General features: G+C 71.7%; 405 protein-coding genes, 4 tRNA genes and 6 pseudogenes (2 of these 415 cut by a window edge). 194 read left to right on the top strand and 221 right to left on the bottom strand.

Going from position 1 to position 461373, the window contains the following annotated elements:
* Window positions 1-100, top strand: partial view of a YiaA/YiaB family inner membrane protein gene (locus K1X13_RS03485; protein ID WP_221023626.1) — the final stretch only. 191 nt of this gene lie to the left of the window's left edge; only the last 100 of its 291 coding nucleotides appear in the window; its start codon lies beyond the left edge, outside the window; it ends in the stop codon at window positions 98-100.
* A 29-nt stretch (window positions 101-129) separates the two neighbouring features.
* Here K1X13_RS03485 and K1X13_RS03490 read toward each other — a convergent pair whose 3' ends face one another.
* Window positions 130-291, bottom strand: coding sequence for a hypothetical protein (locus tag K1X13_RS03490; protein ID WP_221023627.1), 162 nt, complete (start codon window positions 289-291; stop codon window positions 130-132).
* Between the two features lie 18 nt (window positions 292-309).
* Here K1X13_RS03490 and K1X13_RS03495 point away from each other — a divergent pair, with 18 nt between their 5' ends.
* Complete coding sequence (locus K1X13_RS03495; protein ID WP_221023628.1) at window positions 310-957, top strand: hypothetical protein; 648 nt, start codon at window positions 310-312, stop codon at window positions 955-957.
* 11 nt (window positions 958-968) lie between these two features.
* Here the strand turns inward: K1X13_RS03495 and K1X13_RS03500 are convergent, their stop codons facing one another.
* The 3 genes from K1X13_RS03500 to K1X13_RS03510 all read right to left on the bottom strand — a co-directional run bounded on the left by K1X13_RS03500 (window position 969) and on the right by K1X13_RS03510 (window position 4527).
* Window positions 969-2387: an FAD-dependent monooxygenase gene (locus K1X13_RS03500; protein ID WP_225914507.1), complete on the bottom strand. Its 1419-nt coding sequence runs from the start codon at window positions 2385-2387 to the stop codon at window positions 969-971.
* 154 nt (window positions 2388-2541) lie between these two features.
* Window positions 2542-3714, bottom strand: coding sequence for a 4-hydroxybenzoate 3-monooxygenase (locus tag K1X13_RS03505; RefSeq protein WP_225914508.1), 1173 nt, complete (start codon window positions 3712-3714; stop codon window positions 2542-2544).
* A 36-nt stretch (window positions 3715-3750) separates the two neighbouring features.
* On the bottom strand, window positions 3751-4527 hold the full coding sequence (locus tag K1X13_RS03510) for an IclR family transcriptional regulator (RefSeq protein ID WP_221023630.1): 777 nt from the start codon (window positions 4525-4527) through the stop codon (window positions 3751-3753).
* A 69-nt stretch (window positions 4528-4596) separates the two neighbouring features.
* On the opposite strand from K1X13_RS03510, the gene pcaH reads away from it, so the two are divergent.
* Genes pcaH through aroQ form a run of 8 tightly spaced genes read left to right on the top strand, consistent with a single transcriptional unit; the run spans window position 4597 to window position 11414 of the window.
* Window positions 4597-5418: a protocatechuate 3,4-dioxygenase subunit beta gene (gene pcaH / locus K1X13_RS03515; RefSeq protein WP_308249370.1), complete on the top strand. Its 822-nt coding sequence runs from the start codon at window positions 4597-4599 to the stop codon at window positions 5416-5418.
* Window positions 5415-5984: a protocatechuate 3,4-dioxygenase subunit alpha gene (gene pcaG, locus K1X13_RS03520; RefSeq protein WP_308249371.1), complete on the top strand. Its 570-nt coding sequence runs from the start codon at window positions 5415-5417 to the stop codon at window positions 5982-5984. Before pcaH ends, pcaG begins: the two co-directional genes overlap by 4 nt.
* Window positions 5981-7231 (top strand): lyase family protein, encoded by a 1251-nt coding sequence (locus tag K1X13_RS03525; protein ID WP_221023631.1) that lies wholly within the window; start codon window positions 5981-5983, stop codon window positions 7229-7231. Before pcaG ends, K1X13_RS03525 begins: the two co-directional genes overlap by 4 nt.
* Window positions 7228-8421, top strand: a complete 1194-nt coding sequence (gene pcaDC, locus K1X13_RS19885; protein ID WP_308249372.1) for a bifunctional 3-oxoadipate enol-lactonase/4-carboxymuconolactone decarboxylase PcaDC — start codon at window positions 7228-7230, stop codon at window positions 8419-8421. Before K1X13_RS03525 ends, pcaDC begins: the two co-directional genes overlap by 4 nt.
* Complete coding sequence (locus K1X13_RS03535) at window positions 8421-9614, top strand: thiolase family protein (RefSeq protein WP_221023632.1); 1194 nt, start codon at window positions 8421-8423, stop codon at window positions 9612-9614. The genes pcaDC and K1X13_RS03535 overlap by 1 nt, the downstream gene beginning before the upstream one ends.
* Window positions 9615-9625: 11 nt before the next feature.
* A complete protein-coding gene (locus K1X13_RS03540) occupies window positions 9626-10309 on the top strand; it encodes a 3-oxoacid CoA-transferase subunit A (protein ID WP_221023633.1) in 684 nt (227 codons plus the stop codon).
* Complete coding sequence (locus K1X13_RS03545; RefSeq protein ID WP_221023634.1) at window positions 10306-10965, top strand: 3-oxoacid CoA-transferase subunit B; 660 nt, start codon at window positions 10306-10308, stop codon at window positions 10963-10965. Before K1X13_RS03540 ends, K1X13_RS03545 begins: the two co-directional genes overlap by 4 nt.
* Window positions 10962-11414 (top strand): type II 3-dehydroquinate dehydratase, encoded by a 453-nt coding sequence (gene aroQ / locus K1X13_RS03550; protein WP_308249373.1) that lies wholly within the window; start codon window positions 10962-10964, stop codon window positions 11412-11414. Before K1X13_RS03545 ends, aroQ begins: the two co-directional genes overlap by 4 nt.
* On the opposite strand, the gene K1X13_RS03555 is transcribed toward aroQ, so the two are convergent.
* Entirely contained in the window at window positions 11411-13213 is a 1803-nt protein-coding gene (locus K1X13_RS03555) for a bifunctional sugar phosphate isomerase/epimerase/4-hydroxyphenylpyruvate dioxygenase family protein (RefSeq protein ID WP_221023635.1), read from the bottom strand. The genes aroQ and K1X13_RS03555 overlap by 4 nt on opposite strands.
* An 84-nt stretch (window positions 13214-13297) precedes the next feature.
* On the opposite strand from K1X13_RS03555, the gene K1X13_RS03560 reads away from it, so the two are divergent.
* From K1X13_RS03560 to K1X13_RS03570, 3 genes are all read left to right on the top strand, one after another.
* Window positions 13298-13939: a TetR/AcrR family transcriptional regulator gene (locus tag K1X13_RS03560; protein WP_221023636.1), complete on the top strand. Its 642-nt coding sequence runs from the start codon at window positions 13298-13300 to the stop codon at window positions 13937-13939.
* A gap of 117 nt (window positions 13940-14056) precedes the next feature.
* Window positions 14057-14920: a shikimate dehydrogenase gene (locus tag K1X13_RS03565; RefSeq protein WP_221023637.1), complete on the top strand. Its 864-nt coding sequence runs from the start codon at window positions 14057-14059 to the stop codon at window positions 14918-14920.
* Window positions 14921-15013: 93 nt separating this feature from the next.
* Entirely contained in the window at window positions 15014-16345 is a 1332-nt protein-coding gene (locus tag K1X13_RS03570) for an MFS transporter (protein WP_221023638.1), read from the top strand.
* 349 nt (window positions 16346-16694) lie between these two features.
* Here K1X13_RS03570 and K1X13_RS03575 read toward each other — a convergent pair whose 3' ends face one another.
* The 5 genes from K1X13_RS03575 to K1X13_RS03595 all read right to left on the bottom strand — a co-directional run bounded on the left by K1X13_RS03575 (window position 16695) and on the right by K1X13_RS03595 (window position 21674).
* Window positions 16695-16889 (bottom strand): DUF3073 domain-containing protein, encoded by a 195-nt coding sequence (locus K1X13_RS03575; RefSeq protein WP_221023639.1) that lies wholly within the window; start codon window positions 16887-16889, stop codon window positions 16695-16697.
* Between the two features lie 225 nt (window positions 16890-17114).
* On the bottom strand, window positions 17115-18227 hold the full coding sequence (gene purM, locus K1X13_RS03580; RefSeq protein WP_221023640.1) for a phosphoribosylformylglycinamidine cyclo-ligase: 1113 nt from the start codon (window positions 18225-18227) through the stop codon (window positions 17115-17117).
* Between the two features lie 47 nt (window positions 18228-18274).
* Window positions 18275-19840, bottom strand: coding sequence for an amidophosphoribosyltransferase (gene purF / locus K1X13_RS03585; RefSeq protein ID WP_221023641.1), 1566 nt, complete (start codon window positions 19838-19840; stop codon window positions 18275-18277).
* 88 nt (window positions 19841-19928) lie between these two features.
* Complete coding sequence (locus K1X13_RS03590) at window positions 19929-21281, bottom strand: dipeptidase (RefSeq protein ID WP_221023642.1); 1353 nt, start codon at window positions 21279-21281, stop codon at window positions 19929-19931.
* A gap of 33 nt (window positions 21282-21314) precedes the next feature.
* Entirely contained in the window at window positions 21315-21674 is a 360-nt protein-coding gene (locus tag K1X13_RS03595; RefSeq protein WP_221023643.1) for a sterol carrier family protein, read from the bottom strand.
* Window positions 21675-21747: 73 nt separating this feature from the next.
* On the opposite strand from K1X13_RS03595, the gene K1X13_RS03600 reads away from it, so the two are divergent.
* The 5 genes from K1X13_RS03600 to K1X13_RS03620 all read left to right on the top strand — a co-directional run bounded on the left by K1X13_RS03600 (window position 21748) and on the right by K1X13_RS03620 (window position 27996).
* Complete coding sequence (locus K1X13_RS03600) at window positions 21748-23070, top strand: glycoside hydrolase domain-containing protein (RefSeq protein ID WP_221023644.1); 1323 nt, start codon at window positions 21748-21750, stop codon at window positions 23068-23070.
* 102 nt (window positions 23071-23172) lie between these two features.
* Window positions 23173-24498 carry a glycoside hydrolase domain-containing protein gene (locus K1X13_RS03605; protein WP_221023645.1) on the top strand — a complete coding sequence of 442 codons (1326 nt, stop codon included), beginning with the start codon at window positions 23173-23175 and terminating at the stop codon, window positions 24496-24498.
* 204 nt (window positions 24499-24702) lie between these two features.
* Complete coding sequence (locus tag K1X13_RS03610) at window positions 24703-25947, top strand: S8 family serine peptidase (protein ID WP_221023646.1); 1245 nt, start codon at window positions 24703-24705, stop codon at window positions 25945-25947.
* A 152-nt stretch (window positions 25948-26099) separates the two neighbouring features.
* Complete coding sequence (locus K1X13_RS03615) at window positions 26100-26675, top strand: heme NO-binding domain-containing protein (protein ID WP_221023647.1); 576 nt, start codon at window positions 26100-26102, stop codon at window positions 26673-26675.
* Window positions 26653-27996, top strand: coding sequence for an ATP-binding protein (locus K1X13_RS03620; RefSeq protein WP_221023648.1), 1344 nt, complete (start codon window positions 26653-26655; stop codon window positions 27994-27996). The genes K1X13_RS03615 and K1X13_RS03620 overlap by 23 nt, the downstream gene beginning before the upstream one ends.
* Before the next feature lie 69 nt (window positions 27997-28065).
* On the opposite strand, the gene purL is transcribed toward K1X13_RS03620, so the two are convergent.
* On the bottom strand, window positions 28066-30360 hold the full coding sequence (purL, locus tag K1X13_RS03625; RefSeq protein ID WP_221023649.1) for a phosphoribosylformylglycinamidine synthase subunit PurL: 2295 nt from the start codon (window positions 30358-30360) through the stop codon (window positions 28066-28068).
* 214 nt (window positions 30361-30574) lie between these two features.
* On the opposite strand from purL, the gene K1X13_RS03630 reads away from it, so the two are divergent.
* The 3 genes from K1X13_RS03630 (at window position 30575) to K1X13_RS03640 (ending at window position 34085) form a co-directional block, all read left to right on the top strand.
* Window positions 30575-31645, top strand: a complete 1071-nt coding sequence (locus K1X13_RS03630) for a PQQ-dependent sugar dehydrogenase (protein ID WP_221023650.1) — start codon at window positions 30575-30577, stop codon at window positions 31643-31645.
* 187 nt (window positions 31646-31832) lie between these two features.
* The gene (locus tag K1X13_RS03635) at window positions 31833-32840 is read left to right on the top strand and encodes an LLM class flavin-dependent oxidoreductase (RefSeq protein WP_221023651.1); all 1008 of its coding nucleotides are present in this window, start codon (window positions 31833-31835) and stop codon (window positions 32838-32840) included.
* 72 nt (window positions 32841-32912) lie between these two features.
* Window positions 32913-34085, top strand: a complete 1173-nt coding sequence (locus K1X13_RS03640; RefSeq protein WP_221023652.1) for a heparan-alpha-glucosaminide N-acetyltransferase domain-containing protein — start codon at window positions 32913-32915, stop codon at window positions 34083-34085.
* A gap of 6 nt (window positions 34086-34091) precedes the next feature.
* On the opposite strand, the gene purQ is transcribed toward K1X13_RS03640, so the two are convergent.
* The 5 genes from purQ to K1X13_RS03665 all read right to left on the bottom strand — a co-directional run bounded on the left by purQ (window position 34092) and on the right by K1X13_RS03665 (window position 38559).
* On the bottom strand, window positions 34092-34763 hold the full coding sequence (gene purQ / locus K1X13_RS03645; protein ID WP_221023653.1) for a phosphoribosylformylglycinamidine synthase subunit PurQ: 672 nt from the start codon (window positions 34761-34763) through the stop codon (window positions 34092-34094).
* Window positions 34760-35032: a phosphoribosylformylglycinamidine synthase subunit PurS gene (gene purS / locus K1X13_RS03650; RefSeq protein WP_221023654.1), complete on the bottom strand. Its 273-nt coding sequence runs from the start codon at window positions 35030-35032 to the stop codon at window positions 34760-34762. The genes purQ and purS overlap by 4 nt, the downstream gene beginning before the upstream one ends.
* Before the next feature lie 159 nt (window positions 35033-35191).
* Entirely contained in the window at window positions 35192-36739 is a 1548-nt protein-coding gene (locus K1X13_RS03655) for a long-chain-fatty-acid--CoA ligase (RefSeq protein WP_221023655.1), read from the bottom strand.
* Between the two features lie 21 nt (window positions 36740-36760).
* On the bottom strand, window positions 36761-37684 hold the full coding sequence (locus tag K1X13_RS03660) for a phosphoribosylaminoimidazolesuccinocarboxamide synthase (RefSeq protein ID WP_221023656.1): 924 nt from the start codon (window positions 37682-37684) through the stop codon (window positions 36761-36763).
* A 101-nt stretch (window positions 37685-37785) separates the two neighbouring features.
* Complete coding sequence (locus tag K1X13_RS03665) at window positions 37786-38559, bottom strand: hypothetical protein (RefSeq protein ID WP_221023657.1); 774 nt, start codon at window positions 38557-38559, stop codon at window positions 37786-37788.
* Between the two features lie 231 nt (window positions 38560-38790).
* On the opposite strand from K1X13_RS03665, the gene K1X13_RS03670 reads away from it, so the two are divergent.
* A complete protein-coding gene (locus tag K1X13_RS03670; RefSeq protein WP_221023658.1) occupies window positions 38791-39396 on the top strand; it encodes a hypothetical protein in 606 nt (201 codons plus the stop codon).
* Between the two features lies 1 nt (window position 39397).
* On the opposite strand, the gene purB is transcribed toward K1X13_RS03670, so the two are convergent.
* From purB to K1X13_RS03685, 3 genes are read right to left on the bottom strand one after another with little or no spacing between them, the layout of a single operon-like run.
* Window positions 39398-40816 carry an adenylosuccinate lyase gene (gene purB / locus K1X13_RS03675; RefSeq protein ID WP_221023659.1) on the bottom strand — a complete coding sequence of 473 codons (1419 nt, stop codon included), beginning with the start codon at window positions 40814-40816 and terminating at the stop codon, window positions 39398-39400.
* A gap of 34 nt (window positions 40817-40850) precedes the next feature.
* Complete coding sequence (gene purD, locus K1X13_RS03680; RefSeq protein WP_221023660.1) at window positions 40851-42089, bottom strand: phosphoribosylamine--glycine ligase; 1239 nt, start codon at window positions 42087-42089, stop codon at window positions 40851-40853.
* Between the two features lie 6 nt (window positions 42090-42095).
* Window positions 42096-43379: an adenylosuccinate synthase gene (locus tag K1X13_RS03685; RefSeq protein ID WP_221023661.1), complete on the bottom strand. Its 1284-nt coding sequence runs from the start codon at window positions 43377-43379 to the stop codon at window positions 42096-42098.
* A gap of 179 nt (window positions 43380-43558) precedes the next feature.
* On the opposite strand from K1X13_RS03685, the gene K1X13_RS03690 reads away from it, so the two are divergent.
* On the top strand, window positions 43559-44458 hold the full coding sequence (locus K1X13_RS03690; protein ID WP_308249374.1) for a diacylglycerol/lipid kinase family protein: 900 nt from the start codon (window positions 43559-43561) through the stop codon (window positions 44456-44458).
* Window positions 44459-44462: 4 nt separating this feature from the next.
* Here K1X13_RS03690 and K1X13_RS03695 read toward each other — a convergent pair whose 3' ends face one another.
* Together K1X13_RS03695 and K1X13_RS03700 are read right to left on the bottom strand one after the other, a co-directional pair.
* On the bottom strand, window positions 44463-45458 hold the full coding sequence (locus K1X13_RS03695; protein ID WP_221023662.1) for a LuxR C-terminal-related transcriptional regulator: 996 nt from the start codon (window positions 45456-45458) through the stop codon (window positions 44463-44465).
* A 212-nt stretch (window positions 45459-45670) separates the two neighbouring features.
* Window positions 45671-46090: a DUF3151 domain-containing protein gene (locus tag K1X13_RS03700; RefSeq protein WP_221023663.1), complete on the bottom strand. Its 420-nt coding sequence runs from the start codon at window positions 46088-46090 to the stop codon at window positions 45671-45673.
* 25 nt (window positions 46091-46115) lie between these two features.
* On the opposite strand from K1X13_RS03700, the gene K1X13_RS03705 reads away from it, so the two are divergent.
* Window positions 46116-47717 carry a DHA2 family efflux MFS transporter permease subunit gene (locus K1X13_RS03705; protein ID WP_308249375.1) on the top strand — a complete coding sequence of 534 codons (1602 nt, stop codon included), beginning with the start codon at window positions 46116-46118 and terminating at the stop codon, window positions 47715-47717.
* A gap of 34 nt (window positions 47718-47751) precedes the next feature.
* On the opposite strand, the gene fbaA is transcribed toward K1X13_RS03705, so the two are convergent.
* Both fbaA and K1X13_RS03715 read right to left on the bottom strand, forming a co-directional pair.
* Entirely contained in the window at window positions 47752-48786 is a 1035-nt protein-coding gene (fbaA, locus tag K1X13_RS03710) for a class II fructose-bisphosphate aldolase (protein WP_221023664.1), read from the bottom strand.
* 128 nt (window positions 48787-48914) lie between these two features.
* Window positions 48915-50183, bottom strand: a pseudogene (locus tag K1X13_RS03715) (PTS transporter subunit EIIC); the annotation flags it as partial.
* A gap of 106 nt (window positions 50184-50289) precedes the next feature.
* On the opposite strand from K1X13_RS03715, the gene K1X13_RS03720 reads away from it, so the two are divergent.
* Both K1X13_RS03720 and K1X13_RS03725 read left to right on the top strand, forming a co-directional pair.
* Entirely contained in the window at window positions 50290-50520 is a 231-nt protein-coding gene (locus K1X13_RS03720) for a PTS sugar transporter subunit IIB (protein ID WP_221023666.1), read from the top strand.
* Window positions 50520-50972: a PTS sugar transporter subunit IIA gene (locus K1X13_RS03725; protein ID WP_221023667.1), complete on the top strand. Its 453-nt coding sequence runs from the start codon at window positions 50520-50522 to the stop codon at window positions 50970-50972. Before K1X13_RS03720 ends, K1X13_RS03725 begins: the two co-directional genes overlap by 1 nt.
* Here the strand turns inward: K1X13_RS03725 and K1X13_RS03730 are convergent.
* On the bottom strand, window positions 50969-51607 hold the full coding sequence (locus K1X13_RS03730) for a TrmH family RNA methyltransferase (RefSeq protein ID WP_221024554.1): 639 nt from the start codon (window positions 51605-51607) through the stop codon (window positions 50969-50971). The two genes, K1X13_RS03725 and K1X13_RS03730, sit on opposite strands and share 4 nt — an antisense overlap.
* A 158-nt stretch (window positions 51608-51765) precedes the next feature.
* Here K1X13_RS03730 and K1X13_RS03735 point away from each other — a divergent pair, with 158 nt between their 5' ends.
* Both K1X13_RS03735 and K1X13_RS03740 read left to right on the top strand, forming a co-directional pair.
* Window positions 51766-52488, top strand: coding sequence for a DedA family protein (locus K1X13_RS03735; RefSeq protein ID WP_308249376.1), 723 nt, complete (start codon window positions 51766-51768; stop codon window positions 52486-52488).
* A gap of 13 nt (window positions 52489-52501) precedes the next feature.
* Window positions 52502-53842, top strand: a complete 1341-nt coding sequence (locus tag K1X13_RS03740) for an MFS transporter (RefSeq protein WP_221023668.1) — start codon at window positions 52502-52504, stop codon at window positions 53840-53842.
* 3 nt (window positions 53843-53845) lie between these two features.
* On the opposite strand, the gene pyrE is transcribed toward K1X13_RS03740, so the two are convergent.
* A complete protein-coding gene (gene pyrE / locus K1X13_RS03745) occupies window positions 53846-54388 on the bottom strand; it encodes an orotate phosphoribosyltransferase (RefSeq protein ID WP_221023669.1) in 543 nt (180 codons plus the stop codon).
* A gap of 31 nt (window positions 54389-54419) precedes the next feature.
* Complete coding sequence (locus tag K1X13_RS03750) at window positions 54420-55139, bottom strand: class E sortase (protein WP_221023670.1); 720 nt, start codon at window positions 55137-55139, stop codon at window positions 54420-54422.
* Window positions 55140-55179: 40 nt separating this feature from the next.
* Here K1X13_RS03750 and K1X13_RS03755 point away from each other — a divergent pair, with 40 nt between their 5' ends.
* A complete protein-coding gene (locus K1X13_RS03755; RefSeq protein ID WP_225914511.1) occupies window positions 55180-56361 on the top strand; it encodes a pyridoxal phosphate-dependent aminotransferase in 1182 nt (393 codons plus the stop codon).
* A 10-nt stretch (window positions 56362-56371) separates the two neighbouring features.
* On the opposite strand, the gene K1X13_RS03760 is transcribed toward K1X13_RS03755, so the two are convergent.
* From K1X13_RS03760 to K1X13_RS03825, 14 genes are all read right to left on the bottom strand, one after another.
* Window positions 56372-57754 (bottom strand): hypothetical protein, encoded by a 1383-nt coding sequence (locus K1X13_RS03760; RefSeq protein WP_221023671.1) that lies wholly within the window; start codon window positions 57752-57754, stop codon window positions 56372-56374.
* A 34-nt stretch (window positions 57755-57788) separates the two neighbouring features.
* Entirely contained in the window at window positions 57789-60386 is a 2598-nt protein-coding gene (clpB, locus tag K1X13_RS03765; protein ID WP_221023672.1) for an ATP-dependent chaperone ClpB, read from the bottom strand.
* A gap of 11 nt (window positions 60387-60397) precedes the next feature.
* A complete protein-coding gene (locus K1X13_RS03770) occupies window positions 60398-60820 on the bottom strand; it encodes a heat shock protein transcriptional repressor HspR (protein ID WP_221023673.1) in 423 nt (140 codons plus the stop codon).
* On the bottom strand, window positions 60817-61992 hold the full coding sequence (gene dnaJ / locus K1X13_RS03775) for a molecular chaperone DnaJ (protein ID WP_221023674.1): 1176 nt from the start codon (window positions 61990-61992) through the stop codon (window positions 60817-60819). The genes K1X13_RS03770 and dnaJ overlap by 4 nt, the downstream gene beginning before the upstream one ends.
* 28 nt (window positions 61993-62020) lie before the next feature.
* On the bottom strand, window positions 62021-62677 hold the full coding sequence (gene grpE, locus K1X13_RS03780; RefSeq protein ID WP_308249377.1) for a nucleotide exchange factor GrpE: 657 nt from the start codon (window positions 62675-62677) through the stop codon (window positions 62021-62023).
* The gene (dnaK, locus tag K1X13_RS03785; protein WP_221023675.1) at window positions 62674-64527 is read right to left on the bottom strand and encodes a molecular chaperone DnaK; all 1854 of its coding nucleotides are present in this window, start codon (window positions 64525-64527) and stop codon (window positions 62674-62676) included. Before dnaK ends, grpE begins: the two co-directional genes overlap by 4 nt.
* A 286-nt stretch (window positions 64528-64813) precedes the next feature.
* Window positions 64814-65422, bottom strand: coding sequence for a DUF6198 family protein (locus K1X13_RS03790; protein WP_221023676.1), 609 nt, complete (start codon window positions 65420-65422; stop codon window positions 64814-64816).
* Window positions 65423-65427: 5 nt separating this feature from the next.
* Window positions 65428-65772 (bottom strand): DUF3817 domain-containing protein, encoded by a 345-nt coding sequence (locus tag K1X13_RS03795; protein ID WP_221023677.1) that lies wholly within the window; start codon window positions 65770-65772, stop codon window positions 65428-65430.
* Window positions 65773-65913: 141 nt separating this feature from the next.
* A complete protein-coding gene (locus tag K1X13_RS03800; protein ID WP_221023678.1) occupies window positions 65914-66513 on the bottom strand; it encodes a hypothetical protein in 600 nt (199 codons plus the stop codon).
* 99 nt (window positions 66514-66612) lie between these two features.
* A complete protein-coding gene (locus K1X13_RS03805) occupies window positions 66613-67530 on the bottom strand; it encodes a DUF3500 domain-containing protein (protein WP_308249378.1) in 918 nt (305 codons plus the stop codon).
* Window positions 67531-67556: 26 nt separating this feature from the next.
* On the bottom strand, window positions 67557-68942 hold the full coding sequence (locus K1X13_RS03810; RefSeq protein ID WP_221023680.1) for a cytochrome P450: 1386 nt from the start codon (window positions 68940-68942) through the stop codon (window positions 67557-67559).
* A 70-nt stretch (window positions 68943-69012) separates the two neighbouring features.
* Window positions 69013-70302: an MFS transporter gene (locus K1X13_RS03815; RefSeq protein ID WP_308249379.1), complete on the bottom strand. Its 1290-nt coding sequence runs from the start codon at window positions 70300-70302 to the stop codon at window positions 69013-69015.
* 81 nt (window positions 70303-70383) lie between these two features.
* Window positions 70384-73338, bottom strand: coding sequence for a helix-turn-helix transcriptional regulator (locus tag K1X13_RS19560; protein WP_221023682.1), 2955 nt, complete (start codon window positions 73336-73338; stop codon window positions 70384-70386).
* Between the two features lie 65 nt (window positions 73339-73403).
* Complete coding sequence (locus K1X13_RS03825; protein ID WP_221023683.1) at window positions 73404-73568, bottom strand: hypothetical protein; 165 nt, start codon at window positions 73566-73568, stop codon at window positions 73404-73406.
* Window positions 73569-73815: 247 nt separating this feature from the next.
* Here K1X13_RS03825 and K1X13_RS03830 point away from each other — a divergent pair, with 247 nt between their 5' ends.
* The gene (locus K1X13_RS03830) at window positions 73816-74367 is read left to right on the top strand and encodes a hypothetical protein (RefSeq protein ID WP_221023684.1); all 552 of its coding nucleotides are present in this window, start codon (window positions 73816-73818) and stop codon (window positions 74365-74367) included.
* 34 nt (window positions 74368-74401) lie between these two features.
* On the opposite strand, the gene hutI is transcribed toward K1X13_RS03830, so the two are convergent.
* The 4 genes from hutI to K1X13_RS03850 are packed head-to-tail and all read right to left on the bottom strand — an operon-like array spanning window position 74402 to window position 78415.
* Window positions 74402-75574 carry an imidazolonepropionase gene (gene hutI / locus K1X13_RS03835; protein WP_221024558.1) on the bottom strand — a complete coding sequence of 391 codons (1173 nt, stop codon included), beginning with the start codon at window positions 75572-75574 and terminating at the stop codon, window positions 74402-74404.
* Window positions 75571-75816, bottom strand: a complete 246-nt coding sequence (locus K1X13_RS03840) for a VOC family protein (protein WP_221023685.1) — start codon at window positions 75814-75816, stop codon at window positions 75571-75573. The genes hutI and K1X13_RS03840 overlap by 4 nt, the downstream gene beginning before the upstream one ends.
* Window positions 75813-77153, bottom strand: coding sequence for a formimidoylglutamate deiminase (locus K1X13_RS03845; protein WP_221023686.1), 1341 nt, complete (start codon window positions 77151-77153; stop codon window positions 75813-75815). The genes K1X13_RS03840 and K1X13_RS03845 overlap by 4 nt, the downstream gene beginning before the upstream one ends.
* The gene (locus K1X13_RS03850) at window positions 77150-78415 is read right to left on the bottom strand and encodes an allantoate amidohydrolase (protein ID WP_221023687.1); all 1266 of its coding nucleotides are present in this window, start codon (window positions 78413-78415) and stop codon (window positions 77150-77152) included. The genes K1X13_RS03845 and K1X13_RS03850 overlap by 4 nt, the downstream gene beginning before the upstream one ends.
* A 10-nt stretch (window positions 78416-78425) precedes the next feature.
* Here K1X13_RS03850 and K1X13_RS03855 point away from each other — a divergent pair, with 10 nt between their 5' ends.
* A complete protein-coding gene (locus K1X13_RS03855; protein ID WP_221023688.1) occupies window positions 78426-79031 on the top strand; it encodes a nitroreductase family protein in 606 nt (201 codons plus the stop codon).
* Window positions 79032-79070: 39 nt separating this feature from the next.
* Window positions 79071-79700 carry a DnaJ family domain-containing protein gene (locus K1X13_RS03860; protein ID WP_225914512.1) on the top strand — a complete coding sequence of 210 codons (630 nt, stop codon included), beginning with the start codon at window positions 79071-79073 and terminating at the stop codon, window positions 79698-79700.
* A gap of 15 nt (window positions 79701-79715) precedes the next feature.
* Here K1X13_RS03860 and hutU read toward each other — a convergent pair whose 3' ends face one another.
* The 4 genes from hutU to K1X13_RS03880 all read right to left on the bottom strand — a co-directional run bounded on the left by hutU (window position 79716) and on the right by K1X13_RS03880 (window position 85909).
* Complete coding sequence (hutU, locus tag K1X13_RS03865) at window positions 79716-81398, bottom strand: urocanate hydratase (RefSeq protein WP_221023689.1); 1683 nt, start codon at window positions 81396-81398, stop codon at window positions 79716-79718.
* Entirely contained in the window at window positions 81395-82933 is a 1539-nt protein-coding gene (hutH, locus tag K1X13_RS03870; RefSeq protein ID WP_221023690.1) for a histidine ammonia-lyase, read from the bottom strand. Before hutH ends, hutU begins: the two co-directional genes overlap by 4 nt.
* Before the next feature lie 79 nt (window positions 82934-83012).
* Window positions 83013-83792, bottom strand: coding sequence for a hypothetical protein (locus tag K1X13_RS03875; protein ID WP_221023691.1), 780 nt, complete (start codon window positions 83790-83792; stop codon window positions 83013-83015).
* Window positions 83789-85909, bottom strand: coding sequence for a VldE C-terminal domain-containing protein (locus K1X13_RS03880; protein WP_221023692.1), 2121 nt, complete (start codon window positions 85907-85909; stop codon window positions 83789-83791). The genes K1X13_RS03875 and K1X13_RS03880 overlap by 4 nt, the downstream gene beginning before the upstream one ends.
* A 199-nt stretch (window positions 85910-86108) precedes the next feature.
* Between K1X13_RS03880 and K1X13_RS03885 the strand changes: the two genes are divergently transcribed.
* Entirely contained in the window at window positions 86109-86876 is a 768-nt protein-coding gene (locus K1X13_RS03885) for an IclR family transcriptional regulator (protein WP_221023693.1), read from the top strand.
* Here K1X13_RS03885 and K1X13_RS03890 read toward each other — a convergent pair.
* On the bottom strand, window positions 86836-87564 hold the full coding sequence (locus K1X13_RS03890) for a hypothetical protein (protein ID WP_221023694.1): 729 nt from the start codon (window positions 87562-87564) through the stop codon (window positions 86836-86838). The genes K1X13_RS03885 and K1X13_RS03890 overlap by 41 nt on opposite strands.
* A gap of 172 nt (window positions 87565-87736) precedes the next feature.
* Between K1X13_RS03890 and K1X13_RS03895 the strand changes: the two genes are divergently transcribed.
* The 5 genes from K1X13_RS03895 to K1X13_RS03915 all read left to right on the top strand — a co-directional run bounded on the left by K1X13_RS03895 (window position 87737) and on the right by K1X13_RS03915 (window position 96211).
* Window positions 87737-90268, top strand: coding sequence for an amidohydrolase family protein (locus K1X13_RS03895; RefSeq protein WP_221023695.1), 2532 nt, complete (start codon window positions 87737-87739; stop codon window positions 90266-90268).
* A 135-nt stretch (window positions 90269-90403) separates the two neighbouring features.
* On the top strand, window positions 90404-94153 hold the full coding sequence (locus K1X13_RS03900) for a (Fe-S)-binding protein (protein ID WP_221023696.1): 3750 nt from the start codon (window positions 90404-90406) through the stop codon (window positions 94151-94153).
* A gap of 381 nt (window positions 94154-94534) precedes the next feature.
* Window positions 94535-95089, top strand: coding sequence for a toxin-antitoxin system HicB family antitoxin (locus tag K1X13_RS03905; RefSeq protein WP_221023697.1), 555 nt, complete (start codon window positions 94535-94537; stop codon window positions 95087-95089).
* Window positions 95090-95192: 103 nt separating this feature from the next.
* On the top strand, window positions 95193-96014 hold the full coding sequence (locus K1X13_RS03910) for a DUF4097 family beta strand repeat-containing protein (RefSeq protein WP_221023698.1): 822 nt from the start codon (window positions 95193-95195) through the stop codon (window positions 96012-96014).
* Between the two features lie 29 nt (window positions 96015-96043).
* On the top strand, window positions 96044-96211 hold the full coding sequence (locus K1X13_RS03915) for a hypothetical protein (RefSeq protein WP_221023699.1): 168 nt from the start codon (window positions 96044-96046) through the stop codon (window positions 96209-96211).
* A gap of 27 nt (window positions 96212-96238) precedes the next feature.
* Here the strand turns inward: K1X13_RS03915 and dcd are convergent, their stop codons facing one another.
* A complete protein-coding gene (gene dcd / locus K1X13_RS03920) occupies window positions 96239-96814 on the bottom strand; it encodes a dCTP deaminase (RefSeq protein WP_221023700.1) in 576 nt (191 codons plus the stop codon).
* Between the two features lie 49 nt (window positions 96815-96863).
* Between dcd and K1X13_RS03925 the strand changes: the two genes are divergently transcribed.
* Window positions 96864-96939 (top strand) — tRNA-Gly (locus K1X13_RS03925).
* A 14-nt stretch (window positions 96940-96953) separates the two neighbouring features.
* Here K1X13_RS03925 and K1X13_RS03930 read toward each other — a convergent pair.
* Window positions 96954-97409 carry a tyrosine-type recombinase/integrase gene (locus tag K1X13_RS03930; protein ID WP_308249380.1) on the bottom strand — a complete coding sequence of 152 codons (456 nt, stop codon included), beginning with the start codon at window positions 97407-97409 and terminating at the stop codon, window positions 96954-96956.
* Between the two features lie 155 nt (window positions 97410-97564).
* Between K1X13_RS03930 and K1X13_RS03935 the strand changes: the two genes are divergently transcribed.
* A complete protein-coding gene (locus tag K1X13_RS03935) occupies window positions 97565-98032 on the top strand; it encodes an STAS-like domain-containing protein (RefSeq protein WP_221023702.1) in 468 nt (155 codons plus the stop codon).
* A 197-nt stretch (window positions 98033-98229) separates the two neighbouring features.
* Here the strand turns inward: K1X13_RS03935 and K1X13_RS03940 are convergent, their stop codons facing one another.
* The 3 genes from K1X13_RS03940 to K1X13_RS03950 all read right to left on the bottom strand — a co-directional run bounded on the left by K1X13_RS03940 (window position 98230) and on the right by K1X13_RS03950 (window position 101267).
* On the bottom strand, window positions 98230-98682 hold the full coding sequence (locus K1X13_RS03940) for an ATP-binding protein (RefSeq protein ID WP_221023703.1): 453 nt from the start codon (window positions 98680-98682) through the stop codon (window positions 98230-98232).
* A gap of 1090 nt (window positions 98683-99772) precedes the next feature.
* Window positions 99773-100561: a sulfite exporter TauE/SafE family protein gene (locus K1X13_RS03945; protein ID WP_221023704.1), complete on the bottom strand. Its 789-nt coding sequence runs from the start codon at window positions 100559-100561 to the stop codon at window positions 99773-99775.
* A gap of 10 nt (window positions 100562-100571) precedes the next feature.
* A complete protein-coding gene (locus K1X13_RS03950; protein ID WP_221023705.1) occupies window positions 100572-101267 on the bottom strand; it encodes a FadR/GntR family transcriptional regulator in 696 nt (231 codons plus the stop codon).
* Window positions 101268-101394: 127 nt separating this feature from the next.
* Between K1X13_RS03950 and K1X13_RS03955 the strand changes: the two genes are divergently transcribed.
* The 4 genes from K1X13_RS03955 (at window position 101395) to K1X13_RS03970 (ending at window position 106310) form a co-directional block, all read left to right on the top strand.
* On the top strand, window positions 101395-102768 hold the full coding sequence (locus tag K1X13_RS03955; protein WP_221023706.1) for an SLC13 family permease: 1374 nt from the start codon (window positions 101395-101397) through the stop codon (window positions 102766-102768).
* Between the two features lie 10 nt (window positions 102769-102778).
* The gene (locus tag K1X13_RS03960; protein ID WP_221023707.1) at window positions 102779-104020 is read left to right on the top strand and encodes a CaiB/BaiF CoA transferase family protein; all 1242 of its coding nucleotides are present in this window, start codon (window positions 102779-102781) and stop codon (window positions 104018-104020) included.
* Window positions 104017-105477: a carboxyl transferase domain-containing protein gene (locus K1X13_RS03965; RefSeq protein WP_308249381.1), complete on the top strand. Its 1461-nt coding sequence runs from the start codon at window positions 104017-104019 to the stop codon at window positions 105475-105477. The genes K1X13_RS03960 and K1X13_RS03965 overlap by 4 nt, the downstream gene beginning before the upstream one ends.
* A gap of 191 nt (window positions 105478-105668) precedes the next feature.
* Window positions 105669-106310, top strand: coding sequence for a vitamin K epoxide reductase family protein (locus K1X13_RS03970; protein ID WP_221023708.1), 642 nt, complete (start codon window positions 105669-105671; stop codon window positions 106308-106310).
* A gap of 15 nt (window positions 106311-106325) precedes the next feature.
* Here the strand turns inward: K1X13_RS03970 and K1X13_RS03975 are convergent, their stop codons facing one another.
* Window positions 106326-107297 (bottom strand): quinone oxidoreductase family protein, encoded by a 972-nt coding sequence (locus tag K1X13_RS03975; protein WP_221023709.1) that lies wholly within the window; start codon window positions 107295-107297, stop codon window positions 106326-106328.
* Window positions 107298-107390: 93 nt separating this feature from the next.
* Here K1X13_RS03975 and K1X13_RS03980 point away from each other — a divergent pair, with 93 nt between their 5' ends.
* Both K1X13_RS03980 and K1X13_RS03985 read left to right on the top strand, forming a co-directional pair.
* Window positions 107391-108551: a hypothetical protein gene (locus K1X13_RS03980; protein WP_221023710.1), complete on the top strand. Its 1161-nt coding sequence runs from the start codon at window positions 107391-107393 to the stop codon at window positions 108549-108551.
* Window positions 108548-109213, top strand: coding sequence for a DUF2461 domain-containing protein (locus K1X13_RS03985; RefSeq protein WP_221023711.1), 666 nt, complete (start codon window positions 108548-108550; stop codon window positions 109211-109213). The genes K1X13_RS03980 and K1X13_RS03985 overlap by 4 nt, the downstream gene beginning before the upstream one ends.
* Before the next feature lie 45 nt (window positions 109214-109258).
* Here the strand turns inward: K1X13_RS03985 and K1X13_RS19565 are convergent, their stop codons facing one another.
* The 4 genes from K1X13_RS19565 to K1X13_RS04005 all read right to left on the bottom strand — a co-directional run bounded on the left by K1X13_RS19565 (window position 109259) and on the right by K1X13_RS04005 (window position 112922).
* Window positions 109259-109885 (bottom strand): PAS and ANTAR domain-containing protein, encoded by a 627-nt coding sequence (locus tag K1X13_RS19565; RefSeq protein ID WP_221023712.1) that lies wholly within the window; start codon window positions 109883-109885, stop codon window positions 109259-109261.
* A gap of 184 nt (window positions 109886-110069) precedes the next feature.
* Window positions 110070-111389 (bottom strand): FAD/NAD(P)-binding protein, encoded by a 1320-nt coding sequence (locus K1X13_RS19310; protein WP_221023713.1) that lies wholly within the window; start codon window positions 111387-111389, stop codon window positions 110070-110072.
* A 21-nt stretch (window positions 111390-111410) separates the two neighbouring features.
* Window positions 111411-111869, bottom strand: a complete 459-nt coding sequence (locus tag K1X13_RS04000) for an RrF2 family transcriptional regulator (RefSeq protein WP_221023714.1) — start codon at window positions 111867-111869, stop codon at window positions 111411-111413.
* A 159-nt stretch (window positions 111870-112028) separates the two neighbouring features.
* A complete protein-coding gene (locus K1X13_RS04005; RefSeq protein WP_221023715.1) occupies window positions 112029-112922 on the bottom strand; it encodes a sulfite exporter TauE/SafE family protein in 894 nt (297 codons plus the stop codon).
* A gap of 379 nt (window positions 112923-113301) precedes the next feature.
* On the opposite strand from K1X13_RS04005, the gene K1X13_RS04010 reads away from it, so the two are divergent.
* Window positions 113302-115164 carry an acyl-CoA dehydrogenase gene (locus tag K1X13_RS04010; protein ID WP_221023716.1) on the top strand — a complete coding sequence of 621 codons (1863 nt, stop codon included), beginning with the start codon at window positions 113302-113304 and terminating at the stop codon, window positions 115162-115164.
* A gap of 228 nt (window positions 115165-115392) precedes the next feature.
* Entirely contained in the window at window positions 115393-115608 is a 216-nt protein-coding gene (locus tag K1X13_RS04015) for a DUF6458 family protein (protein WP_221023717.1), read from the top strand.
* 116 nt (window positions 115609-115724) lie between these two features.
* Here the strand turns inward: K1X13_RS04015 and K1X13_RS04020 are convergent, their stop codons facing one another.
* Together K1X13_RS04020 and K1X13_RS04025 are read right to left on the bottom strand one after the other, a co-directional pair.
* On the bottom strand, window positions 115725-117746 hold the full coding sequence (locus K1X13_RS04020; protein ID WP_221023718.1) for a DEAD/DEAH box helicase: 2022 nt from the start codon (window positions 117744-117746) through the stop codon (window positions 115725-115727).
* A gap of 202 nt (window positions 117747-117948) precedes the next feature.
* Entirely contained in the window at window positions 117949-119748 is a 1800-nt protein-coding gene (locus tag K1X13_RS04025) for an NHL domain-containing thioredoxin family protein (RefSeq protein ID WP_221023719.1), read from the bottom strand.
* A gap of 282 nt (window positions 119749-120030) precedes the next feature.
* Here K1X13_RS04025 and K1X13_RS04030 point away from each other — a divergent pair, with 282 nt between their 5' ends.
* The 10 genes from K1X13_RS04030 (at window position 120031) to paaI (ending at window position 132716) form a co-directional block, all read left to right on the top strand.
* Window positions 120031-123579 carry a glycogen/starch synthase gene (locus tag K1X13_RS04030; protein ID WP_221023720.1) on the top strand — a complete coding sequence of 1183 codons (3549 nt, stop codon included), beginning with the start codon at window positions 120031-120033 and terminating at the stop codon, window positions 123577-123579.
* Window positions 123580-123586: 7 nt separating this feature from the next.
* Window positions 123587-124597 carry a phosphotransferase family protein gene (locus K1X13_RS04035; protein WP_221023721.1) on the top strand — a complete coding sequence of 337 codons (1011 nt, stop codon included), beginning with the start codon at window positions 123587-123589 and terminating at the stop codon, window positions 124595-124597.
* A complete protein-coding gene (locus K1X13_RS04040; protein WP_221023722.1) occupies window positions 124594-126477 on the top strand; it encodes an ABC transporter ATP-binding protein in 1884 nt (627 codons plus the stop codon). The genes K1X13_RS04035 and K1X13_RS04040 overlap by 4 nt, the downstream gene beginning before the upstream one ends.
* 11 nt (window positions 126478-126488) lie before the next feature.
* Window positions 126489-127634 carry a phosphotransferase enzyme family protein gene (locus tag K1X13_RS04045; RefSeq protein WP_221023723.1) on the top strand — a complete coding sequence of 382 codons (1146 nt, stop codon included), beginning with the start codon at window positions 126489-126491 and terminating at the stop codon, window positions 127632-127634.
* Window positions 127635-127668: 34 nt separating this feature from the next.
* Window positions 127669-128754, top strand: a complete 1086-nt coding sequence (locus K1X13_RS04050) for an aminoglycoside phosphotransferase/kinase family protein (protein ID WP_221023724.1) — start codon at window positions 127669-127671, stop codon at window positions 128752-128754.
* On the top strand, window positions 128751-129845 hold the full coding sequence (locus K1X13_RS04055) for a phosphotransferase (protein WP_221023725.1): 1095 nt from the start codon (window positions 128751-128753) through the stop codon (window positions 129843-129845). The genes K1X13_RS04050 and K1X13_RS04055 overlap by 4 nt, the downstream gene beginning before the upstream one ends.
* 112 nt (window positions 129846-129957) lie before the next feature.
* Entirely contained in the window at window positions 129958-130782 is an 825-nt protein-coding gene (locus K1X13_RS04060; RefSeq protein WP_221023726.1) for a maleylpyruvate isomerase family mycothiol-dependent enzyme, read from the top strand.
* The gene (locus K1X13_RS04065) at window positions 130779-131714 is read left to right on the top strand and encodes an oxidoreductase (RefSeq protein ID WP_308249382.1); all 936 of its coding nucleotides are present in this window, start codon (window positions 130779-130781) and stop codon (window positions 131712-131714) included. The genes K1X13_RS04060 and K1X13_RS04065 overlap by 4 nt, the downstream gene beginning before the upstream one ends.
* A gap of 70 nt (window positions 131715-131784) precedes the next feature.
* Entirely contained in the window at window positions 131785-132267 is a 483-nt protein-coding gene (locus tag K1X13_RS04070) for a GNAT family N-acetyltransferase (RefSeq protein WP_221023727.1), read from the top strand.
* Window positions 132264-132716 carry a hydroxyphenylacetyl-CoA thioesterase PaaI gene (gene paaI, locus K1X13_RS04075; protein WP_308249383.1) on the top strand — a complete coding sequence of 151 codons (453 nt, stop codon included), beginning with the start codon at window positions 132264-132266 and terminating at the stop codon, window positions 132714-132716. Before K1X13_RS04070 ends, paaI begins: the two co-directional genes overlap by 4 nt.
* A 6-nt stretch (window positions 132717-132722) precedes the next feature.
* Here the strand turns inward: paaI and K1X13_RS04080 are convergent, their stop codons facing one another.
* From K1X13_RS04080 to K1X13_RS04090, 3 genes are all read right to left on the bottom strand, one after another.
* Entirely contained in the window at window positions 132723-134444 is a 1722-nt protein-coding gene (locus K1X13_RS04080) for a glycerol-3-phosphate dehydrogenase/oxidase (protein WP_221023728.1), read from the bottom strand.
* A 45-nt stretch (window positions 134445-134489) separates the two neighbouring features.
* Window positions 134490-136007: a glycerol kinase GlpK gene (gene glpK / locus K1X13_RS04085; protein WP_221023729.1), complete on the bottom strand. Its 1518-nt coding sequence runs from the start codon at window positions 136005-136007 to the stop codon at window positions 134490-134492.
* Between the two features lie 103 nt (window positions 136008-136110).
* Window positions 136111-136953, bottom strand: a complete 843-nt coding sequence (locus tag K1X13_RS04090) for an MIP/aquaporin family protein (protein WP_221023730.1) — start codon at window positions 136951-136953, stop codon at window positions 136111-136113.
* A gap of 118 nt (window positions 136954-137071) precedes the next feature.
* Here K1X13_RS04090 and K1X13_RS04095 point away from each other — a divergent pair, with 118 nt between their 5' ends.
* The 4 genes from K1X13_RS04095 to K1X13_RS04110 all read left to right on the top strand — a co-directional run bounded on the left by K1X13_RS04095 (window position 137072) and on the right by K1X13_RS04110 (window position 142564).
* The gene (locus tag K1X13_RS04095) at window positions 137072-137839 is read left to right on the top strand and encodes an IclR family transcriptional regulator (RefSeq protein ID WP_221023731.1); all 768 of its coding nucleotides are present in this window, start codon (window positions 137072-137074) and stop codon (window positions 137837-137839) included.
* A 2-nt stretch (window positions 137840-137841) separates the two neighbouring features.
* Window positions 137842-139344 carry a glycerol kinase GlpK gene (gene glpK / locus K1X13_RS04100; protein ID WP_221023732.1) on the top strand — a complete coding sequence of 501 codons (1503 nt, stop codon included), beginning with the start codon at window positions 137842-137844 and terminating at the stop codon, window positions 139342-139344.
* Window positions 139345-139627: 283 nt separating this feature from the next.
* The gene (locus K1X13_RS04105; protein ID WP_221024563.1) at window positions 139628-140845 is read left to right on the top strand and encodes a CaiB/BaiF CoA transferase family protein; all 1218 of its coding nucleotides are present in this window, start codon (window positions 139628-139630) and stop codon (window positions 140843-140845) included.
* Between the two features lie 222 nt (window positions 140846-141067).
* Window positions 141068-142564: a carboxyl transferase domain-containing protein gene (locus K1X13_RS04110; RefSeq protein ID WP_308249384.1), complete on the top strand. Its 1497-nt coding sequence runs from the start codon at window positions 141068-141070 to the stop codon at window positions 142562-142564.
* A gap of 3 nt (window positions 142565-142567) precedes the next feature.
* Here the strand turns inward: K1X13_RS04110 and K1X13_RS04115 are convergent, their stop codons facing one another.
* The 6 genes from K1X13_RS04115 to pdhA form a co-directional block, all read right to left on the bottom strand.
* A complete protein-coding gene (locus K1X13_RS04115; protein ID WP_308249385.1) occupies window positions 142568-143872 on the bottom strand; it encodes an MFS transporter in 1305 nt (434 codons plus the stop codon).
* Window positions 143869-144519: a GntR family transcriptional regulator gene (locus tag K1X13_RS04120; RefSeq protein ID WP_221023733.1), complete on the bottom strand. Its 651-nt coding sequence runs from the start codon at window positions 144517-144519 to the stop codon at window positions 143869-143871. Before K1X13_RS04120 ends, K1X13_RS04115 begins: the two co-directional genes overlap by 4 nt.
* A gap of 161 nt (window positions 144520-144680) precedes the next feature.
* Window positions 144681-145937, bottom strand: coding sequence for an HNH endonuclease signature motif containing protein (locus K1X13_RS04125; protein ID WP_221023734.1), 1257 nt, complete (start codon window positions 145935-145937; stop codon window positions 144681-144683).
* Between the two features lie 317 nt (window positions 145938-146254).
* Window positions 146255-147757, bottom strand: coding sequence for a dihydrolipoamide acetyltransferase family protein (locus tag K1X13_RS04130; RefSeq protein ID WP_221023735.1), 1503 nt, complete (start codon window positions 147755-147757; stop codon window positions 146255-146257).
* A 16-nt stretch (window positions 147758-147773) separates the two neighbouring features.
* Window positions 147774-148751 (bottom strand): alpha-ketoacid dehydrogenase subunit beta, encoded by a 978-nt coding sequence (locus K1X13_RS04135; protein ID WP_221023736.1) that lies wholly within the window; start codon window positions 148749-148751, stop codon window positions 147774-147776.
* Window positions 148751-149920, bottom strand: a complete 1170-nt coding sequence (gene pdhA / locus K1X13_RS04140; protein ID WP_372450665.1) for a pyruvate dehydrogenase (acetyl-transferring) E1 component subunit alpha — start codon at window positions 149918-149920, stop codon at window positions 148751-148753. The genes K1X13_RS04135 and pdhA overlap by 1 nt, the downstream gene beginning before the upstream one ends.
* A gap of 316 nt (window positions 149921-150236) precedes the next feature.
* Between pdhA and K1X13_RS04145 the strand changes: the two genes are divergently transcribed.
* From K1X13_RS04145 to K1X13_RS04155, 3 genes are all read left to right on the top strand, one after another.
* Entirely contained in the window at window positions 150237-151214 is a 978-nt protein-coding gene (locus tag K1X13_RS04145) for an EamA family transporter (protein ID WP_221023737.1), read from the top strand.
* Window positions 151215-151308: 94 nt separating this feature from the next.
* Complete coding sequence (locus K1X13_RS04150) at window positions 151309-153066, top strand: SulP family inorganic anion transporter (RefSeq protein WP_221023738.1); 1758 nt, start codon at window positions 151309-151311, stop codon at window positions 153064-153066.
* A 38-nt stretch (window positions 153067-153104) separates the two neighbouring features.
* Window positions 153105-153572 (top strand): SRPBCC family protein, encoded by a 468-nt coding sequence (locus tag K1X13_RS04155; RefSeq protein WP_221023739.1) that lies wholly within the window; start codon window positions 153105-153107, stop codon window positions 153570-153572.
* A gap of 190 nt (window positions 153573-153762) precedes the next feature.
* Here the strand turns inward: K1X13_RS04155 and K1X13_RS04160 are convergent, their stop codons facing one another.
* From K1X13_RS04160 to hisC, 4 genes are all read right to left on the bottom strand, one after another.
* The gene (locus tag K1X13_RS04160) at window positions 153763-155664 is read right to left on the bottom strand and encodes an ABC transporter ATP-binding protein (protein WP_221023740.1); all 1902 of its coding nucleotides are present in this window, start codon (window positions 155662-155664) and stop codon (window positions 153763-153765) included.
* Window positions 155661-157478, bottom strand: a complete 1818-nt coding sequence (locus K1X13_RS04165) for an ABC transporter ATP-binding protein (RefSeq protein WP_308249386.1) — start codon at window positions 157476-157478, stop codon at window positions 155661-155663. Before K1X13_RS04165 ends, K1X13_RS04160 begins: the two co-directional genes overlap by 4 nt.
* A 289-nt stretch (window positions 157479-157767) precedes the next feature.
* Window positions 157768-161838 carry an RHS repeat domain-containing protein gene (locus K1X13_RS04170; RefSeq protein ID WP_221023741.1) on the bottom strand — a complete coding sequence of 1357 codons (4071 nt, stop codon included), beginning with the start codon at window positions 161836-161838 and terminating at the stop codon, window positions 157768-157770.
* 570 nt (window positions 161839-162408) lie between these two features.
* On the bottom strand, window positions 162409-163491 hold the full coding sequence (gene hisC / locus K1X13_RS04175; protein ID WP_221023742.1) for a histidinol-phosphate transaminase: 1083 nt from the start codon (window positions 163489-163491) through the stop codon (window positions 162409-162411).
* 74 nt (window positions 163492-163565) lie between these two features.
* On the opposite strand from hisC, the gene K1X13_RS04180 reads away from it, so the two are divergent.
* Window positions 163566-164519 (top strand): EamA family transporter, encoded by a 954-nt coding sequence (locus K1X13_RS04180; protein ID WP_221023743.1) that lies wholly within the window; start codon window positions 163566-163568, stop codon window positions 164517-164519.
* 1 nt (window position 164520) lies between these two features.
* On the opposite strand, the gene K1X13_RS04185 is transcribed toward K1X13_RS04180, so the two are convergent.
* The 30 genes from K1X13_RS04185 to K1X13_RS04330 all read right to left on the bottom strand — a co-directional run bounded on the left by K1X13_RS04185 (window position 164521) and on the right by K1X13_RS04330 (window position 188893).
* Entirely contained in the window at window positions 164521-164760 is a 240-nt protein-coding gene (locus K1X13_RS04185) for a hypothetical protein (protein ID WP_221023744.1), read from the bottom strand.
* 70 nt (window positions 164761-164830) lie between these two features.
* Entirely contained in the window at window positions 164831-166879 is a 2049-nt protein-coding gene (gene flhA, locus K1X13_RS04190) for a flagellar biosynthesis protein FlhA (protein ID WP_221023745.1), read from the bottom strand.
* Window positions 166880-166954: 75 nt separating this feature from the next.
* On the bottom strand, window positions 166955-168121 hold the full coding sequence (locus K1X13_RS04195) for an EscU/YscU/HrcU family type III secretion system export apparatus switch protein (RefSeq protein ID WP_221023746.1): 1167 nt from the start codon (window positions 168119-168121) through the stop codon (window positions 166955-166957).
* Window positions 168118-168876, bottom strand: coding sequence for a flagellar biosynthetic protein FliR (gene fliR / locus K1X13_RS04200; protein ID WP_221023747.1), 759 nt, complete (start codon window positions 168874-168876; stop codon window positions 168118-168120). Before fliR ends, K1X13_RS04195 begins: the two co-directional genes overlap by 4 nt.
* 2 nt (window positions 168877-168878) lie before the next feature.
* Complete coding sequence (gene fliQ / locus K1X13_RS04205) at window positions 168879-169148, bottom strand: flagellar biosynthesis protein FliQ (RefSeq protein WP_221023748.1); 270 nt, start codon at window positions 169146-169148, stop codon at window positions 168879-168881.
* A 5-nt stretch (window positions 169149-169153) separates the two neighbouring features.
* Complete coding sequence (fliP, locus tag K1X13_RS04210; protein WP_308249387.1) at window positions 169154-170092, bottom strand: flagellar type III secretion system pore protein FliP; 939 nt, start codon at window positions 170090-170092, stop codon at window positions 169154-169156.
* Window positions 170085-170528 (bottom strand): flagellar biosynthetic protein FliO, encoded by a 444-nt coding sequence (fliO, locus tag K1X13_RS04215; protein WP_221023749.1) that lies wholly within the window; start codon window positions 170526-170528, stop codon window positions 170085-170087. The genes fliP and fliO overlap by 8 nt, the downstream gene beginning before the upstream one ends.
* 5 nt (window positions 170529-170533) lie before the next feature.
* Window positions 170534-171298: a flagellar motor switch protein FliN gene (gene fliN / locus K1X13_RS04220; protein WP_221023750.1), complete on the bottom strand. Its 765-nt coding sequence runs from the start codon at window positions 171296-171298 to the stop codon at window positions 170534-170536.
* A complete protein-coding gene (locus tag K1X13_RS04225) occupies window positions 171298-172149 on the bottom strand; it encodes a flagellar motor switch protein FliM (protein ID WP_504739194.1) in 852 nt (283 codons plus the stop codon). Before K1X13_RS04225 ends, fliN begins: the two co-directional genes overlap by 1 nt.
* A gap of 171 nt (window positions 172150-172320) precedes the next feature.
* The gene (locus K1X13_RS04230) at window positions 172321-172755 is read right to left on the bottom strand and encodes a flagellar basal body-associated FliL family protein (protein WP_221023751.1); all 435 of its coding nucleotides are present in this window, start codon (window positions 172753-172755) and stop codon (window positions 172321-172323) included.
* A complete protein-coding gene (locus K1X13_RS04235) occupies window positions 172752-173645 on the bottom strand; it encodes a flagellar motor protein MotB (protein WP_221023752.1) in 894 nt (297 codons plus the stop codon). Before K1X13_RS04235 ends, K1X13_RS04230 begins: the two co-directional genes overlap by 4 nt.
* Window position 173646: 1 nt before the next feature.
* Entirely contained in the window at window positions 173647-174420 is a 774-nt protein-coding gene (locus K1X13_RS04240) for a flagellar motor protein (RefSeq protein WP_221023753.1), read from the bottom strand.
* Entirely contained in the window at window positions 174420-174716 is a 297-nt protein-coding gene (locus tag K1X13_RS04245; RefSeq protein WP_221023754.1) for a flagellar FlbD family protein, read from the bottom strand. The genes K1X13_RS04240 and K1X13_RS04245 overlap by 1 nt, the downstream gene beginning before the upstream one ends.
* 95 nt (window positions 174717-174811) lie before the next feature.
* Window positions 174812-175660 carry a flagellar hook-basal body complex protein gene (locus K1X13_RS04250; protein ID WP_221023755.1) on the bottom strand — a complete coding sequence of 283 codons (849 nt, stop codon included), beginning with the start codon at window positions 175658-175660 and terminating at the stop codon, window positions 174812-174814.
* A gap of 81 nt (window positions 175661-175741) precedes the next feature.
* Window positions 175742-176155, bottom strand: a complete 414-nt coding sequence (locus tag K1X13_RS19570; protein WP_221023756.1) for a flagellar hook capping FlgD N-terminal domain-containing protein — start codon at window positions 176153-176155, stop codon at window positions 175742-175744.
* Window positions 176156-176167: 12 nt separating this feature from the next.
* Window positions 176168-177499: a flagellar hook-length control protein FliK gene (locus tag K1X13_RS04260; protein ID WP_221023757.1), complete on the bottom strand. Its 1332-nt coding sequence runs from the start codon at window positions 177497-177499 to the stop codon at window positions 176168-176170.
* A gap of 14 nt (window positions 177500-177513) precedes the next feature.
* Window positions 177514-178542 carry a transglycosylase SLT domain-containing protein gene (locus K1X13_RS04265; RefSeq protein ID WP_221023758.1) on the bottom strand — a complete coding sequence of 343 codons (1029 nt, stop codon included), beginning with the start codon at window positions 178540-178542 and terminating at the stop codon, window positions 177514-177516.
* Between the two features lie 4 nt (window positions 178543-178546).
* Complete coding sequence (locus tag K1X13_RS19575) at window positions 178547-179017, bottom strand: flagellar FliJ family protein (RefSeq protein WP_221023759.1); 471 nt, start codon at window positions 179015-179017, stop codon at window positions 178547-178549.
* A complete protein-coding gene (locus K1X13_RS04275) occupies window positions 179014-180330 on the bottom strand; it encodes a FliI/YscN family ATPase (RefSeq protein WP_221023760.1) in 1317 nt (438 codons plus the stop codon). The genes K1X13_RS19575 and K1X13_RS04275 overlap by 4 nt, the downstream gene beginning before the upstream one ends.
* Window positions 180327-181031 (bottom strand): FliH/SctL family protein, encoded by a 705-nt coding sequence (locus K1X13_RS04280; RefSeq protein ID WP_221023761.1) that lies wholly within the window; start codon window positions 181029-181031, stop codon window positions 180327-180329. The genes K1X13_RS04275 and K1X13_RS04280 overlap by 4 nt, the downstream gene beginning before the upstream one ends.
* Window positions 181012-182037 carry a flagellar motor switch protein FliG gene (gene fliG / locus K1X13_RS04285; protein ID WP_225914516.1) on the bottom strand — a complete coding sequence of 342 codons (1026 nt, stop codon included), beginning with the start codon at window positions 182035-182037 and terminating at the stop codon, window positions 181012-181014. The genes K1X13_RS04280 and fliG overlap by 20 nt, the downstream gene beginning before the upstream one ends.
* Window positions 182038-182042: 5 nt before the next feature.
* Window positions 182043-183638 carry a flagellar basal-body MS-ring/collar protein FliF gene (gene fliF / locus K1X13_RS04290; protein WP_221023762.1) on the bottom strand — a complete coding sequence of 532 codons (1596 nt, stop codon included), beginning with the start codon at window positions 183636-183638 and terminating at the stop codon, window positions 182043-182045.
* Window positions 183638-183952 (bottom strand): flagellar hook-basal body complex protein FliE, encoded by a 315-nt coding sequence (gene fliE, locus K1X13_RS04295; protein WP_221023763.1) that lies wholly within the window; start codon window positions 183950-183952, stop codon window positions 183638-183640. The genes fliF and fliE overlap by 1 nt, the downstream gene beginning before the upstream one ends.
* The gene (locus tag K1X13_RS04300; RefSeq protein WP_221023764.1) at window positions 183949-184344 is read right to left on the bottom strand and encodes a flagellar basal body rod protein FlgC; all 396 of its coding nucleotides are present in this window, start codon (window positions 184342-184344) and stop codon (window positions 183949-183951) included. The genes fliE and K1X13_RS04300 overlap by 4 nt, the downstream gene beginning before the upstream one ends.
* Entirely contained in the window at window positions 184344-184703 is a 360-nt protein-coding gene (locus K1X13_RS04305; RefSeq protein WP_221023765.1) for a flagellar basal body rod protein FlgB, read from the bottom strand. The genes K1X13_RS04300 and K1X13_RS04305 overlap by 1 nt, the downstream gene beginning before the upstream one ends.
* Before the next feature lie 159 nt (window positions 184704-184862).
* The gene (locus tag K1X13_RS04310; RefSeq protein ID WP_221023766.1) at window positions 184863-185168 is read right to left on the bottom strand and encodes a hypothetical protein; all 306 of its coding nucleotides are present in this window, start codon (window positions 185166-185168) and stop codon (window positions 184863-184865) included.
* A 14-nt stretch (window positions 185169-185182) separates the two neighbouring features.
* On the bottom strand, window positions 185183-185560 hold the full coding sequence (fliS, locus tag K1X13_RS04315) for a flagellar export chaperone FliS (protein WP_221023767.1): 378 nt from the start codon (window positions 185558-185560) through the stop codon (window positions 185183-185185).
* 10 nt (window positions 185561-185570) lie between these two features.
* Window positions 185571-186947, bottom strand: coding sequence for a flagellar filament capping protein FliD (fliD, locus tag K1X13_RS04320; RefSeq protein ID WP_221023768.1), 1377 nt, complete (start codon window positions 186945-186947; stop codon window positions 185571-185573).
* Window positions 186948-187134: 187 nt separating this feature from the next.
* A complete protein-coding gene (locus tag K1X13_RS04325) occupies window positions 187135-187953 on the bottom strand; it encodes a flagellin N-terminal helical domain-containing protein (protein ID WP_221023769.1) in 819 nt (272 codons plus the stop codon).
* 88 nt (window positions 187954-188041) lie between these two features.
* On the bottom strand, window positions 188042-188893 hold the full coding sequence (locus K1X13_RS04330) for a sigma-70 family RNA polymerase sigma factor (protein ID WP_308249389.1): 852 nt from the start codon (window positions 188891-188893) through the stop codon (window positions 188042-188044).
* Between the two features lie 256 nt (window positions 188894-189149).
* Here K1X13_RS04330 and K1X13_RS04335 point away from each other — a divergent pair, with 256 nt between their 5' ends.
* The 11 genes from K1X13_RS04335 (at window position 189150) to K1X13_RS04385 (ending at window position 198719) form a co-directional block, all read left to right on the top strand.
* Window positions 189150-189629, top strand: a complete 480-nt coding sequence (locus K1X13_RS04335; protein ID WP_225914517.1) for a flagellar protein FlgN — start codon at window positions 189150-189152, stop codon at window positions 189627-189629.
* Between the two features lie 2 nt (window positions 189630-189631).
* Window positions 189632-190999 (top strand): flagellar hook-associated protein FlgK, encoded by a 1368-nt coding sequence (gene flgK, locus K1X13_RS04340; protein WP_221023770.1) that lies wholly within the window; start codon window positions 189632-189634, stop codon window positions 190997-190999.
* Window positions 190999-191886 (top strand): flagellar hook-associated protein FlgL, encoded by an 888-nt coding sequence (gene flgL / locus K1X13_RS04345; protein ID WP_221023771.1) that lies wholly within the window; start codon window positions 190999-191001, stop codon window positions 191884-191886. Before flgK ends, flgL begins: the two co-directional genes overlap by 1 nt.
* On the top strand, window positions 191883-192413 hold the full coding sequence (gene fliW / locus K1X13_RS04350) for a flagellar assembly protein FliW (RefSeq protein ID WP_308249390.1): 531 nt from the start codon (window positions 191883-191885) through the stop codon (window positions 192411-192413). Before flgL ends, fliW begins: the two co-directional genes overlap by 4 nt.
* Before the next feature lie 48 nt (window positions 192414-192461).
* Window positions 192462-192719 carry a carbon storage regulator CsrA gene (gene csrA, locus K1X13_RS19330; protein ID WP_221023772.1) on the top strand — a complete coding sequence of 86 codons (258 nt, stop codon included), beginning with the start codon at window positions 192462-192464 and terminating at the stop codon, window positions 192717-192719.
* Between the two features lie 654 nt (window positions 192720-193373).
* Complete coding sequence (locus K1X13_RS04360) at window positions 193374-193742, top strand: phage holin family protein (RefSeq protein ID WP_221023773.1); 369 nt, start codon at window positions 193374-193376, stop codon at window positions 193740-193742.
* Window positions 193735-194292, top strand: coding sequence for a low molecular weight protein-tyrosine-phosphatase (locus tag K1X13_RS04365; protein WP_221023774.1), 558 nt, complete (start codon window positions 193735-193737; stop codon window positions 194290-194292). Before K1X13_RS04360 ends, K1X13_RS04365 begins: the two co-directional genes overlap by 8 nt.
* Window positions 194293-194302: 10 nt before the next feature.
* Window positions 194303-195160 carry a fructosamine kinase family protein gene (locus K1X13_RS04370; RefSeq protein ID WP_225914518.1) on the top strand — a complete coding sequence of 286 codons (858 nt, stop codon included), beginning with the start codon at window positions 194303-194305 and terminating at the stop codon, window positions 195158-195160.
* Between the two features lie 51 nt (window positions 195161-195211).
* Window positions 195212-195928: a response regulator transcription factor gene (locus K1X13_RS04375; protein WP_221023776.1), complete on the top strand. Its 717-nt coding sequence runs from the start codon at window positions 195212-195214 to the stop codon at window positions 195926-195928.
* On the top strand, window positions 195928-197352 hold the full coding sequence (locus tag K1X13_RS04380) for a sensor histidine kinase (protein ID WP_221023777.1): 1425 nt from the start codon (window positions 195928-195930) through the stop codon (window positions 197350-197352). Before K1X13_RS04375 ends, K1X13_RS04380 begins: the two co-directional genes overlap by 1 nt.
* A gap of 44 nt (window positions 197353-197396) precedes the next feature.
* A complete protein-coding gene (locus K1X13_RS04385; protein ID WP_221023778.1) occupies window positions 197397-198719 on the top strand; it encodes a S1C family serine protease in 1323 nt (440 codons plus the stop codon).
* Here the strand turns inward: K1X13_RS04385 and pabB are convergent.
* From pabB to K1X13_RS04405, 4 genes are all read right to left on the bottom strand, one after another.
* Window positions 198716-200110: an aminodeoxychorismate synthase component I gene (pabB, locus tag K1X13_RS04390; RefSeq protein WP_308249391.1), complete on the bottom strand. Its 1395-nt coding sequence runs from the start codon at window positions 200108-200110 to the stop codon at window positions 198716-198718. The genes K1X13_RS04385 and pabB overlap by 4 nt on opposite strands.
* Window positions 200107-200700 (bottom strand): anthranilate synthase component II, encoded by a 594-nt coding sequence (locus K1X13_RS04395; RefSeq protein ID WP_225914519.1) that lies wholly within the window; start codon window positions 200698-200700, stop codon window positions 200107-200109. The genes pabB and K1X13_RS04395 overlap by 4 nt, the downstream gene beginning before the upstream one ends.
* On the bottom strand, window positions 200697-202598 hold the full coding sequence (locus K1X13_RS04400) for an anthranilate synthase family protein (RefSeq protein ID WP_221023779.1): 1902 nt from the start codon (window positions 202596-202598) through the stop codon (window positions 200697-200699). The genes K1X13_RS04395 and K1X13_RS04400 overlap by 4 nt, the downstream gene beginning before the upstream one ends.
* Before the next feature lie 100 nt (window positions 202599-202698).
* Window positions 202699-204849, bottom strand: coding sequence for a HelD family protein (locus K1X13_RS04405; protein ID WP_221023780.1), 2151 nt, complete (start codon window positions 204847-204849; stop codon window positions 202699-202701).
* Between the two features lie 213 nt (window positions 204850-205062).
* On the opposite strand from K1X13_RS04405, the gene K1X13_RS04410 reads away from it, so the two are divergent.
* Window positions 205063-206490: an MFS transporter gene (locus K1X13_RS04410; RefSeq protein WP_221023781.1), complete on the top strand. Its 1428-nt coding sequence runs from the start codon at window positions 205063-205065 to the stop codon at window positions 206488-206490.
* Here K1X13_RS04410 and K1X13_RS04415 read toward each other — a convergent pair.
* Genes K1X13_RS04415 through K1X13_RS04450 form a run of 8 tightly spaced genes read right to left on the bottom strand, consistent with a single transcriptional unit; the run spans window position 206474 to window position 216586 of the window.
* The gene (locus tag K1X13_RS04415) at window positions 206474-207220 is read right to left on the bottom strand and encodes an enoyl-CoA hydratase-related protein (RefSeq protein ID WP_221023782.1); all 747 of its coding nucleotides are present in this window, start codon (window positions 207218-207220) and stop codon (window positions 206474-206476) included. The genes K1X13_RS04410 and K1X13_RS04415 overlap by 17 nt on opposite strands.
* A 24-nt stretch (window positions 207221-207244) precedes the next feature.
* Entirely contained in the window at window positions 207245-208426 is a 1182-nt protein-coding gene (locus K1X13_RS04420) for an acyl-CoA dehydrogenase family protein (protein ID WP_221023783.1), read from the bottom strand.
* Window positions 208423-210462, bottom strand: coding sequence for an ATP-binding protein (locus K1X13_RS04425; RefSeq protein ID WP_221023784.1), 2040 nt, complete (start codon window positions 210460-210462; stop codon window positions 208423-208425). The genes K1X13_RS04420 and K1X13_RS04425 overlap by 4 nt, the downstream gene beginning before the upstream one ends.
* A gap of 8 nt (window positions 210463-210470) precedes the next feature.
* Window positions 210471-212024 (bottom strand): acyl-CoA carboxylase subunit beta, encoded by a 1554-nt coding sequence (locus tag K1X13_RS04430; RefSeq protein WP_221024576.1) that lies wholly within the window; start codon window positions 212022-212024, stop codon window positions 210471-210473.
* 35 nt (window positions 212025-212059) lie between these two features.
* Window positions 212060-213202 carry an acyl-CoA dehydrogenase family protein gene (locus tag K1X13_RS04435; protein ID WP_221023785.1) on the bottom strand — a complete coding sequence of 381 codons (1143 nt, stop codon included), beginning with the start codon at window positions 213200-213202 and terminating at the stop codon, window positions 212060-212062.
* Window positions 213199-215058 carry an acyclic terpene utilization AtuA family protein gene (locus tag K1X13_RS04440; protein ID WP_308249392.1) on the bottom strand — a complete coding sequence of 620 codons (1860 nt, stop codon included), beginning with the start codon at window positions 215056-215058 and terminating at the stop codon, window positions 213199-213201. The genes K1X13_RS04435 and K1X13_RS04440 overlap by 4 nt, the downstream gene beginning before the upstream one ends.
* Window positions 215055-215936: a TIGR03084 family metal-binding protein gene (locus K1X13_RS04445; protein ID WP_221023786.1), complete on the bottom strand. Its 882-nt coding sequence runs from the start codon at window positions 215934-215936 to the stop codon at window positions 215055-215057. Before K1X13_RS04445 ends, K1X13_RS04440 begins: the two co-directional genes overlap by 4 nt.
* Window positions 215933-216586, bottom strand: a complete 654-nt coding sequence (locus tag K1X13_RS04450; RefSeq protein WP_308249393.1) for a TetR/AcrR family transcriptional regulator — start codon at window positions 216584-216586, stop codon at window positions 215933-215935. Before K1X13_RS04450 ends, K1X13_RS04445 begins: the two co-directional genes overlap by 4 nt.
* Window positions 216587-216704: 118 nt before the next feature.
* On the opposite strand from K1X13_RS04450, the gene K1X13_RS04455 reads away from it, so the two are divergent.
* Window positions 216705-217196: a GNAT family N-acetyltransferase gene (locus tag K1X13_RS04455; RefSeq protein ID WP_221023787.1), complete on the top strand. Its 492-nt coding sequence runs from the start codon at window positions 216705-216707 to the stop codon at window positions 217194-217196.
* Between the two features lie 75 nt (window positions 217197-217271).
* Window positions 217272-218696, top strand: a complete 1425-nt coding sequence (locus K1X13_RS04460; RefSeq protein ID WP_221023788.1) for an MFS transporter — start codon at window positions 217272-217274, stop codon at window positions 218694-218696.
* Here the strand turns inward: K1X13_RS04460 and K1X13_RS04465 are convergent.
* Window positions 218626-220032 (bottom strand): flavin-containing monooxygenase, encoded by a 1407-nt coding sequence (locus tag K1X13_RS04465; protein ID WP_221023789.1) that lies wholly within the window; start codon window positions 220030-220032, stop codon window positions 218626-218628. The genes K1X13_RS04460 and K1X13_RS04465 overlap by 71 nt on opposite strands.
* A 90-nt stretch (window positions 220033-220122) precedes the next feature.
* On the opposite strand from K1X13_RS04465, the gene K1X13_RS04470 reads away from it, so the two are divergent.
* Window positions 220123-220716, top strand: a complete 594-nt coding sequence (locus K1X13_RS04470) for an acetoacetate decarboxylase family protein (protein ID WP_221023790.1) — start codon at window positions 220123-220125, stop codon at window positions 220714-220716.
* A 116-nt stretch (window positions 220717-220832) separates the two neighbouring features.
* Window positions 220833-221210 carry a VOC family protein gene (locus K1X13_RS04475; protein WP_221023791.1) on the top strand — a complete coding sequence of 126 codons (378 nt, stop codon included), beginning with the start codon at window positions 220833-220835 and terminating at the stop codon, window positions 221208-221210.
* 22 nt (window positions 221211-221232) lie between these two features.
* Here K1X13_RS04475 and K1X13_RS04480 read toward each other — a convergent pair whose 3' ends face one another.
* Both K1X13_RS04480 and K1X13_RS04485 read right to left on the bottom strand, forming a co-directional pair.
* Window positions 221233-221982: an SDR family oxidoreductase gene (locus tag K1X13_RS04480; protein WP_221023792.1), complete on the bottom strand. Its 750-nt coding sequence runs from the start codon at window positions 221980-221982 to the stop codon at window positions 221233-221235.
* Between the two features lie 11 nt (window positions 221983-221993).
* Window positions 221994-222659 carry a histidine phosphatase family protein gene (locus K1X13_RS04485; protein WP_221023793.1) on the bottom strand — a complete coding sequence of 222 codons (666 nt, stop codon included), beginning with the start codon at window positions 222657-222659 and terminating at the stop codon, window positions 221994-221996.
* 166 nt (window positions 222660-222825) lie between these two features.
* On the opposite strand from K1X13_RS04485, the gene K1X13_RS04490 reads away from it, so the two are divergent.
* Both K1X13_RS04490 and K1X13_RS04495 read left to right on the top strand, forming a co-directional pair.
* Window positions 222826-224436 (top strand): phytoene desaturase family protein, encoded by a 1611-nt coding sequence (locus K1X13_RS04490; protein ID WP_221023794.1) that lies wholly within the window; start codon window positions 222826-222828, stop codon window positions 224434-224436.
* Window positions 224433-224918, top strand: a complete 486-nt coding sequence (locus K1X13_RS04495; RefSeq protein WP_221023795.1) for an SRPBCC family protein — start codon at window positions 224433-224435, stop codon at window positions 224916-224918. Before K1X13_RS04490 ends, K1X13_RS04495 begins: the two co-directional genes overlap by 4 nt.
* 7 nt (window positions 224919-224925) lie before the next feature.
* On the opposite strand, the gene K1X13_RS04500 is transcribed toward K1X13_RS04495, so the two are convergent.
* The 4 genes from K1X13_RS04500 to K1X13_RS04515 form a co-directional block, all read right to left on the bottom strand.
* On the bottom strand, window positions 224926-225654 hold the full coding sequence (locus tag K1X13_RS04500) for a DUF2786 domain-containing protein (protein WP_221023796.1): 729 nt from the start codon (window positions 225652-225654) through the stop codon (window positions 224926-224928).
* Between the two features lie 125 nt (window positions 225655-225779).
* Window positions 225780-227357 carry a hypothetical protein gene (locus K1X13_RS04505; RefSeq protein WP_221023797.1) on the bottom strand — a complete coding sequence of 526 codons (1578 nt, stop codon included), beginning with the start codon at window positions 227355-227357 and terminating at the stop codon, window positions 225780-225782.
* 4 nt (window positions 227358-227361) lie between these two features.
* Window positions 227362-228069 (bottom strand): ABC transporter ATP-binding protein, encoded by a 708-nt coding sequence (locus K1X13_RS04510; protein ID WP_308249394.1) that lies wholly within the window; start codon window positions 228067-228069, stop codon window positions 227362-227364.
* A 49-nt stretch (window positions 228070-228118) separates the two neighbouring features.
* Window positions 228119-230557 (bottom strand): SpoIIE family protein phosphatase, encoded by a 2439-nt coding sequence (locus K1X13_RS04515; RefSeq protein WP_221023798.1) that lies wholly within the window; start codon window positions 230555-230557, stop codon window positions 228119-228121.
* 104 nt (window positions 230558-230661) lie between these two features.
* Between K1X13_RS04515 and K1X13_RS04520 the strand changes: the two genes are divergently transcribed.
* Together K1X13_RS04520 and K1X13_RS04525 are read left to right on the top strand one after the other, a co-directional pair.
* Window positions 230662-236454, top strand: coding sequence for a HAMP domain-containing protein (locus K1X13_RS04520; RefSeq protein ID WP_221023799.1), 5793 nt, complete (start codon window positions 230662-230664; stop codon window positions 236452-236454).
* Window positions 236451-237101: a response regulator gene (locus K1X13_RS04525; protein WP_221023800.1), complete on the top strand. Its 651-nt coding sequence runs from the start codon at window positions 236451-236453 to the stop codon at window positions 237099-237101. Before K1X13_RS04520 ends, K1X13_RS04525 begins: the two co-directional genes overlap by 4 nt.
* Before the next feature lie 46 nt (window positions 237102-237147).
* Here the strand turns inward: K1X13_RS04525 and K1X13_RS04530 are convergent, their stop codons facing one another.
* Window positions 237148-239373, bottom strand: coding sequence for a 3-hydroxyacyl-CoA dehydrogenase NAD-binding domain-containing protein (locus tag K1X13_RS04530; protein WP_221023801.1), 2226 nt, complete (start codon window positions 239371-239373; stop codon window positions 237148-237150).
* Between the two features lie 34 nt (window positions 239374-239407).
* Window positions 239408-240619, bottom strand: coding sequence for an acetyl-CoA C-acetyltransferase (locus tag K1X13_RS04535; protein ID WP_443678913.1), 1212 nt, complete (start codon window positions 240617-240619; stop codon window positions 239408-239410).
* Between the two features lie 157 nt (window positions 240620-240776).
* On the opposite strand from K1X13_RS04535, the gene K1X13_RS04540 reads away from it, so the two are divergent.
* Both K1X13_RS04540 and K1X13_RS04545 read left to right on the top strand, forming a co-directional pair.
* On the top strand, window positions 240777-241502 hold the full coding sequence (locus tag K1X13_RS04540; protein ID WP_221023803.1) for a MerR family transcriptional regulator: 726 nt from the start codon (window positions 240777-240779) through the stop codon (window positions 241500-241502).
* A gap of 71 nt (window positions 241503-241573) precedes the next feature.
* Window positions 241574-242734, top strand: a complete 1161-nt coding sequence (locus K1X13_RS04545; protein ID WP_221023804.1) for a CaiB/BaiF CoA transferase family protein — start codon at window positions 241574-241576, stop codon at window positions 242732-242734.
* A gap of 8 nt (window positions 242735-242742) precedes the next feature.
* On the opposite strand, the gene K1X13_RS04550 is transcribed toward K1X13_RS04545, so the two are convergent.
* A complete protein-coding gene (locus K1X13_RS04550) occupies window positions 242743-243387 on the bottom strand; it encodes a DUF305 domain-containing protein (protein WP_221023805.1) in 645 nt (214 codons plus the stop codon).
* A 38-nt stretch (window positions 243388-243425) separates the two neighbouring features.
* The gene (locus K1X13_RS04555; protein ID WP_221023806.1) at window positions 243426-243959 is read right to left on the bottom strand and encodes a DUF4396 domain-containing protein; all 534 of its coding nucleotides are present in this window, start codon (window positions 243957-243959) and stop codon (window positions 243426-243428) included.
* Window positions 243960-244095: 136 nt separating this feature from the next.
* On the opposite strand from K1X13_RS04555, the gene K1X13_RS04560 reads away from it, so the two are divergent.
* Complete coding sequence (locus K1X13_RS04560) at window positions 244096-244707, top strand: PadR family transcriptional regulator (RefSeq protein ID WP_221023807.1); 612 nt, start codon at window positions 244096-244098, stop codon at window positions 244705-244707.
* Complete coding sequence (locus tag K1X13_RS04565) at window positions 244704-246734, top strand: NADPH-dependent 2,4-dienoyl-CoA reductase (RefSeq protein WP_221023808.1); 2031 nt, start codon at window positions 244704-244706, stop codon at window positions 246732-246734. Before K1X13_RS04560 ends, K1X13_RS04565 begins: the two co-directional genes overlap by 4 nt.
* A gap of 346 nt (window positions 246735-247080) precedes the next feature.
* Here K1X13_RS04565 and K1X13_RS04570 read toward each other — a convergent pair whose 3' ends face one another.
* Complete coding sequence (locus K1X13_RS04570; RefSeq protein WP_225914766.1) at window positions 247081-248316, bottom strand: IS110 family RNA-guided transposase; 1236 nt, start codon at window positions 248314-248316, stop codon at window positions 247081-247083.
* Between the two features lie 464 nt (window positions 248317-248780).
* Between K1X13_RS04570 and K1X13_RS04575 the strand changes: the two genes are divergently transcribed.
* Together K1X13_RS04575 and K1X13_RS04580 are read left to right on the top strand one after the other, a co-directional pair.
* Window positions 248781-249821, top strand: coding sequence for a medium chain dehydrogenase/reductase family protein (locus tag K1X13_RS04575; RefSeq protein WP_221023810.1), 1041 nt, complete (start codon window positions 248781-248783; stop codon window positions 249819-249821).
* A gap of 307 nt (window positions 249822-250128) precedes the next feature.
* A complete protein-coding gene (locus K1X13_RS04580; RefSeq protein ID WP_221023811.1) occupies window positions 250129-250467 on the top strand; it encodes a hypothetical protein in 339 nt (112 codons plus the stop codon).
* A gap of 9 nt (window positions 250468-250476) precedes the next feature.
* On the opposite strand, the gene K1X13_RS04585 is transcribed toward K1X13_RS04580, so the two are convergent.
* Window positions 250477-251415: a cation diffusion facilitator family transporter gene (locus tag K1X13_RS04585; RefSeq protein WP_221023812.1), complete on the bottom strand. Its 939-nt coding sequence runs from the start codon at window positions 251413-251415 to the stop codon at window positions 250477-250479.
* Window positions 251416-251501: 86 nt separating this feature from the next.
* Here K1X13_RS04585 and pcaD point away from each other — a divergent pair, with 86 nt between their 5' ends.
* The 3 genes from pcaD (at window position 251502) to K1X13_RS04600 (ending at window position 255229) form a co-directional block, all read left to right on the top strand.
* Complete coding sequence (gene pcaD / locus K1X13_RS04590; protein WP_221023813.1) at window positions 251502-252287, top strand: 3-oxoadipate enol-lactonase; 786 nt, start codon at window positions 251502-251504, stop codon at window positions 252285-252287.
* A gap of 13 nt (window positions 252288-252300) precedes the next feature.
* The gene (locus K1X13_RS04595; protein ID WP_221023814.1) at window positions 252301-252840 is read left to right on the top strand and encodes a 2'-5' RNA ligase family protein; all 540 of its coding nucleotides are present in this window, start codon (window positions 252301-252303) and stop codon (window positions 252838-252840) included.
* A 301-nt stretch (window positions 252841-253141) separates the two neighbouring features.
* On the top strand, window positions 253142-255229 hold the full coding sequence (locus tag K1X13_RS04600) for a VldE C-terminal domain-containing protein (RefSeq protein WP_221023815.1): 2088 nt from the start codon (window positions 253142-253144) through the stop codon (window positions 255227-255229).
* Window positions 255230-255288: 59 nt separating this feature from the next.
* Here the strand turns inward: K1X13_RS04600 and K1X13_RS04605 are convergent, their stop codons facing one another.
* The 3 genes from K1X13_RS04605 to K1X13_RS04615 form a co-directional block, all read right to left on the bottom strand.
* Entirely contained in the window at window positions 255289-255996 is a 708-nt protein-coding gene (locus tag K1X13_RS04605) for a CPBP family glutamic-type intramembrane protease (RefSeq protein ID WP_308249395.1), read from the bottom strand.
* On the bottom strand, window positions 255993-256898 hold the full coding sequence (locus K1X13_RS04610) for an NAD(P)H-binding protein (RefSeq protein WP_221023816.1): 906 nt from the start codon (window positions 256896-256898) through the stop codon (window positions 255993-255995). The genes K1X13_RS04605 and K1X13_RS04610 overlap by 4 nt, the downstream gene beginning before the upstream one ends.
* A 112-nt stretch (window positions 256899-257010) precedes the next feature.
* Window positions 257011-258390 carry a GH1 family beta-glucosidase gene (locus K1X13_RS04615; protein ID WP_221023817.1) on the bottom strand — a complete coding sequence of 460 codons (1380 nt, stop codon included), beginning with the start codon at window positions 258388-258390 and terminating at the stop codon, window positions 257011-257013.
* An 81-nt stretch (window positions 258391-258471) separates the two neighbouring features.
* Between K1X13_RS04615 and K1X13_RS04620 the strand changes: the two genes are divergently transcribed.
* Window positions 258472-259251: a pirin family protein gene (locus K1X13_RS04620; protein WP_221023818.1), complete on the top strand. Its 780-nt coding sequence runs from the start codon at window positions 258472-258474 to the stop codon at window positions 259249-259251.
* 21 nt (window positions 259252-259272) lie between these two features.
* On the opposite strand, the gene K1X13_RS04625 is transcribed toward K1X13_RS04620, so the two are convergent.
* Window positions 259273-261033, bottom strand: coding sequence for a diadenylate cyclase (locus K1X13_RS04625; RefSeq protein WP_221023819.1), 1761 nt, complete (start codon window positions 261031-261033; stop codon window positions 259273-259275).
* Window positions 261034-261262: 229 nt separating this feature from the next.
* On the opposite strand from K1X13_RS04625, the gene K1X13_RS04630 reads away from it, so the two are divergent.
* Genes K1X13_RS04630 through K1X13_RS04640 form a run of 3 tightly spaced genes read left to right on the top strand, consistent with a single transcriptional unit; the run spans window position 261263 to window position 264552 of the window.
* A complete protein-coding gene (locus K1X13_RS04630; protein WP_221023820.1) occupies window positions 261263-261697 on the top strand; it encodes an Hsp20/alpha crystallin family protein in 435 nt (144 codons plus the stop codon).
* Between the two features lie 10 nt (window positions 261698-261707).
* Window positions 261708-261923 (top strand): DUF1918 domain-containing protein, encoded by a 216-nt coding sequence (locus tag K1X13_RS04635; protein ID WP_221023821.1) that lies wholly within the window; start codon window positions 261708-261710, stop codon window positions 261921-261923.
* Between the two features lie 16 nt (window positions 261924-261939).
* Window positions 261940-264552 (top strand): cation-translocating P-type ATPase, encoded by a 2613-nt coding sequence (locus tag K1X13_RS04640; protein WP_221023822.1) that lies wholly within the window; start codon window positions 261940-261942, stop codon window positions 264550-264552.
* Between the two features lie 87 nt (window positions 264553-264639).
* Here the strand turns inward: K1X13_RS04640 and K1X13_RS04645 are convergent, their stop codons facing one another.
* The 18 genes from K1X13_RS04645 to wrbA form a co-directional block, all read right to left on the bottom strand.
* Window positions 264640-264909: a DUF1876 domain-containing protein gene (locus K1X13_RS04645; RefSeq protein WP_221023823.1), complete on the bottom strand. Its 270-nt coding sequence runs from the start codon at window positions 264907-264909 to the stop codon at window positions 264640-264642.
* A gap of 32 nt (window positions 264910-264941) precedes the next feature.
* On the bottom strand, window positions 264942-265961 hold the full coding sequence (locus K1X13_RS04650) for a zinc-dependent alcohol dehydrogenase family protein (RefSeq protein WP_308249396.1): 1020 nt from the start codon (window positions 265959-265961) through the stop codon (window positions 264942-264944).
* Between the two features lie 4 nt (window positions 265962-265965).
* Window positions 265966-266814, bottom strand: coding sequence for a universal stress protein (locus tag K1X13_RS04655; RefSeq protein ID WP_221023824.1), 849 nt, complete (start codon window positions 266812-266814; stop codon window positions 265966-265968).
* Between the two features lie 54 nt (window positions 266815-266868).
* Complete coding sequence (locus tag K1X13_RS04660) at window positions 266869-268638, bottom strand: AMP-binding protein (protein WP_221023825.1); 1770 nt, start codon at window positions 268636-268638, stop codon at window positions 266869-266871.
* 211 nt (window positions 268639-268849) lie between these two features.
* Window positions 268850-269257, bottom strand: coding sequence for a cupin domain-containing protein (locus K1X13_RS04665; RefSeq protein WP_221023826.1), 408 nt, complete (start codon window positions 269255-269257; stop codon window positions 268850-268852).
* The gene (gene narI, locus K1X13_RS04670; protein ID WP_221023827.1) at window positions 269254-269973 is read right to left on the bottom strand and encodes a respiratory nitrate reductase subunit gamma; all 720 of its coding nucleotides are present in this window, start codon (window positions 269971-269973) and stop codon (window positions 269254-269256) included. Before narI ends, K1X13_RS04665 begins: the two co-directional genes overlap by 4 nt.
* Window positions 269973-270716, bottom strand: coding sequence for a nitrate reductase molybdenum cofactor assembly chaperone (gene narJ / locus K1X13_RS04675; protein WP_221023828.1), 744 nt, complete (start codon window positions 270714-270716; stop codon window positions 269973-269975). Before narJ ends, narI begins: the two co-directional genes overlap by 1 nt.
* The gene (narH, locus tag K1X13_RS04680; RefSeq protein ID WP_221023829.1) at window positions 270713-272365 is read right to left on the bottom strand and encodes a nitrate reductase subunit beta; all 1653 of its coding nucleotides are present in this window, start codon (window positions 272363-272365) and stop codon (window positions 270713-270715) included. The genes narJ and narH overlap by 4 nt, the downstream gene beginning before the upstream one ends.
* Window positions 272365-276027 (bottom strand): nitrate reductase subunit alpha, encoded by a 3663-nt coding sequence (locus tag K1X13_RS04685; RefSeq protein ID WP_221024582.1) that lies wholly within the window; start codon window positions 276025-276027, stop codon window positions 272365-272367. Before K1X13_RS04685 ends, narH begins: the two co-directional genes overlap by 1 nt.
* A 115-nt stretch (window positions 276028-276142) precedes the next feature.
* On the bottom strand, window positions 276143-277393 hold the full coding sequence (locus tag K1X13_RS04690; RefSeq protein ID WP_221023830.1) for an MFS transporter: 1251 nt from the start codon (window positions 277391-277393) through the stop codon (window positions 276143-276145).
* 210 nt (window positions 277394-277603) lie between these two features.
* A complete protein-coding gene (locus K1X13_RS04695; protein ID WP_221023831.1) occupies window positions 277604-278785 on the bottom strand; it encodes an alcohol dehydrogenase catalytic domain-containing protein in 1182 nt (393 codons plus the stop codon).
* A 66-nt stretch (window positions 278786-278851) separates the two neighbouring features.
* Window positions 278852-279394, bottom strand: coding sequence for a YbaK/EbsC family protein (locus K1X13_RS04700; RefSeq protein ID WP_221023832.1), 543 nt, complete (start codon window positions 279392-279394; stop codon window positions 278852-278854).
* 91 nt (window positions 279395-279485) lie between these two features.
* Window positions 279486-280550 carry a DUF2157 domain-containing protein gene (locus tag K1X13_RS04705; protein ID WP_221023833.1) on the bottom strand — a complete coding sequence of 355 codons (1065 nt, stop codon included), beginning with the start codon at window positions 280548-280550 and terminating at the stop codon, window positions 279486-279488.
* A 76-nt stretch (window positions 280551-280626) separates the two neighbouring features.
* Window positions 280627-281043, bottom strand: a complete 417-nt coding sequence (locus tag K1X13_RS04710; RefSeq protein WP_221023834.1) for a DUF2237 family protein — start codon at window positions 281041-281043, stop codon at window positions 280627-280629.
* Window positions 281043-282278 carry a sensor histidine kinase gene (locus K1X13_RS04715; RefSeq protein ID WP_221023835.1) on the bottom strand — a complete coding sequence of 412 codons (1236 nt, stop codon included), beginning with the start codon at window positions 282276-282278 and terminating at the stop codon, window positions 281043-281045. The genes K1X13_RS04710 and K1X13_RS04715 overlap by 1 nt, the downstream gene beginning before the upstream one ends.
* Window positions 282271-282966 (bottom strand): response regulator transcription factor, encoded by a 696-nt coding sequence (locus K1X13_RS04720; protein WP_221023836.1) that lies wholly within the window; start codon window positions 282964-282966, stop codon window positions 282271-282273. Before K1X13_RS04720 ends, K1X13_RS04715 begins: the two co-directional genes overlap by 8 nt.
* Before the next feature lie 2 nt (window positions 282967-282968).
* The gene (locus K1X13_RS04725) at window positions 282969-283400 is read right to left on the bottom strand and encodes a hypothetical protein (protein ID WP_221023837.1); all 432 of its coding nucleotides are present in this window, start codon (window positions 283398-283400) and stop codon (window positions 282969-282971) included.
* Window positions 283401-283694: 294 nt separating this feature from the next.
* Window positions 283695-284321, bottom strand: coding sequence for an NAD(P)H:quinone oxidoreductase (wrbA, locus tag K1X13_RS04730; RefSeq protein ID WP_225914520.1), 627 nt, complete (start codon window positions 284319-284321; stop codon window positions 283695-283697).
* A gap of 178 nt (window positions 284322-284499) precedes the next feature.
* On the opposite strand from wrbA, the gene K1X13_RS04735 reads away from it, so the two are divergent.
* Window positions 284500-285852, top strand: coding sequence for a cation:proton antiporter (locus K1X13_RS04735; protein ID WP_308249398.1), 1353 nt, complete (start codon window positions 284500-284502; stop codon window positions 285850-285852).
* A gap of 46 nt (window positions 285853-285898) precedes the next feature.
* Here the strand turns inward: K1X13_RS04735 and K1X13_RS04740 are convergent, their stop codons facing one another.
* On the bottom strand, window positions 285899-286396 hold the full coding sequence (locus tag K1X13_RS04740) for a VOC family protein (protein ID WP_221023838.1): 498 nt from the start codon (window positions 286394-286396) through the stop codon (window positions 285899-285901).
* Window positions 286397-286549: 153 nt separating this feature from the next.
* Window positions 286550-288694: a glycogen debranching protein GlgX gene (gene glgX, locus K1X13_RS04745; RefSeq protein WP_221023839.1), complete on the bottom strand. Its 2145-nt coding sequence runs from the start codon at window positions 288692-288694 to the stop codon at window positions 286550-286552.
* 256 nt (window positions 288695-288950) lie between these two features.
* On the opposite strand from glgX, the gene K1X13_RS04750 reads away from it, so the two are divergent.
* The gene (locus tag K1X13_RS04750; RefSeq protein WP_221023840.1) at window positions 288951-290063 is read left to right on the top strand and encodes a hypothetical protein; all 1113 of its coding nucleotides are present in this window, start codon (window positions 288951-288953) and stop codon (window positions 290061-290063) included.
* Here K1X13_RS04750 and K1X13_RS04755 read toward each other — a convergent pair.
* Both K1X13_RS04755 and K1X13_RS04760 read right to left on the bottom strand, forming a co-directional pair.
* Window positions 290051-290851 (bottom strand): GNAT family N-acetyltransferase, encoded by an 801-nt coding sequence (locus K1X13_RS04755; protein WP_221023841.1) that lies wholly within the window; start codon window positions 290849-290851, stop codon window positions 290051-290053. The two genes, K1X13_RS04750 and K1X13_RS04755, sit on opposite strands and share 13 nt — an antisense overlap.
* A 121-nt stretch (window positions 290852-290972) precedes the next feature.
* On the bottom strand, window positions 290973-291272 hold the full coding sequence (locus tag K1X13_RS04760; protein ID WP_221023842.1) for a DUF1905 domain-containing protein: 300 nt from the start codon (window positions 291270-291272) through the stop codon (window positions 290973-290975).
* A gap of 221 nt (window positions 291273-291493) precedes the next feature.
* On the opposite strand from K1X13_RS04760, the gene K1X13_RS04765 reads away from it, so the two are divergent.
* The 4 genes from K1X13_RS04765 to K1X13_RS04780 all read left to right on the top strand — a co-directional run bounded on the left by K1X13_RS04765 (window position 291494) and on the right by K1X13_RS04780 (window position 294407).
* Window positions 291494-291877 carry a cupin domain-containing protein gene (locus K1X13_RS04765; protein ID WP_221023843.1) on the top strand — a complete coding sequence of 128 codons (384 nt, stop codon included), beginning with the start codon at window positions 291494-291496 and terminating at the stop codon, window positions 291875-291877.
* A gap of 79 nt (window positions 291878-291956) precedes the next feature.
* Window positions 291957-293207, top strand: a complete 1251-nt coding sequence (locus K1X13_RS04770; RefSeq protein ID WP_221023844.1) for an FAD-dependent oxidoreductase — start codon at window positions 291957-291959, stop codon at window positions 293205-293207.
* 54 nt (window positions 293208-293261) lie between these two features.
* Window positions 293262-293900 carry a hypothetical protein gene (locus K1X13_RS04775; RefSeq protein ID WP_221023845.1) on the top strand — a complete coding sequence of 213 codons (639 nt, stop codon included), beginning with the start codon at window positions 293262-293264 and terminating at the stop codon, window positions 293898-293900.
* 126 nt (window positions 293901-294026) lie between these two features.
* A complete protein-coding gene (locus K1X13_RS04780; RefSeq protein ID WP_221023846.1) occupies window positions 294027-294407 on the top strand; it encodes a calcium-binding protein in 381 nt (126 codons plus the stop codon).
* Window positions 294408-294428: 21 nt separating this feature from the next.
* Here K1X13_RS04780 and K1X13_RS04785 read toward each other — a convergent pair whose 3' ends face one another.
* A complete protein-coding gene (locus tag K1X13_RS04785; protein WP_221023847.1) occupies window positions 294429-294884 on the bottom strand; it encodes an SRPBCC family protein in 456 nt (151 codons plus the stop codon).
* A 106-nt stretch (window positions 294885-294990) separates the two neighbouring features.
* A complete protein-coding gene (locus tag K1X13_RS04790; protein WP_221023848.1) occupies window positions 294991-296277 on the bottom strand; it encodes a patatin-like phospholipase family protein in 1287 nt (428 codons plus the stop codon).
* A gap of 72 nt (window positions 296278-296349) precedes the next feature.
* On the opposite strand from K1X13_RS04790, the gene K1X13_RS04795 reads away from it, so the two are divergent.
* Window positions 296350-297015, top strand: coding sequence for a class I SAM-dependent methyltransferase (locus tag K1X13_RS04795; RefSeq protein ID WP_221023849.1), 666 nt, complete (start codon window positions 296350-296352; stop codon window positions 297013-297015).
* A gap of 151 nt (window positions 297016-297166) precedes the next feature.
* Window positions 297167-297523, top strand: a pseudogene (locus tag K1X13_RS04800) (SRPBCC family protein); the annotation flags it as partial.
* Between the two features lie 166 nt (window positions 297524-297689).
* Here the strand turns inward: K1X13_RS04800 and K1X13_RS04805 are convergent.
* Complete coding sequence (locus K1X13_RS04805) at window positions 297690-298055, bottom strand: hypothetical protein (protein WP_221023851.1); 366 nt, start codon at window positions 298053-298055, stop codon at window positions 297690-297692.
* A 228-nt stretch (window positions 298056-298283) separates the two neighbouring features.
* Window positions 298284-299714: a replicative DNA helicase gene (gene dnaB / locus K1X13_RS04810; protein WP_308249399.1), complete on the bottom strand. Its 1431-nt coding sequence runs from the start codon at window positions 299712-299714 to the stop codon at window positions 298284-298286.
* Between the two features lie 651 nt (window positions 299715-300365).
* Here dnaB and K1X13_RS04815 point away from each other — a divergent pair.
* The 3 genes from K1X13_RS04815 (at window position 300366) to K1X13_RS04825 (ending at window position 303602) form a co-directional block, all read left to right on the top strand.
* Complete coding sequence (locus K1X13_RS04815; protein WP_221023852.1) at window positions 300366-301598, top strand: hypothetical protein; 1233 nt, start codon at window positions 300366-300368, stop codon at window positions 301596-301598.
* A gap of 22 nt (window positions 301599-301620) precedes the next feature.
* Window positions 301621-302958 carry an MATE family efflux transporter gene (locus K1X13_RS04820; RefSeq protein WP_221023853.1) on the top strand — a complete coding sequence of 446 codons (1338 nt, stop codon included), beginning with the start codon at window positions 301621-301623 and terminating at the stop codon, window positions 302956-302958.
* A gap of 119 nt (window positions 302959-303077) precedes the next feature.
* On the top strand, window positions 303078-303602 hold the full coding sequence (locus tag K1X13_RS04825; protein ID WP_221023854.1) for a hypothetical protein: 525 nt from the start codon (window positions 303078-303080) through the stop codon (window positions 303600-303602).
* Between the two features lie 86 nt (window positions 303603-303688).
* Here the strand turns inward: K1X13_RS04825 and rplI are convergent, their stop codons facing one another.
* From rplI to rpsF, 4 genes are all read right to left on the bottom strand, one after another.
* Window positions 303689-304132: a 50S ribosomal protein L9 gene (rplI, locus tag K1X13_RS04830; protein WP_221023855.1), complete on the bottom strand. Its 444-nt coding sequence runs from the start codon at window positions 304130-304132 to the stop codon at window positions 303689-303691.
* 14 nt (window positions 304133-304146) lie between these two features.
* Window positions 304147-304383, bottom strand: a complete 237-nt coding sequence (rpsR, locus tag K1X13_RS04835; protein WP_128861280.1) for a 30S ribosomal protein S18 — start codon at window positions 304381-304383, stop codon at window positions 304147-304149.
* Between the two features lie 124 nt (window positions 304384-304507).
* Window positions 304508-305107, bottom strand: a complete 600-nt coding sequence (locus K1X13_RS04840) for a single-stranded DNA-binding protein (RefSeq protein ID WP_221023856.1) — start codon at window positions 305105-305107, stop codon at window positions 304508-304510.
* 98 nt (window positions 305108-305205) lie between these two features.
* A complete protein-coding gene (rpsF, locus tag K1X13_RS04845; RefSeq protein WP_221024586.1) occupies window positions 305206-305496 on the bottom strand; it encodes a 30S ribosomal protein S6 in 291 nt (96 codons plus the stop codon).
* A 246-nt stretch (window positions 305497-305742) separates the two neighbouring features.
* Between rpsF and K1X13_RS04850 the strand changes: the two genes are divergently transcribed.
* The 3 genes from K1X13_RS04850 to K1X13_RS04860 all read left to right on the top strand — a co-directional run bounded on the left by K1X13_RS04850 (window position 305743) and on the right by K1X13_RS04860 (window position 308846).
* Entirely contained in the window at window positions 305743-306546 is an 804-nt protein-coding gene (locus K1X13_RS04850) for a deoxyribonuclease IV (protein ID WP_221023857.1), read from the top strand.
* Window positions 306547-306612: 66 nt separating this feature from the next.
* Window positions 306613-307761: a lipid II:glycine glycyltransferase FemX gene (locus K1X13_RS04855; protein WP_221023858.1), complete on the top strand. Its 1149-nt coding sequence runs from the start codon at window positions 306613-306615 to the stop codon at window positions 307759-307761.
* 23 nt (window positions 307762-307784) lie between these two features.
* On the top strand, window positions 307785-308846 hold the full coding sequence (locus K1X13_RS04860; protein WP_221023859.1) for an alanine racemase: 1062 nt from the start codon (window positions 307785-307787) through the stop codon (window positions 308844-308846).
* A gap of 287 nt (window positions 308847-309133) precedes the next feature.
* Here K1X13_RS04860 and K1X13_RS04865 read toward each other — a convergent pair whose 3' ends face one another.
* A complete protein-coding gene (locus K1X13_RS04865; protein WP_221023860.1) occupies window positions 309134-310531 on the bottom strand; it encodes a glycosyltransferase family 87 protein in 1398 nt (465 codons plus the stop codon).
* 2 nt (window positions 310532-310533) lie between these two features.
* Entirely contained in the window at window positions 310534-312753 is a 2220-nt protein-coding gene (locus tag K1X13_RS04870) for a transglycosylase domain-containing protein (protein ID WP_221023861.1), read from the bottom strand.
* A 211-nt stretch (window positions 312754-312964) separates the two neighbouring features.
* On the opposite strand from K1X13_RS04870, the gene K1X13_RS04875 reads away from it, so the two are divergent.
* The 3 genes from K1X13_RS04875 to K1X13_RS04885 all read left to right on the top strand — a co-directional run bounded on the left by K1X13_RS04875 (window position 312965) and on the right by K1X13_RS04885 (window position 316121).
* Window positions 312965-313615 (top strand): PadR family transcriptional regulator, encoded by a 651-nt coding sequence (locus tag K1X13_RS04875; protein WP_221023862.1) that lies wholly within the window; start codon window positions 312965-312967, stop codon window positions 313613-313615.
* A 10-nt stretch (window positions 313616-313625) separates the two neighbouring features.
* The gene (locus K1X13_RS04880) at window positions 313626-314705 is read left to right on the top strand and encodes an inositol-3-phosphate synthase (RefSeq protein ID WP_221023863.1); all 1080 of its coding nucleotides are present in this window, start codon (window positions 313626-313628) and stop codon (window positions 314703-314705) included.
* 117 nt (window positions 314706-314822) lie between these two features.
* Window positions 314823-316121, top strand: a complete 1299-nt coding sequence (locus tag K1X13_RS04885; RefSeq protein ID WP_221023864.1) for an MFS transporter — start codon at window positions 314823-314825, stop codon at window positions 316119-316121.
* A 25-nt stretch (window positions 316122-316146) separates the two neighbouring features.
* Here the strand turns inward: K1X13_RS04885 and K1X13_RS04890 are convergent, their stop codons facing one another.
* Window positions 316147-316851 (bottom strand): AIM24 family protein, encoded by a 705-nt coding sequence (locus tag K1X13_RS04890; protein ID WP_221023865.1) that lies wholly within the window; start codon window positions 316849-316851, stop codon window positions 316147-316149.
* Between the two features lie 39 nt (window positions 316852-316890).
* Entirely contained in the window at window positions 316891-318324 is a 1434-nt protein-coding gene (locus K1X13_RS04895) for a CCA tRNA nucleotidyltransferase (protein ID WP_221023866.1), read from the bottom strand.
* A 77-nt stretch (window positions 318325-318401) separates the two neighbouring features.
* Here K1X13_RS04895 and K1X13_RS04900 point away from each other — a divergent pair, with 77 nt between their 5' ends.
* From K1X13_RS04900 to K1X13_RS04935, 8 genes are all read left to right on the top strand, one after another.
* On the top strand, window positions 318402-320732 hold the full coding sequence (locus K1X13_RS04900) for a DUF6049 family protein (RefSeq protein WP_221023867.1): 2331 nt from the start codon (window positions 318402-318404) through the stop codon (window positions 320730-320732).
* Window positions 320729-322396, top strand: a complete 1668-nt coding sequence (gene murJ / locus K1X13_RS04905; RefSeq protein ID WP_221023868.1) for a murein biosynthesis integral membrane protein MurJ — start codon at window positions 320729-320731, stop codon at window positions 322394-322396. The genes K1X13_RS04900 and murJ overlap by 4 nt, the downstream gene beginning before the upstream one ends.
* Before the next feature lie 72 nt (window positions 322397-322468).
* On the top strand, window positions 322469-324433 hold the full coding sequence (locus K1X13_RS04910; RefSeq protein ID WP_221023869.1) for a protein kinase family protein: 1965 nt from the start codon (window positions 322469-322471) through the stop codon (window positions 324431-324433).
* 4 nt (window positions 324434-324437) lie between these two features.
* Window positions 324438-325190, top strand: coding sequence for an RNA polymerase sigma factor SigM (sigM, locus tag K1X13_RS04915; RefSeq protein ID WP_221023870.1), 753 nt, complete (start codon window positions 324438-324440; stop codon window positions 325188-325190).
* On the top strand, window positions 325187-326044 hold the full coding sequence (locus K1X13_RS04920) for a hypothetical protein (RefSeq protein WP_221023871.1): 858 nt from the start codon (window positions 325187-325189) through the stop codon (window positions 326042-326044). Before sigM ends, K1X13_RS04920 begins: the two co-directional genes overlap by 4 nt.
* Window positions 326045-326157: 113 nt before the next feature.
* Window positions 326158-327168 carry a thioredoxin-disulfide reductase gene (gene trxB / locus K1X13_RS04925; RefSeq protein WP_221023872.1) on the top strand — a complete coding sequence of 337 codons (1011 nt, stop codon included), beginning with the start codon at window positions 326158-326160 and terminating at the stop codon, window positions 327166-327168.
* Between the two features lie 115 nt (window positions 327169-327283).
* Window positions 327284-327601, top strand: a complete 318-nt coding sequence (gene trxA / locus K1X13_RS04930; protein WP_221024587.1) for a thioredoxin — start codon at window positions 327284-327286, stop codon at window positions 327599-327601.
* A 192-nt stretch (window positions 327602-327793) separates the two neighbouring features.
* Window positions 327794-329023, top strand: a complete 1230-nt coding sequence (locus K1X13_RS04935) for an N-acetylmuramoyl-L-alanine amidase (protein WP_221023873.1) — start codon at window positions 327794-327796, stop codon at window positions 329021-329023.
* A 50-nt stretch (window positions 329024-329073) separates the two neighbouring features.
* Here K1X13_RS04935 and K1X13_RS04940 read toward each other — a convergent pair whose 3' ends face one another.
* Both K1X13_RS04940 and K1X13_RS04945 read right to left on the bottom strand, forming a co-directional pair.
* Window positions 329074-329736 carry a GNAT family N-acetyltransferase gene (locus tag K1X13_RS04940; protein WP_221023874.1) on the bottom strand — a complete coding sequence of 221 codons (663 nt, stop codon included), beginning with the start codon at window positions 329734-329736 and terminating at the stop codon, window positions 329074-329076.
* A gap of 15 nt (window positions 329737-329751) precedes the next feature.
* Window positions 329752-329889 (bottom strand): hypothetical protein, encoded by a 138-nt coding sequence (locus K1X13_RS04945; RefSeq protein WP_221023875.1) that lies wholly within the window; start codon window positions 329887-329889, stop codon window positions 329752-329754.
* 68 nt (window positions 329890-329957) lie between these two features.
* On the opposite strand from K1X13_RS04945, the gene K1X13_RS04950 reads away from it, so the two are divergent.
* Genes K1X13_RS04950 through rfbA form a run of 5 tightly spaced genes read left to right on the top strand, consistent with a single transcriptional unit; the run spans window position 329958 to window position 336322 of the window.
* Entirely contained in the window at window positions 329958-331295 is a 1338-nt protein-coding gene (locus tag K1X13_RS04950; RefSeq protein ID WP_221023876.1) for an aminotransferase-like domain-containing protein, read from the top strand.
* 16 nt (window positions 331296-331311) lie between these two features.
* Window positions 331312-332274: a D-alanine--D-alanine ligase family protein gene (locus K1X13_RS04955; protein WP_221023877.1), complete on the top strand. Its 963-nt coding sequence runs from the start codon at window positions 331312-331314 to the stop codon at window positions 332272-332274.
* A 36-nt stretch (window positions 332275-332310) separates the two neighbouring features.
* Entirely contained in the window at window positions 332311-333084 is a 774-nt protein-coding gene (locus tag K1X13_RS04960) for a lysophospholipid acyltransferase family protein (protein ID WP_221023878.1), read from the top strand.
* 39 nt (window positions 333085-333123) lie between these two features.
* Window positions 333124-335388: a hypothetical protein gene (locus K1X13_RS04965; protein WP_221023879.1), complete on the top strand. Its 2265-nt coding sequence runs from the start codon at window positions 333124-333126 to the stop codon at window positions 335386-335388.
* A 34-nt stretch (window positions 335389-335422) separates the two neighbouring features.
* Window positions 335423-336322 (top strand): glucose-1-phosphate thymidylyltransferase RfbA, encoded by a 900-nt coding sequence (gene rfbA / locus K1X13_RS04970; protein WP_221023880.1) that lies wholly within the window; start codon window positions 335423-335425, stop codon window positions 336320-336322.
* A 4-nt stretch (window positions 336323-336326) separates the two neighbouring features.
* Here the strand turns inward: rfbA and rfbB are convergent, their stop codons facing one another.
* Window positions 336327-337316, bottom strand: coding sequence for a dTDP-glucose 4,6-dehydratase (gene rfbB / locus K1X13_RS04975; protein ID WP_221023881.1), 990 nt, complete (start codon window positions 337314-337316; stop codon window positions 336327-336329).
* 40 nt (window positions 337317-337356) lie between these two features.
* Here rfbB and K1X13_RS04980 point away from each other — a divergent pair, with 40 nt between their 5' ends.
* Entirely contained in the window at window positions 337357-338616 is a 1260-nt protein-coding gene (locus tag K1X13_RS04980) for a lipopolysaccharide biosynthesis protein (protein WP_221023882.1), read from the top strand.
* A gap of 60 nt (window positions 338617-338676) precedes the next feature.
* Entirely contained in the window at window positions 338677-339801 is a 1125-nt protein-coding gene (locus K1X13_RS04985) for an NAD-dependent epimerase/dehydratase family protein (RefSeq protein ID WP_225914522.1), read from the top strand.
* Window positions 339802-339888: 87 nt separating this feature from the next.
* On the opposite strand, the gene K1X13_RS19020 is transcribed toward K1X13_RS04985, so the two are convergent.
* From K1X13_RS19020 to rpmH, 8 genes are all read right to left on the bottom strand, one after another.
* A complete protein-coding gene (locus K1X13_RS19020) occupies window positions 339889-340956 on the bottom strand; it encodes a ParB/RepB/Spo0J family partition protein (protein ID WP_308249400.1) in 1068 nt (355 codons plus the stop codon).
* A 203-nt stretch (window positions 340957-341159) separates the two neighbouring features.
* Window positions 341160-342155 (bottom strand): ParA family protein, encoded by a 996-nt coding sequence (locus K1X13_RS04995; RefSeq protein ID WP_372450666.1) that lies wholly within the window; start codon window positions 342153-342155, stop codon window positions 341160-341162.
* A gap of 504 nt (window positions 342156-342659) precedes the next feature.
* Entirely contained in the window at window positions 342660-343352 is a 693-nt protein-coding gene (rsmG, locus tag K1X13_RS05000; RefSeq protein WP_308249401.1) for a 16S rRNA (guanine(527)-N(7))-methyltransferase RsmG, read from the bottom strand.
* A gap of 75 nt (window positions 343353-343427) precedes the next feature.
* Window positions 343428-343892, bottom strand: coding sequence for a Jag family protein (locus tag K1X13_RS05005; RefSeq protein ID WP_225914779.1), 465 nt, complete (start codon window positions 343890-343892; stop codon window positions 343428-343430).
* A 95-nt stretch (window positions 343893-343987) separates the two neighbouring features.
* The gene (yidC, locus tag K1X13_RS05010; protein ID WP_225914780.1) at window positions 343988-345025 is read right to left on the bottom strand and encodes a membrane protein insertase YidC; all 1038 of its coding nucleotides are present in this window, start codon (window positions 345023-345025) and stop codon (window positions 343988-343990) included.
* 36 nt (window positions 345026-345061) lie between these two features.
* Window positions 345062-345307: a membrane protein insertion efficiency factor YidD gene (yidD, locus tag K1X13_RS05015; protein ID WP_221023887.1), complete on the bottom strand. Its 246-nt coding sequence runs from the start codon at window positions 345305-345307 to the stop codon at window positions 345062-345064.
* Window positions 345304-345672 carry a ribonuclease P protein component gene (gene rnpA / locus K1X13_RS05020; protein WP_221023888.1) on the bottom strand — a complete coding sequence of 123 codons (369 nt, stop codon included), beginning with the start codon at window positions 345670-345672 and terminating at the stop codon, window positions 345304-345306. Before rnpA ends, yidD begins: the two co-directional genes overlap by 4 nt.
* Window positions 345673-345726: 54 nt before the next feature.
* Window positions 345727-345864: a 50S ribosomal protein L34 gene (rpmH, locus tag K1X13_RS05025; protein WP_221023889.1), complete on the bottom strand. Its 138-nt coding sequence runs from the start codon at window positions 345862-345864 to the stop codon at window positions 345727-345729.
* Between the two features lie 889 nt (window positions 345865-346753).
* On the opposite strand from rpmH, the gene dnaA reads away from it, so the two are divergent.
* The 12 genes and pseudogenes from dnaA (at window position 346754) to K1X13_RS05085 (ending at window position 359623) form a co-directional block, all read left to right on the top strand.
* On the top strand, window positions 346754-348184 hold the full coding sequence (gene dnaA, locus K1X13_RS05030) for a chromosomal replication initiator protein DnaA (protein ID WP_372450682.1): 1431 nt from the start codon (window positions 346754-346756) through the stop codon (window positions 348182-348184).
* Window positions 348185-348622: 438 nt separating this feature from the next.
* Window positions 348623-349765: a DNA polymerase III subunit beta gene (gene dnaN, locus K1X13_RS05035; protein WP_221023890.1), complete on the top strand. Its 1143-nt coding sequence runs from the start codon at window positions 348623-348625 to the stop codon at window positions 349763-349765.
* A 66-nt stretch (window positions 349766-349831) separates the two neighbouring features.
* Window positions 349832-350854, top strand: a pseudogene (gnd, locus tag K1X13_RS05040) (phosphogluconate dehydrogenase (NAD(+)-dependent, decarboxylating)); the annotation flags it as partial.
* Window positions 350855-350861: 7 nt separating this feature from the next.
* Complete coding sequence (recF, locus tag K1X13_RS05045; RefSeq protein WP_221023892.1) at window positions 350862-352022, top strand: DNA replication/repair protein RecF; 1161 nt, start codon at window positions 350862-350864, stop codon at window positions 352020-352022.
* Complete coding sequence (locus K1X13_RS05050; RefSeq protein WP_221023893.1) at window positions 352012-352620, top strand: DciA family protein; 609 nt, start codon at window positions 352012-352014, stop codon at window positions 352618-352620. Before recF ends, K1X13_RS05050 begins: the two co-directional genes overlap by 11 nt.
* Window positions 352621-352964: 344 nt before the next feature.
* A complete protein-coding gene (gene gyrB, locus K1X13_RS05055) occupies window positions 352965-355040 on the top strand; it encodes a DNA topoisomerase (ATP-hydrolyzing) subunit B (protein ID WP_221024591.1) in 2076 nt (691 codons plus the stop codon).
* Window positions 355041-355158: 118 nt separating this feature from the next.
* Window positions 355159-357783, top strand: a complete 2625-nt coding sequence (gene gyrA / locus K1X13_RS05060; protein WP_221024592.1) for a DNA gyrase subunit A — start codon at window positions 355159-355161, stop codon at window positions 357781-357783.
* Window positions 357783-358457 (top strand): DUF3566 domain-containing protein, encoded by a 675-nt coding sequence (locus K1X13_RS05065; RefSeq protein WP_221023894.1) that lies wholly within the window; start codon window positions 357783-357785, stop codon window positions 358455-358457. Before gyrA ends, K1X13_RS05065 begins: the two co-directional genes overlap by 1 nt.
* A gap of 91 nt (window positions 358458-358548) precedes the next feature.
* Window positions 358549-358625 (top strand) — tRNA-Ile (locus K1X13_RS05070).
* A gap of 33 nt (window positions 358626-358658) precedes the next feature.
* A complete protein-coding gene (locus K1X13_RS05075) occupies window positions 358659-358784 on the top strand; it encodes a DLW-39 family protein (RefSeq protein ID WP_221023895.1) in 126 nt (41 codons plus the stop codon).
* 45 nt (window positions 358785-358829) lie between these two features.
* Window positions 358830-358902, top strand: a tRNA-Ala gene (locus tag K1X13_RS05080).
* 142 nt (window positions 358903-359044) lie between these two features.
* On the top strand, window positions 359045-359623 hold the full coding sequence (locus tag K1X13_RS05085) for a cysteine hydrolase family protein (RefSeq protein WP_221023896.1): 579 nt from the start codon (window positions 359045-359047) through the stop codon (window positions 359621-359623).
* 24 nt (window positions 359624-359647) lie between these two features.
* Here the strand turns inward: K1X13_RS05085 and K1X13_RS05090 are convergent, their stop codons facing one another.
* The gene (locus K1X13_RS05090; protein WP_221023897.1) at window positions 359648-360019 is read right to left on the bottom strand and encodes a carboxymuconolactone decarboxylase family protein; all 372 of its coding nucleotides are present in this window, start codon (window positions 360017-360019) and stop codon (window positions 359648-359650) included.
* Between the two features lie 421 nt (window positions 360020-360440).
* On the opposite strand from K1X13_RS05090, the gene K1X13_RS05095 reads away from it, so the two are divergent.
* Both K1X13_RS05095 and K1X13_RS05100 read left to right on the top strand, forming a co-directional pair.
* A complete protein-coding gene (locus K1X13_RS05095; RefSeq protein ID WP_221023898.1) occupies window positions 360441-361349 on the top strand; it encodes a hypothetical protein in 909 nt (302 codons plus the stop codon).
* 52 nt (window positions 361350-361401) lie between these two features.
* Window positions 361402-362076 carry a LysE family translocator gene (locus K1X13_RS05100; RefSeq protein ID WP_221023899.1) on the top strand — a complete coding sequence of 225 codons (675 nt, stop codon included), beginning with the start codon at window positions 361402-361404 and terminating at the stop codon, window positions 362074-362076.
* Window positions 362077-362118: 42 nt separating this feature from the next.
* Here the strand turns inward: K1X13_RS05100 and K1X13_RS05105 are convergent, their stop codons facing one another.
* The gene (locus K1X13_RS05105) at window positions 362119-362934 is read right to left on the bottom strand and encodes an MBL fold metallo-hydrolase (RefSeq protein ID WP_221023900.1); all 816 of its coding nucleotides are present in this window, start codon (window positions 362932-362934) and stop codon (window positions 362119-362121) included.
* 107 nt (window positions 362935-363041) lie between these two features.
* On the opposite strand from K1X13_RS05105, the gene K1X13_RS05110 reads away from it, so the two are divergent.
* The 4 genes from K1X13_RS05110 to K1X13_RS05125 are packed head-to-tail and all read left to right on the top strand — an operon-like array spanning window position 363042 to window position 366166.
* Window positions 363042-363866: an SURF1 family protein gene (locus tag K1X13_RS05110; protein WP_221023901.1), complete on the top strand. Its 825-nt coding sequence runs from the start codon at window positions 363042-363044 to the stop codon at window positions 363864-363866.
* Entirely contained in the window at window positions 363863-364237 is a 375-nt protein-coding gene (locus K1X13_RS05115; RefSeq protein ID WP_221023902.1) for a DUF3817 domain-containing protein, read from the top strand. The genes K1X13_RS05110 and K1X13_RS05115 overlap by 4 nt, the downstream gene beginning before the upstream one ends.
* A gap of 7 nt (window positions 364238-364244) precedes the next feature.
* On the top strand, window positions 364245-365105 hold the full coding sequence (locus tag K1X13_RS05120) for a patatin-like phospholipase family protein (protein ID WP_221023903.1): 861 nt from the start codon (window positions 364245-364247) through the stop codon (window positions 365103-365105).
* Window positions 365102-366166, top strand: a complete 1065-nt coding sequence (locus tag K1X13_RS05125; RefSeq protein WP_221023904.1) for a lysophospholipid acyltransferase family protein — start codon at window positions 365102-365104, stop codon at window positions 366164-366166. Before K1X13_RS05120 ends, K1X13_RS05125 begins: the two co-directional genes overlap by 4 nt.
* Window positions 366167-366211: 45 nt before the next feature.
* On the opposite strand, the gene K1X13_RS05130 is transcribed toward K1X13_RS05125, so the two are convergent.
* Window positions 366212-366910, bottom strand: a complete 699-nt coding sequence (locus K1X13_RS05130) for an apolipoprotein A1/A4/E family protein (protein ID WP_221023905.1) — start codon at window positions 366908-366910, stop codon at window positions 366212-366214.
* A 191-nt stretch (window positions 366911-367101) separates the two neighbouring features.
* Between K1X13_RS05130 and K1X13_RS05135 the strand changes: the two genes are divergently transcribed.
* Window positions 367102-367629: a peptidylprolyl isomerase gene (locus K1X13_RS05135; RefSeq protein ID WP_221023906.1), complete on the top strand. Its 528-nt coding sequence runs from the start codon at window positions 367102-367104 to the stop codon at window positions 367627-367629.
* A 128-nt stretch (window positions 367630-367757) separates the two neighbouring features.
* Window positions 367758-368537, top strand: a complete 780-nt coding sequence (locus K1X13_RS05140) for a rhomboid family intramembrane serine protease (protein ID WP_221023907.1) — start codon at window positions 367758-367760, stop codon at window positions 368535-368537.
* Between the two features lie 58 nt (window positions 368538-368595).
* Here K1X13_RS05140 and K1X13_RS05145 read toward each other — a convergent pair whose 3' ends face one another.
* The gene (locus K1X13_RS05145) at window positions 368596-369009 is read right to left on the bottom strand and encodes a VOC family protein (RefSeq protein ID WP_221023908.1); all 414 of its coding nucleotides are present in this window, start codon (window positions 369007-369009) and stop codon (window positions 368596-368598) included.
* A 307-nt stretch (window positions 369010-369316) separates the two neighbouring features.
* Window positions 369317-369781, bottom strand: coding sequence for a cell division protein CrgA (locus tag K1X13_RS19580; RefSeq protein WP_308249403.1), 465 nt, complete (start codon window positions 369779-369781; stop codon window positions 369317-369319).
* Window positions 369782-369888: 107 nt separating this feature from the next.
* On the opposite strand from K1X13_RS19580, the gene K1X13_RS05155 reads away from it, so the two are divergent.
* Window positions 369889-370737, top strand: coding sequence for a DUF881 domain-containing protein (locus K1X13_RS05155; RefSeq protein ID WP_221023909.1), 849 nt, complete (start codon window positions 369889-369891; stop codon window positions 370735-370737).
* Between the two features lie 12 nt (window positions 370738-370749).
* Here the strand turns inward: K1X13_RS05155 and pknB are convergent, their stop codons facing one another.
* Genes pknB through K1X13_RS05190 form a run of 7 tightly spaced genes read right to left on the bottom strand, consistent with a single transcriptional unit; the run spans window position 370750 to window position 379587 of the window.
* On the bottom strand, window positions 370750-372585 hold the full coding sequence (gene pknB / locus K1X13_RS05160; protein WP_221023910.1) for a Stk1 family PASTA domain-containing Ser/Thr kinase: 1836 nt from the start codon (window positions 372583-372585) through the stop codon (window positions 370750-370752).
* Window positions 372586-372587: 2 nt separating this feature from the next.
* The gene (locus tag K1X13_RS05165) at window positions 372588-374054 is read right to left on the bottom strand and encodes a Stk1 family PASTA domain-containing Ser/Thr kinase (RefSeq protein WP_221023911.1); all 1467 of its coding nucleotides are present in this window, start codon (window positions 374052-374054) and stop codon (window positions 372588-372590) included.
* Window positions 374051-375514, bottom strand: coding sequence for a peptidoglycan D,D-transpeptidase FtsI family protein (locus K1X13_RS05170; RefSeq protein WP_221023912.1), 1464 nt, complete (start codon window positions 375512-375514; stop codon window positions 374051-374053). The genes K1X13_RS05165 and K1X13_RS05170 overlap by 4 nt, the downstream gene beginning before the upstream one ends.
* Window positions 375511-376893: an FtsW/RodA/SpoVE family cell cycle protein gene (locus tag K1X13_RS05175; RefSeq protein ID WP_221023913.1), complete on the bottom strand. Its 1383-nt coding sequence runs from the start codon at window positions 376891-376893 to the stop codon at window positions 375511-375513. The genes K1X13_RS05170 and K1X13_RS05175 overlap by 4 nt, the downstream gene beginning before the upstream one ends.
* Window positions 376890-378365, bottom strand: a complete 1476-nt coding sequence (locus tag K1X13_RS05180) for a protein phosphatase 2C domain-containing protein (RefSeq protein ID WP_221023914.1) — start codon at window positions 378363-378365, stop codon at window positions 376890-376892. Before K1X13_RS05180 ends, K1X13_RS05175 begins: the two co-directional genes overlap by 4 nt.
* Window positions 378366-378377: 12 nt before the next feature.
* Window positions 378378-378860, bottom strand: a complete 483-nt coding sequence (locus K1X13_RS05185) for an FHA domain-containing protein FhaB/FipA (protein WP_221023915.1) — start codon at window positions 378858-378860, stop codon at window positions 378378-378380.
* A complete protein-coding gene (locus tag K1X13_RS05190) occupies window positions 378853-379587 on the bottom strand; it encodes an FHA domain-containing protein (RefSeq protein ID WP_221023916.1) in 735 nt (244 codons plus the stop codon). The genes K1X13_RS05185 and K1X13_RS05190 overlap by 8 nt, the downstream gene beginning before the upstream one ends.
* 248 nt (window positions 379588-379835) lie before the next feature.
* Between K1X13_RS05190 and K1X13_RS05195 the strand changes: the two genes are divergently transcribed.
* The 11 genes from K1X13_RS05195 to K1X13_RS05245 all read left to right on the top strand — a co-directional run bounded on the left by K1X13_RS05195 (window position 379836) and on the right by K1X13_RS05245 (window position 395579).
* Window positions 379836-379919, top strand: a tRNA-Leu gene (locus K1X13_RS05195).
* 227 nt (window positions 379920-380146) lie between these two features.
* Window positions 380147-380746, top strand: coding sequence for a hypothetical protein (locus K1X13_RS05200; protein ID WP_221023917.1), 600 nt, complete (start codon window positions 380147-380149; stop codon window positions 380744-380746).
* 105 nt (window positions 380747-380851) lie between these two features.
* Window positions 380852-382159 carry a tyrosine-type recombinase/integrase gene (locus K1X13_RS05205; RefSeq protein WP_221023918.1) on the top strand — a complete coding sequence of 436 codons (1308 nt, stop codon included), beginning with the start codon at window positions 380852-380854 and terminating at the stop codon, window positions 382157-382159.
* A 226-nt stretch (window positions 382160-382385) separates the two neighbouring features.
* On the top strand, window positions 382386-382742 hold the full coding sequence (locus K1X13_RS05210) for a hypothetical protein (protein WP_221023919.1): 357 nt from the start codon (window positions 382386-382388) through the stop codon (window positions 382740-382742).
* Window positions 382739-384010 carry a hypothetical protein gene (locus tag K1X13_RS05215; RefSeq protein WP_221023920.1) on the top strand — a complete coding sequence of 424 codons (1272 nt, stop codon included), beginning with the start codon at window positions 382739-382741 and terminating at the stop codon, window positions 384008-384010. Before K1X13_RS05210 ends, K1X13_RS05215 begins: the two co-directional genes overlap by 4 nt.
* Before the next feature lie 631 nt (window positions 384011-384641).
* On the top strand, window positions 384642-385082 hold the full coding sequence (locus K1X13_RS05220) for a hypothetical protein (RefSeq protein ID WP_221023921.1): 441 nt from the start codon (window positions 384642-384644) through the stop codon (window positions 385080-385082).
* Between the two features lie 56 nt (window positions 385083-385138).
* On the top strand, window positions 385139-387544 hold the full coding sequence (gene hsdR / locus K1X13_RS05225) for an EcoAI/FtnUII family type I restriction enzme subunit R (RefSeq protein WP_221023922.1): 2406 nt from the start codon (window positions 385139-385141) through the stop codon (window positions 387542-387544).
* 39 nt (window positions 387545-387583) lie between these two features.
* A complete protein-coding gene (locus K1X13_RS05230; protein ID WP_221023923.1) occupies window positions 387584-389044 on the top strand; it encodes an N-6 DNA methylase in 1461 nt (486 codons plus the stop codon).
* Window positions 389044-390684, top strand: a complete 1641-nt coding sequence (locus K1X13_RS05235; protein ID WP_221023924.1) for a restriction endonuclease subunit S — start codon at window positions 389044-389046, stop codon at window positions 390682-390684. The genes K1X13_RS05230 and K1X13_RS05235 overlap by 1 nt, the downstream gene beginning before the upstream one ends.
* 2265 nt (window positions 390685-392949) lie before the next feature.
* The gene (locus K1X13_RS05240) at window positions 392950-394158 is read left to right on the top strand and encodes a site-specific integrase (protein ID WP_221023925.1); all 1209 of its coding nucleotides are present in this window, start codon (window positions 392950-392952) and stop codon (window positions 394156-394158) included.
* On the top strand, window positions 394155-395579 hold the full coding sequence (locus tag K1X13_RS05245; protein ID WP_221023926.1) for a site-specific integrase: 1425 nt from the start codon (window positions 394155-394157) through the stop codon (window positions 395577-395579). The genes K1X13_RS05240 and K1X13_RS05245 overlap by 4 nt, the downstream gene beginning before the upstream one ends.
* Before the next feature lie 8 nt (window positions 395580-395587).
* On the opposite strand, the gene K1X13_RS05250 is transcribed toward K1X13_RS05245, so the two are convergent.
* From K1X13_RS05250 to K1X13_RS05270, 5 genes and pseudogenes are all read right to left on the bottom strand, one after another.
* Entirely contained in the window at window positions 395588-397354 is a 1767-nt protein-coding gene (locus K1X13_RS05250) for a site-specific integrase (RefSeq protein ID WP_221023927.1), read from the bottom strand.
* A 505-nt stretch (window positions 397355-397859) separates the two neighbouring features.
* Window positions 397860-398869 (bottom strand): annotated as a pseudogene (locus K1X13_RS05255) (IS481 family transposase).
* Window positions 398870-399101: 232 nt separating this feature from the next.
* Window positions 399102-399536, bottom strand: coding sequence for a hypothetical protein (locus tag K1X13_RS05260; protein WP_221023928.1), 435 nt, complete (start codon window positions 399534-399536; stop codon window positions 399102-399104).
* A complete protein-coding gene (locus K1X13_RS05265; protein ID WP_221023929.1) occupies window positions 399533-400483 on the bottom strand; it encodes a hypothetical protein in 951 nt (316 codons plus the stop codon). The genes K1X13_RS05260 and K1X13_RS05265 overlap by 4 nt, the downstream gene beginning before the upstream one ends.
* A gap of 346 nt (window positions 400484-400829) precedes the next feature.
* Entirely contained in the window at window positions 400830-401396 is a 567-nt protein-coding gene (locus K1X13_RS05270; RefSeq protein WP_221023930.1) for a hypothetical protein, read from the bottom strand.
* 140 nt (window positions 401397-401536) lie between these two features.
* On the opposite strand from K1X13_RS05270, the gene K1X13_RS05275 reads away from it, so the two are divergent.
* The gene (locus K1X13_RS05275) at window positions 401537-401854 is read left to right on the top strand and encodes a hypothetical protein (protein WP_221023931.1); all 318 of its coding nucleotides are present in this window, start codon (window positions 401537-401539) and stop codon (window positions 401852-401854) included.
* Between the two features lie 32 nt (window positions 401855-401886).
* Window positions 401887-402087, top strand: a complete 201-nt coding sequence (locus K1X13_RS19815; RefSeq protein ID WP_372450668.1) for a hypothetical protein — start codon at window positions 401887-401889, stop codon at window positions 402085-402087.
* Window positions 402088-402219: 132 nt separating this feature from the next.
* Here K1X13_RS19815 and K1X13_RS05280 read toward each other — a convergent pair whose 3' ends face one another.
* Complete coding sequence (locus K1X13_RS05280) at window positions 402220-402948, bottom strand: 8-oxoguanine DNA glycosylase OGG fold protein (protein WP_221023932.1); 729 nt, start codon at window positions 402946-402948, stop codon at window positions 402220-402222.
* 344 nt (window positions 402949-403292) lie between these two features.
* Here K1X13_RS05280 and K1X13_RS05285 point away from each other — a divergent pair, with 344 nt between their 5' ends.
* Together K1X13_RS05285 and K1X13_RS05290 are read left to right on the top strand one after the other, a co-directional pair.
* Complete coding sequence (locus tag K1X13_RS05285) at window positions 403293-403955, top strand: hypothetical protein (RefSeq protein ID WP_221023933.1); 663 nt, start codon at window positions 403293-403295, stop codon at window positions 403953-403955.
* A gap of 54 nt (window positions 403956-404009) precedes the next feature.
* Window positions 404010-404957: a hypothetical protein gene (locus K1X13_RS05290; protein ID WP_221023934.1), complete on the top strand. Its 948-nt coding sequence runs from the start codon at window positions 404010-404012 to the stop codon at window positions 404955-404957.
* Between the two features lie 262 nt (window positions 404958-405219).
* On the opposite strand, the gene K1X13_RS19585 is transcribed toward K1X13_RS05290, so the two are convergent.
* Window positions 405220-406245: a DUF559 domain-containing protein gene (locus K1X13_RS19585; protein ID WP_221023935.1), complete on the bottom strand. Its 1026-nt coding sequence runs from the start codon at window positions 406243-406245 to the stop codon at window positions 405220-405222.
* 307 nt (window positions 406246-406552) lie between these two features.
* On the opposite strand from K1X13_RS19585, the gene K1X13_RS19590 reads away from it, so the two are divergent.
* Window positions 406553-407029, top strand: a complete 477-nt coding sequence (locus K1X13_RS19590; protein WP_221023936.1) for a DUF4160 domain-containing protein — start codon at window positions 406553-406555, stop codon at window positions 407027-407029.
* Between the two features lie 55 nt (window positions 407030-407084).
* On the opposite strand, the gene K1X13_RS05305 is transcribed toward K1X13_RS19590, so the two are convergent.
* Together K1X13_RS05305 and K1X13_RS05310 are read right to left on the bottom strand one after the other, a co-directional pair.
* A complete protein-coding gene (locus K1X13_RS05305; RefSeq protein WP_221023937.1) occupies window positions 407085-407558 on the bottom strand; it encodes a hypothetical protein in 474 nt (157 codons plus the stop codon).
* A gap of 169 nt (window positions 407559-407727) precedes the next feature.
* A complete protein-coding gene (locus K1X13_RS05310; RefSeq protein WP_221023938.1) occupies window positions 407728-409347 on the bottom strand; it encodes a DEAD/DEAH box helicase in 1620 nt (539 codons plus the stop codon).
* 338 nt (window positions 409348-409685) lie between these two features.
* Here K1X13_RS05310 and K1X13_RS05315 point away from each other — a divergent pair, with 338 nt between their 5' ends.
* Complete coding sequence (locus tag K1X13_RS05315; RefSeq protein ID WP_221023939.1) at window positions 409686-410369, top strand: hypothetical protein; 684 nt, start codon at window positions 409686-409688, stop codon at window positions 410367-410369.
* A gap of 79 nt (window positions 410370-410448) precedes the next feature.
* Here the strand turns inward: K1X13_RS05315 and K1X13_RS05320 are convergent, their stop codons facing one another.
* The 4 genes from K1X13_RS05320 to K1X13_RS05335 form a co-directional block, all read right to left on the bottom strand.
* Window positions 410449-410907 carry a hypothetical protein gene (locus K1X13_RS05320; RefSeq protein WP_221023940.1) on the bottom strand — a complete coding sequence of 153 codons (459 nt, stop codon included), beginning with the start codon at window positions 410905-410907 and terminating at the stop codon, window positions 410449-410451.
* A 182-nt stretch (window positions 410908-411089) separates the two neighbouring features.
* Window positions 411090-411863 carry a hypothetical protein gene (locus tag K1X13_RS05325; protein WP_221023941.1) on the bottom strand — a complete coding sequence of 258 codons (774 nt, stop codon included), beginning with the start codon at window positions 411861-411863 and terminating at the stop codon, window positions 411090-411092.
* 111 nt (window positions 411864-411974) lie between these two features.
* On the bottom strand, window positions 411975-412871 hold the full coding sequence (locus tag K1X13_RS19820; RefSeq protein ID WP_221023942.1) for a DUF6011 domain-containing protein: 897 nt from the start codon (window positions 412869-412871) through the stop codon (window positions 411975-411977).
* A 586-nt stretch (window positions 412872-413457) separates the two neighbouring features.
* Entirely contained in the window at window positions 413458-414234 is a 777-nt protein-coding gene (locus tag K1X13_RS05335) for a class I SAM-dependent methyltransferase (RefSeq protein ID WP_221023943.1), read from the bottom strand.
* A gap of 150 nt (window positions 414235-414384) precedes the next feature.
* Between K1X13_RS05335 and K1X13_RS05340 the strand changes: the two genes are divergently transcribed.
* Window positions 414385-414789, top strand: coding sequence for an NUDIX domain-containing protein (locus K1X13_RS05340; RefSeq protein ID WP_221023944.1), 405 nt, complete (start codon window positions 414385-414387; stop codon window positions 414787-414789).
* A gap of 168 nt (window positions 414790-414957) precedes the next feature.
* Here the strand turns inward: K1X13_RS05340 and K1X13_RS05345 are convergent, their stop codons facing one another.
* Complete coding sequence (locus tag K1X13_RS05345; RefSeq protein WP_221023945.1) at window positions 414958-415683, bottom strand: endonuclease/exonuclease/phosphatase family protein; 726 nt, start codon at window positions 415681-415683, stop codon at window positions 414958-414960.
* A gap of 349 nt (window positions 415684-416032) precedes the next feature.
* Between K1X13_RS05345 and K1X13_RS05350 the strand changes: the two genes are divergently transcribed.
* A complete protein-coding gene (locus tag K1X13_RS05350; protein WP_221023946.1) occupies window positions 416033-416677 on the top strand; it encodes a hypothetical protein in 645 nt (214 codons plus the stop codon).
* Between the two features lie 227 nt (window positions 416678-416904).
* Window positions 416905-417120, top strand: a complete 216-nt coding sequence (locus K1X13_RS05355) for a hypothetical protein (protein ID WP_221023947.1) — start codon at window positions 416905-416907, stop codon at window positions 417118-417120.
* 653 nt (window positions 417121-417773) lie between these two features.
* Here the strand turns inward: K1X13_RS05355 and K1X13_RS05360 are convergent.
* On the bottom strand, window positions 417774-418013 hold the full coding sequence (locus tag K1X13_RS05360; protein WP_221023948.1) for a hypothetical protein: 240 nt from the start codon (window positions 418011-418013) through the stop codon (window positions 417774-417776).
* Between the two features lie 552 nt (window positions 418014-418565).
* On the opposite strand from K1X13_RS05360, the gene K1X13_RS05365 reads away from it, so the two are divergent.
* On the top strand, window positions 418566-419339 hold the full coding sequence (locus K1X13_RS05365) for a hypothetical protein (protein ID WP_221023949.1): 774 nt from the start codon (window positions 418566-418568) through the stop codon (window positions 419337-419339).
* Window positions 419340-419905: 566 nt separating this feature from the next.
* Here the strand turns inward: K1X13_RS05365 and K1X13_RS05370 are convergent.
* Window positions 419906-420529: a hypothetical protein gene (locus tag K1X13_RS05370; protein ID WP_221023950.1), complete on the bottom strand. Its 624-nt coding sequence runs from the start codon at window positions 420527-420529 to the stop codon at window positions 419906-419908.
* Between the two features lie 220 nt (window positions 420530-420749).
* Here K1X13_RS05370 and K1X13_RS05375 point away from each other — a divergent pair, with 220 nt between their 5' ends.
* The 5 genes from K1X13_RS05375 (at window position 420750) to K1X13_RS05395 (ending at window position 431751) form a co-directional block, all read left to right on the top strand.
* Entirely contained in the window at window positions 420750-420986 is a 237-nt protein-coding gene (locus K1X13_RS05375) for a DUF4177 domain-containing protein (protein ID WP_221023951.1), read from the top strand.
* A 287-nt stretch (window positions 420987-421273) separates the two neighbouring features.
* A complete protein-coding gene (locus K1X13_RS05380) occupies window positions 421274-423604 on the top strand; it encodes a GmrSD restriction endonuclease domain-containing protein (protein WP_221023952.1) in 2331 nt (776 codons plus the stop codon).
* Window positions 423605-424069: 465 nt separating this feature from the next.
* A complete protein-coding gene (locus K1X13_RS05385) occupies window positions 424070-428848 on the top strand; it encodes an NACHT domain-containing protein (RefSeq protein ID WP_221023953.1) in 4779 nt (1592 codons plus the stop codon).
* Between the two features lie 341 nt (window positions 428849-429189).
* Window positions 429190-430257, top strand: a complete 1068-nt coding sequence (locus K1X13_RS05390; protein ID WP_221023954.1) for a PD-(D/E)XK nuclease family protein — start codon at window positions 429190-429192, stop codon at window positions 430255-430257.
* A gap of 294 nt (window positions 430258-430551) precedes the next feature.
* A complete protein-coding gene (locus tag K1X13_RS05395; protein WP_221023955.1) occupies window positions 430552-431751 on the top strand; it encodes an IS110 family RNA-guided transposase in 1200 nt (399 codons plus the stop codon).
* A gap of 386 nt (window positions 431752-432137) precedes the next feature.
* On the opposite strand, the gene K1X13_RS05400 is transcribed toward K1X13_RS05395, so the two are convergent.
* Entirely contained in the window at window positions 432138-432365 is a 228-nt protein-coding gene (locus K1X13_RS05400) for a helix-turn-helix domain-containing protein (protein WP_221023956.1), read from the bottom strand.
* A gap of 108 nt (window positions 432366-432473) precedes the next feature.
* Entirely contained in the window at window positions 432474-432992 is a 519-nt protein-coding gene (locus K1X13_RS05405; RefSeq protein ID WP_221023957.1) for a hypothetical protein, read from the bottom strand.
* A 163-nt stretch (window positions 432993-433155) separates the two neighbouring features.
* Here K1X13_RS05405 and K1X13_RS19825 point away from each other — a divergent pair.
* The 7 genes and pseudogenes from K1X13_RS19825 to K1X13_RS05440 form a co-directional block, all read left to right on the top strand.
* Window positions 433156-433272: pseudogene (locus K1X13_RS19825) on the top strand (DUF2188 domain-containing protein); the annotation flags it as partial.
* 507 nt (window positions 433273-433779) lie between these two features.
* Window positions 433780-434256: an SHOCT domain-containing protein gene (locus K1X13_RS05415; RefSeq protein ID WP_221023959.1), complete on the top strand. Its 477-nt coding sequence runs from the start codon at window positions 433780-433782 to the stop codon at window positions 434254-434256.
* Between the two features lie 69 nt (window positions 434257-434325).
* Window positions 434326-435366: an SHOCT domain-containing protein gene (locus tag K1X13_RS05420; RefSeq protein ID WP_221023960.1), complete on the top strand. Its 1041-nt coding sequence runs from the start codon at window positions 434326-434328 to the stop codon at window positions 435364-435366.
* Between the two features lie 130 nt (window positions 435367-435496).
* Window positions 435497-435679: a hypothetical protein gene (locus K1X13_RS05425; protein ID WP_221023961.1), complete on the top strand. Its 183-nt coding sequence runs from the start codon at window positions 435497-435499 to the stop codon at window positions 435677-435679.
* A gap of 221 nt (window positions 435680-435900) precedes the next feature.
* Window positions 435901-436851, top strand: coding sequence for an NHL repeat-containing protein (locus tag K1X13_RS05430; protein ID WP_221023962.1), 951 nt, complete (start codon window positions 435901-435903; stop codon window positions 436849-436851).
* A 52-nt stretch (window positions 436852-436903) separates the two neighbouring features.
* Complete coding sequence (locus K1X13_RS05435; RefSeq protein WP_221023963.1) at window positions 436904-437350, top strand: SRPBCC family protein; 447 nt, start codon at window positions 436904-436906, stop codon at window positions 437348-437350.
* Window positions 437351-437407: 57 nt separating this feature from the next.
* Complete coding sequence (locus K1X13_RS05440; RefSeq protein ID WP_221023964.1) at window positions 437408-438073, top strand: HAD family hydrolase; 666 nt, start codon at window positions 437408-437410, stop codon at window positions 438071-438073.
* Between the two features lie 120 nt (window positions 438074-438193).
* Here the strand turns inward: K1X13_RS05440 and K1X13_RS19595 are convergent, their stop codons facing one another.
* From K1X13_RS19595 to K1X13_RS19605, 3 genes and pseudogenes are all read right to left on the bottom strand, one after another.
* A complete protein-coding gene (locus K1X13_RS19595; RefSeq protein WP_308249461.1) occupies window positions 438194-438439 on the bottom strand; it encodes an MmyB family transcriptional regulator in 246 nt (81 codons plus the stop codon).
* A 65-nt stretch (window positions 438440-438504) separates the two neighbouring features.
* Window positions 438505-438750 (bottom strand): annotated as a pseudogene (locus K1X13_RS19600) (MmyB family transcriptional regulator); the annotation flags it as partial.
* Entirely contained in the window at window positions 438747-439139 is a 393-nt protein-coding gene (locus K1X13_RS19605; RefSeq protein WP_308249404.1) for a helix-turn-helix domain-containing protein, read from the bottom strand. The pseudogene K1X13_RS19600 and the gene K1X13_RS19605, both read right to left, overlap by 4 nt.
* A 176-nt stretch (window positions 439140-439315) precedes the next feature.
* On the opposite strand from K1X13_RS19605, the gene K1X13_RS05450 reads away from it, so the two are divergent.
* A complete protein-coding gene (locus tag K1X13_RS05450) occupies window positions 439316-440161 on the top strand; it encodes an SDR family oxidoreductase (protein WP_221023965.1) in 846 nt (281 codons plus the stop codon).
* A 416-nt stretch (window positions 440162-440577) separates the two neighbouring features.
* Here K1X13_RS05450 and K1X13_RS05455 read toward each other — a convergent pair whose 3' ends face one another.
* Entirely contained in the window at window positions 440578-441990 is a 1413-nt protein-coding gene (locus tag K1X13_RS05455; RefSeq protein WP_221023966.1) for a cation:dicarboxylate symporter family transporter, read from the bottom strand.
* Window positions 441991-442100: 110 nt separating this feature from the next.
* Here K1X13_RS05455 and K1X13_RS05460 point away from each other — a divergent pair, with 110 nt between their 5' ends.
* Both K1X13_RS05460 and K1X13_RS05465 read left to right on the top strand, forming a co-directional pair.
* Complete coding sequence (locus K1X13_RS05460; protein WP_221023967.1) at window positions 442101-443711, top strand: sensor histidine kinase; 1611 nt, start codon at window positions 442101-442103, stop codon at window positions 443709-443711.
* Window positions 443708-444412 carry a response regulator gene (locus tag K1X13_RS05465; protein WP_221023968.1) on the top strand — a complete coding sequence of 235 codons (705 nt, stop codon included), beginning with the start codon at window positions 443708-443710 and terminating at the stop codon, window positions 444410-444412. The genes K1X13_RS05460 and K1X13_RS05465 overlap by 4 nt, the downstream gene beginning before the upstream one ends.
* Here the strand turns inward: K1X13_RS05465 and lepB are convergent.
* From lepB to K1X13_RS05495, 6 genes are all read right to left on the bottom strand, one after another.
* Complete coding sequence (lepB, locus tag K1X13_RS05470; RefSeq protein ID WP_221023969.1) at window positions 444401-445072, bottom strand: signal peptidase I; 672 nt, start codon at window positions 445070-445072, stop codon at window positions 444401-444403. The two genes, K1X13_RS05465 and lepB, sit on opposite strands and share 12 nt — an antisense overlap.
* A gap of 21 nt (window positions 445073-445093) precedes the next feature.
* Window positions 445094-445390: a hypothetical protein gene (locus tag K1X13_RS05475; protein WP_221023970.1), complete on the bottom strand. Its 297-nt coding sequence runs from the start codon at window positions 445388-445390 to the stop codon at window positions 445094-445096.
* 171 nt (window positions 445391-445561) lie between these two features.
* Complete coding sequence (locus K1X13_RS05480; RefSeq protein ID WP_221023971.1) at window positions 445562-445798, bottom strand: hypothetical protein; 237 nt, start codon at window positions 445796-445798, stop codon at window positions 445562-445564.
* Window positions 445799-445934: 136 nt separating this feature from the next.
* Window positions 445935-446627 carry a fasciclin domain-containing protein gene (locus tag K1X13_RS05485; RefSeq protein ID WP_221023972.1) on the bottom strand — a complete coding sequence of 231 codons (693 nt, stop codon included), beginning with the start codon at window positions 446625-446627 and terminating at the stop codon, window positions 445935-445937.
* 107 nt (window positions 446628-446734) lie between these two features.
* The gene (locus K1X13_RS05490) at window positions 446735-448477 is read right to left on the bottom strand and encodes a molybdopterin-dependent oxidoreductase (protein ID WP_221023973.1); all 1743 of its coding nucleotides are present in this window, start codon (window positions 448475-448477) and stop codon (window positions 446735-446737) included.
* Between the two features lie 111 nt (window positions 448478-448588).
* Window positions 448589-450490, bottom strand: a complete 1902-nt coding sequence (locus K1X13_RS05495) for an alpha-amylase family protein (RefSeq protein WP_221023974.1) — start codon at window positions 450488-450490, stop codon at window positions 448589-448591.
* A gap of 102 nt (window positions 450491-450592) precedes the next feature.
* On the opposite strand from K1X13_RS05495, the gene K1X13_RS05500 reads away from it, so the two are divergent.
* Together K1X13_RS05500 and K1X13_RS05505 are read left to right on the top strand one after the other, a co-directional pair.
* Window positions 450593-451558, top strand: a complete 966-nt coding sequence (locus K1X13_RS05500) for an NADPH:quinone oxidoreductase family protein (RefSeq protein WP_221023975.1) — start codon at window positions 450593-450595, stop codon at window positions 451556-451558.
* Between the two features lie 26 nt (window positions 451559-451584).
* The gene (locus K1X13_RS05505; protein ID WP_221023976.1) at window positions 451585-453669 is read left to right on the top strand and encodes a hypothetical protein; all 2085 of its coding nucleotides are present in this window, start codon (window positions 451585-451587) and stop codon (window positions 453667-453669) included.
* Window positions 453670-453717: 48 nt separating this feature from the next.
* Here the strand turns inward: K1X13_RS05505 and K1X13_RS05510 are convergent, their stop codons facing one another.
* The gene (locus K1X13_RS05510) at window positions 453718-454014 is read right to left on the bottom strand and encodes a GNAT family N-acetyltransferase (RefSeq protein WP_221023977.1); all 297 of its coding nucleotides are present in this window, start codon (window positions 454012-454014) and stop codon (window positions 453718-453720) included.
* 70 nt (window positions 454015-454084) lie between these two features.
* On the opposite strand from K1X13_RS05510, the gene K1X13_RS05515 reads away from it, so the two are divergent.
* Both K1X13_RS05515 and K1X13_RS19610 read left to right on the top strand, forming a co-directional pair.
* Window positions 454085-456037 carry a M13 family metallopeptidase gene (locus K1X13_RS05515; RefSeq protein WP_308249405.1) on the top strand — a complete coding sequence of 651 codons (1953 nt, stop codon included), beginning with the start codon at window positions 454085-454087 and terminating at the stop codon, window positions 456035-456037.
* A gap of 36 nt (window positions 456038-456073) precedes the next feature.
* Complete coding sequence (locus tag K1X13_RS19610; RefSeq protein WP_308249406.1) at window positions 456074-456958, top strand: M15 family metallopeptidase; 885 nt, start codon at window positions 456074-456076, stop codon at window positions 456956-456958.
* A 33-nt stretch (window positions 456959-456991) separates the two neighbouring features.
* On the opposite strand, the gene K1X13_RS05525 is transcribed toward K1X13_RS19610, so the two are convergent.
* Window positions 456992-457492, bottom strand: coding sequence for a glutathione peroxidase (locus K1X13_RS05525; protein WP_221023978.1), 501 nt, complete (start codon window positions 457490-457492; stop codon window positions 456992-456994).
* A gap of 129 nt (window positions 457493-457621) precedes the next feature.
* Between K1X13_RS05525 and K1X13_RS05530 the strand changes: the two genes are divergently transcribed.
* Window positions 457622-458983, top strand: coding sequence for an APC family permease (locus K1X13_RS05530; protein WP_221023979.1), 1362 nt, complete (start codon window positions 457622-457624; stop codon window positions 458981-458983).
* Here K1X13_RS05530 and K1X13_RS05535 read toward each other — a convergent pair.
* Window positions 458946-459521 (bottom strand): SACE_7040 family transcriptional regulator, encoded by a 576-nt coding sequence (locus K1X13_RS05535; protein ID WP_221023980.1) that lies wholly within the window; start codon window positions 459519-459521, stop codon window positions 458946-458948. The genes K1X13_RS05530 and K1X13_RS05535 overlap by 38 nt on opposite strands.
* A gap of 330 nt (window positions 459522-459851) precedes the next feature.
* On the opposite strand from K1X13_RS05535, the gene K1X13_RS05540 reads away from it, so the two are divergent.
* Window positions 459852-461373, top strand: the 5' portion of a protein-coding gene (locus K1X13_RS05540) for a carboxyl transferase domain-containing protein (protein ID WP_221024595.1). The gene runs 41 nt beyond the window's last position; the window shows 1522 of its 1563 coding nt (coding positions 1-1522); it begins with the start codon at window positions 459852-459854; the stop codon falls past the right edge of the window.

Here is a 461373-nt window from a genome sequence, read left to right on the forward strand (position 1 = left end):
CGACGCGCAGGAGACGTCCCTGCTGGCGACCCGGCTGGACCAGGCGCGGGTCGAGAAGATCCTCTCCGACCACGACCCGTACCACCCGCTGGCGAGCTGACCAGCCCGCCGTAGGCGCGCCCTCCCCCGTCAACGGGCGGCCGGTCCGGCCCGCTCGAGCCGCGCGTGGAGGCGGGCACGGATCTCCTCGGGGGGCAGCTGCGTCCGCTGCCGCTGCTCCCGGGCGATGATGGCACCCGTGGCGGCGACACCGGCCAGGCCGGCGAGACCGAGAACCTTCCAGAGCTTCATGAGGCAGGAGACCTTTCCGTGGCAGATGCGACATTGAGCCTCGCGGCGGCCGTCGACCTCACCCGGACCGGAGACCTGTGGCTGTTCCGGGGCCGCTCGGCTGCGGACCACGCTATCCGTGCCGTCACCAACGCGCCGGTCAACCACGTCGGCATGGCGGTGGTCCTCGACGACCTGCCGCCGCTGATGTGGCACGCCGAGCTCGGCAAGGGCCTGTTGGACGTGTGGACCGGCACCCACCACCGCGGGGTGCAGCTCCACGACCTCGCGTCCGCGGTGGAGCAGTGGTGCCACCGGTACGAGCAGCGGGCGTGGCTGCGGCAGCTGGAGACCCCGGTGACCGCGGAGATGGAGGACGCCCTGCTGCGGACCATCGCCCGGATGGACGGGACCCCGTTCCCGGCGACGGCCACGCTGGCCGGCCGCTGGTTGCGCGGCCGGCTACGACGTCCGGCCCCGGTGGAGTCGACCTACTGCGCCGAGGTCGTCGCCGGCACGTACCAGGCCATGGGACTGCTGGCGGGAGACCGGCCGACGAACTACTACGACCCCGGCAACTTCTGGTCCGGCGACGACCTCGAGCTGACCGCCGGCGCCCGGCTGGGGGCGGAGATCCGGGTCCGGGTGCCTGCCCCGGAGCGGCAGCTTCTCGCCTCGGCACAGTAGGCGCCGCCCGGTCAGCCGCGTCCCTGTCCCTCCGCTCCCACGAGTGCGTGCTCCTCCGCGCCGTGCCGGCGAGAGGCGGCGATACGGCGCAGGGCGTGCGGCGTGAACAGGGCACGGGTCGGCTCGTCGAAACCGGTGACCTTCAAGAAGCTCCACGCCATCTCCGCGTCGTGCTCGGCAGCCTCCAGATAGTGGTCGAGGTAGGCGTTCACCGCCCGGACCGGGAGCGGACGGGGGCCCGGGACCACCTCGGGTGGCATCGAGAGGTCGCCGCCCACCGCGGACTGCCAGGCGAGCCGGACCGGCTTGGCCGCCCGCTTGAAGAACCGGGTCGCCAGATCCCGGGTCCCGCCGCGGAGCGAGTCCCGTAGGGCAAGCGCCTCCAGGGCGGCGACTGTCATGCCCTGCCCGTAGACCGGGTTGAAGCTGCACACGGCGTCACCGGTCACGAGCAGCCCCTCGGGGAACCGGTCGAGCTTGTCGAAGCGCCGCCACAGGTTGGCCGGGAAGCGGTGGGCGCTGAGGTCGGTGACCATCACCGCCCCGCGGATCGCCGGGGCGAGGTCAGGTGGGGCGAGCCGGACAGCCATCTCCAGCCACGCGTCCGGATCGGTCGGGGGATGGTGCCCGGCGAACCCCTCCACGCTGACCACCCAGAGGTCGTCCTCCTGGCGGAGCGCCGCGACCCCGGTGGGGCGCTCCGGGTTCGCGCTGACCACGACCGCGTCCCGGCCACGCGTCAGGGCGCGGTCCATGCGGACCAGCCGGCTGACGTACACGAGGTCGATCGCCAGCTCCTCCTCCTTGGGCTCGTCGTACCCGTGCTGCCTGAGCCAGGCTCCCACCCGGCCGCTGCGACCCGTGGCCACCACGACGAGGTCTGCGCTCAGCCGCCGGGGCTCCCCGGGCGAGGAGCGCGGTACGACGGTCGCACCCACCACCCGGCCGCCCTCCCTGTCCCAGAGGAGGTCCACGACGTCGTGGCCGTCGAGCGTCGTCGTCCTCGACAGCCCCCTCACCCGCCTCAGCACGTGGCCCTCCAGGAAGGGCCGGGTCTGCAGGTGGGTGGGGTCCGACTCCGCGTCGTCCTGGCAGAGGAGATGGCCGCCGAACTCCAGGCTCATCCGGTTCAGGTTCGCCACGGTCACCCCGCCGGCGCGGGTCAGCTCCGCGAGGAGGCCGGGGAGGAGCTCGTCGATCGCCTTCGCCCCGCGGGACAGCAGCACGTGCACGTGTCTGCCCTGCGGGACGCCCCGCCGCGGTGCGGCGTCCGGCGGCAGCCGGTCGCGCTCGACCACGGTGACGTGGTCGAACACCTCGGCCAGCACGGCGGCGGCGAGGAGGCCTGCCATGCCGGCCCCCAGGACGACGGTCTCCCGGCCGGCGCGGGGAAGACCATCGGGACTGCGGCGTGTGTGCGGACCGAGCATGACGACAGCTCCGCGCGGGGGCGGTCGTCGCCGGCGCGAGGGCGCTGAGCACGCCCGGCGTCCCCCTGCCCGTCAGTCAACCACCGGACCCGACGCGGTCGCCTGACACCTCGAGGCTAGTCAGATCCGGGGAGAGCCGGGGCCGGCAGCGGGCTCAGCCGATCGGCAGCCCGGCGTAGTTCTCCGCGAGACCGGTCGCGCCCGCGCGGCTGCCCGCGACCCAGCGCAGCTGCGAGAGCTGGAGCTGTGTGTCGAACGGGTCGGGTCCGGCGTGCAGCATGGTGGTCATCCACCAGGAGAAGTGGGTGCAGCGCCAGACCCGGCGGAGGGCTCGGTCGGAGTAGGAGTCGGCGAGGGCAGGGTCCTTCTTGCGCAGGAGCGCGGCGAGGGCCGGCGCGAGCAGCGCGACGTCGGCCATGGCGAGGTTGAGTCCCTTCGCGCCGGTGGGCGGCACGATGTGCGCGGCGTCCCCGGCCAGGAAGAGCCGCCCGTACCGCATCGGCTCCATGACGAAGCTGCGCATCGGGAGCACGCTCCTGTCCGTGATGGGTCCCGGGTCGAGCTGCCACCCGTCCTGGCCGTGACCGAGACGCGTGGCGAGCGCCTCCCAGATCCGGTCGTCGGACCAGTCGGCGAGGTCGGTGCCCGGGGCGACCTGGAGGTAGAAACGGCTCACGTGCGCCGTGCGCATCGAGTGCAGCGCGAAGCCGTCCGGGTGCCACGCGTAGATCAGCTCGTCCGTGGAGGGCGCCACGTCGGCGAGGATGCCGAGCCAGGAGTGGGGGTAGCTCCGCTCCCAGGTGCGCCTGGCGGAGTCCGGTACCGCCGCCCGGCTGGGACCGAACGAGCCGTCGCAGCCCACGATCACGTCGGCGTCCACGCGCGAGTCGTTTCCCTCGGCGTCCCGGTAGGTCACGTACGGACGGTCGCTGCCCGGGTCGTGGACCTCGGTGTCGCTGACCTCGTAGTGGATCTCCTGCCCCGCGGCCTCGCGGGCCCGGCCGAGGTCCTTCTGCACCTCGCTCTGTCCGTAGAGCCAGACGCTGCGCCCGGCGAGATCGAGGAAGTCGAGGTGGTGCCGCTCGTGCGGCCACTGCAGGTAGATCCCGCGGTGCTCGCTTCCCTCACGGTGGAGCCGTTCCCCCAGACCCACCGCGTCGAACAGCTCGACGGTCGAGCTCTCGAGGATGCCGGCGCGGATCCGCGACTCGACGTACTCACGGGAGCGGGTCTCCAGCACGACGGACTCGACGCCGTCGTGGGCCAGCAGATGAGAGAGCAGGAGCCCCGACGGGCCGGCTCCGATGATGGCGACCTCGGTGCGCATGGGGGTCAGTCAAGGTGGGAGCGGCGGTGAACGCCATCACTCGCTTTCGTCCAGCGGAAGCGCCGACGCAAGGCTGCGGGTGATCCCCTGCGACGCGACCTGCAGGGCGGCGACCAACCGGCCGCGGTCCCGCTTGAGGCTCGGCACGACGATGCCGAGCGCGGCGACGACCGCGCGGTCCGGGGACCGCACCGGCACGGCGACCGAGCAGGCGCCGAGGCTCATCTCCTCACTCGTCTGCGCATAGCCCTCGGTGCGGACGCGCCGGAGCTCGGCCAGCAGCCGTCCCGGCTGCGTGAACGTGTACGGCGTCACCCGGGACAGGTCCGTCAGAACCGCCTCCCGGACCTCGTCCGGCGCGTAGGCCAGCAGCACCTTCCCGACTCCGGTGGCGTGCATCGGCAGCCGCGAGCCCACCTGGCTCACGACGGGGACGGAGGCGTGCCCGGCCAGGCGGTCGATGTAGAGCACCTCGGTCCCGTCCCGGACCGCCAGGTGGACCGTGGCCAGCGTGGCCGCGTAGATGTCGTGGAGGAACGGCGACGCGACCTGGCGCAGGTCGGTCTGCAGCGGCGCCAGCAGGCCGATGTCCCACAGCCGCCGACCCACGACGTACCTCCCCGACGGCCGCCGCGTGAGGGCGCCCCAGGCGACCAGCTCGCTCACCAGCCGGTGCGCCGTGGGGAGCGACAACCCGGCCCGGCGCGCGAGCTGGCTCAGGGTCAGACCGCGATGGTCGTCGTCGAAGGAGCCGAGCAGGGCCAGCACGCGGGACGTGACACTGGTGCCCGGACTGCTCGAGTTCCCGGCCATGCAGGCTCCTTCCACTCAGTGAAAGACCAGTGTCGCACCCTCCGGAGTTCCCGGCCTAGTGTCCGTCGGGTGACCACGACACCAACCCGCGACGCGCAGCCACCCGCCGACACCACGTCGTCGGATGCCGCGGCGTCGAGTCAGGCGGACGTCAGCGCGGAGATCGAGGCGATCGCCGAGAAGTACCAGCGAGACGCCACCGACCGGCCCGAGACCCAGCCGCGGCTCGACTACCCGCCTTACCGCAGCAGCATCCTGCGTCACCCGACCAAGGACCTGCACCACACCGACCCGGAGGCGATCGAGACCGTCGCACCGTGCTTCGGCCACCAGGACGTGGACGTCCTCGAGTCCGACCTGACGATCCAGCACGGCGGTGAGCCGATCGGCGAGCGGATGGTCGTGACCGGCCGGGTGCTCGACGGGGACGGCCGGCCGGTGGCGAACCAGCTCGTCGAGATCTGGCAGGCCAACGCCGCCGGCCGGTACATCCACAAGCGGGACCAGCACCACGCGCCGGTCGACCCCAACTTCACCGGCGTGGGTCGCGCTCTGACCGGACCGGACGGCAGCTACCGGTTCACCACGATCAAGCCGGGCCCGTACCCCTGGCGCAACCACGGCAACGCCTGGCGTCCGGCACACATCCACTTCTCGCTGTTCGGCACGGCGTTCACCCAGCGGATGATCACCCAGATGTACTTCCCGGGAGACCCGCTGTTCGCGCTGGACCCGATCTACCAGGCGATCGTCGACCAGCAGGCCCGGGACCGCCTCGTGGCGACCTACGATCACGAGGTGACCCAGCACGAGTGGAACACCGGCTACCGGTGGGACATCGTGCTCACGGGCTCGCACAGCACGCCGATGGAACGGGAGGACGACCAGTGACCACGTCCCCGCTGCCGCCCACCCCGGGCCAGACCATCGGCCCCTTCTACGGCTATGCGCTTCCGTACGACGACGGCCAGCACCTGGTCCCGCCGGGCCGGGCGGACGCCGTCCGGCTGATCGGCCGCGTGCTCGACGGCCGGGGCGCACCCGTCCCGGACGCGATGCTCGAGATCTGGCAGGCGGACGCCGCCGGCCGCATCGTCAGGGAGGCCGGCTCGCTGCACCGCGACGGCCACACCTTCACCGGATGGGGCCGTGCCGCGACCGACAACACCGGCCGGTACTCCTTCACCACGGTGCGCCCCGGCGCGAGCCGACACGGCCGCCTGCCGTTCATCGCGATGACGGTCTTCGCCCGCGGCCTGCTCAACCGGCTGTTCACCCGCGTCTACCTGCCCGCCCCCGAGTCCGCCCTGGCCGGGGAGCCGCTGCTGGCCTCCCTGCCGCCGGAGCGACGGGGGACGCTGGTCGCGGAGGACGACGGGTCGGCCCTGCACTTCGACGTCCACCTCCAGGGTGACCGGGAGACGGTGTTCCTCACGTACCCGGGGCACGCCCCGTGACGGACCTGTTCAGTCCCGGGGACGAGCGCGCCGGCGCCCTGATGAGCGACGAGGCGCTGCTCGACGCGCTGGTGGCCGTCGAGGAGGCATGGCTGCGCGTGCTCGCCAAGGCCGGTGTCGCGCCGGTCCGAGCAGATGCGCCGCTGGCCGGCCTCGTCTCCCCCGACGACGTCCCGGCGCTGGCCCGGGCGTCCGAGAGCGGCGGTAACCCCGTGATCCCGCTCGTCACCCTGCTCCGCGACCGGACCTCCGCCGACCCCGAGGTGGCCCGCTGGCTGCACCGCGGGCTGACCAGCCAGGACGTGCTCGACACGGCCCTCGTGCTCTGTCTGCGCGAGGTGGCCGGCACGGTGCTGCGGGACGTGCACGGCCAGGTCGGGACCCTGCGTGACCTGGCGCGGGCCCACCGCGGCACGGTGCAGGCCGGGCGCACCCTCACCCAGCACGCCGTGCCGACGGCGTTCGGCCTCACCGTGGCCTGCTGGCTGCACGCCGTCCTCGACGCCGCGACGGACCTGCGCGCGGCGGCCCGGGCCCTGCCGGTGCAGGCCGGGGGTGCCGCCGGCACGCTCGCAGCCTCCCTCGAGCTGGCCGCCCTCGCCGGACTCGAGCAGCCGGCCGCGGCCGCCCGAGCCCTGACCGCGGACCTCGCCGCCGAGCTCGGCCTGGCCGACTCGGCGCCCTGGCACACCCGCCGGCGCCCGCTGACCCGGGTCGGCGACGCGCTGGTGGCGTGCACCGACGCCTTCGGGAAGATCGCCGGCGACGTGCTCGTGCGGACCCGCCCGGAGATCGGCGAGCTGGCCGAGTCGGCCGCCGAGGGCCGCGGTGGCTCGTCGACCATGCCGCACAAGCAGAACCCGGTGCTGTCGGTGCTCGTCACCCGCGCCGCGCTGAGCGCTCCGCTCACCGCCGCGCAGCTGCACGTGGCGGCCGCGTCCGCCGTCGACGACCGGCCGGCCGGCGCCTGGCACGCCGAGTGGCCGGCCCTGCGTACGCTCGGCCGGCTCGCCGCGGTCGCCGCCTCGCAGACCACCGACCTGCTCGCCGGGCTGACCGTGGACACCGGCCGCATGCGTGCCCACGCCGAGGCAGCCGGCGCCGGCCTGCTGGCCGAGCAGGCGTCCCTGCGTGCCCTGCACGGCCGGGACGCGGGCACCGTGGTGGAGGACTACCTCGGTGCCGCCGACCTGTTGGTCGACGAGGCCGTAGCCCGTGCCGACGCCTTCCTGGAGGACCGACCGTGACCCACCCTGACCTCGCGCTGCACGACCTCGGCGGCACCGGGCCCCTGCTGGTGCTCGGCCCGTCGCTGGGCACCTCGGCCCGCACTCTCTGGGGCGCCTGCGCCGAGCGGCTGACCGACCGGTTCCACGTCGTCGCCTGGGACCTCCCCGGACACGGGGACAGCCCGACCGCCACCGGCTTCGACGTCGCCGACCTCGCCCGTGGCGTCCTGGCCGCGCTCGGCGGTGACGAGCGGTTCCACTACGCGGGCGACTCGGTCGGCGGCGCCGTGGGGCTGCAGCTGCTCCTCGACGCTCCGGAGCGCGTCGCCTCGGCGGTGCTGCTGTGCACGGGGCCGAGGATCGGCGACCCGGCCGGCTGGCACGACCGGGCGGCCGCCGTACGGTCCGGGGGCACCGCCGTCCTGCTCGACGCCACCCCTGGCCGCTGGTTCGGCCCCGGCTTCGCCGAGCGCGACGAGGCCCTGGCGAAGAGCCTGCTCGAGGACCTGGCCGCCACCGACGCCGAGGGGTACGCCGCGGTCTGCGAAGCGCTGGCGTCGTACGACGTGCGCCCCCACCTGCCCCGCGTGGCCGCCCCCGTGCTGGCGGTGGCCGGCGACCACGACGTCGTGACCCCGACGGGCGCGCTGCGGCACATCGCCGACGGGGTCCCGCACGGCAGGCTGGCCGTGCTCGCCGGCGTGGCCCACCTCGCCCCCGCCGAGGCTCCCGACGACGTGGCCGCGCTCATCGCCGGGCACGCCTCGTCGCCGCCCCGCGACACGACCACCACCGCCGCGGTGCGCGCCGAGGGGATGCGGGTCCGGCGGGAGGTCCTCGGGGACGCCCACGTGGACCGCGCGTCCGCGTCCGCCTCCGAGCTCACCGCGGACTTCCAGGAGCTGATCACGCAGTACGCCTGGGGCAGCATCTGGACCCGGCCCGGCCTGGACCGGCGCAGCCGCTCGATCATCGCGCTCACCGCCCTCGTCGCCCGCGGGCACCACGAGGAGCTCGCGATGCACGTCCGCGCCGCCCGCACCAACGGGCTGACCGACGACGAGATCAAGGAGCTCCTCCTGCAGACCGCCATCTACTGCGGCGTACCCGACGCCAACACGGCGTTCCGGATCGCCGCCCGGGCGCTGGCCGAGCCCGGCGGCGAACCGACACCGACCACCGCACACGAACCGACAAGCGAGAACTGATGCCCTCCTCCCCTGCCTTCGTCTACTCCGCCGTGCGCACCCCGTTCGGGCGGTACGCCGGCGCGCTGTCCGGCGTGCGGCCCGACGACCTCGCCGCCAGCGTGCTGACGGGGCTGCTGGCCAAGACCCCCGACCTGGACCCCGCCCGGATCGCCGACGTCGTCTACGGCAACGCCAACGGGGCCGGCGAGGACAACCGCAACGTGGCGCGGATGGCGGTGCTGCTGGCCGGCCTGCCGGTCACCGTGCCCGCGACGACGGTCAACCGGCTCTGCGGCTCCAGCCTGGACGCCGCGATGGCCGCCTCCCGGCTGGTGGAGACCGGCGACGCGGAGGTCGCGGTCGCCGGTGGCGTGGAGTCGATGAGCCGCGCGCCCTGGGTGCTGCCCAAGCCGCCCAAGGCCTTCCCGGCCGGCAACGAGACGCTCGTGTCGACCACCCTCGGCTGGCGGCTGGTCAACCCGCGGATGCCGCAGGAGTGGACGGTCTCGCTCGGCGAGGCCAACGAGCAGCTGCAGGAGAAGTTCGGCATCAGCCGGGAGCGCCAGGACGAGTTCGCCGTGCGCTCCCACCGCCTCGCCGACCAGGCCTGGAACGACGGGTTCTACGACGACCTCGTGGTCCCCGTGCCCGGCGTGGACCTCGACCGCGACGAGGGCATCAGGCCCGACGCCTCCGTGGAGACCCTGGCCGGCCTCAAACCCGTCTTCCGGGCCGACGGCACCATCACCGCGGGCAACGCCTCCCCCCTGAACGACGGGGCGTCTGCGGTGCTGGTCGGGAGCGAGCAGGCGGCGTCGCACATCGGACGCGCCCCTCTGGCCCGCATCGCCGGTCGTGGCGCGGCTGCTCTCGAGCCGCAGCTGTTCGGCTACGCGCCGGTCCAGGCCGCGGAGAAGGCACTCGCCGCAGCCGGCATCGGCTGGTCCGACGTCGGCGCGGTCGAGCTCAACGAGGCGTTCGCCGTGCAGTCCCTGGCCTGCCTCGACGCGTGGAAGGTCGACCCCGAGATCGTCAACACCCGTGGGGGCGCGATCGCCATCGGGCACCCGCTCGGGGCGTCGGGCGGCCGGATCCTCGGGACGCTGGCGGGCGTGCTGCGTGAGCGCGGGGAGCGCTGGGGCGTCGCCGCGATCTGCATCGGCGTCGGCCAGGGCCTCGCGGTCGTGCTCGAGAACGTCGACGCGGCCTGAGGACGGACGAGATGGTGGAGATCGCAACCGACACCGACGAGGCGGTCCGCGGGATCGCCGACGGCTCCACGGTCCTGATCGGCGGCTTCGGCCGTGCCGGTCTGCCGTTCGCGCTCATCGAAGCCGTACGGCGCAGCGGAGCACGTGACCTGACGGTCGTGAACAACAACGCCGGCAACGGCACGACCGGGCTGGCCGCCCTGCTCGCGTCCGGGCAGGTCCGCAAGGTGATCTGCTCGTTCCCGCGGCAGAAGGACTCCTTCGTCTTCGACGAGCTGTACCGCGCGGGCAAGGTGGAGCTCGAGGTCGTGCCCCAGGGCAACCTCGCCGAGCGCATCCGCGCCGCCGGCGCGGGCATCGGCGCCTTCTACACCCCGACGGCGGTCGGCACGCCGCTCGCGGAGGGCAAGGAGGTGCGCACGATCGACGGTCGCGACTACCTGCTGGAGTACCCGATCCGCGGCGACGTCGCGCTGGTCCGCGCCCACGCGGCCGACCCGATGGGCAACCTGGTCTACCGCAAGACCGGCCGCAACTTCGGGCCGATCATGGCCGGCGCGGCGAAGCTGACCGTCGTGGAGGTCACCGAGGTGGTCCCGCTCGGCGGGCTCGACCCCGAGACCGTCGTGACGCCCGGGATCTTCGTCGACCGGGTGGTCGCCACGACGCCGCACCCGCAGGAGGAGGACGCATGATCGAGCACACCGACCAGGGTCCCCTCGACCGTGACGGGATGGCCCGGCTCGTCGCCCGGGACATCCCGACGGGATCGTTCGTCAACCTGGGCATCGGGCAGCCCACGCGCGTCGCCGACTTCCTCGCCCCCGAGCAGCAGGTGGTGCTCCACACGGAGAACGGCATGCTCGGCATGGGTCCCGAGGCGCACGGCGACGCGATCGACCCGGACCTGATCAACGCCGGCAAGATCCCGGTCACCGAGCTGCCGGGGGCGTCGTACTTCCACCACGCCGACTCCTTCGCGATGATGCGCGGCGGCCATCTCGACGTCTGCGTGCTCGGCGCGTTCCAGGTGGCCGCGAACGGTGACCTGGCCAACTGGCACACCGGCGCACCGGACGCGATCCCGGCCGTCGGCGGTGCCATGGACCTGGCCACCGGCGCCAAGGACGTCTTCGTGATGATGACGCTGTTCGCGAAGGACGGCTCGGCCAAGCTGGTGAAGGAGTGCAGCTACCCGCTCACCGGCCTGGGCTGCGTCAGCCGCGTCTACACGGAGCAGGCGATCTTCCACCTGACCGCCGACGGGGTCGTCGTGGCGGAGACCTTCGGTACGACGCTCGAGGAGCTGGCCCAGCGTCTCGACGTCCCCCTGGCCGGGGCGCCGCAGTGACCGCGACCCGCACCGTCATGGTGCTCAACGGGCCCAACCTGAACCTCCTCGGGCGCCGGGACCCCGCGGTCTACGGCACCGCGACCCTCGCCGACGTCGAGGCGCTGTGCCGCGCCGAGGGCGAGAACCTCGGCCTGCGGGTCGACTGCCGGCAGAGCAACCACGAGGGCCTGCTGATCGACTGGATCCACGAGGCGTTCGGGGCCGGGGCCGCGATCGTGGGCAACTTCGGCGCCTACACCCACACCTCGATCGCGATCATGGACGCGCTCGCGGTGGTCACCGCGCCGGTGGTCGAGGTGCACATCTCCGACATCCACGCGCGGGAGGAGTTCCGCCACCGGTCGTACGTCGGGATGGTGGCGGACGCCGCGGTGATCGGGCAGGGCGTCGGCGGCTACGCCTCGGCGCTCCGCCGGGTCGTCGAACTGTGGGACCGGGCGGACTAGCGGGAGAGCTGGGCGGCGAGCCGGACCGGGGCGTTGGCGGCGCCGTACCCGTCGTAGCCACCGCGACGCTCCACGACCTCGAGGAAGACCCCTCCTGCCGTCGCGGTGTAGAAGTGCAGGAACTCGGCGTCGCCGTCCCGGTCGTAGAGCAGGTCCAGCTCCCGCAGGGTCGCCAGGAGGTCCGGCGCCAGGTCGAAGCGGGCGTCCAGGTCCTCGTAGTAGTTGTCGGGCACGGCCAGGGTCCTCAGGCCGCGGGCGCGCGCCTCCCTGGCCAGCGTCACGACGTCGCGGCAGGCGAACGCGATGTGCTGCGGCAGGCCGCCCTCGATCCCTGCGGGCAGGAGGTTCAGGGCCAGCCGGATCCTGCCGTCGCGCGACCGCATCACCTGGCTGGTCACCAGCCCGACGGGTCCCGCCACCTCGAGTGCCGCCTGAGCCTCCAGTCCCAGCACCGAGCTGTAGAACAGCACCGCCTCGTCGTAGTGCTGCCAGGGCTGGACGAGGTTGACATGGTCGACGTGGGTGACGAGCGGGTCCGGGTCGGGCGACGCCCCCTGCTCGAACTCGACCGTCCAGGTGGCGTCGGGCCCCTCGGGCACCTCGCCCAGGAAGATCTCGGTGCCGTCCGGGGCGGCGAACGCGGCCAGCTCCTGCTCCCCCGCGTAGGTCCGCCGGTGCACCTGGGGCGCGAGGAGGCGCGCCGCGCGGTCCGCGGACACGGCGGTCGAGGAGACCTCGTACCCGATCGCGGACAGCGTGGGCGGCATGTCCCGGGCCTGCTGCTCGTTGCAGACCACACGGGCGGAGCCCTGCGTCCAGAGCCGGACGGGCTTGCTGCGGTGCCGGCCCCGGAACGTGAAGCCGAGCTGGCGCAGCAGTACCTCCACCTCGCCGGCGTCCTCGGCCTTCACCTCGACGAAGTCGAGGCCGGCCGGCTCGTCCACGTCGGGCAGCCGGACGAGGTCGGGACCGGCCTCGCCGCCGAGCTGCCGTGCCGCCTGGTCCTCCAGCCACCGGAGCGAGCGCAGGGCCTGCCGCGCGGTGCGGTCGGGGTCGGTCTGCCGGAAGGTGTCGTTGAAGACCTCGAGGGAGAGCGGGCCGTCGTACCCGGTGCGGAGCACGTGCGCGAGGAACTCGGCGAGCGCGAAGCTGCCCTCCCCCGGGAACAGCCGGTGGTGCCGGCTCCAGGACAGCACGTCCATGCTCAGCGTCGGAGCGTCGGCGAGCTGGAGGAAGAACACCTTGTCGCCGGGGATCTGCTCGATCGCCTTCGGGTCGTGCCCCCGGGAGAGGATGTGGAAGCTGTCGAGGCAGACGCCGACGGCGGGATGGTCGGCCAGCTCCACGACCCGCCAGGCCCGGCGGTAGTCGTCGACGTACCGGCCCCAGGCGAGCGCCTCGAACGCGAGCCGGACGCCGTACCCGGCGGCCAGGTCGCCGAGCTCGCGCAGCTGGGCGGCCGACACGTGGTCGTCGTCCACGCTCGCGGTGCCGACGTTGCTGCACACGAGCATGGTGTCCATGCCGAGCCGCCGCATCAGGCGGAACTTCGCCTCGGCGCGGCGCACGTTGCCGGCGAACGTCGCGGGGTCCACCCCCTCGGCGTCCCGGAACGGCTGGAAGAGGTCCAGCGTGATGCCGAGGCGGTCCGCCAGGGCGCGGATCTCCTCGGGGCTCTGCGGCGCCGTGACGAGGTCCGGCTCGAACACCTCGATGCCGTCGAAGCCTGCGGCCGCACAGGCCTCCATCTTCTGGGTGAGGGTGCCACTGAGGCAGACGGTGGCGATCGACGTACGCATGCAGGCCTCCTGAGTAATGAACTAAACAGTACATACGTGGGAGCCGCCTGACCAGCCCTCCCCCTCGCCCACTAGGCTCTCGCCATGTCCGAGGCCACCGAGCACGAGCGCATCCGCGACGCCGACCGCACCCGCGCCGAGCTCCTCCAGGTGGCCACCGAGGTCTTCGCCGAGCAGGGCCTCTCCGGTGCCCGGGTCGACGAGATCGCCGAGCGGACCCGCACCACCAAGCGGATGATCTACTACTACTTCGGCGGCAAGGAGCAGCTCTACCGGGCCGTTCTCGAGGCCGCGTACCGCGGGATCCGCGAGGCGGAGCAGGGCATCCACGCCGGCGACCTCCCCCCGGTCGAGGCGGTACGCCGCATCGCCGAGCTGACCTTCGACCACCACCACGCCCACCCGGCGTTCATCCGGCTGGTGAGCATCGAGAACATCCACCGCGGGGTCCACCTGCGGCAGGTCGACTCGCTCCGCGACCTCAGCAACCCCGTCGCCACGCTCCTCGACGACGTCCTCACCCGCGGACGCGCCGACGGAACGTTCCGCGACGACGTGGACGCGATCGACGTACACATGCTGATCAGCTCCTACTGCGTCTTCCAGGTCGCCAACAACAGCACCTTCGGGTTCTTGTTCGGGCGCGACATGCGGGCCCCGGACGTGCGGGCCCGCCACCGCGAGATGCTCGGCGACATCGTGGTCGCCTGGCTCACCCAGCGCTGACGCGCGCCGAGAGCGCCGCACTCCCCCGACCGGATCCCGGTCTCGACCACCCCTTGACGCCCGCGCACCTCTGTGATGTGCTTCACGTACGTACCAGATAGTTCATTAGGAGCGAGCATGTCGGACGCCTACCTCGTGGGTCTCGTCGGCGCCGGAGTCACCCGGTCGTTCACCCCCGCGATGCACATGCGGGAGGCGGACGCGCACGGGCTGCGCTACCTCTACCGAGCGATCGACCTCAGCGCCCTCGGGATCTCCCCCACCGAGATCGGCGACCTTGTGCGCTCCGCCCGGATCCTCGGGTACGACGCGCTCAACATCACCCACCCGTGCAAGCAGCTGGTCATCGAGCACCTGGACCGCCTGGACGAGACCGCCGCCCGGCTGGGCGCCGTCAACACGGTGGTGTTCGAGGACGGCGCGGCGGTCGGCTACAACACCGACACCACCGGCTTCGCCTCCGCCGTACGCCACCACCTGCCCGGGGCCGCGGTCGGCGGCGTCGTGCAGCTGGGAGCGGGCGGCGCGGGCACGGCCGTCGCGGACGCCCTGCTCTCCCTCGGGACCGAGCACCTCGTGCTGGTCGACGTCGACGAGTCGCGCAGCACGAAGCTCGCCCGGGAGCTCGCGCAGCGCCACCCCGAGGCCAGGGTCGAGAGCGGCCACCCGGACAAGCTGCCGGTGCTGCTGCCCGCGGCCGACGGCCTGGTGCACTGCACCCCCACCGGGATGGCCGACCACCCCGGCCTCCCGCTGGACCCCGCGCTCCTCCACCCCGGGATGTGGGTCGCGGACATCGTCTACCGGCCGCTCGACACCGCACTGCTGCAGGCAGCACGGCACGCGGGCTGCCGCACCCTGCACGGAGGGCACATGGCGGTCTACCAGGCCGTCGACGCCTTCCGGCTGATCACAGGCGTCGACCCCGACGCCGACCGCATGCTCGCCCACCTCAGCGAGCTCGCCGCCGAGCGCGGCTGACCCTTGCACCACCCACCCACACAGAACCCGGCCTTTCGGCCACTCGACCGCTGGCGCCTGCCCGCGGGAGACTCGACCCGAGGAGGACCCCCGATGGAGGGACCGAGCACCACCGGCAAGACCCCGCACAGGGCAGCGGTCGCGAGCTTCATGGGCAGCGCCGTGGAGTACTACGACTTCTTCGTCTTCGGCTCCGCGGCCGCCCTGATCTTCCCGCATGTCTTCTTCCCCGACGACAACGCCTCCGCGCTGGTGATGTCGTTCGCGACCTTCGCGTTCGCCTACGTCGCCCGCCCCTTCGGCGCGGTCATCCTCGGCCACTTCGGCGACCGCGTCGGCCGCCAGCGCGTGCTGATGTTCACCCTGCTGCTGATGGGCTTCTCCACGTTCGTGATCGGCTGCCTGCCGTCGTACGACGCCATCGGCTGGGCGGCTCCGGCGCTCCTCGTCCTGTGCCGTCTGCTGCAGGGCCTCTCCGCCGCCGGCGAGCAGGCCGGCGCGAGCTCGCTGACGCTGGAGCACGCACCCGACGACCGCCGGTCGTTCTTCACCTCCTGGACGCTGACCGGGACCCAGGGCGGTCAGATCCTGGCGGCCCTGGTCTTCATCCCGGTCGTGGCGCTGCCGGACGACATCAAGTACACCATCGGCTGGCGGATCCCCTTCTGGCTCAGCGCCGTGGTGGTCGTCGTCGCCTACTTCATCCGCCGCAGCCTGCACGAGCCGCCGTCGTTCCAGGAGGCCAAGGAGAACGACCAGATCGCCCGCCTCCCCGTCGTCGTGCTGCTCCGCGAGCACTGGGCCGACGTGCTCCGCGTCATCTGCTGCGCCTTCATCGCGGCCGTCTCCACCGTGTTCGGCAACCTCGCCATCGCCTACGGCACCGAGGTCGGCGTGAACGAGTCGATCACCCTGTGGCTGGTCGTCGTCGCGAACATCGTGGCGCTGTTCACGCAGCCCATGTTCGGTCGCCTCGCCGACAGGATCGGACGCAAGCCGGTCTTCATCTACGGCGCGCTCTCCAGCGCCGCGCTCATGCCGTTCTACCTGCTGTCGATGAGCGCCGACAACGAGCTGCTGACTTTCGCCCTCGCGGTGCTCACGTTCTCCTTCGGGTACGCCGCCGCGAACGCCACCTGGCCGTCCTTCTACGGCGAGATGTTCAGCACCCAGGTGCGCTTCTCGGGCGTGGCGATCGGGACCCAGCTCGGCTTCCTGATGGCCGGCTTCGCCCCGACGATCGTCACCGCGCTGGGCGGCGTCCAGGAGGGCGGCTGGGTCGTCACCGCCGGCTTCACCGCGGTCATCGCCCTCATCGCCGCCGTCTCCGCGGCCACGGCCCGGGAGACCCGGGACGTGCCCACCTCGGAGCTCGGCCTCAAGCGGGGTGCCGCCGCGGAGGTGCGGGTGCCGACCTCCGTCTGACGCGGCGAGCGCCGGCTCGCGACACCGCCAGGGGCCCTCTTCCTCGGAAGAGGGCCCCTGCCTGCCCCCGGGTCTCCCGTGGTGCCCGACATCCTGGGGTGCTCCAGGCAATTCCTGGGGCCCGGATCGCAGGATCTCGCTTCCCCGAGGGTCTGGTTTTCCTATCGTTGACCCGGTCGACCTCGTTGAGGGGACGGCGGGGTGACTCCTTCCCTGCGGGAGGTTCCCCCCGCCGAGGTCGGCACCTACGTCGCGGGGGCGCGGCCCGCGCCCCCCGCGCGGCGGCCCCCCCGGGGGGGGGGGGGGGGGCCCCCCCGCCGCCCCCCCCCCCCCCACGGCCGGACGGAGATCAGTCCCGGCGACCGGGCTCTGAGTAGTCAGCCCACTCGTCGTACTCGTCGGCTTCGACGGCATCCTCGGATGCGTCGGTCTTCGACTCGCCGTGCAGCTCTCGGGCCAGCGCGCTGAGGTCCGTCTCGTGAGAGCGGTACTTCAGGTCGCGGGCAACCTTCGTCTGCTTCGCCTTAGCTCGGCCGCGCCCCATAGGGTCGACCCCCTCGCACACTCGGCCGGAGTCACGTCTTCCCCACCCGTGACGGCCGGTTACCGACCTTCACGGACGAAGCCCACGCGCGTCCGGTCTCTCGTTCGTATTCTCGTGGGTCCAACGGTACCTGCCCACCGGTGGTTCCTGCACATCAGGAGCACGATTCGGGACAAATCCGGGGCCGCGGGTCGCCGTACGGCGGGTCGGCGGCCGCCGCGGCGGTCAGGCCCAGCCGGGGTGCCGGCCCACCAGCGAGACCGTGCCGCCGGCCTGCGCCTCGAGGGCGTCGGACACCGCGCTCACCTCGCCGCAGACCCAGGCGCGCACGCCGTGGCCCTCGAGCAGCGAGATCGCCCGGTCGGCGTCGTCGGCCGCGGTCAGCGAGACCATGCCGACGCCGCAGTTGAGCGTCTTCTCCAGGTCGTCCTGCGGCACCGAGCCGACCCGGCGGACCAGGTCGAAGACCGGCTGCGGGGTCCAGGTGCCGCGGTCGACGGTGGCGACCAGCTCCTCGGGCATCACCCGCTCGAGGTTGGCGGCCAGGCCGCCCCCGGTGATGTGGGACATCGCATGGGTGCGGGTGTTCCGGGCCAGGTCGAGGCAGGCCTTGGCGTAGATCCGGGTCGGCTCGAGGAGCTCGTCGCCGAGGGTACGGCCGAGCTCCGGCACGTCCCGGTCCAGCGCCCAGCCGGCGGTGTTGAGCAGGACGTGGCGCACCAGCGAGTAGCCGTTGGAGTGCAGTCCGCTCGACTGCATCGCGATCACCACGTCACCGGGCCGGACCCGTCCGGGGCCGAGCAGGTCGGCGGCCTCGACGACCCCGGTGGTCGAGCCCGCGACGTCGTACTCGTCCGGACCGAGCAGCCCGGGGTGCTCGGCGGTCTCGCCGCCGATCAGGGCGCAGCCGGCCTGGACGCACGCCTCGGCGATGCCCTGGACGATCGCGGCGATCCGCTCCGGCACCACCCGGCCGGTCGCGATGTAGTCGGTGAGGAACAGCGGCTCGGCGCCACAGACGACGAGGTCGTCGACGAGCATCCCGACGAGGTCGAAGCCGATCGTGTGGTGGCGGTCCATCGCCTGGGCGACGGCCACCTTGGTGCCCACGCCGTCGGCCGAGCTGGCGAGCAGCGGGCGCTTGTAGGACTTGAGCGCGCTGGCGTCGAAGAGCCCCGCGAAGCCGCCGATGCCGCCGATCATCTCGGGACGCCGGGCCTTGTCGACCCACACCTTCATCAGCTCGACGGCCCGGTCCCCGGCCTCGATGGAGACCCCGGCGGCCTCGTAGGTGCTGCCGCCGGCGGCGGCGCTTGCGGTCTCGGCCTGGTCAGACATGGGTTCCTCGTCCGTGGGTCGGGGTGGGCGCCGTCGGCGGTCGGTCGTCAGGGGCGGTCGAGCGCGTCGGAGGCCCCGCCGCCGGAGAGGCTGGCGCTGAGCCCGTCGACGTCGGTGGCGATCTCGGTGCTCGTCATCTCGAGCAGGTGCTTGCCGAGGTGCTCGGGTTCGGGCAGCTGCACCGGGTAGACCCCGTCGAAGCAGGCTCGGCACAGGTCGTCCTTCGGCACGGTCGTCGCCTCGACCAGCTCGTCGAGCGAGATGTAGCCGAGCGAGTCCGCGTCGATGGAGCGGCAGATCTCGTCGCTGTTCAGTCCGTTGGCGATCAGCTCCGCGCGGGTGGCGAAGTCGATTCCGTAGAAGCAGGGCCACTTCACCGGCGGGCTGGAGATCCGCACGTGCACCTCGCGGGCGCCGGCCTCGCGCAGCATCCGGACCAGGGCGCGCTGGGTGTTGCCGCGCACGATCGAGTCGTCGACGACCACGAGCCGCTTGCCCTCGATCACGTCGCGCAGCGGGTTCAGCTTCAACCGGATGCCGAGCTGCCGGATCGTCTGCGAGGGCTGGATGAAGGTGCGCCCGACGTAGGAGTTCTTCACCAGGCCCGAGCCGTAGGGGATGCCGCTGGCCTCGGCGTACCCGATCGCCGCGGGCGTGCCGGACTCGGGCACCGGGATCACCAGGTCGGCGTCGGCGGGGAACTCCTTGGCGAGGCGCCGGCCGATCTCCACCCGGACGCTGTGCACCCGCTGGCCCTGGAGCAGGGTGTCGGGACGGGCGAGATAGACGAACTCGAACAGGCAGTGCTTGGGAGCCGGCTCGGCGAAGGTGCGGCTGCGCAGCCCGTCCTCGTCGACCGCGATCAGCTCGCCGGGCTCGATCTCGCGGATGAACGACGCACCGACGATGTCGAGCGCCGCGGTCTCCGAGGCGACCACCCAGCCGCGCTCGAGGCGGCCGAGCACGAGCGGGCGGATGCCCTGCGGGTCGCGCGCGGCGTACAGGGTGTTCTCGTCCATCCAGACGAACGAGAACGCGCCCTTGACGGTGGTGAGGACCTCGGCGGCGTTCTCCTCGAGGCTCCGGTCCGGGTGGTGCGCGAACAGCGCGGTGACCAGGCTGGTGTCGTTGGTCGACACCACGTTGCGCGAGGGGAGGTCGAGCTCGCCGACCGCGTTGGGCAGGCCGGCGACGCGGCTCGCGAGCTCGCTGGTGTTGGTCAGGTTGCCGTTGTGCGCCAGGGCGATCGAGCCCGTGGCGGTCGGCCGGAACGTCGGCTGCGCGTTGTGCCAGGTGCTGGCGCCGGTCGTGGAGTAGCGGGCGTGGCCCACGGCGAGGTGGCCCTTGAGCGACTCCAGGGTGGTCTCGTCGAAGACCTGGGAGACCAGGCCCATGTCCTTGAAGACGAGGATCTGCCGGCCGTTGCTGACCGCCATCCCGGCGGACTCCTGGCCGCGGTGCTGCAGCGCGTAGAGGCCGTAGTAGGTCATCTTCGCGACGTCCTCGCCGGGGGCCCAGACACCGAAGACCCCGCAGGCGTCCTGGGGACCGCGTTCCTGGGGGTCGAGGTCGTGGTTCAGGCGGCCGTCTCCACGGCGGGAGTTGCTGGTCACGCGGCCGAGTCTACGGGGGCGCAGGCGATCGCGCCGAACCCGTCCTAGACGGTGGGCCGACCCGCGCACGGGCCGGCCCACCGCGAGGTCACAAGTTGTTCAGCAGCAGCGTCTCGGCGAGGCAGACCCGCTCGAACTCCGCGAGGTGCAGCCCCTCGTTGGCGCCGTGGGCGCGGGTGTCGGGGTCCTCGACACCGGTCACCAGCACCGCGGCCGCGGGGAACGCCTTCTGGAACGACGCGATGAACGGGATCGAGCCGCCCACGCCGATGTCGACCGGGTCGGTGCCGTCCCAGGCCTCCTTGAACGCGGCCCGGGCTGCGTCGTACGCCGGCCCGCTGGCGTCGATCACGCCGGGCTCACCGCTCTCGCGCCCCTTGGTGACGGTGACCTTCGCGCCCCACGGGGCGTGGTCGTGGAGGTGGGCGACCAGCTTGTCGATCGCCGAGGTGGCGTCGTCGCCGGGAGCGAGCCGGAGCGAGACCTTCGCCCGCACCGACGGGATCAGGGTGTTGCTCGCGTCGGCGGTGCGGGTGGCGTCGAAGCCGATGATCGAGATGGACGGCTTGGTCCACAGCCGCTCGACCGCGGAACCCGAGCCGATGAGCTCGACCCCGTCCAGGATCGAGGACTCCTCACGGATCCGCTGCTCGGGGTACTCCAGGTCGGCGGCGGGACCGGAGACGAGGCCCTCGACTGCGACGTTGCCCTCGTCGTCGTGGAGCGTGGCGAGCAGGCGCACCATGCTCATCACCGCGTCGGGGACCAGGCCGCCCCACATCCCGGAGTGCACGCCGTGGTCGAGGGTGGCGAGGTCGACGAAGACGTCCACGTTGCCGCGCAGGGTGGTGGTCAGCGCCGGGACGCCGATCTCCCAGTTGGTGGAGTCGGCGATCACGATCACGTCGGCGGCGAGCAGGTCCTTGTGCTCGGCGAGGAACGCCTCGAGCGTGGGTGAGCCGACCTCCTCCTCACCCTCGACGAAGACGGTGACCCCCACAGGCGGCGTACCGCCGTGGGCGCGGATCGCGGCGAGGTGGGCGGCGATCCCGGCCTTGTCGTCGGCGGCACCGCGGCCGTAGAGCCGGTCACCGCGCTCGGTGGGCTCGAACGGCTCGCTGTCCCAGTCCTCGCGGCGCCCGACGGGCTGGACGTCGTGGTGCGCGTAGAGCAGCACGGTCGGCGCGCCCTCCGGGCCGGGCCTGCGGGCCACGACCGCGGGAGCGCCGCCACCGCTGGACAGGATCCGGACGTCGTCGAACCCCTCGGCCCGGAACAGGTCGGCGGTCACCTCCGCCGAGCGCTCCACGTCGGCCTTGCGGGCCGGGTCGGCGCTCACCGAAGGGATCCGGACCAGGGCCTCCAGGTCGGCCCGGACGGAGGGCAGCACGTCCTGCACGGCGCTGCGGAGCTGGTCGACCGTCTTCCTCGTTGAAGTCATGGCGGACACCCTATGACCGGGCACACACCGCTCTCACGCCAGAGGCAGCAGCGGCGTCAGGTCGGAGCGCTCGCCGGACGCGACCAGCCGGGCGTCGCGCGCGGCGTCGGTCCACGCCAGGTCGCCCACCGCGAGCGCGATCCAGGTCGCGGCGTCCATCTCCACCACCGCGGGCGGGGTGCCCCGCGTGTGCCGGGTGCCCGCGAGGCACTGCGCCACGGCGTACGGCGGCACGCGCACCTCGACCGCCCCGCCCGGGGCCTTCGCGACCAGGAGCGCGAGGAGGTGCTTGGTGAGCAGCCGGAGGTCGGCGCCGTCCGCGGAGCCGTCCCGGAACCGGCTGAGCGCGGGGCCGACCACGGCGGGGTCGGCGGGGCGGAGGCGCACGGGCATGCACAGCAGTATCCCGCACACCCGATCTGCCCTAAAGTGACCCGGTCGGTCCAGATATTCCAACGGGGGAATGATGCTGCTCACCCGCGCGCGGGCTCGCACCGCGTCCGTCGTCCTGTCCGCGCTCGTCGCCACCGGCCTGTCCGCGCCGCCGGCGCAGGCGGCCTCGCGGGTGACGCCCGGGTCGTTCACCGGCTTCGCCTTCGACACCTGCAACACGCCGTCCAACGCCGACATGGACGCGTGGCGGACCTCCTCGCCGTTCTGGGGCGTCGGTGTCTACATCGGCGGGGCCGAGCTCAGCAGGTGCACCAAGGAGGCGGAGACGAAGCTCGACGCCGCCTGGGTGTCGCGCCAGGCGCAGCGGGGCTGGCGGGTGCTGCCGATCTGGGTCGGGCCGCAGGCGGACTGCGCCGACGACCCGTACACCAGCCGGATCGACACGAGCAAGCGGTCGTCGTACGCCGCCGCCCGGAGCCAGGGAGCAGCGAACGCCGGCGCCGCTGTGACGCGGGCGAAGAACCTGGGCATCCCGGCCGGCAGCACGCTCTGGTACGACATCGAGGCGTTCGACAACAGCGTGCAGGACTGCCGCCGGTCGGTGCTGAGCTTCCTGTCCTCGTGGACCAAGCGGCTGCACGGGCTGGGCTATACCTCCGGGGTCTACTCCAGCGTCGCGTCGGGCATCCACGTCCTCGACAACGCCGACAAGCTCTCCCCCGGCAGCTACGCGATGCCGGACCAGGTCTGGTACGCCTGGGCCAACAAGCGCGCAAACACCGTCATCGCCACGAAGTGGGTGCGCCGGACCAGCTGGATGCCGCACGCGCGCGTCCACCAGTACGTGATCGACACGTACGCGACCTACGGCGGGGTGCGGATGGAGGTCGACCGCAACTTCCTCGACGTCGGGCGTGGCTCGGTGGCACCGCGAGCCCTGGCCACCTGTGGCGTTCGCGTGGACTTCCCGGACTACCGCCTGCAGCGGCGCGGCATGACCGGCGCCCAGGTCGAGGCGGCGCAGTGCCTGCTGAAGAAGAAGCGCCTGTACGGCGGCCGGGTGCACGGTCGCTTCGACGCGGCCACCGTGCGGGCGGTCCGCTCGTTCCAGCACGGGCGGGGCATCCGGGTCACCGGCTCGGTCGACGCGCCGACCTGGACCGCGCTGCTCTCCGACGGCGCCTCGCCGCTGCTCAAGCGTGGCTCGGTCGGTGACGCGGTCCGCCGGCTCCAGCGCGGCCTCACCGCCGCGCTCGACGACCGCGTCACGGTGACCGGGGTCCTCGACACCCCGACCAGCGCGGCGGTCGTCCGCTACCAGCGAGCCCGGGGACTGACCGCGAACGGCGTGATGGCCGGCGAGACCTGGGCCGACCTCGAGGCCGGTAGGCGCTGACCGACTTTCGGGCGGTTCGGTCCGGTTTTTACGTTCGGTCCGTGACAAGGCACCAGAAGACATAGCCTTTCGGCGCCACCCGCCGACCGGAAAAAAGGTCACATGACCCTCTCAGCTCTCTCGTGGCGCCGCCGCGCCCTCGCCGCTCTCACCGTCCTGGCCGTCACCGTGTCCGGACTGCTGCTCGCCGCTCCCGCCGAGGCGGGCAACCGGGTCACCCCCGGCAACTTCACCGGCTACGGCTTCGACCAGTGCAACGCGCCCTCGCAGACCGCGATGGACGCCTGGCTGACCAGCTCGCCGTACTTCGCCGTCGGCATCTACATCGCCGGCAAGTCCCGCTACTGCAAGGAGCAGCCGAACCTCACCCCCGAGTGGGTCTCCACCCAGCTGCGCAGCGGGTGGCGGCTGCTGCCGATCACGGTCGGCCGGCAGGCGTCCTGCACGACCGTCGACCGCTACCGGACGAACCGGATCAGCGCCGACCCGACGGGCGGCTACAAGAAGGCCCGCGAGCAGGGCAAGGCCGAGGCCACCGTCACGGTCAAGGCCGCCCAGGGGCTCGGGATCAGCCCGAAGAGCACGCTCTGGTACGACATCGAGCACTTCGACATCGGGATCAGGCGCTGCCGGCTCTCCGCGCTGGCCTTCCTGTCTTCGTGGACCGACCGGCTGCACGAGCTCGACTACGTGTCCGGCGTCTACTCCAGCGGGTCCTCGGGCATCGCGATGCTCGACGCCGCCGACCGGGACTTCCCGGACCGGTGGACGATGCCCGACCGGCTGTGGATCGCGGACTGGAACGGCCGCGACGACGTCTCCTCGTCCTACGTCCGGCCCACCGCGTGGATGCCGCACGCCCGGGTGCACCAGTACCGGGGTGACCACTACGAGAAGCACGGCGGTGTGTCGATCCAGATCGACAGCAACTTCCTCGACGTCGGCCGGGGCTCGACGGTGCGCCGCAAGCCGCGCACCTGCGGGGTGCAGATGGACTTCCCGCGGTACGGCTTCCTCCGGCTCGGCTCCGAGTGGCCGCAGGTCAGCGCGCTCCAGTGCCTGCTGCGGCAGAAGCGCCTGTACGACGCCCCGATCACCGGCACCTTCGACCGGGTGACCCAGCAGGCGGTCCGCGACTACCAGCGCAGCCGTTCGCTCGAGGTCACCGGCAAGGTCGCCCGCAACACCTGGACCTCGCTGCTGTCCGAGGGGACGAAGCCGGTGCTGAAGTACGGGTCCGCCGGCAACCCGGTCCGCCGCGTGCAGCGCGCCCTGAACGCCGCCCTCGGCTCCGGGCTGGCCGTGACCGGGGTCTTCGAGGCCGAGACCACCGCCGCCCTGCGCGAGTACCAGGGCCGCCGGAACCTCTACCGGACCGGCGTGGTCGCCGGAGGCACCTGGGCCCAGCTGGTCGCCGGCCGCCTCTGATCCGTCGTCGTACCGCCGCCCGGCCGCCCATGGGGGTGCCGGGCGGCGGCGCCGGACCACCCGGTGAACACCGGATGCCGGCGGTCTTGCAGGGTTCTGAACCTGCTCATAACTGCACGCGGCACGCCGTGACCTTGCCGGGTTCCCCTCGTTGGGCCACCGTTCGGCTGCCCCGGCAGCTCGTCTCGGATGGCAAGGACCCCCATGCGCAGAACAGCAGCACTCGCAGGCATCGCCTGCGCCACCCTCGCACTCGGCACCAGCCCGCTCGCGGCCCTCGCGGCCCCCGCCGCCCCCGTGGTCACACCGAGCGCGGCGGGCTCCTACATCGTGGTTCTCGAGGACACCGCCGCGGCCCGCACGACCGCGGCGGCGCACGCCGAGCGCTTCGGCCTCGACCTCGGCCACGTCTACACCTCGGCGGTCCGCGGCTACTCCGCGACGATGCCCGCCGGGGTCGCCGACCTGGTCGCGGCCGCACCGGCCGTGGACTTCGTGCAGCGGGACACCGCCGTACGTGCCACCGCCCGGTCCACGCCGACCGGCATCGACCGGGCCGAGGCGGACACCAGCCCCACGGCCGCGATCGACGGCACCGACCAGCGGGTCGACGTCGACGTCGCGGTCATCGACACCGGCGCGGACCTGACCCACCCGGACCTGAACATCTACCGCGCCGGCGCACGGAACTGCTCCGTCGGCGCGGTCAGCGCCAACGACCTCCACGGCCACGGCACGCACGTGTCCGGCACGATCGGTGCGCTCGACGACGGCGCCGGCGTGGTCGGCATGGCCCCGGGCGCCAGGATCTGGCCGGTCAAGGTGCTCACCGACGCCGGCACCGGGCTGAACTCCGACGTGATCTGCGGCATCGACTACGTCACCGCGCACGCTGACGAGATCGAGGTCGCCAACATGAGCCTCGGTGGCGGCGGCGAGGACGACGGCAGCTGCGGCGCCCGCAACGACGACGCCATGCACGCGGCGATCTGCGAGTCCGTCGCCGCCGGCGTCACCTACGTGGTGGCGGCCGGCAACGACTCCGCCGACGCGTCCACGTCCACCCCGGCGGCCTACGACGAGGTGATCACGGTCAGCGCGCTCGCCGACTTCGACGGCCGGCCCGGCGGCGGCGCGCCCTCGACCTGCCGCAACGACCAGGACGACACGTTCGCGAGCTTCTCCAACTACGGCTCGGACGTGGACCTCATCGCCCCCGGCGTCTGCATCGAGTCCACCTCGATGCTGGGTGGCTACGACACCCTGTCCGGTACGTCGATGGCCAGCCCGCACGTCGCGGGCGCGGCGGCGCTCTACGCGGCGAACAACCCCGGCGCCTCCCCGGCCCAGGTGAAGTCCGCCCTGCAGAACGCCGGCAGCACCGACTGGAGCGACGCCGACGACCCGGACAGCACCCAGGAGCGCCTGCTCGACGCCGGCACCTTCTAGCCCGCCGGCACCGGAAGCACCCAGCGCGAGGGCCCGTCATCGTCCGGTGGCGGGCCCTCGCCCGTGGTCCGCCCCTCGTTCGCCGCTGACCGGACACCAGGACGGGCTACCATTCCCTGCCCCCACCTGCACCCCGACCCCGGAAGGCCGCCTTGAAAGGCATCATCTTCAACCTGGTCGAGGAGACCGTCAGCACCGAGTACGGCGACGACACCTGGGACTCCCTCCTCGAAGCGGCCGACGTCGAGGGGTCCTACACCTCCCTCGGCAACTACGACGACGCGGAGATCCACCGCCTCGTGGACGCCGGCTCGGAGGCACTCGACGTGCCGGCCAAGGACCTCACCGAGTGGCTCGGCCGGGACGCGCTGCTGCGGCTCGCCGCGCGCTACCCGCACTTCTTCGCGCCGCACGCCTCCACCCGGCCGTTCCTGCTGACCCTGAACGACGTGATCCACCCCGAGGTGCGCAAGGTGCACCCGGACTCCCAGCCGCCGGACTTCGACTTCTCGGGCGCCGACCCGCGCGTGCTCGTGATGACCTACCGCTCGGCCCGCCGGCTGTGCGCGCTCGCCGAGGGCATGGTCCGCGGTGCGGCCGAGTTCTACGGCGAGCAGGTGGCGGTCACCCACGACGTCTGCATGCTGCACGGCGCGGACCGCTGCGAGCTGACCTGCACCTTCGAGCCCACCGGCGAGGCAGACGATGCAGCAGGCGTCGGCCGCTGACCTGACCGCGCGCGTCGCCCTGCTGGAGCGCAGGCTCGAGCGTGAGCGGAGCGCGCGCCGTACCGCGGAGGAGATCGGCGAGCGCGCCACCTCCGAGCTGTTCGAGGCCGTGCAGAACCTCCAGCGCGCGCAGGCCGAGATCCAGGGCAGGGCCGACCAGGCCCGCACCGTCACCGAGCTCGCCCGCGAGGTGCGCCGCGAGCTCGACCTCGACGGGCTGCTCCAGCGCGCCGCCCGAGGGCTCGGCGAGGCGCTCGGCGCGGACTCGTGCACGGTGCGCCTGACCGCCGGCGACCGCGCGACCGCCCTGGCCAGGTGGGCCCGCCCCGGGTCCGGGTGCGACGGCTCGGCGGGGACGCCGCTCGGCGACCCGGCCGCGGAGCTCGCAGGCGGGTCGCCGGCCGGCCGGTGGGCGAGCACCCGCGCCGCGACGCCCGTCCTGGTCGGCGAGCAGCTGGTCGGCTGGCTGGAGCTGGAGTCCTCGCAGCCCCGGTCCTGGACGGAGCGGGACGTGGCGATCGCCGAGGGGCTGGCCCGCGAGCTCGGCGCCGCGGTCTCCCAGGCCCGGGTCTACGCCGACCAGCAGGCGACGGTGGAGCGGCTGCGTGAGCTCGACCTGGCGAAGACCGAGTTCGTCTCGACCGTCTCCCACGAGCTGCGCACGCCGCTGACCAGCATCACCGGCTACCTCGAGATGCTGCTGGAGGAGGCGCTCGGCGAGCTGACCCCGCACCAGGTGAAGGCGCTCACGGTGATCGACCGGAACGCCCAGCGCCTCCAGCTGCTGATCGGCGACCTGCTCACCCTGTCCGGCGTGGACGCCGGCGCGTTCCGGCTCGACCTCGCGCCGGTCCACCTCGGCACGGTGGTCGCCGACGCGTGCGCCGCGGTCCGCCCGCTGCTCGAGCGGCGGGTGCTCGACATCGCGGTCGAGGTGCCGGACGACCTCGGTGTGGTCCACGGCGACGGCACCCAGCTCGAGCGGGTGGTCAGCAACCTGCTCACGAACGCCGTGAAGTTCACCCCCGACGGCGGCCGGATCCGGGTCGCCGCGGCCGACGACGAGCACGGGGTGTCGCTGTCGGTGGCGGATACCGGCTGCGGGATCCCGCTCGACGAGCAGGACCGGCTGTTCACCCGGTTCTTCCGGTCCACGATCTCGCAGGAGCAGGAGATCCAGGGTTCGGGTCTCGGCCTCGCGATCACCAAGGCGATCGTCGACGGGCACGGCGGCGGGGTGGACGTCGAGTCCGCCCCCGCGGCCGGCACCACGGTCACCGTCCGGCTGCCGCGGCACCCGCCGGCGGCTGGGGTCGCCTGAGGGCCGGGTCGTCCGCACGAGCGCGGTCCATAGCGCGCGCTGGTGCGGACGACCGTGGCGACGAAGCGGTCAGCCGAGGGCCGCGGGCAGCGTCGCGGACCAGGCGGCCCGCAGCTCGCCGAGGCTCACCGAGAACTGGTCCTGCACGTCGAGCAGGGCGTCCTCGCCGCGGCCGTCGGTCACCCCGATTCGCGCGTGCGGGAAGCCGCGGGCGGCGCACATGTCGGTGAACCGCACCTCCTCGCTGCGGGGCACCGCGACGATCGCCCGACCCGCCGACTCGCTGAACAGCGCGACGAACGCGTCGAGGTCGTCCGGCAGCCACACCCGGGCGCCGATGCCGTGCCGCAGGCACGACTCGACGAGGGCCTGGGCGAGCCCGCCGTCGGAGAGGTCGTGCGCGGCGTCGACCAGCCCGTCACGCGAGGCGTTGACGAGGATGTCGCCGAGCTCCTTCTCCGCGGCCAGGTCCACCCGCGGCGGCGTACCACCGAGGTGGCCGTGCACGACGTGGGCCCACTCCGAGCCGGACAGCTCCTCGCGGGTGGCCCCGAGCAGGTAGACCTGCTGGCCCTCGGCGACGAAGCCCGAGGGGGTACGGCGGGTGACGTCGTCGATCACGCCGAGCACCGCGACCACCGGCGTCGGGAGGATCGCGGTCTGCCCGGTCTGGTTGTAGAGGCTCACGTTGCCGCCGGTGACCGGGACGCCGAGCGCCCGGCAGCCCTCGGCGAGGCCGCGGGTGGCCTCCGCGAACTGCCACATCACGTCGGGGTCCTCCGGCGAGCCGAAGTTCAGGCAGTCGCTGACCGCGAGCGGCCGGGCGCCCGTGGTGGAGACGTTCCGGAAGGACTCCGCGAGCGCGAGCTGCGCGCCGGCGTACGGGTCGAGCTTGGCGAAGCGGCCGTTGCAGTCGGTGGACACCGCGACCCCGAGGTTGGTCTCCTCGTCGACGCGGACCATGCCGGAGTCCTCGGGCTGCGCGAGCACGGTGTTGCCCTGGACGTAGCGGTCGTACTGGTCGGTGATCCAGGACTTGTCGCAGAGGTTCGGGCTCGCCACGAGCCGGAGCAGGGTCTGCTTCAGCTCCTCGCCGGTCGCGGGACGCGGGAGGTCCTCGGCGCGGTCGGCCTGGAGCGCGTCCTGCCACGACGGCCGGGCGAACGGCCGGTGGTAGACGGGCCCCTCGTGGGCCACGGTGCGCGGGGGTACGTCGACCACGCTCTCGCCGTGCCACTCGATGGTGAGCCGGCCCGAGTCGTTGACCTCGCCGACCACGGTGGCGTCGACGTCCCACTTCGCGCAGATCTCGAGGAAGCGGTCGACGTTCTCCGGCGTCACCACCGCCATCATCCGCTCCTGCGACTCGCTCATCAGGATCTCCTCCGGCGCGAGCGTGGAGTCGCGCAGCGGCACCCGGTCGAGCCAGACGTGCATGCCGCCGTCGCCGGCGGAGGCGAGCTCGGAGGTGGCGCAGGACAGCCCGGCGCCGCCGAGGTCCTGGATGCCCACCACGAGGTCCTCGGCGAAGATCTCGAGCGTGCACTCGATGAGCAGCTTCTCCTGGAACGGGTCGCCGACCTGGACGCTGGGGCGCTTCGCGGGCCCGGTCGACTCGAAGGTCTCGCTGGCCAGCACCGACACCCCGCCGATGCCGTCGCCGCCGGTCTTGGCGCCGTAGAGGATGACCTGGTTGCCGGCCCCGGAGGCCTTGGCGAGGTGGATCTCCTCGTGCCGCATCACGCCCACGCAGAGCGCGTTCACGAGCGGGTTGCCGGCGTAGGTCTCGTCGAAGACCGCCTCCCCGCCGATGTTGGGCAGCCCGAGGCAGTTGCCGTAGCCGCCGACGCCGGCCACGATCCCGGGCAGCACCCGGTGCGTGTCGGGGGCGTCGAGCGGGCCGAAGCGCAGCGGGTCCATCACGGCCACCGGACGCGCACCCATCGCCAGGATGTCGCGCACGATGCCGCCCACACCGGTCGCGGCGCCCTGGTAGGGCTCGACGTACGACGGGTGGTTGTGCGACTCGACCTTGAAGGTGACGGCGTACCCGTCGCCGATGTCGACCACGCCGGCGTTCTCGCCGATGCCGACCATCAGCGAGGCCCGCATCTCGTCGGTGACGTTGTCGCCGAACTGGCGCAGGTGCACCTTGCTGGACTTGTAGGAGCAGTGCTCGCTCCACATCACGGAGTACATCGCCAGCTCCGAGCTCGTCGGGCGGCGGCCGAGGATCTCGCGGATGTTGGCGTACTCGTCCGGCTTGAGGCCGAGGTCTGCCCACGGCTGCTGGTGGTCGGGGTCGGTGGCGGCGACCCCGACGGTGTCGAGACGGGTCTTGGCTTCAGAGCGCTGTTCAGTCACCGAGCATGGCTTCCGGATCGGTCGAGCAGGGACGTGTAACCGGGCCCCAACCTACCGTTCCCGGCCGACCCCGCCGACCGGGCGTCCAGCGCTGGTACGACGCGGCGGGACGGATTCGCGCGCCCCCTCCCCTCCTTTACCTCTGCGTGGCAGGGTATGTCGCACGCACGGCCCACGCGCCGGAACCGCGGGGCCACGACGACGGGAAGACCACATGGACCGACGCACCCTCCTCAAGGCCGGGCTGGCGACCACTGCCGGAGGCATCCTCGTTCCCACCGCCGGGGCGCTCACCGCCCCCGCCGCCGCCGCGCCCAAGGTCACCAAGGTGCTCGCGCGCGACATCGACGTGCCGTGGGGCATCGCGTTCCTGCCCGGCGGGAACGCACTCGTGTCCGAGCGGGACACCGGCCGGATCCTCCGGGTGAAGAAGGACGGTGGGTTCCGCCCCGTCGGCCGCGTCCCCGGCGTGGTCTCCAACTCATCCTCCGGCGGGGAGGGCGGCCTGCTCGCGCTGGCGCTGCACCCGAACTTCCGCCGCAACAACTGGCTCTACGCCTACATGAGCACGCGCAACGACAACCGCGTGGTCCGGATGAAGTACGTCAACGGCAGGCTCGGCGACCCGAAGGTCGTGCTGCGCGGCATCCCGAAGGCCACCCACCACAACGGCGGCGGGCTCGCGTTCTCCCCCAGCGGCCACCTGTTCGTGGCCACCGGCGACGCCGAGAACAGCAGCGCCGCGCAGAACAGGAAGTCGCTGGCCGGCAAGATCCTCCGGATGACCCCGCGCGGCGAGGTGCCATCGGGCAACCCGTTCGGCAACTACACGTGGTCCTACGGCCACCGGAACCCCGAACAGATCACGTTCGACCCCCGCGGCCGGCTCTGGTCGAGCGAGTTCGGCGAGAAGGACAAGGACGAGCTGAACCGGATCGTCCGCGGCGGCAACTACGGCTGGCCGTACGTCGAGGGGAAGGACGGCTCCGGCGGCTACCGTGACCCGCTCGCCCAGTGGGACACCGACCAGTGCTCGCCGAGCGGCATCGCGATCCTCGGCGGCCGGGCCTGGCTCGGCGCGCTCCGGGGCGAGTGCGTCTACTCGGTCCGGATCTCCGGACCGAACCGCGGTCGCAAGGCGCGCTACTTCACCGGCGACCACGGCCGGATCCGGTCCGTGGCTGCGGCGCCCGACAACACGCTGTGGATCACCACGAGCAACCGCGACGGTCGCACCACGCCCGGGCCCAACGACGACAAGATCCTGCGGGTCCGTCTCGGCTGACGGCTCAGCCGCCGTTCGTCCCTGCGGCGTCCGTCCCCTCGGGGCGGGCGCCGTGCGAGCTCGTCGAGCTCCTCCGGGCTCGGAAACAGCATCCCCCGCTCCTTCGCCGGGCGACCCTGGCCGCCGTACCGCCGTTGCGCCACACCGTACCGGGAATGTCCCGTAGGTCCGGGCCGTTGCACCCTCAGTGACTTCCGCGAACGCCGTCCCGCTGTCCGTGCTCGACCTCTCCCCGATCCCCTCCGGGAGGCCGGCCTCGTCCGCGCTCCACGACACCATCGAGCTGGCGAAGGCCGCCGAGGCGTTCGGCTACGAGCGCTACTGGCTGGCCGAGCACCACAACATCCCGAGCGTGGCGAGCAGCGCGCCGATGGTGATGATCGCGGCCGTCGCCGCGGCCACCGCGACCATCCGGGTCGGCAGCGGCGGGATCATGCTCCCCAACCACGCGCCGCTCGCGGTCGCCGAGACGTTCCGCGTGCTCGAGGGGCTGCACCCCGGCCGGATCGACCTCGGCCTCGGCCGGGCACCCGGCACCGACCAGCTCACCGCCTACGCGCTGCGCCGCGGTCGTGAGGGCGGCGACGACTTCCCGCAGCAGATGTCGGAGATGCTCGCCTACGTCGACGGCTTCCCCGACGACCACCCGTTCAAGCCGCTCCGGGCGATCCCCGACGACGTCCCGCTGCCCCCGCTGTGGATCCTCGGCTCCAGCCTGTACGGCGGCCGGGCGGCGGCCGCCTTCGGCACCGGGTTCGCGTTCGCGGGGCACTTCGGCAGCGCCGACCCCGCCGAGGCGGTCGCGGGGTACCGGGAGAACTTCGAGCCGTCGGACCGGCTCGCGGAGCCCCGGGTGATGCTCGGCGTCGCGGCGATCACCGCCGAGACCGAGGCGCGCGCGGAGGCGCTGGCCCGTGCCAACGACCTGGCGATGGTCCGGCTCATGCAGAACAACCCCGGCCCGGTGCCCACGCCCGAGGAGGCGGAGGCCCACCCGTGGACGCCGCAGGAGCTGTCGCTCGCCGCGAGCCGGCGCGCGTTCACCAGCGTCGGCACGCCCGAGCAGGTCCGCGACGACCTGGAGCGGCGGCGCACCGAGGCCGGCGCGGACGAGCTGGTGATCACCACCCAGATCCACGACCCCGCCGAGCGCCGGCTGTCCTACGAGCTGATCGCGAAGGCCTACGGCATCTGACCCACCGCCTGACCGGACCGGACCCGGCGCGCGGCGCCCGGCCCGGCCGGCCCGTCCTGGCAGGATCGGGGCATGAAGCCGATCGTGCCCGCGGGACGAGTCGTCGGGCTCGACGCGGCCCGCGCGCTCGCCCTGCTGGGCATGATGGCCACCCACATCCTGGTCGGCGTGGACGCCGACGGGGTCACCCTCCCGCAGCAGATCGCGGGCGGCCGCGCGTCGGCGCTCTTCGCGGTCCTCGCCGGGGTGAGCCTGGCGCTGATGACCGGTGGGACCACGCCGCCGCAGGGACGCCGCCGGTTCGTGCTGTCGGCCGGCCTGGCGGTCCGCGCGCTGCTCGTGGCGCTGGTCGGGCTGCTGCTCGGCGAGGTCGACTCCGGCATCGCGGTGATCCTCACCTACTACGGGCTGCTGTTCCTGCTCGGCCTGCCGTTCCTCGGCCTCCGCACCCGGCCGCTGGTGGTCCTCGCGGGCGTGTGGCTGCTCGTCGTACCGGTGCTCTCCCACCTGCTCCGCCCGCACCTGCCGCCGCCGTCGTACGCCAGCCCGAGCTTCGCCTCGCTGGCCGACCCGGCGCAGCTGCTCGGCGAGCTCGCGTTCACCGGCTACTACCCGGCGGTGCCGTGGCTGGCCTACCTGCTCGCGGGCCTCGCGGTCGGCCGGCTCGACCTGCGCCGGTCCGGTACGGCGGGCACGCTGGTGGTCTGGGGAGCGGTGCTGGCCGTGGTCAGCGCGCTGGTGTCGCGGGCGCTGCTCGACCGGCCCGGGGTGATGGGCACGCTCGGCGAGACGTTCACCGGGCCGGGGCTCCAGGCCACGACGGCGACGACGCTCGAGCACGGGCTCTACGGCACCACGCCGACCGGGAACTGGTGGTGGCTCGCGGTGCGCGCCCCGCACACCGCCACACCGTTCGACCTCGCGCACTCGATCGGGTCCGCGCTGGTCGTGGTCGGGGTCTGCCTGGTCGCGGGACGGCTGCTGCCCACGGTGCTCGCCGTGGCGCTTGGGGCGGGCGCGATGACGCTCACGCTCTACACCGCGCACGTCGCGCTCCGCGCCCCCGGCCTGTGGGACGGCGACGACATGGAGACCTACCTGGCCCAGGCCGCGGCGGCGCTCGCGGTCGGGGCGCTCTACCGGCTCGGACGGCGGCGCGGGCCGCTGGAGGAGGTGCTGGCGCGGGCGAGCGCCGGCACCCAGCGGGCGCTGACGCCGCGGCCGTCGGTGCGGACCCGGGCGTGAGCCCGGTCAGGCGTCGACGAGGGACCGCAGGACCGAGGTGAAGAACCCGAGCCCGTCGGTGCCGGGACCGCAGAGGTCCTCGATCGCGTGCTCCGGGTGCGGCATCAGGCCGACCACGTTGCCGCGCTCGTTGCTGATCCCGGCGATGTCGCGCAGCGAGCCGTTCGGGTTCCCGTCGAGGTAGCGCGCCACCACCCGGCCCTCACCCTCGAGCGCGTCGAGGGTCCGCTCGTCGGCGACGTACCCGCCCTCGCCGTTCTTGAGGACGATGCTGACCTCGGCGTTCTCGGCGTAGTCGGAGGTCCACGGGGTGCGGTTGTTCTCGATCCGGAGCCGCTGGTCGCGGCAGACGAACCTGCGGTGGTCGTTGCGGATCAGCGCGCCGGGGAGCAGGTGCGACTCGCACAGGATCTGGAAGCCGTTGCAGATGCCGAGCACCGGCAGGCCCTGCCGGGCGGCCGCGACGACCTCGGTCATCACCGGGGAGAACCGGGAGATCGCGCCGCAGCGCAGGTAGTCGCCGTAGGAGAAGCCGCCGGGCAGGACGACCGCGTCGACCTCGCGCAGGTCGTGGTCGGCGTGCCAGAGCGCGACCGGTTCACCGCCGGCGAAGGTGACCGCACGGCGGGCGTCGACGTCGTCGAGCGAGCCGGGGAAGGTCACGACGCCGATCCTCACTGCTCGTCGTCCTCGTCGTCGGCGAACTCCTCGACGTAGACCGAGAAGTCCTCGATCACGGGGTTGGAGAGCAGCTTCTCGGCGATCTCGTGCACCTCGGCGAGGCGCTCGTCGGTGAGCTCACCGTCGACCTCGAGCTCGAAGCGCTTCCCCTGGCGCACGTCGCTGATCCCGGCGAAGCCGAGGCGCGGCAACGCACCCTGCACGGCCTTCCCCTGGGGGTCGAGGATCTCGGGCTTGAGCATGACGTCGACGACGACACGGGCCACGGGAGGCTCCTAGGTAGGTCGGTGGCGAGAACCGGCGGCCACAGTCTAGACGGGGCGCAGGTACGTCGCCGCGCGGGCACGGTGCGCGAGACCGCGCCCGCCCGGTGCCGTACGACGGGCCGTTCCGGGGCCTCGGAGGGCCTCGGAACGGCCCTCCGGTCAGCTCAGCTCGCGCTTGAGGATCTTCCCGGTCGCGGTCATCGGCAGCGTGGGCGCGAACTCGATGACCCGCGGGTACTTGTAGTTCGCCATCTGCTCCTTCGCCCAGCCGCGCAGCTCGTCCTCGGTGACCGTCGCGCCGTCGTTGAGGATGATGAACGCCTTGATCTCCTCGCCGTGGCTCTCGTCCGGGATCCCCACGACGGCCGCGAGCGAGACCGCCTCGTGGGTCATCAGGACCTCCTCGATCTCGCGCGGGTACACGTTGTAGCCGCCGCGGATGATCATGTCCTTGGCCCGGTCGACGATGTAGTAGTAGCCGTCCTCGTCGCGTCGGGCGAGGTCGCCGGAGCGGAACCAGCCGTCCTTCATCACCTCGGTGGTCGCCTCGGGCCGGTTGTAGTAGCCCTTCATGATGTTGTGCCCGCGCATCGCGATCTCGCCGACCTCGTCCGCGCCCTCGATGGTCTTCCACTCGGGGTCGATGAGCTTGCACTCCACGCCCCAGATCGGGATGCCGATCGAGCCGGGACGCGGCTCGCGGTCGGGGTCGCTGAAGGTGGCCACCGGCGAGGTCTCGGAGAGCCCGTAGCCCTCGAGGATCTGCACGTGGAAGCGCTCCTTGAACGACTTGATGATCTCCACCGGGAGGCTGGCGCCGCCGCAGACGGAGATCCGCAGGTTCGCCGCGATCCGGTCCACGTCGACGTCGTCGGTGAGGGCGCCGAGCAGGCCCCAGTACATCGTCGGCACGCCGGCGAAGAAGGTGATGTCCTCCTTCTGCATCAGGTCCACGACCTGCTTGGCGTCGAAGCGGGGCACCAGCACGAGGGTGGCGGCGTTGGAGAAGCCGGCGTTCATCTGCACGCTCGACCCGAAGGAGTGGAACAGCGGCAGCGTGAGCAGGTGCGTGTCGCCGGCCGGGCGCGACCCGAACAGCCGGTTGCAGGTGAGCGCGTTCATCACCAGGTTGGAGTGCGACAGCTCCGCGCCCTTGGGCTGCCCCGTCGTACCGCTCGTGTAGAGGATGACCGCGCCGTCGGTCTCCTGGGTCTGCACCGCCTCGAACACCGGGGACTGGTCCCTCAGCGCCTGCCCGAGGGTCTCGGTGCCCTCGACCGGGGACGGCGCCGCGGGGTCGGCGGTGACCATGAAGAACTGCTCGCAGCCGTCGGCCTGCTCGAAGCCGGCGTGGCCCTCCGTGCCCATCGGCAGGTCGGCGGTGCCCTGGAAGCAGAAGTAGGCCTTCGCCTCGGAGTCGCCGAGGTGGTAGGCGATCTCGCGGCCCTTGAGCAGCACGTTCAGCGGGACGACGACCGCACCGGCCTTGAGGATCCCGTAGTAGAGGATCGGGAAGTAGGGCAGGTTCGGGCAGGACAGCGCCACCTTGTCGCCGGGCCGGATGCCGCGCGAGACGAGCAGGTTCGCGGCCTGGTTGGCGGCGCCGTTCACCTGGGCGTAGGTGAGCCGGGTGTCGCCGAGCACGACGGCCTCCCGGTCGGGGTACCTGCGGGCGCTGTCTTCCAGGAAGATCGAGAGGTTGAGCACGGGTGACTCCTTCGCGGCGGTTTACCTGGCGGTGGGGGTGAACTGCTGTCCGGTGAGGCGTTCGTAGGCCTCGATGTACTTCGCGCGGGTGCGCTCGACGACCTCGGCGGGCAGGGCGGGCGGCTTCTGGCCCGAGCTCTTGTCCCAGGCGCTCTCGGGCGAGGTCAGCCAGTTGCGGACGATCTGCTTGTCGAACGAGGGCTGCGTGCGCCCCGGCTCCCAGTCGTCGGCCGGCCAGAAGCGCGACGAGTCGGGGGTGAGCACCTCGTCGCCGAGGACCACCGTGCCGTCTGGCCGGGTGCCGAACTCGAGCTTGGTGTCGGCCAGGATGATCCCGCGCTCCCGCGCGACCTGCTCGGCCCGCCAGTAGACGGTGAGGGTGAGGTCGCGCAGCACGGCGGCGGTGTCCTCCCCGACCGTCCGCGCCACGGCGTCGTACGACACGTTCTCGTCGTGGTCGCCGACGGCGGCCTTCGTGGCGGGGGTGAAGATCGGCGCTGGCAGCCGGCTGCCGTCGACCAGGCCGGGAGGCAGCGCGACGCCGCACACCTCGCCGGTGCTGCGGTAGTCCGCGAGCCCGGACCCGGTCAGGTAGCCGCGGGCCACGCACTCCACCGGGAACATGTCGAGCGCCTCGCAGACGACCGCGCGGCCGCGGACGGACTCGGGTACGTCGGTCGACACGATGTGGTTGGGGACCAGGTCGGCGAGCTGGTCGAACCACCACAGCGACATCTGGGTGAGGATGGCGCCCTTGTCGGGGATCACCGAGTCGAGCACGAAGTCGTAGGCCGAGATCCGGTCCGAGGCGACCATCAGCAGCCGGCCGTCCTCGAGGCGGTAGAGGTCGCGCACCTTGCCGGAGTGCAGGTGCCGCGCGCCGGGGATCTCGGGCGCTGCGGGGATGCCGAGGTCGGGTCCACTGCTCGGGGAGGCGGCACTCATGGCGTGATCCTACGCACCCCGTGACCACCGACGACCCCGAGGCGCAGGAGCGGCCGGTCGGGGTCGTCGGTGGCAGGTGAGGTCTCGATGGACCTGCCGGGTCAGCCTCGGCTCGAGGTCTGCACCTTCATGTAGTCGATGAGGATGCGCTCCCGGCCGGACGTGCCCCGGGGCATGTGCTTCTCGGAGACCTCCTGCTGGAGGACGACGCGACGCAGGGCGTGCGGGAGCGTCGTGCTGTTGCCCCGGTACTTCCACACGAGCTCGCCGTCGCGGAAGACCACGATCGTGTCGTCGGGCCGGTGGGCGAAGCGCCAGCGGTGCCACTTGGTCACGTCCACCTTGTGCTCGCGGTAGAGCTGCTTGCCGTCGGCGTAGTGCAGGAACGTGGTGGCGCTGTTGAGGGAGGAGCCCTCGTTGTAGTTCTCCTCGCCCTCGTAGGACTCGTAGGCGTCGTCGTGGACCCAGCGCATCGGGATGTTGCGGTGGGACTGCACGCCGTCGCTGTCCACGCGGTAGCGGATCGTGATGGCCTGGAACCTGCCCTCGAAGCCCTTGAGCGAGGCACCGCCGGTGTACCAGGCCGCGCCGTCGTCACCGCTCCTGCGGTACTTCATGAGCAGGACGAGGTGCCCGTTGCCGTCGAGGTAGAAGTGGTCCGGCCGGGCGTAGTTCTGGACACCGGAGCCGTACGGGCCGTCGTAGCGGGCCCAGGCGGGATGCAGCTTGGAGCCGCCGAACCCGTCCTTGTAGACGGTGCGCCAGGACCAGCCGCTCGACGACGAGGACGCGGCCGGGGCCACGGCGGCGGGGGCGAGGGCTGCGATGAGGGCCATCAGGACGACGGCCAGCGCCGCACGGAAGGTTGCGGTCATGGAAACTCCAGGAAGATCTTGAAGCGGGGGACGGGCGCAGTTTTCCCCAAGAAAGTCCGAAACACTCCATGCTGTCCCCCAAACGACCGATCGGCGCTCTTCGGCCGGTTCGTGCGCGGGCGCCCGAATCGCACCGATGTGGGTCAGCGGGCACCCAGGCAACCGGGTCGCCACCGGGGCCGGTTTCCTCCCTTTGACCCGGGCGGCGCGGCCGGATGGCAGGCTGGGGCCATGCCTGAGTCAGCCGAAGAGGTCTACGCCCGCGTCGTCGCCCGGGTCGGCGAGGACGGCCGGTTGCCCATGCCGCCCAGCCACGAGTGGGACGTCTTCCCGTGGGAGGGTGAGATGGTCCCCAAGGTCGTCGCGCCGCCGGTTGCCGCGGAGGAGCCCCGGTGGGGTGAGGGCGACAAGCCCTGCTCGTGCCGCGAGGGCGAGCCGCAGAACATGATCTGGCGCAACGAGCGCTGGTGGGTGACGTCCACCGACAGGCCCGGTGGGCTGCCGCTGGTCCTGACCCTGCACCCGGTCGAGCACCTGGACTTCTCCGACCTGGACGACGACCTCGCCGCCGAGTACGGCAGGGTGTCGAACTGGCTGCACCGGATCATGGCGAACCTGCCGAACATCGGCCGCGTCCACGTGTGCAAGTGGGGGGACGGCGGGTCGCACATGCACGTCTGGTTCATCGCCCGGACCGCGCGGATGCCCCACATCCTCGGCAGCATGGCGATCGAGTGGAACGACATGCTGCCGCCGGTCCCCGAGGACATCTGGCGCGCCGACCTGCACGAGGTGGCCCGCAAGCTGGCCACCCACGACGGCAAGGCCCTCGTCTGAGCTAGAGGATCGCGCCCGGGGTGTACGCCGCGGCCTCGGGGTAGCGGTGCGCGACCTCGTCGATGCGCCGTACGACGGCCTCCACCTGGCTCACGGCCGCACCGGTGAAGGTGATCGGCTCGGCGACGAGCGAGTCGAGCTGCTCCTTGGTGAGCCCGAGGCGCGGGTCGGCGGCGAGGCGGTCGAACACGTCGTTCTCGGCCGCACCCTGGCGCATCTCGAGGGCCACGCCGACCGCGGCCTCCTTGATCGCCTCGTGCGCGGTCTCCCGGCCGACCCCGTTGCGCACCGCGGCCATCAGCACCTTGGTGGTGGCCAGGAACGGCAGGTAGCGGTCGAGCTCGCGCTGGATCACCGCGGGGAACGCACCGAACTCGTCGAGCACGGTGAGGAAGGTCTGGAACAGCCCGTCGGCGGCGAAGAACGCGTCGGGCAACGCCACCCGGCGTACGACGGAGCAGGAGACGTCGCCCTCGTTCCACTGGTCCCCGGCGAGCTCGCCGACCATGGACAGGTAGCCGCGCAGGATCACCGCGAGGCCGTTCACGCGCTCGCAGGAGCGGGTGTTCATCTTGTGCGGCATCGCCGAGGAGCCGACCTGGCCCTCCTTGAACCCCTCGGTGACCAGCTCGATGCCGGCCATCAGCCGGATCGTCGTGGCGAGGTTCGACGGTCCGGCGACCACCTGCACCAGCGCGGAGACCACGTCGAAGTCGAGCGAGCGGGGGTAGACCTGGCCCACGGAGGTGAGCACGTGGTCGAAGCCGAGGTGCGCGGCGACCCGCTGCTCGAGGGCCGCGAGCTTGTCGGCGTCCCCGTCGAGGAGGTCGAGCATGTCCTGGGCGGTACCGACCGGGCCCTTGATGCCACGCAGCGGGTAGCGCGTGAGCAGCTCCTCGAGCCGGGCCAGCGCGACGAGCATCTCGTCGGCGACGGTCGCGAACCGCTTGCCGAGGGTGGTGGCCTGGGCCGCGACGTTGTGGGACCGGCCGGCCATCACCGTCGCCTCGTGCTCGGAGGCCAGCCGGCCGAGCCGCGCGAGCGCCGCGACGACCCGGGCGCGGACGAGCTCGAGCGACGCCCGGACCTGGAGCTGCTCGACGTTCTCGGTGAGGTCGCGCGAGGTCATCCCCTTGTGGATGTGCTCGTGGCCGGCGAGCGCGCAGAACTCCTCGATGCGCGCCTTCACGTCGTGTCGGGTCACCCGCTCCCGCGCCGCGATCGAGGCGAGGTCGACCTGGTCGACGACCTTCTCGTAGGCCTCGACGACACCGTCCGGGAGGGCGATCCCAAGGTCCTTCTGCGCCTTGAGGACCGCGATCCACAGCTGGCGCTCGAGGACGATCTTGTGCTCGGGCGACCAGATCTGCGCGAGGTCGGCGCCGGCGTACCGGTTGGCGAGGACGTTGGGGATGGACACGGGCGTTGTCTCCTCTTGCTCCTGCGGCGGCGGGTCAGATGCCGGCGGCGATGTCGGTGCGGTGGTGGCTGCCGTCGATGCGGATCTTCGCGACCGCGTCGTAAGCCCGGGTGCGGGCGTCCGCGACGTCGGAGCCGACCGCGGTGACCGCGAGCACCCGTCCGCCGGCGGTGACGAGCGCGCCGTCGTCGGCGCGGGCGGTGCCGGCGTGGATCACGTCGATCCCGTCGACCCGGTCGGCGTCCATCAGCCCGTGGATGACGTCCCCGGTGCGCGGCGTCCCGGGGTAGTTGTGCGAGGCGACGACGACCGCGACCGCAGCCCCGTCGCGCCACCGGGGCGCGGCCACCCCGTCCAGGGTGCCGCGGGCGGCGGCGCGCAGCAGCACCCCGAGGGGCGAGTCGAGCAGCGCCATCAGCGGCTGCGTCTCCGGGTCGCCGAAACGGGCGTTGAACTCGATCACCCGCACCCCGCGCCCGGTCAGCGCGAGCCCGGCGTAGAGCAGCCCGGAGAACGGCGTGCCCCGGCGGGCCATCTCGTCGACGGTCGGCTGCAGCACCCGCGCGGTGACCTCCTCGACGAGGCCCTCGGGCGCCCACGGCAGCGGGGTGTACGCCCCCATGCCGCCGGTGTTCGGCCCGCTGTCCCCGTCTCCGGCCCGCTTGAAGTCCTGCGCGGGCTGGAGGGGTACGACGGTCGTGCCGTCGGTGATCGCGAACAGCGACACCTCGGGCCCGTCGAGGAACTCCTCGACCACGACCCGCTCGCACTGGGCGGCGTGCGCGAGCGCGGCCTCCCGGTCGTCGGTGACCACGACGCCCTTGCCGGCGGCGAGACCGTCGTCCTTCACCACGTACGGCGGCCCGAACGCGTCGAGCGCGGCCGCGGCCTCCTCCGGTGTCGTGCAGACATGGGCCATCGCCGTGGGGACGTCGGCCGCCGCCATCACCTCCTTGGCGAACGCCTTGGAGCCCTCCAGCTGCGCGGCCTCCCTCGAGGGGCCGAAGCAGTCGATGCCCCGGGCGCGGACGGCGTCGGCGACGCCCGCGACGAGCGGTGCCTCCGGACCCACCACGACCAGGTCGGCGCCGAGGCGCTCGGCGAGGTCGGCGACCGCCGTACCGTCGAGCGGGTCCACGTCGTGCAGCTCGGCGACGCCCGCGATGCCCGGGTTGCCCGGCGCGGCGTGCACCTCGGTGACCTCGGGGTCGCGGGACAGGGCGAGGGCGAGCGCGTGCTCACGACCTCCGGTGCCGATGACGAGCGTCTTCACCGGCGGTCAGCTCCCGTCACGCAGGATCACGGTCTGCTCGCGGCCGGGGCCGACGCCGACCGCCCAGAACGGGGCACCCGACATCTCCTCCAGCGCACGCACGTAGATCTGCGCGTTCTTCGGCAGCTCCTCGAACGTGCGGCAGTGCGAGATGTCCTCGTTCCAGCCGTCGAAGAACTCGTAGACCGGCTTGGCGTGGTGGAACTCCGACTGCGTCATCGGCATCTCGTCGTGGCGGACGCCGTCGACCTCGTAGGCCACGCAGACCGGGATCCGCTCCCAGGCGCCGAGGATGTCGAGCTTGGTGAGGCAGAACTCGGTGAGGCCGTTCACCCGCGCGGCGTAGCGGGCGATGACCGCGTCGTACCAGCCGCAGCGGCGCTCGCGGCCGGTGGTGGTGCCGAACTCCGCGCCGATCTGGCGCAGCTGCTCGCCGTCCTCGTCGAACAGCTCGGTCGGGAACGGCCCGGCGCCGACGCGGGTCGTGTAGGCCTTGACGACGCCGATCACCCGGTCGATCCGGGTGGGGCCGACGCCGACGCCGGCGCAGACGCCGCCGGCGGTCGGGTTGCTGGAGGTGACGAACGGGTAGGTGCCGTGGTCGACGTCGAGCATGGTCGCCTGGGCGCCCTCGAACAGCACGGTCTTGTCCTCGTCGAGGGCGGCGTTGATCACCCGGGAGGTGTCGGCGACCAGCGGCTTGATGTCGTCGGCGTAGGCCGCGATCTCCTCGAGGACCGCGTCCACCTCGATCGCGCGGCGGTTGTAGACCTTCACGAGCAGGTGGTTCTTCTGCTCCAGCGCCGCCTCGATCTTCTGGGTGAGGATCTTCTCGTCGAAGATGTCGGCGACCCGGATCCCCATCCGGTTGATCTTGTCGGCGTACGTCGGGCCGATGCCGCGCCCGGTCGTGCCGATCTGGTTCTTGCCGAGGAAGCGCTCCGTGACCTTGTCGATCGTCGTGTGGTACGACGTGATCAGGTGCGCGTTGCTCGAGAGCAGCAGGCGGGAGGTGTCCACGCCGCGCTCGTTGAGCCCGCGGATCTCCTTCAACAGGACCGCCGCGTCCACCACGACACCGTTGCCGATGACGGGGGTGACCCCGGGGGTCAGGATGCCCGACGGCAGCAGGTGCAACGCGAACTTCTCGCCGTCGATGACGATGGTGTGGCCGGCGTTGTTCCCGCCCTGGTACCTCACGCAATAATCAAGCGTGGCACCGAGCTGGTCGGTCGCCTTGCCCTTTCCCTCATCGCCCCACTGGGCGCCGACAAGGACAATCGCGGGCATGGGAAGCACCCCTCTCGCTGGCCGACGGGTCGGCTTCGGCTCTGGGCCGAGACCGACCCCGGGCAGATGGCCGGGGCGACACGGCCAGACAACAAAGAAGCCCCGGAAGTGCAACAGCACCGGGGCTCTTGCGACAGAACTTTATCAGAGCCGCTGGGGCGGGCTGTAGTGTCCGAGGCGTGGACCCCCTTCTCCTGATCACCAACTCCGAGGCGGGCACGACCGACGCCGAGAACGTCCAGAAGGCCCTCGCCGTCCTCCGCGAGGCGACGGACGTGGAGGTCGCCTCGACGTCCAACCCGGGCGAGCTCGACGGCGTCCTGCACCGCCGCGGCGGCCGTCGGGTGGTGGTGGCCGGGGGCGACGGCAGCATCCACGCCGTGGTCGCGGCGCTGCACCGGCGCCAGGAGCTGAAGGACACCGTCGTGGGCCTGATCCCGCTCGGCACCGGCAACGACTTCGCCCGTGGCCTCGACATCCCCCTCGACCCCGAGGAGGCGGCGCGCCTCGTCATCGAGGGCGAGGTCCGCCCGGTGGACCTGCTGGTGGACTGCGTCGGCGAGGTCGTGGTGAACAACGTGCACGTGGGCGTCGGCGCCCAGGCCAGCCGCAAGGCGCACAAGTGGAAGAAGCGTCTCGGCAACGTCCGGCTGGGCCGGCTCGGCTACCCGATCGGGGCGGCGCTGGCCGCGGTCAACCCGCCCTTCGTCCGGCTGCGGGTCGAGGTGGACGGCCAGGAGGTCGCCGACTTCGCACACCCGGTCCTCATGGTCGCGGTCGGCAACGGCCCCAACGTGGGCGGCGGCACCGCGATCACCCCGGAGGCGAACCCCGAGGACGGCAAGGTGGACGTGATGATCTCCTACGCGATCGGCCCCTTCGCCCGCGTCGGCTACGCGTTCAAGTTCCGCAAGGGCGAGCACCACGAGCGCGAGGACGTCCGCTACGTGCGCGGCTCCTCGGTGTCGATCTCCGGGCAGACGTTCTACTGCAGCGCCGACGGCGAGGTGTACGGCCCCGAGCGGCACCGGACCTGGCACGTGGAGCGGGGCGCCTACTCCATGGTCCTGCCCCGCTGAGGGTTCACAGCCACCCGCGCCGTACCGCCTCCACCCCCGCCTGGAAGCGGGACTCGACGCCCAGCTCGTCCATGATGTCCGACACCCGCCGCCGCACCGTGCGCAGGCTGAGGCCCAGCGCGCGGGCGATCTGCTCGTCCTTGGCCCCGCCGGCCAGCTGGTGGAGCAGCAGCCGTCGATGGTCGGGGGCGGCCGGGCCGTCCGCGTCGTCGTCGAGACCCGGCACGGGCACCGCGCGCTCCCACAGCAGCTCGAACAGTGCGGTGAACGCCCCGATCACGGAGTGCTCACGCACGACGAGCCGGCGACTCGTGCGCTCGCCCCACCGGTCCGGGATCAGCGCGGCCGTGGTGCCCATGACCGAGAGCCGGCAGGGGACGGAGGCAAGGATCCGGACGTGCTCGCCCGCCTCGGCCCGGGCGCGGACCACCTCGGGGGCCAGCTCGAGGGCTCGCGCGGGGTAGATCGCCCGGGACGTCCGACCACCCTTCACCAGCTGCCGCACCCAGTCGTCGATCTCGGTGGTGACGGGCAGCCGCCACTGGTCCGGCCGTAGCCAGAGCAGGTCGCCGGTGGAGGCGTCCGAGAGGCTCCGGATCAGCGCGACCACGTCTCCGCCCTCGGTCGCCTGGATGTCGACCGGCTTCTGCACGTGGCTCTGCGCGGCGAGGTGGTCGGCCATCAGCGACGGCAGCATCGCGCGGACCGCCTCGAGCTGGGCGGCCGCGCCCTGCAGGCGCCGGGCCTCATCGGTGACCAGTCGCCCGAGTGCCTCGTCCGGGGAGACCGGTTCGACCCGGCCGCCCGCGACCGCGAGCATCCCGGCGGAGCCGAGGCGCGCCAGGGTGCGCCCGGTGTCGGCGCCGGAGAGGCCGAGCAGCTCCGCGACCTCCTGCACCGTGGCACCCGGCCGGGAGAGCAGGAGACGGTAGGTCACCTCGTCGTCGGGCTGCAGCCCGAGGAAGGTCAGGGGTGAGGTCGTTCCGCCGTTCGCCGCCATGATTGGCAGGATAGTGCCAGTGGCACTAAACGGTCAGCATGTACGAGGGGTTCGCTGTCATTCTTCTGATGGCGAAGGACTGCGGGCCTACGGGGGCAACGCGGGTTCAGGGTCCAAGCCCGTCGAAGCGCCGGAATCGCAGCAGGGGACGATTCCGGCGCTTCGCCTGTTCCAGGCGAAGCCGCGACTCGGCGTCGCGCGGAGTCCCGGGCTCAGCCGCCGAGCAGCGCGTCGTACGCCGCCGGGCTGGAGTCGCGCAGGAACTCCGAGCACCGCGCCGCCTCGGGGGCCTCCCCGATCCGGTCCGCGGCCGTGGCCAGCGCGGCGAGCGCCCGCAGGAACCCGCGGTTCGGCTCGTGCTCCCACGGCACCGGGCCGTGTCCCTTCCAGCCGTTGCGGCGCAGCAGGTCGAGGCTGCGGTGGTAGCCGACCCGGGCGTAGGCGTAGGCGGTCACGTCGTCCACGCCACCGTCCGCGAGCGCGGCCTCGGCCAGCGTCGCCCAGGCGAGCGGCGAGTCCGGGTGCGACCTGACCACGTCCGCGGCCGGGGTGCCGAGGGCGAGCTCCGCCGCCGCGGGGTCCTCGGGAAGGTGGGTGGGGGGCGGTCCTGCCATCAGGTCGTTGAAGGTCATGTGGCCATTGTGCCTACCCTGCAGTGTGAGCCCTTCGCACCCCGGGGGCGCGACCTCCACCGGGGGCGCGGGCCCCCTTCCGGGAACGGCCGCCGCCGCTGCGGCGGACGCCGCGGCCGCCGGACCCCACGCCCGCCCCTGGGCGGCGCTGTGGGCGCTCTGCCTCGGCTTCTTCATGATCCTGGTGGACTCCACGATCGTGTCCGTGGCCACCCCGGCCCTGATGCAGGCCCTGGGGGCGGGGGTCAGCGAGGTCGTGTGGGTGACCAGTGCCTACCTGCTCGCCTACGCGGTCCCGCTGCTGATCACCGGGCGGCTCGGCGACCGGTTCGGTCCGAAGAACCTCTACCTCGCCGGGCTGACGGTCTTCACCGTCTCCTCGGCGTGGTGCGGGCTCACCTCGTCCATCGAGCCGCTGGTCGTGGCGCGGGTCTTCCAGGGGCTCGGCGCCGCGATGATGAGCCCCCAGACGATGGCGGTGATCACCCGGGTCTTCCCGGCCACCAAGCGCGGGCAGGCGATGGGCGCGTGGGGCGCCGTGGCCGGGGTGGCCACCCTGGTCGGCCCGGTGCTCGGGGGCGTGCTCGTGGACAGCCTCGGCTGGGAGTGGATCTTCTTCGTCAACGTCCCCGTCGGTGTGGTCGGCCTGGTCCTCGCGTGGCGGCTCGTCCCCACCCTCCCGACGCACAGCCACTCCTTCGACCTGCTCGGCGTCGCGCTCGGCGGTGTCGGCATGTTCTGCGTCGTGTTCGGGATCCAGGAGGGCCGGACCTACGACTGGGGGACGGTGGTCGGTCCGGTCACCGTGTGGGGGCTGATCGGCACGGGCGTGGCGGTGCTCGCGCTCTTCGTGCTCTGGCAGGCGCGCAACCGGCGGGAGCCGCTGGTGCCGCTCAGCCTGTTCGGCGACCGCAACTTCTCGCTGGCCAACCTCGCGATCACCACCGTGGGCTTCGCGATCACCGCGATGACCTTCCCGCTGATGCTGTACGCGCAGACCGTGCGCGGGATGAGCCCCACCCAGGCCGCGCTGCTGCTCGCCCCGATGGCGGTGATCTCCGGCGTGCTCGCGCCGTTCGTGGGCCGGCTCGTGGACCGGGTGCACCCGCGGTACGTCGCCGGGGTGGGTCTGCTCGCGTTCCCGGTGGCGCTGGTCTGGCTGAGCGCGGTGATGTCCCCCGGGTCCGCCGCCTGGCAGCTGCTGCTCCCGGTCGCGCTGCTCGGCGTCGCCAACGGCTTCATGTGGTCGCCGCTGAGCACCACCGCCACCCGCAACCTGCCGATGCGGTACGCCGGCGCGGGCGCGGGGGTCTACAACACCACCCGCCAGGTCGGGGCCGTGCTCGGCAGCGCCTCGATCGCCGCGCTGATGTCGTCGCGCCTCGACGCGCTGCTCCCCGGCGGTGCGCCCGTCGCCGGTGAGGGCCCGTCGGCCGGTCAGGCGCTGCCGGCCGCCCTGCACGAGGGGTTCGCCAGCGCGATGGCCCAGTCGATGCTGCTGCCGGCCGCCGTACTCGTGGTCGGCTGGGTCGCGGTCCTCTGCTTCGCGACCCCGCGGCACCTCCGGGCCGACCCCGGGAACGACACAGCCGGCCGGGAGGCGTCCGAGGACGTCCCGGCCGGCTGAGCGGCGTTCGTGACCCGGCGACGGGTCGCAGGGGTCAGGCGGAGAGCGAGTGCCCGGTGCTGCGCAGGTTCTCGCAGGCCTCGAGGACCCGGGCGGCCATCCCGGCCTCGGCGGCCTTGCCCCAGGCACGCGGGTCGTACTGCTTCTTGTTGCCGACCTCGCCGTCGACCTTCAGCACGCCGTCGTAGTGGGTGAACATGTGACCGGCGACCGGGCGCGTGAAGGCGTACTGGGTGTCGGTGTCGACGTTCATCTTCACCACGCCGTAGTCGACCGCGGCACCGATCTCCTCGGCGGTGGAGCCGGACCCGCCGTGGAAGACCAGGTCGAACGGCCGGGAGCCGGGCTCGAGCCCGAGCTTCTCGACCACGGCCTCCTGGGCGTGCTTGAGGATCTCCGGGCGGAGCTTGACGTTGCCGGGCTTGTAGACGCCGTGCACGTTGCCGAAGGTCAGCGCGGTCAGGTAGCGCCCCTTCTCACCGGTGCCGAGCGCCTCGACGGTGGCCAGCGCGTCGCCGGGGGTGGTGTAGAGCTTCTCGTCGATGGCGCCGACGACGCCGTCCTCCTCGCCACCCACGACGCCCACCTCGATCTCGAGGATGATGTGCGCGGCGGCGGCCTTCTCGAGGAGCTCCGCGGCGATCTTCAGGTTCTCCTCGAGCGGCACGGCCGACCCGTCCCACATGTGCGACTGGAACAGCGGGGCCTGCCCGTTCCTGACCCGCTCCGCGGAGACCTCGAGCAGCGGGCGGACGAACCCGTCCAGCTTGTTCTGCGGGCAGTGGTCGGTGTGCAGGGCGACGTTGACCGGGTAGTTCTTGGCCACCTCGGCCGCGTAGGCGGCGAAGGCCAGCGAGCCGGTGACCATGTTCTTGACGTTGGGCCCGGAGAGGTACTCCGCGCCCCCGGTCGAGATCTGGATGATGCCGTCGCTGCCCGCGTCGGTGAATCCCTGCAGGGCGGCGTTGAGGGTCTGCGAGGACGAGACGTTGATCGCCGGGAAGGCGAACGACTCGCGCTTCGCCTTGTCGAGCATCTCCGCGTAGACCTCGGGGGTCGCGATGGGCATCGGGGCATCTCCTGTGTCGGACGGCTGGGACGCGGCCGGTCGCCCGGCCTCCACGCTGCCACTCTAGAAGGCGGCCGAGCCCACCCGCGAGCCCCTGCGCGGATTGGCTCCGGTCAGTCGCGTCCGACGTCGTCCACGTCGTCGCCGCGGCCGGGCGTGGCCAGGTCGAACCGGCGGATCGCGAACCGGAACAGCAGGTAGTAGACCGCGGCGTAGCCGAGCCCGATCGGCACCAGCCACAGGGGCTGCGTCGCCGTGGTGAAGTTGAGCGCGTAGTCGATGAACCCGGCCGAGAACCCGAAGCCGTCCTTGATGCCGAGCGCGTTCACCAGCGCCAGCGAGGTGCCGGTGAGGACGGCGTGGATCAGGTACAGCGGCCACGCGACGAACATGAACGCGAACTCCAGCGGCTCGGTGACCCCGGTCAGGAACGACGCGAGCGCCCCGGAGAGCATCACGCCGCCGACCAGCTTGCGCCGCCCGGGAGCCGCCTCGTGGTAGATCGCGAGCGCCGCGGCGGGCAGCGCGAACATCATGATCGGGAAGAAGCCCGTCATGAAGCTGCCGGCGGTCGGGTCCCCGCCGAGGAACCGGGCGATGTCCCCGTGCACGACCGCCCCGCTCGGCGTCTCGTAGCTCCCCACCACGAACCACGGGACGGAGTTGAGGAGGTGGTGCAGCCCGAACGGGATCAGCAGCCGGTTCGCGACGCCGTACGCGCCGGCGCCCACGATGTCGTGCTGCACCAGCCAGCCGCCGAAGGCCTCGAGGCCCCGGTCGAAGGCGGGGTAGGCGAAGGACAGGAGCACCGCGAGCGCCAGGCCGGCGTTCGCGGTGAGGATCGGGACGAACCTGCGTCCGCCGAAGAACGCGAGGTAGGGAGGCAGCCTGATCCGGTGGTAGCGCTGCCACAGCAGCGCGGAGATGACGCCGACCAGGATCCCGCCGAACACCCCGTAGTCGACGGTCTCCCCCGCGGCGACGTCGTCGGCGGCCAGCACGTACGGCGACATGGCGTCGGCGACCCCGCCGAACACCAGGTAGCCGACCACGGCCGCGAGGGCGGTCGAGCCGTCGGAGCGGCGGGCGAACCCGACCGCGACGCCGACCGCGAAGAGGAGCCCGAGATTGGTGAAGAGCACCCCGCCGGCCGCGGCCAGGACGGCGGCCACCGGCTCGAGCCAGGGCCAGTACGTGGCCAGCGCGAGCCCGGAGTCGCCCGCGCCGAGCATGTCGGGCTGGCCGAGCCGGAGCAGCAGCGCCGCCACGGGGAGCGCGGCGATCGGGAGCATCAGGCTGCGGCCCAGCCGCTGGAGGACACCGAGGCTCGCCCGTCCCGCGGAGCCCGACCGGGTCGGTCGGTCCTCGGTCGCGCCGGCGCTCTCTGCCTCGGCCATCACTCCCCCGTTCGGTGTTCGTCCCTTTGAGGCTGGTTTCCCCGACTCCGGGTGTCAAGCGCGGCGCGCAGCGCCGTACCTTCGCCCCCAGTGGTTCAATGCCTTCATGAGCCAAGCAGAGCAGATCATCGCGGGTCTCGGCGGCCGGGCCAACATCGTCGAGATCGAGGCCTGCATCACGCGCCTGCGCACCGAGGTGGCCGACGCGGCGCTGGTCGACACGACGATGCTCAAGGCGGCCGGGGTGCACGGCGTGATGCGGACCGGGTCCTGGGTGCAGGTCGTGGTGGGGCCCGAGGCGGACACGATCGCGAGCGATATCGAGGACCTCCTCTGATGCTCCGGGTCCTGTCGCCGGTGGCGGGCCACAGCCTCGCCGTCCGCGACATCCCCGACCCGGTCTTCGCCAAGGGACTGGTCGGCCCCGGCGTGGCGATCCGTCCCCGCGACGGCACCCAGACCGCGGTCGCCCCGATCTCCGGGACGCTGGCCAAGCTCCACCCCCACGCGTTCGTGGTCGTGGACGAGGAGGGCCACGCGGTGCTCGTGCACCTCGGCGTCGACACCGTGCACATGCAGGGTGAGGGGTTCCACCTGATCGCCCACGAGCGGGACCACGTGCGCGCCGGCGACGAGGTGGTCAGCTGGGACCCCGCCTACGTCGAGCGCACCGGCCGCTCCACGGTGTGCGCGGTGGTGGTCCTCGACTGCGACCCCGTCACCGTCGACAAGCAGGCGGTCGGCGTGGACGTCGACACCCAGGAGCTGCTGTTCGAGGTGGACTGCTAGCCGCGCCAGGAGTGCTCGGCGGCGAGGTCGGCGTGCTGCCGGACCCAGGTGTGCATCGCGATCGCCGCGGCCGCGGAGGCGTTGATCGACCGGGTCGACCCGAACTGCGCGATGGAGAAGGTGCCGTCGCACGCCTCGCGCGCCTGCTCCGAGAGCCCCGGCCCCTCCTGCCCGAAGAGCAGCGCGCACCGTCGGGGCAGCTCCATCGCCTCGATCGACCGCGAGCCGGGCAGGTTGTCGACGCCGAGCAGCACCACGCCCTGGTCGTGGAGGTACCCCGCGAGGTCCTCGGGCGTCTCGTGGTGCCGGATGTGCTGGTACCGGTCGGTGACCATGGCGCCGCGCCGGTTCCAGCGGCGCCTGCCGACGATGTGCACCTCGCGGGCGAGGAACGCGTTGGCCGTGCGCACGATGGTCCCGATGTTGAAGTCGTGCTGCCAGTTCTCGATGGCCACGTGGAAGTCGTGGCGGCGGGTGTCGAGGTCGGCGACGATCGCCTCGAGGGTCCAGTACCGGTACCGGTCCACGACGTTGCGCCGGTCCCCCTCGGCGAGCAGCCGCTCGTCGTACTGCTCCCCCTCCGGCCAGGCGCCCACCCAGGGGCCGACGCCCACCTCGGCGGGGCCGTGCGGCATCGGGTCGTACGGCGCGCGCCGCTCGTCGCTCTCGGCGGTCTGGGCGGCCTCCGGGCTCTCGGCAGCGGGGGTCTCGGGCACGCGACGATGCTAGGCCAGGCCGGGTGAGCCGCCGACGGCCGCCGGAAGCGCTCGACCCCGCCGGTTAGGCTGTGCCGGTGACTGATCTCCTGCCGATGCTCGTCCACGTCCAGCTGCTGGGCATCGACTGGCTCGACCCCGAGAAGCTCTTGACGGCGATGGACCCCTACGCGTTCTGGGGTCTGCTGTTCATCATCTTCGCCGAGTGCGGGCTGTTCGCGCTCCTCCCGGGCGACTCGCTGCTGTTCGTCGCCGGGCTCTTCATCGCCAACCAGTGGATCAGCACCCCGATCTGGCTGGCCTGCATCCTGATCTCGGTCGCCGCCTGGCTGGGCAACGTCGTGGGTTACGGCATCGGCTACAAGATCGGGCCCGCGCTGTTCAGCAAGCCCGACGCGCGGCTGTTCAAGCAGGAGTACGTCGACAAGACCTACGCGTTCTTCGACCGGTACGGCAACCGCGCCATCGTGCTCGCGCGCTTCGTCCCGATCGTGCGCACCTTCATCACCATGGCCGCCGGCGTCGGCCGGATGCCGTTCACGCGCTTCGCGACCTACTCCGCGATCGGCGCGGTGCTCTGGGGCACCGGCATCACGCTGCTCGGCTTCTGGCTCGGGAACATCTCCTTCATCAAGGACAACATCGACCTGATCGCTCTGCTGATCGTCTTCGTCTCGATCATCCCCATGATCGTCGAGGTGCTCCGCGAACGCTCGCGGAAGCGCGACGAGCGGTACGACGAGCCGCACGAGCGGGCCACCGTCGAGCGCGAGGACATCCGCCGCGACACCAACGGCTGACCCCGACACGCGCATGACGACCTCGGTGGGCCCCGCGCTCAGCAGGAGCCAGCGGCTGGACCGCCTCCCGTTCACCCGCCGGCACGGCCGGCTCGTCGTCGGGTCGGGGGCCGGCTGGGCCCTCGACGCCATGGACGTCGGGCTGATCAGCTTCGTGATGGCGGCGCTCGCCGCTCAGTGGGGTCTCGACGACACCACGCTCTCCCTGGTCGGCTCGATCGGCTTCGCCGGGATGGCCGTCGGGGCCGGGCTCGGCGGGCTCCTCGCGGACCGGGTCGGACGCCGCCAGGTCTTCGCCGTCACCCTGCTCGTCTACGGCCTCGCCACGGGCGCGGCCGCCCTGTCCTGGTCGGTGGCCTCGCTGCTGGTCTTCCGCTTCGTGATCGGCCTCGGGCTCGGCGCCGAGCTGCCGGTCGCCGCCACCCTGGTCAGCGAGTTCGCCCCGGCCCGGATCCGCGGCCGGGTCGTGGTCGCGCTCGAGTCGTTCTGGGCGGTCGGCTGGGTGCTGGCGGCGCTGATCGGCTACCTCGTCGTCCCCACCTCGGACTCCGGCTGGCGCTGGGCGCTCGCGCTGGGCGCCGTACCCGCCGTCTACGCCGCCGTCGTCCGGTTCGGCCTGCCCGAGTCGGTCCGCTTCCTCGAGCTGCGCGGCCGCGACGCCGAGGCGGAGGCGGTGGTCCGGCGGTTCGAGGAGTCCGCCGGGGTCACCCCACCGGTCGAGCCCGTGACCGCGACCCACGCCGCGGCACCCGCGCCCGGGCCGGCGGCACTGTGGCAGGCGGGCACCCGGCTGCGCACCGCGAGCCTGTGGGCGGTCTGGTTCGGGGTGAACTTCTCGTACTACGGCGCGTTCATCTGGCTGCCGTCGCTGCTGGTGGCCTCCGGCCTCGACCTGGTCCGCTCGTTCGGCTACACGCTCGTGATCACGCTGGCGCAGCTGCCCGGCTACGCGCTCGCCGCGGTGCTGGTGGAGGTCTGGGGACGGCGGCCGACCCTCTCGGTGTTCCTGGCCGGGTCGGCGGGCTCCGCCGTCGTCTTCGGCACCGCCGACAGCACGACGACGATGGTGGCCGTCGGGATGGCGCTGTCGTTCTTCAACCTGGGCGCCTGGGGCGCGCTGTACGCCGTCACGCCCGAGGTCTACCCGACCGCGATGCGGGCGACCGGGTCCGGCTGGGCCGCCGGGTTCGGCCGGATCGCGTCGATCCTGGCCCCGCTGTCCGTGCCCCTGCTGAGCGAGGGCGGCGACAACGTGCTCGTCTTCACGGTGTTCGCCGGGTTCTTCCTGCTCGCCGCGGGGGCGGCCTGGGGCCTCCCCGAGCGCCGGGGCGAGTCGATGGACGCCCCGGTCTGACGGTCAGGCGAGGCCGAGCTCCTCGAGACCGTAGGCGTAGACGTACTCGCAGCCTTCGGACTCGACCCGCTCCTTGGCGCCGGTGCCGCGGTCCACGATGACCGCGACCCCCACGACCTCCGCGCCCGCCTCGCGCAGCGCCTCGACCGCGGTCAGCACGGAACCGCCGGTGGTGGAGGTGTCCTCCACCGCGAGGACACGGCGGCCGCGGACGTCGGGCCCCTCGATGCGGCGCTGCATGCCGTGGGTCTTCTCCGCCTTGCGCACCACGAACGCGTCGAGCTCGCGCCCCTCGGCGGCCGCGGCGTGCAGCATGGAGAGGGCGACCGGGTCCGCCCCGAGGGTCAACCCGCCCACGGCGTCGTACTCCCGGTCCCGGGTGAGGTCGAGCATGACCCGGCCGACAAGGGGTGCGGCCTGCGCGTCGAGGGTGACCCGGCGCAGGTCGACGTAGTAGTCGGCCTCCTTGCCGGAGGAGAGGGTGACCCGGCCGTGCACGACGGCCTTGTCCTTGATCTGCTCGAGGAGTGCGTCGCGGTGGCTCATGGGAGGCGACTCTAGCCAGTGGCCCCGGGGGTCACTTCCGCTCGGTGTCCACGAGGTGGCCGAAGGCGATCATCCGGTTGTCGGTGTGGAACAGCTCCGCGCAGGTGGTCAGCGTGATCAGCCGCTGCCCCGGCTCCTGCGACGGGGGCTCGGTGCCGCCGTCGGGGTTGCGCGGCAGCCGGTCGACCACCCAGATCTCCTCGAAGGTGACGATCAGGTCGTTGGGGTCGGTGTCGAGCTCGTAGGTGTAGACCGCGTCGCGGGTCTCCACGACCACCTCGTCGCCGGGCCGCAGCTCGGGCATGTCGCGCAGCGGCTCGCCGTGGGTGACCCGGTGCGCCGCGAGCGCGTAGTTGCCCCGCCGGCCCGGGTCGGCGCTGTCGGGGAAGTGGCCGTAGCCGGAGGCCAGCTCGGCGTCGCCGATGCCCTCGAGCACCGGCACCACGTAGTCGTCGCCGAAGGCCGGGATCCGGATCAGAGCGGACGCATCACCGAGCTTCAGCCGCTCGGGCCTGGCGTCGATCGTGCCGGCCTCGGCCACGCGCCACTGCTCCTGGAGCTCGCCGACGACCCGCTCCTGGTGCTGCCGCGAGACGATGTTGGTGCCGTAGAACTGCCAGGCGACGTACCCCAGCATCCCCAGTCCCCCGAGCACGAGGGCGAGACCCACCCAGAACGCGGCCCCGCGGCGGCGCCGGCGCTCCGGCGCGGCGCTGTCCTCGGGGGCGGCGGTGGCGGTCTCCTGGGTCACCCGAACAGTGTGACCGAAACCGGCTACTACAGTCGGCGCTATGGCAGCAATCGACCCGGACCCGAGGATGGCCAGCCGACTGCAGGGCATCCCGCCGACGATCTTCTCGGAGATGTCGGCGCTCGCCGTGCGCACCGGCGCGCTCAACCTGGGGCAGGGGTTCCCCGACCAGGACGGGCCGGCCTCCGTCGTCGAGGCCGCGGTGGCCGCGCTGCGCGAGGGCCGCAACCAGTACGCCCCCGGTGCGGGGGTCCCCGAGCTGCGGGAGGCGGTCGCGCAGCACCAGGCCGCGCACTACGGCGTCGAGCTCGACCCGACGCGGGAGGTGCTCGTCACCACCGGCGCCACCGAGGCGATCGCGGCGGCGATCCTCGCGTTCGTGAACCCCGGCGACGAGGTCGTCGTGCTCGAGCCGTTCTACGACTCCTACGTCGCGACCATCCAGATGGCCGGGGGCGTACGCCGTCCGGTGACCCTGCGCTCGCCCGACTTCCGGCTCGACGTCGACGAGCTCCGCGCCGCGGTGACGGACCGGACCACCGCCGTCCTGGTGAACTCCCCGCACAACCCGACCGGGACCGTCCTCGACCGGAACGAGCTCGAGGCGATCGCCGCGGTGGCCCGCGAGCACGACCTGGTGGTGATCACCGACGAGGTCTACGAGCACCTCGTCTTCGACGACCGGGCACACGTCCCGCTCTGCACGCTCGACGGGATGTGGGACCGCACGGTGTCCATCTCCAGCGCCGGCAAGACGTTCTCGTTCACGGGCTGGAAGGTCGGCTGGGTGACCGGGCCCGCGTCGCTGGTGCGCGCCGTGGAGTCGGCGAAGCAGTGGCTCACGTTCAGCTCCGGCGCCCCGCTGCAGCCGGCGATCGCCTACGCGCTGACCAAGGAGAGCGCCTTCTACGGCCGGCTCGCCGCCGAGCTGCAGGACAAGCGCGACCTGCTCTGCGATGGGCTGCGCTCGCTCGACGTGGACGTGTGGGTCCCCGAGGGCACCTACTTCGTCACCACCGACGTGCGGCGCTACGGGTACGCCGACGGCCTGGAGTTCTGCCTGGCCCTGCCCGAGCGCGCCGGCGTGGTCGCGATCCCGTCGCAGTTCTTCTACGACGACGCCGACGAGGGCCGGCACAAGGTGCGCTGGGCGTTCTGCAAGGACCGGGCCGTCGTCGACGAGGGGCTTCGCCGGCTGGCCGCGGCCGACCTCTACGCCTGAACGGTCCGGCTCACCAGACGTTCTTGCGCGGCTCCTGCTGGTCGCCGTACGGCGGCTGGCCGGGCTGCTGTCCCGGCTGCCCCTGCTGTCCGGGCTGGCCCTGCTGTCCGGGCTGGCCGCCGTACCCGGGGTAGCCGTGGCCACCTGGCCGGTTCCGGCGGGAGTACCACTGGTTCGCGCCGCCGGTGAAGAGCAGCGCCACGGTCGCGATCGCGCCCATCGTGTGCAGCAGGCCGACCGGGAACGCCCCGAGGCTGAACAGGGCGGTGATCGAGGCGGAGACGACCAGCGTGATCCGCGCCCAGTTGGCCCGCCGGTAGGCGAACCAGGCCAGCACCATCGCCGCGACGCTCCAGAACACGGAGACCGCGCCCACCACCCACAGGGCCGCGATCACCTCGTCGGTGCGCACGCCGAGGTCCTGGAAGTTCGGGTCCCGCTCCAGCGCGTCGAGGAAGGGCTGCTGGGCGGACAGCATCACCACGGCCATCAGCACGAACGTCACGACGGTGAGCGCCGAGAGCACCCAGGTCAGCCAGCAGGCGATGGTCACCGACTGGGGACGGCGCTCCGGGTCGACCTGTCCGTAGCCGGGGTAACCGCCGTAGGGCTGCCCGTACTGCTGGCCGTACGGCGCCTGCTGCTGGGCGTAGGGAGGTGCCCACTGCCCCTGCGGCTGCGCCGGCTGCCCCTGCTGGCCGTACGGCGGCTGGGCCTGCTGGCCCGGCTGTCCGTACTGGCCGGCCGGGGGGTAGCCGGCGGCCGGGGGCTGCTCGGGCTGCTGCTCGGGCTGCTGCGGGCTGCCGAACCCCTGGGTCGGCGGCGGCGCCGGCCGGTCGGAGGACTCGTCGGGCATGCGCGGCCACTGCGGTGCGGGGTTCTCCCCGGGGCGGTCAGAGGACACGACGGTGCCTTCCTTCTGCTGGTCGGACTTCTTCGGGGGCTTCCGGGCGGGGGTGCTCACGGTCCCGGAGAACCAGTCGCGGGCCGGGCGGGTCCACAGCATCACGGCCGCGAACGCGATCATCATCGGCAGCACCCCGCCGGAGACCGGGGAGGTCAGCACGATCAGCACGGCGAGCACGGTGAAGCCGATCCGCGCGGCACGGTGGCCCTGCAGGACGTAGATGGCCAGCACGGTCGCCGCGGCGGACGCGGCTCCGCTGAACATCATCATCCAGCGGAGAAGCTCCACCACCTGGCCGCTCTCGAGCCCGAGGCCGTTGCCGGGCGGCCTGGCCAGGAACTCGTCGATGCTGTCGCGCATCTCGACCGACCGCAGCCGGGACATCGCGTCGAGCACGGTCAGGACCAGCAGGGCCGACCCGGCGGCGGCGATCCACCCGGCCATCGTGACCTGGCTGGGGCGGGCGCTCGGCTTCGGCTCACTCATGGGCCCATTCCATCACGCGAGACCAGCGCCCGGGTCACGCCGCCGCAGCCGACCTCGTCTGCAGGCTCAGCCCCTCGCCGGACTCGGACACGTCGACCACGACCTCGCTGCCGTCGAGCACCTGCCCGGCGAGCAGCAGCCGGGCCAGCGGGTCGCCGATGGCGGTCTGGACGAGCCGGCGCAGCGGGCGGGCGCCGTACGCCGGGTCGTAGCCGGTGCGGCTCAGCCAGCCGTGCGCGGCCTCGGTGACGGTCACCTGGATCCGGCGCACCGCCAGGCGGCGGTTCAGCTCGGCGATCTGCAGGTCGACGATGTGCGAGAGCTGCTCCTCGCTGAGCGCGTCGAACATGACGATCTCGTCGAGTCGGTTCAAGAACTCGGGCTTGAACGACTGCCGGACGACCGCCATCACCGAGTCACGCTTCTTCTCCGGGTCGATGGTCGGGTCCACCAGGTAGTGCGAGCCGAGGTTCGAGGTGAGGATCAGCAGGGTGTTGCGGAAGTCGACGGTGCGGCCCTGGCCGTCGGTGAGCCGGCCGTCGTCGAGCACCTGGAGCAGGATGTCGAAGACCTCGGGGTGCGCCTTCTCGACCTCGTCGAGGAGCACCACGGAGTACGGCCGGCGGCGGACCGCCTCGGTGAGCTGGCCGCCCTCCTCGTAGCCGACGTAGCCGGGAGGTGCCCCCACCAGTCGCGCCACGCTGTGCTTCTCGGAGTACTCGCTCATGTCGATCCGGACGATCGCCCGCTCGTCGTCGAAGAGGAAGTCCGCCAGCGACTTGGCGAGCTCGGTCTTTCCCACGCCGGTCGGACCGAGGAAGAGGAACGAGCCGGTGGGCCGGTTCGGGTCGGAGATGCCCGCACGTGAGCGGCGGACCGCGTCGGAGACGGCCGCGACCGCGGACTGCTGGCCGATCAGCCGCTTGCCGATGACCTCCTCCATGTGCAGGAGCTTGGCGGTCTCCCCCTCGAGCAGCCGTCCGGTGGGGATCCCCGTCCAGGCCTCGACGACCTCGGCGATCTCCTCGGGGCCGACGGCCTCCCGGACCAGCGGGTTCTCGATCACCTCCGCCTCCTCGGCGGCCACGATCTGCATCTCCAGCGCCGGGATCTGGCCGTAGAGGATCTCGCTGGCCTTCGCCAGGTCGCCCTCGCGCTGGAACCGGTCCGCCTCGCTGCGCAGCTGGTCGATCCGCTTGCGCAGCTCGCCCGAGCCCTCGAGCGCCGTCTTCTCGCGCTCCCAGCGGGCCTCCAGGCCGCGGAGCTCCTCCTCCCGGTCGGCCATCTCCGCACGCAGCTTCTCGAGCCGGTCCCGGGAGGCCTCGTCGGTCTCGCGCTCGAGCGCGAGCTCCTCCATCCTCATCCGGTCGACCTGGCGACGCAGCTGGTCGAGCTCGACCGGGCTGGACTCGATCTCCATCCGGAGCCGGGACGCCGCCTCGTCGACGAGGTCGATCGCCTTGTCGGGCAGCTGCCGTCCGGTGATGTACCGGTCCGACAGCATCGCGGCCGCCACGAGGGCCTGGTCGGTGATCTTCACCCCGTGGTGCGCCTCGTACTTTTCCTGCAGGCCGCGCAGGATCGCCACGGTGTCCTCCACCGACGGCTCGCCTACGAAGACCTGCTGGAAGCGCCGCTCTAGGGCGGGGTCCTTCTCGATCCGCTCGCGGTACTCGTCGAGCGTGGTGGCGCCGATCATCCGCAGCTCGCCGCGGGCCAGCATCGGCTTGAGCATGTTGCCGGCGTCCATCGCGGAGTCGCCGCCGGCGCCCGCGCCGACGACCGTGTGCAGCTCGTCGATGAAGGTGATGATCTGACCCTCGGAGTCCTTGATCTCCTGGAGCACCGCCTTGAGCCGCTCCTCGAACTCGCCGCGGTACTTCGCGCCGGCGACCATCGCGGCGAGGTCGAGCGAGAGCACCTTGCGGCCCTTGAGCGACTCGGGGACGTCCCCGTCGACGACGCGCTGGGCGAGCCCCTCGACGACGGCGGTCTTGCCGACGCCGGGCTCGCCGATGAGGACCGGGTTGTTCTTGGTGCGCCGCGAGAGCACCTGCACCACGCGGCGGATCTCGGCGTCGCGGCCGATGACCGGGTCGAGCTTGCCCTCGGCGGCGCCCGCGGTGAGGTCGACGGCGTACTTCTCGAGCGACTGGTAGGTGGCCTCGGCGTCCTGGCTGGTCACCCGGGCACTGCCACGGACGCTGGAGAGCGCGCCGCGCAGCGCGTCGGCGGTCGCGCCCGCCTCGGCGAGGATCCGGGAGGCGGGGCTGTCGACGGTCGCGGCGGCGATGAGCATGTGCTCGGTGGAGACGTAGTCGTCCTTCATCTCCCCGGCGGTCTCGGTGGCCACGCTGAGGATCTGGAGGGCGGCCCGGGAGTACGACGGCGCGGCGACGGTCGTGCCGGACGCGGCCGGGAGCCGCTTCAGCTCGGCCTCGATGCCGGAGATGACCTGGGTCGGCTGGACCCCGGCGGCCTCGAACAGCGGGCGCGCGATGCCGTCCGGCTGCGCGAGCAGCGCGGCGAGCAGGTGGACCGCCTCGACCTGGGCGTGGCCGGCGGCGGCGGCGGTCTGGATCGCGGTGTTGATGGCCTCTTGGCTACGGGTGGTGAACTTCGATGCGTCCATGGTGCGTCCCTTTACATCAGACCTCGGCGCCACACGGTCACGGCCTGGTTGCCGGTGCGCAGGGCGGGAAGGTTCTGGCTCCTGGTGTTCTCGACCGACCGGCGCAGCGCGTACTGCGTGGCGGCCAGCTCGTCCTCGAGCTCTGCGACGCGCATCTGCAGAGCGGTGACCTGGTTCTCGAGGTCGAGGATGCGTTTGACGCCCTCGAGACCGATGCCGGTGGCGGTGAGCTGCGCGACCTCGCGGAGCAGCTCGATGTCCCGCCAGGAGTAGCGGCGCCCGCCGCCGCCGGTGCGGCCCGGGCGGACCAGGCCCATCCGGTCGTAGGCGCGCAGGGTCTGCGGGTGCAGCCCGGTCAGCTCGGCGGCGACCGAGATGACGTAGACGGGAACCTCGGGGCCCGGGGCCCCGGAGCGCCCGGCGGTGGAACTCATCGTGAGCCTCCGGCGAACAGGTTGCTGCGCAGGTCGGCCGCGGCAGAGGCCTCGCGGTACGCCTCCACCGCGGCGCGCTGCCTGTCGTTGAGCACGGCGGGCACGTGCACGTCGACGGTCACGAGCAGGTCGCCCTTGTGGCCGTCCTTGCGCTGCACGCCGCGCCCGCGGACCCGGAAGGTCCTGCCGTTGGGGGTCCCGGCCGGGATCTTCACCGTGACCGGCGCGCCAGCCAGCGTGGGGACCTTGATGTCGGCGCCGAGCGCGGCCTCCGCGAACGACACCGGCACCTCGAGGGTGAGGTTGTCGCCCTTGCGGCCGAACAGCGCGTGCCCGGACACCTTGACGTTGACGTAGAGGTCGCCGGGAGGTCCGCCCCGCTCCCCGCTCGCGCCCTTGCCGCGCAGCCGGATCCGCTGGCCGTCCTTGACGCCCGCGGGGATGCGCGCGGAGATGGTCCGCGAGGAGGTGCCGCGGCCGGAGCCGTGGCAGGTCGGGCAGGGGTCGTCGACGACGAGCCCGCGGCCGCGGCAGCCCGGGCAGGTCTCGTTCATCGTGAACGCCCCGCCCACGGAGGCGGCGACCATGCCGACCCCCTCGCACTGCGGGCAGACCCGCGGCACGGTGCCCGCCCGGGCGCCGGTGCCCGAGCAGTCCGGGCAGGGCGCGTCGGAGGAGAGCCTCAGCGAGACGGTGACGCCCTCGATCGCGTCGGTGAAGCTGATCGTGGCGTCGGTCTCGATGTCCTGGCCGCGGCGGGGTGCCGACTGCCGGGTACGTCCGCCGCCCCCGCCGCCGAACATGCCGCCGAAGAGGTCGCCGAGGCCGCCACCGGCGCCGCCGCCGCTACCACCCATGCCGCCGAGGAAGTCGTTGATGTCGAACGGCTGGCCGCTCCCCGCGCCGGTGGGCTGGCCCGTGAACGGGCCGAACCCGCCGCCGTAGGTGCGGAGGTCGTCGTACTGCTTGCGCTTCTCGGCGTCACCGACGACGTCGTACGCCTCGGCGATCGCCTTGAACCGCTCCTCCGCCGCCTTGTCCCCGGGGTGGGAGTCGGGGTGGTTGGCGCGCGCAAGCGTGCGGTACGCCTTCTTGATGTCCGCAGCGGACGCGTCCTTGGCGACGCCCAGCGTCTTGTAGAAGTCCTTGCCCGCCCAGTCGGCGTTCGTCATGCGCGCACCTCCCTTCCCGCGTGTCTGCCTACTGGTCCCCGGCCGGCTCCGGGTCGACGACGGTCACCCGCGCGGGGCGGACGACGCGCTCGCCGATGCGGTAGCCGGCCTGGATGATGTTCTGGCAGGTCGTCGTGGTGACGTCCGGCGAGTGCGCGTGCATGAGCGCCTCGTGCAGGTTCGGGTCGAACTCGTCGCCCGGGCTGCCGAACTTCTCCAGACCCAGACCGAGCACGATCCGCTCGAGCGAGTCGGCGACGGCCTTGAAGCCGCCCTCGACCTCGCCGTGCTCGCGCGCCCGGTCGATGTCGTCGAGCACGGGGAGCAGCCCGGACAGCACGGAGTACTGCGCGTTCTGCTTCACCAGCTCGCGGTCACGGTCGACCCGCCGCTTGTAGTTGACGTACTCCGCCTGGAGCCGCTTCAGGTCGGTGGTCAGCTCGACCAGGTCCTGCTGCGCCTTGGCGAGGTCGTCGGTCATCTCGGTGTCGGACCCGTTGGCTCCGTCGGGACCGGCGGCGCCGGACTCGGCGTTGCCGGGCTCGGCGGCCGGGGGCTCCGCGGCGTGGCGGCCGGGAGCGGCCCCGCCGGGGGCGGGAGCCGCAGTCTCCTGCGGCTCCCCACCCTCGGTCACCGGAGCCGTGTCCTGGTCGGACCCGGGGCCCTGGTTCTCGGCAGGGGTCACTTGCTCTCGTTCCCGTCGTCGGTGTCCTCGTCGACGATCTCGGCGTCGACGACGTCCTCGTCGCTGTCGCCCGTGCCCGTGGCACCGCCCGCGGCGGCCGCGTCGGACTCGCCGGCGGCGTACATCGCGGCGCCCATCTTCTGGCTGGACTCACCGAGCTTCTTGGCGGCCGCCTCCAGGGAGTCCTTGTCGGTCTCCTCGGACTCGAGCAGCGTCTTGAGCGCCTCGACGTCGGCCTCGACCTCGGTCTTGACCTCGGCCGGGATCTTGTCGCCGTTCTCGGACAGGAACTTCTCGGTCGTGTAGACCAGGGTCTCCGCCTGGTTGCGGGTCTCCACGGCCTCGCGACGCTGACGGTCCTCCTCGGCGTACTGCTCGGCGTCCCGGACCATCTTGTCGATGTCCTCCTTGGACAGCGCCGAGCCACCGGTGATCGTCATCGACTGCTCGCGGCCGGTGCCCCGGTCCTTGGCGGACACGTGCACGATGCCGTTGGCGTCGATGTCGAAGGTGACCTCGATCTGCGGCACGCCGCGCGGGGCCGGCGGCAGGCCGGTCAGCTCGAAGTTGCCGAGCGGCTGGTTCTGCGCCGCCATCTGACGCTCGCCCTGGTAGACCTGGATCTGCACCGAGGGCTGGTTGTCGTCGGCGGTGGTGAACACCTCGGACCGCTTGGTCGGGATCGTGGTGTTGCGCTCGATGAGCTTGGTCATCACGCCGCCCTTGGTCTCGATGCCCAGCGACAGCGGGGTCACGTCGAGCAGCAGGACGTCCTTGACCTCACCCTTGAGCACACCGGCCTGCAGGGCGGCGCCGACGGCGACGACCTCGTCCGGGTTGACGCCCTTGTTGGGCTCCTTGCCGCCGAGCAGCTCCTTGACCAGGTCGGTCACGGCCGGCATCCGGGTCGAGCCGCCGACCATGATCACGTGGTCGATCTTCGCCACGTCCTGGCCGGCGTCCTTGAGCACCTGCTTGAACGGCGACTTGGTCCGGTCGAGCAGGTCCGTGGTCAGCCGCTGGAACTCGGAGCGGGTCAGCTTCTCCTCGAAGTGGAGCGGGCCGGACTCGGAGTGGGTGATGTAAGGCAGGTGGATCGTGGTCTCGCTGGAGGAGGAGAGCTCGATCTTGGCCTTCTCGGCAGCCTCCTGCAGACGCTGGCGGGCGATCTTGTCCGCGCCGAGGTCCACGTTGTTGCTGGCCTTGAACTTCTTGACCATCCAGTCGACGATCCGGGCGTCCCAGTCGTCACCACCGAGGTGGTTGTCACCGGAGGTGGCCTTCACCTCGACCACGCCGTCGCCGATCTCGAGCAGGGACACGTCGAACGTGCCGCCACCGAGGTCGAAGACCAGGATGGTCTGGTCGCTCTCCTTGTCGAGGCCGTAGGCCAGCGCCGCCGCGGTCGGCTCGTTGACGATGCGGGACACGTTGAGGCCCGCGATCTCACCGGCCTCCTTGGTGGCCTGGCGCTGCGCGTCGGAGAAGTACGCCGGGACCGTGATCACCGCGTCGGTGACGGTCTCGCCGAGGTACGCCTCGGCGTCGCGCTTGAGCTTCTGCAGGACGAACGCCGAGATCTGCTGCGGCGTGAAGTCCTTGTCGTCGATCTTGGTCTTCCAGTCGGTGCCCATGTGGCGCTTGACGGAGCGGATGGTCCGGTCGACGTTGGTGACGGCCTGGCGCTTGGCCACCTCACCGACGAGGACCTCGCCGCTCTTGGCGAAGGCGACAACGGACGGGGTCGTACGTGCACCTTCTGCGTTTGCGATGACGGTGGGTTCGCCACCCTCGAGGACGGAGACGACGGAGTTCGTCGTGCCCAGGTCGATGCCGACCGCGCGTGCCATGTGTTCTACCTCCACGGATCATCCCGCCGGGCTGACGGGGGTTTGCTCTGCTTCAGAGTCGGGGACGAGAGCGATGCTGCGCTCGTCGACGTGAGTCTGTCAAACAACCTGAGTGGGTTCAACTCAACTCTTGTCATAGGGGATAACGCAAGGGGCGTCCGCCCTGTTCCCGTAACGCGGCTTTTGTGTTCGGTGAGGCGGGCCACACCCCGGAGGGCGCGGTGCCCGCGGCGCGCGAGGTCGACGTGGGCGGGCCGCCCTCCTGGGCGGCCGGCACGTGGCGCGGTCAGCCGTGCTCGGAGTGACGCTCCGGCCGGTGCCGCTCCATGGCGGGGACGCGTCGGCGGAGCAGGTCGACGGCCGGGCCGAGCAGGAAGATCACGGCCAGGGTGCCCGGGCCGATCGCGGCACCGAGCAGCCAACCCACCAGGGCCCCTCCGCCCTGCACGATGCTGTAGCTCCACCGGAACGGCACCGGCGGGTCCCAGGCGATGGCCGCGGCCTCCGCCGGGCCCGCCCCGGTGTTGCTCGCGAGGTAGCCGGCCACGCCGAGGGCGAGCAGGACGAACGCCACCACCAGCTCCGCCGCCCGGGTCGGCAGCGACCCGGGCTCCGGGATCAGCGCGAGAGCGGCGGAGACGGTGAAGCCCACGACCACCGGCTGCACGACCGTCCCGACGCCAGGCCGGGTGCCGCGCAGCCACGCCATCGTGATCAGCGCCGCGCCGACGAAGGCGTTGACCACCCAGAACGGCTGGGCCGTGGCCACCGACAGGCCGTTGACGAGGGTGGAGTAGCCGTCCGAGCCGAGAGCGGCCTCCAGCAGGAACGCCACCCCGACGCCGAGGACGACACAGGCGACGACGAGCTGCAGGTGGGCGGCGGGGCGGGTCATCGGGCTCAGCCGACCGGCTGGTGCTCCCGGGGCGCACGGTCAGCCGGCGCCGCCAGGCGACCGGTGCGGGCCGCCCACAGCTCGAAGAACAGCGTGGCGAACGGCGGGATCGAGCAGGCCAGAGCCACCAGGGTCACCGGGACGCCCCAGCGGAGGGTCCGCGCGACGAGCAGCGCGAGGGCCACGTACGCGAGGAAGATGCCGCCGTGGATCGGGCCGAAGATCTCCACGCCGCGCTCGGTCGTGCCGGCGACGTGCTTGAGGTACATGCCGACCAGGAGGCCCGCCCACGAGACGGCCTCCGCGACGGCGACGGCCTTGAACAGCAGGATCTGGGTGCGTGCGGGCATGCCCGAGATCCTAGAGGCGGGCTCCGGCACGGCTCCGACGCGCGGTCGCGGGAGGTGACGTGCGCAACTACCGCGCGGGCGCCGGCGGCGTGTCCGCGGGCCGGGACGGGCCGGGCCGAAAGGGCTTCCCGGCGGGGCTGCTCAGCGGAGGGTGACCGTGACCGGGTTCGACGCGCGGCCGCTGGACCGGTCGACGACCCGGAACCGGTTCGCGCCCTCCTGGCCGCTCTCCACCCAGGTCTCGAACGTCCCGCCGCTGACGCTCGCGGTCACCGGGAACGCCGACCAGCCGCCCTCGAAGCGCTGGACGGTCAGCGTCGACCCGTTGCCGCCGGCGTAGCTGCCGCGCAGGTAGATCCGCTGGTACGTCGACCCGCTGGTCGGGCTCGCACGCAGGATGATCCGCGGCTTCGGGCGGGGCTCGCGGCGCGGCTCGTCCCGCTTCTTCGGGTCCTGGTCCGCCTGGGCCGGGGCGGGCCCGGCGCTCGGGGCGCTCGACGGCGTCGGGGGCGAGGACGCGACCGGCTCCTCGGGACGCTCCGTGGACAGCGCCTCGTCGGGGATGTACAGGCTGGGCTCCTCCGTCGCGGTGGTGGAGGGCGCGCCCACCCCGGCGACCCGCGCCCCGGCGAAGGCCAGGACCCCGACGAAGCCACCGATCACGACGGCCGCCACCAGCACGGCGGCCAGGGCGACGGCGAGCTTACGACCCATGCCGGCTTCCTCGTCGTCCCATCGCATGTCCCCATTGTGGGGGTCGCCCCCACACCGCGGTGCGCGCCGGGCGGGGGACGAGACGAGTCTCACCCGCGGCGTGCCCGGACCGCGGGGCCGGGTCGGTCAGTGGGCGGTGCGGTAGTGCGCGGCGAGCAGGTCGACGGCCCAGTCACGGCGGACGTCGCGCACCACCGTGTGCACGTGGTTGGCGCCGTCCTGCGTGTTGTCGTACTCCACCAGGAAGGTGCCGGAACGCAGCGCGTAGTAGTGCCCCTCCCCCGGCGTGGTGGACCCCGCCCAGGCGAAGGTCAGCGCGGGTACGTCGACCTCCGGCGGCACCCGGAACCGGCCGAGGTACACGTCGAGCAGCCGCTCCAGGGCGGCCCGGCCGGCGGACCCGAGGTCGCCCCACGACACCCCGGTCGGCACCGCGGCGATGTCCGCCCGCACGGCGTTCCCGGTGCGGATGTCGGGAGGCGCGTCGGGCGAGACCAGGGCCGCCGTCCGCTCGTCGGCGCCGAGCGCGGCGAGCAGGTCGCGGGCGCGGTCCTCCTCCGCGGCGAGCACGCGCAGGCCGCGCTGCGGGCCGTCGGGCACCCGGGCGGGGTTCGCCCCGAGGAACAGCGGCACGGTCGCCGCCGCGTCGCCCACCGCGTTGACGTGCACGCAGACGTGGTGGCCGCCCACCCGCCAGCCCCAGGGGCCGGTGCGGGACGGGTCGCCGAAGACGCTGAACCAGTAGTGCTCGGGGTCGCGGCGCTCGTACCCGGGCCGCCCGGCCGCCTCCTCCAGCGCGCGCAGCACCGGCTCGAGCCCCATCACCGCGCGGGCCGTGCGCGCTCCCCCGGCGGACAGGCCGGCCTCGAGCAGGGCGAGTGCGGCGGCACGCTGGGGGGCGTCCATGTCCGCAAGCGCGAGCCCGCCGCGCGGCCCGGGCGTGTAGGCCCAGGTGGTCCGTTCGGCGCCGTCGAAGGGGTAGGTCGCGACGTCGCGCTGCCCGTCGGACAGGACGCTCAGGAAGGACTCGGCCGCCTCGCGCACGCTCCCATCCAACTACACGGGACGGGTCAGCGGGGGCGGACCGTGATCCTCGCGCCGTGCCGCGGGACGCTGGTGATGTTGCGGACCTTCGGCTCGTCGTCGGCGGGCGTGGAGACGTCGTACGACGCCAGCACCTCGCGCAGCACCGCCACCCCCTCCATCAGCGAGAAGCCCGCGCCGATGCAGCGCCGGACGCCTCCACCGAAGGGGATCCAGGTGTTCGGCGCGACGTGGCCGTCGAGGAACCGCTCGGGACGGAAGCTGCCCGGGTCCTCGAAGTTGTCCTCGCGGCTGTGCGCGATCAGGATCGAGGGGCCGACGTTGGTGCCGCGCGGCAGGTCCCGGCCGCCGATCGTGGCGGGCTCGGTCAGGTGCCGCAGCACCATCGGGATCACCGGGTGCAGCCGCATGGACTCCTTGACCACGGCCTCCAGGTAGGCGTCGTCACCGGCGTCGGCGGCCGCACGGGCCCGGGCCAGCTCGCCCGCGTCCCGGCCGAGCTCGTACAGGGTCCAGGCCAGCGCGGTCGCGGTCGTCTCGTGACCGGCGAGCAGGAGCGTGACCAGCTGGTCACGCAGCTCGGCGTCGCTGAGCCCGTCGCCGGCGCCGGCCTCGTCGCCGTCGTCGCTCCCGTGGGCGCCCACCGTGAGCAGGCGGGAGAGCACGTCGGAGCGCTCGTGCAGGTCCCCGGCCGCGCGACGCTCGGCGATCTCGGCGTACATCACCTCGTCGAGCGCGCGCTGGTTGTCGACGGTGGCCTTCCACGGGCCGAACCGCTGGAGGAACGGGTAGCCCCACCCGAGCAGCACCACCGGGTTGACGTCGACGGTCCGGTTCACCAGCGGACGGAGCCGGGCCAGCCGCTGCTCGTCGGTCACCCCGAACACCACCCGGAGGATGACCTCGAGGGTGAGCGCGTTCATCCGGTCCAGCGAGCGGAAGGTCGTCCCCGGAGTCCAGCGCGCGACCTCCTCCCGCGCCAGCCGGGTCACCATCGACTCGTAGCCGCGCAGGGCGGCGCCGTTGAACGCCGGCATCAGACGCTTGCGCGCGCGGCGGTGCTCGGAGGAGTCCTGGAGCAGCAGCGAGTGCTCGCCCATGATCGGCCCGAGGATCGCGTTGCCCTTGCCGGCGTGGAACACCTCCGGGTCGCCGGCGAAGATCTCCTTGGCGTGCTCGGGTCGGGTGAACAGCACCAGCGGCGAGCCCTTCGGCACCACCCGGACCGTGAAGACGTCGCCGTACCGCCGGTGCAGCGCGGGCACGAACCGGTGCCGGAAGCGCATCAGCGCGATGCTCTGCAGCAGCGCCGGCCAGCGGGGGCCCGGCGGCAGGTCCCGCGCGCGGATCCTGGGGGTGAGACCGGCGTTGTAGGGCTTCATCCTCGCGAACCGGTCGTCGGTGATCGTCATGAGCGTGCGTCACATCCCGGGGTAGGCCGTCCTCGGGATACTAGGGGTATGTGACCGACTCTGGGAAGGGTCAGCCAGCGGGCTGCCCGGCGCGCAGCTCCCGCTCCCGGACCGCGTGCTCGTCGGTGCGTTCGTCGTACGCCCAGAAGTCGCGCAGCCACAGGCCGACCGCGCCCACCCCGACCACGCAGAGCAGTCCGCCGCTCGCGATCGAGCCGCGCACCGTCCACGCGTCCGCGACGAGTCCGGCGCGGGCCTGGCCACCGAGCGGGCCGAGGGAGTACGACAGCATCTCGATGCCCGCGAGCCGGCCCCGCATGTGGTCCGGGATGGTCTGGTTCCACACCGTGGAGCGGAAGATCCCGCTGATCATGTCGGCGGCACCGGCCAGGGTGAGCAGGACCAGCACCCACACGATGCTCGGCGCCACCCCGGCCGCGGCGACGGCGGCGCCCCACGCCATCGCGGCGACCATCACCGCCCGGCCGTGGTGGTGCACGTGCCGGGTCCAGCCCGAGGTGAGCGTCGCGAGCAGGCTGCCGATCGTGCCGACGCTGTAGAGCAGGCCGAGCAGCGCGGGCTGGTCGAAGACGTCCTCGACCAGGGCGGGGTAGAGCACGGTCGGCATGGCCAGGAACATCGCGACCATGTCCACCACGTAGGTGCCGAGCAGGTCGCGGCGGCGCAGCGCGTAGCCGACCCCCTCGGCGATCCCCCGCAGCGAGGGCGGGTTGCTCCGGTCGGTGACCGGGTAGGGCCGCAGCGCCGCGAAGAGCGCAGTGGCGACCAGCAGGGCGGCGACGTTCACGACGAAGCACCAGCCCACCCCGAACGCCGCGAGCAGCACGCCGCCGACGGCCGGGCCGGCGAGCAGGCCGACCTGGACGCCCAGCGACGACAGCGCGCTGGCGGCCATGATCTGGCCGTGCTCGACGGTGCGCGGCTCGAGCGCCTCCTTCGAGGGGCGCTGCAACGACTGGGCGGCGGCGAGCAGCGCACCGAGCACGTAGATCGGCCAGGCTCGCGGGTCGGGGAGGAACGCGTTGACGGCGAGCAGCCCGGTCAGCACGACCTGGGCGGCGCCGGCCAGCACGAGCATCCGGCGGCGGTCCACGTGGTCGGCGAGCGCACCGCCGTACAGGCCGAACACCACCAGCGGCACGAGCTCGACGATGCCGAGGGCGCCGACGGCGAAGTTGGAGCCGGTCAGCGTGTACAGCTGGTACGGCAGGGCGACGTAGGTGACCATCCCGCCGAGGTAGAACACGGTGCCCGCCCAGAACAGCAGCCGGAAGTCGCGGGACTGCCGCAACGGGGTCGTGTCCACGCGCAGCCCGGCGACTCGCTCCCTCCACGTCACGCGGAGATGGTGCCAAACCGGGCAGGCGGCTGCCACGCGTTTACGACGGGCGGACTCCCCCGGGACGCGGCGGGCCGGCGGTCAGTCGTGGAGGAGACCGCGGCGGCGGGCCAGCGCGGCGGCCTCGGTACGCCCGGCGGCGCCGAGCTTGGCCAGGATGTTCGACACGTGCACGCTCACCGTCTTGGTGCTGATGAACAGCTGCCGGGCGATCTCACCGTTGGTCCGCCCGGCCGCGACCAGAGCGAGGATCTCGTGCTCGCGGGGCGTGAGGGTGTCGTCGTGCCGGGCCGCCTCCCCGCGTGACCGCGCCGCACCCGGCCCGAGCGTCCGGAGCTCGGTGAGCAGCGGTTCCGCGCCGAGCCGGTGGGCGGTCTCCCGGGCCAGGTCGGCCTGCTCGCGGGCCGGCGCGGCCTGCCCGAGGGAGCGGAGTACGACGGACAGCCGGCTGCGCGTGCGAGCCAGCTCGAACTCGTGGCGGAACGTCTCGAACCCCGCCACCGCCTGCTCCCACGCGGCGCGCAACGTGTCCTCGTCGGGGCTGTCCACCCCGCCGGCCCAGCGCAGCCGCAGGTGCTCGGCCTCGGCGCGCACCATCCACGCCACGCCCTCCGGGCCCACCCGGCGCTGGCGCACCTCGGCCCGCCGCATCGACTCGCGGGCGGCGGCGAGCAGCGCGTCGCCGCGGCGGAGGTACGCCTCCCGCTCGGCGGCGGCCACCCGTGGGACGTGGTTCGCGAGCTGCCCGACCGCGAGCGCGCCGAGCCGGATCTGCGCGAGGAAGGAGTCCACCTGCCACAGCCTCGTCACGCTCCCGACGACCTCGTCGTGGACGCGGAGCGCCGCGTCGAGGTCCCCGCTGTCGCCGTACAGGTCGATGCCGGCCCCGCCGCTGAGGATGCTGACGAAGCCGTCCTTGTCCCACCAGGCACGGATCCGCGGCATCCGCTCCAGCGCGTCGACCTGCCCCCGGCCGGCGGCGACGGCCATCCCGACCGCGCCGAGCACGGCCTCCGCCATCTCCGGCGGCGCCTCCCCGCTCACGTCGGTGATCCGGGTGACGTCGTCCCACTCGCCCGCGACGTAGGCGGTGACCGCGGCCAGCACCCGGGCGTCGAAGCCGTACGGCGCCCAGGGGCGGCCGGTGGCGGCGGCCCGCGCGGTCGTCTCGTCGTACACCCGCCGGGCCTCGGCCAGGTTGCCGGCCTCGTAGTGCAGCGCCCCGAGGTGGTGCAGCCCGCGCAGCTCGGTCACCACGTCGCCGTCGTCGCGGGCCTGCGCCACGATCTTCTCGAAGGTGCGCTGCGACTGCTCCGGGTTGCCGGCCCGCTCCTCGAGCCGGGCCAGGGTCGTCGTCGCGTCGGCCACCACCCTCGGCAGCCCGAGCTGCTCGCCGAGCCCGAGCGCCTGCTGCGCCCAGCGCATCGCCTCGTCGGCCCGCTGCCGGTCGGCGTTGGCGTGGGCGTGGACGCTCAGCGCCTTGGCCCGCAGCACGGTCGGCTCCTGGCCGACCAGCCGGAGCGCCTCGGTGGTGGCCTCGAGCGCGTTGACCGTGGTGTCGCCCATCAGCGCGGCCGTGCCGAGCGTCATCAGCAGGCGCGCGCGGTCGGCGTCGCACGTGTCGTCGGGCAGGGCGGCGAGCTGGTCCTGCACCAGCGCCAGCGCGCGGTGCGGGTGCCCGGCGGACATCACGGCGTCACTGGTGCGGATGGTGAGTGCCACCAGGTCGACGTCGTCCAGGCCGCGCGGCCGGTTGACCGGGTCGCCGACGATCCCGAGGGCGAGCTCGTAGTGCCGCGCGGCGTCCTCGGGCCCGCCGACCGCCATCGCGTCGTCGCCGGCCTCGATGCTCGCGGTCACCGCCGTGACCAGGTCGTGCGCGGCGCGCGCGTGCCGGGCCAGCTCGGCCGCCGTACCGTCGACGGCGTGGCTCAGCAGGGCCTCGCAGTAGGCCGCGTGCAGCCGCACCCGCTCGCCGGGCAGCAGGTCGTCGTACACCGCCTCGGCGAGCAGCGCGTGCCGGAACACGTAGCTTCCGCCGACCGGGACCAGCACGTTGCTCTCGACCGCGCTGCGCAGCGCCCGCTCCAGCGAGCCGGCGTCGAGGCCCGCCACCGCGGCGAGCAGCTCGTGGGAGACCTGACGCCCGGCACAGGCCGCGGCGCGCACCGCCTGCCGGGCCGCGTCGTCGAGCTGGTCGAGCCGCACGAGCAGCAGCGCGGCCAGGTCGTCGGGCAGGGCGCTGCCGATCTCGGTGGCCACCACGAGCTCCTCGGCGAAGAACGCGTTGCCCTCGGCCCGCTCGACGATCGTGTGCAGCGCGCCCTCCCCGAGCGGGCCGGCGTGGATCGAGCGGACCAGGCTGCGCACCGACGCGTCGGTGAGCGGGGGGAGCTGCATCCGGTGCACGCCGGGGATCCGGGACCACTGCGCGACGGCGCCGCGGAGCGGGTGGCGCCGGTGCAGGTCGTCGCTGCGGTACGACGCGACCACGGCCACCGGACCGGTGAAGCCGCGCATGAACAGGAAGCTCAGGAGGTCCCGCGTGGACTGGTCGGCCCAGTGCAGGTCCTCGACCAGGACGAGCAGCGGGCCGTCCTCGGCGAGCCGCTCCAGCACCAGGTGCACGGCCTCGAAGATCTCCGAGCGCTCCATCGTCTCCGGCGCGGCCCCCTCCGGCAGCGACAGCAGCCGCTGGCCCGGGAGGAGGTGGCGCACGGCGGGGTGGGCGGCGCCGACGTCGGCCACGAAGTCGGGCGACGCCTGCGCGAGCCGGCCCAGGATCTCGGTGAACGGCAGGTAGGGCAGCGCGCTGTCGCCGAAGTCGAGGCAGTGGCCGACCAGCGTGCGCCAGCCGGACCGGTCCGCGCGGTCGCGGAGCTCGCTCAGCAGCCGGGTCTTCCCGACCCCGGCGTCGCCGGCCAGCAGCACCGCGCAGGACACGGCCGTGGCGCCGATCCCGACCAGCCCGGCGAGCTGGTCGAGCTCGTCGTCACGGCCGACGAGCGGCGTGGTGGTGGAGTGGAGGGCCGGCACGTCGTCCATCATTCCCGCTGCCGCCGACAGGTGCAGCCCCTTTCCGGGCCGGAGCCCGACGGCGCTCACAGGGCGTCGCCGTCACCCCGCCTCTGCTCGGGGACCGGTTCGTGGTGGCGGCGCCGGTGCAGCCGCGACCGGGCCGGCTTGCGGCCGCGCATGTCCGCGGCAATCCGGTCGCGGCGGTAGTTGATCTCGGGGGTGGCCATGAACTCCGGGCTCGGGAACATCGGGGTCTCCTTGGTCGGATGTCGAGTGGATGCTCCGATGCTCCGTCTCTGAGGTGGCCCCCCACATCGGGAGATCTCCCTATCTCCCCGCGCCGCCGCGTCCGGGCCGCCCTAGGCCATCGAGCCGCCGCATCCTGGCGGCGGCGGACGGGTGACCCGGTGCAACCTTCCCGCCGGACCGGGCGTCCTGGGGGTCAGCCGTACGTCGAACCCGGGCCAGCCGGCCCCCGTCACCAGGAGCACCACCATGTCGCGTCCCACCATCTCCACCCTCGCCGTCACCGCCGCGCTCACCACGACCGTCGCGCTCGGCACCGCGGCGGCGAACGCCGAGGCGATCGTCTACGAGAAGCACCAGGTCACCGCGAAAGCACCACGGGAGACGATGAAGCAGGCCGAGCACGCCTCGATCCGGATCCCCACCGGCTACACCAGGCTGAAGGACAGCTGGCACCAGTGGAGCTGGGTGGAGAACGTCGAGAACGGGATCACGATCCGGCTCGACCTCCAGCCGCAGGTGAACACCGTCCGGGAGCTGCGGGCGGAGCGGGCCGCTCTCGCGCAGGCCGCCGGCGTCGACTACCGGGAGTTCTCCTTCGACGTGAACCCGGTGGGCTCGACCGTCCGTGCCCGGTGGGTGTTCTCCGCGGTCGACGCGGGCAGCGAGGACACCAAGCCCTACGTCCACGTGATGCTGATGAGCAAGAACCGGCTCCAGGTGGTCGGCCGGACCACCGAGAAGGCGCTGGCCAAGCGGATCCGCAACCACACCGTGAACACGCTCTCGTTCAGCCGCTGACCTCAGGACGCGGCGGTACGAAGGAAGCCACGCGTCACAGGGTGGCGGCGCCGCCCACGAACACCTGGTGCACCAGCGGGACCCCCGGCCGGTAGGCCAGGTGCAGGTAGGACGGGGCGTCCAGGACCACCAGGTCCGCGGCCGCCCCGTCCGCCAGGTGTCCGACGTCGTCGCGGCGCAGCGCGGCCGCCCCGCCCCGGGTGGCCGCGTGCAGCGCCTCCGCCGGCGTCATCCGCATCTCCCGCACCGCGAGCGCGATGCACAGCGGCATCGACGAGGTGTAGCTCGACCCCGGGTTGCAGTCGCTGGCGAGGGCCACCCGGCAGCCGGCGTCGAGCAGCCGCCGGGCGTCGGGGTACGGCGAGCGGGTGGAGAACTCCACGCCCGGCAGCAGCGTGGCGACCGTGCCGCTGCCCGCGAGCGCGTCCACGTCCGCGTCGGAGAGGTAGGTGCAGTGGTCCACCGCGGCGAGGCCGAGCTCGCAGGCGAGCCGGACGCCGGGACCGGGTCCGAGCTGGTTCGCGTGCAGCCGGCCGGCGAGCCCGCGAGCCTCCCCCGCGCGCAGGATGGTCCGGGCCTGGTCTGCGTCGAACGCACCCGTCTCGCAGAACACGTCGACCCACCGGGCGTACGGCGCGCAGGCGTCGAGCATCGGGCCGGTGACCAGGTCGACGTACCCGGCCGGGTCCAGGGCGTACTCCGGTGGCACCACGTGCGCGCCGAGGAAGGTGGTCTCCCGGGTGGCCTGCCGGGCGATCGCGAGGCTGCGTGCCTCGTCGGCCACGGTCAGCCCGTAGCCGCTCTTGATCTCGACGGTGGTCGTCCCCTGGCGCCGCATCTCCCCCACGTGCCGGGCGACGTTGGCGGCGAGCTGCTCGTCGGTCGCCGCCCTGGTGGCGTACACCGTGGTCCGGATCCCGCCCGCGGTGTACGGCGTCCCGGTCATCCGGGCCGCGAACTCCTCGGCGCGGTCGCCGGCGAAGACCAGGTGCGAGTGCGAGTCGACGAAGCCGGGGATCACCGCGCGGCCGCCGACGTCGTACGACGTGTCGGCGGCGGGTGCTCGCGTGGCCGCACCGGTCCAGGCGACCCGGCCGTGCTCGACGACCACGGCGGCGTCGCGCAGCAGCCCGAGCGGCGTCCCGTCACCGGTGCCGGGGTGGTTGGAGACGAGCTCGCCGATCCCGGTCAGGAGGAGGCTGTTCAGCGCTCGGCCCTCCCCGGCTCCACGGCGTCGGCGGGGCCGGCGTGGACCCCGCGGCCGGACCGGAAGCGGCTCAGCATCACCGACCCGGCGCCGACGAGCAGCACCGCGTGGTCGCGGCCGGCGTGGAGCTTCTCGGTGAACCCGAAGGTCGCGCACAACCAGTCGACCGCGGCCGGGACGTCGGCGTAGCGGAGCACCGGGACGACCGGCCCGGGCGGGCAGGAGCGGTTGCTGACGGTCATGGTCTCCCCCACAGGTCGGTGACGGCGGTCTCGAGCTCGCGTCCAATCTCGCGGTGCTGGCCCCGGGTGGCAACCACCCGCCCGCCCGCCACGACGTGCACCACGTCGGCCGCGCCGGCCGCGAAGACCGCGGTCTCCACGGTCGCGCCGGTCCCCGCGGTGCGCGGGCTGGCGACGTCGAGGGTGACCAGGTCGGCCCGGGCGCCGACCTCGATCCGGCCCGCGTCGGGGAAGCCGAGCGAGGCGTGCCCGTCGGCCGTCGCCGCCACGAGGAGCTCGGCAGAGGTCCAGTGGCCGCGGCTCCGGGCGGCCAGCCGCTCGTCGAGCTCGACTGCGCGCATCTCCTCGAACGCGTCGACCACCGCGTGGCTGTCCGTGCCGAGGGTGAGCCGGGCGCCCGCGTCGCGCAGCCGCAGGGACGGGCCGGTCCCGTCGCCGAGGTCGCGCTCGGTGGTGGGGCAGAAGCAGGCGTACGCCGACGCCCCGCCGAGCGCCGCGATGTCCCGGCCGGTGAGGTGCGTGGCGTGGACCACCGTGGTGCGAGGGCCGAGCGCGCCGGCGACGTCGAGGACCTCGGTCGGGGTGGCGCCGTACGCCGCGAGGCACGCCTCGTTCTCGGCGACCTGCTCGGAGAGGTGCACGTGCAGCGGGGCCTCGTGCGCCTCCGCCCACGCCGCGACCACGCCGATCTGCGCCCGCGGCACGGCCCGCACCGAGTGCACCGCGGTGCCGAGCACCACCTCGTCGTCCTCGACGTACTCGAACCGCTCCAGCCGGCTCGCCCAGGCGTTCGCGTCGCCGTCGCTGAACCGGGCCTGCACCCCCTCGGGCGGCCGGCCGATCCCGGCGGCGACGTAGCAGGTGTCGAGCAGGGCGATCCGGATCCCGACGTCGCGGGCGGCCTCGACCAGGGCCAGCCCCATCACGTTCGGGTTGTCGTAGCGCCGACCGCCGGGGCCGTGGTGCAGGTAGTGGAACTCGCCGACGGACGTGAAGCCGGTCGCGAGCATCTCCCGGTACGTCGCCCGCGCGAGGTCGTAGTAGAGGTCGGGGTCGAGCCGCGCGGCGGCGTCGTACATCTGCCCGCGCCAGGTCCAGAACGTCCCGCGCTCCCGCTGCGTCCGGCCGCGCAGCGCCCGATGGAAGGCGTGGCTGTGACAGTTCGCCAGTCCCGGGACGGTCAGCCCGGCGAGCCGGTGCGCGTCGCGCGGCAGCTCCCGCACGCCCTCCTGGACCGAGGCGAACCGGCCGTCCTCGACCTCCACCAGGACACCCTCGGCCACCGCGCCGCCGGGATCGCCCAGCCAGGCGCGCTCGAGCAGCCAGTTCTCGGTCACCGGGGGCCCGCCAGCCGTTCCAGGGTGTCGGCGAGCGCCTCGACGCCGCGCAGGCAGTCGGCGGTCTCCGCGTGCTCGTCGGGGGCATGCGAGACACCGGTGGGGTTGCGGACGAACAGCATCGCGGTGGGCACCCCGGCGGCGGACAGCACGCCCGCGTCGTGGCCGGCCATCGTCGGCAGCAGCGGCCAGTCCCCGCCCTCGTGGCCGGCGGCGATCCGCCGGGCCAGGGCCGGGTCGAAGACGACCTCGGCGGAGACCGACTCCGCGACGACCTCGACCGTGGTGCCGTCGCGCCCGGCCCGCTCGCCCGCGAGCCGCTCGACGTCGGCGAGCATCTTCTCGAGGTGGGCCCGCGACTCCGCCCGCGCGTCGAGCCAGGCCGTGACCCGGGAGGGCACCGCGTTGGTCTGGTTCGGGTGTACGTCGACCCGGCCGAACGTCGCGCGCTGCCCCGCGAGCCGGGCCTGCTCGTTCGCGGCGAGCACCGTCGTCGCGTAGGTCACCATCGGGTCGCGCCGGTCCTCCATCCGCGTGGTGCCGGCGTGGTTCGCCTGGCCGTGGAAGTCGAAGCGGTACCTGCCGTGCGGCCAGATCCCGCTCGCCACCCCGACCGGGGCGTCCCGGTGCACCAGGTCGCGGCCCTGCTCGACGTGCAGCTCGACGAAGCAGCCGATCCGCTCCGCGGTCCCGCCGCCGGGACCGACCTCCGTCCCGTCGGCGACCGGCAGCCCGGCGGCGGCCATCGCGTCCAGCAGGTAGACCCCGTCGCGGTCGCGCAGCTCCTTGACCCCGTCGAGCGTGGTGGCCCCGGTCATCAGCCGCGACCCGAGGCAGGCCAGCCCGAAGCGCGACCCCTCCTCATCGACGAAGACCGAGACCCCGAGCGGCCGGGTGGGCGTGAAGCCGCGCTCCCGGAGCAGGTCCACCGCGGCCAGCGCGGAGACCACGCCGAGCGGCCCGTCGTACGCCCCGCCGTCGCGCACCGAGTCCAGGTGGGAGCCGGTGACCACGCCGGGCTCCGCGGCCTGCGCCGCGCCGGGCGCCGCGCCCTCCGCGGAGCCGCCCGGTCCGGGGCGCCACCAGGCGACCGTGTTGCCGAACGCGTCGGTGCGCACGTCGAGGTCCCGGGCCCGGCACTGCTCGACGAACCAGGCGGCGGCCTCGCGCTCGGCGGCGGTGAACGGCTGCCGGTGGTAGCCGCCGCTGGACGCCGACCGCCCGACCGGCGCCAGGTCGCGCCACATCTGCTCAAACGACATGATCTGCTCCATGGAGTTCCAAGACGTCGTACGCCGTCGCCGGATGGTGCGCACCTACTCGGACGAGCCGGTGGACCCGGACGTGGTCGAGCGCATCCTCGCGAACGCGCTGCACGCACCGAGCGCCGGGTTCACCCAGGGGTGGGCGTTCCTGCTGCTCGATACGGCCGCCGACGTCGACCGGTTCTGGTCGGCCTGCACCCCGGAGGGCGCCGCGGAGACCCCGGACTCGTGGCTGCGCGGGATGCGCACCGCCCCGGTGGTGATCGTCCCGCTGTCGAACAAGTCGGCCTACCTCGGCCGGTACGCCGAGGCGGACAAGGGGTGGACGGACCGGGACGAGGCTCGCTGGCCGGTGCCGTACTGGCACATGGACACCGCGATGGCCTCGCTGCTGATGCTGCTGACCGCGGTCGACGCCCGGCTCGGCGCCTGCTTCTTCGGCATCCCCGGTGAGCGCACCGCGGCGTTCCGCGCGGAGTTCGGGGTGCCCGAGGAGTACACCCCGGTCGGTGCGATCACCCTCGGGCACCGCACCGGGAGCCCCGGCGGCCGGGGCTCGGCCGGGCGCGGCCGCAGGCCGGTCGAGGAGGTCGTGCACCGCGGCGGCTGGTGACCCGTTCCGTAGACTGGCGGGCGTCAGGGGGTGAGACCGATGACTGACCAGGAGAGCCCGGAGGACCGGGAGCGCAGGCTGCGCCGGGCCGCGGTGACCGCGTTCACCCAGCAGGCACCGGAGCCGCTGCCCGAGGACGCCGAGGAGGACGAGGACGACTCGGCCCCCGCCCAGCGGATGGAGCAGCAGGCGCTGTGGGTGGATCTGCAGGTGCGCAGGGCGATGGAGCGCGGGGAGTTCGACGACCTGCCGGGGGCCGGCAAGCCGATCCGCGGGCTCGACGGCAACCACGACCCGAACTGGTGGGTCAAGAGCCTCATCGAACGTGAGCAGATCACCGGCGTCCTGCCCCCGGCCCTCGCGCTGCGCAGGGAGGACGCCGAGCTCGACGGCGCGCTCGACCGGGAGGCCTCCGAGGACGGGGTCCGGCGTGCGGTCGAGGACTTCAACCGGCGGGTGGTCGACGCACGACGGCAGCTGCTCGGCGGGCCGCCGGTGGTCACCCCGACCCGCGACCCCGAGCGGGAGGTCGTCGCGTGGCGTGCCCGTCGCGCCGAGCGCCGGGACCGGCAGCGCGAGCTGCTCCAGCAGGCCGCGCGACGTGAGGACGCCCTGGCGCGGGGACACCGCGAGCGCCGCCGGTGGTGGCACCGCCGTACGCCGGGCTGACCCGGGCACCCGCGGTCAGCCTTCCTGCATCGGGATCCGCACGCCACGCTCCGCGGCCACCGCGACCGCCTCGTCGTAGCCCGCGTCGACGTGCCGGATCACGCCCATCGCCGGGTCGTTGGTGAGCACCCGCTCGATCTTCCTCGCGGCGAGGTCGGTGCCGTCGGCGACCGTGACCTGGCCGGCGTGGATCGAGCGGCCCATCCCGACGCCACCGCCGTGGTGGATCGACACCCAGGTCGCCCCGGAGGCGGTGTTGACCAGCGCGTTCAGCAGCGGCCAGTCCGCGATCGCGTCGGACCCGTCGAGCATCGCCTCGGTCTCGCGGTAGGGCGAGGCCACCGAGCCGCAGTCGAGGTGGTCGCGGCCGATCACCACCGGCGCGGAGAGCTCCCCGGTGCGCACCATCTCGTTGAACCTCAGCCCGGCGAGGTGCCGCTCGCCGTACCCGAGCCAGCAGATCCGGGCCGGCAGCCCCTGGAACGAGACCCGCTCCCCGGCCATCGTGATCCACTTCCGCAGCCGCTCGTTGTCGGGGAACAGCTCGAGGATCGCGCGGTCGGTCGCCGCGATGTCCGCGGGGTCGCCCGAGAGCGCGGCCCAGCGGAACGGGCCCTTGCCCTGGCAGAACAGCGGCCGGATGTAGGCGGGCACGAAGCCGGGGAACTCGAAGGCGCGCGCGTAGCCGCCCTTGCGGGCCTCGTCGCGGATCGAGTTGCCGTAGTCGAAGACCTCGGCGCCGGCGTCCTGGAAGCCGACCATCGCCTCGACGTGGCGGGCCATCGACGCCTGCGCCTGCAGGGTCAGTCCCGCCGGGTCCTTCTCGCGCAGCGCCGCCCACTCGTCGAAGGCGACCCCCGCGGGCAGGTAGTACAGCGGGTCGTGCGCGGAGGTCTGGTCGGTGACGATGTCGATCGGCGCCTTCCTCGCCAGCAGCTCGGGGACCAGGTCCGCGGCGTTGCCGAGCACCCCGATCGACAGCGGCCGGCGGGCGTCGCGGGCCTCCACGGCGAGCTCGAGCGCGTGGTCGAGCGAGTCGGCCTGGACGTCGAGGTAGCGGTGCTCGATCCGGCGGGTGATCCGGCTCTGGTCGCACTCGACGCAGATCGCGACGCCGTCGTTCATGGTCACCGCCAGCGGCTGCGCGCCGCCCATCCCGCCGAGCCCGGCGGTCAGCGTGATCGTGCCCGCCAGCGTCCCTGAGCCGGGCTCGTCCCCGCGCGCGGCGGCGAGCTCGTCGGCGACCGCGGCGAAGGTCTCGAAGGTGCCCTGCAGGATGCCCTGGGTGCCGATGTAGATCCACGAGCCGGCGGTCATCTGCCCGTACATCGTGAGGCCGAGGTGCTCGAGGCGACGGAACTCCTCCCAGTTGGCCCAGTCGCCCACCAGGTTGGAGTTCGCGATCAGCACGCGCGGGGCCCACTCGTGCGTGCGCATCACGCCGACCGGCTTGCCGGACTGCACCAGCAGCGTCTCGTCGTCGGCGAGGGTGGCCAGGGTGCGGGTGATCGCGTCGTAGGCCTCCCAGCTCCGCGCGGCCTTGCCGGTGCCGCCGTACACGACGAGGTCCTCGGGCCGCTCGGCGTTCTCCGGGTCGAGGTTGTTCATCAGCATCCGCAGCGGCGCCTCGGTCTGCCAGCTGCGGGCGGTCAGGTCGGTGCCCCGCGGGGCACGCACGACGCGGCTTCCTGTGGTCATCGGAGGTCTCCAATCGTGTCCTCGACGGCGGCCAGGACGGCGCCCCTGCGCACGAGGTCCACGGCCTCCTCGATCTCGGGTGAGAGGTGGCGGTCGGGCCCGGGGCCCGGGACGGTCTGCCGGAGCAGCGCGAGTACGGCGCCCGTGGCCGGTGCCGGCGCGAGCGGGGCGCGGAGGTCGAGGGCGCGGGCCGCGGTGAGCACCTCGATCGCGACGACACGGGTGAGCCCGTCGACGGCGCGGCGGAGCTTGCGGGCGGCGGACCAGCCCATCGAGACGTGGTCCTCCTGCATCGCGCTCGACGGGATCGAGTCGACGCTCGCGGGGGCGGCGAGCCGCTTCATCTCCGAGACGATCGCGGCCTGGGTGTACTGCGCGATCATGTGCCCTGAGTCGACGCCCGGGTCGTCGGCGAGGAACGGCGGCAGGCCGTGGCTGCGCGCCTTGTCGAGGAACCGGTCGGTCCGTCGCTCGGAGATCGACGCCACGTCCGCGGCGACGATCGCGAGGAAGTCGAGAACGTAGGCGACCGGGGCGCCGTGGAAGTTGCCGTTGGACTCCACCCGGCCGTCGCCGAGCACGACCGGGTTGTCCACCGCGGAGGCGAGCTCGCGCGCCGCCACCTGGGCGGCGTGCTCGACGGTGTCCCGCGCGGCGCCGTGCACCTGCGGCGAGCAGCGCAGCGAGTAGGCGTCCTGCACCCGGTGGCAGTCGGGCCCGCGGTGGCTGGCGACCACGCCGGAGTCGGCGAGCACCCGGGCCAGGTTGGCCGCGGAGTCCGCCTGCCCGGGGTGCGGCCGGAGCGCCTGCAGGTCGGCGGCGAAGACCCGGTCGGTGCCGAGCTGGCCCTCGACGGACATCGCGGCCGCGACGTCGGCGGTGCGCAGCAGCATCCGCAGGTCGTGGATCGCCATCACCAGCATGCCGAGCATCCCGTCGGTGCCGTTGATCAGCGCGAGTCCCTCCTTGGCCTCGAGCTCGACCGGCTCGAGCCCGGCCGCGCGCAGCGCCTCCGCCGCAGGCATCGGCGTGCCGTGCGCGTCGCGGACCTCGCCCTCGCCGATCAGCGCCAGCGCGCAGTGCGAGAGCGGGGCCAGGTCACCGGAACAGCCCAGCGACCCGTACTCCCGCACCACCGGCGTGATCCCGTGCGTGAGCATCCCGGCCATGGTCTGCGCGGTCTGCAGCCGGATGCCGGTGTGGCCGGTGGCCAGGGTGGAGAGCCGCAGCAGCATCAGCGCGCGGACCACCTCGCGCTCGACCTCGGGGCCACTGCCGGCGGCGTGCGAGCGGACGAGCGAGCGCTGGAGCTGGGCGCGCATCTCCGACGGGATGTGCCGGGTGGCGAGGGCGCCGAAACCGGTGGAGATGCCGTACGCCGGTGTGGGCGCCGACGCGAGGTGCTCGACGTGCTTGCGGGCCTGCTCGATCGCGGCCACCGCCTCGTCGGTCAGCGCGACCGGGGCATCGTGGCGGGCCACCGCGAGCACGTCGTCGAAGGAGAGGGGGCCGACCCCGACGTGTACGACTGTCATGGGTCCATTGCACGCCCCCGCGGCCCGGTCAGCCAGCGTTCCGCGGGTACAACTGTCTCGGATATGAGACTGCCGGCGGTCAGTGGCAGCCGTCGGGGGCGGCGGGGCAGGACGACCCCATCGCCAGGTCGACCAGGGCGTCCCACTGCCAGCCGGTCGCCACGCGCGGGCCGGCGCCGACGAGGACCACCGACACCCCCTCGGCCGCGACCGCGGTGAGCGAGCGGCCGCCCCGGGTCGCCGCCACGGAGGCGGAGCCGAGCCGGGGGTCCACCCCGACCGTCCAGCCGCAGCCGGCGAGCTCGTCGGCCAGCGCGGTCACCGCCCGGTCCGCGGAACCGGGGTCGCGGTGGGTGGAGACGGTCTCCCGGACCTCCCGCGTCCCGGACGTGTGCCGGGCGGTGCGCGCCGCCACCGCGCCGCGCGGGGAGGTGCAGCCGAGCGGGTCGGCCTCGCGCGGCGCCCAGGAGCCGCCGAGCTGCAGGGCGACGTCCGCGGTGCCCAGCATCGCCGCGGTGGGCACGCTCCGCCGCGGCTCGTCGTGGTGCTCCTCGGCGGGGGGGGTCCCGGGGTCGGGCACCGCGGGCGCGTCCAGGCCCGGGTCGCCGGGCGGCAGGGACGGGGCCGCCGGGCCGGCCGGTGCCGCGGCCGTGGTCGTGGACGTCGACGGGACCGACGTGGTCGAGCCCGAGGCCGAGCCCGCGGGCGACGGTGCCGGCGCGGCGGTCGCGGTGGGCCCGGCCGCCCGCACGGCCCGGCCGCTCGCGCCGGTGGCGTCACCGGTGTCCGCGCAGCCGGTGAGCGCCAGTCCGGCGGCCACCAGCAGCGGGGTGAGCCGCGTGACCGTCGCGCGGCTCATCGCGGCTCCACGGTGACCGTGAGCGCGCCCCGGTTGTCGTCGTAGTAGTCGTCGGCGACGACGAACCACAGCGGCCCGTCCTCCGCGACGGTCAGGTCCAGGGAGTACTCGTGCGCGTCGGACCCGTCGCAGGATCCGCGGCCGTCGGCAGGCTCCCAGCTGACCAGCCGCCGGTTGACCACGAGGTCACCCAGCGGCGACCAGGACCCGTCGAACCTCCCCTCGAACCGGGTGGAGCGCCACCAGGGCTCCTCGGCGGACGCGGTGCACTCGGCGTCGGCCGCGATCCAGTCGCTGCTCGCCCGCATCAGGTAGGCACCGGTCACGGTCAGCCGAAGCTCGGTGCCCTCGGCGAACTCCTGGGCGGTGCGGATCGCCGACGGGCTGCGCGAGTCGACCCGCAGGCTCTCCGGCTCCGGCGCGGGCTCCTCGGACGGGTCCGGCTCCGGGGTCGGCTCCTCGGACGGGTCCGGCTCCGGGGTCGGCTCCGGGGTGGGGCTCGGCTCCGGCTGCCTCTCGACGTACGGCGTGACGCTCACGCGCAGGGCGCCGGTGTTGTCGGCGTAGCTGCGCGGGTCGTCCACCCGCACGTTGACCGGCTGGGTCCGGTCCGCCCGCCAGACGAACGTGTAGACGTGGTCCTCGGCGCAGGAGGCGCCGCTCTCCGCGGGCTCGCCGCCCACGTCGGTGAGCCGGGGCACCAGGCTGTCGTGGCCGAAGGTCCCGAGCATGACGTCGAACCGGTCCTCGCCGTACTCCCCCTCGAACCGGCGGTCCCAGCTCGAGCGCGAGGTGCGCGCGCACTCCGCGTCGGCGGTGACGCCGCGGCCGTCGGTCCAGGTGCCGCGCACGGTCACCCGGTAGTCCTCGCCGCCGGTCAGCTGTCCGGGGCTGGTGACGCCGGCCTTCGCCTTGGCCGGGACGGTCCACGCCATGGTGCTGCGGCTGCGCCCGAGGTCGGTGATCCGGACCGCGAGCGTGCCCGCGTTGTCCGCGTGGCCGTTGGCGTCCCACACCGTCAGCGGCACGCGGCCGTCGCGGTCGGCCTGGTAGACCCAGCGGTAGGTGTGCCCGCCGGTGTCACAGTCCCGGTCGTCGTCGGCCTGGGCGTACAGGTCGTGCCCGTCGACGTACAGGTCGAGGTGGTCGGCGTCCCACTGGTCGGTGCGCAGCGAGCGGGTGCGCTGCCAGCCGGAGCGGGCGGCGGCGCTGCACTCGGCGTCGGCGCGCGAGGCGGTGCGCCGGTCGTAACGGTAGGTTCCGGCCACCTCGACGAGGTAGCGGTGCCCCTCCGCCAGCGCGCCCCGGGTGAGCGTGCCGGCCCGGCGGTCGGTGCGGACCGCGACCCGCTCGTGCACGAGCGCGGGTCCGGCGGTCAGCGTCCGGGGAGCCCGGGGCTCGGGGACGGCTCGGGGCTGCTTCGTCCGGGAGTCCGGCTGCGGGTCCGGGTGGTCCTGGCGCGGGCCGGAGCTCCTCGGCTCCGGCTCGGTCGGCCTGGGCGGCTGCGGCACGTTGCCCGACCCGTTCGGGAAGCGCCGCGGGCTCCAGAACGAGGTCTTCTTGCGTGCCCCGGCCCAGCTCAGCGAGAAGTGCACGTGGTCGGTGTGCGGGTTCGCGCCGGTGTACCGGCGCCAGCCGGACGAGGCGGCGTAGGCGCCCCAGATCCGCCGGTTCCAGATCATGTACTGGATGCCCAGGCGGCGGGCCATCGCGTAGCGGTTGCCGTGCCGGTCGGTCTTGAGCAGCCACCGGAACAGCGCCTGCACCGAACGACGGTCCTGCGCGCTGCCCACGCTGACGCCCCAGTCGAAGGCCCGCCCCTCCTTGTGCTCCGAGGCCCCGCCGACCGAGCAGGAGCGCGAGATGCCCAGGCTGCGCGAGCTCTTGTAGGTGCGCAGCAGCATGGTCGCGAACGCGGCGGTGCCCGGCTTGGCGCCCGGCGAGCAGATCGACTGGCCGACGTACGGCGCCAAGGGCTCGATCTTCGCGGTGTAGCGGTGCGGGGTCCTCGGCACCTTCGCGCTGGCCGCCCCGGAGCCGACCGTGAGGCCGGCGACCAGGGTGCACGCGACGGTGGCGGCAAGAACACGGACGAGAAGTCGACGGATGTCGGACACGCGAGAAGCTCCAGTCATGCTGGCGACGTGCGGGCGCGCGGGCCCGGTCGCCGTGCCTCCGACTCCTCCCAGCCGGACGCGGTGCCACCTATCATGAGTGTCGATCTACCGATACGGGTGGTTTTGGTTAAAACAAGGTAAAAGCCCGATTTCTCCCGTGCGGCCGCCGGCCGCCCGGCGTTTGCTCCGAGAGGTGTCGATGGGCCAGGTCCCCGCTGCCACCCGCGCCCTGCGGGTCCTCCGGTTCCTCGCCCGCCAGCCGGACCCGGTCACCCTCGAGCGGCTCGCGCAGGCGGTCGGCCTGCCGCGCTCCACCGCCTACCACCTGGTCCAGGCGATGATCGAGGAAGGCTTCGTGGTGCACCTCCCCGAGGAGCACCGGTACGGCCTGGGCGTCGCGGCCTTCGAGGTCGGTAGCGGCTACTCCCGGCAGGCCCCGCTCCAGCGCATCGCGCGCCGCCACCTCGCCGACCTGGTGGACACCGTGGGCGAGTCCGCGCACCTGGCGGTCCTGCACGGCCGCGACGTGCTCTACGTGCTCGAGGAGCGCGCCCCCGGCCGGCCGCCGCTGGTGACCGACGTCGGGGTGCGGCTGCCGGCGCACCTGACCGCGAGCGGGCGCGCGATCCTCTCCGCCCTCCCGCAGAACCAGGTGCGCGCTCTCTACCCCGACCGCAGCGCGTTCGTGGACCGGACCGGGGTCGGGCCGACGTCGCTGAGCGCGCTCCGGGCGCTGCTGACCGAGACCCGCCAGCGCGGGTACGCGATCGAGGACGGCGAGGTCACCCCCGGGTTCGCCTCGGTGGCGGCCGTCGTCCTCGACCACAACGGGCACCCGGCGGCGGGCGTGGCGGTGACCTACCGGAGCGACCCGGCGACCGACCTGGGTCCGCTGATCGCGGCCACGCAGCGCACCGCGGAGCAGCTCACGGTCCGGCTCGGCGGGACCGCCCCGCGGCGGGACTGAGCTCCTCCGCAGCCGCTCCGGGCGCACGGGCCAGCACCACGGTCGTTCCCAGCAGCCAGACCACGAAGGCGGGGTAGACCAGGTAGGGCACCCACCCCTCCGGGGAGAGCGGCCCGGTCTCCAGCACCACCCCGGCCACCGGCGCGAGGTGCAGCACCGCCGCCAGCGCCGAGAACCAGCCGAGCCAGCCCGGCAGGGCGTGCCACCGCAGCCCGACGACCGCCGTGGCCGCGAGCAGCACGACGACCGGCACGTTCCCGAACGCGAGGAGCACGGTCACGACGTCGCCCATCGCGGCCACCGTGGTGGCTGCCGAACCGGGTCCCGCGGAGACGTAGGCCATCGCCGCCTGACCGGACTGCGCCACCAGGGTGACCACCACCCAGGCCGTGCCGGCGCCGAGGACCAGGGTGGAGAGGCCGTCGTCGTACGGCGCCCCCGACCGCTCGCGACGCGCGAGCCGGTCGCGGAGCCCGGCGAAGAACACCAGCAGGAAGCCCGCGCTCAGCACGAACATCAGGCTCTGCAGCAGCAGCTCGGTCCGGTAGGTCGCCACCCAGGCCGCGTACTCCGTCGGCCCGGCGGCGAGCACGTCGGGGTCCGCGCGCTCGAAGGCCACCCCGCCCGCTCCCGCGACCAGCGCCGCGAGGCCGGCCCCGGCGCCCCAGCGTCCTCCCGTCGCCCCCATGCCTCCAGCGTCCTCCCCGGCGGGCCCGGGTCCCAGGGGCGGAGGTCCCGGTGCCACGGGCCGGGCCGCCGTACGGCGCCGCCGCCGGCCTCGCTGGGCGCGAGACGGCGCGTGACCTCCGTCACGAGAACTCGTTGCTCTTCCCGACAGCTGCCGAGGCGAAGGAACACGGATGCCCAGCGACCACGTCCCGCACCACCCGACAGACGCCGGCACCCGGGCGCGCCGGCGCAGGCCGCTCAGCTGGCCGGTCGGCCTCACCGCCGGCGCGGTCCTCGCCGCGACGTTCGCCGTCCCCGCCTCCGCCCACGACAGCGACCACGCGGACGCGACCGACCCGGCCGCGGCGGGTGCGGTCTCGCGCTCCGCCGCCGAGGCCACCGACCCGCTCGCGCAGGACCCGACCACCCCGCAGCGGGCCGCGGCGAACACCGCCGCGGTTGCCGCCCGCCGGTCCTCCCCCGACCCCACCCTGCTGCCCGGGCTCGCCCCCGCGCCGCGACGCGACGTGCCCGAGGACCGCTACGCGATGGCCGGCGGCTGCTACGGCATCGCGACCGGGGGCCGCTGGGTGGTCCGCGACGGGGACGGGTTCCGGGCCGTGGCCGGCCGCGTCGACGCGGCGACCCCGCTGCACTTCCAGGCGACCACACTGGGCAGGTACCTGCTCTTCGGCGACCGCCGGGACTTCGTGGCCCGCGACACCGGCGCTCCCCCGGGGCTCGGCGGCGCGGAGCGGGTGGTCGCGGCCGACCGGCCGAGCCCGGAGGCCGACTGGACCGTGACCCGCCGCGGTACGTCGTACCGCTTCACCCTCCCGAGGACCGGCCGGGCGCTCGCCGTCGACCGGGACGGCCGCCTGGTCCTGGCCGCGACCCCCGCGCCGTTCTCGATCCGGCGGACCGCGGGCTGCGCGCGCTGGCCCGAGGTCCGCACGAACGTCTCCGGCCGCCCGTTCCGCGGCGCGACCGGCTTCGCCGAGGTCCGCGGCTACGCCGACGCGCACACCCACGGGATGGCCTTCGAGTTCCTCGGTGGCGAGGTGCACTGCGGCCGGCCGTGGCACCCGTACGGCGTGACGTACGCGCTGCGCGACTGCGAGGACCACACCGCCACCGCGGGCCGGGGCGCGGCCCTGGAGAGCTTCCTCTCCGGCGACCCCGACGGCCACGACCCGGTGGGCTGGCCGACCTTCCGGGACTGGCCGGCCCCGGACTCGCTCACCCACGAGGGCACCTACTACCGGTGGATGGAGCGCTCCTGGCGCGGTGGGCTGCGGCTCTTCGTGAACCTGCTGGTGGAGAACAACAAGCTCTGCGAGCTCTACCCGCTCAAGCGCAACAGTTGCGACGACATGGACTCGATCCGGCTCCAGGCCCGCCGCATGAGGCAGTTCGAGCGGTACGTCGACGCGCAGGCCGGCGGCCCCGGCGAGGGCTGGTACCGGATCGTCCGCAGCCCGTTCGAGGCGCGCGAGGTGATCAACGACGGCAAGCTCGCCGTGGTGATGGGGATCGAGACCAGCGTGGTGTTCGGCTGCACCGTGAAGCTCGACGTGCCGCAGTGCGGTAAGGACGAGATCGACCGGCAGCTCGACGTGGTGCACCGGATGGGCGTGCGGCAGATGGAGCTGGTGAACAAGTTCGACAACGCCCTCTCCGGGGTCGCGGGCGACGAGGGCACCACCGGCGTCGCGGTGAACTCCGCGAACTTCCTGGAGACCGGGTCGTTCTGGAGGATGCGGTCCTGCCCCAGCACGTACGGCGACCGCGTGCACGACAAGGAGCAGTACGCCGTACCGCGGGAGGTCTCCGAGCGCGACCCGCTGTTCGGCGCGATCGCCGACGCCTACGCCCCCGCGCTGCCCGCCGCGGCCCCGGTCTACCCGGCGGCGCCGCACTGCAACGAGCGCGGCCTCACCGACCTCGGCCGGTTCACGGTCCGGGGCCTGGCGGAGCGGAAGATGCTCTTCGACCCCGACCACATGAGCGTGCGCGCGCGGCGGGCGTCGCTGGACCTCGTGGACAGGCTGGACTACTCCGGGATCCTCTCGAGCCACTCCTGGTCCACGCCCGACGCCTACCCCCGGATCGCGCGGCTCGGCGGCTTCATCGCGCCGTACGCCGGGGACAGCACCGGGTTCGTGGACAAGTGGAGGTACCACGTCGGCCGGGCGGACCGGCGCTACTTCTTCGGGCTCGGCTTCGGCGCGGACATCAACGGCCTCGGCGCGCAGGGCGACCCGCGCGGCGCGGACGCGGAGGACCCGGTGACCTACCCGTTCCGCGGGCTCGGCGGCGTCACCGTCGGGCGGCAGGTCAGCGGCCGGCGGGTCTACGACGTCAACGTGGACGGCGTCGCTCACTACGGCCTCTACCCGGACTGGGTCGAGGACCTGCGCCGGCTCGCCGGCGGCGCGATCGTCGAGGACATGGCGCGCGGCTCGGAGGCGTACCTGCAGATGTGGGAGCGGGCGCTCGGCGTGGGGGGCAACGGCTGCGCGGACGGCTCGGCGCTGCGCCGGGTAGCGGCGTTCCGGGACCTGCCCCGGGGCGCGTCGACCCGTCGCGTCCTGTTCGCGGTGGGCCAGCCCGCCGCCCGGATCGACCACGCGTACTCCTACTGCGCGCGCACCGCCTCCGGCGAGCGGACCCGGCTGCGGGTGGTGTTCGACGACACCGGCCGCCTGCTCCGGGTGGTCTGACCCGCGCGCGGGCACCCCCGCGCCGCAAAGTTACTGTTCGGTAGGATTTCTCTCACAGGTCTTGCCCGCTGACTCACCCACGTCCGCGGTCGTAGGCTCAGCGCACGCTCGTACAGCCCCCGACGAGGAGCACACATGCAGATCTTCGCCATCGTGGTCTCGCTGGCCATCGCCGCCGTGGGCATCGCCCTGTTCGTCAAGGCGATCCGCTCGATGATCGCGACGATCAAGATCGGCCAGCCCGCGGTGAACCGCTCCGACGACAAGGGGGCGCGCTGGGCCAACATGCTCAAGGAGACGTTGGCGCACACGCGGATGCTGCAGTGGACCGCGGTCGGCATCGGCCACTGGTTCATCTTCGTCGGGTTCGGGCTGCTGTTCTTCACGCTGCTGACCGCCTTCGGCCAGCTCTTCGACCCGCACTTCGCGCTCCCGGTGATCGGCCACTTCTTCCTCTACGAGTGGGTCTCGGAGTTCTTCACGGTCGTCATGGTGATCGCGATCCTGGCCTTCATCGGCTACCGCGTCACCCGGCCGAAGGAGCGCGTCCGCGGCACCCGGGGCCGGTTCTACGGCTCGACCATGTGGCAGGCGTACTTCGTCGAGGCCGTGATCCTCGGCGTGGGCCTGTGCATCCTCGCGCTGCGCGGCGCCGAGTACGCGATCGCGCCGTACGGCGAGCACCCCGACCAGGCCTCCGCGCTGCACTTCCCGTTCACCGCGTGGATCGGCGGGCTGCTGGACGGCCTGTCCGAGCCGGCGCTGGCGACCTTCATCTACCTGGTCGCGATGCTCAAGATCGTCATCTCGTTCACCTGGATGATCGTGCTGTCGCAGAACACCACGATGGGCGTCGCGTGGCACCGGTTCACCGCCTGGTTCAACATCTGGTTCAAGCGCCGCAGCGACGGCGGTACGGCGCTGGGCGGCCTGCAGCCGATGATGGCCGGCGGGCAGCCGATCGACTTCGAGAACATCGACGAGCTCGACGAGGAGACCGCGCTCGGCGTCGGCAAGGTCGAGGACTTCTCCTGGAAGGGCATCCTCGACTTCACCTCGTGCACCGAGTGCGGCCGCTGCCAGAGCCAGTGCCCGGCGTGGAACACCGAGAAGCCGCTCTCCCCGAAGCTCCTGATCACGAACCTCCGTGACCACGCCTACGCCAAGGCGCCGTACCTGCTCGCCGGCTCCGAGGAGGAGCGCACCGCGCTGCCCGCCGAGGTGCTGGCCGAGGCCGAGCGCCCGCTCGTCGGCGAGACCGAGGGCGACTGGGCGTGGATGCCCGAGGGCGGCGCGGTGATCGACTCCGACGTGCTGTGGTCGTGCACCTCGTGCGGCGCCTGCGTGCAGCAGTGCCCGGTCGACATCGAGCACGTCGACCACATCGTCGACATGCGCCGCTACCAGATCCTGGTCGAGTCGAACTTCCCCGCGGAGCTCAACGGCCTGTTCAAGGGCCTGGAGAACAAGGGCAACCCGTGGAACATGTCGCCCAACGCGCGTCTCGAGTGGGCGCAGGGGCTGCCGTTCGACGTCAAGGTCGTGGGTGAGGACATCGAGGACCTCGACGAGGTCGACTGGCTGTTCTGGGTCGGCTGTGCCGGCGCCTACGAGGACCGGGCGAAGAAGACCACCCGCGCGGTCGCCGAGCTGCTCGACATGGCCGGCGTCTCGTTCGGCGTGCTCGGCAACGGCGAGACCTGCACCGGCGACCCGGCCCGGCGTGCGGGCAACGAGTTCGTCTTCCAGGGCCTCGCGACGCAGAACGCCGAGACCTTCAAGGAGATGAAGGTCAAGAAGGTCGTCTCGACCTGTGCGCACTGCTTCAACACGCTGAAGAACGAGTACTCGCAGTTCGGCGTCGAGCTCGAGGTCGTGCACCACACCCAGCTGCTGAACCGCCTCGTGCGCGAGGGCAAGCTGACCCCGGTCGCGACCAACGGCGCCCCGAAGCGCTCGCTGACGTACCACGACCCGTGCTACCTGGGCCGGCACAACCAGGTGTACTCGCCACCGCGCGAGCTCCTCAGCATCCTCCCCGACGCCGAGGTGAAGGAGATGCCGCGCAACAGCGAGCGCTCCTTCTGCTGCGGCGCCGGCGGCGCGCGGATGTGGATGGAGGAGAAGATCGGCGAGCGCATCAACCTCAACCGCACCACCGAGGCGGTCGAGACCGGCGCCGACCAGATCGCGACCGGCTGCCCGTTCTGCCGCGTGATGCTCTCCGACGGGCTGACCGCCAAGCAGGCCGAGGGGTCCGCCCGCGAGGAGGTCGAGGTTCTCGACGTCGCCCAGCTGCTGCTGGCGTCCGTCAAGGGCGAGAGCCGCACCCCGGTCCCGGCCGGTGCGGCCGCGAAGTCGGGCGGCGCGGGCGCATCGGCGAAGGCCGCCGGGGCCGGCGCCGCCGCGGGCACCGCCGTCGCGGACAAGGCCGCCACCAAGGCCGAGCCGAGCGCCGGCGACGCCACCCAGACCGAGAACACCGTGACCGAGCCCGAGGCGGTGGGCGCGAACGCCGCCGCCACCGAGGAGCGGAACCCGGAGGTCGAGACCAGCAAGCCGATCAGCTCGGGCTCGCTGTTCGACAGCGCTCCCGCGGCGGCTGACGAGGACACCAAGACCGACGCCGCCGAGCCGAGCGGTACGACGAGCACGTCGCTGTTCGACGCCGGCGGCACCTCGTCCGACGAGGCCGGCGCTCCCGCCGACGCGTCGACGGAGGCGAAGCCTGCCGACGAGGAAGCACCGGCGAAGACGGAGCCGAAGCCGGAGGGCTCCCTCTCGTCAGGTGGCTCGCTCTTCGACACCGGCGGTTCGCTGTTCGACACCCCGGCCGACTCGGCGCCCGCCGAGACCGCCGAGGCCGAGACCGAGGAGACCGCCGAGGCCGCGGCCGCTGGTGCCGGGGCCGCGGCCGCGGCGCCCGCCGAGGCCGCCGCCGCTGGTGCCGGGCCGGACGCCGAGTCCTCCGCCCAGGAGGCTCCCGCGGCGCAGACCGGCACGTCGGCGGAGAGCAGCATCGCCTCCGGCGGGTCGCTGTTCGACCTTGCGCCGAGCGAGCCCGAGCCGGCCAAGGCCGAGCCCACCGCCGAGACCGAGCCCGAGCCGGCCAAGGCCGAGCAGGCCGACGCGAAGACCGAGCCCGAGACTGGCGCACAGCCCGAGCCGGAGCAGGCCGAGGCGGTTGCGGAGGACAAGGCTGACGCCCCCGAGGCCACCGCCACCACAGAGCAGCCCGACGCGGCGCCGCAGGCGGAGCCGGCCGACGCGAAGACCGAGACGCCCGCCACCGAAGGCAGCATCAGCTCGGCCGGATCGCTCTTCGACCTCGCCCCCAGCGAGCCCGAGCCCGCCAAGGCCGAGCCCGCCAAGGCCGAGTCCGAGCCGGAGGCTCCGGCCGAGGCCGCCACCGAGTCCGAGACTGACGCCCCCGAGACCACCGCCACCACGGAGCAGACCGACGCGGCGCCGCAGGCGGGGCCGGCCGGCGTGAAGACCGAGACGCCCGCCACCGAGGGCAGCATCAGCTCGGCCGGATCGCTCTTCGACCTCGCCCCCAGCGAGCCCGAGCCGACCAAGGCCGAGCCCGCGGAGCAGGTCGACGCGCGGGCCGAGACCGAGGCTGCGGACGGGGAGGCGTCCGAGCCGGAGGTTGAGGCCGAGGCCGCCACCGAGTCGCACAGTCCCGAGGAGGGACCCGAGGCGACGGCGCCCGAGACGACCTCCGCCGCGGAGCCGGACGAGGAGGCCGGGATCGAGACGCCCGGCGGCCAGGCGAACGCGGCGTCGAACGGCAGCGCTCCGGCGCAGTCCTCCGGCGAGACGCACGAGCCGAAGCGCCCCGAGGGCGGTATCGACGAGACGAAGTCGCTCTTCGACCTCTGAGCCGAGCCACCCCAGCGCCGTACCGAAACGGGCCGTCCCACCGCGGGGCGGCCCGTTCGGCTTTCGACGGCCTGAACGTCGACGCCCACATGGACGACACCGCTCCCCTCTCGTATGGCACCGACCCACGGAGCGCGCACCGGACGCGGTCGCGCGGCGGCAGCGCCCCAACGGCGCACGTGCGCGGTTCGGGCCCCGGAACCGGTCCGCGCAGGGGCCACAACCGCGCACGTGAACGGGTTGCGTCCAGGCGCCGGACCGCGTCGAGAACCTCCGCAGGCAGACCCCACCACCCCCGCGACACCACCCCGCACCACGACGACATCACCTGACATCAGAAGATGCTTGACATGACATCACGGTGATGTCATCGTGGTGCGCATGGACATCACTCCCTACGTCGACAGCCTCCGCCGGGACCTCGCGTCCGCGGCCGAAGCGGGAGGCCCCGAGGCCAAGGCCGCCGCCGAGCGCCTCGCACTCGCCCTCGACCCGGCGATGCGACTCGCCCTGATGGACGCGCTCTCACAGGCCGCGGCCGAGATCACCAGCGAGCTGCCCGCCGGCTCGGTGGACGTGCGGCTGCGTGGCCGCGAGCCCGAGTTCGTGGTCGACGTACCGACCATGCCGATGGCGCCGACGCCGCCCGGTCCGCCGACGCCACCGGTCCCGCCCGAGGCCGAGGAGGACGACGAGGAGGGCGCGGTCGCCCGGATCACGCTCCGGATCCCCGAGTCCCTCAAGACCAAGGCCGAGGAGCTGGCGGCCCGCAGCGGCCACTCGCTCAACACCTGGCTGGTCACCACGATTCGCAACGCCACTCGCGGCGAGCGCGCGATCAACGTCGACATCGACCTCTCGAGCATGCCGTTCTTCGAGGAGATGCAGCGCGGACCCGTCCGCCGTACCCAGCGCCGGATGACCGGCTGGGTCTGACACCAGGCCCCAAAACACCCCCCACCGAACACACCCCCCACCGAACACCCCCCACCGACCGGCCCCGCCGGCTCGGGCGGCGGAACACACCCTGGAGACCACCATGCACAAGACGTTCCCCACCACCGGGCCGGCCTCGCTGTACGTCGAGATCGGCTCCGGAGACGTGACGATCCACGCCACCGAGACCCTCGAGACCGAGGTGCACGTCGAGGGCGCGGACGCCGACGAGGTCACTGTCGAGCAGCGCGGCGAGCAGATCGTCGTGATCGCGCCGCAGCGCTTCGCCCGCTTCCTCTCCGGCAACGGAGGCCTCACGGTGTCCGTGACCCTGCCGCTGGACAGCGACGTCGCCACCAAGCTCGGCTCGGCCGACCTGGTCGCCACCGGGCGCCTCGGGGCGGCCCGGCTCAAGAGCGGCTCCGGCGACGTCGAGGTCGAGGCGTTCACCGAGGACGCGGTCGTGCAGAGCGGGTCCGGCGACGTCGAGATCGGCAGCTCGCTCGGCGACCTCCGCGTGAAGACCGGCTCCGGCCACGTCCAGCTCGGCCGGGTCGCCGGCTCCACCGTGGTCTCCTCCGGCTCGGGCCGGGTCACGGTCGACGCGGCCGAGGACGAGACCGTCGCGAAGACCGGCTCGGGCGACGTCAGGATCGGCGAGGCGTCCAGCCACGTCGCGATGAGCAGCGGTTCGGGCGACCTCGACGTCGGGGCGATCCACCGCGGCGAGCTCAAGGCCAAGACCGCGTCCGGCGACGTCCGGGTCGGCGTACCCGCGGGCATCCCCGTGTGGACCGACATCAGCTGCGTCAGCGGCAGCGTCCGCTCCAACCTCGAGGGCGCCGGTCAGCCCACCGAGGGGCAGGACCACATCGAGATCCGCGCGACCACCGTCAGCGGTGACATCACCCTCTCCCAGCTCTAGCCGGGCCGACCTTTCGAAGGAGACACCCCATGTCCGGTCTCGACCAGTACATGACCTACCGCAACGCCACCGACCAGATCCGCGAGCGGGTCGAGCAGACCCAGCGCTCGGCCGTCCCCGGCCGGCGACGCCGGCACCCCGGTCGCCAGGCGCTCGCCCGCCGGCTGCACACGCTCGCCGCCCGCCTCGACGGCTGAGGCGTCCCGCGAGCGGGATCCCTCAGCTCAGATCCGGGTGCGGTGGAAGTTCTTGAACGACCGCGACGGGGTCGGCCCCCGCTGCCCCTGGTAGCGGGAGCCGTACTTCTCCGAGCCGTACGGGTGCTCCGACGGCGAGGACAGCCGGAAGAAGCACAGCTGGCCGATCTTCATCCCCGGCCAGAGCTTGATCGGCAGGGTCGCCACGTTGGACAGCTCCAGCGTCACGTGACCCGAGAAGCCGGGGTCGATGAACCCGGCGGTCGAGTGGGTCAGCAGCCCGAGCCGGCCCAGCGACGACTTGCCCTCCAGCCGGGCGGCGACGTCGTCGGGCAGCGTGACCACCTCGTACGTCGACCCCAGGACGAACTCCCCCGGGTGCAGGATGAACGGCTCGTCGCCCTCGGGCTCCACCATCCGGGTCAGGTCCGGCTGGTCGGCCGCCGGGTCGATGTGCGGGTACCGGTGGTTCTCGAACACCCGGAAGAAGCGGTCGAGGCGTACGTCGACGCTCGACGGCTGCACCATCGAGGGCTCGAAGGGCTCGAGGGCGACACGCTTCGCGTCGATCTCGGAGTGGATGTCGCGGTCTGAGAGGAGCACACGCAGAACTTACCTGTATGATCGCCGCGACGTCCGACAAGGGCGTCCTGCGGATGTAGCTCAGTTGGTAGAGCGCGACCTTCCCAAGGTCGATGTCGCGAGTTCGAGTCTCGTCATCCGCTCCACGCAACACAGCAGGTCAGGCCCCCTCTTCACCGGAATCGGCGGAGTGGGGGTCTTCTGCTTCCCGCTCAGATACCCCCAGGATGCCCCCGAGCCGCTTCGCCGAGGTCCACAGGTTCTGGTCGATGAGGTGGCCGTAGAGGTCCATCGTCATCGCTGCCGAGGCATGCCCGAGGATGCGCTGAACCACCTTCGGATCCGCGCCGGCCCCCAGCCAGAGGGACGCGCAGGTGTGCCGCAGGTCGTGCACCCGAAGCGTCGGGCGGCCGATCTTGCGAACCGCCGCCGCCCAGCCGACCCCGCGCTTCCAGTTCGGCTCGCCCAGTGGCCCGCCCTTCGGCGAGTCGAAGAGCCAGGCATCGCCGGGCTTACCCGCTGACCACTCGTCGATGATCGGCACCAGGTCGTCCACGAGGGGAACGGTCCGGGACCGGGGTCGGCGTACGAAAGTCGCTCGCATCGTCGAAGGCATACAGAGCACGCACGGACTTTGACGCTCTCACGCTCGCAGTCCGCGAGGGAGTCACGAGAGACAAGATCACGAACCAGGGCAACGGCCTTTTCGGCCTCACTCGGATCGTCGAGCAGAACGTCGGGAGACTTCGCCTCAAGTCGGGCGGCGGCTACATGCTCTTAGAGGGTGACCGCGTCACAGGTAAGAACAATCAGCCCGCCATCGGAGGCAACCATCAGGGCACGACAGTCGACTTCCAACTCAAGGTCGACAAGCCGGTGAGCAGAGGCAACGCGCTCAACTATCCACACACCAGTTTGTTCCTTGAGAGCCTCGAGTCGGATGAGGGCGAGCACATAATCAGGATCCGGGAGCAAGCCGGTGGCGCTGGAAGCCGTACTGCCGCGCGGGAGCTTAGGACCCTCATCATCAATGTCTTGAACGATGGCGCTCCTCACGTCGCACTCGACTTCGAGGGCCAAGCAGTCGTGTCATCAAGTTTCGCGGACGAAGTCATCGGCAAACTATTCGCCGACATGGGCTTCAATGCGTTCACACATCGCGTCAAGCTGAGACACATGAACCCGACCGTGAGCACCCTCGTGGACCGAGCTATTGCCCGAAGGCTGGCGGCCAACTAGGTCCGGACCCGCGACCCGGCATTCGTGTCAACAAGAATGCGGTCGGCGGGCGATTGCTGTCTAGTGCCACCTGATGTGCGACGGATTCGTGCCACCTGACCTGCGACATGGTTTGACGACTTAGGCGCTTGGGACGCCCCTGCCGACGGGGCACGGCGAAAGCACTCATGGACGAGAGTCGGATGGTGCGGATGACGCTAGCGGGGACGCTCCACGCTCCGGGCCGCCCCAGGCTGTTGTGCACTCTGGCTCCAACGCAGCCTCTTCGTCAGGTGCACCGAACCCCCCTCGCCGTCGACCGAGTCGAACAAGGCCAGGTCGCTCAACGCGTTCATCAGCGCCATCCCTCGCCCGTCCTCGGCCCAATGATCACGCCCATCCGGGGAGGCGTTGTGCTGCCCGAACCCCGAGCCCGAGTCCACCACCTCAATGCTGACCTGCTCGTCACTGATGCTGACCATGACCTCGTAGGTGACGCCAGCGACGGCATGCTTGACCGCGTTCGTGCAGGCCTCGCTCAGCGCCACCTCCACCTCATCGACGCAAGCCGGCTCCACCCCGGCCGTGGATAGCGCTGCAGTCACCGTATGTCGGGCCAACGGGACGCTGATCGCCTCCCGCGGCAGGCTCAGCGCAAGCTGTACTCTCATGTCCTTGCCACTTTCATGCTCGATCGTGCTTCGCAAGTTCGTCTAGCAGTCGCCGTTCATCCCGGGCACAGCCTCTGCCACAGATGGCAGGTTGCCCGGTTCAGCGGCACAGGCGCGGAAACCGCGAAGACTGGGTTCCGTAGGATGGAACACACCGGTCGTGGTCGGGCGTGGCCTCAGCACTTGCTGGATGCGTAAAGAGCACACGCGCGTCGTTGTCACAGAGAGGCCTTTAGGGCCTCGGCATTACCACAGCAGGACTGACAGCATCGACCAACTTCGACAGTGCTCCCTACAGCGGCGAAGTACATGAACCAGACGCGCGGATGGTGCCCTGCGGCCATCCGGAACTGTTACAGAGACGTAAACAACGGCCGTCTCACTCTCGGCTGCGCATGTCGCACGTCAGCCGGCACCGATCTGTCGCAGATCACCTGGCACAGGACAGCGGTGGGCGATTGCGCTCTCCGTGAGGAATTTCCTTACTGACTCAAGCGCGCCTCCGGCGCGACGCGCCCGTCCCGCTCCGCCTGGCGGGGACCCCCGCGCTCCGGGCCTCCGGCCCTTCGCGCACCCCCGCCCGCTGCGCGCTCCGGACACGCAACTGCGGGACGCCAGGTCCGGAATCACCTGACGCCCCGCTGCCACTGCGGCACTCTCACCGCCTGGTCACGGCCCGCAACCCCATTCACCTCCGAACCGCCGACCCGATGTCCGAGGATTTGCACGCCGACGCCCGGCCGCAAGGGCGCTGCGCGTCGCTCCGCGATGGCCGCCGGCCACCCTTGCCCCCGGACACCGACGAGCAAGGCGGCTGGTTATCGGGTCGGTGGCTCTCCCATGCCCGCGTGCCCCTGCCGTGCCCCCGGGACCCCCTACGCGGCCCTCACCAGCCAGCACGAAACACCGCCCCACCACGCTCCCGCCGCCCGCCCGGTTGGGCGTCGAGGACCGGCGGATCGCCTTCCCAAGGTCGATGTCGCGAGTTCGAGTCTCGTCATCCGCTCCACGCAGATCCCTCGCGCGATGTTGCTCCGGGTGGGCGATACGCATCGTCGACCCTCGTACGAGGACGGCGGAGGGGACCTCGTCAGTAGAGCTGGCCGGCGACGAGCAGCCGCAGCCCGACGACGTACCCGAAGCCCACCACCAGCACCCGGAACACCGTCGGCGGCAGCCGCCGGCCGAGGTGCGCCCCGGCCCAGCCGCCCACGACCGACCCGAGCGCGACGAGGCCGACCACGGCCCAGTCCAGCGGCGCGACCGCCACGAAGACGACCGAGGCGGCGACGTTGGCGGCGAGCACGGCGACGTTCTTCAGCCCGTTGACCACCTGCAGCGTCTCCTCGAGGCCGAGCGCGAGGCACGCCACGAGCATGACCCCCTGCCCCGCCCCGAAGTAGCCGCCGTACACGCCGACCACCGACGAGACCCCGCCGAGCGACGGCGGAAGCCCGGTGCCGGAGGGCACGCGCACCGTCCCCCGGCGTACGGCGCGGCGCCGGAGCCAGCCCGAGACCAGCGGCTGCACGGCGACCAGCGTCGCCGCCAGGATCACCAGCCACGGGACCACCTGGGCGAACGCGCTCGGCGGCATCACCAGCAGCAGTGCCGCCCCGGCGAGGGCGCCCAGGCCGCTCGACAGGGCCACGGCCCGGACCAGCGGCGCCTTGCCCGCCAGCTCGCGGCGGTAGCCCCAGCTCCCGCTGAGCCCGCCGGGCACCAGGCCCACGGTGTTGCAGACGTTGGCGACGACTGGCGACAGGCCGACGCCGAGCAGGATCGGGAAGCTGACCAGCGACCCGGCACCCACCGCGGTGACCACCAGCCCGGCACCGAGGCCGGCGCCGATCACGGCCAGCACCTCGAACAGGTCCACGCCGCGGGGCCTAGTCGCGGAGCAGGGCGACGTCGCTGACCGAGTCCACGTGGGCGTGCATGGCCGCGGCGGCCACCTCGGGGTCCCCGGCCCGGATGGCGTCGGCGATCCGGCGGTGCCCGTCGAGCGAGTCGCGCGGGCGGCCGGGCTGGGAGAGGGACTCGATCCGGGTCTCGCGGATCAGGTCGCTGATCTCGCCCATCAGCCGGGCGAGCAGCGCGGAGTGGCCCGCGGCGGTGACGGCGGCGTGGAACCGCTCGTCTCCCTCGACGCCGCGCCCGCCGGCGTCGACGTCGCGCTCCATCAGTTCCAGCGCGGCGTCGATCGCGGCCAGGTCCTCGTCGGTACGGCGGGAGGCGGCGAGCGCCGCGAGCTTGGTCTCGAGCGCCTCGCGGGCCTCGATGATCTCGGGAAGCTGCTGGGCGTGCTTGCGCAGGGCGTGCACGATCTTCGACGACCCGGAGGTGTCCACGAGCACGGCGCCGTCCCCGTGGCGCACGGCGACCACGCCGACGACCTCCATCGCGACGAGGGCCTGGCTCACCGTGGCGCGGCTGACCCCCAGCCGGGTGGCGAGCTCGCGCTCCGCGGGCAGCCGGTCACCGACCTGGAGCCCGTTCGCGGCGATCCAGGCCAGGATCTGGGACGCGACCTGCTCGTAGAGGCGCGGTCGCGCCACCGGTCGCAGGCCTCCGACATCCGACATGAGACCCACTCTATTGACATCTGGCCCAGTTGCCTATTGGCTAGGCCACTGGTCCAGAGCGTGACCGTCGTCACGCGATCCAACTTCATCTCGGGCCTCCCCCCAGGCCCCGGCCCAAGGAAACGTCATGTCACCAGAGTGGGTATCCATCCTCGCGCTCATCGCGCTGTTCGTCGTCGGCACGGTGCTGCCGATCAACATGGGCGCGCTGGCCTTCGTCGCCGCCTGGCTCGTCGGCATGTACTCCCTGAACCTCGACGAGAAGGAGATCATCGCCGGCATCAGCGGTGACCTCGTCCTCACCCTCGTCGGCGTCACGTACCTGTTCGCGATCGCCAAGAACAACGGCACCGTCGACGTCATCGTCAGATCCGCGGTCCGCGCGGTCGGCGGCCGGGTGGTGCTGATCCCGTGGGTGATGTTCGGCGTGACCGCGGTGCTCACCGCGATCGGCGCCGCGAGCCCCGCCGCCTGCGCCATCATCGGCCCGATCGCGCTGGGCTTCGCCGGCCGGTACAAGATCAACCCGCTGATGATGGGCATGTTCGTCGTGCACGGCGCCCAGGCCGGCGGCTTCTCGCCGATCAGCATCTACGGCACGATCACCAACTCGGTGATGGAGGACAGCAACCTCCCCTCCGGTGAGATGACCATCTTCCTCACCAGCCTGTTCTTCAACCTCGCCATCGCGATCGTGCTGTTCTTCGCCCTCGGCGGACGTGACCTGATGTCGCGCCGGATCGACGCCGACGAGCCGGAGCACGACACCGGGCACGACACCGGGCACGACACCGAGAACCCCGCCGGTGGCACGACCCCCACGGGCGGCACCGGCGGCACGGCCACCGACACCCGCACCGAGGTCACCACGGCCGGGCCCGGCACCGCCGTCGCCTCCAAGCTCGCGGTCGACCAGGTCGTCACCCTCCTCGCGTTCCTCGTCGTGGCGGTCCTCGCGCTCGTCTTCGACCGCAACATCGGCTTCACCGCGATCACCGCCGCCGTCGTCCTCACCGCACTGTTCCCCAAGGCCCAGCGCGGCGCGGTCCACCAGATCGCCTGGGCGACGGTCCTGCTCGTCGCGGGCGTGAGCACCTTCGCCACGATCCTGAGCACCGCCGGTGTCCCGGAGTACGTCGGCACCTGGGCCGCGGGCCTCGGCTCGGTCCTCATCGGCGCGCTCGTCCTGTGCTACGTCGGCGGCGTCGTGTCCGCGTTCGCCTCGTCCACGGCCCTGCTGCCGATCATCATCCCGATCGCGATCCCGCTGATCGCGAGCGGCAACGTGAGCGCCGTGGCGATCGTGGCCGCCCTGGCCGTCGCCTCCACCATCGTCGACGTCAGCCCGTTCTCGACCAACGGCGCGCTGATGGTCGCCAACCGTCCCGACACCATCGACGAGGAGCGCTACTACAAGCAGATCCTCGGCTACAGCGCGATCGTCGTGGCCGTGGGCCCGCTGCTCGTGTGGCTCGCGGTCGTCGTCCCCGGCTGGGTCTAGGAGATTCCCGTTGACTGACCAGACAGACAGCGCCCGCACCGGGGCGGCTCCGGCCGCCCCGGCCCCGGGCCCTCTCACCGGCACCCTCGTCGTCGACCTGTCCCGGGCCCTCGCCGGCCCGCACGCGACGATGATGCTCGGCGACCTCGGCGCCCGGATCATCAAGGTGGAGGCGCCGGGGTCCGGCGACGACACCCGCGGCTGGGGACCCCCGTTCGTCCGGCCCGAGGGGTCGCAGGACGCCGGCCGCGAGTCGACGTACTTCCTCTCCGCCAACCGCAACAAGGAGTCGGTCACCCTCGACCTCAAGGCCGACGACGACCGCGCCGTGCTGCTCGACCTGGTCCGCCGGGCCGACGTGCTCGTGGAGAACTTCCGCACCGGCGTCCTGGACCGGCTCGGTCTCGGCTTCGAGACCCTGCAGGAGCTGAACCCGCGGCTGGTGGTCCTCTCGATCACCGGCTTCGGGCACGACGGCCCCGAGGGCGGTCGCGCCGGCTACGACCAGATCGCCCAGGGCGAGGCCGGCCTGATGTCGCTGACCGGCTCCGGACCGGACGACCCGCAGAAGGTGGGGACTCCGATCTCCGACCTGCTGGCCGGGATGTACGGCGCCTACGGCGTCCTCGCCGCCCTGCTCGAGCGGGAGCGGACCGGCGTCGGCACCGTGGTGCGTACGTCGCTGCTCGCCGCCACCGTCGGGGTGCACGCGTTCCAGTCCACGCGGTGGACCGTCGCGGGCGAGGTGGGCCGCGCCCAGGGCAACCACCACGCCTCGATCGCCCCGTACGGGCTCTTCGCGTGCGCCGACGGGTCGGTCCAGATCGCCGTCGGCAGCGAGGGCCTGTGGCGCCGGTTCTGCGCGGCCTTCGACATCGACCCGGACACCCCCGGGATCGAGACCAACTCGCAGCGCGTCGCCGACCGCGACCGGGTCATCGCGCTCGTGGAGAGCGTGTTCGCCTCCTGGAAGGCGGAGGACCTGCTCGAGCGGCTCAGCGAGGTCGGCATCCCCGCCGGCAAGGTCCGCTCGATCGACGAGGTCTACGCCTGGGACCAGACCCGCAGCCAGGGCCTGCTGATCGACGTCGAGCACGACACCCTCGGCACCGTGCAGCTGGCCGGGCCACCGCTGCGGTTCTTCGACCGGGACGGCCAGGAGGTCACCCGCAGCGCCCACAAGGCGCCGCCGACCCTGGACGCCGACGGCGCCGCCGTCCGCGCCTGGCTGGCCGGGCAGGAGGGCCGGTGAGCCGGCGGCTGCGCGCCGCGCAGCTGATCGACCTCGTGCTCGACGACGGCACGTTCACCTCCTGGGACACCCCGGTCGACCTCGCCGGGCACGACACGGAGTACCTCGCCGAGCTCGAGGCCGCCCGCGAGCGGTCCGGCGCCGACGAGGCGGTGACCACCGGGCGCGGCACCATCGAGGGCCACGACGTCGCGGTGATCGTCGGCGAGTTCTCCTTCCTCGGCGGGTCGATCGGCCGGGCCACCGCCCGGCGGATCGTCGCCGCGGTCGAGCGCGCCACCCGGGAGCGTCTGCCGCTGATCGCGGCCACCTCGTCGGGCGGCACCCGGATGCAGGAGGGCACGCCGGCGTTCGTGGAGATGATCGCGATCTCCCGGGCCGTGGTCGCGCACAAGGCGGCCGGGCTGCCCTACCTGGTCTACCTGCGCCACCCCACCACCGGCGGCGTGTTCGCCTCGTGGGGCTCGCTGGGCCACGTCACCGTGGCCGAGCCCGGTGCGCTCGTCGGCTTCCTCGGCCCGCGCGTCTTCGAGGCGCTCAACGGCCAGCCGTTCCCCAGCGGCGTGCAGGTCGCGGAGAACCTCGTGGACAAGGGCATCATCGACGCCGTCGTGGCCGCGGAGGACCTGGCCTCGGTGGCCGCCCGGGTGCTGCACCTGCTCTCCCCGGCCCGTCGGCAGCCGATGGGCTTCCGCTCGCCGCCGGCGCCCGCGCTGCCGGAGCCGGACGGCTCGACCTGGGACTCGGTGCTGCTCACGCGGCAGCCCGACCGCCCGGGCGTGCGTGAGCTGCTCCGGTACGGCGCCGACGACGTCATCCCGCTCAGCGGGACCGGCGACGGGGAGCACGACGCGGGGCTGATGCTCGCGCTCACCTCGTTCGACGGCATCCCGTGCGTGCTCATCGGCCAGGACCGGCGCAACCAGACCCCGCAGGAGTCGATGGGGCCGGCCGCGCTGCGCGAGGCCCGGCGCGGCATGCGCCTCGCCGAGGAGCTCGGCCTGCCGCTGGTCGCGGTGATCGACACCCCGGGCGCGGACCTGTCCCCGCGCGCCGAGGAGGGCGCGCTGGCCGGGGAGATCGCCCGGTGCCTGGCCGACATGTCGAGCCTGTCCGTGCCCAGCGTCTCCGTCCTGCTCGGCCAGGGCTGCGGCGGCGGCGCGCTCGCGCTGCTCCCCGCGAACCGGGTGATCGCCGCCGAGCACGCCTGGCTCTCCCCGCTCCCGCCCGAGGGGGCGAGCGTGATCGTCCACGACGACGTGGAGCACGCCGCGGAGATGGCCGAGCGGCAGCGCGTCGGCGCCCGGGAGCTGCTGGCCGAGGGCATCGTGCACGAGGTTGTGCCGGAGCGGCCCGCGGCCAACGAGGACCCCGAGGGCTTCGCCCGCACCATGGCCGGCGCCTGCGCCGCGCAGATCCGTGAGCTCGGCGCCGTGGGGGCCCGGTCCGCGGGCTGACAACCCTGACCAGCCTGACGGCCCGGCCGTCCGGACCGCGGGACACGGGGCGTCGCCCCTGACGCCCCGTGTCCCGCTCACATTTCCACCCAAAGGGCCCTTCGCGGCTCCCGGCCGGGCCCAACGGCCCTGGGTCGCGGCCGCGCCCCGACGATGCTCGTGGCAGAGACCACGTCAGCCGGGAGCACACCATGACCACCACACCGAGCCGTTCCTCGTCGCACGCCCACGCGGCCGCGCACCCGCCGCGTCCCGCCAGGAGCCGGCGGGCACGCAGCGGGTACGCGGTGATGCTGCTCGGCGGGCTGGCCGGCGTCGTCACCGCCTCCTGGCAGACCCTGGAGCGCATCGCCTGGGCCGCGGACCCGGACTCGCTGACGGTGTGCGAGATCAGCGCGGTGGTGTCGTGCAGCAGCGTCTTCTCGCACTGGCAGTCGTCGGCCCTCGGCGTCCCGAACTCGCTGGTCGCCCTGCCGGTCTTCGCGATGCTCGCCACCAGCGGCCTCGCCGGCGTGCTCGGCGCCCGCTTCCCCGACCGCTACCTGCGCCTCCTGCTCGGTGTGACGCTCGGGATGACCGGCTTCGTCGTCTGGTACATGCAGCAGTCCGCGTTCGCCATCGGCGTGCTCTGCCTGTTCTGCCTCGGCTGCCTGGTCAACATCGTGGTCGCCGGCACCGGCCTGACCCGGGTGGTCGCCGCGGAGCACGCGCTCGGCCGGGGCCGCGCGGACCGTGAGCTGGGCCTGCTCGTCGCCTCCCGCTCGGACCTGATCGCCTGGGCCGGGGTGCCGCTGGTCGTGGGTGCGATGCTCTACGTCGGCCTCGCCGGCTGACCCGGCCGCCTCCCCTCAGGGAACGAGCAGCACCTTGCCCGTCGTACGGCGCCCCTCCAGGTCGGCGTGGGCCCGGCCCGCCTCGGCATAGCGGTACCGCCCGCCGACCCGCACCGACAGCGCGCCGGACCCGACGAGGGCGAACACGTCGCGGGCGCGGGTGAGCAGCTCGTCGCGCTCCGCGATGTAGTGCGTCAGGGAGGGTCGGGTGAGGAAGAGGGAGCCCTTGCGGTTGAGCACCTGCGGGTCGAGCGGCGGGACCGGGCCGCTCGAGGCGCCGAAGAGCACCATCATCCCCCGGGGCACGAGCGAGTCGAGGCCGGCCTGGAAGGTCGCCCGGCCCACCCCGTCGTACACCACGTCGACGCCCCGCCCGCCGGTCAGCCGGCGCACCTCCGCGGCGAGGTCCACGTCGTCGTACAGCACCACCTCGGCCGCCCCGGCCTCTCGCGCGAGCGCGGCCTTCTCCTCCGTGGAGGTGGTGGCGAGCACCGTGGCGCCCTTCGCGGCGACCATCTGGGTGAGCAGCAGGCCCACCCCACCGGCCCCGGCGTGCAGCAGCACGGTGTGCCCGGGCGCGACCGGGAACGTGCTCTCGCACAGGTAGTGCGCGGTCATCCCCTGCAGCACCACCGCCGCGGCGATGTCGAGGTCCACGTCGACGGGCACGGGCACCACCCGCTCCGCGGGAACGACGACCTGCTCGGCGTAGCCGCCCCCGGGGACCATCGCCCAGGCCACCCGGTCCCCGACGGCGACGTCGTCGACGCCCGGACCGACCGCGGACACGGTGCCGGCGCCCTCGGAGCCCGCGACGAACGGGGTCTCCTTGGGGTAGGCGCCGGCGCGCTCGTAGGCGTCGATGAAGTTCACGCCCGACGCGGCCACGTCGACGCGGACCTGCCCGGGCCCTGGCTCCGGCGTCGTCCACTCCCGCACCTGCAGGACCTCGGGTCCACCCGTCCGCTCCACGACCACGGCACGCATCTGCTGATCTCCCTCGTCCGGCGTCGACGTCCGGGCGGCACCCAGGCCTCGGCGCCCCCGGCGGGTCCGACCGCGCCCGTTATCCTTCCGGGCATGGTCACCAACCCCGCCCGCCGTCGCGTCTTCGTCCACGTCGGCGTGCCCAAGAGCGGCACGTCGTTCCTCCAGGCAGGCATGCGGGAGAACAGCAAGACCCTGCGGGAGCTCGGCGTCCTCTTCCCGGCACAGTACCCGGCGGAGATGTACCACGCGACGCTCGAGATCCGCGGCATCGAGGAGCAGTGGGGGCACCGCGCCGGCGAGTTCGACGGGACCTGGGCGCGGCTGTGCCGGCGGGCGCGCGCCTTCGACGGCACCAGCGTGATCAGCCACGAGCTGCTGTCGTCGGCCACGCCGGAGCAGGTGCGGACGGCGCTCGCGGAGCTCGAGGGCACCGAGGTCCACATCGTCGTGACCGCCCGTGACCTGGCCCGGCAGATCCCCGCCGCGTGGCAGCAGGGCCTCAAGCACGGCGGCAAGGTCACCTTCGCCGAGTTCGTCGAGCGGACCTTCGACCCGGGGCGGTCCACCGCCCGGGCGCAGCAGTTCTGGGACCGGCAGGACGTCCCCGACGTCCTCGCCCGCTGGGGCGCCGGCCTGCCGCCCGAGCGCGTGCACGTGGTCACCAACCCGCCGAGCGGCTCGGCCCCCCACGTGCTCTGGGACCGCTTCCTCAGCGTCTTCGGCGTCGACCCGTCGAGGCTCACCCTCCCCGGCAGCGGGTCCAACGTCTCCCTCGGCATCACCGAGATCGACCTGCTCCGCCGGGTGAACGCGGTGGTCCCCCGCGCCGACCAGCCCCGGGTCTACAGCCGGATCGTCAACGGCCACCTGGTCAACACCCTGCGCCACCACAGCTCGCCGCGGGCGAGCACGCCGGTGGCGCTCTACCCGCTCCTTCAGGACATGGGCAAGCGGTGGGTCACCGAGATCGAGGCCCGTGGGTACGACGTCGTGGGCGACCTGTCCGAGCTCGTCTCCGCCGACCCCTCGCCCAGCGACGTCGACCCGGACGCGGTCTCCCCGGAGGAGACCCTGGACCTGGCGGTCTCCACCATCGGCATCCTGCTCAAGGAGGTCGACGAGCTGAAGCGCCGGCGCCCCACGGCCCGACTCGGCGGGAACGTCGAGCAGGCGGGCCTGGCCCGCCGCGTGGCCGGCCGGGTCAAGCGCTCCCTGCGCCGGCCGGGCGGACCGAGCCGGAAGGGCCGATGACCGCGCCCCCGGCGGGCCCGGGCTCCGAGCCGTTCACCGGCTTCCCCGTCGCCGCGCTGGACTTCTACGACGACCTGGAGACCGACAACACCAAGTCCTTCTGGGCCGCGCACAAGGAGACCTACGAGTCGGCCGTCCGCGCGCCGATGGCCTCGCTGGTGCGCTCGCTGGAGGACGAGTTCGGCGCCGCCAAGGTGTTCCGGCCCTACCGCGACGTGCGGTTCGCCAAGGACAAGACCCCGTACAAGACGCACCAGGGTGCGTTCGTGCCCCGCGGCCCGGCCACCGGCTGGTACGTCGAGGTGGCCGCGCCCGGCGTCCGGGTCGGGGTCGGCTTCTACGAGGCGTCGGGGCCGCGGCTGGCCCGGATCCGCGACGCGATCGCCGACGAGCGGCGCGGGCGGGACCTCGAACGGGTGATCGCCGACCTCGAGTCCCGGGGATGGACGCTCGGCGGCGACAAGCTCAAGACGTCGCCGCGCGGGTACGACGCGGAGCACCCGCGGATCGAGCTGCTGCGCCACAAGTCGATGACGCTGGGGAAGTCCTACGGCTTCGAGCCGTTCATCCACACCCCCGAGCTGCTCGACCGGGTGCGGGAGGACTGGCGCGAGGCCACCCCGTTCGTCCGGTGGGTCGCCGACCACGCCGGCGGCGACTGACCCCTCGCCGGTTCGGCCGGCGGCCTCCCGGCCGGGGCGGTCCGCTCAGACCAGCGGGTCGGTGGCCTCCCGCGCGCCGAGCACGCTGCGGATGGTCAGACGCGGGTCCTCACCGCGTCCGCGGGTCTCCTCCACGCACAGGACGAGCTTGTCCGCGAGGTCGCGGAGCTTGGTGTTCGCCTCCTGCGAGGCCCGCTTGAGCGTCTCGAAGGCGGCGTCCTGGTCGAGGCCGAGGGTGATCATGAGGATCCCCTTGGCCTGCTCGATGGTGGCCCGCGACTCCGCGGAGCGACGTACCGCCTCGTTGATGTCCTTGGCGGTCTGCGCCCGCTTGTTGCCGGTCACGTCGACCATGTAGCCGCGGATCTCGACCAGCCTGCCGTCGTCCCAGTGGCCGTCCCCCACCGAGACCACCTGCCGCAGCCGACGGCGGGCGTCGAGGATGCGGTGCCAGAGGGCGAACGGCTCGCCGCTGGTGAAGGCGTTGCGGATGATCGCGGACGCGACCGCGGCGTCGTCCGGGTGCTTGTGCGCGACGAGCAGGGCGGTGGTGGGGACGATCTCACCGGGCTCGAAGCCGTGGATGCGGTACAGGTCGTCGGCCCACCACCAGGTGTCGGTGGCAGGCGTGTAGCGGAAGGGGCCGTAGAGGCCGGTGATGACCGTGGTCACGCGGCGTACGGCGGCTGGAGCTTGCGCATCGGGTCCCCCCCGAGACGAGTCGATCTGCCCACGCGGTCGGGGGTTGCCGAGGTGCGAGGGTTCCGGGGGCGCCCGGACGGGCTGGCTGGTTCAACCCGGGGCATAGTCAAGCATGTCGGACGCCAGAAATCACGCTGCCCCCGGCACGGGACGCTCACGCGGCGACCCGGGCGCCGAGGCTCGAGAGCAGCGCCGCGAGCGCGTCCGCGTGGGCCCGGATCTCGGGGACGGCCGTGCACTCCCAGTCGGTGCCGCGCCGGGCGTACCCGAGCGCGAACACCCGGTCGGAGGCACGTCCGGTCTCGCTGAGCAGGGCGCCGTCCGGGTCGGCGTCCAGGCCGAGGCCGAGGACGTCGGGGCGGGCGGTGCCGCGGTGCACGAGCTGGTCCACGAGCATGCTCCACCCCGGTGCGGAGACGGGCTGCGGCCCGGTGCAATTCACGACGTGGGTGAACGAAGGGCGCTCTCCGGACGCGGCGAGCTCGCCGATCGTGGTGACGGTGAGCGTGCCCGCGGCCCGGAGCGCGTCGAGGCGGTCGGCGACGCCGGGCGCCATCCGGTGCCGGACCACCTCCCACCGGCGGGCGACGTGGCGCAGGAACCTCCGCCGGTCGTCCTCGCCCAGGGCCTGCCAGATGCCCTGGAGCCGGGGACGCATCCCGTCGACGACCCCGCGCCAGTCGGCACCGTCCCCCTCGGCGCGGGCCACCGCCCCCCGGACCCTGGCCAGCAGGTCCGGCAGGGTGACCTCGGCGGCGAGGCCGACCGGGTGCGGGCGCACGGGGACCCGCCGGTGCCGGCGCGGGAGCAGCCCGTGCCGGGAGGCCGCGGTCATCGCCGGGGCGGACTCGTCACGGGCCAGGGTGAGGGCCACGTCGACCATGGTGAGGCCGGTGCCGACCAGCAGCACCCGGCTCGCGGGCCCGATCCCGTCGAGCGCGTCCGGCGCCCACGGGTCGTTGACCACGACGTCGGCCAGGTCCGTCGTACGGCGGTGCGGCGGCGGGTTGCCCACGGCCAGCACCGCCCGGTCCGCGCGCAGGGTCCGACCGTCGCCCAGGGCCAGCGTCACGCCGGCGGCGTCCTCGACCAGGTCGATCGCCTCGCCGTGCACCACCTCGAGGCCACTGCCGTCGGGGACGTGTGCCGCGGCGAGCAGGTCGGTGAGGTAGTCGCCGTACCACCCGCGCGGCACGTAGTCGTCGCCGCCGGCGTCGTGGCCGCGGGCGCGGAGCCAGCGGACGAAGTGGTCCGGGTCGCCGGAGACGCCGCTCATGCAGCCGGCGGTGTTGTTGAGCAGGTGCTGGGAGCTGGTCGTGGAGTAGGCGAGGCCGGGCCCGACCTCGGCCCGTCGCTCGACGAGGGTGACCGCGACCGGGTCGGCCCCGGCGGCCGCCGCGGCCTCGAGGAGGGCGACGGCGAGGAGGACGCCCGCGGCGCCGCCTCCCACGATCAGAACACGGTGCTCGGACATCCGGCCTCTACTCCCTCATCGTCAGTGCGGCTTCCACGCCTCCTCGTCGCGGGTGCGCGAGGTGACCTCCCGGGGGAGCTTGCGGTCGGCAAGCGCCCGGATCGTGACCTTCTCGAAGACGTCACGCAGGCTGCTCCGGGCCGCGATCCACACGTGCTGGAGGACCTCGGCGGACTCGTTGTACGACACGGCCTCGGGGCGGAGGCCGTAGACACTGACCAGCGGACCGTCAACCGCGCGGATCACGTCGGCGACGGTGACCGTGTCGGGGTCGCGGGCCATGCGCCACCCGCCGGCCTGCCCCCGCTGGCTCATCACCACGCCCGCCCGGCGGAGGTCGGCGAGGATCGCCTGGAGGAAGCCGTGCGGGATGTCCTGCAGGCGCCCCAGCTCCTCGGCGCTGACCGGGGACCCGTTGCCCCGACCGGCGATCTCGATGAGGGCCCGCAGGGCATAGTCGGACTTGGCAGAGACGCGCATGGCGCAAGTCTGTCAGATCGCTAGGCATTGTCGGGTTCGGCGCTGCGAGGCTTCTCCGTCGGCACCCGCCTCGCACGCCGTCGCACACCGCGCCGCCGGATGCGGCGGGTGGCTGCGTGGCCCGGCGGCGGGTGCACACCGCCGAGCCACGCAGTCCGGTCAGACCGTCATCGCGTCGAGCTCGGCCTCGACGGCCCTGGCCTCGCGCTCCTGCCTGACGGCCCAGACGATCAGCGAGACCCAGGCGACGAAGACGACGAGCGCCCCGAGCGCCACCGTCGTCCCGGAGGCGCCGAAGGACTCCAGGATGGTCTTGCTGTTGGTGAGCACGATCAGACCACCGGCGGCCACGCCGAGCACGCGGGCGGGCATGTGCTTGACGAGCCAGGCGGCGACCGGAGCGGCGATCACGCCGCCGACCAGCAGCGCGGCCGCGTAGCCGAAGTTGATGCCCTGCGTGCCGAGCGCGAGCAGGAAGCCCAGCGAGCCGCCGATCGCGACCACGAACTCGGAGGTGTCGATGGACCCGACCACCTTACGGGGCTCGAGCCGGCCGGAGGACAGCAGCGAGGTGGTGCCCACCGGGCCCCAGCCGCCACCGCCGATGGCGTCCATCAGGCCGGCGACCACGCCGAGCGGAGCCAGGAAGAACCCCGAGAGCTTCCCCTTGAACTGCGGGCGCCGGCCGCCGAGGACCAGGAACCGCCAGATCACGTAGACGCCGAGGCCGAGCAGCAGCGCGGCGACCCAGGGCTTGGCGGTGTCGCCGTCGATGCTGGAGAGGAAGGTCGCGCCGGCGAAGGCGCCGATGCCGCCCGGCACGGCGATGATGCTCACCGTCCGCCAGTCGACGTTGCCGAGCCGGTGGTGCGAGATGCCCGAGACGAGCGTGGTGCCGATCTCGGAGAAGTGGACCGCCGCGGAGGCGGCTGCCGGCGCGATGCCGGCGGCGAGGAGGAGCGTCGAGGACGTGACGCCGTACGCCATGCCCAGTGAGCCGTCGATCAGCTGGGCGAGCAGGCCCACGAAGCCGAGCACGATGAGGTTCCGCATGAGTTGCACCCTTTCGAGGGAGACGCCGCGCCCCGTCCCCGGTTCCCCAGGCCTCGGTCGCGTTTGTCTACCGACATTGTTTCTCTATCGAGTCAGTAGATTAAGTAGAGCCGAGCAACCAAGTCAACTCAATAGAGTCGGCCCGCGTGTCGCGGCCGCCCGCGCGCTGTCACCGGGCTGAGGGCGGGGGCGTGGCCGACCGGGCCCCGGAGCGCGTGGTCCGGATCACGTCCGGCCGGACACGCGGGACCACTTGTCTTTATTACTGGTCGGTACGATAATTTTGTTACTGACGAGTAAATCCCTGGGGCGGACGCCGCTGGGACGCAGTCCAGGACCGGAACCCCTGGGGCCGGTACCCCGATTCGAAGGTGGGGCAGTGAGCCACTACAAGAGCAACATCCGCGACATCGAGTTCAACCTGTTCGAGGTCTTCGGTCGCGACGAGGTCCTCGGCAAGGGGCTCTTCGAAGAGGTCGACGTGGACACGGCCAGGTCGATCCTGTCCGAGGTCGACCGGCTCGCCCGCGAGGACCTCGCCGCCTCCTACGAGGACAGCGACCGCAACCCGCCGACGTTCGACCCGGAGAGCGGCAGCGCCGACATGCCCGAGTCGTTCAAGAAGAGCTACCAGGCGTGGATGGACAGCGAGTACTGGCGTCTCGCCCTCCCCGCCGAGCTCGGTGGCCAGCCCGCTCCGTCCAGCCTGAACTGGGCGATCGGCGAGATGATCCTCGGCTCCAACGCCCCGATCTGGATGTACGCCGCCGGCCCGAGCTTCGCCTCCGTGGTGCACCGCAACGGCAACGACCGCGACAAGGCCATCGCCCAGCACATGGTGGACCGCCAGTGGGGCTCCACGATGGTGCTCACCGAGCCCGACGCGGGCTCCGACGTGGGCGCGGGCCGCGCGAAGGCCGTGCAGCAGGAGGACGGCTCCTGGCACATCGAGGGCGTGAAGCGCTTCATCACCTCCGCCGAGCACGACATGAGCGAGAACATCATCCACCTCGTCCTCGCCCGCCCCCAGGGCGTCGAGGGCGTCGGCGGCCCGGGCACCAAGGGCCTCTCGCTCTTCATCGTCCCCAAGCACCACTTCGACTTCGAGACCGGCGAGCTGACCGGCGAGCGCAACGGCGTCCACGTCACCAACGTCGAGAAGAAGATGGGCATCAAGGTCTCCAACACCTGCGAGGTGACCTTCGGCGAGAAGGAGCCCGCGAAGGGCTGGCTGCTCGGCGAGGTGCACAACGGCATCGCGCAGATGTTCCAGGTCATCGAGAACGCCCGGATGATGGTCGGCACGAAGGCGATCGCCACCCTCTCCACGGGCTACCTGAACGCGCTCGAGTACGCCAAGACCCGGGTCCAGGGCGCCGACCTCTCGCAGGCCGCGGACAAGACCGCGCCCCGCGTCACGATCACCCACCACCCCGACGTACGGCGCTCGCTGATGACGCAGAAGTCGTTCGCCGAGGCCCTGCGCGCGCTGGTGATCTACACCGCCACCTGGCAGGACAAGGTGCAGATGGCCGAGCACGCCGGGGAGCGCGACGAGCTCGCCGAGCGTGTCAACGACCTGCTGCTGCCCATCGTCAAGGGCTACGGCTCCGAGCGCTCCTGGGTGCTGCTGGGGACCGAGTCGCTGCAGACCTTCGGCGGCTCCGGCTTCCTGCAGGAGTACCCGATCGAGCAGTACGTCCGCGACGCCAAGATCGACACCCTCTACGAGGGCACGACGGCGATCCAGGGCCAGGACCTCTTCTTCCGCAAGATCGTGAAGGACCAGGCCCATGCGCTCGGCCACATCGCCGGCGAGGTGGAGAAGTTCATCACCAGCGAGGCCGGGAACGGTCGCCTCAAGATCGAGCGCGGGCTGCTCGCGAAGGGCCTCGAGGACGGTCAGGCCATCGTCGGCGCGCTGATCAACCAGCTGATGTCCTCCGACCCCGGCGCCGAGGGCGGCGACCAGCGCAACATCTACAAGGTCGGCCTCAACACCAGCCGGCTGCTGATGGTGCTCGGCGACATCGTCTGCTCGTGGCTGCTGCTGCGCCAGGCGGAGGTCGCGCTGGAGAAGCTCTCCGGCGAGGTCGGCGACAAGGACAAGGCGTTCTACGAGGGCAAGGTCGCAGCGGCGCAGTTCTTCGCGCGCAACGTGCTCCCGAAGATCGCGTCGGAGCGCGCCATCGCCGAGGCCACCGACCTCGGGCTGATGGACCTCGCGGAGGACGCCTTCTAGGCGCCGGCGTCTCGCGTCGTCCCCGGTCCGAGCACCGCTTGGGCGCTTCGAACCCGACGAGGGCCGTCCCACCGCTGCCGGTGGGGCGGCCCTCGCGGTCTACCCGGCCTCGGTCGACAGGTGATTGACGGGCGCCGTTCGCGGGTACTCATAGGCCAGAGACGACGCTGCGGCCACGCACGCGTCACGAGGGCGACTCCGGTCGCCGCTGAACTTGAGGAGAGAAACATGGGCATCGGTCTGGGCGTCGTACTCCTGGTAGTCGGCCTGATCCTGCTGCTGGGCGTCATCAACGTCGACATCGGCTTCGTGGACGACGTGGCACTCGGGTGGATCTTTGTCGTGGTCGGTGCGCTGGCCATCGTCCTGGCGCTCGTGATGAACGCCCAGCGAGGTCGCAGCAAGCACGTCGAGGAGCGCCGCTACGAGGGCCCGCCGCGGTGACTCGGTGACCCCGTAGGCGCCACCGCACACACGCAGAACGCGGGGCGAGGACTCATGTCCTCGCCCCGCGTTCTTTGCATGTGCGGCCGGTGTGGTCGACCGCAGCCGTGCGTCGGTCAGCTGCCGGTCTGCGACCAGCGCGGCTTCTTGCGCGCGCCGTCGATGCGCTCCGTGGCGTCCGCCGGGCGGCTGCTCGAGCGCTCGCGGACGTCGGGCCGGACGGAACGCTGAGGACGCTCGGCGCGGTCGTACCGCTCGCTGCGCTCGGGGCGGTCCGCACGGAAGCCGCGGTCGCGGAAGTCCGGTCGGTCAGTGCGGGCGGAGCGGCTGTCGGGGCGGGAGTCGGTACGGCGGTCGCGGGAGACGAACTCGCGGCGGTCGCCGCGCTCCGGACGGTCGGCGCGCTCGGGACGGTCGGTGCGGCCTACGCGGTCGGTGCGCTCCCCGCGGTAGCCCGCGCCCTGGCGAGCCGGACGGCCGTCGTCCTCACGACGGTCGTCACGGTACGACCCGCGGTCCTCGCGCACAGGACGACGATCATCACCAGCAGCGGAACCAGCACCGAAACGGCCTTCCCGGCGAACCGGGCCACGGTCGCTGTTGCCGTACCGGTCCTGGCGGGCATCCCCTCGTTCATCACGCGCCCCACGGTACCCGCGGTCCGGGCGTCCGCCGCGGTCGTCGCGGTTGCCCTGGTAGCCGCCGCGGTCGTCGCGGTTGCCCTGGTAACCACCACGGTCCTCGCGGCCGCCCTGGTAACCACCACGGTCCTCGCGGCCGCCCTGGTAACCACCACGGTCCTCGCGGCCGCCCTGGTAACCACCACGGCTGCCCTGGTAGCCACCGCGGTCGCGGTTGCCCTGGTACCCGCCGCGCGCGCCGCCGCTCCGGGCCGGGGCGCCCCGACGTGCGGGCGGAGCCTGCTCACCGGACACCGCGAGCGCCTCGGCCGTCATCGGCTGCGGGGCGGTGCGGATGTCGTGGTGGCGCGGCTTCACACCTGCGCGCGACTGGAGCCGGACGATCTCGTCGAGCTGGCGCGGGGTGGTGATGGTGACGACCGCACCGGACTCGCCCGCACGCGCGGTGCGGCCGGAGCGGTGCAGGTAGGCCTTCGCGTCGGTCGGGGCGTCGTAGTGGATCACCAGGCCGACGTTGTCGACGTGGATGCCGCGGGCGGCGACGTCGGTGGCGACGACGACCTGCGCCTTGCCGGTCGAGAACTTGTGCAGGTTCCGCTCACGGACCCGCTGCGACAGGTTGCCGTGCAGGTCGACCGCCTCGATGCCGGACTCGGTCATCGATTCGGCGAGCTCGGTGGCGCCCTCACGGGTCCGGGTGAAGACGATCGAGCGCGGGTTGGCCTCGACCAGCTTCGTGGTGGCGGAGATCTTGTCGCGGAAGCCGCCGACCACCATCACGTGGTGCTCCATGGTGGTCACGGAGCCCTCGTTGGCGTCGAGCTCGTGCAGCTTGGGCGAGCGCAGGTGCTTGCGCACGAGCCGGTCCACGTCGCCGTCGAGCGTCGCGGAGAGGAGCAGCCGCTGGCTGCCGTCGGGGGTCTGGCCCATCAGCGCGTCCACGATCGGGTAGAACCCGAGGTCGCACAGGTGGTCGGCCTCGTCCAGGACGGTGATCGCGATGTCGTCGGTGCGGCAGGCACCCCGCTCGATCAGGTCGTCGAGGCGGCCGGGGGTCGCGACGACGATGTCGGCGCCGTTGCGCAGCTGCTTGATCTGCCGGTCGTACGGCGTCCCGCCGTACACGGTCGTCAGCTTGAGGCGCAGCGCCTCGGCGAGCGGCTCCATCGAGCGGCGCACCTGGGTGGCGAGCTCGCGGGTCGGCACGATGATCAGCGCCCGGGGGTGCTTGGGACGGCTGCGCTCACCGGCGAGCTTGGCCAGGATCGGCAGGCCGAACGCGAGCGTCTTGCCGGAGCCGGTCTGGGCGCGGCCGAGCACGTCGTGGCCGGCGAGGGCGTCGGGGACGACCGCGGCCTGGACCGGGGTCGGGCGGGTGATCTCCTGGCGAGCGAGCGCGCTGACGAGCTGCTCGGGGAGGTCGAGGGTGCCGAAGCCGGGAGCGGCGTCGTTCCCGGCGGAGGGCAGGGTCGGGTCAACAGACTGAACGTCAGTCACGGGGGAGAGCTCCAGATGTGGTCGGGCGCGTCCTAGCACGGATGCCACGGCGTGGTCCGGTGAGCCTGCGAGACGCTCGGCACCCGATCACTGGTCCTGCGCGGCAAGTGAAGATCCTGCTCCGCGCACCCACACCGGGCGACAAAGAAGGTCCCGGTGGAAAGTCGAGACCTTGGCTGGGTCGAATTCTACCAGCGAAAAGTCATACCTCTGACCGTCCGGAGAGCGGGAGGACGAGACGTTGCGCACCTCCGGGGACCACCCGGACGGGCACGCCCCAGTCCTGCTGGTGCATGTGGCAGGCGGCTCCCTCACCGCCGTGCGTGTCGCAGGAGGCGGCGCGGGCCGCGACGTGCAGCACCCCCTCGCCGACCACCGGGTCGATGCCGAGGGTCCGGGTCAGGTCGGCGCCACGGCCGTCCCCGGACCGGAGCAGGGCCGGCGGCGTCGCGGAGACGAGCAGCTGCGCCGGCGGCCCGAACCGGTCGTCGACCTTCTGCCCGGGCGGCGGCTCGAACGACACGACGAGCTCGAGGTCCCCCTCGCCGATCTCGGTGACCGGCCGCCGGGTGGTGTGCGCGAACCCGTCGAAGCGGGCCACCGCCCCGAGCGGGACCCGGGTCAGGCGGTGCGCCGCGGACTCGACCACGACGAGGTGCTCCCCGTCGAGGACCGCGCCGCTGGGCTCGGCCAGGTCGACGGCGAGGGTGGAAACCTCGCCGGTGGCCGGGTCGAAGCGGCGTACGGCGCCGTTGTAGGTGTCGCAGACCGCGACGGAGCCGTCCGGCAGCGCCGTGACCCCGAGCGGGTGCTGCATCAGCGCCTTCGCCGCGGGACCGTCCTGGAAGCCGAAGTCGAACAGCCCCCTGCCGACCGCGGTGTGCACGACGCCGGCCTCGGCGTAGCGCAGCGAAGAGGTCTCGCTGTCCGCGAGCCACAGCCGGTCCCCGTCGACGGCGAAGCCCGAGGTCTGCGCGAACCACGCTCGGTCGAACGGCCCGTCGAGCAGCCCCTCGTTCGTCGTACCGGCGGCCACCTCGACCTCACCGGTCACCGGGTCGAACGTCCACAGCTGGTGGATGCCGGCCATCGCGACCCAGACCCGGTCCTGCCACCAGGCGACGTCCCACGGGCTCGACAGGGAGGCGGTGGTGCCGCCCTGCATCCACTGCTCCCCGTCGCCGGCGAGGGTCCGCACCTCGCCGGACTCGAGGTCGATGCCGCGCAGCGCGTGGTTGACGGTGTCCGCGACCACCACGTCGTACCCGGCCCGGGCGGCGACGTCCGCGGGCAGCAGGACCAGCCCGTTGGGCTCGTTGAAGGACGCCTCCGGCGGCAGGCCGTCGGCCAGCCCGCGGGAGCCGGACCCGATCCGGCGTACGACGCTCTCCGCGTCGGCGGCGAGCTCGACGACCCGGTGGTGGCCGGCGTCGGCGACCAGGAAGCCGCCGCCCGGCAGCCGGACCGCCTTGGCCGGGAAGCGCAGCTCACGGGGCTCGGGGGCAGGCGGGACGTAGGGCGAGTCGCCCGGCTGCAGGGTCCCCCTGGCCGCGTGCTCGACGCGGAGCTCGGCGACCAGGGCGTCGACCGCGTGCGCGTGGCCCTCGCCGGCGTACTGCGCGACGACGTAGCCCTCCGGGTCGACGAGCACGAGGGTGGGCCAGGCCCGGGCGGTGTAGGCCTGCCAGGTCTCCAGCTCGGGGTCGTCGAGCACCGGGTGCGCCACCTCGTAGCGCTCCACGGCCGCCGCCAGCGCGTCCGGGTCGGCCTCGTGCGCGAACTTCGGCGAGTGCACGCCGACCACGACGAGCTCTCCGTCGTACTTCTCCTCCAGCGGGCGCAGCTCGTCGAGGACGTGCAGGCAGTTCACGCAGCAGAAGGTCCAGAAGTCGAGCAGCAGGAATCGACCGCGGAAGTCCGTGGTCGCGAGCTCCCGGCCGCCGGTGTTCAACCAGGCTCGGCCACGCAGCTCGGGGGCACGGACGCGGGGACGCTTGCTCATGCGTCAAGTCTGGCCGCCCGGACAAGTCGCCGGGCACGCCGGCCGACCGGCGAGAGGTCACGGGACCGGACGGCGTCGGCGTGGTACACCGCGCCCGGCAAAGTGGTTTCCCTAGTCCCCCTAGCCCCTTCGGGCGTCGCATTGCACACCGGTTTCGCCATGGCCAGCAGGTGACCGACTGGTGAATGCTGGGAAGCCTCGCAGCTTCTATCTCGGGAGAAGCCATGTGTCCGTCGTGTTCGACCTTGCATCCCCTCCGGCGTCCGGGCTAGGCCGCGCACGATGTCGGGGGACCCCACCAGCACCCACCCACTCACCTCGGATGGCGCCGCAGGACGCTCCAACCGCATCCTGTTCGCCACGGCCGAGGCCTATCCCTTCGCCAAGGTCGGCGGGCTGGCGGACGTCAGCGACGCGCTGCCCAAGGAGCTGGCCCGGCTCGGTCACGAGGTGCGCGTGGTGCTCCCCGGCTACCGGGGTCTGGCCGGTCGCCGGGTGCTCTCGATCGACGTCCGCATGGGCCCGGTCACCGAGCGCGTCCACGTCTCCTTGCTGGCCAGCCGGGAAGGCGTCGAGGTCTACACGGTGGGCTGCGACGGCTGGTTCGACACCGACGTGCCGTACGGCTACCACGACGACGACGTGCTGCCGTTCGTGCTGTTCTCCAAGGCCGTCGCGGCGCTGGCTGCGCACCCGGACTGGCGTCCCGACGTGATCCACGGCAACGACTGGCACTGCGGTCTGGTCGCGCAGGAAGCGCGGTACGGCGTCCACGCGGAGGCACTCGAGCGCACCGCGGTGGTGTTCACGATCCACAACATCGCCTACCAGGGACAGGTCGGCGCCTCGATCGACCAGACCATCGGGCTGCCTCCCGCCGGGAGCCTGCTCTCGCGCGGAATCGCGTTCGCCGACCAGGTCAGCACGGTCAGCCCGCGGTACCTGACCGAGATCCTCAGCCCCGAGCACGGCGCGGGGATGGACGCCCTGCTCCGGGCCCGCGGTGACGACGTCCGCGGGATCCTCAACGGCGTCGACTACCGCGAGTTCACGCCCGAGCACGACCCGTGGATCGACGTGCAGTACGACGGCACCTTCGTCCCCGGCAAACGGGCCAACAAGCGCAGCCTGCAGGCGGACAGCGGCCTCGGGGTGGCGCCGGACCGGCCGCTGTTCGGCATGGTCGCGCGGCTGGTCCAGCAGAAGGGCGTCGGGCTGGTCTGCTCGGTGCTCGACGACATCGCGGCCCGGGGCGGCCAGGTCGTCGTGATGGGCGAGGGCGACCGGCGCTACCGGCGCGACCTGGCGGCGGCCGCGCGCCGGAACCCGGACAGCGTCGCCTTCCACCCCACTGCCGAGGAGGGGCTGGCCCGGCGGGTGTACGCCGGGTCGGACTTCTTCCTCGCCCCCTCGAAGTTCGAGCCGTGCGGCCTGACCCCCCTGATCGCGCTGCGCTACGGCGCCGTGCCCGTCGTCCGCCACACCGGCGGCATGGTCGACACCATCGTCGACTACGCCGCCGACCCGGACCGGGGGCTCGGCTTCGTCTTCCTGCACCGCCGGGCCAGCTCGTTCCTCCAGGCGATCGACACCGGGCTCGGCGTGTACCGGCGGACCCCGGCCTGGCAGGGCCTGCAGCGCCGGGCGATGGCCGCCGACTTCTCCTGGCGGGCGCCGGTCAACGAGTACGCGGCGCTCTACCGGACCGCCCTGCGGAAGCGACTGGCCCGGGCGCCCGTCACGCTCGGGCCGCGGGGCGCGCCAACCCTCCCCGCGACGGCCGCCCGGACGCCGGCCGCCTCCACGCGGGCCCCGCGCACGCCGGCCGGCCCGACGCAGGCGCGACCCGCGCCCGCACCGCTGCCGCTGGCGCTGGTCCACCACGCGAACCAGTACCTGATCACCGACGGGTACACCGACCGCGAGGGGCTCACCTCGCTGCTCCAGGGTTACGCCGCCCTGCTCCGGCTGCACGTCCGCTACCGCGTCCCGGCGAGCCTGCACCTGTCCGGCACCCTGGTCGAGGCGGCCGCCTGGCACCACCCGTCGTTCCTGCACCTGGTGCGCGACCTCCGCGCCTCGGGGATGCTCACGCTCGTCGGCGGCACCTACTCCGAGAACGTGCTCACCGAGTTCGGCGAGGAGCTCAACCGTCGCCAGCTCGAGGAGCTGTTCTGGCTCTACGAGCACCACCTGGGTTGCCCGCCCGAGGAGCTGCAGGTCTGCTGGGTCCCCGAGCGGGTGTGGCGCACCGAGCGGCTCTCCGAGCTGCTGACCAGCCCGGACCTGCCCAACGGCGGCTACCGCTACGTGCTGCTCGACGACCGGCTGCTCTACCCCGCCGACGGCGGGTACGGCGGCAGCGACCGCGAGCTCTTCGACCTCGCAGACCCGGCCGCGCCTCCGCCGGCCGACGCGCTGCGGCCGTACCGCATCGTCGGCAGCAGGGGCCTCGAGGTGGTACCGATGTCGACCCGACTGCGCTACTGGGTCCCGCCGGCCGGCCAGACGCACTGGCGCAGCCTGGGCCGGATGGCCGACATCTCCACCGCCCCCGGTGACGACACGGTGCTGGTCTACGCCGACGACCTCGAGAAGACGGCCGGGGTCGGGCCGTGGGACGCGAGCGCGCTGGAGCACTACGAGTCGTTCCTGCGCTGGCTGGTCGCGCAGCCCAGGCTGGCCCCCGTCGCGCTGCCCAGCTGGCTCGCCGAGCGGCGCCGCCCGGCGGCCGAGCGTGCCGTGGAGCCGGGGACGTTCGTCGAGCTCGCGCAGCAGTGGCGTGCCGGCGAGGACTACCACGGCTGGACCCGCGACGCCGCGTGGACGCCGTACCGGCGGAACCTCGACCGCGCGCACTCCTTGATCCGGGCCGCCGAGCGCGACGACGCGGAGCCCCGGCTGGTCTCACTGGCGTGGAAGCACCTGATGGCGTCGACGTACGAGACGGCCTGGCACGACGTGGCCGCGCCGGGTGTCCCGCTGGCCCCGTGGTCCCGGGCGCTGGGCAGCCACGCCCGGACGTGCGGCGTGCTGGTCGCCGCGGCCCGGTGGTTCGCCTCGGAGGAGCAGGGGGCGGTCGCCGAGCTGGTGGACCTCGACGGCGACGGCGAACGGGAGCTGGTCGTCGCCAACGGCCGGCTGTTCGCGGTGCTGTCCCCCGAGCACGGCGGGAGGCTGGTCTACCTGGCCACCCGCTCCGAGAGCGGCGGCGCGCTGGTGGTGGGAAACCCGTCGGACGACTGGAACTGGCAGGAGCCGCTGAACCGGTACATGGACCAGCCGGCGAACCACCCGGGCGCCCTCGCCGACGTCGGCTTCGTCCACGACCGGTACGAGGTCGTGGTGACCTCGACCGGGGACGCGGTCGTGGCCGACCTCGTGGACGTGCAGGAGGGCAGCACGCTCCGCGGTGCCCGGAAGCGGATCGTGCTCGGCTCCGCGAGCACCGCCCTGCTCGTGGCCTACCGGCTGCCCGCCGAGCACCCGGCCCTCGACGTCGACGTCTGCCTCTCCACCGATTACTACGCGTTGCTGCGCCGCGGCCGGCGGGGCGCGCGCCGCTTCGGCGGGCGGTCCTTCCGGGGGGTGCGCAACGGCCCGGTGGCGGCCTGGGTCGCGTTGGCGGACGGCGAGGAGACCTGCTGGCACGAGCCGCGCCAGGCGGAGGTCGGCCACGGCATGGTGATCGGGCTCCGCGCGGATGCCCGGTCCTTCCACCTGCTGCTCGGGGTGGGCGACACCGACGCGGAGTGGTCGGCCCTGCAGATGAAGCAGGGTCTGCAGATCCTCGACCGCCTCGGGGCGCCGCGGCGCGAAGCGGCGAGGTGATTCGGACATGGACCGCCTCACCGACCTCGACCATGCGGCCCGCCGGGCGCAGAGGCACGCCGCCGCCGCCGCCCTGCTCGAGGATCTCCCGCCGCTCGACGCGCTCCCGGTCCACGCCGTGGCGGTGGACCGCACGGCCGTGGTGCACGCCTCCCGCAGCCGCCCGGTCGTCCGCTGGGACCTCACCGTCGAGTCGGCCCACGGTGAGGCGGCCCACCTCCCGGTGATCGGGAAGGCCTTCGTCAAGGGCGACGGCGAGCAGGCGTGGCGGCTGCTCCGGCGACTGCGCGCCGCGGGGTTCGACGACCCGGTGCTGCAGGTGCCCGAGCCGTTCGGGTTCGACCCGGCGCGTCATCTGCTGGCCCAGGAGGAGGCGCCGCCGGTCACGTTGCACGCGCTGCTCCAGGACGAGCTCGACGACGCGCTGCCCGCCGTACGCCGGGTGGCGACCTGGCTGGCGCGGTTGCACGCCGTCCCCGGGGCCGACGTCCCCGCCCTGCCGGCCCACTTCGAGAGCCACAAGCTCACCGAGTACGCCACGGCGCTCGCCGGCGAGCTGCCCTGGGCCGCCGACCGGGTCCGCGACCTGACCGCGCTCACGGTGCACCGGCTGGACCGCGCGGCGAGCGACCCGGCGGTGCTGACGCACGGTGACTTCCAACCGAAGAACGTGCACCTCGACCAGACCCGGGTGGTGGTGATCGACTTCGACCGTGCCGCGCTCGCCCCCGCAGCCCGGGACCTCGGCCACTTCCTCGGGCAGACGCTCACCATGGGCGCGGCCATGCACGGGCACCTCGGGGCCGCGGCGGCGTGGGGCCGCGAGCTGCTCGACGGGTACGTCGACGCCGGCGGCGACCCGGGGGCGGTCCGGTCGACGCCGGGCTACGTCGCGCGCACGTTCGCCGAGGTGCTGTTCTACCGCCTCGTCGTCCGCCCGGTCGGCACGGAGGCCTTCGTGCCGGCCTGGCTCGACGCCTGGGAGCAGCACCTCGACGCCGACGGGGAACGGCCGTGAGGACCCGGACCGCGGCAGGGCCGGTGATGCCGCCCCGGGAGATGATCCGCACCTTCGGCCCCTTCCTCAGGCCGGTGTGGCCGGCCTACCTGCTCGCCGTGGTGCTCGCGATCGTCGTCACCGGCATCGGCCTGCTCAAGCCGTGGCCGCTGAAGTACCTCTTCGACAAGGTGCTGGTCCCCGAGGCGAGCTACGACGCAGCCGACGTGGACACGATCCTGCTCCTGATCGTCCTGGCCCTGGCCGGGATCGCGATCCTGGACTCGGTGACCACGCTGCTGCGCGACTACGTGCTCACCGCGGTCGGCGAGCGGATCTCGGCCGAGATCCGCACCGCGCTTTACTCCCACCTGCAGAGCCTGTCCCTGTCGTTCCACCAGAGCATGGCCACGGGCGAGCTGACCACCCGGCTGACCGGCGACGTGGAGAAGGTACGGGCGCTGCTCACCGGCACGCTGATCAGCGCCACCGGGAACATCCTGACCCTGGCCGGGATGACCGGGGTGCTGCTCGTGCTGGACTGGCAGCTCAGCGTCGGGCTGCTCGTTGTACTCCCGCTGCTGGTGCTGACCGTGACCAGCTTCCGGGCCCGGATCAAGGCGGTGGAGGAGCACTCCCGCGAGGTGGAGGGTGACCTCGCCGCCGCCGCGCAGGAGTCGCTCACGGCGATCAAGCTGGTGAAGTCGCTGGGCCGCGAGCGGCACGAGTCCGCCCGCTTCGGGGCCAAGTCGCACAACTCGATGCAGGCGATCCTGAAGGCGACCCGGACCACCTCCGGGTTCTCCCTGGCCCTCGACGTCGTGGTCGCGGTGGCCACCGCGGCCCTGGTCTGGCTGGGGGCGCAGCGGGTCGTGTCGGGTGCGCTGACCCCGGGTGACCTGATCATCTTCACCTCCTACCTGCGCGACTTCTTCGGACCCACCCGGTCGCTGTCCAAGCTGCCCGCCCAGCTCGCCCGCGCCGGGGTCCGCGCGGCCCGGATCGCGGACATCCTCGAGCGGGAGCCGGCCATCGTGGACCGCCCGGACGCGATAGCGGCCACCCCGCCCCGGCAGGAGCTGCGCCTGGACGACGTCACCTTCGCCTACGAGCCCGGCCGCCCGGTGCTCAAGGACGTCGACCTCACCATCCCGGTCGGCCAGACGCTGGCCATCGTCGGCCCGACCGGCGCCGGCAAGTCCACCATCGCCGCGCTGCTGTGCCGGCTGCAGGACCCGACCTCGGGCCGGGTGCTGATGGACGGCGTGGACCTGCGCGACGTCACCGGCGAGAGCCTGCACGCCCAGGTGGGACTGGTGCTCCAGGAGGCGCAGCTGTTCCGCGCCTCGGTGCGGGAGAACATCGCCTACCCGCGGCCGCGCGCCTCCCTCGACGAGATCGTCGAGGCCGCCCGGGTCGCGCTGGCCCACGACTTCATCACCGCTCTCCCGCACGGCTACGACACGGTGCTCGCCGAGCGCGGGGCGTCGTTGTCCGGGGGCCAGCGGCAGCGGATCGCCCTCGCCCGGGCGGTCCTGCACGGGGCGCCGGTGCTGGTCCTCGACGAGCCCACCACCGGGCTCGACGCCCGCTCCGAGCATGCGGTGCTCCGGGCCCTGGAGCGGGTCGGCGCCAGCCGCACGGTCGTCGTCATCACCCACCGGATGGCGGCGGCGATGACCGCCGACGACATCGTCGTGCTCGACGGCGGACTGGTCGTCGAGCACGGGAACCACGAGGCCCTGTGGGCCGCCGGTGGCCTCTACGCCGAGATGTGCCGCATCCAGGGGCTCGGCGACACCACGGACGCCGACCTGTTCACCGGACCGCCCGGTCGGCACGCCGCCGACCTGGGCCTCTACCTACCCCCCGCTGAGCAGCTGCTCGCGGACGACGGATGAGAGGGAGACAGATGGTCGACGACACCCAGGCGAGGACCGCCCCGCCCGACATCAGCCCGTCCGAGATGCTCCGGACCTCGGCCCTGCGGAGCGGCGGACGTGCCCCCAAGCCTCCCTTCGACGAGGTCGCGCTGCTCCGCGGGCTCGAGAAGGAGTACGACCTCGGCGACTGGCTGGCCTGGTCCCCGACCCGCTACGGCGCGTCCAACGACAGCTGGTTCGTCGAGACCGAGGACGGCGACGTCGTCGTACGGCGCTCGCACGACCTGAAGACCGCGGACGGGGCGCGGTTCGAGCGGGCGCTGATCGAGTACCTGGTCGCGCGCGGCTACCCCGCCCCCGCCGTCGTACCCACCCGCTCCGGACAGGGCAGCGTGACCGTCGAGGGCGTGCTGCACATGGTGATGCGCCGGTTGCCCGGGGGGCCCTACGACCGCGAGTCCCCCGGCCACCTCCGCGCCGCGGCGCGCGGGCTCGGCCGGTTCCACCGTCTGGTCGGCGACCTGCCCACCGACCAGACCGCCGAGGAGTCGTCCACGCTGGTGACGCTGTCCGCGCCGGCACAGGAACGGCTCCGGTTCGCCTTCGCCGTGGTGGAGCCGCTGCTGCGCCCCGACCGCCGGTACGACGTCCGGGCCGACGTCGACGCGCTGGTCCGGGACATGGCGACGGTGCACGACGGCCTCACCGAGCAGCTTCCCGAGCTGACCTACCTGGTCACGCACGGCTCCTACGGACCCACCTCGCTGCTGCTCAGGGGGGACCGGCTGACCGGGGTCGTGGACTACGACCGGGCGGCGCACGACCTGCTCAGCCTCGACCTCGCCTACGCCACCTGGGTCTTCTGCGGCCCCGACGGCGCCCGTCGGAGGGAGCTCGGGGTCGACCCGGAGCGGCTGTCCACGTTCCTGCGTCACTACCGGACACAGGCCTCCCCGACCGCGGGCGACCTCCGGGCGTTGCCCGCCGCCATGCGCGCCCGGCGGCTGGTCAAGGTGACCAAGAAGTCCGAGAACCTGCTGCACAAGCACGCCTACGAGCCGCGCGACGCCGACCAGGCCGACAAGTTCGCCCGGACGCTCGCGGTCGAGGCGTCGCAGAGCCGCTGGCTGGAGGAGCACGCCTCCGACCTCCGCCGCCTCCTGACCCCCTCCTGACCCCCCGCCCTTCCCCAACCCCCAGGGAGAGACCATGACGAACCCGCCAGCGCACGCGACGCCGCGCGACACCGCACCGACGGCGACCTCGCCGCCGGTCCCCTCGACCCACCAGACCTCGCGTCGGGTCAAGACCGAGCAGCTCGCCCGGATGGAGACGATCTGCTCGACGCCGTACCTCGAGCGGTTCGTGCGCCCCTACCTGCCGGCCGGCACGCCGGACGACGGCGAGTGGCGGACGAAGACCATCCAGCTCGACGGCAGCGGCGCGGCCACCGTCCAGATCTGCCGCGACGGCGCGGAGCCGGTGTTCGCCAAGGCGTTCCCCTTCGACGACGGCCCGGACGTCTACGCCAAGCTCCAGGTGTTCCGGGTAACCGGCTTCGGCGCCGGTCAGCGCTACCAGACCGTCGAGCCGCTGGCCTGGGAGGAAGGGCAGCAGGTGATGCTGTGCCGGGCCGCTCCCGGCCGCGCGGTCTCGGAGCTGATCGGCGGGCCGGTGGACGCTCTGTGCGACGCCACCGCGGAGGCGGGTCGCTGGCTGGGCAGCTTCCACGGCTCCCAGATCCGGGTCGGCGCACCCCAGTCGCTGCTGGTCACCGGTGAGCTCACCAGCCTGGCCAAGCGGCTCGCGAAGACCACCACCCAGCAACCGGACTACCTGCCCGTCGCCCTGGAGATGCTCGCGGCCCTCGACGGCCTCACCTACGGCACCGCGGACGGGCTGCTCGCGCAGAGCCACGGCCAGTACCGGCCGATCCACGTGTTCACCACGCCTGACACGGTGACCGTGATCGACCTCGACCGGAGCGCGCCGGCCGACCCGGCGCGCGACGTCGCCGAGTTCCTGCACCACACCCGCACCAGCACCTACGTCGCGACCGGGGACGTGCACCGCGCCGACGAGCCGTGCAGCGCCTTCCTGGCCGGCTACCGCGAGACCGCCGGAGAGGAGCCGCTGACCAACCTGCGTTTCCACTGGGCCCGGTACGTGCTGCACAGCCTCTCCAAGCAGGTGAAGTCCGGCGACATCCCGCCGCACACGGTGGAGACCCACCCGACGTACCTGCGGTACCGCGCGGAGTTCGACCGGATCGTCGACGGGCGGGCGCAGGCATGACCACGCCGGACATGACGACGCCGGGCGTGACTGCCCCGGGCGCTCCGCCGGGTACGACGTCGCCCGGCCGGGGGCCGGGCCCGGCGGTGCCGGGTCAGGCGGCCCCGGGCTCGCACATCCTCGACCGCAACGGTCAGGCGCTGCCCGTCGCGGACCTGGTCCACCTGTGGCCGCTGGGCGGCTGGCACTCCCTGGAGCACGTGCCGGGCGGCAAGAACGAGCACTACCGGCTGCGCGCCGCCGACGGTGTCTTCTACCTGCGCCGCTCGCACCGGTCCAAGGCGCGCCCGGAGCTGGCCGCCCAGCTCGAGCTGATGCGGATGCTCCGGCTGCGCGGCCTCCCGGTCCCCCTGCCGTACCCGACCCGCTCCGGGCACGACCACGCGGTCGTCGACGGCAGGTTCTGGACCGTGACCCGGGCGATCGCCGGCCGGCGGTTCGACGACGCGTCCGAGGAGCACCTGCGGCAGCTCGGCCGGACGCTCGGTCGCTACCACCGGCTGACCGAGGACCTCGACGCCGGCGAGGGCGACCCCGGGCTGCTCACCGAGCTGCGCGCCCGGCAGGCCGACCCGGGCCTCCCTCCCGAGGTGTCCGCGCGGGCGGCCGAGGTGATCACGCGGCTGGCCGGCCTGGCCCCGGACCTGCCGCGTGCGGTCGTGCACGGCGGTGCGCGGCGCGGGAGCCTGGTCTTCCAGCGCGACCGCGTGGTCGGGGTGCTCGACTTCGACAGCGCCCATGCGGACGTGCGGGTGCTCGACCTCGCGGTGGCCGCCCACGACGTCGGCAAGGTGTATACCGAGCACGGTGCGAGCGACCACAAGGTCCGGATCGATCTGCACCGGGTGCATGCCCTGCTGGCGGCGTACACCGAGGTGCGGTCGCTGCACCCGGTCGAGTCCGCGGCCCTGCCGGTGTTCCTCGAGGCCAAGCGGCTCAAGCGGGCCCTGGGCCGGATGCGGCGCGACCACGCGGGCGAGCCGCTGTCGGCCAACGACCACGCGAAGATCGAGCTCGAGGTCCGGCGGCTCGCCTGGCTGGACACGTACCGGGAGGAGCTCACCCAGATCTGCACGGCCGCGGCCCGCTAGTCGCGAGGATGGCGCCCGCGGCCGTGCGGCGGCTCTCCTCGACCGTCGCGTGCCGACCCGGTCCGGGCGGGCCACGGGACGCAGGGACATTCCGGTCTTCTAGGCTCGGGGCATGACCTCAGACCAGGAGCGGCTCGCCGGGTACGTCGAGACGTGGAAGAGCGCCGTGGACGACGTGCTGGTGCTGCTGCGCAGCCTCGACGAGGACGACTGGTCCCGCCCGACCGACCTGCCCGGGTGGGACGTGAAGGGCGTCGCCGCGCACCTCGCCCACCTCGAGTCCGAGCTCAGCGGCGTGCGGCAGCAGCGCGTGGAGGTTCCCGAGGGCGCGCACCTGACCGCCCCCACGTCGCAGTACACGGAGAGGGGCCTGGTCGCCCGCGCGTCGATGAGCGGCCCCGAGATCGCCGACGAGCTCGAGCAGGCGGCCGCGGCACGCTGGCGCCTGCTCCGCGACGAGCCGCCGACCGACGGCTCCGCGGACCCGCCCCGCACGCCGGGCAAGATCGGGTGGAGCTGGGAGACGCTGCTCAGCAACCGACCGGTCGACGTGTGGATGCACGAGCAGGACATCCGGCGCGCCGTCGGCCGGCCCGGCGGTCTGAACAGCGCCGCCGCGGCGCACACGGTCGCCGTGTTCACCAGGAGCCTGCCCTACACCGTGGGCAAGCGGGTGGCGCCTCCGGTCGGTACGACGGTCGTGCTGGACGTGACCGGGGTCAGCCCCGTGCACCTCGCCGTCGTGATCGACGAGAACGGGCGCGCCGTACCGATGAGCGGCGACCCGGAGCAGCCCACCACGCACCTGCGGATGGACCGCGAGGCGTTCACGCTGCTCGCGGGCGGCCGCCGTCCCGCGTCGGTGCTCGACGTGGAGGTGACCGGTGACGAGGACCTCGGCCGGCGGGTCCTCGACGCGATGGCGGTGACGCCGTGACCGCGGCGCACCAGTGGACGCTGGCCGAGATGCCGGACCTGTCCGGGAAGCGGGCCCTGGTCACCGGCGTGACCAGCGGCATCGGCGAGCACACCGCGCTCGAGCTGGCCCGCAAGGGCGCCGAGGTGGTGATGGCCGCGCGCAACGAGAGCAAGCTGCGCCGCGCGGTCGACGACATCCGGCGGGTGCTGCCCACGGCGCGGCTCGAGCCGCTGCTGCTCGACCTGGCCGACCTCGGCTCGGTGCGCCGTGCCGCCGACGAGGCGGTCGCGCTCGGGGAGCTCGACCTCCTGGTCAACAACGCCGGCGTGATGGCCACCCCGGAGCGGCGGACCGTGGACGGCTTCGAGCTCCAGCTCGGGACCAACCACCTCGGCCACTTCGCGCTGACCGGTCTGCTGTGGCCGGCGTTGACCAAGGCGCCCTCGGCGCGGGTGGTCACGGTGTCCTCGCTCGCGCACCGGCTGGTCCGGCGGGTGCCGCTCGACGACCCGCGCACCACCACCGGGCACTACCGGAAGTGGACCGCGTACGGGTACTCCAAGCTGGCGAACCTGCTCTTCGCCTTCGAGCTCGACCGGCGGGCGCGCGCCGCCGGGGCCGCGGTCACGTCCATGGCCGCGCACCCGGGCTACGCCGCGACGAACCTCGTGCACGCCGGGATGAACATGGACGGCACCCGCGCCGACGGCGCGATCGGGGTCGGCGCGACCCGGCTCCTCGGGCAGCCCGCGGACCTGGGGGCGCAGCCGTCGTTGATGGCCGCGACCATGCCGGGCCTCGCCGGCGGCAGCTACACCGGGCCGCGCGGCTTCGGGGAGCTGCGCGGCCTGCCAACGGTGGTCGGCGCCTCCCGCGCCGCGCGCGACGGGAAGCTCGCCCGGGAGCTCTGGGAGGTCTCCGAACGGGCCACCGGCGTCACCTTCCCCTGACCGCCGGGACGAGGCGGGTCGGCGGCAAGCCGGGGCAGGACGAGCCGGGCCGGCGTGTCAGGCTTGGCTCATGCCGATCCTGCGACGCATCTCCGAGCGCGACCACGACCTCGTGCTCGACCTGAACCAGCGCAACGTGGAGGCGCTCGCCCCCATGGACCGGGCGCGGCTGCTCGAGCTCGACGGGATCGCCGACCGGTTCGACGTGGTGGACGTGGACGGGGAGTTCGGCGGCTTCGTGGTGACGTTCGCCCCGGGCACGGCGTACGACTCCGAGAACTACCGCTGGTTCACCGAGCGCTACGCGGACCGCTTCTACTACCTCGACCGGATCGTGCTCAGCGACCGGTTCCGGCGGCGCGGGCTCGGGACGTTCGTGTACGACGAGGTCGAGCGGGTCGCCGCGGCGTACGAGCGGCTCACCCTCGAGGTCAACCTCCTCCCGCCCAACGACGTCTCGCTCGCCTTCCACGGCGCGCGCGGCTACCTCGAGGTCGGCACCCTCGGCGACGACGAGCACCTGGTGTCGCTCATGGAGAAGAAGCTCCCGTGAGCGGGCTCCGGCCGGACGCGGGCGAGGCCGTCGAGACGGCCCGGCGCAGCGCCGAGGCGATGTGGGAGGACGACCGGGCCAGCCAGTCGCTCGGGATACGGATCGTCGCGGTCGGACCCGGTACGGCGACCGTGCAGATGACCGTGCGCGACGACATGGTCAACGGGCACGGCATCGGGCACGGCGGGTTCACGTTCTCCCTGGCCGACTCGGCCTTCGCGTTCGCGTGCAACAGCTACAACCGCCGCACGGTCGCCCAGGCCTGCGAGATCCGCTACCTCGCCCCGACCCGCCTCGGCGACGTGCTCACCGCGGTGGCGGTGGAGCGCACCCGCGCGGGGCGGGACGGGACCTACGACGTGACGGTGTCCTCCGCCGACGGCGTGGTCGCCGAGTTCGTCGGCACGAGCAAGGAGATCCGCGGCACGTTCTTCGACGACACTCCCTGACACGGCTCAGCTCAACGGCACGACGTCCGGCGCCCCGAGCCGCGCGGCGTCCGCGGTCTGGTCGTCCGGCATCTGCTGGCTCTCCCGCTCCGCGGCCACCCGCTGCAGGTAGTGCTCCACCTCGAGCTTCACCTGGTCCGGGCTCCACCCCAGCGGCTCCGCCATCAGCTCGGCGGTCTCCTCCGCCGACCGGGTGCCGCGGTGGAAGGTCTCGATCGAGATCCGGGTACGACGGGTGAGCACGTCGTCGAGGTGACGGGCCCCCTCGTGCGTGACGGCGTACACGACCTCCGCGCGCAGGTAGTCGTCGGTGCCCTCGAGCGGCTCGCCGAGCGACGGGTCGGACTCGACCAGGGCGAGCACCTCGCGCGCCAGCGTGCCGTAGCGGTGGAGCAGGTGCTCCACGCGCACCAGGTGCAGCCCGGAGCGTTCCGCGAGCCGGTGCCGGGAGTTCCACAGCGCGTCGTACCCCTCGGCGCCGAGCAGCGGCACGTCCTCGGTGCACGAGGCCGGCACCCGGAGGGCCTGCGAGGCCTCGAGCCCGTGCACCGCCTCGTCGACGGCGTCCTTGGCCATCACCCGGTAGGTGGTGTACTTCCCGCCGGCCACCACCACGAGCCCCGGGACCGCGTGGGCCACGGCGTGCTCGCGGGACAGCTTGGAGGTTGCCGCGGACTCCCCGTGCAGCAGCGGCCGGAGCCCGGCGTACACGCCCTCGACGTCGGCGCGGGTGAGCGGGGTCGCGAGCACCTCGTTGACGTGCTCGAGCAGGTAGTCGATGTCGCTGGAGCTGGCGGCCGGATGGGCCTTGTCGAGCTCCCAGTCGGTGTCGGTCGTGCCGATGATCCAGTGCCGGCCCCAGGGGATCACGAACAGCACCGACTTCTCGGTGCGCAGGATCATCCCCGACTCCGAGCGGATCCGGTCCTTGGGCACCACGAGGTGGATGCCCTTGCTCGCCCGCACCTTGAACTGGCCGCGCTCGTCCACGAGCGACTGGGTGTCGTCGGTCCACACGCCGGTGGAGTTCACCACCTGCCGGGCCCGCACCTCGAACCGGCGGCCGGACTCGAGGTCGTGCACCACCGCCCCGCACACCCGCTCGCCCTCGCGGAGGAAGTCCACCACGCGGGTGCGGCTGGCGACGTGGGCGCCGTACGCCGCGGCGGTGCGCGCCAGGAACATGGTGTGCCGGGCGTCGTCGACCTGGGCGTCGTAGTACTGCAGCGCACCGATCAGGCTGTCCTTGCGCAGCGACGGGGCGACCCGCAGCGCCTGCCGGCGGCTCAGGTGCTTGTGCCGCGGCAGGCCGCGGGACCGGCCGGACAGCACGGCGAGGGTGTCGTAGAGCGCGACCCCGGCCCCGGCGTACACCCGCTCCCACACCCGCCCACGAAGCGGGTAGAGGAACGGCACCGGGCGCACCAGGTGCGGGGCGAGTCGCTGGATCAGCAGCCCGCGCTCCTGGAGCGCCTCGGCGACGAGCGCGAAGTCGAGCATCTCCAGGTAGCGCAGGCCACCGTGGATCAGCTTGCTGGAGCGGCTCGACGTGCCGGAGGCGAAGTCGCGGGCCTCCACCAGGCCGACGTCCAGGCCACGGGTGACCGCGTCGAGGGCGCAGCCGGCGCCGACGACCCCACCGCCCACGACCAGGACGTCGAGCTCGGTGGTGGCCATCGCGTCGAGCGCGGACTCACGCTGCTGCGGCGAGAGCGCGACGGGCTGCATACATCCTCCTGGCACGGTGCGACGGGCGGGCGTGACGGGACGTGATCAATCTACGTCAACCCAGTCGAGGGTCCGGCTGACCGCCTTCTTCCACTCGGCGTACCCGGCCTCGCGCTTCTCCTCGTCCCAGTTCGGCTCCCACCGCTGGTCCTCGTTCCAGTTCTGGCGCAGCTCATCGGTGTCCTTCCAGAAACCGACCGCCAGCCCGGCGGCGTACGCCGCGCCGAGCGCCGTGGTCTCCGCGACCACCGGACGGCTCACCGGCACGCCGAGCACGTCGGCCTGGATCTGCATGCACAGCTGGTTCGCGGTCACGCCGCCGTCGACCTTCAGGGTCTCCAGCTTCACCCCGGAGTCCTGCTCCATCGCCTCGGCGACGTCGCGGCTCTGGTAGCAGATGCTCTCCAGCGTCGCCCGCGCCAGGTGCGCGTTGGTGTTGTAGCGGGAGAGGCCGACGATCGCGCCCCGGGCGTCGGCCCGCCAGTACGGCGCGAACAGGCCGGAGAACGCCGGGACGAAGTACATGCCGCCGTTGTCCTCGACCTGCCGGGCCAGCGACTCCGACTGGGCCGCGCCGCTGATGATGCCGAACTGGTCGCGGAGCCACTGCACCGCCGAGCCGGTCACCGCGATCGAGCCCTCGAGGCAGTACACCGGCTTCTCTTTGCCGAACTGGTAGCCCACCGTGGTGAGCAGGCCCGCCTTGGACCGCACCATGTCCGTGCCGGTGTTGAGCAGCATGAAGTTGCCGGTGCCGTAGGTGTTCTTGGCCTCGCCCGGGGCGAAGCAGACCTGGCCGACGGTGGCGGCCTGCTGGTCGCCGAGGTCACCGGTGAGCGGCACCTCGCCGCCGAGCGGGCCGGTGGCCAGCGTCATCCCGTACGGGTCGGGCGCGGACGACGGCTTGATCTCGGGCAGCATCGACCGCGGGATGTCGAAGATGGCCAGGAGCTCGTCGTCCCAGTCGAGGGTCTCGAGATCCATCAGCATGGTGCGGCTGGCGTTGGTCGGGTCGGTGACGTGCACACCGCCGCGCGGCCCGCCGGTCAGGTTCCACAGCAGCCACGAGTCGGTGTTCCCGAAGATCGCGTCACCGTTCTCGGCCGCCTCGCGGACCCCGTCGACGTTGTCCAGGATCCACTTGATCTTGCCGCCCGAGAAGTACGTCGCCGGCGGCAGCCCGGCCTTGTGCCGGATGGTGTCGCCGTGCCCGTCGCGCTCGAGCTTGGAGGCGATCTTGTCGGTCCGGGTGTCCTGCCACACGATCGCGTTGTAGTAGGGCCGCCCGGTCTTCTTGTTCCAGATCACCGTGGTCTCGCGCTGGTTGGTGATCCCCAGCGCGGCCAGGTCCTCCGCCTGGAGGTTGGACTTCCCCAGGCCGGTCTGGATCACCGAGGCGGTCCGCTCCCAGATCTCCACCGGGTTGTGCTCGACCCAGCCGGCCTTCGGCAGGATCTGCTCGTGCTCGAGCTGGTGACGGCCGATCTCGTTGCCGCCGTGGTCGAAGATCATGAAGCGGGTGCTGGTCGTGCCCTGGTCGACGGCTCCGACGTACTCCGGCATGGCTCTCTCCTGTGGTCTCGTTCGAGGTCTGGGTGCTGGGTCGTTGCTGGGCGGTGCTGGTGGTGCTGCGGCGTGCCGCGGGCGCGGCGGGCTGCCGCCGTCGTCAGCGGGAGGCGCCGCTGACGAGGTCCGCCTGCGGCTCGGAGACGGGCGGGGTCTCGCCCTCCACCTCCTCGGGCAGGTGGGACTCGATCAGCAGCTTGAACAGACCGCCGCCGATGAGCCCGCCGATGATCGGGGCCACGATCGGCAGCCAGAAGTACAGCTCCCCGTTCTGGTCCTGCATCGCGGTGCCGTAGCCGGTGACCAGCGAGGCGAGCCGCGGGCCGAGATCGCGGGCGGGGTTGATCGCGTAGCCGGCGTTCGCGCCCCAGGCCATGCCGATCGCGACCACGAGCAGCCCGACCACGACCGGACCGAGGTTGGACATCGGCGGGTTGTTGGTGGCCGTGGTGAGCGCGAAGATCACGAAGACGAGGATCGCGGTGCCCACGACCTGGTCGAAGAACGCCGTGGTGGTGCTGACGTCGTACACGCCGTTGCCCGGCAGCGTGGAGAAGATGCCCTGGGTCGCGACCGTGTGCCCGGGATCCACGGAGGCGATCAGGTCGCCGTAGGTGAACCGGACGACGATCGCGCCGGCGAAGGCGCCCGCGAGCTGCGCGATGCTGTAGGGCAGCACCTTGGCCCACGAGAAGCCCTTGAACGCCGCCAGGGCGATGGTGACCGCCGGGTTCAGGTGCGCGCCGCTGATCCGCGCGGCGACGTACACGCCGAGTGCGACACCGAGGCCCCAGGCCCAGGCGATCGCGTCGTGCTCCCCGGCCGGCGCGTCGGTGCCGGCGGTGGTGACCACCTGGGCGACCACGCCGCATCCGAAGAGGATCAGGATCATGGTTCCGGCGAACTCGGCGCACATCTCGCCGACCAGTGAGTTCCGCTTCATGTCACTCCCCACGTTCGGGCCCACAGAAGGGGCCATGACAGGGCTCCGACGCTAGGAGTGGCGTATGTGACGGTCAACACACCCGGTTCGACATTGTCGGACAGGGTACGCAGAACGTGTGCCAGGTCACATCCAGTCGGTCGAGCGTGCCGCCGCCATGCTGCGGATGGTCGGCGCGGTTCCGCACGGCTTGGCCCTGCAGGAGATCGCGGACTCCCTCGGCCTGGCGAAGTCCACCGCCCACGGGATCCTGGCCACCCTGAAGCACGTGGGAATGGTCGAGCAGGACCGCCGGACGGGGCGGTACCGGCTCCCCGGTGGCCCCGCCTCCTCCCGGCTCACGGGGGAGATCGACCCGCACCTGCTCCGCTCGTACGCGATGAACTGGACCGACAGCCTGGCCGCGCACGCAGGGGAGGCGGTGCTCATCGGCGTCCTGGCCGACACCGACGTCGAGGTCGTCCACCACGTCTTCTCCCCCGACGGCACCCGCCAGCGCCTGGTGTTCGGCAAGCGGTTCCCCGCGCACGCCACCGCGCTCGGGAAGGTGCTGCTGGCATTCGCCGGGTGGCGCGTCCCCCGGGAAGGGGGACATTGGCTGCCCCGGTACACCTCCCGCACCGTGGTCGACCCCGAGCAACTGCACCGGGAGTCGCTCGACATCCGCGCCCGCGGCCACGCGGTGGCCGTGGGCGAACTGCAGCCGGACATCGCCTCCGTCGCGGCCCCGGTCCGGGCTCCCGGCGGGATCTGCGTGGGCGCGGTCGCGGCGGCCGGCCCCCTGGACCGGGTCTGCCCCGACGGCCGGCGGCCCCGGGCCGACCTGGTCGAGCAGGTGGTCGCCACCGGGCACGCCGTCAGCGGACAGCTCGAGCGGGAGGCGTGAGCGTGACCGACAGCCTCGTGGCCGCGATCGACCAGGGCACGACCTCCACCCGGTGCCTGCTGTTCGACCGGGCCGGCCGGATGGTCTCGATGGCGCAGACCGAGCACCGCCAGCACTACCCGCGCCCGGGCTGGGTGGAGCACGACGCGATCGAGGTGTGGCGCAACGTGCAGCGCGTCGTACCGCGGGCGCTGCGACAGTCCGGGGCCACCCCGTCGCAGGTCGCCGCTCTCGGACTGGCCAACCAGCGCGAGACGACGGTGGTCTGGGACCCGCGGGACGGTACGCCGTACGCCCGGGCGATCACCTGGCAGGACACCCGGACCTCCGCCCTCGTCGCGGCGCTGCGCAGGGGCCCGCACGCGGAGACGTTCCGCCGGGTCTCGGGGCTCTCCCCCGCGCCGTACTTCGCCGGGCCGCGGGTGCGGTGGCTGCTCGACAACGTCCCCGGGCTCCGCGACCGGGCGGAGGAGGGCAACGCGCTGTTCGGGACGATGGACAGCTGGCTGGTCTGGAACCTCACCGGCGGCCCGGACGGCGGGCTGCACGTGACCGACGTGACCAACGCCAGCCGGACCATGCTGATGGACCTGCGCACGTTGACCTGGGCGCCGGAGCTGCTCGCCACGCTGGACATCCCGCCCGCCATGCTGCCGGAGATCCGCGGCAACGCCGACCTGGGCACGTCCTGCCGCACGCTGCTGCCGGGGGTGGAGATCGGCGCCGTGCTCGGGGACCAGCAGGCGGCGCTGTTCGGGCAGACCTGCTTCGACGCCGGCGAGGCGAAGTGCACCTACGGGACCGGCGCGTTCCTGCTGATGAACGTCGGGCAGCACGTGGTCGACTCCGCCGAGGGACTGCTCCCCACCGTGGCCTACCAGCTTCCGGGCGAGGTGGCCACCTACGCCGTCGAGGGGTCGATCGCGATGGCCGGCTCGCTGGTCCAGTGGCTACGGGACTCGCTGCAGATGATCGACAGCGCGCCGGAGATCGAGACGCTGGCGCGATCGGTGCCCGACAACGGCGGCTGCTACGTCGTCCCCGCGTTCTCCGGGTTGTTCGCGCCGCGCTGGCGTCCCGATGCCCGGGGGGTGATCGTCGGGCTGACGTCGTACGTCGACAAGGGGCACGTGGCGCGGGCGGTCCTGGAGGCGACCGCGTGGCAGACCCGCGACGTCGTGGACGCCGTGAACCGCGGCTCCGGCCTGGGCCTTCGCCGCCTCAAGGTGGACGGCGGGATGACCTCCAACTACCTGCTCATGCAGTGCCTCGCCGACGTGCTCGACGTCCCGGTCGAGCGGCCGATGGTCACCGAGACCGTCTCGCTCGGCGCGGCGTACCTCGCCGGGCTCGCCGTCGGGTTCTGGGCGGACCTGCAGGACCTGCGGAAGAACTGGCACCTCGCGGCCCGCTGGGAGCCGGAGATGAGTGCGGCGCGCCGGGCGCGCGAGCAGGTCGAGTGGGGCCGGGCGGTGGAGCGCGCCTACGGCTGGTCGCCCGAGTAGCCGGTGGGGCCCGGCGCGGACCCGGTTTCCAGTGGAAACCGGGAGAGCCCACCAGGACCAGCAAGACGGTCCGCTGCACCGGGCCGGGGCGTGAGGCCCGGCGGGGCGCGAGGCGTGCGGCGGGGCGCGAGGCGCGCGACGAAACCCGAGCGCACGCCGCGGGCCGTCACTAGACTCGGCGCCCTGTCGACCGCCGGGAGTCCCCCATGCGCCATCCCGCCGTGCCTGCGCTCACCGTGGCGCCGTGCCCGACGCACGCGGCGCCGTACGACGAGCCGCCTGCATGACCGGGCTGCTGTCGGACCTCGTCGTGGTCGACCTGACCCGGGCACTCGCCGGCCCGCACGCGGGCATGATGCTCGGCGACCTCGGCGCCCGGGTGATCAAGGTCGAGACGCCCGGTGCCGGTGACGACTCCCGGACCTGGGGGCCGCCGTTCGTCGGCCCGGACGACGACCCGGTGTCGACGTACTTCCTCTCCTGCAACCGCAACAAGGAGTCGGTGACCGCGGACCTGAAGTCCGAGGAGGGCCGCGCGTTCCTGACCCGGCTGGTGGCCCGGGCGGACGTGCTGATGGAGAACTTCCGGACCGGCGTGCTCGACCGGCTCGGCTTCTCCGTCGACCGGCTGCACGAGATCAACCCGCGACTGGTGGTCCTCTCGATCACCGGCTTCGGCCACGACGGGCCCGAGGGCGGTCGAGCGGGGTACGACCAGATCGCGCAGGGCGAGGCCGGACTGATGTCCATCACCGGGCCCTCCCCGGACGAACCGACCCGGGTCGGCGTCCCGATCGCCGACCTCCTGGCCGGGATGTACGGCGCCTTCGGGCTGCTCGCGGCGCTGCACGAGCGGCACACGACCGGGCGCGGCCGGGTCGTCCGCACGAGCCTGCTCGCCGCCGTGGTCGGGGTGCACGCCTTCCAGGGGACCCGGTGGACCGTGGCGCACGAGGTGCCCCGCGCGAGCGGGAACCACCACCCGGCGATCGCGCCGTACGGCCTGTTCCACACCGGCGACGGCCCGATCCAGATCGCCTGCGGCACCGACGGCCAGTGGCGCGCGCTGGCCACGCTGCTCGGCGTCGACGACCCCCGGTTCGCCACCAACCGGGAACGGGTGGCCCACCACCCCGACCTGGTCGCCGCCATGGAGCGGGCGCTCGCCGCCGACGGCGCCGCAGCGTGGCTGGCCCGGCTCGCGGAGGTCGGCATCCCGGCCGGCAAGGTGCGCACGCTCGACGAGGTCTACGGCTGGGAGCAGACGCTCTCGCAGGGGCTGCTCGTGGACGTCGCCCACCCCACCGCCGGGCCGATGCAGCTGCCGGGGCCGGCGCTGCGGTTCGACGACAACGCGTACGCCGGCGGCCGGGACCAACACCTCCCGCCGCCCCGGCTCGGCGAGCACGACGCCGCGGTCCGGGCCTGGCTCGACGCGCTCGACGCCGCGGACGCCGGGACGGATCGGGACGTTCCCGGCGGAACGCCGCCCGTGGTCTAGTCCCTTCACCGCCCCGTGTGAGAGCCGCCGGAACGGTGGGCATAAGAGTCTCACCAGGCCTTTCCAGCTCCACTCCCAGCAGGTGTCACCACCGTGCCGGGCCCGGACGGCGGCCTGCCCCTGGACGTCATGCCCCGGCCGTGTCCCCTCCGGCCGGGGCATGGCTTCGAATGCGATGCTTCTCCCTCAGCCGCTCCGCAGCCGCACCTGAGGGGAACCGCCGTGAGTGACCGTCTCTCCGCCGCAGCGCTCATCGACCTGGTCCTCGACGAGGGGTCCTGGGAGTCGTGGGACAGCCCGCCCGAGCGTGGCCTTGTCTCCGAGCAGTACGCCGCGGAGCTCCGTGCCGCCGAGGAGAAGACCGGGCTCGACGAGTCGGTGGTCACCGGAGCGGGGCTGATGCGCGGTCGCCGGGTGGCCGTGGTCGCCTGCGAGTTCCGGTTCCTGGCCGGCTCGATCGGGGTCGCCGCGGCCGACCGGCTCGTCGCGGCGGTCGAGCGGGCGACCGCGGAGGGTCTCCCGCTGCTGGCCGCCCCGGTCTCGGGTGGCACCCGGATGCAGGAGGGCACGGTCGCCTTCGTCCAGATGGTGAAGATCTCCGCGGCGATCGCGGCGCACAAGACCGCCGGGCTGCCGTACCTGGTCTACCTCCGCAACCCGACGACCGGCGGGGTGATGGCCTCGTGGGGCTCGCTCGGGCACGTGACGGTCGCCGAGCCGGGCGCGCTCGTCGGCTTCCTGGGGCCACGCGTCTACGAGGCGCTGTACGGGCGGCCGTTCCCTCCCGGCGTGCAGACCTCGGAGAACCTCTACGCGCACGGGCTGGTCGACGCGGTGGTGCCGCCCGAGGAGATCGCGGACATCCTCGACCGGGCGCTGACCGTGCTGCTCGCGCCGAAGCGTGACCTGGAGGAGATCCCGAACCCCGTCGACGAGGAGGTCCCCGACGTCGACACCTGGGAGTCCATCACCCGCTCGCGGCGGGCGGACCGTCCCGGCGTACGGCGTCTGCTCCGGTACGCCGCGACCGACGTCATCCCGCTCAACGGCACCGGCCAGGGCGAGTTCGACCCCGGGCTGCTGATCGCGCTCGCCCGGTTCGGCGGGTCGCCGTGCGTCTTCCTCGGCCAGGACCGGCGCGGGCAGACCGAGGACCACCCGCTCGGGCCCGGCGCGCTCCGGGAGGCCCGTCGCGGGATGCGGCTCGCCGCGGAGCTCGGCCTGCCGCTGATGACCGTGATCGACACCCACGGCGCGGCGCTGTCGGTGGAGGCCGAGGAGGGTGGGCTCGCCGGCGAGATCGCCCGCTGCCTCGCGGACCTGGTGACGCTCGACGCGCCGACGCTCACCCTTCTGCTCGGTGAGGGCACCGGCGGCGGGGCGCTCGCCCTCCTGCCCGCGGACCGGGTGGTCGCCGCGCAGCATGCCTGGCTCTCCCCGCTCCCGCCCGAGGGGGCGAGCGCGATCGTGCACCGTGACGTCGAGCACGCCCCGGACATGGCGCGGGCGCAGGGGGTGCGGGCGCTCGACATGCGGGCCGCCGGGATCGTGGACCGGATCGTAGTGGAGCGGCCCGACGCGGCCGACGAGCCGGAGGAGTTCTGCGCGCGACTCGGGGCGGTGCTGCGGTATGAGCTCGCGGAGCTGTGGCAGCGGGACCGGGAGGCGCTGGTCGGCGCGCGGACCCATCGGTACCAGCGGATCGGGCGGCTGGGCTGAGCCTCAGCGCAGGTGCTTGGTCATCTCGGCGTAGGTGTCGGGCTGCGACTCCGCGAGGTGGGCCCGGGCCTTGCGGCGGTACCTCCAGATCTGCACGCCACCGACCGTCCAGCCGACGTACTGCACCGACATCGCCACGGCGTACGCACCGGGGCTGTAGTCGGTCGATGACCCCGGGGTGACCACGTCGAGCAGCACGCCGATGGCCAGCACGGTCAGGAGCGAGGCGACGAACCCGCCGATGTTGACGATGCCGGTCGCGGACCCGAGCCGCCGGGGCGGGGCGAAGGTGCGGGCGAGGTCGAAGCTGATCATCGACCCCGGCGCCCCGAGACCGGTGGCCACGACCATCACCGCAAGCAGCCAGACGGGTGCGTCACCGGGCCAGAGGAGCACGGCGGTCCAGCAGGCCACGATCGCGCCGATGATCGAGAGCACCACCGTCGAGCGCTGCCACGGGTTGTGCGCGATGAACCAGCCGATCAGCGGCCCGCCGAGCATCATCGTGAGCACGAGCAGGGACACCAGGAGCGCGGCCGTCGGGCGACCGGTGTGCTCGGAGTCGACGAAGAACGGGAAGCCCCAGAGCAGGCCCATCACGTTGGCCGCGAACTGCGCGGTGAAGTGCGACCAGAGGGCGAGCCGGATGCCCGGGTCCTTCCAGGCCAGGGCCAGGTCGCGGCGGACGGTGGCCAGGCTCTTGGAATGCCGCGAGGACGCGGCGCCCGGCGGCACGTCACGGACGACCAGCAGGACCAGGATGCCGAGCACGACGCCGAGCGCGGCGCTCACCGCGAAGGTCGTGGTCCAGCCGAGCGAGGACAGCGACGCTGCGAGCGGTACGGCGGCCACGAGCGCGCCGCACTGCCCGAGCAGCGAGGTGAACTGGGTCATCACCGGGTTGCGCATCGGCGGGAACCAGGAGGCGATCAGGCGCAGGATGCTGATGAACACCATCGCGTCGCCCATCCCGACGAACACGCGGGCGGCCAGCGCGCCGGTGTACGACCCGGTGAACGCGAAGCCGAGCTGGGCCAGCGTCATCACGACGGCGCCGCCGAACAGCATCCGCTGCGGGCCGAACCGGTCGAGCATCACGCCGACCGGGATCTGCATGGCCGCGTAGACCAGGAGCTGCACCATGGTGAACGTCGACAGCTGCGACGCCGAGATGTCGAACCGCTCCGCGGCAGCGATGCCCGCGACGCCGAGCGACGACCGGTGGAAGATCGCGAGGAAGTAGACCGAGACGCCGGTGACCCACACCGCCAGGGCCCGGCGGCCCCCCCGAGGTGTTTCGACGGTCACCGAGACTCACGCGCCAGGTTGGTCGACCACACCAGGTGCTCGTTGACGACGCCTGCGAAGGCGTCGACGTCGTCTGCCTGCAGCCGCTCGATGATCCTGTCGTGCTCGGCGATCGCGGCGTCCATCCGGTCGCCCCGGCCGCGGACCATCACCGACGTGAACAGGGTCTGCCTCTCGCGCAGGGTGCGGTAGATCGCGGAGAGGACGGCGTTGCCCGCGCCGTCGACGATCAGCTCGTGGAAGATCCGATCGCACTCGGTGAAGCCGGCGGTGTCCTGCTCGCGGCGGCGGCGGCCCATGTCCTCGTGCACCTGGACCAGGGCGTCCAGAAAGGTGGCGCGGTTCGCGAACGACCGCGCGGCGGTGAAGTTCTCCACCAGCACCCGGGCCTCGAGGACGTCCTCGACCTCCTGCTGGGTGAACGAGGTCACCACCGCGCCCTTCTTCGGGTGCAGCTCGACCAGCCCCTCCACCTCGAGGCGCAGCAGGGCCTCGCGCACGGGCGTCCGGCTCACGCCGATCTCGTTGGCGAGAGCTCCTTCGGTGATCACGTCACCGGCGCCGTAAACCGCGTTGAGGATGGCCCACTTCGCGAAGTCGTAGGCGCGTTGCGCGGCGGAGCCGGTGGGGCGGGCAGAGGTACGCATGTCCCCTCCATGATAGATACAACAGCGCCGAGGTCGGGCATGGCTCTCATCGCGGACATCTTTCTCCCGACGAGCCGACGGCGGCCGGTGCGGCCACCGGCTTCCGACGCCGGGTGCGGCCACCGGCTTCAGGCGCCCGCGGATCACCGCGCCACCTCGGCCTATTGGCGTCTGCGGAACCGGACCTGTCCGGAGGGCAGCGACGTCTTCGCGTAGCCCGAGTCGTGCTTCAGCCGATGGTGGTGGGCGCAGTAGGGCCGACCGTTCTCGAGGTCGGTCCGTCCACCCTCCTCCCACGCCTGGTGGTGGTCGATCTCGCACCACGACGGCGGCCGGTCGCAGTCCTCGGCGCAGCAGCCGCCGTACCGGGTCGCGAGCGCGATGCGCTGGTAGCGGCTGAACAGCCGCCGCTCGCGGCCGATGTCGAGGGGTTTCGAGTCGCCTCCGAGGACGAGCGGGATGATGCCCGCGGAGCAGGCCAGCCGCCGAGCCTCGGACGCCGAGATGCGGGTGCCGTCGTCCAGGCTCGCTGCTCCCAGAGGCGTGCGCAGGGCCTGGAGGTCGACGGTGACCACGACGGTCACAGGAGACCCGCCGGGGGCCGGCAGCGACTCGACGGGCAGGTGCTCGAGCAGCTCCATCAGACCCTGGCCGAGCAGGCGCGGGTACGGGAGCTTCCGGCCTGTCTCGTCGAGCCTGCCCTCACCGAGCCGGCGAGGAGCGGTGAGGGTCTGCAACGCCTTCCTCAGGATCGCCGCGTGGAGGTCGGGGAGCTTGAAGCACCCGGAACTGGTGCCGTCACCGTTGGCGCGCATCGAGAACATCGCCGTGGCCCGGGCTCGCGCCTCCTCGCGCTCGAGCGCCTTGCCCTCCTCCTCGTCGGCACGGTCGGGGTCGATCACCTCGAACAGCCTCCGACCGAGGCGGCGCAGCGCGTGGGCGTCGAATTGCTGCGCCTGCTCCACGAGGTGTCGCTCCGCGGCCAGGCGGCCCTCTGCTCCCACCTCGTCGGAGAGCTTGTCGACGCATCCGACGATGGCTCGGGCCTGAGCGGTGTTCAGGGCGCCGACCGCCATGGCAGCCCGGGTCTGCTCGAACCGCTCGTCCAGCGCGGTCGCCAGCCGCACGTCGGAGGACACCGTCTCCCGCGTCTGACGGGTGGTGCGGGCGACGTACGCCGCGGTCGAGGAGGCCCCTGCGTCCCTGCCGATCTCGTCGGTGTCCGCGGCGGCCAGAACGCGGAGCCTCAGCTCCTGCAACCGCGACTCGGTGGTGGCGAGTGCGCTGACCGCGGCACGCTTCTCGGCGGTGCTCATGAAGACGGGTGCGGAGGACGCGACCCTGGTCAGCGCCGCCGACAGCTCGGCGACGCAGCCCAGGATCGGGTGCACCTCCGTGGCAGGCAGCGTGGTCTCCATGAGGCAACGCTAGAAGTCCGGCCCGCCTGTTTTCGAACGGACTCGAACGCGGGGGACCACCTCCGACGAGCGGACCTTGGGGACGAAATCTGGCCCGCACCGTCGGGACCTGGGCGGCAACGCGCACGAATCCGGCAGGACGCCCCGGCAGCACCGCGCCCGGGCAGCGCTACAGCTGGGTCCGCGGAGACACGACGCGCCGGATCCCCGGAGAGACGGCCGAGCCGGTCGACCCCGGAGGGACGACCGGCTCGGTCGGTGCTGCTCAGTCCGTGCCACGGGCCGGCGGGTTGCGGCGGCTCGGCAGGAGCCCTCGCTCAGAAGAGCAGGGCGCTCGCCGGGTCCTCGAGGATTCCCGCCACGTCGGCGAGGAAGCGCGAACCCTTCTCCCCGTCGATCAGGCGGTGGTCGAACGACAGCGCCAGCGTGGTGATGTCACGCGCCTTGATCTTGCCCTTGTGCACCCACGGCTGCTTGCGGACAGCCCCGAAACAGAGGATCGCCGACTCGCCGGGGTTGATGATCGGCGTTCCCGCGTCGACCCCGAACACTCCGACGTTCGTGATCGTGAACGACCCGCCGCTCATCTCGGCCGGCTGGGTCCTGCCCTCGCGGGCCGTGCGGGCGAGCGCGTTGATCGCCCCGCCCAGCTCGACCATGCCCATCTGGTCTGCGTCCTTGATGTTCGGGACGACGAGCCCGCGGGGCGTGGCGGCGGCGACGCCGAGGTTCACGTAGTGCTTGAACACGACCTCCTGCGCCTGCGCGTCCCAGGTGGCGTTGACCTCCGGGGTACGGCGCATGGCCAGGCACACGGCGCGCGCGACGACCAGCAGCGGCGAGACCTTCACGTCGCGGAAGTCGCGGTGCGCCTTGAGGCGCTCGACGTACTTCATCGTCTTGGTGACGTCGACGGTGATCCACTCGGTGACGTGCGGCGAGGTGAACGCGGAGTCGACCATGGCCTGCGCCATCATCTTCCGCACGCCCTTGATCGGCTCGCGCGTCTCCCGCTCACCGGCCCGGGCCGCCGGTGCGAACGCCGGAGCCGCAGCAGCCGGGGCAGCAGACGGAGCGGCAGCCGCACCGCCCCTGAAGCCCTCCACGTCGGCCCGGGTGATCGTGCCGTTCGGCCCGGTGGGCGTGACGTCGCGAAGGTCGACACCGAGGTCGCGGGCGAGCTTGCGCACCGGCGGCTTCGCGAGCACGGCCACGCCGCCAGGCGACCCCGAGCCGGAGACCGGCGCCGTGACCGATGGGACCGGCGTCTCGTCGCCCTCGACGACCGCCGAGGACTCCGCGCCACCCGGGGCGAATGCGCCCTGGAGCTGGAGCTGGGCGGCAGCCCCCGCGTCGGAGGTCGGGCTCGCCGTCCCCTTGCGCGGCCGTCGCCGGGACTCGACCGTGCGCGGGCCGTAGCCGACCAGCGTCTTCATCGGCGGCTCGTCCGCCTCGGCGGTGGACGCACCGGCAGCGACGGCGGGAGCCACGGACGCCCCGGCCGGGCCGGTCTCGGCAGCGGCCGGCGACGCCGGAGCAGCCGCACCCGCCGCCGGAGCGGCCGGCGCCTCGGGAGCGGCGGACCCGGGCTCGCCGATCGCGATGATCGGGGTGCCGACCGCGACGGTCTCCCCCTCGGGGACGAGGAGGGCGGTGACCGTGCCGGCGTACGGCGACGGCAGCTCGACGAGCGACTTGGCGGTCTCGATCTCGACCACGATGTCGTTGATCTTGACCACGTCGCCGACCTTGACCCGCCAGCCGACGATCTCGGCCTCGGTCAGACCCTCACCGGGGTCGGGAAGCTTGTACTCAGGCATGAGAGGGGTCTCCTGGTCAGAAGGCGAGCGAGCGGTCGACGGCGTCGAGAACCCGGTCGAGGTCGGGCAGGAACTCCTCTTCGATCCGGCTCGGCGGGTAGGGGGTGTCGAACCCGCCCACACGCAGCACCGGCGCCTCGAGGGAGAAGAAGCACTCCTCGGCGATCCGGGCCGCGATCTCCGAGCCCATGCCGAGGTTGACGTGCGCCTCGTGGGCGACGACCGCGCGGCCGGTCTTGCGGACCGAGGCGAACACCGGGTCCATGTCGAGCGGGGACAGCGTGCGCAGGTCGATGACCTCGATGCTCTTGCCCTCGCCCGCGGCGGCCTCCGCGCTCTGCATGCACGTCTTCACCATCGGCCCGTAGGCCAGCAGGGTCAGGTCGCTGCCCTCGCGCACGACGCGGGAGGCGAACAGCGGGTCGGGCGTCGCGGACTCGTCGAGCTCGGCCTTGTCGGCGTGGTACTGCCGCTTGGGCTCGAGGAAGACGACCGGGTCGTCGCAGGCGATGGCCTGCTGGATCATCCAGTAGCCGTCCACCGGGTTGGAACAGGCCACGACCTTGAGGCCGGGGGTGTGCGCGAACTGCGCCTCCGGGCTCTCGCTGTGGTGCTCCACGGCGCCGATACCGCCGCCGAACGGGATCCGGATGACCATGGGCATCTTGACCTTGCCCTGGCTGCGGAAGTGGATCTTGGCGACCTGGCTGACGATCTGGTCGTACGCCGGGTACACGAAGCCGTCGAACTGGATCTCGCACACGGGTCGGTAGCCGCGCATCGCGAGGCCGACCGCCGTACCGAGGATGCCGGACTCGGCGAGCGGGGTGTCGATGACCCGGTCCTCGCCGAAGTCCTTCTGGAGGCCGTCGGTGATCCGGAAGACGCCGCCGAGCTTGCCGACGTCCTCGCCCATGATGACGACCTTCGGGTCCTTCTCCATCGCCGCGCGGAGGCCGGCGTTGAGGCCCTTGGCCAGGGTGATCTTGGCCATCAGCGTGCCCCTTCCTTGTGGCCCTCGAACGACGCGAGGTAGGCCGCGAAGCCTTCCTTCTGGGCGGCGAGCTCGGGTGTCTGGTCGACGTAGACGTGGTCGAAGATGCTCAGCGGGTCGGGCTCGGGCAGCGCCTTGCAGCCGGCCCGGAGGTGCTCGCCGAGCCGCTCGGCCTCCTCCTCGACCTCGGCGAAGAACGCCTCGTCGACGAGGCCGTTGCGGGTCAGATAGGCGTGCACGCGGGCGATCGGGTCCTTGAGCTTCCAGTGCTCGAGGTCCTCCGACAGCCGGTAGCGGGTCGGGTCGTCGGTGGTGGTGTGCGCACCCATCCGGTACGTGTAGGCCTCGACGAAGGTCGGGCCGCTGCCCTCGTGCGCGCGCTGGAGCGCGGCCTTGGTCACCGCGTAGCAGGCCAGGACGTCGTTGCCGTCGACGCGGACGCCGGGGAAGCCGAAGCCGAGGGCGCGCTGGTAGAGCGGGATCCGGGACTGGCGCTCGATGGGCTCGGAGATCGCCCACTGGTTGTTCTGGCAGAAGAACACGACCGGGGCGTTGTACGACGCCGCGAAGATGAACGACTCGTTGACGTCGCCCTGGCTGCTCGCGCCGTCACCGAAGTAGGCCACGACCGCCGCGTCGCGCTCCGGGTCACCCGTGCCGACGACGCCGTCGCGCTGCATGCCCATCGCGTAGCCGACCGCGTGCAGGGTCTGCGCGCCGATCACGATCGTGTAGAGGCCGAAGTTGCCGTCGTTCGGGTCCCAACCGCCCTGGTCGACGCCGCGGAACAGGCCGAGCAGCCGGAGCGGGTCGACGTCGCGGCACCAGGCGACGCCGTGCTCGCGGTAGGTCGGGAAGACGAAGTCCTGCGGGGCCAGCGCACGGCCGGAGCCGATCTGCGCGGCCTCCTGCCCGAGCAGCTGGGCCCAGATCCCGAGCTCGCCGTGCCGCTGGAGCGCGGTGGCCTCGGTGTCGATGCGTCGGGTGAGCACCATGTCGCGGTAGAAGCCCTTGATCGCCTCGTCGTCGAGGTCGAAGGAGAAGTCGGGGTGCTCCACACGCTCGCCCTCGGGCGTCAGCAGCTGCACCAGCTCAGGGCCGCCGTCGGCGTGCGACGGGCCGAATACCTCACCGAGGTCGGGACCGAAGTCCGTGTTGCTCTCTGTCACCTGCACTCCTATGAGTTGTCGACGGTCGGGGTCTCCGACGTCGGCTGGAGTTCACGACCTGCCCGGCACACGCGCGGGGGTGGTGCGCAGCTGGCCGTGCAAGCCTGATCCTGATTCCTGTGACCGGCGACACACCGGCCTCAGTGCTCATAAAGTACCGATCTTTCGTGCCGCCGCCTAATCGTCGGCGACGCGTCCCGGAGGGTCGTGACCCGATCGTCACCTGGCGGGAAATCGCCGGAGGTTGGCGGTAAACCCGGGCGACGGGGCCCGCCGGCGGCCCGTATCCTGTCAGGAGTCACGAGACAGGACGGTCATGACACGGACACTCCGGCCCGAGCACGCACCCAAGGTCGCCCCCAGGGCGGGCCTCGTCGTGATGGCGCTGGGAGCGGTGTACGTCGTGTGGGGGTCGACCTACCTCGGGATCCGGATCATGGTCGAGGAGGCCCCGCCGCTCACCTCCGGCGGTCTCCGCTTCATGACCGCGGGCATCCTGCTGGGCGCCGTACTCGCTCTGCGTGGTGGCCTGCGCCGGCTCGCCGTCACCCCGCGCCAGCTGGCCGGGGCCGCCTTCCTGGGGCTGATGCTGCCGATGCTGGGCAACGGCCTGGTCTCCGTCGGCGAGAACATGGGCGCCCCCTCCGGGGTCACCGCGCTGCTGATCGCGGTGGTCCCGCTGTGGATCGTGGTGTTCCGCACCGTGGGCGGCGACCGGCCCGGTCCGCTCTCCCTGCTCGGCGTGCTGCTCGGGTTCGCCGGGCTGGCGTACCTGGTGCTCGCCGGGCACGGCGCGGAGGGGGCGATCAGCCTCCCGGCCGCGGCCCTGATCCTCTTCGCCTCGACCTGCTGGTCGGTGGGCTCGTTCGTGCAGCCGCGGCTGTGGCTGCCGCAGGACGTGTTCGTGACGACCGTCTACGAGATGATCTGCGGCGGCACGATCATGGTCCTGGTCGGGCTCGTCGCCGGCGAGCGGTTCACCGGTGACTACTCCGCGCGGACCTGGCTGGCCTTCGGCTACCTCGTCGTCTTCGGGTCGATGGTGGCCTTCACCTCCTACGTCTGGCTGTTGTCGAACGCGCCGATCTCGCTGGTGGCGACGTACGCCTACGTGAACCCCGTGGTCGCGGTGTTCCTCGGCTGGCTGATCCTCGCCGAGCCGGTCACGGGGCCGATCGTGATCGGCGGTGGCGTCGTCGTGCTGGCGGTGGCGATCGTGATCACCGCGGAGCGACCGCGCCGCAAGCCGCTGCCGGACACCCCCGTCCCCGAGGACGTCGCCGCCCGCGCCTGACCCCCGCCACGCCGCTGCCCGGTTCCGGGCCGTCCGCTCGAGCACCTCGGCCGTTGCCCGGTCGCACCCGCTCCCGAGGCAGTAACTTCGGCTCATGAGCGATGACGGGTCGGCCCCGCCGGGCGGCCGGCTCGGGCGCCTGACCCCCGGCCTGGTCACGCTGCGGCACTACGAGCGCACCTGGCTGCGCGGCGACGTGCTCGCCGGGGTCACGGTCGCGGCCTACCTCGTCCCGCAGGTGATGGCCTACGCCGAGGTGGCGGGCCTCCCCGCCGTGGTCGGGCTCTGGGCGACGATCGGGCCGCTGCTGGTGTACGCCTTCCTCGGGTCCTCGCGGCAGCTGTCGGTGGGTCCGGAGTCGACCACCGCGCTGATGACCGCCGCGGCCGTGGGGGCGATGGGGGCCGGCGACCCGGAACGCTACGCCTCGCTCGCGGCGGCCCTCGCGATCGCGGTCGGTGCGGTCTGCCTGCTCGGCTGGGCGGGCCGCCTCGGGTTCCTCGCCGACCTGCTCTCCCGGCCGGTGCTCGTCGGCTACATGGCGGGGATCGCCGTGCTCATGGTGGTCAGCCAGCTCGGCAAGCTCGCCGGCATGTCCGTGGAGGGGGACACCCCGGTGCAGGAGGTGGGATATTTTCTGACCCACCTGGACCAGATCGAGCCGCCCACCCTGCTCCTGGGCACCGCGGTCGTGGTGCTGCTGCTCCTCGCCCAGCGCTACCGGCCGCACTGGCCGAACCCGCTGATCGCGATGCTGGGGGCCACCGCGGTGGTGGCCGCCTTCGACCTCGACCAGCGCGGTATCGACCTGGTCGGCGCGATCCCGGCCGGGCTCCCTGCCCCGGGGCTGCCGGACGTCGACCTGGCCACGATGACCGAGCTGCTGCTCCCGGCGATCGGGGTGGCCATCGTGGGCTACTCCGACAACGTGCTCACGGGGCGGGCGTTCGGCTTCCGCCACCACGAGCGGATCGACGCCAACCAGGAGTTCCTCGCCCTCGGCGCCGCGAACCTGTCCGCCGGGGTCTTCCAGGGGTTTCCGGTCAGCAGCAGCGGCAGCCGCACCGTGATCGGGGACGCCCTGGGCTGCCGCAGCCAGCTCTACTCCCTGGTCGCGCTCACGGTGGTGCTGGCCACCATGTTCCTGCTCGACCCGTTGCTCGCCGCCTTCCCGTCCGCGGCGCTCGGTGGCGTGGTGGTCTACGCCGCGATCCGGCTCGTCGACGTGGGCGAGCTGCGCCGGATCGCGGGGTTCCGGCGAAGCGAGCTGTTCCTCGCGGTGGCGACGACCGCCTCGGTGCTGCTGATCGGGGTGCTCGCGGGGATCGCGGTCGCGATCGGACTGTCGATCCTCGACCTGCTGCGCCGGGTGGCCCGGCCGCATGACGGGATCCTCGGCTACGTGCCGGGGGTGCCCGGGATGCACGACGTGGACGACTACCCCGACGCTCGCCCGGTGCCCGGGCTCGTGGTGTACCGCTACGACTCCCCGCTGTTCTTCGCCAACGCCGACGACTTCCGGCGCCGCGCGCTGGCCGCGGTCGAGGAGGCCACCCCACCGGCCGAGTGGTTCCTGCTCAACGCCGAGGCGAACACCGAGGTGGACCTCACCGGCGTCGACGCGCTCGAGGAGCTGCGCCGTACCCTCGCCGACCGTGGGGTGGTCTTCGCGATGGCGCGGGTCAAGCAGGACCTGCGCGACGACCTCGACGCCGCGGGACTCGTGGAGCGGGTCGGCCCGGAGCGGATCTTCATGACGCTGCCGACCGCCGTGGAGGCCTACGTGCAGGCGTACGTCGAGCGCCACGGCACCCCTCCGGCGGGCCCGCCGATCCCGCGCCCGCCGCACTGACCTCGCGACCACCCGCGGCCCTGGCTAGGCTCGACGACATGACGGACAAGCTGATCTCGGCGACCACCACGGTCGAGGCCCCGCCCCACCTGGTGTTCGCGATCCTCACCGACCCCCGCCAGCACGCGCGCATCGACGGCTCCGGCTCGGTCGGCGCGGTGATCGACGCCCCCGAGCGCCTCGCGGCGAAGGGCGACACGTTCACCGTGCACATGAAGATGTTCGGCCTGCCCTACAAGATCCACAACACCGTCGTGGAGTACGACGAGGACCGGCGGATCGCGTGGCGGCACTTCGGCGGCCACCGCTGGCGCTACGAGCTCTCCCTGACCGACGACGGGGGCACCCAGGTCACCGAGACCTTCGACTACAGCCGCTACGACGCGCTCCGGTCGATGGTGATCCGCGTGACCGGCTTCCCCGAACGCAACCGGCGGGGGATCAACGCGACGCTGGCCCGGCTCAAGGACGCCGCGGAGGCCGACGCCGTCGAGCGGGCCCGCTGACCGGCCGACCCGGTCGCCCCCCCTCGTTGAGGCGTCACTCGTGAGGCGTTGAGGCGTCAGTCGTTTCGGCTCGAGGTGTCATCCGCGCGGCAGCGACCGCACGGGTGACGCCTCGTTGCCGACGGACTGACCTCTCAACACCGACGGACTGACCTCTCAACACCGAACGAGTGACGTCTCAACGGCGACGCTAGGCGAGCGAGGCCAGCCAGGCGTCGTGCAGGTCGGAGAACCGGCCCTCGCCGCCCTCGACCAGGTCGTGCGGCGAGCCGTCCTCGATGATCCGGCCGTGCTCGAGCACGAGCACCCGGTCGGCGATCTCCACGGTGGAGAGCCGGTGGGCGATGATGATCGCGGTCCGTTCGGCCAGGATCGTGCGCAGCGCACGCTGGACCAGCCGCTCCGACGGCACGTCGAGCGAGGACGTCGCCTCGTCGAGGATCAGCACGTCCGGGTCGGCCAGGAACGCCCGGGCGAACGCGACCAGCTGCCGCTGTCCCGCGGAGAGCCGGCCGCCGCGGTTCGCGACGTCGGTGTCGTAGCCGTCGGGCAGCGCGGTGATGAACTCGTGGGCGCCGATCGCGGTGGCCGCCGCCACGACCTCCTCCATCGTCGCCTCGGGGCGGCCGAAGCGGATGTTGTCCGCGACCGTCCCGCCGAACATGTAGTTCTCCTGGGTGACCATCACGATCGACCGGCGCAGGGTCGGCTCGACGAGGTCGCGCAGGTCCACCCCGTCGAGCCGCACGCTGCCCCGCACTGGGTCGTAGAAGCGCGACACGAGCTTGGCGATCGTGGTCTTCCCGGCCCCCGTCGTGCCGACCAGCGCGATGGTCTGGCCCGCGGGAACGGTCAGGTCGAGCCCGGGCAGCACCGCCACCCCGTCGACGTACTCGAAGCGGACCTGGTCGAAGCGCACCTCGCCCCGGACGTCGTGCAGCGGGACCGGGGACACCGGCTCCGCCACCGACGGCTCCTCCTCGAGCACCCCGGACAGCTTCTCCAGCGCCGCCGACGCGGACTGGAAGGTGTTGTAGAACTGCGAGATCTCCTGCATCGGCTCGAAGAACTGGCGCAGGTAGAGCAGGAACGCGGCGAGCACACCGACCGTCACCTCGCCCTCGAAGGCGAGGAAGGCGCCGTACAGCAGCACCACGGCGATGGTGACGTTGCCGATCAGCTTGATGCCGGGCATGAACAGGGCGACCAGGCGGAACGCGCGCAGGTTCGCGACGCGGTACTGGTCGTTGACGTCGTCGAAGATCTCCTGGTTGCGGTCCTCGCGGCGGAACGCCTGGACCGCGCGGATGCCGCCCATCGACTCCACGAAGTGCACGATGACCAGCGCGACCTTCTCCCGGGTGACCCGGTAGGTCTTCGCCGACGCCTTGCGGAACCAGTTCGTGATCACGACCAGGAACGGGAAGCACAGCAGCGCGACGAGGCCGAGCTTCAGGTCGAGCACGAGCAGCAGTACGGCGGTGCCGAACAGCGTGAGCACGGCGGTGACCAGGCCGTCGAACCCGGTCTCGAGCATCTCGTAGATCGCGTCGACGTCGGAGGTCTGCCGCGAGATCACCCGGCCGGACGTGTAGTCGTCGTGGAAGGCGGGGCTGAGCTTCTGGAAGTGGCGGAAGACCCGGCGGCGCAGCTCGAAGAGCATGTCCTGCCCGATCCGGCCGGACAGCACCAGGAACGTCTGCCGCGTGACCGCCTGCACCACGATGGCGCCCAGCACGATCCCGACGACCGTGAACAGGAACGAGGTGTCCCCGGACTCCTGGATCGGCGGGATGCCGTTGTCGATGCCCTCCTTGACCAGGAACGGGATCGACAGCCGGGCGGCGTTCTCCGCCACCACGATGCCGACCAGGATCCAGATCCACTTCTTGTGCGGGCGGAGCAGGTCGCCGAGCAGCCGGCGGGACCGGTCGCGCAGCCGGACCGTGGTCGCCTCGGTCAGCTCCTCGGAGAGGTTGTCCGCGGCGACGCCCCGCCAGCTCTGCTCGTGGTCCTCGTTCTCGGCGACCACGCGGGCCTCGTCCTCGAGGGGCTCGTTGCCCGGCCCCGGGGTGGGAGAGGTGGTGCTCATGCCTGCCCCTTCCCGTCGCCGCGTCCGGAGCCGGCGCCGACGAGGTCGTCGGCGTCGGTGGCCTCGGCGGCGAGCAGCGCGCGGTACGCGGGCACCGTGGCGAGCAGCTCGCTGTGGTCGCCGACGTGGGTGATCGTGCCGTCCTGGAGCAGCGCGACCTTGTCGGCCAGCATCACGGTGGAGGCGCGGTGGGCCACGACGATCCCGGTGGCGTTCTCGAGCACGTGCCGGAGCGCGGCCTCGACGAGCTTCTCGGTGTGCACGTCGAGCGCGGAGAGGGTGTCGTCGAGGACCAGGATCTTCGGCTCCGCGAGCACGGCACGGGCCAGCGCGAGGCGCTGCCGCTGGCCGCCGGAGAGCGACATCCCCTGCTCGCCGATCCGGGTGTCGAGACCCCACGGGAGGTCGTGGACGAAGCCGGCCTGGGCGACCTCGACCGCGGCGTCCACCTCCTCCTCCGTGGCGTCGGAGCGGCCGAGCATGAGGTTCTCCCGGGCGCTCATCGAGAACAGCGTGGGCTCCTCGAACGCGGTCGCGACGATCTGCCGCAGGTTCGGCAGGGTGAGCTCGCGTACGTCGACCCCGTCGATCGTGATGCGTCCCCCGCTGACGTCGTACAGCCGGGGCACCAGCGCGGTGAGCGTGGTCTTCCCGGAGCCGGTGGCGCCGACGATGGCGACCGTCTCGCCGGGCGCCACGTCGAGGTTCACGTCGCGCAGCACCAGCCCGCCGGGGCCGTCGTCGTCCTGGTCGGGGAAGCGGAAGTCGACGTGCTCGAAGCGCAGGTGGCCGCGCGGGCGCTCGAGGACCCGCTCGCCCGAGGTGATCGCGGGCTCGGTGTCGAAGATCTCCAGGACCCGGGCCGCCGCGGTCATCGCCTCCTGCGCCATCGCCAGGATCACGCCGAGCGCGGCCACCGGCCAGACCAGGGAGAGCATGAGGATGATGAAGGCGACCAGGGTGCCCGGGGTGAGGTCGCCGCGGCCGACGCCGAGGGAGCCGAGCAGCAGCACGAGCACCACGGCGAGGTTGGGGATGACCTCCAGGAAGGTCCAGAACCGCGCGGACAGGCGGACCTTGTCCATCGAGGTGTCGTAGAGCTGGCGGGCGGCGCCGTCGTACTGCGCCGACACGTGCCGGCTGCGCCCGAAGGACTTGATCACCCGGATGCCGACGGCGCCCTCCTCCGCGAGGGTGGCGAGGTCGCCCTGCTCGTCCTGCACGCGGCGGGAGACGACCACGTAGGCCTTCTCGAAGCGCATCGACAGGTAGATGATCGGGACCGCGGCGCCCACGACGACGAGGCCGAGCGGCCAGTACATGTGGAGCAGCACCCCGGAGACCACGGTGAGCTGGGTGATGTTGATGATCAGGAAGATCAGCCCGAAGCCGCTGAACCGGCGGATGCTGGAGAGGTCGGTGGTGACCCGGGACAGCAGCTGCCCCGACTGCCAGTGGCCGTGGAAGGCCATCGGCAGCTCCTGGAGCCGCTCGTAGAGGTCGTGGCGGACCGCGGTCTCGAGCCCGAGCACGGCGTTGGACTGCACCCAGCGACGCCAGAAGATCAGCACCGCCTCGAGGATCCCGAGGCCGAGGGCGAGCAGGCCCAGCGGCCAGATGGCCCCGACCTCGCGGTTCGCGATCGGCCCGTCGATCATCGCCTTGGTCACCAGCGGGATCGCGATACTGACCCCGACGCCGGCGAGCGAGGTGGCCAGCATGATCACCAGCGCGGCGATGTGGGGACGGAGGTACCCGCGCAGCCGCCACAGCGAGTGCACGCCGGCGGGCGGGTGGTCGTTGGGCCGGGTCACTGTCGGTGCTGGCGACGACATCAGGCGGCGGGGGTCCCCTCGTGAAAGAAACGCGGGCGTCGGAGCGACTCGTGGTCTGCCGGCGGAGCCCGCGCAAGTTTGTAAGAGCCAGATTACCCCCTGGTCCTGACGAGCCCAACCAGTTTTCGGCACGAATCTCGCCTTTCGTGCACCCCTCCGTCGCCCGGCCCCGGGACAACACGTCGCTCCCCACGGCGGATCTGCCGTGGGGAGCGACGTCTCGGGTGGAGCGGGCCGGCGGAACCTGACCGTGCCGGGCCCGCTCATCTCACGGCTGGCTCCTCCGGCGGGCCATCAGCCCGGTGCCGAGGGCCAGCATCAGCCCGCCGGCGAGGGTCCAGACGCCGAGCCCCTCGGGCGCGCCGGTGACGGGCAGGACCGTCGCCGGCGGCCGTGGCCGCTCGACCTCCGTCCCGAGGATCTCGGGGCCGCAGACGTCGACCGCGGCCTGTGCCTGCTGGCCGGTCTCGACGATCGTCGCGGTGTTGACCACCGTGTCGCAGCGGTTGACCCGGCCCTGCACATCGACGGAGTAGGTGAACCGGGTCGGCTCCCCCGCGGCGTTCCAGGTGGCCGTGCCGAGCTCGGCCGGGTCGACCATGTCGTCGGTGACGGTGACCGTGCGGTCGGTCTCCTCGTCGCGCCTGAAGTCGACGTCCGTCGAGGCCTCCACCTCGCCGCCGTCCCAGGCGACGGTGACGGTGTCGGTCCCGTCGTACTCCGGCCTCTGCTCGAAGGTGCAGCCGTAGTCGAAGGTGCGCGTCTCCCCCGCGGCCACGAGCGTGTCCATGGCGTCCGCGGCGTACGTGCAGGTCATGCCCACGCCGAGGTCGGGCACGCCGGTGAGCGACACGTCCACGTCCTTGTAGTCGTTCGGGTTGGTGACGGTGACCGTGCCGTCCATCTCCCAGCCCGAGTCCTCGAAGGTCGTCGGCGTGACCTCGACCGTGTAGCCGACCGTCCCGTCGTCCCGGTCGTCGGTGCGCACCGTGGTCCGGTCGGCGACCTTGTCGATCTCCCAGGCGAAGGCGCGGTCGTAGGTGGCCTCCGCGGTGGTGTCCACCACCAGGTCGGCCTGCCGGCAGACCGAGACGGTCTCGGAGTCCGACTGGTCGGTCTCCTCGACCATCGCGGTGTTGGTGAAGTCGGTGCACCGCCCGGCCTCGCCGCCGAAGGTCAGCGAGTAGTCGAACGTCGTCGGCCCGTCCTCCCAGCTCGCCTCGCCCAGCAGCACCGGGTCGGAGGTGTGGGCGACCTTGTCGTCGTAGACGTGCACCGACGCGTCGGTCTCGTCGTCGAGGCGGAAGTCCACGCCGGCCGTGCCGGTCGCCGTGCCGCCGTCCCAGGTGACCGTGGCGGTGTGGGTGCCCGTGTCGTAGAGGTCCTCGTCGAGATCGTCGACGGTGCAGTCGTAGCCGACCGTCACGCTCCGGTCCGCGGGGACCTCCAGGTCCTCGCCGTCGTCCACGACGCAGGTGACGCCGGGCAGGTCGACGGCGTCGTCGACGTCGACGGTGACGTCCTTGTAGGCGTTCGGGTTGGTGACGGTGATCGTGCCGTGCAGGTCGTAGCCGCTGTCGTCGTTCCCGTCGGGGCTCGCGGTCACCTCGTAGGCGAAGGTGGCGTCGCCGTCCTCGTCGACCTCGACCTCGGTGCGGTCGACGTCCTTCTCGATCTCCCAGGAGTAGGTGCGGTCGTAGGACGCCCACGCCGTCGTGGCCACGGTCACGTCGAGCGGCGAGCAGACCCGGACGGTCTCGTCCGCCGACTGGCCGGTCTCGTGGATCCAGGCGACGTTGTCGTGCTCGGTGCACCTGCCGGGGGTCCCGGCGAGGGTGACCGAGTACGGGAACTCGAAGGTCGCCCCCGTCGTCCAGGTGACCATGCCGAGCACCACCGGGTGCTTCGGGTCGGTCTTGTCGTCCTTGACGGTCACGGTCTTGTCGACCGGCGTCTCGGACCACGCGTCCGCCACGACCGCGGCGCTGCCCGAGGCGCTCCCGGCCGGGGTCGAGTACCTCTGCGCGTCCCAGGTGACGGTCGCGGTGTTGGTGCCCGCGTACGCCGGCCGGCTGTCGAAGCTGCAGGTGTAGGCGAAGCTGCGCGAGCCCGAGGCGGGGATGGCCAGGTCGGTCCCCTGGGCCACGACGCACTCCGCCCCGCCGCCGACGTTGACCACGTCCTCGATGCCCGAGAGGGTCACGGCCTGCCAGGAGTTCGGGTTGGCCACGGTGATCGTGCCCGACATCGCCCAGCTCGAGTCGGCGGTGCCGACGGCCGTGGCGACAACCGTGTAGTCGAAGGTGGCCCTGCCCGTCTCCGGGTCGACGTTCTCGGTGTGCTCGCCGTCGACCTCCTTGCTGATGTCCCAGAGGTAGGTCCGGTCATAGCCGTGCACCACGTTCTTGGTCACCGCGAGGTCCTTGCCCTCGCAGACCCGCACCGTCTCCGAGGAGGTCTGGCGGTCGCCGTCGGGCTCGGTGATCGCGGCGGTGTTGTCGTAGTCCTCGCACGCGCCGGCGACCCCGGGCCACGTCAGCGGGTAGCTGAACGTCGTGGCGCCGTCGGCTGCCCGGACGACGGTGTCGACCGTGCCGCCGCGGGTCAGGTCGTACCGGTCGTCGGTCACGGTCACCCGGCCGTCGCTCGTGTCCGGCGTGGCCGTCGCGAACTCGAAGCCGGCGGACCCGGTCGCGGCGCCGCTGGTGCCGTAGTAGGCGGAGGCGTCCCACGTGGCGGTCGCGGTGTTCGTCCCGCTGGTGTCCGCGGTGGTGCCGGCGGGCATCGTGCAGCTGTAGTCGAAGCCGGTGGTCCCCGGCTGGACCGTGACCGTGCCGCCGGCGCCGGTGACCGCGCAGGTCGCCCCCGGGATCGCGTCCGACAGCCTCACGCCGGTGACCGGCACCTGGTTCGGGTTGGTCAGGCTGATCCGGCCGGTGACGCGGAAGCCCGAGTCCTCCGGCGCCGACGGGGTGACCAGCACCTCGTACTCGAACGTGGCGCTCTGCCCGTCGGCGATGTTCCGCCGCGAGGAGTCCACGCTCTTCTCGATCGTCCAGTCGTAGTCCCGCTCGTACGCCGGGACCGCGGTCGTGGAGACCCGCAGGTCCTGGTAGACGGTCCTGGCGTTGGTGAAGGTGCAGGTGACGGTGGCGTCGTCCGCGACGGTGACGGTCGCCGTCCGCGCGCCGAGGTCGACGGTGGCGGTGGGCGAGCAGACCAGGCCGGACAGCTGCCACTCGGCGGGCAGGTCGGTCTCCTGCACCGCGTAGGTGCCGGGTGCCACGCGGTAGGTGACCCGGTCCGCGAGCGTGGCGTCGTCGTCGACGTCGAGGGAGAAGGTCGAGGCGTCCCCGCCGGGGGTGATCGCGAAGTCGAAGTCCGTGCCGTCCGCGGGCCTGGCGTCCTTGACCACGGTCAGCAGGCCGGCGTCGACCGCGTCGGCCATGAGCTGGTTGTCCTGGGCGCCGGCCGAGGCGCAGTTCAGGGTCTCCAGCGAGAAGTGGTACGGCGCCCCGTTGATGCTGCCCGCGCCCGAGCCCGGGCCGTGGTCGAGCTCGGCCGCGATGTGCCCGGCGAAGTAGAGCGTGGCCCGGCCGTCGCCGCCGGCGGGCACGGTGAACGTGACCGAGACGGTGGCCGTAGGACCGCCGGCGTCCTGCACGCTCCAGCTCGTGATGGTGCCCCCGGTCATCCGCTCCCGGTCGACGTAGTCGTAGGCGAACGTGTCGTCCTTCTTCACGTCGTAGGTGAAGACGAGCTCGTTCTCCCCGTCCGCGAGGTCCTTCAGCTGCACCCGCTGCGGGACGAAGTCACCCTCGGCGTAGTTCGAGTTCTGCTGGTTCAGGGCGCCGTTGATCCAGGTCCCGGACTCGTCTTCCGCCGTGTTCTGGCTGAACGACTCGACGTCGCCGGTCCCGCTGTTCGTGTCGCAGACCCCGGCCACACCGGTGGCCACGAGGCTCTCCTGCGTCGAGGACGCGGACGCCGTACGACGGGCGCCGTCCTGCCCGGAGGACTCCGGGACCGCGCCGGTGGCGGCGTCCTCCTCCGCGACAGGGGCGGAGGCCGGCTCCTCGGCGGGCTCCGCCGCAGGCTCGCCCGCGGGCCGGTCCGCCGCGGGCTCCGCGGCCGGCTCTTCCACGACCGGTTCCTCCGCGGCCGGTTCCTCGACCGGCTCCTCTGCCGTGGCCTCGGCGGCGGGCTCCTCCGCGGAGGGCTCCGCGGTGCTCGAGGTGGTCTCCTCGGCCACGGCACCCTCGGCGCCCTCGTCCTCGGCCGACGCGGTCGCCCCGAAGAGCGGCAGCATCAGGACGGCGAGCGCGAGCGCGAGGAGCACCCGCAGGGAAGTCCACCTGCGCGATAGGTGCTTCCGGTGTCGGACAGGTCCGATGTTGAGCTGGCTGGCCACGATCCCCCCAAGGATCTGGTCCGTCAGCCACCGCGTTGCCGGGAGCAGCAGGCGACACGCACCGTGCGGCTACGCCCCCCTGGCGTGCCGCAACCCGAGACAGCTCGTTCCCCCCACCTGGCCCCCCGAGGTGGCTGACAGACGAAGAGTTGCTGCACCCGGTCGGGTGCCTCGTCTGTCTCAGACGCGTCCGCCGCTCCCCCGGCACGCAGTGCCGGCACCGGACCCGTCGTCAAGGTTCTGAGTCGCGACCGGCTCGAATCCCCACCCGGACGATCCCGACACATTCATCATGTCGCCGCCTCGTCCCGGACGGAAGGGACAGAGGTCGCTAATTGCCGTAGTCGATTCTGACTACGAGATTTTGCTTTTTAAGCGGCCAAAAAGAATCGAATCCGTCGTGACGGACCTACGACGACAACGAGTTTCGTCGTGGTTGTGGGTTTCCATGATGCTATGCCCGATTTGCGCTATCCGGCGAGAGCCGGCTGCGCCGCGTCAGCCCGCGAAGCCCGCCGCGACCTTCAGGAAGACGTCGTTGCCGGCCGGGTCGCCGATGCTCACGCGGGCCCCCTCGCCCGCGAAGGGCCGGACCATGACCCCGGCCTCCTCCGCGGCGGCGGCGAACTCGCCGGTGCGGTCACCGAGCGAGAGCCACACGAAGTTGCCCTGGGCGTCCGGGACGCTCCAGCCCTGCTCGCGCAGGGCGGTGACGACCCGCTCGCGCTCGGCCACGAGCGCGTCGACCCGCTCGAGCAGGTCCGCCTCGCGCTCCAGCGACGCCACCGCGGCCGCCTGGGCCACCGCGGAGACCCCGAAGGGCAGCGAGCAGGCGCGCACCGCGGACGCGATCGGCTGGGCCGCGACCAGGTACCCGACCCGGAAACCGGCGAGGCCGTAGGCCTTCGCGAAGGTCCGCATCACCACGAGGTTGGGCCGGTCCCGGTAGAGCGCGACCGCGTCCACCGGGTCGTCGATCCGGACGAACTCGCGGTAGGCCTCGTCGACGACCACGACCACGTGCGGTGGCACCCGGTCCAGGAACGCCTCGAGCTCCGCGCGGCCCACGGCCGGGCCGGTGGGGTTGTTCGGCGTGCACACGATGACGACCTTCGTGCGGTCGGTGATCGCCTCGGCCATCGCGTCGAGGTCGTGCCGGGCCTCGGGGCCGAGCGGCACCTGCACCGAGGTCGCACCGGTCACCGCGACCGCGATCGGGTAGGCCTCGAACGAGCGCCAGGCGTAGACGACCTCGTCGCCGGCCTCGCAGTAGGCCTGGAGCAGGTGGTAGAGCACCGCGACGGAGCCTGCTCCGGCGGCGAGGTTGTCGGCGGGTACGTCGAGGTGCTCGCCCAGCGCGGCGTACAGCGCGGTGCATCCCATGTCGGGGTAGCGGTTCATCGTCGCGGCCGCGGCGGTGGCCGCCTCCAGCACACCCGGCAGCGGCGGGTAGGGGTTCTCGTTGGAGGACAGCTTGTACGTCGGCACGCCGGGGCGCGGAGCCGGCGGCCTCCCCGGGACGTAGGCCGGGATGCTGGCGATGGCCGGACGGACCCGGGGCCCGTTGTGCGCTGAGGTCATGGCGGTCAGCCTAGCCAGTCCCGCCCCGCGGCAGGACAGGAGCATGCCGTGTCTTCGCCCCTTACACTCGTCCGGTGGTCACCCGGAACCCCGCACTCGGCCTCGCCCTGGTCGTCACCGGCGCGACGATGTTCATCATCAATGCCGGCGTCTCCCGGGTGGTGCTGCGGGCCGGCGTCGACCCGGTCACCCTGACCACGGTCCGGGTCACCGGCACCTTCCTGCTGCTCGCCCTGATCGCCGCCCTGTTCCGGCGCAGCGCGCTGCGCCCGCCGACCGGGCGGCTCGGCCTGCTCGTGGTCGTGCACGGCGTCATCGGGGTGGCCGCCCTGCAGTGGACCTACTTCGTCGCGATCGACCGGCTGCCGGTCGGGATGGCCCTGCTGCTGGAGTACCAGGCCCCGATCCTGGTCGCGGTCTGGGCACGCTTCGTGCAGAAGGAGCAGGTGCGCAACCGGATGTGGGCGGGCCTCGCGCTCGCCATGGTCGGCCTCGCCGCGGCCACGGGGGTGGTCGACGGCGCGACCTTCGACGCGGTCGGCATCGCCGCCGGCTTCGGCGCGGCGCTCTGCTTCGCGACGTACTTCCTCGTCGGCGAGCACGGCGTCGGCGCCCTGGACCCGCTGCGCGTGATCGTCTGGTCGTTCTTCGTCGCCGCGCTGGCGCTGAACCTGGTCCACCCCGTGACGTCGTTCCCCACCGAGCTGCTCACCGAGCAGGTGTCCCTGCTCGGCTCCCTCGAGGAGTACGTCGCCCCGGTGTGGGCGCTCCTGGGCTGGATCGTCGTGCTGGGCACGGTGGTGCCGTTCGCGGTGGAGCTGTTCGCGCTGCGCCACCTGCGGGCCACCACGGTGACCATGGTCGCCATGCTCGAGCCGGTCGGGGTCAGCGCGCTGGGCTGGGTGTGGTTCCACGAGCGCCTCGACGCGGTGGCGCTGCTCGGCGGCGTCGCGGTGGTGACCGGGATCGTGCTGGCGCAGAGCGCGCGCCGCGAGCACCTCCTCGTCGAGCCGCCGCACCTGACCTGAGCTACGACAGCGGCGCGGCCTCGGGGACCTGCTGGTCCTCGGCCTCGGCCACCTCGGGCCGCGGCGGCGGGCCCACCAGCATCGCGACCAGGCCCAGCGCGGCCCAGCACAGCAGCACGCTGACCAGGTAGCGCGAGAGCGCGACCTCGACCGAGGCGGTGCCCTCGACCAGGGCGCGCCACATCGTCGGCGCGGTCACGATCGCCGCTCCTGCCAGCACCGGCAGCGACAACGGGCTCATGGGAGCTCCCTTCCTCGACACGGGTCACACACTTCCGGGCACCTCTCCGGCAGGCTTCGCGGCACCGGAGTCACACCCCGACCGCGGCCGGCTGGCCGGTCACCACGCCGACGGACCGGATCTGCACCGGTCCGCCCAGCTCGCTGTAGGAGACCACCGGCAGCCGCGGGAGCGAGGGGCTCACCATCCGGCGGACGGCCGGGCGCAGCTGCGGCGCGCAGGCCAGGACCGGGGTGAGGTTCTCGTCCTCCCCCTGCCGGGCCAGCGCCGCCAGCTGGGTCAGCACGCCCTGGGCCAGGTCGACGTCGACGGTGAGGAAGGCCCCCTCGTCGCCGACGCGCAGCCCCTCGAGCAGGCGCTGCTCCAGCCCGGGCTCGAAGCTGATCACCGGGAGGGACCCGGCCGAGACGTACGGCGCCACGACCGCCGGGCCCAGCACGGCGCGGGCCGCCTCGACGAGGCCGTCGGTGTCCTTGCCGACCCGGGCCCGGAGCGAGAGCGCCTCGAAGATCCGGACCAGGTCGCGGATCGACACGCACTCCTCGAGCAGGGCCTGGAGCACCCGCTGGACCTCGCCCAGGCTGAGCTGCGCGGGCATGAGCTCCTCGACCACGACGGGGTTGCTGCGCTTGACCGCGTCGGTCAGCGTGCGCACGTCCTCAAAGCTGAGCAGGCGGGAGGCGTGCGCCCGGACCACCTCGGCGAGGTGGGTGGTCAGCACCGAGGAGCGGTCCACGACGGTGGCTCCGGCGAGCTCGGCCTGGCTGCGCAGCTCGACGGGGACCCACACCGCGGCGAGCCCGAAGACCGGCTCCTGGGTGCGGGTGCCGGGGATCGCGTCGAGCCGGTCGCCGATCGCGAGCACGGTGCCGGGAGGGGCCTCGCCGCGGGCCACCTCGACGCCGAACAGCCGGATCGCGTAGGTCCGCAGCGGGAGGTCGAGGTTGTCGCGGGTGCGCACCGGCGGCACGACCACGCCGAGGTCGGTGGCGATCTTGCGGCGCAGCGCCCGCACCCGGTCGAGCAGGTCGCCGCCGGCCGTCGAGTCGACGAGGTCGATCAGGTCCGCGGAGAGCTCGAGCTCGAGCGGGTCGACCCGGATCTCCTCCACGAGCGCCTCGAGGGAGTCCGGGGCCGGCCCCGCCGCCTGGAGCGCGGGCGCCTGCGGGTCGGCCGGCTCCTCGTCGCCGGGGTGGCGGAGCGAGGCGAACAGCAGCACGCCGCCGGCGAGCAGGAACGGCAGCTTCGGCATGCCCGGGATCAGGATCAGCACGATCGCCGCGATGCCGGCCAGCCGGAGCGGCTGCTGGTAGCGGGTCATCTGGCGGACCAGGTCGGTGCCCATGTCCCCGTCGCCGGCGGACCGGGTGACGATCAGGCCGGTGGCCACCGAGAGCAGCAGCGCCGGGATCTGGGAGACCAGGCCGTCGCCGACGGTCAGCAGGCTGTACGTCGCGACCGCGTCGCCGAAGGACATCCCGTTCTGCACGACGCCGACGGTGAAGCCGCCCACGAGGTTGACCAGCGTGATGATGATGGCGGCGATCGCGTCGCCCTTGACGAACTTCGAGGCACCGTCCATCGCGCCGTAGAAGTCGGCCTCGCTGGCCACCTCCGCGCGGCGGCGCCGGGCCTCGTCGTCGTCGATGAGGCCGGAGTTAAGGTCGGCGTCGATCGCCATCTGCTTGCCGGGCATCGCGTCGAGGGTGAACCGGGCGCCGACCTCCGCGACGCGCCCGGCGCCGTTGGTGACGACGACGAACTGGATCACGACGAGGATCGCGAACACGATGATGCCGACGATCAGCGAGCCGCCGATCACGAAGTGGCCGAAGGTGTCGATCACCTTGCCGGCGTACCCGTCGAGCAGCACGAGCCGGGTCGCGCTCACGTTGAGCGCGAGGCGGAACAGCGTGGCGACCAGGATCAGCGCCGGGAAGGCGGAGAAGTCGAGGGGACGGCGCACGAACATCGCCGTCATCAGGATCAGCATCGCGCCGGTGATGTTGGCCGCGATCAGCATGTCGAGCAGCAGCGGCGGCAGCGGGACGACGAGCATGACCACCACGGCCACGACGGCGACGGGCACGCCGACCTGGGCGAGACGTTTCTGCGCCACGAACGAGCCTTTCAACGGTTCACCTGCACGGGCACCGTCCCTGGTGCGTCGAGGCTGCCGTCCTGGCGGAGCGTCCTATCGGCCGGGGGCGGGGGCACCTGAGGAGTTCTCGTCGGCCGCTCCCGGGCGGGCCGCGCGGCGCCGTCCGCGGGTGAGCGTAGGCAGCGTCTTCGCCGTGCGCGGGGACCGGTGCCGCCCCGCCGCGGAGCCGCGCGCCCGGCGGCTGAGCACGAACGCCAGCACCTGGGCGACCGCGTGGTAGAGCTCCGGCGGGATCTCCTGGCCGACCTCGCAGCTCGCGTGCAGGGCACGGGCGAGCGGCACGTCCTCGACCAGCGGCACCCGGCTGCTCTCGGCGAGCTCGCGGATCCGGGCGGCCACGGCGCCGGCGCCCTTGGCCACCACCCGGGGCGTCCCGCGATCCGCCTCGTAGCGCAGCGCGACGGCGACGTGCACCGGGTTGACCAGGACCACGTCGGCCTGGGGCACGTCGGCCATCATCCGGTTCCGCGCGGCGGCGAGCTGGCGGGCCCGGAGCGCCCCGCGCACCATCGGGTCGCCCTCGCTCATCCGGTGCTCGTCGCGGACCTCCTTCTTGGTCATCCGGACCTGCTTGCCGGTACGGCGCCGCGCCATCGCGTAGTCCGCGGCCGCCGCCAGCAGGCCCGCGACCGCGACGTCCCGCATCAGCGTGGTCGCCGCGGAGGCCGCGAGCTCGAGCGCGGCGTCGACCGGCACCAGCCCGCCGAGCAGCGGCATCAGCTCCTTGACCCCGCGCCACACGAGCAGCGCCACCACCGCGCTCTTCACCAGGATCTTGGCGCCCTCCCACAGGGCGTGCGGGCCGAACAGTCGCTTCGCGCCCTGGAGCGGGTTGAGCCGGGACCACTTGGGCTTGAGGGTCTTCGTCGCCAGGTGCAGCCCGCCCTGGCCGGCGGCGGAGACGACGCCGACGAACAGCACGCCGATGCCGAGCGCCAGGGACAGCAGCAGGGCCAGCGTCGAGCCCTCCTGGAGCAGCTGCAGCGCGCGGCCCGCCTCCGGCTGCTCCACCAGCGCGAGGGAGGTGACCAGCAGCTCGCGGATCTCGTCGGTGCCGTGCTGGACCAGCCAGCCGAGCATCATCGCGACCACCAGCATCGAGGCCCAGCCGCCGATCTCGGGGGTCCGCGCGACCTGCCCCTCCTTGCGGCTGTCCTTCAGCTTCTTGGGGGTGGCCTTCTCGGTGCGCTCCTCGCTCACCCGATCACCGCCATCGCGTCGTTGGCGGCGTCGACGAGCCGGTCGATCGCGTGCGGCAGCACCGGGAAGGACATGCCGACGACGAGCAGGGTGAGCCCGATCTTGGCCGGGAACATGATGCCGATCGCGTTCAGCTGCGGCGCGACCTTGGTGAGCAGGGCGAGGCCGAGGTCGGCGATGAACAGCACCGCGACCAGCGGCAGCGCGATCTGCACCGCGCAGGTGAAGAACACCCCGAAGGCGACGGTCACCACCGAGGTCACGTCCTCGGGCTGCCACGGGGCGCCCACCGGGACCCGCTCGAACGTCGACAGCAGGCCGCCGAAGACGAGCAGGTGCGCGTCGGTGGCGAACAGCAGCATCGTCGCGAGCATCCCGTGCAGCTTGCCGAAGACCGAGTTGTTGTTCATCGACATCGGGTCGAACGCGGCGGCGAGGCTGAAGCCGCCGAACACGTCGACGAGGTCACCGGCCGCCTGGACCGCGGCGAAGACGAGGTAGGTGACGAAGCCCATCGTGGCCCCGAGGAGAGCCTCCTGCAGCGCGTAGGTGACCAGCGTGACCAGGTCCTGCGGCACCTCCTCGAGCGACAGGGCCGGGGCGACCGCGAAGGCGAGGCCGAGTGCCAGCAGCGTCTTCGCGGCGACCGGCACGGCCCGGGACGAGAACGGCGGCACGATCACCAGCCAGGCGACCACCCGGACCGCGGCGAGCACGTAGAGGATGAACGGCTCCCCCGCCAGCGTGATGGTCACCGCTACCCCAGCAGGCTGGGGATGCGCGCGAACAGGTCCTCGGTGAACGCGACCAGCGTGTGCAGCATCCAGTTGCCGGAGACCAGCAGCGCGATCCCCACGCCGATCAGCTTCGGCACGAAGGAGAGCGTGAACTCCTGGATCTGGGTCATCGACTGCACGAGCGAGATGACGAACCCGATGACCAGGGCGGGAACGAGGATGGGGGCGCAGAGCTTGAGCGCGACCAGCATGGTCTGAAGCGCGATGTCGAGGACGCTGCTGTCGGTCACCGCTCTCAGCCCCCGCCGTAGCTGGCGACCAGCGAGCGCACGATCAGCCCCCACCCGTCCACGAGGACGAACAGCAGCAGCTTGAAGGGCAGGGAGACCATCACCGGCGGCATCATCATCATGCCGAGCGACATCAGGGCCGCGCTGACCACGATGTCGATCACCAGGAACGGGATGAAGATCACGAAGCCGATGATGAAGGCCTGCTTGAGCTCGCTGAGGATGAACGCCGGCACCAGCGTCGCCATCCCGACGTCGTCCTGGTTGTCGGGCATCGGCCGGTCGGCGACCTCGGTGAGCAGGGCCAGCTCCTCGTCGCCGGTCTGCCCGAGCATGAAGCCCCGGAGCGGCTCGATGCCGTCCTCCCATGCCTGCGTCTGCGTCTTGTCGCCGTCCAGGTAGGGCTGGAGGCCCTCGTCGTTCATCTCCGACAGCACCGGCGACATGATGAACAGGCTCAGGAAGAGGGCGAGCCCGGCGAGCACCTGGTTGGGCGGGATCTGCTGGAGGCCGAGCGCGTTCCGGGTGAGGCCCAGGACGACCAGGATCTTGGTGAAGCTGGTCGTGGTCAGCAGGATCGCCGGGACCAGCGACAGCAGGGTCAGCCCGAGCAGCACCAGGACCGGGGTGCTCGGCTTCTTCGTCAGGTCGTCGAACTCCACGGTGACGTCGCCGCCGTTCGCGCCCCGCGGACCACGGGGGCCGTCCGGCGCCAGCGGCACCGGGGCGAGGGCGGGGCTCGCGACGACCGAGCCGGAGGCGGCCGTCCCCGCGGGTACGGCGGTCGCCGGCACGTAGGCCGCGACCGGGCCGGCCGCCGCGAGGGGGGTCGTGACGGGAGCGGCGACCGCGGGAGCGGCGCCGAGGGCGAGGCCACCGAGGCAGGCCAGGAGGAGGAGCACGCCCGCGACGAGGCGACACGCTCCCGGGGTCGGGTCAGGCACCGGCGGAGCCGTTCCTGCTGGTGGCCGCGGCCCAGGCCTGCTTCCAGGTGGTGCCGGCGAGCAGCGAGCCGCTCGTGCCGCGCGGGGCCGCGTGCAGGGGACCGCCGGCCAGCGCCCGGACGGGGCGCGTCCCCAGCGCGTCGGCGGGGTCCGTCGTGGCACGCTCCGGCTGCACCGGGACGCGGCTGGTCAGCTCGGCCGGGTCCATCTCGGTGAGCAGGGAGACACCGCCGTCGCTGACCCCGACCACGAGCACCCGCTCGCCCACCTCGACCACGGCGAGGGAGGAGCCGCGCGACAGCGGCTGGCGGGCCACCACCGCGACGACGGAGCGGGAGCGGCCGCCGAGCTTCCGCGAGCTCGCCCGGGCCACGAACCACATGAGGCCGAGGACGATGCCCAGGGAGAGCACCACGCGCAGGACCAGCTCGACCACGAGGCTCAGCTCGCAGCCGCGTTGGCGGCGACGATCTCGGTGATGCGCAGCGCGAAGTCCTCGTCGACCACGACCACCTCGCCACGGGCGATCAGCCGCCCGTTCACGAGGAGGTCGGCCGGGCTGCCGGCGGCGCGGTCGAGCTCGAGGACGTCGCCGGGGGTCAGCGCGAGCAGCTCGCGCACGGACAGCCGGGTGCGACCGAGCTCGACGGTGACGTCCATCGCCACGCCGTGCAGCAGCTCGATCCCGGGACGGGCCTGCGCCACCGGCGCCGGGGCGGCGGTCGCCGTACGCACCGGCGCCACCTGCGGGGCGGTGCCGCCGAGCAGCAGCACCGCCGCGGTGCTCCCGCCGACGAGCAGCGGCACGCTGTGCGTGGCGGCGGCGAGCGCGGCGGGCACCTCGGAGGCGTCCAGGGACCGGCCGGCCGAGGCGGTGGTGCCCAGCGCGGCAGCCGCCGCGTCCAGGGCGGGCTGCACCGCGGCGCCGAGCTCGAGCGGGCCCATCGGGGACTCCGCCAGCGCGGCCACCAGGTCCGGGCCGACCAGGACCGCGACCGTGCCGTCGGCGGTGCCGGTGAGCGTGGCCACCGCGGCACCCGCCCAGGCGGCGGCGTCGACGAGCACGGCCGGCTGCACGACCCCGGCGACGAGCTCCCCGGGGGCGGGCAGCAGCGGGGCGACCGCCTGCGCGGCGCGCTCGGCGCTCTCGTCGGAGACCGGCGCGGACGCGGGATCGTGGGCGGCGGGCTTGCCGATGAGGGACATCAGTTCTCCTGGGTGGACGGCGCGACGATGAGGCAGGCCAGGCGCTGGCCGGCGCTGCCGGGGGTGGCATGGGCGAAGACGACGTCCGCGGCGGTCACGTCGAGCGGGGCCTGCGCGGGGTGGCGGAGCCGGACCACGTCACCGACCGTGAGACCGACGAGGTCGGCCGGGTCGGCGGTGGTGCCGCGGAACCGCACCGCGACCTCGACCGGGACCTCCTGGAAGCCCTCGGCGAGGCGGGCCGAGGCCTGCTCGCGCTGGGCGCGCTCCCGCTCAGAGACCACACCGGCGGTGCCGCTGGCGTTGAGGAAGGGCAGCAGGCCGTTGAACGACATGCACAGGGTGACCACGTCCTCGGCGTCGCCGCGCCGCAGCACGAACCGGGCCACCACCATCGGGTCGGACGCAGCCGCGACCTGCGCAAGCTGCGGGCTGTACTCCACCCCGGTGACGACGGGCTCGAGCCGCACCAGCGAGGCGAACGCGTAACGGACCTCGCTGACCAGCCGCTCGACGAGCCCGCCGACGACGGTGCTCTCGAGGTCGGTGAGCGGACGCGCCGGCTGGGCCTCGGTGCCGGGGCCGCCGAGGAGGTGGTCCAGGCAGGCCATCGTGGTGGGGAGCGGGATCTCCAGGACGGCCGGCTGCTGGACCGGGTCGAGGGAGAACACGGTGAGGTACGTCGCGTCCGCGAGCGTCTCGACGTACTCGGTGTAGGTCAGCTGCTCCACCGACAGCAGGGTGAGCTCGCAGACGGTGCGCAGCGCCGACGTCATCACGATCGACGTCTGTCGCGCGTAGGTCTCGAAGGCGATCTGGAGCGTGCGCGAGTTCTCGCGCGACAGCTTCACGGGTCGCCGGAAGTCGTACGGCGTCGGTTCCGTCCGGGCAGGCCGACGTCGTGCGTGGACGGAGGACGCACGCACGGGGGTCACGGACGAGGGGGCGGTCACGAGGGGCTGTATCGGCTCGTCGTGGCGGCACCTGAGCAGAACCGGCCGTCCCTCTTCGGGACGGTGGTCCTACTGGGTCACGAAGTCGGTGAAGTAGACGCCGATGACCTCCTTCTCGTAGCTCTCCTCGAGCTGCTCGACCAGCTCGTCCTTGAGGCGGTGCCGGTGCTTCTCATTCGCGAGGCTCTCCACCGACTCCCCGGTGAACAGCTCGATCGTCGCGTCGAGCGCCTTGCTGCCCTCGACCTCCTCGGCGCCCTCGACCGCCTGGAGCGCGACCCCGATCCGCAGGTAGTGACCGCCCTCGAGGTTCACCTGGATCGGCTCGAGCTGGAGCACCTCACCCGGCTCGGGCTCCTGGTCGGCCGCGGCGGGGCGCATCATGAACCACCACCACGCGGCAGCGGCCAGCGCCACGACCAGCACGCCGACGAGCAGCATCTTCTTCCGCCCGCCGCCCTGCTCCTCCTCCGGCTCGACCTCAGCCATGTCCAGCACACTCATCCTCGTTCTCCTCCCGAGATACCGCGGTCCGCGAGGACCTCGTCGAACAGTGCCCGTGTGGCGTCGTCCGCGCCGGAGACGACCACGACGTCGACCCGCTTGTTCAGCGTCCTGGCCTCCGGTCGCGACGGGTCGATCAGCGGCCGCTGGTGGCCGAACGCGACGGCCGTGAGCCGCGACGCGGCCACGTCGCCCCGCTCGTTCAGGTAGCGCAGGACGGTGACGGCCCGCGCGGCCGAGAGCTCCCAGTCGGTCGGGTAGTACTTCGGCTTCACCTTGACCTGGTTGGTGTGCCCGTCGACGTCGACCCGGTCCGGGATGTCGCGCAGCACGGGCGCAAGCACGTCGAGGACCTGGACGCCCCGTGACGTCAGGTCCGCGACGTCCGGCGCGAACACGATGTGCCGCGAGACCAGGCTGACGGTCAGCCCGCGCTCGTCGAGCTGCATCCGCACGTCCTGGCGCAGGCCCCGCTCCCGCAGCGCCTGGTCGATCCGGCGCCGCAGGGCGTCGAGCCGGTCGACCTCGGCGGCGGCCTCGGAGTAGCGGTCCTGCTCGTCCTGCTCCGCGAGCGCCGCCGTCCGGGAGACCGTCGCGGGGTCCTCCGGACCGGTGCCCTCGGCGGCGAGCGGGGTCACCGGCGCGATCGGCTGGGTGGCGCCGTCCGGCATCACCGCCTCGGTGCCCTGGAACGGGGAGGCGTTCTCACCGAAGCCGGCGGCCATCCCCTCCTTGAGCTGCTCGAAGCGCTTCTGGTCGACCTGGCTGATCGCGAACATCACGATGAACAGCACCATCAGCAGGGTGATCATGTCGGCGTAGGTGATCAGCCAGCGCTCGTGGTTGCCGTGCTCCTCCTCGATCACCCGACGACGGCGGGGCGCGGCCATGTCAGGCGGCCCTCTGCTCGGTCTCGCGCTCCTCGGCCGGGAGCAGCGACTGCAGCCGCTGGGCGACGACGCGGGGGTTGCTGCCGGCCTGGATCGCCATCACGCCTTCGACGACGAGCTCCATCCGCTGCGCCTCGAGCTCGCCGATCCGGGAGAGCCGGCTGCCGATCGGCAGCCAGACCACGTTCGCGGACAGCACGCCCCACAGCGTGGCGATGAACGCGCCGGCGATGAGGTGGCCGAGCTCCTCGGGCTGGGAGAGGTTCTCGAGCACGTGCACGAGACCCATGACGGTGCCGATGATGCCGATCGTGGGGGCGTAACCGCCCATGTCGTTGAAGAACTTCGCGGCGTGCTTGTCCGCGGACCGCTTGGCGAACAGCTCGGACTCGAGGATCTCGCGCAGCTCGTCGGGGTCGGTCCCGTCGACGGCCAGGGACACCCCGCGGCGCAGGAAGTCGTCGTCGACCTCCTTGGCCGCGTCCTCCAGCATCAGCAGGCCCTCGCGGCGGGCCTTGTCGGCCAGCGAGACCACGACCGGGACCAGCTCGGCCGGCGGCGTCGCCTTCCAGGCCATCGCCCGCTTGAGCGAGGTGACCGCGTGCTTGGCATCGGCCATCGTGCCGCCCGCGACCGCGGCGCCGACCGTGCCGCCGAAGACCAGCAGCATCGGAGGAAGGAGCAGCAGCGACATCGGGTTGCCGCCCTCGAGCACGTTGGCGACGAGGATCGCGGCGAGGCCGAGGCCGACGCCGATGGGGGTGGCGCGGTCCATCACGCCTCCCGGTGCGGGAAGGCCAGCACGTCGAGGTCGTCGTCGGGGCCCGGTACGGCGGTCAGCCGCGAGCGCCGTACGGTCGAGCGCTCCATGGCCTCGAGGGACCCGGCGGCGGCGATCAGGCGGGCGCGGAAGTCGAGCACCGCGGCGACCACGTCGTCGAGCGACTCGCGCACGAGGTACTTCGTGCCGTCGACCAGCGTGATGACGGTGTCGGGCGTCGTGTCGACCCGTTCGACGAGATCCGGGTTCAGGGCGAACACCGCTCCCGTGAGACGCGTGAGCGTGACCATCTGCGCACCATCCTTGTGCCGTGGAGAACAGGGCCGTCCGTGGCCCTGCACCCCCACGGATCGGCCGATGCGCGCCGAACCTGAGCGGTTCGGGGTCAGCGCTTGATGTTGACGAGCTCCTCGAGCACCGAGTCGGAGGTGGTGATCACCCGGGAGGTCGCCTGGAAGCCGCGCTGGGCGACGATCAGGTTCGTGAACTCCTGGGCGAGGTCGACGTTCGACATCTCCAGCGAGCCGCCGATCAGGCTTCCGCGGCGGCCGGAGCCGGGCGCGCCGACCTGGGCGGCACCGGAGTTGGTGCTCTCCCGGAACGCGGTGTCGCCTGCCCGCTCGAGGCCCTCGGGGTTCGCGAAGTTGGCCAGCGCGAGCTGGAACAGCGGGCGCCGGGTGCCGTCGTCGAAGATGCCGGTGATCACGCCGTCGCCGCCGATGTTGTAGGAGCGCAGCGGGTTGGCGGCGTTCTCGTCGGCCATCTCGGGGACCGTCACGTCGACGGGGTTGCCCCCGGCGATGTTGCCCGCGGCGTCGGCGCGGTAGCCCTGCACGGTGTCGCCGTCGAGGGTCACCAGCTGGCCGGCGCTGTCGAAGCTGAACGCGCCGGCGCGGGTGAACAGGTCCTCACCGTTGCGGCGGACCATGAAGAAGCCGTCACCCTGGATCATCAGGTCCGTGGCGCGGCCGGTGGCCTGGGCGGAGCCCTGGTTGAGGTTGGTGGTGGTGCCGCCGACCTGGACGCCGAGCCCGACCTGGATCGGGTTGGTCCCGCCGCGGTTGCCGGCGGGCGCCGAGGCGCTGGTCAGCATCTGGCTCAGGGTGTCCTGGAAGACGATGCTGGTGCCCTTGTAGCCGGCGGTGTTCGCGTTGGCGATGTTGTTGCCGGTCACGTCGAGCATGGTCTGGTTGGCCCGGAGGCCGCTGATCGCGGAGAAGAGCGAGCGGAGCATGGGGGTGTCCTTTCGACAGGTGCCGGGGGCCGGCGGGGTGGGGAGCGGTGAGCGGGGCTGACGGTCGGGTAGCGGGTGACGTCAGCCGGTGACGGTGACGACCTGGTCGAGCGGCACCTCGGTGCCGTCCACCCCGAGCAGCGGGCCGGTGCCGGCGAACCGGACCGAGCCGACCTGGCCGGAGACCTCGCCGCCGTCCGCGCCGGTGTACGTCACGGTCCGGCCGACGAGGCTGCTGGCGCCGAAGGCCATCTGCGCCGAGAACGCCTGGGCGGACTGGTCGGCGACCTGCTCGAGCTTCTCGAGCGAGGTGAACTGCGCGGTCTGGGCGAGGAACTCCGCGGAGTCCGTCGGGTTCATCGGGTCCTGGTTGCGCAGCTGGGCGACCATCAGCGTCAGGAAGGTGTCCTTGTCCAGGGCGCTGGTCGACGACGTCGTGCCTGCCGTGGCGCCGGTGGTGGCGGCGCCGAGGGCCGAGCCGAGGGGTGTGATCACGGGGGTCTCCTTCTAGATGCTGAGGTCGAGGGTGCGGTGGCCGGCCCGGGACGCGCCGGTGGCATCGGTCCCGGGGGCGGGCCGGACGTCCGGGCCGGTGGGTGCGCCGCCGTGCGGGCCGGTGGTCCCGCCGCGGCCCGCGCCACCGCCGTGCGCGCCGGAGCCGCCGGAGCCGTCCGAGCCGCCGGCGAGGGGCGAACCGCCCCGCGCGTCGCGTCCGGCGTCCTGGCCGAGGTGCTGCTGGGTCGTGCCGGGCTGGCCCGACGCGCTCCCACTGCCGCCGCTCGTCGTGGCCGGTGCGCCGGCAGGGCCGGTGAGCTCCCGGACGGTCAGGTTGCCGGCCGTGGCGCCGGTCAGCTCGAGCAGCGAGCGCAGGTGCGGCGAGCCCTCCCGGAGCGCCTCGCGGGCGCCGGGTCCGGCGGCGAGGCTGACGTCGACCCGGCCTGCGCGCACGGTCAGCGTCACGCGGACCTCGCCGAGGTCGGCGGGGTGGAGCCGGAGGCTGAGCCGGTGCACGCCGTCGCCGCGGCTCACCAGCCGCGTGACCACCGGGGCGACCTGGGCGGTGACCGGGTTCGGGGCGGCGGCGGTCCCACTTCCGGCGCCGGTGCTGCCGGCCGTGCCGGTCGCCGGGGCGGTCGCCGCGACGGCACCCGCCGGGGCTCCGGCCTGCTCGGGGCCGGCGGTGCCCGGGAGGGCACCGGCGTCTCCGCGCCGGTCGGTGGCGGCGGTGCCGCGAGCCGGCTCGGTGGCCGCGCCGGGGGCGGCGGTCGTCGCGCTCGTGCCGGGCCGGGTGGCGGCGGCGGTGCTACCCGGGCCGGTTGCCCCGCGCGCCTCGGCGGCCGTGCCGTCGCCGTCCGGGGAGGCACCGGCACCCGGCCCTGCCTCCCCCGGGCCGTCGACCGCGGGGGTGGCGTCGGAGCCCGGGCCGGCCGGCGCGCCCGCGAGCGCTGCGCGAGCCGCCGGGTCGCCGAGGAGAGTCGGGGCGGCCCGAGCCACGAGCCCGGCTCCGGTCGCAGCGCCCGTGGTGGTCTGGTCGACGTCGGCGCCCGGCGCGGCGGCCGCCGCTGCGGCAGGCGCGTCGGGCGTGGGCGACGTACCCGGGACCGTCACGGCGGGCTCGCCCAGGCCGAGGCCGACGAGCAGCGGGCCGAGGCCGGCGGCGTCGCGGGAGTCCCCGGCCGCGCTCTCGTCGCGCGCCGTGCGCCCGCCGCCGGAGCGGCGGTCGGCGCGCTCGGCGGGCCGGCGGTCGTCGAGGTGGCCGCGCACCAGCGCGTCGAAGTCGTCCCGACCCGACGGACGGCGCGGGTCGGCGGCCGCCTCGGGAGCCGGCTTCGGGCTCACGGGAAGGACCGTGTTCATGCGCGCTCCAGCCTGCTCTGGTGGGCCAGCACGGCGGGGACGTAGCTGCGGGTCTCGGGGTACGGCGGGATCCCGTCGTAGCGGTGCACCGCGCCCGGACCGGCGTTGTACGCCGCGAGCGCGAGGTCGGTGCGGCCGAACTCGCGGATCAGGTCCTTGAGCAGGCGGGCGGCGCCGTCGACCGCCTGGGCGGGGTCGAAGGCGTTGCGCACGCCGAGCCCGGCCGCGGTCGCGGGCATCAGCTGCATCAGGCCCTGCGCCCCGGCGTGGCTGACCGCGCGGGCGTCGAAGCCGGACTCCTGGGTGGCCACCGCCGCGAGCAGGCTGGCGCTGACCCCGTGCCGAGCGGCGGCCCGCTCGAAGAGCGCGGCGTACGGCGTCCCGGCCGGGAGCGACGAGGCACCGGCGACCGCACCCGCGGGCCCGGTGGAGGCCACCGGTGCGTCCGGGAGGACCCGGCGGATCGCGGTGGGCTCCTCGTAGACGTCGATGACGCGGACGTCGAGGCCGGTGCGCGGCGCCTCGATCATCTTGTTGTTCCCGATGTAGATCGCGACGTGGTCGACCGGGGAGTCGAAGGCGAGGATGTCGCCGGGCCGCGCGTCGGCGAGGCTCGCGACGGGTCGGCCGGCGCTGGCCTGCTGGTAGGAGACCCGGGGCAGGTCGATGCCGAGCTTGCCGTAGACGAGCTGGACGAGCCCGGAGCAGTCGAGGCCCTTCTCGGGGTCGGTGCCACCCCACAGGTACGGCACGCCGAGGTAGCGGCGGGCCTCGGCGACCACGCGCCGGCCGGCGGAGGCGTCGGGGCCGCCGGCGCGGGTGGCCGGAGGCGTCCACACCTCGCCGGCGGAGCCGGTCGCGCCGGCCGCGGCGGCCTGCTCCGCGCCCAGCACGCTGCTGAACGTGGCGCCCGCGCCGGTGGCGCGGGAGGCGGTGGTCGTCGTGGCGGCGGGGGCGATGCCGGCGGACCGGGCGAACTGGGCCTGGATCTGCTGGATCCGGCCGGTGACCTCGGCGACGCTCATGCGCTCAGCTCCTCGGTGTCCGGGGCGGGGCGGTCTCGGGGGCGACCCGGGCGCGTACCCAGGCCTGGCCGGCGAGCTCGTCGAGGTCGCGGGCCTCGAGGCGGGCGCGCTCGGCGCGGCGTTCGGCGGCGCGGCGCTCGAGCAGCAGCTCGACCACGCGGACCGCCTGGCGGTCGCCCGCCCAGCGGCGGCGGGCCTCGTCGGCGACGGTGCGGCTGCTCCGCAGCAGCTCCTCGGTGCGGGCCACCTCGCCGGCCAGGCCGGCGCCGCGCAGGGAGTGCAGCCGGTACTCGTCGGCGCTGCCCCCGGCGAAGGCGGGCGCGGTCTCGAGCCGGGCGCGGGAACGTGTCGCGTCCTCCTCACGGCGCCGGGTGGTCGTGAGGGCGTGCTGGAGGCCGATCCGGCTGTCCCGCTCACGGGCCTCCCGGACCCTGCGGACCGCCTTCAGGCCGCGGTCGGCACTGCGCGCGCTCACCGGGCACCCGCCAGGTCGTGGAGCGCCCGCCAGGTCTCGTCCAACGGCGTGGGCTCGTCGACGCGCTGGCGCAGGAAGTCGTTGATCCGCGGCATGAGCGCGAGCGCGCGGTCCGCGTCGGGGTCGCTGCCGGCGGCGTACGCCCCGATCTCGACGAGCTCGCGGACGTCGCGGTGGGCGGCGAGCAGCCGGCGCACCGTGGTGGCGGCCGCCATCTGCTCGCGGTCGGTGACGACCGGGGCGACGCGCGAGAGCGACTCCAGCACGTCGATGCTCGGGTAGTGCCCGCCGGTGGCGAGCCGCCTGGACAGCACCACGTGCCCGTCGAGGATGGACCGGGAGGTGTCGCCGATCGGGTCCTGGAGGTCGTCGCCCTCGACCAGCACCGTGTAGAGGCCGGTGATGCTGCCGACGGCGCCGGGGCCGGTCCGCTCGAGGAGCCGGGGCAGCATCGCGAAGACGCTGGGCGGGTAGCCGCGCGTGGTCGGCGGCTCCCCCGCGGACAGCCCGATCTCGCGCTGGGCCATCGCGACCCGGGTGAGGCTGTCCATCATCAGGACGACGTCCTCGCCGGCGTCGCGGAACCACTCCGCGATCCGGGTCGCGACGAACGCCGCGCGCAGCCGCACCACCGGGGGCGCGTCGGAGGTGGCCACGACCACCACGGACCGGGCGAGCCCCTCTGGGCCCAGGTCGTTCTCGATGAACTCGCGGACCTCGCGGCCGCGCTCCCCGATCAGTGCGACCACGGACACGGCGGCCTCGGTGCCGCGGGCGACCATCGACAGCAGCGTGGACTTGCCGACGCCGGAGCCGGCCATGATGCTCATCCGCTGGCCGCGGCCGCAGGGCACCAGCGCGTCGAGCGCACGGACGCCCAGGCCGACCTGACGGTCCACCAGCGAGCGACTCAGCGCCTCGGGGGCGTCGTTCTCCACCGGCACCCGGGGCAGGTCCGCGAGCGAGGGGCCGCCGTCGAGGGGGCGGCCGAGCCCGTCGAGCACGCGGCCCTGGAGCGCCCGGCCGACCGGCACCAGCAGCGGGGCGCCGGTGCTGCGGACGGGGGCGCCGGTGCGCAGGCCCGCGGTGTTCCCGAGCGGCAGGCAGACGACGCCCTGCGGAGTGCTCGCGACCACCTCGGCGGGGACCGCGCCGGCGTCCCCGGTCACCTCGACGAGACCGCCGACGGCCGCGTCCACGCCGCGGGCGAGCAGGTGCAGGCCCTTGAGCTCGACGAGCCGGCCCAGGCGCTGCGGGCGCGCGGCCTCGAGCGCCTCGTCGACGCGGGTGCGTCCGGTGCTGACCACGGTCATCGGCCGAGCACCTCCCGGACCCGGGCCAGCGCACTGCCGAGGGTGGCGTCCACGACGTTGTCGGTGGTCTCCACGACCGCGTCGCCGCGGGAGAGGGTGGGGTCGTCGGCGAACGCGACGGACCGGCCGGCGAGCACCTCGGGGTCGAGGCAGGCCCGGTCGGCGGGGTGCATCCGGACGGTCACCGCGACCTGCGGGCCGACCAGCGCGAGGGCCCGGCGCAGGGCGTCGGCGCCGGGGTCGGCGGCGGTGGCGACCTCGCGGCCGACCACGGCCTCGGCGACCTGCAGGGCCACCTCGACCGACTGCGCGGACAGCTCCTCGAGCGCCGCGGCGAGGGTGTCCTGCATCCGGGTCAGGGCGCTCTCCAGGGCGTGCACGGCAAGGGCCTGCGCGTCGCGCTGCCGGAGCAGCTCGTCGTGCCGCACCTGAGCGTCGGCGGTGGCCTGGGTCTCGGCCTTGGCGAGCGCCGTACGGCGTCCCTCGGCCCAGCCCTGGGCGTACCCCTGGGCCCGCGCCGCCCGGTGCGAGCGCTCCGCGAGGCCGTGCAGGGTGGCCTCGGTCGCGGCGTCGCCGAGCACCCCGGCCGCACCGAGACGGGTCCAGCCGCCCGAGCGCAGGTCGACGGCCTGGGCCATCGGGGCGAACGAGCCGGCGGGGAGGTCCCGCGCGACGACGCCGTCAGACGACGTACTCGTCATCGCCACCCCTCCTCAGCACGATCTCGCCCGCCTCCTCGAGGCGGCGGACCGTGGCGAGCACGGCGGCCTGGGCCTCCTCGACCTGCCGCAGCAGGACCGGGCCGAGCAGGTCGACGTCCTCGAGCAGGGTGACCGAGGCGCGCTCGGACATGTTGGAGGTGACCTTGGTCCTGACCTCGTCGCTGACGCCCTTGAGCGCCATCGCCAGGTCGCCGGACTCCACCTGCCGCAGCACCTGCTGCATGTCGCGGTCCTCGAGCATCACGATGTCCTCGAACATGAACATCCGGCTCTTGACCTCCTCGGCCAGCGCCGGGTCGCGCTGCTCGAGCGCCTCGACGATGAGCCGCTCGGTGGTGCGGTCGGAGCGGTTGATGATCTCGATCAGCGGCTCGACGCCGCCGACGGCGGAGAAGTCGGTCGGCTGCAGCACCGACGACATCCGGTGCTCCAGGGCCGCCTCGAGCTGCTTGAGCACCGCCGGCGAGGTCCGGTCCATGACCGCGAGCCGGTGCGCCACGTCGGCCTGGGTGGCCGGCTCGAGCCCGGACAGGACGAGCGTGGCCCGGTCGCTGGGCAGGTGCGCGAGCACCACCGCGATGATCTGCGGGTGCTCGCCGGAGATGAAGGAGAGCAGCTGGCGCGGGTCGGCGCGGTGCAGGAACTGGAACGGCAGCTGGCGCGCCGCGGCGGCCAGCCGGTTCATGATCGACTCCGCGCGGTCGCGCCCCAAGGACTCCTCGAGCAGCGCCCGGGCGAAGTCCGGGCCGCCCTGGAGCACGTTGGCGTGCGCGGTGGCGAGGGTGTGGAACTCGCTGATCACCGCGTCGGTCTCCTCGGCGCGGAGGCCGTCGAGCTGGGAGATCTCCGACGAGATCGCCTCGACCTCGCTCTCGCGGAGGTGGTGCAGGATCTTCGCGGCCTTGTCCTGGCCGAGCTGGACCAGCAGGATCGCCGCCTTGCGGATCCCCTCCTGGCTCAGCGCGGTGGGGGCCATCGTCGTCATCGTCGTCATCCGCCGTGTCCCACCAGCCAGCCGCGCAGCAGCTGCGCGACCTCCTCGGGCTGACGCTCCACGAGCGCAGCGATCTCGTCACGGGCGCTCTCGCGCAGGTCGTCCTCGTCGTCATAGCCTGCCTCGAGCGCCGCGGCGGCCGGCAGCGTGGAGACCGCGGTCCGCTCGGCGGCGTCCCGACGCAGCTGCTCGACGACGTACGTCGTGGCCTCGTCGCGCGCCTGGCGGCGCTTGCGGCCCCGCAGCCAGGCCGCGAAGAAGATGCCGGCGACCACGAGCGCGAGCGCACCGGTCTTGAGCATCGACATCAGCTCGGCCTGCTTCTCGGCGGCCTTCGCCTCGGCGAGCGCCTTGGCCGCGGCCTCCTCCGCGCTCCGGTCGAACTGCATCGCGCTGACCTCGACGGTGTCGCCGCGGTCGGCGTCGATCCCGAGCGCCGAGGTCACCAGGTTCTGCACCTCGGGGGTGGTGATGCCGCCGACCGAGGCCGAGTCGAGCACGATGCCGACGTGCAGGCTGTCCACCGTGCCGGGGGCGGCCTCGCGCTGCTCGATGGTCTTGCCGACCGCGTTGTCGGAGGTGCGCTGCTCCTTGCGGTAGTTCGTCTCCCCGTCCTCGTCGGCGTTGCCCGCGGCGGGGTCGAGCCCGCCGTCCGGACCGACCACCCCACCGATGCCGGCCTGACCGGGCGCCGTGTAGGTCTCGGTGAGCGTGGTGTCCGACAGCGGTACGGCGTCGGGGTCGCTGAAGTAGCGGGTGGTGTTGGTGACCGTCTTGTCGAAGTTCAGGTCCGCGGTGACCTTGACCGCGGAGTTGCCCGCGCCGACGACCCGGTCCAGCACGTCCTGCACGGAGCCGGACATCCGCTCCTCGAAGGCCTTCACCTGCTGCGAGCGGGTGTCGGCGACGGTGTCGAAGCCGTCCCCGGAGGTGGAGAGCACCGTGCCGGTGGAGTCCGCGACGGTGACCTGCTTGGGGTCGAGGCCCTCGACGCTGGAGGCCACGAGGTGGACGACCGCCTGCACCTGCTCGGGGTCGAGGTCGGAGCCGGGCCGGGTCTCGACGAGGACCGACGCGGTGGTCGGCTCCTGCTCGTCGGCGAACAGCTCGTCCTGCGGGAGCGCGAGGTGCACGACCGCGGTCTCGACGGAGTCGAGCGCCTCGATGGTGGTCTGGAGCTCCCCCTCCATGGCCCGCTTGTAGCCGGTCTGCTCCTGGAACTGGGAGGTGGAGAGGTCCTGCTCGTCGAGGATCGCGTAGCCGCTCGAGCCCTCGCTGGGGAGGCCCTCGCCGCTCAGCCGGATCCGGGCGTCGTACACGTCGGCGCGGGGCACGAGGATCGTCGCGCCGCCGTCGCCGAGCTCGTACGGCGTGCCGTCGGCCTCGAGCTGCTCGACGATCGCGGAGGCGTCCGCCGGCGCGACGTTGGTGAACAGCGGCGCGTACGACGGGGCGGCGGCCCACCGGAACAGGAGGACCGCGCCCATGACGAGTGCGAGGCCGCCGACGACCGCGACGGTCTTCTGGCCGGCGGTGAAGGACGCGAAGACCCGCTGGAACGCCTGGAGGCGTCCGGTCAGCTGCTGGCGCATCAGATCGACATCCGCATGATCTCTTGGAACGCCTCGAGGGCCTTGTTACGCACCGCGGTGGTGAGCTGCGTGGTGACCGCGGCCTCGGTCGCGGTGATCGTGTAGTCGTGCAGGTTCGCCAGGTCGCCGCTGGCCGCCTGGACGGCGAGCTGGTCGGCCTTGTCGTGCAGCGACTGCAGCCGGTCGACGCCGTCGGAGAGCATGCTGGCGAAGTCGACGCCGCCGGCGTTCTCGGGGGCGGTCGCGGCCGACGGGGAGGCGACCGGGGCCACGAAGGGGACGAAGCCGCCGGGCTCGATGGCGGGGATGCTCATGCGTTGCGTCCGATCGAGAGGGCGCTGGAGTAGACGTCCTGCGCGTTCCGGATCACCGCGGCCTGCGCCTGGAACCCGCGCTGGGCCATGACCAGCTGGCTCATCTGGGAGGCCATGTCGACGTCCGGCATCCGCACGTAGCCGTCCTCGTCGGCGAGGGGGTGCTCCGGGTTGTGCACCATCCGGCCCTCGGGGTCGCCGAGCGCGATCCCGGAGACCTCGACGCCGCCGTCCGGCACGGCCTCGGCCATGACGAACTGCGCCTGGAAGGCGTCCTCGTCGGTGGAGCGGACGGTGTTGACGTTGGCGATGTTGAACGACACCGCGTCCAGCCAGGTCTGGTGCGTGGCCAGGCCGCTGCCGGCGATGCCGAGCATGTCGAAGGCACCCATCACATGCCGCCGATCGCGGTGGTGACGAGGGAGTACCGGTCACCCACGGAGCGGGTGAGCAGCTGGTACTGGAAGACCGACTGCATCGCGGTCATCGTCTCGGTGGCCAGGTCGACGTTGTTGCCGTTCGCGCCGGCCGGGGCCGAGGAGAGACCGGTGGTGGGCAGCACGTCGCCCTCGGTCATCTCCCCGTCGGCGAGGGCGCTGCGCAGCGAGCTCTCGAAGTCGAGGGTGGCAGCCGTGAACCCGGGGGTGTCGATGTTGGCGATGTTGTCCGCCGCGACCCGTTGGCGCAGCGCAAGGCCGTCGAGCGCGCTGCCGAGGGCAGCCGCGACGGGGTCCGACGCAGAGACCAGCATGTGATCCGTCTCCTGGGGAGGCGTGAGGCTGCCGGTCCGTCGGCGGAGGGGTGAGCGATCCCTGCTCGTGGTCTTCCTTCGGCCACCCCGCGCGGGACCTGAGGAAATCCTGTCCCTTTTCGTCCGATTTCCGCGCGGCGCCGCGGCGGGCGCAGCGGGTCAGGCGGTGACGTCGACGTACACCGGCTGCTGCTCGGCCCCGGTGTGCATCCGGCCGGCCAGCGCCGCCTGCCTGCGGACCGCGGCGACCGCCTCGGTTGTCGCGGCCACCGCCGCCTGCTGGCGGTGGTGCAGCAGCAGCGCCCGGGTGCGCAGGTCAGCCGGCATCGGTCCCGGGACCTGCGGCGGCACCCAGGCCGGGAGCGGGGTGCTGCCCGCTCCCGCCAGCAGCCGGTCGGCGGCGTCCAGGCTCAGCTCGAGCTCGTCGAGCGCGACCTCCCAGACGGCACGCCAGTCCTGGTCCATCGTGGTGGCGCCGGTCAGCCGGCGGCGAGCGAGGTGAGCGCCGCCTCGCGCCACGCGTCGGCCAGCGGCACGAGCACGGTGAGGCAGTCGTCGGTCACCGCGGCGTCGCGGCTCGTGTTGGCGCGGACCAGCTCCCTGTGCAGCCAGCTGTAGATGGCCGACAGCCGCTCAGAGCCCTCCCAGACCCCGTGCTTCAGGGACCCGCTCAGCTCGAGCACGATCTCCTGGGCGTGCATCAGGTGCTGGCCCGCGGTCTGGTGGTCGCCGGCACGCTGGGACTCGACGGCGCGCTGGACGTCGAGGACGAGCCGGTCGTAGAGCATCACCAGGAGCCGGGTGGGGCTCGCGGTGGTGACCATCTGGCCGACGTAGGCGGCGCGGGGGTTGTTCATCGTGGTCCTCCTACGAACCTGACGTCGGCAGTGAGCTGATCTGTCCCGCGAGCCAGGACGACTGCTGCTGGAGCTGGCCGAGCGCGACCTCGAGCGCGGCGTACTGCCGCTCCAGCGCGCTCTGGCGCTGGCCGAGGCGGACGTCCCAGTCCGCGATGTCGTCCTCCCAGCCCCGGATCTGGGACTGGCGGCCCTTGATGGCCAGGGTGACCGTGCCGTCCAGGGAGTCGCTGAGCTGCTTGGCGAGAGCCTCGAGGTTGTCGGCGAAGCCGGCCGTGGGGGTGGTCCCGTCGATGCCGGCGATCCTGGCGGTGGTGCCCGCTGCGTCGGCCTCGTAGGCCGCGGCGAACCTGGCGGCGTCGAAGGTGAGCTTGCCGGAGCGGTCGGTCTGGATGCCGACGGAGGCCAGGGACTGGCCGCCGACGCCTCCGGAGACCGTCTGCAGCAGCCGGTCGCGGACCGTGCGCAGGGTGCTGTCGCCACCGAGCAGCCCGGACTTCTTGGCGGTCGCGTCGTACGCCGTGAGCGTGTCGATGTCGCTGAGGGCGGCGTTGACCGCGTCCACCATCGCCTTGACCGAGTCCGACAGCGCGGTGGTGTCGCGCGTGACGGTGATCGTCGCGGTCTGTCCCGCGGAACCCGCGCCGAGCGTGACGTCCACGCCCGGCATCAGCCCCGTGACGGTGTTGGTCGACGAGGTCAGCGCCTGGCCGTTGAGGCTGAACGCGGCGTCCGTGCCCGGCTTCTGCGTCGCCGTCTCGCCGTCGAGGAACGGCGCCGCGGCCGGGTCCACCGGACTGATGGTGAAGCCGGTGTCCGCCCCGGTCGTCGCGGAGCTGACCTGCATCGCGTAGACCGGGTTCCCCGTGGCGTCGGTGCCGGTCCGCAGGAGGGTTGCCCTCAGCCCGGTGGTCGAGGCGTTGACGGCGTCCGCCACCGAGCGCATCGTGCCGTCACCGACCGTGAAGGTGACCGGGGTTCGGGTCGGGTCGGCGAAGGTGACCTGGTACTCGGCGTCCTGGGTCGCGACGGCCGTCCCGAGCGTGCCGGTCCTGGCGTAGGTCGAGATGGCGCTGGTCGCCGGCCCGGTCACGTCCAGCGTGAACGAACCGGGCGTGGCGCCGGTGGTCGTCTTCACGGTCACGAACGGGTTGTCGCTGGTGGCCTTGGCCGGCGACCAGCTCGTGGTCCTGCCGAGGTCGGCGGCCTTGGCGGCGATCCCGGCCAGCTTGGTGTTCAGCGCCTGGAGCGCGGTGACGACCTTCTGCTCGGTCGAGACGCGGGTCTTGAGCGTGGTCTGCGGCTTGGCCTCGAGCTGCATCAGCTGGCTGATGATCGTGGAGGTGTCGAGCCCGCTGACGAGCCCGCTCACGCTGGTGCTGGCCATGGGGCCGTCTCCTCCAGGTCCGTCGGGGTCCGTCCCGGCGCCGTACCGGTGCCGGTGCCGCGCCGGCTGGGGCCGGCAGAGGCTGGTGGCCGGTGGGGACGGGGGTTGGCGGTCCCGCCCCCACCGGCGTGTCGACCGGGGACGGCGCTTGCGGCGCCGCCCCCGTCAACGAGTCAGTGACAGGTCATCACTGGAGCAGACGCAGCACACCCTGCGGCGCCTGGTTCGCCTGGGCCAGCATCGCGGTGCCGGCCTGGGACAGGATCTGCGAGCGGGTGAAGGCGACCATCTCGGAGGCCATGTCGGTGTCGCGGATCCGGCTCTCCGACGCGGACAGGTTCTCCACCGCGACGTTGAGGTTGTTGATCTTGTGCTCGAGTCGGTTCTGGACCGCACCGAGGCCGGCGCGCTCCGTGGAGACCGTCTTGATCGCGGCGTCGATGTTGTCCAGCGCGGTCTGGGCGGTGGCCGTGGTGGTGAGGTCACCGACTGCGGTCAGGATGGTGGCCGCCTTCATGTCACCGATGGTGACCTGAAGCTGCTCGCCCGAGTTGGCGCCGACCTGGAAGGCCTTGTCGTAGGTGCCGTCGAGCAGCGCCGTGCCGTTGAACGTGGTCTTGTTGGCGATGTCGTCGAGCTCGAGCGCGAGGGCCTGGTACTCGGTGTTGGCCGCGGCCTGCGCGTCCGTGCCCTGGGAACCCTCGTTGGACGCCTGCACCGCGAGGTCGCGCATGCGCTGCAGGATGGAGTGCGTCTCGGTGAGCGCACCCTCCGCGGTCTGGACGACGGAGACGCCGTCCTGGGCGTTGCGCACGGCGACCTTGAGGCCACCGGTCTGGGCGCGCAGGCCCTCGCTGATCGCGAGACCGGCCGCGTCGTCCGCCGCGCGGTTGATGCGGAAACCGCTGGACAGCTTCTCCAGCGACTTCGACATCTGACCGTCGGTGACCGACAGGTTGCGGTACGCGTTCATCGCCGCGATGTTCTGGTTGATGCGAAGACCCATGATTTTTCCTCCCTGAGTGGGTCGAGAACGGCCCGTCCATGGGCCGTGACGCAGGAGGGATCGGCCGCTCCTGCGGGAACCTGAGGCGTTAGGCGGAGTGAATCTCGTACGGCGCCGGGGCGAGCCGTGCCGCGAAGGTGCGGTGCGACGCGACCTCGGCGAAGTAGGCCTCCCGTCGCCGCGCCGCGCAGCCGGTGGGCCGCGCGTGCTCGGTGACCAGGTGGGGGTCGAGGGCGCTGTTCAGGGCGTCTTTCAGCAACGCGACCGCCTCGGCCCGGAGCTGGGAGATCCGCGACTCAGTGACCCCGAGCTCCGCGGCGAGCTCGGCCATCGGCCGCTCCGCGAAGAAGTAGCCCTCGACGACCGCCCGCAGACGCTCGGGCAGCCGCTCGACGGCGTCGCGCAGGTAGGCCAGCCGCTCCCGGTGCTCCAGCACGTCCGCGGGGGTCTCCCCGCGCACGGGAAGGACGTCGTCGATCGTGCTGTCGTCGAAGCCCTGCAGCGACAGGACCGACGCGCGGGAGACGTCGTCGCGGTGCGCCTTGAGCTGGTCCAGCCCCATGCCGAGCGCCGCGGCGACCTCGGCGTCGGTCGGCGGGCGGCCGAGCTCGGTGGACAGCGTGCCGCGGACCTCGTCGACGCTGCGGGCGCGGCGACGGACCGAGCGGCTCGCCCAGTCCATGCCGCGCAGCTCGTCGACGACGGCGCCGCGGATGCGGGTCGAGGCATAGGCGACGAAGCCGGCGCCGCGCTCGGCGTCGTACGCGCGGGCGGCTTGGGCCAGGGCAGCGAGGCCTGCGGAGGTCAGGTCGTCCCGGGACACGTGAGCGGGGACGCGGGTGAGCGTCTCGCGCACGATGTGCCCGACAAGGGGGATTCCTTGGTGGACCAGATCTTCGTAAGCGTCGCGAGCGGGGGGGAGCTCGCTGTGGGGGATCACAAGAGAATTAAGCGGGCAAAACGGACATAAATTTTACGAACTTCGGGCCAAACGACCCATTTGCCCGGTACATACCACCCATGTGGACTAGTCCCGCAAAGTAAAACCTGGCAGCAATGGACTATGTACTTGCGTAGAGCAAGTAACCGTGTCCTGGCTCGTTCACCGTGCGTTATCGCTCAGGATGGGTCGGGCGCGGCCGATAGACCGGCCAAGCAACGCAACACCACCAACACCCGGGGGGGTAGGAGCAACCATGTCGATGGAGGACCTTTCTTCCGTCCTCTGGCGCGAGAGAGAGCTGCTGGAGACCCTGCTCTTCAAGCTCGAGGTCGAGCAGCTCGTGCTGGCGTCGGGGCGCACCCGCTGGCTCGCACCGGCGGCGCGCGAGATCGAGGACGTGCTGGAGAACATCCGTCAGACCGAGCTGCTGAGGGCGGTGGAGGCGGACGCCGTGGCGGCGGAGCTCGGGCTGGACCCGAACCCGAGCCTGCAGCAGATCGCCGAGGCCAGCGAGGAGCCGTGGCGCACGCTCTGGCTCGACCACCGCTCGACGTTCGCGGAGGTCTCCGCCGAGATCCAGACGATGGCCGAGAACAACCGCGAGCTGCTGACCTCGGGCTACCAGGCCGCGCAGGCCACCCTGCTCTCGATGTCCGAGGAGCCGGGGACCTACACCGCCGCCGGTACGGCGGTCACCGAGCGCCGGACCAGCTTCGTGGATCGGAGCATCTGACCGTGTCCGGGACCTTCTCGTCGCTCTCCAACGCGCTCTCCGCGCTGCGCTACAACCGCGTCGCCATGGACGTGGCCAGCGGGAACGTGGCCAACGCCGGCACCGCCGGGTACGCCCGCCGCGCCGCCGTCGCCCAGGCCACCGGCGCCCCCGCCGAGCTGGCCCTGTGGTCGCGCTGGGAGGGTGCCGGCGACGGCGTCCAGGTGGGTGGCATCGACCGGATGGTCGACCCGCTGCTCGACGCCCGGGCGCGCAGCGAGCACGCCGCCCGGTCCTTCCTCGACGCGCGGGCGACCTCGCTGGTCCGCTTCGAGACCACCATCGGCGAGCCGGGCGACGGGGGTGTCGCCGCCGCGCTGGCCGCCTTCAAGCAGGGCTGGCACGACGTGGCCAACAACCCCGGCGACGGTGCCGCGCGCAGCCAGCTGCTCGGTCGGGCCGAGACGCTGCGCTCCACGATCGCCGCCCAGGGCCGCGCGGTCTCCACCGAGTGGACCGACCAGCGCACCCGGCTGACCGCCGTGGCCACCGAGACCAACGAGCTCGCCGCCGGCCTGGCGAAGATCAACGAGGGCCTGCGGATCTCCCACGTCTCGGGCACCGACGCCGGCGTCCTGCTCGACCAGCGTGACCAGCTCACCCTGCGCCTCGCCGAGCTCACCGGCGCCACCGTGACCGTCAACGAGGACACCACCGTCGACGTCCGCGTCGAGGGCCAGGTGCTCGTCGCCGGCAACGCCGCCACCCCGGTGACGGTCTCCGGCTCGGCCGACCTCGCCGGCGCGGGGACCGACCCGGTCCGCGTGAGCGTCGGCGGCACCGCCGTCACCCTGCGCGGCGGCGAGCTCGGCGCGGCCCAGGACCTGCTCACCGGCGCGCTCCCCGACTACCTCACCCGGCTCGACGCGGTGGTCGCCGACCTCGCCGCCGCGGTCAACGCGCAGCACGCCCAGGGCGCGGACCTCGACGGCGCCGCCGGTACGGCGTTCTTCACCGGCAGCACCGCGGCGACGCTGCAGGTGGCGGTCACCGACCCCCGCGCGGTCGCGGCGGCCGACCCGGCGAAGGGCATGCTCGACGGCTCGAACGCCGACCTGCTCGGCACCCTCGGCCTCGCCGCGGGCGCCTACCGCAGCCTGGTCACCGACTTCGGGGTGGCGGTCTCCTCGGCCCGCCGGGTCGCGGAGAACCAGACCATCCTGACCGCGCAGGTCGACGCCTCCCGGGAGGCCCTCTCGGGGATCAACGTCGACGAGGAGATGGTGAACCTGCTGGCCGCCCAGCGTGCCTACGAGGGAGCCGCGCGGGTGCTGACCACGCTCGACTCGGTCCTCGACACGCTCATCAACCGGACGGGCCTGATGCGCTGATGACCTCGCCACGGATCACCCAGCGGCTCATGGTCGAGCGGTCGATGACCGCGCTGCAGACCGGGATGGGCCGCCTCGGCCGTGCCCAGGAGCAGCTCTCCACCGGCCGCCTGATCAACCGCCCCTCGGACTCCCCCACCGGAGCCAACGCCGCGATGCGCCTGCGCGAGGAGCTCGCGGCGGGCAACCAGTACGCCCGCAACGCCTCGGACGGCCTCTCCTGGCTGGGCCGGGCGGACAACACGCTGACGTCGATGCTCGACGGTGTCCGCCGCTCGCGCGACCTCATGCTCCAGGGCGCCTCGACCGGCAGCACCGGGACGGACACCCGTCGCGCGCTCGCCGCGGAGGTCACCCAGATCCGGGAGTCGCTGCTCTCGCTGGCCAACACCGAGCACCTCGGCCGGCCGCTGTTCGGCGGGACGACGGGCGGCGGCGCGGCGTACGACGTCGCCGGCGCCTTCGTGGGCGACACCGAGGCGGTCAGCCGCACGGTCGGGGCCGGGGTCGGCGTCCGGGTCAACATCAGCGGGCCCGAGGCGTTCGGTGCGGGCGCCGACAGCCTGTTCGCGGTCCTCGACGAGGCGGTCGCCGCACTCGAGACGAACCCGGGCGCCCTCGGCGGCGTGCTGGACCGGCTCGACGCCGTCTCGGAGCGGATGCGCACCGCGCTCGCCGACGTGGGCACCCGATATGGTCGGGTCGAGTCGGCCCTGACCACGGTCGACTCGACCACCATCGACACCCATGCGGCGCTTTCCGAGGTGGAGAACGTGGACATCGCCAAGGCGATCGTCGACCTGCAGCTGCAGGAGGTCGCCTACCAGGCGGCGCTCGGCGCGACGGCCCGCGTGATCCAGCCGTCCCTGCTGGACTTCCTCCGGTGAGCACCCTGGCAACCCAGGCACCCGGCGAGGTGCCGGCCCAGGCGAGAGTCCGGGCACCCGACGAGGCCGACACGATGCGAGGGACCCCCACGATGCCCGACGCCACCACCCCCGACAGCGGCCCGGGCGCGATCCCGGTGCTCGACATGGTCAGCCCCATGCTGGGCTTCCCGGAGCACCGCCGGTTCGCCCTGGCCCGCCTCGACGAGGAGGGCACGGTCTGCGACCTGCGCTCGCTGGAGGACACCGACCTCCGTTTCGTGGTCGTGCCGCCCTCGCTGTTCTTCGACGACTACACCCCGGAGGTCGCCGACACCGTCGCCGAGTCGCTCCGCGCCGAGTCCGGCGACGACCTGGTGGCGCTGGTCGTGGTGACCCTCGGCGAGGCCTCCGGCGACGCCACCGCGAACCTGCTCGCCCCGGTCCTGGTCAACCCCCGCCACCGGCTCGCCGCCCAGGTCGTGCTCGACGACGCCGACCTCCCCGTGCGCGCTCCCCTGCTCCCCGCCGGTGCCGCCGCGCGCTGACCGGGCAGACTGTGCCCCGTCCGCCGAGCGAAGAGTAGGGAGTAGCCCATGCTGGTGCTGAGCCGTCGCGTCGGCGACAGCGTCGTGATCGGCGACGACGTCGTCGTCACCGTGCTCGAGGTCCGCGGGGACGTGATCCGGATCGGCGTGGACGCGCCCCGTTCGGTCGCCGTACGCCGCCAGGAGCTGCTCGCCGAGCTGACCGAGAACAACCGGGCCGCGGCCTCGCCCAGCCCGGCCGCGGTGGACGGGCTCGCGGACCTGCTGCAGCGGCGACAGCGGCGGGACGACGGCCCCACGGCCTGAGATCGCCCCATGACACGCCGCCGGTCTAGACCATCTGAGGTCTCGACGGGACGTTTCGGCACAGGATCGGACAAAGAACGCCGACCCCAGTAGTCACAACGGGCCACGACCCTGGGGTGTTGGCGCGCCATTCGCCACGAAGTCCGTTGTTTTGACTCGGATCCGCTACGCATCCGCCCGGGCGTCGTCCACCATGGACTCAGCGGCAGCCTGACCGGGAGGGGATTCTCAGGTCGCGCCGTCGCGAGCACCAAGGCGGTTTCGAGCCAGCATCCGCTGGGGGGACTCGAACCTGTCTCGGCCAGGGGTCGAACGACGCGCTCACCGCGCGTGGGGGGATTCACTGGGCGCCACCTTGGGGCCAGGGTGGGGGGACCACCGTGTCGGCCCCGGCGAGACCACCGCGTCGCGCCGGGGCCGGACGCTGTGTCCGTGTCACCGCCGGCCCGACCGGGGGGCCGGGCTCCCGCGCGACCCACCCCTCGACCGCAACGGTTCACCTGCGCGGTCGTGGCCCCGCCCCCGGCGGTTGCGGGGGCCGCAGCGGCTCACGTGACCGGCTCGGGCCCCACGCCGCGACGACCGCCGCGCGTGCGTCCGCGTGCGGTTGCGCACGGGATCGGCAAGCATCACCCCGTCTGGCAGTATCGAGGCGTGAAGTTCCTGATCTGGGTCGTCGTCAACGCTCTCGCCCTGGCCGCCGCGGCCTGGCTCCTCGACGGTATCCGGGTCACCGGGGCGACCACCGAGGAGCGGGTGATCACCCTGGTGCTGGTGGCGCTGATCTTCGGCGTGCTCAACGCCGTGATCGCGCCGATCATCAAGCTGCTGTCGCTGCCGTTCATCATCCTCACGCTGGGGCTGTTCCTGCTGGTGATCAACGCGGGGATGCTCATGTTCACCAGCTGGCTCTCCCTGCAGCTCGGCCTCGGCTTCCACGTCGACGGCTTCTGGACCGCCGTGGGCGGTGCGATCATCGTGACCCTGTCCACCTGGCTGCTCGAGGCGGTGCTCCATGACTGACCCGGACCGGCCCGGCGCCACGCCGACCCACCGCACGCCGCTGCCGCCGCCGCGCACCGGCGGCCGCTACCGGATCGCGGTCGTCTGCCTCGGCAACATCTGCCGCTCCCCCATCGGCCAGGTGGTCCTCACCGAGCACGTCGACCGGGCCGGACTGTCCGACCGGGTCGAGGTGGTCAGCGCCGGCACCGGCGGCTGGCACGTCGGGCACCCGATGGACCGCCGGGCCGCGACCGTGCTCACCGCGCACGGGTACGACGCCTCGCAGCACCGCGCCACCCAGTTCGAGGCCACCTGGTTCGACGAGCACGACCTGGTCCTGGCCATGGACGGCAGCAACCACGCCGACCTCACCGACGTCGCCCCCGGCGGGGACGTCTCCCGGCTGCGGATGTTCCGCGACTTCGACCCCCGCGCCGACGACGGGGACCGCGACGTGCCGGATCCCTACTTCGGTGACGAGGACGGGTTCGGGTCGGTCCTGGCCACCGTCGAGCGCACCGCGGCGGCCCTGGTGGCCGCGCTGGAAGCCGAGCTGGGCCGGGGCTGACGTGGCGCGGATGGGCACGATCGCGAACCGGGCGGAGACGCTGCTCGGCGCGACGGTCGTGGCCACCACCCCGGTCGCCGGCGGCGACATCTGCACCTCCACGAGGCTCCGGCTCTCGGACGGCTCCTCGGCGCTGGTGAAGACCCGCCCGCACGCACCCGACGACTTCTTCACCACCGAGGCCGAGGGGCTGCGCTGGCTGGCCGAGACCCCCGGCGCCGCCGTACCCGAGGTCCTCGCGGCCGAGCCGGACTGCCTGATCCTGTCCTGGGTGGACACCGCCCGCCCGTCGGTGGACGTCGCGGAGCGGTTCGGCCGGCAGCTCGCCGCGACCCACCGTGCCGGGGCGCCGGGGTTCGGCACCGTGTCCGGGCGAGACGGCTACATCGGCACCCTGCCGCTGCCGAACCGTCCGGCCCCCTCATGGCCGGAGTTCTTCGCCACCCGCCGCATCCTGCCGTACCTCAAGCTGGCCTGGGACCGCGGCAACATCGCCCCGGAGGACGCCGCCGCGGTGGAGGGCGTCGTCCGCCGGATCGTCGACCTCGCGGGGCCCGCGGAGCCGCCGGCGCGGATCCACGGCGACCTCTGGTCGGGCAACGTGCTGTGGGGGCAGGACGGCCGGGGCTGGCTGGTCGACCCGGCCGCGCACGGCGGCCACCGCGAGTCCGACCTCGCCCTCCTCGCGCTGTTCGGCCTGCCGCAGCTGCCCCGGGTGCTCGACGCCTACACCGAGGAGGCGCCGCTCGCCGACGGCTGGGAGGAGCGGGTGCCGCTGCACCAGCTGTTCCCGCTGCTGGTGCACGCGTGCCTGTTCGGGGGTGGGTACGGCGCCCGCGCCGCCGAGGCCGCGCGCAGCCTCGTCTGACCGGGCGCGGCTCAGGACGATCTCAGGTCGGGGTGGCACCCTAGACCTGTGGTGACCACGAACTCCCGGAGCGATCAGGCCCCCCGTGTCCTCGTCGTCGACGACGACCGGGCGGTGCGCGAGTCCCTACGGCGCTCCCTGGAGTTCAACGGCTACACGGTGACCCTGGCCCACGACGGCGCCGAGGCGCTCGCGTCGATCGGCCAGCTGGCCCCCGACGCGCTGGTGATCGACGTGATGATGCCGCGGCTCGACGGGATCGAGACCACCCGCGTGCTGCGCAGCGCCGGCAACGACCTGCCGATCCTGGTGCTCACCGCCCGCGACTCCGTCGGCGACCGGGTGGAGGGGCTCGACGCGGGGGCCGACGACTACCTGACCAAGCCGTTCGCGCTCGAGGAGCTGCTCGCGCGGCTCCGGGCGCTGCTGCGTCGCAGCCATGCCCCCGCCGAGGAGGACACCGAGCGCGAGTCGCTGGCCTTCTCCGACCTCACGCTCAACCCGGCGACCCGGGAGGTGCACCGCGGCGACCGGCTGATCGACCTGACCCGCACCGAGTTCACCCTGCTCGAGATGTTCATGCGCCGGCCCCGCCGGGTGCTGGACCGTTCCTTCATCCTCGAGGAGGTGTGGGGCTACGACTTCCCGACCACCGCGAACTCCCTCGAGGTGTACGTCGGGTACCTGCGTCGCAAGACCGAGGCCGGCGGTGAGCCGCGGCTGATCCACACGGTGCGCGGCGTCGGCTACGTGCTCAAGGAAGGCTGATGACCGGGCTGCACTACAAGCGGTCGCTCGCGAGCCGGGTCACCCTCCTCGCGACCCTGGCGGTCGGCCTCTCGGTGGCGATCGTGGCGCTGGCCGCGTTCGCCACCGTCCGGATGCAGATGATGGCCTCGCTCGACGAGTCGCTGCTCGACCGGGCGGCCGCGGCGGGGCAGTCCCGCGCGCTCAGCGTGCTCACCGAGCAGCAGATCCCGTCGTGGACCCTGGGTGCGGCCGACGTACACATCGGGTTCGTCGACGCCTCCGGCGCGATCTCCACGGTCGACCGGGACTCCGACTCCATCGAGATCGGCGAGCCCGAGCTCGAGGTGGCCCGGGGGCAGGCCGGCTACTCGCTGCGCACCGTCTCGACCGACGAGGGCCGCTACCGGGTGGTCGCCGTGCCCACGCGCGACGGCGGGGTCGCCCTGGTGCTCGCCCAGTCGCTCCTGCCCACCGAGCGCACGCTGGAGAGGCTCGGCCTGGTGCTGCTGATCTTCGGCCTCGCCGGGGTCGTCGGCGCGACCCTGGCCGGCTGGGGCGTGGCCCGCAACGGGCTGCGGCCGGTACGCCGGCTGACCGAGGCCGCGGAGGAGATCGCGCGGACCGAGAAGCTCGACCCGATCGCGTTCGAGGGCAACGACGAGCTCGCCCGTCTCGCGCTGGCGTTCAACGCGATGCTCACCGCGCTCGCCGCCTCCCGCGACCGGCAGCGCCAGCTCGTCGCCGACGCCGGCCACGAGCTGCGCACCCCGCTCACGTCGCTGCGCACCAACCTCGACCTGCTCGCCCAGGCGGACCGCCGCGGCGGGCTGTCCGAGGATGCCCGCGCCGAGCTGCTCGCCGACGTCCGCTTCCAGATCGAGGAGCTCACCACGCTGATCGGGGACCTCGTCGAGCTCGCCCGCGACGAGCCGCTGCCGGTGACCGTCGAGCCGGTCGACCTCGCCGAGATCACCCAGCGCGCGGTGGAGCGGGTACGGCGCCGCGCCCCCGGCCTGGAGTTCGACGTGCACACCGAGCCGTGGTGGGTGACCGGGGAGGGCGCCGCCCTCGAGCGCGCGGTGACCAACCTGCTCGACAACGCCGCCAAGTGGAGCCCCCCGACCTGCGTGGTCACGGTGGCGCTCGAGGAGGGCAGCCTGCTCGTGGCCGACCAGGGTTGCGGGATCTCCGACGAGGACCTGCCGCACGTCTTCGACCGCTTCTACCGCTCGAAGGAGTCCCGGACGATGCCCGGCTCCGGACTCGGCCTCTCCATCGTGCGGCAGGTGGCCGAGCGGCACGGCGGGTCGGTGCGCGCGGGACGGATGGCCGACTGCGGAGCGGCCTTCTGGTTCGAGGTCCCGGGCTCCGCCGTACAGCCGTCCGCTCCGGCCGCGGAACCGGACCATCGGGCGGCGGGGTCACTCTTGGCAGGGTCGTAGCGGGCTCTCAGCCCGGGTTCAGGTTGCCTGCCCACACTGGAAACATGAACGACCAGACCCCGTACCGACCCCAGAACGACCCGTCCAGCGACGGCCCCGGCGAGCGGCCCACGACGCAGCGGCCCGCAGCCGAGCAGGACGTGGAGCACACCCAGCCGCTGCACACCGCCCCCACGCAGCACCGGTACGAGACCGGCCCGGGGCCGTTCGGCTTCGCCGGCGAGCGCCCGGCGACCGAGGCGCCGGCCCGCAGGCGGGGCGGCGCGGTGACCGCGGGCGTGCTCGTCGCGGCGCTGGCCGTCGGCACGCTCGGTGGGATCGCCGGGGCCGCCGGCTTCCGGGCGCTCGCACCGGCCGAGGACGCGGCCGTGTCGACCGCCTCCCCGACCACCACCTCGCCGGTGGTCACCGGTGCGGACCGCGCTCCCGCCGAGGGCTCGGTCGAGGCGGTCGCCAACTCCGTGCTGCCGTCGGTGGTGAAGATCACCGTGCAGGGCCAGCAGGGCGAGGGCTCCGGATCCGGTGTGATCCTCAGCTCGGACGGCGTGATCCTCACCAACAACCACGTGGTCGAGGTCGCGGAGGGCGGGGGCACCCTCTCGGTCAGCTTCGACGACGGTTCTTCGGCCGAGGCGGAGGTGGTCGGCACGGACCCGCTCACCGACCTCGCGATCATCCAGGCCAAGGACGTCTCCGGGCTCACGCCGGCCACCCTCGGCAGCTCGGACAACCTCGACGTCGGCGAGGAGGTGGTCGCGGTCGGCTCGCCGTTCGGGCTCGAGGCCACCGTCACCACCGGCATCGTGTCGGCGCTCGCGCGTCCGGTCTCGGCCGGCGACTCCACCAGCACGTCCACCGACACCACCTACCCCGCGATCCAGACCGACGCCGCGATCAACCCCGGCAACTCGGGCGGTCCGCTGGTGAACATGCAGGGCCAGGTCGTCGGCATCAACTCCTCGATCCGCACCTCCTCGTCGATGGGCGAGGGCGGCTCGATCGGGCTCGGCTTCGCCATCCCGCTCGACCAGGTGCTGCCGATCATCGACCAGCTGCGCAACGGCGAGACCCCCACCCACGCCCGCCTCGGGGTCACCGTCACCGACGCGTCGAGCCGGGACGGCCTGCTCACCGGCGCCGGCATCAGCAGCGTCTCCGACGGCTCGGCCGCCGCCGACGCCGGGCTGGAGGAGGGCGACGTGGTCACCGAGGTCGACGGCCGGCTCGTCTCGGGGTCGGAGTCGCTGGTGGCCACCATCCGCGGCTACCGGCCCGGGGACACGGTCACGCTCACCGTCCAGCGCGACGGCGAGGAGCGGACGGTGAAGGCCACCCTCGACAGCGACGAGGGCGAGCCCACCTCCTAGAGCGGCCCCTCCCGGACCGGCTCCGGGTCCGGTTCCGGGTGGGACTGCGGGCCGGCGTTCCCTGCGGGGGGTTCCGGCCCGTCGTCGTCCCGAGGACGCTCGGCCCCGGCCCGGTCGGCCACGGGGTCGAGCGCCATGAGCAGCCGCGCGGCCTTCCACCGGGTCTCGTCGTACTCCGAGGCGGCATCGGAACGCACCGTGATGCCGCCACCGGTGCCGAGCGTGTAGCGGCCCTCGTGCCAGGTCAGCGTCCGGATCACCACGCCGAGGTCGGCCCGGCCGTCGCCGCTGACCCAGCCCAGCGCGCCGGCGTACACCTCCCGCGGCGACGTCTCCACGTCGGCGATGACCTCCATGGTGCGGAGCTTCGGGGCGCCGGTCATCGAGCCCGCCGGGAACAGCGACCGCAGCGCGGCCATCGTGGAGATCCCGTCGCGCAGGTGGCCGCGCACCGTGGACACGAGCTGGTGCACCGTGGCGTAGGACTCCACCTCCATCAGCTGCGGGACGGTGACCGTGCCCGGCTCGCAGACCACCGACAGGTCGTTGCGGAGCAGGTCGACGATCATCAGGTTCTCGGCGCGGAACCTCGGGTCGGTCCGCAGCGTCTCCTGGTGCGCGTGGTCCTCCGCCGCGGTGCGGCCGCGCGGTGTGGTGCCCTTGATCGGCTTGGTCTGCACCCACCGGTTCCGGTCCACGGTGGCGAACCGTTCTGGGCTCGAGCTGAGCACGCTGACCCCGTCGTGCTGGAGGTAGCCGGCGTACGGCGCCGGGTTCACCTCGCGCAGCCGCAGGTAGGCGGTGACCGGGTCGACGGCGGAGGCGACCTCCTCGCGGTAGGTCAGGTTCACCTCGTAGGAGTTGCCGAGCCGGAGCTGCTGCTGGACTCGGACGAACCAGTCGTCGTACTCCTCCCGGCCGACCTGCGGCACGTGCGGCGCGGGCCGGCCCGTCAGTGCGGCCTCGGCGGCCTCGGCACCGGGCTGGTCGGCGGGTTCGTGGACGAAGGCCACGGTCCGCGCGGTGCGCATCCACATCGCGTCGGGTACCCGGTGCGGACCGGCGGGCCGCACGAGCGCCGGCAGGTCGGGCCGCGCGGCGTACCCGAGGTAGCCCACCCAGCTGACCGAGGGGTCGTCCGCGTCGCGCGCGGTCTCCTGCTCGAGCGCCGCGAAGACGTCGTCGCCGACGAGCTCGCGGTCACCGCCGACGTGCCGCCAGACCTCGCGGGTCGCGGCGTCGTAGGTCAGCGAGACGTCGTCGTCCGCGAGCCAGCCGAGGATCGAGCGGCGCCCGGACCACTCCCGTGACCCGCCGCCGTCGAGCCAGAACATCCGCGGGTGCGCGCCGGCCAGGTCGCGGAACGCCGAGACCGGGTCGGGCCAGCTCACGCCTGCTCCAGGAAGTTCGCGACCAGGGTGGCACCGTGCTCGCTGAGCACCGACTCCGGGTGGAACTGCACGCCCCACAGCGGCCTCTCCCGGTGCGCGACGCCCATCACCACCGGGCCGTCCTCCCCCGCGCACCAGGCGGTGGCGGCGAGTACGGCGGGCAGGGTGACCGCCGCGAGCGAGTGGTACCGCACCGCGTGGAACCCCTGCGGCACGCCGCGGAAGATCCCGCTCCCGTCGTGGGTCACCTCCGCCACGTCACCGTGGGACGGCGCGACCGCGGCCACTCGGCCGCCGTACACCGAGACCAGGCCCTGCATGCCGAGGCAGACGCCGAGCACGGGCACCGTCGCGTCGAGGAGCACCGCGCGGCCGACCGAGAAGTCGCGCTCGGTGTCCGGGTTGCCCGGGCCGGGCGAGAGCACGACGTGGGTGAACCCGCGGCCGAGCACGTCGTCCTCGGTGACCTCGTCGTGCTCGACGACCACGGGCAGCTCGCCGGTCACGGACGCGAGGAGGTGGACCAGGTTCCAGGTGTAGGAGTCGTGGTGGTCGACCACGACGACACGTGGGACCACCGGCGGGGTCATGTCAGGAGCTCGAGCACGAGGTCGTGGATCAGCTCGTAGCCGTGCTCGGTGAGGATCGACTCGGCGTGGAACTGCACCCCGCGGAAGTGCGGGCCCGAAAGCATGTGGATGTCCCCGCTCTCCGGGTCGGCGGCGACCTCGACGCCCTCGGGCAGGCCCGTGCCGTCGACCCGGCCGACGAAGGTGTTGTAGAAGCCGACGTTCTCCTCGCGGCCGGCCAGGCTGACCGGCGACTGGGTGCCCTGGAACACGATGTCCTTGTAGCCCAGGTCGATCCCGAGCCTGCTGCACAGCACCTGGTGGCCGAGGCACACCGCGAGGAAGGGCTGCCCGGCGGCGAGCAGCTCGTCGACGGCGGCGCGGAAGGCCGCGATCTTCGGGTGGTCCCCGTCCCGCGGGTCGCCGGGCCCGGGGCCGACGACGACCAGGTCGAAGCCGTCGAGCGCGCCGGGGGTCCAGTCCTCGTGCCGGACGACGGTGCTGGTCATGCCCATCACCGCCAGCACGTGGCGGAGCATGTTCACGAAGTCGTCCTCGCCGTCGAGGATGACCGCGCTGCGGCCCTTGAGCTCGGGTGCGGGCGCGGAGCCGCCCTGGTCGGTGAGCCAGAACTTGCTGAGCCGCTGGTTGCGGGAGTTCAGCGCGATCAGCACGTCCTCGTCCTGGGCGAGCTCCGCGACCCCGCCCGGGGCGGTGCCGACCGGCGGGACCAGCCCGAACGCGGTGAGGATGCCGCCCGCCTTCGCGTGCGTCTCGGCCACCTCGTACGCCGCCTCGGAGTCACGCACCAGGGTGGCCCCGGCGGTGACCTTGAGCGCACCGTCCGGGGAGACCTCCGCGGTGCGGATCACGATCGGGGAGTCCGCGGTGGGCCGGCCCTGGGTGTCCCGGCCGAGCAGCGCGAGCGCGGCGCCGTAGTAGCCGCGGCCCTCGGACTCGTACTTCTTGATCAGGCGGCAGGCGTTCTCGACCGGCGAGCCGGTGACGGTGGCGGCGTACATGGTGTCGCGCAGCACCGTGCGGACGTCGCGGTTGGTCCGGCCGGCGAGCAGGTACTCGGTGTGCACGAGGTGCGTCATCGGCTTGAGGAACGGGCCGAGCACCTGGCCGCCCTCGTTGCAGATGTCGCACATCATCTTCAGCTCCTCGTCGACGACCATGAAGAGCTCGTAGATCTCCTTCTCGTCGGCGAGGAACTCCAGCAGCCGCTCCTTGCGCTCGGCGGGGTCGTCGAGCCCCTTGAGCCGGAACGTGCCGCTGATCGGGTTCATCCGGACGTCGCCGCCGTGCACGCTCACGTGCCGCTCCGGGCTCGCCCCGACCAGGAACCGGTCGCCGGTGAAGAGGCAGAAGGTCCAGTAGGCGCCGCGCTCGCGCTCCAGCAACCGGCGGAACACGGTCAGCGCCTTGCGGGTGTCCCAGTCGGCCAGCTGCGCCCGGTAGTGCCGGCCCACGACGAGGTTCGCGCCCTCGCCGTTGCCGATCTCGTCCTCGATGATCCGCTCCACCACGACGCCGTACTCGTCGTCGGAGGTCTCGAAGCCACCGCGGTCCTCGAACTCGACCGGCTCGTCCGGCAGCGCCTCGAGCAGCTCGGCGAGCGGGACCTCGGCCTCGAGGTCGATGTCGACCACGACCAGCGGGGCGCCGTCGTCGTGGGCCTCGAAGCCGCGCTCGGCGACCTGGCGGAACGGGACCGCGAGCAGCCGGTCGAAGCGGCGGCCGTCCGCCGGGACGCCGTCCTCGAGGGGCACGTCGAGCAGGCTCTCCACGACCGAGCGGCGACCGCCGACGAGGGTCACCGTGGCGGAGTCACGCAGCCGGATCGCCGCCCAGGCCTCGTGCCCCGCCATCGCGTCGAGCGCGGCGGATGCAGGGGAGGCGGCAGGCGTGTTCATGGTGCTGAAACGCTATCAGCGGCGGGTACGGCGTCCGCCCACGTCTTACCTCCCGGGAGCCGGGCGGCGACGTCCCGACGGGCGCGGACGGTCGCCCCGGTCAGCCGGCGGAGACGGTGACCATCTGCTGGGTGGCGCGGGTGAGCACGACGTACAGCGTCGCGCGTCCGGTCGCGGACTCCGACTCGATCTCCTGCGGCTCCACGACGACGATCCCGTCGAACTCCAGGCCCTTCGTGTCGAGGCCGGTCAGCACCGCGATGCGGGCGTCGGCGCCGCCGAGGCGGTCCTCGCCGAGCTCGTCCCAGGTGTCCAGCCAGCCCTGCACGGAGGCGCGCCGGGCCGCCGGCACGACGATCCCGACGGTGCCCTCGACGGCGCCGGCGAGCCCCACGACGGCCGCGCGGACCCCCTGCTCGAGGTCGTCGACCCGCCGCTCCTCGGGGTCCAGCCCCGTGGAGCGGACCGCGTTCGGCAGGTCGGCGTCGAGGCCCACCCGGGCGGCGTACGCGGCGGCGAAGTCGTAGATCTCCTTGCTGTTGCGGTAGTTCGTGGAGAGGTGGAACTCGTGGCGCGGCTTGTCGCCGAGCGCCTCCTCGCGGGCCCGGCTCGCCTCCCGCGGGACCGGCCACGACGACTGCGCCGGGTCGCCGACGATCGTCCAGCTGGCGGCGCGGCCGCGACGGCCCACCATCCGCCACTGCATCGGGGTCAGGTCCTGTGCCTCGTCGACCAGCACGTGGGCGTACCCGTCGTCCTCGGTGCGGACCGAGGTGCGCGGGCCGGTGGCGTACTCGCGGTCGGACACCGTGGTGACCTCCGGCCGTCCCTCGTCTACGAGGTGCGCGAGCGGGTCCGGCTCGTGGTCGCGGTCGTGCTCGTGGCTCTCCGGGACGTCGCCGAGCTGGTAGCGCAGCTCGTCCAGCAGCGCGACGTCCTCGACCGAGTAGTCCCGGGCGCGGTCGCCGGCGCCGCTCCACGACTTCGAGAGCAGCGCGATGTCCTCCTGCGACACGACGCCCTCGCCCACCCGGGCCAGGAGGTCGGGGTCACGGAGCCAGCCGAGGACGTCGGTGGCGTCCAGGGCCGGCCACCAGGCGCGGGCGAACTCGACGAAGTCGACATTGCCCATCATCGTGTCGACGAACTCCTCACGACCGCGGTCGCGGCCACGCTCACCGCGCACCTGGCGCCACATCGCGTCGACCAGCGCGGAGAACACCCGCGGCAGCTGCCGGTTGCGCTTGCCCCCGGACAGCAGCTGGCGGCGCAGCGCGGACAGGTCACGCCCGGTCAGCACGATGGTGTCGTCGCGGTAGAACACGCGGAAATCGCGGGGCGCGCCGGGCACCGCCTGCCGGGCGGTACGGCGCATCAGCTCGGCCATCCGCGCCGCGCCCTTGACGTCCGCGACCGCGGGGTCGTCGTGCCGCGTGCCCTTGACACCGTCGACGACCTCGCCGAGCGAGCGCAGCGCGACCGCGGTCTCGCCCAGCGAGGGGAGCACCCGCTCGATGTAGCGCATGAAGACGCCCGAGGGGCCGACGATGAGCACGCCGCCGCTCTCGTACCGGCGCCGGTTGGAGTAGAGCAGGTACGCCGCCCGGTGCAGCGCGACCACGGTCTTGCCGGTGCCGGGACCGCCCGAGATCGACACGACGCCGCGGCCCGGCGCCCGGATCGCCTTGTCCTGCTCGGCCTGGATGGTCGCCACGATCGAGTGCATGGACCGGTCGCGGGCCCGGGAGAGCTGCGCCATCAGGGCGCCCTCGCCGACCACGACGAGGTCCTCGCCGCGCTCGGCGTCGAGCAGGTCGTCCTCGACGGCGACGACCTTGTCGGCGGCGCAGCGCAGCACCCGGCGCCGTACGACGCCCTGGGGGTCGGCCGCGGTCGCCTGGTAGAACACCGCCGCCGCGGGGGCGCGCCAGTCGACGAGCATGGAGTCGCGGTTGTCGTCTCGCAGGCCGATCCGGCCGATGTAGCGCGGGCCATCGGCGGCGTCGCCCAGGTCGAGCCGGCCGAAGACCAGCCCCTCGTGCGCGGCGTTCAGCGTGGCCAGGCGCTTGGCGGCCTGGAAGACCATCGCGTCGCGCTCGACCAGGCCCCCCTCGTGCCCGAGCCGGCCGCGGCCGTGGCCCTCCTTGGCGAGGGCCTCGGCGTTGCGCGCCGACTGCTCCAGCTGCCGGTAGACCCGGTCGACGAACTCCTGCTCGTGAGCGATCTCCTGCTCAGCGATCTCTGCGGACAAGCGGTTTCACCGTCTCCTCGACGTCCTGGTGCGCTTTCCCGTCGTTGGAAAAAGCGAGTCGTCAACTCTACCCCGGCGCTGGGGGGCTCCCGGACCGTTTTCCGGCTGTTCCCCCGCGAGGGCGTCCGAGGGTCGTTCCTTCGCCCCTCCGCTGGGGACATCGGCCGCGTCGGGCTTGACCTCAAGTGAGCTTGAACTTGCAGCATCGTCGCCATGACGACCACAGCCGCACCGGCTCCCCCGACCCCTGCCCCGACCACGTCCGCGAGCCTGTTCCGCGGGCCGCACCTGCCCCTCGCACTCGGCGCGGTCGCCCTGGTCACGCTCGGCGCCTTCGAGGCCCGGGCGGTGAGCACCGCGCTGCCGTCGATGGTGCGCGAGCTCGACGCGGTCGGGGCGTTCGGGGTGGCCGCCGCCGCACCGGCCGCGAGCTATCTCGTCGCGCTGGCGGTGACCGGCCTGTGGGCGGACCGCCGGGGACCCGTGCCGCCGCTGCGTCTCGGCATCGCGACGTTCGCGCTCGCCCAGCTCGTCGTCGGCCTGGCGGTGTCGATGCCGGTGGTGGTGGTCGGCCGGCTGCTCGGCGGCCTGGCCGAGGGGCTGCTCGACGTCGCGCTGATGGTGCTGGTGGCGCGGACGCTGCCCGCGGAGCTGCGGCCGCGGATGTTCTCGCTGTTCGCCGCGGCGTGGATCCTTCCCTCGGTGCTCGGTCCGGTGGTCACCGGCGTGGTCACCGAGCAGGCGGGGTGGCGCTGGGTCTTCCTCGGGGCGCTCGCCCTCCTGGTCCCGGCGTGGCTCCTGCTGCGGCCCGCCGTACGCCTGGCCGCCGCCGAGCCGGCCCGTGACCCGTCGCCGGACGCGGCCGCCCGGCCGGAGCGGGCGTTGGTGCCCTGGGCGGTGACCGCGGCCGCGGCCGTGCTCGTGCTCACGGTGGCCGGTGAGCAGCTCGACTCCCGCACCGGCCCGGCGCTCCTCGCGATCGCCGGCGGGGCCGCGCTGCTCGCGGCGAGCGCGACCCGGGTCCTCCCCGCCGGGACGCTGCGTGCGGAGCGGGGCATACCGGCGGTGACCCTGGTCCGCAGCCTCACCGGCGCGGCGTTCAGCGGGGTCGGCGCGTTCCTCCCGCTGCTGCTCACCGTGCTGCACGGGTTCCCGCCCTCGCTGGCCGGCGTCAGCCTGACGATCACCGGGGTGACGTGGGCGGCCGGGTCGTGGGCCCAGGGCCGGGACCACACCGTGCCGCGGGTGCTCGTGCTGCGCGCCGGGCTGGCGCTGATGAGCACCGGGCTCGCGGTCACCACGCTGCTGGCCTGGCCGGGCCTCACGCCCTGGGTCGGCCTCGCCGGCTGGTGCGTGGCGGGGCTCGGGATGGGGCTGGCCTCGCCCTCGCTCTCGGTGCTCACCCTCGACCTGTCCGCCGACCACGAGCAGGGCCGGAACAGCAGCGCCCTGCAGATGGCCGGCTCCACGAGCATGGCGCTGACGCTCGCGGCGGGTGGGACGCTGCTCGCGCTGTCCGCGCCCGACCCGGGACCGCTCGCGTTCGGCTCGACCCTGCTCGGTGGCTTCCTCGCGGCTGTGACCGGGCTGCTGGTGGCGGGCCGGGTCACGCCGCGGGCGGCGGTTACTTCCGGCGGTTGAGGAAGGCGGTCATCGCGGCCTTGGCCTCGTCGGAGCCGAAGAGGCGGGCGGAGAGCTTCGCGAGGTCGTCGCCGTGCCGGTCGATCCGGTCGACGAGCGGCCCGCCGAGGAGCTGCTTGGTCTCCCGCAGGCCCTGCGGGTTGCCCTTCACCAGCGCCGCGCACACCTGGCGCAGCTCGAGGTCGAGCTCGTCCTCGGGGACCGCCTTGGTGACCAGACCCATCTCGGCGGCCGAGGTGCCGTCGAAGACCTCGCCGGTGAGGAAGGTCAGCGCGGCCGACCGGTCGGTCATCCGGGGAAGCACGCTGAGCGAGATCGCGGCGGGGGTGAGCCCGAGCCGCACCTCGGTGAAGGCGTACGTCGCGTCGTCGGCACTGAGCGCGATGTCGGACGCGGCCACGATCCCGATGCCTCCGGCGCGGACGTTGCCGTGCAGCCGGGTCACCACCGGCTTGGCCAGGGTGGCGATCCGGCGCTGGAGGTCGACGAGCACCCCGGCCGCCTGCTCCATCCCGTCCGCGCTGGCCTCGGACAGGTCGGCCCCGGAGCAGAAGGTGCGGCCCTCCGCGCGGACCACCACCACCTTCACCTCGTCGTCGGCCTCGGCGGTCGCGAGGTGCGCGACGAGCTCGCTCACCAGGCCGCGGGACAGGGCGTTGCGGTTGTGCTGTGAGTCCAGGGTCAGCGTGGCGACGCCCTCGGCGACGTCGTAGTGCACGAGCTCGGTCATGTGGCTCCTCGGTAGGACGGCGGGTCAGTAGGACTTGGGCAGGCCGAGCGAGTGCGACCCGACGAAGTTCAAGATCATCTCGCGCGACACGGGGGCGATCCGCGTGGCCCGGGCGGCGACGAGCAGGCCGGCCATTCCGTACTCGGTGGTGATCCCGTTCCCGCCGTGCACCTGCACCGCCCGGTCGGCCGCGGCACAGGCGGCCTCCCCCGCGGCGTACTTCGCCATGTTCGCGGCCTCGCCGGCGCCGGTGTCGTCCCCCGCGTCGTACAGCGCGGCGGCCTTCTGCGTCATCAGCCGGGCCAGCTCGATCTCGATCTTGGACTGCGCGAGCGGGTGCGCGACGCCCTGGTGCGCGCCGATCGGGGCACCGAAGACCTCGCGGCCCTTGACGTACTCCGTGGCCTTGTCGAGGGCGAAGCGGCCGATCCCGGTGGCAAACGCCGCGGCCATGATCCGCTCGGGGTTGAGGCCGGCGAAGAGCTGCGCGATCCCGGCGTTCTCGTCGCCGACCAGGGCGTCCGCGGGCAGTCGGACGTCGTCGACGAAGAGCGTGAACTGCCGCTCGGGGCTGACGATCTCCATGTCGATCGGCTGGTACTCCAGGCCCTCGGCGTCGGTCGGGACGACGAACAGGGCGGGCTTGAGCCGGCCGGTGCGCGCGTCCTCGGTGCGGGCCACCACCAGGACGGCACCGGCCTCGTCGACCCCGGAGATGTAGATCTTGCGGCCCCGCAGCACCCAGCCGTCACCGTCGCGGCGGGCGGTGGTGGTGATGTCGTGGGAGTTCGAGCCGGCGTCGGGCTCGGTGATCGCGAACGCCATCGTGAGCGTGCCGTCGGCGATGCTCGGCAGCCACCGCGCCTTCTGCTCCTCGGTGCCGAACCGCGAGATCACGGTGCCGCAGATCGCCGGCGAGACCACCATCATCAGCAGCGGGCAGCCCTGCGCGGCGAGCTCCTCACAGACCGCGGCCAGGTCGCCGATCCCACCGCCCCCACCGCCGTACTCCTCGGGCAGGGCCACCCCGAGGTAGCCGTGCTTGCCCATGTCGAGCCACAGGTCGGTGGTCTTCTCGCCGTTGCGTGCCTGGCGCACGAAGTACTCCCGGCCGTAGCCGGAGGCGAGCTTCGCCACCTCCCTGCGCAGGCTCCTCCGCTCGTCGGCCTCGGTGAACGGGACGGTGGTGTCGGTCTCGGCGCTCATGCCTGGTCTCCTTCGGACGGTGCTTCCCGGGGGTGTACGACGGCCAGGACGGCCCCCGCTGCGACCTGGTCCCCGACGGACACGGGGAGGTCGGTGACCGTGCCGTCGTACGGCGCGGCCACGGTGTGCTGCATCTTCATCGCCTCGAGCACGAGCACGGGCTGGCCGGTGGCCACGGGCTGTCCCTGCTCCACGGCCACCCGGACCACGCTGCCCGGCATCGGCGCGAGGAGCGAGCCGGTCGCGACCTGGTCCGCGGGGTCGACGAACCGGGGCAGCCGGGTGAGGGCGACGTGGCCGTGCACCGAGTCGACGTCGACGACGTCCCCGCGCACGGAGACCTCGAAGGCGGTGTCCACCCCGTCGACCTGGAGGGTCACCCGGTCCGGGGCCACCCGGACCGCCCGGACGCTGGTCGCGCCGAGGGCAGGTGCGTCCTGGTGCGCGAACCGGTAGCCGTCGCGCCCGGCGTACCACTCGACGTCGAGCACGTCGTCGTCCGCGGTCCGCGAGCCGTCCGGGTAGCCCTCGACGAGCCGTGTGACCTGGGGCTGTGACGCGACGTTGCGCCAGGCGGCGGGGACCCGCCGCTGCACCCGCCGCCCGGCGGCGTGCCGCTCGGCCAGTGCCAGCGCGGCCGCGTGGGCGCTCACCTCGGCCGGGTCGACCGCGCCCCGGCCGCGGTGGGCCCCACCCCGCGCTCGCAGCTCGTGGCGCTCGAAGAAGTCCGTGCTCACGTCGCCGCTGACGACGGCGTCGTGCCTCAGGACCTCGACGAGCAGGTCGCGGTTGGTCCTCAGCCCGTGGATGCGGGCACGGGACAGCGCGCCCGCGAGCCGGCGAAGTGCCTCCTCACGGGTCGGTGCCCAGGCGACCACCTTCGCGAGCATCGCGTCGTAGTGGGTGCCGACCTCCGAGCCGGTCTCGACGCCGGAGTCGAGCCGGAGGCCGTACGACGCCGGGTTCGCGAACCTCGCCGAGACCCCGGGGACGTCGAAGCGGGTGAGCCGGCCGCTCTGGGGCTGCCAGCCGGCGGCGGGGTCCTCCGCGTAGAGGCGCACCTCCACCGCGTGCCCCCGCGGCGCGTCGGCCGGGGCTTCCAGCGTCCGCCCCTCGGCCACGGCGACCTGCAGCGCCACGAGGTCCGTGCCCGTGACCAGCTCGGTGACCGGGTGCTCCACCTGGAGCCGGGTGTTCATCTCCAGGAACCAGAAGCGGTCCCCGGAGAGCAGGAACTCCACCGTGCCCGCGCCGACGTAGTCGATCGCCTCGGCGGCCCTGCGCGCGGCGTCGTGCAGCGCCGCCTGCGTCTCCCGGGAGAGGCCCGGCGCCGGGGTCTCCTCCACGACCTTCTGGTGGCGACGCTGGATCGAGCAGTCGCGCTCGCCGAGCACGAGCACGTGGCCGTGGCCGTCCCCGACCACCTGCACCTCGACGTGCCGGCCGTGCTCGACGTACGGCTCGCAGAAGACCGTCGGGTCGCCGAAGGCGGAGGCGGCCTCGTGCGCGGCGAGCTCGACCTGGCTCGCGACGTCGGCTAGCGCCCGGACGACGCGCATGCCGCGGCCGCCGCCGCCGGCGGACGCCTTGACCAGCAGCGGCAGGTCGGCCTCGGTCGCCGAGGCGGGGTCGACCTCGCCCAGCACCGGGACGCCGGCCTTCTCCATCAGCTTCTTGGCCTCGACCTTGGAGCCCATCGCGTCGATCGACTCCGGCCGGGGGCCGACCCAGGTCAGCCCGGCGTCGCGCACCTGCCGGGCGAAGTCGGCGCTCTCGGAGAGGAAGCCGTAGCCGGGGTGGACCGCGTCGGCGCCGGCGTCGCGGGCCGCCCGGACCACGAGGTCGCCGCGCAGGTAGGTCTCCGCCGGGGTGTTCCCGGGCAGCCGCACCGCGACGTCGGCCTCCCGCACGAACGGCAGGTCCGCGTCGGCGTCGGAGAACACCGCGACGGTCTCGATGCCGAGCGTGCGGCAGGTCCGGAACACCCGGCGGGCGATCTCGCCGCGGTTGGCGACGAGCAGTCGTCGGATCGTCATCTCACCCCTCACATCCGGAAGACGCCGAAGCGGTCGGTGCCCTCGATCGGGCAGTTGTCGATCACGGACAGGGCGATGCCGAGGACGGTGCGCGTGTCGCGCGGGTCGATCACCCCGTCGTCGTACAGGCGGCCGGAGAGGAAGAACGGCAGCGACTCCGCCTCGACCTGCTCCTCGACGTACGCGCGCAGGCCCGCGTCCGCCGCCTCGTCGTACACCTCGCCCTTCGCCTCGGACGCCGCGCGGGCCACGATGGAGAGCACGCCGGCGAGCTGCTGCGGACCCATCACCGCGGACTTCGCCGACGGCCAGGTGAACAGGAACCGCGGGTCGTACGCCCGCCCACACATGCCGTAGTTCCCGGCACCGTACGAGGCGCCCATCATGATCGAGATGTGCGGCACGGTGGAGTTGGAGACCGCGTTGATCATCATCGCGCCGTGCTTGATGATGCCGCCCTGCTCGTACTCCGCACCGACCATGTAGCCGGTGGTGTTGTGCAGGAACAGCAGGGGTACGTCGACCTGGTTGGCGAGCTGGATGAACTGCGCCGCCTTCTGCGCCTCCTCGGAGAACAGCACGCCCTGCGCGTTGGCGAGGATCCCGACCGGGTGGCCGTGCACCCTGGCCCAGCCGGTGACGAGCGACGTGCCGTAGAGCGGCTTGAACTCGTCGAAGGCGACGCGGTTGCCGGGGCCGGCCCCGTCGCAGACCCGCGCGATGACCTCGCGGGGGTCGAACGGCTCCTTGAGGTCCTCGGGGATCAGGTCGAGCAGGCCCTCGACGTCCTCGTCCGGCTCCGCGAAGTCGTCGTGGTCGGCGGGACGTGCCTTGCGCCAGTTGAGGCGGGCGACGATCCGGCGGCCGATGCGCAGCGCGTCGTGCTCGTCCTGGGCCAGGTAGTCGGCGAGGCCGGAGGTGCGCGCATGCATCTCCGCGCCGCCGAGCGACTCGTCGTCGGACTCCTCGCCGGTGGCCATCCTCACCAGCGGCGGACCGCCGAGGAAGACCTTGGCCTGCTCCTTGACCATCACCACGTAGTCGCTCATGCCGGGCACGTAGGCGCCGCCGGCCGTGGAGTTGCCGAAGACCAGCGCGACGGTGGGGGTCTTCGCGGCCGACGCCTTGGTGAGGCCGCGGAACAGCTCGCCACCGGGGATGAAGATCTCCTTCTGGCTGGGCAGGTCCGCGCCGCCCGACTCGACGAGGTTGACCGTGGGCAGCCGGTTCTCGCGCGCGATCTGCGCGGCCCGGAACAGCTTCTTCACCGTCCACGGGTTGCTCGCGCCGCCGCGGACGGTGGCGTCGTTGGCGATCACCATGCACTCGACGCCCTCGATCACGCCGATCCCGGTGACCACCGAGGCGCCCACCGTGTACTCCGACCCCCAGCCGGCGAGCGGGCTCAGCTCGAGGAAGGCCGACCCCTCGTCGACGAGCAGCTCGATCCGCTCGCGGGGCAGCAGCTTGCCGCGGGCGTGGTGCCGGTCGACGTACTTGGGGCCGCCGCCGGCCACCGCCCTGGCGTGCTCCTCGTCGAGGGCGGCGAGCTTGTCGAGCATCGCGGCGCGGCGCGGGCTGACGTCCGGCGGGGCGGTCACGGGGTGTACCCCAGCAGCCGCGCGGTCAGGTCGTTGAGCACTTCGGTGGCTCCTCCTCCGATTCCGAGGATCCGGGCGTCGCGGTAGTGCCGCTCCACCTCGGTCCCGTGCATGTACCCGGCGCCGCCGTGGAGCTGGACGGCCTCGTCGACCACGAAGGCGCACGCCTCCACCGCGAACGCCTTGGCCTGCAGCGCCTCCGCGACCGGGTCCTCCCCGGCGGCGTACCGGCGGGCGACCTCGCGGGTGTAGGTCCGCGCGACGTCGACCCGGCGGTGCATCTCGACGAGCTTGTGCTGCACCACCTGGCGCGAGGCCAGCGGCCGGCCGAACGTCTCCCGCCCCTTCGCGTGGTCCACGGTCAGCGCCAGGGCGCGCGCGGCGATGCCGTAGCCGTGCACCGCCAGCGCCAGCCGCTCGGCGACGAACTGCTGCGCGATCAGCGCGAACCCGCCGTCCTCGGCGCCGACCAGGTTCGCCGCGGGCACCCGCACGTCGGTGAAGGAGAGCTCGGCGGTGTCGGAGCAGTGCCAGCCCATCTTCGCCAGGGCGCGGGTCACCTCGAAGCCCGGCGAGCCCTTCTCCAGGACGAGCAGGCTCACCCCGCCGTACCCGGGCCCGCCGGTGCGGACCGCCGTGGTCACGAAGTCGGCGCGGACGCCGGAGGTGATGAAGGTCTTGGCGCCGTTGACGACGTAGGAGTCCCCGTCGCGCACGGCGGTGGTGCGGATGTTCGCGACGTCCGAGCCGCCCCCGGGCTCGGTGACCGCGAGCGCGCCGATCGTCTCGCCGGCCAGGGTCGGCCGCACGAACCGGTCCACCAGGTCGGGGGTGCCGGCCGCCACCATGTGCGGCAGGGCGATCCCGGAGGTGAAGAGCCCGGCCAGCAGGCCCGAGCTCGCGCCGGCCTCGGCCATCGCCTCGCTCAGCGCCAGCGAGTCGAGGAACGTGCCGCCGCTGCCGCCCTGCTCCTCCGGCACGCCGAGGCCGAGGAAGCCCTGCTCAGCCGCGGCGAGGTGCAGCGCGCGCGGGACCTCGCCCGCGTCCTCCCACCCCTGCAGGTGCGGCGCCACCTCGCGCGCCACGAACGCCCGCGCGCTCGTGCGCAGCGCCTCCTGCTCGGGGCTGAAGAAGCTCACAGCAGGTCCCCCGTGATGCTCACGTGCCGCGACCGGAGCCACTCGCCGAGCGCTTTGCCCTGCGGGTCGAACCGGGTGGACGCGGCGACCCCCTCGCCGAGCAGCCCGTGGACGACGACGTTGACCGCGCCCAGGTTCGGCAGCGGGTACACCTCGACGTCGAGGCCGGCCGCCTCCGGGAGCAGCTCCTTGACCCGCTCCGGGGTGACGAACTTGGTCAGCCAGGCGGTGCGCTCCTCGGCCTTCTGGCTCCGGTCGACCCACAGCCCGATGTTCGCGTCGCCGCCCTTGTCGCCGCTGCGGGCGTGGACGAACGTGCCGAGGGGGAGGCGGCGGGTGACGGTGTCCGGCGGGGCGCTCTCGGCGACCTTCGCCGCTTCCGTGGCAGCGTCGGGCGCGGCCGCTGCGGGTGCGGGCGCGGCCGCTGCGGCCGGGCTGCTCGACGGGGCCGGCCGGCCCATCCGGCCTGACCCGACCACGGTCGGGCCGGCCCCGTCGCTCCGCCCGTCCGCTGGCGGGACGGCGTCCCCGCCCCCACCACTCGTCGCCTCGTCGGGGATGTGCTCGGTGGAGCCGTCGGGGTGGACGACGGTGTGGGTGACCTCGGCGCGGGGGACGAAAGCGGGCCGGTAGACGCCGTACGGGGTGGCGGGGGCCGGCGGGGCGGTGAGGGTGAAGCCCGGGTACGACGCCAGGCCGAGCTCGACCGCGGCGGCGGTGAACGTCCGGCCGACCACGTCGGGGCTCCGGTCCGCGACCGAGCAGCGCAGCCGGCAGCTCGCGGCCTCCTCGGTCGCGGCGTCCTCGCGGTCGGTGCGGGCGAGGGTCCAGGTGACCGAGGCCGGTGGGTGCGCGGCGAGCGCGGCGTCCATCTGCATCCGGACCCAGTCGGCCTTGGCGTCGATGTCGAGCCCGACCAGGACGAACTCGACGGTGTTGCGGAAGCCGCCGAGCTCGTTCACGCAGACCTTGAGCCGATCCGGCGGTGCCTCACCGCGGACGCCGGAGACCCGCACCCGGTCCTCTCCGTCCGGGGTGAGCTCGACGGTGTCGAGCCGGGCGGTCACGTCGGGGCCGAGGTAGGCCTGGGCCTGTACCTCGTAGACCAGCTGCGCGGTCACGGTGTCGGTGGTGACGGTCCCGCCGGTGCCGTCGTGCTTGGTGATCACGCTGCTCCCGTCGGCGGCGATCTCGGCGAGGGGGAAGCCGAGCGGCGTGGGGTCCGGGGCGAACGCGCGGAACCCGGAGAAGTTGCCGCCGGTGGCGTGCGCCCCGCACTCGATCACGTGGCCCGCCACCATGGCACCGGCCAGCTCGTCGTACGCCGTGCGCTCCCAGCCGAAGTGCGCGGCCGCGGGCCCGACGACCACCGAGGCGTCGGTGACCCGGCCGGTGACCACGATGTCCGCCCCGGCGCGGAGGGCGGCGGCGATGCCGAACGCGCCGAGGTAGGCGTTCGCGGTCAGCGCGCCGGTGAAGCCGAGGTCGGCCGCACGGGGCATCAGGTCGTCGCCGTGCACGTAGGCGATCCGGGGCGCGAGGCCGAGCGCGGAGGCGGTCTCGCGCAGCCGCTCGGCGAGCCCCGAGGGGTTCAGGCCGCCGGCGTTCGACACCAGCTTCACCCCTCGCTCGAGGGCGAGGCCCATGCACTCCTCGGCCTGCCGGAGGAAGGTGCGGGCGTAGCCGAGGGTGGGGTCCTTCATCCGGTCGCGGCCCAGGATCAGCATGGTGAGCTCGGCTAGGTAGTCGCCGGTGAGCACGTCGAGCTCGCCGCCCTCGAGCATCTCCCGCATCGCGGAGAGCCGGTCGCCGTAGAAGCCGCTGCAGTTGCCGACCCGCAGCACGTCGGCGCTCACGGCGTTCCCGCTCCGGGTCCGCCGACGCCCGCGCCGCCGGGAGCACGGCCCGGCTCCCGGCCGGCACCCGGCGGGCCCGCGAACGCCTGCGCGATGTCGAGCCACCGGTCCGCGTCGGGCCCGGCGGCGACCAGGTCGAGGTCGGCGCGGTTCCGGCGCTGGGTGACGAGCAGGCAGAAGTCGTACGCCGGCCCCCGGACCGTCTGCGCCGCGTCCTCCGGCCCGTAGGCCCAGGTGCCGCCGCCCGGCGCGACCAGCTCGACCCGGAACTCCCCGCCCGGCGGGGTGAGCCGGTGCACGGAGAAGGCGAAGTCGCGGGTACGCACGCCGAGGTGCGCCACGTGCCGGATCCGGTCGGTCGGCGCGGCCGGCGCCCCGAGTGCCTCGGCCACGTCGAGCCCGTGCGCCCAGGTCTCCATGAAGCGGGCGGTGGCCATCGAGGTCGCGCTCATCGGCGGCCCGAACCAGGGGACCCGCTCCCCCTCGGGCAGCGCGGCGAGCGTGGCGGCCAGCGCCGCGCGCGAGGCGCGCCAGCGCGCGAGCAGGTCGGCGGGGTCGGCCTCGGCACCGTGCGCGGCCGCCGCGTCCACGAACCCGCCGGGGTCCTCCAGCGCCCCGACGACCACCGCCTCCCAGGCCGCCTTGTCGGTGGCGGCGGTGACCGCGACCTCGTCGGTCCACGCCAGGTGGGCCACCTGGTGGGCGACGTCCCAGCCGGCGGCCGGGGTCGGGGTGCTCCAGCCGGGCGCGGCGAGGTCCGCGACGAGCGCGTCGAGCGCGTCGCCCTCCGCGGCCAGGTCCGCGAGCACCCCGGCGAGCCGGGAGTCCGGGCTCCGGGGCGTGGCCGTCGGGGCGGTCGGTCGGGCCTGGGACGTCATCGGGTGGCCTCCTGCGGCGGGGTCTGCGGGGTCAGCCGGTCGTCCAGGACGCGGGCCCACTGGTCGAGGATCCGGCCCCGGCGGGCGGCGTCGTCGCTGATCGTGTTGGCCAGTCCGAGCCCGCGGGCCAGGTCGAGGGTGGCCTGCACCAGCTCGCGGACCCCCGGCTGACCCTCGTCGGCGCCGAGCAGCTCGACGGTGCGCCGGTGGATCTCGCGGCCGATCCGCTGCTCGAGGGGGCCGACCGCGGCGTTCAGGTTCGGGTCGGTGCGGGCCGCGACCCAGAGCTCGAGGGCAGCGGTGAACACCTGGCTGGTGAAGTGCTCGGCGAGCATCTCCAGCACCGCCCGGGTGCGGCGCGGCCCGGTCGGCAGCCGCGTGGCGGCCTCGGCGAGCTCCTGCCCGCGGACCTCGCTCAGGTGCTCGACGGCGGCGAGGACCAGCGCGTCCTTGGTCGGGAAGTGGTGCAGCTGCGCGCCGCGGGAGACGCCGGCCCGCTTCGACACCAGCGTGGTCGACGTACCGCTCCAGCCGCGCTCGACCAGCAGCTCGACGGTGGCCTCGAGCAGCCGCTGCCGCATCGCCCGGGTGCGCTCCCCCTGCGGGACCCGGACGCGCTCGTCGGCGCCGGGGGCGGGGGTGGTCGTCACGTGCCCATCGTGGCCGGACACCAACAAACAGTCAAGCCTGACTTTTTCTTGCCGTGGTACGGCGGCCGCCGCGACGTCCGTACGGCGCCCGGGCCCGCGTGCCTGGCAGGATGGGGGAATGTTCCGCGAGGCCACCGAGCGCGACCTGCTGCCGCTCATGGAGCTCGAGCGGGAGGCCAACCGGTCCGCGCTCGCCCATGTCTTCCCCGCCGAGCGCTACCCGTTCCCGGCCGACGACGTGCTCGCGCGCTGGCGGCTCGTGCTCGACGAACCCTCCGCCGAGGTGCTCGTCGCCGACGATCCCGACGACGACGCGGACGGCCTGGTCGCCTACGCGGCCTACGACGACGACACCCTGCGCCACCTCGCGGTGCGGCCCGACCACTGGGGACGCGGCCTGGCCACGGCGGCGATCGAGACCGTCCTGCACGCGATGGACCTGCGCGGGAGCACGGCCGCCTCCCTGTGGGTGCTCCAGGAGAACCACCGGGCCCGCCGGTTCTACGAGTACCTCGGCTGGCGGCCCACCGACGAGGTGCGCGAGGCGCCCTGGCCGCCGTACCCGCTGGAGATGGTCTACACCCGGCTCATCGTGCAGTCCGAGCGCTGACCCGGACGCCCCGGCTGCGGCATCCTGGAAGACCCGGCCGGTCCGTGGCCGGGGCGCCGGACTGCGGAGGTGCGCATGGCGGAGCTGCTCGCCGCGGCCAGCCCGCGCGGGCGCGGCGTGCTCACCGCGACCGTGCTCGGCTCGGGCATGGCGATGCTCGACGGCACCGTGGTCAACGTCGCGCTGCGGCGCATCGGCACCACGCTGGGCGCCTCCGTGGCAGAGCTGCAGTGGGTGGTCAACGCCTACATGCTGTCGCTGGCCTCGCTGATCCTGGTCGGCGGCGCGCTCGGCGACCGGTTCGGCCGGCGCCGCGTGTACATGGTCGGGGTGACCTGGTTCGCGGCCGCCTCGGTGCTGTGCGGGCTCGCCCGGACCCCCGAGCAGCTGATCGCGGCCCGGCTGGTCCAGGGCGTGGGCGCCGCGCTGCTCACGCCGGGCAGCCTCGCCCTGATCCAGGCCTCGTTCCGGCCGCAGGACCGGGCCGCGATGATCGGCCGCTGGGCCGGGCTCGGCGGGGTCGCCGCCGCGGTCGGCCCCGTGCTCGGCGGCTGGATCGTCGACAACGCCAGCTGGCGCTGGATCTTCTGGATCAACGTCCCGGTCGCCGTCGTGGTGCTCGTGCTGTGCCGGCGCTGCGTGCCCGAGTCGTGCGACGAGCAGGTCGACCGCGGCTTCGACGTCCCCGGTGCGGTGCTCGGCGCGGTCGGGCTCGGGGCGCTGACCTACGCGCTGATCGAGGCGCAGGAGGTGGCCGCCGGGTACGTCGTCACCGCGGCGGCCGTGGGTACGGCGTCCCTCTGCCTGTTCGTGCTGCGCGAACGGCGCGCGCCCCACCCGCTGGTGCCGCTGCACCTGTTCCGGTCCCGGGTGTTCTCGATCGCCAACGCGATGACGCTGCTGGTCTACGGCGCGCTGGCCGCGATGCTGTTCTTCCTGGTCCTCCAGCTGCAGGTCAGCGCCGGGTACACCCCGCTCCAGGCGGGCTTCGCCACCGTCCCGCTGACCGTGGTGATGCTGCTGCTCTCCTCCCGCTCCGGGGCGCTGGCCGGCCGGATCGGGCCGCGGCTGCAGCTCTCCGCCGGACCGGTCATCTGCGCGGCGGGGGCGCTGCTGCTGCGCGACGTGGGCGCGGGCACGTCGTACCTCACCGGGGTGCTCCCGGGGCTCCTGGTCTTCTCGCTGGGGCTGGTCGCGCTGGTGGCGCCGCTGACCGCGAGCGTGCTGGCCACCGCGCCGGACCGGCTCGCGGGTACCGCCAGCGGGATCAACAACGCCGTGGCCCGGACCGGGTCGCTGCTCTCGGTCGCGGCGCTGCCGGCGGCGGTCGGGATCACCGGCGCGGACTACCGCAGCGCCGAGGCGTTCACCGCCGGCTACACCGAGGCGCTGCTCGTGTGCGCGCTGCTGCTCGCGGCCGGCGGGGTGGTCAGCCTCGTCGGGCTGCGAGGCGTGCCGCGGCCCGCGCCACGAGTCCCCGCGCCGGCGCCGTCCCGCTGACCCGGGCCCGCGACGCCGCGCGCTCGCGCTCGATCTCGGCGCGGTACTTGTGGAAGTCGACCTGGATCGTGTGCCGCTTCGACGCGACGTAGCGGCGGCGCAGCTGCTCGTCGTACCTCGCGATCTGGGCGCGCATCTCGTCGTACGACGGGAGCGCCCCCTCGCCGGCGACGAGGTCGCCCACCCACTCCGCCTGGGCCTCGGCGAGCGGCATGATCGCGCCGAGCGGCTGGATCAGCCCGACGAAGTACAGGCCGGGGTGCTCGGGGTCGACCACCCGCCGGTACAGGTCGACGTGGTTGTCGGCGGCGGTGACCACCGTGTCGTCGAAGAACGGGAAGGTCACCTTGTAGCCGGTGCAGTAGACGACCGTGTCGACCTCGGCGGCGGTGCCGTCCTCGAAGAAGACCTTCGACCCCTCGAACCGGTCGATGTTCGGCTTCACGGTGATGTCGCCGTGACCGAGCCGGGTGAGGAGGTCGTCGCTGACCGTCGGGTGGGCGTGCAGCACGGCGTGGTCGGGCTTCGGCAGCCCGTAGTCGGTGACCCGGCCCTGCGCGACGCGCAGCAGGGCCGCCATCGCGAGCTGCTGGACCTTGAGCGGGCCGCGGGCGAGGGCGGAGTCGGTCAGGTGGTCGGTGGGCACCCCGAAGACGAACTTCGGCACGATGTGCGCCCCGCGGCGCATCGCGAGGAACGTCTCGTCGGCGGTGCGCGAGGACTCCACCGCGATGTCGCAGGCGGAGTTGCCGATGCCGAGCACGAGCACCCGCTTGCCGGCGAAGATCTCGGGGGTCTTGTAGTAGTGCGCGTGCAGCTGGTCGCCGGGGAACGTCTCGGCCCCGGGGAACGACGGCTCGGGCCAGCGCGGGTCCCAGTGGTGCCCGTTGGCGACCACGACGTTCTCGTAGCGGCGCACCTCCGGCTCCGAGGGCGTCCCGGCCTGGTCGCGGCTCCGCAGCGTGACGTCGTACCCGCCGCCCTCCGCCGCGGGCACCGGCACCACCTTGACCACCTCGGTGCGGAAGGTGATCTTGTCGCGGAGGCCGAAGTGGTCGACGAAGGCGTCGAAGTACGCCGCGATCTGCCAGTGGCTCGGGTAGTCGGGCAGGTCGTCGGGCATCGGGTAGGCGCGGTACTCCATCAGCTGCCGCGACGTGTTGATGTGCAGCGACCGGTAGGCCGAGCTCATCCGGTTGTCGTTGTCGTAGCGCCAGTTACCGCCGACCTCGCTGCCGATCTCGAAGCAGTCGAAGGGGATGCCGCGCGCGTGCATCACCTGCGCGGCGGTGATCCCGGACGACCCGGCTCCGATGATGCAGACCCGTGCGTGCATGGGGTGAGGACCTTTCGGCGAGACGCCCGGTGGCGTGGAGGGGTCTCAGGTTGTCATATCGGCGCAAGCCCGGCGGTCTATTGTTCTCGGGTGCCGTTCCCCTCTCCGCCCTGGAACCTGCAGGGAGACCTGTGGTGCTCGCTCTTCGCGGTGCGCACCGGCACCGAGGACCGCCCGGCCGGGTTGTACGGCGCCGCCTTCGTCGACTACCGCGAGGGCGGGGTGCTCTCCTACCAGGAGCTGCTCGTGGCCCGGCTGGTGCGTGACGGCGCGGTCCCCCGCGTGCACGTCACCGACATCTGGGTGAACACCGCGCCGTCGCGCGACGGCGGCCGGACGCTGTGGGCGATCCCGAAGGAGCTCGGCGACCTGCACGTGCGCGACCGGCGGCTGTGGCCCGCGGCGCGGACGGAGTGGAGCGCGCACGTCGCGGGGACCCCGATCGCGGCAGCCACCTTCGCGGGGACGCCGGGGGTCGGGCTGCGGACGCCGTACGTGTTCACCCTCCTGCAGCAGCGCGAGGACGGTACGCCGGCGGTGACCAAGGTGTCCGGGACCGCGCGGAGCCTGCCGTGCCTCGGGTCGTGGCGCTTCGGCACGGACGGGCCGCTGGCGTGGATGCACGGGCGGCCCGCGGTGGCGTCGTTCCGGATGAGCGACTTCCGGATGACCTTCGGCGCCTGAGCCGCCCGCCGACCGTCGCGTCCCGGCAGGGTTTTGCCGCCGACCCGTCGTCACCCGGCGGCTCCGGGGTCTACGGTCGAGAGGTCAGGGCGTACGGCGGACTCCAGGAGGTCGTGATGAGCGGTCGGGTGGTGCACTTCGAGATCCCGTTCGAGGACGGGGACCGGGCCAGGTCGTTCTACGAAGGCGCGTTCGGGTGGCGGATGACCCCGCTTCCGGACATGGGCTACACGCTGGTGATGACCGGGCCGACCCCGGAGCAGGGGCCGCCGAGCGAGCCCGGGTTCATCAACGGCGGCATGATGAAGCGCGAGGCCCCGTTCGGATCGCCGGTCGTCACCGTCGACGTCGAGGACATCGACGGCGCGCTCGAGTCGATCGAGAAGCTCGGCGGCACGACGGTGATCGCGAAGCAGACGGTCGGTGACATGGGCTTCACGGCGTACTTCAAGGATCCCGAGGGGAACCTGATCGGGCTCTGGCAGACCGCCTGAGCCCCCCACGGCGACGCCTGCCTCAGCCCATGAGCCTTCTGGCCAGCGGCAGCGGGAGGTGGCGCATCGCGACACCGAGCGGCACCCACGGCCACGCCGGGACGCGGGCGTGCGGCTTCTCCTTCTCGATGGCCTCGACCATCGACCGCACGCCCTTCTCGGTGGACACCATGAACGGGGCGTTCTTCACGCGCTCGTTCATCTCCGACCGGATGTAGCCCGGGTAGATCACCGAGACGGCGATCGGGCCGCCGGCCAGCTCCGCCCGCAGCCCCTCGGCGAGGTGCGCGACCCCGGCCTTCGTCGCGGCGTACGTGGTCACCGTCCTCGGCATCCCGCGCATCGCGGACATGGACGAGATCATCACGAGGTGGCCGGCGTGCTGGGCGCGGAAGATCTCCATCGCGGCCTCGGTCTGCGCCAGCGCGGCGACGAAGTTCGTCATCGCGGTCGCCTTGTTCGCGTCGTAGCCGCCGGTGCCGATCGGGGCGCCCTTGCCGAGCCCGGCGTTCACCACGACCCGGTCGATCGTGCCGAAGTCGGCCTGGAACGCGCGGAACACCGCGAAGACCGCCTCGTCGTCGTTCACGTCGAGCGCGCGCACCTCGAACCGCTGGCCCGGGTGCCTGGCGACGAGCTCGGCCCGCAGCGCGTCGAGGCGGTCGGTACGGCGCGCGCACAGGGCGAGGTCGTGGCCGAGCGCGGCGAACTGGCGCGCCATCTCCTCGCCCAGCCCGGAGCTCGCGCCGGTGATCAGGATCGTCTTGCGCATGCCAGGGGCTCCTACCGGTAGGTGATGTGGCCGCCACCCGCGGCCTCGAGGTGGCTGTGGTCGTTGAAGCTGACCAGGGTCGCGCCGCGACGCCCGACGACGATCTTGGTGACCGAGGAGTTCACGGTGACCGGGTTCAGCTGGGTCCACAGGTCGGCGCCCCCGGCGAGCAGCGACGCCGCGACCCAGGACACCGGCCCGCCGGAGGTGAGCACCACCGCGGTCTGCTTGGGCTCGAGCCGCTCGACGGTACGGCGCAGCGCGGCGTCGACCCGCGCGCCGAAGGCGGTGAACGACTCGTCGTAGTCCTCGTCGTAGGCGCCACCGGTCCAGCGCAGCGTGGCCTCCTCGAACCAGGCCTGGAACTGCTCCCGGGTCAGCTCCTCGCCCTCGCCGTACGCCGGCGGGTGCATCGCGAGCATCTGCACGTGGTCGAACTCGTTCCAGCCGTCGTCGACGACCACGTCGGCGGCCCAGCCCGCGCCGGCGACGGCCTGCTCGGCAGTCTGCCGGTGCCGCCGCATCGCGCCCCGCACGACCAGGTCGGGGACCACCCCGCGGGCCGCGAGCGCCTCGCCGAGCAGCCGCGACTGCCGTTCGCCGAGGTCGGAGAGCACGTCGTAGTCATCGCTGCCCCACGACGCCTGGCCGTGGCGGACCAGCAGGACCTGGCTCATCGGTGGTTCCTCTCGCTCGGTTCCCCGGACCGCCGCGGTCCCGGCCGAGCAGGCTCCGGCGGGCGGTCCGTGCCCCGACCCTAGGGGCTCCCCGGTCCGCCGTCGGCAGCAGCCCGGCCCCGCCGGGGTCTGGCGTAGCGCCGGGGAAAGGGGGTACGACGGTCGCATGACCCGCACCGACGCCGTCGTCATCGGCAGTGGACCCAACGGCCTCGTCGCGGCCAACCTGCTCGCGGACGCGGGTTGGGACGTCGTGCTGCTCGAGGCGCAGGACGGGGTCGGCGGCGCCGTCCGCAGCGACTCCGGGGTGCGGGACGGCTTCGTGCACGACACGTTCAGCTCGTTCTACCCGCTCGCGGCGGTCTCGCCGACGATCCAGCGGCTCGGGCTCGAGCGGCACGGGCTCGCCTGGTCGCACGCGCCAGCGGTGGCCGGCACGCCGTTCGCCGACGGCAGCTGGGCGCTGCTGCACCGCACCGCCGAGGAGACCGCCGCCGGTCTGGACGCCCTGGCGCCCGGTGACGGCGACGCCTGGCTGGAGCTGTGCCGCGGCTGGGACGCGATCGGCGACCAGGTCGTCGGCGCGCTGCTCTCCCCGTTCCCGCCCGTCAGGAACGGCCTGGGTGCGCTCGCGAAGGTCCGGGCGGCGGGCGGGCTCTCGTTCCTGAAGCTGGCGCTCTCGCCGGCCCGGAGCGTCGCGGACCGGTACTTCTCCGGCGACGGCGCCAAGATGCTCCTCGCCGGCAACGCCGCCCACGCCGACATCTCCATGGACGCGCCCGGCTCCGGGATGATGGGCTGGATCCTCATCATGATGGGCCAGCAGGCGGGCTTCCCCGTCCCCACCGGCGGCGCCGGCATGCTGACCGCGGCGATGGCACGCCGCTTCGAGACGGCCGGCGGCACGGTCCGGCTCGGCTGCCGCGCCACCGAGGTCGTCGTTCGCGACGGTCGGGCGGTCGGCGTACGCACCGAGCACGGCGACGTGGTCGAGGCCACGCGGGCGGTGGTCGCCGACGTGGCGGCGCCCGCGCTGTACGGCGGCCTGGTGGCCTGGCACCACCTCCCGGACCGCCTGCGCCGCCGGATGCGCGGGTTCGAGTGGGACCCCGGCACGGTCAAGGTCGACTGGGCGCTCGACGGGCCGGTCCCCTGGCGCCACCAGCCCGACAAGACGCCGGGCACCGTGCACCTCGGCGAGTCCGTCGACGAGGTGGCGCTGGCCGGCGCGCAGGTCTCCGCGGGCGCCGTACCCGAGCGGCCCTTCGTCCTGGTCGGCCAGATGGCCGCCGCCGACCCCACCCGGGCCCCCGCGGGCGCGGAGTCCGTGTGGGCCTACAGCCACGTCCCGCAGCAGGTCCGCTCCGACGCCGGCGGGGCCGGGATCCGCGGGGTGTGGGACCACGACGACGTCGAGCGGATGGCCGACCGGATGCAGGCCCGGATCGAGGAGTACGCCCCCGGCTTCGGCGACCGGGTGCTCGCGCGCAGGCTGCTCGGGCCCCGGGAGATGCAGGAGCGTGACGAGAACCTCGTCGGCGGTGCGCTCAACGGCGGCACCGCGTCGCTGCAGCAGCAGCTGGTCTTCCGGCCCGTCCCCGGGCTCGGCCGCGCGGAGACCCCCGTGCCGGGGCTCTACCTCGGCTCGGCCTCCGCCCACCCGGGCGGCGGGGTGCACGGGGCCTGCGGCTCCAACGCCGCCCGCGCCGCACTCGCCCACGACCGTGTCCGGCGGCTCCGCCCCGGATCCCGCACGACCCAGGAGGGAACCCCATGAGCACCACCACCCGTGTCATGCACTGCACCCCCGAGGACGTGTTCGACGTGCTCACCGACGGCTGGAGCTACGCGACCTGGGTGGTCGGGGCGGCCCGGATCCGCGAGGTCGACGAGGACTGGCCGGCCGTCGGCACCCGGATCCACCACTCCGTCGGTGCCTGGCCGGTGCTGATCAGCGACACCACCGTGGTCGAGGAGGTGGACGCGCCGCACCGGCTCCAGCTGCGGGTCAAGGCGTGGCCCACCGGCGAGGGCCGGGTGATCCTCACCTGCACCCCACAGGGCGACGACACCGAGGTGACCATCGAGGAGCGCGCGGTCTCCGGGCCCGCCACCCTGATCCCCACCGCGGCGCAGGACTTCATGCTGCACCAGCGCAACGTCGAGGCGCTGCGCCGGCTCGGCTACCTCGCCGAGAGCCGGGCCCGCGGGCACGAGGACGACGGCGACGTGGCACGCACCCGGCCCCAGGGCGGCTAGGCCGGACTCAGCCGGCGACCTGCCCGCGCGAGCGTCGGGTCACCCGGGTGCCGCCGAGGTCGGCGCGCTGCCCGGCGATCCACCCGGAGCGTCCGCCGCTGCCCGACAGCGTGCGGCCGGCCGCCTTGCCCAGGGAGGGGTACTCCTCCTCGACGGCCTGGCTCACCGCGAGCGACCGGTCGGCGAGCACCAGGGCCACCGACCTTCCCCTGGTCGCGGCCGACTCGGCGTGGGTCTGGGCACGGTCCTCGGCCTCCGCGAGCCGGCGGCTGACCGCGGCGGTGAACCCCGCGAGCCAGGAGCGTCGATAGGCCGCGACGTGCTCGCCGTACGGCACCGGGGTGCGTGCCAGGGTGCTGGTCGCCTGGAGCAGCAGGCTCGTGTAGAGCACCTCGGCCCGGACCAGGTCCGAGTCGTAGCCGAACAGGTGGAGCGAGATCTGCTTCTCGCCGTCGACGTACCGCACCCGCTGCACCGCCCGGCACCGCAGCCGGTAGGCGACGCTGCTGAGCAGCCCGGCCTTGTCCAGCGCGTACGGCGGGTCGAGCAGGACCACCCGGTCGCCGACCACGTCGGACCCGGGCTCGGTCTGGGCGAGCAGGGCCCGGTCGATGCCGTAGGCCGCGACCAGCTCGGCCGCCTTGGCGGTGTAGGTCTCCGCCTCCTCGGGCGTGGCCGCCGGGTCCTCCGCCTTGGCCAGGATCTTGCGGACCTTGGCGAGGATGTCGTCGCTCATCGCGTGCCCCTTGTCGTCGTGCTCCCGGGTCGTCGCGCCGTCGCACCCACGGCGCTGTGACGACCCTCGCACCGGGGACGGACAAACACGAAACCCCGGTCCACAGGGGACGGACCGGACCGAGGTCAGCCGGCGACGGTGGCGATCACCAGGGAGCGGCGCTCCGGGTCGGCCCACTCGCCGGAGACCCGGACCAGCCGGTAGGCCGAGAACAGCACGAGGGGCAACGCGAGCAGCACCGACCAGCGCCAGTCCGGGGCCCGCGAGGTGGCGATGAAGACCATGCCGGTGAAGGTGGTGGCGAAGGCCAGCCGCGCGGAGTAGCCCACCATCACCAGCGGCGGCGCCGGGGTGGCCCGCGCGCTGCGCATGTCGACCGCGAACGGGCGCCGCACCGACCACCGCAGCGACCCGGAGACCGCCTGCATCGTGACCACGACCGCCGCGCAGAGCACCGCGACCAGCTCGGGGAGCGTCGGCAGCCCGGCCCGGAGCGAGGCGAGGACCAGGGTGCCCGCGGTGGCGAGCAGCAGCACCTCGAGCAGCACCAGCACCCGGGAGGTGAACACGAGCAGCGGCGAGACCGGCAGGCTGTCGCGCCACAGCGCGCCCCGCCCGTCGAGGCACCAGGAGTTCACCCCGAACAGCAGCGCGCCGCCCGAGGCGACCAACCCGGGGAGGATGGTGAGCATCTGCCAGTCGAGGGCGCCGGCCAGCGAGACCAGACCGGGCAGCAGGGCGAGGACCGCCATCCCGCGGCGCAGCGGCACCGACCGCCAGATCCCGGCCCGGTCGGTGCGCAGCAGCGCGACCAGGTCGGAGGCAGGGTGCGCGCGCGGCGGACGGACCGAGCTCTCCACGCGCAGCTCGTCGCGGGCCGGCCGGCGGGAGACCGCCCGGGCGAGCACTGCGCCCAGCACCACGGCCGCCAGCCCGGCGGCGGCGAGGATCGCGACCGTCCGCAGCCAGAGCAGCCAGCGGCCCTCGGACCCGTCGAGGGCGGCGAGCAGGACCCGCACCGTGGGCGCCTCGTCGAGCAGCGGGACCAGCCGGTCGGTGGCGACCAGGACGGCGGCGGCCGCGGCCAGCCCCGCGACGGTCCCCCGCACCACCCAGGCGCCACGGGGCCCCCGTCGTACCCACTCCGCCGCCCACGAGATCACCTGGGCCAGCGCGGTGGCCACGAACAGCCAGAGCAGCACCGGCACCTGCGCCGCGAGCAGCCCGGTCGGCCCGACCACGAAGGCGGTCGCGCCGAGCACCACCCAGCTCTGCAGCAGCCAGGCGATGTTCAGCGGCGCCATCAGCAGCGCGCCGAGGTGGTCGGTGGTCGAGCTCACCGGGAACGCGACGCCCTGCTCGCGGGTCATCAGCTCGCGCCCACCGCCGGACGCCGCCGACGACACGACGGCGATGACCAGCACACCGAGGTACGCCGACGGCAGCAGCAGCATCACCTCGGTGGACTCGAGCACGCCCGAGCCGGCAGAGCCCGCGGCACCGGCGAGGTACGCCGGCAGCCACGCGGCCAGCACGGTCAGCGTGCCGATCAGGAGGAACCCGAGGGCGGCCACCCGCTTCGCACCGCCGCGCAGGCCCGCCGCGCGGAACCGGAGCAGCGGCAGCACGTCCCGGGTCGCCTCGACCCCGCCGGAGAGCACGCGCCGGGGCGCGAGCCGCCGGGTCCGCGCCGCGCGAGGCACCGGCTCAGTCGAGGAGGGCACGGTAGGCACCGGCACCTGCCTCACCGCTCATCTCCCGCGCGGGGACCGCCGCCACTGCCGAGCCGCCGCGCAGCACGATCGCGTGCTCGCAGGCCTCGACCGCGAGCTCCCGCAGGTGGGTGGAGACCAGGACCGCCGCGCCGCGCGCCCGGGCGTCCGCGATCACTTCCATGGTGGCCTCGACGCCGAGGGGGTCGACGCCGTCGAAGGGCTCGTCGAGCAGCAGCACCCGCGGCTCGTGGAAGGCGGCGAGCACCACCGACATCCGGCGGCCCATGCCGTGGCTGAACCCGGCGGTCACCCGGTGCGCGGCGCCGCCGAGGTCGAAGCGCTCGAGCAGGTCGCGGGCCCGCTCCTCCCAGCCGTCCGGGAGCCGGCGCAGGCGCGCGGCGAGCTGGAGGTGCTCCCAGGGTGTGGCCCGGGGGACGAGCCCGCCCACGTCGGGGCAGTACCCCGTCAGCCGCTTGACCGCGAGCGTGTCGGTGCGGACGTCGTGGCCGGCCACCTCGACCAGCCCGCCGGTCGGTGGGATGACGCCGGCCAGCACGCGCATCGTCGTGGACTTGCCGGCGCCGTTGCGGCCGAGCAGGCCGGTGGAGCTGCCGGCGGGCACGCGCAGGTCGATGCCGCGCACGGCATCGACCTGGCCGAACCGCACCCACAGGGCGGAGACGTCGACGAGAGAGCTCACCCGTCCGATTGTCCCTACTCGCCCGGCGAAGTACGACGAATCGGTGAAATCACCCGGCCGGGGTGACCCGGATCGCCAGCACCGCCATGTCGTCGGCCTGCGGGCCGGGGGCGAAGTCGCCGACGAGACGGCGGATGCGTTCCGCCACCGCCTGGGCCGGCAGGTTCCCGGCCTCGGTGAGGTCCGCGGCCAGCCCCTCCTCCTCGAGCATGCGGCGCCCCTCGCGCCGCTCCAGCACGCCGTCGGTCACCGCCACCAGGAGGTCGCCGCGGTCGAGGACGTACTCGTCGGCCAGGAAGGTCACCTTCTCGATGACGCCCAGCAACGGCTGGGGACGGCCGACCTGGCCGACCTCCCCCGTCCGCCGTACGACGAACGGCAGCGGGTGCCCCGCGCTGACCAGGCTCATCCGGAGCCGCCCACCGCCGTTCTCCTCGAGCGTCCCGCAGACCAGGGTGAGGAAGCGCGACCGCTCCCCCTCCTCGAGGATCGCCGCGTTGAGCCGCTCGAGGATGTCGGCGACCGGGAACCCCGCGAGGCCGAGCGCCCGAATGGTGTGCCGGGCCAGGCCGGTGACCGCGGCCGCCTCGGCACCGGTGCCGCAGACGTCGCCCACGGCGAAGCACCAGCGTCCTCCGCCGAGCGGGAACACGTCGTAGAAGTCGCCCCCGGCCAGGCTCCGCTCGCCGGCGGCCTCGTACACGACGCCGACGTCGAACTGGGGCGCCGAGGGCAGCGCCGCCGGGAGCAGGCTGCGCTGGAGCGCCTCACCGACGGCCTGGAGCTCGCCGTGCGCGCGGGCGTTGTCGATCGCCAGCGCCGCGCGGCGGGCCACCGACTCCGCGACCACGCGGGCCTCCCCGTGCAGCGGGTCCCCGGGCGGACGTCCCAGGGTGAGCTGGCCGATGCGCCGGCCCCGGGCGACCAGCGGGATGCCGAGCACCGCCGCCCGGAGCCGCTCGTCCCGGGATTCGCCGATCCGCGCGGGAGGCGTCTCCTCCAGCACGGCCCGCAGCGACGCCACGGCCCGTTCGTCGCGGTGCCAGACCTGCTGGAGGACGGGGTGGCCGCGGACGTCGTCGAGGTGGACCGCGCACCAGGTGGCGAGCCGAGGTACGACCACCTGCCCCGTGATCGCCATCGTCATGTCCTGGTCCAGGGAACCGGCCAGCAGGTCTCCGGTCTCGGCGAGGAAGGTGAGCCAGCCACGTCGTTCGCGCTCCGAGACCCGCAGCCGGGCGCGGTCGGCGGCTCCCGCCACGGCCGTGCCGATGCGCTGGAGGAGGACGGCCTCCTCGTCGCTGAAGCCGGCGACCCGGTCCGACGCGACTCCCAGGGCACCGACGACCCTGCCCTCGGTGACCAGAGGCGCCAGCAGGAGCGAGCGCAGGCCGTTCTCGCCGAGCCACGACCCGCCGTTCGCGGCCAGGTCGGGCAGGACCACCGGGAGGTGCGGGTTCCGGGGGTCCGGCGCCCCGGTGACGCCCGGCTCGAGCCGCGTCCCCCGGAGACCGGCGTCCAGGCCGCTCACGGTGGTGACCTCGAAGTCGGTGTCGGGATCCCGGGCGAGGAGCAGGTACGCCGCCTGGGCGGACAGCCGGTCGCGCGCCCGCTCCACGACCAGCTCGAGGTAGGGCTGGATGCCGAGCCGGTCCAGCGCGTCCTCGCGCAGGCCCAGCGGGTCGCCCCCTGCCGGCGCCGTACGGGCCCGCGGCTCCGGCCACTCCACCAGGGCGCGCCGGGCGGCGGGCACGAGCAGCATCACCGACCCCTCGCGGGGTGCGAGCGCAGTCCGGGAGACGAAGACCCGGGCGTGTGCCCCGGACCTCCGACGCACGGTGCACAGTCCCTGCCACCGCTGGTCGGCCCAGGAGGGTACGTCGGAGCGTGCCCCGGCCGTCGACCCCCGGTCGTCGGCCGCCACGAGCTCCCGCCATGGCCGGCCCCGCACCTCCTCCGCCGTCCAGCCCAGCATCCGCTCGGCATCGTGGCTCCAGGACGTCACCTCGCCGGCAGGGGACAGCGCGACCACCGCGACCCCGACGTCGTCCGGCTCCGCCGCCCGCCCGCGCTGCGACGGGGCCGCCGGAGCCGGGGTCTGGGGCGGGACGCTGCTCCGCTCGATCCTCACCCAGACCCGTTTCGCCCCCGCCGAGTAGTCCACGCCCCAGGCCCCCGCCAGCGCGGCCGCGATGAACAGGCCCCGGCCGTGCTCGGCGTCGTCCGAGGGCCCGTCCACCCCCAGGGGCAGGGCACGGCGCGGGTGGAGGTCCTCCACCTCGAGCCGCAGCCCCTGGACGTCGAGCTCCAGGGCGACCCGCACCGGCGTGCCCGCGTGGACGACGGCGTTGGTGACGAGCTCGCTGGTCGCCAGGACCGCCTCGTCGGTGAGGTCTTCGGCGCCCCAGTCCTCCAGGGCCCGCCGGACGAACCGACGGGCCTGGGCGACGGACTGCCCCTCCGGGGCGAACGTGCGCTGAGTGTGCATGACTCGGGTCGGCACCCTCTCTCGACTATGCCCCCGACTCCTGACATGGTGACAGACTGACGGGACGGGGGGCCGTGACAGAGGAGACCGGGGATGACCGAAGCATGACAAACCCCCCACCCCAGGAGAAGCGCACGACGAAGAAGTCCGTCGTCGCGCAGCGGCGTCCTGCGGACGCGCCGTCCGACGGCGTCGACGAGGCTCAGCTGCGGCGTCTGCTGGACGCGATGACCGCGATGCGCGACGGCAACTTCCGCAAGCGGATGACCGTGCGCGGTGAGGGCCTGCTGGCGGAGGTCGCCGCCGTCTACAACGAGATCGCCGACCGCCAGCAGCACCTCGCCTCCGAGCTGATCCGCGTCCAGCGGGTCGCCGGACGCGAGGGCCGTCACAGCGAGCGGCTGAACTCCGGCCTCGGCGAGGGGTCCTGGGCGAAGTCGATCGAGGCCGCGAACGGGCTGGTCACCGACCTGGTGCGACCCACCGGCGAGTTCGCCCGGGTCGTCGCGGCCGTGTCCGAGGGCGACCTCACCCAGCGCATGGACGTCCAGGTGGACGGTCAGCCCTTGCGCGGGGAGCCGCTCAAGCTGGCCCGCAGCGTCAACGGTCTAGTCGACCAGCTCTCCTCGATCGCCGACGAGATCACGCGGGTCACCCGGGAGGTCGGCACCGAGGGCAAGCTCGGCGGCCAGGCCCGGGTGCGCAGCGCCGACGGCAGCTGGCGCGACCTGATCGACGCGGTGAACACCATGTCGACCCGGCTCACCACCCAGGTCCGCGACATCGCGCTGGTCACCACCGCCGTCGCCAACGGCGACCTGTCCCGCACCGTCACTGTCGAGGTCTCGGGCGAGATGGCCCAGCTGAAGGCGACCGTGGACCGGATGGTCGACCAGCTCTCGTCCTTCGCGGTCGAGGTCACCCGGGTCGCCCGCGAGGTCGGCACCGAGGGGCGCCTCGGCGGCCAGGCCGACGTCCGCGGGGTCAAGGGCACCTGGAAGGACCTCACCGACTCGGTCAACATCATGGCCTCGAACCTGACCAGCCAGGTCCGGGGCATCTCCTCGGTCGCCCAGGCGGTCGCCCGAGGCGACCTCAGCCAGCAGATCACGGTGACCGCGCGGGGCGAGGTCGCCGAGCTCGCGGAGACGCTGAACTCCATGACCGCGACGCTGCAGACCTTCGCCGACGAGGTGACCCGGGTGGCCCGGGAGGTGGGCACCGAGGGGATCCTCGGCGGCCAGGCCGACGTCCCCGGGGTCGCCGGCCGGTGGAAGGACCTCACCGAGTCGGTCAACTCGATGGCCGACAACCTCACCGCCCAGGTGCGCGACATCGCCCAGGTCACCACCGCCGTCGCCCGCGGCGACCTGAGCCAGAAGATCACCGTGGACGTGAAGGGCGAGCTGGCCGAGCTGAAGAGCACGGTCAACGTCATGGTCGACCAGCTCTCCGCGTTCGCCGCCCAGGTCACCCGGGTGGCCCGTGAGGTGGGCAGCGACGGCATCCTCGGCGGCCAGGCCGACGTACCCGGGGTGGCCGGCACGTGGAAGGACCTCACCGACTCGGTGAACTCGATGGCGAGCAACCTGACCAACCAGGTCCGCAACATCGCCCAGGTCACCACCGCCGTCGCCCGCGGCGACCTCAGCCAGAAGATCACCGTCGACGTGCGCGGCGAGCTGGCCGAGCTGAAGATGACCGTGAACACGATGGTCGACCAGCTCTCGGCGTTCGCCGACGAGGTGACCCGCGTGGCGCGCGAGGTGGGCGGGGAGGGACGTCTGGGCGGCCAGGCCGCCGTCCCCGGTGTCTCGGGCACCTGGCGCGACCTCACCGACTCGGTGAACTTCATGGCCGGCACGCTGACCGCCCAGGTGCGCAACATCGCCGAGGTGACCACCGCGGTGGCCCGCGGCGACCTGACCCGCACCATCACCGTCGAGGCGCGCGGGGAGATCCTCGAGCTCAAGAGCACCGTCAACACCATGGTCGACCAGCTCTCCGCGTTCGCCGACGAGGTCACCCGCGTGGCCCGCGAGGTCGGCACCGAGGGCCGGCTCGGTGGCCAGGCCGACGTCCACGACGTGTCGGGCACGTGGAAGGACCTGACCGAGAACGTCAACATGATGGCGAGCAACCTGACCGCCCAGGTGCGCAACATCGCCCAGGTGACCACCGCGGTCGCCAGCGGCGACCTGAGCCGCAAGATCACCGTCGACGCCCGCGGCGAGATCCTCGAGCTCAAGAGCACCGTCAACACCATGGTCGACCAGCTCTCCGCGTTCGCCGACGAGGTCACCCGCGTGGCCCGCGAGGTCGGCACCGAGGGCATCCTCGGCGGCCAGGCGCACGTGCCGGGGGTGGCCGGCACCTGGCGCGACCTCACCGACTCGGTGAACTCCATGGCGAGCAACCTGACCAACCAGGTGCGCAGCATCGCGACGGTCTCCACCGCGGTCGCGCGCGGCGACCTCAGCCAGAAGATCGCGATCGAGGCCCGCGGCGAGGTGGCCGCGCTGGCCGGCACGATCAACGCGATGGTGGACACCCTCCGGGCCTTCGCCGACGAGGTCACCCGCGTCGCCCGCGAGGTCGGCACCGAGGGCATCCTCGGCGGCCAGGCGCAGGTGCGGGGCGTGGCGGGCACGTGGAAGGACCTCACCGACTCGGTGAACTCGATGGCCGGCAACCTGACCAGCCAGGTGCGCAGCATCGCGCTGGTCACCACCGCGGTCGCGCACGGCGACCTGACCCAGAAGACGTACGTCGACGCGCGCGGCGAGATCCTCGAGCTCAAGACGACCGTGAACCGGATGGTGGACCAGCTCTCGTCGTTCGCCGACGAGGTCACCCGCGTGGCCCGGGAGGTCGGCACCGAGGGCAAGCTCGGCGGCCAGGCCGAGGTGGCCGACGTGTCCGGAACGTGGCGCAAGCTCACCGAGAACGTCAACCAGCTCGCCGGCACGCTGACCACCCAGCTGCGCGCGATCGCCGAGGTCTCCACCGCGGTCACCCAGGGGGACCTCAGCCAGCAGATCACGGTCGAGGCGGAGGGGGAGGTCGCCGAGCTCAAGGACAACCTGAACCAGATGATCGACAACCTGCGCGAGACGACGCGGGCCAACCTGGAGCAGGACTGGCTGAAGACCAACCTGGCCCGGTTCACCGGCCACATGCAGGGCGGGCGGGACCTCCTCGACGTCACCCGGCTGATCGTCAGCGAGCTCACCCCGCTGCTCGGCGCGAGCCAGGGCTCGTTCTTCCTCAGCGAGACCGGCCCCAGCGGCGAGCGCGGCTCGCTGCGGCGGATCGCGTCGTACGGCTACCGCCGGCGCAAGGGGGTCCCCGACCGGTTCCGCTTCGGCGAGGGGCTCGTCGGGCAGGCCGCGGTGGACAAGGCCCCGATCCTGCTGACCGGCGCGCCCAGCGACTACATCCGGGTCAGCTCCGGTCTCGGCGAGGCGCCCCCGGTCGCGCTCGCGATCCTGCCCGTGGTCTTCGAGGACCAGGTGCTCGGCGTGGTCGAGCTGGCGTCGTTCTCCCCGTTCAGCGCGGTCCACGTGCAGTTCCTCGAGCAGCTGATGGAGATCATCGGTGTCTCGTTGAACGCCATCATCGCCAGCTCGCGCACCCAGGAGCTGCTCGTGGAGTCGCAGCGGCTCGCCTCCGAGCTCCAGAGCAAGTCCGGGGAGCTGCAGACCCAGCAGGCGGAGCTCCAGCAGACCAACGCCGAGCTCGAGGAGAAGGCCCGGCTCCTGGCCGCGCAGAACCGTGCCATCGAGATCAAGAACCTGGAGATCGAGGACGCGCGGCGCGGACTCGAGGAGCGGGCCGAGCAGCTCGCACTCTCCTCCCGCTACAAGTCGGAGTTCCTCGCGAACATGTCGCACGAGCTGCGGACGCCGCTGAACTCCCTGCTGATCCTGGCCAAGCTGCTGTCGGAGAACGCCGAGGGGAACCTCAACCCGCGGCAGGTGGAGTTCTCGCGGACCATCCACAGCGCCGGCACCGACCTGCTCCAGCTGATCAACGACATCCTCGACCTGTCCAAGGTGGAGGCCGGGAAGATGGACGTCCACCCCGCCGACGTGGCCGTCTCCGGGATCGTGGAGTACGTCGAGGCGACCTTCCGGCCGCTCACCACCGAGAAGGACCTCGGCTTCGCCGTCACGGTGGATCCCGACGTGCCCCGCTCACTGCTCTCCGACCAGCACCGGCTCCAGCAGGTGCTGCGCAACCTGCTGTCCAACGCCGTGAAGTTCACGACGGCCGGGCAGGTCACCCTGGAGATCCGCACCGCGTCCGGCGAGCGGTTCACCACCCGGACGCTGAACGACGCGGACCAGGTGGTGGCGTTCTCCGTGGCTGACACCGGGATCGGCATCCCGCCCGACCACCTGCGGGTGATCTTCGAGGCGTTCCAGCAGGCCGACGGCACGATCAGCCGGAAGTTCGGCGGCACGGGGCTCGGGCTCTCGATCAGCCGGGAGATCGCCCGCCTGCTCGGCGGCGAGATCCACGCCGAGAGCCAGCCGTCGCGCGGCAGCGTCTTCACCCTCTACCTCCCGCTGCGCTACACGGGAGACTCCGCGCTCAAGCCAGCTCCGGACGACGCGCAGCATGCAGTGAGGCCCGACGCCATGGCGGCCCTCGGCCCGATGGAGCCGGCCGAGGTCGACGAGGTCGACGACGACCGGGAGACGGTCGGCCGCGACGACCAGGTGCTCCTGGTGGCGCTGACCCGTCTCCACCTCCGCCGCGCCGCGGTCGACCTCGGGCGTGCCCGGGGGTTCAAGGTGGTCGCCGTCGCGCGGGCGACCGACGCGGTCGCGGCCGCGCGGCAGCACCGACCCGCCGGCATCGTGGTGGGGATGGACCTCACCGCGCGGGACGGCACCTCGCTGCTGCGCACCTTCAAGACCGACCCGGAGACGCGGCACGTCCCCACGGTCGCGGTGCACTCCGCCCGCGCCGCCGACGACGTCCACGTCGGCCGGCAGGCCGGCGCGCTGCGGATCGTCGAGGAGCCGGTGACGCCCGAGACCCTCGAGGCGGGCCTGGACGAGCTCGGCGCCTACATCGCCCGGAAGACCCGGTCCCTGCTCGTGGTCTCCAGCGAGGCGGTCGAGGAGACCTCGGCCGTCGTGGCGCTGTTCGGCGCGGTCCCGGACGTCGACCTGCACCTGGTCAGCAGCGTCGCGGACGCCACGACCGCGCTCGACACCCGGCGGTTCGACTGCGTGGTCGTGGACCTCAAGCTCGCCGGCGGCAGCTGCTTCGACCTGATCAAGTGGATGCGCTCGCGCAAGGCGCAGCAGGGGGTTCCGGTCGTCGTGAGCGCCGGCCCGAAGCTGAACGGGCGCGACAAGACCCGCCTGCGTCACTATGCCGAGTCCATGGTCGTGAAGTACCCGACGTCGGTAGGCCGCCTGATCGACGAGGTCGCGCTCTTCCTGCACCGGTCCGACGTCGAGATCCCCGAGCTGTCCACCCCCTCCGAGCACCACGCCGGCGGCGACCTGTTCGAGGGCAGGCGCATCCTCATCGTCGACGACGACGCCCGCAACGTGTTCGCGCTGGCCAGCGCCCTGGAGGGCCACGGCATCGACGTGGTGTACGCCGACAACGGCGAGGCGGGCATCGAGGCGCTGCAGCAGCAGCCGGACATCGACCTGGTCCTGATGGACGTGATGATGCCGGGGATGGACGGCTACACCGCGATGCGCGAGATCCGCAGGATCCCCGCCTTCCGCGACCTGCCGGTGATCGCGCTGACCGCGAAGGCCATGCCGGGCGACCGCGACAACAGCCTCGACGCCGGGGCGTCCGACTACGTCACCAAGCCCGTCGACGTGGACGACCTCCTCGCCCGGTTCCGGACGTGGTGGACATGACCGAACGGGCCCGGATCCTCCTCGTGGACGACCGGCCGGAGAACCTGCTGGCGCTGGAGGCGATCCTCGGCTCGCTGAACCAGATCCTGGTCCGGGCGTCGTCGGGCGAGGAGGCGCTCCGGGCGCTGCTCAAGGACGAGTTCGCGCTGATCCTGCTCGACGTGCAGATGCCCGGCATGGACGGCTTCGAGACCGCGGTCCAGATCAAGGCGCGGTCGCGGACCAAGGACATCCCGATCATCTTCCTGACCGCGGTCGACACCGACGAGCACAACGCCTACCGCGGCTACGCCGCCGGGGGCGCGGACTACATCACGAAGCCGTTCGACCCCTGGGTGCTGCGCGCGAAGGTCGAGGTCTTCGTCGACCTGTGGGTCGCCGGGCGCCGGCTGGCGACCCAGGCCACCTTCCTCCGGAAACGGCTCGAGGACACCAGCCCGGTGGACGTGCTCGCCGAGCTCGGGGAGCGGCTGGCGCTCGTCGAGGAGTCGGTGCAGGAGGTCCGCGGGAGGCTCGCGGACGACGGCGAGTCGGCCGAGGAGTCGCTGGCCGTGCTCGAGCGCCGGGTCGCCTCGATGCGGCAGGCCCTCGACGTGCTGGACGAGGGCTCGCACGTCTCCGGCCTCACCCGTCGCGAGTTCGGGTGAGGCCGGAGCGCAGAGGTAGGGGTCGGGCGGGGGCTCGGACTGCGGCTCAGGCGGGGAACCGCTCGCCCTTCTCCGCCTTGTCGACCACGACCGCCGGGGGCTCGAAGCGCTCCCCGTACGTCGACGCGAGCTCCCGGGCGCGCGCGACGAACCCGGGCAGGCCGCCCTCGTAGCCCTGCATGTACTGCACCGTGCCGCCGTACAGCGGGGGGAACCCGATGCCGAAGATCGAGCCGATGTTCGCCGCGGCGGAGGACTCGATGACGCCCTCCTCGAAGCAGCGGGCGGTCTCGAGCGCCATCCGGAACAGGTAGCGCTCCTGGACGTCCTTCAACGGGACGTCCGCGCCGCCGCCGGCGGTGAAGTGCTCGCGGAGACCGGGCCAGAGGCGCTTCTTCCCGCCGTCCCGGGGGTAGTCGTAGAACCCGGCGCCGGCCGCCTTGCCCTTGCGGCCGAACTCCTCGACCATCCGGTCGATGACGTCCGCGCCGGGGGCGTCCGGCACCGGCCTGCCCTCGCGCTCGGCGGCGTCGGCGGCGGCCTTGCGGATGCTCTGGGTCAGGGTCAGCGACACCTCGTCGAGCATCGCCAGCGGCGGCGCGGGGAAGCCGGCCATCGTCGCGGCGCGCTCGATGGTCTGCGGGTCGACTCCCTCGCCGAGGAGCGCGGCGGCCTCGGTGAGCAGGGTGCCGTAGACCCGGCTCGTGTAGAAGCCGCGGCTGTCGTTGACCACGATCGGGGTCTTCTTGATCTGCTGGACCACATCGACGGCGCGGGCGACCGCGGCGTCCGAGGTCTTCGCGCCGCGGATGATCTCGACGAGCGGCATCTTGTCGACCGGGGAGAAGAAGTGCAGGCCGATGAAGTCCTCGGGCCGGTCGACGCCCTCGGCGAGCTCGGTGATCGGCAGCGTGGAGGTGTTGGAGCACAGCAGCGCGTCGCGGTCGACCACGTCGAGGATCTCCCCGAACACCTTCGCCTTCAGACCCGGGTCCTCGAAGACGGCCTCGATCACCAGGTCGCAGCCGGCGAGGTCGGTCGGCTCCCCGGTCGGGGTGATCCGGGCGAGCACCTCGTCGCGCTGCTCGGCGGTCATCTTGCCGCGGTCGACCGCCTTGTCGAGGAGCGTGGCCGAGTAGGCCTTGCCCTTCTCGGCGTTCTGGACGCTGACGTCCTTGAGCACCACGTCGATGCCGGCGCGGGCGGCGGAGTAGGCGATGCCGGCGCCCATCATCCCGGCGCCGAGGACGCCGAGCCTGGTGGCGGTGAACGGCGGGACGCCCTCGGGGCGCAGCGCGCCCGAGCCGATCGCCTGCAGGTCGAAGAAGAACGCCTGGATCATGTTCTTCGAGTTCTGCCCGACGATGAGGCTGGTCAGGTAGCGCGACTCGATCCGCGAGGCGGTGTCGAAGTCGACCTGGGCGCCCTCGACGGCCGCGGACATGATCGCCTTCGGGGCCGGGTAGTCCGCGCCCTTGGCCTGCTTGCGCAGGTTGGCCGGGAACGCCGGCAGGAACGCCGCGAGCTTCGGGGTGGACGGGGTCCCGCCGGGGATCTTGTAGCCGGGGCGGTCCCACGGCTGGGTGCGGGCCTCCTCCTCGTCGCGGTGCGCCCGGATCCAGGCCTTGGCGGTCGGGAGCAGCTCGTCCTGCGAGGACACGAGCTCGTCGACGATGCCCTTCTCCAGCGCCTGGGCCGGCTTCATCTTGGTGCCGGTCAGCAGCAGGCCCATCAGCGCGTCGGAGAGGCCCAGCATCCGCACGGTGCGGGTGACGCCGCCGCCGCCGGGCAGCAGGCCGAGGGTGACCTCCGGCAGGCCGAGGTCGTAGCGTGCGTCGACCGCGACCCGGTGGTGGCAGGCGAGCGCGATCTCGAGGCCGCCGCCGAGCGCGGCGCCGTTCACCGCCGCCACGACGGGGCGGCCGAGGGTCTCGAGCCTGCGCAGCTGCGCCTTGATCTCCTCGGCCATCGCGAAGATCTCCGGGGCGTCGTCGGGGCCGGCCTCCACCATCCGGCGCAGGTTGCCACCCGCGAAGAAGGTCTTCTTGGCGCTCGCGACGACCACGCCGGTGACGTCGTCGAGCTCGGCCTCGAGCCGGGCGACCGCGGCCCCCATGCCGTCCTTGTACAGCTCGTTCATGGTGTTGGCGCTCGAGGTGGGGTCGTCGAGGGTGAGGACGACGATCCCGTCGACCTCGCGCTCGTACCGGACCGCGCTCCGCTCACCGGGTGCCGCGCTCGTCGTGGTCCCGGTCGTGTTCTGCTCAGTCATCTGGTTGCTTCCTCAGGTCCGTGGTGTCCGGTGGTCAGATGCGCTCGACGACGGTGGCGATGCCCATGCCGCCGCCGACGCAGAGCGTGGCCAGGCCGTAGCGCAGGTCGCGCCGCTCGAGCTCGTCGACGAGGGTGCCGAGGATCATCGCGCCCGTCGCGCCGAGCGGGTGGCCCATCGCGATCGCGCCGCCGTTGACGTTGACCTTCTCCGCCGGCAGGTCGAGGTCCCGCATGAAGCGCATCGCCACCGCGGCGAAGGCCTCGTTGATCTCGTAGAGGTCGATGTCCTCCGGGGTGAGGCCGGCCTTCGCCAGCGCCTTGCGCGAGGCGGGGGCGGGACCCGTGAGCATGATGGTCGGGTCGGCGCCGGACACGGCGGTGGCCACGACCCGCGCCCGCGGGGTGAGCCCGAGGTCCGTGCCGACCGCCTCGCTGCCGATCGCGACGAGAGCCGCGCCGTCGACGATCCCGGAGGAGTTGCCGGCGTGGTGCACGTGGTCGATCTCCTCGACCCAGTGGTACTTCTCCAGCGCGACCGCGTCGAACCCGCCCTGGTCGCCGATCGTGGCGAAGGAGGGCTTGAGGCCGGCGAGGGACTCCACGGTGGTCCCCGGGCGGATGAACTCGTCGTGGTCGAGCACGGTGACCCCGTTGAGGTCCCTGACCGGGACCACGGACTTCGCGAAGTAGCCGTTGGCCCAGGCCTTGGCCGCGCGGGCCTGGGACTCCACGGCGAACGCGTCGACGTCCTCGCGGGTGAAGCCCTCGAGCGTCGCGATCAGGTCCGCGCCGATGCCCTGCGGGACGAAGTCGGTGGCGAACGCGGTGGCCGGGTCCATCGCCCAGGCGCCGCCGTCGGAGCCCATCGGCACCCGCGACATCGACTCCACGCCGCCGGCGAGGATCAGGTCCTCGAAGCCGGAGCGGACCCGGGCGGCGGCCTGGTTCACCGCCTCGAGCCCGGAGGCGCAGAACCGGTTCAGCTGCACGCCCGCGACGGTCTCGGGGTACCCGGCCGCGAGCACGGCCGTCTTCGCGATGTCCCCACCCTGGTCGCCGAGCGGGCTGACCACGCCGAGCACCACGTCGTCCACGCGAGCCGGGTCGAGGCCGGGGTTGCGGTCCTTGATCTCGTCGAGCAGGCCGACGACCAGGTCGACCGGCTTCACCTCGTGCAGCGAGCCGTTCTTCTTGCCCTTCCCGCGCGGGGTCCGGATTGCGTCGTACACGAATGCCTGTGGCACGTCAGCCATGAGGTGTCCCAACTTCTCGGCGGGGGTGAGGCCGACCCCGCGGCGGGGCCAGTGGAGATACCCGATTGTGACACTCATACTGTTAGCGTCGTCAACCGAACCGCGCATGTGATCTGCGTCGCTCCCCCACCGGAGGACTGAGCCACCGATGACCGACACCGTCGACTCCGTCACCGACCTCATCACGCTCGACGAGCTGAGCAGGCGGGTCGGGATGAGCGTGCGGAACATCCGCTTCTACACGACCCGCGGCCTGGTGCCGCCGCCGATCCGCCGCGGCCGGTCGGGCTACTACACGAGCGAGCACGTGGTCCGCCTCGACCTGGTCCGCGAGCTGCAGACGCACGGGTTCACGCTGGCCGCGATCGAGGGCTACATGGCTCGGATCCCCGCCAACGCCACCCCGGAGACGATCGCCCTGCACCGGACCCTGCTCGCGCCGTGGATGGCCGACCTGCCGGAGACCGTCTCCCGCAAGGAGCTGGTACGACGGGCGGGGCGGCCGCTGAGCGAGGACGACCTCGACACGCTGAACGCGCTCGGCATCGTCTACCCGACCAAGCAGGGGAAGTACCAGGTCGCCGTCGCCCACCTCTCGGTGGGCGTGGCGCTGCTCGACCTGGGCATGCCCTTCGAGGCGGCCCTCGCGGCGCAGGACATCTTCACCGCGCACGGCCGGGCGATCGCCGACGAGCTCACCGAGCTGTTCCGCACCCGCGTGTGGCCGGCGTACAAGGAGACCGGCGCCCCGCCGGAGCACCTGCGCGAGCTGGTGGAGAAGTTCAAGCCGGTCACGGTGGCCGCCCTGGTCGCGGCGTACGAGAGCGCGGTCGACGAGACCAAGCGCGAGTCCGTGGCCCGCCGCTCCCGCTGACCCGCCGGTGACCCGGCCGCCGGGACGGGACCTCTCGCGACCATGACAGTTCTGGTGTCACAATCATCGGCATGACTGACTACGCACTCGGACAGGGGACGGGACCGCTGCGCGGCCTCCGCGTCGTGGAGCTCGCCGGGATCGGACCCGGCCCGCACGCCGCCATGCTGCTCGCCGATCTCGGCGCCGACGTGGTGCGCGTCGAGCGACCCGGGGGCGCGACGAGCGCCGGCCCGCGGGAGACGGACCTGCTCACGCGCGGGCGTCCGAGCGTCGCCATGAACCTCAAGGACCCTGACGCGGTCGCGACCGTGCTGGACCTGGTGGAGGGTGCCGACGTGTTCCTCGAGGGGATGCGCCCCGGGGCGGCCGAGCGGCTCGGGCTCGGGCCGGAGGAGTGTCACGCCCGGAACCCCCGGCTCGTGTACGCGCGGATGACCGGCTGGGGCCAGGACGGCCCGCTCGCCCCGACCGCCGGGCACGACCTGAACTACATCGGGCTCTCCGGGTCGTTGCACGGCCTCGGACAGAGCCCGGAACGGCCGATGTTCCCGTCCAACCTGCTCGGGGACTTCGGCGGCGGGTCGACGTACCTGGTGATCGGCGTCCTCGCCGCGCTCCTCGAGGCACGCGCCAGCGGACGCGGGCAGGTGGTGGACGCCGCGATCGTCGACGGCTCCGCGCACCTGAACGCGATGCTGGCGAGCATGATCGCCAGCGGCGGCTGGCGGGAGGAGCGCGCGGCCAACCTGCTCGACGGCGGGATGCCGTTCTACGACGTCTACGAGACCGCCGACGGCCGGCACATGGCGGTCGGGTCGCTCGAGCCGCAGTTCTACGCCGAGCTGGTCGAGCGGCTCGGGCTCGCCGACGCCCTCCCGGACCGGTACGACGTCGCGCAGCACGACACGCTGCGCACCGCGCTCGCGGAGCGTTTCCGGGAGCGCACCCAGGCCGAGTGGGCCGAGGTGTTCGACGGCAGCGACGCCTGCTGCACGCCGATCCTCCCGCTGACCGAGGCGGCGGAGCACCCGCACCTGAAGGCCCGGGGGACGTACGTGGAACGGGACGGGCTGCTGCAGCCCGCCCCGGCTCCGCGGTTCTCGCGGACCGCGCCGACGCTCAGCACGGGGCCGAGCGTCCCGGGCGGCCAGTCACGGGCCGCCCTCGAGGCGTGGGGGGTGTCCGGCGTGGACGCCCTGATCGAGTCCGGGGCCGTCGTCCAGCCCTGACCGACCGGTCAGCTGCGGGCGATGTCCTCGAGCTGCTCGATCTCCCGGGTCTGCGCCTCGATGATGTCGCGGGCCAGCTGGTGCGCCTCGGGGTTGACCCCCTTCTCGAGCTCCACCTCGGCCATCTCGATCGCGTCCTCGTGGTGCTCGATCATCATCAGCGCCCACATCGAGTCGAAGTCGTCGGGCCGCACGTCCTCGAGCCGTTCGAGCGCCTCGCCGTCCATGCCGGACATCCCGTGGCCCATCAGCCCGGAGTCGGGCAGGTCCTCGCCCCAGGTCTCGAGCATCTGCTCCATCAGGCCGATCTCCCGCTCCTGCGCGGTCTCCATCCGGGCCGCGAGGTCGGCCAGCTCGTCGGAGGCGCCGTGACGCTCGACCATCTCGACCATCCGCAGCGCCTGCGCGTGGTGCGGGATCATCTCCTGGGCGAAGGCGACGTCGTCCTCGTCGTGCCTCTCCGAGACCTCCACCGCCGGCCCCGACGGCTCGGACCGCTCGGACCGGTCGGAAGGTCCGGGGCCCATCCCCATCCCGCCGTCGCCCATGCCCATCCCGCCGGGGTCGTCGCCGCCGCACCCGGCGGCCCCGAGGGCCAGGACCACCGCGGCCGCGGTCGCCGCGACCACCCGGGCCGTTCCTCGTGCTCTCATCGCACTCACCTCTCCACGTCCTCAGCGCCCGACCGGGCTCAGTGGTGGTACTCGTGGACGACGGCGTGGCCCTTGCCGCGCCCGATCATCGCCTTGTTCACCGGCACGGTGACCACGAAGGCCACCGCCAGCGAGAACGCCAGCGCCGCCCAGAACACCCAGTTCGCCAGGCCGGCGCCCATCGCGCCGGGGACGGTCACCATCACCGCGTTGTCGACGATCTCCATCACCAGGATCGACACCGTGTCGGCGGCGAGGGCGACCTTGACCGCGCTGCGCAGGTCCAGGCCCGCCCGCCGGACCGAGGTGACGGTCAGCAGGTAGCCGAAGAAGAACGCCAGGGCGACCGCCAGGGCCACGCTCGGGACCGCGGACCAGCCCCACCAGGTGGCCAGGACCATGCCCAGCACCTCACCGATCGCACACCCGGTGAGGCAGTGCAGGGTCGCCGAGATCGCGGTCCCCCAGGAGGAGTCCGCGCCGTGCCGGGCGTGGGCGCTCATCGCGTCGTGACCGTGCGGCTCGTACGCCGCGTCCGTGCCGTGCTCGTGCTTCGTGTCCGTGGGTTCCATGCGCACAGGTATACCCCCTGGGGGTACCTGGACGCAAGGGTCTTCCGACCGTGAAGTCCCCTCGCCGGGCCGCAGTGAACACCGTCACGTCTGCAACTAGTTGCACATGTGCCGCGGGCCCGCCACGCTGTCCTGCATGGCACTCGAGCACGCGATCCTGGTCTCGCTGCGGGAGCGTCCCGCGGCCGGGCTCGATCTCGCGCGCCGGTTCGACCGCTCCATCGGCTTCTTCTGGAGCGCCACGCACCAGCAGATCTACCGGGTCCTCGCGCGCATGGAGGCCGACGGCTGGGTCAGCTCGGTCGGCGTCGCGCAGCGCGGGCGGCCGGAGAAGAAGGTGTACGACGTGACCACCGCCGGCCGCGCGGAGCTGGCCTCCTGGCTCGCGCGGCCGATGCCTCCGGAGAAGTTCCGCAGCGAGCTCGCGGTGCGGCTGCGCGGCGCGGCGTACGGCGACCGGCAGGCAGTCCTCGACACGGTCCGGGAGCAGCTCGCCGACCACCGCACCCGGCTGGCGCACTACGAGCAGCTGGCCGCCCGCGACTTCCCGGACCCCGCCGGGCTCACCGGCCGCGAGCTCGACGTCCACCTGGTGCTCCGCGGCGGCATCCGCCTCGAGCGGTTCTGGGTCGACTGGCTCACCGAGTACCTCCAGGCCCACGGCGCCGCCCCCGAGCCCGGGCACGGCACCGACCACGACACCGACCCCGGCCCCGCCGCCCCCGACGTCGAAGGACCCGACCGATGACCGACTTCCCCCACCTACTCGAGCCGATCACCCTCGGCGGCACCACCCTGCGCAACCGCGTCGTGATGGGCTCGATGCACACCGGCCTGGAGGACCGCGCGAAGGACCTGCCCGCGCTCGCGGCGTACTTCGCCGAGCGGGCCCGCGGCGGCGTCGGGCTCATCGTCACCGGCGGCTACGCCCCCAACGTCCGCGGCTGGCTCACGCCGTTCGGCTCGATGATGACCCGCTCGCGGCAGGCCGACCGGCACCGCGCGGTCACCGACGCGGTGCACGCCGAGGGCGGCGCGATCGCGCTGCAGGTCCTGCACGCCGGGCGGTACGGCTACACCCCGCTGAACGTCTCGGCTTCGGCGGTCAGGTCGCCGATCACCCCGTTCAAGCCGAGCGCGCTGTCCACCCGGGCGGTCGACCGCACCGTCGACGACTTCGTCCGCGCGGCCACCCTGGCCCGCCGGGCCGGGTACGACGGGGTGGAGATCATGGGCTCGGAGGGCTACCTGATCAACCAGTTCCTCACCGCGCGCACCAACCACCGCACCGACGCCTGGGGCGGCACCGCCGAGAAGCGGATGCGCTTCCCCGTGGAGGTGGTCCGCCGCACCCGCGAGGCGCTCGGCGACGACTTCCTGGTGATGTACCGGCTCTCCCTGCTCGACCTGGTCGAGGGCGGCCAGACCTGGGACGAGGTGGTCGCCCTGGCGAAGGCGCTCGAGGAGGCCGGCGCCTCGGTCCTGAACACCGGGATCGGCTGGCACGAGGCGCGGGTGCCCACGATCCTCACCCAGGTCCCTCGCGGCGCCTGGGCCCGGACCACCGGCCGGCTGCGCCCCGAGGTCGGCATCCCGGTGTGCGCGTCGAACCGGGTGAACACCCCCGACCTCGCCGAGCAGATCCTCGCCGAGGGCCAGGCCGACCTGGTCTCGATGGCCCGGCCACTGCTGGCCGACCCCGAGTTCGTCGCCAAGGCGGCCGCCGGGCGCGCGGACGAGATCAACACCTGCATCGCGTGCAACCAGGCCTGCCTGGACCACGTCTTCGCCAACAAGCACGTAAGCTGCCTGGTCAACCCCCGCGCCGCGCGCGAGACCGAGCTCGTGCTGCTGCCGGTGCCCAGGCCGCGGGCGCGCCGGGTCGCGGTGGTCGGCGCGGGCCCGGCCGGTCTGGCCACGGCGGTGTCCGCGGCCGAGCGCGGCCACGAGGTCACCCTGTTCGAGGCCGCCGCCGAGGTGGGCGGACAGTTCCGGCTCGCGATGCGGGTCCCCGGCAAGGAGGAGTTCGCCGAGACGCTGCGCTACTTCTCGCGGCGGCTCGAGGTGCTCGGCGTCGACGTACGCCTCTCCACCCGGGCCACCGTCGACGACCTGACCGGGTTCGACGACGTGGTGGTCTCGACCGGCGTGCTCCCCCGCGTTCCGGAGCTCGACGGGATCGACCACCCGAAGGTGGTGTCGTACGCCGCCGTGCTCGACGGCTCGGTGGTGCCCGGCCGGCAGGTCGCGGTGATGGGGGCAGGGGGTATCGGGGTGGACGTCAGCCATTTCCTCACCCACGACCTCGACGAGGACCTCGACGCGTGGATGGCGCACTGGGGCGTCGGCGACCCGGCCCTGCACCCGGGCGGCCTCACCGAGAAGAAGCCGCGGACCCCGGCCCGCGAGGTGCACCTGCTCCAGCGCAAGTCGTCCGCGATCGGCCGGAACCTCGGCAAGACCTCGGGCTGGGCGCACCGCGCGGTACTCAAGGACTCGGGCGTGCGGATGGTCACCGGCGTGACCTACGAGCGGGTCGACGACGCCGGGCTCCACGTCCGCGTGGGCGGCGGGGACGGCGACCCGGGCGAGGCCCTCGTCCTCGACGTGGACCACGTGGTCGTGTGCGCCGGACAGGAGTCGGAGCGGTCCCTGTACGACGCCCTGGTGGCCGCCGGGGTCCGGGCCCACCTGGTCGGCGGGGCCGACGTGGCGGCGGAGCTCGACGCCAAGCGGGCGATCCTCCAGGGGACCGAGGTGGCCGCACGCCTCTGACCGGGTGTGTCCTTCTTGAGTGCGACCGCGGAGCAGCCGCGGCTTCGGGCGCACAGCCGGAGGTGGACACCAGATTCCTGGTCGCCCCCGCCGTGGTCAGCTGGAGGAGTCGTGCCCCCGCTGGTGTGGGCGGTCAAAGGTCGCCTTGGGGTCCCGAAGTCGGTGGAGCGTCCTCGACGAATGAACTCGGCGGCAGAGCCGCTGACCCATTCGGGGCGCGGCTCAAAGAGTCCTGGCGCGGTCCGGACGAACATTCGGACACCGAAGCCCACGCGTTAGCCGCATGCGACAAACCAATCCAGTCCTGTAACCGGGCGAGGGCCGTCATTCCGGCTCCCCTCTGTTGTCAACCGGTCGCCGGGAGAGGTTGCTTCAACGTGCTCTTCCGGCGCCGGAGGGGGCGTTGTAGCGTCGACTGCGCGGGTCCGGGAAGTGGCTGATCCGAAGTGTCGATGTGCGGGGGAAGGTCGACCGCGCTGGATTCTAGAGACGCCCCGCAGTGCCCTCCCGGGCCCGCGCTTCCCGTCTCAGCAGCTGCGTCCGGCTCGGCGGCTGTTGTCGCGGCTTGGGCGTCGGTGACGAGCTGCCGGTAGACGGCGTCGGAGATCCGCCGCTTCAGGCAGCGCATGGCTTCCATCCGGGACTTCCCGGCAGCGAGCTTGCGGCGGTAGTAGGCACGACCCTCGGTGTCGAGCCGGATCTGGGTCGTTGCCGCGATGTGCAGCACCCGGTTCATCCGACGGTTCCCGGCGCGGGACAACCGGTGGCGGGTCTGCTCTCCGGAGGACGCGTCGAGCGGCGCGGTGCCGGTCCAGGACGCGAAGCGGTTGCGGTCGGCGAAACGGGTCACGTCGCCGACGTCGGCCAGGATGCGTGCGGCCACGATGGGACCGACGCCGGGGAGGTCCATCAGGTGGGAGCCGCGCTCCTTGACGATGGCCCTGATCTCGATGGTCAGCGCTTTGACCTTCTTCTCGGTCGCGACCAGGTCGGCCAGCTCCTCGGCAGCGAGTTGGCGACGGGTCTTCCCGGCAACGTCGCGGGGACGCACGCTGGCGAGGATCGCCCTGGCCTGCAGGGCTGTGAGGTCTTTCTTCGCCTTGCCGGGGGTGAGCTCGGCAAGCAGGCGATGCAGACGGTTCACGGTCTGCACTCGTCGACTCGACAGCTGGTCGCGGTGGTCCACGAGCATCCGCAGTGCCTCGAGCTGCCCGTCCGGGGCCAGTACGCGCAGGTTCTTCGCGCGGACCGCGGCGACCGCTACCGAGTGGGCGTCATGGGCGTCAGTCTTGCGACCGTGGCCGGTGTCCAACAGCCGGGCACGGGCGGCCAGCTTGGCCGGGATATCAACGACGCGCTCGCCGGCCTCCAGCAGACGCTGCGCCAGCGGACGGCCCACCCCAAGGCCGCCCTCGACGGCCCACTCCCGGTCTGGCCACTGGCTGACGTACTTCCGCATCGCGGCGTAGCCGGCCTTGTCGGTAGTGAACCTGCCCGACCCGAGAAGGTTCTCGTGTCGGTCGACAACCTCGATGGTCACTGACAGTTTGTGGGGATCGACCCCGATAACGACTCTCTCCATGTGATGCACCCGCACTCTGCCGTGGACGGAATGGACGGCGAGGTGGGCATCGCTACTACGAGCAGGGCAGTCCCCTCTTGAGCCACGCCTCGTCACGGCGCTCGGCGGTCCGCACACCGGAATAGAGCCACACCCCAACAGCGGGGTGGGCAGCCCAAAATAGAGCGTCCCGCCGAGCACCTGGACCGAGTCTGGCCTGACACCGATCCTGACCGGAATCTTCTAGTAGCCCACAATGACGCACGAACGGCCGAAGACGCGACCGCGCTGCTTTACGCCATAGAACGCCAGTCAGGCAGGACCATCGTCCCTAGCGGCCAGGGCCAATCGGCGCTGGAGTGGAACGGTAAACGCCGCGGCACCGCCCCAGAACGCCATCGAAGCGAGAGGCGAGTGGGTGGGCACGAAGCCGCTGGATCGGATGGGCGGCGCAGACATCTGTTGCCTGTTGGTTGGAGAAGGCCATGAAGCGTGTGGTCGTGGAGCACTACGGCGGGCCAGAGGTCTTGAGGGTGGTGGACGAGGAGGATCCCCGACCGGGTCCGGGTGAGGTTCGCGTCCGGGTTCTGGTTGCGGGCGTGTCGTTCACCGACGCGCTCTTACGCGCCGGGGCGTACTTGGGAGGTCCTAAGCCGCCGTTCACGCCCGGCTACGAGCTGGTCGGCATCGTCGACGAGCTCGGTCCGGGCTGCGCGAGGCTCAAGGAGGGAGATCGAGTCGGCGCTCTGACCGTGTGGGGCGCCAACGCCGAGCTGGTCTGCGTGCCGGAGAAGTACGCGGTCGAGGTCCCCGACGATCTCGACCCGGCCGAAGTAGTGAGCCTGATCTTCCCGTACATGACCGCCTACCAGATGCTGCACCGGACGGCGCGAGTCAGCAGCGGCGAGACGGTGCTCGTGCACGGCGCTGCCGGCAGGGTGGGAACTGCGGCCCTCGAGCTGGGAGCCGTGGCCGGGCTTCGACTCTTCGGCACCTGCGCGGGCGAAGACAAGGCCGCAGTCGAGCGGCTCGGGGCGGTGGCGATCGACTACAAGAGAGAGGACTTCCTGGCTCGGGTGCGGGAGCTGACCGGCGGTGAAGGCGTCGATGTCGTGCTGGACGGCATCGGTGGCCAGGTGGCGCTGCGCTCCTTCCGCGGGCTGCGACTCGGGGACCCAGTCAAAGGAGATCCCGGCGGCCGGCTCATCACCATGGGCAACTACAACACGATGAGCCACGGGCACAAGAGCTGGCAAGGATGGCTTGAGTGGTGGCCGGCGACCGTGCTCACTGTTCTTTGGGGCACCCTTTCGCCTCGCAGGAAGGTCATGGGATACCGGGTACAGAAGCTGCGGATCGGTCATCAGGGTTGGTTCGCGGAGGACTTCCAGGCGCTGCTCAAGCTGCTCCGCGAGCGCAGGATCCACCCGGTCGTGGCGGAGCGCATACCTCTGTCCGAGGCTCGTCGTGCGCACGAGCTCCTCGACATCTCGGCGTCGAAGGGCAAGCTCGTGCTGGTGCCGTAAGCGGGCGAGGATCGGACCCGATGACGCTCGACGGACAGCCAGCTCCAGACTCCGCCGCGTCTGACGGAACGGGCGGCTGTCGAGGAACCTATATCTACCGATCGCGGAACATGGCCTGCCGCATGGCAGCTCAGTGCTTCCAAGCATGACACGGCCCCGGTCGTGGAGCAGTCGGTCCCCTAGCCGCGACCTCGCGCCGTTCGAAGACCTCCTGCAAGTCGGGGCTCGTGCTTTGCGTCGTGGAGGTCACGACCGGCGCGTGGTGGCCGGAGCGCTCTGCCTCGGGGCGCCGTGTCAGGCTTGGCCCATGTCCGCGAGCAGCCCCCGTCCCCGCAAGCACCTGATGACCCCGGGGGCTCCGCGCCAGCAGCGGGCGGACTCGATGAGCCTCTCGCGGGTGCAGAAGTGGGTGATGTCGACGCTGGCGGTGACCACCATCGGTCACCTCGCCGCGGGGCTGGTGCTGGCCGCGATGTACGTCGACGAGGACCGCCTCGACGCCCGGATCGGCCTGCTGGTGATCGCGGGCGCCTTCGGCGTCATCTCCGTGGTGGTGGCGCTGCTCATCCACGGCCGGAAGCCGCTCAGCCCCTGGCTGGCCCTGGGCCTGCTGCCCACCGCGGTCGGGGCGTTCCTGGTCTTCTGAGCGGCAGAGCTAGTCGTGCGTGACCTCGCCGAGGTCCTCGTGCTCCCGGTGTGACTCCGGCTCGATCTGGAACGTCGTGTGCGCGACCTCGAAGTGTCCCGCGACGCAGTCGCTGAACTCGTCGAGCAGCGATCCCACGCCGCGTTGGGCGAGCACCGCGTCGGTGACCGTCACGTGCACCGACAGCGACGGCATCCCGCTGGTGATCGTCCACGCGTGCAGGTCGTGCACGTCCACCACGCCAGGGACCTCCCGCAGGTGCTCCCGGACGGCGGTGAGGTCCACGTGCCGGGGCGCCGCCTCGAGCAGGACGTCGACCGCCTCCCGCAGCAGGGTGAAGGACCGGGGCAGTATCAGCGCCGCGATCAGCAGCGACACGATCGGGTCCGCCCGGGTGAACCCGGTGGCCAGGACCACCACTGCGGCGACCACGACGGCCACCGAGGTGAGCAGGTCGCTGAGCACCTCCAGGTAGGCGGCCCGCATGTTGAGCGAGGACTCCCGGCGCCGGGCCAGCACCGCCAGCGAGGCACCGTTGGCGACGAGTCCGACCGCGGCGAACCCGAGCATGAGCCCGCCGTCCACCTCGACCGGGTCCAGCAGCCGCCGTACCCCCGACCAGGCCAGGTAGGTGCACACCACCAGCAGCACCACCGCGTTCACCAGCGCGGCCAGGATCTCGGCGCGGTGCAGGCCGAACGTGCGGCGCGACGTGGGCGGCAGCGCGGCGACGTACGACGCGGAGAGGGCCAGCGCGACCGCCGCGCCGTCGGTGACCATGTGCCCCGCGTCGGCGAGCAGCGCGAGCGAGCCGCTGAGCCAGGCGCCGACCAGCTCGACCGCGACCACCAGCACGGTCACGGCGAGCACCAGCTTCAGCCGGCCACGGTCCTCGGCCCGCCCGGCGGCGTGCCCGCCGACGTGCCCGTGGTCGTGTCCGGCGCCCATGCCGGGATCCTAGCCACGCCGCTCCCCGACGCCCCGGGCCGGCGACGACCCTCGCCAGCGGCGTCCGCAGTGGCTACGTTGTCCCGGTGAGTCCAGAAACCGTTGCACTCAACCACTACACGTCCGGCGACCCCGATGCGCCCGCCGTCTTCCTCGGCGCCTCGCTGGGCACCACGCTGTCCATGTGGGACTCCCTCGCGGACCACCTCGCGCACCGCTACCACGTGGTCCGCTTCGACACCCGCGGCCACGGCTCCTCGCCGGTCCCGCCCGGGCCGTACACGATGCGGGCCCTCGCCGCCGACGTGGTGGCCCTCGCCGACGAGCTCGAGATCCGGCGGTTCGCCTACGTCGGCCTCTCCCTGGGCGGGGCGATCGGGCTCACCCTGGCCGTCGAGCACGGCGACCGGCTCACCTCGCTGGTGCTGTGCTGCACCGCCGCGAAGTTCGGCGACCCGTTCACCTGGCTCGACCGCGGCGCCCGCGTCCGCGACGAGGGGATGCGCTGGCTGGTCGACGCCACCCGCGAGCGGTGGTTCACCCCCGAGTTCCTCCGCGAGCACCCGCGCGAGGCCGACGACGTCCTGCGGATGCTCGGCGACACCGCGCCCCAGGGGTACGCCGCGTGCTGCGACGCGCTCGCGGCGTACGACCTCTCCGACCGTCTCGGCGAGGTGAGCACCCCGACCCGCCTGATCCTCGCCGCGCAGGACCCGGTGACCCCGCCGGAGGCCGCGCGTCCGCTGGTCGAGGGGATCGCCGGTGCCGACCAGGTGGTCATCGACGGCGCCGCGCACATCGCGAACATCGCCCGGCCCGACCGCTTCAACGCCGCCGTCGCGGAGCACCTCGACCGCACCGTGCAGGAGTGAGGGCGGCTCGACGATGGCGCACTCGCTGCTGATGATCCCGGTGCCCGAGGCCGAGGACGTGGTGCGCCCCCGGCTCGCCCGCCGGTCCCCCGCCCACCTCCCGGCCGGGCCCGAGGGCGAGGAGGTGGTCGTCGCCCACGTGACCCTGCTCGGGCCGTTCGCCGACCTCGCCGCCCTCGACGACGGCGTGCTCTCCGAGCTGCACACGTTCTTCGGCGACGTGGTCCCCTTCGGCTTCGAGCTCACCGGGGTCTCGCAGTTCCCCGACGGGGCGACGTACCTGACCCCCGAGCCCGCGGCGCCGTTCCACCAGCTCACCCTCGAGCTCGCCCGCCGGTTCCCGGAGTACCCGCCCTACGAGGGCGCCTTCGACGACGTGGTCCCGCACCTGAGCGTGCCGCTGCCCGACGACGAGGACCCGGACGCGCTGCGCCACCACCTCGCGCGGCGCCTGCCGATCCGGGCCTACGCCCGCGAGGCGGTCCTGTACTGGTGGGAGCCCGGCGCGAGCCGGGTGCTCGAGACCTTCCCCTTCGGCACGACCGCCGCCTGACGCGGTCGCCGCGCCCCCTCCCACGGGGGCTCCGGCCGACGGTTCCGACCGGCGGCTCCGACCGGGCCGACACCCCTCCCGCCCCACAGGTCACACGGGCCCCGAGCCGGGCGCAACCTTCCACGATGGCACCGAATGTGCCGAAAGCCCGAACAACACGCCCAAAGCGGACCTATGCTCCCGCTGACGGTTTTACCTTTTTTGACCCTTATGGGTGCAGGTGCCCGTCCTGTCCGACCGTCCGCCGACGCACGAGAGCCCCGCCCCGGACCCGCACCCAGACCCCGCACCTGGACCCGTCATGCACCTGCCGCCCGCCCGCCCGCTGCCGAGACTCCTCACGCTGCTCGCCGCCCTCGTGGCGCTCAGCCTCGTCTCCTCGACGCCCGCGTCGGGCATCCCGATCGAGGACTACCCGCAGTACGTCCCGCAGAGCACCTGCAGCCCCACCCCCAAGCGGGGGACGGTGATCCTCGCGGAGTACCTGGTGAAGCGGTACCCCGGCTCGGGATCCTCCGGGATCGCCCGCTCGTGCACCGCGTCGGGCACCTCCGAGCACAAGGAGGGCCGCGCGTTCGACTGGCGGCTCAGCGCGGAGAAGGGGCGCGACCGCCGGTACGCCACGCACTTCCTCAACCGGCTCCTCGCGACCGACGGGTTCGGCAACAAGGCGGCCCTCGCCCGGCGGATGGGCGTCATGTACGTGATCTGGAACGACCACATCTGGTCGGCCTCCTCGCACTACGCCAAGCGGTCCTACCTGCACAGCGCCTGCGCGACGGTGAAGGGCTGCGGGGTCACCCTGCGGCACCGCGACCACATGCACATCTCGCTGACCTGGGCGGGCGCCCGGGCCCGGACGAGCTGGTACGACCGCCGGAAGGGCGAGACCACGACGCCGGTCGCCACCCCGAAGCCGGCCCCGAAGCCGAAGCCGGCGCCCAAGCCCGCACCGAAGCCGAAGCCCAAGCCCAAGCCGGCCGCCAAGCCCGACCCGGAGCCGGCCCCCAAGCCCAAGCCCGCGCCGAAGCCCGAGCCGAAGAGCGACGACAACGTCCTGGACCTCCGGCGGCGCCCCTACGCGCGCGTCGTGGTCCCCGCGGACGGGACCACCACGGTCACCTCGTTCAACCTGCGCGAGGGCGCGTCGTACAAGCTGACCGCCGCCGGTCTCTACAGCTACGGCGCCCCGGACGAGGTCGCCGACCCCGTCTGCGCCTGGGCCCGGCGGTCCGCGCAGTGGTCGGCCACCCCGGGCCGAGCCCGGAAGAGCACGGGCTCGCTGGACCTGAGCGTCAACGGCAAGCGGGTCTTCGGCAGCGCCTGCAGGACCCGCGGCCACGCCTACACCGCCGCGTTCACCGCGACGGCGTCCAAGCCGCTGCGCCTGCGCGTGGTCAACCAGCGCCGCGAGGCGTCGGGGTCGCTGGTCGTGGTGGTCTCCCGCCGCGGCACGGACGTGTCCCGCGCCCTCCCGTCGTACCCGTCGCTGGTCCCGGCGCCCGCCGCGACCCCGACCGCGCCCCGCGGGTACGGCCTGGTCGCCGAGACCGTCACCGTGCCCGCCGACGCCGACGGCGTGTGGACCAGCAAGGCGACCGAGCCCGGGGCGGAGTACCGGCTGACCGTCTCCGGGGTCGCCGACCTCGGCGGCGGCGTGCGCACCGACGGGCAGTGCCTGTGGACGCGCGGCGCCTGGTACCCCTCGGCCTCGATGGACCTGCGCGTGCCCGGAGAGGACCACGGCAACCTGTACGTCGACGGCGTGCCGTTCTCCGGCGCCCCCGCGTCGCCCGGGGACACCTGCGCGAGCCGCACCCACGCGGCGACGTACACCGCCGACGCCGACGGCCGGCTGCGCCTGGCCCTGTGGGACCCGCTCGGCCGCAGCGGCAACTCCGGCGCGCTCACCGTGCGCGTGCAGCGGCTGACCGCGCTCGCCGAGCCCACCGCGGCCCCCTCGGAGCGGGTGCGCAAGCGCCGGCCCGAGTGGAGCCAGGGACACGACTGGTTCCAGGTCGGCACCGACCGCCCCGAGGGCACGGTCTCCACGATGAAGCTGCGCCGGGGCGAGCGGGTGCAGGTCACCGTCCGCGGCACGCAGCGCTCCAACGGGTACGACGCCGACGCGACCTGCGTGCGCACGGCGGCCGGCTGGCTGCCACGCGACCCGGAGAACACCCTGGCCCAGGACCCGCTCGAGCTGTGGGTCGACGGGCAGGAGGTCCGCTGGCGCGCCCTGGGTCGCTTCGAGACCTGCTCGGAGGACGTGCACAGCTACACGACCTGGTTCACCGCCACCAAGAACGGGCCGGTCCGGCTGGCCGTGCTCGACCTGGACCACCGGGACAACAAGGGCACGTTCGACGTCACCCTGCTCCGCGACTGACCGGTGCGCCGGCCGGCGGGCCTCCGGGACTCACGACCCGGCGGCCGCGGCCGGCGGGCTCAGGCCAGCGCGGACATCAGCGGCGGCAGGATCAGCAGCATGCCGAGCGACCAGGTGACGTGGGTGAGCATCGGCGCGAGCACGCCGCCGCTGACCCGGCGCTGGGCCCCGACGAGCAGGCCGAGCAGCAGCGCGGCGAAGACGAGCATCACGTTGCCGGTGGCGACGGTGGTCAGCGTGTAGACCACCGTGGTCACCAGCACCGGCCGGCGTACCCCGACCGCGGCGTAGAGCGCGCCGCGGAAGAAGAGCTCCTCGGCCAGCCCGTTGACCAGCGTGATCAGCGCGATCAGCGGCAGCGAGCCGTAGCGGGCGTGGTCGAGGACCGTGTCCACGCTGGCGCTCAGCAGCGGCACCTGCGCGACCAGCAGCGCGCCGACGGTGAACACCGCGACCGCGACCAGGCCCAGCGCGATCGGCTGGACGACCGGGCGGTGCAGCCGGGACGGGCCCTGGATCCAGCCCGCGTGCAGCGGCCCGGAGAGGAAGGCGCCGACGACCCAGGTCGCCGCCAGCCCGACGGTGAGCGCGTAGAACACCGGGTCGCCCGGGCGCACCGCCAGCGACAGGCCGAGCAGCGTCGCACCGACGGCGAGGGTGACCCCGGCGACGATCCGGCGACGCCGGAACGCGTGGTCGGGCTCCCAGTGGTCACGCTCGACCGGCAGGACCAGCGAGCTGTGCACCAGCCGGCCGAACCAGCTCACACCGCCTCGCCCGCGCGGAGCCGGTCCGACAGCGCCACCCGGACCATGTCGTCGTACCCCATCGGCTCGAACGGCACGACCTCGCGGATCGTGTCGTCCTTGACCACGACCTCGTTGTCCATCGACTCGATCAGGTTGCGCCCGGTGGCGGTGTCCACGTCGGTCACGAACGACAGCCACCGCGACGAGAGCTCCGGGGTGAGGACCGGCACCACCACGATGGGCACGTCGCGGCCCTGCTGGATCTTCGAGGCCCGGCGCAGCATGTCGCGGTAGCTGAGCACCTCGGGCCCGCCGATCTCGAACACCCGGCCCAGCGCGTCCGGGTTGTCCAGCACGCCGACCAGGTAGCGGACCACGTCCTGGAGGGCGATCGGCTGGGTGCGGGTGGCGACCCACTGCGGCGCCACCATCGCCGGGAGGTTCTTCACCAGCTGGCGGGTGATCTCCCACGAGATGCCGCCGTGGCCGACCACGATCGCCGCGCGGAGCACGGTGACCGGGACGCCGTCCGAGCCGAGCAGGCCCTCGACCTGACGGCGCGAGCGCAGGTGCGGGGAGAGGTCCTCGGTCTCGTCGCCGAGCCCGCCCAGGTAGACGATCTGGCGCACCCCGGCCTCCGCGGCGGCGGCGCTGAAGGCCCGCGCGGCCTCGGCGTCCTTCTCCACGAAGTCGGCGGAGTCGAGCGAGTGCACCAGGTAGTAGGCCGCGTCGACACCCCGCATCGCCTCCACCAGGCTGTCCGGGTCGGACACGTCGGCCCGGACCGGGGTGCCCGCGCCGTCGTACCTCTCCGGCCGGCGGGTCATCGCCCGGACGTCGTGGCCCTCCTCCTCGAGGGCGCGTGCGAGGTGCGAGCCGACGAAACCGGACGCGCCGGTGACGAGCACGGTGAGGGCCATGTCCACCTCGTTCTGGTCTCGGTCTGGGAGCCGGGCCGCGGGAGGCGGACCGGGTACCTCCGATTCTGCCCAGCGGCCCAAGACTCATGCGGACGGAGCGGTCCGCCCGGGGTCACCCCTCCGGGGACGTCCGGTTCTCCGCGACCATCCGGGCGAACCACGCGTAGGAGTCCTTGGGCGTACGGCGCTGGGTCTCGAAGTCCACGTGCACCAGCCCGAAGCGCTTGGTGTACCCCTCGGCCCACTCGAAGTTGTCCAGCAGCGACCAGGTGAAGTAGCCGCGGACGTCCACCCCGGCCGCGATCGCCTCGCCCACCGCCCGCAGGTGGCCGTCGAGGTACTCGATCCGCCGCCGGTCGTCGACCCGGCCCGCGGCGTCGGGCGCGTCGTCGTACGCGCAGCCGTTCTCGGTCACGAAGACCGGCGGCAGCAGCCCGTCGTACTCGTGCTCCATCATCACCAGCAGGTCCCGCAGGCCGCCGGGAACCACCGGCCAGCCGAAGTCGGTGCGCGGGTACCCCTCGACCGGGAGCACCACGAACGGCAGCCCGTCGAGCCGTTCGGGCGCCTCCGGCGGCGCGGGCGTGGAGGGGCCGGCGACCCGGGTCGGGTTGTAGTAGTTCACGCCGTAGAAGTCGACCGGGGTGCCGATCGTGCGCAGGTCGTCCTCGACCGGGCCGGGCATCAGCGCGTCGAAGCCGACCGGGTAGCTGCCGCGCAGGACCGGGTCGGAGAACAGCCGGTTCCACAAGGTGGCGTACGACGCGGCCGCCTCCTTGTCCTCGGCGCTGTCGCTCGCCGCGAGCACGGGGGTGTGGTTGGTCGCGGTGCCGATGCTCTTCCCGTTCACCGCGCGGAGCGCCTGCACGGCCCGGCCGTGGCCCAGCAGCAGGTGGTGCGCGGCGGGCAGCGCGTCGAACATCAGCCGCTTGCCGGGGGCGTGCCTGCCGAGGCCGTAGCCGAGCATGGTCACCACGTTGGGCTCGTTGACCGGGACCCAGTGCGCCACCCGGTCCGCGAACCGCATGCCGACGAGCGTGGCGTACTCCGCGAACCGCTCCGCGGTCTCCCGGTTCAGCCAGCCGCCGTCGTCCTCGAGCGGCTGGGGCAGGTCCCAGTGGAACAGCGTGGCCATCGGCGCGATGCCGCTCTCGAGGAGCTCGTCGAGCAGCCGGTCGTAGAACGCGAGCCCCGCGGCGTTGGCGCGGCCGCGGCCCTCCGGCTGGATCCGCGACCAGGAGATCGAGAACCGGTAGGCGTCGAGGCCGAGGCCCTTCATCAGCGCGACGTCCTCGGGGTAGCGGTGGTAGTGGTCGCAGGCCACCGCGCCGCTGCTGCCGTCGGCGATCCGGCCGGGCTCAGCGCAGAACCGGTCCCAGACGCTGGGGCCCCGGCCGTCCTCGTCGACCGCGCCCTCGACCTGGTACGACGCGGTGCTGGCTCCGAACACGAAGCCGTCGGGCAGATGCGGGTACTCGCGGAGGTCGGCCATGCCGTCCACCCTGACAGGTTTTCCGCAGCGACCCGGAGGGCCGCCGGAACAATCCGGACGCGCGCGAGGTTGACGCTGGGCATGAGCACCCTGCAGACGCCGGCCCCGCGGATCGACGTACGGCGGGCGGCCGACCGCTTCACGACCAAGGTCGACTGGCTCGACTCCAAGCACTCGTTCTCGTTCGGCCACCACTACGACCCGGCCAACGTGGGCCACGGGCTGCTGCTGGTGAACAACGACGACGTGGTCCGGCCCGGGGCCGGGTTCGACACCCACCCGCACCGCGACATGGAGATCGTGACCTGGGTGATGCGGGGCAGCCTCGTGCACCAGGACTCCACCGGCCACTCCGGGGTGATCTACCCGGGGCTCGCGCAGCGGATGAGCGCGGGGACCGGGATCCTGCACTCGGAGAAGAACGACGCGTGGCGGATCTCCGACGCCCATGCCGAGCACGACGAGCCGGTGCACTTCGTGCAGATGTGGGTGCTCCCCGACGAGTCCGGCACCACCCCGGGGTACGAGCAGCTCGAGATCGACGACGAGCTCATGCGCGGCGACCTCGTCCCGGTCGCCTCGGGGATGGACAAGCACGCGGGGAACGCCGCGATCCGGATCCAGAACCGGTACGCCGCGCTCTACGCGGCACGGCTCGCTCCCGGGCGCAGCGTGACGCTGCCGGAGGCGCCGTACCTGCACCTGTTCGTGCCGAAGGGCAGCGTCGAGCTCGAGGGGGCCGGTGCCCTCGGCGAGGGGGACGCGGTGCGGTTCACCGCCGTGGGCGGCAACGCGGTCACCGCGACAGGGGACGGCGCCGAGATCCTCGTGTGGGAGATGCACGCCGCCATGCGCGGCTGACCCCGCCCGCCGGGTGGGCGGTCAGGCGGAGAAGAAGGACTCGTTCATCCGGGGGTCCGGGGCGAATGGGACCACGGCGAGGCGCATCCCGGTCTGCTGGAAGCGCTGCTGCTCGACCCGGGCGACCACCTGGTTCGCACGGTTGCACTGGCTCTCCGACAGGTAGAACGCGAACACCCGCAGCCGCTCCCGGGCGGCGTAGAAGCTCTCCAGGTTCACGTCCTCCGCGCCGCCGATCGTCTCAAGGTCGTACAGCGCCTGTTCCACGTCCTCCGGGCGGACCCGCGGCGCGAGCTCGGGGTGGACGTCGATCATCCCGTCCTCGGAGACGATCACGATCAGGCACGGCGCGGAGGACGCCGCCGTGTAGCGGACCGCGGAGTTGTACCGCGCGCCGCGACCCGGGTCGCCGACGCCGGTGGCGATGCCGTCGAGGATCACCCCCACCGCGTGGCAGGTGCCGTCCGGGGTGAGCAGCACGGCGCCGTCGATCTTGGTCAGGGAGCGCAGCAGCGCGCTGTCGATGGTCTGCGGCTCGATCGCGAGCGCCTGCGGGGCGAGCCGCTTCGCCTCCTGCGCGGCGGCCGTGGTCACCACGAGCATCGTGCCCTTGGACTGGCCGACCGCGGTCTGCGCGAGCCGCCAGATGGAGCGGATGTTGTCGTCGCTGACGCTCGCGAACACCCGGCGCATCGAGTCCACGAAGAGCGACGGCGACATCCGGGGACGGGGCAGCTGGGGGTGCCCGTTGGCCACCCGCAGCAGCGGTGAGCCGTGGTGGGACATCATCCAGATGCCCTGCTCGATGATGCTGAACCGGAAGACGTCCTCGGTCGACCCGTCGTACTCGGGCGACACCCCGCCGAGTCCGTAGATGGTGGTGCCGTCCACGAGCAGGCTCAGGTCCGGGCCGCTGATCTCGAGCAGCTTGCGGAACTGCAGCCGCTCGCGCACCGAGATCGGCACGCGCAGCCGGACCGCGACGTCGACGTGCGGGTGCCCGTCGGAGGCGAGGATCACCGAGCCCGCGCCGGCCCGGCCCTCGTACGCCGTGGAGGCGAGCGCCTCGAACGAGTCGAAGAGCCCCTTGGCCAGCGTCTCGCCGGCGATCATCGCGGTGGAGAACACCAGGTGGTTCGCGGAGCGGCGGATCGCGTCGGTGGGGACGTCGTCCTCGAGCGGGGAGATCGTCCGCGGCGGCTTGGCCGCGAGCAGCGCGTGGGTCGCGGTGCGGAGCAGCTCGCTGATGATCCCGTGCGCCAGGGAGACGGTGAGCGGGACGCCGTCGATCGAGGACGTCTCGAGCCGGGGCAGCGCGTCGATGTTCTCGCTGTCCACCGACAGCACCGGGTGCACCTCGAAGTCCCCCACCGGCGCCGACTGCCCGACGAAGAACGTGCGGCCCTGCCCGGCCGGCGCCTGCTGCATCGCCGCCTCGACCGCGGCGGCGCGGGCGGTGTCGCGGAAGTACTCGTGCCGCGCCTCGTGCATCTCCTCCGACGGGAACCGGAGGTCGTGCACCGGCGACTCCTCGTAGCGCCGCTTCGCGTCGATGCTCACCTCGGCGAAGTCCGCGGCGGTGAACCGCCGGGCCAGCCCCTCGCGCGCCTCGAGCCGCACCTCCGCGGGGTCGACACCGTCGGAGGGGAAGCCGACCAGGAACGCGTCGGGCGAGAGGATCGCCCCGATCTGGTCCAGCGCCCGGTCCGCAGCACTGTCGAGCGAGATGCGGAAGTGGTGCTGGAACCCCCACATCGTCTGGCTCGGCGACGGGTCGCTCATGTGCTGGTGTCCTCGGTCCGTACGGCGGTCTCCCGTCGGGGTTCCCCGCGCCGAGAGGTGCAAACACGGCCATCATCCCCACCTTCGGCGGGCCTGAAAACCGGCCGGGGCCGTTGTCTCGGACGGCGGGACCTTCGCCCCTGTGCCGCTTCTCCCGGCCGAGAGAGCCTGAAGGTGGAGGGGCGCGCACAACCTTGAGACGAATGCCCTGTCCGGAAAGGAGAAACCCATGGCCACGGTTGCACGTCGGACACCGAGTCCGGTGGCGGAGATGCTCGAGTGGCTCGGGTCCAGCAGCCCGTTCCACACCCCGTTCGACGTCCACAACGTGGGCCTCGCCCCATTCGTCCGGGTGGAGGACTACATCGAGGACGACAGCTACGTACTGCGGGCCGAGCTTCCCGGGATCGACCCCGAGAAGGATGTCGAGGTCACCGTCGAGCACGACATGCTCACGATCTCCGGCGAACGTCGCGAGGAGACCAAGGACAAGAACCACCGGGAGTTCCACTACGGCGCGTTCAAGCGGGCCGTGGCGCTGCCGGCGGGTGCGAAGACGGACGCGATCACCGCGTCGTACGACAACGGGGTCCTCCTGGTCCGCGTTCCGCTGGGCACCGAGGAGGCCTCCAGCGTCAAGATCCCGATCCAACGCTCCGAGTGAGGAGACCGCGGTGCACGCAACAGTAGGCGACCGGCTCATCGTGCGAGGAACGCACGTCGACGACAGCGAGCGTGACGGCGAGATCCTGGAGGTCCGCGGTGAGGGCGGGACCCCACCGTTCGTCGTCCGCTGGTCCGACACCGGGCACGAGGCGCTGGTGTTCCCCGGTCCTGACGCGACCGTCAGGCCCGCCGGGCATCCGCACGAGTCCGGTTCGCCGGGGTGAGCCGCGGAGCCCTCCGATGAGCCTGACCGCCGCCGGCCTCAGCACCGAGGAGGCCGAACGGCGGTCGGCCACGGAGGGACCCAACCGGCTGCCCCGACCACCCAGACCCGCTCCGCTCCGACAGCTCGCACGGCAGTTCACGCATCTGCTGGCGGTGCTGCTCTGGGTGGCGGCGGGCCTGGCGCTGCTCGCGGGGCTCCCGCCGCTGGCGGTGGCGATCGTCGCGGTGGTGGTGCTGAACGCGGTGTTCGCGTTCGCGCAGGAGCACCGCGCCGACAAGTCCGCCGAGCGGCTCGACGCCATGCTGCCCACCAGCGTGCGGGTACGTCGGGACGGGGTGCTGTGCACGGTCGACGCCGCCGACCTGGTCCGCGACGACCTGGTCGTCCTCATCGCCGGCGACCGGGTGGCGGCGGATGCGCGCCTCGCCGTCGCCCACGCCCTCACGCTCGACGAGTCCCTGGTCACCGGGGAGAGCGCGGCGGTCCCCCGCGCGACCGGGGAGACCGTGCTGGCCGGGACGTTCGTGGTGCAGGGCGAGGCGGAGGCGGTCGTCACCGCGATCGGGTCCGGCACGGTCATCGCGGGGATCTCCGCACTGACCCAGCAGGCCACCAGGCCGCCGAGCCCGCTCACCGTCCAGCTGAACGGCGTGGTCCGCGTGGTCGCCGTGATCGCGATCGCCACGGGGGTCGGGCTCGGCGTCGCCGGACTGCTCCTGGGCCTGCACCCGACGGACGCGTTCCTCTTCGCGGTCGGGGTCACCGTCGCGCTGGTCCCCGAGGGGCTGCTGCCCACCGTCACGCTGTCGCTGGCCCGGGGCGCCCAGCTGATGGCGGGGCGCAACGCGCTGGTCCGGCGGCTCGACGCGGTGGAGACGCTCGGCGCGACCACCTTCATCTGCACCGACAAGACCGGCACCCTGACCCAGAACCGGATGGCCGTGGTCGAGGTGTGGACGCCGGCCGGGACGGTGACCCTCGACCCGCTCGGCTACACCCCGGAGGCGGTGCACCACGGCGACCCGGTCGCGGTCGAGCTGATGCGCCGGGCGGCGGACGGCGCCGCACGCTGCGTCACCGGCCGGGTGGTCCGCCGCGCGGGCGGCTGGACCGCCGAGGGCGACCCGATGGAGGCCGCCCTGCACTGCTGGGCGCTGAGCCTGGGCTGGGACCCCGGACGCGGCCGGGTGCAGCTGCGGCAGCCGTTCACCGCCGACCGGCTGCTCAGCTCCGTGGTGGTGGACGGGGTCTCCCACGTCCTGGGCGCGCCCGAGGCCGTGCTGAGGCGGACCCGCGTGGTTCCACGTGGAACAGAGGACCACCTGCACGCGATGGCCTCCCGCGGCCGCCGGGTCGTCGCCGTCGCCCGCCGTACCTGGCAGCCCGACGACGGACCCGAAGCGGCCGAGACCGACCTCGAGCTGCTCGCGCTCGTCGGCCTCGAGGACCCGCCCCGGCCCGACGTCGCCGACTCGCTGGCCTCCTGCCGCACCGCGGCGATCCGGGTGGCCATGGTGACCGGCGACCACCCCGCCACCGCCGCGGCGATCGCCCGCGAGGTGGGCCTGCTCCGGCCGGGCGGGATCGTGCTCGACGGGGCGTCGCTGCCGGCCGACGACGCCGAGCTCGGCGCGCTGCTGGACAACGGCGACGGTGCGGTGGTCGCCCGGGTCACTCCCGCCGACAAGCTCCGGATCGCCCGGGTGCTGCGCGAGCGCGGGCACGTCGTGGCGATGACCGGCGACGGCGTCAACGACGCGCCGGCGCTGCGGGAGGCCGACGTCGGGGTGGCGATGGGGGCGAGCGGCAGCGACGTCACCCGCGAGGTGGCCGACCTGGTGCTGCTCGACGACCACTTCGCCACGATCGTGGCCGCGGTCGAGCTCGGCCGGGCCACGTTCAGCAACGTGCGCCGGTTCCTGACCTACCACCTCGCCGACAACGTCGCCGAGCTCGCCCCGTTCGCGCTGTGGGCGCTGACCGGGGGACAGCTCCCGCTCGCGATCGGCGTGCTTCAGGTACTCGCCCTCGACATCGGCACCGACATGCTCCCGGCCCTCGGCCTCGGCGCGGAGCCCCCCAGCAAACGGGTGATGCGCGGTCCGGCGCACGTCGGCTCGCTGGTCAACGCCGCCCTGCTGCGACGCGCGTTCGGCGTGCTCGGCGCCGTCGAGGCGACGATGTCGATGCTCGCCTTCACCACGGTGCTGGTGCTCGGCGGCTGGGCCTGGGGCGAGGCGCCCGGCGCCGCGTTGCTGGCCACGGCCTCGGGTACGGCGTTCGCCGCGATCGCGGTGGGCCAGATGGCGAACGCGTTCGCGTGCCGGAGCAGCTCGGTGCCCGCCTGGCGGCTGCCGTTCCGGTCCAACCCGCTCGTGCTGGCGGCGGTCGGCGCCGAGGTGCTGCTGCTCCTCGTCTTCGTCGGGGCGCCGTGGGTGGCGGACCTGCTCGGCGGCTCGTGGCCCTCGGGGACCGGCTGGGCGATGGCGGGCTCGACCGCCGTGGTGCTGCTCCTCGCCGACGGCGGGCACAAGTGGTTCAGGGGGCGCGGGAGGCGCCGGCGCGCGAGCCCGGGGTCCCACGTGAGGGTGGGCGCGAGGCCGGTCGTGCGGTCGGGCGGCAGGTGAGGCGGCGGGTCCGCCGGCAGGACAGGAGGCAGGGCCGGCGGCACCAGGGTCGCCGGCCGGGCCGACCGGGTTGCGGGAGCCGACCGGTCAGCGGGAGATGTGCACGCGCTCGTGGGTGAGCGACTCGATGTCCTCCGCGGCCGCGTGGAGCAGCCGATGGGCGAGGTCGGAGAGCGCCCGGGCCACCGCCAGCTCGTCCCCGATCTCCGGGACGTCGCGGTCGGTGGGGTTCAGCCGGGCGGTGCCCGTGCCCGTCAGCGTGACCGTCTCGTCGGGGCGCAGCCGCGCCTCGGCGTGGGTCAGTCCGTCGCGTTCGCCGATGAAGAGGTCGACATGCCAGGTCTTGGTGGTACTCATGCTTCATTGCCGCACGGTCCGTCGTGGACGCGTCAGGGTCGAAGGTCCCCGATGTGCAGCACGGCGGCGCCGTGCACCCGGTCGGCGGCGAGGTCGTCGAGGGCGTGCGCGGCACGGCCGAGCGGGTAGGGGGTGACGGTCGCGGTGACCCCGAGCCGGGGCGCCAGGGCGAGCAGCTCCTCCCCGTCGGCGCGGGTATTCGAGGTGACGCTGGTCAGCGTCCGCTCCCGGAACAGGTGCCGCTGGTAGTCCAGCTCCGGCACCGCGGAGAGGTGGATCCCGGCCACCGCCAGCGTGCCGCCGCGGTCCAGGGCGGCGAGCGCCGGCGGGACCAGGTCCCCGACCGGGGCGAAGACGATCGCCGAGTCAAGCGGCACCGGCGGGGCGTCGTACGCCTCACCGGCCGAGACCGCGCCGAGCTCGAGCGCCAGGGCGCGGGCCGCCGCGTCGCGGGTGAGCACGTGCACCTCGGCACCCTGCGCGATCGCGACCTGCGCGGTGATGTGCGCGCTGCCGCCGAAGCCGTAGAGCCCGAGCCGGCCCCCGGGCGGGACCGCCGCCCGGCGCAGCGCGCGGTAGCCGATGATCCCGGCGCACAGCAGCGGGGCGGCCTGCTCGTCGGGGAGCGCCTCGGGCAGCGCGTAGGCGAAGCCGGCCGGCGCGACGGCGTACTCCGCGTAGCCGCCGTCCTCGTCCCAGCCGGTGTAGCGCGACTCGGGGCAGAGGTTCTCCGCGCCGCGGCGGCACCAGCGGCAGGCGCCGCACGTGTGCCGCAGCCAGGCCACGCCGACCCGTTCTCCGGCGGCGAACCGGGTCACGCCGGCGCCGAGCCCAACGACCGTGCCCACCACCTCGTGGCCGGGGACGACCGGGGAGCGGCGCGGGGCCAGGTCGCCGTCGCGCACGTGCAAGTCGGTACGGCAGACGCCGCAGACGTGCACCCTCAGGGCCACCTCGCCCGGGCCGGGGCGCGGCACCGGACGCTCGACGGGGTGCAACGTGCCCTCGCCGCGCGTCTCCCAGGCGCGCATCGTCGCCGGGAGCGCGCTCACGGGGTCACCGGACGACGGCGACCGGGCACTCGGCGTGGTGCAGCAGCGCCTGGCTGACCGAGCCGAGCAGCAGGCCGGCGAAGGCGCCGAGGCCGCGGGAGCCGACCACGAGGAGCGACGCGGACTGCGAGGCGTCGGCCAGCACCCGGTGCGGGGCGACCGGGATCGCCTCCTCGGTCACGTGGACGTCGGGGTAGCGCTCGGCGAAGCCGGCCAGCGACTCGGAGACGATCCGCTCCGCCATGTTGACCTCGTCGGCGTCGGAGTCCAGCGGGTAGCCGGCGCTGACGCCGGTCCCACGGGACAGGTTGCGCCAGCCGTGGATCACGGTGAGCGGGCCGCCGCTGCGGCTGGCGTGGTCGAAGGCGAAGTCCAGCGCGCGCTTGCTGCCGCCGGAGCCGTCCACGCCGACGACGACGCGGGTGCTGTCCGGGTCGCGCGGCGGGCGGGTGACCACCACCGGGCAGAAGGCGTGCCGGGCCACGTGCTGGCTGACCGAGCCGAGGACCACACCCGAGACCAGGCTGTGCCCCCGGGCGCCGACCACGACCAGGCTCGCGTGCTGCGAGGAGGTGATCAGCGCCTCGCTCGGCGGCTTCTCGACCACCTCCACCGAGGTCTGCGTCGAACGTGCTCCCTTGAGCCGGTCCTCCGCGTCGCGGCGGAGGCGGGCCATCTTCTCCACGTGCCAGTCCCCGGTGATCTCGAGGATCTGGGTGGGGTCGACCTCGGAGATCATCACGTGCAGCGGGCGGCCGCGGTCGGCGGCGAGCCGGTCCCCCCACGAGAGGGCGAGCTCGCTGTCACCCGAGCCGTCGTAGCCGACGAGGACTGCGCCTTCCGGTGTTCTCATGCCTCCATCATCGTGACCGCGACGCGGCCCGGCCAGGGTCTCTGGTCCCGCTCCTCAGGCGCGCAGCTCCGGGAACTGGTCGTCGCGCCACTCCGGCGACCCGTCCCCGGTCGCGTCGCCGGCCGCGTCGCCGCGTCCGGCGGCCCGCTCGTTCTCCCGGGCCCGCAGCTCGACCCGGCGGATCTTCCCCGAGATCGTCTTGGGCAGCTCGGCGAACTCCAGGCGGCGGACCCGCTGGTACGGCGCCAGGTGCTCGCGGGCGTGCCGGAGGATCGCGAGCGCGGTGTCCCTGGTCGGCTCGTGCCCGGGGGCGAGGACCACGTACGCCTTCGGCACCGCGAGCCGGACCGGGTCGGGCGCGGGTACGACGGCGGCCTCCGCGACCGCCGGGTGCTCGATCAGCACCGACTCGAGCTCGAACGGGCTGATCTTGTAGTCGGAGGCCTTGAACACGTCGTCGGTCCGCCCGACGTAGGTGATGTACCCCTCCTCGTCGACCGAGGCGACGTCGCCGGTGTGGTAGTAGCCGCCGGTCATCGCGTCCTCGTTGCGCTGCGCGTCGCCCTGGTAGCCGGTCATCAGCGGCAGCGGCGAGGCCGCCAGGTCGAGGCAGATCTCGCCCTCGCCGGGTGCGGTCACCGGCTCGCGGGTCATCGGGTCGACCAGCACCACCGGGCAGCCGGGCAGCGCACGCCCCATCGACCCGGGCTTCACGGTCGAGCCGGGGGTGTTGCCGACCGCGGCGGTCATCTCCGTCTGGCCGTACCCGTCGCGCAGGGTCAGGCCCCACTGCCGGCGGACCTGCTCGATCACCTCCGGGTTGAGCGGCTCGCCGGCGCCGATCACCTCGCGCAGGCTGCCGGGTCCGCCGGACAGGTCGGCGTTGATCAGCATCCGCCACACGGTCGGCGGCGCGCAGAACGACGTGACCTCGTGCGTGTGCAGCTGGTCGAGCAGCGCGACGGGGTCGAACCGCGTGTAGTTGAAGAGGAAGACGGTGGCCTCCGCGATCCACGGCGCGAAGAAGCAGGACCAGGCGTGCTTGGCCCAGCCGGGCGAGGAGATGTTCAGGTGGACGTCCCCGGGCCGCAGCCCGAGCCAGTACATCGTGGTGAGGTGCCCGACCGGGTAGGACACCTGGGTGTGCTCCACGAGCTTCGGCCGCGACGTCGTACCGGAGGTGAAGTAGAGCAGCAGCCGGTCCTCCGGCGCCGTACCCGGGTGCTCGAGGGAGACGTCGCCGAGGCCGTGCGCGTCGTGCAGGTCGAGCCAGCCGGGGGCCGCGCCGACGGCGACCCGGGTGTAGTCACCGGGGACGGCGTCGAACTTCGCGGTGTCCGCGGGGTTGCAGATGACGTGCCGCGCGCCGCCCCGGTCGATCCGGTCGGTGAGGTCCGCCGGCCCGACCGCGGTGGTGGTCGGCATGATCACCGCGCCCAGTTTCATGATGCCGAGCATCGACTCCCACAGCTCGACCTGGTTGCCGAGCATGACGACGACCGCGTCGCCCTTCGCCACGCCCTGGGCACGCAGCCACGCCGCGACCCGGTCGGAGCGGCGGGCCATCTCGTCGAAGGTCACCGAGGTGGTGGAGCCGTCCTCCTCGACGAGGACCAGCGCCGGGCGGTCGTTGCCGCGGGCGATCGCGTCGAACCAGTCCACCGCCCAGTTGAACCGCGGCCCGACGTCGGGCCAGGTGAACTCCGCGACCGCGCGCTCGTGGTCGCCGCGCAGCTCCAGCAGCCGGTCGCGGGCGGCCCGGTAGGCCTCCGTGGCGCCCCCCGTCGTCCTGCCCGTGTCCCGCGTCGTCTCCGCGTGGCCCATCGCGTCTCCCGTCCGGTCTGTCAGGTGCCCGGTGCACCATCCGGTCACGCTAGCCGTACCGCGCCGTGAGCACGAGGGTCTCGCGGCGGGTGGTCCGCGGTCGGCAGGTAGTTCGTGAGTACATGGCTGTTCTCGGCCGCGAGGACAGCCATCTGCTCACGAACTGCCCGCGAGGCCGCACGGCGCGGCCTCCGACCACGTGCCGTGGACGTCAGTGCAGGGCGACGGTGAGCAGGATCGCGGAGTCGGTGTGCGCGAGCACGGCGTGCCGCTGCGGCGGGACCGGGATCAGCTGTCCGGGGTAGATGGTCCAGTCCCGCTCACCGGCCCGCAGGGTCACCTTCCCCTTGATCACGTAGAGCGTGGCCGCCGACGGCGAGTCGTGCTCGGCCATCTCGGCGCCCTCCTGCAGCGCGATCACCACCGCCCGCATCACCGTCCCGGACAGCACGGTCTTCGCCGTCCGCCCCGCCGGATGGTGGCGCAGGTCGGCGATCAGCGAGTCGGCGAGCTCGGCCAGCACCACCATCTCGCTCCGCGGGTGGGCCTCCTGCTCGCTCCGGCCCGGTTCGCGGCCCGCCCGGCGTGCCGCCTCCTGCTCTGCCTCGGTCCCGGTCATCTCGTGCGCTCCCATCCTCGACGTGGCGTGTGGCTCCCGAGCTGCTGGTCGTCGCGGCTCCGGTAGACGATGTAGGGCCGGGTCAGGTAGCCCAGCGGGGCGCTGAACACGTGCACGAGCCGCGTGAACGGCCAGAGCGCGAACAGCCCGAACGCGGCGAGCCCGTGCAGCTGGAACCCCAGCGGCGCCTCGGCCATCAGCTCGGGGTGGAGGTCGAAGCGGAAGATGCGGCGGAACCAGACCGAGACCCCCTCCCGGTAGTCGTAGTGGCCGAACACGTTGGCGATCACGGTGTTCGCCAGGCCGAGCACGATCACGGTGGCCAGCACCAGGTACATCGCCTTGTCCATCTTCGTGGTCGCGGAGAAGACCGGTCCGACCGTGCGCCGCCGGTAGATCAGGATCGCCATGCCGACCAGCGTGCAGAACCCGGCGACGGCGCCGACGGCCACGGCGAGGACGTGGTAGACCGACTCGGAGACGCCGACCGCCTCGGTCCACGACTTCGGGACCCCGAGCCCCATGACGTGTCCGAGGAAGACCGCGAGGATCCCGAAGTGGAACAGCGGGCTGCCCAGCCGCAGCAGCCGGTCCTCGTAGAGCTGGGAGGACCGGGTGGTCCAGCCGAACTTGTCGTAGCGGTAGCGCCACACGTGGCCGACCACGAACACGGTCAGGCAGACGTACGGGACGACCACCCAGAGCACCACGTCCATCAGCGACCTCCGGGGAACGACGGCATCGGCAGCGGCTGCGGACCATCCGGAGCGGCCGGGACGGCCGCACCACCCGGGGCCGCCGGGCCCGGGTCGAAGGCCGGGGTGGCGTACGGCGTGAGGCCGACCTCCTCCTCGGGAGGTCCCTCGGCGGCCAGCCGGCGTACGGCGTCCCACTCGTCGCCGCGCAGCGGCGGCAGCGTCGCGGTGACCGCCTCGACCGCCCCCGCCCAGCGCGACCCGGCGTCGCGCAGCGACAGCCGCAGCAGCTCGAGCCCGGCCCGGTGGTCGAGCAGCAGGCCGAGGCCGAGCCGCTGGTCGACGAGCGCGGCGTACTCCAGCACCACGCACAGGTGGTCGGGCAGCTCGCCGCCGGCGTCGGTGGAGGCGTCGAGCACGAACCCCGAGCGCAGGTAGGTCTGCTTGAAGCGCAGCAGCGCCACCCCGCGCTTGCGGGTGTCTCCGTGCGCGAAGTAGGTGAGGAACAGGTTGTGCCGGCGCCGGGTGTCGAAGGTCTCGACGTAGTCGGCCTGGAGCTCGGTGAGCGCCGCCTCCCCGAGCCGTACGGCGGTCGCCCGGAGCGGCTCGCCCACGGCGCCGGGCAGCGCCCGCGCGGCACCCAGCACCAGGTCGAGCCGGCCGAGGAGCTCCTCGTCGGGGTAGCCGAGCAGCAGCGAGGCCGACTGCCACGCGAGGGTCAGCTGCTCGGCCGGCAGCGACGGCCGCCCGCGTCGGGGGCTCACGGCTCGTCCTTCGGCGGGAACAGGCCCTGCGGGGTGCCCTTGCCGTCCCAGTTGAGCAGGTTCACCCGGCCGGACCGGTCGGGGGCGGCCACGGTGTCGGAGGTCTGCCGGTCCTTGAGCATCGCGAAGTTCTCCACCGCGATCGGCGTGGGCGTCCCGGACCCCTCGCCGAAGGGGCCGCTGCCCCCCATCCCCGGGCCGCCCTCGTAGTCCAGCGCGCACTCGGTGGCGAGCTCCTCGAGCGCGTGCGCCTGCTCGGCGTGCGCGGGCGGGATCACGTACCGCTCGTCGTACTTCGCTAGCGCGAGCAGGCGGTACATGTCGTACATCTCCTCCTCGCTCATGCCGACCGCGGCGGGGATCGACCCGTCCGGCTCGCGGCCCAGGTTGAGGTCGCGCATGTAGGAACGCATCGCCGCGAGCCTCCTCAGCACGGCGTCCACGGGGGCGACGTCACCGGCGGTGAACAGCTCGGCGAGGTACTCGATGGGGATCCGGAGCGCCTCGATCGCGGCGAACAGGTTCCGCTCGTCCTCGGCGTCCTCGCCCGTGTCGCGGACGACGTCGACCACCGGCGACAGCGGCGGGATGTACCAGACCATCGGCATCGTGCGGTACTCCGGATGCAGCGGCAGCGCGACCTTGTACCGGTTGATCAGCGCGTGGATCGGGGACCGCTGCGCGGCCTCGACCCAGTCGCGCGGGATGCCCGCCCGTTCGGCCTCCCGGACCACCGCGGGGTCCGAGGGGTCCAGGAACACCGACCGCTGCGCCTCGTAGAGGTCGTGGTCGTCGGGCGTCGAGGCGGCCTCGAGCACCCGGTCGGCGTCGTACAGCACCAGCCCGATGTAGCGCAGCCGCCCGACGCAGGTCTCCGAGCAGACGGTGGGGAGGCCGACCTCGATGCGCGGGAAGCAGAACGTGCACTTCTCGGCCTTGCCGGTGCGGTGGTTGAAGTAGACCTTCTTGTACGGGCAGCCGGACACGCACATCCGCCAGCCGCGGCAGCGGTCCTGGTCGACGAGCACGATGCCGTCCTCGGCCCGCTTGTAGATCGCACCGCTCGGGCAGGACGCCGCGCAGGACGGGTTGAGGCAGTGCTCGCAGATCCGCGGCAGGTAGAACATGAAGGTCTGCTCGAACTCGAACTTCACCGTGTCGCTGATCTTCCGCAGCACCGGGTCGTTCGCGGCGGTGGCCGCGGAGCCGCCGAGGTTGTCGTCCCAGTTCGCCGACCACTCGATCTTCATGTCCTTGCCGGAGATCAACGACTTGGGGCGCGCGACCGGGGTGTGCTCCTGGGCCGGCGCGTCGGTGAGCGTGGCGTAGTCGTAGGTCCACGGCTCGTAGTAGTCCTTCAGCGACGGCATGATCGGGTTCGAGAAGATCGTGGCGAGCTTCTTCAGCCGGCCGCCGCCCTTGAGCTTGAGGCGGCCACGCCGGTTCAGCTCCCAGCCGCCCTTCCACCGCTCCTGGTCCTCGTAGGTGCGGGGGTACCCCTGGCCGGGCCGGGTCTCGACGTTGTTGAACCAGACGTACTCGGTGCCGGCCCGGTTGGTCCACGCCTGCTTGCAGGTGACCGAGCAGGTGTGGCACCCGATGCACTTGTCGAGGTTCATCACCATCGCCATCTGAGCCATCACGCGCATCAGTAGGTCACCTCCTGGCTGCGCTTGCGGATCACGGTGACCTCGTCGCGCTGGTTCCCGGTCGGGCCGAGGTAGTTGAACGCGAAGGACAGCTGGGCGTACCCGCCGATCAGGTGGCTGGGCTTGACCAGCAGCCGGGTCAGCGAGTTGTGGATCCCGCCCCGCTTCTTCGACGTCTCCGCGATGGGTACGTCGATCAACCGGTCCTGCGCGTGGTGCATGTAGACCGTGCCCTCGGGCATCCGGTGGGAGACCACGGCGCGCGCGACGACCACCCCGTTGCGGTTCACCGCCTCGACCCAGTCGTTGTCCTCGACGCCGACCTTCGCGGCGTCCTTGTCGCTCATCCAGATCGTCTGCCCGCCGCGCGAGAGCGAGAGCATGAACAGGTTGTCCTGGTACTCGGAGTGGATCGACCACTTGTTGTGGGGGGTCAGGTAGCGCACGGTCACCCCGAGCTCGCCCACGTCGCCGAGCGACGGCTCCGCGAACAGCGCGCCCATGTTCAGCGGGGGCCGGTAGACCGGGAGGTTCTCGCCGAGCTCGGCCATCCAGTCGTGGTCGAGGTAGAAGTGCTGCCGGCCGGTCAGCGTGTGCCAGGGCTTGAGCCGCTCGACGTTGATCGTGAACGGCGAGTAGCGCCGGCCCCCGGTCTCCGACCCGGACCACTCCGGGGAGGTGATCACCGGGGTCGGCGCGGCCTGGGTGTCGGCGAAGGTGATCTGCTTCCCCTCGTGCTCGGCGGCGAGGTCGTGGAGCAGCGTGCCGGTGCGCTTCTCCAGGGTCTTGAAGCCCTGAGTGGCGAGGTGGCCGTTGGTGGTGCCCGAAAGGGCCAGGATCGCCTCGCAGGCGTGCACGTCCCGCTTCAGGCTGGGTCGGCCGTCGGCGGGTCCGCCGCGCACCGCGCCGTTCTTCGCCCGCAGGTAGTCCACCGACGCGTTCACGTCGTAGGTGACGCCCTTGGTCGTCGTCCCCAGCTTCTCCATCAGCGGGCCGAGCGCCTGCATCTTCGCGCCGACCGCCGCGTAGTCCCGCTCCACCGCGACGAGCTTGGGCATGGTCACGCCGGGGACCGGCTCGCACTCGCCGGCCTTCCAGTCCCGGACCACGCCGTGCGGGTTGGCCATCGCGTCGGGGGTGTCGTGCAGCAGCGGGACCGCGACCACGTCGGTGCGGGTGCCGAGGTGCTCGGCGGCCAGCTCGCTGAACTTGGTGGCGATGGTCTGCCAGGCGTCCCAGTCGGTGCGGGTCTGCCACGGCGGCGCGATCGCGGGGTTGAACGAGTGCACGAACGGGTGCATGTCGGTGGTGTTGAGGTCGTGCTTCTCGTACCACGTGGCCGCCGGCAGCACCACGTCGGAGAAGATCGTCGTGCTGGTCTGCCGGAAGTCCAGGCTGAGCAGCAGGTCGAGCTTCCCCTCCGGCGCCTCGTCGTGCCACGTGACGTCGCGCGGGCGGCTGCCCTCGGGCGCCTCGCTCGCGCGCAGCGAGGAGTCCGCGCCGAGCAGGTGCTTGAGGAAGTACTCGTTGCCCTTGGCCGAGGAGCCGAGCAGGTTGGCCCGCCAGATCGCGAGGATCCGCGGGAAGTTCTCCGGGGAGTCGGGGTCCTCGCAGGCGAACCGCAGGTCACCGGACTTCAGCTGGGCGACGACGTGCTCGGCGACCGGCCGGCCCGCGGCGGCCGCCTCGTCGGCGAGGTCGTGCGGGTTCCGGTCGAAGGTGGGGTACGACGGCATCCAGCCCATCCGGGCGCTCTGCGCGATGAGGTCGGCCGTCGTCCGCCCGCCGAAGCGCCCCTGCCCGGTCCTGGCCGACAGCGTGTCGGCGCCGAAGTGGTCGTAGCGGTACTGGTCGGTGTGCAGGTACCAGTACGCGGTCTGGATCATCTGCCGCGGGGGCCGCGTCCAGTCGAGGCCGAACGCGAGCTGCGCCCAGCCGGTGATCGGCCGGCACTTCTCCTGGCCCACGTAGTGCGCCCAGCCGCCGCCGTTGACGCCCTGGCAGCCGGTGAGCGTGGTCAGCGCCAGGAAGCCCCGGTAGATCGTGTCCGAGTGGAACCAGTGGTTCGTGCCCGCCCCCATCACGATCATCGAGCGGCCGCGGGACTCCTCGGCGTTGCGGGCGAACTCCCGCGCGATCCGCGCCGCGGCCGCGGCCGGGACGCCGGTCACCTGCTCCTGCCAGGCCGGGGTGTACGGCGCCGCGGCGTCGTCGTAGGACGCCGGCCACTCACCGGGGAGCCCGGGCCGCCCGACGCCGTACTGCGCCAGCATCAGGTCGTAGACGGTGGTGACCAGGTGCTGCCCGACCCGGCGGACCGGGACGCCGCGCGACAGGTCCTGCGCGGCGCCGTCGGGGGTGTCGAAGCGCGGCAGACGCACGAGCACGGAGTCCCAGGAGGTGTCCGCCAGGGAGAGCTTCGGGTCGACGTCCTCGAGGTCGAGGTTCCACCGGCCTACGCCGGTCTCCCCGAACCGGTGGCCCAGCGACCCGTTCGGCACGACCGGCTCGTCGGTGCGGGTGTCCATCACGACGGTCTTGAAGTGCGCGTTCTCCGCGTTGCGGTGGGTGGGGAGGTCGGCGGCGGTCAGGAACTTGCCCGGCCGGTACGTCCCGCCGCCGAGGTCGTCGAGGACCACCAGGTACGGCAGGTCGGTGTACCGCTTCGTGTAGTCGGTGAAGTACGGCGTCGGCCGGTCGACGAAGAACTCGCGCAGGATCACGTGGCCCATCGCCATCGCCAGCGCGCCGTCGGTCCCGGGCCGGGCGGGGAGCCACTCGTCGGCGAACTTCACGTTGTCGGCGTAGTCCGGGGCGACCGCGACCACCTTCTGCCCGCGGTAGCGCGCCTCGGCCATCCAGTGCGCGTCGGGGGTCCGGGTCACAGGCAGGTTGGAGCCCCACATGATCAGGTAGCCCGCGTCCCACCAGTCCCCGGACTCGGGCACGTCGGTCTGGTCCCCGAACACCTGCGGGGAGGCCACGGGCAGGTCGGCGTACCAGTCGTAGAACGACAGCATGGTGCCGCCGACGAGCGAGGTGAACCGGGCCCCGGAAGCGTGGGAGACCATCGACATCGCCGGGATCGGCGAGAACCCGGCGACCCGGTCGGGGCCCCACTTCCGGATCGTGTGCACGTAGGCGGCCGCGACCATCTCGGTGGCCTCGTCCCACGACGCGCGGACCAAGCCGCCCTTGCCACGCGCCGACTTGTAGGCCTTGGCCCGCAGCGGGTTGTCGACGACGTGCGCCCACGCCTTGACCGGGTCGCCGTCGTGCTGGGACTTCGCCTCGCGGTACATCTGCAGCAGCACACCGCGCACGTAGGGGTAGCGGACCCGGGTCGGCGAGTAGGTGTACCAGGAGAACGCCGCGCCGCGGGGGCAGCCACGCGGCTCGTACTCCGGCTTGTCCGGGCCCACCGACGGGTAGTCGGTCTGCTGGGTCTCCCACGTGATGATGCCGTCCTTGACGTACACCTTCCACGAGCACGACCCGGTGCAGTTCACGCCGTGCGTGGAGCGGACCACCTTGTCGTGGCTCCACCGGTCCCGGTAGAAGTCGTCCGCGCCGCGGCCGCCGGTCCGGTGCAGGCTGCGCAGGTCGTCGGAGACCTCGGCCCTGGTGAAGAACCGCCGCGAGCGCACCAAGGCCTCGCTCAGGCCTCCGTCGAGACCGACCTCGCGGTCCCCCGGCTGCCGGCTCTCGGGTTCGACGTCTGTGCTCACGTAGTGCTCCTGTGCTCGCGACGTGCCTGGGACTCTACTGATGGCGTGCTCACGCGGGAAGGGTGTCGGCGGCGTGGGTGGCTGCGGTACGGCGGACGACGGTGAGGGTGAGCACGAGGGTCAGCGCCGCGGTCACCGACAGCAGGGCCAGCCCGATCCCGTAAGAGTCGGTGCGGCCGTAGACGTAGCCCATGATCAGGGGCGGCACGAAGCCCCCGAGCCCGCCCGCGGCGCCGACCAGGCCCGTGACGCCGCCGACCCGCGAGGGGTCGGTGACCCTCGCGACCAGCGCGAACGTCGCACCGCTGCCGGACCCGAGCGCGGCGGCCATCCCCAGAAAGGCGAAGGTGCCGACGGGAGCGAGGAGCGGCGTGGTCGCGGCGACACCCGCGCCGACCACCACGACCGCGTAGCCGCCCGCCAGCACCGGGACCGGCCCGAACCGGTCGGAGAGCCACCCACCGACCGGCCGCATCAGCACCGCGACCACGACGAACCCGGCCATCCGGTTCGCCGCGTCGGCAGGGGTGAGCTCGTAGGCGGTCTTGAGGTAGGCGGGGAGGTAGACCGAGAACGCGACGTACCCGCCGAAGGCGACCGCGTAGAGGATGCACGCCTGCCAGGTGATCGGCAGCCGGGCGTTCGCCGCGAGGCGCGTCATCAGCGAGGTCGTCGGCGCGGTCCGCCCCGGGGCGTCGCGCATCACCAGCCACGCGGCGACGGCGTACACGGCCAGCACCGTCGCGGTGATGAGGAAGGGCGCCTTCTCGCCGACCTCCGTGTAGAGCGTGACCGTGGTCAGCGCGCTGATCGCGGTGCCGCCCATGCCCGCACCGAAGATGCCCACGGCGAGGCCGCGCCGCTCCGGCGGGAACCAGGCGTTGACGAACGGCACGCCCACCGCGAACGCGGTGCCCGCGATGCCGAGGAAGAAGCCGCCCACCAGCAGGAGCGTGAAGGAGTCGAGCGCGAAGAAGGCGATGAACAGGATCGGCACGATCGTGGCCGCGGAGACGAGCGGGAACATCACCCGGCCGCCGTACCTGTCGGTGAGCGCGCCGACCACGATCCGCCCCAGCGAGCCGACGATGACCGGGACCGCGACCATCAGCGCCACGTCGGACTCGGTGAGCTCCCCGACCGTGCCCTGCTCGCGGAACAGCGGACCGAGCGGGCTGAGCAGCGCCCACGCCCAGAAGTTGAGCGCGAACCCGAGGGTGGCCATCGCCAGCATCAGGTAGGCGCGCGCGTCCGTGCGGGCCGCGGTGGTTCCGGATCCTCCGACCGACGTTCTGCTCATCAACACTCCCCGTGTCCGCCGGGCCGTCCGGCCCGTCGCTCCTCGTAGCGACACTGTCAGGTCGGCACCGCGGTGCGACAAGGCCGAAGGTCCCGAGTCCCGGCGACCGACGTCCCGCTCCCGAACCGCACCGAAGCACGCAGAGACACGACAGCTCCCCACGACCCGTGCGTCGTGGGGAGCTGTCGTGGCTTGCGGCCGGGATGGCCGTTACGGCTTGAAGACCACCTTGATCGTCCCGTCCTGCTTCTTCTGGAAGTTGTCGTACGCCGAGGCCGCCTCGGAGAGGGGCACCTGGTGCGTGGCGAACTGCTCGACGCCGAGCGGGTCGGAGTCGTCGGTGAGCAGCGGCATGATGTCGTCCACCCAGCGCTTCACGTTCGCCTGGCCCATGCGCAGCTGGATCTGCTTGTCGAACATGGTCATGATCGGCATCGGGTCGGTCTGGCCGCCGTACACCCCGATCAGGGAGACCGTGCCGCCGCGCCGTACGGCGTCGATGGCGGTGTAGATCGCCGACATCCGGTCCAGACCGACGCGCGCCATCAGCGGCGCGGTGAGCTTCTTGGGCAGCATGTTGAAGATCCGCTGCCCCACCTCGGCGACCGGTGAGCCGTGCGCCTCCATGCCGACCGCGTCGATCACCGAGTCCGCGCCGCGGCCCTGGGTGCGCGAGCGGACCTCCTCGGCGACGTCGTCGACGGCGTTGAGGTCGATCACCTCGGCGCCGCGGCTCTTCACCCGGGCCAGCCGCTCGGGGACCAGGTCGACCCCGATCACACGGAGCCCCTTCTGGACGCCGATCCGGCACGCCATGTCACCGATCGGGCCGAGCCCGAGCACCAGCAGGGTGCCGCCGTCGGGCACGTCGGCGTACTCCACCGACTGCCAGGCGGTCGGGAGCACGTCGGAGAGGAACAGGAAGCGCTCGTCGGCCGGGCCCTCGGGCACCTTGATCGGCATGAACTGCGCCTGCGGGACGCGCAGGAACTCCGCCTGAGCCCCGGGCACCTCGCCGTAGAGCTTGCTGAAGCCGAAGAGCGCCGCGCCGGTGCCCTGCTCGCGGACCTGGGTCGTCTCGCACTGGGTGTAGAGCCCCTGGGTGCACATCCAGCAGTCACCGCAGCAGATCTGGAAGGGCATCACGACCCGGTCGCCGACCTCGAGGTCGCCCACGTTCGCGCCGACCTCCTCGACGATGCCCATCGGCTCGTGACCGAGGATGTCCCCCTCGCCCATGAACGGGCCGAGCGTCTCGTACAGGTGCAGGTCAGAACCGCACAGGCCGCTCGAGGTGATCCGCACGATCGCGTCCGTCGGCTCCTTGAGGATCGGGTCCGGGACGTCCTCCACCCGTACGTCGCGACGTCCGTGCCAGGTCACTGCCTTCATCTGGTCCTCCTCGGTGTCTTCTCCTGCATCCTTCGAGGTCGTACCCGATGAGTCACGGGCAAACGGTCAGATGCCCAATCCGGTGAGAACCTCGGCGCGGGGCAGGTCCCCGAGGTCCCGGCCCGGGAGCAGCAGCTTCGAGCGCCGTACGCCGCTGCCGACGACCGCCACGTCGAGGTCGAGCACGGAGGCGTCCACGAACAGCCGCCACCGCTCCGGCAGACCGACCGGCGTGATCCCGCCGTACTCCATGCCGGTCTCGTCCACGGCGCGCTCCATCGGCAGGAACGACGCCTTCCGGACGTCGAGGGTGCGCTTCACCAGGTTGTTCACGTCGGCGCGGGTGTCGGCCCGGACGACGCACGCGGCGACCCGCTCCTCCCCGTCGCGGCGGCCGGAGACCACCACGCAGTTCGCGCTGGCCCGGAGAGGCAGGTCGTAGGCCTCGGTCAGCGCGGCGGTGTCGGCGAGGTCCGGGTCGATCTCCACGACCGCCACCCGCTCGGCCGGGGCCCAGCCGGCGAGCGCGGCAGCGACCGGCTCCGCGAGCAGGTCGGGACGGTCCAGGGCGGGCAGGGAGTCGAGGGTTCCGAGGACGGGAAGGCTCATCCGGTCAGGGTAGACAGCCACCGCACGGGGCACGGCGAGGCGTCCGGACCCGTCCCTCCGCCGGCCCGGACGCCTCGCCGTTCGGTCCGCCTCAGCGCCGGGGCGGCTCCGCGTCGTGCTGGACCTCCCGGTCCTCGGGGGCCTCCACGACCTCCTTGCGCAGCCGGAGGCCGAACAGCGCCGCGACCAGCAGGGTGACCCCGGTGGCCAGGAGCACCCCGGCGGGGCCGAGCTCGTCGTCGGTCCAGTCGAGCAGCACCTGCGGCACCACCGCGGTGACCGCGACGACGCCGGTCGCGAGGTAGGGCCATGCCGGACGGACGACGTAGACGGCGAACGCGCCGACCGCGACGCCGACCAGCGCGACGTAGCCGACCCAGCGGTCCTCGGTCACGAAGACCGCCGACTGCGCCCCGACCAGCGCCAGCAGGCAGCCGATGACCCGGCCGGTGGCGACCTCGCGCCAGACCCCGCGCTCGGCGAGCGCCAGCCACCCGACCCCGATGACCAGCCACACGAGACCGAGGGCGACGGTGTCGGCCAGGCCGAGCTTGTCGGTGCCGGTCGGCGCCGCGAGCATCACACCGAACGCGGCACCGGCCTGACCCACGACGGTGGGGGCGAGCAGGTAGCCGAGCAGCGAGACGACCGCCATGGTGCCGAACGCCAGCATCGGCGCCGTCGTGTCGGACGGGTCGGCCGTCGTGGACACCTGCAGGCCGACGGTGCCGGCGGCGGCCACGGCCGCGGCGGTGAACAGCACGCCGGCGAGCCGGCGCCGGACCGCGTCCTCACCCGCACGCAGGGCCGCGAGACCCTGGCCGACGAGACCGACGGCGAGGCCGGCCGCGACGAGCACCAGGGTGCTGCCGGCCAGGAGGGCGACCTGCTGGCCCTCGGACAGGTCCGGCCACTGGGAGGCGAAGAAGATGATCGCGGCGGCCACCACGAAGGCAGCGCCGACGTAGCCGGCGAGCTCGGCGAAACGCCGGGTCAGCGGAGCGCTCACCGAGGCCTGACCGGCCAGCGAGCGGTCGACGAGGGACTGTGCCTCGTCCCGCCTGCCGGGGTCGACGAGGCCCTGGTCGACGAGCGCCTTCACCACGGCCGCGGCGCGGGGGTCCCGCACCGGCCGCACGGGATGGGTCGATGTCATGACTTCATCGTCGGGCCGTCCGGTCCGCGGCGGACAGAGTCGTTGTACCTAGTAGGACCAGGTGATCGACTCTGGATCAGGCGAGCGAGCCGGGGTCCTCCGGCACGTCGACGGCGTGCTCGCGCAGGAGGGCCAGGGGTACGACGTCCAGGGCCCGCTCGTGCGTGCCGGCCAGGACGACCGGCGCCGCCACGCCGTCCTGGTAGGCCTGGAGCCAGCGCACCGCGACGACGCACCACCGGTCCCCCGGCTGCAGGCCGGGAAACCGCCACTCCGGCCGCGGGGTGACCAGGTCGTTCCCCACGCTCGCCTGGTGAGCCAGGAACTCCTGGGTCACCACCGCGCACACGGTGTGGCTGCCGATGTCCTCGGGGCCGCTGCTGCACCGCCCGTCACGGTAGAACCCGGTGACCGGGTCGGTGCCGCACGGCTCGAGCGGCCGGCCGAGCACGTTCCGCTCGTCGCCGGCGCCTCCGGGTGGTTCTGTGCTCATCAGGTCGACCTCCCGTTCGCGGTGGGCAGGACCAGGCTGAACGTGGTGCACCGGTCCTCGGTCAGGCGCAACCGGCCGCCGAGCGCCTCGGCGACCCGGACGGCGGTGGCCACCGTCTCACCGTCGCGTCCGGGCACCGGCTGCCGCACCGTGGCGGTGCCGGACGGCCGGAGGCCCTCGTCGGCCACCCGCACCTCGGCGTACTCCCCGCGCCCCGCGACCGACACGGTGACCGTGCCGGCCCCGTGCCGGACCGCGTTGCCGACCAGGGCGTCGAGGATCTGAGCGATCGGTTCGTGCGGCAGCCGCACCGCGACGACCGGCGGTGCGTCCAGGTCGATCGGCCGTCGCCGCGACGTGGCCCGGTAGGGACGCACCGCGTCCTCGACCAGCGGCACGAGGTTGATCTCCACCGCGTCACCGAGCCGGAGCCCGCGGGCCCCGCCGAGCAGGCTGGTGATCGTGGCGCTGAGCCGGTCGAGCTCGGCCAAGGCTCTGGACAGCTCCTCGGCCACGTCGGGCGGGGTCTGCGGCCAGCTCGCGACGTCCTCGATCTCGAGCCGCAGCGCGGTGACCGGGGTGCGCAGCTCGTGCGAGGCGCTCACCGCGAACTCCCGCTCACGGCGGACCAGCGCATCCAGGTCGCGCGCGCTGCGCCGCAGCGCCGAGCCGATCGCCTCCGCCTCCGGCACGTCGTAGTGCGGCACCTCGACGTCGAACCTGCCCCGGCCGACCATCGTCGCCGCCGCGGCCAGCTCCCGGAACGGCCGGGACAGCCGGGCCGCGGCCAGGACCCCCGCCGCGCCGGCGAGCAGCACCAGCGCGATGCCCAGCACGACCAGCGGGAGCAGCACGTCGGACACCCGCTCGTCGACGACGGCGGGGTCCCGGCTCAGCGTGACGGTGCCGCCGCCGGCGACCGGCCGGCTCACCGTGAGCTGCTCCGCCGCGGAGGAGGCAGGCTCCGCTGCGGAGGTGACAGAGTCACCGTCGGCAGGGACGTAGCGCAGGTGCTCCCCCGGCCGGGCCAGGTCGGCGAGTACGGCCGGGGTCACCGTCTCGCGCTCGGTCTCCAGGTGGGTGAGCAGGGTCGCCGCGGCCTCCGCCGTGCGGGCGAGGGACGTGGTCTCCTGGGCCTCCACGAGCTCCGCGGTCGTGTAGGCGCGCACGCCCACGAACAGCGTCAGGACGACGGCGGTGAGGCTGACGAACGCGGCGACGAGCCGGTCACGCATCGCCGGGTCCGTCCTCCAGACGGAAACCCACGCCGCGCACCGTCACCACCCGCGCGGGCGCCTCGTGCTCCTCGAGCTTCTGCCGGAGCCGGCCGACCGTGACGTCGAGCGTCTTCGTGGAGCCGAACCAGTTGCTGTCCCAGACCTCGTCCATCAGCCGGTCGCGGGTGACCACGGCGCCGCGCACCTCCGCGAGCAGCGCGAGGACGTCGAACTCCTTGGTGGTCAGCGGCACCTCGTGCTCACCGACCCAGACCCGGCGGGCGGTGCCGTCGATCCGGACCCCCGTCTCGTCGGCCGGCTCCGCCGCGGCGGCGGACCGCTCGCTGCGACGCAGCAGCGCCCGGGTGCGCGCGAGCAGCTCGGCGAGACCGAACGGCTTGGCCATGTAGTCGTCGGCGCCGACGTCGAGGCCGACGACCCGGTCCAGCTCGCCGCCGCGGGCGGTGAGGATGAGGATGCCGCCGGTGTAGCCGTCGGCGCGCACCGTGCGGCACACGTCCAGCCCGTCGAGGTCGGGCAGGCCGAGGTCGAGGATGACCAGGTCGAGGTTCCCGGTGCGGGCGCGGGCCACGGCCGCCCGCCCCTCGGCGACGCGCTCGACGTCGTACCCCTCCCGCTGGAGGGTCCGCACGAGCGGCATCGCGATTCCATCATCGTCCTCGACGACGAGCACCGTGGCGGCCATGGTCACAGAGCATAGGGGTGCTCGGGCTCGGGTTCCGGCTGCCGCGAGGCGGCGTCGAGCGCGAGGAGCAGGACGACCCCGATCTCGAGCACGAAGGCGAGCAGGCCCGAGGAGCCGTCCGGTCGCTCCAGTGTGCGTGCACCGGGGACGCCGAGGACCAGGTTGAGCATCTCGCCGGCGAAGGTGAGCACGGCGACCCCGCCGGCGGTGGCCCGGGCGCTCAGGTCGCCCCGGCGCCACAGCCAGGCCCCGGCGACCAGGGCGCAGGCGGCGAAGGTGGCGGTGAGCACCCCGAGGTAGGCGGCGGCGCGCCAGACGCCCGGCAGCTCGGTGAGGAGCAGGAGCCCGAGGAGGACCGAGGCCGCGCCGGCCGCCCGCGCCGGGGGCGGGGGGGCCGGGGCCGTTCGGTACGGCAGATCCACGGCGCCTGACATGAGCCGGAGACCGCCCCTGCGGGCGGTCCCGGACCTCGGAGACCTGGGAGGTGGCCTCCGTGCCCGTCCGTCCTCGTCGGCACGGCCCCGCGGGGAGGGGGGCGCGGCGTGTGCGGTCCGGTTCATGTCAGGCACCTGTGGAAGTCGCTCCGGAAGGGCCGTCTCCCGCCCCATGGACGGCCCTTCCGGCGTGTTCGGTCACGCTGTCTCAGCGTGTTCCTTCACGCTAGGCGAGCCGTCTCCACGCACCGGCAACAGCCCGGTCACGGGATCTCCACACTTCGGCAACGCGGCTCAGGCGGCCGCCTCACCGGCCTTGAGCCTGCGGGCGACCTCGACGGCGCGCTCGGCCAGGTGGTCCAGGGCGTCGTGCTCGGTGCTGCCCAGGGGCGCGTCGTTGTCGGCCCCGGTCACGTGACCCACGCCGTACGGGTTGCCGTCGGCGAACTTCACCGGGTCGGTGTAACCCGGCGAGACGATGAGCCCGCCGAAGTGGTGGATCGTGGTGTAGAGCGCCAGCAGCGTCGACTCCTGGCCCCCGTGGGTGGTCTGGGAGGACGTGAAGCCGGCGTACACCTTGTCCGCGAGCTGGCCCTGGCCCCACTGCGGGCCGAGCGTGTCGATGAACTGCTTGAGCTGGCTGGCGACGTTACCGAACCGGGTGGGCGTGCCGAACAGGACCACGTCGGCCCAGGTCACGTCCTCGGGCGTGGCGGTGGGCTGGTCCGCGACCTCCTCGAGGTGCGCCCTCCAGTCGTCCTGGGACTCGACGACCTCACGCGGCGCGAGCTCCTCGACGTGACGGAGGCGGACCTCGGCGCCGGCCTTCTCGGCGGCCTGGCCGAGCCGCTCGGCCATGCGCTGCGTGGTGCCCGTGGAGGAGTAGTAGACGACGGAGACCTTGACGGGTGCGATGGTCATGACCTGTTTCACCTCAACCTGGTTGGGGAACGTGGCGAGCCCCGGCTGCTGTCCGCAGCGGGACCCGCTGAGGGGTAACCGCTGCCCCGGCGCCTCAAACGGGACCGCGTCGTAGTCTGCGTGAGGGGACACTGACCACGAACCCGCCCGGCCGTCCGCTCAGCGGCGGCGGGGCAGGGTGGACCGAACCGAGGAGAACCGTGCCGTACCCGTCGTCCCCGAGGCCACGATGACCGTCGACGTCGTGTTCATCCTCGCCGGCGCCTCGCTGCTGCTCGCCGTGGTGCTGCCGGTCGCGCTGAGCCGGGCCGCGGTCTCCGCCCCGATCGTGCTGCTCGTCGTGGGCGCGCTGATCGGCCTGCTCCCGCTCCCGGAGGGCGTGGAGCTGACCCCGATGGCCAACCGGAGCTTCGTGCAGCACCTGACGGAGTTCTGCGTGCTGTTCGCGCTGATGGGCGTCGGGCTGGCCCTGGACCGGCCGCTGGACCTGCGCCGGCTGGGCGCCTGGCGGAAGTGGGGCGCGACCTGGCGGCTGCTGGGGATCGCGATGCCGCTGACCATCGCCGCGGTGGCCGTCCTCGGCTGGTGGGCGATGGGGCTCGGGCCGGCCGCGGCGGTCCTGCTCGGCTCGGCGCTGGCCCCCACCGACCCCGTCCTCGCCTCCGACGTGCAGGTGGAGGGGCCCACCCCCGCCGACGGCGCCGAGCAGGAGGAGATCGACGAGAGCGACGAGGTTCGCTTCGCGCTGACCTCCGAGGCCGGCCTCAACGACGGGCTGGCGTTCCCCTTCGTCTACGCCGCGATCTTCCTGGCCACCCTCGGCCCGGTCACCGAGTGGGGCCTGAGGTGGCTGGCCTGGGACCTGGTCGGCAAGACCCTGCTCGGCGTCCTGGTCGGCCTCGTCGTCGGCTGGGTGCTGGCCAAGGTGGCGTTCCGGGCCCCGAGGCTCTCGCTGCGGCTGGCCGAGACCGGGGAGCCGCTGCTCGCGCTCGCCGCGGTGCTGCTGTCGTACGGCGTCGCCGAGCTCGTCGGCGGCTACGGGTTCCTCGCGGTCTTCGCCTGCGCGATGACCCTGCGGTCCGCCGAGCGCGGGCACGACTACCACGCGCACATGCACCAGACCATCGAGCGCCTCGAGCGTCTGTTCACGCTGGCGGTTCTGCTGATCCTCGGCGTCGCGATGACCAACGGGCTGCTGAGCACGCTGACCTGGCCGGCCGTGGCGGTGGCGTTCCTGCTGGTCTTCGTGGTCCGTCCGGTGACCGGGTACCTCGCGCTCTGGTCGCGGCACGACACCTGCCGGGTCGGCGACCACGTGCTGACCCGCGGCGAGCGCGCCGCGACCGCGTTCTTCGGGGTACGCGGGGTGGGGTCGCTGTTCTACCTGGCCTACGCCACCGGCGCGGCCGACTTCGGGGACTCCCAGGTGCTGTGGTCCACGGTCGCCTTCACGATCGTGCTCTCGGTGCTCGTGCACGGGGTGACCGCGACCCCGGTGATGCGCCGGCTGGAGCGGGCCAGGGGCCTGTGAGGCCGGACCGGACCGCCCCGCGGGGCGGTCGGAGCGGTCGGAGCGGTCAGAGCACCCGGTGGCCGTACATCTCGCCGAGCGGGTCGGCGATCAGCTCGACCCGGGCGCCGTCGGGGTCGGTGAAGTAGACCGACACCTCGCTGTGCACGACGTGGTCGATGCCGGCCTCGTCGAGGCGGGCGACGATCGCGTCCCAGCGCGACGGCTCGACCGAGATCGCCACGTGGTGCAGCCCGCCGAGGACCTCGGCGTACGGGCCCAGGTCGAGGCCGGGGAAGTCGAAGAACGCGAGCAGGTTGCCGTTGCCGATGTCGAAGAAGAAGTGCGAGGACCCCGGGTAGTCGCGGTTCTCGATCAGCTCGGTCAGCGGGAACCCGAGCAGGTCCTGGTAGAAGCGGACCGTGCGCTCCACGTCGCTGCTGATGAGGGCGGTGTGGTGCAGGCCCCGGGCGGTCGAGGCGGGACGCTCGGCGGCGGGTCGCAGGTGCGCGTCGCGGATGCGCGCCCGCGCGGCCTCGATGGCGCTCAGGTCGGTGGCGGTCATGACGTCATGATCGGCGACGGCACCCCGCCAGACAAGGCGGGGTGCCGCCCCTCGTTCAGAGGTCAGTCGTGCGGCGTTCACACGTCAGTCGTGCGGCGTTGAGACGTCAGTCGTGCGGCGTCGAAAGGTCACCCGGACGGGCGCCGTACGGCGTCAGCCCCCGTTGTTCGCGACCCGCGGCCGGCGGAGTACGACGATCGAGCGGCCCGTGACCGGGAACTCCACCCCGGGAAGCAGCGTCGTGGCGTCGTCGAACACCGACACGATCCCGATCTGGTCGTCGCTCGTGTCGAGCTGCACCAGCCAGCCCTCGCCGTACACGTCACCGGGGATCATGAAGTCCATCGGCTCGTGGGAGGCGTTGAACGCGACCAGGAACGAGTCGTCCACGACCCGCTCGCCACGGGTGTCGGGCTCCCAGATCGCGTCGCCGTTGAGGAACACCATCATCGAGCGGGCGTGGCCCTCGTTCCAGTCGGTGTCGGTCATCGCCTCGCCGCTGGGGTTGAACCAGGCCACGTCGCCGAGGCCGCCCTCCTCACCGGGACCGGTGCCGCCGAGGAAGCGGCGCCGGCGGAACACCGGGTGGTCACGGCGCAGCGCCACGACCCGCCGGGCGAAGGCGAGCAGCTCCTCCTGGGTCTTGTCGAGGTCCCAGTCCACCCAGGCCAGCTCGTTGTCCTGGCAGTAGACGTTGTTGTTGCCCTGCTGGCCGCGACCGAGCTCGTCGCCGTGCGCGATCATCGGGATGCCCTGGGAGAGCAGCAGTGTGGTGAGGAAGTTGCGCTGCTGGCGGGCCCGGAGCGCGGTCACCTCGGGGTCGTCGGTGTCACCCTCGACCCCGCAGTTCCAGGACCGGTTGTGGCTCTCGCCGTCCGCGCCGCCCTCGCCGTTCGCCTCGTTGTGCTTCTCGTTGTACGACACCAGGTCGCGCAGGGTGAAGCCGTCGTGCGCGGTGATGAAGTTGACCGACGCGATGGGCTTGCGGCCCGAGTGCTCGTAGAGGTCGGAGGAGCCGGTGATCCGCGACGCCATCTCGCCGAGCGTGGACGGCTCGCCGCGCCAGAAGTCGCGGACGGTGTCGCGGTAGCGGCCGTTCCACTCGGTCCACAGCGGCGGGAAGTTGCCGACCTGGTAGCCGCCGTCGCCGACGTCCCAGGGCTCGGCGATCAGCTTGACCTGGCTGACCACCGGGTCCTGCTGCACCAGGTCGAAGAACGCCGAGAGCCGGTCCACCTCGTGGAACTGACGGGCCAGCGACGAGGCGAGGTCGAACCGGAAGCCGTCGACGTGCATCTCGAGCACCCAGTAGCGCAGCGAGTCCATGATCAGCTGGAGCACGTGCGGGTGCCGCATCAGCAGGCTGTTGCCGGTGCCGGTGGTGTCGAAGTAGTGCGCCTTGTCCTCGTCGACGAGGCGGTAGTAGGCACTGTTGTCGATGCCGCGGAAGCACAGCGTCGGGCCCTGGTGGTTGCCCTCGGCGGTGTGGTTGTAGACCACGTCGAGGATGACCTCGATGTCCGCCTCGTGCAGGGCCTTGACCATGCCCTTGAACTCCTGGACCTGCTGGCCGCGCTGGCCGGCCGCGGAGTAGGCGTTGTGCGGGGCGAAGAAGCCGATGGTGTTGTAGCCCCAGTAGTTCGCAAGCCCCTTCTCGAGCAGGTGAGGGTCCTGGACGAACTGGTGCACCGGCATCAGCTCGATCGCGGTCACCCCGAGCGACTTGAGGTGCTCGATCATCGCCGGGTGGGCGATGCCCGCGTAGGTGCCCCGGATCTCCTCCGGGATGCCCGGGTGGGTCTGGGTCAGGCCCTTGACGTGCGCCTCGTAGACGACCGAGTCGTGGTACTCGTGGTCGGGGCTGCGGTCGTTGCCCCAGTCGAAGAACGGGTTGACCACGACCGAGAGCATGGTGTGGCCGGCGCTGTCGTCGTCGTTGAACGCGTCGGGCTTGCCGAAGCGGTAGGAGAACAGCGACTCGTCGCCGTCGATCTGCCCCTCGACGGCCTTGGCGTACGGGTCGAGCAGCAGCTTCGCGGGGTTGCACCGGTGCCCGTTCGCGGGGTCGAAGGGGCCGTGCACGCGGTAGCCGTAGCGCTGGCCGGGCTGGACGCCGGGCAGGTAGACGTGGTGCACGAACCCGTCGGTCTCCGGCAGGTCGATCCTGGTCTCCGCCCCGTCGTCGCCGATCAGGCACAGCTCCACCCGCTCGGCGACCTCCGAGAACAGCGCGAAGTTGACGCCGGACCCGTCGTACGACGCACCCAACGGGTAAGAACGTCCAGGCCAGATCTGCATGCTGCTCCCTCAGGGTGTTCACGACTTTCCAGGACGACGGTAGGCCACACGCGCTCCCCCGGGCACCGTCGAGGTCACTAGGTCTTTCCCCGGGGACCGGATCGGAAACCCTCGGGCCGAGGCGCGAGACGAGGCGCCGGCGCGCCCGGAACCGTGCTCGGCGGGCCCGGGGAGAGCGGCGGTGTCGAACGTCTCAGGTGCGGGCCGGACCGGCCGATGGCGAAGGGGACAACCGTCCTCGGCCCAGGAGCCCCCCATGCCCGTCGTGCTGCCCGCTCATGGTCCGCGAGGCCACCGGCCCCGCAGGTCAGCCGTCCGGGCGGTCGCGTCCGCACTCACCGTGGCGCTGGTCGCGGCGCTGCCCGTCACCGCCGCCGGCGCGGCCCGGCCTCCCGCCTCCGTCGCGGACGAGCCGTCGTCGCTGTCGGTCCGCACCGCCGGTGACCTCCGCGTCAGCGGGAAGGTGCGGCCCGCGACGGCCCGGCCGGTGCGGGTCGAGCGCCGGGTCGGCGACTCCTGGGTGACCGTCGCCACGACCCGCTCGAACGCGGACGGCAGGTTCTCGGCGGAGGTCCCCACCACGCTGTTCGTCGGGAGGAGCCGGCTGCGCACGCTCCTGCCCGCGGCCGGCGGCGCTCCGGAGACGGTCGGCGACGCGACCACCGTCACCATCCGAGCCAAGGGCAAGGCGTCCTCCAGGTCCCTGCTGATCCCCGGCAAGGAGGCGCACCGTTGGGATCCGTGCCGGACCATCGACTACCGGGTCAACCTGCGGCAGGCACCGCCCGGGACCCTCGGCGAGGTCCGGGGCGCGTTGAGGCGGGTCACCATGCAGTCGGGTCTGCGGTTCCGGTACGCCGGCGCGACCGGCGTCGTCCCGGGCACCCGCAATGGGACGTACCCGCCGGGCACCGACCTGGTGCTCGCCTGGGTCCGTCCGGGGCAGTCCAGCCACTTCCCCCGGGGCTCCGGGGCGGCCGGCTTCGGCGGCGCCTACGGGAGCCTGACCCTCGACGTGAACGACCGGGCCGTCCCGACGCTGAGCGACGGGTTCGTGCTGATCGAGTCCGGGGTGTACGAGAAGCTGGACCCGGGGTTCGGGGCCGGGAAGCCCTACGGCTACAGCGGCACCCGCGGGCAGCTGCTCATGCACGAGATCGGCCACGCCGTCGGCATGGGGCACGCGGACCGGGACCGCGGCCAGGTCATGTACCCGGTGATGCAGGACGCCCCCGCCGTCTGGGGGCGGGGCGACGCGGCCAACCTCGAGCGGCTCGGGCTGTCGGCCGGCTGCATCGCCGGGCCGGCGGACGCCCGTACGACCGCGCGACGGCCTGGCACGCCCCGGGTTCTCGCCTACCTGCCCTGACCCGCCTCCACCCCGCCCGGGTGGGTGAACGGCGTGGTCGTGGCGAGCTCGACGAACCCGAGCCGCCGCAGGATCGGCCGGCTGTCCGGGGATGCGTCGACCTGCACGTACCGGAACCCGTGGGCGGCCGCCTGGGCGGCGCGGTAGGCGACCACGGCGCGGAAGACGCCGCGGCCCCGCCACTCGGGCAGCGTCCCGCCACCCCAGATGCTGGCGAAGTCGGTGCCGTGGTGGAGCTCGAGCCGACCGGCGCACACCGGCCGGCCCTCGGCCGTGGCAACCACGGCCGCGACCGTGCGCGGGCGCCGGGCCAACCCGTCGAGGACGTGCCGGCCGATCGCGGAGTGGTCCCCGCCGAACACCTCGTCGTGGACACGGACCAGCGCCTCGGCCCCCGCCGCGTCGACGACGTCGACCAGCTCCACGCCCGGCGGAGGCGACACGTCGAGAGCGAGGTCGGCGACGTCCGCGACCAACAGGGTCTCCTCCGGCTCGCGCGTCAGCCCGGCCGCGACCAGCCGCTCGGGCAGGTCGGCGGGCCGGTCGTGGGAGTAGTGCTTCCACTCCCACGGGCGGGACACCTCGGCGAAGCGGGCGACCTGGGCGGCGATCGCCGCGTCCGCGGTGTCCTCGTCGAGGTCGGACCAGGTCACCCCGTTCCAGCCATGCTCGGGAGCCACGCTGCGCACCACTCCGCCGTCGCGCTCGACGAGACCGTCCGGGCCGTCGGGGGCCGGGTTGCGCCGGATCTGGTCGTCGTACGCCGCGAGCACCGCGTGGGAGTCCATGCGCGTAGCCGACCAGATCAGTCGTCAGCCCCGCAACCGGCTTTCACCGCAAGACCCGCGCCGGTGGCCGGCCCCGGGGCGCCGCCGTAAGGGTTCGCGAGGCGACAGGTTCCCGAGGGCATCAGCGCTCGAGTCGCTCAAGCAGGCGCACGCTGACGGAGTCACCGGCCTCCTTGCCGATCGCCGTGCGGACCTCGGCCTTCACCGGCAGCTTGTGGGTGCCGTCGCCCAGCGCCATGAACGAGCTCTGGAAGGGGTGGCCGTCGATGGTTCCGCGCACCTTGACCAGCCCCCGGGTGCCGAAGCACCGCACCGAGTCCTGCCAGACGACGTAGGTCCAGCCGCCCTTGCTCGGGCTCTTGCGCAGGGTGGCGGTGAACTGCTCGTCCATCTCGGCCTCCTCGGGTCCGGCTCTCAGCATGGTGGACTCCGCCGAGCGCGGGAACTCATCGCGGTCCCGTGCGGAGACCAGCAATACGGCGGCCGACGGTCCCGGGTTTCGACGTCGAGGCTGTGCCGGTCTCGACGCACGGCACACGGCAGACCGGGTCCGACGGGCCCGTTGACCGGTCGGCACGGCCAGGTTCATGCTGCAGGAGTCTCCCTGTGGGGAGCTTGTCGAGGCCCGATCGGAGGGAAGCCATGAGCGACGAGGCACCCGTGTTCCGGGTGAGTCCGGCCGAGCGGACCGAGGGCGCACCCACCCCGGGGATGAACCGCGAGCAGGCGGTCTCCACCGAGCACATGTGGGCCGGCTTCGTGACCACCGACGCCGGGATGGTGTCCGGATGGCACCACCACGGCGAGTACGAGTCGAGCATCTACGTCGTCTCGGGTGCGCTGCGGATGGAGTTCGGCCCAGGCGGACGCGACGTGCTCGAGGCCGCGGACGGTGACTTCGTGTACGTCGCGCCGCACGCGATCCACCGCGAGGGCAACCCCGCGGACGAGCCGTCCACGCTGGTCGTCGTGCGTTCCGGCACCGGCGACCCGGTGACGAACGTCGACGGCCCAGCGCCCGGCTGACCCGGGTCACCCGGTGGTGGCCGCGCCAGGGACGCCCGCGCGGACCTGCGGACTCACCGTGAACGAGGAAGGGGCATCGATGAGCGAGCGCACGACCTGCGTGGTCATCGGAGGCGGGCCCGCCGGCATGGTGCTCGGGCTGCTGCTCGCCCGGGCCGGGGTCGAGGTGAGCGTGCTGGAGAAGCACGGCGACTTCCTGCGGGACTTCCGCGGGGACACCGTCCACCCGTCGACGCTGCGGCTGCTCGACGAGCTGGGCCTCGGCGAGAGGTTCGCCCGGCTGCCGTACAGCCGGTTGCACGAGGTCGCCTTCCCGATCGACGGCGGGCGCACCGTGGTCGTGGCCGACTTCCGCAGGTTGAAGGGGCGCTACCCCTACGTCGCGATGGTGCCGCAGTGGGACCTGCTCAACCTGCTGGCCGACGCGGGCAGGGAGGAACCGAGCTTCACGCTGCGGATGCGGACCGAGGTGACCGACCTGGTACGCGAGGCGGGCCGGGTCGCGGGGGTGCGCTACCGCACGGAGGACGGCGCCACCGGGGAGATCCGCGCCGACCTGACCGTGGCCTGCGACGGCCGCTGGTCCATCGCGCGTCAGCAGGCGCACCTCCGCCCCAGGGAGTTCCCCGTCTCGATCGACGCCTGGTGGTTCCGGCTCCCGCGTGCGCCGGAGGACCACCCCTCCGCACTGACGCCGCGGGCGGGCAGGGGGCGCTTCGCGCTGGTCATCCCGCGCAAGGACTTCCTCCAGCTCGCCTACATCGCGCCGAAGGGAACCGATCCCCAGCTGCGGGCACGCGGGATCGAGAGCTTCCGCCGGGACATCGCCGAGCTCATGCCCGAGTTCGAGGAGCGCGTGGACGCACTGGGGTCGATGGACGAGGTCAAGCACCTCGACGTGCGGGTGAACCGGCTGAGCCGGTGGCACGTCGACGGCCTGCTCTGTATCGGCGACGCCGCGCACGCGATGTCCCCGGTAGGCGGGGTCGGCATCAACCTCGCCGTCCAGGACGCCGTGGCCGCGGCGACCCTGCTCGCCGACCCGCTGTTACGGGGCGCGGTGACCTCGGCCGACCTGGCGGCGGTGCGCACCCGCAGGCTCCTCCCGACGATCGTCATCCAGGCACTGCAGCGGCTGCTGCACCGAGGTCTGGTGAAGCCGATCCTCGACGGGCGACGGATGGGCCCGCCGCGACCGGTCCTGGCGATCTTGCGGCACGTTCCGAAGGCGTCGTACGCGACGGCGTACCTCATTGGCGTCGGGCCACGACCCGAGCATGCGCCGGCGTTCGCCAGGCGTTCCGCCCAGGACGCGTCGCCGAACGCCTGACGCGACGCGGGAAACGGCGCCGGCCGGTCCCTGGGTACCTCTACGCTCCCGGTCATGGGTGTGTTCCTGGACGTGACGCTGTCGCGGGTGCCGGCCGGCATCGACTTCGCCGAGCCGCTGCGGCAGCTGTTCGCGTGGGTCGAGGACCAGGGGTACGTCCACTGCGGGCGGGGCGGGGAGCTGTTCGGCACCTTGGACGGCGACCGGCACCTCGGCACGAGCATCGGCCTGCGCGGCCACGGGGCGGACGAGACCTCGTCGTACGTCCAGGACTGGTTCGGCGAGGTCCGCGACGAGCCCCGTCCGTGGCTGTGGCCGTTCGCCAGGACGGGTAGCGACGGCTCCACCGCCGCTCTCTGGCTGGGCATCGACGGGGCGACCCGGATCGTCCACCTGGGGTCGGGCAGCGGCTCCATGATGACCTGCGTCCTCGCCGAGGACCCGGTCGACTTCCTCAGGTTGCTGGCGATCGGCTACCGGGAGATCTGCTGGAACGTCGACTACGCCGCGCCCCCGGAGCCGCTGTACGCGCAGCACGAGGTCGTCAACGCGCCGTACCGAGACTGGGTGCGCTCGACCTTCGGGGTGACGATCCCCCGGACCGGCCTGGAGATCGTCCCCGAACCGGCCGAGATGGGCGACGAGAACACCACCGACCCGTTCTGCCGCCTGGTCAACCGGCTGACCGGCTGACCAGGCCCGCGCGCTGGTCCCTGGGGCGGGCCGAGTCCGTCTACGCGGCGCGCCCACCCGCTTGTGCCGCTCCGGTGGGACCAACGGCCCTGCGCGACGGAGAGCGCCCCGATCTAGCGTCGAATCATGAAGACTCGACTCCAGAAGCACCTCGCCATGACCGTCGCGGGATCCGCGGCGGTCGTCGCCACCTTGATGGGCCTCACCGTCGCTCCGAGCCAGGGCGCGGCCGCGTACGCGTGCCACGGGCGCACCGCGACCATCGTCGGCAGCGCGTCCTCCAACGAGATCGACGGCACCTCCGGACCCGACGTGATCGTCGGCCTCGGGGGCAACGACGACATCGAGGGGCACGGCGGCAACGACGTCGTCTGCGGCGGTCGGGGAAGTGACGAGCTCGAGGGTGACCGAGGGAACGACCGGCTGTACGGCGGGCGCGGTTACGACGAGGCCGAAGGGGGACCTGGCGCGGACGTGTGCAAGGCGGAAAAGACCGAGAGCTGCTGATCCCGGACAGAGCGGCACGCGTCAACCCTCGACGAGCACGGCGAGCCTGGCGAGCGCCTCCCTCCAGCCGGCTTCGTTGTCCGCGGTCGATACGCCACGGGGAAGCCCCTCGTGCACAGCGACCAGGTCGGTGCCGTCGCCCGCATCCGCGAGCGTGATGGTGATCGTCATCTCACCGCGAAAAGCCGGGTCTTCGGTCTCGAACTCGTCCGCCTCGACGACGACCTCGTCGGGCACGAGCCTGACGAAACGACCGCGGTAGGTGTCGGTGTGTGCGGTGGTCTTTCCCCGGCTGTCCATCCCGTCGTAGGTGAGCGAGATCCGGAACGTGCCGCCTTCCCGTCCGTCGAACTCGTGAACGTGACAGGACATACCCGTGGGCACCTTCCACCGGGAGACCGCCTCCGCATCGACGAGGGCACGGTAGACACGTCCACGAGGCGCGTTCAGGTGACGCGTCACCAGGATGGAGGTCATGTCTTCCATGGTGCCCCGCCGGTGACGGGGAGTCGTCCGGATCCGGGGACGCCGACGTGGCGCCCGGTACGGCGTGCGGAGCTCGACCTCCGTGACCGATCGCGCATCAGCTCGCGGGCTCCGGAAGCCCCTCGGTCCGCCACAGGTCGGGATGGTCCTCGACCCAACGCTGCGCGTCGCGACGGCCGAACTCAGAGGCGGCGTCGAAGAAGTCGGGGTCGAACAGGAGGTAGGACAAGAGCTCGCCCTGAAGCGGGCTGTCGCTGCCGAGCAGCCGGTGCATGATCTGCATGTCCGGATCGCCGAGGGTGCGGAGCAGCGAGCCGTGGTTGGCGCGAAAGACCTCCATCGCGGCGCGGGCAAGCTCCTCGCCGTCTTCGGGGGCGACTGCGACGTAGGGCACCGTGCGGTACGCCGACTGGCCGCGACCCTCGCGGTGACGTCGGAGGGAAGGGGCCAGCTCGGCGTCCTGCGTCATGGCGTTGACCTCTGCGAGCCGCCGCAGGTCGTGGCGCAGCGGGTCGTCCATGACCGCGCCGAGCAGGGTCGCCCCGCCGTCGCCCAGGTCGACGGCGACCCCGTCCAGGTCGAGGTCCTGGTCTGGCGGGCGCAGCGCGCCGGTGCCGACCACCATGATGCGATCGGCCCCGAGCTCGAGGGCCGGAGCGAGCGGCTCACGACGGCGGGTGGCGCCGTCGACGTACCACCCCGCGGCCTCGGCGGGCTCGTCGACGCGCACCGAGGGGAACAGGGCCGGGATCGCCGCGGAGGCCATCAGGTGGGAGACCTGAAGCCGGGTGGCGACGAAGCGGCCGTGGTACTCGGGCGCCGCGCGCGGTATGGGGGAGGCGGACTCGGTGAACACCACGACTCGCCCGGTCCGGACGGACGTCGCCGTGACGGCCGCAACGTCGACGACACCCTCCTCGACGTTGCGATGCAGTGCCTCCCAGTCGATGGACTGCGCGAGGGTTCGGGCGAGCGGCTGGGTCCCGAACAACCCGCGCAGTCGGAAGAACGACAGGCCCAGCGTCTCCGACGTGTAGCGTGCCAGCACCTCGGGCACCTGCCTCCACAGCGGCCGCATCACGTGCCGCTTGGTGGCTTGGTCGAGCACGTCCCTGAGCCGTGCGACCTGCTCGCCGGCCTCCAGGTGAGCCGTTGCCGCGAGGACGCCGCTGAGCAGTGCACCGGCGCTGGTGCCGATCAGCACGCACGGACGTGTGCCGCTCTCCGCCAACGCCGGCAGCAGTACCTCCAGGGCGCCCACCTGGTACGCCGATCGGGCACCACCGGCGTCGAGCACCAGAGCCACCCGTGTCCCGGCGTTGTCCGGGCTCTCGCGGCGGTCGCGGGGCTTGACGTCGCGAGAACTGCTGCTGGCCGACTGCATCCGGCGATGCTAGACCGTCCACGCCATTCGGTGCCGCCCGACGGTGCCGGCCGGCGTGCGATCATCCGGCTCGTGACCTCCTCGACGCCCGATCCGCTCGGCTTCCGCAGAGTGCGACACGCCTACGACACGGTGGCGGAGGACTACGCCGCCTACCTGCCGGACACCCGTGCCGAGGCTCCGCTCGACCTCGCCATGGTCGATGCCTTCGCTGAGGCGGTGACGTCGGGCGACGACGCACAGGTCCTGGACGCGGGATGCGGCGCGGGTCGGATGAGCCGGTACCTCGCCGAGCGAGGATGCCTCGTCGAGGGAGTCGACCTGTCGTCGAGCATGGTCGCGATGGCCCGACGTGACCACCCCGACCTGGTGTTCACCGTGGGCTCGTTGACCGACCTCCCGTACCCCGATGACCGGTTCGCAGGCGTGATGCTGTGGTACTCGATCATCCACACCCCTCCCGCCGGCCAGGCACGCATCTTCGCTGAGGCGACCCGGGTCCTGCGCCCTGGTGGTCACGTGCTGGTCGGTTTCCAGTCCGGCGAAGGGACGCGCGACGTGTCCGGGGCGTACCGCCGGTTCGGTCACGAGATCCAGCTCGAGCGCCACCTCTACACGCCTGATCACGTTGCCTGTCAGATCGAGGCGGCCGGCCTACGAGAAGTGTGCCGCTTGGTGCGACGCGCTCAGGGCAACGAGAAGGACGATCAGGCCGTCCTGCTTGCCAAGGCCGATTGAGAGACCCCCGCACATTGGCTTGTCGGGACGGTCCGCAGCCGCCGGATTCACCGGTTGAGCGAAGCCGGCCTGACATGACGGGCGACCTACCCAGCCATCCCTTCAGCCGTTCCCCCGACGAGGTGTTCGCCTACCCGTTGATCCGGCCAATCTCCCCAGGTGGCAGGAGAATGTGGTCTCCGCGACCCATGATGGAGCGCTGGGGCTGGGGGCGCGGGTGGTCACTGTTCGTCGCCTGGGCAAGCGGGAGCAGACGATGACGTTGGAGATGACTGGGTACGACGCCCCTCACAGCTGGTCGCTGAGAGGCGTCGACGGACCGGTGCGCGCGCTCGTGACGACTCGGATCGAGCCGCTGGATGACGGCGCCCGGAGTCGGGTCACGATCGAACTCGACTTCGAGGGGCATGGCATCGGGAAGGTGCTGGTGCCGCTCCTTGTCCGACCGGAATCGCGTCAGGGCCTTCCGCGAAATCTCGAACTGCTGCGCATCAGTCTCGAGGGCTGAGCAGCAACCCTGAACGGGCGCAGGGCGGCTCATCCGCCTCTGTCTGGCCACGTCTACCCGCACGCGCACAAGATCGCAGGGTCTTGGCGCTGCGCCGACCTCGTCAGGTTGCTCTGGACGCGGGAACGCGCGATTTGCGGTAATTGAGAGTGTTCCAATGTGAGCCCTAGCGTGCTGAAGACCGTGCCCAGGAGAAGGCGATGAGTGCGACCGCGATGACCGCGCCCGCCAGCAATACGGCGCCGATCAGAGGGAAGGGTTCGGTGACGTACACGGTCGGGAGACCGTCGTACTCGCAGGTGACGGTGATGGGGTTGTCCATGTACGCCGGTCGGCCACCGGAAGCCTCGGGCGGAGAAAAGTGCGACCGAGGAGACGCGCAGTAGTCATTGAGGTACTGAGCCTGGCCTAGAAGCCAAACGAGTCCGGAGAGCAGGACAGCGATGCCGGTGACCGCCGAGGCGACGAGCAGCCGCGAGACTGCGATGCCTTGGTGCATGTGGCGTTGTACACCTGCGTTGCGTATCGACATGGCTCAATAGTGCACCCGGCAGACGGCTGTTTTGTCCGCCTGGAACCGAACTGCGCAGGACCTACACATCACCCGCACACGTGATGACGAGGCACGCGCCCCACGCGGCATGGCCGGGCGAGCGCAGCCGCCCTCAACGTGGCTATAAGAAAGGCGTGCGCGACGCGCGCAAAGTCGCGGCATCATGACATGACAAGCGGCCTTGTGCTGTCTATCCGGACGGCGCGCTCAGCCGTGCGCCATGTCCACGAAGCGCGAGTAGTGGCCCTGGAAGGCGACGGTGACGTCGCGGGTCGGCCCGTTACGGTGCTTGGCCACGATCAGGTCGGCCTCACCCGGACGGGTGGACTCCTTCTCGTAGACGTCCTCGCGGTGCAGCAGGATCACCATGTCGGCGTCCTGCTCGATCGCACCGGACTCACGAAGGTCCGACACCATGGGGCGCTTGTCCGCACGCTGCTCGGGACCACGGTTGAGCTGCGAGAGCGCAATGATCGGGACCTCGAGCTCCTTGGCGAGCAGCTTGATCTGACGGGAGAACTCCGAGACCTCGAGCTGGCGAGACTCGACCTTCTTGCCCGAGCTCATCAGCTGGAGGTAGTCGATCACGATCAGCCGCAGGTCGTGGCGCTGCTTGAGCCGGCGGGCCTTGGCCCGGATCTCCATCATCGTCATGTTCGGCGAGTCGTCGATGAAGAAAGGCGCCGAGGACACCTCGCCCATCTTGCGCGCGAGCTTGGCCCAGTCGTCGTCGGTCATGTGGCCGTTGCGCATGTGGTTGAGCGGGATCTTCGCCTCCGCCGACAGCAGCCGCATGGTGATCTCGTTGCGCGTCATCTCCAGCGAGAAGATGACGCTGGCCAGGTTGTGGTGGATCGAGGCGGCGCGGCAGAAGTCGAGCGCCAGCGTCGACTTACCGACCGCCGGTCGCGCCGCGATGATGATCATCTGGCCGCCGTGCAGTCCGTTGGTGAGATCGTCGAGGTCCGCGAACCCGGTCGGGACGCCCACCATCTGGCCGTCACGGTTGGAGATCGCCTCGATCTCGTCGAGGGTCGCCTCCATGATGTCGCTGAGCGGCGAGTAGTCCTCGGAGGTGCGCTTGTCGGTGACCTGGTAGATCTCCGCCTGGGCCCGGTCGACGACCTCGTCGACCTGTCCCTCCCCCGCGTAACCCATCTGCGCGATCCGGGTGCCGGCACCGACGAGTCGCCGGAGGATCGCCTTCTCCCGGACGATCTCGGCGTAGTAGCCGGCGTTCGCCGCGATCGGCACGCTGGCCGAGAGGGTGTGGAGGTACGGCGCCCCGCCGATCTTGGCGAGCTCCCCCCGCCGCTGGAGCTCCGCGGCGATCGTGACCGGGTCGGCGGGCTCGCCGCGACCGTAGAGGTCGACGATGGCGTCGAAGATCGTCTCGTGCGCCGGCCGGTAGAAGTCCGTGCCCCGCACCGACTCGATCACGTCGGCGATCGCGTCCTTCGACAGCAGCATCGAGCCGATCACGCTCTGCTCGGCGTTGTTGTCCTGCGGCGGCGTGCGGTCACCGCCGCCCCCGCCGTTCCCGCCGCCGTGCTCCCCGCCCCCGTCGTACGACGAGGACCAGCCCGCACCGGCGTCCAGGGCCGGTCCCGCGCTGCTGGGGAACTCCGCAATGCTCACTCGATGCCTCCACGGCTGATGTCCTTGATGTCTCACGACACTACGGAGCGTCACCCCCAGAAGAGTGGCGACCACGCCGACGAGACACCGGTCGCGAGCCCGTCGGGCGAGTGTCGGGGGTGGCCGCACACCGCGTACGCGAAGGCTGACGGTACGTGCCGCAAGGCCCCTGCGGAAAGTCCGTTATCCACAGGCCCTGGGGATAACCGGGTACCTCGTGTGGAACGCGCCGACAAACATGTGCACAGGTTGTTCACACACCTGTGGACAACCTGTGCGCAGGACCCGGAAACACGCCTCTGACCTGCGGAAACACGATCCACCGCATGTGGACCCAAGAAACGTCGGAAAGTTCTCGTTCACCGAGATGTCTTGATCTGGCCGTACTGTCGCGATGGTGGCTTTTGCGCGGACTATCACAAATACCCACAGGTCCGGGATAGTTACACACAACTATCCCGGGCCTAGTCATCTCGGGTGTTCTGCACCGTCCGGACGGGACCTGCGGCTCGCGTCCCGGTACGTCGCGCTCTCGCCCCACCGACCCTGGTAAGTTCACGCGTGCGCGTGTCGCGCCACAGGTGGAGAACAGCAGCTCGAGGGGGCCCAGTGCGAGGCAGGAAGCCAGTCGTCTTCTTGCACATCGGTGCCATGAAGACCGGCACCACCTTCCTCCAGCAGCTGATGAGCGCCAACAAGGAGGACCTGCTCAAGGCGGGCTTCCTGTTCCCCGGCGACTCCTGGGCCGAGCAGGCGCTGGCCACCCGCGACGTGATGGACCGCAACAAGGAAGACCCGGCGCTGCGGGCGCAGTGCGCGGGCAAGTGGCGCAAGCTCGTCGACGAGATGCTGGCCTACGACGGCACGGCCTCGGTCTTCTCGATGGAGTTCCTCAGCTACGCCTCGCACGACGAGGCCAAGCGGATCACGAAGTCGCTGTCCAAGGCCGAGGTCCACGTCGTGCTCACCGTCCGTGACGCCACCGGCGCGATCCCTGCCCAGTGGCAGACGTTCTCGCGCAACGGTGGCGTGGTGTCGTGGCCCGACTTCGCCCGCGGCGCGGTCTCGGTGAACGGAGCGCCCGTGCAGGGCGAGCTCGCGCAGGGCGCCCGGGCGTTCCGGCGCACCCAGGGGATCCCGCAGATGCTCGAGGTGTGGGGCAAGCGGGTTCCCGCGGAGCGGCTGCACGTGGTCACCGTCCCACGCAGGCCGACCGACCGGCTCGAGCTGTGGCGCCGCTTCGCCGAGGTGGTCGGCCTGGACCACGCCGTCGTCTCCGAGCTCACCAACCGCACCAACACCTCCCTCGGCCAGGCGTCTGCGGACCTGATGCGCCGGGTCAACCGCGGGCTGGTCGACGTCCCCGCCAACGAGTACCACCCGACGATCCGCGGCTATCTCGGCGAGCGGGTGCTCTCCCAGCGCGCGCACCTCGAGAAGCGCGCCGAGCTCGACCTGGTCACCCTGGAGTTCGCCGCCGCCTGGAACCACCGGGTCCGCGAGGCGATCCGCGCCAGCAAGGCCCGGTTCGTCGGCGACCTCGACGACCTGCCCGTCGAGGTGCCCGCGGCCCTGGCCGAGAGCGCGCCGCCGGTGCTCACCGACCCCGGTGCCGACGAGCTGCTCGAGGCAGCGGCCTCCGCCCGTGACGGCCTGCTCCGGCGGATCCGCCAGCAGACCAAGCGGATCCGCCGCGCGGGGGGCCGCGTCCCGCACGTGGACCTGACCACCCTGGTCACCGACCTGCCGACCGGCCCGGACCGGTGGAACGGCCAGGCGGACCCGGTCGAGGCGGCCGTCGAGGAGGTCACCGCGCTCTGCCGCACGCTCATCGAGCTGCGCCGTACCGCGCTGACGACCCTGGGCGCGGCCGGCCTCGACTGACGCCCGTCGTACCGTCGTCGCCGTGCCCCGCCGTACCGCCGCCGACGCCGGCCATGACCGGGAGATCCTCCGGCTGGCGGTGCCGGCGTTCCTCGCGCTGGTCGCCGAGCCGCTCTTCCTGCTCGCCGACGCGGCGATCATCGGCCACCTCGGCACCCCCGAGCTGGCTGGTCTCGGCATCGCCGGCGCCGTCGTGCAGACCGTGGTGGGACTGTGCATCTTCCTCGCCTACGGCACCACCGCGTCCGTGGCCCGGCGACTGGGCGCCGGCGACACCCGCGGCGCCCTCGCCCAGGGGATCGACGGGATCTGGCTGGCGGTCCTCATCGGTGTGGTCACCACCGTGCTCGGCGTGCTGCTCACCGACCCGCTGGTCGCCCTGTTCGGCCCCGGCCCCGAGGTCGCCGAGCAGGCCGGCAGCTACCTGAGGGTGGCCTTCCTGGGGGTCACCCCGCTGCTGGTGATGCTGGCCGCCACCGGGATCCTCCGCGGTCTCCAGGACACCCGGACCCCGCTCTACGTCGCGGTGGGCGGGAACCTGCTCAACGTCGTCCTCAACCTGGCCCTGGTCTACGGCCTGGACCTGGGGGTGGCCGGCTCCGCGCTCGGCACCGACCTGGCCCAGCTCGGCTCCGCGGCGGCGCTGGTCGTGGTCGTGGTCCGGGCGGCCCGAGCGCACGGGGCGCCGCTGACCCCCGACCTGCCCGGCGTACGGCGGGCCGCGCACGCCGGGGTCGCGCTCGTCGTGCGCACCCTCACCCTGCGCGCCTCGCTGTTGGTGATGACGTACGGCGCCGTCGGGCTCGGCGCCACCGCCACCGCGACCCACCAGCTCGCCGCGACCATCTGGACCTTCCTCGCCTTCGCCCTGGACGCCGTTGCGATCGCCGCCCAGGCGATCACCGGCCGCTACCTCGGCGCCGGAGACCTGGACCGCACCCGGGCGGTCACCGACCGGATGGTCCGGTGGGGCGTCGTCGGCGGCGTGGCCACCGGCCTGCTGCTCGCGGCGGCCAGCCCGCTGCTCGGCCCGCTGTTCACCACCGACCCCGAGGTGCGCGCCCTGCTGGTGCCGGTGCTGCTCGTCGCGGCCCTGTTCCAGCCCGTCGCCGGGGTGGTCTTCGTGCTGGACGGGGTCCTGATCGGCGCCGGGGACGGCCGTTACCTGGCCTGGGCCGGGGTGCTGGTGCTGGCGGTGTTCGCCCCGGCCGGTCTCCTGGTCGCCGCCGCGGCGCAGGAGCCCGGGCGCGGCCTGGTCTGGCTCTGGGTGACCTTCGGCGTCGCGTTCATGGGCAGCCGTGCCGTGGTCCTGCTCGCCCGCGCCCGGGGTGTGGGATGGATGACCACCGGTGCTCGGTGAGCCTGGCCTAGGCTGACCGGCATGCCCGTCCTCCTCGCCGCGGTGGCCACCGGCGTCGCCGCGCTGCTCGCGGTCGCGGGTCTGGTGGAACCCCCGGTAGCCGAGGGGGCGGCCCGACGATGACGCCGGTGCAGAAGGTGGCGATGGGCCTGGTGCTCGTCGTCGTGGACGCCTGGTTCGCCGGGTTCGACGCCGTCCCCGACCTGCTGGGCTGGGTTCTGGTGATGCTCGGCCTGCACGGGCTGCGGACCGCCCTGCCGTCCCCCGTGACGCTGACCGCCCTGGCCGCGCTGGCGGGCGTCGTGTCCCTCGCCCTGCTCTCGCCGAGCCTCCTCGCGGACACCCCCGAGAGCACCCTCTGGCTGGTCAGCCTGCCGCAGACCCTCTTCTGCCTGGTCCTGGCCGGCGCCATGGCCGCGCTGCTGGGACCACCCCGGCCGGACCTGGCGCGCCGGTTCGGCGTGCTGCGCTGGGTCTTCGTGCTGGTCGCCGTGCTGCCGGTGCTGCTGTACGGCGGCGGGGTGGACGGCCTGCTGGTCCCGACCGCCGTGGTCGCGGTGGCCGCGAGCGTGTACCTGGTCTACCTGCTGTTCCGGGTCCCGGCCGACGTCGTGGCGCCGGCGCGACCCGCCGCGGACGCCTGACGCGCGCTTGCAAGACGACGAGAGCCGCCCCCCGGAAGTCCGGGGAGCGGCTCTGGCGTCACGTGACGTGCTGCCGGGGCTGTGCCTCAGGCAGGGACCACGTTCAGGTTGACGGTGGCGTCGACCTCGTCGTGCACCTTCACGGTCACCTGGTGCGCGCCCAGGGACTTGATCGGGTTGCCGACGAGGATCTTGCGCTTGTCGACCTCGGCACCGGCCGCGGTGATCGCGGACGCGATGTCGCCGACGGTGACCGCACCGAACAGGCGGCCGCCCTCACCGGCACGCACCGGCAGGGTGAAGGTCGAGCCCTCGAGCTTGGCCTTGATCTGCTGGGCGTGATCGAGGTCGCGGACCTCGCGGGTCGCACGAGCGGCCTTGATCGACTCGATCGTGCGCTCGCCACCCTTGGTCCAGCGGATCGCGAACCCGCGCGGGACGAGGAAGTTGCGGCCGTAGCCGTCCTTGACCTCGACCACGTCGCCGGGAGCGCCGAGGCCGGTGACCTCCTGAGTCAGGATGAGCTTCATCAGTCAGTCCCCTCTCAGCGAGCCGTGGACGTGTAGGGCAGCAGAGCAACCTCGCGCGCGTTCTTGACCGCGGTGGCGACGTCGCGCTGGTGCTGCACGCAGTTGCCGGTCACGCGACGCGCGCGGATCTTGCCGCGGTCGGAGATGAACTTGCGGAGGAGTGTCGTGTCCTTGTAGTCGACGTACGACACCTTCTCCTTGCAGAACTGGCAAACCTTCTTCTTCGGCTTGCGGAGTACTGGCTTGGCCATTGTGGTGCTCCCTTTCGTGAGCCCGGCTCGCGCCGGAATGGTCAGCTGTAGGGACTACAGCCAGTGGTGAACGGTTGTTGTCCGCCCGCGGGCCCCGACGAGCGGGGCCGCGGACGAGGTCAGATCAGAACGGAGGTTCCTCGGACGAGCCGCCGATGCCGGGCGTGGCCCAGGGGTCGTTCGCCGGGGCGGACTGCTGGCCACCGCCGTACGAGCCGCCGCCCTGGTTGCCGCCCCAGCTTCCGCCGGAGCCACCACCCTGCTGGCCGCCACCCTGCTGGCCGCCGCCCTGCGCACCCGAGGAGGCCCACGGGTCGTCGCCGCCGAACGAGCCGCCGCCACCCTGACCGCCGCCGGAGCGGGTGGTCTTGGTGACCTTGGCCGTGGCGTACTTCAGGCTCGGGCCCACCTCGTCGACGTCGATCTCGAAGACGGTGCGCTTCTCGCCCTCACGGGTCTCGAAGGAACGCGCCTTCAGCCGGCCCTGCACGACCACCCGCATGCCGCGCTGCAGCGACTCGGCGGCGTTCTCGGCCGCCTGGCGCCACACCGAGCAGTTGAGGAACAGCGCTTCGCCGTCCTTCCACTCGTTGCTCTGGCGGTCGAAGGTGCGCGGCGTGGACGCGACGGTGAAGTTCGCGACGGCCGCACCCGACGGGGTGAAGCGGAGCTCGGGGTCGGCGGTGAGGTTTCCGACGACGGTGATAGGTGTCTCGCCTGCCATATCAGGCCTCCCTGGTCTGGGGTTTCTGCGACGGATGACCGGGGGAATCGGTCCGGGTTGCCGATGTTCTGAACGTGTCGCCCCGGAGGGCGGGTGCGTCAGCGAACGTCGGGACGAATGACCTTAGTGCGCAGCACCGACTCGTTCAGCGAAAGCTGACGGTCGAGCTCCTTCACCGTGGCCGGCTCGGCCTGCAGTTCGACGACGGCGTAGATGCCTTCGGAGTTCTTGTTGATCTCGTAGGCAAGACGGCGACGTCCCCAGACGTCGACCTTCTCGACGGACCCGCCGTCCTTGCGGACGACGTTGAGGTACGTGTCGAGCGAGGGCGCAACAGTGCGCTCTTCGAGGTCGGGGTCGAGGATGACCATCACTTCATATGCACGCATAGCGGTCTCCACCTCCTTCGGACTCAGGCGGCCACGGCGTCTCCGTGGCAGGAGGGCTTGCGTCCGCCGGACCCGCAGTGACCCCGGACGGGGGTGCGTGGCTTCCGGCGCATCAACGGCCCGACGCCCACTCTGGTCATGGGGTCGAGCCGATCGACGGTTCAGGGTACCAGCGCGGGCGGGGGCCGAAGAAATCGTTCTCCACAGGCTTCGTGACCCGTCGGCGGCCCCGCCTAGGGTGGGCACATGCCAGCACAGCTCTCCCTCGGTGCCCACGTCGACCAGGCCGACCCGATCGGCGAGGCCCTCGCCCGCGGCGCCACCCTCAGCCAGTTCTTCCTCGGCGACCCGCAGGGCTACAAGGGCCCCGAGTTCGCGTACGACGGCGGGGCGGAGGCGCTGCGTGCGGCCGCGGAGGAGCACGGGCTCGACCTGTACGTGCACGCGCCGTACATCATCAACGTCGCGACCACGAACAACCGGATCCGGATCCCGAGCCGCAAGCTGCTCCAGCAGCACATGGACGCCGCCGCCTCCATCGGCGCGAAGGGCCTGATCGTGCACGGCGGGCACGTCAACAAGGACGACGACCCCGAAAAGGGCTTCGACAACTGGCGCAAGGCGGTGCAGGCCACCGACATCAAGATCCCGCTGCTGATCGAGAACACCGCGGGCGGCACCAACGCGATGACCCGCTACCTCGAGCGGATCGGCCGGGTCTGGGACGCGGTGGCCGGCGCCGACGGCGGTGACATGGTCGGCTTCTGCCTCGACACCTGCCACGCACACGCCGGCGGCAACGACCTCTCCACGGTCGTGGAGAAGGTGCGCGCGATCACCGGGCGGATCGACCTGGTGCACGCCAACGACAGCCGCGACGCGTTCGACTCCGGCGCCGACCGGCACACCAACTTCGGGCATGGCCACATCGACCCCGACGAGCTCGCCGCCGTCGTCCGCGACGCCGGCGCGCCGGTGGTCTGCGAGACGCCCGGTGGCCCCGAGGAGCACAAGGCCGACTTCGCCTGGCTGCGCGAACGGGTCGGCTGACCCGCTCTCGCCACCGGGTCCTCCGCCCGGTTCCGGCCCGGCGGACGACGTGTAGCCTCGGGCAGCGTGAACGCGCCCTCCCTCGACGTCCGCACCATCACCTCCGCCGAGCACCTCGACTTCCTCAGGACCGCCACCGCCAAGGGCGGTTCGGCGAGCTTCCTGCAGACCCCCGCCTGGGGTGAGGTCAAGGGCGAGTGGCGCCGCGAGTCGATCGGCTGGTTCGACGGGAACACGCTCGCAGGCGCGGCTCTGGTGCTCTACCGGCAGCTGCCCAAGGTCAAGCGCTTCCTGGCCTACCTGCCCGAGGGCCCGGTCATCGACTGGACCTCCGACCACCTCTCCGACTGGCTCGCCCCGATGACCCGGCACCTGGCCGGCAAGGGCGCCTTCGGGGTCCGGATGGGCCCGCCCGTGGTGACCCGTCGCTGGACCGCCGACGCGGTGAAGAAGGGGATCGCGGACGACTCCGTGCGTACCCTCGGCGACGTGCCGCCCGCCGAGCGGTCACAGGTCGGCGCCTCCGTGGTCTCCCAGCTGCGGGAGCTCGGCTGGCGCCCGCAGTCCGTCGAGGGCGGCTTCGCCGCCGGCCAGCCGCAGTTCAACTTCCAGATCCCGCTCGCCGGACGCACCGAGGACGACGTCCTCAAGGGCATGAACCAGCAGTGGCGGCGCAACATCAAGAAGGCCGCCAAGGAGGGCGTCACGGTGACCCGGGTCGACGCCGACGACCTCGAGCGGGAGCTGCCGGCGTTCTGGGAGCTCTACCGGCACACCGCCGAGCGCGACCACTTCACGCCGCGGCCACTGTCGTACTTCCAGACCATGTTCGCCGCGCTCCGCGCCGAGGAGCCGGACCGGATCGTGCTCTACACCGCCCGGCACGAGGGCGACCTGGTCGCCGCCACGATCCTGGTCCGCGTCGGCGGGCACACCTGGTACTCCTACGGCGCCTCCTCCACCGAGAAGCGTGAGGTGCGCGGCTCCAACGCCGCGCAGTGGGCGATGATCTCGGACTCGCTCGGGTCCGGCGCCGACGTCTACGACCTGCGCGGCATCACCGACACCCTCGACCCCGACGACCCGCACGTGGGTCTCATCCAGTTCAAGGTCGGCACCGGCGGCGAGGCCGTCGAGTACGCCGGCGAGTGGGACCTCCCGCTGAACTCTCTGATCTACAAGGCGTTCGACCTCTACATGAAGCGTCGCGGCTGAGCCCCGGCCCAAGGAGTCCACTCGTGTCACTCAGCCTCTACGTCGACGGCGACCGCTGGCGCAGCCACCTGCGCGGCGTGCTCGACTCCCACCCCGGCCTGGTGCCGGTGCTCAAGGGCAACGGCTACGGCTTCGGCCTGCACCGGCTCGCGCGCAAGGCCGCCTGGCTCGGCGTCGACACCGTCGCCGTCGGCACCTACGACGAGGTGGAGGAGGTCACGCCCCGCTTCGACGGGTCGGTCCTCGTGCTCACCCCGTGGCGGCCCTTCGAGCAGCGGGTCGTGTACGGCGACCGGGTGGTGCACACCGTCGGCCGGCTCGAGGACCTGCAGGCCCTCGCCGAGCGCGACGACCGGCCCCGCGTCGTCCTGGAGCGGATGACCTCGATGCGGAGGCACGGCTTCTCGGCCCGCGAGCTCCGCGAGGCCGCCGGGCTGCTGTCGCCGCGCACCCACGGCGGCACCGGCCGCGGGGTGAAGGTGGAGGGCGTCGCCCTGCACCTGCCGATGGCCCGCGGGTCGCACCTCGCCGAGGTGGACCGGCTGATGACCGACATCGTGGCGGCGGGCCTGCCGACCCGCACGGTGTACGTCTCGCACCTCACCGACGCCGAGATGGCCACGCTGCGCTCGTCGTACCCGGACTTCGAGCTGCACCCCCGGATCGGCACCGACCTCTGGCTCGGCGACCGCGGCGCGCTGCGCGTGAAGGCCTCCGTGCTCGACAGCCACCCCGTCGAGCGGGGCGACGTGTTCGGCTATCGGGGCCGGAGCGTGCCGACCTCGGGCACCATCCTCGTGGTCTCCGGCGGCACCGCGCACGGGATCGGCCTCGAGGCGCCGTCCGCCGCGTCCACGCTGCGCCAGCGCGCCGTCTCCCTCGCGAAGGGCGGCCTCGACGCCGCCGGCTTCGTCCGGTCGCCGTACACCGTGGCCGGCAAGCAGCGACTCTTCGCCGAGCCACCGCACATGCAGGCCTCGATGCTCTTCCTCCCGCACGGCTCCCCGGTGCCCGCCGTCGGCGACGAGCTCGACGTCCGCGTCCGCTTCACCACCACCACCTTCGACCGCACCGTCATCTCCTGACCCGCGCGCCCCACCCCCGGCACCCGACCGGCAGACGGGCGGGCGGACGGGCAGAACTCGAGGGGGCCCGACCGTGGACGGGCCTGGCAGCCGGGCGGCGGACCGGCAGCCGACGGGCGGACGGGCAGAACTCGGAGGGGGCCCGACCGTGGACGGGCCTGGCAGCCGAGCGACGAAGGAGCGAGGCCGGATGGGCGGGCCCCCTCCGAGGGCAGCCCGGCCGACCACCCGGCAGCCGGCACCCCGGCACCCCGGCAGCCCGGCAGCCCGGGCGCCGCAGGACTCGCTCAGGCGTCGACCGGCTGCAGGGGGTCGTCGGTGAGACCGTCGGCGCGGATCGGGTCACGCCACGGGAACAGCACGTCCCGCACCACCACCGCCATCAGGTACACCTCGCACAGCACCCGCACGACGATCGCCGCCCAGTAGAACCGGTCCGGCTCCCCGCTCGCGCCCGACGCCGTGAACTCGCCGAGGTAGAGCCACACCGCGCCGAAGTAGAGCACCTCCCCGGCCTGCCAGATGAGCAGGTCGCGCCAGCGGGGCCGGGCCAGCACCGCCAGCGGCAGCAGCCACAGCACGTACTGCGGCGAGTACACCTTGTTCACCAGCAGGAACCCGGCCACCACCAGGAACGCCAGCTGCGCCACCCGCGGCGTACGACGGGCGGCCAGGCCGAGCGCGAGCACCCCGGCACAGACGGCCGCGAAGAACACCGTGGACACCACGTTCACCAGGTGCGGGGTGACCGTGTGCCCCGCCTGCTGCCACACCAGCCACAGCGAGCCGAGGTCCGCGCCCCGGTCGGAGTTGAAGGTCCAGAACACCGTCCACTGCTCGAGCCCGAGCAGCATCGCGGGCGCGTTGGCCGCCAGCCAGCTCCCGGTGGCCGCGGCGGCGGCGAGCCAGAACGGCCGCAGCCGGCGCCCGCGCAGGCACACCACGAACAGCGCACCCAGCAGGAACAGCGGGTAGAGCTTGGTGGCCGTGCCGAGGCCGATCATCACCCCGCTGAGCACCGGACGGCCGTGCGACCACGCCCACAGTGCGGCCGCGACCAGCGCCACCGCGAGCAGGTCCCAGTTGACCAGCCCGGTCAGCACCAGCGCCGGCGACGCCGCGAACAGCATCGCGTCCCAGGGCCGGCCGCGGTGCACGCCGGTCATCAGGTACGCCGCCACCAGCAGCACCGCCCCGAGCAGGACCGCCGTGACCATGAAGTACAGGCCGCTCTCCTCGGCCACGCCGAGCACCGCGAACACCTGGTCCGCGGGAAGCTCGCGCCGCTCGTCGAGGTCCGGCCAGCCGCTGAGCGCGTGGGTGGCGAGCGCGGCGCCGTACGCGAAGTAGCCGATCAGCACCGGGTACTCCATCACCTGGTACCGGCCGCCGGTGTCGCTGTACGGCACGGACAGCTCGGCGAACCCGCGCCCGGTGTAGAGGTAGGGCACGTCGGAGTAGCACATCGCGGCGTAGCGCACCTCGCCGTCGGCCCAGTTCGTCGCCACGCACGGCGACTTCTGCACCATCCCGAGGACGAACGCCAGGCAGGCCACGGCGAGCACCACCCGGACCGGGGTCCACCACGGGTGCGGTGCGGCGTGGTCGCCGACCGGCCCGCCGACGACCTCACTGGCCGCGGCGGCCAGCGGGTCCTCGTGCGTGGGGCGCGCGACGTCGGCCACGGTCAGGGACTGGGGCTGTCGGTCGGCTTAGGCTCCTTCGACTGCCCGGGAGGCAGCACGGTCGGCGCGGGCTCGCTGGGCGTCGGCTCCGGCTCCGGGGTGGGCGTCGGCTCGGGGGTCGGCTCCGGCTCCTCGGTCTGCGTCGGGGTCGGCTCCGGCTCCTCGGTCGTCGGCTCCTCGGACGGCTCGGGCTCCGGGGTGTACGTCGGCTCGGGCTCAGGCTCCGGCTCGGGGGTGTACGTCGGGGTCGGCGACCCGTTGACGTAGTCCACTTCCGGGAAGTCGACGCACTCCTGGCCGTCGAGCGCCTTCTCCATGAACGCGGTGAACGTGCGGGCGGGGTAGCTGCCGCCGAAGAACGTGGAGAGCCCCCCGACCCCGTCGAGGTCCTCGGTGCCGGACTTGCCCTTCACGTACATCACCGCGGCGGACAGGCGCGGGGAGTAGCCGGCGAACCAGGCGGAGGTCACCGTGTCCGGGCGCAGCGCGGCGGTGCCGGTCTTGCCCGCCACCGGGCAGCCGAAGGCGAGCGCCTCGGTGCCGGTGCCGTTCTGCACCACCTTCTGCATCGCCTCGACGACGTTGCCGTTCACGTCCTCGGCGAAGGCGCGCTTCTCCTTGACCTTCTCCTTGAACAGGGTCTTGCCGCTCGCGTCGGTGACCTTGTCGACCACGAACCAGTCCGCCGCCCTTCCCTTGTTCGCGAACGTCGCGTAGGCGTTGGCCATGTCGACGGTCCTCACGTCGGCGGTGCCGAGGGTGATCGTCGGGTCCGGCGAGAGGCCGGGCGCGTCCTCCGGGATGCCGGCGCGGACGGCGGCGTCGATGACCTTCTTGGGCCCGTTGTCCATCGAGGTGGTCAGGTCGATGTAGGCGGTGTTGATCGACTCCTCGGTCGCGGTGATCATGTCGACCGGCCCGTACTGGTTGCCGAACTCGTTGTTGACCTCGGTGCCGTCCGGGAACGTGTAGGTGTTGCCGTCGAAGATGTCGAACAGGCTGAACCCGTTCTCCAGGCCCGCGGCGAGCGCGAACGGCTTGAACGACGAGCCGGGCTGCCGTCCGGTGGTGGCCCAGTTGCGCTGGTCCTCGACATAGTCCGGGCCGCCGTACATCGCCTTGAGCGCACCGGTGCCCGGCTCCACGGCCGAGAGCCCGATGTGCACGCCCTTGGCGTTCTCGGTGGGCCGCTCCTCCTTGACCGCCTGGACGGCCGCCTTCTGCGCCTTCGCGGAGATGGTGGTGGTGACCCGCAGGCCACCGCCCTCGATCTCGGCGTCGGTGAAGCCCTCCGCGCGCAGGTGCTCCTTCACCAGCGCGAGCAGGTAGCCCTTGGGCCCGCCGAGGCTGTCCTCCACCTCGATCTTGGGGAACTTGGGCAGCTTCTGCGCCGCCTTCTCCGCGATCTCGGGGTCGAGCACCTCCATGTCGGCCATGCCGCCGAGGACGTACTGGTAGCGGCCCATCAGCCGGGTGCGGTTGTCCGCGCCGTCGGCCGGGTCGAAGAGTCCCGGGGAGTTCAGGATCGAGGCCAGCGCCGCCCCCTCGCGCACGCTAAGGTCCTTGGCGTCCTTCTCGAAGTAGGCCTGGGCGGCGGCCTGGATGCCGTAGGCACCGCGACCGAAGTAGATGGTGTTCAGGTAGCCCTGGAGGATCTCCTCCTTGGACATCTGGTTCTGGATCTTCAGCGACAGGAACGCCTCCTTGGCCTTCCTGGTCAGGGTGCGGTCCTGCGAGAGGTAGAGCACCTTGACGTACTGCTGGGTGATCGTGGACGCGCCCTGGGTCGACTCGCTGGTGGCGTTGGAGAAGGCCGCGCGCAGGATGCCCTTGGGGTCGAGGCCCTTGTCGGTCCAGAAGGTGCGGTTCTCGGCGGCGATCACCGCGTCCTGGACGTGCTCGGGGACCGTGTCGAGCGGGACGCTGATCCGGTTCTGGTCGGCGAACCGGCCCAGCTCCTTCTTGCCGTTGTCGTAGTAGACGATCGTGGTCTGCGTCTGGAAGTCCTTGTTGGGGTCGGGCACGTCCGTGGCGGCGTACGCGACGCCCAGGGCGATGCCGCCGAGCAGCATCCCGGCGAGGCCGAGCAGCAGGAACCACTTGAAGATACGGCGGGGGATGCTCTTCTTCGGCTTGCCCTTGCCTGCGGACCTACCGGGGTTCTTGCCGGCTCTGGCACCACCACTGGCAGACGCGCTGGTGGCCTTGCGCTTTGCACTCAACGGGACTCTCCGGGACGGGGAAGCGGGACAACTGCTGTAGAGCAGGGTACGGGGGACGCCCCGAAAGGTGAGATTCGTGTGATCCGCACCCCATCCCCGGGCACCGCTCGGCGCGGCGCGGGCCCGTGTCACCCGGGCGGTGGTGTGCGTTCCTCGATATATCGCTACGATAGGTGTCTCCGATAGCGTCCAGCGAAACATCAGGTGAACCGTGGCCCGTCGTGGCGAGACCCTCGAGCTCGCAGTCCTCGGACTGCTGCACGAGTCCCCCATGCACGGGTACGAGCTCCGCAAGCAGCTGAACGTCGTCCTCGGCTGGGGCCGGGTGCTGTCCTACGGGTCGCTCTACCCCGCGCTGAAGAAGATGCTGAAGGCGGGTTACATCGCCGAGCACGTCGGAGGGGTGGACGGGGCCACGGTCGGCGTCGGACGTCGGCAGCGGATCGTCTACGAGCTGACCGCGGCCGGCAACGACCGTTTCGCCGGGCTCATGTCCGAGGCGGGACCCTCGGCGTGGGAGGACGACAACTTCGACGTCCGCTTCGCGTTCTTCAGCCGCACCGACATGGAGATCCGCCTGCGGATCCTCGAGGGCCGTCGGACCCGGTTGGAGGAGCGTCTCGAGCGGGTGCAGAGCCAGCTCGAGCGGACGCAGAAGCAGATGGACCGCTACGCCACGGAGCTCCAGCGCCACGGTGTGGAGTCCGTCGAGCGGGAGGTGCGGTGGCTCTCCGAGCTCATCCAGGCCGAGCGGGCCGCACCCGGCACGGCGCCCACCGTGCACCAGGACGACAACCACGAGAACGCAGCACACAGCGCAGGAAACCGGGGCACCGTCCCCGCGGATCCCGAGAGAAGTTAAGGAGAGCCCGATGGGTTCGGTACGCGTAGCAATCGTCGGCGTGGGCAACTGCGCCACGTCACTGATCCAAGGCGTGGAGTACTACAAGGACGCCGACCCCTCGGGGTCCGTGCCGGGTCTCATGCACGTGAAGTTCGGCGAGTACCACGTCTCGGACGTGGAGTTCGTCGCGGCGTTCGACGTCGACGCGAAGAAGGTCGGCTTCGACCTCTCCGACGCGATCAACAACTCCGAGAACAACACGATCAAGATCGCCGACGTCCCGCCGACCGGCGTGACCGTCCAGCGCGGGCACACCCTCGACGGCCTCGGCAAGTACTACCGGGAGACCATCGAGGAGTCCGACGCCGAGCCGGTCGACGTGGTCTCGGTCCTCAAGGACAGCCAGGCCGACGTGCTGGTCTGCTACCTCCCCGTCGGCTCGGAGGACGCCGCGAAGTTCTACGCCCAGTGCGCGATCGACGCCGGCGTCGCCTTCGTCAACGCGCTGCCCGTCTTCATCGCCTCGGACCCGATGTGGGCCCAGAAGTTCGAGGACGCCGGCATCCCGATCATCGGCGACGACATCAAGTCCCAGGTCGGCGCGACCATCACCCACCGCGTGATGGCCAAGCTGTTCGAGGACCGCGGCGTGGTGCTCGACCGCACCTACCAGCTCAACGTCGGCGGCAACATGGACTTCAAGAACATGCTCGAGCGGGACCGCCTCGAGTCCAAGAAGGTCTCCAAGACCCAGGCCGTGACCTCGAACATCGGCCACGACCTCGGCGCGCGCAACGTGCACATCGGCCCCTCGGACTACGTCCAGTGGCTCGACGACCGCAAGTGGGCCTACGTCCGCCTCGAGGGCCGCGCGTTCGGCGACGTCCCGCTGAACCTGGAGTACAAGCTCGAGGTGTGGGACTCCCCCAACAGCGCCGGCATCATCATCGACGCGATCCGGGCCGCGAAGATCGCGCTCGACCGGGGCGTCGGTGGCCCGATCCTCTCCGCGTCGTCGTACCTGATGAAGTCCCCGCCGGTGCAGCGTCCCGACGACGAGGGCCGCGCCACCGTCGAGGCCTTCATCCGCGGTGAGGTCGAGCGCTGACCCGCGCCTGACCCCTCCACCTGACGACCCGGCCGCGGGCCGTACGGACCACCGCGAGTCCGTCGGCCTGGGGCCGGACGTCGTTTGGGCACCACCCGACCGCGGAAGAATCGACCCGTGACCACTGCCCGCCACCTGTTCCACCTGCTGCGTGGTTCATGGTTCCGGCGACTCTTCGCGGTCCGGGTCTCCAGCCAGTTCGCGGACGGCGTGTTCCAGGTGGCGCTGGCGTCGTACGTCATCTTCTCCCCCGAGCGGCAGCCCTCGCCGGCGGCGATCGCCGGGGCGATGGCCACGGTGCTGCTGCCCTTCAGCGTGCTCGGCCCGTTCGTCGGCGTGTTCCTGGACCGCTGGTCGCGACGGCAGATCCTGGCGGTCTCCAACTTCGTCCGGGTGGCGCTGGTGCTGGTCCTCGCCGCCGGGGTGGCCGCGGACCTCGGCGGCCCGCTGCTGTTCGGCCTGATCCTGGCCTGCCTGTCGGTCAACCGCTTCCTGCTCGCCGGGCTGTCGGCGGCGCTGCCGCACGTGGTCGACCACGAGGACCTGGTGATGGCCAACGCGGTGACCCCGACCAGCGGCACCCTCGCGGCGATCCTCGGTCTGGGCGTCGCCTCGGTCAGCCGGGTCGTCTGGGACCGGCTCGGCGTCGACAGCGACGTGGCCGTGCTGGTGATGGCGGCCCTGCTGTACGCCGTCGCGGGCGCCCTGGCCCTGCGGATCCCGCGCGACCTGCTCGGCCCCGACTACGACCCGACCCGTCCGGCGGTGCGCGAGGCCGCCCGGCACGTGGCCCGCGGCCTGGTGGAAGGGCTCCGCCACCTCGCGGACCGGCGTACCGCCGCCTACGGGCTGGCCACGATCGGCGCGCACCGGTTCTTCTTCGGCCTGTCGACGGTGATGCTGATCCTGCTGTACCGCGGCTACTTCCACGACCCGAGCGAGCCCGACGCGGCGTTCAGCGGCCTCGCGGTCGCGGTGGTCGTCAGCGGCGCGGGCTTCGTCACCGCCGCCTTCGTCACCCCGTTCGTCACCGAGCGGGTGAGCCTGCGGCTGTGGGTGCTGTCGCTGCTGGCCGCGGCGGCGTTCACCCAGGTGGTGCCCGGGGCGCTGTTCACCGAGCCGGCGCTGCTGGTCTCGTCGTACTTCCTGGGCCTGGCCTCCCAGGGCATCAAGATCTGCGTGGACACCCTGGTGCAGGACAGCGTCGACGACGCCTTCCGCGGGCGCGTCTTCTCGCTGTACGACGTCATCTTCAACGTGGCCTTCGTGGCGGCCGCCGCGGTCGCGGCCGTGGTGCTCCCGGACGACGGGAAGTCCTACGTCGTGCTCGGGGTGGTGGCGAGCGGCTACCTCCTCACGGGCGTCGGCTACGCCCTGGTCAGCCGGCCCCGCACCGTGGCCGGCGCCCCGGTCTGACCCTGGCCGCCCCGAGACCCGTCGCTCAGCCGCCGAACAGGTTCCCCATCCCGCCGCCCGGCGCGGCCTGCTGCACGGGGGCCACCCACTCGTGCGGCTGCACCACGACGAACCCGGGCCCGTGGAAGGCGTACTGGAGGGCCTCCCCGCTGCCGCCGCGCAGCATCGACCTCAGGTTCATGCTGGAGACCACCTGCGGCACCAGGTTCGCCGACCAGGCGACGGCAGCGTGCACGTCGACGTACGTCGGCTGGGCCGCGCAGTCGAGCACCACGGGCTGGCCGACCGTGCACAGCGCGACCGTCCCGTGACCGGAGACGGTGGTGTTGAACAGCCCGCCGGCCATCACCCCCGCGCCCCTGACCCGGTTGATGTCCCAGGTCAGCGCCGCGTCGAACGCCAGCAGGTTGCGGCCGTTCACGCTGATCCCGTGGCCGCCGAGCTCGAGCAGGTACACGTAGCCGGCGTCGTTGGCGAAGAACACCTCGCCGTGCCCGCTGACCCGCATCAACGGCATGTCCTCGCTGGTCAGCACCTTCTTGAGCAGCTTGCCCATGCCGCCGGCCTTCTCGTGGTGGAAGCCGACCTGGCCCTGGTAGGCGACCATCGCGCCCTTCACCGCGAGCACGTCGTCACCGAGCGCGACCCGGAGCATCTGCGGGTTCTGCAGGGCGAACCGCTGCTGGTGGGCGACCTCGAGGTTGTCCTGCGCGAACAGCTCACTCTTCATGGCGCACAGCCTAGGGCGGGCCGCGCGCGACGGGGCGGGTTACGAGTCCCGACGGTCCGTCCGGTCGGCGTGCCACGCGAGGAGCGCTGCCTTCGCGTCCTCCTCGGACATCGGGCCGTGCTCGAGGCGCAGCTCCAGCAGGTGCTTGTACGCCGCGCCGACCTCGGGTCCCGGGCCGAGGCCGAGGAGCTCCATGATCTGGTTCCCGTCGAGGTCGGGGCGGACCGCGGCCCGGCCCTCCTCCTCGGCGATCCGCTCGATCCGCTGCTCGAGGTCGTCGTAGGTGCGGCTGAGCCGCTCGGCCTTGCGCTTGTTGCGAGTCGTGCAGTCGGCCCGGGTCAGCACGTGCAGCCGCTCGAGCTGGTCCCCCGCGTCGCGGACGTAGCGCCGTACCGCCGAGTCGGTCCACTCGCCGGAGCCGTACCCGTGGAAGCGCAGGTGCAGCTCGACGAGGTGGGTGACCGCGGCGATCTCGTCGTTGGAGAACCGCAGCGCTTTCATCCGCTTCCTGGTGATCTTCGCGCCGACCACGTCGTGGTGGTGGAAGGTGACCGTGCCGTCCTCGGCGAAGCGCCGGGTCCGCGGCTTGCCCACGTCGTGCATGAGCGCGGCGAACCGGGCGACGAAGTCGGGGCCGCCGCCGAGCCGGTCCTCGAGGTCCATGGTCTGCTCGAGCACGGTGAGCGTGTGCTCGTAGACGTCCTTGTGCCGGTGGTGCTCGTCGCGCTCGAGCGCGAGCGCGGGCAGCTCGGGGAGGACATGGTCCGCGAGCCCGGTCTGCACGAGCAGGGTCAGCCCGCGGCGCGGGTACGGCGAGGTCACCAGCTTCACCAGCTCGTCCCGGATCCGCTCGGCGGAGACGATCTCGATACGGGCGGCCATCGAGGTCATCGCCTCGACCACCTCGGGCGCCACCGTGAAGCCGAGCTGCGCGGCGAACCGGGCGGCCCGCATCATCCGCAGCGGGTCGTCTGAGAAGGAGTCCTCGGGCCGGCCCGGGGTGCGCAGCACCCCGTTCGCGAGGTCCACCAGGCCGCCGTACGGGTCCTCGAACTCGTTGCCGGGCACCGCCACCGCCATCGCGTTGACGGTGAAGTCGCGCCGGCCGAGGTCCCCGTTGAGCGAGTCCCCGTAGTCGACCGAGGGCTTGCGGGAGTCGGCGTCGTACTGCTCCGAGCGGTACGTCGTGATCTCCACCTGCCACGGGCCCTTGCGGCAGCCGATGGTGCCGAACGCGCGGCCCATGTCCCACACCGCGTCGGCCCAGCCCTCGACGAGCTTCTCCGTGACCTCGGGACGCGCCGACGTGGTGAAGTCGAGGTCGTTCTGCAGCCGGCCCAGCATCGCGTCGCGGACAGGTCCGCCGACCAGGGCGATCTGCTCGCCCGCCGCCTCGAACCGGGCACCGAGCTCGTCGATCACCGGCGCGATGCGCAGCAGCTCTCGGAGCGCGGTCTCCTGCACGTCGGTCATGCGCAGAGGAGTCTGGGGCTGGTCGGACACGGGAGACCACTCTAGTTGCGGAGTCCGCGACCGTTAGCATCGACCGCGTGATCCGACCCGCTTCCGCACGCCTCGCCGCATGCCTCGTGACGGGTCTGGTGACCAGCATCACCGCGGTGGGCCCGGCGCCCGCGACCGCGTCCGCGTCCGTCCCGGAGGCCGTGGCCGGGGGTGTGGCCGGGGGTGTGGCCGCTGCCCGGGTCGCCGCGGCTGCGCCGCGGAACGGGACCCCGCTCCAGGTCTCCATCGAGTCGCTGACCCCCTCGACCATCCCCCGCCGGGGCGAGGTCACCGTCACTGGCGAGATCACGAACCGGTCCCACGACGCGTGGACCGACCTCAACGCCTACCTGCTCACCTCGTCGCAGCCGATCACCACCGCCGCCGAGCTCGAGGCGGCCACCGAGACCGCGGAGGACCTCCAGGTCGGCGAGCGGGTGACCACCCCCGGGCTGTACGACGAGATCGGCGACCTCGCGCCCGGCCAGAGCACCGGCTACCGGATCTCGGTCCCCACGAGCGCGCTCGAGCTCGGTGCGGACGGGGTCTACTGGCTCGCGGTGCACGTGCTCGGGGCCAGCCCGGACGGCCGCGACGACGTCGCGGACGGACGCGCCCGCACGTTCATCCCGCTGGTCACCGACCCGCGGGCCCGGACCACGATGGCGCTCGTGGTCCCGGTGAAGGGCCAGGTGAGCCGCACCGAGGAGGGCCGGCTCCGCAACCTCAAGGGTTGGCAGCGGCTGCTCGGCGAGAACGGCCGCCTGGGCCGGCTCGTCGACCTGAGCGCGAGCTCGGCGAGCGTGCCGCTCACCTACGTGCTCGACCCGGCCGTTCTCGACGCGGCGCAGTCCGTCGCCGCCGACAACCCGCCGCTGGACACGGCGCCGACCGACGAGGAGCCGGCGCCCAGCGAGTCGCCGAGCGCCGGCGAGACGCCCACCGTGGAGGAGTCCGCCCCCGCCGGTGGCGAGGACACCGGTGAGGAGGCCGAGCCGTCCGCGGCCGCCGAGCGCGCAGCCGACTGGCTGGCCGTGTTCGGGGACCAGGCCGACAGCAACACCGTGCTGGCGGTTCCCTACGGCGACGTCGACGTGGCCGCCATGCTCCGCCGGAACTTCGGCACCCTGTTCGACCGGGCGGTCGAGCTCAGCGCCACCACACTCGAGGAGAGCGGCATCGAGGCCGACCCGGTGGTGGCGCCCCCCAGCGGGTTCCTCCCCGAGGCGGCGTTGGACCGGCTCGGCAAGGACGCCCCGCTGCTGCTCTCCGACCTCGCCGCGCCCGAGACGGACGCCTCCGTGCTGGAGACCCAGCAGGGGCACGAGGCGGTGCTCGCGAACTCCGCCGCCGCGGCGGGAGGCCCGGCCCCCACGCCGCCGTACGGCGCCCTCGCGGTGCGGCAACGGGTTCTCGCCGAGGCCGCCGTCCACGCGATCACCGGCGACGCCGACCAGCCCGTGGTCGTCTCCACCCCCCAGCTGTGGGACCCGGGCGCCGCGTGGCCCTCGGCCGCCTTCTTCAGCGGCCTCGAGGTGCCCTGGCTGTCCATGGCCGACCTGCCCTCCGCCGTCTCCACGACCTCCGGCGCGGAGCGAACCTACGACGGCCCGCTCGTCTACCCCCGCCGGCAGAAGGAGCAGGAGCTCCCGGTCGACAACCTCCTCGCCAGCGAGGAGCTCAGCGACACCGGCCGGGTGTTCGCCAGCCTGCTCGCTCGCAACGACACCGTCGACGACGCACTGGCGGAGACCGCGATGCTGGCCTCGGCCACCCGCGCCCGGGACCGCCCGCGGAAGGCGGTGCAGATGGCCCGTCGGGCCTCGGACTGGGTGCACGACCGGCTCGAGCGGGTCCGCATCGACGGCCCCGAGCGTCCCTTCGTGACGATGTCGAGCGAGCAGGGCACGTTCGCGGTGACCGTCGTCAACGGGCTCGACGAGCCGGTCACCGTCGGGCTCCGGGCGAGCACCTCCACGCCCGACCTGGACATCGGCTCCCCCGAGCCGGTCACGCTCGGCGCCGGTCAACGGGCCTCGATCCGGCTCGACGTCACCTCCCGCAACATCGGCGTGCACTCGGTCACCCTGTCCCCGACCACCGCGGAGGGGCGGCTGCTGGGCAGCTCCACGAAGTACGTCGTGCGCAGCAGCCAGGTGGGCCTGGTGATCTGGGTGATCATGGGCCTGGGCGCGGCCGTCTTCGCCATCGCCATCGCGGCCCGCATCGTGCGGAGGGTCCGCGACCGGCGTCCGGCCGGGTCCTCCGGCCCCGCCGATCAGGACGTCGAGCCACCGCTCAGCGACGTACCCGCCAGCCCCGCCGCGACCGGGGAGCACCCCACCACCGAGACGAAGGCACAGGACACCACCGCATGAGCGACCAGCCGGACCGCGACGGCGAGAGCAGCAGCATCCTCGGCTCCAGCGCGGTGATGGCCGCCGGCACGGTGGTGTCCCGGGCGAGCGGCTTCGTGCGCAACGCGCTGCTCGCGGCGGCGCTCGGCGCCCGGCTGCACGCGGACGTCTTCAACATCGCGAACACCGTCCCCAACATGCTCTACATCCTGCTGGCGGGAGGCATCTTCAACGCGGTGCTGGTGCCGCAGCTGGTGCGGGCGATGAAGAACGACGCGGACGGCGGCGAGGCCTACACCAACCGGGTGATCACGCTGGCCGGGCTGTTCCTGGCCACGGTGACCACGATCATGGTGATCGCCGCCCCCTGGCTGATGCAGCTGTTCCTCTCCCCCGACTTCTCCAGCCCCGAGCTCGCCGAGCAGCGGGAGTCGGTGGTCGACTTCGCCCGCTACTGCCTGCCGCAGGTGTTCTTCTACGGGATGTTCGTGCTGGTCGGGCAGATCCTCAACAGCCGCGGCCGGTTCGGACCGATGATGTGGGCGCCGATCGCGAACAACGTGATCTCGGTGCTGGTCCTGCTGGTCTACCTGTTCGTGTTCGGCCCGGCCCAGGACGTGTTCGGCGGCTACACCGCGCAGCAGGAGCTCCTCCTGGGGCTCGGCTCGACGCTCGGGATCGTCGTCCAGCTCCTGGTGCTGCTGCCGTACCTGCGCAAGGCGGGCTTCACCTACCGGCCCCGCTTCGACTTCCGCGGCACCGGGCTGGGCCACACCCTGCGCCTGGGCGTGTGGACCGTGCTGTTCGTGGTGGTGAACCAGGTGGCCTACACCGTGGTGGTCCGCCTGGCCTCGAGCGGGGCGGCCGCGGGGATCGGCGGCGGCGACCCCGGCACCGGCTACACCATCTACTCCCAGGCGTTCCTGCTCGTGATGGTGCCGCACTCGGTGGTCACGGTCTCGCTCGCGACCGCCGTGCTGCCCCGGCTGTCCGCCCACGCCGCGGAGAACGACCTCGCCGGGGTGAGCCGCAACGTGGCCTCCACCCTGCGCACGGCGCTGACCATGATCGTGCCGTTCGCGCTGCTGCTCCCGCTGGTCGCCCGCGACCTGGCGAACGTGATCTACGGCTGGCTGGCCGCCGCCGACGCCTACCCCGACTACGAGCTGCCGCTGTCGCTGTTCGGCCTCGGCATCGTCTTCTTCACCGTGCACTTCCTGGTGCTGCGCGGCTACTACTCCCTCGAGCGCACCCGGACGGTGTTCTGGGTGCAGTGCGTGATCGCGGCCACCAACATCGGGCTCGCGCTGCTGTTCACCCGGACGGTCGCCTCCGGGGACGTCGCCTCCGGCCTGGTCGCCGCGTACGCCGCGGCGTACGCGGTCGGCGCCCTCATCTCCTACCTGCTGCTCGGCCACCTGCTCGGCGGCCTGGAGACCCCCAGGCTGGTCCGCTTCCTCGCCCGGCTGCTGCTGGCCGGCGGGCTGGCCGCCGCGGTGGCCTGGAGCGTGCGGTACGGCGTCGCGCTGGTCTGGCCCACCGGGGACGGCAAGCTCCGCGCCCTGGTGATGCTCGTCATGGTCTCCGCCGTGGACGCGGTGGTCTTCCTGGTCCTCGCCCGGCTGCTCCGGATCCGGGAGGTGACCAGCGTCATGGAGCTGGCGACCAAGCGGCTGCGACGTTGACCGCTCCCCCTAGCATGTAGTTTCGAACCGACGCACCGAGAGCCCGCCGCCGTGGGCACAGCGAGGAGGGACGTGGCCGACAAGTCGATCGGGCATGGCACCGTGCTCGCCGGACGGTTCCGGCTCGAGGACCTCGTCACCGAGACCGACGGCGCCAAGTTCTGGCGGGCCACGGACCTGATCCTGGCCCGGAGCGTCGCGGTGAACGTGGTCGACTCCGCGGACCCCCGGTCCGAGGGGCTGCTCTCCGCCGCCCGCACGTCCGCCACCGTCACCGACGGCCACTTCCTGCGCGTGCTCGACGCCGCCGAGGAGGACGGCTTCGTCTACGTCGTCCACGAGTGGGGCAACGGGGTCTCGCTCGACAAGATGCTCCTCGAGGGGCCGCTGCCACCGCGCCGGGCCGCGTGGCTGGTCAAGGAGGTCGCGGACGCGATCACCACCGCGCACACCCACGGCATCGCCCACGGCCGGCTGATCCCCGAGAACGTGATGGTCACCGAGGCCGGGGCGGTCAAGCTGATCGGCTTCGTCGTCGACCGGGTGCTGCACGGCCGGCAGGAGCCCGTCGCCGAGGGCGAGCCGCCGCTGAGCGACCACGAGTCCGACGTGCACAACCTCGCCGCGCTGCTCTACGCCACGCTGGCGGGACGGTGGCCCGGCACCGAGGGGTCGCGCATCCCCCAGGCGCCCCGCGACCACGGCCGCATCATGCGCCCGCGCCAGGTGCGCGCCGGTGTCCCCCGTCCCCTCGACACGATCTGCGACCGGGTGCTCAACGCCGGGTCGGACTCGGCGATCCCGCTCGAGAGCGCCCACGAGATCTCCGCGGCGCTCAGCGACTACATCGGTGACCCGGTCTCCGCCTCGCAGGCAAGCTACGAGCCGACCTCGGTGATCGACCGCGACGAGCTCGCCCGGTTCCGCCCGCAGACCGACGAGGAGGCCCGGACCGGCCGCTTCGCCGTCAGCGCCGCCGACGCGGGAGGCGGCACCGACGACCCGGAGGCCACCCGTGCCGTGCCCCGACCCGGCGCGGCCGGGGCCGCTGCCGGCGCAGGTGACCTCGACGCCACCCAGGCCGGCGCCCCGCTGTTCTTCGACGACGACACCGGCGTGGGCTGGGTCGGCGGGGACTCCCGTGGGTTGCGCAGCGACGAGGACGACCGGGCCGGCGACGAGCCGGGCCGGCGCTCCGGGCGGGCCACCCCGCCCCCACCGCCCCCGCTCGAGGAGCCGGAGGCCAGACCGCTGTTCGCACCCGGTCCGCCGCGCGCGGCGGCGACCCGCCGCGACCCCGCCCCCGACGAGCCGGTGGCACCGGTCCTCGGGATGCACTCCACGCATGGCACCGGCTCCCTGCCCCCGGTCTGGGGGCCGGACGCCGCCGAGCCCGAGCCCGACCGGGGCTGGGAGGAGCGCGACTCCAGCCGCGAGTGGCTCAAGCTCGCCGCGATCGTCGCCGCCTGCCTGCTGCTCGTGCTCGCCATCGTGGTCGCCTTCAACCTCGGCCGCGGCTCCGGGGGGTCGGGCACCGAGGCGGGGCCGGAGGCCAGTCCCTCGGCGAGCCCGACGGGTCCGTCCAAGCCGCTGCAGATCGCCTCGGTGTCCGACTTCGACCCGCTGGCGTCCCCTGCGGAGGAGAACCCCGAGCAGGCGCTGCTCGCCATCGACGGCGACCCCTCCACCTCGTGGCAGACCTCGACCTACTACGGGAACCCCAGGCTGGGCCTGCTCAAGGACGGGGTCGGGCTGATGGTCGACCTCGGCTCCACCAGCACGGTGTCGGACGTCGCGGTGACCCTCGAAGGGAAGCCCACCGACGTCGAGCTCCTCGCCGCGGGACCGGAGGCGGACGAGCCCACCGACGTCACCGGACTCGACGAGGTCGCCTCGCAGCAGGGCGTCGGCGGCAGGGTCGACCTCTCGCCGAACCGCCCCGTCACCACCCGCTACCTCGTGGTCTGGCTGACCTCGCTGCCCCCCGCCGACGACGGCTTCCGGGGTGAGGTCGCCGAGATCGTCGTGAGGCCGTGACCGGATGACCGGTCCGTCGGGGGACGGCTCGCCGGTCGACCCGGGACCCCCCGACGACCCGCTGGAGCCGCACGGCCGGGACGACCGCGCGCTGCTCGCCGCCCACGTCGACGGTGACCCCGAAGCGTTCGGCATCCTGTTCGCCCGGCACCGGGACCGGCTGTGGGCGGTCGCGCTGCGCACCACCGGCGACCCCGAGGAGGCCGCCGACGCACTCCAGGACGGCATGGTGTCGGCCTTCCGGCGGGCCACCTCCTACCGTGGCGACGCCGCGGTGACCACGTGGCTGCACCGGGTGGTGGTCAACGCCTGCCTGGACCGGATCCGGCGGCGCAAGGTGCGGGCGGCCGACGCCCTTCCCGACGACCTCGACGAGTACGCCGGCCGCGGCTCGCTGGCCACGAGCACCGATCCCGGCACCGGCGCCACCGCCGACCCGGCCGATCTCGTGGTCGACGAGGAGCGGCGCGCCGCTGTCCTGCGCGCCCTCGCCACGCTGGCCCCGGAGCAGCGGGCCGCTCTCGTCCTGGTCGACATGCAGGGCTACCCGGTCGAGGAGGCGGCCCGGATCCTGGGCTGCCCGACCGGCACCGTGAAGAGCCGCTGTGCCCGCGGCCGGGCCAGGCTGGCCCCGCTGCTCGCCGGCCTGCGCTCCCGGAACCCTCCGCCGGGGCCGCGCGTCCAAACCAGGACCGACCCCGCAGACCACGCCAGCTCGCCGTCCGCCGCCCCCGCCGAAGGAGGTGACCCGCCATGACCTCCCCGCCGCACCCGGAGCCCTCCGGCCACGACCGGGACCCGGGCCCCGACGGCTCGGAACCGCTCGACCCGGACCAGGAGGCCGTCCGAGGTCTCCTCGCGGAGGCGGGAGGCCGCCCCGAGACGCTGCCGACCGACGTCGCCACGCGGCTCGACGACGTGCTCGCCGGCCTGGTCGCCGAACGACCCGCTGCCGCGTCGGCCGTCCCGACGAGCCCCGACGCGGACCACGCGGCCGACACCGGTCTCGCCGCCGCGACTGTGGGGAGCCCGGGCGACGAGCTCGCCGCCCGGCGTCACCGCCGGTGGCCGAAGCTGCTGGTGGCCGCGGCGACCGTCGGCGTGCTCGGGGTCGGCCTGGGCGAGGTGCTCGGCGGCGGGACCGCCAGCATGGACGCCGGCGGATCCTCCGGCGAGGAGGCCGCCGTCCGGGCGCCGTCCGCGACGACCGACCGGGACGGCGGAGCCGGCCAGGGTGACCAGCGCGGCCAGGACTCGGTGGGCCCGAACTTCCTGAACGACGAGGACGCCTCCGGCGGGTCCACGGGCGAGCCGGAGCGCGAGGTCGCCCCCGGCACGGTGGACGTCGTGCGCCTGCGGACCGAGTCGCTCCGAACGGGGGTTGAGCGCGCCCTGACGTTCTTCCGGGTCCCCACCACCGCGAACCGGGCGAACCCGGACTGCAGCCCTCGCGACCTAACGCCGGACGACGATGCGCTCGACGTCCGCCTCGACGGGCGGCGGGCCGTCCTGGTGCTGCGCGCGCCGGTGGACGGCCGGCGCGCGGCGGAGGTCTTCACCTGTGAGGACCGCGACACCCCGGAGGCCGCCACCACCGTCGAGGCCCGCTGACCCGGCGTCCCGCGCGTCCCCGGCCGGGGCGTCGGTGTCGCCGGGGAATGTCTCGACCCTAGGATCGGTTGTGCCCCACGCAAGGTCACCTCTCACCCAGGAGCACTCGAACCATGGCGGACCAGGACGTACGCAACGTCATCATCATCGGCTCCGGCCCGGCCGGCTACACCGCAGCGGTGTACGCCGCCCGCGCGAACCTCGCCCCTCTCGTCTTCGAGGGGTCGGTCACGGCCGGTGGCGCGCTGATGACCACCACCGAGGTCGAGAACTTCCCCGGGTTCCGCGACGGGATCATGGGTCCTGAGCTGATGGACAACATGCGCGCCCAGGCCGAGCGCTTCGGTGCCGAGCTGGTCAGCGACGACGTGACCGAGGTGGACCTCACCGGCGCGGTCAAGGTCGTCAAGGACGGCTCCGGCAACGAGCACCGCGCGCTCGCCGTGATCCTGTCGACCGGCTCGAGCTACCGGAAGCTCGGCATCCCCGACGAGGACCGGCTCTCCGGTCACGGCGTCAGCTGGTGCGCGACCTGTGACGGCTTCTTCTTCCGCGACCAGCACATCGCCGTGGTCGGCGGCGGCGACTCCGCCGTCGAGGAGGCCACCTTCCTCTCCCGGTTCGCCAGCAAGGTGACCCTGGTCCACCGCCGCGACGAGCTGCGCGCCTCCAAGATCATGCAGGACCGCGCGTTCGCGGACCCGAAGATCGAGTTCGCGTGGAACTCCACGGTGGAGACCATCCACGGCGACGACAAGCTGACGGGGGTGACCCTCGTCGACACCGTGACCGGCGAGAAGCGTGAGCTCGACGTGACCGGCCTGTTCATCGCGGTCGGCCACGACCCCCGCTCGGAGCTCCTGCACGGCCAGGTGCGCCTCGACCAGGAGGGGTACGTGCTGGTCGACCACCCCTCGACCAAGACAAACCTGCCGGGCGTCTTCGCCAGTGGTGACCTCGTGGACCACCAGTACCGTCAGGCGATCACCGCCGCCGGCACCGGTTGCGCGGCCGCCCTCGACGCCGAGCGCTACCTCGCCGACCTCGAGCACGCCGCCCAGACGGACTCGACCGACGTCGCCACGGAGATGCTCAGCGAGCAGGTCCAGGTGGCCGGGGCCTGACCCTCGCCCCGACGGCAGACCGAGTGTCTGCCGCTGCCCGGAAGAAATGTCCGGGCCTCGGTGTTAACTACATCCAGAACCGAACGCGATCCCTAAGGAGCACCTCGTGGCCGAGATGCAAGCCGTGACCGACGCCGACTTCGACGCGCAGGTCCTCAAGTCCGACAAGCCCGTCCTCGTGGACTTCTGGGCGGAGTGGTGCGGCCCGTGCCGCCAGGTCTCGCCGATCCTCGACGAGATCAACAAGCAGCACGGCGACAAGATCACGTTCGTGAAGATGAACGTCGACGAGAACCCGGTCACCCCCGCGGCGTACCGCGTCACCGGCATCCCGACGCTCAACGTCTACCAGGGCGGCGAGGTCGTGAAGCAGATCGTCGGCGCGAAGCCGAAGGCTGCCCTGCTCAACGAGCTCAGCGACTTCATCAACTAGGTCCCACCGACGAGAGAGGGCCGGCCCACCTCCCAAGGGCCGGCCCTCTCTTTTCCGTTTTCTCCCGGACCCTCCGGACCCGGGACGGGCGCAACCGTTGACATCGCCCGTGCGTCTGTTTGAGTAGGCCCCGAGTAGAACCGGCGCCGTCCGGGTAGGAGTGTCCGGACCCCCACCAAGGCAGGAGGCCGTATGGCCGACGTACGCACCGCGCCGAGCTTCCGGCTCGGCGACGCCGGCGACGCGGTGGTCGACATCCGCGCACGCCTCGGGGCACTGGCCCTGCTCGACGCCCCGCACGACTACGACGGGGCCCGCGAGTTCGACGCCGACGTCGACCGCGCCGTCCGCTCCTTCCAGCAGCAGCGGGGTCTCACCGTCGACGGGATCGTCGGCCCGTCCACCTACCGGGTCCTCGACGAGGCCCGGTGGAAGCTGGGCGACCGGCTTCTCACCCACGCGGCGGGCAACCTGATGTCCGGCGACGACGTGGTCACCCTCCAGCAGCGACTGCTCGACCTCGGCTTCAAGGTCGGCCGGGTGGACGGCATGTACGGCCACCAGACCGAGCAGGGCGTCCGCGACTTCCAGCGCAACATCGGCATCCCGCCCGACGGCACCTGCGGCCCGGCGACCCTCAAGGCCCTGTCCCGGCTCGCGCCGCGCGTGAAGGGCGGTCAGCCCAACGCCCTGCGCGCCGCGGAGCGGATCCGCCGGGCCGGCCCCCAGCTGACCGGGAAGATCGTCGTGATCGACCCCGCCGAGGTGCGGGTGGCCGACCCTGCGCTGGCCAGCCGCGCCGCCGCGGTCACCCACGACCTCGCCAAGCGGATCGAGGGCCGGCTCGTGGCCACCGGCGTCCAGGCGTTCCTGACCCACCGGGCCGACCACGCCATCCTCGCCGGCGCGCACGCCGGTCAGGGAGGCCCGTCCGAGCAGGGCGACCCGCTCGCCGACGGCCACTCCGAGGCCGAGCGCGCGGAGTTCGCGAACCGCACCGACGCCGACCTGTGCATCTCCCTGCACGTGGACGCGTCGGCGAACCCCGACGCGTCCGGGGTCTCCACCTACTTCTTCGGCCTCGACTCGCACGGGGTCCGCTCGTCGGTGGGCGAGCGTTTCGCCAGCCTGGTCCAGCGGGAGATCGTCGCGCGCACCGACCTCGCCGACCTGCGGATCCACACCAAGACCTGGGACCTGCTCCGCCGGACCCGGATGCCCGCGGTCCGTGTCGACGTCGGCTACATCACCAACCCGGGGGACGCGGCCAGGCTCTCCGACCCCGTCTTCCGCGACGTGGTCGCCGAGGCGGTCGTGGCGGCGGTGCAGCGGGTGTACCTCTCCCCGGACTCCGACGCGCAGACCGGCGTGCTCCGGCTCGGCGAGCTGCGGGACGCCCTCCGCGAGGGCCGCGACCGCTGACGCTGCCGCCGACCGCGGGCCGGCCGGCGCGGCCGCGGGTCCTGCCGGGCTCAGAGCCGGGGAGGCCCGTGCCGCTCGGCGGCCGGCCGCACCGCGCGCGGGCGTACGGCGCCCAGCAGCCGCTCGAGCGCCTGCTCGACCTCCTCGCGCCAGGTCAGCACCGACTTCAGGTCCAGCCGCATCCGCGGGTAGCGCGGGTGCGACCGGTGCGTCTTGAAGCCCACGTGCAGCAGGAAGTCCGCCGGCAGCACGCACCCGCCCCAGGCGGTCCGGCTGCCCTCGGTGGCGCGCAGGTCCCCGAACGCCTCGATCGCCCGGATCCCGCCGCGCTCGATGAGGTCCTTGGCCACCGACTGCACCAGCACCCGGCCCAGGCCGGCGCCGGCGTACTCGGGGTAGAGCATCGCGGTCATCAGCAGCACCGCGTCCTCGCTGACCGGGGCGGTCGGGAACGTCGCCGCCCCCGGCACGAACGTGGGCGGGGCGTAGAGGACGAAGCCGGCCGGGTCGTCGTCGACGTACGCCACCCGGCCGCACGAGCCCCACTCGAGCAGCACCCGGGAGACCCAGGCCTCCTTCTCCCGCTCCGCCTCGCCGGCGGCGGCCGCCCGCTCGCGGCGCACCGGGTCGAGCTCCCAGAACAGGCAGCTGCGGCAGGACGCGGGCAGGTCGACGAGGTTGTCGAGCGTCAGGCGGGCGATCTTGCGGGCCATCGGAGCCGTCCCGCGTCAGTGCGCCCGCGGCGCGTGCCGGTCGCCCACGTAGTGCGAGGGCGTCCGGCGCCGGAGCAGCCCGGCGACGAAACCGCCGAGGAGCCCGAGCGCGCTCAGCCCCAGACCCGCTGCCGATGTGCGGAGCAGTCCCATGTCGTGACCCCCATGCCGAGGAACGAGCCTTGATGATTCATCCTAGTAGTCCACCAGAGGAGCTAGGGATGTCAGAGAAGGCAGGTCACGGGATCCGGCGCAGCGCGACGCGCCTCGACAGCTACGTGGACCGGTACGCCGCCCGCACGAAGGGCATGACGGCCTCCGAGATCCGCGCGCTGTTCTCCGTGGCCAGCCGTCCCGAGGTGGTCTCCCTCGCCGGCGGCATGCCGAACATCTCCGGCCTCCCGCTCGACGTCGTCGGCGGCGCCATCAACGACCTGGTCCGCACCAACGGGCCGGTCGCGATGCAGTACGGCTCCGGCCAGGGCGACCCGCGGCTGCGCGAGCAGATCTGCGACGTGATGCGGCTCGAGGGGATCGAGGCGCACCCCGACGACGTCGTGGTCACGGTCGGCTCGCAGCAGGCGGTCGACCTGGTCACCCGGATCTTCTGCGACCCCGGTGACGTGGTGATCTGCGAGGCCCCGTCGTACGTCGGCGCGCTCGGCGTGTTCCGCGCCTACCAGTGCGACGTCGTGCACGCGGCGATGGACGAGCACGGCCTCGTCCCCGACGCGCTGCGCGACGCGATCGCCGCGGTGCGGGCGGCCGGCAAGACGATCAAGTTCCTCTACACGATCCCGAACTACCACAACCCCGCCGGCGTCTCGATGGCCGCGGAGCGCCGCCCGGAGATCCTCGAGATCTGCCGCGAGGCCGACATCCTGGTCCTCGAGGACAACCCCTACGGCCTGCTCGGCTTCGACGACGAGCCCTACCGCGCGCTGCGGGCCGACGAGGCCGAGGGCGTGATCTACCTCGGCTCGTTCTCCAAGACCTTCGCCCCCGGGTTCCGGGTCGGTTGGGCGCTGGCGCCGCACGCGGTCCGCGAGAAGCTCGTGCTGGCCCAGGAGTCGGCGACGCTGTGCCCGCCGTCGTTCTCGCAGATGGCGGTCTCGGCCTACCTCTCCGAGCACGACTGGCAGGGCCAGGTGAAGCAGTTCCGGGAGATGTACCGCGAGCGTCGCGACGCGATGATCGAGTCGCTCGAGGACCTGATGCCCGCCGCCACCCGCTGGAACGTGCCCGACGGCGGGTTCTACGTGTGGCTCACCCTGCCCGACGGGCTCGACGCGAAGGCGATGCTGCCGCGCGCCGTGACCGCCCGGGTGGCCTACGTGCCCGGGACGGCGTTCTTCGCCGACGGGTTCGGCGCCCAGAGCATGCGGCTCTCCTACTGCTACCCGACCGCGGACCGGATCCGCGAGGGCGTGCGCCGCCTCGTCGGCGTGATCGAGGAGGAGCTCGAGCTCCGGGAGACCTTCGGGGGAGGCTACGGTGGCCAGGCCGGCGCCGGACACGTCACCCGCGGGTACGAATCACCCAACACCGACCTCACCTGAGCAGGAGCCTGACGAAATGGATGCTGTCGCTGGGCGGATCGTGGTCCTGGCCGGGGGCCTGTCGCACGAGCGGGACGTCTCGCTGCGCTCCGGACGGCGGGTGGCGGAGGCGCTGCGCGACGCCGGCGCCGAGGTCGACGAGCGGGACGTCGACGCGACCCTGCTCCCGTCCCTGCGCGAGGACCCGCCGGCGTGCGTGGTCCCGCTGCTGCACGGCGAGACCGGGGAGGACGGCGCGCTGCGCGAGGTGCTCGAGCTGCTCGGCGTGCCGTACGTCGGTGCCGGGCCGGCCGCGAGCCGGGCCGCGTTCGACAAGCCGGTGGCGAAGGCCGTGGTCGCGCGGGCCGGGTTGAACACCCCCCGCAGCGTCGCGCTGCCGCACGAGACCTTCCGCGAGCTCGGCGCGGCCGCGGTGATGGACGCGATCATCGCCTCGCTCGGGCTGCCGCTGATCGTCAAGCCCGCCAAGTCCGGCTCCGCGCTGGGCTGCACCGTGGTGCGTGCGCCCGGGGACCTCCCCGGCGCGATGGTCGGGGCGTTCGCCTACGGCGAGACCACCCTGGTCGAGCAGCTCGTCGAGGGCGAGGAGGTCGCCGTCCCCGTCGTCGACACGGGGGACGGTCCCCGGGCGCTGCCGGTCGTCTCGATCCGTCCCGACGGCGGCGTGTACGACTACACCGCGCGCTACACGGCCGGCAGCACGGAGTTCGAGGTGCCCGCGAAGCTCTCCGACGAGCTCGCCGCGGAGTGCGCCCGCGTCGCGGTGACCGCGCACGAGGCGCTCGGGCTGCGTGACCTGTCCCGCTCGGACCTGATGATCGACCGCGACGGCACCGTGTGGTTCCTCGAGGTCAACGTCGCGCCCGGTCTGACCGAGACCTCGACGGTCCCGCTGTCGGTGCAGGCGGCCGGCCTCGACCTCGGTGAGCTGATGGACACCCTGGTCCGCCAGGCGGTTGTCCGTTCGTCCGGGACCTGACAGGGTCCTCCCACCACCGACGAAAGAGGCCGATCGATGCGCGACCTGACCTACCCGCCGATCATCGTCACGGCCAAGGCCGCGTTCAAGGCGCTCGGCCTGCGCTTCCGGATGGAGGGCACCGAGCACATCCCGCGCACCGGTCCGGCGCTGCTCGCGGTGAACCACGTCTCCTACGTGGACTTCGTCTTCGGCGGGTTCGCCGCGCAGCCCTCCAAGCGGCTGGTCCGGTTCATGGCGAAGAAGGAGATCTTCGACCACCGGTTCGGCGGGCCGCTGATGCGCTCGCTGCACCACATCGAGGTCGACCGCGGCGAGGGCCTCGGCTCCTACAAGGAGGCGTTGCGCTACCTGGCGATGGGCGAGGTGGTCGGGATCTTCCCCGAGGCCACGATCTCCCGCTCCTTCGAGATCAAGGAGATCAAGACCGGCGCCACCCGGATCGCCGCCGAGGCCGGCGTACCCCTGATCCCGGTGATCCTGTGGGGCACCCAGCGGATGCTCACCAAGGACCACCCCAAGGACTTCTCCCGAGGCAAGACGATCGCGATCACCGTCGGGGAGCCGCTGCACCCGTCGGGACAGGACCCGGTCGCCGAGACCGCCGAGCTGCACCGGGCGATGTCGGACCTGCTGGACCGGACCATCCGCGCCTACCCGGCCGACGAGCAGCCGCCCGGGTCGTGGTGGCTGCCGGCGTCGTACGGCGGCACGGCCCCGACGCCCGAGCAGGCCAAGGAGCTCGACGCCGCGGAGAAGCGTGAGCGGGCCCGGCGCCGTGCGGCGCGGAGGGCCGGCACGAAGCGCTGACGTCCGGTTCGTCCGGGGCTGCGAGGTAGGGTGCCGCTCATGCCTCGCCGCCTTCTGACGTCCTCGTGGCCGGCGGTGCTGGTCACCGCTGTCGGCATCGTGGTCGTCCTGCTGCACTTCGGGATCGCCGCCCCCTCCATCGCGCGCTACGCGCTGTACCTCGCGGGCGTCGCGCTCCCCGGCGTCTTCGTGTGGCGACTGCTGCTGCAGCGGCTGCACACCGACGAGACCGACCGTCCGGGGCCGACCTGGTTCGAGGACCTCTCCCTCGGTTTCATCCTGGGCTTCGGCCTGCAGCTCCCGTTCTTCCTGGTCGGCGTGGCCCTCGAGGCACCGCTCGTGATCCTGGTCCCGCCGGTGGTCGTGGCGGTGCTGAGCGTCGCCACGCCGTTCGGGCGCCGTGCCTGGAGCCTGCCGACCGGCGCCCTCGACGTGCGCGCGGCCTGGGCGCTGGCGCTGGTCACGCTGTACGGCGTCTACTGGCTCGCCCGGTACTCCTTCCCGCTCCGCCCGCTCTTCGCGTCCGGCAACCGCGCCACCAGCATCGACGAGACCTTCCACCAGGCGCTGGTCGCGGACATCTCGCACCGGTTCCCGCCGCAGATCCCGTTCGTGCTCGACACCCGGCTGGACTACCACTGGTTCGTGCACGCCCAGGTCGGCGCCTCCAACACGATCGCCGGGCTGGGGTCCGTGCCCACCCTGCGCCTGCTGCTGCCCACGCTCGTCCTCGTGATGGCCGTGCTCGGCCTCGGCGCGGTCGCGCTGCGGCTGACCCGCCGCCCGGTGGCCGCGGTGCTCGCGCCCGCCCTGCTCCTCGGCGGCGCCTACCACCTGCTCGGCCCCGACTACGGCACCGCGACCTTCCTCGACCCCTACATCTCCAAGCGGTTCCAGGGCAGCCCCTCGCAGATCTACGGCGTGATGTGCTCGATGCCGGCGGTGATGCTGATCCTCGAGGTGCTGCGCCCGAACCGGCGCGCCGACCGGCTCACCTGGGTCGCGCTGGTCCTGGCCCTGCTCGGCCTGTCGGGTGCGAAGGCGACGTTCATGCCGGCCTTCGTGTGCGGCGCGGTCGCCGCCTGGGTGGTCCAGCTGCTGCTGACCCGGCGCGTGGACCGGGCCGCGACCGGTGTCGTCGCGCTGACCATCCTGGTCGCCGCCTTCGCCCAGATCGTGCTCTTCGGCGGCCAGGGCGGGGCGATGGACGTCGCCTTCTGGCAGACCAGCACCACCGCGCTCGCCTCGGAGAAGCTGCCGGACACGGTGCTGAACACCACGCTGATGACGCTGGTGATGCTCACCGCGTGGCTGCTGTACGGCGTCGGGCTGGTCGCTCTGCGCAGGAAGGTGCTCGACCCACGTGCGGTGTGGCTGATCGTCTCGTTCGCGGCCGGGCTCACCGTGCCGTTCGTGCTCTACCGCACCGGGCTGAGCCAGCTCTGGTTCAGCCGCAGCGTCGCGGAGCTGGTCGTGCTCGCCTCGGTCTGGGGCCTGTCCCTGGTCCTCCCCCGACCGCTCACCGTCCGCCGGGCGCTGCCCCTGCTCGGCCTCGCCGCCGTCGCGGGGGTGGCGGCGTACGCCACCTCCCTGTACGTCGACGGGCTGCACGCTCACGACCGCGCCACCACGAACACCATGCTGCTCACGGTCCTGGTGCCGCCGGCGCTCGTGCTGGGCTGGCTCCTGGTCCGCCTGCTGGCGCGGCTCGTGCCCGCCGTCCCGCGACCCGGGCTGGTCGTCCTGCTCGCGCTGCTGCTCGGCCTGACCGGCCAGAGCATGGTGTCGACGGCGTACGACACCCTCACCGGCGCGAAGATCGCCGGGCAGAACAGGAGCGAGAGCAAGGGTGGCCCGCGGATGTTCGCGGCCGGCGGCGTGGAGGCGGCGGAGTACATCAAGGAGCACTCCTCGGTCGACGACGTGGTCGCCACCAACATCCACTGCGCCAAGCCCGACGCGCGGCGCTGCGACAACCGCAACTTCTGGGTGGCCGCCTACGCCGAGCGCCGGGTCGTGCTCGAGGGCTGGGGCTACACCGCGGCGCTGAACAAGACCTACCAGGAGGGCATGCGCAACGCCTTCCTGCCGGCGCCCGACCAGGAGCGTCTCGCGCTCAACGACGCGGCGTTCACGGACCCCTCGCCGGAGACGATTCGCGCGCTCGTGGACACCTACGGGGTGGACTGGCTCTTCGTCGGCAAGAAGTACGAGGCCGACCTCGAGGGGCTGTCCGAGCAGACCGGGCTCATCGAGCGGGTCTTCCGCAACAAGAACTACGTGGTCTACCAGGTCCTGGACTGAGCCGTCCGGCCCGGGACTGACATACTCGGGCCTCATGCGAGGCATCATCCTGGCCGGCGGCGCCGGCACCCGGCTCCACCCGATCACGCTCGGCGTCAGCAAGCAGCTCATGCCGGTGTACGACAAGCCGATGATCTACTACCCGCTGTCCACGCTGCTGCTGGCCGGGATCCGGGAGATCCTCGTGATCACCACGCCGCACGAGGCGGAGGGCTTCGAGCGGCTGCTCGGCGACGGCTCCCGGTTCGGCGTGTCGTTCACCTACGCCCAGCAGCCGGAGCCCAAGGGCCTCGCCCAGGCGTTCACGATCGGCGCGGACTTCATCGGCGACGAGCGGGTGGCGCTCGTCCTCGGCGACAACATCTTCTACGGCCAGGGCCTCGGCCTCCAGCTCGAGCGGTTCGCCCAGCTCGACGGGGCCGCGGTGTTCGCCTACTGGGTGGACGACCCCACCGCGTACGGCGTCGTGGAGTTCGACGGCTCCGGGATCGCGCTGTCGCTGGAGGAGAAGCCGGAGAAGCCGCGGAGCAACTACGCCGTCCCCGGGCTCTACTTCTACGACAACGACGTGGTGCACATCGCGCGCGACCTCGAGCCCTCCGCGCGCGGTGAGTACGAGATCACCGACATCAACCGGGTCTATCTCGAGCGCGGCGACCTGCACGTGCACGTGCTCGCCCGCGGCACCGCGTGGCTCGACACCGGCACCTTCGAGTCGCTCAACGACGCCAGCAACTTCATCCGCACCGTGGAGAGCCGCCAGGGCCTCAAGATCGGCTCGCCGGAGGAGGTCGCCTGGCGGCAGGGGTTCCTCAGCGACGAGGAGCTCCGCGACCGCGCCGAGGCGATGCTCAAGAGCGGGTACGGCGACTACCTGGTGCAGCTGCTCGAGCGGCGCGACATCCCGCGGCGCCGCCGTACCCCGCAGGCCTGAGGGGCTAGCGCGCCAGCTGCGCGCGCTCCTTCAGCGGCTCCCACCAGGCGCGGTTCTCGGCGTACCAGCGCACCGTGTCGGCGAGGCCCTGCTCGAAGTCCACGGCCGGCTCGTAGCCGAGCTCGCTGCGGATCTTGTCGATCGAGACCGAGTAGCGCAGGTCGTGGCCCTTGCGGTCCTCGACGTTCACCACGCTGTCCCAGCCGGCGCCGCACGCGTCGAGGAGCCGGCCGGTGAGCTCCTTGTTGGTGAGCTCGGTGCCGCCGCCGATGTTGTAGACCTCCCCCAACCGACCCTTCTCCAGGACCAGGTGGATGCCGCGGCAGTGGTCGTCGACGTGCAGCCAGTCGCGCACGTTGCTGCCCTCGCCGTACAGCGGGACCGTCTGACCGTCGATGAGGTTGGTCACGAAGAGCGGGATGACCTTCTCGGGGAACTGGTAGGGCCCGTAGTTGTTCGAGCACCGCGTCACGCACACCGGGAGCTGGTGGGTGCGGTAGTAGGAGCGGGCGATCAGGTCGCTCGACGCCTTGGAGGCGGAGTAGGGCGAGTTCGGCTCCAGCGGCTGGTTCTCGTCCCAGCTGCCCTCGGAGATCGAGCCGTAGACCTCGTCGGTGGAGACGTGCACGAACTTCTCGACGCCGTGCTCGAGGGCGGAGTCGAGCAGGGTCTGGGTGCCCACGACGTTGGTCATCACGAAGTCGGCGGCGCCCATGATCGAGCGGTCCACGTGGCTCTCCGCCGCGAAGTGGACGACCACGTCGGCCTGCTGCATCAGCTCGTCGACGAGGACCCGGTCGAGGATGTCGCCCTCGACGAAGCGCAGGCGCTCGTCTTCTCGCACCGTGGCGAGGTTGGTGAGGCTGCCGGCGTACGTCAGCTTGTCGAGGACGATGACCTGGCTGGGCTTCGAGAGCCCCCAGGCGTCGCCGAGGATGGTGCGGACGTAGTGGCTGCCGATGAACCCGGCGCCGCCGGTGACGAGGATCTTCATGGCGGCAGCCTACCGACCCCGGACGGTAGACTTTGACCCCATGCGGCTCAGATTGCGCGACACGACGGCACTGGCCGCAGGTTCGGCTGTCAGTGGTCTTCTCGCCTATGTCTTCTTCGCCCTCGCGACCCGTCATCTCGGTCCGGACGACGCGGCCGCGGTCTCGGTGCTGTGGACCTACTGGAGCTTCGCCGCGGCGGTGCTCACGTTCCCGCTCCAGCACTGGATCGCCCGGTCGGTGGCTGCCCACGACGGTGAGGGAGCCGTGCGGAGCGCGATGCCTCGCGTGGTGCTGTTCGTCGGGGGTGCGGCCGCGCTGTCCGGCGTGCTGGCCTGGCTGGGCCGCGATCCCCTCTTCCACCGGGAGGACGCCTGGTTCCCGCTGCTGGTGGCCTGGGTGACCCTGGGCTCCGGCTTCATCGGCGTGGTCCGCGGCGGGCTGGCGGCGCGGCACCGCTTCGTCAGCAACGCGTGGGCCCTCGTGGCGGAGAACGGCTCCCGGGTCCTCGCAGCGACCGTGCTCGTGATCGTCGGCGTCGAGGCCAACATCGGCTTCGGCATCTGCCTGGCGGCCGGTTCGCTGGTCGGCCTCCTGTGGCCCTCGGCGATCCGGTTCGGCCGCGAGCAGCACGGCGGACCGGCAGAGTCACCGTTGGCCTTCCTCTCCGGTGCGGCCGGCGGTCAGCTGATCGGCCAGGCCGTGCTCACCGGCGGCCCGGTGGTCCTCGCGCTCAGCGGGGGCAGCGCGGCCCAGGTCACCGCGCTCTTCGCGGGCCTGGCGCTGTTCCGGGCGCCGTACACGCTCGCCATCGGGCTGGTCGCCCAGGTCACCGGCCGCCTCACCGCGCTGCTCGTAGGCGGCCACCACGGCACCCTGCGCAAGGTCCGCCTGGCCGTCGTCGGGCTCGCCCTCCTCGGCGTGGGGGCCGCGGCGCTGATCGGCGCGACCCTGGGGCCGTGGCTGGTCCGGCTGATCTTCGGCCAGGACATCGTGCTGAGCGCCGGCGTGGCGACCGTGGTGGCCGTCGGCAGCGCGGTGGCGCTCGCCAACCTGGTGGTCACGCTGACGATCCTGGCCCAGAACCGCACCCACGCGGTCGCCCGCGGCTGGACGGTGGGGCTTCTCGGCGGGGCTGCCACGTTTGCGGCGACGTTCGCGCTCGCCCCTCTCGACCGCACCGTCTGGGCCTTCCTCGCCGCCGAGTGCCTGGCCTTCGCGGCGCTGCTCGTGGAGGAGATCCGCGGCCTGCGCCTGCACCGCGCCGCGACCGCCCCGGCAGCGGTCCCCAGCGGATCCTGACTCGTTCGCTGCGGGTGAAAGCGGTGGCGACCGGCGCCGTGGGAGTGCTTCGCTGAGGCGATGAACTCCCTGGACACCAGCGCGAAGACCCTCGACGGCACGCCGGCCACGGCCTCGCGACCGGCCGACGGCGATCTCGAACCGGCGCCGGAGGCGCAGACGACGTCCGCGCCCCCGGCCCTGCGCCTGCTCGTCCTGGGTGGCACGTCCTGGCTCGGCGGGACGGTCGCTGACCTGGCCCGGCGCCGTGGTCACGAGGTGACCTGCCTGGCGCGCGGCTTCTCCGGAGCGGTCCCCGGCCAGGTCCGCCACGTCGTCGCCGACCGCTGGCAGGACGGCGCCTACGACGGGGTGGCGGACAGCGACTGGGACGCCGTCCTGGACCTCACCTGGCAGCCCGAGCTCGCCCGCTCGGCGCTCTCCGCGCTCGCGACGCGGGCCGCGCACTGGATCCTCGTCTCGTCGTGCTCGGTGTACGCCGACCACGGCACGCCCGGTCACGACGAGAGCGCCGCCGTGGTGGACGGTTGGACCGGTCGGGGGGAGGCGCCGATCGAGGAGTACGGCGCCGCGAAGGTTTCATGTGAAACAGCGAGCCGGGACGCCGTGCAGGCGGACCGGCTACTCATCGCCCGCGCCGGCCTGATCGCGGGCTACGGGGACACCAGCGACCGCTTCGGGTACTGGCCGGCCCGGTTCGCGACCGAGTCCCACGGGGCCGTGCTGGTCCCGCCCCTGGACGGGCCGGTGCAGGTGGTCGACGTGGCCGACCTCGCCCGCTGGCTGGTGCTCTGCGCCGAGTCACGCACGGCCGGCACCGTGGACGCCGTCGGCGAGCCGCACGTCTTCCGTGACGTGCTCGAGGCGTGCGTGACGGCGACCGGGAACGGGTCGCCCATCGTGGAGAGCAGCGACCCCTGGCTCCAGGAGCGGGAGGTGAGCCCGTGGATGGGCCCGGAGTCGCTGCCACTGTGGCTTCCGCGCCCGGACTACGCCGGGCTGATGGCGCGCAGCAACACCGCCGCGACCGCCTCGGGACTGACCACGCGCCCCCTGGGTGACACCGTGGACGACAGTCTGCGGTGGGAGGTCGAGCTCGGGCTGCACCGGGCCCGCAAGGCGGGGCTCAGCCCGGAGCGGGAGCGCTCCCTGGTCGCGGCACTCGGCGGTCCGGCCACCGAATGAGCCTGCGCCTTGCCGATTCCGCGATCTATCACTTTATGTTTTTGTCGACAAAGCGACTTGTCGCTTTGTCGTTTAGTGGTTAAGCCACTAGATCGGCCTGTCGTTCTTCGGGTCCAGAATGGACACAATCCGCTCCAGGTCGGGGATGGAGGCGAACTCCACGGTGATCTTGCCCTTGGACTTGCCGAGGTCGACCTTGACCCGGGTCTCGAACCTGTCCGACAGCCGGGAGGCCAGATCGGCCAGGGCCGGTGCGTGCGGCTTGCGGGCTCGCGCCCGAGGCCGGTCCTTGCCGTACTCACCGACCGCGACGATCTCCTCCAGCCCGCGCACCGAGATGCCCTCGGCGATGACCCGGGCCGCCAGTCGGTCCTGGACGTCGCTGTCGGTGACGGCGAGCAGGGCGCGGGCGTGCCCGGCGGAGAGCACGCCGGCGGCCACCCGGCGCTGCACGGCGGGCGAGAGGCGCAGGAGACGCAGCGTGTTGGAGATCTGCGGCCGGCTGCGGCCGATCCGGGTGGCGAGCTCCTCGTGCGTGCACCCGAAGTCGTCGAGCAGCTGCTCGTAGGCGGCCGCCTCCTCGAGCGGGTTGAGCTGCGAACGGTGCAGGTTCTCCAGGAGCGCGTCCCGGAGCAGCGCGTCGTCGCCGGTGTCCCTGACGATCGCCGGGATCGTCTCCAGGCCCGCCTCCTGGGTGGCGCGCCAACGACGCTCACCCATGATCAGCTCGTAAGCACCGTCACCGGTCTGACGGACCACCACCGGCTGGAGCAGGCCGATCTCGCGGACCGAATGCACCAGCTCCGCCATCGCCTCCTCCTCGAAGACCTGGCGCGGCTGCCGCGGGTTCGGGGAGATCTGCGTGACGGGGAGCTCGGCGAAGTAGGCGCCGGCCACGGGGACGAGGCCGGACCCGTCGTCCGTGCCCGCGCGGCCCGACGTGGCGTCGCCGGCTTCGCTGGGGGTGTCGACACCCGTCCCCGAGGAGGCGCCGCCGTCGGTGCCACCCGAGTCAGTGGTCACCGACCCGGCGGTCGGGGCGGAAGAGCCGTTCTGACCCGCAGCGGTGTCGCCGTCCCCGGACCCGGCGGACTCGCCCGGGCGGCCCGGCGCGGAGCCGTTCCCGGAGCCGTACGTCGCGTCCGGGGCGGTCACCGGCCCGCTGACCTGCGAAAACGCCTCTGCACCAGCCGGTGACGCCGCGTCAGCGCCGGTGGCCGACTGATCCGTTTGGCCGTCCTCCGCGTGCTCAGGAGCGGCAGGGAAGCGCGGCGTCGACGCCGGCTGCGTCGGGGGCGCGGTCGGGATCAACGATCCGAGTCCGCGGCCGAGCCCGCGTCGCTGCTGGTGCTTCGAGGTCATGCGTTCGCTCCTTTGAGGGCCATCTCACGGGCAGCTTCGAGGTAGCTGAGTGCGCCCGGGGAACCAGGATCGTAGGTCATCACGCTCTGCCCGTAGCTCGGCGCCTCGGAGATCCGCACCGAGCGAGGAATCGCCGTCCGCAGCACCTGGTCGCCGAAGTGGCTGCGGACCTCCTCGGCCACACCGGCCGCCAGGCGGGTGCGGGCGTCGTACATGGTGAGCAGGATGGTGGAGATGGCGAGCTCCGGGTTCAGGTGCGCCCTGACCATCTCGACCGTCTCCAGCAGCTGGCCGAGACCTTCGAGCGCGTAGTACTCCGCCTGGATCGGGATCAACATCTCCTCGCCGGCCACCAGCGCGTTCAGCGTGAGCAGCCCGAGCGACGGTGGGCAGTCGATCAGGACGTAGTCGAGCCGGTCCTCGTCCTCGGCGGTCACCGGCGGGTAGGCCATGATCGCCTTGCGCAGCCGGCTCTCCCGGGCGACGAGGCTGACCAGCTCGATCTCGGCGCCCGCCAGGTCGATCGTGGCCGGCACGACGAACAGCCCCGGCACCTCGGGGCTCTCCTGGACGATCTCGGTCAGCGGCACGCCGTCGACGAGCGCGTCGTAGGTCGAGGGGGTCCCGCGGTGGTGGTCGATCGACAACGCCGTGGAGGCGTTGCCCTGCGGGTCCAGGTCGACCACGAGCACGCGCAGGCCGTGCTGGGCGAGCGCCGCCGCCATGTTGACCGTGGACGTCGTCTTGCCGACGCCGCCCTTCTGGTTGGCCACGACCATCACCCGCGCACGCTTCGGCCGCGGAAGCGGCTCGCGAAGCCTGCGCCCCTCGCGCACGAGCAGCTGGTGCTCGACGGAGCGGGCCATCGGCGTGGACTCGTCGGCGACAGCAAGGCTGTGCGCGGCGACGTCGGCCGCCGTCCGGTAGGCCGAGGTGCCCGGCGCGGGATACGGCCCGAAGCGGGTGGCATCCATCGGCTCGGACTGGTTCACGGTGTTCTCCTCGGCGGGTGCTGCGTCGGCTGCGGATTCTGTTTCACGTGAAACGGGCGACTCTGCCTGATCCTCTGAGACCGGTTCGGGCGGAGCACTTGCTGTCTCACGTGAGACCAGCGTTTCACGTGAAACGGGCTCAGACGGGAGCGACATCACCGACTGTGGATGAATCTGTGGATTCTGTGGGTATCTCTCGTCACCCGGCCATCCCAGCCCCCCATATGTGCCTGAATCGGCACTTTCCGGCCACCCCAGGCCACTGACGACTCTCGGCCCTGGGGGTGCACCGGCGGTGCGTCCGCCACCCAGGAGGGACTTGTCCACAGGCTGTCCCCCGTGGTGGATATCCCGGTCGCGGCCACGGGAGAGCGGGCGCGACGCCGACGTTCCCGATGTCCCCGACACCTCCGGCGTGCCGGACGTGGTGTCCGCCCCGGCGCCGGCAGTCTGCGTCGACCGATCAGGGGTGGGGTCAGAGGTGGGCGGGGGCGTGGGCACCGGTCACCGGCCCTTCTTCGTGCGTGAGGTGCGGGGAGTGGGGGACTTCGTGGCGCGACGGGCGCTGCGCGAGGGGCGTAGCGCGTCCAAACCTAACCGGGACGGTCTGGTCGCCTCCACCCGGAGCACCGTGGTCGGCGGATCGATCAGGTCCGACCCGTACTCGACCACGGTCACCGCGCCGGCGCCGTACCTGCGCAGCGCCGTCTTCGCCGTGACGATCTCCTCCTGAACCGACGACCCCTTCATCGCCACCAGAGCGCCACCCTCGCGGACGAGGGGCATCGACCAGCCGAGCAGTCGGTCCAACGGCGCGACCGCGCGGGAGGTCACCACGGAGAACTCGCGGTGGCCGTGCAGCTCCTCGGCCCGCGCGCGGACCACCTCGACGTTGTCGAGGCCCAGTGCCTGCACGGCCTCGTCGAGGAAAGCGGTGCGCCGCAGCAGGGGCTCGACCAGGGTCACCGACAGGTCCGGCCGCGCCAGCGCGAGCACGAGTCCTGGGAGCCCGGCACCGCTTCCGATGTCGCAGACGTCCGTCCCCTCCGGGATGGCGCGGCCGAGGAGAGCGCAGTTCACCAGGTGGCGCTCCCACAGGCGCGGGACCTCGCGCGGACCGATCAGGCCACGGACCACACCGTCAGTGGCCAACAGGTCGGCGTACCGGACCGCCAGCGGCAGGTGAGTTGAGAACACCCCCGCAGCCGAGGCCGGCGGCGGGGGTGTTTCACGTGAAACGGAGTCGCTCACGAAGAGATCATCTCGCCCCGATCAGGCCGGCAGGACGACGACGTGCCGGCGAGGCTCGACGCCCTCGGACTCGGACTTGAGGCCCGCCTCGGCGATGGCGTCGTGCACCACCTTGCGCTCGAACGGGGACATCGGGTCGAGAGCGACCGGCTCGCCGGACTCCTTGACCATCGCCGCCGTCTCCGCCGCCAGCTTCTCCAGCGCCTCGCGGCGCGCCGCGCGGTAGCCGCTGATGTCCAGCATCAGCCGGGAGCGCTCGCCGGTCTCGCGGTACACCGCGAGGCGGGTGAGCTCCTGCAGTGCCTCCAAGACCTCGCCGTTCCGACCGACGAGCTGGCTCAGGTCGGCCCCGACGATGGACACCGCGGCGCGGTCACCCTCGACGTCCATGTCCAGGTCGCCGTCGAGGTCGGCGATGTCGAGCAGCTCCTCGAGGTAGTCGGCGGCGATGTCGCCCTCCTGCTCGAGTCGCTCGGTGCGGCTCAGGGTCTCCGGCTGGGCCGCGGTCTCCTCGCCGGTGCTGGTGTCGTCACTCACGTCGTGCTCCTTGGGCTGATGTACGGGTGGAGGTCAGGGGGTGGCTACGCGCCGGGCTTCTGCGGGTCGCCGCCGGGGACGTCGTCCGGGTTGTCGCCGACGTCCGGGTCCTGCTGCGCGCCGGAGTCGGTCTCTCCCGAGGCGGCACCCGGGTTGCCCTGCGGTCGCGGCCGCTGGCTCTTGCGCTGGCTCCGGGTCTGCTTCTTGGGCTGCTGGCGGGGCGCGGGCTTCGGCGCCTCCGTCTCCGGCTTCGCCTCGTCGGTCTCGATCGGCTGGACCGGCTTGCCCTTGCGGGCGGCCTTGTGAGCGACGCGTTCGGCCTTGGCCGCGGCGGCGGGCGTACCCGGAGCGGGGTTGTTGCGGATCACGTAGAACTGCTGGCCCATCGTCCACAGGTTCGACGTGGTCCAGTAGATCAGCACGCCAATCGGGAACGCGATACCGCCGACGGCGAAGACCAGGGGCAGCACGTAGAGCAGCATCTTCTGCTGCTGGGCGTAGGGCCCGGTCAGCGCGTCCGCCGGCATGTTCTTGCTCATCAGCTGGCGCTGGGTGAGGAACGTGGTCGCGGTCATCGCGAGCACCAGGACCAGCGCCAGCACGCGCACGTTCCAGTCGTCGGTGGAGAGGAAGGTGTCCGCGATGTGCGCGCCGAACAGCGTCGACTCACCGAACTGGCGGGCCTGCTCGAGCGTGAGGACGCCCTTGGGGTTCTCCTTGGAGGCCTGGTCGAGCAGCCGGAACAGGGCGAGGAAGATCGGCATCTGGAGCAGGATGGGCAGGCAGGAGGCGAACGGGTTGGTCCCGGTCTCCTTGTACAGCGCCATCGTCTCCCGCGACAGGCGCTCGCGGTCGTGCCCGTACTTCTTCTGCAGCTCCTTCACCTTGGGCTGCAGCAGCTGCATGTTCCGGCTGGACTTGATCTGCTTGACGAACAGCGGGATCAGCGCGGCACGGATCACCAGGGTCAGGCCCACGATCGACAGCGCCCAGGCCCAGCCCGACTCCTCGCCGAAGAGGCGCCCGAAGAGCGAGTGGAACCCGGTCAGGATGACGGAGGTGATCCAGTACAGCGGCGCCATGATGAAGCTGCCGATGTCACCGAAGAAGTCGAACACTCAGGCTCCTCGAGTCTGGTGGTGCTGGTTGTCAGAGGGGGGAACGGGGTCGTAGCCCCCGGCGGCCCACGGGTGGCAGCGGGCCAGCCGGCGTACGGCGTACCAGCTGCCGCGGATGCTGCCGTGGACCGTCACCGCTTCGAGAGCGTAGGCGGAGCAGGAGGGGTGGTAGCGGCAGACCTGGCCGTACAGCGGGCTGATCGCGAACCGGTAGGCACGCAGCAGGCCGATCAGGATGTACTTCATCGGCCGCCGCCGGTCTGGGAGCGGCGCTCGAGGCGGTCCAGAGCGCGGTCGAAGTCGTCGCCGAGCACGGCGTACGACGCCGTGGCGGCGGGCGGCAGCGCCCTGACCACGAGCACGCCAGAGCCCGGCAGCGACGAGAGTCGCTCCCGGGCTAGGTGTCGAAGGCGGCGTTTCACCAGGTTCCGTGTCACAGCCGGCCCGACGGCCTTGCTGACCACGAACCCCACCTGGGGCCGGCGGCCGGCCGTCTCCGTGGAGGGGACGGCCAGGTGGAGCACCAGGGTGCTGGTGCCCGCTCGGCGCCCGGTGCGGACCGCCCACGAGAACAGCTGGCTCGAGGTGAGCCGGCTTTCCCGTGTCAGCACGCGGCGCCCCGGTGGGGCGGCCGACGGGTCAACGCAACGAGTTGGACGCGGGGATCAGGCGGCCAGGCGGTTGCGGCCCTTGCGGCGGCGCGACGCCAGGATGGCGCGGCCGGCGCGGGTGCGCATCCGCAGACGGAAACCGTGCGTCTTGTGACGACGACGGTTGTTCGGCTGGAACGTACGCTTGCTCACGAGTTTGCTCTCCGGTTTCGGGGATGAAGTCCAGGATGTTCTCGGACCGGGTCAGCGTCAGTGCAGTGTGCCTGTTCGGCTGGCACCGCCCACCCGCGGCGAACCAGCCGTCCTCCCTCGGGTGAGCGAGTCCTGCTGGTTGTCCGTGGACATGCGGCACCGGTCGACACCGGTTCGACCGCACAACGGTACGCGGAGCCGTGGTAGGGGGTCAAACCGGCGGCCGGTCCGCCGCGGCGGCACCCGAATCGGTCACCGTCGCACGGCCGCGTCCCGCTGTCACGGTGCCACGCCGTGACGAACCACGGCAAACCGGCCACACCACCACGATCCGGTGTCTACCATGCCTGTGGACAACGGCTTGATCCACAGGCACGCCGGTTGTTAGCGTCAGCGAGCCCGAGATTCCCCTCGGTCTCTCTTCACCCGCATCTCCCCGGCTCCCCTGATCGATGGTGGAAATCCGGCGAATGCCCCTCTGACCAGGCATGACGCTGGCGCCGAGGTGTGGAGCTCGACCGGCCTCGACAGGTCCCCGAAGCAACGCGGGGACGGCATGCACAACCTGTGGACAAAGGTGTGGACCCAGTGATCCGGGCCGCACCCGTTCCTCCGGTGCCAGGGGGACCACCCTGACGGATCTGCCGAACGATGACTTGCATGGAAATGGAGTGGGGAGACCCGCGTGGACGAGAGACCAGCACACTTCGGCGGAGACGGCCTCGGACACGGGGCCCGGCGTGAGACTCACCACGACGACCCCTACGACGGCGGACGGGACAACCGGCGCGACCACCACCGGGACGGCGCCTGGGATGACGACTCCGGCGAGCACGTCCCCGCCCACCGCTCCACGCGGCGCGCCGACCGCGGCACCGACCTGGCCTCGGTGTGGGTGACCCTGGTCGACGACCTCCCGCCGAACCAGCGGGCCTGGCTCGCGGCCAGCCGACCGGTGACGGTGCACGAGAACACCGCGATCATCGCGGTCGCCGACGAGTTCACCCGCAACCAGCTCGAGGGCCGGCTGCGCACCCGGCTCGAGGACAGCCTCACCGACGCGCTGGGCCTTCAGGTCCGGATCGCGGTGACGGTCGACCCCGACCTGGAGACCTCGGCGAAGCCGCCGGTGACCGACGGCCGCACCGGCGACGCATCACTGACGATGAATCCACAGATCGACTTGTCGACAAATCCCCTTGATATCCCGACGCCGCTGGCCTCGTCGGCGGCGCCCACCGGCCCCGTGCCGACGTCCTCCTCGGGTCCGGGCAACGTGCTCGAGACCCGGCTGAACCCCAAGTACATCTTCGAGACCTTCGTGATCGGGTCCTCGAACCGGTTCGCCCACGCCGCCGCGGTGGCGGTGGCCGAGGCACCGGGCAAGGCCTACAACCCGCTGCTGATCTACGGCGACTCGGGTCTGGGCAAGACCCACCTCCTGCACGCCATCGGTCACTACGTGCGCAGCCTCTTCAACGGTGCCCGGGTCCGGTACGTGTCGAGCGAGGAGTTCACCAACGAGTTCATCAACGCGATCCGGGACGACAAGGCCGCGACGTTCCAGCGCCGCTACCGCGACGTCGACGTCCTGCTGATCGACGACATCCAGTTCCTGGAGGGGAAGATCCAGACGCAGGAGGAGTTCTTCCACACGTTCAACACCCTCCACAACGCGAACAAGCAGATCGTGATCACCTCCGACCGGGCACCGAAGCGGCTCGAGGCGCTCGAGGACCGGCTGCGCAACCGGTTCGAGTGGGGCCTGATCACCGACGTGCAGCCGCCGGACCTCGAGACCCGGATCGCGATCCTCCGCAAGAAGGCCGCCATCGAGCGGATGACCGCGCCGCCGGACGTGCTCGAGTTCATCGCCAGCAAGATCCAGACCAACATCCGCGAGCTCGAGGGCGCGCTGATCCGGGTCACCGCGTTCGCCAGCCTGAACCGGCAGCCGGTGGACCTGACTCTCGCCGAGATCGTGCTCAAGGACCTGATCCCCGAGGGCGGGGAGCCCGAGATCAGCGCGGCGCTGATCATCGCGCAGACCGCCGCCTACTTCGGCCTCTCCATCGACGACCTGTGCGGCTCGAGCCGGAGCCGGGTGCTGGTCACCGCGCGGCAGATTGCGATGTACCTGTGCCGTGAGCTCACCGACCTGTCCCTGCCCAAGATCGGCCAGCAGTTCGGCGGTCGCGACCACACGACGGTCATGCACGCCGACAAGAAGATCCGTCAGCTGCTCGCCGAGCGTCGCAGCGTCTACAACCAGGTCACCGAGCTCACCAACCGGATCAAGCAGCAGGCCCGACAGGTGTGACTCCCCTCCTGGCGAGCCCCGCGAACGACAACTTTTCCGGGGTTCTCGCTGGGGACGCGGGTGTGGAGTCTTGTCATTCATCCCGGGATAGCGTGTGGACAACCTGGGCGGTACGACGGGACGGCCGGCCGCCGTACACAACCCACCCGGACTTGTCACGACGCCCTCCACACCCCCTGGGGACGGAAAAACGGCCGCTGACCTGGGAAAACGTGAGTTCTCCACAGTATCCACGGATGCTATGAAGACGATGAGCCCAATGACATCTACCTCGCCCGGAAACTTCTACCGGCCCTCTTCCTGGGGACAACCCCTCCCGACCAGGTGCCGGCCCGACCACCGCCGAGATCACCAGATACCCACTACCCCTGCCGGTCCACGTCGGCTCATGGCAGGATTCACTCCCGCACTGCTGACCACGCATGGAGGCGAACCCCAGTGAAGTTCCGCGTCGAGCGCGACGTCCTTGCCGACGCCGTGGCCTGGGCTGCGCGCAGCCTCCCGGTCCGGCCGAGCGTCCCGGTCCTTGCCGGCCTGCTCATCGAGACCACCGACGACGGTCTCGTGCTGTCGACGTTCGACTACGAGACCTCCGCGCGCGCCACGCTGCCCGCCGACGTGACCGACGAGGGCCGCGCCCTGGTCTCCGGCCGGCTGCTTGCCGACATCTGCCGAAGCCTGCCCAACAAGCCGGTCGAGATGACCATCGACGGCGCGAAGGTCTCGCTCACCTGCGGCTCGGCCCGGTTCAGCCTGCAGACGATGCCCGTCGAGGAGTACCCGGCGCTGCCCGAGATGCCGGCCGCCACCGGCACCGTGAACAGCGACGTCTTCGCCGCCGCCGTCGCCCAGGCCGTGGTGGCCGCGGGCCGCGACGACATGCTCCCGGTGCTGACCGGTGTCCGGCTCGAGATCGAGGGCGCCAGCATCTCGCTGCTGGCCACCGACCGCTTCCGGCTCTCGCACCGCGAGCTGTCGTGGGAGCCCGGCGTCACCGACGCGTCGGCGGCCGCGCTGGTCCCGGCCAAGGTGCTCGCGGACACCGCGAAGTCGCTGACCGCCGGCAGCCAGGTCACCATCGCGCTGTCCACCTCCGGTGCCGGCGAGGGCATCATCGGCTTCGAGGGCTCGGCCGGCGGCGGCGTCCGCCGTACGACGACCCGGCTCCTCGACGGCGAGTTCCCCAAGGTCCGCACGCTGTTCCCGACCGAGCACCTGACCCTGGCCCGGGTCGACAAGGCGTCGCTCGTGGAGTCGGTCAAGCGCGTCTCGCTCGTCGCCGAGCGCAACACCGCCGTCCAGCTCGCGTTCAGCGACGGCGTGCTCACGCTCGACGCCGGCAGCGGCGACGAGGCGCAGGCGTCGGAGTCGATCGAGGCCTCGGTCGAGGGTGACGACATCACCACCGGCTTCAACCCGCAGTTCCTGCTCGACGGGCTCACCGCCATCGAGGCCCCGGTCGTGGAGCTCGCCTTCACCCAGGCCTCGAAGCCCGCGGTGATGGCCGGCGCACGGTCCATGGACGCGGACGCCGACCTGGCCTTCCGCTACCTGCTGATGCCCCGCCGCCTGCTGTCCTGACGCGGTCGGCCGGGGCAACCGGGCCTCGGTTAGCCTGACGGAACAGCACGTGCCCGTGGACCACGGGGAGAGGAAACGCACCACATGGAACTCGGACTCATCGGCCTGGGCAAGATGGGCGGCAACATGCGCGAGCGGCTGCGCCGCGCGGGCCACACCGTGGTCGGGTTCGACCACAACCCCGACGTCCGCGACGTCGAGAGCGTCGAGGACCTGGTCGCCGCCCTCCCCTCCCCCAAGGTGGTCTGGGTGATGGTGCCCGCCGGAGACCCGACCCGCGAGACCGTGCGCACGCTCAAGGGCCTGCTCGACGAGGGCGACGTCGTGATCGACGGCGGCAACTCCCGGTGGACCGACGACCTGGTGCACGGCGAGCTGCTCGCCGAGAACGGCATCGGCTTCGTCGACTGCGGCGTCTCCGGCGGCGTGTGGGGCCTGGAGAACGGCTACGCGCTGATGGCCGGCGGTTCCCCCGATGACATCGCCAAGGTCCAGCCGGTCTTCGACGCGCTCAAGCCCGAGGGCGAGTTCGGCTGGGTGCACGCGGGCAAGGTCGGTGCCGGGCACTTCTCGAAGATGGTCCACAACGGCATCGAGTACGCCCTCATGCAGTCCTACGCCGAGGGCTTCGAGCTGCTCAGCAAGGTCGACATGGTCGACAACGTCACCGAGGTCTTCCGCTCCTGGCGCGAGGGCACCGTGATCCGCTCGTGGCTGCTCGACCTGCTCGTCGCCGCGCTCGACGACGACGACAAGCTCGCCGGGATCCGCGGTTATGCGGAGGACTCCGGCGAGGGCCGCTGGACCGTCGAGGCGGCGATCGAGAACGCCGTCCCGATGCACGCCATCGCCTCCTCGCTGTTCGCGCGGTTCGCCTCGCGCCAGGACGACAGCCCGGCGATGAAGGCCGTCGCCGCGATGCGCAACCAGTTCGGCGGGCACGCGGTGCGGACCGACGCGCCGGCCACCTCCGCCGACGCCGCCGGCACTCCCCCGACCACCGGCGACACGACCGGTGGCACGCCGGCGCAGTCCCCGGCGGCGCAGGCCGCCGGGTCCGGGTCGGGCACCGCACCCGCGGAGAGCTAAGGCACCGGTGCACGTCACCCACCTCTCGCTGCACGACTTCCGGTCGTACGCCGACACGGAGGTCGCTCTCGGGCCGGGCGTCACGTCGTTCATCGGGCGCAACGGGCAGGGCAAGACGAACGTCGTCGAGGCGATCGACTACATCGCCCGGCTCTCCTCGCACCGGGTCTCCAGCGACGCGCCGCTGGTCCGCTTCGGCGCCGAGCAGGCGGTGGTACGCGCGGCCGTGGTCCGCGACGAGCGCACCGCGCTGCTCGAGATCGAGATCAACCCCGGCAGGTCCAACCGGGCCCGGATCAACAAGTCGCCGCTGCCGAAGTCCCGGGAGATGCTGGGCATGGTACGCACCGTGCTGTTCTCCCCCGAGGACCTCGCGCTGGTGAAGGGCGACCCGTCGGAACGACGGCGCTTCCTCGACGACCTGCTCGTGCTCCGCGCCCCCCGGTACGCCGGCGTCCGCTCCGACTACGACCGGGTGCTGCGCCAACGCAACTCCCTGCTCAAGACCGCCGGCGCCGCGCGCCGCAGCGGGTCCGGCGGGAGCCGCGCGGAGGCGGCGCTGTCCACGCTCGGGGTGTGGGACACCCACCTCGCCCGCACCGGCGCGGAGCTCCTCGCGGCCCGGCTGGCCCTGGTGGAGGAGCTCAAGCCGCTGGTCGGCAAGGCCTACGAGGCGGTCGCCCGGGGGGCCACCCGCTCCGACGCGACCATGGCCTACCGGCCGTCGTTCGAGCTGCCGGAGCCGACCGAGGGACCGCTCCCCGACCGCGCGGTGCTGGCCGAGGCGCTGATGGCCGAGGTGGAGCGCCGCCGCTCCGACGAGCTGGACCGCGGGGTCAGCCTGGTCGGGCCGCACCGCGACGAGCTGCACCTGATGCTCGGGCCGCTGCCGGTGAAGGGATACGCCAGCCACGGCGAGTCCTGGTCCTTCGCGCTGGCGCTCCGGCTGGCGTCGTACGACCTGCTGCGCGCCGGCGGCGACGACCCGATCCTGATCCTCGACGACGTCTTCGCCGAGCTCGACACCGAGCGCCGCGAACGGCTGGCCGAGATGGTGGCCGACGCGGAGCAGGTGCTCGTCACCGCGGCGGTGCCGGCCGACGTCCCGGCGGCGCTCGCGGGCGCGCGGGTGCTCGTGGCCGACGGGCAGGTGACCCGTGCCGACTGACGACGAGCGCCCCGACCCGTCCGGGACGGACCCGTCCGGGGCGCCGACGCCGGCCCGTCCCGAGGGGCCGGAGGAGGCGCCGCACGAGGACACCGGCCTCGACCTCGCGCGCAGCATCGCCCGGTCGCTGGCGGGTTCCAAGCGCGCGGCGTCCAGGCAGAACCAGCGCCGCGGCCCGGCCCGGCCCGGCCGCCGCTTCCCGCGCTCCGACGCCAAGACGTCCGGCGCGCACCCCGACGAGCGGGACCCGCAGCTGCTCGACAACACCATCGGCCGGTTGATCGCCGAGCAGGGCTGGGGCACCGACGTGCGGGTGCACGGGGTGTTCTCGCGGTGGGACCACCTCGTCGGCCGCGACGTCGCCCAGCACTGCCGGCCCGAGGCGTTCTCCGACGGGAAGCTGCGGGTGCGCACCGACTCGACCGCCTGGGCGACCCAGATGCGGCTGCTCGCGCCGACCGTGCTGCGCCGGCTCAACGAGGAGCTCGGGGACGGCACGGTGACCCTGATCGACGTCCAGGGACCCAGCGGCCCGACCTGGCGCAAGGGCCCCCGGTCGGTGCGTGACGGACGCGGTCCGCGCGACACCTACGGCTGACCGGGCACCCCCGACGAGCCCGGACGGCAGACGCCTCCAGGACCGATCTGCGGCCCGCTCCCGTGTATGGGGACCTTGCGCCTCCCCTGCGCGGCGCTCATGGATGCCCTGTGAGGCCGGAAATCGGCCTTCCTGCGTGACCCGTGCAGGTTTCCTGTGGATGGAGACGTCGAAATCGGCGTGTCGCGGGGTAGACTGGCCTTTGGGTCGTTCCCCCGTCCGGGGTCGACCTTCGCTATGTCATCAGCTGCCGCCTCGGTCGTCTCCCGGGTGGACAGCTCTGAGGATCGAGGTCGAACTTCGTGGCTCCTGAAGACAGCTCGCAGACGCCGTCCGCCGACGCGGTGGCCGAGGCCGCCGCAGCGCTCGCACCCGCGGGATCGAGCCACGCGGTCGAGGAGGGCAAGTACGACGCGTCCGCGATCCAGGTCCTCGAGGGTCTCGAGGCGGTCCGCAAGCGTCCGGGCATGTACATCGGCTCGACCGGTGAGCGCGGCCTGCACCACCTGGTGTGGGAGATCGTGGACAACGCGGTCGACGAGTCGCTGGCCGGCCACTGCGACCGGATCGAGGTCACCCTGCTCGACGACGGCGGTGTCCGCGTCACCGACAACGGCCGCGGCATCCCCACCGACACGGCCCCGGGCCAGGAGATGCCGGCGGTGACCATGGCGCTGACCATGCTCCACGCCGGCGGCAAGTTCGGCGGTGGCGGCTACAAGGTGTCCGGTGGTCTGCACGGCGTCGGCGTCTCGGTGGTGAACGCGCTGAGCTCGCGGCTCCAGGTCGACGTGTGCAACCGCGGCTACCACTGGCGGCAGACGTTCAGCCTCGGCGTGCCGGACGGGCCGCTCGAGCAGCTCGAGGCCACCGGCGAGACCGGTACGACGGTGACCTACTGGGCCTCGGAGGACATCTTCGAGACCACGACGTACTCCCTCGAGACGATCACCAGCCGGATCCGGGAGATGGCCTTCCTCAACAAGGGCCTCGAGATCGTCGTCCGCGACGAGCGGAGCGGCACCGCCGAGGTCGCCGACGCGGTGGCCGAGGGGTCCGTCTCCGGTGAGCGCGACCAGGAGGCCGGCGAGGACCACCCCGCGCACGGGGCGAACATCCGCGAGCAGGTGTTCAAGTACGACCGCGGCCTCGTCGACTACGTCGAGCACCTGAACAAGCGCCGCGACCACGCGCACCCCACCGTCATCGACTTCGAGGCCGAGACCAACGAGAACGGCATGAGCCTCGAGGTCGCGATGCAGTGGAACACCACCTTCACCGAGTCGGTGCACACCTTCGCGAACACGATCAACACCCACGAGGGGGGCACCCACGAGGAGGGGTTCCGCTCCGCGCTCACCTCCCTGGTCAACAACTGGGGCGAGGAGTGGGGCCTGATCAAGAAGAAGGAGGACCGGGTCTCCGGCGACGACGTCCGCGAGGGCCTGACCGCGATCATCTCGATCAAGCTCAGCGAGCCGCAGTTCGAGGGACAGACCAAGACCAAGCTCGGCAACACCGAGGCCAAGGGCTTCGTGCAGCGGGTGGTCAACGAGCAGCTCGGCGAGTGGCTCGAGAAGAACCCGGCCGAGGGCAAGGACATCGTCCGCAAGGCCCAGGCCGCGGCCTCGGCCCGGATCGCCGCGCGCAAGGCCCGCGACCTGGCCCGCAGCCGCAAGGGCCTGCTCGGCGGCGGCGGTCTTCCCGGCAAGCTCGCCGACTGCCAGTCGACGAACCCCGCCGAGTGCGAGGTGTTCATCGTCGAGGGCGACTCCGCCGGCGGCTCCGCCAAGGGTGGCCGCGACCCGCGGACCCAGGCGATCCTGCCGATCCGCGGCAAGATCCTCAACGTGGAGAAGGCGCGCATCGACAAGGTGCTCGCCAACAACGAGGTGCAGGCGATCATCTCCGCGCTTGGCACCGGGATCCACGAAGAGTTCGACATCGAGAAGGTCCGTTACCACAAGATCGTGATGATGGCCGACGCCGACGTCGACGGCCACCACATCCGCACGCTGCTGCTGACCCTGCTGTTCCGGTTCATGAAGCCGCTCATCGAGCACGGTTACGTCTACCTCGCGCAGCCGCCGCTGTACCGGCTGCGCTGGAACAAGCCGCACGAGCACGAGTTCGTCTACTCCGACGCGGAGCGGGACGCGCTGACCGCCGCCGGCATCGCCGCGGGCAAGAAGCTGCCCAAGGAGAACGCGATCCAGCGGTACAAGGGTCTGGGCGAGATGAACCCCGACGAGCTGTGGGACACCACCCTCGACCCCGACAACCGGCTCCTGCTCCAGGTCACCCTGGAGGACGCCGCCCAGGCCGACGAGATGTTCTCGGTGCTGATGGGCGAGGACGTCGAGCAGCGCCGCAGCTTCATCCAGCGCAACGCCAAGGACGTCCGGTTCCTCGACATCTGATGGCACCGCACCGCAACGCGCCCCGTCGTACGCACCAGAGAGATAGCCAGTGACTGACAACACCATCGAGACGCCCGGACCCGGCGGCCGGATCGAGCCCGTCGAGCTGCAGGTCGAGATGCAGCGGTCCTACATCGACTACGCGATGACCGTGATCGTGGGCCGCGCCCTGCCCGACGTCCGCGACGGCCTCAAGCCGGTGCACCGTCGCGTGCTCTACGCGATGTACGACGGCGGCTACCGACCCGATCGCGGCTTCTCCAAGTGCGCCCGCGTCGTCGGCGAGGTCATGGGTCAGTACCACCCGCACGGCGACACCGCGATCTACGACACCCTGGTTCGCCTCGCGCAGCCGTGGGTGATGCGCGCACCGCTGGTGGACAGCCAGGGCAACTTCGGCTCGCCGGGCAACGACCCCGCCGCCGCGATGCGGTACACCGAGTGCAAGATGGCGCCGCTCGCCATGGAGATGGTGCGCGACATCGACGAGGACACCGTCGACTTCACGCCCAACTACGACGGCCGCTCGCAGGAGCCGGTGATCCTGCCGGCCCGGTTCCCGAACCTGCTGGTCAACGGCTCGGCCGGGATCGCGGTCGGCATGGCCACCAACATCCCGCCGCACAACCTGCGCGAGATCAACGAGGGCGTGCAGTGGGCGCTGCAGAACCCCGACGCGACCCGGGAGGAGCTGCTCGACGCGCTCCTCGAGCGGGTCAAGGGCCCAGACTTCCCGATGGGCGCGCTGATCGTCGGCAACCAGGGCATCGAGCAGATGTACCGCACCGGCCGTGGCTCGGTCACCATGCGCGCCGTCGTCGACATCGACGAGGACGCCAAGGGCCGCACGATGCTCTCGATCACCGAGCTGCCCTACCAGGTGAACCCCGACAACCTCGCGCTGAAGATCGCCGAGCTCGCCGACTCCGGCAAGATCCAGGGCATCTCCGACGTGCGCGACGACTCGTCCTCGCGCACCGGACAGCGGCTCGTGGTCGTGCTCAAGCGCGACGCGGTCGCACGGGTGGTGCTGAACAACCTGTTCAAGCACACCGAGCTGCAGAGCAACTTCTCCGCGAACATGCTCGCGCTCGTCGACGGCGTGCCGCGGACGCTGACCCTGGACCAGTTCATCTCGCACTGGATCCACCACCAGGTCGAGGTCATCCAGCGGCGGACCCGCTTCCGGCTGCGCAAGGCCGAGGAGCAGGCGCACATCTACCGCGGCCTCGTGAAGGCGCTCGACGCCCTCGACGAGGTCATCGCGCTGATCCGCCGCAGCCCCGACGTCGAGGACGCCCGGGACGGCCTGATGGAGCTGCTCGAGATCGACGAGCTGCAGGCCCGCGCCATCCTCGACATGCAGCTGCGCCGCCTCGCCGCGCTGGAGCGCCAGAAGATCATCGACCAGCTCGCCGAGCTCGAGCTGATCATCGCCGACCTCGAGGACATCCTGGCCAGCGAGTCGCGCCAGCGGCAGATCGTCGCCGACGAGCTCACCGCGATCGTGGAGAAGTTCGGCAACGAGCGCCGCACGCAGATCATCCCCGCCGACGGCGACCTGTCGATGGAGGACCTGATCCCCGACGAGGACCTCGTCGTCACGATCACCCGCGGCGGCTACGCCAAGCGCACCCGCGCGGACCTGTACCGGACGCAGAAGCGTGGCGGCAAGGGCGTGCGCGGCGCGGCGCTCAAGGGCGACGACGTCGTCGAGCACTTCATGGCCACCAGCAACCACAACTGGCTGCTGTTCTTCACCACGGCCGGCCGGGTCTACCGCACCAAGGCCTACAACCTCCCGGAGGCGTCGCGCGACGCCAAGGGCGGCCACGTCGCCGGGCTGCTGTCGTTCCAGCCGGACGAGAAGATCGCCCAGGTCCTCGCGATCCGCGACTACGAGCAGGCGCCGTACCTCGTCCTCGCCACCCGCAACGGGCTGGTGAAGAAGACGTCGCTGGCCGACTACAACAGCCCGCGCCAGGCCGGCGTGATCGCGATCAACTTCCGCGAGGAGGGCGACGAGCTGATCGGCGCCGAGCTGGTGGACTCCGAGGACGACATCCTGCTGGTGTCGCGCAAGGGCCAGGCGATCCGGTTCCGCGCCGACCCCTCGCAGCTGCGGTCGATGGGCCGGGCCACCTCCGGCGTGACCGGCATGAAGTTCCGCGACGGCGACGAGCTGCTGTCGATGTCGGTGATCCGGGCCTCCCAGGTCGCCGCCGAGGAGGCGGTCGCCGAGGCCGGCGAGGACCCGCAGGAGTCGCCGGAGGTGAAGGAGCAGTACGTCTTCACGATCACCGACGGCGGCTACGCCAAGCGCACCCGGATCTCGGAGTACCGCCTGCAGAGCCGCGGCGGCATCGGCATCAAGGCGATGCAGCAGAACGACGACCGGGGGAACCTGGTGGGTGCGTTCATCGTCGAGGAGGGTGACGAGGTCCTGTCGATCACGTCCTCCGGCCAGGTCGTGCGCAGCCCCATCGACCAGGAGTTCCGCCCCAAGGGCCGCTCCACGATGGGCGTCACCTTCGTGAAGCTCAAGCCGAACGACTCCGTCTCGGTGGTCACCCGCAGCGTCGAGCGCGCCGCGGAGATCGACGAGGCGGCGGAGGAGGCCGAGGAGGCCGCAGCGGAGCAGGCTGCAGTCGACGCGGAGGGCGGTGCGACAATCGACGGGAACGATGTCGCGGTACCGTCGGATGACGAGACCGCGGCTGACGCGGAGACCGAGGAGTCCTGATGGCTGACCGTCGTTCCGACGACACACCGCTGGCACCCCGTCGATCCCTGGGCGGGCCGGCGCAAGGCGCCGACAGCTCCGGGGAGACGACGGCGCGCCGTCCGCTCTCGGACCGGGTGTCGGCGGCGATCGCCACCGCGTCCAACGCGCTGCCGACCGCCTCGGAGTCCAAGTCCTCCGGCCGTTCGGGCTCGGCTCCCGCGGGTCGCACGGGCGAGCGTTCGGGCGGTGCGCCCGAGCCGCGCACCGGCACCGCCGGTACGGCGGCCTCGCCGCGCCCGAGCACCTCGCGTGGCCGGAGCACCCGCAAGGCGCGGCTGCGGATGACGCACATCGACCCCTGGTCGGTGATGAAGACGGCCTTCCTGCTGTCGATCGCCTTCGGCATCGTCACCGTGATCGCGGTAGCCGTGGTGTGGTCGGTCCTCGGCGCCGCCGGTGTCTGGGACTCGATCAACAAGACCGTGCAGGACGTGCTCGGCGGTGAGTCGGCGACCACGTTCGACGTGGAGAACTACGTCGGCACCAGCCGGGTGATGGGCTTCACGATGATCGTGGCGGTCGTCGACGTCGTGCTGATCACCGCGATCGCCACCCTCGGGGCGTTCCTCTACAACCTCTCCGCGGCCCTGCTCGGCGGGGTCGAGGTGACCCTCGCGGAGGACGAGCGCTGACCCTCGCCGTGGCACGGGCCACCCCGGACCGTCTCGGTTTGGGGGGCACCGACCCCATGGGGTAATCTTCCCCGGCGATGTCATCGCACCCGGGCCTATAGCTCAGACGGTTAGAGCGCTTCCCTGATAAGGAAGAGGTCACAGGTTCAAGTCCTGTTAGGCCCACCAACCCCCCTGCTTCACGACCGGAAGGAACTCCCTGTGAAGAAGCTCGTCCTCGTCGCCCTGGCCGCCGCCGTCGCCGTCATCGCCGGCAAGAAGGTGCAGGCCGGCAAGCAGGAGCAGGCCCTCTGGGCCGAGGCCACCGACAACGTCGGCAAGGCCTGACCACTCCCGGTTCGTCCTGCGGCAGGCACGCCGCGGGTGCCACCAGGGGCCATGGCGCAATTGGTAGCGCACCTGCTTTGCAAGCAGGGGGTTAGGGGTTCGAGTCCCCTTGGCTCCACCGCAGGTCAGAGCCCCTTTTCCGGTCCGGAAGAGGGGCTTTGTCGTGTGCGTACCCCCGTCCGCGGCCTGTCGCAGAGCGGTCCGCCGCCCGATCACCGATACTCGCAGTTCGGCGATGCATCCTCGGGAGGAACGGGCCCATGACCGACGTGGCACACCACCGGTGGTTCATCGAGCCCCGCGAGATCGAGCGGCAGGAGTCGAGGCGCGGCCGCCGGCACGCGTACGAGTGGCTGGATCCACGGCGTACGGCGCTCGTCGTCGTCGACATCGTGCCGTTCTTCGCCGAGGAGTCCGCCTACTGCCGGGGAATCGTGCCGAACGTCAACCGCCTCGCCGCCGAGCTCCGCCACCAGGGTGGGACCGTGTGCTGGGTCGTCCCGCTGGACGTCGACCGCGCCGACGTCGTCGTCGAGAAGACCGCCCCGAGCGCGTTCTTCCCGGGGAAGTGCCGGTTGCACGACCTCCTTGCCCAGCGAGAGATCACGACCCTGATCGTCACCGGCACGGTCACCAACGTCTGCGTCGAGGCGACGGTGCGTGACGCCTCGACGCTCGACTACCGAGTCATCCTCGTGGCGGACGCATGTTCAGCCCCACGCGACCAGGACCACAACGCCACTCTGCACGTCGTGTACCGGACCTTCGGAGACGTTCGGTCGACGGCTGACGTACCCACCCTGATCGATCAGGGAGCTCCTCACGCCCGGCCTGGCTGAGTAACGGGGTCGCTTGTCCTGCGGTCAGGCCTTCCTCTGCTCCGGGACGGTGCCCTCTGCCTCGGCGACCGCGACGCCGAACGCGGCCCGCAGGATCTTGCCGGAGGCCGATGCGACCCTGGCGCTCCCGACGACCGGCGCGATGGCGATGAGCGTGCCCTGCACCTCCTCGACGGTCACTCCCGCGTCGGCGGCCAGCCCGAGGTTCATCAGGTACGACACCGGGGCGGCGTCCATCGCCACGAGCGCGGCCAGCCGGGCCAGGAAGTACGTCTTCAGGTCCAGCCCGGAGTTCTCCAACGAGTCCAGGTTCATCGCGACCAGGCGCTCGAGCACCGGGGCCTCACCCTGGGCGATGCTGCCCAGAGTGGATTCGGGGGTGGTCTGTGAAGTCATGAGTCCTCCTTGGACGGGATTCGAGGGGACGAACGCGCCCCACGCTCGCATCGGCGGCGACCCCCGCCATCCCCCCTTCCGGATGAGCCGGGGCTCGTTCCGTCGGGACGCGGCGTGGGCAGGCGCCACGCGCGCGGGGAGGGCCGGGCAGGGGACCGTGACGGGGGACCCGCCCGCCGGCCACGGCGGACCTGAGACTCCCCTCCCCTGGCAGACTCGCGCGTATGCGACCCACGGCCCGCACCCTCCCCGTCGTACTCCTGGTGGTGCTGGCCGCCCTGGCCGGCTGCGGCGGGGACCCGAACGGCCGCGGGCGTTCAGCCCGGTCCCGAGTGGCGGTACGTCCGGCGCGGCCGGCCCGACCCCGCGGGGCGAGGCCACTCCGTCGACGCGCGGCCCGGCCCAGAGCGTCCCCGACGGCGTGCTCTTCGAGGCACTCCGGCACGTGCCCGACGAGGCCGCCGTGGCCACCGTGACCGACTTCGACCGGGTCCGGGCGCGTCTCGGGGTCCCCGACCTGACGAGCGCGGACCTGATGACCGACCGGTTCCGGTTCTGGGAGCAGGCGCCCGGCGCGGCCGTCCTGCTCCACGAGGGGCGGCTGCGCGACCAGAACTCGCTGTTCGAGCTCGACTACGGCTTCACCCAGGACGACGTGGACTGGGAGCTCGGTTTCACGGGGAACAACACCTCCGGCTTCGTGCTCGGCTTCCGGCCCGACCTGGACATGGGCCCGGTGCGCACGGCGGTCGCGGACGGGGCCGGACCGCTCGCCGGGGCCACCGTCCTGGCCGAGGAGCACCTGCTCGTCTCCGGCGACGCCGCACCGACGGACGCGCAGAGCTGGGCGGACGAGCCCTGGACGGCCGCGGCGGGCGCGCAGCCCGCCGACTCCTACTACCTGCGCTCGGGGCGGGACGCCTGCATCCCGCTCGAGGACACGCTGGGCGGGGAGGCGACGGTCGAGGACCAGGAGCGGGTGCTCGACCGGGCGGACCTCCGGAGCCTGGACCGCATCGACGCGGTCGCGCTCGCGTTCACCGGCCCGGCGACCGCGCTCGCCCTGCTCTCCTACGCCGCTCCGCCGGCCCAGGACGAGGTGAACCGGCGGGCCGCGCTCGGCGACGCCTGGCCCGGGTCGGACGACAGCGCCGCCTACGCCGACGGGTTCACCTCCGCGACCGCCCTCCCGGTGACCGGGGACCCGGTCGGGGTGATCCGGCTCGCCGTGCGCAACCCCCGCGCGGCGGCCGCGGTGGCCTTCGGCGACCTGCTCCCCTTCGCGGTCTGCGGCGACGTCAGGCTGCTGCCCGAGCCGACCGGTCTGTAGCGGCGGGGAAAACGCCGCGACCGTACGGCGCGGCGCTGGGAGACTCGGCGGCATGGACCTGACCACCTCGCTCCCGGCGTTCGTGCTCGCCGTGGTCCTGATCTCGGCCTCCCCCGGGCCGGCGATGGCGCTGATCCTCCGGCGGGCGGCGTTGTACGGGTTCCGCGGCGCGGTGCCCACCGTGCTCGGGCTCGAGCTCGGCCTCTACCTGTGGGCACTGGCCGCGGGGGCAGGCTTCGCTGCTCTGGTCGCGGCGTCCGAGGCGGCCTACCTGGTGCTCCGCGTCCTCGGCGCCGGTGTCCTCCTGTACCTGGGGTTGCGGGCCTGGCGGGGCGCCTGGCGGATCCGCCGGGCCCGCACCACAGGCGGACCCCAGGCGGCCGAGCGGCCGTCCGGCCCGGCCGGTGTCCCCGTGGCCGGGGGCTGCGGGCCGGTCCGCGCCTTCACCGAGGGGACGGTCGTGCAGCTCGCCAACCCCAAGGCGGCGGTGTTCCTGATGGCCTTCTACCCGCAGTTCGTGCCGGCCGACCAGCCGTTGTTCACGGCCACCGCGGCGCTCGCCCTGCTCCAGGTCACGCTCGAGACCATGCTCTACCTGGGCCTGGCCGCCGGCGTCGCCCGTGCGGGCGCGTGGTTCCGCCGGCCCCGGGTGCGGCAGCGGCTCGAGGTGGTCAGCGGCGCGGTGCTCGTCGCGCTCGGCCTCCGGGTCGCGTCCAGCGGCCCCTGACCCGACCGCCTCCTGACCCGACCGCCGCTGGACGGCGGACCGCTACTCGGTGACTCCGGCCAGCGCGTCGAGCTCGGTCGCGTCGTGCGCGGAGAACATCGTCACCTCGTCGCCGTGGTCGGCGTGCAACGTGCGCAGCCGCTCCTGGTTCGCGAGCCGGGCCGGCCGGTCCATCTCCACCAGCCGCTGGAACCCGCGCAGCCCCGCCGGGCAGGACGGCGGCCGCTGCTTCTCGGCGTGGAAGAAGTAGGCGTCCCCGCAGTGCAGGAACCATCCGCCGCCCGGCCGGCGTACCGCCACCGCCGCGTGGCCGCGGGTGTGCCCGCGCAGCGGCACGAGCAGGACATCGTCGCCGACCACCGAGACCGACTCGAAGCCGAACCACGACTCCCCGCCGGCGGCGGTGTGCTCCACCCAGTCCGGGTCGTGAGCCCACTGGGCGGGGACGTAGCGCCCCTTCTCCTTCGCGCTGGTCCGGTCCCGGGCCGCGTCGAGCTCCTCCCCGAGCACGTGCACGGAGGCGCCCGGGAAGTCCCCGATCCCGCCGGCGTGGTCGAGGTCGAGGTGGGTGACCACGACGTCGCGCACGTCCTCGGCGGCGAACCCGAGCGCGCGGACCCGCGCCAGCGCGGTCTCGGCCGGATCGAGCAGGGCGCCGGTGGCGGCCACGAACGGGCGGCCCAGCCGTCGCGGGTCGGCGACGTCCGCGGTGCCGAGCCCGGTGTCGACGAGCGTGAGGCCACGATCCGACTCGACGAGCAGGCAGTGCGCGACGAGCCGGGGCACCATCAGCGAACGGACCCGCCCGGCGGGTGGGCACATCGTGGCGCAGTTGAGGTGGTGCACGCGGCTGGTCACCGGACCATCCTGACCCAGTCCCGTTCGCCTGTCAGGCAGCACGCGCCCGGGCCGGTGCGGCCGGACCGCCGCCCCCGGCCCACCGGAGCCTCCGTAGGCTGACCTGCGTGAACGGTGCGGGACTGGCGGCGGTGCGCGTGGTGCTCGCGCCCCGGCTCCTGCTGCTGCACCTGCTCGCCCTGGTCGCGGTCGGCGCCGCGGTCGGCCTCGGCCTCTGGCAGCTGGACGCCTGGCAGACCCGGCGGGACGCCGAGGCGGCCGACCTGGCCGACGCCCGCGCTCTCCCGCTGCAGCAGGTGATGGGCCCCGACGCCCCCTACCCCGCCGACGCCATCGGCCGGCCGGTCGAGCTCGCCGGCGAGTGGGTGCCCGAGGCGACCTTCTACGTCTCCGGTCGCCGGCTCGAGGAGCGCACGGGATTCTGGGCCGTCACGCCCCTCGCCGTCTGCGGCACCGACTGCGCGAAGGCCCCCGCCATGCTCGTCGTACGCGGCTGGACCCCCGACCCGGCCGCGCCTCCGCCGCGGGGGCGGGTGGACCTGACCGGCTGGCTGCAGCCGCCCGAGGGCTCCGGCCGGCAGGACCCGGACCCCGCGGACGACGTCCTGGTGGAGCTGCGGGTCGCCGACGCCATCCAGCGCGTCGACCAGGACCTGTACGGCGCCTACGTGATCCAGCGGACCGCGGAGCCCGCTGCCGGGGGCACCGGCACGAGCCCCGGCACCAGCACCGGCGCGGACGCTTCCCTGGAGCCGGTCACGCCGGACTCGCTCCCGGAGCCCGAGACGTTCACCGCGCTGCGCAACCTGCTCTACGCGCTCGAGTGGTGGGTCTTCGCGGCGTTCGCGCTGTTCGTGTGGTGGCGCTGGGTCCGCGACGAGCTCCACGCCGCGCGAGCGCCCGGGTCGGCTGAGGTACCGTCGAGCACGTGAAAGCAGCACTCGGGCCCTACCGGGCCATGGCCACGATCGTCGGCGTCCTCCTGATCATCCTGTGCCTGATCGGCCTCCCCCTGCACTACCTCTCCCCGGAGGGCAGCCAGGCGGAGGCGATCGGCGACGGGATCTCCCAGTACCTCGGCGTGGCGCACGGCTGGCTCTACATGATCTTCCTCATCGCGGCGTTCGTGCTCTCCCGCCGGGCCGGCTGGGACCTGCGGTTCACCGCGGTCACCCTGCTGCTCGGCACCGTGCCGGTCCTGTCCTTCTGGGCCGAGCACCGCGCCACCCGCGACGTCCGTGCCCGGATCGCGGCGGAGTCCGCCGGGACCGCGGTCGCCACGGGTACGTCGACCGGCCGCTGAGCCCGCGATGACCGCGCCGGACACCGACCGGACCGACCACCGGCCCCGGATCGCCTTCGTCCTCGGCGGCGGCGGTGTGATGGGCGCGGTCGAGGTGGGCATGCTCCGCGCGCTCGAGGAGGCGGGCATCGTCCCGGACATCATCCTCGGCACCTCGGTCGGCGCCCTGAACGGCGCTCTCGTCGCGGCCGACCCCTCCCCCGGCGTGATCGACCGGCTGGTGGCCCTGTGGGAGAGCGCCGCCGGCGGCCGGGAGGTGTACGGCGACGGGCCCGTGCGCCAGGTGACGCGCGCCGTACGCACCGGCACCCACCTGCACTCGGCGAAGCCGCTGCGTGCGCGGCTCCAGCAGGAGCTCGACGACCTCACCTTCGACGAGCTGGCGATCCCGTTCCAGTGCTGCGCGGCGAGCATCGAACGGGCCGCCGAGCACTGGTTCACGTCGGGCCGGGTGGTCGACGCGGTGGTCGCCTCCGCCGCGGTGCCCGGGCTGCTCCGGCCGGCCAAGGTCGACGGCCAGCACTACCTCGACGGCGGCATCGTGAACTCGATCCCGGTGGGCCGGGCGGTCGCCTGCGGCGCCGACGTGATCTACGTGCTCCAGGTGGGCCGGGTCGACCGGCCGCTGACCCCGCCGCGCCGCCCGTGGGAGGTCGCCCGGGTGTCGTTCGAGATCGCGCGGCGGCACCGCTTCCACCGCGAGATGGCCGAGCTGCCCCCGCACGTCCGGGCCCACGTGCTGCCCACCGGCGGGTCCGGCGGCGCCGACGACTCGCTGTTGTCCTACCGGGACTTCTCCGCGGTGCTCCGGCGGATCGACGCCGCCTACGAGGCGACGAAGGTGTACCTGAAGGAGCACACGCCGTGACCACGGTTCTGCGCCGGGCGGTGATGGGGCCGGCGGTGGTCGCGCTGACCGCGCTGCTGCTGACCACCGTGCCGCTGTGGGTGCTCGGCGCGGCGCTGCTCTCCCCGCTGGTGCCCGGCCGGCTCCGGCCGCTGCGGCTGTTCTGGCTGGTGCTGCTGCACCTGATGCTGGAGACCGTGATGCTGGTCGAGCTGTTCGGCCTGTGGATCGCCTCCGGCTTCGGCTACTTCATCCGGCGGCCGTTCTTCGAGCGGATCCACTACGACATCGCGCAGACCTACCTGATCGTGTTCTTCCGCGAGGCCCGCCGGGTGCTGCGGCTCAAGATCGTCACCGAGGGTCCCACCCCCGACGCCTTCCCGGGCCACCCGCTGCTGGTCTGCTCCCGGCACGCCGGCCCCGGCGACTCGTTCACGGTGATGTACGCGCTGATGCACTGGTACGGCCGGGAGCCGCGGGTGGTGCTCAAGGACACCCTGGCCTGGGACCCGGCGATCGACGTGCTCCTCAACCGGGTGCCGAGCCGGTTCATCTCCCCGCACCCCAAGGGCGGGTCCGCCGGGGACGTGCTGGAGCAGCAGATCGGGGAGCTCGCCCGGAACCTCGACGAGAACGACGCGTTCGTGATCTTTCCCGAGGGCGGCAACTTCACCCCGGAGCGGCGCCGACGGGCGATCGAGAAGCTCCGCCGCCTCGGTCTGGAGGCGATGGCGCGCCGGGCCGAGCGGATGCAGAACGTGCTGGCCCCCCGGCCCGGGGGCTTCCTGGCGGCGCTCGACGCCGCGCCCGAGGCCGACGTGGTCCTGGTCGCGCACACCGGGCTGGACCACCTGCTCACCGTCGCCGACCTGTGGCGCGAGCTGCCGATGGACAAGCAGATCATCATGCGCTGGTGGCGGGTCCCGCGTGAGGAGATCCCGGAGGGGCGCGAGGCCCGGATCGACTGGTTGTTCTCCCAGTGGGAGGCGATCGACCGCTGGGTCGAGGAGCACCGCCCGGTGGACCTGCCGCCGAGGCGCCCGCGCGGCCCCCGCAAGCCCCGGACACAGCAGACCGCCTGAACCCCGTGGGGTCCAGGCGGCCTGTCGTACTGGGTGGGAGTCGGGTCAGGAGTCCTTGTCCTCGACCCGGATCTCCTCGACCGGGTTGTCCGGCGTGCTCGCGCTGTGCGGATGCTCGGCGGCGTCCGCGGCGGCCTCGTCCGGTGCGGCGGCGGCCTCGTCGCGAGCCTGCGCCGCCGCGGCGGCGGCAGCCGCGGTGCCCATCGGGGTGTCGTCGGCCGGCGTCGGCGTGGAGGCCGGGGTCGGGGTGTACGACGACTGCCAGGCCGTGCTCGCCTGCCGGTCCGAGAGCTTCTTCGCCACGAACGCGGCGATCCCGCCGAGCCCGAGCAGCACCAGGAAGGTGCGCAGCTTGTGCGACTCCTTCTTCTTCTTCGGCGCCTCCACCTCGCCCTTCAGCGCGGCCGCGGTGGCGAGCCCCCGCCTCTTGGCCTCGGTGCGCGCCTCCTCGGTGGCCTCGGAGGCGGCGGCGACGGCCGCGGTGAGCACGGGCAGCACGTCGCTGGTGAACTTGTCGCGGGCGGTGTCGATCGCCGGGGTGGCCTTCTCCCGTGCCTCCTCGAACACGGTGGTGCCCTTCTCCCTGGCCTCCGCGAGGACCGGGGCGGCCTTCTCACGGGCGTCCGCGATCACCGGGGCGGCCTTCTCACGGGCAGACTCGACGTGGGGCGCGATCTTGTCCGCGAGCTCGCTCGCGTGCTCGCGCATCTTCTGCGACTTCGTCTTCGGCTTCGACTTCAGCATCGTCGAGGGTGTCCTCTCTTCGTTGTCTCCAGGAGTTCATGCCCGCTGTAGCCCCGATCATGCCGGTAACGTGAGGTGAATCAAACCCGGTCCACGTCAAAGGTTCCCGGCCGTAGAGCCCTGGGACGGGGCGGTTTGAGGGCCGTGGGAAGATCGGGGCGACTCGTGACCGCGAACCGAAAGGCAGCACCATGGCCGCCGAAGACCTCTGGGCAACCCTCAAGACGAACCGTGGCGACATCGTCGTACACCTGTTCCCCAACCACGCCCCCACGACGGTGGAGAACTTCGTCGGGCTGGCCGAGGGCACCAAGGAGTACTCCGACCCCAAGACCGGCCAGCCGACCACCGGCCGGTTCTACGACGGGCTCGGCTTCCACCGCGTGATCGACGGCTTCATGATCCAGGGCGGCTGCCCGCTCGGCACCGGCACCGGCGGCCCGGGATACACCTTCAAGGACGAGTTCCACCCGGAGCTGTCCTTCAACAAGCCGTACCTGCTCGCGATGGCCAACGCCGGCCCGGGCACCAACGGCTCGCAGTTCTTCATCACCGTCACGCAGACCCCGCACCTCAACAACCGCCACACCATCTTCGGTGCGGTCGAGGACGCCGACAGCCAGGCCGTGGTCGACAAGATCGCCACCACCAAGACCGGTGCGGGCGACCGCCCCGTCGAGCCCGTGGTGATCGAGCAGGTCGAGGTGGAACGGCGCTGAGCACGCCACCGTCTGACTCCTCGCCGGCCGGGGCGCCCTCGTCGGGCGCTCCGGCCTGCTACCGGCACAAGGACCGCGAGACGCACATCACCTGCCAGCGGTGCGGGCGGCCGATCTGCCCCGACTGCATGCGGCAGGCCTCGGTCGGCTTCCAGTGCCCGGACTGCGTCGCCGAGGGCGCGCGGTCGACGCGGTCGGGCCGCACGGCGTACGGCGGCAGCCGCTCCACCAACCCGGCGCTCACCTCGCAGGTCCTGATCGCGGTCAACGTCGCGGTCTGGCTGCTGATCACCGCCACCGGCGGTGCCGCCAGCGTGTGGGTCGACCGGCTTGCGCTGCTGCCCGACGGCGCGCTCTTCCGGCTCTCCGACGGGAGCCTGCTCCAGATCGACGGCGTCGCGGACGGCGCCTACTGGCAGCTGCTCACCTCGATGTTCACCCACGTCCAGCTGATGCACATCGGGTTCAACATGCTCGCCCTGTGGTTCCTCGGGCCGCAGCTCGAGGCCGCGGTCGGGCGGGCACGCTTCCTGACGCTCTACCTGCTCTCCGGCATGGTCGGCAGCGTCTTCGTCTACTGGCTCTCCCCCGAGCACAGCTCGACCGTCGGTGCGTCCGGTGCGATCTTCGGGCTGATGGGCGCGCTGCTCGTCATCGCCATCAAGGTGAAGGCCGACTACAGCCAGATCCTGCTGTGGCTCGGCCTGAACGTCGCGATCACCGTCTTCGGGCGCGGCCTCATCTCCTGGCAGGGCCACCTCGGTGGCCTCATCGGTGGCGTGCTGATCGCGCTGGTGCTGGCCTACAGCCCGCGCAAGCGCCGCGGCACCTGGCAGGCGGCCGGTCTCGGAACCCTGGCCGTGCTGGTCCTGCTGGGCGTGCTCGCCCGCACGGTCACCCTGGTCTGACCCCCGCCCCGGTCCGGGCGCCTGCTGCACAGCGGCGCCCGGACCGGGGTCGCGTGCGTCAGGAGCCGCCGCCGGCGATGTTGACCAGCCAGCTGACGCCGTACCGGTCGACGCACATCCCGAAGGTGTCGCCCCACGGCGCGGGCTCCAGGGGCATGGTCACCGTGCCGCCGTCGGCGAGCTTCTCCCAGTAGCCGCGCAGTTCGCCGTCGTCGTCGCCGCTCAGCGAGATCGAGTAGTTGTCGCCCGGCGTGTAGGCCATCGAGTTCGGCGTGTCCGCGCCCATCAGCACCAGCCCGTTCTCCGTGACGAGCATCGAGTGCATGATCTTGTCCTGCTCGGCAGGGTCGCCGGCCTGGAACTCGGCGAAGGTGCTGCGGGTCAGCTCGCCGCCGAACACCGAGTGGTAGAAGTCCATCGCCTCCCGGGCGTTGTCGCGGAAACCGAGGTAGGGGTTGAGTCGGGTGGGCATGCTGCCTCCTCGCCTGGTGGACGGTCCTGTCCCTGGGTGGACCCCGGTCGACGCGGTAAGTCATCGGTGCCTGTGGACAGGGCCGTCTTTCCACAGGTGTGTCTGTCCCCAACTGTGGGTAAAACGTGTGCACACACGGGATCTCCGCGGTCCACAGTTGTCCACACTGGGGATAAGTACTGTGGATGAAACTACAGACGTGTCATTTCTTGTGGTGCCGCCGTGGGCAGCCCTCGAAGCACAGAAAAACCGCCGCCGACCTCACGGTCGACGGCGGCCTCACGTTCTGGGGGAGGAGGCTCCCCGGTCACTCCCAGCGGGTGGCGTAGACGAACCCGACGGCCATGAAGCCGATGCCCACCACCAGGTTGTACTGCTCGAGGGCCGCGATCACCGGGATGCCCATCGTCCCGCCGGCGATGTAGTAGAGCACGATCCACACCAGGCCGATCAGGAAGCAGCCGAGCATCCCGACCACGACGCCGCGGCCGCGGCCGAGCGGGGTGGCGGGGTTCGCGGCGAGCGCCAGCCCGAGGAAGATCAGCAGGAACCCGATCAGGAAGTTCCAGCGGCCGAGGTCGCCCATCCAGGTCAGCTTCTCGCCGTCCTGAGCCACGTTGAGGTAGACCACCATCCAGGCGATGCCCAGGAGTGCGACGGCGGCGGACAGCGCGGTGCGGGCGACGGAGGTCGTCGGCCCGTCGTGGGCCGTGGGCCGGCCCTTCGATGCGGTTCCGCGGGCGTGCGCCTTGCTGCGGCTCGAGTCGGACACCTGTGAGCTCCTTGGTACTGACGGTGGGATGGTCCCTGGGGACTGTCGGATAGCGTAGTCGGGGACAGTCTTCCCCACGAAAGCACACTCGAGATGGCCGACCCGCGATGAGCACACCGCACCGCCCGCGTCGCCCCTCCCTGCTCACCCGGGAGACGTGGAGCCGACGCATCGCCGCGGCCCGCCGGATCCGGTCCGAGACCTTCCGGGATCGCGCGCTGGCCTGGCGGCTGCTCGTGCCCACGGTGTTCCTGCTCGCGGGCGCCCTGTTCGTGACCAGTGCGGTGAGCTCCGACGGCACGGACCTCCGGGCCGGCCGGTACGGCGACCTCAGCACCGTCGTGCAGCAGCAGAAGGAGGAGACCGACGAGCTCCGGGCCGAGGCGAACGCCCTCTCCGCGGAGGTGGAGCGGCTCTCGGCGCGGCTGCAGGACACCGACGTCAAGGTGGCCCAGGAGAAGGTGGACGCGCTGCGCGACCCGGCGGGGCTCGAGGAGGCCTCCGGCCCGGCGATCACGGTCACCCTCGACGACGCCCCGCAGGACGTGATCGAGTCCTCCGACCAGGACGCGAACCTGCTCGTGGTGCACCAGCAGGACATCCAGGCGGTGGCCAACGCGCTGTGGGCCGGCGGGGCGGAGGCGATGACCATCCAGGGCCAGCGGGTGATCTCCACGACCGGCATCAAGTGCGTGGGCAACACCGTGGTCCTGCACGGCATCCCGTACTCCCCGCCGTACGTCATCACCGCGGTCGGGGACCCGTCCTCGATGTACACCAGCCTCGACGAGAACCCCTACATCCAGGGCTACCAGACCTGGGTGGACCGGTTCGACCTCGGCTGGGACGTCGAGCTCGAGGGCGAGGTCGAGCTGCCCGCGTACGAGGGGACGCTCGACCTCGACTACGCCCGACCGGCCGGCGGGACCGGCGCCGGCACCGACGGCGACCTCTGACCCGGACTCCGGCTACGGCGAGGGGCTCGGGGAGACCGAGAACGCGCCCTGGTCCTGCGTCGGGGTCTCCGTCGGCGTCTCGGTCGGCGTCTCCGTGGGCGTCTCGGTCGGGGTCTCCGTGGGCGTCTCGGTCGGCGTGGGCGACTCGGTGGGGGTCGGCTCCACGTAGTCGGACACGACGATCGTCACGGTGGTCCCCTCCGGCTGCGTCGAGAACGCCTCCGGGGTCTGGGAGAGCACCGTGCCCCGCTCGGCGCGGGTCTCGGAGTCGAAGTCGACGTTGACGTTGAACCCGGCGTTCTCGAGCTTGGAGGTGGCCCGGCTCTGCATCAGGCCCACCACGCTCGGCACCTCCTCGGGTCCGTCGGAGTAGACCACGGTGACCCGGGTGCCGACCGAGATGCTGGTCGCCGGGCGCGGGTCGGAGTCGATCACGACGTCGGCGTCGGCGTCGGACTCCGCCTCGACGAGCTTGACCTTGAGCCCGAGCTCCTCCAGCTCGTCCTTCGCGTCGTCCTTGTCGTCGCCGAGCACGTCGGGCATCACCACGTCCGGCTGGCCGGTGGAGATCAGGACGTCGACCGGGTCGCCGGCGGGCAGGAACTCGCCGGGCTCGGGGTCCTGGGACACCACGCGGCCCTTGGGCACGTCCTCGGACGCCTCCCGGTCGATCTCGCCGAGCTGCAGGCCCTGGTCCTCGAGCGCCTTCTCGGCCTCCGCCTTGGTCATGTTGAGCACCGTGGGCACCGACCGCTCGTCGGGCCCGGAGCCCAGCAGCATCGGGCCGAAGACCGCAGCCGCCACGAGCAGCGCGAGGATCCCCACCGCGACCAGGGCCAGGGGCCACTTTTTCCGCTTCTTCTCCTCCTCGCCCTCGCCCTCGCCGGCGACCGGTGCGGCGGCGCCGAAGATCGAGGTGGACTCGGACGGACGGTCCTGGGGGAGGAACGTGGTGTCCTCGGGGACGGCCGCGACCGGCGCCACGACCGGCTTCCCCGCGAGGAACCGCTCGATGTCGGCGCGCATCGCCGCCGCGGACTGGTAGCGGTCCTCGACGCGCTTGGCCAGCGACTTCATCACGATCGCGTCGACCTCGGGCGGCAGCTCCGGGTCGAGCGAGGACGGCGGGGCGGCCTGCTCGCGCACGTGCTGGTAGGCCACCGAGACCGGGCTCTCGCCGACGAACGGCGGGCGGCCGGTGAGCAGTTCGTAGAGCAGACAGCCGGTGGAGTACACGTCGCTGCGGGAGTCGACGGTCTCGCCGCGGGCCTGCTCGGGGGAGAGGTACTGCGCGGTGCCGATCACGGCGGCGGTCTGGGTCATCGCCGAGGACGCGTCCGCGATGGCGCGGGCGATGCCGAAGTCCATCACCTTCACGTCGCCGGACGGCGTGAGCATCACGTTGGCGGGCTTGATGTCGCGGTGGACGATGCCGGCGCGGTGGCTGTAGTCGAGGGCGGCGAGGACGCCGGAGGTGATCTCGAGGGCGCGCTCGGGGAGGATCTTGCGACCCTCGCGGAGGATCTCGCGCAGCGTGCGGCCGGCGACGTACTCCATGACGATGTAGGGCTGCGCGACGTCGGTGCCGTCGGTCGACATCTCCTCGCCGGTGTCGTAGACCGCGACGATGGCCGGGTGGTTCAGCGAGGCCGAGGACTGCGCCTCGCGCCGGAAGCGGGCCTGGAAGGTCGGGTCGCTGGCGAGGTCGGTGCGCAGCCGCTTGACGGCGACGATCCGGCCGAGCCGGACGTCGTTGCCCTTGCGGACCTCGGCCATGCCGCCGCGACCGAGCATCTCGCCGAGCTCGTAGCGCCCGCCGATCCGGTGTGGTTCGTGTCCGCTGGTCATCGCTAGTGCTTGCCCTTCGCCTTGCCGGGGTGGCTCTTGTCGCCGTCCTTGCCGTGATCCTTGTCCTCGGCCTTGTCGGCGTCCCCCTGGACCAGGTCCTCCTCGACCTCGTCCTCCTCGTCCGGCACCTGGTAGGCGTCGTAGACGCCGACGTAGATGGTCGCGTCGGGCGGGACCCGGCCGTCCGGGTCGAGCCAGGCGACGGTGCCCTTCTCGTCCTCCGCGGACTCGGCGGCGACCGGCTGCTCCTGCACGGAGAGGCCGGCCTCCTCGATCTCCTTCTCGACCTCGCCGAACGGGCGCCCGATGTAGTCGGACTCGGGCAGCCGCACCCGGCCGTCGGTGGCCTCCGCGGGCTCGTCGTCCGCCGCGGCGGCCGGTTCCTGGGTCGCGGCGGGAGCCGGGTCGTCCTCGCGGGCGACGGCGTTGATGCCGAGGACCAGCAGCAGCACGGCCACCGCCGCGGACGCCCAGAGCCACCAGGCCGGCCGCCGACGGCTCTCCCGGCGCTCGGTGGTCTCGTCGCGCGCCACGGTCCCGACGGGCTCGGGCCGCTCGAGCACCTGCGTGCTGTCCGCGTGTGGCACCCCGGCCGCGGCGGCAGCGGTCGGTATGGCGCCGGCGAAGCCCGTGACGGCGCCGCCACGGAGCGCGGTGGCCAGGTCGGCCGCGGTGGCGAACCGGTCCTCGGGGAGCTTGGCGAGCGCCTTGTCCACGACCGCCCGCAGCCGCTCCGGAACGTCGGACGGCAGCGGCGGCACCGGCTCGCGGACGTGCGCGAGCGCCACCGAGATCGGGGTGTCCCGCACGAACGGGCGGTGCCCCGCGAGGCACTCGTAGAGCACCACGCCCAGCGCGTAGACGTCGCTGGCCTCGGTGGCGGGGTAGCCCTCGGCCTGCTCGGGGGAGATGTAGTGCGGGGTGCCGACGATCTGCCCGGTCTGGGTCATCGTGGCGCCGTCGGAGGCACGGGCGATGCCGAAGTCGGTGATCTTGACCGTGCCGTCGGGGGTGACCAGCAGGTTGGCCGGCTTCACGTCGCGGTGCACGATGCCGAGCGCGTGGGCGGCGGCGATCGCGTCCGCGGCCTGCGCCACCAGGTCGGCGGCGTTCCCCGGCGGCATCGGCTCGCCGCCCTGCAGCAGCGCCGAGAGCGGCTGGCCGGGGACGAGCTCCATGACCAGGAACGGACGGCTGCCACCGGAGCCGTCGCCGTTGGCGACCTCGCCGAAGTCGAACACCGACGCAACGTTGACGTGGTGCAGCGACGCGGCATGGCGCGCCTCGGCGGCGAACCGGGCGTGGAACGAGGGGTCGTCGGCGTACTCGTGCTTGAGCACCTTCACCGCGACCTCGCGGTCGAGCAGGGTGTCGGTGGCCCGCCACACCTCGCCCATGCCGCCGGTGGCGATCCGGGAGTCGAGGTGGTAGCGGCCACCGAGCTGTTGCTCGGGACCGGCCTGGCTCACTGGTTGATCACCGCCTCCATCACCCGCTTGGCGATGGGCGCGGCGAGGCCGCTGCCGCTGATCGCGTCGCGGGCGACGCCGGCGTCCTCGATGAGCACCGCGACCGCGACCTCGGGGTCGTCGGCCGGGGCGAAGGAGACGAACCAGGCGTACGGCGGCCGGTCCGCCTCGCTCTGCGCGGTACCGGTCTTGCCGGCCACCTTCATGCCGGGGATCTGCGCGGTGGATCCGGTGCCCTGGTCCACGACCTCGACCATCATCTGGGTCAGGTCGCGGGCCACCGAGGAGCTGACCGCGTTGCGGTAGGGCTCCGGCTCGGCCTTGTCGAGGACGTCGAGGTCGGGGGAGCGGACCTCGTCCACCAAGTAGGGCTTCATCACCGTGCCGCCGTTGGCGATGCCCGCGGAGACCATGGCCATCTGCAGCGGCGTGGCGGCCACGTCGAACTGGCCGATCGCCGACAGCGCGGACTGCGGGGCGTCGGGGTCCTCGGGGAACCGGCTGGCGACCTGGCCGTTGAGGTCGTCGAGGTACTCGTCGCCGAAGCCGAACGCCTCGGCCTGCTCGCGCAGCGCGTCGTCGCCGAGGGTGAGGCCGAGGTAGCCGAAGGAGACGTTGCAGGAGACCATCAGCGCCTGGGTCAGGGTGACCTTGTCGCCGCCGCAGTCGGTGCCGCTCTCGTTGGGCAGGTCGGTGTCGGTCTGCGGGAGGTCGAGGCGGGCCCCGCCCGGGACCAGCGAGTCGGGGTCGTACTGCCCGCTCGACAGCGCCGCCGCCGCGGTGACCAGCTTGAAGGTCGAGCCCGGGGGCAGCACCTCCTGGATGCCGCGGTTGAGCATCGGCCGGTCGGGGTCGCCGGTCAGCTTCTCCCAGGAGCTCGAGATCGTGGACAGGTTGTGCGAGGACAGCCCGCTCGGGTCGTACGACGGGTTCGACACCATCGCCTGGATCGCCCCGGTGGACGGGTCGAGCGCGACGACGCTGCCCTTGACGTCCTTGCCGAGCGCCTGGAGCCCGTCGTACGCCGCGTTCTGCGCCTTGGGGTCGATGGTCAGCGAGACGTCGCCGCCCTTGGGCTGGCTGTTGCCGAAGAGGTCCACGACCCGGTTCACGAAGAGCCGCGGGTCGGAGCCGGAGAGGATGTCGTTCTGGGTGAGCTCCACGGCGTTCCGGCCGTAGGTGTAGGAGTAGTAGCCGGTGAGGTGGGCGTACTTCTCCGGCTGCGAGTAGACCCGCTGGAACTCGAACTGGTCGTTGCTGGGCTTGCTCTGCGCGACCGAGTTGCCGGCGACCAGGATCGCCCCCCGCTCGCGGGAGAACTCCGCGTCGCGGACCCGCTTGTTGTCGTTGCGGGAGTTGAGCTCGTCGGCCTGGAGGTACTGCAGGTAGGTCGAGTTGACCAGCAGCGCCACGAACAGGGCCATGCACACGATCGACATGGTGCGGATCGGCTTGTTCATCGGACCATCACCACCTGGGTGGCGTCATCGTCGGCCGGACCGCTCAGGTCGGGCAGCGGGCGACGCGCCTGGTCGGAGATGCGCAGAAGCAGGGCGATGATGGCCCAGTTCGCGATCAGGGAGGACCCCCCGTAGGACATGAACGGGGTGGTCAGACCCGTGAGCGGGATCAGCTTGGTGACGCCGCCGACGACCACGAAGACCTGGAGCGCGAAGACCACCGCGAGGCCGGTCGCGACCAGCTTGCCGAAGGCGTCGCGGCACACCAGGGCGGTGCGCAGGCCGCGCTCGACGATCAGGCCGTACAGCACGATGATCGCCATGACGCCGGTCAGGCCGAGCTCCTCGCCCATCGCGGCGACGATGAAGTCGGAGTAGGAGAACGGGATCAGGGTCGGGTCACCCTGGCCGAGGCCGCGGCCGACCAGACCGCCCCACGCCTGGCCGTACATGCCCTGCACGATCTGGTAGCTGCTGTCGGAGCTGAACGGGTGGAGCCACGCGTCGAACCGGGCCTGCACGTGGGGGAACAGCAGGTAGCCGACGTAGGCGCCGGCCGCGAACAGCGTGCTGCCGACGACCAGCCAGCCCGGCCGCTCGGTGGCCACGTAGAGCATCACCAGGAACAGGCCGAAGAACAGCAGCGACGAGCCGAGGTCCTGCTGGAAGACCAGGACGCCCAGGCTGACCAGCCACATCACGAGGATCGGGCCGAGGTCGCGGCCGCGCGGGAAGTCGATGCCGGCGAAGCGGCGGCCGGCCAGGGCCAGCGCGTCGCGGTGCAGCACCAGGTAGCCGGCGAAGAACACCACCAGGCAGACCTTGGCGACCTCGCCGGGCTGGAAGCTGAACGGGCCGACGTTGATCCAGATCCGGGCGCCGTTGATCTCGGTGCCCAGCACCGGCAGCAGCGGCATGACCAGCAGCACCAGCGCGGCCAGGCCGGAAGTGTAGGTGAACGCCTGGAGCCGCCGGTGGTCGCGCAGGACCAGCAGCACCCCGATGAAGGTGATCACGCCCAGCGTCATCCAGATCAGCTGGTCGCGGGCGAAGGTGTTGGCGTCGGGGTTCTCGGCGAGCTCGGCCAGGTCGATCCGGTGAATCATCGCGAGGCCGAGCCCGTTCAGGGCGGCGACGACCGGCAGGAGCACCGGGTCGGCGTACGGCGCCACGACCCGGACGACGACGTGGCAGAGCACGCAGAGCACCGCCAGCCAGCCGCCGTACCCGATGAAGTCGGCCGGGACCGCGCCCTCGACCCCGACGCCGACCGCGATGTAGGCGCCGACGCCGACGAGCAGGGACAGGATCAGGAGGAACAGCTCGGCACCGCGGCGGCGCCGGTGGGTGAACCCTCGCAGCGGGTTGACGGAGCTCATGGCGTGGCCTCCACGCAGTCGGGGGGCGCGAGCGTGGGCGAGGGGGACGCAGACGGGCTCGGCTCCGGGGCCTGCGAGGCTCCGGCGGTGGACCGGTCGGTCGGGCTCGCGGTCGGCTCGTCGCTCGCACCGCCGGAGGGCCGGCGGGTCGGCTCCCGGTCGCCCTTGCCGGTGGGCTCGGCGCTGGGGCTCGGCGACGGAGACGGCGACGGCGTGGGGCACACCCGGGCCAGCTCGTTGATGTTCGCCACGATCCTCCGGGCGTCGTCGAGGTCGTCGGCGCTGATACCGTCGCGGACCTGCTCCGCGCGGTACTCCGGCAGCGACTCGAGGGTGACCCGCGAGGTCGAGTGGAGACGGGAGAGCGTGAGGCCCGGCAGGTCGGCCTGGATGCCGCGGAAGATCGCGACCTTCGAGTCGCTCACCGCGACGTAGTACTGCTTCTGGGTCCAGCCGTAGGCGGCCATCGAGCCGAAGGACAGCAGCCCGAGCAGGACCAGCAGGCCCACGACCCAGCGCAGCCAGGTGAAGCGGCGGGGGGCCCGGGGCGCGTAGCGCAGCTCCTCGGGGTCGACCGGCTCACCGGTGCCCGGGACCGGCTCCATCTCGCCGGTGTCACCGCTGCGGTGGCCGCGGAAGAAGCTCTTGGAGGAGGCGCCGGCCCTGCGGGGCTGGTCGGCGGCCGCGCCCACGAGCATCGGGCCGGTGGTGGCGGCCGCCGCGGTCTCCGCGTCTGCGGCGGCAGCGGCCGCGTCGACCACGTCGGCGACGACGCAGGTGATGTTGTCGGTGCTGCCGGCGTCGAGCGACGCCCGGACCAGCTCGACCACCGCGTAGTCCACGGTGCCGGTGCCCAGGATGTCCGCGAGCCGGGCGTTGTCGAGCACCCCGGAGGCGCCGTCGCTGCAGAGCAGGATCCGGTCCCCGGGGGCGAGCTCGAGCAGGAACAGGTCGGGGTCGGTCTCGTGCACCCCGTCGACCGCGCGCAGGATCAGGTTCCGGTGCGGGTGGGTGCGGGCCTCCTCCTCGGTGATCCGCCCCTCGTCGATGAGGCTCTGCACGAAGGTGTGGTCCTTGGTGAGCTGCGAGAGCTCGCCGTCGCGCAGCAGGTAGCCGCGGCTGTCGCCGACGTGGCCGACGCCGATCCGGTTGCCGTCGAAGAGCGCCACGGTGACCGTCGTACTGGTGCCCTCGAGCTCGGGGTCCTCCTCGACCAGCTCGGCGATCCGGTCGTGCGCACGGTGGATCGCCCCGGCCAGCGCCTCCAGCAGGTCGTCGGAGGGGGTGTCGTCGAGCCGGCGCAGGATCTGGACGGCGGTGGAGCTGGCGATGTCACCGCGCGCGGCGCCGCCCACCCCGTCGGCGATGACGAGGAGGTGCTCACCGGCGTAGCCGGAGTCCTGGTTGTCCTTGCGCACGCGTCCGACATCGGACAGCGCGGCGTACCGGAGTCTCAGAGAGGGTGACGTCATAGGGCGGGGAACCTATTTCCGAAGCTCGAGCGTCGTCTTGCCGATCCGGATCGTGGTGCCGAGCTGGATGGTCGCCGGCTGGGAGAGTCGCTGGGTCCCCAGGTAGGTGCCGTTGGTGGAGCCGAGGTCCTCCACGAACCACTGGTCGCCGCTGGCGGCGATCCGCGCGTGGCGCGTGGAGACGTAGTCGTCGTCGAGCCGGATCGCGGCGTCGCTGCCGCGGCCGATCAGCAGCGGGGCGTCGTCGAGGGAGATCGTCTCGCCGGCGTTGGCGCCGTCGACGATCAGCACGTGGGTCGGCGCGCCCCGCGGCCGCTTGGCCGGCTTCGGACGGTTCTTGGCCGCGCGCTTCTGCTCCCGGCGCTCGGCGCGCGGAGTCGTCTCGATCCGTGCGCCGAACATGTCGGAGCGGACCACGGAGATCGCGGACAGCACGAAGATCCACAGGATCGCCAGGTAGGCGAAGCGGATCAGCATCAGGGTGAGCTCAGACATCGGAGCTGCCTTCCCGGGACCGGAGGTAGCGGACGGTCATCGTCGTGTTGCCCACCTTCACCGTGGCACCGTCCTCGAGCGTGGCCTGCTGGACCCGGGCGCCGTTGACGAGCATGCCGTTGGTCGAGCCGAGGTCCACGATGCTCACAGACGGCGCGCCCTCGCCCGGGAACACCCGGATCTCGGCGTGGCGGCGGGACACCCCGGGGTCGTTCACCCGCAGGTCGGCCTCGCTGCCGCGGCCGATGACGAGGCCGGGCGGCTCGAGCGGGTGGCGCATGCCGTTCACCTCGAGCACGACGCTGGCCCGTCGTACGGCGGTGTCCGTGACGCTCGCGCCCGAGGCCGGGGTGACCTTGGCCAGGGCGGCGCTGCGGACCCGGAACCGGCCGGTGCTCAGGTCGTCGGCGGTGTCGAAGGCGATCGAGACCGGCCCGGTGAACACGTAGCTCTGCTCCTCGGCGTGCTCGCGCAGCATCTCGGTGAGCTCGGTGGCCAGCGTCGAGCCGTACGGCGCGAGGCGGGCGTGGTCGGTCGCGGACAGCTCGACGTGGAAGTTGTTGGGGACCAGGCGGCGGTTGCGCGAGAGGATCTGGGCGGAGTTGTCCACCTCGCGCTGGAGCGCGGCGGCGAGCTCGACCGGCTGCACCGCACTGCGGAACGCGCGCGCGAAGGCGCCGGACACGAGCTGCTCGAGCCGGTTCTCGAACCGCGAGAGCACTCCCATCTCCGCCTCCTCTCCTTCGCGTGGTCACTCGGTGGTCCCGTGTCGGGGCATGCCCGAGGTGGGACGCGGGGTCCTGTCGTCGTTATGCCCACATGGGGCCATCGTGAACCCGCCATTGTGCAGGACTCAGCGGCCGGGGGCACATCCGACTGCTCTCGATCGTATCGGTCCGGCGGGTGCGCGACGCCGTCGGATTGACCTCGGTTTGGGTGGGGTCCCTGTCGTGGGATAACCTGAGCCCGCTTCACGCGCGAGTGGCGGAATAGGCAGACGCGCACGGTTCAGGTCCGTGTGCCCGAAAGGGCGTGGGGGTTCAACTCCCCCCTCGCGCACCGCAACCCGGGAGATTTCCCGGGCCCGGAGACCGGGCGACCAGGAGACTGGCCGCCCGGTCTTCGTCGTTCCCGGGGGGATCCGACAAGGGGCACAGTCCGCCGGCGTCGCGTACGCGCCACCATCCCCCGCTGCACGCCGAACCGGCGGCGCCCCGCAAGCAGGTCCGGAGACTGCGGCCCAGGATCCGATTGCGCACGCGGCCGCAACCCGGACCGACCAGGCCATGACCCACGGCCTCGCCACCAAGAGCCGGACCGACCACGTGCGCCGCCAGGTCCGCGGCCCGCACCTGGCCCCGGAGTCGCTGGGGGCGGCCGCGCCGTCCACCACCCCCTCGCAGGCCGCTGCCCCGCACAGCGACAACGGCGTCGTGCGGATGCGCACGCGACGACCCCGGCGCGACGGCGCTACCCGCGTCGGCGCAGTCGTGCCTCTGGACTCGGACAAGCGGGCCAGCCTGGCCAAGCCCCTGGCCGCCCTCGGCTGGGAGAAAACCACCAAGCTGGTCGCCGAGGTCGACGGACATCGTGTCGTGGTCCGAGCCGGAGAGCGGACCGCCGAACGCCCCTGGCTCGTCGCCGTGCGTGTGTCCGCCGGCCGGCTCGGGCTCCCGCCCACCCTCACCGGCGCGCTCGCCGTGGACGGCGGTGACCAGGTCCTCGCCGTCGCGCTGCCGGCCTCAGGTGAACTGCGACTGGTCGCGGCGGCCGATGCCCTCCAGGAGCTGACCGGCGAACTGCAGCCCGACGAGGCCGCCGGCGGGGCGAGCTCTGCCGCCCCGTCCGTACCCAGCACCCGAGTGCGCCCCGCCTTCGGCATGTGACGTGACCGACATATCCACTCACCGGAGGTGATTGCGCGCCCCCGCGCACGGCGCACCCTCCCACTCATAGCCGCCCGCAGGGTCGGCACCAACCAGGAGAAACACATGAACACCACCCCCACCAACCCGGCAGGCAGCTGCGACGACGGCCAGCTCGACACGCCCAGGCCCACCGGCGCGGACGGAACGACCACGGCCGTGACCCGTGCCCTGACCGAGTCCATCGACACGGTGAAGCAGCTGCTGGCGGCTGGACTTCTGGATGCCACTGCGCTCGGGATCGACCCGGGTGCCACCCGGGTGGCCGCGGGGCCCCCCGACGTCGCGACCGACGACGCCGCCAGGCAGGGCAGCCTGCCCACCTGGTTCCTCGTCCCCGGTGAGCCCATCAAGATCCGTGACCTCATGGAGAAGACCCGCCGGGGCCTCACGGTGGACACCCGCCGCGCCTACGGCAGCTACCTCGACTTCCTCGCCAACGGATGGTCCACGACCGAGCCCGGCCAGCCCACGGTGCAGCACTACCCGGGACTGGGCGATCGCTGGGCACACGAGGTTCTGCCCACCGACCTCGAGGAGGCGCTTCGCTTTGTCGAGCAGCGCGCCTTGGAGACCGGCGCCCGCCGTGCTGCCGTCCGTGAGGCGGTCGGCCGCACCCCCATCGCCTCCACAGGCGTGGGCGCCCAGTACAACGCGGTCGGCGCATGGCGCCGCGCCTTCGCGGTCGCCGTCAAAGACCGGCACCTCGCCCGCCAGTTCAACCCCGCCAAGGAGGTCACGAAGCCTCGCAGGATCACCGGCAAGCGGCGACCTCTGACCCAGTCGCAGACCAACGAGTTCTGGGCCGTCATCCGCAACACCGGCAACGACCCGGAGCTCGACGAAATGCTGTGCCTGACCATCATCGTCGCCGGCGCCCGGCGCGAAGGTCTCTTCAACCTCACGCTCGGCGGCCTCGACCGCACCGAGTGCACCGTCCGTCTGGACGAGAAGTTCGGCAAGGTCGTCGACCAGCCCGTGCCCGACTGGCTGGTGGACCTGCTCCACGAGTTCGCGGTCTCGCGCGGGGCCAGTCGCAACTCGGATCCGGTCTTTCGCACCCGACCGAAGGGGACGATGCCCGGCCGACCGATCACCGACCGCAGGCTCGACAACATCTTCCAGCGGCTCCAGAGTCTGCTCCCGTGGGCCGACAAGAACCAGGTCACCGCCCACACGCTGCGTCACCACGCGATCGCCCTCATCGAGCGCGGCTCTTCGAAGGCCGTCGCCACCGAGTTCGCCCGCCACGAGCCGGAGGACACAAACGGCCTCTACGGGCGCGCGAGCGCCAAGGAGGTTGCCCAGGCCGTCATCCGGGTCCACGGCGGGGGGCACCCTTGGGTGAACCGCGACGACGAGGAGTTGGCCTGAGTCGCGAATGACGCTGCGACCCGGCCTCGGCCCGGCACGACCTACCTCGTGCCGGGCCGCGGCTTGGTTGCTGGTCTCCACCGCCCGCCCAGCGAGGCGGCCCGCCGAGGACAGGGGCTTGTGCCCGGTGCAGTCGCCACAACGGGTGACACCCGATCGCTAAGCGATCCGGTGGACTCAAGCCATCTCGAGGTGAGAGCCACCCAAGTGGCCCGCGGAGGGTCCCATGAAACAAACGATCAAGACCGTCGGCCCGGGCATCGGGCGGACCTCCCACCGATACGAGCAGCTCCTCGAGGAGCGCATCAAGATCGGCCGCATCTACGTCGACGCTCTCTGCCACCGCGCCGCGATGGCAGACGCCGAGCGTCTCTTCAGGAACGTGGAGCGACTCGACGGCCAGCTCGACCGGTTCCGCCGGTACAGCCAGGACCAGTTCCGACAGGTCATGCCGGCCGAGGACGACCGGTGGCACGTGCCCGGACAACCGCCGGCCGGGCCCGAATGCCACCTGTGCGCCAAGCAGGACCTGGGGCTGCTCCTGCAGATGGTGCTCCCGGCAGCCGCGGGGAGGGTCGCATGAACCCCATGCCGAACCCCAGTCCGATCCTGCTGCTGAGCCACGACGAGCTCCTCGTTTCTCACCTGTCGGTCAACGACAGACGCATCGTCGAAGCCGCGAAGGCTGCCGCCGAGCGTGGCGACGACCTGGCCACCTGGTGCGTCAACGTCCTCGCGGCCGGCACCGCTGCGGTCACCGCCGCGGGCGCCGGCACGGACCTCGCCAGGGTCGACGCCGCACTCGACCGAGTACGCACCGACGTCGAGGCCGCCCTGCACACCGCGCTTGGTCGCCTCGACGCCACCGTTGCCAAGGCGACCGACCCCACCACGGGCGACGTCGCTCGCGCAGCCCAGGAGGCGGTGAACCGCCTGGCAGCCGGCGTCCAACGGATCCTCACCGGGTCCGACGCCCTGCTCCCCGAAGCATCGAGCAGAGCGCTCCGGCAGGTCACCGACGGAGCCCTCGCCGAGATCCACCGCCTGCTGGACGGGGACCGCAAGCACCTCGCCCAGCTCATCGCCGGTGACCGGGAGCGCGCAGCAGTGGAGATGGCCCAGGCCATCACCGCCCAGAACAGCCACCTCGGTGAGGTGGTCGCCCAGCTACGCGAAGCGCTGGCGGTCAAGTCCGTCCAGGACGCGACTGCCGCAAGCGGTCCTCGCAAGGGAATCGTCTACGAGGCGCAGGTCCACCTGCTCATCCAGGGCCTTGCCGAGGCAGCTGGAGACGGCGGCGCAGACGCGGTCGGCACCGCCGCCGGCACGGACGGCTCCCGCAAGGGTGACGTCGTTGTGGACCTGCGCAGCCTTCCCAACCAGCCGCGCATGGTTGTGGAGGCGAAGAACCGACCAGGCAAGGCTGCGCTGGGATCAGGCCAGTGGGCAGAGGAGTTGGAACGCTCACTGGCGGCCCGCAGCGCCGACGTTGCCGTCGGGGTGTGCCCCATCGACCAGATGCCCGGATCTCGGCAGGTGCTCGTCATCGACAGCAGACGCGTTGTGGTGGCCTGGGATCCGGACTCCAGTGATCACCTCGTCACCGCGGTGTACCTGCTCATGCGTATGTGCGCCGGCTACCAACGTCGGGACGCCGCGGTGTCCCCGGCCGAGCTCGAGCAACACGTCCAGGCGGTGGTCGCTGCGATCGCACCGCTGGACGAGATCCAACGGCAGGCCGTTGCCTGCCGGCGGTCGGCCGAACGGATCGACACGGCCGCGCAGGCGCTCCGCACGGACCTTAAGGCACGGATCGACGCCATGTGGTCCCGCATCGAGGAGGCCGCCTGAACCAACAAGCGCAGTGGCCCGGGGGATCCCGGGCCACTGCCTGTCTGCGGCCGAAACTGCCGGCGCGAACTGTTCTTTGCTTGTGTGACAGCCAGGTCGACCGGGCAGGCGTCGGCTGGGTGTGCTCCGTCACCAGGTTGTTTCCACGTGTGCCCGTATCGCGGCGCCAGTTCGCCACGGCGCCTTGCTCGCGTGGGGCGGGCCCGGCCCTATGGCTTGGCCGGGGACACCGACCAAAGAGAGCGGAGGCCGTACACATCGTCGCCGAAGTCGAGCCCGACTTCGATCGCCTCTACGGCCCACGAAACGACCCCGAGTCGTTCAACTCCCAACTCAAGCCCAACTTGTCGATTGTCGATCGCGCGATGAGCCTGGGCGGACGCCGCCAACTCTTCGACGTCGTGTGCTGCGGCCTCCTCCACAGCGCTGTCAACGCTCGGGCCAGGAGTTGGCTCGCCTGCCCCACGGCGGGACTTCGCTGCCTTTCGTGGTCTCTCCACCAGGGGCGTCCGTCGCCCGGCCCAACTATTGCGTCGAACCTGCCTACTCCGGGTGACGAATGCACCCTCGTGTCCGGTTGCGCGAGCTAGTCTAAAAGCCCACAAACCGCACCGGCATGGGAGCATCGAAGATGGCAGACGCCGCCGACTCTCCAGTGGCATTCGTCATTGCCGTCGAGTGCTTCGAGTGCGGCAAGGACGCCGTCCATGCCGAGACGGTCGCGCCCGGCGCTCTGCCGGTCGGATTCGGCTCCTGGAGTCAGTCAGACAGAGATGTCTTCATTCGCAACCGGTCCCCGCAGCGTTGGCGCTTCATTTACGAAGGCGTCGAGGCAGGAAATGGCCACGGTGATGACATCAAAGAGAGCGAAGCGGCCCTGTTAGCGCACGCTTTCACGGTTCCTCTGACGTACCCAAGGGTGCACACCGCCGGTCTGGACGACGACGCTGGCTTCTGCCCAACGTGCGCGGTCCCCTACTGCTTTGACCATTGGAACTCTCCGGGTCGGGCGGACGGCACCTGTCCGCGCGGACACTGGCGATCTCTCGACCCGCATTGGTCACCGGGGTGATCTCCGCTCCGAGAAAGTGACCAGTCACCTGGAAGTACAACTACGAACGGGGATGCGTGAACAAGAAGGTGCTGAGCGAGTCAGACATCTGCGACCGCTTCGTCACACCCGCCATCAAGGTCGCCGGCTGGGCTACGCACCAGTGGCGCCGCGAATACGGTTTCACCGACGGCAAAATCATCGTCCGCGGGAAGCTGGTAGCCCGAGGCAAGCGCAAGCGCGCCGACTACTTGTTGTTCTACAAGCCGAACCTGCCTATCGCCCTGATCGAGGCCAAGGACAACAACCACTCCGTGGGCGCAGGCGTGCAACAAGGCATCTCCTACGCCGAACAGCTCCAGGTGCCGTTCGTGTTCAGCACCAACGGGGACGGGTTCCTGTTCCACGACCGCACCGGGACGTTCCCCAAGATCGAGCAGAACCTGCAGCTGAACGAGTTCCCTAGTCCGGACGTGCTGTGGGAGCACTATTGCCGATGGAAAGGCCTGGAGACCGACCAAGCCCTGGTGACTAGCCCCAACTACAGCATCGACAATGGCAAGCAGGCCCGCTACTACCAGCAACTCGCCATCAACCGCACCATCGAGGCCATCGCCCGCGGGCAGCAGCGACTGCTCCTTGTGATGGCCACTGGCACCGGTAAGACGTTCACGGCGTTCAACATCATTTGGCGGCTGTGGAAGACCCAGACCGCCAAACGCGTGCTCTTCCTCGCCGACCGCAACATCCTGGTCGACCAGACCATCGTCAACGACTTCAAGCCGTTCGGCTCGGCGATGACGAAGCTCGACCGAAGCCTGGTCGACAAGGGCAACGGCAAGGTCGACACGTCCTACGAGGTCTACCTCAGCCTCTACCAAGCCATCGTCGGCGGGGAGGATCGGGAGACGATCTACGACAAGTTCCCGCGCGACTTCTTCGACCTCATCGTCATCGACGAGTGCCACCGCGGCAGCGCGAAAGAGGACTCGGCCTGGCGCGAGATTCTCGAGTATTTCGACTCCGCCATCCAGCTCGGCATGACCGCCACCCCGAAGGAGACCAACTACGTCTCCAACATCAGCTACTTCGGTAAGCCGGTCTACAGCTACTCCCTCAAGCAGGGCATTGAGGACGGCTTCCTCGCCCCCTACAAGGTCATCCGCGTCGACCTTGACGTCGACCTCCAAGGCTGGCGACCCGAAGCCGACCAGCTCGACGACATCGGGGCGTTGATCGAGGACCGCATCTACAACCAACGGGACTTCGACAGGACCATCGTCTTCCCAGAACGGGACGTAGCTGTCGCCCATCACCTCACCGAGTTCCTCCAGAACACCGATCCGTTCAACAAGACCATCCTGTTCTGCGAGAACATCGACCACGCCGAACGCATGCGCCAGGCACTGATCAACGAACCGGACAACCGCGAACTCGTTCAGGCCGACAGCCGCTACGTCATGCGGATCACCGGGGACAACGACGAGGGCAAGGCCCAGTTGGACAACTTCATCGACCCGAAGCAGAAATACCCGGTGATCGCCACAACGTCGAAGCTGATGAGCACCGGAGTCGACGCGCAGACCTGCCATGTCATCGCCATGGACCAACGCATTCAGTCGCTCACGGAGTTCAAGCAAATGATCGGACGGGGCACGCGACTGCGACCCGACTACGGCAAGTATTACTTCACGATCATCGACTTCCGAAAGGCCACCGAGCTGTTCGCCGACCCCGAGTGGGACGGACCGGCCATCCAGGTGATGGAGGTCGACGACCGCGGCAAGGTCGAGGTAACCACCGAGGTGGAGCACGACACGACACCGATTGACCCCACCGACATCGAGGAGATCTACGAGGGCGACCCTGCCGTCGTCGACGCCTCCGCCGAGGACGACGAAGAGGGAGTCCGCAGGTACACCGTTAGCGGGGTGCCCTTCAAGGTCATAGCCGAACGCATCCAGTACTACGACAAGGACGGCAAGCTCGTCACCGAGTCCCTCAGGGACTACACCCGTCGCGTGGTGCTGGAGGAGTTCACCAGCCTCGATGACTTCCTCAATAGATGGAAGGCAGCTGACCGCAAGGAGGTCATCGTCGACCTCCTGCGCGAACGCGGCGTCATCCTCGAAGCGCTCGAGAACGCCTTCGCCCGGGACATCGACGCCTTCGACTTGATCTGCGCAGTGGCCTTCGACCGGCCCCCGCTCACGCGCCGAGAGCGAGCCGAACACGTCAAGAATCTTGACGTCTTCACCAAGTACGGACCCCAGGCACGTGAGGTCCTCGGAGTTCTGCTCGACATGTACGCCGACCACGGCATCGACTCCATCGAGAAGATCGATGCCCTCAAGGTCGCGCCCTTCCCCGAACTCGGCACCCCCGTACAGATCGTCAAGAACTTCGGCGGTCGTGCTCAGTATGTCGGGGCAGTGAAGGAACTCGACGAGGCTCTCTATAACGTCAAGAACCCAGCCAGCTAGTCACCGACGCAGATCAGCCAGGAGCCTCACCCCGTGTCCTTGTCCGCCACCATCAAAGCCCTGCAAGACATCATGCGTAGGGACGCCGGCATTGACGGCGACGCCCAACGCATCGGACAGCTCGGCTGGCTCCTCTTCCTCAAGATCTATAGCGACCTCGAGATCGAGGCCGAGCTCGATGACGTCAACTACGAGTCCCCCATCCCGCCTGAGTTGCGCTGGGATGCCTGGGCCGACGCGGAGACCCTTGGCAAGGACGCCCCCACCGGTGACGCACTCCTCGACCTGGTCAACAACCAGCTCTTCCCGACGCTGAAGAACCTCGATCTCGACACGCTCACCAACAAGCAGCGAAGCCGCGGCGCACTCCTCAGAGCTGCGTTCGAGGACGCCTATAACTACATGAAGTCCGGCACGCTCCTGCGCCAAGTCGTCAACAAGATCAACCAGGACATCGACTTCAACGACACGAAGACCCGGCACCTGTTTGGCGACATCTACGAACAGATTCTCAAGGGGCTCCAAAGCGCCGGGAACGCAGGCGAGTTCTACACGCCACGAGCCGTCACCCAGTTCGCGGTCGACATGATCGACCCCCAACTCGGCGAAACCGCGCTCGATCCCGCAGTCGGGACGGGCGGGTTCATCACGGCGGTTTACGAGCGGCTCAAGCAGCAGGCGTCGACCCCCGCCGAATTAGCCCTGGCGAAGGAATCCATCCACGGCGTGGAGAAGAAGGCACTGCCGCATCTGCTTTGCGTGACGAACATGATGGTTCACGGCATCGAGAATCCGTCCAACATCAGGCACGACAACACCCTCGCACGGCCCCTGAGGGACTACACCACGAAGGATCAGGTCCACATCGTCGTCACCAATCCCCCGTTCGGCGGCATCGAAGAGGATGGAATCGAGACCAACTTTCCAGCTGCTTTCAGAACCCGAGAGACCGCGGACCTCTTTCTCGTTCTTGTTATGGAGCTGTTGAAGCCCGGAGGAAGAGCAGCCGTTGTCTTACCTGACGGGACCCTCTTCGGCGAGGGGATCAAGACGCGAATCAAGAAAAAGCTGCTTGAGGAGTGCAACCTTCACACGATCGTTCGCCTGCCCAAAGGCGTCTTCGCTCCCTACACGACGATCAAGACAAACATTCTGTTCTTCAACAAGGGTGAGCCCACCAAGGAAACCTGGTTCTACGAGCACCCGTACCCAGACGACTACAAGAGCTACTCGAAAACCAAGCCCATGCGAATCGAGGAGTTCACTGCTGAAAAGGCGTGGTGGAATGCGAGGGAAGAGAACCCGCAGTCCTGGAAGGTTCCCGTAGAGGACATCGCCGCGGGCGGCTACAACCTCGACATCGCCAATCCGAACGTGGGGGACGACAAGCACGAGGACCCCGAGGTTCTTTTCCAGCGCTATGCCGAAGCAAGAGACAATGTCGAAGTCGCACGCGAAGCTCTCCGCGCTGCCCTCGCTGAAGCGCTGCTGAGGCGCTGATGGACGCGCAGGACCTCCTCGAGAAGTTCGGCACCGTTGCGGAGGCCCCCGGAGGCATCCAAGGATTGCGTAGCTTGGTGCTCGATCTGGCTATCGATGGCCAACTTGTGCCTCAGGACCCGGCGGATGAACCGGCAGACCTGCTCGTCGAACGGCTAGTTCAGTCGCGAAAGACTGCCCAGGACGCGCTCCGGATACGCGGACACGTATCAACAACAAGGGCGGCGAGGCCGAAGACAGCAACCAGGGTGCCGGAGGGTTGGACTGAAGTAGTCCTTGGCGAGACATTCCTTGTTGTGATGGGCAACTCGCCGCCTGGTGACTCTTACAACCGGACGGGCGAGGGCGTTCCCCTCATCAACGGGCCCGTGGAGTTCTCGGCGGAGCCCCTGGGACGGACACTCACCTCACAATTCACGACCGCCCCCACCCGCATGTGCCTTGAGGGTGATTTGCTGGTGTGCGTGCGCGGGGCAACGACCGGCAGAACGAATATCGCGGGCTCCAACGCCTGCATCGGCCGTGGTGTGGCTCTAGTCAGAGGCTGGGAGGCCCAGGACTTCATTAACATCGTCATGTGGAACCTCGGCAGCCAGCTCCTTGCGGCGGGGAAGGGAACCACGTTTCCGAGCATCTCTTACGACGATCTCGCCAACCTTCCTGTCAAGATTCCGCCTCAGCCGGAGCAAGAGCGGATCGTCGCGAGGGTGGACGAACTGTTGGAGTTGTGCGACAGGCTGGAGGCCGCGCAGAAGCGCCGGGGTCACGCCACTGCCCAGTTTCGAGCCTCAGGCCTTGACGCCCTAACCGCGGCCAGGACCGCCGACGACCTGCAGCGAACGTGGGGGCAAGTCAGCATGAGGTGGCCAGTCATCACTGAGCAGCGGGAGAGTGCCGCCGACGTTCACCAGGCCATCCTCGAACTCGCGTTGCGTGGAAGGCTGGCGGGGCAAGACTCAGGCGACAGTCCCGCATCGGCCCTGCTACCCGGTAAGCGACGCCATCCTGTTGTGGAGCCGTACCCGATCCCAGCTGGCTGGACATGGGCGCGCTTCGACGAGGTCGCGGAGAGCCGCCTCGGAAAGATGCTGGATAAGGCCAAGAACACGGGTCCCGCCCGGCCCTATCTCAGGAACGCGAACGTCCGCTGGTTCGGCTTCGACATCTCGGACGTCTACGAACTCAGGCTGGAAGACCGAGACTTGGATGCCTATACCGTGCGCGAGGGCGATCTGGTCATCTGTGAAGGAGGGGAACCGGGACGCGCTGCAGTGTGCGATGCCAGCGTTGAGGGCATGGTGATCCAGAAGGCGCTTCATCGAGCGCGTCCACGACCGGGGATCAACGCCTGGTATCTGGCTTACATGCTTCGCTGCTACGCGACGAGTGGTTTCCTCGCGTCCTTTTTCACCGGTGCGACGATCAAGCATCTGACCGGCCGATCTCTCGGTGCCGTCCCCGTGCCCTTGCCGCCTGCCTCGGAACAGTTGCGGATCGTGACGGTGGTCGACGAGCTTGGGGCGAAGTGCAACGACCTTGAGCGTGCAGTTCTGAGGTCAGACCGAGCACACATGGGCATTGGCCTTGGAGCGTCCCGATTGTCCGACCTTCGCGGCGGCGACCGGCCCGCTGACACTTAGCGGCGAGCAGTCCGGGAGACCCGGGCATGCCGGGCACCAGGTCAGGTCGTCGCTCTGAGGGGCACTACTCACAACACCTGCGCCACTTCCACACGCCAGGCCGAGCGGCTGCCCTTCGCGGGTGAAGCCGCATCCCCGGAAGCGCCCCGCTACTCTGTGCGTGGGGGACCGCCGCGCGGTTATCCCGAGGGTGGTCCGGATTAAAGTCCCGATCCCCGGTGGGGGCAGGGGACTCCGTAGGCGACATTGAAGACGTAGCTGCCTCCTGAATGACCTGCGTGGCCGCTTGACCTGACGGCGTTTTCGCCTGGCGACCACGACGAATACCCGCAAACCCGGCGCGGAACTACGTGGCTCCAAGCGTCATTGTGCGCTGGGGCGCGTCACCGGTCGGCAGCTCCAAAGAACCGAGCGACGGCCGCGTCCAGCATCTGCGCGCCAGGCTGATCGCCCTCGAGTCCAGGTTGTCGAGCAGGTCGGCGGCCAGGGCCGCACGTCGGGGTCGCCCGGCGACCGGCGACCGGCCAAAGTTGCCGCGGCACGCGCACCACCACCGCGGAGTGAGCTGTGGACGAGCGCAGTTGCAATCCCTCGACCAAGTCAGCCCAGTGGTGCTCGCGTAGATAGACCCGCGGCACACCTGCAACGCGGACGAGGTCGGCACCGACGGCGATCGCCGCCCAGGCGCCGGGGCAATAGCCCGGGTCAGCAACCACCGCTTCACCGCTGCTGAATGCCCTGCGACCGGGTGCAGTTCGCGCGTGCTGTGAGCAGTGAGCGCCACCGCGACGGATCCATGTTCGTCGCGGGCAGCAGCCTCAGAACTGAGCGCACCTGACTACGCGCGGAGGGTTGAGTGGCTCTGCCGAGCCGCCATCGAGTAGGTCCAGCAGCCCCAGGCGTGGGCAGGGCTAGAGGCGACTGACCACCGGTGAGTGCACTCTCAGCCGGTCAGGTCCGCCTCGTCGACCAGCCGCCGGCCGCTGAGCTGCCGTCCAGTCAGTCGCCCGGGCGCGGAGCATCTGCCTGACCCGGAGTCGCCGACAGCCAGACGCGCTGCAGCTTCCCGCACGCCGATCTCCACTATCGCCTGCTTCTCGTGGCAGGGATGACCCTGTCGCCACATCCACACTGTCGACGCGCGTTTAGGGAATTATCCCGCCCACGGGACACTTTCCTAAAACAATCCGAGATATGGCTGGGCATCGCGCGGCTTCGTTGGGTTGGCCGCGATCTCTCCGGTCGCCCCGCCGATGCAGCCCGCCCCGACTGTGGCTTGGCTATAGGTCGCTATATCGCGGCCCTTCTATAGAGATCATTCGATGCCATGACCATGCCTATGCGCACACCCACCTACGGGGGCCTATGGCTGTGGCGGGACGCGCCCAGCGACGGTGCGACGTCTCCCGACGCCGACGGTTCAATGAGTGCCTGAATCCGCCATTCACATTTATCCGCACACCCAAAGATGCCCGTCTTCGTCTGGCTCGGCCCAAATGGGACACCCTCAGTAAGATCCCCAGACTCAGCGAGCGCGGCAGAGCGGCGGCGAAACGCTAGGCTTGCCCGGCAACGGTTGGACTTTCCTCCTCCTCCGTTCAGCAACCATCACCGGGTCGTGCTCTAGGTCTACGGCAAGCAGCACTACGCGCCCCCCAGGGCGCTGCCAGCCCAACCCTGTACGGGCAGATGATCGCCGGGGACCGCCGACTACGGCTCGCCGGCCACGAGGTCTACCGGTTCGACGGCGCCGAGCTCACGAGTGCGGGGCCCACGACTTCGGAGTCACGTCGAACCAGGGTCGCAACCAGCCTGAGATAGGGCACGAGGTGCCCAGGCCAGATGCCTCACGACACGAGCGGACGCTTCGGTCAGCCTCCGCATCCACCTGGTGGCGCCCCCACAGTCCCGCCGGACTGTCGCTCAGCATGGCAGGCGGAAGACCTCGGTACTACACACCACCCATCGTCGAAGACTGGAACGGCCTCGACGCGGGCATCAACGCGTTCATCCAAGAGTTCGGCAAGGCGCCCGGCACCGCTCGCAACCATGAGGTTGGTTGGGCGATCTGGGAGACCCACTGCCAGGACTTGGATGTCGCCCCGCTTTCGGCGCCGTTCGGCGCCGTTCGGCGCCTTCGAGGCTCTGCTGCTCCGGCGTCGGGGCGATGGCCACCCCTACATGCGGGGTTCCCACGACACCGTCCTCGCGGCAGTCAGTGCGGCCTACGCGGATGCGGGAGTCGTACCTGCGCACAAGGACCCTGTGAACGTCGGCGCGTGGAAGACCCTGATGAAGGGGGCGACTCGCTATGCCAACGAGCGGAAGAGGGCGCACCCCAGTTCTGCCGAACAGTGGGAGGTCGAGCCCCTGCTTCGCGACGACGCCGTTGCGATGCTCACCACCACGCCGGTCACCACGCCACGGCTCGACGCCTGCGTCGCAGCCGTACTGCTCGCCATGGATGGCCAGATGACGGCGCGGAATCTGGCCCACCTCGAGGTCGACGAGGTTCGAGACCTGCGCGACGGCAGTGTCCGGGTGGGAGGCCAGGAGTTCCCGTGTGACCATGTTGAGCGGATGCGGGGAGTCCCGTGGGACTGCACCGCCTGTGCAGTCCGGGCAGTGGTGACCCACCATCCGGGCACCGGCACGCTGCTGGCCGCGGCTGCCGGCGGCGACCCGGTGCCCGCAATGAGCCAGCGGCTCTCTGCACTCCGGGATCGCGTGTGGGCAGGCGTACCGATGGATCGGAGCACCAGCGGCTGGCGGAGCACTCGCCTCACGCCGGGGAGCGCCCTCACCGACTGGCAGGCTGCTGGGTTTCGTAGGGCGTGTGTGCTCATCGTCGGACGGCGCGGAGAGGCGGGAACGTGGCTGCGCGCTCGCGCTTGGACTGCGATGGCGTGGAGTTGCGGCTTCCGCATGTGCGGCGATCTGCTGCGGCTGAGTCGAATGGCCGTCTCGGCCGACCCCACCGGGGCGGGCTACCGCATCGATCTCGCCGGGACCAAGGACGACCCGCGTGGCGACAAGCTGGTCGTTCGCCCGCTTGCATGGGGAGACGGTCCCGTCTCGGTGGCGAGCCTGGTGGCCGAGTACCTGTGCGTACGGGACGCAGTCCACGGCCGCGGTGGGAACTTGATCGTCAGCGACGTTCTGAGCAGAAGGGACGCGGCCGGCCGCGGCGTCGCCGATGGCGGTCGCGGTTGCGGGGGCGGCACCGGCACGGCCAAGAGAGACTTGCGGGTGCTGTGCGAGCTCGCCGGTTTGTCTGATCGGCGGTACTCGTCGTACAGCACCCGCAAGGGCTTCGCGGAGCAGGCTCACAGGGACGGATGGAGCGTGGAGGAGATCCGCGACGCGCTGCGGCACCAGACGTTGGGGGTGACCTTGAACTCCTACCTGGCCGCCAGCGCGGCGAAGGACGTCTCCACCAAGCTCATCCGGAACCTCGCCGGGTCCACCGCATGAGCCGCGCCGAGGCGCGCGCCCTGGTTGCCGCCGAGATCACGAACCAGGAACCGACGCGCAACAGCCGGGACGCGACCCGTGTGTACGAGGTCTGGTGTGCGGCCAACGACCAAACAGTGTTCCCCGATGCTGCTATTGCCGAGCAGCAGCTTCTGCGCTTCCTGCATAGCAACCGCCTCGAGCACGGCTGGTCGTGGGGCACATGCAACAACTACGCACTCGGGATCGCTCAGAGCTACGAGCGAGACGGCCGTCCCGACCCGAGGGGATCACGCATGAAGGCATGGCTGCTGGCAGTCAAGCGACAACAGGCCGGAGGGCCGGCTACGCCGCGCACCGACGCCCTCGGCGGGACTCAGATCCTCAGCGCGGTGGCTACGCGGTCCAGTGGGCTCGAAGGGCACAGGGTGGCCCGGCTGCGTGGCGTCATCTCGGTTGCCGAGGCGCTCGGCGTCGACCCAACGGCATACGGCACGGCGCTCCAGCGGTTGCCGCGGTCCGCCTTTTCGGTGCGGGAGGAGGACATCGTGGTCACCGATGCGACCGGCCGCAAACACTTGCTGGACCGTACTGCGCAGCCGGAGTTCTTCGCCGCGCTGACGGCCGCGCTGGACCACGCGGGCGACGTCGACCTTCCACTGTTCGACGCCAGTGACGCATCAGACAGGCCGTTGACGGTCAGGGACACCCGATCTCTGCGCGCAGCCTGGGACCGGGCCACCCCCCGCGGAAGCGCACGAGTCCAAGTGCGGGTCGCCTCGTGGCGCGAGGCCTTCCCGGCCAGCGCGCCGACCGACCGGGTGTGGTGGCTCAGGTGCGTCGACGAGGAGTACGAACGGCGCGTCCAGGATGTCGCCTATCTGCTCGTCGGGATCCAGACCGCTCTGCGTCACCAGACGATGAAGCAGATGTCGCTCGGACACATCGCGACCACGACCACCGGATACGTCCACGAGATCGCTCCGAAGGAGCACAAGGGAGGACTTCAGTCTGTCGCGCAGGGAGGCCGCCGGCGACGCCTGACGAAGTTCGTCGATCACCTCGAGCGCAGCCCGCTCACCTGCCCGGCCCACTGCCCGGCATGTGCCCTCGGCACGCACCTCGCGCTCCGCCGTCAGCGCGGCGCCACCGACACCGACCCGGTGTGGGTGACCCAGCACGGCCGACCTTTGGCCCTGGGACCCGCGAACCGCAGGCTGCAGCAGCTCATCGACGCGCCGACCGACCTGTGCGACGGTTGGACCCAGAACATCGGGACCCGGTCTCTGCGGGTCACCGCCGCGACCCTCGCACGCCAGATGGGGATGACCCCCACCCAGATCGCCGAGACCGTCACCGACCATGCGAACGTGGCCACAGCCGAGCTCTACATCCGGCGGGTCGACCCGTTCAGCTTCCAGCTAGCACTTCCGCTGACGTAGTTCCCCTCTCAGGCAGCCTGCCTACCGATCTGGCCGAGGAGACGGCGTGACGCGTTCTGCTTGGCCTCGCGCGTGAGGCGGACGTACTCCATCACGATCTGGGGGCTCTTGTGCTTGGTGACGCCCATGATCTCCGGGATGCTCATTCCGGCCATCGCGGCCTCGGTGACGAACCCTGCCCTCAGGCTGTGGGCGCCGAACGGGTTTCGCTCGTGCTGCTTCGGCTTGGCCGTGATGCCAGCAGCGATGGTGAGCCGCTGGACGATCTCGTTGATCCCCTCACCGGGTAGCCGGGTCAGGCGGTCACGACCGTTGAGCCGGAGGGTTCCCCCGCCGCTGAGGCTGACGAAGACCGGCTCGTTGGGCAAGGGGGTCCGACCCAGCGCGGCGGTCAGTTGGGTGTGCCACTGGCGCAGCGCGGTGGCCGGGCACGGGGTGCCCGATCCGGTCTCCGAAGGCGGCGCCCACACGGAAGTGCCGACGCCCTCCTGGTCGGTCTTGGACTTGCGCAGGATGACCTCGACCCCGTCCTCGCCGTGGTCGACGAGGTCGGACCAGTTGAGCGCGGACAGGTTGCTGCGGCGCAGCGCGCCCCAGAAACCGGTCAGCAGCAGAGCGCGGTCGCGAGCGCTCTGGAGCGGTGTAGCCAGGGCACCGTCCACGATGACCCGCGCCAACTCCCGATCGCTCAGCCCGGGGGCCGCGGCCCAGCCCCCGGCCGGAGCGGCGGCCTTGTGCACGGCCAGGTGCAGCGCCTGCCGGGTCAAGGGCGTGCCGCTCGCGTGGGCGAACACCCGGTCGAGGCGGGCGGAGATCGTGCGAAGGCTCCGCAAGGCGCCGACCAGGCACAGGGCCGGGTTCGTCGGATGGGCCGCCACGACGATCTCCCGGGTCCGGCCGTGGCGGTGTACGGGCGCGAGTTCCAGGGCGACAGCGTCCGCAGTCAGGGTGACGTCAGCCCATGACAAGGCTTCGAGCTGGCCAGCTGTGGCTTCGGTGCGCGCCCGGAGCAGGAGGGCGCCGCGCACGCGCTGCGCAGCCAGCGTGCGGCCGGTGGTCGCTTCGAGGCAGCGCAGCAGCAGGTCGTGGGTCAGGGCGCGCTTCTGGTGCTGCTTGGCGGAGAGGAAGGTGCGCCGCAGGCCGCGCATCAGCTCTCGGACACCCTCGTTGTCGCCGGGCTTGGGCATTCCGAGGAACTCGGCGGCCTTGTTTAGGGACGCCAGCCGGAGCTCCACGGTGCCGACCATGACCGCGTTGACGGCGTTGCCGTCCTCGTCTCGACGCACCTCGTCGCTCATCTCTTCCCAGGAGAAGGCGTAGTCGATGAGGTGGTTGGCCACGTTCAGTGGGTCGAACGGCAACGCCGGCACGCCCTCGCGCCGGCACCAGTTCCGCCATGCCGTGACGCCGTACCCGTAGCTGTGCAGGGTCGAGTCCGCGAAGGCGCTGGCCCGTAGCTTGTCGAGCATCCTCGCCCGCTCCAGGCGACGCGTGTCGCTGGGGGCCAGCCCGGACACCTCGGCGTGCTTGGCCGGCACCAGCCGGCCGTTCTCCAGGTAGGCGTCGAGGACCGCGTCGATGAGATCCCCGGGGAGCGCCTGCTGGTCGTCTTCGATCAGTTCTGCCTCGACGACGGCGATGGCATCGCCCACCTCGGTCAGGTCGCGGTCGTGCCGATCGTCATCGGCCGCCATCAGGGCGACCAGCGCTCCGGGTCGCAGTCCGGTCTTGCCGCCGCGGATGCCGCGGCTCGGCTGGGTTTGCGTGTGGGACATGAGGGACCTCCAGTGTCCGGAGCCCCGGACCGTCGGTCCGTCGAGGGCTCGCGTCGCAGGGTGCGGGGGAGGCCGCGGCCGGCAATGGGTCGGTGACTGTCAAGCAGTGCTCGGCAAAAGACCCGTTAGCAAGGCCACGGCTTGACACTGAAGGTCCGATGCCCGGCCGCCGAGGCAACCAGGTGCGCTGGCAGCCCGTCGATCGACGGGTCCGCAGGCTCGGCCGGCGGATCAGGTTGACTGTCAAGCAGCAGCGCACCAGCGTGCCTCTGTCACCCCCACCGTGGCGGGACATGACTGCAGAGCCGTTGAGCGCTCGCCCGCCAGACAACCGACCGTGCAACGAGGTCACTTACCCTCGGAGGCCTGCTGGGCCTTCGCGGCTGCGACCGTTGCGCTGCGTGCTGCCTTCAGGAGCTTGTCGAGTGGTGCGAGGGTCCTCTGTTTGGCGAGAGTGGACTGCTCCCTGACCCGGATCGCGGCGGAGTAACGCACTTCCCAGCGGCTAGGTGTGATGTCCAGCCAGGTTGTCCAACCTGGTGATGGGTGAGCGTTTCCCGATGGCCGAGTGGGGCCGGTGGTAGTTGTACAGGTGAATCCATGCTGGCAGGGCGGCGAGTCGGGCGGTTTCGGAGCGTAGAACTTTTGAACGCCCAGCCCTCGACCAGGGTGCGGTGGAACCGCTCGATCTTCCCGTTGGTCTGGGGTCGGCAGGGCCGGGTTCGCTTAGCGGTGATGCCGACTCGGCGCAGGTGTCGCGCCACAGGAACGACCGGTAGGCGCCGCCGTTGTCGCTCAGCACCCGCTGCACTGTCACGCCACGTTCGGCGAACCAGGCGACCGCGTTGCGCAGGACGGCCGCGGAGGTTTCCTTGGTCTCGTCGTCGTGCGCCTCGACGTAGGCCACCCGGGAGTGGTCGTCGATGACGGTGTGCAGGTAGCAGGTCCCCAACAGCGGTTGGTGATACTTGCTGCGGGCGGCGCGGGTGCGGGCGGCCACCGTCGCGGCGCGGTTCTTGTCGCCTTGCTGGCGGCCGACGTAGCGTCAGCCGCCGCCGTCGGGAACCCTGCCCAGCTTCTTGACATCGACGTGGATCAGGTCGCCGGGACCTTCGTGTTCGTAGCGGCGGATCGGCTCACCGGTGGCTCGGTCTACATGCGTGAGCCGGTTGAGCCGGCACCGGACCAGGACCGCGTGCACGGTCGAGGCCCGCATCCCGAGCCGGTCGGCGATCTGAACCGGCCCCAGCCGGTGCTTCCACCGCAGGTGCACGATCTTGCGGACCATCGCGGCGGTGTCTTGTTTGGCTGATGGTGGGGCGCCGAGGACCGGTCGAGCATCCCCGCCGGTCCTTCGTCGCGGTAGCGGGCCGCCCACTTCGCTGCGGTCTTCCAGGACACGTCGTACCGTTCGGCCGCTCGGGCAGGTGGCCAGCCGGCCTCGACGATCAGACGCGCCAACCGCAGCCGGGCACACGGCGTGAGAGCAGCGTTGGAGTGGGTAGCGTGGGACACGAAAACCTCCTGGTGGGAGCGGTTCCTTAGACAGCTCCCCTCCACATCGGGAGGTCTTCACTCATCTACGACATCAGATCGTGTCGTCAAAGCTTCTCGACCAACGTGGCTGGACATCACAGCTAGATGTAGTCCCACATGTCGAGCCAGTCGGGCTGCTCTGGCTACATTGCGTGCGGAGCGTCGTCGCTGGTCGCATCCTGATCTTGGTGTCGATGGCCGACGCAGGGGGTTACATCTTCCAGGTGCGGTCAGGCTGCTTGAGCTCATTGACGACGAACTCGACGTTCCCGAGGTCCTTGAACGGGCTCGACTTGGCGAGCTCCGTGATCGAGTCGAGCAAACTCGCAGCCGTCGCGGCATCATTGCTGCGCATCGCGACGTCCAGGTTGTCGAACAGGCGCCGGAAGTTCTCGCGGCGTTCGTCGTGGGTCAGCTCCAGCCCGCGGAGAAGTACGTCGCGCTGCGAGACGATGCGTTCCCGCTCGGTTGCTTCCCAAGCACGGATCTCTTCGCGCCGCGTCGACTCTTCCTGGATGACCTTGACCCACTGATCTGCGGCGTCGACCATCTGGGAGAGCACCTGGCCCAGGTTGCCAGCCTGCACGGCCTTGCTGGCGGCAGAGGCCTTCTTTCCCAGTGACGTGATGTCCGGAACTTCACTCATGAGTACTTCTCCACGATCTTGATCGACACCTCAGTGAGTTGACCGGTGTCAGTATCGAGAACGGGCGTCTCGATCACCTCACCGATCGCGGTCACGAGTTGCAGCGCTCGAACGAAGTCCGCGCCGTGAACGTCTGGATCGAAGTCGAGCGATTCAAGCTCGTCGATCGCGTGCTCCGTCCGGATGACCAGCCCGGAGAGAACAGCCTGCAGTTCACTGATACGCGTGTCGACGCTCTCCAACAGTGCTTTCGCAGTCTCCATGTTCTCAATCGAAACCGCGATCTTCGCTGCGTACTCCCGCGCCTTGGTCTTCCGCTTGGCACCGACGATGCCGACAGTGATACCCGTGATGAACGCTGCAGGAGCGATCATGATCAGGTTCAGAACGATCGCACCCGCAGCCATGCCACCGCCCCCTGCCGCAAGCGATCCTCCCCCGAGCCAAGCAAGGGTCGCGTTTGTGGCAGCCGCCCCGGTGAGACCACTGATGGCAGTACCCGTGCCCGCCGCTGCAAAGGTTGTCACACCCCAGAGTGCGGCGCCCTGTGCGCTGGCCGCCGCACCCAGAGCCCCGAACCCGCCGATGAGCCCTGTTCGCGCTTGTTCGACGTCGAACTTCAACTTCGGCAGCGAGGGCACCGCAACTTTGACCCCCGCGACGACCTTGCGGTCGAGTCGCTCGACAAGGTGCTCGTTCTTCTCAAGCCACGCGGCGAACCGACCGATCGTTTCGGCTTGAGCGCGCAGTTGGTCCCTGCCGTAGTCCTCCGCGATCTTGTGCGTACGGCCCTGGCAGACCTCAACAGCGGCAATGGCCAGCTCATGGTCTCGTTGCGCCGACTTCACCGTCCGATTGGCCCGGACCAGATCGGTGACGCCCTTCCCGGCCGCGCCGACCCCTGCAACTATCACGGCGGCGAGCGGAAGTACGAGTGGTGCGACCAACGCTGTCTCCGATCGAGGGTCTACGGCGCCTCAAAGATACAGGCGGGGTCCGTTTCGCATGGGTGGAACGGCTCAGGTCACACCCGGCTCCAATGAGCCGAGCGGGTCGAACCACTGACGCAGTCGAGCCGCGTCGCGGGGGATGTGAACGGTCAACGAATCCTCGATGCCGGCTGCGGTTCAGCGCACTCGACATCGAGGTCATGGAGGCCCCTCCCCGAAGGGAAACATGAGGCTCCGACATCTGGCTCGCGGTTGACGCGGGTGTGCCCGTGAGGCGGCGGTAAGACGTACATCATTCGGCGTGGTTCAGCTTCGCGGATCGCAGCATGCGGATGCCTTGAGTTCAGTCCCCGAGGAGCTTGTCGTCCGCCTGGGGAACCGTGCGTCTCGGGTTCGCATCGACCTCGGTAACGTCGTGAGCCTGGTTGATGTGGAAGTTCAGCCCCGCAGCATCGCTGAACCAGAGTTGGGTGCCCACGACAGCCTCGACTCCTGGTGTCCACCGACCCATCGGCGCCTCAATCCGGGGGGCCGACACGCTTAGTTCAACGCCCGGCAGCATTCGGCCGATGTATTTGGTTTGGATCAGGTCGTCCATCGGATTGCAAACTTCGGGCGACAGCATGAAGTCGAGAAATACATGGTTGATCACACGGTCGCTGCCATTGAGCACCACGGCGCTGTAGACGGCCTTCCGCGTGGTGCCATCCGTCGAAACCGGCCCATGGGAAATGTCCCCGACATGGACGTGGGTCGCCTGACGTCGTCGCTCCGCACTCTCGCGGCGGATCTCGCTCATTTGCAGCTCGCGACGATCCTCGCCCTCGCGCTTTAGCAGGTACAAGGCTCCGCCAGCGGCCGCTATGGACCCGCTCGCCCCGAACCACTCCGCCAACGTTCCGGGATCCATGCTGGACATCATGCCGAAGGAGGAAGGTTTTCACTAATAGGACGCATATGGGGTGGCTGCAGTCCCTAGTTCGTGAACCGGTCCAGCGCACTCGTGCATGGCCTGCCAATGGTGAGATGACGATTCGGCATGGAGTATTGATGATCGCGCTGTCCCGTGCATCCACACTGGAACTCGGTCCAGCTCGTACCGAAGCAATCTGGCTCTACGCCTTCTACGGCGACGACCACGCGTGGTCGGAGCTGGAACTGAGTCCCGCCTTCGACGGCCAGCCTCTGTATGTTGGCGAGGCGGAGAGGAGTCTCAACGGACGTGACGTGGGTACTCACAATGCCGCTGGCAAGACAGGCTCGTCGACTGTCCGACGCAGTCTCGCGGCTTTGCTCGTGAACGAGCTCGCTCTTGTTGCCGTGCCGCGCACCTGGCCAAGCCTGGTGGCAGCGCCAACTTCGGACTGAACGCGGCAAGCGAGGCGCGCCTGAGCAGCTGGATGGAGCAGCGGCTTTCATTGGCGACTTGGAGCAAGCCTGAGGACGCCTTCCTTGACGAAATCGAGACCGCGGTCGTGCGCCGACTACGACCCCCGCTGAATCTCGACAGGTCGGGGAGCCCAGAAAGCGACTCCGGGAAGCCAGGAAGCACATGGCAGACACCGCGAGAGCTTCGCAACCTCGTGTTGGTCCGAGCGTGACCGCGGGGCCCGGCCCCGCGATGTGACCGAATAGCGAAGTCGCGACAGAAGGACACACCTTCTCCGTCCCCGTAGATGTGCCGATACGCGGCCCGAGGGCCTTCCGCGAGCACTCCTCCCGGGGCTCGCTATCTAGGGCTGAGATAGCAGCCCGTCAAACAGGGCTCGCTCGAACATGTCCGCTGTGATGTCGTGTTCGCTGGCGGCCGCCCATGACTCCAGCAGGGCGCAGTAAGACACGTAGGTGTCCGTGTACCAGTTGTAGCTGAACGAACGACCCCGGTACGTCGGCGCCATGCTCCAGCCCAGTGACCAGAGACTGCGCGCCACCCGCGCGTCGAGAATCAGGCAACGAGGAGTGGAGTCCTCGCTTGCGAAGTAAAGGAACTTGCTGAAGAAGGCAGGACCGAAGTGGGGTATTTTGGCACCCCCGCGCCGGATGAGTGTCCCGTAGGCGGTTCTGGGGTCGGAGCCGCGCGCTGCGTCGAAGGCAAGCTTGAGCAATGAGATGTGCTGCTTGCATGAGTCGATCCGGCGGTCATTATTGCGCCGCGACGTGCCGCTTCCCCAAGCCAGGACGTGCCACAGAACGGCGAGCAGCGAGTCGTCGTCGCTCACGTGGTCGGCCATTTGAAAGAGATCACTACGCGTGAGCACAGGCTCACCGTCTGCACTGCTCGGCAGGTGGATGGTGACGCCACGTTTGATCCACCACTCAGGCTTCAGTTGCGCGCGGCCGAATCCATGGCGGTCGATGTATTCGGTGCGATCGGTCGTGCTCAGTCTCGCCAGCAACGAGTCCGGTGGAGTTAGATCGGCAGGGGTGGTCCGGGTGAATGCTGGCGCACGGCGGCTGCTCATCGTCCTCCCTCCGCGAACGTGAATAGTGACCTTGGAATAGCGCTGGCAGCGTACGGAGGTTTCCCAGCAGGGCACAACGACGCTTCTGACCCAATGGGCCGCAGCGATCGCCGCTCAAATGGGAAGTTCCACAGTCCTTAAGCAGCGAAATCAAAACTTGGCGCGCTGACGCGGCGCAACGACGCACGCCCGACGCGCCAGGGAATCGTACGCGCGTCGTCCGCCATGGTTCGCTCCTAGAATCCTCATCGACCCTGTTGGCGGTACGCCGAACCCACCTGCAACCGCGGAGGCTCAGCCCGATCCGTGTAGACGCGCTCAATCACGGCGCAGAGAATGAACTGGTGACAGAACCGAGTGCCAACGAGTTGGTTGGACGGCTGACTCTCGCCGACGCCATGTTGGGCGAGGTGGTGACCGACATGCGCCGAATCCTTGCCCACGCCAACTGGCCGGGCATCATTCGGGTGCCGGGCGTTGGCTTGACCACGGGCAGGGCCGCCCGCGAACTTGAGACCGAGCTCGGTCACGAGGCAGCGCTCGTAACCGACGCACTCACGACCTGGATCGCAGGCGTCAAGGGCGTAGTGGATCGCCGAGATCGCGTCGTGCACGCGATCGCGCTCAACCAGTGCATGAATTGCGGAGAAGCCACGATGTTTTGGCACCCGCGCTCCGGCGAGGATGTCGACCGCGCACCCGGGGCCGTGGCAGTGATCGAGGAGCGCTATAGCGATCTACGTGCTCAGGGGCTTCCCCTTGCAACAGAGCTGAGCAAGGCGGTCAACGGCCGGATCTTTGTCGAGGCGAAGAGGATCGCCAACGAGACTGACGAGATCCAGAACCCGCCGCAGACATATCCGCAGCACGTGGAGCACCTGTGCGCAGCATGCGATGGCGGAGAGCGGGGGCAGACGACAGTCCACGTCGGCACCGCGATTGCCGTCATACCTACGGCGCGGTGGGACGAGTTCCAGGCTGGCCGCTGGCCACCGCAGGACAAATAGATACCACGGCCCGCCGCGTCACGGGGTCGGAAAACAAGCGAATGAGCGGTCCACATGAAGATCACCACCATGGGCCAGCTCGCTCCGTTACGACCTGACTGCGCAAGCAGTCGCGGCGGAAAGACGCATCCTCCTACGGGACGGCGGCGGCCCTCCACCTCACTCATGGCGTTCTTACTTCAGTTCCGCTGGCCGACGGAACCGTTACTGTCGGAGGCCAATGAGACTGTCGGGTTCTCGACTACAACCAAGGGGGCATTGGTGGCGACCATATTGAGTGTCATTGCGCTCGGCGGCACAGTCGCCGGCGCCGTCATGTGGGTTGTGAACACCTTCCGGCATCGAAGCCACCTGTCCCAGTGTGTGCAGGACCTTCAACGGCATCACAGACTGGACCGGCGCTTGATCGGCTGCGTCAATGAGATGGAACGCATATTGGATGGCGCACCACCTCAATCGTCCGGCGCCGAGATCCCGGAAGAACTGGTCGGCCACGCTCGCTATTTGTTCGGGCTCCGTCAAGAGGCCGCCGATAATGCCACGCGCCTCAGTCGGCACGCTGTCCGGCTTCGATGGCCTGACGGCTATCTCGGCAAAGCGACTCTGGCAGGGAAGCGCTGCGAGGTCGCCCACGGAGCGTTGATCCGAGCCTTCCAGGCCCTGGGTGATGCCACTCGCGAGTATGAGCGAGGAATCACATCCGCCCTCCTTCAATGCGGAGATGGCCCGGGTGCTCGAGCGCCATCGAATCCGGTAAGACTGCTCAATGAGCCAGCGGCCGAGGAGGTGGCGCGCCTCCGCGAGGTGTGCGAGGAGGCGTTGACGCATACGGCTGATGCCTGCAATCTGCGCTTCTACTCACACGCAGTCTTCGACACGAAGTGGCCCGTTCGTCGATCCGAGATCATGGAGCTCGGCACTGACCCCTACAAAGGGGAGGTCAAACCTATGCGCTGGACCGGGTTTGGGCCCCAGCCGCTCCTGCACGTGGATGCTCGGTAGATCCAGGGCCATCGTCAAGCGCCATCGGTCACTCCACAACGATCCGGCAGCTGGCGGGCGGTAAGACGCACCGTTCGGAAGCACGCGGATCGCGGCAGGTGAGTGCCTTGCCTTCGTTCAGGGCGTGCATGGAGCTTCTGTTGGTCTCATCTCGGTGCGGAGCTCGGCATCAACCGAGACAGGCGTTCGTCCGCACCACGGTCCGTCCGGTCCGCGCGAAGAGGTCGAGCCGCCGCGCTATCTTCGAGATCCCCCGGGTGCACTACTTCATCCGGTCGTCGAGCTGCTCGAAGAAGTCCCGCACCATCGCGGTGCTGTTCGGGTTCTGGGTGAGTTCATGACCTCCGAACCGGTAGACCTCGTAGCCAGCCAGTCGGAGGCGCCTGTCCTCGGCGACCATCTCGGAGTACCGGAACGGGCTGGCGAATTCTCCCTCCGCGTAGTGCTGCTTTCCGTCTACCTCGATGACGACCCTCTGGCGATCGCTGAAGAGCAACAGGAAGTCCATCCGCTGTCGCGCAAGCGGGGTGCCGCTGACCAACCCCCGCCGGGTTCGCTGGTCGTACGGGTCGTAGTGGAGATAGACCTGCGGGATGAGGGCGGGAACGTCGAACGAGGACTTGTAACGACCGGCGTAGGCGTCGAACACGACCCGCTCGGCCGGACTGGCCAGGGAGTCGCGGAAGCGCTCGTGTAGCCGAAGGCCAACCGTGCGGTCATCGACCGCGTCCGAGAGGCCCTCGCGTTCGCGCCACCACTTGATGAGATGGGCGTACCGCAGGCCTTCGGGCTGGACCGGTCGGTCGTACACGAGGCAGTGATCCGCGTTCGCCACGATCTGGATGTCATTGCTGACCGCGTCTCGCAGCACGATGTCGGGTTTGGGTCCGTTCGCAGCGAAAATCAGGTTCTTGGTTGGCCCCTCAACGCCGCCGCCCCGGTTGTAGGCGTCGATGTAGCGGCGTAGTTCCGTGACGTGATGCTCCGAGATCTCGACTTCGGCATCCAGGCGTCGCGCGAATGCGACGAGCTGCGGCAGCGACCACCCGTCGATGTAGCCGTCCACTAGCGTTCGCTTCGACTCCGCGCGGCTCGGGCCGAGCTCGTCGCCCTCCCAGATCAGACCGAGTTCCTCTGACAGGACGATCTCGAGGTTGCGCCGGGTGAAGGGGATCAGCGCTTCCTCGATCGCCAACCTCAGCGTCCGCGTAGAGACCTTCACCGGCGCCCGCTCTACGCCTGGCTCGGCGGCGCCCCAGGGGGCGGGGCTACTCGAGAAGAAGCTCACTGGCCTAGTGTCCCGGACGAGGTCATCAAATGGAGGGAGCACGCCGCCTCGTCGCGGTGCCCAAATCTCCCGCCGGCAACGCTCGCTCCTCCGCCCCTAGCTCCAATCGGCGAGCGCGGTTCCGCTGCCTCGGCAGATCCCCATGTCGGAGGCGGCGGAAAGACGCACACCCGGGGCCGTCTTTTAGGCCGCAGCTGTGGACGATCAGGGCGGAGTGCTTCGATATGGCGAGCGCCGATCCGCGAGCGTGACATCTCGAGCGCGGAGGAAACGATCGTGCGTGCCCGTTGGCTGAGAGGCTGCCACCGTGAAGGACGACGACCTGACTCCAATGGAGCGGGCTGGGCGCGATCCCAGCTACCCCGGCGGTTGGGAGCTTGCGGAATCTGAGGGTCGACTCGAGCCCGACGACGTCCTCGGTCGACTCGCCCGCATGGCGCTGTCGGAGTTCGGCGAGAACCAAGACGAGTGGCCTATGACCTTCGACAACGACGGCTTTGTCTCTGCTCTCACGGCCGAGGGAAAGGCGCTCGACGGCGGGATCAGCGTGCATGTGTGGCCCAACGACCATCCTCCGCCTCATGTCCACATCCTCAAAAAATCCGAGCCAGACAGCGAGTACGTGAAGATCAATCTTGAGACCGCTGACTTGGAGGGAGACTTACCGCCGTGGGCTGACCGCAGACAGTTGAGGAAAATGCAGAAGCTCGTCCGCGACTACCACCACCTCTTTGCCGGATGGTGGGAGAAGAACCACGGTGACGTTGTCACGTTGCTCGCGTGACCGTGGCGGCCGCGCCATACGGCCGCGGTGGGTTGATGCGCTGTCTCGGCTGCGCTCAGCGGCCATGAACCTCGTCAACCAGGCGGTCAGCCAGATCTCGGGGCTGCTCGCTCGACTCTTCAAGTTGCTGCGCAAGCTGCCGAAGTTGGGAAAGATCGAAGTACTGAGCGTCCCACGACTTGCTTGACCGGTCGGGCTTGAACGTGATGAAAGATCGCCCGTCCGCGATGCCACGCAGGTCCGTCCAGTAACCGTGGACAACTTTGTGGCGGGCCTCCAGAAGATGGCCCGCTCGCGTGAGCAGGTCCAGGGCGGGCTCACTCCACCATTCACCGGTTCGAGCCCGAGCTTCAGGTTCGATGATTTGGCGGAGCTGCGATGGGGGTCGTGCGTGGGTTTGTTCGTGCGCCGCCTCGTCGCCACCCAGCACCGCATACGCGAGAGTGCCGAGAGCCTGCTCAAGTTGCGCCGCGGGCACGACGACACGTTCAATCTCGCCGTACAGGTCAAAGAAGCGATCTTGGCTCACGGACCACTCATATCAAGCTGGCGCCGTGAGAACGACCGCGCTCGTGCCGGACGTCGCCAAAGAGGTATATGAAGCAAACTCGTCGGCAGGCTCATGCGGCGGAATGAAGCGCCTCCCGCTGCGTGGTGGCTCCACGCCGCTGATGTCCCTTACCTGAGCCGAGCCCCGGTCAGGTGCCGTGCTCGGTCAGGGTTGTGGACGGCAGCCAGTCGGCCCCGAGGAGCTGGGCGAGGTCGGCGAGACCGGTGGTGTCGCTTCCCACCGTGTTGGAGGCTGCGGCGATCCGCTCCACCATCACCTTGCCGACCTGCTCCTCGACCGTCCCCTCGGCGTAGGCGATGTGCCACGGCGACACCTGGTGGTCGCGGTGGGTGCGGCCGGTCACCTGTCGTCCGGCGATTCCCGAGAATCGGGCCTGGTGGAAGACGCCGACCCGCGGCTCGGTGCTCGCCCGGCGGCCGTCGGCGAGGGTCTCGCCGGCGTGCAGGCTGATCGCGGCGACCGTGGTGAAGACGCAGACCTTCGCCTGCCCGGTCTGGAACCGGAGTCGCTCGGCCTCGGGGTCGAACCGGTCGCGGCCGTAGATCGTGGCCACTTCGATGCCGGAGTCACGCAGCCGGTCGGCGATCGGGTCGGCGGCGGTCGCGACGAACTCGACCGAGCACGCCACCTGTCGCTCGGCATGGACCTGTTGGGCGATCCAGGCGACCGTCGAGTCGACACGGATCAGCCCGGCCTTCTGACGGAAGCGCAGCAGTGCGGCCCGACCCTTCGCGACGTTGCGGCCGTGCCGCGCGATTTCCATCTCACGACAGAACTCCCCCCACTCGGCCTCGTACGCAGTCCGCTCCGCTGGCGTGAGCGCCACCGGCATGCCGGAGATCGGCACCGGCCCCCACGGCGCGGCGCGGTGCAGCATCGCCGGGGGCCGCTCGTCGGCGAGCCATCCGCGCACCAGCTTGAGGTCCGCGGCGCGCCGCGACGCGTCGGGGGTCCATGTCGCGCCGTAGCGCCCCTGCTCCACCGCGACGCCGTGGCGTTCGAGCGCGGTGGCGAACGCGGCGCCGGGTTGCACAGCCGAGGTCCACTCCTGCATCGACTCGCCGAGGACCTGCGCATATGCGGGAGCTAGGTACGGCAGCTCTAGCGGCGTGTGTCCGGGCGTCGCGGTGGTCGCGATGACGAACGGCGCTTTGTCGTGCGGCCGCCCGTGCCCCGAGATCCGCGCCCAGTGCTTCCACCGCTTCGTCGTCGTACGTCGCAGCGCGTGGGCCTCGTCCGCGATGATCACGTCCCACGTGTGGTCCTTGACCTTCTCCAGCCGGTCCCACGTGATCACGACCCATTCCAGGCCCCCGTCACCCAGCGCCATGATCGTGCGGCACCAGTGGCCGATCGTGATCGCGGCGGGTCGGTCGGCCACGACGAGCACCCGTCGCGCGCCGCGGAGGTCGCCCACCGCTGTCGCCCCGAGGACCGCGGCGATCGTCTTGCCTACGCCGGGCTCGTCGGCCAGCAGGAACTGCCGGCCACCCGCCGCGGCGCGCGCCGCGATCGCATCGGCCGCTTCGAACTGGATTCTCCGGGGCTCAAGCGCGTCGGTCGGCTCGGGGCTGGGCGTCGGAATGCCGGAGTTGAGGGTGTTCTCGATGAACCGACCGAGCGTGTACGGCCCCGGAGCGTAGGGCGCGAGGTGCGGGGACAAAGCGCGCCCGACGTACAGGTGGGTCTTGACGGCCGGGTGCCAGGTGGCGCCGTCGACCTGTGTCCCGTAGGGAACGTCGAGCACCCACAGCCGCTCGCCCGGCCCAGCGGTCGGCAACGGCCGCTGTGGCTGTCGCGTCCGGCGCCGGCGCGGTGACGCGCTGCGTCGACGAGCGCTAGAGGGGCGAGGACTGGGCATCCCCGGACGCTATAGGGGTCTCCCTCTCGAAGAGAGCCGGCTCGCCCACGTCCGCCGCGCGGCCAGGCGCCCTCGTCTTCCCGTGCTCGTGCCGACCGTTGTGGCGCGCCGCAGCATTGCAGGCACGACTTGCGGGGCATCCAATGCCCCAGCCGCGGCGAAATGTCGCTGCTCGCCGCCCTGATCGGCAAGCGCAGCGGAACGAGGGCGCCGATACTTGCCAGGTGGAACACGCTGATGACGGGCAGCCGTTTGTAACGATCCCAGTTGGTGACTCTCCAGACAGCCGACTCTTCATCGAGTTGTCGAGCTACGGATCTGATCTTGCCGACGCCTGCCACGCCCTGGACCTGGCGATCCGGGGCTTGGAGGAGGGATCGGAGCTCGCTGATGCCAGTCGCCATCTGGTGGGACTTGCTGTAGTCGCCTACTGCCGCGCGGTCTTGCCCTCGAATGTTCGCGGCCGCCTGACTGACCACGTGGACATTCCTGATGAACTCATCGACGTGCACGATCGAGTGAAGGCGTACAGGAACGCCACGGTCGCCCACTCACAGTCCGAACTCGCGGTCACGTATGCGGTCGGCGTGCTCGACTCAGACACCCTGAGAGTCCGAGATGTCACAGGGGCGACTGTCCTTGTTCCGCTTCCGAACCGGGCTGTCCGCGAATTCCAGGCACTGATCGACGTCATGGAGCGTCGCCTCGACGGAGTTATCGAGCCTGTCCGACATCGGTTGATGAAGAAGTTGGCCGAGATGGAACGAAGCCGAGTGGAAGCCGCTGTAAGGCCGGACATCACGGAGAAGTGGGCGCACGAGTTCAATCCGAAGACGAAGCGACCGCGATACCCGACCGGCCACACCGTCTACTGGGATGTCGCCGCTGACGACGCCACAGACGAATGACTCAAGCAGTTCGATTGACCGCGTCGGTCGCGGCGGTATGACGCGACCAATCAGGAGTGACACCTACGAGAGTGAGTCGCTATTGGGAAACGGCGACGTGTGCACCGAAGAGGCCGCCTGAGGCTAGATCGTTCTGGAGTCGGGTGTTGTCGGCCTGGCCGTTCGCGCCGATCGCGGTCTGCGTGAATAGAACGAGGATGGTGGGGACCTGACGCACGGCAGTGTCCCAGTTCGACTCACCGTGAGGAATGGCGAACGAGCCGGTCCCACCGTCAGGAAGAGTTAAGTTCAATTCTGCTCGACGAGCGTCGATGGTGCGCAACTCTGCGTTCGACGTGGTGGGTAGTTGATCAGAGTGCAGGGAACGTGCGCGCGCGAAGCCGATCTCGGCGAGGAGGCTCTGCCAGCCATCGAACGAAGCGACCTTCGGATCGTTACTCATCACAGCCAAGGGAGGCACCTGGACCATCACGAATTCCGGTCCGGAGTTTACAGACCACTGGTAGTTCGAATCGACGTAGATGGAAATATCGGACATACCAACACTCTACTTTGCTGCTGCTATCCGCTCGATGAGCCAGGAGTGGGGTCAGGCAACCAGTCGCGGCGAGGCGGCACATTTTGATGAAGTGCCCGCTCGTGCCCACATCCGCGGCGGTATGGCGCAAGTCGCCCACGCGCGGATGGCGCGGCTTCAGATAAGTGCGCGAGCTCGGTTACTTACGCATCTTCCTTCGGTGGGAAGTCGAGCCAGCGCCACCCACCAGCCAGCCAGACCAAGTATTGATGCCAGTAGTTGGACCACACCCAGATCCCGTCGATGCCGCTGAAGCCTCCGGGTCTCCGAGTTGGCGCCGAGAAGTCGTTGGTGAAGAACCGGGCGGGAAGCACCTCGTCGACGGGCACTAGAAAGAGATGCCTCTCGTCAACAGCGAGAGCCGATCTAACCTTTTCGACGTGACGCGGCATATGCGGTAGGTGAAGCCATCGCTCGACCAGAGTCGCGAAGTCTGAGGTCGACGCATCCACGAACTCGGCGCGGACCGCAGGGAGCAGGACGACACCGGGTTCGAAGGATGCTCGGCGAAGATCGCCAATGTCGCTCAGCCACTCGAGATCAGGGTCGCTGGAGAAGATGTCAGGGGGCAGTCGGTCGAGCGCATCGACGTTTTCACGGTCACACAGTTCAACTGCTCTCACGACCGCGCGGCGCGCTCGTCGGTAGGGCATGTCATCGCCACTTAGTCGGAACTCCCACCCTGATGGTGCCGGCCATCGCCAGCCCTCCTTGGCCGCCAGCCCCTGCCAGGCTGACGACTTGGCTTGGGTAACGAGAGTGACCTCGAGCGCGCCCCGGCGACCGTTCGGCCATTCGAGCATGAAGTCCACCGCAGACTGTCGGCCATCGGCGTCGAACTTCCTGGCGTCGGCGCCCAGGGCGTGGCTCACGAGATGCGCGGCGATCTCCTCAGCTCGGCCGGCCAGCTCACTCACGACCCCATTCTGGGCCATAGCCGACGGAATCTCGGCAGATCCAGGCGTCCGAGATGCGGCGATATGACGTGGGTGGTCCGTCACTCGGTTCGTGCGGCGCTTGGCGATGAGCTAAAGCCCTGATCGGACCCGGGTCCACTCCGCTCGTGCTTCGTGGTACGCGGTCTTGGCGCGTGCATACTCAGCGTCGGCCCCGACCCTTTCTGCGATGTATGCAGCTTCGGCCTTGGTCTTCTTGTCGATCCATGCTGCATGTCGAGGGTTCGGAATCTTGCGCTGTTGCGAGCCGTAGATTCGGATGCACTTCGTGCCTACACGTGCCTGCCTACTACGGGGATCCGTCAGGGGGCGACCACACTTAACGCAGTTATCCGCAAGGTCCCAGATCGTTGAGGAGGGTGCGAACCCAACCCACTGTTTCCGAACGCGACGTCGCCGGGGCTGGCGTGGTTTGGGCCCCGCCGCTTGACGCGTCTGCCGTCGAGTCTGCCGTACCTCACGCGCGGGCGCGATGTGTTCGGGTGGCGCGGCAATTTCACTGTCGGGCGTTGGTTCCTTAACCGCCTCGGCTTGGATGCTAGAGGGTTGGTTCTGCGACGGACGCGGCCGTCGGTCGGACGCTGCCCGCGCGGGGTCGGTGGTGCCCGACAGCGACCTAGAGGCGCCGAGCAGAAGCCGGGCCTCGTCATCCAGTTTCGAGCCCCAGAGCGTCTTTTGGCCAAGCGGCGTTCGGACCCGGACACCTTTTCTACTCCCGTCAGGTGCTCGCGTGATTTCGAGCGGCAGCGGTACTCGAGTGACCTTGGCCCGAACGGCGCCCTTGACGAGCAGGAGCGCTCGGTCCGTTAGTACCGCCTGGACCCAGATATGTGCGCTGACGCTGTATGTGGCGCGCGCGATCTCACCTGCCTCGAGGGCTTCGCAGAGCGCACGACGCATCCCGCTGTCGACGAAGCCGTCATCGTCGTTCAGGGAGACGAGGCGGGGATCGGTGAATTTCTGCGGCATCCTGGGTGGGCCTATCGTATCTATGGGCTGGAGGTTGATGCGCCTGGCGAGGGGGCGCCAGGCGTGCGCACAATACAGACCTTGCGACCAAGGCGCTCCTGCCACCTTCCGGACCTTCTCGTGTCCCTGGGAAACCACCGGGCTTTCGCTGAGGCAAGCCGGCGAAGCTGTCGCGGCGGTATGACGTGGGACGTGTTCGTGTGCCGGGTGTCGCTATCTGGCTGCCGGTCGGGCCAGCGAATGCCGAGCGCGTTATCGGCCTGGGCGGTACTCGCCGACCAAGTACCGCAGGAAACGCTCCGAGCGATCGACGTAAGTGTTCACGGTGTTCTTGCTGAGGCCGGCGCCGCGGAGGTCACGCTCGAACTCAGCGAGGCTGGTCCTTAGTTCCGACATCGTCCATGTGTCCTTCATGGACATCAGCGTGAATGAAAACACTGGTTCCCTGTCTAGTACAACGGCCAAGAGATTCGCTCGCGGTGGGCGACAGGCGGCGGAATCGCGCACTTCCTACCGGCTCCTCACATTCCCCAATGCGGCTGATGCGGACGTTGCGAGCATCTGGCTAGCCCGGAGCCACCACTGGCTACTGCCCGGGATGGGGCCGGAGCTTGAAGACCAGGATGCCGAGGTACTTGTTCATCCAGGCCTGCTTGTGCGGATAGCGGCCTCGGGCGTCCTCGGAAAGTTGAGGCTCGATCGCGGTCTCGATACACAGCCCTGCAGCACTGAACACGTTGATCAGGTCAGCGATGGTGTAGCGACGCTTGGTCAGGGTTATCTGCTCGTTCCAACCGCTGCGGTAGGAGAACCGCGCGGTGGAGAAGTACTCCTCGCCCAAGGAGGTCCGGTTTCGTTCGGCCTGTTCGACGGCGTATCGGATCGGTTGCGTCTTGGTCAGCAGGATGAATACATCATCAGCCAACATCGCGCGCGCTGTCTGCAGAGTGCGGACTGGATCCTTCGCGTACCCGAAAGACTGCAGGAACAAAATCCGGTCGAACGTACGGCCCGCAAGCCCCGGCACGGCATCCAACTCATTGAGATCGCCTTGGATCAGTTCCAAGCCAGGGACCGGGACACTGAGGAAGTTGCCACTGACATCGACACCGACGGAGGCAGCCGCGCCGTCTCGCACCAGCTCAGCGAGCTTGCCTCCGTTGCCGCAACCGAGGTCGAGTACCGACCGTCCGGCGACATCGCCCAGAAGGTCTCGCTGCGCGGGCCACTCCACGAGTCGGTCCAGCGAGTCCTCCCTGGTGCGGGCCCGCTCGTAGTCCGGAGCGAGTTCCAGCCATGCATGGCTCGGGTCCACAGGATTGTCCGTGGGCGAACTCGTCGTCTGTTCGTGTGATTCCGCCACGAGACACAACCTATTCGACTGCCCGGCGGGACCGCTTCGACGTCGAGCTTCGCCGAGGGGCCTCGTCCGATGGATCAGACACACAGGCCGCCAGGAAGGATCGGCCAAAATGGCGACCAGCGGCATGAGAGTGATGGATAGTCTGCCGCCATGGTCGCCAAGACTCCGATCGCAGTCGCTGCACTTGTGCGCGACGGTCTCGTGCTCCTGGTGCATCGCCATCCATCGCGTCGGTGGTATCCCAACTGCTGGGACCTCGTCGGCGGACATGTCGAGTCAGGCGAGCTGCCTCACCAGGCCGTCGGTCGGGAATGCCTCGAAGAACTCGGTGTCCACGTCCACCACCCCCTGCCCATTCCTATGACGGTCAGCGACCCCACCCTCGACATGCACGCGTTCCTCGTCACCCGCTGGGAAGGGGAACCTGTCAACGCCGCACCCGAGGAGCACGACGATCTTCGCTGGTTCCTGCCCAGCGATCTCACAGACTTGAAGATGGCCCACCCGCCCCGCCTGTCGAGCATCCTGAACGCCGTCCAGGTCGCAACCGGTTAGCCGCTACGAACCGTCCGCTCATCTGCTCCGTGAAAGTCGAGCCGCGCCGGCAAGCGGCGGTAAGACGCACCCGACCGGCTACAACTAAGGGCTCACGAAGGTGTCGGCGCTCTTGAAGAGTCGGCGGAAGGTGCGCGCCGAGAAGTCACTTCTGATTGGTCCCCTGGGCTACTGAGGCGTTCCGGGCAGCGACAGATCGACAATCACCGGCACGTGGTCCGAGCGCTTGGTGGCGACCCACTCGCTGTAGGTTCCGACCCTGAGTCCGATCCCGCTCGTCCACTCTTTCGGAATGAACACGTGGTCGACGTGGAACGGCTGCTCTGCTTTCCATTGGTGAAACAACGTGGGCTCAGTGAGTGGATCGGCATCTCCGCGTGCTGCGGTGAATGCGCTCACCAGCCCGTGGGCCTGTAGGCGGGTGACGCTTTCTGCGTGCCGGCGAGCGTCGACAGGGCTCGACAGGATCGGGGCGTTGAGGTCCCCTGCAAGAACGACCGGGCCGTCGATCGTGGGGAGGACTTCGGCAACAACGCGTGTTGTCTGCATCGCATAGTCGATGCCTCTCTCGACCCACTCTCGACCGAGCGCCCAAACACCGAGCACGGTGAAGTCGGCTGGTCCAGTGACTCTCGCGGGCAGGAGCCATGGTTGGTCTGCGGCGAGCGGCAGAGGTTCAACACGCCAGGGGCTGCGCGCGAGCACACCGATGTGCTTGGTATGTCCGGGCTGGTCGACTCCGAGCTTGAGCACCGAGGTGACCTCCCGTGTCTCGTCCATCCCTGGATCGAATGGCCCACACTCGGTCACCACCGCGACGTCGAAGTCCAGGTCGCGAAGGTACAGGTAGTTGCGGTCGAACCGCTCGTTGCAGTTCCAGGCGACGATGCGCATTGCCGAATCCTGGCAGCATCACTGCCTTGGCGTTGTCGTATGGGTATCCGCCGACCCTAAATTCGGCGGCGCAGAGAAGCCGCGACGATCGGCGCCTGCGGCCCTACTCCCAGCGAGACAGGGACCTGAGCAGGATTGAAGCGGCTAAAGAAGACGCGGCGCGGAGTCGAGCGCAGATGCCTACCGTGCGGATATGGGGACGAGAAACTTCCAAAATCATCCCCGGCAGCATTGCTAGAAGATCGCAGGACAAGTCGCAGGCGTTCTCCTACCTTTGTGGCCCGCTCCGCGTGCGGTTCCTGCAACCAACATGTCTCGAAGCCATAACCAGAAGGTAAAGGGTGTGCTGATGCTGCTTTGGGCGACAACCTACGTCGACGACGCCTGCCACGTGCTGCGCGCCGGCTGCTTCCCGGGCACGGCCGACTCGGTGACCCGATGCGGCATCGAGCTGTCGCGGGACGACGTCGCCGCGACCCTTCCGGACCCGGTCGGCGACGAGTGCCTCGTCTGCCTCGAGTTCACGGCTCACGACGAGCTTGATGCGAATCCGTACCCACCCGAGGCATGGCGCGAGAGGAAGATCCCAGCGGGTCACTGTCTGCTGTGCGGCCGTGAGAGCGCCGAGGAGTGCGAGGCCGCAGATCCGACGTGCGTGGAGCGCTGGCGGGCCCGCTGCACTGGCCCCGGCGACCATCGCAGGTGCCACCTCTTCGAGGACGCCTACTACTGCGAGTTCACGGACTGGTGGTGGAAGCCGATACTCAGCCTCGCCCGCGAAGGACTCGCAGAGGCAGGGCTGAACGGCGAGACTGCCGGGGCGATCGTGTCGGTGTGGAACAACAAGGCCACCCTGCACCGCGTAAGTGCCACGAACCGACCGCTGCGCCAGACCTGGCACAGCGTCCAACGGACGTACGGCCTGCGTCCGGACCTTCAAGCCCACGGCGTCATCTACTTCGTGTACCCAAACCGCAGACGACCTCTTGGCTGACGGGTCCTCTTCCGTTCCACCGCTACCGCTTAAGGTCGAGGATGCGGCGTTCATTCGCTGACCCGGAATTCCGAGCGCACGCGGCGCTATGACGCAGGTGCTTCATGCAGCGTTGCAGACGAACTTCCCCTGGATGAAGACCGCGGGACTCTCCACCCAACGGATTCCCCGACGTAGTCTCGGCACACGCGCGGTGAACTGCCGCCACTAACACTCCGAGGAGCACGATGGCAATCGAACACGACGAGCACTACTACCTCTGCGATGAATGCAATGGGGAAGGTATGGCGGACGTACAGGTCTCAGAAGACGGAGAGACCGAATGGTCGTGGTGCGCCGGATGTGGTGATGGCATGAGCAAAGGAACGGGCTACATCGAAGGCGATGACGACGACTGTGAAACTAATCCCTGCGACGTGGCTACTGGAGCGATGACGCTTTGACTCGCGCCAACGCAGGCGATCTCATTTGGCCGGCTGATTAAGCAGGCGGATGGGATCGTCCACCTGCCGGCTGTCGCTGCGGCAGAGACCCAGTGCGTCAGGACAGGCGAGGTAGCACCCGCGTGCGGAAGAAGCGGGCGGTCCCATCACGAAGTTGCTCGAGCCAGCATTGGCAACGCAGCACGCAACCGAATCGCCGAGCGGGGGTGGCGAAGCGTAAGCGGAATCATCACCTAGGGGAGTTGAAGGCTGCAGCGAGCTCGATCCACCCGGCGAATGGATGGGGCGACTATCGGACGTTGTCTCGCAGGAGTGCCACCTGCGCGATGAGCCGTCGAAGGCGCCCTTTGCCTGTGGATAGCGCGAGCGGAGAGGCTGGGGCTGATTACGAGGGTAACCGTTCTTCGGATCGGCAGGTGGCTTACGACCTTTGGGCATAGGGACCCCTCTGGTCGCGTCACGCGCGGATCGACATGCCAGATCGTTTGCCGTGCCGCTCGAGCGCCACGTGTGGCGGGATGACGCCACCAGTCGAAGAGCTCAACAGCCATGGCAGGGGCCGCGTAGGCGGTGACTCGATCGCTGAGGGACCGCGGAGGTCCGCGCAGTGCTGTTACTCGCTGGCATGCTCCATGCTGCTGATAGCGACTCACTCAGACCTCGACGACCACGATGTCGGGATCCGCGTCGTCATCGTCGAGCGGGTAGTCCCCCGGATTGGACATGTGCAACACCTCGGCACCGGTGTTGCAGTTGCTGAGCATGACGAGGCCGTATTCCTCGGCTTCCTCCTCGGTCTCGAAGCGTTCGTCATCTTCCACTTCCTCGCCATCGGCAAATTTCAAAACAGCTTTAACATCAGTTCCTCCCGATTCGTCACTTGTGCGCGTCACATTAACTCGCTGGGAAGTCGATGGAGGGCCAAACTTGACTCACCCCTCTGATGCTCGGGATCAGCCTCGGCGAAGAGACGCGCTGTGCCTACGCCCGAGGCAAAGCCTGGCGGCGGGAGGCCGAGCGTACGCGCCCGCTGCCTGACGGTGGCGGTGACGTGGCTTGGGCGGACATGGGACACCGGATGCAGTCCTGCAATAGCTCAATGGAGGGCAGCGGTAGCCGGAGCGTGAAGAGGACAAGTGCGACGACCCGGGCTAGGACGCAATGATCGCGAGGATTCACTTACCTGACGGCCCCAACGCGGCGGAATGACGCACGCCGGGAGACAGCCACACGCTGAGAAGAAGCGGAGCTCCGGGCTGTCGTTCTAGATCGGTGTGCCGCTTCGCCTGTGCACGAGTAGCGGGTGAATCTCTGATTCACGATGGTGCTGCAGCCGAACCCGTTTCGATAGCGAGTGGTGGCTCGGCCTGGACAATGCGCGGTCAGTCCCCACCTAAGATGTCCTGCGGGCAGGCCATGCTTCGAGTCCCGTTCCGTGCCGGTGTGTGACAGCCGAGCAGTATCTGGAGAAGGTTCTACCTTCACGGAGTGTGAACACATCGACTATTGAGGGATGGACAATGGGGTGGCTTCTCGATACAGGCTCGTTGGCGCTGGCCTTCGTGGCTGGTCTTCTCGCGCCGGCCGCGGGCAACGCCGTGAACGCCTTTGTGAACTCACGGCTTGGACGATCCGAGCGACGACGTGATCAGGCAGATGCTCGGTCTAGGCAGGCGGCCGAAGCATGCTACGAGGAGCTCGCAAAGCTCGTCGACCTGATACCGGCTTACGCGGCCGTCGACCGGCGGACTTCCAGTTCACGTGCGTCCGACGCTGACTACGAAGCGTTGAAGATGCGGCGGCGGGAGCATAATGCCTCGATCGCGACACTCGAGGCTCACACAGTTCTTCTGCGCCCCGCGGTTCGTACTGAGATGGAGGCTCTGCTCAGCATCATCCGTTACGCGTACGACCTCCCTTTTCGGTCGAACCCCGGAACTCAGATTGACCAGGGCTGGCACCCCGACAGTGCGCGTTCCATTGCCGTGAATCTGGTTCAGCACGCGCGAGATGTTCTTGCCACGCACCTGACCGACGCTCCGCTTCCAACACGACCTGACGCTGTTCAGGAGTACGCCCTGGCGGTCGAAGACCGGAATGAGGATCTCGGCGACTACTTCTCCGACCACATCGAAGAGGACGACAAGGCCGTCCAGGATTGGCGCAGCCGGCACGGACTGCCCCCCATGCGACGGCCCCTATCGCAATATCGCAACTAATCGAACTAACCGCTCGGCGAACGGCTCCCACACCTCGCGTCCTAGGGATCACGTGGGGCTAGCACCATTGGGGCCATGCGCGGCGGAAAAACCTAGGTCGCACAGGTCGGGTGCCCATCTTCTCGCGGCGCACATGCCGGTCGAGTTGTCCGCCAGTCCTCCACGTGGCAATGCCAGCCCTTGAAGTGCTTGTCCTCCACGCCGTCAAGAACTAGGGACATCCCGTGCTCTACCGCGTACGGCCGAAACTCGGCGGATCGTAGGACTGGACACGTCCGATCAAAGCACGAGCGGCCGACGACGTTAGAACCGTTGGCTTCCTCTATGCCCGCGCCAATGTGTCTTCTGCCATCGAAAACGACGCGCCGAGCACCTACGCGTCATGTCGACGTGCAAGTTATCCAGCGTCACCTGCATGGCCGAAGCGGCTCATGACTTTGCTCATGACGGGCAGCAGATCTCGATTGAAGCGCAGTCGGGAAGTCGCCGCGACACCAGGCGATCAGGATCAACGGGTGCCGTGACCTGCCATACGCGCGTAGGCGACTTCTCTGCTGCGCACGGGCTCAGTGGGGCCCTACGACCAGGTCGAGATCGGATGGATCTTCGAAGTCGAAGGTGGGGCGGTCACCGATCACGAGCTGATAGTGCGAACTCTTGGAATCAAGTGGGACCGTGAACCGGAAGCGGCACCCGTCTCCGCCGTTGACGCCGTTGTCTTTCACGTAATCACCAGGGCCGAGGGATCCAGTGCCGATGATGGTTCCAGAGGCGTCGAGGACCTTAACCGGCGTACCGTCGCGCAAATCCGTGTAATCGAAGGGGTCAACGATGTAGCCGCCGCCGCTAATGCCGTGGCAGGGGTCGTACGTGGTGTATCCACCGCCTCCGACTATGACCAAACTCCCACGAGCCTCGATGGCCTGACTTCCTGCGCTTTCACCGCCGCGGACTGCCGTGAGCGCTATCGCCAGGACAACCAGGGCTGCCCCGCCAGCAAGAACGAGAATCTTGCGTCGCGGCAACCAGCCATGCTTGCGCTTACGGCCCGCTTCTTGCTCCTGTCGGACGCGCAGAGAATCCCCGTCATCGGTGGTCGAAACCCATTGGCCGTCTTGCCAGCGCCAAGCGCCGTCGGGGCTCAGAGTCCCTGCAGGGGGTTCGCCGCGTGGATTCTCACCCATCGTCATTCTCGCCATCTAGAGGGAGCAATTTGTCCTATTCGAGAATATTCGGGGCTTGACTGTCGTGCGTCAAACTCCCAGGGGCGTGTTGCGACGCACCGTCGTGGTGGAATGACGCGGCTGCCGCGGCGAGCGCGGATGCATCCGATCACAATGACGAGGTGATCCGGCTGTCGACTATACCGATGGAATCATCGAGAAGCGGGGACCTGGGCTTAGTCATTTCATGACGGCGAACACCCCGCACTACGCCAACAAGGTCGTAGAAGTTCGATCACGAATGATCGGCGGCAAGATGTCTGGCCAGGAGCTCGAGCACCTACTGAACTCGTACGGCGCTCAGGGCTGGCAACTGAAAGCCATTACGTCCACTGATGTGAAAGGCCGGCTAGGACCGGGAGGCGTCGAAGGACTGCTCGTGACTTTCGAGTGGAACCCTCGCGCCGGCTTGGCGGTGGGTTGAGCGCAGAAGACCTAGGTTTTGAGTCCCGGCTGCCACCCAGACCGCGGCGGGCGGCGCCTTCAAGCGGCGGAATGACGCGTGCTTCTCGCACCTTGGACTGAGAGCCCAATGGCTCGCGAGGCGATAATCAGCGCCATGGTCGCCGGTGAGTGAGAGCTCCCCTCACCGAGACCCGGTGCGCCCCAGGTGCTGTTTCCCTTCCAACCCGGTCCCCGAAGTGGGCCCGCTTTGTTAGGTTCGCTGGAAACACCCGCGCGAGTCGAGACCAGTCGGGGGATCTCCACCTCATGGACAAGAAATTCACCAGCGACGAAGTGCCGCTCGCCCAACTGCTCGGCCAGGCCGACAGTGGAGCGCTCCAGCTGCCCGATTTCCAGCGCGGCTGGGTGTGGGACGACTACGGCATCCGCAGCCTGCTGGCCTCGATCTCCCTGTCCTACCCGATCGGTGCTGTGATGACGCTGCAGACCGGCAACCCCGAGGTGAAGTTCCGCCCTCGGCCACTGGAGGGTGTCGAGGGGACCCAGCAGAAGGAACCTGATCTGCTGCTTCTCGATGGACAGCAGCGCGCGACCTCCTTGTACCTGGTGTTGAAGTCCGGTCGACCCGTGCCCACCCGCGACGCCCGCAACAAGAAGATGGAGCGGCTCTACTACGTCGACATAAGGGCTGCCCTCGACCCTGCCGCGGACCGGGAGGACGCCATCGTGTCGGTCCCCGCCGATGGGCAGGTGAAGAACTTCCGAGGCGAGGTCCAGCTCGACCTTTCCACCCGGGACGCGGAGATTGCTAAGGAACACTTCCCGCTGGCAGCGGTGCTGGACTACACCGAGACGATGGCCTGGCAGTTGAAGTACCTCAGCGAAGGCCCGGGGGAGTCCTCGGACCGGCTGGCCACATGGATGGCGTTCAACGAGGGCATCATCAACGCGTTCGTCCAGTATCAGGTGCCGGTCATCGAACTGATCAAGGCCACCCCCAAAGAAGCCGTGTGTCAAGTGTTCGAAAAGGTCAACACGGGTGGTGTGTCGCTTACCGTCTTCGAACTCCTGACCGCCACCTATGCCGCCGACGACTTCAATCTTCGAGATGACTGGGCAGACCGGGAATCGCGCTTCGACCAGCACGGCGTCTTGGGCCGCTTCCGGGAAACTGACTTCTTGCAGGTTGTCACATTGCTGGCGACGTTGGCCCGTCGCGAAGCGTTCCTTGTGAAGAACTCCGACGCGGCGGTGGCGCCAGCAGTGTCGTGCAAACGGAAGGACGTGCTGCGGCTAGCACTTGAGGACTACCAGCAATGGGCCGACATCGCGACCAAGGCGATCGAGCGGGTTGTCCCGTTCCTGCATAGCGAGCACATCTTCACCAGCAATGACGTCCCGTACCCTACGCAGATCGTGCCGCTGGCCGCGGCCATTGCGCGGTTGGAGTCGGACGCCGACTCCTTCGGAGTCCGCGAGTTGCTGCGCCGTTGGCTCTGGTGCGGTGTCTTTGGCGAGATGTACGGCGGGTCCACGGAGACCCGCTTCGCCTTCGATCTCCCTGACATCCTCACGTGGGTCGAGGACCCTGAGGCGGAACCGCGTACCGTGCGAGAGGCCCAGTTCCAGGCCGCGCGACTCTTGAGCCTTCGCACTCGCGGCAGCGCGGCGTACAAGGGGCTCTACGCCTTGCAGATGAAGCGCGGCGGCCGAGACTTCCGCACCGGCACCACGATCGACATTCACGCCCATGCCGATGACGCCATCGACATCCACCACATTTTTCCGCAGAAGTGGGGCAGCAAGAACAACGTCGACGCTCGTCTGATCGACAGTGTGGTCAATAAGTCGGCTATCGACGCCCACACCAATCGGCGCATCGGCGGCAACGCCCCCAGCGCCTACCTCGCCTCGATTGAGAAGTCCGACAAGATCTCCGAGGCCGAGCTTGACGCCATCCTCCGCAGCCACGACATCGCACCCCATCATCTGCGCGATGACAACTTTCCTGCCTTCTTCACTCACCGGTTCGAGCGGCTCGTCAAGCAGATCGAGGAGGCTATGGGCAAGCCGGTCAACCGTGCCTCCGACGGCAGCGACAACCCGTTCGCGGCCCAAGCTGCCGGCAGCAGCGATCCCGCCGCAGTGATCGCGGAGATGATCCAGCAGGGCGAAACCAAGGTGATCGAATTCAAGTCAACGGGTCGACTCAACACCTTCACAGGCGACAAGGACCCTGCCATCGAGTGGAGTTTGCTCAAGACTATCGCTGCTTTCGCCAACGCATATGGAGGGAGCGCGATCGTCGGAGTCGCCGATGACGGCACCGTCGTGGGCATCGAAGGTGACCTGCCGTTCGTCCACAAGCACGACCTTGACGGCTGGATGCTGTGGTTCACCAAGGCCGTGGCCGACAGCATGGGTAAACTCACCGCCGCCGATCTTGACATCCAGCCAGCCACGATCGAGGACAAGCTGGTGCTGAAGATCGACGTCGGACCGGCTGCCAAACCAGTTTTCGCCAAGAGCCCGAAAGACCCTAAGCCCGTCTTCATGACTCGTTTGGGCAACGCCACCCACGAGCTCTCGGGCCAGGAGCTGTTGGACTATCTGCAGCAGCGGTGGCCGACCGCGTGATCACACGATGGTGAGGACAGGCTTCAGCCCGACCTGCAGCCAGGACCGCACCACCGGAGGCGGAGGATGGCGCCTCGGGGGTTCCGAACTGCGCCTTCACCGAGTCATACGTGCTGTTGCTCAGGGCCGAAGACCCATGGAGGACTGTTCTGATGAGTCTCATGCACGGCTGAAGCGGAGACGGTTGTCAGCCATGGCCTGGCTAGGTCACGGGCGGCGGATAGACACGCTTATCGCGACAGATCCGGGCGACAGGGCGGAGCGCCAGTCAACCGGCCATGATCGGTCGCGGATCCAACATGCCCGACTCACCGATCGTTAGGCTTCACGGGTCACTGTTTGGAGCGTTCCGATGGGGGTGGTTCTCGTTTCCGGTTGGGCACTGTTGCTGCGCCACCAGGTGCCGGATCTCCAGACTCCGCTCACCAGGCCGACGCGACGATGTGCGCTGCGAGGTCGCAGGTGATGCCGCGGGATCTTCGACCGCTGCCCAATGTCCGGTTCCGAGAGATTCGAGAGCACGGAGGGCATCAGGACCGCGCCTGGGAAGAACTCGCCTTCCAGCTCGCCGGCGACATGGACCAGATCCCGCACGACGCCGTATGGGAGCGACGAGGCACCCCTGACGGCGGCATCGAGTTCTCCTGCGCCTTCGAGCTCGGTGGTCGCCGCGAGCGGTGGGCATGGCAGGCCAAGTACCTGTTCAGCCTAAGCGCCAGCGCGTTCCGCCAGATGGGCGATTCCTTCAAGGACGCGATCGCCAACGAGCCCGACATCACTCGCTACCTGTTGGTCGTCCCCGTCAACCGGCCGGCCGGAGCAATCGGCACGAGCGCGCTGAAGAAGTGGGAAGACTACGTCGCCGATTGGCAGCAGCATGCCCGCGATCGCGGGATCGAGGTGGCAATCGAGTACCGCGGCGAATCAGAAGTGGTGCAGGCGATCACGCTGGCCAAGAACGCCGGCACACTTCGCTACTTCTTCGACCACACGTTCCTGGGCCACGACGTCTGCGCTTCGGTGGTGAACCGCGCGATCACAAATCTCGGCGATCGTTACGAGCCAGACACCGACGTGGGCTCCCAGGTCGACGACGTGCTTGATGCGGTTGTGCTCAACAATCGCTTCGTCGACCGTTTGGGCCGCACTCTGCGGCAAGCGTCCGAGGATGCGGGCACCTGCGCGAGCTACCTTCGCCGGGCAGGTGTCGACAGCGAGCCGATCCGCACCGCGGCCGCAAGGTTTGCCGACGAGCGTGACGCGGCCAGGCTGCTTCTTCAGGACGCGCTCGCGCCGGACTTCGCTCGCCTGGAACGCAGCGCTGCAGACCTGATCGACCGGCTCGAGCACGGCTTGGACCAGGCGAGAAGGGAGCTCACGGACCGGGTACAGGCCCCGCAGCCGGGCACGGCACCGGTTCCGTCGATCCACGAGGTCACTGACGTGGCCCTGCGGGCGGTCGACAGCGCACGTAGGGCGCGCGCTCTGTGCGTTGGCGACCAGGCACGAGCCGCGACGACGGGCGCGGTGCTTCTCGTTGGCGGTGCCGGGTCCGGCAAGTCGCACACGCTGGCTTCACACTGCGCGGCGCGGCTCGAGGAGGAACAGCCGACCCTGTTGGCGCTCGGACAGCACCTCGCCCCAGGGTCGTCGGTGTGGTCGGAGGTCCTGACCAGCATGGACTTCAACTACGACAGCTCCGACCTGCTGCAAGGACTCGAATCAGCAGCGCTCGTCAACCGAAGCGGGCGAGCGCTCATAGTCGTCGACGCCGTCAACGAAGGTGCGGGACGCGACCTGTGGCACAGCCGGGCCACCGGGTTTCGAGCCGACATTCGGGCGCACCCGCGAGTGGCAGTCATCCTTAGCGTCCGCGACACCTACGAGAACGTCGTGCTTCCCGACGGGTTTGCCGACGACTCGGACCTAGTCACTCGCCTCGTCCATCCGGGGATCGAGGGTCGCGAGAGCCTCGCGCTGGAGCGGTACGCCGCACACTACGGCCTCGACCTTCCCGCAGTTCCCGGCTATCACCCGGAGTTCTCCAACCCCCTGCTGCTGAAGTCGGTGTGCCGTTCAGCGCGTGGGCACGGGGTCACGACCATCCCGACCCTGGACCGCGGCCAGGCCTGGATCTTCGACGGTCTGCTCAACGACGTCGACAACGCCATCTGCAGCCGCGACAGGCTTGATCGCGACCCCGGAGAGCACATCGTGGTCAGGGCCGTGCAGGACCTCGCACGCGTGATGAACACGAGCGGGTCCGAGGCGGTCCCTCTTCGGCAGGCCCGCTGCATCTGCAGGGCCATCCACGACGACGGGGGCCGCGCCAGCAGGAGCCTTCTGAACGCCCTGTGCAGCGAGGGGATCCTCCTGCGGGAGAAGTCTCGCGATGGCGGTGAGCAGGTGCGCGTCACGTTTCAGCGACTGACTGACTACCTGCGCGCCCAGGACCTGCTCGCACAGGCGTCCGCGAGTGACGAACTGGCGCGCGCCCTCGGCTCGCGTCTGTCCGGGCCGAAGGCGTGGTCGTGGCTCGGAGTGACCGCCGCCTTGTGCGCTCTGGTGCCTGAACGGTTCGGTGTGGAGCTCATCGACCTGCTCGCGCCGGACAAGAAGGAAGAGGGGGAGGGTGCCGGGGACGGTGCCGATGAGAGCGCCGCGGGAGACGCCGATGGTCGGAACGTGGCCCAGCTCGAAGAGGACCGGCTGAGTCCCTACGTCAGGTACGAACTGGCCACCGCTCACCTCGACTCCTTGGCGTGGCGTCAGGCGTCCTCGATCACGCCGCGCACCGTCGAGGTGGCTCGCGAAGCCGTTCTAAGGCACGACATCGAGAACGACGACTGGGTCGGCGCTCTGTTGCACGTGTCGTGCACCCCGGGGCATCCGCTCAATGCAGCGTTCATGAGCGGTGAGCTGGGACCGCGCGACATCACCACTCGGCACTTCGGGTGGTACGTCGCTGTTCACGCGCTGTGGGGCGTCGACGGCAATCCGGTCGCGCGGCTCGTGGACTGGGCATGGAATCCCGGCCGCGCACTCACGGAGCCGGTACGCCGGCTGGTCGCCCAGCAGCTCACGTGGTTCCTCGGTTCGACCTCGCCTCGGCTGCGCGACTCCTCGACCAAGGCGCTCATCAACGTGTTGGACGCCCACACAGGCGACCTCGTCTGGCTGCTCAACGAGTTCGTTTCCATCGACGACTGGTACATCGTCGAACGCCTGCACGCCGTCACGTACGGCCACGTCACGCGCCTCGACGCCACGAACACCGACGACGACGCTCTCATCGCTCTCGCAGGAGCGGTAGTGGCATTGCACGACGCTCGACCGACCACGCACCTGCTGATTCGCTACTACAGCGAACGAGCCCTTGTCCGGATCCGGGACCTGGTGTCGCGTCCCGAAGACCTCCCCGAGCTTCAGTTCGCCGTGAGTGGCTGGCCGTTGACAGCCCCGACGCGCAAGGAGGTAGCCCTACTGCTCGGCGACCCGAATGACCGTTACCTCACCGGGTCTCCCATGGGATACGACTTCCGGGAGAAGCTGATCAAGCGTGGAGTTGGCGAGGAGTTCGTACCGCCAGACCAGCGCCGACTGATCGCGAATCGGAAGGCGCGTGCCCGGCGCCTGCGCGCCAAGACGTTGGATTCACTACAGCAGCTCTTAGGCGATCGGGACCCCGCGGAGGTGATCGAGGAGGTCAAGGCCGCTGAGGGGGAACCCGTCGATATCACGCGGCCTGCGCGGCGGCGCTCCGCACGCCAAGCCGTCATCGACACGCTTCCCGAAGGAGCCGAGCAGCACCTGCGGACCCTCGACCAGGCGGACCGCAGCCGACGCTCGACCGACCCGGTCCACATGGACGGTGAGCTGCTGGTGCGCTGGCTGATCGCCCGCACCCTCGAACTCGGGTGGATCCCCGAGGCGCTCGGCGGGCCGGCCGAACCGCACCGGTCGCGTCTTCCGGGTGAGGACAAGCTCGAGACCTTGGGCAAGAAGCACCTCTGGACCGCCTACTACGAACTGCTCGGGGTCCTCACCGACCACTGCACGGTCCATCGGTTCGGCGGTGAGGCCGCCGAGTACCGCAACCCCTGGCAACTGCACTCCGCGGACGACATCGACCCGACGATCGCGATCCGGGGCGACACCCCGCCACCCGGGTCGACTAGCGCACGGTTGCTCGAGCTCGAGCGTGGAGACGGGCAACCGTGGTGGCGCACCCACCACGCGTCCGCACTGCGCACGACCATTCCCGCCGACGTGGAATGGTTGAACGACGAGAGCGACATCCCTGCCTTTCCCGATCTCCTCTCCTGCACCGACGCCGACGGTGAGCGGTGGGTCGTGCTGGAGTCCCACAGTTCGTGGGAACGCGACAAGGCGCCGTCCGCCCGCGAGCCTCACCGCCATGACATGTGGTTCCGCACGCAGTCCTACTTCGTCCGCGCCGAGCACCTCGACGAGGTCGCGACCTGGGCTTCGGGCAAGAACTGGATGGGACTGTGGATGCCCACCCCACCGGACTGGGGTCCGGGCTGGTTCCGCGAATATCCCGCAGGCGATCCGTGGTCCGAGTGGCTTGCCACCTCGAATGAGGAGCGCAGATTCGACGGCGATACCGATGGCCAAGCGCCGGGCTGGGTCGTACCCAGCAAGGAGTCCTTCCCGTCCGCGCCGATCGCGCTGACGACGCACGGGTCGACGGCGAAAGCTGACCGTGACCTCTCTGCCACGGACCTGCCGCGCACGCTGCTGCCCTCGCCAACAACCATAGGCCTGCTTGGCGCGAGGCTTGCGCCACCACGGCACGCCTCGGCTGGGCGACTGGGCCTAGGGCCGGTGGAGTCAGAGTACGCGTGGTTGGTGGGCGAGGAGATTGTCATGTTTGCCACCGACGGCCACGGCCACCTCGGTGGGTCAAGTCTCCTAGTGAAGGCCCGCGTGCTCAACGACGCGCTGCAGCGCGCCGGCTGGGCATGCTGGTCATGGGTGTTGGGCGAGAAGATCAACTGGGTCAACGGCGACCCGACCTCGACGCGAATGGACATTTTTGGCGCGGCTGCTATCGACACCGATGTGCGCACGTGGTCTCGCGACACACAGGTGAAGGGTGTGCGCGACGAAACTCATGAAGTGATCGAACCTGCCAAGAGCAAGCCCGTCTTTGAGGACGACGAGACGCGCGAGGCCTACGAGGCGTTCATCCGGATGTACTCGGGCACGCCGGAGATCTGAGTGGGAGGAAAGGCGGCTTGATTGTTCAGCACTTGTCGGCCTTCCGTCCGAAAGATATTGACGGGCCCGAGCGACGCAGACAGGCGGCGGCAAGACGCACCTCGCTAGACCACGTCCGGTCGCTGGCTCACCTGACCGGTTTGGGTTCCCGGACCACCAGGGCTCACTGACCGTAGGAGAAGCGACGTTGAGCACGTACAAGGCTGGTTCCGCCAGTGCGCACCAGCTCGTGTGAAGGCTGGAATCACCAGCCTGGTCGCGGCCGAAGCGCTAGCCAGGAGACGAGCGAGACGCCGTGTCGTTCTGTCCACAGACGCTGGATGTCTCTCTAGGGTGCTGACGTGACCAGCAACCTCGCCGACGCCGTTCGCACTCTAGACGAAGAGCCGCTGTTCCACGCCTCGATGGCCAGCCGAGAGCTGTTCCACACCAATCTGATTCGATGGTTGAGTCGCAAACACCCCGCTGCTGCACGCGTGCTGGTCACCGGACTCGGTCTGAGAGGTGCCGACGAGAACCTGGTTGTCGAGCGTGAGGTTCGTCTTCCCGACCGGATTCTGGCCAATGGTCAGAAGAAGCAGCAGAAGATCGATCTTTACCTCCACACGGAGTCCAGCCGCCTTTGGATAGAAGTGAAGATCGGAGCTATCCCCGCAGCCGACCAACTCACCGAGTACTCCGACGCTATCGCCAAAGCATGGGAAGACCCGGGCGAACACGTGCTCATCTCGCTCCACAAACCGAGCGCCGTGCCACGAGGGTGGACTTGGTTGTCACTGACGGACCTTGCGGAGGTATTTGAAGCCGCCCACGCTGAGATAGACGATCGATTCGACCGCGAACTGGTCCTGCACGAGGTGAACCTGCTTCGGCAGCTCGTCGTCCTCGCAGCAGCGGTCGACCCGGCAACACACCTGGACGAACCGTGGTTTTTCCCCAAGGGCACGCGGAAGGTCATCAACGATGCCCGCGCAGGGACGATCGTTCAGAAGGCTCGCGTCAGCGCACTGTTAAACCACCTCGGTCCCAAGATCTCGCAGGCAGGCCTCGACTCCGAAGCAGGGTTCTCCAACGGCACTGGCAATATCACCTGCTGGTGTGAAGGCGAGAAGACGATCTTCGGGTGGCAGCTCCAAGGCAACAGCTACCGGCTGTACGGGTCACATGTTGACGGCGTTACTGCCCACGAACTGCGCGAGAAGATCCACCCCGACTGGTACGACTTCACCGACGCGACCCGGTCCCTTCGGGCCCTCCTAATGCCGCGCGGCAAGGGAGCTGGCAAGTTCGGCACCCACTGGGCCTATGAGTACCGTCGGCTCCCCGCCGACGTGTCGACCAAGGACGTGGTAGGGCTCCTCACATCAGAGATTCGACGCCTCCAAGGCTTCGCGGACACCGTCAAGTAGACATAGTTGCGACGAGAGGACAATCGCTCACGCCGGTGGCGTGAGCGACACGTGGCGCGTCTTAGTGGGCTACTAGAGACTCCCCGTAGGGCCGACGTCTGGCCAGACTCGGTCCAGGTGCTCGGCGGGTTCGCTCTCTTTTGGGCTGCCCACCCGTTCGCGGGTGTGGCTCACTTTCGGTTTGCAGCCCGCCGGGCGCCGTGACGAGGCGTGGCTCAAGAGGGGACTGCCCAGCTCGTAGTAGCAATGCCCACCTCGCCGTCCCATCGGTACGCACCAAGGCGGGAGCAGTGCATGGAGCAGGTCATCATCGGGGTCGATCCCCACAAGCTGTCCGCGACCATCGAGGTCGTCGACGGGCATGAGCAGCTACTGGGGTCAGGTCGCTTCACCACCGACCAGGCCGGCTACGCGGCGATGCGGAAGTATGTCAAGGCGTGGCCGGACCGGGTCTGGGCGGTCGAGGGTGCGAACGGTGCCGGGCGCCCGCTGGCGCAGCGGCTTCTCGAGGCTGGCGAGCAGGTCGTCGACGTGCCGGCGAAGCTCGCCGCCCGGGTCCGGCTCTTCGACACCGGCCACAACCGGAAGACCGATGCCCTCGACGCGCACTCGGTTGCTGTTGTGGCCGTGCGCACCTCGAACCTGCGAGTGCTGAAGGCCGACGGTGAGCTGGAGGCTCTGCGGATGCTGACCGACCGACGCGAGGCACTGACGCGTCGCCGGGTGCAGATGGTGTGCCGGCTCCAGGCGCTCCTGGCTGAACTCCTTCCTGGCCAGGCGAAACGCGACATCACCACCGGCCAGGCCAAGGCGATGCTGGCCACCGTGCGGCCGCGTGACATCGCCGGCAAGACCCGTCGTCGCATTGCCGCCGAAGCGCTGGCAGAGCTGATCGCGGTCGAGGCGAAGATCAAGAAGGCCACCGCCGAACTGAAGTCGCTGGTCATGGCCCGCGGGTCACGGCTGATGGACATCCACGGCGTCGGCGCTGTCGTCGCAGGGCGGATCCTCGCAGACGTCGGCGACGTCGCCCGGTTCGCCGACCGGAACCGCTTCGCGTCGTGGACCGGAACCGCGCCCCTGGACGCTTCATCCGGCGAGCAGAACCGGCACCGTCTCTCACGTGCCGGGAACCGACGGGTCAACCACATGATCCACATCGCCGCGGTCACCCAGCTGCGCCTGGACACCGAGGGCCGTGCGTACTACCGGCGCAAGAGAGCCGCTGGGAAGAAACCCCAGGAAGCGATCCGCTGCCTCAAGCGACGGATCTCAGACGCCATCTACAAGCAACTCGTCGCCGACGCCCTACAAGCCCAGGGCGCGGACCCGGGAGGGCACTGCGGGGCGTCTCAAGAATCCAGCGCGGTCGACCTTCCCCCGCACATCGACACTTCGGATCAGCCACTCCCGGACCCGCAGCCCAGACGCTACGCCGGACCGCCCACCACTCGAAAGAGGCAGTCCCACACTCCGCTCCTGAGCACCGGTTGACACAGAGGGGAGCCTACTAATGACGGCCGGTTACACGACTGGATTGGTTCGTTGCTGGAGGCTAATGCGTGGCCATCGGATGTCCGCAGGGGTCGCTTGCGCGTTTCGCATTACGGCGGACCATCTTCACCGGATCCGTATTGCGCCGGTGGGTCCTAGGTGACCTCGCTACGCGAAACGGTCAGACATCGGATCTTGGGTCGGCCTGTCGTAGGTGATCTGCCCGTCTTGCGCGTTCCGATCAGGAGGGCGCGGCCACCCAGGAATCACGCCACCAGCACAGGCCGTGGTGGAGTTTCCGCAGATCAGAGGGTTTCGAGCTGACCCCGCACAGCGCGATCCTGCTGATGCGACGCAGCCATACGCCCCCCGCGCCCCTGCCTGCTTCACGCCTCGCCGCGCACCCGGTAGGCGCCCCGCGCCCGCCTCGGCACTCCTGCCTGGTCGAGCGCCCGACGGACGGCCGTCTGCGTCCTGCCGGTGAGCTCCGCAATTTGCCGCAGTGATCGGCCCGCCTCGTAGTGCGTCGCGACGAACGCGAGAAGTTCGGCACGCTGCTCCGTCGTCGGTCTCGGCCCGTTGGTGCCCGCGAACTGTGGCAGGGTCTTCAGCACGGGGCGCCCCGGATAGGGCATGGCGACAGGCTAGGGGTGCTGCTGAATCCCAGGCAATGAGAACAGCGACAGGCTCTGGCCGGACTGCCGTGGGTGCGTCGTGCCGCTTCAGGCGGGCTCGAGGAGTTCCGCCGGAAGCCACTCCTCGACGACAATCCAGCCCAGATCGAGGTCCTCGACGGGCCGCACGACACGGCCCCGGAAGCCGGCCTCGGTGCGGCGCCACTCCAACAGGAGTGCCGGCAGTCGGCCACGGTCATCGACTACCCAGCAGTGCTTGAGCCGCGCGACCGTTGAGGGCGCCTCGGGTGGCGGTGGCATCGGCGCAGAGGACGCGACGCGGTCAGCCATGGTGCCCCAACTGCTCCGCCGCGCCATCCCGCCTGCCACCTCACCATGATGACGCATGGTCGAGCATATGTTCGAATGCCGCAGCCCGGGACGGCAGCGATCAGCAGCCCGGTGCGCGCCGCGGTGCCGGGTACGCCGCGACGATGTCCGGGCCTGGACATTCACTACAAGCTCGGCGAGGGACACCCGATACTCGGTCGTCGCATGCCCGATCTCGACCTGGTCACCGCGGAGGGGCCGCGTCGGGTCTTCACCCTGCTCACGGATGCGGTTCACGGGGTCTGCTGGGTGATCGGGGTCATGGCGTCCTGCTCGGCTGCGAGGCGGAGCTCGACCGCGAACGGCTCGTCGGACCCTACCGGCCTGAGGCCAAGATGAGCAGCAAGAAGAACATCCACATCACACCGCGCGCTGACGTTGGTTCGCTGACGTTGGTTGGAGTGTGCGCCGGGAGGTGGTCTCGCGTTCCTCGTCGAACCACGACACCCAGGCCGGGGCGGCCGCCTCGGGCAGAGCGACCGCCCGACGGGAGAAGGGAGAGTTCTTCTCCACGTGAAGGACGGTCAGAGCCCCGTTCGTCCGGACCTCGGCACGGGCTGGGACAACGCCTTGACCACGACCTCGACAGAACCGAGAGCGCAGGTGGACACGCGCCGCTTCGTCGGAGTTCATCCATCCGACCGGGTAGGCGTAGCTCTGCCCCCCTCGATGTCTGACTGCCTCACCGCGCCTGTGTGCCGCTAGTTGGCCACGGGGATGAGCACGTCGCGTGAAGCCGTCGGGAGCCGTACATCCGTTGGTCACCCTGACAACGGCGGAGCCCGCGGCAGCGCGGTTTCCGGACTCGGTTGCGCTCGCGGAGCCGCCCCGCACGGTCACGGGCGGCGAGAGTCCGAAGGCGGGTTTGGAGGCTGGCAGACGACCCACTCAGCGCGACGACGCGTGGGAACCAACGTTGCGAATCCGGACATTGCGCCCATGTGGGGCCCGGATAGCCCGTAGGGTGTGCGCTGGTCGACGCCGTGGTGGCGTCGGCGGCGGACTGACGATGGCGGGGGATCTAGTGGGGCTGGCCGACGAGCTGGAGAACCTCCAAGACCTCCACCGCACGGGTGTCCTGACCAACGAGGAGTACGCCGAGGCCAAGGCGCGAGTGCTTGCTGACGCAGCGGACGCGCCGGGACCCCCGTCGGACGCGCCGGATGTCGCTCCTGACCCTCACGGCGCCGCTGGCCACAACGGACAGTCACGGGCGGGCGGTCCTCGCCCTGTGCGAAAGCGTGCACGGGTCGTTGGCGCGGCCGTGCTAGCCGCGCTTGTTGCGACCGGGGTCGGCGTTGGCGTCGCGTTGGCGGGAGACGAGGACAGCCGCAGCACCGACGAGATCGAGCAGATGTCGGACGCCGAGTGCCAGGAACTTAGCGATGACCTCATGGCGCAGAACAAGCCGATGTCTGAGCTGTACCCGACGCTGCGGGGCCTGGGATGCGGCAAGTGGCTCGACCAGAAGTTCGAGGAAGCTGCCGACGACGCCCCGTGACCGGTTCAACCGGTACGACCACCAGGCGTTTCCCGCCACCAACTTCCCAGCCCGCAAGAGAGATGAACGATGTCAGCTCCCGATGAACTGCGCCGGGTCTCCGAACTGCACGCCGCCGGGCACCTCACCGACGACGAGTTCAGCGCCGCCAAAGCTCAGATCCTCCGCGGAACGGCCACCCCGACCCGCCCTCAGCAGGCGTCGACCGACTCACTGGGAGACCACACCGTTCCAGCGCCAGAGCAAGCACGCGACACGGGGACCGACTGGGTACGCGGCTGGCTCGGCCGACTCTCGGGAAACGCCAGGATGGGGCTGGCCGCGGCCGCAGTGCTCGTCGTCATCGCCGTCACCAGCTTCACGATCGCGGGCGCCGGCGTAAGCGACGACCCCACCGGGACCCAAGCCCGCCCGGCCCCACCGGCGACCGACACCGGCGACATCGGTGAGGACTCCTACGAGGGAGGCTCCGCGGAAGGCTACGACTACGGCACCGACGCAGAGGCTGAGGAAGAGATCACGCCGATGTACGCCGGCGACCTCACCATTACCGAGTCTGGATACACCCGCATGATCGACGGGGCGGTCGCAAGCTGGGGAGTCATCGTCGACAACCCGACCCCGCACTTCCCCAACGCGACCGTGACCGTCGAGCTCCTCGACGCCGATGGAGCCATCGAGGACTCCTTCACCGTGGACGTGACCCTCGAGCCGTACACCCAGACCCCGGTAGGGGGGTATGTGCCGCTGAATGAGTACTCCACCGAGGACCTGGCGTTCTCCGTCGACTTCGACACCTACAACGAGGAGGACGGAGAGTTCTTTTACTCCACGTCGTACAGCGTCACCGGTGACATCATCGGCCGGGTCCTCAACGCCGAGATTGCCGTGACCGCCCAGTCGTCCGAGGGTGTCGGGGATTTCTGCCCGATCTACCTAGTCTTCCGCGACGATAAGGAGACCATCGTCGGCGGTGCAGTCATCGAGGACCACCCCAACGTCCCGGCCGGGACACCGAAAACGTTCAAGAAGTTCCTCACGGACGACCTGTTCATCCCGCAGTCTGCCGCCTCGTTCACCGGCTACCCCGACCACTCCGCCTGCTGGTGACCCGAGGGGTTCGCCAGTGCCCATAGCTGACTCCCGTCCCCCCGGGAGCTGCTCAGGCCGTCCGCCCGGGCACGGTTGGCTCCGCGACGCTGGCGGGGAAGTGTCGCCACCTCGCCGTACGGTGTACGCCATGACGACCACCACGAAGCGCGGCTCCCGCGGCCCCCGCAAGGCGCGGTTCCTCGACCCTGTTGCGCTCGCGGAGCTGCAGCGGACTGTCACCGGCGGCGACCTGTCCCCGGAGCCCGGTTTGGAGGCTGAAAACGGGAAATCTGCCGGTCTTGCACCATCAACTCCCCCCTCGCGCACGTGAGGTCGAGGATCACCTCGACGAGTCGAACGGCCGGCCCCCGGAACATCTCCGGAGGGACCGGCCGTTCGTCGTTCCCGGGCGTGTTGCCGCGTGCCCGCCCTCAGGGCGCCCGCCCCGGTCCGCCGTACCGCCGGCTTCGGGTGACCACCCCCTTGACCCTCGCTCCGACGCGGGCGCACGCTCGTGCGGTAGGCGTGGTCGATGCACGGGGAGGCCGGGACATGCGACGAGCTCGGAGTCTTGCGGTGGCGGTGCTGGCCCTGGTCACGGCGGCGGCACCGCTTCCGGCGGCCGGGGCCGGGACGGCGAGTGCGGCGGCCGAGCCGCTGCCCCGGCGCATCGATCTCCCGCGGGGGTGGCAGCCGGAGGGGATCACCACCGACAGCAGGACGTTGTACGTCGGCTCGCTCGCCGACGGCGGACTCTGGCAGGTCAACCCGCGGACGGGGGAGCGCGGCGTGCTGTGGCAGGGCAAGCAGGGCCGCGTGGCGGTGGGTGTCGACTACGACAGGCGCCGTGACCTGCTCTGGGTCGCCGGCGGCCCGACCGGGAAGATCCGCGCCCACGACGCGGACACCGGCAGGGTCATGGCCCGGTACTCCTTCGGCTCCGGCCGGTTCGTCAACGACCTGACGGTCACCCGGCGCGGCGTGTACGCGACCGACTCCTTCGGGGCCGAGCTCGCCGTGGTCCCGCTGCCCAGGCGCAGCGACCGCCTGCCACCGCGGTCCGCGGCGCGCACCCTCGAGCTGACCGGTGACTACGCGCCGGTCCCGGACGCCTTCAACCTGAACGGGATCGTCCGCGCCGGCGGCTGGCTGCTGGCCGTGCAGAGCGTGAACGGCGAGCTGTTCCGGATCAACCCGCGCACGGGGGTCACCCGGCAGGTCGCGGTGACGGGGGCGCGCCTGGTCAACGGCGACGGTCTGGAGCGGCGGGGCGACGTGCTCTACGTGGTCCGCAACCAGAACAACAAGGTGGTGGCGCTCGAGCTCGACGCGCGGCGGACCGCGGCGGAGCGGGTCGCCGTGCTGCGCCACCCCGACCTCGACGTGCCCGCCACCGCGGCCGCGACGTACCACCGGCTGTGGGCGGTCAACGCCCGGTTCGGCACCGAGCCGACGCCGAGGACGAAGTACTGGATCACCCGGCTCCGGCTGGCCCGGCCCTGACCCGCGGCGGGTCCGGATCGCGCGGGCGGGCGGTCGGGTCCATACTCGGCCCATGCCGACCTTCTCGCACGCCGTCGACGTCAACGCCCCCCGCTCGCAGGTCTTCGCGATCCTCGACGACGTGGCCCGGACGCCGGAGTGGCTGTCGCGGTGCACCGGGATCGACACGCTGTCCGACGGCCCGAACCAGGTGGGCACCGCCCTGCGCTACCACTACAAGGACGGCGGACGGCCCGGGCAGATGGACGGCGCGATCACCGTCCACCACCCCGGGGAACACCTGGCGATGCTCTACACCGACAAGCTGATGGACGTGCTGGTCGACTTCGTCACCGCCCCCGGCGCCACCGACGCCGTCACCCGGCTCACCCACACCATCGACATCCGGCCGCACGGGGTCGGGCGGGTCTTCACCCCGATCATCAAGGTCACGCTGCCCAGGCAGACCCGCGACGCGATGACCCGGCTCAAGACCCTCGCCGAGTCCGAGGCGCATTAGCCCGGCGCCGTACGGCGGCCGCGGAATGGGCCCGGGAGAACGGGGAACCGACGAGCGATGAGCGACACCCTGAGCCCCGGAGTCCTGTTCGACGTCGACGGCACCCTCCTCGACACCAACTACCTGCACGTCCTCGCCTGGTGGCAGGCGCTGAACGACGCCGGCCGCGAGGGGGTCTCGATGGCCGCGATCCACCGCGCGATCGGAATCGCGAGCGAGGGGCTGCTCGAGCGGCTGCTCGGCGAGACCGACGACACCGCGGAGGAGGCGCACTCCCGGCGCTACGAGGCGCTGCGGGACCAGGTCACCGCGTTCCCGCGGACCGCGGAGCTCGTCGCGGCGGTCGCCGACCGGGGTTTCAAGGCGGTGCTGGCGACCAGCGGCAAGAAGGACGACCTCGAGTGGATGCTGCCGGCGATCGGCGCGGAGGACGGCTTCGCGGGGGCGACCACCTCCTCCGACGTCGACGCGGGCAAGCCGTCCCCCGACCTGCTCACCGCCGCGCTCGACGAGCACGGGCTCGACCCGGGTCGCACCGTCGTCGTCGGGGACACGGTGTGGGACGTGCAGGCGGCCGAGCGCGCCGGCCTCCCGTGCATCGCGCTCACCTGCGGCGGGATCTCCGAGGCGGAGCTGCGCGAGGCGGGGGCGGCGGAGGTGTACGACGACCCGGCGGACCTCCTGGAGCGGCTCGACGAGTCGCTGCTCGGCCGGCTGGTCTGACTGGGTGTGTCCCTGTTCGCGTCCGAGTGGTAGCGGCCCAGCCGTCTACCGGGATCTGCCGATCAGCGGGTGTGTGCCCGTAGCGCACCGCACCCGCCGCGCAGCCGGCGCCTGCGTCCTTCATTCGGTCTTGGGGGACGGCACACCGTCCTCCGTGGCGCTGGTCGACTGCGGTACGCCGAGGCTGTCGGCGGTCGCGGCCCAGCTGGCCAGCAGGTTCAGGGCGTCCTGGGTGGGGGACCCGGGTTCGGCGGTGTAGGCGAGAAGGTTTTGGCGGGGGTCGGCGGGCAGAGGGAAGGACTCGAAGGGCAGGTCGAGGTCGCCGACGACGGGGTGGTGGAGGAGCTTGACGCCGCTGGTGTGGATGCGGACGTTGTGTGCCGCCCAGCGCGGCGGAACTCCTCGCTGCGGGTGGAGAGCTGTCCGATCAGGTCCGAGAGGTCCCGGTCGTAGGGGTCTCGGCCGGCTTCGGCGCGCAGCAGGGCGACGGTGTCGTTGGCGGCCTTGTCGTAGTCGCGGAAGAACTCGGTCGCGTTCGGGTCGAGGAAGACGAACCTGGCGTTGTTGGCCGGTCTGGCGGGGTCGGCGTAGACCGGTGAGTACAGCGCGACCCCGAGGTCGTTGGCGGCCAGGATGTCGAGCCGGCCGTTGAGCACGAACGCCGGTGTCAGGGTCATCGAGTCCAGGATGCGCTGGACGGTGGACCGGACCCGCTGGCGGGCGGGGCGGCGGCGCGGGGACGGGTGGTGCCGGCGGTGCGGAGCAGGTCCTCCAGGTGCGCCCGCTCCGCCTCGTCGAGCTGCAGGGCGTGAGCGAGTCCCTCGATCACGCTGTCGGAGACGCCGGTGGCGTTGCCGCGCTCGAGCTTGGTCATGTACTCCGGGGAGATCCCGGCCAGGCTTGCGACCTCGGAGCGGCGCAGCCCCGGCACCCGGCGGCGGTCGCCGCCGTACACGGGCAGCCCGGCCTGCTCGGGGGTGATCCGCGCCCGGCGGGTGGAGAGGAACTCCCGGATCTGGGCGCGGACGTCACCACGGACGTCCCGCTGGTCGTTGCCCTCTGCCATGACCTCGACCATACGGGCGGTTCGGTCGGGCAGGGGGTCCTTGTCAGTACCCCTCTCGCAGGGGCTCCCACCCTCCTCTGCCGGCTGGTTCCGTAGTGGGTGCCACCGCCGACGAGGCGGTGGTCCTACAGGCAGCACCCCATCCCACCCAGCCCCAGCCAGAGGAAGAACACCCTATGAGCGAGAAGAAGGTTTGGTTCATCACCGGCGCCGGTCGTGGCCTCGGTGTCGACATCGCCAAGGCTGCCCTGGTGGCCGGCCACGCGGTGGTCGCGACCGCCCGCAACGCGGAGTCCGTAACCGAGGCGCTCGGTGAGCACGACGACCTGCTGTCCGTCGACCTGGACGTCACCGACCCCGCCGCGGCCGCGCCCGCCGTGAACGCGACCGTCGAGCGGTTCGGCCGACTCGACGTGCTGGTCAACAACGCGGGAAGCTTCCAGGCCGGCTTCTTCGAGGAGATGGCGCCGGAGAACTTCCGCTCCCAGATCGAGACCACCCTGTTCGGGCCGGTCAACGTCACCCGCGCCGCTCTTCCGCAGTTGCGCGCCCAGCGCTCCGGTCTGGTGATGACGATCTCCTCGACCGCGGGCATCGCGGCCGACGGCGACTTCCTCACCGCGTACGCCGCCTCGAAGTTCGGCGTCGAGGGGTTCATGGAGGGCCTGGCTCCCGAGGTCGCGCCGTTCGGCATCCGCACCATGCTCGTCGAGCCCGGCTTCTTCCGCACCGAGCTCCTCACGCCGCAGTCCACGCAGTACGCCGAGCCCTCCATCGAGGACTACGCGGAGCGCACGACCACGACCGTAGCGGCGTGGAAGGGCATGGACGGCAAGCAAGGCGGGGACCCCGCCAAGCTCGCCGGCGCGCTGGTGCGGCTGGCCGGGGTCGAGGAGCCCCCGGCACGCTTCGCCGCCGGCGCCGACGCCGTGACCACCTTCGAACAGAAGGCCGGCGAGCTCCTCGCCCAGGCCGACGCCCACCGCGGGCTGTCCACCAGCCTCGCCCACGACGACGCCTGAGCCAGAAGCCGTCGCCGTCCCTGCAGCCGGGACACACCAGTGAGCGCAGGGCCCGGTCCGTCGTACCTGCGCCCTCGGCTCGCGGGCGGCGGGGACCTTCGCCGCCGCGGGCCGGGCCGTTCGGCTCTGACCCCGGGAGCGACGGCGGGGTGGAATGGAGATGACGAGGAGGATCCCCTCCGGAACACGGGAGCGGTTGTTCCGCACGTGGAGTTTCGGTCCGTGCATAACGGTTCGGGTCCTCCTCGCCTCTGCGTTCCCGCGGCCGGATGCGGCGGGCCGGAGACGGGACAGGAGGCCGGACCCTGGTGGGTCCGGCCTCCTGCGCGTGCGGTGTCTCTCGTGCCGTTGCCGGTGGCGCTGCGGCCCGGGCGCTGCGGCGGGGGCTCAGCGGCGGGGGCTCAGCGGCGGGGGGCTCAGCGGCCGGCGGGCACCTCGGCGCGGGCATGGTCGTGGGCCGGGGCGTGCGCACCGTTCGGGTGGTGGTCGCCGTGGTCGTCGTGGGATCCGTGGTCGTCGAGCATCGTGGTCTCGTCGAACGGCTCCCTGCCCTCGAGCACCCGGTCGAGGCGCTCGCGGTCGAGGCCGCCGGTCCAGGAGCCGATCAGCACGGTGGCCACCGAGTTGCCCGCGAAGTTGGTCAGCGCGCGGGCCTCGGACATGAACCGGTCGATACCGACGATCAGGCCGACGCCGTCCACCAGGTCGGGGCGGTGCGAGGCGAGCCCGCCGGCCAGGGTGGCCAGGCCGGCGCCGGTGACGCCCGCGGCACCCTTCGAGGCGATGATCATGAAGACCAGCAGCGAGATCTGCTCGCCGATGCTCAGCGGGTCACCGAGCGCGGAGGCGATGAACAGCGACGCCATGGTCAGGTAGATCGCGGTGCCGTCGAGGTTGAAGGAGTACCCGGTCGGCACCACCACGCCCACGGTCGTCTTGTCGATGCCGGCGTGCTCCATCTTCGCGATCAGCCGCGGCAGGGCCGACTCCGAGGACGAGGTCGACAGGATCAGCAGGAACTCGCGTCCGAGGTAGCGCAGCAGCTTGAACAGGTTCACGCCGGTGGCGAGCTTGAGCACCGCGCCGAGGATGATGAACACGAAGACCGCGCAGGTCACGTAGAAGCCGAACATGATCACGGCGAGGCTCTGCAGGGCGTCGACGCCGGTCTCGCCGACGACGGCGGCGATGGCGCCGAACGCGCCGACGGGGGCGGCCCACATGATCATCGCCAGCACCCGGAAGACCACGCGCTGCAGGTGCTCGATGCCGCGGATCACCGGGGCCGCGGGACGGCCCATCATCTGCAGGGCGAAGCCGACGAGCAGTGCGACGAGCAGGGTCTGCAGGATCTCGCCGGAGGTGACGGCGGAGAACAGCGAGTCGGGGACGATCCCGAGCACGAAGTCGGTGGTGCTCTCGCTGGCGCCTGCCGCCTGCTCCTTGCCCGCGGCGGCGACCTCGTCGTTGAGCTGGAGGCCCTCGCCGGGCTTGAGGATGTTGCCCACGACCAGGCCGATCGCCAGTGCCACCGTGGACATGGTCAGGAAGTAGGCGAGCGCGAGGCCGCCGACCTTGCCGACCCGGGCGGCGCTGCGCACCGACCCGACGCCGAGCACGATCGTGCAGAAGATGACCGGCTGGATCATCATCTTGATCAGCGCGACGAAGGCCTCGCCGAGCGGCTTGAGCCCCACCGCGAACGCGGGGAACAGGAAGCCCACGATGATGCCGAGGATGACCGCGCCGATCACCGCGAGATACAGGTAGTGGGTGCGGTCCTTCTTCGTCGCCGGTGCCGGCGGAGCCGGGTCGTGTGCCGTCGTCATGGGTCTGCCCTTCGTGTGTTCGGAGGTTCCGACCCCATCGTCGGTACCCGCTGTGACTGCCGTCACGCTTGCGTTCGTTGTGTTCACGCACCGTCCGGCACAATGCGCACGTGGCATGGCTGAGGACGCGCAGGCGCCCGCTCACGGTGGCCCAGCAGATCTTCCTGCTGCAGAGCCTGATGGTGCTGGCTGTCGTCGTCGCCGCGGTCTCCCTCGCGTACGTCGACGCGCGGCGTGCGCAGCTCGACGGCGCGCGTGACCGCACCGTTGCGGTCGCCGAGGCCGTGGCGGACGCGCCCACCGTACGCAACGCCCTCACCTCCGAGGACCCCAGCCGGGTGATCCAGCGCTACGCCGAGCAGGTCCGCGTCGACTCGGGCACCGACTTCGTGGTGGTGATGGGCCTCGACCGCACCCGCTACTCCCACCCCGACCCCGCGCAGCTCGGCCGGTCCTTCATCGGCGACCTCGGTACGGCGCCCGAGGGCGAGGTGTTCACCCAGGAGTACACCGGCACGCTCGGGCCCTCGATGCGCGCCGTGGTTCCGGTGTTCGACCGCGGCGAGGTGGTCGCGCTGGTCTCCTCGGGGATCACGCTGGACCGGGTCGAGCGGGAGCTCGAGCCGCGGCTGGTGCTGATCGCGGCCGCCGCGCTGGCCGTGCTCGCGCTCGGTGCCTTCGGCGCCTGGCTGATCAGCCGGCGGCTCCGCCGGCAGACCCACGGGATGGGCGCCGCGGAGATCACCCGGATGTACGAGTACTACGACGCCGTGCTCCACTCGGTCCGGGAGGGGCTGCTGCTCGTCGACACCGAGGGCCGGGTGCCGCTGGTGAACGACGAGGCCGCGCGGCTGCTCTCGCTCACCGGCCGGGTGGTCGGACGCCCCGTCGACTCGCTGGGCCTGCCCGATTCGCTGACCCGGTCGGTGCTGTCGACCGACCCGCGGCCCGACGAGATCCACCTCGTCGACGACCGGGTGCTCGTGGTGAACCAGTCGCCGGCCACCTGGCAGGGCGTCCAGGTCGGCTGGGTGGTGACGCTGCGTGACCACACCGACATCCGGGCGGTGGCCGGCGAGCTCGACACCGTGCGCGGCCTGGCCGAGTCCCTGCGCTCGCAGAACCACGAGGCGGCCAACCGGTTGCACACCGTGGTCTCCCTGATCGAGATCGGCCGCACCGAGCAGGCGCTGGAGTTCGCGACCGCCGAGCTCGCGGCCGCGCAGCAGCTGACCGACCGGGTGGTCGGCGCGGTCGAGGAGCCCGTGGTCGCCGCGCTGCTGCTCGGCAAGAGCGCCCAGGCCGCCGAGCGCGGCGTGGAGCTCGCCATCACCGAGTCCACGAGCGTGCACGACCTGTTCGTCGAGCCGCGCGACATGGTGACCCTGCTCGGCAACCTCCTCGACAACGCGCTCGACGCGGTGACCGAGTGCGCCGAGCGCCGGATCGAGGTCGACCTGGTCGCCGACGCCGCGGAGCTGCGGCTCCGGGTCGAAGACAGCGGCCCGGGCCTGCCGCCCGGTCTCGCGGACCGGGTCTTCGACCGGGGCTGGTCGACCAAGACCGCGGACGGCCCGGTGGGCCGCGGGCTCGGCCTGGCGCTGGTCGGCCGGGTGGTGCGCGCGTACGACGGGACGGTCGACGTACGCACCTCCCACCTCGGCGGTGCCGCGTTCCACGTCCGGCTGCACCCCCGGCCGACAGCGGGAGGCCGCTCGTGACGGTCCGGGTCCTGATCGTGGAGGACGAGGAGATCGCGGCGCTCGCGCACGCGGAGTACGTCGGCCGGGTCGACGGGTTCGAGGTCGCCGGGGTGACCCGGTCCGCCGGGGAGGCGATGCGCCACCTGCGCCGCGACCCCCGGGTGGACCTGGTCCTGCTCGACATGCACCTGCCCGACGGGCACGGGCTCGGGCTGCTGCAGTCGATGCGCTCGGCCGGGATCCTGTGCGACGTGATCGCGGTGACCTCCGCCCGGGACCTCGACGTGGTCCGCCAGGCGGTGTCGCAGGGCGTGGTGCAGTACCTGCTCAAGCCGTTCACGTTCGCCGGCTTCCGCTCCAAGCTGCTCCAGTACGCCGCCTACCGCGAGCGGCTGGGCGCCACCGAGGAGCAGGTGGTGCAGGAGGAGGTCGACGAGCTGATCGGGCTGCTGCGCACCGGCGCCGGCGACGCCCCGCTGCCGAAGGGGATGAGCGCCGACACGCTGCGGGAGGTCACCACCGCCGTACGGTCCGGCGGTGGGCTGTCCGCATCGGAGGTGGCCGGCCGGATCGGCGCCTCCCGGGTCACCGCGCGGCGGTACCTCGAACACCTCGCGGAGATGCGCCTCGTGGACCGGCGGACCCGGTACGGCGGCAGCGGGAGGCCCGAGGTGGAGTACCGCTGGCGCGGCCAGGACGGCCCCGGCTCAGCGGGCTGAGTCGCCGACGCTCGCGAAGGTCTCCGGCGGCTCGAGCCGCTGCCACCGGTCGGCGGGCCACACGACCGCCCACACCTTGCCGACCACCGCGTCGACCGGTACCGAGCCGTTCCCGGCCTCCTGCATGTGGAAGCGGGAGTCCTCGCTGTTGGACCGGTTGTCGCCCATCATCCACAGGGATTCCTCGGGTACGACGACGTCGAACTCCCGCTGCGAGGGGCGCACGCCGTCGCGCAGGTAGGCCGACTCCTCGAGGGGGTCGCCGTTCACCGTCACCCGGCCCCGCGCGTCGCAACAGGCCACCTCGTCGCCGCCGACCCCGATCACGCGCTTCACCAGGTGCCCGCCGGTGGGGTAGAGGCCGACGAGGGACAGGGCGCGCGGCAGCCCCTCCAGCTCCGGGCCCGGCGGCAGCCAGCCGCCGGGGTCGCGGAAGACGACCACGTCGCCGCGCTCGACCTCGCCGCGCCAGAGGGAGACCTTCTCGACGAGGATCCGGTCGTCCTCCTCCAGTTGCGGCAGCATCGAGGTGGAGGGGACGAAGAACATCTGCGCCACGAACGCCTTCACCAGCACCGACACGGCCAGCGCCAGCACGACCAGGAACAGCACCTCCTGCCACCAGGCGGGCTTGGCGCGCGTGCGGTGCTCCCGGCTCATGCGCGTGACTCTAGCCCGGCCTCAGCCGGTGAGGGCGCGAGTCAGCGCGACGAGCTGGACGGCGAGGACGACGCCGCCGAGGATCCTCCGGAACGGGTTCGCGCCGCGGGCCACCTCGTCCACCGCCCACACGAGCAGCGCACCGGCGCCGACCCAGCGCAGGGTGTCCTCGGCGTCCGCGGGGAGATCGGCCAGCCGGACGGCGGCGCACAGTGCCCACACGCCGATCGCGGCGTTCGGCCACTGGCCGACCACGAGCCGTCCGCTCTCGCGGTCCCGGAACAGCCAGTCGACGACGCCACGGTCACTGCTGCTCATGGGTGCTCGTTCCTGGTCGGTTCGGGGTCGGTCGGTGCGGCTGGCCGGCGCGCGTGCGGGGGACCGAACCGGTCACGTGAGCCGTTGCGGCCCCGATGGACGGCCGGCGCGGGGCCACGACCGCCCAGGTGCGGGGTTGCGGCCTTGGTGCGCCGTACGACGGGGAGCGGCTCAGGCGCCGGGCTGGCCCATGTCGGGCATCCCGTCGACCTTCGGCGACCCGCCGTCCGTCGTACCCGCTTCGTCCTCGTCCTCGTCGCCGGGCTGGCGGGCCAGCGGGTTCTCCGCCGGACGCAGGTCCTCGGGCAGCTGCTCGTCCTCGATCAGCCCCGTCTCCGGGGGAGCGGGCGGGCGCCGCTCGTCGCCCGACGGGGTGGAGGTTCCGGTCTCGTTGCTCGACTCGCTCATGGCTGCGTCGTACCCAGCCCGGCCGCCGCCCAAGCACGCGCGCAGAAGACGGGCGGACGGACGACGGCGGTGGCCCCTGGTGCACAGGGACCACCGCCGGGTCCGGCTCGTCGTTCCGGGCGGCCCCGGAGCGGGCTCACATCTGGGGCATGAGCACCGAGTCGATGAGGTAGACGGTCGCGTTGGCCGTCTGGACGCCGCCGCAGATCACGTTGGCGTCGTTGACCTTGAGGTTGTCGCCCTCACCGGTCACCTCGACCTTGTCACCCTGCACGGTGGTCTGCATGCCGGTGATCTGGTCGGGAGCGATCTGGCCGGGGACCACGTGGTAGGTCAGCACGGTGGAGAGCGTGTCGGCGTTCTTCGGCTCGCTCAGCGACTTCACGGTCTTGGCCGGCAGCTTGGCGAACGCGTCGTCGACCGGCGCGAAGACGGTGAACTCGTCACCGTTGAGGGTGTCGACGAGGTTCACGTCGGGGTTCAGCTTGCCGGAGACCGACGCGGTCAGGGTCTTGAGCAGCGGGTTGTTGCTCGCGGCCACGGCGACCGGGTCCTCGGCCATGCCGGCCACCGAGCCCGCGCCGTCCGGCACAGCCTTGGCGTAGTCCTCGCAACCGGGGCCGACCAGGTTGGCGGCGGGGTCCGTGCCGCTCTCGGCCTCCTCCTCCATGGGCTCCTCCATCGGGGACTCCATGGGGGTCTCCTCGGTGGTGGAGCTGCTGCTGCCCGAGCTGGTCTCGGCGGCGCCCTCGTCGGCTCCGCAGGCGGCGGTCAGCGACAGGGCGGAGACGGCGGCGACGGCGATCGCGGCATTCTTGATGGAGCGCATGAGGTGCTTCCCTTCGATTGGGTGCTGCGAGTTTTCCCTTGCTCTGCTTGCATCTGGGGTTCGGTCCCGGGCAAGGGGCGGATGGGTGGGGTCGGGGTTTTTTCTGGTCAGGAGACCGTCACGTTGACGGAGTCCCAGCCGGTGGAGCCGTCCGGCGCGATGGGTGCGCGCTCGGCGGTCTGGGTGTAGCCGGTGGCGTCGGTGGCGCGGACCTCGAGGGTGTGGTTGCCGGGCTCGGCGTCCCAGTCCAGGACCCACTGCCGCCACGTGTTGACGTTGTCCTGCTCGGCCAGACGGGCCTCCTGCCAGTCCCCGCCGTCGACGCTGACTTCGACCTTCGCGATGCCGCGGTCCTGGGACCAGGCGACGCCGGCGACGGCGTTCCGGCCGGCCTTCAGCTGGGCGAAGGAGCGGGGTACGTCGATCCGCGAGGACGTCTTGATCGGCGCCTCCGCCGCGTAGCCCCGGGTCGTCCAGTAGGCCTTGAAGTCCGCGAAGCGGGTGACCTCGAGGTCCACGAGCCACTTCGTCGCGGAGACGTAGCCGTAGAGCCCTGGGGTGACCATCCGGACCGGGAACCCGTGCTCGAGCGGCAGCGGCTCGCCGTTCATCCCGATGGCGACCAGCGCCTCGCGCTCCTCGTCGAGCAGGACCGGCAGCGGGGTGCCCGCGGTGAAGTCGTCGGCGCTGGTGGAGCGGACCGCGTCGGCGCCGTCCCGGACGCCGGCCTCGCGGAGGAGGTCGCCGATCGGGATCCCGATCCAGGTGGCGTTTCCGACGTACTCGCCGCCGACCGGGTTCGAGACGCAGGTCAGCGTGATCCGCCGCTCCACCAGGCGCCGCGCGAGCAGGTCCTGGTAGGTGAGCTCGAGCTCGCGGTCGACCATGCCGTGGATGCGCAGCACGAAGCCGTCGATCGGCACGTCGGGCACCTCGAGGGCGGTGTCCACCCGGTAGAAGTCGCGGTTCGAGGTCAGGTAGGGGGTGATCCCGGGGACGTCGAGGCTCGCGCCCGGTGCGAGCGGGGGAGCGGCACTCGCCGGCGCGGGCAGGTCGAGCGCCGACCGCGCCGCGGCGGCCTCGGCACCGCCGAACATCCGGCTGGTGACGCCCCCGGCGGCGGCGACGGCGCCCACCGCGACGGCGGCCTTGAGGAACGCGCGGCGGTCGAACGCCGGCGGCAGGTCGTCCCCGTCCACCCGGTGCGGGAGGTGGCTCGGGTGGCGCAGCCGCGGCTTGCCGCCCTCGAGCGTCTCCACCGTGCCGGACCCCGTCGTGCCGGACACCGCCGCGCCGGGCTCGGCGGAGGCGGTCGCCGGCGAGGGCCTTCCCGTGGCCGGGACCGGGGAGGAGGTGGCTGCGGACCCTTCGCGGTCTTTCGGTGCGACGGGCGTGCGAAGGGCCCGCAGCAGGAGGAGCAGCGACCCGAGACCCACGGCGACGAGCGCCAGAACAGGAAGGAGTCTCGGGGCCGCCCCCGCTGTGGCGGCGCGGTCGGTCAGTGCCGCGGCGGCCGAGACCGTGCTGAGCACGAGGAACGCGCCGACGGCGAGGCGTGGGCGGCGGGCGCCCAGGGCGCCGGCGGAGACCGCCAGCACGGTGACGGTGGCGACCACCCCGCCGATGAGGACAGGTTTGTCCGCGGTGCCGAAGGTCTCGATCGCCCACTCCTTGACCGGACGTGGGGCCGCGTCGACCGCGCGGTTGGCGACCGCGAACAGCGGGGACGTGACACCGGTGAGCAGCACGGCGACCGCCTCCGCGGCGGCCACCCCCGCGGCACCGGCGAGCAGACCGGCGACGCCCCCGGCGACGACGGGGCTGGTGCCGGGCGACCTGTGTGATCCCATGTGGCGGGTTCGGCGCCGCACGCGGGGCGGATGGGTCTTCGGGACGAAACGGACACGCCGCCGCCGGGTGCGACGCCGCCGCCGGCGGGTCGGGCCGGCCGGGCGTCCGGGTCAGGCGTGCTCGTCGCCGGTCACCCAGAGCGCGGCGTACGGCGGCAGCCAGATCGCCCCGTCGTCGCCCACGGTCAGCCGCGCGCGGCGGATGTGGTCGACGCAGGCGGCCGGGTCCAGGCCGAGGTCCGCCAGCCGGTACGCCGGCAGCGGCCGGTGGTGCTCGGTCACGTTGTAGGCGCCGAGCATCGGGCCGAGCGGGTGGTCGCGCAGCACGAGCAGCACCCCGGAGTCGCTCGGGTCGAGCGGCTGCGCGCCGACGCTGGCGTGCAGGTGCGGCAGCGCCCGTCGCGCCTGGACCAGGTTGCGCAGCCCGGCGTGGACGCCGGTCTCGTCGTGCGGCGGCCAGGGCATCCGCGGCCGGTGCGCCCACCGGTTGTCGTCTGCGTGCGCGGGGTCGTGGTCCCACCCGGGGTCGTTGGTCAGGCCGAGCTCGTCGCCCATCCAGAGCACCGGCAGTCCGCCCCAGCCGAGGGTGAGCGCGTGCGCGAGGAGGATCCGGTCCACCGCGTGCGGGTCGCCGCACTCGAGCCCGGCGAGGCTGGCCAGGGAGCCGGAGATCCGCCGGTCGCCGGTCTGCTCGTTGTGCTGGAAGACCAGCCCCCGCGCGAAGCTGCCCGGGAAGGCCCCCGAGTAGAAGTCGGAGAGGAACGACCGGTGCGCGTGCCCGTCGAGACCGACCGCGCGGGCGTCGCCGTCGTCGATCGCCCAGCCGATGTCGTCGTGGCAGCGGGCGTAGGTCACCCAGGAGGTGCTCGCGGGGATCGCGGGCAGCTGCCGCAGCGCCGCCGTGGCCAGCCGCACGTCGCGGCTCGCGAACATCGACCACAGCTGCACCATCAGCCCGTTGTGGTAGGCGAGGTCGCTGACCTTGGCGTGGTGCCGCCCCTTGCCCAGGTAGTGCACCAGATCCTGCGGTCCGACGATGGCCTCGGCCTTGAAGAGCACCGCGGGGCAGGCCATCTTGGCGACCGCCCGCATCGCCTGGGTCAGCGCGTGCACCTCGGGCTGGTTCTGGCAGGCGGTGCCCATCCGCTTCCACAGGAAGGCGATAGCGTCGAGCCGGAACACCTCCACGCCCTCGTTGGCCAGGTCGAGCACGATGTCGACGTACTCGCAGAACACGTCGGGGTTCGACCAGGCCACGTCCCACTGGTAGGCGTTGAACGTGGTCCACACCCAGCCGTCGAGGTCGTCGTCCCAGGTGAAGCTGCCCGGCGCGAAGTCCGGGAACACCTCCGGCAGGTTCTCCTCGTAGCGGTCGGGGGTCTCCCGGTCGGGGAAGACGTAGAAGTAGTCGCGGTAGCGCTGCTCCCCGCGGCGCGCCCGCACCGCCCACTCGTGCTGGTCGGCGACGTGGTTGAGGACCAGGTCCAGGCAGACGCTGATCCCGTGGCCCCGCAGCGTCCGGGCGAGGTCGCGCAGGTCGGCCATCGTGCCGAGGTCCGCGCGCACCGTGCGGTAGTCGGCCACCGCGTAGCCGCCGTCGTTCGGCCCCTCGCGCGGTTCGAGCAGCGGCATCAGGTGCAGGTAGGTGACGCCGAGCTCGGCGAGGTACGGCGCCCGCGCGGCCACCCCGGCGAGGTCGCCGGCGAACCGGTCCGCGTAGGCGGCGTACCCGAGCATGGTGGGCCGCTGGAACCAGTCCGGCTCCAGGCTGCGCCGCAGGTCGAGGCGGTGCAGGTCGTCCTCGCGCTCGACGAAGGCCCGGGCGGCGGCCGCGATCACGCGGGACGCCGTGCCGAACGGGTCGGGGTAGACGCCGTCCAGGCCGTCGTACAGGTCGGGCCACCAGCGCTCCACGCGCGCCTCGAAGAGCTCGCGCCGGTGGGCGGGCGCGGAGGCGAGGGCCGGCGCGCAGGCGTCGAGCGGGGCGGCGGGGCGGGGGGCAGGCGGGGGCATCGTGTGTCATCCAACCGAACTTCGGGCCGCGGCGGAACCCTCTGCCCACCGTGGCGGGTGCGCACGACATACTCGGACGCACCCGACACGAGGAGTCTGCTGATGCGCGCTGTCCAGGTCGTCCGGCTCGAGGGGCCGCAGGGGGTCGACGTGGTCGACGTCCCGGAGCCCGCCGCCGAGGGGAAGGTGCTCGTCGACGTGCACGCCCTCGGGGTCGCCTTCCCCGACCTGCTGCTCTCCGCCGGCCAGTACCAGCTCAAGCCCGAGCCGCCGTTCACGCTCGGCGTCGACTTCGCCGGCGTGGTGCGGGAGGCCCCGGAGGGCTCCGGTTTCGCCGCCGGGGACCGGGTCGCCTGCTGCCTGCCGTACGGCGGCGGCGCCGACGTGGTCGCGATCGACCCGGAGAGCGTCTTCCCGCTGCCGGACTCGATGAGCTTCGAGCAGGGCGCGGCGCTGCCGATGAACTACCTCACCGCCCAGTTCGCGCTCGCCACCCGCGCCCAGCTGCGCGCGGGCGAGACCGTCCTGGTGCACGGCGCCGCCGGGGGTGTCGGGACCGCGAGCATCCAGGTCGCCAAGGGGTACGGCGCCCGCACCGTCGCGGTCGTCTCCACCGAGGAGAAGGGCGAGGTGGCCCGCCGCGCCGGGGCCGACGAGGTGGTCCTCGTCGACGGCTTCGCCAAGGCCGTGAAGGAGCTCACCGGCGGCCGCGGCGTCGACGTGGTTGTCGACGTGGTCGGCGGCGACCTGATGACGGACTCGCTGCGCTGCCTCGCGCCGCTCGGGCGGCTGCTCGTGGTCGGCTTCACCGCCGGCGCGATCCCCGAGGTGCGGGTGAACCGGCTGCTGCTCAACAACATCGACGTGCGCGGGGTCGGCTGGGGCGCCTACGCGATGGTGCGGTCCGGGTTCATGCGGAGCCAGTGGGACGAGCTGCTGCCGATGATGGAGTCCGGCGTCGTGGACCCGCCGATCGGGTCGACGTACCCGCTCGAGGACGTCCGGGTGGCGCTCACCGACCTCGCTGAGCGTCGGGCGACCGGAAAGTCCGTTCTGTCCCTGAAGTGACGTTTCGCTGAGTAAAGTTCCCCGCCATGGGGGAGCTCCGTCGCACACGCCTGCTCACCCTCGCCCTGACCACGCTGCTGGTGGTCTCCCCGCTGTCCGCGTGCAGCGCCGGTGACCCGCTGGGGACGCCGCCCGCGCAGGCGGGAGGGGCCGGGGCGAGCTGGGCGCCGGCACCGGTGGACGTCGACGGCCTGACGTCCCTGGCCAGCGCGGACGCCGCGGGGTTCCGGCTGCACACCGCCGCGGGCGACCGGGCGTTCCTGCCGGGGATGAACCTGGGCAGCACCACCCCGCTGCACCAGCCCGGGGAGCTCGCCATCGAGGCGGCCGACTACCGGCGCTGGCTGGCCGGGATGGGCGCCATGGGTGTCCGCGCGGTGCGGGTCTACACGATCCATCCGCCCGCCTTCTACGACGAGCTTGCCGCCTACAACCGCGCGCACCCGCAGGCGCCGCTGTACCTCGTGCAGGGCGTCTATCTGCCCGACGAGTCGTACGTCGAGCCCGGCGGCACGCTGTACGACGCCGCGGTGGACGGCGCGTTCGCGCAGGAGCTCCTCGACGCCTCGGCCGCGGTGCACGGCGACCTCGAGCGCGACCCCGCCCCCGGCCATGCGAGCGGCATCTGGCGCACCGACGTCTCGGCGTGGCTGGCGGCCTGGGTGGTCGGCGTGGAGTGGGACCCGGCCGGCGTCCGTCGTACCGACACCCGGTTCGCGGACGCGCCCTACACGCCCGGCCGCTACTTCGCCGCCACCCCGGCCGCCACCGCCACCGAGCGCTGGCTCGCCGGCCACCTTGACGCGCTGGCGGCGGCCGAGAGCGCGCGCGGCGTCTCGGTGCCGCTGGCCTTCGCCAACTGGCCGACGGCCGACCCGCTGACCCACCCCGACGAGCCGAGCCCGCAGGAGGACAGCGTCGGGGTCGACGCCGACCACGTGCTGCCCACCCGGGCCTGGCCCGGCGGCACCTTCGCCAGCTTCCACGCCTACCCGTACTTCCCGGACTTCCTGCGCCACGAGGAGCGGCTGCGCGCCTTCCGCGTCGACGGCGAGCCCGACGCGTACGCCGGCTACCTGTCCGCGCTCGACGAGCACTTCACCCGGATGCCGGTGATGGTCACCGAGTTCGGGGTGCCGTCCTCGCTCGGGTCGGCGCACGCCGGCACCAACGGCCGCGACCAGGGCGGCCACGGCGAGGCCGAGGCGATGGCCACCGACGCCGCGCTGCTCCGGGTCGTGCGGGAGCAGGGGATGGCCGGCGGGTTCGTCTTCTCCTGGACCGACGAGTGGTTCAAGCGGACCTGGAACACCCAGGCCCACCAGCTCCCCGCCGAGCGGCGCCAGCTCTGGCACGACCCGCTCACCAACGAGCAGTGGTTCGGCGTGGTGGCCACCGACTCCGCGCGGGTGCCGGACGCCGCCCGGGAGCTGGTGCCCGAGGAGGGGCCGCTGTCCTACGTGCTGGCGGACGCCGACGCGTCGTACCTGCACCTCGACCTCGCGGTGCGCGGGGAGCTGCCGGCCCGGCTCACGGTCGAGGCCGACACGGTGCCGGGGCCGGAGGCCGCCGACCACCGGATCGTGCTCGACCTGGCCGCCGGGGCGGGGCAGGCCTGGGTCCGGGCGGGGCTCGACCCGGTGCGGCTCGACGCGACCTCGCCCGGCGACCTGCCGCCCGACACGGCGGAGGAGTGGCACCGTTACCGGCTGCTGACCAACCGGACGCTCCGGCTGCACGGCCGGCCGTTGCCCGCCGAGCACCAGGAGGTCGGCGCGCTGGTCGAGGGCGTCTGGGACCCGGCCGCGCTGGACTATGACAGCCGGGCCACCTGGCAGGTGCTCGACCGGGACGGCGCCGACGACGTGGTCCGGCTGCGGGTGCCGTGGCCGATGCTCGGCCTCGCGGACCCCTCGAGCCGTACGGCGCTGGGGGAGGGCGTCCCCGCGGCCGCCGTACCCGTGGACGGCCTCGGGCTCACCTTCGCCGCCGACGGCGCCACGACGTCGATGACCTACACCTGGCCGACCTGGAATCACGTCGAGCACACCGAACGCCTCAAGGACGGCGCCGAGGTGCTCGCGGCGGCGTTCCGGGACGCGGGCCGCTGAGACCTCCCGCGGCGACGCCGCACCGCGTCCCGGCGCGACGGGTCGGGGTCAGCCCTCCACGAGGTGCTGGAACTCCGGGTGCCGCTCGATGTACTCCTTGATGAACGGGCACAGCGGCCGCACCTTCAGGTCCCGCTCCGCGACGTCGGCGAGCGCGCCGCGAGCCAGCGCCGAGCCGACGCCCTGCCCCTCGACGGCGTCGTCGACCTCGGTGTGGGTGAAGACCACGAGGCCGCCGTGCAGCTCGTACGCCGCGAACCCGGCGAGCTGCCCGGAGGCGAGGGTCGCCTCGTAGCGGTTCTCGCCCGCGTTGTCCTTGACCGTCACGTCGCTGTCGTCGCTCATCCGGTCAGTGTGGCATCCCTCCTGACGAACCCGCGGACCGGCGCGGGGCGCGCGGGCTAAGGTGGCGGACGTGACGATTCTCGATGACGCCGAAGACGGCATGAACCCGGACATCCGCCCCCAGGACGACCTTTTCGGGCACGTGAACGGGACCTGGCTCGCCACCTCCGAGATCCCCTCGGACCGCTCCAGCTGGGGACCGTTCGTGATGCTCGCCGACGAGGCCGAGACCCGGGTCAAGGCGATCATCGAGAGCGCGGCGGCCGGCGAGGTCGGCGGCGAGAACGGCCGCAAGATCGGCGACCTGTTCGCCAGCTTCATGGACCAGGATCGGATCGAGGAGCTCGGCGTCGAGCCGGTGCTCCCGGCGCTCACGGCGGCGGCGAAGATCGCCGACACCAGCGAGCTGGTCCGGTTCGTCGGCGAGGTGGAGCGCGTCGGCGGCGGCGGCCTGTTCGGGTCGTACGTCGACACCGACGACCGCAACTCCGACCGGTACCTGGTCAACATCCTCCAGGGCGGCCTCGGCCTGCCCGACGAGTCCTACTACCGCGAGGACAAGTTCGCCGACATCCGCGCCGCCTACGTCGCGCACCTGACCCGGATGTGGGCGCTGGTGGGCCGCGACGACGCCGACGTGGCCGCGCTGACCGTGCTCGACGTGGAGACCCGCCTGGCGCAGGGCCACTGGGAGCGCGCGGAGACCCGCGATGTCATCAAGACCTACAACCTGACCTCGCTCGAGGAGCTGGTCGCGCTCGCGCCGAACGTCGACTGGGCCGCGTGGTCGGAGGGCCTCGGCGCCCCCGACGGGGCGTTCGCGGAGACGATCGTCCGCCAGCCGAGCTACCTCACCCACCTGTCCACCGCGCTCGAGGAGATCCCGGTCGAGCAGTGGCGCGAGTGGCTGGGCATGCGGGTCATCCGCCGCGCGGCGCCGTACCTGCCCTCCGCCTTCGTCGCGGAGAACTTCGACTTCTACGGCCGCACGCTCAACGGCACCCCCGAGCTGCGCGCCCGCTGGAAGCGCGGCGTCTCCCTGGTCGAGGGCGCCCTCGGCGAGGCCGTCGGCGAGGTGTACGTCGCCCGGCACTTCCCGCCGACCTCGAAGGCGATCATGGACGACCTGGTCGCCAACCTGATCGAGGCCTACCGCCGCAACATCGAGAAGCTCGACTGGATGGGCGAGGACACCAAGCAGCGCGCGTTCGAGAAGCTCACCACGTTCAACCCCAAGATCGGCTACCCGAAGAAGTTCCGCGACTACTCCAGCCTGAAGATCGTCGCCGACGACCTGATGGCCAACGTCACCGCCGCCGCGTCCTTCGAGACCGACCGCCAGCTGAACAAGATCGGCTCGCCGGTCGACCGCGACGAGTGGTTCATGCTGCCGCAGACCGTCAACGCCTACTACAACCCGGGCACCAACGAGATCTGCTTCCCCGCCGGTATCCTCCAGCGGCCGTTCTTCGACCCCGAGGCGGACCCGGCCGAGAACTACGGCGGCATCGGCTCGGTCATCGGCCACGAGATCGGCCACGGCTTCGACGACCAGGGCTCGCAGTACGACGGCCAGGGCAACCTGAACGAGTGGTGGACCGAGGCCGACCGGGCCGCGTTCAAGCAGAAGTCCGACGCGCTGATCGCGCAGTACGACGGGTTCGAGCCGCGCGACCTGCCCGGCGAGCGGGTCAACGGCGCCCTGACCGTGGGCGAGAACATCGGCGACCTCGGCGGCCTGACCATCGCGCACAAGGCCTACCTGATCAGCCTCGACGGGCAGGAGCCCCCGGTGATCGACGGGAGGAGCGGTTCGCAGCGGGTGTTCATGAACTGGGCCTACGCGTGGCGGACCAAGCGCCGCAAGGAGCAGGCCCGGCAGTTCCTCACCACCGACCCGCACAGCCCCGCGGAGTTCCGCGCGAACATCGTGCGCAACCTCGACGAGTTCCACGACGCCTTCGGCACGCAGCCGGGGGACGGCCTGTGGCTCGACCCGGAGGACCGCGTCAGGATCTGGTGAGGCGGGACACCGCGAGACACCGGGGAGGTGACGAGCGTGCGGGGACGACGGGTGCCGACCGCTGACTCGCGGCGCGCCCTGCCTGCGACCGCCCTGCTCGTGCTGCTCCTGCCTGCGGTCGCCTCCTGCGGCCAGGACGTCTCCGCCTCGGCCGAGCCGACCCCCGCGGCGCAGGCGCCCACGGCCTCCCCGACGGGGGCCGCGACCGTGGGTCCGGGCCGGCCCGGCTCGCCGCCCCCGCGCGCGACGCCCCGCAGCCCGGCCCCCGAGCGCGGGGCCCGGGACGTGCGCGGTGGCGGGTTCGCCACGTCGGTGCCCGGCAGCGACGCCCCCGACCGCAAGGCCGACACCGGCCCCGTGTTCGCGCTCGGCGAGGACGGGCCGGACCTCGAGGAGATCGAGCGGCTGGTCGAGGCGGTGGAGCGGATCGCCGCGCAGCAGGCCACGGAGGACCCCCTGGCCACCGGCGGCTCCATGGCCGCGGCGGTGGGCACGTTCAGCTACCGGTACTTCGCCGACGGCACGGTCGCCCCGGACCCGGCGTGGGTCGCCGCCAACATCCGCACCGAGCAGGTCCCGATCCTCGGCGCCGTCACCGGGCACGAGGTGCTGTTCCCCCAGCTGCGCGGGGCCCTGGAGGAGGTGGTCGCCCGCGGCCTCGCGGACAGCATCGACCCCGACCAGTTCGGCGGCTGCTACGTGCCCCGGTTCATCGGCCGCGACCCCGCGCAGGGGCTCTCCCTGCACACCTGGGGGATCGCGGTGGACCTCAACGTGCCGGGCAACCAGCGCGGGACCGTCGGCGAGATGGACCGGACCGTGGTGGACATCTTCCAGCGATGGGGCTTCGCCTGGGGCGGCGACTGGGGCTACACCGACCCCATGCACTTCGAGCTCGCGCGCCTGGTCCGGGCCCGGTAGTCGGCCCCGGGCACGGCCCGGCCGTTCGCCGGGTCAGTCGTTCGCCGGGCCGAGCACGCGCTCGATCGCCTCGGTGATGCGCGGGTCGTCGGGGACCACGCTCGGGTTCCACCGGGCGACGACCTTGCCGTCGCCGTCGAGCAGGAACTTCTCGAAGTTCCACGCGATGTCCCCGGTGCGGCCCTGCTCGTCGGGGACGTCCACCAGGTCGGCGTACACCGGGTGCCGGCCGCCGCCGTTCACCTCGATTTTCTCGGTCATCGGGAAGGTGACGCCGTACGTCGCCGAGCAGAACTCCGCGATCTCCTCCGACGACCCCGGCTCCTGGCCGCCGAACTGGTTGCAGGGCAGGCCGACCACGGTGAAGCCACGACCGGCGTACCGCTCGTGGACCTCCTCCAGGGCGGTGTACTGCGGGGTGAGGCCGCACTTCGAGGCGACGTTGACGAGCAGCGCCGGCCGGCCGCCGGTGATCTCGCCGACGGTGGCCGGGGTGCCGTCGAGCCGGGCGATCGGGGTGTCGAGGAGAGCCATGACCCCCAGGCTAGCCAGGGGCTGAACCCGGCAGGCACGGCTCGTGCAGGTTTCAGGCGCGCTCGGGGTGGAGAGCCTGACCCCACCGAGGGGTGGCCGGACGCCACCCGGCAAGGGGGAAAGACCGCCGTGGCCAACACCGAGACCGACCAGCTCGTCTCCCCGACCGGGCAGAACGAGGACCTGAAGCGGACCATCACCGCACCGCTGCTGTTCTTCTACGTCCTCGGGGACGTGCTCGGCTCGGGCATCTACGCCCTGATCGGGGTGATGGCCCTCGAGGTCGGCGGTGCCTTCTGGACGTCGTTCGTCGTCGGGGTCACCGTGGCGATGCTGACCGGCTTCGCCTACGCCGAGCTGATCACCAAGTACCCCCAGGCGGCCGGGGCCGCGCTCTACGTCTCCAAGGCGTTCGGCAACCGGTTCTTCACCTTCGTGGTCACCTACTTCATGCTCAGTGCGAGCATCGCGGCCGCCGGTGCCCTGGCCCTGGTCTTCGGCGGCGGCTACTTCAAGGAGTTCATCGAGCTCCCGACCACGCTGGTGGCGATCGGCTTCATCGTGGTGCTGGCGCTGCTGAACTTCCGCGGAATCTCGGAGTCGGTGAAGGCGAACATGCTGATGAGCCTGGTGGAGATCACCGGCCTCGGCATCGTCCTCGCGGTGGGCGCGGCGGTGCTCTTCCAGGGTGACGCCGACTTCAGCAGGCCCTTCGAGTTCAAGGGCGACGGCAACGAGATGCTGCTGGTCCTCGCCGGCGCCGCGCTGGCGTTCTTCTCCATGACCGGCTTCGAGAACGCGGCGAACGTCGCGGAGGAGACCAAGAACCCCAACAAAGTCTTCCCGCGGGCGCTGCTCGGCGGCATGGCCGTGGCGGGGGTGCTCTACCTCCTCGTCGCCTTCATCGCCTCGATGGTGGCGCCCACCGACCAGATCGCCGGCTCCGAGAGCGCTCTGCTCGAGGTGGTCAAGGCCGGCCCGATCCCGGTCCCTGGCAGCGTGTTCGCCGCGATCGCCCTGGTCGCGGTCACCAACACCGCGCTGGTCGCGCTGGTGGCGCAGTCGCGGATCATGTACGGCATGGCCCGCGAGGGCGTCGTGCCGCGGATCTTCGCCCGCACACACGCCAGCCGGCAGACCCCGTGGGTCGCGATCGTGTTCACCACCGCGGTGGTCGTCGCGCTGCTGGTCACCGCCGACGTCGAGCGGCTCGCCGCGGTCACCGTGCTGTTCCTGATCGCGGTCTACGCGCTGGTCTGCGTCTCCGCGCTCAAGCTCCGCAAGGACACCGTTGACCACGACCACTACCGGGCGCCGACCTGGACCCTGTACGCCGGCCTGGTCACCAACCTCGGCCTGCTGGTGAACACCGTGCTCGACGACCCGGGCGCGGTCGGCTACGCGGCGATCATGGTCGCGGTCGGGCTGGTGCTCTACGTCGTGAACAACCTGGTCACGTCGAAGACGGACCGTCAGCCGGTCGCGCGCTGATCGCCCCGAGCGCCATCCGCTCGAGCATCGCCCGCATCTCCGGCTCGGGGAGCATCCCGCTGTGCGGGGTGGAGTTGAGCAGCCCGAAGACCGCGTGCGCCATGGCCCGGGCCCGGCGCGGGCTCAGGTCGTGGTGGGTCTTGCGGAGCTGACCGGCCCAGAGGTCGACGTACTCCCGCTGGAGGAGGCGGACCTGCTCGCGCGCGTCCTCGGGCAGCGAGGCCCAGTCGCGGTCCTGGACCACGATCAGCGCCTTGTTGTGCAGGGCGAAGTCGATGTGCCAGTTGACCAGCGCGTGCAGGGCCTCGGTCGCCCCCTCGGCCTGGGCGACCCGGGAGCGGCCGACCTCGAGCAGCTCCTGGCTGATCGAGACCAGCATCTCGGCGAGCATCGCGTCCTTGGAGCTGAAGTGCCGGTAGAGCGCCGGCCCGGAGATCCCGCAGGCGGCGCCGAGGTCGACCACGGAGACGCCGTGGAACCCGCGCTCGGCGAACAGCTCGGCGGCGGTCGCCAGGATCTGGTCGCGTCGGGTGGTCACCCCGCCAGCGTAGGGCACCGGGTTAACGGTCGTTCACTCCTGACCGAGCGGGACGGCGATCGAAGCCGCCCGCGGTGACCGGTCCGACCACCGGCCCGTTCCACATCGGCAGGACACCGGGCCAGGGTTGGTGGCGGCGAGTGGCGCGTCCGGGGATCCGGGGTTAGCATGCGTTAACGATCATTAACCGATCTGCCGACCGCCCCTTCGCCCGTGCCGCGCGCGTGGCCGCGGGCAGCCGACGACCGTGGAGGAGACGCCGTGGACGCGACAGGCTCGACCGCCGGGACCGAGGTCGCCGACCTGCCCGGCCCGACCGAGGGGTCCGGCATGAGGCCGCTCGTCGAGGACCTGCGCCGCCGGCTGGAGACCGCCCGCCGCGGCGGCTCGGAGTCGGCCCGGCGCAAGCACCTCGACCGGGGCAAACTGCTCGCCCGCGACCGGATCGACCAGCTGCTCGACCCGGGCAGCCCGTTCCTGGAGCTGAGCCCGCTCGCCGCGACCGGCATGTACGGCGGCTCCCCGGACGGCGACGACCCGGTGCCCTCGGGCGGCATCGTCACCGGGATCGGGCGGGTCAGCGGCCGCGAGTGCGTGATCGTCGCCAACGACGCCACGGTCAAGGGCGGCACCTACTACCCGGTGACGGTCAAGAAGCACCTGCGCGCTCAGGAGGTCGCCCGGGCGAACCGCCTCCCGTGCATCTACCTCGTCGACTCCGGCGGCGCGTTCCTGCCGATGCAGGACGAGGTGTTCCCGGACAAGGAGCACTTCGGCCGGATCTTCTTCAACCAGGCGAACCTCTCTGCCGCCGGGATCCCGCAGGTCGCGGCGGTGATGGGGTCGTGCACCGCCGGCGGCGCCTACGTGCCGGCGATGTCCGACGAGACGGTGATCGTCAAGGAGCAGGGCACGATCTTCCTCGGCGGGCCGCCGCTGGTGAAGGCCGCGACCGGTGAGGTGGTCACCGCGGAGGACCTCGGTGGCGGCGACGTGCACGCCCGGAAGTCCGGGGTAGTGGACCACCTCGCCACCGACGACGCCGAGGCGCTCGCGATCATCCGCTCCGTCGTGGCCACCTTCGAGCGCGGCACCCCCGACGCCCTCGTCCCCGCCCCCGTCGAGGAGCCGGTGGAGGACCCGGCGGGCCTGTACGACGTGGTGCCGACGGACTCGCGTACGCCGTACGACGTGCGCGAGGTGATCAGCCGGATCGTCGACGGCTCGCGGTTCCACGAGTTCAAGGCGCTCTACGGGGAGACCCTCGTGTGCGGGTTCGCACGCGTGTGGGGCTTCCCGGTCGGGATCGTGGCGAACAACGGCATCCTGTTCAGCGAGTCCAGCCTCAAGGGCGCGCACTTCATCGAGCTCTGCAACCAGCGCGGCATCCCGCTGGTGTTCCTGCAGAACATCACCGGCTTCATGGTCGGCCGGGAGTACGAGAACGGCGGCATCGCCCGCGACGGCGCCAAGCTGGTCACCGCGGTGGCGTGCTCGGTGGTCCCCAAGTTCACCGTGGTCATCGGCGGCTCGTTCGGTGCCGGCAACTACGGCATGTGCGGGCGGGCCTACGACCCCCGGTTCCTGTGGATGTGGCCCAACGCGCGGATCTCGGTGATGGGCGGGGAGCAGGCCGCGTCCGTGCTCGCCACCGTCCGCCGCGACGGGATCGAGGCCCAGGGCGGCTCCTGGTCGGCGGACGAGGAGGAGGCGTTCAAGGCCCCGATCCGTGACCAGTACGAGTCGCAGGGCTCGCCGTACTACTCGACCGCGCGGCTGTGGGACGACGGCGTCATCGACCCCGCGGACACCCGCCGGGTGCTCGGCATGGGCCTGGCCGTCGCCGCGAACG

The sequence above is a fragment of the Nocardioides jiangsuensis genome (assembly GCF_019679455.1).
GTDB classification, from domain to species: domain Bacteria; phylum Actinomycetota; class Actinomycetes; order Propionibacteriales; family Nocardioidaceae; genus Nocardioides_C; species Nocardioides_C jiangsuensis.

Excerpts from the sequence above, each read along its gene's own strand:
- K1X13_RS04790 (WP_221023848.1), bottom strand. The coding sequence starts at position 296,277 with ATGCAGTCGGCCAGCAGCAGTTCTCGCGACGTCAAGCCCCGCGACCGC.
- rfbA (WP_221023880.1), top strand. The coding sequence starts at position 335,423 with ATGCGAGGCATCATCCTGGCCGGCGGCGCCGGCACCCGGCTCCACCCG.
- K1X13_RS05210 (WP_221023919.1), top strand. The coding sequence starts at position 382,386 with ATGAAACAAACGATCAAGACCGTCGGCCCGGGCATCGGGCGGACCTCC.
- K1X13_RS03740 (WP_221023668.1), top strand. The coding sequence starts at position 52,502 with ATGACGACCTCGGTGGGCCCCGCGCTCAGCAGGAGCCAGCGGCTGGAC.
- glpK (WP_221023729.1), bottom strand. The coding sequence starts at position 136,007 with ATGCCGGAGTACGTCGGAGCCGTCGACCAGGGCACGACCAGCACCCGC.
- K1X13_RS04700 (WP_221023832.1), bottom strand. The coding sequence starts at position 279,394 with ATGAGCCTTCCCGTCCTCGGAACCCTCGACTCCCTGCCCGCCCTGGAC.
- K1X13_RS05140 (WP_221023907.1), top strand. The coding sequence starts at position 367,758 with ATGCGGCAGGCCTCGGTCGGCTTCCAGTGCCCGGACTGCGTCGCCGAG.
- K1X13_RS05430 (WP_221023962.1), top strand. The coding sequence starts at position 435,901 with ATGCGACGAGCTCGGAGTCTTGCGGTGGCGGTGCTGGCCCTGGTCACG.
- K1X13_RS04265 (WP_221023758.1), bottom strand. The coding sequence starts at position 178,542 with ATGAGCGTCGCCGAGGTCACCGGCCGGATCCAGCAGATCCAGGCCCAG.
- K1X13_RS05120 (WP_221023903.1), top strand. The coding sequence starts at position 364,245 with ATGACCGCGCCGGACACCGACCGGACCGACCACCGGCCCCGGATCGCC.
- K1X13_RS04980 (WP_221023882.1), top strand. The coding sequence starts at position 337,357 with ATGCGGCTCAGATTGCGCGACACGACGGCACTGGCCGCAGGTTCGGCT.
- trxB (WP_221023872.1), top strand. The coding sequence starts at position 326,158 with ATGGCGGACCAGGACGTACGCAACGTCATCATCATCGGCTCCGGCCCG.
- fliF (WP_221023762.1), bottom strand. The coding sequence starts at position 183,638 with ATGCGCCAGCAGCTGACCGGACGCCTCCAGGCGTTCCAGCGGGTCTTC.
- K1X13_RS04335 (WP_225914517.1), top strand. The coding sequence starts at position 189,150 with ATGTCGATGGAGGACCTTTCTTCCGTCCTCTGGCGCGAGAGAGAGCTG.
- K1X13_RS04710 (WP_221023834.1), bottom strand. The coding sequence starts at position 281,043 with ATGAGCACAGAACCACCCGGAGGCGCCGGCGACGAGCGGAACGTGCTC.
- K1X13_RS04365 (WP_221023774.1), top strand. The coding sequence starts at position 193,735 with ATGACTGACCCGGACCGGCCCGGCGCCACGCCGACCCACCGCACGCCG.
- K1X13_RS05495 (WP_221023974.1), bottom strand. The coding sequence starts at position 450,490 with ATGCCCCCGCCTGCCCCCCGCCCCGCCGCCCCGCTCGACGCCTGCGCG.
- K1X13_RS04785 (WP_221023847.1), bottom strand. The coding sequence starts at position 294,884 with ATGACCTCCATCCTGGTGACGCGTCACCTGAACGCGCCTCGTGGACGT.
- K1X13_RS05260 (WP_221023928.1), bottom strand. The coding sequence starts at position 399,536 with ATGAGTGAAGTTCCGGACATCACGTCACTGGGAAAGAAGGCCTCTGCC.
- K1X13_RS04895 (WP_221023866.1), bottom strand. The coding sequence starts at position 318,324 with ATGACCGACGTGCAGGAGACCGCGCTCCGAGAGCTGCTGCGCATCGCG.
- dnaJ (WP_221023674.1), bottom strand. The coding sequence starts at position 61,992 with ATGACGAACGCCGACTGGGCGGGCAAGGACTTCTACAAGACGCTGGGC.
- K1X13_RS03620 (WP_221023648.1), top strand. The coding sequence starts at position 26,653 with ATGCAGCAGGCGTCGGCCGCTGACCTGACCGCGCGCGTCGCCCTGCTG.
- K1X13_RS05175 (WP_221023913.1), bottom strand. The coding sequence starts at position 376,893 with ATGAGCTCCGTCAACCCGCTGCGAGGGTTCACCCACCGGCGCCGCCGC.
- K1X13_RS05200 (WP_221023917.1), top strand. The coding sequence starts at position 380,147 with ATGACCCACGGCCTCGCCACCAAGAGCCGGACCGACCACGTGCGCCGC.
- hutH (WP_221023690.1), bottom strand. The coding sequence starts at position 82,933 with ATGACAGTCGTACACGTCGGGGTCGGCCCCCTCTCCTTCGACGACGTG.
- K1X13_RS04570 (WP_225914766.1), bottom strand. The coding sequence starts at position 248,316 with ATGGAGAGAGTCGTTATCGGGGTCGATCCCCACAAACTGTCAGTGACC.
- K1X13_RS04460 (WP_221023788.1), top strand. The coding sequence starts at position 217,272 with ATGGCGGAGCTGCTCGCCGCGGCCAGCCCGCGCGGGCGCGGCGTGCTC.
- K1X13_RS03930 (WP_308249380.1), bottom strand. The coding sequence starts at position 97,409 with ATGCCTTCGACGATGCGAGCGACTTTCGTACGCCGACCCCGGTCCCGG.
- K1X13_RS04760 (WP_221023842.1), bottom strand. The coding sequence starts at position 291,272 with ATGCTGAGAGCCGGACCCGAGGAGGCCGAGATGGACGAGCAGTTCACC.
- K1X13_RS04965 (WP_221023879.1), top strand. The coding sequence starts at position 333,124 with ATGCCTCGCCGCCTTCTGACGTCCTCGTGGCCGGCGGTGCTGGTCACC.
- K1X13_RS03555 (WP_221023635.1), bottom strand. The coding sequence starts at position 13,213 with ATGCGTACGTCGATCGCCACCGTCTGCCTCAGTGGCACCCTCACCCAG.
- K1X13_RS04275 (WP_221023760.1), bottom strand. The coding sequence starts at position 180,330 with ATGACCGTGGTCAGCACCGGACGCACCCGCGTCGACGAGGCGCTCGAG.
- murJ (WP_221023868.1), top strand. The coding sequence starts at position 320,729 with ATGAGCGACCAGCCGGACCGCGACGGCGAGAGCAGCAGCATCCTCGGC.
- narI (WP_221023827.1), bottom strand. The coding sequence starts at position 269,973 with ATGGACGTGGTGCTCTGGGTGGTCGTCCCGTACGTCTGCCTGACCGTG.
- K1X13_RS03935 (WP_221023702.1), top strand. The coding sequence starts at position 97,565 with ATGCTCTTAGAGGGTGACCGCGTCACAGGTAAGAACAATCAGCCCGCC.
- K1X13_RS03790 (WP_221023676.1), bottom strand. The coding sequence starts at position 65,422 with ATGACCCGCCCCGCCGCCCACCTGCAGCTCGTCGTCGCCTGTGTCGTC.
- K1X13_RS03575 (WP_221023639.1), bottom strand. The coding sequence starts at position 16,889 with ATGGGGCGCGGCCGAGCTAAGGCGAAGCAGACGAAGGTTGCCCGCGAC.
- K1X13_RS19605 (WP_308249404.1), bottom strand. The coding sequence starts at position 439,139 with ATGGCAGAGGGCAACGACCAGCGGGACGTCCGTGGTGACGTCCGCGCC.
- yidD (WP_221023887.1), bottom strand. The coding sequence starts at position 345,307 with ATGAAGTACATCCTGATCGGCCTGCTGCGTGCCTACCGGTTCGCGATC.
- K1X13_RS04305 (WP_221023765.1), bottom strand. The coding sequence starts at position 184,703 with ATGCTGGTCTCTGCGTCGGACCCCGTCGCGGCTGCCCTCGGCAGCGCG.
- K1X13_RS05370 (WP_221023950.1), bottom strand. The coding sequence starts at position 420,529 with ATGACGATGGGTGAGAATCCACGCGGCGAACCCCCTGCAGGGACTCTG.
- K1X13_RS03970 (WP_221023708.1), top strand. The coding sequence starts at position 105,669 with ATGACCACCACACCGAGCCGTTCCTCGTCGCACGCCCACGCGGCCGCG.
- K1X13_RS03890 (WP_221023694.1), bottom strand. The coding sequence starts at position 87,564 with ATGGGGGCGACGGGAGGACGCTGGGGCGCCGGGGCCGGCCTCGCGGCG.
- K1X13_RS03885 (WP_221023693.1), top strand. The coding sequence starts at position 86,109 with ATGGGCCAGGTCCCCGCTGCCACCCGCGCCCTGCGGGTCCTCCGGTTC.
- K1X13_RS05455 (WP_221023966.1), bottom strand. The coding sequence starts at position 441,990 with ATGACGACGGCACACGACCCGGCTCCGCCGGCACCGGCGACGAAGAAG.
- K1X13_RS04245 (WP_221023754.1), bottom strand. The coding sequence starts at position 174,716 with ATGGTCACGCTCACGCGTCTCACGGGAGCGGTGTTCGCCCTGAACCCG.
- K1X13_RS03940 (WP_221023703.1), bottom strand. The coding sequence starts at position 98,682 with ATGAGAGTACAGCTTGCGCTGAGCCTGCCGCGGGAGGCGATCAGCGTC.
- K1X13_RS04250 (WP_221023755.1), bottom strand. The coding sequence starts at position 175,660 with ATGCTCCGCTCGCTCTTCTCCGCGATCAGCGGCCTCCGGGCCAACCAG.
- K1X13_RS05135 (WP_221023906.1), top strand. The coding sequence starts at position 367,102 with ATGGCCGCCGAAGACCTCTGGGCAACCCTCAAGACGAACCGTGGCGAC.
- K1X13_RS04280 (WP_221023761.1), bottom strand. The coding sequence starts at position 181,031 with ATGACGAGTACGTCGTCTGACGGCGTCGTCGCGCGGGACCTCCCCGCC.
- K1X13_RS05170 (WP_221023912.1), bottom strand. The coding sequence starts at position 375,514 with ATGAACAAGCCGATCCGCACCATGTCGATCGTGTGCATGGCCCTGTTC.
- K1X13_RS04135 (WP_221023736.1), bottom strand. The coding sequence starts at position 148,751 with ATGGCCAAGATCACCCTGGCCAAGGGCCTCAACGCCGGCCTCCGCGCG.
- K1X13_RS04030 (WP_221023720.1), top strand. The coding sequence starts at position 120,031 with ATGTCGGGGGACCCCACCAGCACCCACCCACTCACCTCGGATGGCGCC.
- K1X13_RS04445 (WP_221023786.1), bottom strand. The coding sequence starts at position 215,936 with ATGACGTCCCAGGCCCGACCGACCGCCCCGACGGCCACGCCCCGGAGC.
- K1X13_RS03850 (WP_221023687.1), bottom strand. The coding sequence starts at position 78,415 with ATGTCGTTTGAGCAGATGTGGCGCGACCTGGCGCCGGTCGGGCGGTCG.
- fliG (WP_225914516.1), bottom strand. The coding sequence starts at position 182,037 with ATGACGACGATGGCCCCCACCGCGCTGAGCCAGGAGGGGATCCGCAAG.
- K1X13_RS04025 (WP_221023719.1), bottom strand. The coding sequence starts at position 119,748 with ATGAGCAAGCGTCCCCGCGTCCGTGCCCCCGAGCTGCGTGGCCGAGCC.
- K1X13_RS05385 (WP_221023953.1), top strand. The coding sequence starts at position 424,070 with ATGCCGCGGGATCTTCGACCGCTGCCCAATGTCCGGTTCCGAGAGATT.
- K1X13_RS04840 (WP_221023856.1), bottom strand. The coding sequence starts at position 305,107 with ATGGCAGGCGAGACACCTATCACCGTCGTCGGAAACCTCACCGCCGAC.
- K1X13_RS03605 (WP_221023645.1), top strand. The coding sequence starts at position 23,173 with ATGACCCTCTCAGCTCTCTCGTGGCGCCGCCGCGCCCTCGCCGCTCTC.
- K1X13_RS04055 (WP_221023725.1), top strand. The coding sequence starts at position 128,751 with ATGACCACGCCGGACATGACGACGCCGGGCGTGACTGCCCCGGGCGCT.
- K1X13_RS04105 (WP_221024563.1), top strand. The coding sequence starts at position 139,628 with ATGACCGGGCTGCTGTCGGACCTCGTCGTGGTCGACCTGACCCGGGCA.
- K1X13_RS05425 (WP_221023961.1), top strand. The coding sequence starts at position 435,497 with ATGACGACCACCACGAAGCGCGGCTCCCGCGGCCCCCGCAAGGCGCGG.
- yidC (WP_225914780.1), bottom strand. The coding sequence starts at position 345,025 with ATGGCGCCGCTGTACTGGATCACCTCCGTCATCCTGACCGGGTTCCAC.
- K1X13_RS04235 (WP_221023752.1), bottom strand. The coding sequence starts at position 173,645 with ATGGCCGCGCCCCGCCGTCGTCGGGTGATCGAGGAGGAGCACGGCAAC.
- K1X13_RS05205 (WP_221023918.1), top strand. The coding sequence starts at position 380,852 with ATGAACACCACCCCCACCAACCCGGCAGGCAGCTGCGACGACGGCCAG.
- hisC (WP_221023742.1), bottom strand. The coding sequence starts at position 163,491 with ATGACCTCAGCGCACAACGGGCCCCGGGTCCGTCCGGCCATCGCCAGC.
- K1X13_RS03540 (WP_221023633.1), top strand. The coding sequence starts at position 9,626 with ATGGTGGAGATCGCAACCGACACCGACGAGGCGGTCCGCGGGATCGCC.
- K1X13_RS05345 (WP_221023945.1), bottom strand. The coding sequence starts at position 415,683 with ATGCGCATCGTCGCCTGGAACTGCAACGAGCGGTTCGACCGCAACTAC.
- K1X13_RS04720 (WP_221023836.1), bottom strand. The coding sequence starts at position 282,966 with ATGGCCGCCACGGTGCTCGTCGTCGAGGACGATGATGGAATCGCGATG.
- K1X13_RS03980 (WP_221023710.1), top strand. The coding sequence starts at position 107,391 with ATGGTCACCAACCCCGCCCGCCGTCGCGTCTTCGTCCACGTCGGCGTG.
- K1X13_RS04495 (WP_221023795.1), top strand. The coding sequence starts at position 224,433 with ATGAGCACCACCACCCGTGTCATGCACTGCACCCCCGAGGACGTGTTC.
- K1X13_RS04935 (WP_221023873.1), top strand. The coding sequence starts at position 327,794 with ATGGCCGACGTACGCACCGCGCCGAGCTTCCGGCTCGGCGACGCCGGC.
- K1X13_RS04630 (WP_221023820.1), top strand. The coding sequence starts at position 261,263 with ATGGCCACGGTTGCACGTCGGACACCGAGTCCGGTGGCGGAGATGCTC.
- K1X13_RS03545 (WP_221023634.1), top strand. The coding sequence starts at position 10,306 with ATGATCGAGCACACCGACCAGGGTCCCCTCGACCGTGACGGGATGGCC.
- fliN (WP_221023750.1), bottom strand. The coding sequence starts at position 171,298 with ATGTCCCTCATCGGCAAGCCCGCCGCCCACGATCCCGCGTCCGCGCCG.
- K1X13_RS19820 (WP_221023942.1), bottom strand. The coding sequence starts at position 412,871 with ATGCCGCAGAAATTCACCGATCCCCGCCTCGTCTCCCTGAACGACGAT.
- K1X13_RS04045 (WP_221023723.1), top strand. The coding sequence starts at position 126,489 with ATGGTCGACGACACCCAGGCGAGGACCGCCCCGCCCGACATCAGCCCG.
- K1X13_RS04125 (WP_221023734.1), bottom strand. The coding sequence starts at position 145,937 with ATGGAGACCACGCTGCCTGCCACGGAGGTGCACCCGATCCTGGGCTGC.
- K1X13_RS04525 (WP_221023800.1), top strand. The coding sequence starts at position 236,451 with ATGACCGAACGGGCCCGGATCCTCCTCGTGGACGACCGGCCGGAGAAC.
- K1X13_RS03505 (WP_225914508.1), bottom strand. The coding sequence starts at position 3,714 with ATGCGCACCGAGGTCGCCATCATCGGAGCCGGCCCGTCGGGGCTCCTG.
- rpsF (WP_221024586.1), bottom strand. The coding sequence starts at position 305,496 with ATGCGTGCATATGAAGTGATGGTCATCCTCGACCCCGACCTCGAAGAG.
- K1X13_RS05155 (WP_221023909.1), top strand. The coding sequence starts at position 369,889 with ATGAGCACACCGCACCGCCCGCGTCGCCCCTCCCTGCTCACCCGGGAG.
- K1X13_RS04715 (WP_221023835.1), bottom strand. The coding sequence starts at position 282,278 with ATGCGTGACCGGCTCGTCGCCGCGTTCGTCAGCCTCACCGCCGTCGTC.
- K1X13_RS03755 (WP_225914511.1), top strand. The coding sequence starts at position 55,180 with ATGGCAGCAATCGACCCGGACCCGAGGATGGCCAGCCGACTGCAGGGC.
- K1X13_RS04755 (WP_221023841.1), bottom strand. The coding sequence starts at position 290,851 with ATGGACTCCCACGCGGTGCTCGCGGCGTACGACGACCAGATCCGGCGC.
- K1X13_RS05245 (WP_221023926.1), top strand. The coding sequence starts at position 394,155 with ATGAGCCGCGCCGAGGCGCGCGCCCTGGTTGCCGCCGAGATCACGAAC.
- fbaA (WP_221023664.1), bottom strand. The coding sequence starts at position 48,786 with ATGCCCATCGCGACCCCCGAGGTCTACGCGGAGATGCTCGACAAGGCG.
- K1X13_RS04580 (WP_221023811.1), top strand. The coding sequence starts at position 250,129 with ATGTCCGCGAGCAGCCCCCGTCCCCGCAAGCACCTGATGACCCCGGGG.
- K1X13_RS03950 (WP_221023705.1), bottom strand. The coding sequence starts at position 101,267 with ATGTCGGATGTCGGAGGCCTGCGACCGGTGGCGCGACCGCGCCTCTAC.
- K1X13_RS03730 (WP_221024554.1), bottom strand. The coding sequence starts at position 51,607 with ATGCCGCACGGCCCCGCCGAGGTGGGCGTCGGCCCCTGGGTGGGCGCC.
- K1X13_RS05510 (WP_221023977.1), bottom strand. The coding sequence starts at position 454,014 with ATGAGCGACGACAGCGACGTGACGGTCAAGGACAACGCGGGCGAGAAC.
- K1X13_RS04395 (WP_225914519.1), bottom strand. The coding sequence starts at position 200,700 with ATGACCCCGCCGGTGGTCCCACGTGTCGTCGTGGTCGACCACCACGAC.
- K1X13_RS04725 (WP_221023837.1), bottom strand. The coding sequence starts at position 283,400 with ATGTCAGGCGCCGTGGATCTGCCGTACCGAACGGCCCCGGCCCCCCCG.
- lepB (WP_221023969.1), bottom strand. The coding sequence starts at position 445,072 with ATGAGCCGGGAGCACCGCACGCGCGCCAAGCCCGCCTGGTGGCAGGAG.
- K1X13_RS03490 (WP_221023627.1), bottom strand. The coding sequence starts at position 291 with ATGAAGCTCTGGAAGGTTCTCGGTCTCGCCGGCCTGGCCGGTGTCGCC.
- K1X13_RS05065 (WP_221023894.1), top strand. The coding sequence starts at position 357,783 with ATGGCTGACCGTCGTTCCGACGACACACCGCTGGCACCCCGTCGATCC.
- K1X13_RS05350 (WP_221023946.1), top strand. The coding sequence starts at position 416,033 with ATGCTGCTTTGGGCGACAACCTACGTCGACGACGCCTGCCACGTGCTG.
- fliE (WP_221023763.1), bottom strand. The coding sequence starts at position 183,952 with ATGAGCATCCCCGCCATCGAGCCCGGCGGCTTCGTCCCCTTCGTGGCC.
- K1X13_RS04705 (WP_221023833.1), bottom strand. The coding sequence starts at position 280,550 with ATGACATCGACCCATCCCGTGCGGCCGGTGCGGGACCCCCGCGCCGCG.
- K1X13_RS03760 (WP_221023671.1), bottom strand. The coding sequence starts at position 57,754 with ATGAGTGAGCCGAAGCCGAGCGCCCGCCCCAGCCAGGTCACGATGGCC.
- K1X13_RS05420 (WP_221023960.1), top strand. The coding sequence starts at position 434,326 with ATGTCAGCTCCCGATGAACTGCGCCGGGTCTCCGAACTGCACGCCGCC.
- K1X13_RS05435 (WP_221023963.1), top strand. The coding sequence starts at position 436,904 with ATGCCGACCTTCTCGCACGCCGTCGACGTCAACGCCCCCCGCTCGCAG.
- K1X13_RS04945 (WP_221023875.1), bottom strand. The coding sequence starts at position 329,889 with ATGGGACTGCTCCGCACATCGGCAGCGGGTCTGGGGCTGAGCGCGCTC.
- K1X13_RS04640 (WP_221023822.1), top strand. The coding sequence starts at position 261,940 with ATGAGCCTGACCGCCGCCGGCCTCAGCACCGAGGAGGCCGAACGGCGG.
- K1X13_RS04615 (WP_221023817.1), bottom strand. The coding sequence starts at position 258,390 with ATGGCCGACCTCCGCGAGTACCCGCATCTGCCCGACGGCTTCGTGTTC.
- K1X13_RS04155 (WP_221023739.1), top strand. The coding sequence starts at position 153,105 with ATGACGGACAAGCTGATCTCGGCGACCACCACGGTCGAGGCCCCGCCC.
- K1X13_RS05270 (WP_221023930.1), bottom strand. The coding sequence starts at position 401,396 with ATGGATCCCGGAACGTTGGCGGAGTGGTTCGGGGCGAGCGGGTCCATA.
- K1X13_RS04325 (WP_221023769.1), bottom strand. The coding sequence starts at position 187,953 with ATGGGTCTTCGCATCAACCAGAACATCGCGGCGATGAACGCGTACCGC.
- K1X13_RS03560 (WP_221023636.1), top strand. The coding sequence starts at position 13,298 with ATGTCCGAGGCCACCGAGCACGAGCGCATCCGCGACGCCGACCGCACC.
- K1X13_RS03595 (WP_221023643.1), bottom strand. The coding sequence starts at position 21,674 with ATGCCCGTGCGCCTCCGCCCCGCCGACCCCGCCGTGGTCGGCCCCGCG.
- K1X13_RS04765 (WP_221023843.1), top strand. The coding sequence starts at position 291,494 with ATGAGCGACGAGGCACCCGTGTTCCGGGTGAGTCCGGCCGAGCGGACC.
- K1X13_RS04515 (WP_221023798.1), bottom strand. The coding sequence starts at position 230,557 with ATGCACACTCAGCGCACGTTCGCCCCGGAGGGGCAGTCCGTCGCCCAG.
- K1X13_RS04500 (WP_221023796.1), bottom strand. The coding sequence starts at position 225,654 with ATGAGCGACGACATCCTCGCCAAGGTCCGCAAGATCCTGGCCAAGGCG.
- K1X13_RS03670 (WP_221023658.1), top strand. The coding sequence starts at position 38,791 with ATGCCTGAGTCAGCCGAAGAGGTCTACGCCCGCGTCGTCGCCCGGGTC.
- K1X13_RS04750 (WP_221023840.1), top strand. The coding sequence starts at position 288,951 with ATGCCCGTCGTGCTGCCCGCTCATGGTCCGCGAGGCCACCGGCCCCGC.
- K1X13_RS04740 (WP_221023838.1), bottom strand. The coding sequence starts at position 286,396 with ATGACCGCCACCGACCTGAGCGCCATCGAGGCCGCGCGGGCGCGCATC.
- K1X13_RS04920 (WP_221023871.1), top strand. The coding sequence starts at position 325,187 with ATGACCTCCCCGCCGCACCCGGAGCCCTCCGGCCACGACCGGGACCCG.
- K1X13_RS03955 (WP_221023706.1), top strand. The coding sequence starts at position 101,395 with ATGTCACCAGAGTGGGTATCCATCCTCGCGCTCATCGCGCTGTTCGTC.
- K1X13_RS03565 (WP_221023637.1), top strand. The coding sequence starts at position 14,057 with ATGTCGGACGCCTACCTCGTGGGTCTCGTCGGCGCCGGAGTCACCCGG.
- K1X13_RS04475 (WP_221023791.1), top strand. The coding sequence starts at position 220,833 with ATGAGCGGTCGGGTGGTGCACTTCGAGATCCCGTTCGAGGACGGGGAC.
- K1X13_RS03915 (WP_221023699.1), top strand. The coding sequence starts at position 96,044 with ATGTCCGGTCTCGACCAGTACATGACCTACCGCAACGCCACCGACCAG.
- K1X13_RS04985 (WP_225914522.1), top strand. The coding sequence starts at position 338,677 with ATGAACTCCCTGGACACCAGCGCGAAGACCCTCGACGGCACGCCGGCC.
- flgL (WP_221023771.1), top strand. The coding sequence starts at position 190,999 with ATGACCTCGCCACGGATCACCCAGCGGCTCATGGTCGAGCGGTCGATG.
- K1X13_RS05485 (WP_221023972.1), bottom strand. The coding sequence starts at position 446,627 with ATGCGCTCCATCAAGAATGCCGCGATCGCCGTCGCCGCCGTCTCCGCC.
- K1X13_RS04775 (WP_221023845.1), top strand. The coding sequence starts at position 293,262 with ATGGGTGTGTTCCTGGACGTGACGCTGTCGCGGGTGCCGGCCGGCATC.
- K1X13_RS04665 (WP_221023826.1), bottom strand. The coding sequence starts at position 269,257 with ATGACCGGGACCGAGGCAGAGCAGGAGGCGGCACGCCGGGCGGGCCGC.
- K1X13_RS05185 (WP_221023915.1), bottom strand. The coding sequence starts at position 378,860 with ATGTCTGAGCTCACCCTGATGCTGATCCGCTTCGCCTACCTGGCGATC.
- K1X13_RS04560 (WP_221023807.1), top strand. The coding sequence starts at position 244,096 with ATGGCACTCGAGCACGCGATCCTGGTCTCGCTGCGGGAGCGTCCCGCG.
- K1X13_RS03910 (WP_221023698.1), top strand. The coding sequence starts at position 95,193 with ATGCACAAGACGTTCCCCACCACCGGGCCGGCCTCGCTGTACGTCGAG.
- csrA (WP_221023772.1), top strand. The coding sequence starts at position 192,462 with ATGCTGGTGCTGAGCCGTCGCGTCGGCGACAGCGTCGTGATCGGCGAC.
- K1X13_RS03610 (WP_221023646.1), top strand. The coding sequence starts at position 24,703 with ATGCGCAGAACAGCAGCACTCGCAGGCATCGCCTGCGCCACCCTCGCA.
- K1X13_RS04420 (WP_221023783.1), bottom strand. The coding sequence starts at position 208,426 with ATGAGCGCCGAGACCGACACCACCGTCCCGTTCACCGAGGCCGACGAG.
- K1X13_RS04370 (WP_225914518.1), top strand. The coding sequence starts at position 194,303 with ATGGGCACGATCGCGAACCGGGCGGAGACGCTGCTCGGCGCGACGGTC.
- K1X13_RS04150 (WP_221023738.1), top strand. The coding sequence starts at position 151,309 with ATGAGCGATGACGGGTCGGCCCCGCCGGGCGGCCGGCTCGGGCGCCTG.
- narH (WP_221023829.1), bottom strand. The coding sequence starts at position 272,365 with ATGCGCGTGATGGCTCAGATGGCGATGGTGATGAACCTCGACAAGTGC.
- K1X13_RS03630 (WP_221023650.1), top strand. The coding sequence starts at position 30,575 with ATGGACCGACGCACCCTCCTCAAGGCCGGGCTGGCGACCACTGCCGGA.
- K1X13_RS04890 (WP_221023865.1), bottom strand. The coding sequence starts at position 316,851 with ATGAAGAGTGAGCTGTTCGCGCAGGACAACCTCGAGGTCGCCCACCAG.
- K1X13_RS04815 (WP_221023852.1), top strand. The coding sequence starts at position 300,366 with ATGAAGACCGGCACCACCTTCCTCCAGCAGCTGATGAGCGCCAACAAG.
- K1X13_RS04425 (WP_221023784.1), bottom strand. The coding sequence starts at position 210,462 with ATGACGATCCGACGACTGCTCGTCGCCAACCGCGGCGAGATCGCCCGC.
- K1X13_RS03905 (WP_221023697.1), top strand. The coding sequence starts at position 94,535 with ATGGACATCACTCCCTACGTCGACAGCCTCCGCCGGGACCTCGCGTCC.
- K1X13_RS04455 (WP_221023787.1), top strand. The coding sequence starts at position 216,705 with ATGTTCCGCGAGGCCACCGAGCGCGACCTGCTGCCGCTCATGGAGCTC.
- fliD (WP_221023768.1), bottom strand. The coding sequence starts at position 186,947 with ATGGCCAGCACCAGCGTGAGCGGGCTCGTCAGCGGGCTCGACACCTCC.
- K1X13_RS04960 (WP_221023878.1), top strand. The coding sequence starts at position 332,311 with ATGCGCGACCTGACCTACCCGCCGATCATCGTCACGGCCAAGGCCGCG.
- K1X13_RS05450 (WP_221023965.1), top strand. The coding sequence starts at position 439,316 with ATGAGCGAGAAGAAGGTTTGGTTCATCACCGGCGCCGGTCGTGGCCTC.
- K1X13_RS03590 (WP_221023642.1), bottom strand. The coding sequence starts at position 21,281 with ATGACTTCAACGAGGAAGACGGTCGACCAGCTCCGCAGCGCCGTGCAG.
- glgX (WP_221023839.1), bottom strand. The coding sequence starts at position 288,694 with ATGCAGATCTGGCCTGGACGTTCTTACCCGTTGGGTGCGTCGTACGAC.
- K1X13_RS04940 (WP_221023874.1), bottom strand. The coding sequence starts at position 329,736 with ATGGCCCGCAAGATCGCCCGCCTGACGCTCGACAACCTCGTCGACCTG.
- K1X13_RS05525 (WP_221023978.1), bottom strand. The coding sequence starts at position 457,492 with ATGGCTCTCCTCGACACCCCGATCGCCCGGCTCGACGGCACCCCGGCC.
- K1X13_RS05440 (WP_221023964.1), top strand. The coding sequence starts at position 437,408 with ATGAGCGACACCCTGAGCCCCGGAGTCCTGTTCGACGTCGACGGCACC.
- K1X13_RS04035 (WP_221023721.1), top strand. The coding sequence starts at position 123,587 with ATGGACCGCCTCACCGACCTCGACCATGCGGCCCGCCGGGCGCAGAGG.
- K1X13_RS04090 (WP_221023730.1), bottom strand. The coding sequence starts at position 136,953 with ATGAAGCGGAACTCACTGGTCGGCGAGATGTGCGCCGAGTTCGCCGGA.
- rpsR (WP_128861280.1), bottom strand. The coding sequence starts at position 304,383 with ATGGCCAAGCCAGTACTCCGCAAGCCGAAGAAGAAGGTTTGCCAGTTC.
- K1X13_RS19815 (WP_372450668.1), top strand. The coding sequence starts at position 401,887 with ATGGAGCAGCGGCTTTCATTGGCGACTTGGAGCAAGCCTGAGGACGCC.
- K1X13_RS04050 (WP_221023724.1), top strand. The coding sequence starts at position 127,669 with ATGACGAACCCGCCAGCGCACGCGACGCCGCGCGACACCGCACCGACG.
- K1X13_RS04490 (WP_221023794.1), top strand. The coding sequence starts at position 222,826 with ATGACCCGCACCGACGCCGTCGTCATCGGCAGTGGACCCAACGGCCTC.
- K1X13_RS05320 (WP_221023940.1), bottom strand. The coding sequence starts at position 410,907 with ATGTCCGATATTTCCATCTACGTCGATTCGAACTACCAGTGGTCTGTA.
- K1X13_RS04850 (WP_221023857.1), top strand. The coding sequence starts at position 305,743 with ATGCCAGCACAGCTCTCCCTCGGTGCCCACGTCGACCAGGCCGACCCG.
- K1X13_RS04080 (WP_221023728.1), bottom strand. The coding sequence starts at position 134,444 with ATGCAGCCCGTCGCGCTCTCGCCGCAGCAGCGTGAGTCCGCGCTCGAC.
- trxA (WP_221024587.1), top strand. The coding sequence starts at position 327,284 with ATGCAAGCCGTGACCGACGCCGACTTCGACGCGCAGGTCCTCAAGTCC.
- K1X13_RS04610 (WP_221023816.1), bottom strand. The coding sequence starts at position 256,898 with ATGGCCCTCACCGTGCTCGTCACCGGCGCGTCCGGTTTCGTCGGCTCG.
- K1X13_RS05090 (WP_221023897.1), bottom strand. The coding sequence starts at position 360,019 with ATGACTTCACAGACCACCCCCGAATCCACTCTGGGCAGCATCGCCCAG.
- K1X13_RS05085 (WP_221023896.1), top strand. The coding sequence starts at position 359,045 with ATGACCGACGTGGCACACCACCGGTGGTTCATCGAGCCCCGCGAGATC.
- K1X13_RS03660 (WP_221023656.1), bottom strand. The coding sequence starts at position 37,684 with ATGAGTGCCGCCTCCCCGAGCAGTGGACCCGACCTCGGCATCCCCGCA.
- K1X13_RS04625 (WP_221023819.1), bottom strand. The coding sequence starts at position 261,033 with ATGAGCGACCCGTCGCCGAGCCAGACGATGTGGGGGTTCCAGCACCAC.
- K1X13_RS03825 (WP_221023683.1), bottom strand. The coding sequence starts at position 73,568 with ATGTTCCCGAGCCCGGAGTTCATGGCCACCCCCGAGATCAACTACCGC.
- K1X13_RS04550 (WP_221023805.1), bottom strand. The coding sequence starts at position 243,387 with ATGAGAGCACGAGGAACGGCCCGGGTGGTCGCGGCGACCGCGGCCGCG.
- K1X13_RS04690 (WP_221023830.1), bottom strand. The coding sequence starts at position 277,393 with ATGAGCAGAACGTCGGTCGGAGGATCCGGAACCACCGCGGCCCGCACG.
- K1X13_RS03570 (WP_221023638.1), top strand. The coding sequence starts at position 15,014 with ATGGAGGGACCGAGCACCACCGGCAAGACCCCGCACAGGGCAGCGGTC.
- sigM (WP_221023870.1), top strand. The coding sequence starts at position 324,438 with ATGACCGGTCCGTCGGGGGACGGCTCGCCGGTCGACCCGGGACCCCCC.
- K1X13_RS04520 (WP_221023799.1), top strand. The coding sequence starts at position 230,662 with ATGACAAACCCCCCACCCCAGGAGAAGCGCACGACGAAGAAGTCCGTC.
- K1X13_RS03535 (WP_221023632.1), top strand. The coding sequence starts at position 8,421 with ATGCCCTCCTCCCCTGCCTTCGTCTACTCCGCCGTGCGCACCCCGTTC.
- K1X13_RS05220 (WP_221023921.1), top strand. The coding sequence starts at position 384,642 with ATGGCAGACGCCGCCGACTCTCCAGTGGCATTCGTCATTGCCGTCGAG.
- gyrA (WP_221024592.1), top strand. The coding sequence starts at position 355,159 with ATGCAGCGGTCCTACATCGACTACGCGATGACCGTGATCGTGGGCCGC.
- K1X13_RS05145 (WP_221023908.1), bottom strand. The coding sequence starts at position 369,009 with ATGCCCACCCGACTCAACCCCTACCTCGGTTTCCGCGACAACGCCCGG.
- K1X13_RS04015 (WP_221023717.1), top strand. The coding sequence starts at position 115,393 with ATGGGCATCGGTCTGGGCGTCGTACTCCTGGTAGTCGGCCTGATCCTG.
- K1X13_RS03810 (WP_221023680.1), bottom strand. The coding sequence starts at position 68,942 with ATGACGATCACCGACGACCGGTTCGCGAGGATGAAGCCCTACAACGCC.
- K1X13_RS04465 (WP_221023789.1), bottom strand. The coding sequence starts at position 220,032 with ATGCACGCACGGGTCTGCATCATCGGAGCCGGGTCGTCCGGGATCACC.
- K1X13_RS05380 (WP_221023952.1), top strand. The coding sequence starts at position 421,274 with ATGGACAAGAAATTCACCAGCGACGAAGTGCCGCTCGCCCAACTGCTC.
- K1X13_RS03720 (WP_221023666.1), top strand. The coding sequence starts at position 50,290 with ATGAGCCAAGCAGAGCAGATCATCGCGGGTCTCGGCGGCCGGGCCAAC.
- K1X13_RS05475 (WP_221023970.1), bottom strand. The coding sequence starts at position 445,390 with ATGAGCAGCAGTGACCGTGGCGTCGTCGACTGGCTGTTCCGGGACCGC.
- K1X13_RS03665 (WP_221023657.1), bottom strand. The coding sequence starts at position 38,559 with ATGACCGCAACCTTCCGTGCGGCGCTGGCCGTCGTCCTGATGGCCCTC.
- pknB (WP_221023910.1), bottom strand. The coding sequence starts at position 372,585 with ATGACCAGCGGACACGAACCACACCGGATCGGCGGGCGCTACGAGCTC.
- K1X13_RS03770 (WP_221023673.1), bottom strand. The coding sequence starts at position 60,820 with ATGAGTTCCACCGCCGGGCGCTCCGGGGCCCCGGGCCCCGAGGTTCCC.
- K1X13_RS03855 (WP_221023688.1), top strand. The coding sequence starts at position 78,426 with ATGGAGTTCCAAGACGTCGTACGCCGTCGCCGGATGGTGCGCACCTAC.
- K1X13_RS03900 (WP_221023696.1), top strand. The coding sequence starts at position 90,404 with ATGCAGATCTTCGCCATCGTGGTCTCGCTGGCCATCGCCGCCGTGGGC.
- K1X13_RS03840 (WP_221023685.1), bottom strand. The coding sequence starts at position 75,816 with ATGACCGTCAGCAACCGCTCCTGCCCGCCCGGGCCGGTCGTCCCGGTG.
- K1X13_RS04430 (WP_221024576.1), bottom strand. The coding sequence starts at position 212,024 with ATGCTCGACAAGCTCGCCGCCCTCGACGAGGAGCACGCCAGGGCGGTG.
- K1X13_RS04380 (WP_221023777.1), top strand. The coding sequence starts at position 195,928 with ATGACCGGGCTGCACTACAAGCGGTCGCTCGCGAGCCGGGTCACCCTC.
- K1X13_RS04645 (WP_221023823.1), bottom strand. The coding sequence starts at position 264,909 with ATGAGTACCACCAAGACCTGGCATGTCGACCTCTTCATCGGCGAACGC.
- rplI (WP_221023855.1), bottom strand. The coding sequence starts at position 304,132 with ATGAAGCTCATCCTGACTCAGGAGGTCACCGGCCTCGGCGCTCCCGGC.
- purM (WP_221023640.1), bottom strand. The coding sequence starts at position 18,227 with ATGTCTGACCAGGCCGAGACCGCAAGCGCCGCCGCCGGCGGCAGCACC.
- K1X13_RS04600 (WP_221023815.1), top strand. The coding sequence starts at position 253,142 with ATGCACCTGCCGCCCGCCCGCCCGCTGCCGAGACTCCTCACGCTGCTC.
- K1X13_RS04655 (WP_221023824.1), bottom strand. The coding sequence starts at position 266,814 with ATGAGAACACCGGAAGGCGCAGTCCTCGTCGGCTACGACGGCTCGGGT.
- K1X13_RS05490 (WP_221023973.1), bottom strand. The coding sequence starts at position 448,477 with ATGGGATCACACAGGTCGCCCGGCACCAGCCCCGTCGTCGCCGGGGGC.
- pyrE (WP_221023669.1), bottom strand. The coding sequence starts at position 54,388 with ATGAGCCACCGCGACGCACTCCTCGAGCAGATCAAGGACAAGGCCGTC.
- K1X13_RS04120 (WP_221023733.1), bottom strand. The coding sequence starts at position 144,519 with ATGCGTACCTCTGCCCGCCCCACCGGCTCCGCCGCGCAACGCGCCTAC.
- K1X13_RS05480 (WP_221023971.1), bottom strand. The coding sequence starts at position 445,798 with ATGAGCGAGTCGAGCAACGAGACCGGAACCTCCACCCCGTCGGGCGAC.
- K1X13_RS03725 (WP_221023667.1), top strand. The coding sequence starts at position 50,520 with ATGCTCCGGGTCCTGTCGCCGGTGGCGGGCCACAGCCTCGCCGTCCGC.
- K1X13_RS04555 (WP_221023806.1), bottom strand. The coding sequence starts at position 243,959 with ATGGAACCCACGGACACGAAGCACGAGCACGGCACGGACGCGGCGTAC.
- K1X13_RS03830 (WP_221023684.1), top strand. The coding sequence starts at position 73,816 with ATGTCGCGTCCCACCATCTCCACCCTCGCCGTCACCGCCGCGCTCACC.
- K1X13_RS05215 (WP_221023920.1), top strand. The coding sequence starts at position 382,739 with ATGAACCCCATGCCGAACCCCAGTCCGATCCTGCTGCTGAGCCACGAC.
- K1X13_RS05340 (WP_221023944.1), top strand. The coding sequence starts at position 414,385 with ATGGTCGCCAAGACTCCGATCGCAGTCGCTGCACTTGTGCGCGACGGT.
- K1X13_RS03860 (WP_225914512.1), top strand. The coding sequence starts at position 79,071 with ATGACTGACCAGGAGAGCCCGGAGGACCGGGAGCGCAGGCTGCGCCGG.
- wrbA (WP_225914520.1), bottom strand. The coding sequence starts at position 284,321 with ATGACCATCGCACCCGTCAAGGTCTCCGTCGTCTACTACTCCTCCACG.
- K1X13_RS03700 (WP_221023663.1), bottom strand. The coding sequence starts at position 46,090 with ATGACCTTCAACGACCTGATGGCAGGACCGCCCCCCACCCACCTTCCC.
- K1X13_RS04540 (WP_221023803.1), top strand. The coding sequence starts at position 240,777 with ATGACCGACACCGTCGACTCCGTCACCGACCTCATCACGCTCGACGAG.
- K1X13_RS05250 (WP_221023927.1), bottom strand. The coding sequence starts at position 397,354 with ATGTCCCACACGCAAACCCAGCCGAGCCGCGGCATCCGCGGCGGCAAG.
- hutU (WP_221023689.1), bottom strand. The coding sequence starts at position 81,398 with ATGACCACAGGAAGCCGCGTCGTGCGTGCCCCGCGGGGCACCGACCTG.
- K1X13_RS04530 (WP_221023801.1), bottom strand. The coding sequence starts at position 239,373 with ATGACTGAGCAGAACACGACCGGGACCACGACGAGCGCGGCACCCGGT.
- K1X13_RS04545 (WP_221023804.1), top strand. The coding sequence starts at position 241,574 with ATGACTGACTACGCACTCGGACAGGGGACGGGACCGCTGCGCGGCCTC.
- K1X13_RS03640 (WP_221023652.1), top strand. The coding sequence starts at position 32,913 with ATGAAGCCGATCGTGCCCGCGGGACGAGTCGTCGGGCTCGACGCGGCC.
- K1X13_RS04300 (WP_221023764.1), bottom strand. The coding sequence starts at position 184,344 with ATGGGTGCCTTCGACATGCTCGGCATCGCCGGCAGCGGCCTGGCCACG.
- K1X13_RS04310 (WP_221023766.1), bottom strand. The coding sequence starts at position 185,168 with ATGGACCAGGACTGGCGTGCCGTCTGGGAGGTCGCGCTCGACGAGCTC.
- K1X13_RS04780 (WP_221023846.1), top strand. The coding sequence starts at position 294,027 with ATGAAGACTCGACTCCAGAAGCACCTCGCCATGACCGTCGCGGGATCC.
- K1X13_RS03975 (WP_221023709.1), bottom strand. The coding sequence starts at position 107,297 with ATGCGTGCCGTGGTCGTGGAGCGGACGGGTGGACCCGAGGTCCTGCAG.
- K1X13_RS05355 (WP_221023947.1), top strand. The coding sequence starts at position 416,905 with ATGGCAATCGAACACGACGAGCACTACTACCTCTGCGATGAATGCAAT.
- K1X13_RS04415 (WP_221023782.1), bottom strand. The coding sequence starts at position 207,220 with ATGACCGAGCTCGTGCACTACGACGTCGCCGAGGGCGTCGCCACGCTG.
- K1X13_RS05100 (WP_221023899.1), top strand. The coding sequence starts at position 361,402 with ATGGACCTGACCACCTCGCTCCCGGCGTTCGTGCTCGCCGTGGTCCTG.
- K1X13_RS03985 (WP_221023711.1), top strand. The coding sequence starts at position 108,548 with ATGACCGCGCCCCCGGCGGGCCCGGGCTCCGAGCCGTTCACCGGCTTC.
- K1X13_RS05130 (WP_221023905.1), bottom strand. The coding sequence starts at position 366,910 with ATGCTGAAGTCGAAGCCGAAGACGAAGTCGCAGAAGATGCGCGAGCAC.
- K1X13_RS04230 (WP_221023751.1), bottom strand. The coding sequence starts at position 172,755 with ATGAGTGTGCTGGACATGGCTGAGGTCGAGCCGGAGGAGGAGCAGGGC.
- K1X13_RS04585 (WP_221023812.1), bottom strand. The coding sequence starts at position 251,415 with ATGGGCGCCGGACACGACCACGGGCACGTCGGCGGGCACGCCGCCGGG.
- K1X13_RS03895 (WP_221023695.1), top strand. The coding sequence starts at position 87,737 with ATGCCCAGCGACCACGTCCCGCACCACCCGACAGACGCCGGCACCCGG.
- K1X13_RS03685 (WP_221023661.1), bottom strand. The coding sequence starts at position 43,379 with ATGCCCGCGATTGTCCTTGTCGGCGCCCAGTGGGGCGATGAGGGAAAG.
- K1X13_RS04160 (WP_221023740.1), bottom strand. The coding sequence starts at position 155,664 with ATGAGCACCACCTCTCCCACCCCGGGGCCGGGCAACGAGCCCCTCGAG.
- K1X13_RS04400 (WP_221023779.1), bottom strand. The coding sequence starts at position 202,598 with ATGAACACGCCTGCCGCCTCCCCTGCATCCGCCGCGCTCGACGCGATG.
- K1X13_RS04950 (WP_221023876.1), top strand. The coding sequence starts at position 329,958 with ATGTCAGAGAAGGCAGGTCACGGGATCCGGCGCAGCGCGACGCGCCTC.
- K1X13_RS04620 (WP_221023818.1), top strand. The coding sequence starts at position 258,472 with ATGAGCACCCTGCAGACGCCGGCCCCGCGGATCGACGTACGGCGGGCG.
- K1X13_RS03500 (WP_225914507.1), bottom strand. The coding sequence starts at position 2,387 with ATGCTCGGTCCGCACACACGCCGCAGTCCCGATGGTCTTCCCCGCGCC.
- K1X13_RS03875 (WP_221023691.1), bottom strand. The coding sequence starts at position 83,792 with ATGAGCCGCGCGACGGTCACGCGGCTCACCCCGCTGCTGGTGGCCGCC.
- K1X13_RS04825 (WP_221023854.1), top strand. The coding sequence starts at position 303,078 with ATGACGCCGGTGCAGAAGGTGGCGATGGGCCTGGTGCTCGTCGTCGTG.
- K1X13_RS03600 (WP_221023644.1), top strand. The coding sequence starts at position 21,748 with ATGCTGCTCACCCGCGCGCGGGCTCGCACCGCGTCCGTCGTCCTGTCC.
- K1X13_RS04480 (WP_221023792.1), bottom strand. The coding sequence starts at position 221,982 with ATGCGCAAGACGATCCTGATCACCGGCGCGAGCTCCGGGCTGGGCGAG.
- K1X13_RS03695 (WP_221023662.1), bottom strand. The coding sequence starts at position 45,458 with ATGGCGGCGAACGGCGGAACGACCTCACCCCTGACCTTCCTCGGGCTG.
- K1X13_RS04660 (WP_221023825.1), bottom strand. The coding sequence starts at position 268,638 with ATGGGCCACGCGGAGACGACGCGGGACACGGGCAGGACGACGGGGGGC.
- K1X13_RS04695 (WP_221023831.1), bottom strand. The coding sequence starts at position 278,785 with ATGAAGGCAGTGACCTGGCACGGACGTCGCGACGTACGGGTGGAGGAC.
- K1X13_RS04880 (WP_221023863.1), top strand. The coding sequence starts at position 313,626 with ATGGGTTCGGTACGCGTAGCAATCGTCGGCGTGGGCAACTGCGCCACG.
- K1X13_RS04385 (WP_221023778.1), top strand. The coding sequence starts at position 197,397 with ATGAACGACCAGACCCCGTACCGACCCCAGAACGACCCGTCCAGCGAC.
- dnaK (WP_221023675.1), bottom strand. The coding sequence starts at position 64,527 with ATGGCACGCGCGGTCGGCATCGACCTGGGCACGACGAACTCCGTCGTC.
- K1X13_RS19310 (WP_221023713.1), bottom strand. The coding sequence starts at position 111,389 with ATGTCCGAGCACCGTGTTCTGATCGTGGGAGGCGGCGCCGCGGGCGTC.
- K1X13_RS04005 (WP_221023715.1), bottom strand. The coding sequence starts at position 112,922 with ATGCGGAACCTCATCGTGCTCGGCTTCGTGGGCCTGCTCGCCCAGCTG.
- K1X13_RS04565 (WP_221023808.1), top strand. The coding sequence starts at position 244,704 with ATGACCGACTTCCCCCACCTACTCGAGCCGATCACCCTCGGCGGCACC.
- K1X13_RS04130 (WP_221023735.1), bottom strand. The coding sequence starts at position 147,757 with ATGCCTGAGTACAAGCTTCCCGACCCCGGTGAGGGTCTGACCGAGGCC.
- K1X13_RS04060 (WP_221023726.1), top strand. The coding sequence starts at position 129,958 with ATGACCTCAGACCAGGAGCGGCTCGCCGGGTACGTCGAGACGTGGAAG.
- K1X13_RS04485 (WP_221023793.1), bottom strand. The coding sequence starts at position 222,659 with ATGAGCCAGGTCCTGCTGGTCCGCCACGGCCAGGCGTCGTGGGGCAGC.
- K1X13_RS05395 (WP_221023955.1), top strand. The coding sequence starts at position 430,552 with ATGGAGCAGGTCATCATCGGGGTCGATCCCCACAAGCTGTCCGCGACC.
- K1X13_RS04070 (WP_221023727.1), top strand. The coding sequence starts at position 131,785 with ATGCCGATCCTGCGACGCATCTCCGAGCGCGACCACGACCTCGTGCTC.
- K1X13_RS04000 (WP_221023714.1), bottom strand. The coding sequence starts at position 111,869 with ATGCGCGTCTCTGCCAAGTCCGACTATGCCCTGCGGGCCCTCATCGAG.
- K1X13_RS05180 (WP_221023914.1), bottom strand. The coding sequence starts at position 378,365 with ATGACGTCACCCTCTCTGAGACTCCGGTACGCCGCGCTGTCCGATGTC.
- K1X13_RS04805 (WP_221023851.1), bottom strand. The coding sequence starts at position 298,055 with ATGTCGATACGCAACGCAGGTGTACAACGCCACATGCACCAAGGCATC.
- K1X13_RS04595 (WP_221023814.1), top strand. The coding sequence starts at position 252,301 with ATGGCGCACTCGCTGCTGATGATCCCGGTGCCCGAGGCCGAGGACGTG.
- K1X13_RS04410 (WP_221023781.1), top strand. The coding sequence starts at position 205,063 with ATGACGACCACAGCCGCACCGGCTCCCCCGACCCCTGCCCCGACCACG.
- K1X13_RS03795 (WP_221023677.1), bottom strand. The coding sequence starts at position 65,772 with ATGCCCGCACGCACCCAGATCCTGCTGTTCAAGGCCGTCGCCGTCGCG.
- K1X13_RS04575 (WP_221023810.1), top strand. The coding sequence starts at position 248,781 with ATGAAGCGTGTGGTCGTGGAGCACTACGGCGGGCCAGAGGTCTTGAGG.
- K1X13_RS04955 (WP_221023877.1), top strand. The coding sequence starts at position 331,312 with ATGGATGCTGTCGCTGGGCGGATCGTGGTCCTGGCCGGGGGCCTGTCG.
- K1X13_RS05190 (WP_221023916.1), bottom strand. The coding sequence starts at position 379,587 with ATGGGAGTGCTCTCGCGGTTCGAGAACCGGCTCGAGCAGCTCGTGTCC.
- K1X13_RS05505 (WP_221023976.1), top strand. The coding sequence starts at position 451,585 with ATGGGGGAGCTCCGTCGCACACGCCTGCTCACCCTCGCCCTGACCACG.
- K1X13_RS05275 (WP_221023931.1), top strand. The coding sequence starts at position 401,537 with ATGATCGCGCTGTCCCGTGCATCCACACTGGAACTCGGTCCAGCTCGT.
- K1X13_RS05280 (WP_221023932.1), bottom strand. The coding sequence starts at position 402,948 with ATGAGCAGCCGCCGTGCGCCAGCATTCACCCGGACCACCCCTGCCGAT.
- K1X13_RS03510 (WP_221023630.1), bottom strand. The coding sequence starts at position 4,527 with ATGGCCGGGAACTCGAGCAGTCCGGGCACCAGTGTCACGTCCCGCGTG.
- K1X13_RS05500 (WP_221023975.1), top strand. The coding sequence starts at position 450,593 with ATGCGCGCTGTCCAGGTCGTCCGGCTCGAGGGGCCGCAGGGGGTCGAC.
- K1X13_RS05235 (WP_221023924.1), top strand. The coding sequence starts at position 389,044 with ATGGACGCGCAGGACCTCCTCGAGAAGTTCGGCACCGTTGCGGAGGCC.
- K1X13_RS04145 (WP_221023737.1), top strand. The coding sequence starts at position 150,237 with ATGACACGGACACTCCGGCCCGAGCACGCACCCAAGGTCGCCCCCAGG.
- K1X13_RS03800 (WP_221023678.1), bottom strand. The coding sequence starts at position 66,513 with ATGCGATGGGACGACGAGGAAGCCGGCATGGGTCGTAAGCTCGCCGTC.
- K1X13_RS05290 (WP_221023934.1), top strand. The coding sequence starts at position 404,010 with ATGAAGATCACCACCATGGGCCAGCTCGCTCCGTTACGACCTGACTGC.
- K1X13_RS04185 (WP_221023744.1), bottom strand. The coding sequence starts at position 164,760 with ATGAGCCCGTTGTCGCTGCCGGTGCTGGCAGGAGCGGCGATCGTGACC.
- K1X13_RS05375 (WP_221023951.1), top strand. The coding sequence starts at position 420,750 with ATGACGGCGAACACCCCGCACTACGCCAACAAGGTCGTAGAAGTTCGA.
- clpB (WP_221023672.1), bottom strand. The coding sequence starts at position 60,386 with ATGGACGCATCGAAGTTCACCACCCGTAGCCAAGAGGCCATCAACACC.
- fliS (WP_221023767.1), bottom strand. The coding sequence starts at position 185,560 with ATGAACAACCCCCGCGCCGCCTACGTCGGCCAGATGGTCACCACCGCG.
- K1X13_RS04240 (WP_221023753.1), bottom strand. The coding sequence starts at position 174,420 with ATGGACCGCGCCACCCCCATCGGCGTCGGCCTCGGCCTCGCCGCGATC.
- rfbB (WP_221023881.1), bottom strand. The coding sequence starts at position 337,316 with ATGAAGATCCTCGTCACCGGCGGCGCCGGGTTCATCGGCAGCCACTAC.
- K1X13_RS04770 (WP_221023844.1), top strand. The coding sequence starts at position 291,957 with ATGAGCGAGCGCACGACCTGCGTGGTCATCGGAGGCGGGCCCGCCGGC.